We start from the raw sequence: 461373 nt of genomic DNA on the forward strand, positions 1-461373 counted from the left end.
ATGATTCAGAAACCGTAATGGAAATTTACACCTTCTTCTCGGATTTCTTTTTCATCCTGAGGTTCAGCATTTCTACCAGAACAGAGAAAGCCATCGCAAAATAAATATATCCTTTAGGAATATGCTGGTCAAGGCCTTCTGCCAGCAGGGAAACACCAATCAACAACAGAAAAGACAAGGCCAGCATTTTAACGGTCGGGTGCTTATTGACAAAATTACTGATTGCACCCGAAGACACCATCATAATGATCACGGCAATAATTACAGCAGCGATCATAATTTCCACATGATCGGCCATACCAACGGCCGTAATTACAGAATCCAGAGAAAACACAATATCCAGCAACAGAATCTGTACAATAACCCCACTAAAAGTATAAGCTTTTGCACCAGCCCCCCCTTCTTCTTCCCCCTCCAGTTTAAGGTGAATTTCATGCGTGCTTTTATAAATCAGGAACAATCCGCCTACAATTAAAATCAAATCCCTGCCAGAAATGGCTAGTTTTTCCAGCCAGTCTTTATCCTCTACACTCAACCAGTTGCCTATATTAAATAATGTTGAAGTAAGGGTCATTACCCAGCTCAGCGAAAGCAATAGCAGCACCCTGGTGATCATGGCAAGGCCCAGTCCCAATTGCCGCGCTTTTTTTTGTTTTTCTTCTGGTAACTTAGAAGACAGAATGGAAATAAAAATGATGTTGTCAATCCCTAAAACAATTTCCAGGACAGTCAAAGTAATCAGAGAGATCCAGGCAGCAGGGTTATTTAATATTTCCATAGTAGGGTTTTCTGCCAGCTAAGATAAAAAAAAAGCCTGCTGATTTCATCAGCAAGCCCATTGTATTTGGTTTATTTATTTTTATCTGAAAGTGACTGAACCATAGTCTGATTTAACCCTTACGCGGTTATTACCTCCATTGCCAATCTTTCCCGAATAACTTTTCTCTGTAGATTCATCATCTTTACTGGTCAGCCTGGCGGTTACCCCTTTTCCATATCTGAAAGATGCATAACTGGTTCTTACATCCAGGTCCCCATTGTATTTATCCGAAAATTCCATTCCCATAGTTACGTACTGTCCGTCAATATTTAAAGACCTTACACCTTCAGTGACCTTGCCAATACTGAGCCTGTCATATTGCATGTCAAAGGTACCGTCCCCCCAAAGGGTACCAATATTAACCCCAGTATACTGGGTCCTGAGGTTAATGCTCCCCAGGCTACCGATATCCAGGCTGCCATACTGTTGCTTAATTGTCGTTGCTCCCTTTTTAATGGATTGAATATTTACTTTTGAATATTGTACATCCAGATTAAGATTAGCAACAGAACCAATAGTCAGACCAGATCCGTATTGCTGTTTGATCAGGGCATCCTCTTTAATATTGGTGATGTTCACCGATACATACTGGGCATTAAGGTTCAGGCTTCCAACTGTACCAATGATCAAGCCACTGCCATACTGATGTTTTACCGTTGCTTTATTCAGTTCTTCAATGGTACTTTTGCCATATTGTACAGCAACATAATTGTTATTGCTGGATAAATTTCCTGCTTTAAAATTGCCATACTGTAATTTCATGGAGAGTGCCCCGCTATGATCTCCCATTTCGACATTACCATACTGCATCACCATGCTCAATGCATTGGAAGAAGGCATATAAACAACGTAGTTTACTTTTACTTCTTTACGGCCTCTTTTTCCATTTCTGAACCAACTGCCCCAGCTTTTGTTTTCTTCTCCGATCCGGGTCCTGAAAGAAGCAACATCTCCTTGTTTATCAGCCTCAATACTTACTGCTTCCAGTAACTTCTGAACCTCCGATTCACTGTCACTATAGGCTTTGATGTCCACATCTACCTTTACTTCTCTTTTATCCCAGTTTTTGATCAGGATCGTACCATACTGATTACTCAGGCTTACTCTATCAGAAGCACTCAGGGGAAAACTTTTACTAAACGACTTAGACCTGACCGCATCATCAGCATCATTCTGCTGTCTGCGGGAAAGGCTGTCGGGCCCAGGGACTGCTGCAGTACTCAACTGGCTTGTCAGCAGGATCAGACCTGCCAGACAAAAAAACATCCTTCTCATATTTTATTCTCTTTTTTATATTGGTTCACCTGATTAATAATATTCAGTTGCTGAGTAATCAGTTGCAATTGCAATTCAAGATTTTTAACCATTGCTTTGCCAACCAGATTTTGATTCGGGCTGCTTGAAAACTCTTGTTTCAGCTTTTGATAATCTGAATCCATCTTTTCCATATCACTTTTAAATTTATTAAAAAGTGCAGGATTTGCTTTGGCCAAAACCTCCAGACTGTCTTTCTTTTCTTCAATCAGACTTGAAAAGCGCACCTGTCTTTTCATGTAATCAGGATTTACATCTGCAATGGTGGGGTTTGTTGCTCTTCCCATATTGAAAAACATATAGGTAATCCCCAGCATCAGCACCAGCGAGGCTGCTACTCCAATCCAAAGGGTCCTTCTCAAAGGCCTGACTGTTTTTTTCTGATCCAGGCCAGCCTCAATTCTTTCCCATAAATACCCTGGTGGCTCTTTAATATCAAAAGCCTTTTTGTTTTCTCTGATGTAATCTTCTAATTTTCTGCTCATCTTGATCTCCTTTCTGTTGCCATTAAGCTCTGTAATTTTAATTTTGCTCTTCTATATTGTGTACGGGAAGTGACTTCCGATATTTTCAGGATATGTGCAATTTCTTCATGGTCGTATCCTTCCAGCAGGTAAAGGCTAATCACCACCCTGTAACCATCGGGCAGTTGCTGGATGGCCTTGCGGATTTCCTCCACCTGTAATTGCATATCTTCCTCATCTGTTTCTTCTTCCTCAACTACGTCAACCTCATCTGTGCTCACAAACTCCACCTTCCTTTTTCGCAGATAATTAATCGACTTATTGATCACAATCTGTTTTAGCCATAAGCCAAAAGTCGTATCCCCCCTAAAATCGGCGATCCGGTTAAAGGCTTCTAAAAATGCTTCCTGCAGGACATCTTCTGCCTCTGCAACATGGCTTAAAATCCGCAGCGATACATTGTACATTGCCTTAGCGTACAATTTGTACAACTCAAACTGCGCTTTGCGGCTTCCTTGCCGACAGTCCTGCACCAATGAAAGGTGTTTATCTATATATACAGTTTCCAATATCGTTGAATTCGTCTATATGACAATCAAAGTTCAGAAACGTTGCATGTATATGAAAAATAAATGAATATTTTTACGGCCTAATTATTTACAATCATGTTAAGAACAACAACTTGCGGCGCTTTAACGATTAAAAATCTTGGAGAAAACGCAGTCCTGTGCGGCTGGGTGCAGAAATCAAGAGACCTTGGAGGAATGACCTTCATTGATATCCGGGACAGGTATGGGATTACCCAGTTGGTTTTTAATATGGATGATAACCGTGAATTGTGTGAAGCTGCCCGCAACCTGGGCAGGGAATTTGTCATCAAAGCAACAGGAACCGTTGTAGAACGTTCCAATAAAAACTCAAAAATACCAACCGGTGATATTGAGATTAAAATAACGGCCCTTGAAATACTCAATGCAGCAAAACTGCCTCCTTTTCTGATCGATGATGAAACCGATGGCGGTGATGACCTGAGGATGAAATACAGGTACCTGGATTTACGCAGGAACCCGGTCAGGAACAATATGGTCCTGCGCCATAAAATGGCCCAGGCCGTAAGACGTTATCTGGATGCCCAGGATTTTATAGAAGTAGAAACACCTGTTCTGATCAAATCCACTCCTGAAGGAGCCAGGGATTTCGTTGTCCCAAGCAGGATGAATGCCGGAGAGTTTTATGCCCTTCCACAATCTCCACAAACCTTTAAGCAGCTTTTAATGGTCTCGGGTTTTGACCGCTATTTTCAGATCGTAAAATGTTTCAGGGATGAGGATTTACGGGCCGACAGACAACCTGAGTTTACCCAGATAGACTGTGAAATGTCTTTTATTGAACAGGAAGATATTTTAAACACCTTTGAGGGACTGATCCGGACTTTGTTTAAAGACATTAAAGGAATTGACCTGCCAGCCGTGCCAAGAATGCAGTACGCCGACGCGATGAGACTTTACGGCTCAGACAAACCGGACACCCGTTTTGATATGCAGTTTGTAGAACTCAATCACCTGGTAAAAGATAAGGGTTTCCCTGTATTTGACCAGGCAGAGCTGATCATTGGCATCAATGCAAAAGGCTGTGCCGGTTATACACGTAAACAGGTCGATGAACTGACTGACTTCATCAAACGCCCTCAAATCGGCGCTACAGGATTAATCTACTGCCGTCACAATGAAGATGGAAGCCTGAAATCGTCGGTAGATAAATTTTTTACAGAAGAAGACCTTCAAAAATGGTCTGCAGCATTGAACAGCCAGCCCGGGGATTTGATCCTGATTATGGCAGGAGGTAAAGACAAAGTCAGAAAACAACTGAGTGAACTTCGCCTGGAAATGGGGAACCGTTTGGGCCTGAGAGACAAAAACACTTTCAGCGCGTTATGGGTCCTGGATTTCCCTTTGCTGGAGTGGGACGAAGAAAGTGGTAGATATCACGCTATGCACCACCCATTCACTTCTCCAAAGCCGGAAGACATTGCCTTGCTGGATAGTCAGCCAGGAGCGGTCAGAGCGAATGCTTATGATCTGGTCATTAACGGAACAGAAGTCGGTGGAGGCTCTATACGTATCCACGACAAAAGCCTGCAAGCCTTAATGCTTAAGCATTTGGGTTTCTCTGCTGAAGAAGCCCAGAAACAATTTGGCTTTTTAATGGATGCCTTTGAATACGGGGCTCCTCCACATGGTGGCATTGCTTTTGGTTTTGACCGCTTGTGCTCTATTTTTGCCGGACTGGACAGCATCCGGGATGTCATTGCTTTCCCAAAGAACAATTCAGGAAGAGATGTAATGATTGACAGTCCTGCGACCATTGACGATAAACAACTGGCCGAGCTGAATATTAAAACCACAGCCTAATTCGGGCATAAAAAAGGGGCATCAAATTGATGCCCCTTTTTTATTAATAGGTTTCGCTGTAAGGAGGAATACCATAGTCAACTTCCTCCACCTGCTTTTCTTTCTTTTTCTTTTTACTAAACCAGCCTTTTATAGAATTAAAAATCGCGGATAAATGCTCTGCATCCAGGGTCTTTCCAAACTTACTGGACGTTAGGCCGACCAGGGTCTTGGTCAAAAAACCAGAGCCCCGGAACAAAGTACTGTTCATTAGTATGGGCAATACCATAGACATCAGTTTGGAACTGATGTTCAGTTTGTCATCCATCTTAATAAAAGCAGAAGGGGTAGCATACTTTTTAATCAGCGAACCCAATGTAAACTGTTTTACGTACAATTTCGCATTCTGTTTCAGCTCAGAACCTTGCATTTTATATTCCGTGCGAAGTAAAAGTACCTGCTGCTGCAACTCTTCGAGGTTCTGTATATTATATCTTCTGCTCATCTTCCTTATCCGCTATTTTGTTAAAATATTTCCTGATTGAAAAGTTAATAATCGCCTTTTCAATATATTTATCCTTTGTAAAATATACAATTACAGCAAGGAGTATATAGATCAAAGAAACACAACCAAAGCCCCTGGTATAACTGCCCAGTAAATCGGATAAAAACAATGCAAGGGTTACTGTTCCAAACAAAAAGGCCAAAACAAAACAGATGATCACTGTTGCGCTGGTCACCAGATCTGCAAAAGTCCTGGAAACCTTCTCTACCATATACAACCGCGTATACTCTAAGCGGTTATCTATATAGTCTTTGGCATCTGAAAGAAGGTCTTCTATGTTTTTTTCTTTATTTTCCTGCATTACTTTCGGGGCTTAGGCATTTAATTATTTAGGCATGTTCTGTTTCGTCCGCATACTCCTCTTCCGGATTGAATTTATTTCTTACAGAACTTACGACTTTATCTTTCAGATTAGCCAGGTTATTGATTTCATCCGCTGCTTTATCCTTGATAGAATCCCCAAGGTCTTTCAAAGACTGACTTAATCTGTCCCTGGTATCGCTTCCTTTTTCAGGTGCAAATAATAAACCTAATGCCGCTCCTGCAGCTAAACCGGCCAGCAGCCCAATTAATACTTTTGAATTATCGTTCATGACATTAAAAATTTGTATAACATTAAAAAACTAAACCGAATAAGAAGCCTGTCTAAGATTAAAACCCTTGTTTTGGAGGAATTGTTTTAATTCTTTCCATTCTGTCCGCAGCCAAAGCACTTGTTTCATAGATTTTAATCAACAACATGAAATAAGATATCAGCAACGGGCCAAAGACAAGCCCCAGTATTCCAAACAGAGGTACACCAATAACTACGCCAATTACTGTAACAACAGGATGAATATTCCCAACTTTTTTGGCAATCATAAAGCGAAGGACATTGTCGATGTTAATGATGACGACAAAACCAAAGATCAGCATCGCCCACCCGGCAAAACTGTACCCATTGGCCAATTGTAACAGGGCCGCTGGAACAAATACAATCGGAGGTCCCAAAACCGGCACAAAACAGATAAATGCCGTGATTACTCCCCAAAACAAAGGATCGTTGTATCCCAATATCCAAAAAGAAAGCCCGAGTAAGGACCCCTGAACCAGGCAAATCAGTCCCTGCCCTACCACATTGGCATAGGTTGTATTTCTCATCTCCTGGCCAAACCGATAAACATTCTGGCTACGGAAAGGGGCATATTTAACCAGTGCAGCTTCGAATTTTTCATGCTCCAGCAGCATAAAATAAAGAAGAAAATACATCAGCAACAATCCGAATATAATGTTAAAAGCACCGGAAATAAGTGAGGGAAACAATTCTGTGGCCCAATCCCCGGCCTTATGTAAACCATCTTCTATCAGCTTCTGGATATTTGCACTGACATGGAACATATTTTTAAGCTTCAAAAGCACATCCTGACCATAAAGGTGCTCCTGCTGTAATTCCCCGATTTTAGAAATCACCATACTGCTCAATGCATAAAAGGGAAGGATAATCACCAGTATTGACACAAAAAGCAATAGAACTGCAGCCAGGCGCTTATTCCAGCCCTTTGTGACCAAATATATAAAGCCCGGCCTTAAAATCGTATACATAACCAGTGTACTCAGGATAGATCCGAATATTCCCTGTAAAGAATAGGCAATTAAACCGCCCAGGGCAATAATAATGACCAGTGTAATGTTATTCCTTTGTTTGTAGGAAAATAAGGACATAAAAGCTTTTAAGTATCTAAATTGATGGCTTTCATTTTATTGTACAATGTCTTACGATCAATGTTTAACATTTTAGCCGCTTTGGTTTTGTTAAAATTAACCTCACGGAGTACCTTCAAAATGGTATCGTATTCTGCTTCGAGAGCAGCATTTTTCAGGTCCTTAGGCTTTTCCGAACGGTTAAAGGACTGTTCCATTGCCGAGGCTTTGGCATAAGTTGAATTTTCCAACGGGAGTGCCTTCAGCTGAATCTCCTGCCCTTCTGTCAGTAAAGTTGCCCTTCTGACCACATTTTTCAGCTCTCTGACATTTCCTGGCCAGTTATAAGTCAAGAAACAATCTTCTACTTCGGCAGAAAAACCGGTTACATTTTTATGAAGTTCCTTGTTTGCAATTTCCAAAAAGGTCCTGGCAAAAACCAAAATGTCTTTTTCCCGCTGATTCAGTGGTGGCAAATGAATGGAAAACTCATTAAAACGATGATAAAGATCCTCTCTGAATTTACCATTTTGCATGGCCGTATTGAGATTTTCGTTTGTTGCAACAATGATTCTCACATCCAGTTCCATTTCTTTTGTACTTCCGATCCTTTTGATTTTTCTTTCCTGAACCGTACGCAAAAGCGCTGCCTGAATTTCATACGAAAGATTTCCAACCTCATCCAAAAAAAGGGTTCCGCCGTTGGCCATTTCAAAATGACCAATTTTAGTATACAATGCTCCTGTAAAAGAGCCTTTTTCATGACCAAAAAACTCACTGCCCGCAAGCTCCTTGGTAAGCGAACCACAATCCATAGCCACAAAAGGCTGATCTTTTCTTGGGCTGTTCAAATGGATGGCCAATGCAACGGATTCTTTTCCTGTCCCGCTTTCACCTGTTAGGATCACGCTGTAAGAAGTAGGGGCCACCAGCAGAATCTGTTTCATCAGTTCCCTGGACGCACTGCTTTGTCCAATGATAAAACTGCCATCAGAAACCAGGGTCTGCTTAATGGTTTTTTCCTTTACATCTTCTACCTCCGGATGACTTGGCCGGCTTTCGTTCAAAGCATATTGCGTTTCAATCGCTTTATTGATCGTGTTTAGAATTTCATCAGGATATAGCGGTTTGGTAATGTAGTCATAAGCACCTAACTTAATCAGCTCAACGGCAAGCTTAATATCGGAATAACCAGTGATAATGATCACACCTGTTTTGGGGTAACTTTCTTTTATTTTGATCAGCATCTCCCGGCCATCTGTATCGTCAAGCCTGTAATCACACAAAACCAGGTCATAACTTTCCTTTGACAGGCGCTCCATCGCCGAATTTCCAGTGGTAGAGGTACTCACACTAAAGCCATTCCGGCTTAAAAACTTAGAGAGCAATAAGCCGATATTTACTTCATCATCTATAATTAGAATTTTTCTCATAGTAGGTCAAAAGGGATGTATTTTTATTTCAACACCTGCTAAAATTCATTTAGAAATCAAACAGGCTTTAAATATATAAAAATATTTTTGTTGGGCAATATTTTCTACACTTTTAACCTGAATTTTCTTTAACAACACATACAAGATAATTCATTTAACCCAAAGGTTCTATTTTCCACCAAAAACAGGTTTTCTTTTCTCTAAAAAAGCAGAAACCCCCTCTTTAAAATCAGACGTATTGAAGCAATTGCCAAATTCACGGATTTCTGTTTCAAACCCAGATTTTCCGGTCCCTGAAGCATTGACTGCCTTTATCGCAGCCGCCAAGGCCAAAGGAGCCCTTTGTTTAATTTTTTCAAGCATTTCAAGGGATTTAGGAATCAGTTCCTGCGGCTCGACGACATGATTCACCAGTCCGATGGCCAATGCCCGCTCCGCACTGATCATATCGGCTGTCATGATCATCTCCAGGGCAATCCCTTTTCCGACAAGCCCGGCAAGACGTTGTGTGCCCCCATAACCCGGGATCAGTCCCAGGGTCACCTCAGGAAGCCCCAGCCGGGCATTTGCAGAAGCAATGCGGATGTGGCAGGCCATGGCCAGTTCCAGTCCCCCGCCCAGGGCAAAACCATTAATAGCGGCAACAACTGGTTTAGGACAATTTTCAATGGCATTAAACACCGTATTTTGACCGTTTGCAGCAAGTTCTTCGCCCTGCACCCCATTAAAATCCGAGAATTCTGAAATGTCGGCACCCGCGACAAACGCTTTTTCTCCGGCACCGGTCAGCAATACAGCCTTAACTTCATCGCGCTCTGCTGCAAAAGCGATAACCTCGGCAAGTTCAGCCAAAGTCGCTTTATTCAGCGCGTTTAATTTTTGTTCCCTATTGATGGTCACCTTCAGGGTTTGACCCTGAAGCTCTGATAAAATATTCTGATAGGTCATAATTTAAAAATTTCTATGTTCTGTTACCCAGTTCTGTATATAACTTACAATGGTTGCCATGGTTGTCCCCGGCGCAAAAAGTGTTCCTACACCTTTTTCTTTCAATTGCAGCATATCTTTTTCAGGAATAATGCCTCCTCCGGTAAGTAAAACGTTGTTGAGTCCTTTTTCTTTCATGACATCCATAATTTTTGGAAAAACAGTCATGTGAGCTCCCGACAATATAGAAATACCAATAGCGTCCACATCCTCCTGCAGCGCGGTGTTCACGACCATTTCAGGTGTCTGTCTCAGGCCAGTATAGATCACTTCCATGCCGGCATCCCTTAAGGAGGTTGCAATCACTTTTGCGCCTCTGTCATGACCATCAAGCCCAACTTTAGCAACCAAAACACGTATTGGTCTCTTTAGTGTATTACTCATAAATTAACGAATTGTAGGGAGTAAAAGTAATTAAATTAGCTGTTTTTATGTTAACTTTGAAATCTAAATTTACAGTTTTTATGAGTGAGGAAAGATCATTGAACTTTATTGAAGAGATCATTGAAAACGATTTAAACAGTGGAAAATACAAAACTTTAGTGACCCGTTTTCCACCGGAACCCAACGGCTATCTGCATATTGGGCACGCCAAAGCCATCTGCCTGAATTTTGGACTGACCCAGAAATATGGAGGTTATACCAATTTAAGATTTGACGACACCAATCCGGTTACAGAAAAAACCGAATATGTGAACAGTCAGCAGGAAGATATCAAATGGCTGGGTTTTCAATGGAAAAATGAACTCTATACTTCAGATTACTTTGATACCCTTTATGATTTTGCTGTTAAACTTATTGAAAAAGACCTGGCTTATGTAGACCACAGTACTGCGGACGAAATTGCAGCAATGAAAGGAACACCGACAGAGCCTGGAAAAAATAACAGTTACCGTTCACGCAGCATCCAGGAAAACCTGGACCTGTTCATGCGCATGAAAAACGGAGAGTTTGCAGACGGAGTTTGTACACTAAGGGCTAAAATTGATATGGCCCACACCAATATGCTCATGCGCGACCCGATTATTTATCGCATCAAACATGCGCATCACCACCGTACAGGTGATAAATGGTGCATTTATCCAATGTACGACTTTGCCCACGGACAAAGCGACAGTATTGAAGAAATCACCCATTCCATCTGTACACTGGAATATGTATCACACCGCGAGTTGTACGATTGGTTTATTGAAAAACTGGAAATTTTCCCTTCCCATCAATATGAGTTTGCCCGTTTGAACCTCAATTATACGGTGATGAGTAAGAGAAAACTCCTGCAACTGGTAAACCAGGGTGTAGTCAGTGGCTGGGACGATCCCCGCATGCCCACCATTAGCGGCTTAAGGCGCAGGGGCTATACGCCTGAAAGCATCCGTGAGTTCTGTGATCGGATTGGGATTGCAAAAAGGGACAACCTGATTGAACTCAGTTTGCTGGAATTTTGCGTGCGGGAGCACCTCAACAAAACCGCCAACCGGGTAATGGCTGTTTTAGATCCCATCAAAATGGTCATTAGCAATTACCCTGAAGGTCAGAGTGAAACCTTGTACGGAGAAAATAATCCTGAAGCAGAAGACAAAGGCGGAAGCAGGGAAATTCCTTTCAGCAAAACCCTTTGGATAGAGCGGGAGGACTTCATGGAAGTTCCTGCAAAAAAATGGTTCAGACTTGCTCCGGGTGCCATGGTTAGGCTTAAACACGCTTACATTGTTAAATGTGAGGATTTTGTGAAAGATGTCGAAGGGAACGTGACTGAAATTCATTGCAGTTATATCCCTGAGTCCAAAAGCGGCGAAGATGTGAGCGGGATTAATGTCAAAGGAACCATTCACTGGGTAAGTGCGGCCCATGCAAAAACTGCAGAGATCAGAATGTATGACCGCCTCTTCAGTGTAGAATCACCGGACGCAGAAGAAGGTGATTTCAAAGATTACCTCAATCCGGGCAGTATGGAAGTGATTAAAAATGCCTATATAGAACCTTATCTTGCCAGCGCAGACCTTTCTTCAAGATACCAGTTTATCCGTAAGGGATACTATTGTCTGGACAAGGACTCCACGGCCCAGCACCTGATCTTTAACAGGACCGTTGGCCTAAAAGATGCCTGGGCAAAAGGAAACAAATAAAAAAAGCCCTCCGGAAAATTCCGGAGGGCTTTTTTTATTATAAATACTTCGCGTAAACGTTATACAAAATCAGCTTGTCCGCCGGCGTGAGTTTAGGACTGATGTCCGTCTGAACAAAATGTCTTTTAAAAGCAGTTATTGCTGCCCCAAGGTCGCTTGTATCATAGCCAATCAGTTTGAGGGCAAGTTCGCCGTTAAAATCTGCGGGTGGCAACATTAACACATCGTCATACCAATAGCCAAAGCCTTTTTCGGCCAGCTTTTTCCAGGGAAACTTATTGGGATCCGGCTTCCTTTTGGGTGCAATATCTGCATGTCCAATGAAATTTGCCCTTGGAATATTGTATTTCTTTTTCAAGGTCGCCAATAATGCACACAAACTATTGATTTGCGCATCAGAGAAAGCTTCATCGCCGTTATTGTCCAATTCAATCCCTATGGAAGAAGAATTCAGATCCGTATCCTTACCCCAGCGCGCTACACCTGCGTGGTTGGCCCGAAGGTAATCATTAACCATTTGAACCACTTTTCCGTCCCTGCTCACCACATAATGTGCACTTACCTGCGTTCTGGTGAGGGTAAAAGTTTTAATTGTTTCATCCAGAGAATGCTGGGCGGTATGGTGAATAATTACAAAATTTGGTTTGCGGATCCCAAAATTAACAGTCCCGATAAAACTTTGCAGGTCTTCATTTAAAGAGTCTATTTTCTGGTTAAGCGGCGGAAAAGCTTCTATGGTTTGGGCAAAAGATTTCGCCTGTTGCTTGTAAACCTTGTTGGTACTTGCATATTTACTGGAAGAACAGGCACTCAGGGCTATAGCCGTAAGTCCATACAATAAGGACCTGACCGAAAAATTTTGAACTGACATTTTTTATGTTTTAGTAAACTGTGAAATTAACCAATATTTATTTGTGCCCTGTATTTTTTTACTAATTTAGTTGCGTCCTTATTGTGCCCGAATCTATTCGGCCCTAAGATCAGTTAAACAATTATTCATTGAAACTGCAGAAAACCCGGACGTTTCCCTGCAGGATCATAAAAAGACAACAGCTCAGATGAAGAACATCAAAAAGGCAGCTCATCTACTCATTGGCTGCGCAATGGCTGCAGGCATCAGCTCCTGTACCGGAAGCAATACCAATAGCGGCAACACTTCAACGGCCAAGACCAATACCTCCCCCGACAGTCTGCAGGACTATGTGAATCATCGCATTAATATTTACGAAACCGTAAAGTTAACCACAAATTTAAATGAGCTCAGCGTAAATGAGCGAAAAATACTTCCTTTGTTGATCCAGGCCGCACAGATCATGGATGAGTTGTTCTGGAAACAGACCTATCCGGAAAGGGATAGCCTGCTCAACACCATCCGGGATGAAAAAACCAAATCTTTTGTAAGGATCAATTACGGCCCCTGGGACCGGTTAAATGGCGATAAACCTTTTGTTGCGGGTATAGGCCCAAAACCGGAAGGAGCAACATTTTACCCTGCCGGAATGACAAAGGAAAGCATAGAGAAAGCAGACCTGAAAGATAAATTTAATGCCTATTCGGTGATCCGGAAAGATGCCTCCGGAAAACTCAATGTTGTGCCTTATCATGTATTATTTGCGACCGAACTTCAACAGGCCTCCAGTTTATTGAAACAGGCCGCATTGCTTGCAGACGACCCTGGATTAAAGAAATACCTGAACCTTCGCTCTGAAGCCCTGGTAACTGACAATTATACCGCCAGTGATTACGCCTGGCTGGACATGAAAAACAATGGACTGGACATCATTATTGGTCCGATTGAAAATTACGAGGATAAGATGTTCAATGCCAGAACATCTTATGAATCTTACGTTCTGGTAAAAGATAAGGTCTGGAGCAAGCGCCTGGCTAAATATGTTAGCCTGTTACCTGAACTTCAGAAAGGGCTCCCTGTAGCAGAAAAGTACAAGAAGGAAGCGCCTGGTACAGACAGCGAACTGAATGCCTATGATGTGGTGTATTATGCAGGAGACTGTAATGCCGGATCAAAAACCATTGCGGTGAATCTTCCAAATGACGAAATCATCCAGCAAAAAAAAGGAACCCGCCGTTCGCAGTTAAAAAATGCAATGAAGGCAAAATTTGATAAGATCCTGTTGCCAATAGCAAAAGAACTCATTGACAAAGACCAACAACAATACATTAAGTTTGACGCTTTCTTTTCGAACGTTATGTTCCATGAAGTTGCCCATGGTTTGGGGATTAAAAAAACCATTTCGGGAAAAGGTTTTGTAAAAGAAGCCCTGAAAGAACAATATTCCTGGCTGGAAGAAGGCAAAGCCGACATTCTGGGTCTTTACATGGTAACCGGGCTGCTTAAAAAAGGAGAACTGACCGGGGACATCAAAGACTTCTACACCACTTTTATGGCCGGTATTCTTCGTTCCGTCCGTTTTGGTGCTTCCAGTGCACATGGAAAGGCAAATATGCAGTGCTTTAATTATTTCAAAGAAAAGGGCGCTTTCATCAGAACCTCTGAAGGAACTTACAAAGTAGATTTTGACAAATTTGCAACAGCCATGAACGGGTTGAGTAACCTGATCATCACCCTTCAAGGTAATGGAGATTATAATGCGGTTGCCAAGGTCCAAAAAGAAAAAGCCCTTATACCTGCAGAATTACAATCCGACCTGGACAAATTAAGTAAAAAAGGAATTCCTGTTGATATTCTGTTTGAACAAGGTGCCGATGTTCTGGGCGTAAAATAACACAAAAAAGCAAACGCAGCAAAGCCCTGGTCTTCAAAAAGATCAGGGCTTTTTACTTTAAACACTCAGCAGGTACAGTCCCCGGAAAATATTTTTCCTGTAACTTTTCTTTTCTTCTGTCGTCTTATCTTCAGAAACAACAGTATTCCGGTTTCATTCTAAATCACCTTATCGAAAAAATCAGGAAAGTGTATTTATATGCTCACGGGAATCCTTTTGTCAAAAAACACCAACAAACATGAAAACACTTTACACGACACTTATTCTCTTTTTCTTCTTTTGTGGGGCCATTAAAGCGCAAGAGCAGAACATAGCGGGGAACATCAGCGGGACCATTAAAGACCAGCAACAAAAAAGCATGGACTATGTAACTGTCGCTTTGTTCCGCCAGGCCGATTCTGCATTGGTTAAAACCGCCTTAACCAATGAACAGGGCAAATTTCAGTTTAGTCAGCTTAAAGCCGGAAATTATTATCTGAAAGCCAATATGATGGGCTATGATATGCTTAGAACCAAGGCCTTAACGATTGACGAAAACCACCAGCAAATCAGCCTGAACAACCTGCAATTGGTATCTCAGAGCAAATCCCTGCAGGAAGTCAGTATCGTAAAAGCAAAACCTCTTCTGGAAAGAAAGCTTGACAAAACCGTAATGAATGTAGAGAGCAGCAGCATTATGACCGGATCAACGGCTTTAGAAGTTCTTCAGAAAGCCCCGGGGGTCAGTGTAGACCAGAATGACAAAATATCTATGCAGGGAAAACAGGGCGTATTGATTCAGATTGATGGAAAACAAACTTATATGAGTATGACCGATGTCACCAATATGCTCAGGAGTATGCCCAGTTCACAAATCGAAACCATTGAGCTGATCACCAATCCATCGGCTAAATATGATGCATCCGGTAATTCAGGGATCATTAACATCAAAACCAAAAAACAGAAAAACGGAGGGACCAATGGCAGCCTGAACCTGGGGGCCGGACAAGGACGTTATTTCAGGGGAAATGCGGGCCTTAACCTCAACCACCGGACCGAACACTTCAACGTATATGGAAACTACAACTACAGCAGCTCAAAACGCTTCCAGGAAACCACCATTAACCGCATATCTTCCAGCCAGGGAACTGATACTTATTTTGCACAAACCGGAAACTCGATCAACAACAATAAGAACAACAACTTTAAGGCCGGCATTGACTACTTTATAGATAAAAAGAACACTATTGGCCTACTTTTTACCGGCTATGTCAACAACGGCATCCAAACCTTTGAAAACAAAACCAATATAGGGTCTTCTTTTGTTAAACCCGATTCTTCGCTGTTTTCCGACAATTCCTTTAAAAACCATTATCAGAACCTGGCCTATAACTTAAATTACAAATCCATTTTGGATACTTCCGGTCAGGAGATTACTGTCGATCTGGACTATTCCAAATACAAAGGCGACCAGGATGCCAATTATATAAACCGGCATTTGCTTCCCAATGGTATGGAACTGCGGCCAACGACTTTTATGAAAAATCAATCTCCTTCAAATATAGATGTCAAAGCCTTTAAAACAGATTACACCCTGCCCCTGAGCAAAACGTTAAAACTAGAGGCCGGGCTCAAGAGCAGTTGGGTAAAAACAGACAATAATTTCATTTATCAGGATGAATTTAACGGAAAAGGAAGCAACCGCTTTGTTTATAAGGAAGATGTATATGCGGGTTATGTAAATTTGGGCAAAACGTTTAAACATACCAGTGTACAGGTTGGCCTTAGGGCAGAACAAACCCGTTCAGAGGGAAACTCTGTAGATAAAAACAAAATCAGCAAAAGGACCTATTTAGACTTTTTTCCAACCATTTTTATCAACCAGACCCTTTCCGAAAAACACAGCATTGGCATTTCCTATGGCCGACGTATCGACCGTCCGGAATACGATGCACTTAACCCTTTTATTTTTTACCTGGATCAATACACTTACAATCAAGGAAATGAATTTCTGAGACCACAGTATACTGACAATTACGAAATGAACTATACTTTCCTTCAAAAGTATTCTCTAAGTCTGAATTACAGCTATGTGAAAGACGCCATCATTCAGGCCATTCTTCCTGACAACAGCAAAAAATCCTTGTACCAAACCAACATCAACGTTAAAAAGAACACCAGTTTTAGCGCAAACCTGAATATACCTGTAGAAATTGCCAAATGGTGGCAAACCAACAACAACCTGAATGTTTTTCATCTGAATTTTCAGCAGCCCGATTTAAATGGGCAGGACCTGAACACCGGAAAAACTTCTTTCCAGTTTAAATCCCAGCATTCATTCATCATCAGAAAGGATTTGAGCGCAGAAATGAGCGCCAGTTACGAATCTCCTCTGGATTATGGAACACTCAGCCTCAAATCACGTTATGGATTGGATATTGGCTTCAGTAAATCTTTCATGAACAAAAAGGTAAATCTTAAAATGGCTTTAAGCGATGTATTTAATACGCAGATCACCAAACTAAGCAGTGCCTATCCTGGTTTGATCTATAACCTGGACCAAAAGAACGAAACCAGGGCAGCCAGGGTTACTTTGACTTACCGTTTTGGAAAAAACGAAATTAAACCAGCCAGAAGACGCTCTACCGGGGTAGAAGCTGAGGCGGGCAGAATGAAAAATTAAACGTGTTTGCTGACGATCTTTTCCAGCTCTTCTATATCAAAAGGCTTGGATAAATACCCATCCGCTCCAGCCTGTTCCGCCAATGACTTTACATCGTTGTTGGCGGAAAAATAGATGACCGGAATATGTTTTAAACCCTCATGACTTTTCAGTTTTCTGGTCGCATCAATGCCGCCAACATCCGGGAGCCAGTTGTCCATAAAAATAAGATCCGGGGTATAAGCACTCACCTGCTCTACAATATCATTAGAGGTGGAAGAGGTTTTTATCTCATAACCGGCATCTTCCAGGATTATGGTACACAATTCCAGAATCTCGATGTTGTCATCAAAAATAAACACTTTTTTAGGGGTAGCCATGTGACGATGTTTTGTTAGGACAGCAAATTTATGAATTCCGGCATATCTTCTATACTTAAAATACGGTCTATTTTTACATGCAGTTTTGCCTGCTGGGGCATAAAAGCAACCTGGGCACTTTCCGGATCCTGGATGACAGCCATCCCCCCCCAGCTCTTGGCGGTTTTAAGCCCGTTTACCCCATCGGCGTTGGAACCCGACAACAGCAAACAAACCAGTTTGTTCTGGTACACTTCAGCGGCTGTCTGAAAAGTTGCATCAATCGCCGGCCGGGAGTAATTCACTTTTTCGGAATAATCCAGGGAAAACGTTTTGTTCATTTCTATAAGCAAATGGTAATCTGAAGGGGCAATATAAATGATCCCCGGCAAAATGGCTTCTTTCTCCTCTGCTTCTTTCACCTGCAGCTGGGTTTTACCCGACAGCAGCTCGGGCAGTAGAGAATCTGAACCGTTTTTACGGTGAATGACAATGATGACCGGAAATTTAACATCTGGGCTGATCAAAGGCAAGACCCGGAGCAATACATCCAGGCTCCCCGCAGACCCACCAATAATTAATGCCTCACAGTTTTTCATCAGTTTTCAGTATTTAAACAGAATAGCAATTATTCATTTAACTTATTTTTCTCCAGATTTTCTCGTTTTGCAGGCGCTTATACTTTCTGGCAATCTTTGAAAAATCTATCGTCTCTTTTGTTCCCAGGGCCAGATAACCCAGTTCATCGAGGCTTTCGTCAAAAAGTTCCAGGACTTTATGCTGCAGGTCCCTGTCAAAGTAAATCAAAACATTTCTGCATAAAATGAGCTGAAACTCATTAAAGGAGTGATCTGAAACCAGGTTATGTGTAGAAAATATAATTTTATGCTTCAACTCTTCATTAAACTTTGCCAGGGAATATTTAGCTGTATAATAGCTGGAAAAATCATTCTTCCCACCAGATAAAATATAATTTTCTGAATATTGTTTCATATAGTTTAAAGAAAACATGCCTTGTGCAGCTTTTTCCAGTACCGCGGGGTTCAGGTCCGTTGCATAAATAAGGGATTTGTCCAACAGATTGAGTTCCTTTAAAAGAATAGAAATAGAATAAGCTTCTTCTCCTGTCGAACAACCTGCTAACCAAATACGGATAAAAGGATAAGTACCCAATCTTGGCAGGACTGTTTCCCTAAGTGCGGTGAAAAAACCAGGGTCCCTGAACATTTCGGTCACATTCACCGTAATCTGCTCTACAAAACGTTTAAAATATAAACTATCCCTGCTGATTTTATACCTGAACTCTGCAAAACCCGGAATTTTATCCAGAGAATACAAGCGGTTTATTCTTCTTTTTAAAGACGCTTTGGAGTAACCGGTAAAATCATAACCGTAATTCTCCAGAAGATCTGACAGTAAAAGCTCTACCTGCTCATCGTTGATCAAAGGCAATTCCAATAGTTCTATTTTATATGCTGCGAAAGCAGTTCTGTTAAAATTTCTACATTGATTGGTTTGGAAACATAACCCACCGCACCTGCATCCAGACAACGCTCCCGGTCGCCCATCATAGCCTGTGCGGTCACAGCAATCACGGGAAGATGCCGGAGTTCCGGATTTTGTTTCATTTTAGCGATGGCCTGATAACCATCCATGCCCGGCATCATCATGTCCATCAACACCACCCCTATTTCCCCATTTGCTGCCAGTATTTCCAAACCTTCTTCCGCACCGGCGGCCGACAAACAATCATAACCGCGGGCCTTTAATACCGCCCTTAATGCAAAAATATTTCGATTATCATCATCTACAATTAATATCTTTTTCTGATCACCCATAGGTCCAGTCTTTAATTCTTTAAACTTTATTATACAGCCAAACCCGCAGCAGGGAAATGAGCTGGTCAATATCAACCGGTTTGGAAATGTAGTCCGAGGCACCGGCCGCAATGCATTTTTCTCGATCACCCATCATTGCTTTTGCCGTTACGGCCAAAATTGGCAAATTCTTATAGGCTGGTATTTTCCGGATCTCTTTCGTGCTTTCATAACCATCCATTTCAGGCATCATCATATCCATCAGCACCAGATCCACCAGTGGGTTCTCTTTCAATACCTGCAGGGCTTCTTTTCCATCCGTTGCCGCCAGCACCTTCATTTTGTGCTGTTCGAGTGCTTTGGTCAGCGAAAAGATGTTCCGAACATCATCGTCCGCAATCAGAACTGTCTTATGGCTCAGCACATCGTACAAGCCGCCCAGTTTTTCTGCGGCCGGTTTTTTCTGGTCCACTTCCTTTGCCTCCACAAGATGCAAAAACAACCCCGCTTCGTCGAGGATCCGTTGGTAAGAATGTGCTGTTTTAACCACAATGGAATCTGCATATTGCTTGATCCGGTTTTCTTCCCCTTTGGAAAGATTTTTACCGGTAAAAATAATAATGGGAAGGTTCTCCAGGCCCTCTGTCTTTTTAATGGTCTCCAGGGTCTGGTAAGCGTTTTTATCCGGCACCCCCATGTCCAGGATCACACAGTCTACTTCCTGTTTCTTCAAGGCTCCAATACCCTGATCTACATTGTCTGCAACCTCGGTCTGGATCTGGTAATTACTTAGAAAATAACTCAGGGCTTCGGCGTGCTGCCTGTTCTCTTCCACGATGAGCACTTTTTTAGGATGTTTGCTCAGGGCATGTTCCAGTTTCTGAAAAATCTTCTGCATATGCTCCAGAGCAACGGGCTTATTGATAAAATCAACAGCACCCTTCAACAGGCTTTCCTTTTTGACTTCCATAGAAGACATGATGTGCACAGGGATAGGTCTGGTCAACGGATTGGCCTTAAGTTCTTCCATCACCTGCCAGCCATCTTTAACCGGTAGCTGTATGTCCAACAGGATCGCCAGCGGGCGGTAATGGTTGGCCATTTCAATACCGGCATCTCCGCGAACGGCCACAATGCCTTTATAATTTCTTTTACGGGTAAAGGACAATAATGTTTTGGCAAATGCTGTATCGTCCTCTATGATCAGGATAACCCTGTCTCCTGGTAAAATATGATCCCGGTCATCTTCCACTTCCTGTGGGATCTGTAAAACAGTAAATCTTTCCGGAAGTGCTTCAGGAATGGTTTCCACATACAAAGGGGCCGAAGCAGCCTGCTCTTTTTCGGTTTTAATTTTCTCCTGCTGGTTCAGCGGCAAGATGAGCGTAAACTCACTGCCTACATTTTCCTTACTGGTCAGCTCAATTTCACCACCCAGCAATTTGGCCAGCTCCCGGCTGATCGATAAACCAAGACCCGTTCCACCAAATTTTCTCCTGGTAGACCCATCCGCCTGTTGGAAAGCCTCAAAAATGAGGTGCTGTTTATCAGAGGCAATACCAATACCGGTATCTGAAACCTTAAAATAAACCGCTTTGTCCTTTTCGCCTTTGTATATCGTTAAAGTAACCTTACCTTGTCCGGTAAATTTAATCGCATTGGAAAGCAGGTTTTTAAGAATTTGCTCCAGCCTCATTTTATCGGTATGAAGAGGTTCCAGCCCTTCCTCAACTTCTATAAGAAGTTCCAGGTTTTTATTTTTTGCGATCGGGTTAAACAAGGAGCGCATATCGGTTCCAATTTCCTTCATGCTCACGTCTGTGAACTCCAGTTTCATTTTACCTGCTTCTATCTTGGAAAGGTCCAGGATCTCATCAATTAAACCTAAAAGTCCCTGGCCTGAACTCTGGATCACTTCTGCGTATTCGATGTACTCTTTATCCAGTTCTTTATTTTCGGACATCAGTTTAGACAACAGCAGAATAGAGTTTAAAGGTGTCCGCAGCTCATGGGACATATTGGCCAAAAACTCTGACTTATATTTGGTACTGAGCTCCAACTGACGGGCTTTCTGTTGAATTTCCAGATTTCTTTCCTGGATGAGCTGATTTCTTTCCTCCAGTAAACTGGTTCTTTCTTCCAGTTCCTGGTTACTTTGCAGCAATTCTTCCTGCTGCACTCGGAGTTCTTCCTCAGAAGTTTGAACTTTTTGCGTCTGGGCTTCCAGCTCGGCATTCAAGCCTTCCAGTTCACTGTGCTGGGCCTGTAATTCTTCTGCCTGGGCCTGGGTCTCCTCCAGGAATTCCTGCAAACGTTTTCTGTTCTGCGCCACGTGGATGGCAATTCCGATATTGGAGGAACTACTGCTGAAATAATCCAGTTGCTGCGGGGTATAGGTTTGTAGGGAGCCCAATTCCATTACGCCAACCAGCACCGCATCTCTGATGATTGGAATGGCAATAATATTTTTGGGTTTGACACTCCCGGTAGCATAACTGATGCTCAGTTCGTTGTCGGGTATGTCACTCAGCAGGATCTGTTTTTCGGACAAAGCAGCCTGACCGGCAATGCCAGCCCCCAGGGCGAGCACCTCCGTCCGTTGGTTTTTCTCCAGTGCATAACCCGCTGTTAAAACCAGGTCCTTGTTTTCCAGAAGGTACAGTGCACCAACCAAACTCCCTGTTCTTTCTATAGAATAATGCAACACATCCAGGGCCAATTCCTTTACCCCTTTCTCTCCAACCATTTTCTCATTTAAGCCGGCAATACTGCTTTGCAGCCATTCCTTATCGGCCAAAAGAGAAAAGGAATATTGCAGGGACTCGGCCATGGTGTTCAGATAGCCGGTTAAACTGCCCAGGCCATCTTTCTGTTCCTGGTTTAACCTTACCTGATAATTTCCATTGGAAATCTGACTGGCCACCTCCTGAATCACTTCGATTCGTGCAGCGATTTCATCATTTTTATGCTGCAATTCCTGTTGCAATCTGGTTCTGACATTAAAATCAGAAGAAACTTTCCGGTAAAAAATAAAGGTAATCAACACGGCCAGGAAAGCGGCCAAAAGAATAAGCATTGGGGTATAGGCCGCCAATTTATTCAAATCTGCCGTCCTTTCTTCCAATAGCCTTTTTTCTTCCACTTTCATCACCTTGATCAGGGACCGGGCATTGTCCATCTGTTCCTTTCCTTTCAGTAGTTCTGCCACACTCACATTGCCACCCCGGCCCTTTATACTGATGGTCTGCTCCAGGATCCCCATACGGCGCTCCACAATATCTTTTAAGCTTTTGACATTTTTTTGCTGAAAAGCATTGTCCTTGGTTTGTGCCGCAACTTCGTTCAACAAATCGACCGCAGTGGTTTTTGCCCCTGTATAAGGTTCCAGAAAAACCCTGTCACCTGTTAATAAATACCCCCTTTGTCCTGTTTCTGCATCCTTAAGGGTGGAAATAATATTGTCCAAATTAGCAATCACTTCATTGCTGTGTGTCACCAGTTCTGAATTTTTAATCAGGTTTTTAATGCTGGTGTAAGAGGCCAGAGAGCTGATAAAAAGGATCAGCAATGAAAGCCCCAGACCAATACGAAGGTTATTTTTTAAAGTTTTTTGCATGATCATTTTGTATTAATTTTCCGCAGGAGCACTTAAGGGGATTTCAAAAAAGAATTCTGAGCCTTCTCCTGGCGTACTTTTTACCCCAACCTCTCCTCCATGCCGCCTGATGATTTCTGCAGAAATGTATAAGCCTATCCCCAGGCCCTGGAATTGGATTGCAGTTTGTTCTACCCGGAAAAACTTATCGAAAACACTTTCCTGTTCTTTGGGATCAATACCAATTCCATAATCCCTTACACCAAGATAAAGCTTGTTGCCCTCAACATGAAGTTTGATCCTGATCTCATTGGTTCCAGGGGAATACTTAATCGCGTTGGTCAAAAAATTAATGATGACCTGTTCGATCCGCATTTCGTCACCATAAATCTCGATGTCTGCCGAACCAATGGTCAGGATTTTAAATTCCGGATTGGACTGGTGGATGATTTCAATGACACTGTCCAGCAACTCCTCCATCCTGAAATTTTTCTTATTAAACTTCAGTTTACCACTTTCTATTTTAGAAATATCGAGCAGGTCGGCTATCAGTTCATTCAATTTATCCAGTTGTGTTTGCGCTTTCTGTAAATGTTTTTTCACTGTCGGGATATCACCCTTGTCAATACTCCTTTCCAGCAGCTGTACATACCCTTTTACACTGGTGAGTGGTGTTTTGAGTTCATGACTGGCAATACTGATGAACTCGTCCTTTTTGTTTTCTGCTTTTTTTCTGAATTCAATCTCATCCAGTAGGGCTTTCTGGATTTCAATCAGTTTACGGCTCTGTTCATAAATCCTGTAAAAAGTTTTAACCTTGAGCAGTAAGATGTCCATATCCACGGGCTTGGTAATGTAGTCCAGGCCTCCTGATGAATATCCTTTTGTAATAAAGCGGAGTTCGGTATTTGCTGCTGATAAAAAGATGATGGCCGTTTCCCTGGCTTTACTGTAACCCGAAATGGCCTCCGCAACCTCAAAGCCGTCCATTCCTGGCATTTGAACATCCAGAATAATCAGGACATATTCGTTTTTTAAAACTTTTTTTAGGGCCTCTTCCCCGGATGACGCCGTGTCTACTTCAAAATTATGTGTTTCAAGGACTCTTTTTAGAGAAATTAGGTTCTCTGGTGTATCATCTACTATTAGGATCATTATTTAAAGTAAGTAAGACATTTCAGGGCTTCCGGGCACAAGGTATGTCAATTATAAGTTTTTAAGATAGACAAGTTATAAGAATATTTTGTTTTTAAGAAATGGTTTAATTTTATAAAGCCGTGTCTTTAAACAATTTCCTTTACAAAAAATTATTAAAGACACGGCTTTTTAAAGTCAGGATTACAGTTGTCCTGCCTTAAATGTATCTCCCTGGTTAATATCCCCGGTATCAAAACCTTTTTTGAACCAATACATCCGCTGGGCAGAAGTACCATGGGTAAAGGCATCGGGAACAACCCTGCCCTGGGCCTGTTGTTGCAATTTATCATCACCAATCGCATTGGCTGCATTCATGGCTTCTTCCAGATCACCTTCCTCCAGTTTAAAATCTTTCAGGTTCTGGGCATGATGTGCCCACAGTCCCGCCAGAAAATCGGCTTGAAGTTCCAGTTTCACAGAAAGCTTATTGTATTCTTTTTCGCTTAGCCGGCTCCTGTAGCGCTCTATTTTTTCAGAGATGCCTAAAAGATTTTGCACATGATGCCCAACCTCATGGGCAATTACATAAGCCTGGGCAAAATCACCGGCCGCTCCAAACCGGTTTTTTAACTCATTATAAAAAGAAAGATCTATATAGACTTTATGGTCCCCGGGACAGTAAAAAGGTCCGACCGCAGCACTGGCATTGCCGCAAGCCGACTCCACCACATCGGTAAACAGCACAAGAGGTGGTTTTTCATAAGTCTTGTTCATTGCAGCAAACTGCTGTTCCCATACCTGGTTGGTCGATTCCAGCACACCATCCACAAATTTCCCTTCGGCATCTGTCGGACTGCCCTTTTTAACCTCCTGTTGTGGTCCTGCACCAGCAGGCAACTGGCTGACCAGGCCGGTCAAATCTTTACCGAAAAGAAGTCCTACAACGATGATCACCAGACCAATCCCGCCACCCAGGACAGGACCTCCCCGCATTCCCCTTCGGTCTTCTATATTGCCACTACCTTTACCGAACCATTGCATAAGCTATTTTTTAGTTAAAAGCCTCTAATGCCTTATTTATTCTTTGTATGGTTTCCTCTGTTCCCAGCAAAACCGCGATATCAAAAACCCCTGGCCCAAATTTACCTCCGACCAGCATAATGCGCAAAGGCAGCATCAGTTCACCGGCCTTAAGCCCCTGAACGGCGACAAGCTCTTTAAACCGGGCCTCCAGTTCCATAGCATCCAGATTTTCTGCCACAATGGTTGTAAATGCCTTAAAAAAAGAGGTCTTATCTGCATTCCACTTCGGCTTTACCGCATCCAGATCGTAACTTTCCGGTGTCTGGAAAAAAAAGCTGCTCTGGGAAATAAAATCCGTTAATAAATTGCACCGGTCTTTAACCAATGCAATCACTTTATGAAGATAAGCATCTTCCTTTAAATCTACACCTTTCTGTGCAAATTCAGCCTTCACAAAGGAAGCAATTTCTGAAGGTTCTGATTTTTTTATCCATTCGTGGTTGTACCATTTTGCTTTTTCAAAATCAAATTTGGCCCCCGCCTTACTGATCCTTTCCACTGAAAATTTTTCTATCAGGTCCTGCATGGAAAAAAGTTCCTGATCTGTACCGTCATTCCATCCCAGCATGGCCAAAAGGTTTACAAAAGCTTCGGGAAGGAAACCCAGCTCTTTGAATCCCCTGGTGAGGTCACCTGTTTTAGGATCCGTCCAGTTTTGAGCATAAACAGGGAAACCCAAACGGTCCCCGTCACGTTTACTCAGTTTCCCGTTTCCATCAGGTTTGAGGATCAATGGCAAATGCACCCAGTGAGGCATTTCATCTTCCCAGCCCAGGTAGCGCCATAATAAAATATGAATCGGTGCTGAAGGAAGCCATTCTTCTCCCCTAAACACGTGACTGATTTCCATTGCTTTGTCATCGGCAACCACGGCCAGGTGATACGTTGGCATTCCGTCTGCTTTGAGCAGGACTTTATCGTCCACAAGATTGGTATCAAAACTAACATGTCCACGGATCAGGTCCATAAAAGACACTTGCTCATTTTCGGGGATAAGAATACGTACCACATGTGGCACGCCCTTTTCCAGAAGGCTTTGGACTTCCAGAGCGGGTAAGGTCAATGAATTGCGCATCTGCATTCTTGTCGCCTGTCCATATAAAAAATTAGGAAACTCCTTTCTTTTGGCATCCAGTTCTTCCGGAGTATCGAAAGCATAATAAGCATACCCATCTTCGATCAGTTGGTCTGCATATTGTTTGTAACTTGCTTTTCGTTCACTCTGGCGGTAAGGTCCGTAGTCTCCGCCCTTTTGAGGGCTTTCGTCCGGAGACATTCCGCACCACTCCAGACAGGAAACAATATATTCTTCTGCGCCCGGGACAAACCTGGTCTGATCGGTGTCCTCTACCCTCAGGATAAAAGTACCCTGGTGCTGTTTCGCAAATAAATAGTTAAACAATGCTGTACGCACTCCGCCCAAATGCAGCCCTCCTGTTGGGCTCGGGGCAAACCTTACTCTAACTTTCTTTTCCATAATCTATCTGCAAAGATATATTTTTTACACTGTTACCGTTCTATTGATGCGTTATTGGATGCTATTTTGTAATTTGCCAACACCCATATGAACCCATACGAGAAAAAGCGCCGCTGGAAATTATTTTTACTGGTTTTTGCCGTTGTAATCGGCGGGGCCTCTGTTTTTTACACAGATTTTTTTGTCAAAAAAATGGAACGTGAAGAAAGGGTTCAGTTCGAACTATGGGTCAAAGGAACTGAAAAATCATACCAGATGTTTGATGACCGGCTGTTTATGGAAATGACGCGGCTCATTAACATCAGCAGCTCGGTTCCGGTCATCCTAACGGACACCACCGGCACAAAAATAGAGACTTATTTGCGTCTGGACAGTAGCAAAACCAATTATCAGAATGCCGCAACAAAAACGGTAACTTATGATCCGGGTTATTTTCAGCGGGAACTCAACCGGATGAAAAAGCAGCATCCCCCGCTTCCCATTACCTATATGGAAAAAAAGATGCTGGTTTATTACAAGGATTCCTTTACCCTCACCCAACTTCGTTATTTCCCCTACATACAGCTTGCTGTGATCGCCCTGTTCCTTTTGACCGCTTATGTGGCTTTCAGTTCTGCCAGAAAGGCCGAACAGGACCAGGTATGGGTGGGTATGGCCAAGGAAACCGCCCACCAATTAGGTACTCCGATCTCCTCGCTTATGGCCTGGGTAGAACTCATCAAGTCCAGGTTTGAAGCCGAAAATGATCCTTTAATTGCGGAAATGGAAAATGACATCAAAAGACTGGAGGTCATTACCGACCGCTTTTCCAAAATCGGGTCTAAACCCATCCTGGAAGATCATGTCGTTTTTGTGGTGATCAGCAATTTCATTGATTATTTTAAACTCCGTACTTCCGACAAAATCATTTTTAGTATTACCGGTGACGAGCAGGTCCGCGCTATGCTCAATGTGCCCTTATTTGACTGGGTCATTGAAAATCTATTGAAAAATGCCGCCAATGCCATTGCAAATGAAGGAAGCATCACGGTGAACATTATTGAAAACCTGGCCAAGGAAGAGGTTTTCATTGATGTAACCGACACTGGAAAAGGGATTCCAAGATCAAAATTTGATGCGGTATTCCAGCCGGGTTTCACCACCAGAAAACGTGGCTGGGGGCTGGGCCTTTCTCTGACCCGGCGTATTGTTGAAAATTACCATAGCGGCCAAATCTTTGTAAAAGAATCAGAAATTGACAAAGGGACCACTTTTAGAATCATTTTAAAAAGCAGCATAACTTATGAACCGACCACAAGCACAAGAATATCATGATGGAGTAGCTGGCTATATCGCGCTGGTAGAACAGGGCGAGGTCTTGGAAGTACTGGAAAAACAAAACACTGACTTTCCGGATTTTCTGGCCAGCCTGAATGCAAAAGCAGACTACGCCTATGCTCCCGGGAAATGGACCATAAAAGAAATGACAGGTCATATTATTGACACCGAAAGGATCATGACCTATCGCTTGCTTTCCTTTGCCCGAGCAGAACAGCAGGGACAACCTGGATTTGAAGAAAATGACTATGTCAGCAATGCCCATTTTAAGGACAGAAGCCTGGAAAGCCTCTCTGAAGAATTCTATACGCTGAGAAAAGCCAATATGTTTCTTTTTCGCTCTTTAAGCGAAAAAGAATTAGAGCGAAGGGGAACTGCTTCGAACAGGGAAATCAGTGTCCTTGCCCTGCTGTATACCATAGCGGGACACCTTATTCATCACACCAGGATCATTAAAGAAAGATATTTATAATGTGGCATTCAACATTTACGACAGCACAATTAAACGATATGCCCAAAAACCATATCGGGGCTTTACTGGACATTCAGTTTACGGAGGTCGGGGAAGATTTTATGAAGGCCACTATGCCTGTTGATCAGCGGACCCACCAGCCCTTCGGCATTCTGCACGGCGGGGCATCAGTGGTTCTGGCCGAAAGTCTGGGCAGCATGGCCTCTTTTATGTGCATAGATTCCGAAAAATATATGGCTGTTGGCCTTGAGGTCAATGCCAACCATTTAAGACCAGTCAAAAGTGGTCTGGTAACAGGAGTTTGTAAACCTTTACACCTGGGCTCCAAAACCCATGTATGGGAAATTAAAATTTATACCGATAAAGGGAAAATGAGTTGTATCAGCCGTTTAACTGTGGCCATTATACCAAAACCGCAATAACGCTTATTTCAGCTCTGCCCGGATACGGCTCAGGGTGACCTGGGTAACCCCCAGATAAGATGCGATATAGCCCAGCTGTATTCTTCTGAGCAGAACAGGATCTTCTTCCATCAGCTCTGCATACCGCTCTGCTGCAGGTTTAAACAACCTGTTGATGAAACGTTCTTCCGTACGGATCAGCTCCAGCTCGGCCAGTTTGCGGCCCCAATTGGCCAGTTCAATATGCTCCAAAAACAAGCCTTCCAGCACGTCAGTACGGATTTCATAAAGAACGCAGTCCTCGAGCAAAACAATATTTTCATAGCCCGGGGCCTTATTGATATAACTGTTGTAGGAAAAAATAAGATCCCCTTCTTGGCCAAACCAAAAAGTAATCTGGTTTTCTTTACCATCACAATAGGCCCTGGCAATTCCTTTTTCTATAAAATATAGGGATTTTTCAATCCGGTCAGAGCGGATCAACAGGTGATTTTTGGGCAAAACGATCCGCTTAAGCCCCGAAACCAGTAAATCAAGGGACTTTTCCTTTAAAGGGTAAATACTTTTTATCTTATGCAGGATATGATCCACAACAATATTTTTGTAAAGATAAAACAAGCTTTTGATCTTTTTTTACGCTGGACTGTAACCTGATTAAAAAACATGCCGTCATAGCATACAGAACCCAGGTTCATAATTAAACATTTTGTATAACATTTAAATTAAAATATCATGTCAGGAGAATTAATTCCAATTTCGCTGTTTGTTTGTACAACAGCTATGGTGTTCGGGATAAGATACATGTCCAACAAAGAAAAAATGGCAATGATCGAAAGAGGCATCGATCCGGGAATTGCAAAAAGCCGGCCTTCGGCACCTAGACCTTTTCTGAGCTTAAAGTTCGGTTTATTAATGGTAGGACTTGGACTTGGTTTACTTTTGGCCATGCTGACCAGCATGCTGGGCAAACTGGAAGATGAGCAGGCCGTAGCGGTATACTTTGGCTGTCTGAGTGTTTTTGGAGGTCTGGGATTGATTCTGTCTTATGTGATCGAGAAAAAATGGCTAGACAACCATCCGGAAGGATAAACCTTCCGGATCAAATCCACAACGGTCTGGTGACCCTTAAAGCGCAACCTGGTTTTGCGCTTTTTAACATATGTAAAAAATTTCTTTGCCCGTTCGGTGTATTTTTGCCCAAAATTTACATTTATGAACTGGATCATTCTCGTTATCGCCGGACTTTTTGAGGTCGGTTTTACCACCTGCTTAAAGTTGTCCAACAATTTCAGCAACTTAAAATGGAGCCTGGCTTTTGCCATATCTATTACCCTAAGTTTTTTCTTTCTCAATAAAGCCACCCAAACCCTCCCTATGGGTACTGCTTATGCCGTATGGACAGGTATTGGTGCAGTGGGAACCGTTTTGGTGGGGATATTTTACTTTAATGAACCTGCCAATTTCTGGCGCATTTTTTTTATTGTCACCTTAATCGCCTCTATATTAGGATTAAAATTCTTTGCCGGCTCAGCGCATTAAATTTTTAACTAATTTGCTGTAACCTGCTTTCTGTTGGAAGCGTCTTAAAGATATGCAGCAAACGCAAAGCGACTTAGATCTGATTACACAAATACTGGCGGGAAATACACAAGTATACTCCGAACTGGTTAAGCGCCACCAGCGCTTTGTGTTTACTTTGGCGCTTCGTTTTGCAAAAAACAGAGAAGATGCAGAAGAAATTGCCCAGGATACTTTTGTAAAAGCCTATAAGGCCCTGGGCACTTTTACTTACAGTTCTAAATTTACAACCTGGTTGTACACGATTACTTATACCACCTCCATGAGTTTTTTGAGAAAGAAAAAACTGGATACCATTTCCATTCATGAAGAGAACAGCCCTATACAGATTGAAAATCAAATTTCTGATTATAGTGCCAATACAGTGGAAAAAAAATCGGCCTATGCTTTTCTCTACCAGGCAATAGATCTTTTAATGCCCGATGATGCTGCCATCATTACGCTGTTTTATAAAGGAGAACAAAGCCTGGAAGAAATTGCACAGACACTGAATATGGAAAGCAACACCATAAAGGTGAAGTTGTTCAGGGCCAGAAACAGGCTAAAAGAAAAGTTAAATATTTTGTTAAAAGATGAAGTTAAGGAGTTGATATGAAAGCTATAGAACAAGAAATCTGGGACTATATTGATGGGACTAATGATGCTGCTGAGCAGGCTGAGACCGCATCCAAAATAGAAAATGATCCGGTTTACAAATCCGTGTATGTGGAGCTGCTGGAGATACAGCGACTGATGGGTTCTATGGATCTGGATGAACCTTCTATGTCCTTTACCAGAAACGTAATGGAACAGGTTGCCTTGGAACCGGCTCCGCTTACCTTAAAAACTAAAGTAAACAAAAATATCATCTATGGCATTTCTGTTTTCTTTATCCTCTCTATTGTGGCCCTGCTGGCGTATACCTTTGCCACTAGTGATTTCAGTTTTTCTGCAAGGGATTCCTCTGCATTCAAATTTAAAATGAACATTGACCTGCAGCAGTACATTACCCCTACTTCCATACATATTTTTCTATTCATAGATGTGGTGCTTGGACTGATTTATCTAGACAGTTTTCTCAGAAGAAAAAAAGTGTAATTCTTTCCTGCAAAAATCTTTGCCAAAACCGGATCTGGGTGTTTCCGGTTTTGAGCCTTTTAACCAGATGAGTCCGGTATGAATCCGTAATGATTCCCTATTTTTATAAAAATATCCGCTCTCATCAGGGACAATTTTCTTGATCATAATGGATTCGATTTCCACGTCCCTGCCTTCTGAAAAGCACCTAAAGACAAAGCCGCCTTCTGAATTGGTCAGAAGGCGGCTTTTATACTATTGTTTTTTTTATTTAAACTGAACTGGAAGCTGAACAGAGGTCTTGTCCCAGCCAATAACCAGGGCTGCGCCATCTGTCTGAGGAACAAAGGTAATGGAAAAAGCTTCAATCACGTTTTCAAGCGTTTTTACAGGAACTTCCACCCGCAGTACATCTTTATTTTCGTTGTAGCTATAAGCACCCCACCTGTCGGTCTGGGCATTAAGGATCAACGTCCAGCTCTCTTTATTTGGAATGGCAAATAAACTGTAAGTCCCTGCCGCAATTTCCTTTTTACCAATCACAACTGGTTTGAAAAAACGGATTTCGGTATTTTCATTGGCTCCCAAGCGGTAAATTTTCCCAAAGGGTTCCAATACACCAAATATTTCACGTCCTTTTTTCGACGGCCTGGAATAGACCACCTTTATAACCGGACTGCTGTTTTCGCCAGCTTTCACTTTTGCAGCATTCAGTGGATAATAGACAATATCGGCCGGGCTGCCATCAAGTGGAGGGAATTTAACCTCCTGTGCTTTTGCTCCAAAAGCGAACAAAGCCATCAGTAAAATCAGGTTTCTGGTTTTCATATTTTTTAGTATTTACGCCCCTTTACAATTCCGTTCAGGAAAATTGCAGCGAAAATAAATCCTATGATACCGCCCAATAAGGAATAACCAAAACTACCAGAAACAATTGCGCCGGTCAGAATTCCAAAAAACAGGCCTAAAACGTAATAAACCCAATCAAAACTTGTCTTATTTTCTTCTTTAATCATCTTAATAAATTCTTATGGCTCAAAGGTATTGAATTATTTTAAAATTGGAAGTTAGAAATCCCGGGCAATTCATTTATCCGTACAAAGCGATAGCCTTTTTTCTGCAGCTGATCGAGCAGCGGAGCAATCCTGGGATAAAATTTATCTATGCGTCTGGCGTCTGTTCCAATATGCAGAAGCAGAATAAAACCATTCAATCCATTTGGGCTGTCTTGTTCCCGGTCCAGTATAGAGGTATAAATCTCCTGGCTTCCAACTTCTTTTTTTCCTGGCTCGGTCCAGGTATAATCGGCATTTGAGCGGGTACCTGGCGTATAATTGACTAAAACTAGTCCTTCTTGTTTTGTCCAGTCCGCAATCTGCCCATTGTACCATTCAAAAGGGGGCAGGAAAAACCTGGCCTGTTCTTTTCTAATGCCGTGTTTTGCCATGGCCCTATAGTTTTGATTCAAGTCTGCAAGAAAGCGGTTCTGATCCAGCAGCAAACTGTCCCTGTTTTTCCAGTCACAATACAGCAAATGCTGATCAGAATGTGGTCCAAGATAGTGTCCGTCTTTTCTCAGTTTTCCGATCAGGTTCCTGAATTCAGGGCGGTCATAAAAGCGACCGGTTAGAAAAAAAGAAGCTTTGACCCTCCTTTTTTCTAACGTGTTCAGAATTTGAATGCCCCCATCAGCGTACTGGTCCCCGGTAAAGACCAAGGCAATTTTTTTCTCTTTTGTATCTCCCCTGATCAAAGCGCCATGGTCTTTCTGCACTTCAGAAACCCGTGCTTTTCGGTGGTCAAAAGAAGCCAGAAGATAAACCAGCGAAGCCGTTCCATCCATCGTGGGTTCATTGCTGCTGTAATCTCCAAAATCGTCATGGTATACCACCAGGTCGGATTGAAAATCCGCGTATTCATCTGGATGGTAGAGCTTAATCCCAATAAGGTTTTTGTATAAGCTTCCATACACCGGGCCATCGACCAAGCCGCCGTTTACCGGATAGTTGTACAGGTGCGTAAAAGCAGAATGCGGGTCTTTGGGCGTATTTCCCCATTCCGGCAAGCCAACGACCATACTTGTCCCCCATGGATTACAACCAAACAACCAGTCAAAATTGGATTGGGCCAGCTCCTCATAAGTCTGGTCCCCGGTCAGTTTTTGATACAATGAAGCCTGAATGGTAAAAGAAACGGTCAGGTTATTGGAGCACCAGATAAAGGGGATGCCCCTGTAAAAAGCATTCTCCTTTGCTTTATTCCATACCTTTTCCAGGCCTTTGCGGTAATAAACTGTTGTTTTTTCATAGCCTTTTTTACTTAACTCATAATGCCCAAAATTGTGAAAAGGATACCATTGATAATGTCTTGCCGTATCGGCTCCCATCCAGGGCGTCACGGGTTCCTGGTCCGCATAATTTTCTGCCGCCTGCAGGTATTTTTTCGCTCCGCTTAAATCATAGAGCTGCGCAGCGGCGAGCTCCATATCATCAGTCCAGTTGTCTTCTTCATAAAAATAAGGCGCGCGGTTAGGTGCTGTTTGCTGTGTTCCTGGTTTTGCCAGGCCAAAAGCATAAGCAGATTTTGCTTTTTCGGCCAGGAGGACTGCATATGGCATATCATATGCCTGGTAGAGTTTGCTGCCCAGGGCAAAAGCACTGCTGAATTTTCCGGCAACAGATGCCGCGCCTGTTGCCCTGTTTTTATATTTCCCCAGACCTTGAGGCAAGCCATTGGCGAAATAAACCGGACGTTCTTTACCTTTCCCATAGTCAACACTATCTTTTGTCGGTAAACGGAGTCCCTTATGGTCCCGGTCATCTGCAATCTGGTTAAAGAGCCAATTTTTTCTGGGGTGCATTTTCAACAGCCATTTTAAACCCCAGTCGGCTTCATCAAGAACATCAGCCTTTCCATTTTTACCTTCCAGACCATTGTCACTATAATGGTCCTCAAAAACCTCCGGAAAATCACGATAAGCGGCCAGTAAATGATACACTGCATTTGCAGAGGTTGTGGCGTACTGCAGGTAATCTGAAGCATCATGCCAGCCTCCGCTGACATCGATATGTGTACTGTCAGGCATAGGACCATATAGGGTATATCCGTCTCCCGTATGACAACTGTCTTTTAAATAAGGATTATACCCGCTTCTTTGTTGTCTCATGTATTTTAAGGCAAAATCTGCAGTATGACGGTAAACGTCTTCATTAATGATCAGTTCCGGTGAATAAATGTCCCCCACTCTGATCCGGTATCGGCCCGGTGTCTTAAATTCTGTAAAATTAAGCCTGCAGGAAGAAACAAAAGGGCCATATTTCCCAAAATTTTTAATTCTAGTAGAACGGTACACCACCTTACCTCCTCGCTGCTCCACCAGCTCGAAATGATCCGGCAAGTGAGTTTCTTTACTGACCCAAACCGCTACTTTAGATGCATCAGGTTGGTACCCCATCAAATTTATTCTGATCCAGCTATTTATGGCCTGTGATTTGGGGGAAGAAATTTGAAAAGCGCAGAACAGGGTCCCAATCATCAGGATTGGAAAACAAAGGCATACAAATTTTTTCATAAGTTATAATTTGTCTTTAATGGTTACCGGGCAGGATCTCCTCCTTTTAGTTGAGCAGGAATTCCGGCTTAAAGAATTTTCATCAAAATAAGGTTATGGTTAGCAAGTTAAAAATACAAAAGCTTGTCAGAATTTAGTCAATTATCTTAAAAACCTGAAATACTTAATAAACTAATCAATCGATTGATTAGTTTTGTGCTCTTGTAAATCAAATGGAAAAAATAGATAAAAGGACCAGCATCTTGACTGCAGCAGAAAAACTATTTGCTGAACAGGGTTTTGAAGGCACGTCCACCCGCCAGATTGCAAAAGAAGCAAAGGCCAATATGGCCATGATCAATTATTATTTTGGCTCCAAAGATGGCGTCTTTATGGAGGTCATGACCAACAGCATGAAGGAATTTAACCTGCAGCTGGTGAGTATCAATGAAGACAAAATATCTTATTTTGAAAAGCTGACCCGGGTGATTGACCACTACGCACAAAGGATCATGAACAATATTCCTTTTCACCGGATGATCCATCATGAATTCTCTCTGAACAAAAGACCCGACATGTGCAACAAAATCCGGGAATCTTTTGCCATCAACATGAACATTATTGAAGGCATTATTAATGAAGGGATCAAAGAAGGAAGTTTCAGATCTGTAGATGTGAGGATGTTGATTGCGACCGTTATGGGAACCATTAGTAATGTTGCAGTATTCCCTTCCAAAATAACGTCCGGTTCAAAACTAGACATAAACATTCCGCAGGATCACAAAATCATCACCGACAGACTCGTTATACATTTAAAGGACCTTATAAAAACGTATTTAACACCCCAAAAATGATACACAACACAATCAAATTAAGCGGCCTGGTTTTGCTGTTTCCAGGCTTGCTCTACGCTCAGAATACAAAGAAACTCAGCTTACAGGAAGCCGTTCGGCTTGGCATAGAAAACAGCAAAAACCTAAAACTCTCGCAAAATAAGATTGATGAAGCCAATGCACAGCTCAATGTGGTCAAAGACAACAAGCTGCCTACAGCCAAGGCCTCTTTCATGTACAACCATGCCGAAATTCCAACCAACAAATTATCTATTGGTGGCGCAAATCCCATTAATCTGCCAAAACGCGCCGACGCCTTTATCGGAACTGCGGCTGTGGAAGAGCTCGTGTATGGCGGCGGAAAATTAAGATATGCCGAAGAGTCTACCCGTCTGCTGACACAAGTTGCCCTTCTGGACGCGGATAAAAATAAAGATGAGGTTAGTTATGCCGTAATTAACACTTACTATTCGCTCTTTAAGGTCATGCAGAGTAAAAAGGTCATTGCTCAGAATCTGGAATCCATTGCCAGTCAGCTGAAACAGGCCCAGCGTTTTTTTGAACAGGGGGTCGTTACAAAAAATGACGTCTTGCGTTTCCAATTGCAGCAAGCCAATATCTCTTTAACCGATCTGGAAGCGGAAAGCAACCGTAAAATCATCAATTATGACCTGGACATACTGCTAGGCCTGCCCGAAAATACGGAAATTGAAATCACTGAACCAGACAATGGCTCCAAAAGCATACAGCCCGTTACAGCCTATATTGACATGGCGCTTTCCAACAGACAGGAACTGAGGGAACTGGATATCCAGAATAAAGTAGCAGATGTAAATTTAAAATCCATTAAAGCCAATACCCTTCCTACATTGGGCGTGGCTGCAAATGCTTATTATATTAACCCAAGCGGAAGCTTTATTCCGGGTACAAATGAATTCATCTTTCCAATGACCCTGGGGGCCAACCTTTCCTGGAATTTTGGCTCCCTATGGACCAATAAAAATAAAGTAAGCCAGTCTAAAGTTCAGCAAAAAGGAATTGTGATTCAGAAAGACATCCTTTCGGACCAGGTCAAAACAGAGATCAATGCCAACTACCAGAGATACCTTTTGGCACTGGACAAAATCAAAGTCTTACAAACTTCCATAGAACAGGCTACAGAAAATGACAAATTACTGGCCTCCAAATACAAAAACAATGTGGCTTCTGCGATTGACAGGATTGATGCAGAGACCCTTTTGTACCAAAGTAAAATTAACCTCGAACTGGCTAAAGCAGATGCCGGTCTCGCCTATTATACCTTATTAAAATCAACAGGAAAAATTTCTCAACAATAACACCAACAGCGATGACAACTGAAGTAAAAAAGAAAAATAAAATTGTACCGATCATTTTAGGGGTACTTGTAATTATAGGTGCCGTTTTTGGGACCACAGAATATATTTATTACAGCAAACACGTAGATACCGATGATGCGCAGATTGATGGGGACATCAGTCCTGTGGTTTCCCGTGTAGGAGGCTATGTGAATGAGATCCTGTTTGAAGAAAATACCCGAGTAACGCAGGGACAGGTCCTGGTGAAACTGGATGACAGCGATTTCAAGGTAAAACTCGAGCAGGCACAGGCCGGGCAAAAAGGGGCAAGCGCAGGTGTAAACGTTTCTGAATCTGAAATTGCCGCTACCGCAGCCAACACCAGCACAGCAAGATCAAACATTGAATCTGCCAGAGTTAAATTAAACCTCGCACAGAAGGATTATGATCGTTACGCCAACCTGGTAAAAGATGGCTCTATTACCCAACAGCAGTTTGATCAGGCCAAAGCCCAGAAGGAAACTGCTCAGGCCGCCTTTACTGCTGCAAATGACCAATACAATGCGGCTGTTAAACAGGTTGGAACAACCAAGTCACAGCTTGCCGTGAGTAGCACCGGTGTCACCCAGCGCCAAAGCGATGTAGATTTTGCCAAGCTACAATTGTCCTATACAGAAATTAAGGCTCCTGCAACGGGGATTGTTTCCAAAAAGAATGTACAAAAAGGCCAGCTGGTTCAGGCCGGTCAGTCTTTATTTTCTATTGTAAACGAAAACAGCCTGTATGTAACGGCTAATTTTAAAGAGACACAATTGGAAAATGTACGTGCAGGGTTAAAGGTTAAAATTGATGTGGATGCCTATCCAAATGAAGATATCGAAGGTGTGGTTTATAATTTCTCTCCGATTACCGGCGCAAAGGGTTCCTTACTGCCTCCTGATAATGCAACCGGAAACTTCGTAAAAGTGGTACAGCGTATTCCTGTGAAAATTAAAATAACAAAAGCTTCAAAAGCCATGATGGATAAAATCCGTCCTGGAATGAGCGTCAAAGTATCTGTTTCTATAAAAGACTAAAAAATGGCCGAACAGGGTTTAAAAAAGTGGATTATTACCTTTACCGTGATCACAGCTTCCTTGCTGGAGCTGATTGATACCACGATTGTAAACGTAGCATTACCACAGATACAAGGTAACCTGGGTGCAACTCTTGAGGATGTGGCCTGGTTATCTACTGGTTACGCCGTTGCGAACGTGATTGTCCTTCCCATGTCAGGGTGGTTGGGCAGCCGCTTCGGCCGGAAAAATTATTTTTTAACCTCCATTATTCTTTTTACCATCGCTTCTTTCCTTTGCGGAAATGCAACTTCTTTGGGAGAACTGGTTTTATTCAGAATTATACAGGGTATAGCTGGCGGTGGCCTGATCTCCACCGCCCAGGCCATATTAATTGAAACCTGGCCCCGTGAAGATATCGGTATTGCAACAGCCTTGTTTGGCCTTGGTGCGGTCGTCGGGCCGACCGTTGGACCAACCATAGGAGGATACATACTGGACATCAGCTCCTGGCCATGGATTTTTTATGTAAACATTCCTGTCGGGATCCTCGCCGCCTACTGTACCTATACCTATATTCGAAAGACGCCCAAAGATGGGCAGGGACTCCCTGTGGACTGGTGGGGTATTGCCTTACTGGCCATTGCGGTGGGCAGCCTTCAAACGGTTTTAGAAAAAGGAGAAAGTGAAGACTGGTTTGCCACACCATACATTACGGTATTGGCTGTGACCTCCGTTTTCGGCCTCTTGCTGTTCATCTGGAGGGAAATGTCAACGGACCATCCAATCGTAAATTTCAAAATCATGAGGCACCGGAGTTTCTCCATTGGGATGTTTACCTCCTTTATTCTCGGTTTTGGTTTATATGGTTCGGTGTTTGTCTTTCCGGTATTCTGTCAGAACCTGCTGGGTTTCTCTCCATTGCAAACCGGGGAACTTCTGTTTCCGGGCGGACTTTGCACCATTGTAATGATGCCGTTTATCGGGATGTTCCTTAAAAAAGGGATTCCGGCGCAGTTTATGGCCTCCATGGGTATGTTTTTGTTTTTTGTGTTTTGCAGCATGCTAAGCAAATCAACCCTTTCCTCGGGGACCGGAGACTTTTTCCTGCCCCTGGTGATCCGGGGTATCGGGATGGCCCTGCTTTTTGTCCCGCTGACCACTTTAGCCATACAGGATTTGAAAGGTGCAGAAGTTGGCCAGGGATCTGGTTTAAACAATATGATGAGACAGCTTGGTGGATCTTTCGGAATTGCGGCCCTTACGACCCTGATCCATACACGTCAGGGTTTCCACCGGAGCAATCTTTTGTCTAACATCAATGACTATAACCCTGCATTTACCACCAGGTTTAATGCTTACATCAACAACTTCCTTGCAAAAGGATACAATTTGATCGATGCAAAATCCATGGCAGCCAAAGCGATTGATGGTACAGTGACCAAACAGGCCTTATTGTTAACCTATAGTGATGCGTATTGGGTTGTGGGATTGATCCTGCTTTGCTCTATTCCCCTTGTCTTTTTACAAAAGTTCAAAAAGAATGTCGACATCCCTGCTGATGTGCATTAAAATAGAAAAGCCGTTAAGAGATCTTAACGGCTTTTCTATTCCAAAAAAATAACAATTAACTGCCGGCTGAGCGCTAACCCACTCATAATTAAGCCGACACATGCTTTTTAAAAGATTTGATTAACCTTTAACAAAAGCAAGTTAGGATTTTTTTCTTTTTTTTTTAACCAAATAATATTCTGTTTTATAGCGCCTATGTTAATCATTTTTGCTAGATTAAGCTCGAAAAAAATAGCCTTTAATCATGATACAGAAACAGAAAGCTACCGGACAAAAAGAAGCCATCTTCAATAACGAAGTCGTTTCCAGGTTCGAACTGTATAATAGCTTATTCCTAACCCTTCCATTTTACAAAGTTAAGGACACGGGCACCTTACTGCCCTTGTTCATTAAGCATTGTGAGGAGGGTGTAAAAGCAAAGCAGGCATCCAGAGAGATCATACCTGCCTTCTTTAACAAATACGCACAAAACAATAGCGAAAAGGATATTATGGATCTTTTGTTCCGCTTTATCCAGTATATAGAACGCCAGGTGGTCCTGTTCGACGCCGTAGAAGATGCCTCCTTTCAAAAGCTCAACACCATGGACGACCAGAGCTCCTTGCATTCTTACCTTTCCAAAGGGGTAGACAATGAGGTACTGAGCCACAAAATTGAACAGCTGATCCAGGATTTTTCCCTGCGACTGGTTCTAACGGCACACCCGACCCAGTTTTATCCCGGGGCGGTTTTGTCCATCATCACCGACCTGACTGCAGCCATTAAACGGAACGATATTCTGACCATTAATGAACTGCTGCAGCAATTAGGAAAAACACCTTTTTTCAATAAAAAATCACCAACTCCTGTAGATGAGGCTTTAAGCCTGGCCTGGTATCTGGAAAATGTATTCTATTTTGCTGCAGCCCAGATCCAGGCCGAAGTGGATCAGAGTCTCCAAGAGTTCCAGATGGAATCCAGAAAAGTTATTGAACTTGGCTTCTGGCCTGGTGGTGACCGCGACGGCAATCCAAATGTACACGCCGACAATACCATACAGGTTGCAAAAATGTTGCGGCAAATTTTATTTCGTTGTTATTACCGGGATTTCAGAAACCTGAAAAGACGAATCACTTTCAGGGGAGTCGAGGATACCATCTCCATGGTCCATGATGTATTGTACAAAAATGCATTTGACAGCAATAGCCCTTATCAAGATATCTCAACAGTACTGCTGGACAACCTGCAAAAAATTAAGGACACTTTACTTGAGGACCACGACGGGCTTTTTGTAAATCTGGTCGATGACCTGATCAGAAAAGTAAAGCTTTATGGCAATTATTTTGCGTCCCTGGACATCCGGCAGGACAGCAGGGTACTGAGAAGGGTCCATGCCTTCTGCCGTCAGAATAAGCCCGTGAAAGCATTTTTTCCTGAAAACTATGACGAACTCGGTGAAAAAGAAAAAATTGCCCTGCTGACCTTTAAAAGCGCAAAAATCAACTACGATAGCCCTCCTGAGGAGTTGTTACAGGACACCCTTCAGACCATTTCTGAAATCAGGGAGATCCAAAGCAGCAACGGTGAACTGGCCTGCCACCGTTTCATCATTAGCAATTGCCAGCAGGCCAGTGACATCCTGCAGCTTCTGGAACTTTTTCTCTGGAATGGCTGGGAAGAACAAGACCTGAAGATGGATTTTGTGCCTTTGTTTGAAACTGTAAATGACCTGGAAGACGCCTCAGAAATTATGGAAACGCTTTATTCCCATCCTTTTTACCGCAAACACCTGGAAAGAAGGGGAAATAAACAGGACATTATGCTTGGTTTTTCAGACAGCACCAAAGATGGTGGATATTTAATGGCCAACTGGTCTATTTTTAATGCCAAAGTCGCCTTGACCAAAAAAGCCGATGAGCACAACATCAGACTGGCCTTTTTTGATGGCAGAGGTGGCCCTCCGGCCAGGGGTGGCGGTAAAACCCATCGTTTTTATGCCTCTATGGGCAGGGAAATTGCCAATAAAAACATCCAGCTGACCATACAGGGACAAACCATCAGTTCCCAGTATGGGTCCATTGACAGTGCTGAATTTAATATTGCCCAGTTGATCAATGCCGGCATATCCTCAGGGATCCGCGAAAAACATAACGTGCTGCTGGACCCTGTACATAAAGACATTCTCGACGTTATGGCAGAAGACAGTTACCAGGCTTTTGTTGCCCTGCGCAACCACCCTTTATTTTTAAGTTACCTGGAGAAGTTTTCTCCTTTGACCCTCTTGTCAAAAATTAACATCAGCAGCCGCCCTGTAAAAAGAAATGCCGGGGGGCCATTAAAACTTGAAGATTTAAGGGCCATCAGTTTTGTAACGGCCTGGAGTCAGTTGAAACAAAGTATTCCCGGTTTTTATGGGGTTGGAACTGCCCTGGAAAATCAGGAAAAAAAGGGCAATTGGGCAAATCTTCAGCAAACCTATCACCAATCGGGTTATTTTAAAACCATTATAGACAATTGCATGATGTCCATGAGCAAATCCGATTTTTCCATTACGGCCCATTTTGCAAATGATGAGCAATTTGGTGCTTTCTGGAAAATACTCCACGATGAATTTGAGCGCTCTAAAGCCATGCTTTTAAAATTATCAGGACAGGAGTCCCTTATGGAAAATTATCCTGTTGAAAAGCGTTCTATTGCCGTCAGGGAGAAAATTGTATTGCCGCTGGTATTGATTCAGCATTATGCTTTAGGACACCTTTCACAGGAGAACCTTTCTGATCAGGAAAGACAGTCCTACGAAAAACTGGCCATCAGAACCGTTTACGGTATTGTAAATGCTGGCCGGAACCTGGCTTAAATCTTTCAAATCCATTAAAAAAGGCTTACCTGATGGTAAGCCTTTTTTAATGGACCTTATTGCGGGTCCGCCAATACGAAACCTGTTGCCGTTTTAAAAAACTTTAGGGGGACATAAGTGTATTTCCCGCTGTAAGCATAATAAGTAATGATATATGGGACCTGAGGATTTGCTACCGCATTCGGAAACCTGAGGTTTAGGGTATATACCAGGGCAGCCTGGATCTCTGCTGTTGTCCATTGCGTGCCATTGGTTGCACTGATGTTAAAACTTTTATATTGTGCCACGTTTGCCCTGTTGGTTGTAGTTCCAAAATTGTAGGTTACACTCGGCAGGTTCAGGTTGGTATAATCGGATGAAACCATGGTATAGTAAATGGTTGGGTCCGGGATCCAAATCCCGCCTTGTTTAAGAAAGGCCAGTGTTGTACTTGGGGACCAGTTTGTCCCGTCGTAGGTCAAGACATAAATTTTCTGGTGAGAAACCGTTGCCGACACATAATATTTATAGGTCACATATTTTACGTCACCAAGTTTCACCGTGAGCATTACTGCCGGGTCTGCCTTTAACGTCACATTAAGGGAGCTGGCCAGACTGCTCACATCAGCAGAAACAAAAGCATTGTTGATCCCTCTGCCCAGAACTGTATACTGGGCTGGTGACAAAAGGTAAATTTTCTGCCAGCCTGCAGACTGCAGCAAAAAGGCTTCTGTCACCAAAGTACCCGATGAAGGGGTGACCCCCGACTGGAAAAAGGCATAAGTTAGCAAAACTAGTTTATTGGCTGCTGTAATGGCCTGCGGGTATTTATATTCCAGAAAAGCCAGCACCTGCGCAGCACTGTAATTTTTATTATTGCCATTCCCAACGGCAGACGCACCATCGGTGTAATCACTTGCAGTAACAGTATACTGTACATTCGCAAAAGTACTGTCGGCCGGTTTCACTGTATTTGATTTGTAACTGTAAGTCACGTTTGCTTTGGTTCCGTTTGGCAGCTGTGGATACATTTTATTCAGCATTGCCGATATACCTGTATTTGCTGCATCGGTCGTTTCGTAACTCGAGGAGGAGCTTATGGTTAGAGTTCTAGCAGGTACAGGGTCAGGTGTAAGGTTATTAAGGGTATCTTTCATTGGGTTACAGGCAGCAAATGCCATTGCAACCAATACCATAGCGGTATATATATAATTTTTCATGATATAAGTTTTAAAAGTTAATTTTCAGACCAGTTGTCCAGGTTCTTCCAAAGCCATAAAAAACCGTCGATCCTGAAGCAGTACCTGTTCCATTGGCATCATAAGCATCTGCCACATATTTGGTATTAAACACATTGTTGACGTTTATGATAATCGAAGAATTCAAGTTCGCCAGCTTAAATTTAAGGACACCGTTCAGATTAAGCAATCCGTAATCTGGAATTTTCCAAGGCTTTGCCCCAGGTTTATTATAACTGTAAAAATTAAAATCAGCGCTGTAATTCGAGTAATAATAATAATCCGCACCTAATTTTAATTCTGGCAAGACCTGCAAGTCCAGGCCAAGAAAAGCCGTCGTCTGCGCCTGATTACCCACTTTTAAACCATTCAAATATAGCTTGGAAATGGTTGGTGGTTGTGCGGAACTTCCGGTTTGCGCGTTTACAGTGACGGGACCTATATCATTTAAGTATTTCCAGTCCCCAACCGAAAACGCCCCGTTTATACTTACTGATGCAACCGGCTTATACCTGAAATCAACCTCCACTCCCTGGTGAAGCTCATTTACCCCCGATAAGTTAAAGGTATAAACGCTTCCGTCCGGCGCCGTTTGATTCACAGCCCTTGCCCGGTCCTTATAGGTAGACCGGTACAGGTTGATGTTTGCGGTAAGGGTTTTACTTCTGTAGCCATAGCCCAGTTCATAGCTGAACAATTTTTCGTTCTTTGCATCGGGATTTATAAAGTTTTTATACTCCAGGAATGCATTGGTAAAAATGGGTGCTTTCTCGAGGTAACCCAAATTGGCAAAAACATTGTTGTGCTCATCCAGATTGTAGTTTGCACCACCCTTTGCCTGATAACCTAAAAAGTTTTTATATGGGGTTTCCCGGGCCGGGTCATCTGGTTTGTAATTAAAAAAGTCTATCCTTTTGTAGGAAGTATTGGAAGCGGCCAGGGAAACAAAAGCGGTAACGTTATCTTTCGCATATTCTACCTGTCCGGATACCCCTTCCCAAAGTACTTTACTGTTGTAATTGTACTCAAACTTATCATTCGTTTTCAAGATCGGATTGGGATTGTTGATGTCGCCCCGGTAAGTACTGGAACTGTTAATCCCCTGCCAGGGATAAGTCACATAATCTGCCCCTAAAAGATCGGTAATTTTAACATAATGGATGCCTTCGTAATACCTCAGGTCCACACCACCCGTAAAATTAAAATATTTACTGAATTTCCTGTTATAGGTACTCATTGCACCAAACCAGTTATGGTTGTTAACCGAAGCATACAGATAAGATCCTGCCGCTCCGTCTACACCGGACTTGTTTGCTTTAATGGCCGCATCCAGGTCATAAGGAGCGTAATCGTACAGACCAATCCTGGTTAAAGGAACGTTTCCAAGACTTGATCCACCACCACCGGTACCTCGTGAAGCGTATAGTACCGTGGACAAGCTGGAATTTTCGTCTATAGTCCAGTAATCGTTTAAGGAGATGATGGGCTTATTGAAGTAATTGTTTTTTACATTGACCACCTGTCCGTATTTTACACCCCAGTCGGGATTGAATTTGATTCCTTGTGGCGCACTTTCAAAAGCCTGTATGCTTTGCTTGCTTGATCTTTGTCCATGTGTCTGAGGTGCACCCATTCCGGTCAGGGAAATAGTATGATGGTCATTAAACATTTTTGAGACGTTAAAGAAGTAGTTATAGCCCGTAAACTGAAGCCCCTCCGCATACATATTTCCGGAAGTTCTGGAGCCCTGGGCCGAGAAAGACCAGCCTTTATCGCTCCTGCCGGTAGAAAGATAAACGGATGTTTTCAGGAAGCCATCATTGCCAATGGTTTGAGAAATGGAACCCCCTTTCTCGGTATCCGTGCTCCTGGTAATGATGTTGACGGTCCCTCCCAGAGAAGGAACAACCAGTTTGTTCGCACCAAGTCCCCTCTGTACCTGCATAGAAGAAGTAACCTCTCTTAAACTGGCCCAATTGGACCAGTACACAGATCCATTTTCCATATCGTTAATTGGGATCCCGTTCACCATAATGGCCAAACTAGCGGTACTAAAACCCCTGATACTGACCCTGGAATCACCAAAACCACCTCCCTGTTTGGTCGCCTGCACACCAGGGGTAGAGTTGAGCAGCTCCGGGAACTCCTGGCTGCTTCCCTTCTCTTCAATTTGTAAAGCATTGACCGTAGAAACCGCAACGGGCGTTTTCCTGTCTATGGCAATATTGGATCCAAGGATCGCAACCTCAGACATTAGGTTCGCATTAGGCGTAATTTTGACAGCTCCAAGATTTACCTGCCCCTCCTTCAGGACTATTTCCCTGGGATTGTATCCTATAAAAGAGACCACCAAAATGTTTAACCCGTCTAGTTTCTTCAGGCTGAAACTTCCATCAAGGGAGGCAGATGTAAAATTTTTTGTTCCTTTAAAGCCTATAGAGGCCCCTGGAAGTGATTCATTCGTTAGAGAATCTACAATCTTGCCTGTAATTTTTTGCTGCGCAAAAATACTTAACGCAAAAAACTGCAGGAGCAGTGTAATTTTAATTCGTAAAGATTTGTTCATTTTCTTTTTTGTAAGTTATAATTCATTTATTAGAAATAATCAGCCACAATAAACAAAAGTAATTTACCAAAAGTATACAATTAAATAATTTATATTAAGAAATTATTAACGTTTTAAATGAAATCAAATGAGTAATTAAACTTTGTGTAAATATTTTTATTACAAGAAGTCTCTGACAACAAAAAAGCCGCCTTTCAAGCATATGAAAGGCGGCTTTTTTTGGATTAAGGTGGATTCCCGACTAGTAGAGAATTTTCCCTGTTGAAGTTACAATAGATGCAATCCTTACGGCATCAAAAATTCGTTCCTCTGTTGCACCCAGGCCCAGAATTGATTTTTCGTGGGCATTAACACACATTTCACATCCGTTTACTGCTGAAACGGCAATACTCATCAATTCAAAAAACTCTTTCCCGGTCACAGGGCTACTCATCAATTGCATGCGGACCCGCGCAGGGATCTGGGTATATTTTTCTTTTCCTGTAAAGTGACGGAACCGGTAGAAAACGTTGTTTAAAGCCAATAAAGAGGCACAGCCTACAGCTTCTGCAATTTCTTCTGCACTGGCCTCCTTAGAAAGGGCCTGTTTCTCGAAAAATGATGTTAAAACTTTATTGTTGTTATTTACCGCAATACTTAAAGCCAGCAAAGCACATTCTTTCTCATTCAAATGTGCAGAAGTAAATGTACTGCTGAAATTCAGTTTCAAATCACGTACATATCTTGAATTACCTTTTTCCAACAGGGAAAGGCTATCGTTTCTATAGCTTGCTTCCAGTCCAACTGTGGCCAGTAATTCCTGGATGGTTTCTGTTATTTCGCTCATTTTAATTGATTTTAAGGATAAAAAAAATCCCTGCAAATCATGCATTTACAGGGATTTTTCATCATAAATTATTTAACCTACTGCAAATTAAACAGTTAAGGTTTCCTGACCTTTTTCCCAGTTGCATGGGCAAAGTTCATCAGTTTGTAAAGCATCCAGTACACGGATTACCTCTTTTACATTACGGCCTACGCTCAAATCGTTTACACACACCCAACGCACAATACCCTGAGGATCAATGATAAAAGTTGCACGGTAAGCAATTTTTTCATTTGGCTCCAGAATATCTAAAGCTTCAGCAAGTGACTTAGAAGTATCGGCAAGCATTGGGAATTTTAATCCGCGTAAATCATCGTGATTGTTTCTCCATGCCAGGTGAACAAACTCTGAATCTGTAGAAGCACCGATTAATTTAGTATCACGGTCACGAAATTCACTGAAATTGTTATTGAATTCAGCAATTTCAGTAGGGCAAACAAAAGTAAAATCTTTTGGCCACCAGAATAGACAGGTCCACTCGTTGTTATCGTTGATTAAAGAATCAGAGGTAATTGTTTCGAACTCTTTACCTTTCTCTAAACTTACTACGGCTGTTTTTGAAAATGATGGGAATTGTTGACCTATGTTTATCATAATTTTATGTTTTTTTCTTGCGGCAAAGGTACAGCTATCTCTTTTGATTCACAAGGTTAAAGCCCCTTTTAGCCATACTATCTGTCGATAGCACTATAGATAAAACTGATAGGTCTATTCTCCTTTCATTTTCTATTTACTTGACTTCAGCGTACTTTCAAAAAGCTTAAAAATCCGTTTGTATTCATCTGTCCAACTGGACGGTTCTTTAAATCCATGATCTTCAACAGGGTATACCGCAAGCTCCCAATTGTCTTTTCCAAGCTCAATAAAACGCTGGCTTAACCGTACAATATCCTGGAACTGGACATTTTCATCAACAACCCCATGGCACATCAGTAAATTACCTTTTAATCCTGCTGCAAAATTGATGGGAGAACTTTGTTGATAAGCCTTTGGATCATTAAATGGCTCATTAAGAATATTGGCGGTATAGCCGTGATTGTAATGCGCCCAGTCTGTCACAGACCTTAATGCTCCTCCACTTTTAAAGGCCTCTGGCTGGGTTAATAAGGCCATCAACGTAATGAAACCACCATAAGAGCCACCGTAAAGGCCTACATTCTGAGGGTTCACGTGGTATTTTTCCACCAGGTATTTCACACCGTCTACTTGATCGGTAAGGTCTTTTCCGCCCATATGTCTATAAATTCCAGTCCGGTGGTTACGGCCATAGCCAGAACTTGCCGTATAATCAATATCTATTACCGTATAACCATTATCGGCCAGCAGGTTATTGAACATATACTCCCTGGAATACTGGCTCCACCAATAATGAACATTTTGAAGATAACCGGCACCATGGACAAAAACAACGGCCGGACGGCTGGGGTGAGGATTTGTGGCCGGATAAACCCGCGCATACACGTCGGCACCATAGCGGTTTTTGAAAGAGATCAATTCCGGCTGGCGCCATTTATAGGCTTTAAATTCTTCAGAAACGGAGTTGGTGATCTGTATCGCTTTTGCTCCTGTTTTGTTTTCCTGGATATAAAGCTCCCAGGGCTTATCCATATAAGAATAATTAATGGCCAACCATTTTTCATCAGGAGAAAGGGTGACCTCATTTCCCCCTTTCATAGAAGTAATTTGCTGCACAGCCCCTCCATTCACATCCATTTTATAAAAATGGGTAATTCCCGGATGCTCTTTATTTGCTGTAAAATAAAAAGTTTTTTTGTCTGCAGACAATTGAAGGCTTTGCACTTCCCAATTGCCTGAAGTCAATTGTTTTTTTGCGCCGTTACTTAAATCGGCAAGATAGATGTGGGAATAACCACTGGCCTCACTTTGATAATATATCCGGTTTTTGTCTAACCACTTCACATTATAAGCCCCAATTCCCGGCCCTCCAATCCAGGCCTCATCCCTTTGCCTGTCTACCAGGGACAAGCCTCCACTGGAGGGGTCTAATTTAAGTATCCAGAGATCTTTATTATCTAATGCCCTGGCCACTAAAACAGCTAAACTGCCATCTTCGTTCCAAAAAGGCCCAGAAAGGTTCACTTTCCGGTCTTCATTTTTCTTTTTTCTGGCCTCAAGTTGCTCGGGATAGTCCTTCAGGTAATCTGGAAGATCCTTAATACCTGGAATCTGTGCCTCATTTATGCGGTAAACGGTATCCTTTTGCAAATCATAAATCCAGCTGCGGGAGCTGAAAGGTTCTTCCCCGACTTTTGTCCGTCCCGGGATATCTTCAGTATAGCCACTTCGGGTGACATAGGTCGGGACAATCGTTTTTTGCGAGTTCCCCGGGCTGCTCAATTTGTAACTGATAAAATGCTCATCAGGACTAATTACGACATTGCTCAAAAACTGTTCATCAAGATAAATGGCTCGTGGATTCTTCCCATTTGAATTTTGTCCCAGCCTCCTTCCCCCTCTTTCTGCTTCTTTATTCCCTTTAAAAACGTCAAAAAGAGAGGTTTGTTCATTTTTTAACCACTCATCCTGTGCAGACAATTTCTTTTTTAAAGCGGGTGATTTACCATTCACAAAATTGCTCAGCTGAATCAGTTGGTTTGTTTTCAGGTTTAGTTTAAAGAGGTTGTTGCTTTTCTGGAAAACCAGGTCTCCATTATGGAGAAACCTTGGATTGCTTTCCATTTCCATTGTCTGTGTTAAACGCTGCTGCTTCTTTGTTTTGGCGTTGTATAAATACAAGTCCCCGCCTTTTTCCAGCACCCCCATGGAACGGTCCTGGTTATAAATATAATTTGGTGCAAAATACTTTTCTGCTGTGCTGTCTGCTTCTTCTTCAATTTTCCTGGAGGAGAGATTAACTTTGTATTGCCGGGATTTTTCAAGTCCTTTGGGGTTCCACTGAAAATAAACCGTTTTGCCATCTTCAGACCACCGGTAATCTGAAGGGGATACGCCAATCCATTTCTGGTCGCGCATAATTTTTTCTACAGTCAACTTTTGCGTTTCCTGAGCGACTGAAGATCCTGCCGCGCAGATCATCAGAAAAAACAAGTAATTTTTCTTCATATAGTTTGCTTGTGAATGCAAGTTATATAAAAAAAATTTTTACCTCACAATGCTTCCTGTATCATCTATGTTAACATCAAATGGCTGCAGATAATCCTGAAGCAATACCGCCATTTCTCTTCGGGACAATAGATGCTGAAGATCATATTCCGAACTAAATTTATATCCTTTTTTCCATTTTTTTTCTATTTCCCGGATTAAGCTGCTTACCGATTTGTTCCCCACATAACAAATCATGTCAATCGTATTTTCCAGATTCACCGGGCGCTTAGAATGGTCTTCAAACCAAATTTGTGCTTTGTAATACAGATCTTTCAGGGGTTGCCGGATCTGGTCAAAGCTCAAGGTATCGTTGGGATGGAAAAGCAGGCCCTGAGTGCTGATTTTCCCCTGAAAAACGCCGGATAAAGCAACCTGTTGTATGGCTTGCCAGTTTGGGTCTTCAGGAGAAATATCTGAAAAGGGTACCAGAGCAGATTTATAATTGAGCAGCTCTCCCTGAATATATTTTAACCGCGATTTGCTGGTTTTAGTTTTAAAAAACACGCTGTAAGCGGCTATGGCTCCCGCAGCTTGTCCGGCCGGCATAACATCACCTAGTTCCTGGACATCCACATAATTTTCCTCTTCAGGAACCAGTAGATGGGCCAGTGTTATAAATTTCAGTTCTTCTGCTTGTTTTTTAGACTCCAAACCAGAGGCAATGCTGGTTCGGTAGAGGTTGTTTTCATAACCCCAGGATAATAATCCGGAATTGTCTCTTTTCTTCAGTCCATTTAAGGGCTGTCCTGAAGCATTGATCAATACTTTTGCCTTGATCGTTTTCCCGTCAGGAAGTTTAACTTCCCAGTTTTTTCCAGACCTAAGGAGCTTTTGAAAAGTCTCATAGTGTACATTCAGATTTTTCGTGCTGTCGCCCCACTTCTTTAGCATAGCCTCCATGCTTAGCCCTTGGTCCTTTTTTCCAGCGTCTGGTTTTAATTTTGAAAAAAATTCGGCTTCTGCACCAGAATAAAATGAACGTTTCGCAATCTGCAGATGAAACCCTCCTTTACCCGCCAAGGCGATTACGCTTACACTGGAATGTGCGGCCTGTCCTGCAGCTGCCCAGGCTGCATTTCCATTTCCTAGAACAAGAACATCCGTTTTTATGGTTTGTGCATTGGCCGTACTGTAACCTGCTATTGCAAGCGCGAAAATCCATGTTTGTCTCCTAAGGGTAGCTTTCATAAGCAAATTTGTTAAGGAAAGATTTTACTTCCTCTATTCACAAAAATCTAAAAAACCAGCAGAATTTTACGCTTTTTAACAAATCATAACATCTAGCCAATCCGTATAGAAGTCATCGTCAGCGAGCCCCCAACAGCTTTATCATTAAATAAAAGGACTTCCTCTGTTCCCTTTTTAAGTCCGAGGGTATACAGTAAAGGCAGGTAATGTTCCGGTGTAGGTATAGCCAGCATGGCTTCTTTACCCAATGTCTGATAAGCAATTAAAGACTGATGATCATCATGCAGGATCAGGCTTTTGAACTTATCATTTATGTCCAGCGCCCAATCATAGCCCCCGCCTCCAATCATTTCCCAACTCATCATTCGAAGGTTATGGACCATATTTCCGCTGCCTAAAATTAAAACCCCTTTTTTTCTTAGCGCATAAAGTTCTGCCGCCAGTTCGTAATGGTATCTCGCCTGTTTAGTATAGTCCATACTCAGCTGAAGGACTGGAATCCTGGCATCCGGGTACATATGACGGACAACAGTCCAGGCTCCATGGTCCAGGCCCCAATCGTGATCAAGCCCTATTTCTGTACCTTTAACTATTGCTGCAACGTCAACCGCCAGCTTTGGATCTCCAGGGGCCGGATATTCTACATCAAACAAGGCTTGGGGAAAACCTCCAAAATCGTGTATGGTGGGTGGAAAATCCATTGCGGTAATAAGAGTCCCTCTGGTAAACCAGTGTGCTGAAATCACCAATACGGCCTTAGGCTGAGGGATATTTTTAGCCATTTCAGCCCATTTCAGACTAAATTCATTATCTTCTATCCCGTTCATCGGCGAACCGTGACCAATAAAAAGCACAGGCATGAGTCTTTCCTGTTCTGGGAGTGTATCTGCAATCCTTTTTAAATCAGATAAATTTGCCATCTTTTCCTTCTTTACTTACAAAAATAGAGCTAAAAGCCGCTAAGACTGTTGATCTGTGGTAAGAAAATCTATTTTTTAAACTTTGAAAACATCGCCAGTATCCGGCCTTCCATATTTTTCCATTATTTTAGCATTAAATATTTTTCAAATGAAATACTTCTTTTCCTTGTTTCTTTCTTTTTTTGCAATAACCGTGGTCGCGAAAAAGCCTCATTATCAATACGTCAAACTGCAAACAGACCAGGGAGAATGCATCATCAGACTTTATAATGAAACTCCCTTACACCGGGATAATTTTGCAAAACTTACCAAAGAAGGCTTTTTCAATGGAACTCTTTTTCATCGCGTTATCAAAAATTTCATGATCCAGGGCGGTGACCCGGATTCAAAAAATGCAGAAGCGGGTAAACTGCTTGGAGAAGGTGGCCCTGGCTATACCATTCCAGCTGAGTTTCGGGACAGCCTCTTTCATAAAAAGGGGGTTCTTGCCGCTGCCAGGGACAATAATCCTCAAAAAGAGTCTAGCGGAAGTCAGTTTTATCTGGTTCAGGGAAAAAAATTTACAGATGAACAACTGGATATATTGGAACGGGACAGGCTTAAATTCAAGCTCCCCCTATGGCAAAGGGAAGTATATAAAAGTATTGGAGGAGCCCCTCATCTGGATAGGAATTATACCGTTTACGGAGAGGTGGTTAGAGGGATTGATCTCATTGATAAAATTGCCGAAATGAACACAGACAGCAATAACAGGCCACTAACAGATGTAAAAATGACCATCACGCTTCTTAAAAAAAGAGAGGCCAAAAAGCTGGAAAAAACACTTGAAAAGGAACAAAAAGCTCAACCTTCGGTGTAAGTCAAAACAAAACAAGCCATAAAATTATTATACAATATAAGACCGATATCAATGAAAATCATCTCTTACAATATTAACGGAATTCGTGCCGCTGCCACTAAAAATTTCCTGGAATGGTTAAAAGAAGTTAACCCCGATATGGTTTGCCTTCAGGAAGTCAAAGCGCTACCATCTCAAATTCCCGATATTATTGCCGTAATTGAGCAATTGGGGTATCATCACTATTGGTTCGCTGCAGAGAAAAAAGGCTACAGTGGAGTGGCCATTTTCAGTAAAGTTAAGCCGAATCATGTGGAGTACGGTTGTGGCGAAGAGTGGATCGACAAAGAAGGCCGTATTTTAAGGGCTGATTTTGACAGTTTCTCCTTGATGAGTGTCTATTTGCCTTCCGGCTCAAGCGGAGAGGACAGACAGGCTAAAAAATATGAATTCATGCGTTTCTTTGACGGCTATACAGAAGCCTTAAGAAAAACACATCCAAACCTCATCATTTCCGGGGATTACAACATTTGCCATACAGCAATGGACATTCATAATCCAAAATCGAATGCCAATTCTTCAGGCTTTTTGCCCGAGGAACGCCAGTGGATGGAACTTTTCCTCAACAATGGTTTTATAGACACCTTCAGACATTTTAATAAAGATCCTCATCATTATACCTGGTGGAGCTTCAGGGCAAATTCCAGGGCAAAAAATCTGGGTTGGCGAATCGATTACCACCTGGCTACAAAACCTATGCTGGAACGCCTGAAAGCAGTTCAGATTTTACCAGATGCCGTTCACTCTGACCACTGCCCTGTTTTATTGGAATTAAACGTTTAAATGAAATTTTATGGAAGGATTAAAACTATATGCCCCTTCGGACATACAGGCACTCACCAACCGCCGGGAGGGGGAAACCAAACTGGGAGAAAAGGTACAGACTATTTCTGACCTGGGCGCCCTTAAGGAATGCAAAGCCCCTTTTGTTGTTCTTGGTATTCCAGAGGATATTGGGGTAAGGGCAAATTATGGTATCGGGGGAACATCTAGCGCCTGGCAGGCTGCCTTGAAAGCGCTATTGAACGTACAGAGTAACTCCTTCTTAAACGGTGCCGAAATTCTTATCCTGGGCCACTTTCAATTTAAAGAGCCAAAAGACAGCAGCCCGGATGGCTTAAGCAGGAAAGTAGAAGAAATTGATGAATTTGTATACCCGGTCATCAGCCAGATCATTGAGGCCGGCAAAGTTCCTGTTGTGATCGGAGGCGGGCACAATAACGCCTACCCAATTATTAAAGGAGTTTCCCTTGCCATAGGAAGCAAAATTGATGTAGTCAATATTGATGCCCATGGCGATCTGCGGGAAACCAAGGGCAGACACAGTGGCAACGGCTTTAGTTATGCGATTAAAGATGGCTTTCTAAAAAACTATGGCATTTTTGGATTGCATGAAAATTACAATAACAGCCACGTGCTCACCCTGATCAAAGAGTGCGATGAAATCAATTGCATTTATTTTGACGAACTGATCAAATCCAAAGACCGGACGGTTTTATTACATAGCTTTGTTCATCCTTTTGATTATCATCTGGGATTGGAAATAGATCTGGACAGTATTGAAAATGTACTTTCAAGTGCCTCGAGTCCTTCAGGATTTACCTTGAACGACATGCGCAGGTTGGTGCTGAACAGTAAGAAAAAATTTTATTACCTGCACCTTTGCGAAGGCGCAGTAGAACTTGCCGACGGCAGGAAAGATCCTCTGACTGCAAAAACGATTGTTTATCTACTGACCGATTTTATTAAAGCTCAGCTGAATTTGTAAATTTTTTCCGGGGTAATACAATAATTCATTTTGACATCCTGGTCATTGACATCGGTTATTTCGTCCAGCGCCTCGAAAAAGGATAATCCTATTTTTTTGATGTTTTCACCCGCTAAAAAGCGATCATAAAAACCTTTACCATAGCCTACCCGGTAGCCTCTAAGGTCAAAAGCCAGCAAAGGCACCAGTACCATATCTACCTCTCCTGTGTAAGGTTCCGCTAACTTGGGTTCTGGTATGCCGTAAGCATTCAGCTCAAGTTCCTGCGCGCCCATGTAAACGTAATTTGTCATCAAAGAGGTGGCGAAGTCCGCACGGGGCACAATAAGCTTTACATCGGGCTGGTTTTGCTTCATCCAGTCTATAAAAAGAAAGGTATTGGGCTCATTTTTTTGAATGATTGGCAAAAAGAGGTGCAAAACCTTTACTCCGGAAAAATCCAACCTGGTGAAACGGTCCAGCATAAGCTTGCTGGCTGCAATAATTTCTGCCTCGGATAAAGAATTTCTTTGTTTAGAGGCCTCCCTCCGAGCTTCAGCTTTTGTCATAAAACAAAGATAATCTACACAATTCAGGATTTAAAACCCCTGTAAAAAAAGATGGCTTCGGGAACCACTCCGAAGCCACAATCAACCTAAACCTAAAACTAAACTATGAAAATTCTTATTTTACTCTTTCTATATAGTCACCTGTACGTGTATCAATCTTCACTTTATCTCCCTGATTGATAAACATTGGCACTTTTATCTCTACTCCTGTTTCTACTGTTGCGTATTTTAGTGCATTTGTAGAAGTATCCCCTTTTACAGCGGGCTCAGAATAGGTTATTTCCAATTCAACATGCGAAGGTGTCTGTGCCATAATGGGTTCATCACTTTCAAATGCAATGATCACATTCATTCCTTCTTTTAAAAACCGAACACTTTTACCAAACAACATTTTTGGTATATTAAATTGTTCGTAGGTATTGTTGTCCATAACCACCAGTGCATCACCATCTTCATACAGATACTGATAGTCGCTGGTCTCTACGCGACAAATTTCCACCTCTTCATCTACACGAAATCTGTATTCTACCAGTTTTCCAGACTTCACATTTCTCATTCTGGCCTGATAAAAAGCCCTGAGGTTACCAGGGGTACGGTGAAGAAATTCTTCTACCTGTACCAATTCCCCGTTAAAACGAAGGATATTTCCACTTTTTACGTCTGATGCTTTTGCCATTTTTTCTTTGAAATTATGCCTGTTACCAGGGCCGATTTCGTGCCGCAAAGGTAAAGACTATTTATTAATTATACAATAGTAATTTTAAATTTTATTTTTTATCCTCTTTTTACTCCTCTTTCGTGACATTAGCATTAGAAAACAGGGTTCATTTACATGGTTTTATAATCACTTATCTGTATAAAGTGATCACAAAAAGAATACTCTATTTCCTGATTTGAGCCAATCAGCAACAACCTGTCTTTCCCAAAATCCTCTATCAATTCATGATACCAGTCTATTCCTTGCACATCCAGATTAGAGGTCGGTTCGTCCAGTAAAAGCAAAGGAGAATCTGAGCAACATGCCAGAGCTAGCCTGGTTCTTTGTTTCATCCCTGACGAAAAATATTTCAGGGCTTTATCCTGCGCCTTGTGCAAGCCAAGCCTCTCTAAAAGGCTTTCCTGGTCCATCCCCTTTACAAAGCGCTTAAATTTAAAATGAAATGAAATCGTTTCCTGGAGACTAAATTCTTCAATTAAATCAAGATAAGGGGCCGCAAAACTAATGTAGTTATAAATCTTTTCTACCGGAATTTTCTGCTCCTGTTGATAGTCAATCACTCCTTCAGAAGGTGATAAACTTCCCATTAATATATTCAGTAACGTCGACTTTCCAGAACCATTTGGCCCCAAAACAGCATATTTTCCGCTTTGTTTAAACTGATAACTAAAATCACGGAATATCCATTCCTGGTTAAAACGACGTCCGACATGCTGTGCATCAATGATCATTACTTTAACTAGCTTCCGGACCCGAAACCTTTCATTACGCCCCGGTTAGAATTCCGGATAAAATCTACGATCTCATCACGAATTTCGGTTGGCTTAAATTCTGCCTCGATCATATCCAGCGCCTTGGTCACGTTATTGTGTTTCACAAAAAGAACCCTGTAAATCTCCTGTATTTCATTGATCTTTTCTGAAGAAAAACCTCGTCTTCTCAAGCCCACAGAGTTTATTCCCGCATAAGAAAGTGGCTCTCTGGCCGCTTTAACATAGGGAGGAACATCTTTCCGTACCAGGGAACCACCGGTTACAAAGGCATGGGAACCTACTTTTACAAACTGATGAATAGCAACAAGTCCTGCCAGCACAACATAATTACCAATGGTAATGTGACCTGCAAGGGTGGTGCTATTGGAAAAAATGCAGTAGTCCCCTACTTCACAGTCATGGGCAATATGCGAATAAGCCTGTATAAGACAGTTGCTACCAATTACGGTTTTCCATTTATCCTTTGTTCCTCTGTTGATGGTTACACACTCTCTGATTGTGGTATTATCGCCTATTTCTGCCGTAGTTACTTCTCCGGCAAATTTCAGATCCTGGGGAACCCCGGAAATAACGGATCCCGGGAAAACCCTGCAATTCTTACCAATACGTGCGCCATCCATAATGACCACATTAGAACCAATCCAGGTTCCCTCTCCGATTTCCACATCTTTATGTATGACCGCAAAAGGCTCTATAACAACATTATCTGCTATTTTTGCCTGTGGGTGTATATATGCTAAGGGTTGGATCATGCCGTTTTTTCGCTATCTTTAACTTTTACAATCTGTGCCATCATTTCTGCTTCCACTACAACTTTTTCTCCAACCATTCCCACACCCTTCATTTGTGCAATTCCCCGTCTCATCGGCTCCATTAGGTCACATCGAAAGACGATAGTATCTCCTGGAGTAACCTGGGCCCTGAAACGAACATTATCAATCTTTAGAAATAAAGTCAGGTAATTTTGAGGATCGGGAACTGTACTCAACACCAGGATACCTCCGGTCTGCGCCATGGCTTCAATCTGGATAACTCCAGGAAACACTGGCGCCCCTGGGAAATGACCTCTGAAAAGCTCCTCATTCATGGTCACATTTTTTGCACCCACAACATAAGTTTTAGTCAGTTCCAAAATTTTATCTATAAATAAAAAAGGCTGTCTGTGAGGAAGAATATTCATGATCTGAACCACATCATAGAGTGGTTTTACTGAGGGGTCATAAACATGCTGAACTTTTTTATTCTTTTCTTTTTTAATAGCTGCTTTGATTTTTTTTGCAAAAGCAACATTTGCCGCATGCCCTGGTCTTGCTGCCATAATATGTCCCTTTAAATGAACCCCTACTAACGCAAGGTCTCCAATCATGTCTAAAAGCTTATGTCTTGCGGGTTCATTCTGATGTCTAAGCTCCATATTGTTCAGGATCCCCTGAGGGGCAACATCAATCGCATTTCTATTGAATATCTTTGCCAAATGGTCCAACTCATCTTTGGTCACCTCCTTATCTACAATCACAATGGCATTATTTAAATCACCCCCTTTGATCAGATTGTTTTGCAGCTGGTATTCCAGTTCATGAAGAAAGCAAAAGGTCCTGCAGGATGCAATTTCTTTTTTAAACTCTGCAATGCTGGATATGCCTGCGTGCTGACTGCCCAAAACAGGTGAATTATAATCGATCATACAGGTAAACCTGTAATCGTCGAGCGGCATAGCGACAATTTCAACCTTCCGGTCTGCCTCTGTATAGGTAATGTTATGAGGTATGGTGAAATATTCTCTGTCTATATCCTGTAAAACAGTGCCGACACTTTCCAGTGCTTCTAAAAATTGTATCGCACTGCCATCCATAATGGGGGTTTCGGGCCCATCTAATTTCATTAAAACGTTATCAAGGTCCATACCAACCAGAGAAGCCATAACATGCTCTACAGTACTTACACTAGCTCCGTTTTGAGAAATGGTTGTTCCCCGCGCAGTGTCGGTAACATTATCACAATCTGCATCTATAACAGGTTGCCCAGGCAAATCAATCCTTTGAAATTTAAAACCGTGATTTTCAGGTGCAGGACAAAAGGTCAGGGTAACGTTTGCTCCTGTGTGCAAACCAACTCCCTTTACTGAAATCTCCCCCTTTATGGTTTTCTGTTTAACGTTCATTGTTTTCTTTGTATTGTGTCGTACTTTGTTCTATTTGTTGATGGAGCTCTTCGATTTTTGCTTCCAATTTAGCGATGCGCTGTTCAACATCAGGCAACTGTTTAAAAATAACAGAGGCTTTCATCCAATTCCTGTACGGCTGGGCCGGTGTACCATGCCATTGTTTATATTCTTCAATAATACTGGAGTTTACACCGCTTTGAGCACCGATCTGACTTCCCTTTGCAATCGAAAGGTGCCCTGCAATTCCAACCTGCCCGCCAATAACAGAATTTCCTCCAAGTTTAGTGCTTCCTGAAATTCCGGACTGGGCGGCTACAACAGAATTTTCACCAACATCCACATTATGCGCAATCTGTATCAGGTTGTCCAGTTTTACTCCTTTTCGAATAAAAGTAGACCCCATTGTTGCCCTGTCAATGGAAGCATTCGCCCCAATTTCTACATCATCCTCGATAACAACATTACCAATCTGGGCAATCTTGCTGTAAGTACCGTCGGACTGCGGGGCAAACCCAAATCCGTCGCTTCCAATTACCGTATTTGAATGAATTGTAATTCTATTTCCCAATACAGACCGATTGTAAATTTTCACGCCTGGATGTAGAATACAATCCTTTCCCAACCGAGTATCCGAACCTATATAAACCTGCGTATCAATCTTTGTGTTGTCCCCTATTTCGACATTTTCAGCGATATAACTAAATGCTCCGATAAAAACATTTGTGCCTATTTTTGCACTGGGATGAACAAAACAGGGCTGTTCTATCCCACTTCTTTCTGTTTTCTGGTTAATCACCTCATTGTAACGGTCCAGTAAAACAGAAAAAGCACTATAAGGATCTTTGACTTTAATTAAGGTGCACTGAAAAGGCTGAACAGGGACAAAATCCTGGCCAACGATAACCACAGAGGCTTTCGTGCTGTATAGATAATTCTCGTATTTTGGATTGGATAAAAAGCATAAGGATCCTGCCTTACCGTCTTCAATCTTAGAAAGCTCAGCTACTTGAACATTTTCATCACCCTCGATGGTCCCACTTAATAGTTCGTTTATCTGCTTGGCAGTAAATTGCATTTTACAAAGGTATATGTTAAATTGATATGAACAAATAAACCAGCACAGGTTGTCTTATTTTAATGTATGGTCAGAAAAAAAGCTAAAAACGGAATAAAAATTCAAATCTTTTGTTAAAAAATGCTAAATAATTCTTGGGTAACAAAGTATATGCTTTTTGACAGTTTTGTCCAATGACTCTAAATTAGATAAATCGGAAGCCTTTGCAATATCTATCAACACATTATTTTTTTTAAGGATATTGATATTGCTTGTCCCCGCATTGTAAGCTCTATTACGAATGACATCAGTAAAAACAAAATAAGAGGCTTCTTCTTGGCTGATCTTAAAAACCGAGGCCGCATTTTCTTTCAACCTTTCCAGTCTTTGTTGATCGGGAGCTTCATTTGTAATCTCTATCCTGTACAGATTTCTAGTTGTAAGCATCCTACATAAACTGGATAAAATCAAGTCCTGATGATCCTGCCAAACCTTCACAGAGGCAAAGATATCCTGGTCATCCAGCCTTAAAAAATTTGAAAGGTGTTCTGGTTTTTCCAGAAAATCCTTTTCAGAAACGGTATGTTTTAAAAAATGGCTCAGTGCCGGTGTCGCAAAAAGCTCTTGTCCGGCAAGCGCCAGTTCCTTTGCTCTTTCCAACAATTTAACAAGCAACTGCTCGCCAGCAATAACTGTTTTATGCAGGTAAACCTGCCAGTACATTAGTCGCCTGGAAATCAAAAAGTTCTCAATAGAATAAATTCCCTTTTCCTCTATGACCAACTCATCTCCAACCACATTGAACATTTTAATAATCCGGTCAAAGCTGATGACCCCTTCACTCACGCCCGTAAAAAAACTATCTCGGTTCAGGTAATCCATTCTATCCAGATCCAACTGACTGGAGATCAACTGGTGTAGAAATTTTTTTGAGCAAATCCCTTTAAATATATTGATTGCAGGAGTCAGGCGCCCTTTAAAATCATCATTTAGTTTTTCCATAATAAGCATGGAAATCGCCTCATGCTGTATCCCGCTGACCAGAGAATGCTCCAGTGCATGAGAAAAAGGGCCATGTCCTATATCGTGGAGTAAAATCGCAATTGTAGCTGCCTCTTCCTCTTCTCTGGTTATCTCATGACCTTTTCCTTTAAGCACTTCAATAGCCAGGCTCATCAGATGCATTGCGCCCAGAGCATGGTGAAAACGTGTATGTAAAGCCCCTGGATAAACCAAATGCGTCATTCCAAGCTGTTTGATATACCTTAAACGTTGAAACCAGGGGTGAGAAACCAGGTCAAAAACTAAGGCTGAGGGTATATTAATAAAGCCGTAAACCGGATCATTTATTATTTTCTTTTTATTCAATCTTCTGGAAATAAAATTATACGGTACAAAAATTGCTATTTTTATTCACAAATCAGAAAGAGAAATAATTCTAAAAGATTAATTTACATTTTACACATATCAGAATGCAGGAAACCAAAATTCTATGGGCCGACGATGAGATCAACTTGTTAAAACCACATATACTTCTATTAAATGAAAAAGGCTATCACGTCACTACTTTTACAAATGGTAATGATGCGTTGGAGGCTTTTAGCAAAGAGCATTTTGACTTGGTTTTTTTAGACGAAAATATGCCAGGCATGAGTGGCCTGGAGACCCTTTCAGCGATAAAAAACTTAAAAAATGATGTTCCGGTTGTCCTGATTACCAAAAGTGAAGAAGAAAACCTAATGGAAGACGCCATTGGCTCTAAAATAGACGATTACCTGATTAAGCCGGTGAATCCTAAGCAGGTTTTACTGACCATTAAAAAAATCATAGACAACAAAAGGCTCATCAGCGAGAAAACTTCGATGGCCTACCAACAAGATTTCAGGCGCCTTGGAATGACCCTTAACGATAAATTAAGTTACGAGGAATGGGTGGATGTTTACAAAAAGCTTGTTTTTTGGGAGCTGGAGCTCGAAAAACTGGATGACCCCCAAATGCATGAAATTCTGACGATGCAAAAGTCCGAGGCCAATATGCAGTTCTCGAAATTTATTGAGGATCACTATCTGGGCTGGGTAAATGGCAAAGGAAAGCCGCCTTTGCTTTCCAATGAGCTGCTCAAAAAGAAAGTTTTCCCTCTGATCAATTCCAATACCCCGGTTTTTTTTATTCTAATTGACAACCTTCGTTACGACCAGTGGAAAATCATTAACCCATTGATTACCGAGTACTTTAGGCTGGAGGAAGAAGACACATACTCCAGTATTCTTCCTACAGCCACCCAATATGCAAGGAATGCCATCTTTTCTGGCCTGATGCCATTAGAAATGGAAAAAAGACACCCTTCTCTGTGGCAAAATGATGACGATGAAGGAGGGAAAAACATGCATGAAGAGGCTTTTCTTGCAGATCAGATCAAAAGGAGCCTGCGGAAAGATTGCAAATTCAGTTACCATAAAATTCTGACTTATGATGATGGAAGAGCATTGAATGAACAGTTTAATAAGCTGATGCAAAACGAATTCAATGCCATTGTATATAATTTTGTGGACATGCTGTCTCATGCCAGAACCGACATGCAGATGATCCGGGAGCTTGCCAATGACGATGCAGCTTACCGATCACTTACCCTATCCTGGTTTGAGCACTCCCCCTTGCTGGACCTATTGAAAAAACTGGCTCAAAAGAAAGTAAAATTGGTGATCACAACTGATCATGGCACCATAAGGGTAAAGCATCCCAGCAAGGTAATCGGAGACAGAAACACCAATACCAACCTGAGGTATAAACAGGGCCGAAATTTGAATTTCAATGCCAAAGAGGTTTTTTTAATAAAAAACCCTCATGAGGCACAATTACCCAAAATCAATATCAGTTCCAATTATATCTTTGCAAAGGAAGACCGTTATTTTGTTTATCAGAACAATTACAACCAGTTCGTAAATTATTATAACGAAACCTTTCAGCATGGCGGAATATCCCTGGAAGAGATGATTATTCCAATTGCAACCTACACTTCACGCTAATCTTAAAAATGAACATTGAAATCAACGGCCTCCCGGAACTAAAGGAGGCCGCTCAAAAACTACTTACCTTTGCATCAGGAGAAAAAATTTTCCTCTTTGAAGGCGAAATGGGTGCCGGGAAAACCACTTTTATAAAAGAAATCTGCAAGGCCTTGGGGGTTATAGACGTGGTTTCAAGCCCAACCTTTTCTATTGTCAACGAATACCATACCGACCACCAGGATATCGTCTATCACTTTGATTTTTACCGTTTGAAAAATTTAAGGGAGGCTTATGACATCGGGTATGAAGAATATTTTTTTTCGGACCAGTTCTGTCTGATTGAATGGCCTGAAAAAATAGAGGAGCTCATTCCCGAACATTACATCAAAGTGAGTATCCGGAGCACTTCCGCAGAAAAAAGGGAAATCACATTTGTAAAAATTACAACCTAAATTGCTCAATCTAAGGTTATTATTATTAATTTTAGGCAGATAAATATATTAAAATGGCGACAGGATTAAGAGAAGGAATGGCCTCTATTGCCCAAAAAGGACTGCTACAACCAAAAGAAACACTATCTGAAACCAAACCAAAAAACAATAGTCTGTATATTGGCATCCCAAAAGAAATCTCTTTCCAGGAAAACAGAATCGCATTGACCCCCTTATCCGTTGCATTGCTGATCAATAATGGTCATAAAGTAATTATTGAAGCTGGTGCTGGTACCGGCGCCAATTTTTCCGACAGAGACTACAGCGAGCAAGGGGCGATAATTACTTACCATAAAAAAGAAATTTTTGATGCGGATATTATTGTAAAAATTGCTCCGCCTACTTTTGAAGAAATCGCCTTAATGCATAAGGGACAAACCCTGATCTCTGCCTTGCAAATGGGGAATTTGAATGAGACGTATCTTAAGGCCTTACTGGACAAAAAAATCAATGCTTTATGTTTTGAGCAGTTGAGAGATGAAGGAAATGTACTGAGCGTGGTCCGTGCGATGAGTGAAATTGTTGGAGCAACATCTATTTTCATTGCTGCCGAATACCTAAGCAATGTTACAGGAGGCAAAGGCCTTATGCTTGGTGGCTTTACTGGGGTTCCACCAACAGAAGTGGTGATATTGGGCGCAGGCACCGTTGGCGAATATGCGGCACGGACGGCACTCTCTCTGGGTGCAGAGGTAAAAGTATTCGACAGCTCTATTTATCGGCTTAGGAGACTCCAGAATAACTTAGGAAGCCGTGTTTTTACTTCCGTTATGCAACCCATTGTTCTGGGAAAGGCCATTACAACCTGTGATGTTGTTATTGGCGCCATCAGGGCCACCCACGGAAGAAGCCCCTGCATTATTATGGAAGAGACGGTTAGCCGAATGAAGCCCAATTCTGTTGTGATTGATGTAAGTATCGATCAGGGAGGCTGTTTTGAAACATCCGAAGTAACCAACCACAAAGATCCTGTTTTTCGGAAGTATGATGTTATTCACTATTGTGTACCTAATATTGCTTCAAGAGTGCCCAGAACAGCATCTTATGCCTTAACTAATATATTTACCCCTATTTTGGTAGATATAGGGGATATGGGTGGCTTAATGAACGTCGTCTGGAACCGTCCGGGCATAAGAGAAGCGCTTTACACCTATCAGGGTCATCTGACCAGCAAGGACTTGGCAAACATGTTTAATTTGCCCTTCAAAGACATAGAATTACTTGTTGTATCGAACCAATAACCTCATGAAATTTTCTTTTCTTCTGCTCTTTGTTTTATCGTCAAAGCTTAATATAGCTCAAACTCTATCAGAAAAAACAGAGAAACTACAGGTTATTTCTTCTTTAAAAGTTTATAAGGAATCTATTAAAAAAGATGGGAATAAGCAACTACTGGAAATTAAAAAGGAAATTCCAGACGTTGTTCTGGATATCCGTTACGCAACGGATAACAACTTTATGAAACAGGTAATGTACTCCCAGGCAAGGGCTTTTGCCCGAAAACCAGTCATAGAGCAACTCAAAAAAATCCAGGTTGAACTTCGCAAAAAGGGCCTTGGCTTAAAAATATACGACGCCTACCGGCCATATGCCATTACAATTGCTTTTTATAAAAAAGCTACAGATAAAAACTTTGTTGCCAATCCGGCAAAGGGATCAAAACACAACCGGGGCTGCGCAATAGATCTTAGTCTGGTTGACTTCAAGACAAAAAGGGAGGTTCCTATGCCTACTCCTTATGATAGTTTTGCTCCTGAGGCGGCGGCGGATTTTCAAAAATTGCCTATGAACTTACAAAAAAACCGTAATTTTTTGATTAAAATTATGAAGCGTTATGGTTTCAACGTCCTTAAAAACGAGTGGTGGCACTATGACTTTAAAGACTGGAGAACTTACGAAATTCTGGACATCCCCTTTAAAAGCCTTTAATAACGTTTTTAGCCTTATAAATATACTGCAGGTAAACAAAAGCCAAAACAGTCATTCCAGCACAGCAATAAAAGATTTTAGGGATCATAGAAAGATCACTTATAAAGAGCCATCCGGCAAGTAAAGCTCCCGCACCAATTCCAGCCTCCACCGCAATATACATTGTAGCCATCGCTTTCCCCCTATGCTCAGGATCACTCAGGTCCACAGTCCATGCGGTTGCTGTAGGCGAAAGCATTCCTGTGGCCACGCCATATAATACCGAAGCCCCCATTAAGGAAAGAGAACTAGCGGCAAAGCCTATCCAGGTCATTGCAACAACAAGCAGTAAAAGAGATATCTTCAAAATAATCTGCCTCCCATATTGATCAGAGGCTTTCCCTGCAACAAAACGAATCAAAAGGGAAGAAAGGGTAAATACCATAAAAAACAAGCCCTTATTACTTGTTCCAAGGTGTTTGCTCCAGTCCGGAACAACTGTTAATATCGCTCCGTAACTGATGTAACTCATAAAAATAATCAAAGATGCCGGGATAACATGCCATTCAATGATGTCCTTTCTACTGATTTTCAGCAATGATAAGCTAAAAGCCTGTTTCTCAACCAGGGTTTCTTTCATATTTGCCAGAATAACAATCGATAACAAAGCAAATAAAGAAGAACAATAAAAGAGGATGTCAATAGAAAAATGGTCCGTTATGGTACTTCCTATTGCCGGTCCAATGGCCAGTCCTGTGCTAAAACAAACACCATGGACGCCCATCGCTTCTCCCCATCTGCTTACCGGAACCAGATCTGCAACATAGGCTGCTGTAGCGGTCGGTTTAAAGCCGGTCGAAAAGCCATGAATCAACCTCAAAAAAAGAAATCCGGCCACCGTAGTCAGTACCGGATAAAGAAACCCACAAATGAAACAAACAATAGAACCAACAGCCATTACCGGCACCCGCCCAACTGTATCTGTCAATTTTCCACTAAAGGGCCTGGAAATCCCTGCTGTGAGTGTAAATAACGCAATGATAAGTCCCTTATAATTCTCTCCACCCATTGCTGTTAAATAAGCTGGAAGCTCCGGGATCAACATATTAAAACTCGCTGAAAAGAGAAAAGAACTTAAGCAAACCAACCCAAATTTAAGGGTATAGATAGAATCCGTTTTTTGCGGCATGGAACAAGGAAGTAGGGCACAAAGTTAATAAAAAAACCAGGCAACCAGATTTAATTCCAGGCCTTAAGTTTTGCCAGCAAAAAATCGAGATCCTTTTTCTCATGCCAACTGCTCAAAACAATCCTGTCCAATAGTGGTCCCGTCCTGTCTGGATAAGCAAATGAAGAAATCAGGATGTTCTGTTTTAATAAGAGATCACTCATTCCATCCCTCCGGCTTAAATAGACAGGAAAATCATCTGTATAACTAAAGTGATGCCCAAAGGCGTCTAGCTGTTTTAAAAAATACCCAGAAAGCTCCAGAAGTTTTTCCTGTTGTCTCAGGTAAAGCTGTTCTGATTGCATAAAGGCAAATAAACCTGCGGCCGATGGTGGTGATGCCCCCTGGAATTCATTTGTTTGTTTCAGTGAACGAATAAGCGCATTGCTCCCTAAAATTAAGCCTGCATCAACCCCGAGCGCCTTAGCCATGGAAGCTAAAACCAAAACATGAATGTTTTTTTTCCTAGGCAGGGTTTTATAATTGCCCAATCCGCCATTAAGGATACCAATAGCGTGCGAATCATCGACAATCAACAAAATCTGCTTATCCTGACTCAGCCTAGATAAAAAAGAGAAATCATAACGTTCAGGGAGTAAATTATTTAAACCGTTACTAATCACTACCCAGTGTTTTTTACTGCTATTCTGAATCGTTTGGATAATTTCTTCCTTCCACTGTTCAAAAGGAAGATGTACCTCAGGCCGCCCATTAATCCATAGTGCAGGGTGTGTATCCGGCGCATAAAGGGCTTCACCCCAGTGTTTAAAATGATTAAGCGTCATTTGTGCCGCAAGATAGCCACTGGAAGTAATCAAGGCATTTTCTGCACCAAAACGACTCGCTGCAATACTTTCAGCTTCATCATAAATTCCCAGTTGGACATTATTGGCTCTGCTGGTTCCATTGTTCAGGCCAAAAATCCTTATACCTTCCAAATAATATTTCAGAAAATTCTCGTCCCTGGGAATGCCAAGATAAGCGGTGCCGCCAAAATAAAGACAAGCATCAGGGCCACTACCAACCTGAGGTCCCAGAGCCTGCTGCAGATGGTTAAAAATTCTCATGAATATAGGTCACAATTCTTGTCATTTCTTTTCTTACTTCTGAAGTCGGTAAAACAAAATTATTATTCATAAAGGAATAAATATATATTTTCCCCTTTTTTGTCAAAACATACCCGCTCTGATTATGATTATTGGATAAAGTACCTGTTTTTCCATATACAAAGGGGTTTTCAGTTGCAGGATAGGCATTCCGTAAAGTTCCGCTTTTTCCTCCGGAAGGCAATAGACTAAACAGCCTTTCCCTATTGTTTACTTCTTTATAAATCAGGCGGAGCAATACAATAATATCTCTGGGGGTAAACAGGTTTCCTCTTGACAAGCCCGATCCATCTACCCAGGAAGGTGGATCGGGGAGTTCTTTAAGATAGTTTTTCTCTATATACTTTATTGTTTTTTCTGTATTCAGTTCCCCTGAAATCTGATTAGAACATACCAGAAGTAGTTGTTCTGCTATAAAATTGTCACTGGGCAGCATCATTTGCTTCAGGACAGCATCCGTTTTTAGATTGTAAATGGTTTTTGCATCTTCCGGGATTGTCTTATTTATCCATTCAACTTTTTTCTTCAACGTATCCGAAAGCAGTAAGAGACTGAGTTCGGTGTTAATTTTAAATGGGATCTGCTGATGGTAATTACTTTGTGGTATAGGCCCGGAGTAATAAAATTGATTGCTTAAAAAATCTCTTTTAATATTAAATTCTGTCCCCATAACACTGCTGTCCCTGCTAAGATAATGTTCAAAAAACGGAGGGAAAACAATTATTTTCCCGTTTTTTATCCGGAAATCAACCAGGTTATCCATCATGGGTAGCTCATTAATTTCTGCCTGATAATAATCGTTGTAATCATCCCATTGCCATCCATTTCCATAAAAATTTCCCGTGTACCTCCCTTTTGCAAAAAACAATTTTTTCACACTGCTTTTTAAAAAATCAAAACTTCTTGTACCCTTTAACGCTGTCTGCAGAAAAGAAGGGTCTCCTGTTCCCCAAAAAATCAAAGAATCCCCTCTTTCAATATACCTTAAAGAAGGGATGGAGTCAGGTAACATTTTCAGCGCAGCATAAAAAGTAAACAACTTGGTATTAGAAGCTGGTGTAAAATACTTATCTCCGTTTTTTGAATAAATTACTTTGTCATTCTGTAAATCGGCTATTGCAAAACCAACATGATACTTTCCCATCACCTCCGAATTCCGGAAGGCGTGCTGTAATTTTCTGGCCATCTGTTGAGAAGTAGAGCAGCCACCGAATAATACAACACATAAACATGAAAATAAATAAACTGCTTGTTTATAATAATGTGACATTCTTAAATTTAGAGTTGGGAATATGTTACTAAATTATTAAATTACTTCATGAAAACCTGTCCAGGATTTACAAAAAAGATCTTTTTATTTATTCTCTTTTTTCAATTCTCATGTTCAGGCTTTTTAATGGCCCAATCCTTTTCTTTTGAGGGTAAACGGGAAAAAGACGCCATAGATTTCAAACTCGTTAAGAATTTGATTATTATTCCCATTTATATTAACAATAAAGGGCCCTTTAATTTTATTCTGGATACTGGGGTTGGCCCGATGATCATTACTGATCCTTCTGTCATGGACAGCCTTCATTTAAAACCAATACGCATTACAAAACTCTCTGGCATTGGCAACGGTCCGGATATCGAAGCTTACCTGACAGATGAGATTAAAGTACAGGTCGGTAAATCTTCTATTTCAAATATGCCTACCGCAATTTTAAAAGAGGACCTCTTTAACCTTTCTAATTTTGTAGGGGTACATATCCATGGTCTTATTGGTTATTATTTTTTTAACAGTTTCATTGTAAAAATCAATTATCCTTCGAGACGATTGGCATTCAGCCTTCCTGATCTGCCGGTTAAGATGAAAGGAATAAAAATTCCTTTAGAAATGATCAACAACAAGCCATACGCATGGGCAAACCTGGAGCTTCAGAACCGGGAGAAGATAAAAGCGAAACTGATCATTGATATTGGGGCCAGTCATGCAGTCTCTCTGGAATCGCTTCATGAAAAGGCCTTCCCTCTTCCTGAGAAAACGATCGAAGCCAACCTGGGGATGGGTTTTACCGGATTAATTGGTGGACATATTGGCCGCATAAACAGTCTGGAAATCGCAGGAGTTACTTTTAAAAATGTCCTGTCCTCTTTTCCTGATTATGAAGATGCAGCCGCCAAATCAAATGTTAAAGAGCGCAACGGAAATTTAGGAAGTGATTTGCTCAAGTTCTTTGACCTCACATTTGATTATCAAAACTTCAATGTTTATTTGAAACCAAGCCGATACTTTAAAAAAGTTTTTGAGCACGATATGTCGGGCATGGAGGTATATGTCGAAGAGAGAAAGTTTAATGTCTTTATCGTTGGCAGGATAGAACCCGGATCGCCTGCTGAACTTGCTGACATCAGGCCAGGAGATCAGATTGTCTCCATTAACTTTAAGCCTTTTGAAGAATATAGCCTGAATGATATAGATCTCCTGCTGAAATCAGCAGAGAATAGAAGGATTATATTATTGCTCAACAGGGAAAACAAGATGATTTATAAGCTTCTCACCTTGAAACGAAGAATATAGCACCTTCAGTAACTTTACGGTTACAAATAGATTTTTTAAGGCCTCCAATTATTTACCTTCTAATTTTGGCCTGCTGTTCCTCATTTTTTCGTTATGCTTAAATTCTATTTTTCATCTTTGTTGTTATTTTTAGGTGCTTCTGTTGTTTTTGCCCAACATCAGGACTCCCTCACTTTGGTATCCGCCCACTGGACAAAGAAAAAAATAGCCCCGAAAACCTTTTTATTTTCCTTTCATTTTGAACATAAAGATCTGTTCCTCTCCAATCAGAATATTAACTACATTGCAGTAAAAAGGGCAAGAAGATCTCCTGTGCCTTCTTTTGGATACGAAGTCCGGGAACTTCGCAGCACCAGCAGTTTTGGCGAAAAAAATCAAGCTATTGCAGCCATTAACGGAACTTTTTTTGACGTAAAAAATGGAGGCTCCGTTGATTTCCTCAAAATAAACGGAACGATTATAAGCAAGAATAAGTTGGAAAAAAATTCGCTCCGGGCAAAACACCAGCAGGCGGCTTTAGTGATTAAAAACCAAAGCATGGATATTCAGAAATGGGACGGCACCGATTCCTGGGAAAATGAAATAGAGGCTTCGGATGTCATGTTGAGCGGACCGCTACTTACACTGGATAGCCAGGATCAATTACTAGACAGTACTTCTTTCTCTAAATCACGACACCCCAGGAGCAGTATTGGATTAAAACCTGATGGAACGCTTATCCTTTTGACCGTCGATGGACGTAACGAAAATTCTGCAGGTATGAGCCTGGAAGAACTCCGGAAAGTGATGCGGTGGATTGGCTGTAAAAGTATAATAAACCTGGATGGTGGGGGGTCCACAACCTTATGGATAAAAAATTTCCCTGAAAACGGTATTGTCAATTATCCGACAGACAATAAAAAGTGGGATCATGGTGGCGAAAGAAAAGTTGCAAATGTTATCCTTTTAAAAAAGAAACCCTGATATATTTGCGCCAAAGATAACCGACCATGATTAAAATCAACCAGATCTGTTGTATACTATCCGTAATTTTTGCCCTTAGCGGCTGCAACAATGGTTCTGCAGATCAGCAAACAAAAAGACAAGTAAAACCCAGATTGTCTTTTTCAGCGGTAAAAGGGATTAAATACCACGAAGTAAAACGTCGGTTTTCTAATGGCCTTTCTTTCGATTCCATCGGATTTCAACAAGAACCAAGCTGGATCATACAATTTGTATCAAATGACTCCATTTTGGCCTACAGCCCTGAAAAAAAAAGAATGCTGGGTTTTCATTTGCACTATGATCACGGCGATGTATATAATTTTGCAAAAGAATGGTTTAGAATTAAAAGCAGCTCCACTGACAGCATTATTATGCAAAGGTTACAGGTCAATAAAAAAGAAATTGCAAATGACATCCGATCAGATGTTAATTTGACTTTTTATTCCGAAAATTACATTAAAGACCATTTAAAATCCAGCCCGGCAGAATTACAGAAGCCAACAAAACACGATACTGCTTTTATAAAAGGCCTTGCAGAAAGAGCAAATAAATATCCTTTTCAAAGAGACAGCGTTTTTGCCGCCAGACAACCCGTAGAGCTTCGACCAAACAGTGACCTTGTTTCCGTAGAAAAATTAAGTTCTGTTGACGTTTTGGGTGGTAAAACACAGGCTTATGATTACCTATATCCAAGCTTCAGAATTGTATTAAAAAAAGCATACAAAGACTTCGGATATACCTTTACTGTATTGGTTGATGAAAAAGGGAAAATGTCGCTTGGTACTTTCAGTGGCGAAATTCCGGAATTTCATGAAGTGCGAAAAAAAGTCCTGCAGGGTATCATCTCTGTTTATCTTCAAAATTTATTAAAAATTAAACCTGGTACAACTTTGGGCATAGCTCATGCAAGCGAAATTACCGTGACCGTAAAAGGGATAAAATAAAGCCAATAAGTCTCTCATAATCTTACTATTATCAAAAAAAGTTGCTTTTGCTGATAATCCCAAAATAATTACTACCTTGCAGACTTAATTTTTAATATTATAATACAATGCAAGAAGGAACAGTAAAATTTTTTAATGTAACTAAAGGTTTCGGATTCATCATCCCTGCAAACGGAGATAGCGAAATTTTTGTACATTCAACAGGCCTTATCGACGAAATTCGTGAAAACGATAAAGTTGAGTATGACGTGGAAAGCGGCAAAAAAGGGTTGAATGCGATTAATGTTAAAGTAATCTAGATTATTATAACCATAATTCGTACAAGCTTCCTGATTGAATCAGGAAGCTTTTTTTATAATCTTTATTTTCCTTTAACGACCTCAAAAAGAAGTTCAGGTTCATTTGTTGTAATAAAATCAACATTACGGTCCAGCAGCCATTTCATATCTGCCTCTTGATTTACGGTCCAGGCATTCAGCGTTAAGCCCAGCTCTTTAGCCTTGGAAAACCAGCTCTCGTCCTTTTTAAATACACTGAAGTGATAATCTGCTCCTGCAAAACGATCAGCCTTGAGTTGTTCCGGAGAAACTTCTCCTTTAAGATAAGCGACTTTAGCTTTTGGATCTAATTCCAGAATACGCTGAAGTACACCATAGTTAAAGCTAATGTACTCCATCCATTCTTCCATTTTCATTTTTTTTACCATGGCGACCACTGCATTGGTTAGGTCCATTAAATGCTGTTGGTTCTTATCTTCCTTGATTTCCAAAATCAACCTTGTCCCTTTTTGTTTTTTTCCTTCTTTTAAATATTGTTCAAGAGTGGGGATTTCTTCACCATTGCTCATTTTTTTTTCCTGTAATTGTTTAAATGTTGACTTTGCAATCACAATTCCTTGAAAATCATCGTCATGGTTAACCACAAGCATACCATCGGCGGTCATGTGAACATCAAACTCTGATCCGTAACATTTCAAGCGAAAAGCTTCTTTTAAAGAAGCAATTGAATTTTCAGGAAGATTATTTTTCTTCCATGCCCCGCGGTGGGCAATCACTTTATTGGTATTCCACTTGTTGCTTTGGGACATAACACAGACTGAAGATAAACAAAGACACAATAAAAGGGAAAGAGATAATTTCATCTTAATTATTTTTAAGGCTAAAATAGCAGTTTTTAATTACTTTTATGATATGGAGAGCAATTACGGACTTCTGATTTCCAAGATAAACGAGTTTAGCAAAAAATATTATCTGAACAATCTTTTAAAGGGTTTCATTTATACCATTGCCCTCATCTTAGCGCTGTATACTATCCTTTTTATAACGATTTACTATACCAGACCCAGTGTTGGTATCAAAACAGCGCTTTTCTTTTCCTACTTAATAGCCATTGCTATAGCTTTCTTTTTTTGGATGGTCAATCCAATCTTAATCCTTTTAAAATTACGCAGGCCACAGCGTACTGAGGAAATGGCAAAATTAATCGGGACCCACTTTTCCGATGTCAAGGATAAACTACTGAATGCTTTACAACTGAAATCCCTTGCAGATCAGTCAGTTGGTAATAATGCCCTTTTATTGGCAAGTATAGATCAAAAAATCAGCGAATTACGACCCATCCCCTTTAGCAGTGCGATTCACTTTAACGACAACAGAAAATATCTTAAATATTTGCTGTTACCACTCTCGATTATCCTTTTTATTGCTTTCCTTGCCCCCTCCATTTTAAATGAGGGAACCAATAGTTTCCTTGGTTACAACAAAGAAATTCTTCCTGTAGCTCCTTTCCATTTTAGCTTATTAAATCAGCAAAAGTACATCACACAAGGTGAAAATTACACTATCCAATTACACTTGCAGGGGGACCAGCTTCCTCAGGATATTTATCTAACCGAAGGCGTAAATAGCTATAAGCTCGAAAAGAAAAGTATTACCGAATTCCTTTATACGTTTAAAAATGTTCAAAAAAACTTATCCTTCCGTTTTTCAGGGGGCGGTTTTAATTCTTCATTATATACGATTTATGTAAAACCGAGACCTTCTGTTGTAAATATCAGCGCGCTCATTCATTATCCGGCCTATCTTCAAAAAAAAGATGAGGAACTGTTCAACACAGGAGATCTTACCCTTCCTGAAGGAAGTCTCGTAAACTGGACTGTAAAAACAGAACATAGCACTATACTTCATTTCAGACTTGGAAAAATGAAGCTAAAAAAAATTGTAGAAGATAATAAAGCACAATTTCAAGCGATATTAAAGGAAAATGACCGCTATCACATCTACCCGGAAAACAATTACTCTGTCCTTACGGATTCCATCAGCTATTCTATTCAGGTCATTAAAGATCAATACCCCGAAATTTCTGTGACAGAAATGCCAGATTCTTCGAGCAGCAAATCTCTTTATTTTTCCGGAAAGATTACGGATGACCATGGTTTTAGTGCCTTGCATTTTCGTTATAACGTCATGGAAAAAGGAAAGATAAAATCCAGTTTTTCTAAAATATTACCAGTTAAAAACAATCAGACTCAAAATTCCTTTTTCTTTTTCTGGGATACGAAGAACCTTTCAACAGAAAAGGATCAGCATATAGAATACTATTTTGAAGTGAAAGACAACGATGGTGTAAATGGTCCCAAATCAAGTAAATCTGCTATAAAAACTTTACATATTCCCTCCACAGCACAGATCACAGAGAAAATCGACCAGGCAGGCAAGACACTCAAGCAAAAAATGGAAAACGCTATAAAACTTGCGGGCAATATAGAGAAAGAAAGTAAAAAGCTTAGTGCCGCACTGCTCAATAAGAAGCAACTTGCCTTTGAAGATAAAAAACAAATTGAACAGCTTTTGGAGAAGCAAAAACAACTGGAACAGACCGTCAAGGATATCAAAAAAACAAATGAGCAAAATACTCAGGAAAAAGAGGAAAACAACCTTATAAAAGAAGATTTGATCAAAAAACAGCAACAAATAGATGATCTGTTCAACCACGTTCTGGATGAAAAAACAAAGGATTTGCTTCAAAAACTTCAGGACTTAATGAATGAGAATAATAAAGAAAGTACTTCAAACGAGCTTTCTAAAATGCAAATGGATAATAAATCCTTAAAAAATGAACTGGATAGAATTCTTCAGCTCTATAAACAGTTGGAGTTCGAACAAGCTCTTCAGCAAACTGCAGATCGCTTGAACGAACTTTCAAAACAGCAAAATGAGCTGAGTAAAAAAAGTCTGGAAAAAAACACAGAAACCGACTTTTTAAAAAATAAGCAAGAGGATCTTTCCAAAAGTTTAAACACTTTAAAAAATGAACTCAAAAAATTAGACGAAAAAAATCAGCTGTTGGAAAAACCAAACCCTTTTCAAATGCCAGACAATGAAATTTCCAAAATAGAACGTTCACAAAAGGCTGCCCAGGATCAACTTTCTAAACAAGACCGAGGTAAAACATCAGAAAACCAGAAAAAAGCAGCAGAAGACCTAAAAAGCTTATCAGAGAAGATCAAGGAAACGCAACAAGAATCTGTAGAGACAGAAAGTAACCTGAATATAAAAGAGCTGAGAAAATTACTCCAGAATTTACTAAATACTTCATTTGATCAGGAAAAAGTGATGCTGGACCTCCGAGGATTGAATGGCAACGATCCTAAGTATACCAGCATTGTCCAAAAGCAACGCATTGTGAAAGACAATATGAAAACAATTGCAGATAGTCTTTTCTCATTGAGTAAAAGGGTACCACAAATTACCAGTACTGTAAATGAAGAAATTCAACGGATCAATATGAATATTGATAAAAGTCTTGATCTGCTCGGTGATCGTCTCACCCCCCAGGCAAATCAAAACCAGCAATATGCAATGACTTCTATCAACAATCTTACCTTAATGCTCAATGAAGCCCTGGAGCAATTACAGAAAATGAAAAACTCCGGGGGTAATGGAAAAGGAAAAAAACAACAAAGCATGCAGCAATTGCAAAAAATGCAACAGCAGCTGAATAGCAATATGCAAAAGGCAAAAGACCAATTGGAGAAAAACGGAAACAAGGGCACCGCACCTAAAGGGGTTATGAGCCAGGAAATGGCCAAAATGGCCCAGCAGCAACAAATGATAAGGGAAGCCCTGGAAAAAATCAACAGGGAAGAAAACAAAGATGGAAAAGGCAAATTTGGGAACTTGAACCAAATGGTCCAGGATATGAAGTTAACTGAAGAAGAATTGGTAAATAAAAGAATAGAACAGGGAACATTAAAGCGGCAGAGAGATTTGCTTACTAAACTCCTTGATGCGGAAAAAGCAGAAAGAGAGCAAGAACAGGATGCAAAAAGGGAAAGTAAAACAGGAAAGGACTTTCCTCCTTCCTATCAAAAAATGCTTGAAAGATATAAAATCCAACAACGAAATGACCTGGAAAGCTTTCAAAAGCTTCCTCCCGATTTAAATTATTACTATAAAAATAAAATCAGCAACTATTTTAAATTACTAAATTCGACCCCATAATTTATTTTGGCATGAGTAAAATTGCAATTAATTTCTTTACAGAGGATTTGGCATACACATTAAAACATAAAACACGAATTAGAAAATGGCTTAATGAGGTTATCCAGCAGGAGGATCATCAGTTGGAAGAACTTAATTTCATTCTTTGCTCAGACGAGTATTTACTTCGTATAAACCAACAATATCTTGCTCATGACACCTATACCGATGTCATTACTTTTGATCACTCAGAAGCCCTTAAAATGATTGCCGGGGATATTTTTATCAGCTTTGACAGAATAAAAGATAATGCAAAGGAATTTGGCAGTTCTGTTTTGCAGGAACTCTACCGAGTAATGGTACATGGAACTTTACATCTACTTGGTTACCAGGACAAATCAAAATTATCAAAAAGGAAAATGACAGAGAAGGAAGATCACTTTCTGTCTCTTTTAAAAACCATATAATTCACTGAATTACCTATTGCTTCTTTTAACTTATTAAAAGAAACAATAGCCCTTGTCTTTGTTTGACATATGTCAAGTCTTTCTCTGTTGCACTGTGCTTTAATGTCTTTCAAAAGAATTATTGATTACTTTTGTAATAATTTCTTAACTGACAAATCGTTAAAAGTATAAATTGAGCACACTAATTGCAGCTGAAGGCCTTGGTCATGCATATCATGATGAATGGCTGTTTAAAAATCTAACCCTTGGTATCCAAACTGGCCAGCGCGTAGCACTGGTTGGGATTAATGGTGCAGGTAAAAGTACATTACTAAAATTGCTGGCCGAGCGTTTTGCTCCGCTTGAAGGTAAAATTGTAAAAAATAAATCTGTAAAAATCGGATTTCTTGATCAGGAACCCTCTTTTCCAGATGGTTATAGTATCAGTGATTTTATTTTTTCCCTTGAAAATAAACAACAACAACTGATTAAAGAATACGAAGAGTTAATTGAAGAGCCGAATCCCGATGAGAAAAGATTAAATCGTCTGTACGAAGAATTAAGCGAACACAACGCCTGGGAGTATGAGCACGAGATCAAAACCATTTTGAGTCGTATGGGCATTAATCATCTTCAGCAGAAAATATCGACCTTATCAGGTGGACAAAAAAAACGTCTTGCTCTTGCTAAACTTCTGATAGAGGATCCTGAAATTTACGTTCTGGACGAGCCCACCAACCACTTGGATATTGACACGATAGAGTGGCTTGAAAAACTCCTTACCTCTGGAAACAAAACCATATTACTTGTTACCCACGACCGGTACTTTTTAGATAATGTATGTAATACAATTGTAGAGCTTGACAGAGGCAAAATTTATAATTACAATGGCAACTACGCATACTTCCTTGAAAAAAAATCTGAAAGGGAGGCAGCAGATGAAAGTACCTTTCAAAAAAATAAAAACCTTTTAAAAAAGGAATTAGAGTGGATAAGACGCATGCCACAGGCAAGAACGACTAAATCTCAGTCCAGAATAGATGCATTTTATGACTTGGAGGCCAAAACAAAACAAAGAACTGATAACCAAACAGTTACATTAAATGTTAAAATGGCCCGTCAGGGCAATAAAATATTGGAACTGGAGCATGTTGGTCAATCCTTTGATGAAAAGAAAATTATTAATGATTTCAGTTATACTTTCAAAAAAGCAGATCGCATTGGACTAGCAGGAAAGAACGGGACTGGCAAGTCAACATTTTTAAATCTCATTACCGGAAATCTTGTTCCTGAAAAAGGAACCATAAGTACAGGAGAGACTACAGTATATGGTTATTATAAACAAGGAGGTCTTAGTTTTAATGAAAAGGAAAGAGTAATCGATATTGTAAAATCAGATGCCGAGTATATTAAAATGGCGGATGGCTCCACAATCTCAGCATCACAACTTTTAACCCTCTTTTTATTTCCACCAAAAAAACAACATGGAATGGTGGAAAAATTAAGTGGTGGGGAAAAGAAAAGATTGCACTTAATGAAAGTGCTTATGCAGAATCCAAACTTCCTGATATTGGACGAGCCAACCAACGATCTTGATATTGATACATTAAATGTACTTGAAGAATTTTTAGAAAATTTTCCAGGAGTATTGATTCTTGTTTCCCATGATAGGTACTTGCTAGACAAAATGAGTGAACAGTTATTCATCATGGAGGGAAATGGAGAAGTAACCATCTACAACGGTAATTATTCTGAATACAGAATTAGCTTGGAAACAGAAAAAGTAAAAGAAACTAAGTCTTCGAAGACAGAAATCCCCGCTCCTGCTCCAACCACTTTAAATAAAAAATTAACTTACAAAGAACAAAAAGAATTGGATGAAGCAGAACTAAAAATGGCAGAACTTGAAGATAAAATTAAATCCCTTACTGCTTCTTTATTAACCATTGAAAGCGCTGATTACCTAAAAATGCAAACCATAACTAAAGAGATTGAATCTTACCAAAACAGTTTAGATCAGGTTATGGAAAAATGGATGGCGTTATCAGAAAAATTAAACTAAGCTCTATTCTGCTTTCCTGACAAGAATAATGAATATTAAAAACAACCACTTCAATGAAAACATCAGACATCGTAGCCACTATTGGAGTTAGCATTTTGCTCATTGCTTTTTTTCTTCAAACCTTAAAAGTGATCCGTTCAGAAAGCAATACTTATGGCTTGTTAAATCTGATGGGTGCCGCAGTAGCTGGATATTCTTCATGGATGATTGGATTTTTCCCCTTCGTTGTTTTAGAAGCTGTGTGGTGTGGTGTAGCTATTTTAAGTCTGATAAAGAATTTTAAAACTAAACGTTCCACGTGAAACATAAGGCCCGAAAGAAACACTTTTATAAGAGTTGTTTCACGTGGAACATTAAACAAATAACACAATATGTTTAAAGAATATGATGTAATTGTTGTTGGTGCGGGACATGCCGGTTGCGAAGCAGCAGCAGCAGCAGGAAATCTTGGCTCCTCTGTCCTACTCATTACAATGAATATGGAAACCATTGCACAAATGAGTTGCAATCCGGCAATGGGTGGGGTGGCAAAAGGACAAATTGTAAGAGAAATCGATGCAATGGGTGGTTACTCCGGTATCATCGCAGATAAAACTACTCTTCAATTCCGCATGCTCAATCTATCCAAAGGGCCAGCTATGTGGAGTCCAAGAGCTCAGAACGATAGAAAAAGATTTGCTGAAGAATGGAGACTGGCTCTTGAAAAGACACCAAACGTAGATTTTTGGCAGGACATGGTCAGTAGCCTATTGATTAAAGACAACAGAGTAATCGGCGTAAAAACTTCTATTGGTGTAGAGATAAAAGCTAAATCAGTTGTTCTAACAAACGGAACATTTTTAAATGGTCAAATCCATATTGGAGAGAAAAAATTTGGTGGTGGACGGACGGGGGAAAAATCAGCAACCGGACTCACGGAACAATTGGTATCACTGGGTTTTGAAGCCGGAAGAATGAAAACAGGTACCCCTCCCCGTATTGATGGCCGTTCATTAAATTATAGTTTAATGGAAGAACAATGGGGAGATGATGATCCAGGGAGATTCTCTTATACCAATGTAACCAGACCTACTGAACAACGTTGCTGCTGGATTACTTATACCAATCTTAATGTTCACGAAACATTAAAAGAAGGTTTTGAAAAATCACCCATGTTCACTGGCAGGATTAAAGGTCTTGGTCCCCGTTATTGCCCATCTATTGAAGATAAAATAAATCGTTTCGCTGAACGAGAAAGACATCAGATCTTTGTTGAACCAGAAGGCTTCAATACCTGCGAAATCTATGTAAATGGTTTCTCTACATCACTCCCGGAAGATGTACAATACCGTGCTTTGACACAGATTCCTGGCTTCGAAAATGCAAAAATGTTTAGACCAGGTTATGCGATAGAATACGATTACTTTCCTCCTACCCAACTTACATTAACCTTAGAGACAAAAAGAATTAGTCATCTCTTTTTTGCAGGTCAAATAAATGGGACAACCGGATACGAAGAAGCTGCTAGTCAAGGCTTTATAGCCGGAATAAATGCTCATCAAAAGGTAAAAGAACTCGATGAACTGATCATGAGAAGATCCGAATCTTATATTGGTGTATTGATTGACGATCTGGTTACAAAAGGCACAGACGAACCATATAGAATGTTTACTTCCCGGGCAGAACACCGTTTACTATTAAGACAGGATAACGCTGATATTCGCCTCTCTCCTATTGGTTACAAATTAGGTTTGATCAATGAGGAACGTATGAACTTGGTTAAACAAAAAATCAATGACTCAGATTCAATTGTTTCTTTTACAAAAAAGGAAGGTATAGAAATGTCTGCAGTAAATCCATTGCTCGAAAATTTGGGAACAAGCCCACTACAACAAAATGTAAAACTGTTCAGTATTTTGAGTCGTCCGCAAGTCGGATTGCAAGATCTAAGAAAAGTTAGTCCCTCTCTTGATCAATTGTTAAGTAACCATTCTAAAGACACTGTCGAACAATCCGAAATCAAAATTAAGTATGAAAGTTATTTCGAGAAAGAACAAGAAATTGTAAATAAAATGCAAAAGATGGAGGATAAAGATATCAATCCAGATTTTGACTATTCACAATTACTTTCCTTATCAAAAGAAGCCCGTGAAAAATTACTGAAAATAAAACCTCGCACTTTAGGACAAGCATCCAGAATTTCTGGCGTTTCACCTTCAGACATTTCGGTTTTAATGGTTCATATAAGTAAATAGGACATAAACAACTTATAATCAACTAATTACATTAAATTTAACTATATTTAAAAACAGCTTTATTTAAACGGTTATAAGCAAGTAAAAAAAAATCCGAGACATATTTATCATAATTATAAAAAAATCAAATACAGGGCTTAAAAATGACCAATAAAAGCATTTATAGAATAATCTCGATTTATTTCATCCTGATTTTAGGCATTTCAATATTTTCCGGCTGTGGAACACCTGGTCAACTTACCGGAGGGCCAAAAGATACCAAACCTCCCAAAATATTAAAAATGGAGCCCAAGGATTTGAGTACAAATTTTAAGGCAAAAAAAGTTGTTATCACTTTTGATGAATATTTCAAATTACAAAATGAATCAAAAGAATTCTCAGTGTCGCCTGAAATGGAAAAACAACCTTTACTGAAAGTAAAAAAGAAGAGCCTGGAAATCTCCTTCCCTGACAGTCTGGAAAAAAATACGACCTATACATTAAATTTTGGAAAATCAATAGCCGACATCAATGAGGGTAACATTATTAAAAATCTCACCTATGTATTCTCAACCGGTCCTAAACTGGACTCCTTAAGCATCAGTGGAAAAATAACTGAAGCATTAACGGGGAAACCTGTTCTTGACGCCATTGTAATGATTTTTCCTTTAAATAGAGATACCTTATTTGGAAAAAAAAGGCCTTCAATTTATACAACAACGGATAGCAGCGGAAACTATACCTTACGTAACTTAAGAAAAGGTCTTTATAAAGCCTATACCATTAAAGAACAAAACGGAGACAAAATATATCAGCAAACCTCTGACGAGGTTGGTTTTATTAGAGATACTATTAATCTCAATAGTAGCCTTAAAGATCTCAATATGGTCACTTTCAAAGAATTGGCAAGTTCATTTAGAATTATCGACAGAAAATTAAATACAGATGGAAGTATTTTTATGACCTTCAATCAAAAACTTAAAAAGCCAAATATTACTATTACCGAACCCAGCGCTATTGACGCTTCCAAACTTGTTAAATTCAGTGCGCACAATGATTCTGTAAAAATTTGGCTCAAGGATTTAAGCTTTGATTCTACTAAGGTAAGTATCACAGAAGACGACAAACTATTGCAATCCGTTAAATTCACGAGAGGTAAAAAAGAAACCTATACAAGAAATTTAGTCCCATCCGATAATCTTGAAGGTAATCTATTGAATCCAAACAGGCCTTTTAAAATTTCCTTTCCCCTTCCAGTAGAGAGCATAGATCCCAGTAAAATAACCTTACTTGAAGATTCTATCCCTAAAAATGGTTTGAAACTTCAAAAAGACAGCACAGACCTTCTTTCGGTTCTCATAAAATACCCCTGGTTACCCAAAAGCATTTATGAAATAAAATTTTCCGCAGGGGCATTCACCAGCATTTTTAATGCAAAAAATAAGGAATTCACAAAAAAATTTGAGCTTGCTAACAAAGACAATTATGGTACACTTCAACTCAAAGTAAAAACTCCTGAATCTGGAAAACAGTATATACTTCAGGTCATAGATGATAAAAAAAATATCATCAACCAAAATATTGTAAAATCGGATACAACACTAAAATTCGCCAACTACAGAGCTGGCATCTATTACTTAAGAATTTTATACGATACCAATAAAAATGGCATCTGGGATACTGGAAATGTAAAGCTTGGAATACAGCCTGAAAAAGCCTATAATGAGCCTAAAGAACTATCTATTAAAGCAAATTGGGATAGAAATGAAGACATTACCATCCCAAAAATGCCTTGATTTATCTGAACCAGTCAGAATACAAAATATAATTATCAGGTAATTTATTAAGTAAAGCCCTTTGCTGTTCAGTAATGGGCTTTATTTTTTTTGCTGGTGTACCCCCGTAAATATAACCGCTTTCACAATAGGTATTTTCTAACACCACAGCACCTGCAGCAATGATACAATATTCTTCAACAACAGCATGATCCATAACTATTGCTCCCATTCCAATCAGCACATTATCTTTAATCAAACATCCGTGAACTATGGCATTATGTCCCACCGAAACCCTGTTTCCAATTGTTGTAGAAGCTTTTAAATAAGTAGCATGAATAACAGCTCCATCTTGGATATTTGTCTCGTTCCCAATCGCAATAGAATTAACATCTCCCCTTATAACTGCATTAAACCAAACTGAACAATCATTACCGATTGTTACATCCCCCACAATGGTTGCATTAGGAGCTATAAAACAATTTCCACCCCAGTCGGGGCTTTTACCTTTAACGGGCAATACTGTAGCCATCTTTTTTTCTTTAAAATATAGTATCTGTTAATTTATTTGCATGTTCAGGGTAGTCTGTTGTATAATGGAGCCCCCTGCTTTCTTTCCTGGTCATAGCCGATTTTATAACAATATAGGCTACCTGAATTACATTTCGAAGCTCACATAATTTAACTGATACCTTGTTTTTTCTATAAAATTCTTCTGTTTCTTCAAACAACAAATACAATCTTCGCATTGCCCTGTCTAATCTAAAATCAGAACGGACTATTCCTACATAATCACTCATCAGCTTTTGTGTTTCTCTTAAATTATGCGTGACCAATATATCTTCATTAGATTGCGTTACTCCATGTTCATTCCAATCCGGTATATGATCTGGAATAACATTATTCTTAAACTGCTGAATGGCGTCCAGATAAATTCTGTGTGCAAAAACAGGGGCTTCCAGAAGGGAATTAGAAGCCAGTCTGTTTGCCCCATGTAAACCTGTAGAAGAGCATTCTCCACAAGCGTATAAATTTTTTATAGATGACCTTCCAAACTCATCAACAAGAATCCCTCCACACATATAATGTGCTGCCGGTGTTACCGGTATAAGGTCTTTAGTCATGTCGATACCAATTGATAAACATTTTGCATAAATATTTGGAAAATGACTTAGAATATCAGACTTTTTTCTGTTCGTAATATCAAGATAAACAAAATCTTCGCCTGATTTTTTCATTTCCGAATCTATTGCCCTGGCTACAATATCCCGCGGTGCCAATGAACCTCGGCTGTCATACTCATACATAAACTCTTCACCATTTTTTCTTCTAAGCACACCGCCAAACCCTCGAACAGCCTCTGAAATGAGAAAGGCAGGATATTCTCCCGGATGATATAATGCTGTAGGATGAAACTGAATAAACTCCATATTCCGTACCTTTCCCTTTGCCCGGTAAACCATTGCCATTCCATCACCTGTAGCAATAATAGGATTAGTGGTACTTGAATAAACATGTCCTGCCCCTCCTGAAGCCATGATAGTCACACTAGCCAAGATTTTTTCCACATCATTACGTTCTGTATTAAAGGCATATACACCAAAACAGTTAATATCTTTGGTGCTCTTATCCACAAACTCTCCCAGATGGTGCTGGGTTATCAACTCTAAACAGAAGTAATGTGTTAATATCTCTATGTTTTCATTTTCATGGATCTGCCTTAACAAGACACTTTCTATTTCATAACCTGTAACATCCTTATAATGTAAAACACGGTGTTCAGAATGTCCTCCCTCCTTTGCCAGATCATAAACACCGGCATTGTCCTTATCGAAATTAATACCATAATCTATAATCTCCTGAATCCGTTGAGGCCCCTCTTTTACAACTATTTCCACTATTTTCTGATCACATAAACCATCACCAGCTACCAATGTGTCTTCTATATGTTTATCAAAAGAATCGTCCTTATCCACCACAACAGCAACTCCACCTTGTGCGTATTTAGTATTGGATTCATCTTCATTAGATTTTGTAATAATTAAAACTTTCCCATGTTTTGCTGCTTTCAAAGCAAAACTTAAACCGGCAATACCCGAGCCTATAACTAAAAAATCGACCTTTTTCATTGAATTGAGCTAATTCTCCCTCTCTTTGTTAACAACCATCTAAGAATTGTTAATTTCTTGTATAAATAAATAGAACAAATATTTTTGAATGTTTAAAGCTAAAGTAAAAACCCATTTCAACACAATATTTTCAGTTATTTTTAAGCAGCTATCTACAGCTTATCAACTTTTTTCAATAGCCATAAAAATGAACATATTCCTATTGATAAGTTTTTGGGATAAATAATATCTAATTGTTAATCAGTCCCTATTTATAAAAAAAAATCAATTCATCTGTGGATAACTATATAACAACTCAAATAATTGCACTGAAAAAAACTTTTTATTAACAATACCAACATGCTAATAAACAATAGAAGATCTATAAATATTAAATAATTATAATTTATTGAAGTGTTGAAAGCTACGTATCTTTACAAAAGTTCCACTGAAAGAAAATTGTATAGGCCAGATGATTTTAAAAACAAATTAGAGCCCTTTAGGTTGCGATATTTAAAAGGAGGACCTTGTTAAATGATCAATATCGTAATCTAAAGCAGTCAAATAATTTTAGTGTTGTTACTTTTAATAATTTTAAGAAAAAAAATACTTTATTAATTAAATAAAATATACTTTGATGAAAGCAGATGTTTTAGAGGAATTAAATATCAAAGGATTTGTAGAAGAAACAATTGATCCTAGCCTGGATCTTTTTGAAGAAATTGCAAAATTAAAGAAAGAAAAAAATGCTATAATTCTAGCACATTATTATCAAGATCCTGATATTCAAGATATTGCTGATTATATTGGTGATAGTCTTGGTTTATCACAAGAAGCAGCAAAGACAGAAGCAGACATAATTGTATTCGCAGGAGTACATTTTATGGCAGAAACCGCAAAGATATTGTCTCCAGAAAAGAAGGTACTTTTACCAGATTTGAAGGCGGGATGCTCCTTGGCCGACAGTTGTCCACCGCATTTGTTTAAAAAATTTAAAGAAAAATATCCGGATCATTTGGTTATTACCTATGTAAATTGTACGGCAGAACTTAAAGCTTTAAGTGATATCGTTTGTACTTCTACTAATGCTGTGCAGATTGTGGAAAGCCTGCCAAAGGATCAAAAGATTATTTTTGGTCCGGATAAAAATCTTGGTGCCTGGGTGGCTAAAAAAACCGGAAGGGATCTTGTTTTATGGAACGGAGCTTGTATGGTCCATGAAATTTTTTCAAGGGAAAAAATAACTAAATTGAAGGAAAGACATCCGAATGCAAAGTTTATTGCGCATCCCGAATGTGAAGATGCGGTTTTGCAAATGGCTGATTATATTGGTTCTACAACCGGTTTGCTTAAATATTCTATAAATAGTGATGCCACCGAATTTATTGTTGCAACAGAAAGTGGGATCATTCATCAGATGGAAAAAGCTAATCCTCATAAGACTTTTATCCCTGCCCCTCCAAACAATAGTTGTGCCTGTAACGATTGTGCTTATATGAAAAGAAATACTTTGGAGAAGCTTTATTTGTGTATGAAAAATGGCTTACCGGAAGTTAATGTGCCGACAGAAATTATCGAACAAGCGAGGAAACCTATAGAAAGAATGCTGGAAATTTCGGCTAAATTAGGATTATAAAGGTTGTTGATAACCTGTTAATTGATTAAAAAACAATAAGATAATGTTTGAAAATAAAGAACGGACCGATCTGGGAAAGTTAGGAGAATTTGGTCTGATAAAGCACCTGACTTCACACTTTAAAATACAGCATGAAAGTAGTATAAAAGGTATTGGAGATGATGCTGCTGTATTAAATTTTAAAAATAAACAGGTATTGATTTCCACAGACTTGCTGTTGGAAGGTATACATTTTGATCTTTCTTATGTGCCTTTGATGCACCTGGGCTATAAAGCTGTCCAGGTGAATTTGAGTGATATTTATGCAATGAATGGTGTGGCCACTCAAATCACTGTGTCAATAGGTTTATCCAGTAAGTTTCCATTAGAAGCTGTAGAAGAAATTTATAAAGGAATCGAACTTGCCTGTAATAAATTTAACATTGACCTGATTGGAGGGGATACTTCTTCCAGTAAACAAGGATTGGTGATCAGTGTAACCAGTATTGGCTATGCAGATAAGAAGGAAGTTTGTTATAGGAACGGGGCCCAGGAAGGAGATCTTTTATGTGTGTCAGGAGATCTTGGTGGTGCCTATGTTGGTTTGCAAATCCTGGAAAGAGAAAAACAGATTTTTATCGAAAATCCACAGATTCAGCCGGATCTGGAAGGAAAGGATTATATTATAGAAAGGCAATTGAAACCGGAAGGGAGGCGTGATATTGTAGATCTTTTGGCACAAATGAAGATCAAACCGACTGCTATGATTGATGTTTCAGATGGATTGGCTTCTGAAATATTACACATTTGTCAACAGTCTGAGGTTGGATGTACCATATATGAAGATAAGTTGCCTATTGATCCGATGACTTATGAAACAGGAAGGGAGCTGGGACTTGACCCTACGGTTTGTGCGCTAAATGGTGGCGAGGATTATGAATTGTTATTTACGATTAAACAATCAGATTACGATAAGCTTAAAAACGATGTGGACATTACTGTTATCGGTCATATGACCGATAAAAATTCCGGATGTAAAATGATATCCAAATCAAATGTAGTTCATGAGCTAAAAGCACAGGGCTGGAATGCTTTTTAACTATAAATGCTCTTCTTCACTTAACGCTGGGTCCAAAAATCGAGGATCAATTTGTTTATTGGTTTTTGCACCCAGTTTTTTTATCTTCTCAGAAATGTTTGACAAATTTCCAGCCCCTGTGGAGAGTTTATTTATAGCTTTGTCATATGCGTCCTGGCTTTGTCTAATATTGCGACCTATGGACTCCATATCGCTTAAAAAACCAACAAACTTATCATACATGCTTCCACTCAACCTTGCTATTTCTAAAACATTTCGATTTTGACGTTCCTGTTTCCAAATACTTGCAATGGTTCTTAATGTAGCCAGTAAAGTCGAGGGACTTACAATAACGATTTTCCGGTCCCAGGCATAATTAAATAAATCTGCATCACTTTGGACAGCCTGTCCGAAGGAAGATTCTATCGGAATGAAAAGCAGTACAAAATCAGGAGCATTAATTTGATAGAGATCCTGGTAATTTTTATTGCTAAGGCCTTGTATATGTGCTTTAATAGAAAGAATATGCTGCTTGAGGTAATTTTCTTTTTCTTCTTCTGTTTCTGCATTTACAAAACGTTCGTAGGCCACCAGAGATACTTTTGCATCTACAACAAGGTGCTTGTGATCAGGAAGGTCAATTAAAACATCAGGTTGCAAACGCGAACCTTCGGAAGAAGTAAAAGAAGATTGAATGCGGTATTCCCTATCCTTTTGTAAACCGGAACGTTCCAGTACTTTTTCCAAGATTACCTCTCCCCAGTTTCCCTGTCTTTTACTGTCACCTTTTAAAGCTTTTGTAAGGTTTACAGCATCAGTCTGAATCTGTTTGCTTTGGACCATAAGTTCAGAAATTACGCCTTTAAGGGTATTTCGCTCATCAGATTCCGACTTATAAACTTTTTCTACTTTATCTTCAAAAGCTTTAATATTTTCTTTTAGGGGATTTAAAATAAGATCGAGGTTTAACTTATTCTGCTCTGTAAATTTGAATGTTTTTTCTTCCAGTATTTTGTTGGCTATATTTTCAAATTCCAGTCTGAATCTGTCCTGTAATTCTATAATGTATTTCTCCTGTTCAATTTGTCTTTCCTGCTGTATTTTAAGGTTTTCTTCTGTTTTTATAAGTTTGGTCCGTTCCGCTATAAAAACATTCCGCAAATCAGCTAATTCATCTTCTTTTGCTGTTTTCTCCTCTTTTAACCATGCAATAGCTTTTTCGTGTTCAGCTTCTTTAAGTTGAAGCAACCGATCAGATGGTTTTCTCAAAAATAGGACAACGAAACCCAATATAATTAAGATAAGCAGGATGATTATAATAATTTCCATTTACTAATATTTTTATCAAAAATGAGTATTAATGATCTTTATAACAAATTAATTAGTAAATAAAGGCCGAACTAAATGCTTTTCAAAAGAAATTCTGCCGCTTCTGTACCCGTTTGAGTTCCCATTGCTACACCCATACCATTACATCTTACTGCGCAGAAAACGTTTGGTTTAAGCATTTTAATGATTGGTGTAATTTGCTTTCCAAAAGCCATTATGCCGCTCCAGCTGTAATCGATGACATAACTGCTATTAGGGAGTATTACCTCGTGCAGCAATTTTTTTAGGGATTCCATAACGATAGGGGTCGTTCCAAAATTGCTCGTTTGTTCCATTTCAAAATCAAGGTGACGCCCACCTCCAATTAATAGCCTGTTATCAATATTTCTGAAATAATAGTATCCGCGGTCATAATGAAAAGTTCCATTGATTTTTAGATTTTTAATGGGTTGTGTAATGAGAACTTGACCCCTTCCTGGAACCAGATCCAAGTCTGGAAAGTAATCTTTTATAAATGCATTTGTTGTCAGCAGGATACGTTTGGCTTTAAACTGGCCCTGATTGCTGGACACTTTTTGAAATTTATGTTCAGGTAGAATATGATGAACATCACAGTTATTGTAAATATAAATACCCATGGCAGTTGCCTTGTTTATTAACGCTTTCATCATTTTTCCAGTATCTATTTGGGCCTCAAAACGGTTTTCTATTAACGTCTGTATGTTATTAAAGCTAAAGCTGGAAATTTTTTCATCTGCTATTTTAAAGCTATTTTGATTCTTAAATATATCGTGAAGCAATAAATTAAAGTGATCGATTTTAGCTACACATTGATCCCTAAGCGTGCTGTCCTGGGGACTAAAAAGTTCGTAACCACCCAGATTAGAATAAGAAATTGCCCGGTCACTGAGCCAATTTCTAAGTTTAAGCAGGCCATTCCATCTTTTTTCTATCAATGAGTGTAGGCCCTCAGTACCTACATTTTTCTCTTGTTCTATGAGTTCTGATATGCTACCAAAACAGGCAAACCCTGCATTTTTTGTGCTTGCACCTGAGGGTAAAAAACCTCGTTCAAGTATGGCTACACTTAGGTTTGGGGCTTTATTTTTTAAGGTAATTGCTGCACTTAAACCAAGTATTCCACTTCCAATAATTAGGACATCATAATTAAAGAAGCTTTCTTTTTCCCAATAGGATAAATTAGAATTTGTCATCATTTAAATTTACTAAAATTTAGAAAGCGAAAGAAAGGGAACACTTTTTGATTAAGTTCTGTTGAAAAACATACCCGGAAATGGAAACGTATTTAATAGCAATATTAATCATGCTTGTAATCAGCATGTTTGTGCAGTGGATATTTAGAAATAAGTTTTCCAGATATGCTGAAATGCAGTTGAATTCAGGCTTGTCTGGAAAAGAAGTAGCCGAAAAAATGCTTCATGATTATGGCATTTATGATGTTAAAGTGATGAGTACAGAGGGCCAGTTGTCCGATCATTATAATCCTTCAGACAAAACAGTTAATTTAAGTACAGATGTATATCACGGAAGAAGTGTTGCAGCAGCGGCAGTTGCCGCACATGAATGTGGACATGCCGTCCAGCATTCAAAGGCCTATCACTGGCTGGAATTCAGATCCAATATGGTTCCTGTGGTAAGTATTTCCTCCAATTTGCTTCAATGGGTATTGATTATAGGTGTCCTACTGATTGGTTTTACAGGAAACCCCATTGTCCTTGGAATTGGTGTAGCAGGGTTGTTATTGATTACCATATTTAGTTTTATAACGTTACCAGTAGAATTTGATGCCAGTAAAAGAGCATTATTATGGCTTAAAACGAATGACCATATCATGAATACCGGAGAGGAAAACAGACAGGCAAAAGATGCCCTTTGGTGGGCTGCAATGACATATGTTGTTGCGGCACTAGGAGCTTTGGCCAATTTAATCTATTATACCTCCATGCTGTTTGGAAGGAATAGAAATTAATTTAAACGGTAAGGTGCGATCAGCTGAAATTCAGGAATATCAACTATAAAGTCTGTATCCATAGCTATGCGGGACATAGAATAATAGCCTTTCATGCTTCCAATTTCGGTAGAAAGCTGACAGCCCGAAACATAAGAGTGACTATTTCCGGGCTCTATTATTGGCTGCTGACCTACTACTCCTTCGCCTTCTACCTCTCTTTCTGTACCATTTGAATCAAAAATATACCATTGACGCCTCTTCAATTGAATCGTGTAATCCGATAAATTTTCTACTTCTATGCGATAAGCGAACATAAACTGGTCTTTGGATGGATTGGAATATTCCTCCTGATACATGGTTTCTACCGAAATTTTTATGCCCTCTGTTATAGCTGTGACCATTTTAATAACATTTATGTTTTGATAATTTCAAAAATCAAGCCATTTCGTTTGTAGATTCAATAGATTGATATTTGTCTGCCACTTCGTCAAGTATATTGTGAATAGTGTCGATATTTTCTTCTTTGACCAATTGCATTCTATAGGGTTTAAAATCTGGTAAACCTTTAAAATAATTGGCATAATGACGCCTCATTTCAAAAATACCCACCCTCGGGCCTTTCCATTCAATTGATTTTTCAAAATGGGTCCGGCAAACGGTTACTCTTTCTTCTACACTTGGCCCGGCCAGGATTTTTCCTGTGTTGAAAAAATGTCTGATCTCTCTGAAAATCCATGGATAACCAATAGCCGCACGACCAATCATAATGCCATCAACTTCATACTCAAGCCGCCAGTCTGCTGCTTTTTGAATACTATCGACATCTCCGTTTCCAAAAATTGGAATTTTAATTCTGGGGTTTCTTTTGATTTCCCTGATCAGTGACCAGTCTGCCTCGCCTTTATAGAGCTGGGCCCGGGTACGCCCATGAATGGTGAGTGCCTGTATGCCTATATCCTGTAAACGTTCTGCAACTTCTTCAACATTTTTAGTATGATCATCCCAGCCCAGACGTGTTTTTACTGTGACAGGTAAATGAGTGGCTTTTACAACGGCTTCTGTCATTTTCACCATTTTATCGATGTCTTGTAACAGACTGGCCCCGGCTCCTCTGCAGGCAACATTTTTTACAGGACAGCCATAGTTTATGTCCATAAGGTCAGGCTTGGCCATGGTTGCAATTTCGGTGGCTTCTCTCATATGGTCTATTTCACTGCCGAAAATCTGGATACCAATTGGGCGTTCATATTCAAATATGTCCAGCTTAGCCCTGCTCTTGGCTGCATCGCGGATCAGCCCTTCGGACGAAATAAACTCCGTATACATCATATCTACCCCACTTTGTTTACACACAAATCGAAAAGGTGGGTCACTTACATCTTCCATCGGTGCAAGCAGTAATGGGAATTCTCCCAAATCTATATTTCCTATCTTTACAGACATTTTTCTATCTTCAACGCAAAATTTAAGGTACAAAGGTACAAATAATACAAATAATGATTTTTCGGCCAATTGTAAAACCTGAAAATAGTCCTTATCTACAGTTACTTATGCTGGCAGCTTATGCTCTGGCAGGGCTTATTGTGTGTTCAATCCTAGGCGTGTTGATTATTATAGCTGGCTATGGTCTTGATGGATTGAGTAATAATGCTTTGTCCGGCCAGGATCTGAAATACTTAAACGGATTAAAAATTTTTCAAATATTAAGTTCTATTGGGTTATTTCTGTTGCCGCCAATTGCGTTGGCCTGGGAGCAAACCGGCGCCCTTAAATCTTTTTATGGGTTTAGAAAACCTAAAATAGGCTTCCTGTTCCTTGTTTTTTTGATTATGGTCTGTGCAATGCCTTTTATGGAATGGACAGCATTAACAAATCAGAAAATGGCATTTCCAGGCTTTTTAAAATCTATAGAAGAATGGATGAGAACAAAGGAGGATGAAGCGATGAAGATGACGATCTTGTTGCTAAAGGTTAACTCTGTCTGGTCTTTTCTTTTAAATCTTCTGATGATTGCCCTGCTTCCTGCCGTTTCTGAAGAATTGATGTTCAGGGGTGGAGTTCAAAGAAGCTTTAGCCGGATGTTCAACAATCACCATATTGCCATTTGGGCTTCGGCTTTTATATTCAGTGCAATTCATATGCAATTTTTTGGTTTTGTTCCCAGATTGTTACTGGGGGCTGTTTTTGGATATTTATACTATTGGAGCGGGAGCCTATGGTATGCTATGCTTGGACACTTTTTGAATAATGCTTATGCAGTTTGTGCAGCCTGGTATTTGCAGTCCAAAAATATTCCTTTAACGGATGCAGATGATACCTTTCATTTCGCCTGGTACGGATATGCCCTAAGCTTTATAGTCGCTATTTTTTTATTAAAATATTTTAAAACTAAGACCAGCAATGAACAGCAACTGGATTAAAGTATACACCACAGAAAATGCCATTACGGCAGAAATTATTAAGCAAGGGTTACTGGAAAGTGAAATACCTGCTGTTGTTTTAAACAAACAGGATTCTTCCTATGGAACTTTTGGGGTATTAAATGTAATGGTTTCTCCGGAGCATTTTGATCTGGCTATTGCTTATATTCTGGAAAACGAACTATAAAAAATAAACAGATGAAAACAAGGGCAATAACCGCATTCTTTTTTACCATAGTAATGTTAGGATCAATATTTTTAGGACCCTATACATTTACTTCTTTTTATTTACTTTTAAGTCTTATGGCGCTGGCTGAATTTTACAAACTTGTTAAAGAAGCCGGAGTTAAAATACAACGAAATGTTGGATTACTGATCAATGCCATCCTTTTTTTAAGTTGGTCGGCCTCTATTTTTTTTAAGCTGGAGGGCAAATATTTTTTATTGCTTATCCCCTTGCTGTTTTCCATTTTTATCCTGGAATTGTACCAAAAGGGGAAAGAACCATTTACAAATATTGCCTTTACATTTGTAGGTTTTGTGTATGTGACCGTTCCTTTTTGCTTTTTTTATGCGCTGGGTTTTGTTTTTAATGGAAACGCTTATAATTTTCATTTGCCACTGTCCTTTTTGCTGATGTTGTGGGCGAGCGATACCGGAGCCTATTTGTTTGGAAGAAAGTTGGGGAAACATAAGCTCTTCGAAAGGCATTCTCCTAAAAAGTCCTGGGAAGGATTTTTTGGCGGTGTGTTTACAAGCATTTTGGTGGCTTGTGCAATCTCTTTTTTCTTTAATGAGCTAAGAGTTCAGGTTTGGGTGGGAATGGCTGTCCTGGTCGTTTGTTTTGGCACGCTGGGCGATTTGGTAGAGTCGATGCTGAAAAGAAGTCTGAATGTAAAGGATTCGGGTAATATTCTTCCCGGGCATGGCGGAATCCTGGATCGTTTCGATGGATTATTAATTGCGGCCCCCGTTGTATTTACATACCTATACCTTGTGCTAAATTAGTTTTAATGCCCTGATCGCAGAGGTTTTAACAGATATTCCAGCCCGTTGAGCTTAATTTCATATAGGGTTCCTAAAAGCATTCCCAGTTTCCCTGGGGGATAACCTTCTTTTTGGAACCAAATCAGGTAAGATTCCGGAAGATCAGAAAGAATTCGGCCTTTGTATTTTCCAAAAGGCATTTGCATAGTCACCAGGTCTTTTAACAATTGAGGGTCCATTTTTATAATTATTGTGCAACCATTTCCAACATTTCTACAGCCTCATCGACAGTGTTTAAGTTTTCAAAAGCGATTCGGAGCGAATCTTTAACTTCTTTTAAATTACATAATCTTGGATGCATTTGTGCAAAGTGTAATATTTTGTTAAAAGTTGTTGAATCAAAAAAAGCAGACTTCTTGTCAGAGATAAAATAACCCCTTACAACACCCTTTTTAAAACTGAGTTTTTCAAAACCAAGTCTTTTGGCCACCCATTGTAAACGAAGGACGTTCAACATTGTTTTTACCGCTTTAGGCACAGGACCGAAGCGGTCCTTAAGGGACAATTCGAAAGCTTTGATCTGTGCTTCGTTGTCTATTTTAGAGAGCTCTGTATACAGGTTGTAGCGTTCGGTAATATTGGTGACGTAATCATCGGGTATGTACAACTCGAGATCCGTATCAATCTGGGTGAAATGGACAAAAGGGCGTACAGGTTCATCTTTAAAAAGGTCTTTGAATTCATCCTCTTTTAGTTCTTGTATGGCTTCATCCAAAATTTTATGATACATATCAAAACCTATTTCTGCAATAAAACCGCTTTGCTCTGCCCCCAAAAGGTTCCCACTTCCACGAATGTCCAAATCTCTCATAGCAATATTAAAGCCGCTTCCAAGGTCTGAAAACTCTTCTATCGCGCTCAGACGTTTTCTGGCTTCTGATGTTAAAGTAGACAAAGGTGGACTTAGCAAGTAACAAAAGGCTTTTTTATTGGAACGGCCTACCCTCCCCCTCATTTGATGAAGATCACTCAAACCAAACATATGGGCGTGATTGATGATAATCGTATTGGCGTTAGGAATATCCAAACCGGCTTCGATAATTGTGGTTGCAATCAAAACATCCTTTTCTCCATTGATGAAATCAAGCATTACGTCTTCCAGGGCGTCTCCGTCAAGCTGGCCATGCGCAATGCCCACCCTGGCCTTGGGCACTAAGGTTTGTATTAAACCCCCAAGTTGCATTAAGTCTTTTACCCGGTTATGGATAAAGAAAACCTGTCCACCCCTGTCCAGTTCAAATTGTACCGCTTCCTGTATCAGCTTATCATTAAATACGTGAAGTTCAGTATTTACGGCTTGTCTGTTTGGCGGTGGGGTGTTGATAATGGAAAGGTCCCTTGCCCCCATTAATGAAAAGTGCAATGTTCTTGGAATGGGGGTTGCCGTTAGGGTTAAAGTATCTACATTTACCCTCAGTGCCCTTAGTTTTTCCTTGGAAGTTACACCAAATTTCTGTTCTTCATCAATGATCATAATGCCCAGATCCTTAAATTTAACATCTTTACTGAGCAGACGGTGTGTTCCGATAACAATATCTACTTTACCCTCAGCCAAAAGGGACAGGGTTTCTTTAATCTGTTTATTGGTCTTAAAACGGTTGATATAATCTACGGTACAAGGGAATTCTTTCAGTCGCTGTGAAAAAGTTTTGAAATGTTGGGTTGCAAGAATGGTGGTTGGAACCAATACGGCGGCTTGCTTCCCATTCGCTACGGCCTTAAAAGCTGCCCGGACAGCAATTTCAGTTTTTCCGAAACCCACATCTCCACAAACCAGTCTGTCCATCGGATGCGGAGCTTCCATATCTTTTTTAACGTCCAGGGTTGCTTTTTCCTGATCAGGGGTATCCTCATAAATGAAAGAAGCTTCCAGTTCTGTTTCTAAATAACCATCCGGTGAAAAAGCAGTCCCAACCTGTGCTTTTCTCAGGGCATACAATTTAATCAAGTCCCGGGCAATGTCTTTAACTTTTTTTTTAGTGGTTTTTTTTAGCTTATCCCAAGCTTCGGTTCCAAGCTTATTCATTTTAGGCGCTGTTGCGTCCTTGCCACTATATTTTGCAATCCGGTTTAGGGAATTAATGTTTACATACAAAAGATCATTGTCTGCATAGACCAAACGAATCATTTCCTGGGTTTTTCCGTTTACTTCAACCTTTTCCAGTCCAGCATATTTTCCTATACCATGGTCTATATGAGTAACAAAATCACCCGGTTTTAGGTCCCGCAGTTCTTTAAGGGTAATGGCCTGGCTTCGCTGATAACCCCTCTTTAGTTTATATTTATAGAAACGATCAAAAATCTGGTGGTCGGTGTAAAAAGCAAGATGCTGCGATTCATCAACAAAACCTTCCCTTAAAGGAATATTTACAGGACTAAATTTGGCCGTTTTATCAATATCATCAAGAATGGCATAAAGTCTTTCCGTTTGTTTAGCGGAAGAACTGAAAATGAAATTATGTATCCCTTTCTTTTCATTTTCCTTTAAATTATGAATCAAAAGATTGAAATCCTTATTGAAGGAAGGCTGAGGCCTGGTTTCGAAAGAAAATACATCGCTTGGCTGATAAAAAAACTGTTTGCCGAATTCCGCCAGACAGAAATCCTGGAGGGTGTCCGCCAGCATTTTCTCATCAGTAAAGCCAAATTTAGGGTCTATCCACTCCGGATTTTGTTCTTTATCTTTTAAAGGAAGTGCTTTCCAGAGCTCTACGGCTTTTTTATAACCAGACCTAACAATATCAAGGGTAAATTCGACGTCTTTAAACCAGAGCTGCGTATCTTTTTCAATATAGTCAAGTAAATTGATGTTGTTTTCTGTAAGATATTTGGACTGTACGTTTGGTATAATCGTAAAGCTTTTTACGTCTTCAACAGAGAGCTGACTTTCGATCTCAAATGTTCGGATCTGTTCAACAATATCTCCAAAAAACTCAATCCGGTAAGGAAGATCATGAGAAAAAGAGAAAATATCTACAATACCTCCCCGAATTGAAAACTGTCCGGGTTCATAAACAAAATCGGTACGCTCAAAATCGTAATCGATTAAAAACTCATTGATAAAATCAATGCCAAGTTTTGTGTTTACTCCAATTTCAAGCGTATTTTTTTCCAATACCGAACGATCTATCACCTTCTCAGCGAGGGCTTCAGGATAAGTAACCACAATTTTTCCATATTCAGAATTGTGATTAAGCTCATTGAGTACCTCCGCTCGTCCCAATACATTAGCCGTGTCGATTTGAGTAAAATCAAAGGCTTTCCTAAAAGAAGAAGGAAAAAGCAAAATTTCTTTATCCAGGATATTTTCCAGGTCAGAAAGAAAATAAGCAGCTTCTTCCCGGTCTGGCAGAATAAAGAGTAAGGGTTTGTGCAATAAAAAATACGTAGCGGCTGCAACTGTTGCATCGGCAGATCCAACCAAACCTTTAAGTTGAATTTTACTACCTTTAGGGCCATTAAGAGCCTTTGCCAGTGCCACAATACGCTCATCTGTTTTATATCTGTTGATCAGGTCGCGGATGTTCACAATACAAAGGTAAGATTTATGAACAGCTATAATGTAACAAAAAATGTATAAATCGCTCTAAATTAAAAGAAAGATGAAGATGCTCCGGCAAATACCTGTAGAATTGATCATCTGGACCACCGCCTTGATCCTGCTGGCTCTGGACGAGCCGCAGAAAAGCCATGTACAGAACCATTTTACATTCTGTCCCCTGGCGAATCTTGGAGTAAGTTGGTGTCCGGGTTGTGGATTAGGAAGATCAATTACAAATTTATTGCACGGAAATATTAAAGAAAGCATAGAACAACACTGGTTTGGTATACCAGCCCTATTGATCCTTTTATACAGGATATGGGTGTTGATAAGACAGAGAATCGGATTAAAAAAGGGGTTAATTTAAAGAAATAAGGAGATGATTATGTTTGATTCACCATTTATGATGCTGCCGGGCATCACACCACAGGAGTATTCTTATTTACAGTCTGCAACCACCGGCTTTACAGAGTTGCAACTGAAAAGATTTTTAATGATTTACAGTAGTAAAAGGAGAAATCCTGACGATATGGTTTTGTATTGTATTCTGGGATTTTTCGTTCCAGGTCTTCCCAGATTTCTTCTGAATCAAATCGGTATGGGAATTTTGTATTTCTTTACGTACGGTCTTTGTGGAATAGGTACCATTATAGATTTGGTCAACCATAAGAACCTTGCTTTTGAATACAATCAAAGAATGGTTTTTGAAAGCCTTCAAATGATAAAAATGGGAACGATTTTGTAATAAGACTTTTAAATAAAAAAAGCTGTAGCCCTTGCTGCAGCTTTTTTTATTTAAAAGGGATTATACCTTTTGAAAATTGTAAATTTACAGGAATGAAACTATCGATTTTAACCAGATTTCTGGAGAATTATGCCCCGCTTAATTATCAGGAAGATTATGACAATTCCGGGCTGATCGTTGGAGAAGCGGATCAAGAAATTCATTCGGCACTTGTGGCGCTCGACTGTACAGAAGAGATCATTGACGAGGCCATAGTACACAATTGTAATTTGATCATTACGCATCATCCCATTGTATTTAAAGGGCTTAAAAAGCTCACAGGAAAAACATACATAGAAAGGGTGGTCATTAAAGCCATTAAACATAATATTGCACTTTATGCGATTCATACAAATCTGGACCACGTTCATAATGGGGTAAGCGGGGAAATTTGTAAGCGGTTGCAATTGAAAAACCCAAGGATCTTAAAGCCAAAAACGCATTTATTGAAAAAACTTGTAACTTTTTGTCCGGTGGCTCAGGCGATGCAGGTCAGAGAAGCCTTGTTTAATGCAGGGGCGGGCCAAATTTCCAATTATAGTGAGTGCAGTTTTAATACAGAAGGCTATGGTACTTTTAATGGAAATGAACAAAGCAATGCTTTTGTAGGGGAAAAAGGAACCCAGCATCAGGAGCAGGAAATCCGCATAGAGACCATATTCCGGTCACAGGACGAAAGGAAGGTCCTGGTTGCTTTACTGGAGAACCATCCTTATGAAGAGGTCGCTTACGATATTTATGCCCTGGAGAATAAACTGGAAAATGTTGGAGCAGGCATGGTTGGCTGGCTCGAGAATGGAATGGAGGCTACTGAATTTTTAAGCTATCTAAAGGAACGAATGAATGTGCAGGTCATCAGGTATACCAGGCCGGGACTGAAAAAAATCAGGAGGGTTGCGGTTTGCGGAGGATCAGGAAGTTTTTTACTTGGCGATGCCATTGCTGCAAATGCAGATGTATTTATTACGGGAGATTTTAAATACCATGAGTTCTTTGATGCAGATAAAAAACTAATGATTGCAGATATTGGACATTTTGAAAGTGAGCAGTTTACTTCGAACCTGCTAACAGGAATTATACGGGAACAATTTCCGGAATTTTCTGTGCGCTTAACAGAACACAATACCAATCCTGTCCATTATTTTTTTTAGTATTAGGCCTATTTTAGTCTATAAGATGTTCTATTTTAGCTTCTTTAAGAAAGAACCACAAATCGCAGATTAATAGTAATTTGTATACACGAAAGCAAAAATAATGCTTATCTTTGCAAGCTTTAACTAAGGCCCAAGATAGGTCGGTCTTTTCTTGTAGAACATGGACTAGCCTGGTTTTAAGTCTTTAGTGATGGCTGAAAAGCATTTAAAGAGCTGATAATTAGTTAAATATAATTATACCCATAAATTATTTCATTTAATGGAACAAACTGTAGAGCAGAAGCTAAAAGCTTTATACGAATTACAAACCCTTCATACAAAAATTGATAAAATTCGCCAGATCCGCGGAGAATTACCAATGGAAGTAGCTGATTTAGAAGACGAGGTGGCAGGTCTTGAAACTCGAATTCAAAAGTTCAAAGCTGAATTGGATGATACAGAAGATGCTATTGTTACTCGTAAAAATATGATTAAAGAGGCTCAGAACCTCATCAAAAAATACGAGACACAGTTAAAAGACGTTAAAAATAACCGTGAATACGACGCCCTTACCAAGGAAGTTGAAATTCAGTCACTGGAAATCCAGGTTTGTGAGAAAAAAATAAGAGAACACGGATTTGAAATCACCCAGAAAACAGAGGTTTATGAAAAGGCTTTAGCCGATCTTGATTCCAGAAAAAAAGATCTGGAAATCAAAAAAAGTGAATTGGAGACAATCACTTCAGAAACTGAAAAAGAAGAACAGGCATTGACAAAAAAATCTGAGAAAGCAGAAACGCAGATTGAAGAACGGCTGTTAATTGCTTATAAAAGATTAAGAGGAAATGCGAACAACGGTCTGGCTGTTGTTACCATTGACCGGGATTCTTGTTCGGGATGTTTTAATCAAATTCCACCTCAACGTCAGCTGGATATCCGTCAACGTAAAAAAATTATAGTTTGTGAACATTGTGGAAGAATCCTGGTGGATGAAGCGCTAACGCACGAATTGGAAGAGCAGATATAAGCGATTTCTTGAAAATAATCTAAAAAGCCGGAATATCTCCGGCTTTTTTTATGTCTTTAAAGAAGCTGGATTCTTTGGAAATTTAAAAATTTTTGGAAAAAAGTGTTTAAATTGAAACATATAGAGCAATACAGACGTTAGTTGTTTTTATTTATACTTTATTCCATTTGTCTATGCCTGTAAAAGGATTTCCCGGGTATCTGTTTGTTTTCCTGGTCCTGATTTTACCCTTAAAGGGATTCTCCAATTTTGATTTCAATACCAATTGTCAAAAAGCCTACAAAAGTATTTTTGAATTGCGGTTAAATGCGGCAAGACAGCTTATTGCATCTGAAAAAGAAGTCCATCCTGAGAATTCAATTGTTCCACTGCTTGAAAATTATGTAGATTATTTTTATCTGATCACCACAGAAAATAAGGCTGATTTTGACAAATTCAAAGAGCGAAAATCTGAAAGACTGGATCGGATTGAGGATGATAAGGATAGAAATTCACCTTACTATTTGTATGCTCAGGCGGAAGTTAACCTGCAATGGGCCTTGTTAAGAGGGAAATACGGAGAGTATTTTACAGCGGCAAGAGAAATAAAAAGAGCGAATTCCCTGTTGAATGATAATAGTAAAAAGTTTCCAGGCTTCCATTTGAATTTAAAAGGGCTAGGTTTGATCAATGCATTTCTGGGAAATTTACCAGATGGGCTGCTGAAAAGCACTTTATCTACTTTTGGGATTAAAGGAAATTTGCAAACAGGAATTGCTATGCTGGATAAACTTGCAGAGAGTTTGCCTAAATCTACTTTTGAACCTTTCTATGAAGAAGTTGTTTTTTATTATGCTTATGTTTTAATTGATATTGCGCATAGTCCTTCCGCTTACAGTAAAACAATGAAATTCACAGCAAGGATTGAAGATACCAGTTTATTGAAGTCTTATTTACAGGCCTATGTTTGTGCCAAGAGCGGGCATAATGATGAGGCCATAAGTATTTTGTCCCAACGGCCCTCCGGAGGGACTTATCAGGCTTTTCCTTATCTCGACCTTTTAATGGGGACAGCCAAGCTAAATAAACTTGATTATTCTGCAGGGACTTATTTTAATCGTTTTCTAGCCTTAAACAAAGGCGTCAATTACATCAAAGATGCAAACCTTCACTTAGCGTGGGTTGCCTTATTAAAAGGCGACACAGGCGCTTATTCTGCCTTTTTAGCAAAAGTTAAAAACAGTGGCTATACCTATATTGAAAAAGATAAGCAAGCTTTAAATGAAGCTGCCGCACCCGGGCCAATGATAGAACTCTTAAAAGCCAGGCTTCTGTTTGACGGCGGGTATTTTGCAAAAGCGAGCGAGGTTCTTTCCACACTTAAAACAGACAACATGGTGGCCAAAAATAAAACAGAGTTTTATTACAGGAGAGGAAGGGTAAATGATGAGCTCGGAAAAGATGAGGATGCGCTTTCAGACTACCAGGAAGCCATTAATAATGGAAAAAACCTTAAATACTATTTTGCTGCCAATGCAGCGCTGCAAATGGGGAAAATTTATGAAAAGAATAAGAATGTTTCAAAAGCGAAAGCCAGCTATAATACGGCTATTGCTATGAAAGACCACGAATACGAAAGTAGCATTGAATCTCAGGCAAAAGCAGGGTTAAAAAGGCTTAACAAATAAGAGAACTAAGTTATTTTGATTTCGGCTGGTTTATTGCCGCGTCAGCAGCAGAAACAGCTAATATTGCAAGACCATAACCGAAGCCTTCAGAAGCTTTACCATAGCCAGTTTTTTCTTTTAGATAAAAAACATTCCCAGGATTGTTTCCCAGTGAAGTAATTGTTGTTGGGTTAACTCCTGTTTTAATCAAGTCTGAAAGATAAAAATCCTGTTGAAGCCAGAAAGACTTAGGTGTATTGTCCTTAACAGTATAGAAAGTCAGAAAGCTTTTAAAAGACATAGGGCTGTTACCAGCGTCAAATTGGGCTTTTTTTGCCCATATACCAGTTGCTACCTGGGAGACATCCAACAATGTTTTACTAAACAGACTATCCGGAATATCTTTATAATTTATAATAGCAAGTTTTAAAGTAGATTTAGTTATACGGGACTTTGGAGGGATAAAGCTAATCTCTTTAGGAATATCTATAGATGCATTTAGAGAAGAATTAGAGGAGCTGTAATCTTTTGACCATTTTATAGTAGAGCTTGAAATTTGGCCGCTAATATTAGCGGTTTCACCCATATAACTGGTGGCCTTGTCCCCATTGATTAAAGCCGACTGTTGCCAGTTCAGATATAGCGGTTCGTTTAATTTATTGTAAACATCCAAACTAATCTGGGCATCTTTACCATAAAAATTATAAACAACAGTGAGGGAGTCATTTTCAAATATAAAGCGGCCTGTTGATTCTTCTTTCTTAGTGTTAGAGCTTGAAAGCGTATTAACATAATATCTAGCGCAGGAAGAAAGCATCGCCATGGAGGTGATTAACAAGAAGAATAATCTTTTCATTTGATTTAATTTTAAAAGAAAATTAAACATTTTTAGGATAAAAAAGAAAAATTCTACTAAAATTTGTAAACAAATGCATTAATATGCATTCCCGCACCCACGGAAGCAAATACAGCGTGATCACCCTTATTGATCTGATACCCATCAACTTTTCCTTTTCTGACCAGGTCCAGTAAGGTAGGAATTGTCGCGACAGAACTATTTCCAAGCCAGGAAATCGTCATGGGTACGAGGTTCTCTGGAACTTTTTCCCGATTGTATAACTTAAAAAGACGTTTCATAATGGCATTATCCATTTTACCGTTGGCCTGGTGGATGAATACAATTTTAATGTCTTCCAGTTCAATTCCTGCTTTATCTATAGCGATTTTAACTACTGAAGGAACATTGGTCACCGCAAATTCGTAAAGTTTCCTTCCGTTCATTTTGAGGTAAGAATTGTCATTACATTCGGTGGGGTTATGGCTCCTGCCCATAACCAGCAATGGGGCGTAATCAACAGCGTAAGTTTGGGTTTTATGCGTAAGTAGACCAATTCGTTCTTCAGCTTCACGAGCTTCATAAACGGCAGCCGCGGCACCATCAGAAAAGATCATACTGTCCCGGTCATGCGGGTCAATAATTCTGGAAAGTGTTTCTGCTCCAATGACCAGGACTTTTTTTGCATCTCCACTTTTAATCAGATAATTCGCCTGAATAGAACCCTGTACCCAGCCGGGACACCCGAAAATAAGGTCATAAGCCACACAATCCGGATTTTTTATATCCAGCATTTGTTTGACTTTAGCGGCAAGGGCCGGCAAAATATCCATTCGGTTACTGTGAAGTTTAATGTCCCCGAAATTATGACAGAAGATAATATGATCCAGGCTTTCTTTATCTATGGATGCGTCATCAATGGCCCTCTGGGCTGCAATGGCAGCAATATCGCTACTGACCTGATTCGGATTTGCATACCTACGCTCGTTTATTTCGGTTATTTCAGAAAATTTGGAGATAATTTCTGCGTTTCCTTTATCCAGGATAAGGCCGTTCTCATAGAAAGTCGATTCCAGAAAGGAATCTCCTGAAACAATATGCTCAGGAATAAAACTCCCTGTGCCTGTAATTACAGAATAAACGCGCTTGCTATTGTCCATTTCGTACCGTATACTGTTTGGGTATACAGTATAAAAATAGTATTAATTAATTAAAATACAAACATTAATTGAAATCATCAATTAAAAAAACAAATAATTCTTTAGGCCCGTGTGCGCCAAGGACTAATGTTTTTTCAATATCGGCAGTCCGGCTCGGCCCTGTTATCGTGGAGATCATAGAGGGAATCTGGCTTCCATATTTATTTTTTAGGAGTGCGAATGCATCCTTAAGGTCTCTCACCAACTGACCTGTTCTGGCGATTACAATGTGGTGATGCGGAAATATGCTGAGCCGTCTTCCTGCCGCGCTCTGATTAGAGACCATTACAGAGCCGTTTCTGGCAATTAAAGCCTCACATAAAGTGATACCGACCTCGGCCATTTCAAAATCCTTATCCGTTTTGTAAAATGGGAACTCATATTGACTGAGTAAATCCTGAAGTTCGGGTTCCCAGCAATAGATTTTTCGCCATTTAAACCGGTCTGCGAGGTCAAGAATGTTTTCTATGAATTCTATCCCATTTTCACAGAAAATAAAATTGCCGGAAACTGCAGTAAGTTGCTCGGCAAATTGAACTTCAAGAAGTTCATCATCTTTTTTATATAACGGAGTTTCTTCTAAATTAGGATAAGGATTATCTCTTTTTTCAAGGAGGGCTTTCCTGATTTTCTTTAGCATTAACTCTTTTGAAGAAATGTTTTCTTGCATGGGAGTTTTGATTTGCTGCCCTCCGGTGGGGAGGACAGCTTACCATATTTTTTTCTAATTTTCTTCAGTTTTTGCTGCGTTTACAGGTGCAGAAGGATCTGTGGTTTCACCAACACCATCATGCACCAGACCTTTCGCTGCAGGGCTCTGGTCGCCCGTTCCATTTACGAATTCATCATAGGTTGTACGATTGTCAAAAGGACGTTTTCCTAAAATTTCTTCCAAATCTGCCTGAAACAAAATTTCCTTTTCAAGAAGTTTCTGGGCAAGTTTCTCAAGGCCTTCTCTTTTTTCCGTTAACAGCTGTTTAGTTCTTTCATACACTCCTGCAATCAGAATTCTGACCTCGTGATCAATAATTTCAGCTGTTTTTTCAGAATAAGGTTTGTTAAAATTATACTCTGTTTGAGGGTCATGAAAAGATACATTTCCCACGTTGGCATTCATACCATATATAGTGACCATAGCGTAGGAAAGCTTTGTAATTCTTTCCAGGTCATTTTGAGCGCCGGTAGAAATTTTTCCGAAAACGATGTCTTCGGCAACCCTTCCTCCCATGGTCATGCACATCCCATCTGTCAGTTGCTCGGTGGTATATAAAAACTGCTCTTTAGGTAAATATTGTGCATAACCTAAGGCGGCGATACCTCTTGGAACAATAGATACTTTCACCAAAGGATCAGCATGTTCAAGAAACCACCCTGCAATGGCATGGCCAGCTTCATGATAGGCTACAATTTTCTTTTCCTCTGGGGAAATGATTTTGTTTTTCTTTTCAAGACCTCCGATAACACGGTCAATTGCGTCTTGAAAATCCTGCATGTCAACCTTTGTTTTATTGCGTCTGGCGGCAATTAATGCAGCTTCATTACAAACATTTGCAATTTCAGCACCAGCGAAACCAGGGGTTTGAGCAGAAAGTTTTTTAGCATCAACTTCTTCAGCAGTTTTAATTGGTTTTAAATGGACTTTGAAAATTTGTTCTCTGCCTACTAAATCCGGTTTATCGATAGAGATTTGTCTATCAAACCTTCCTGGCCTTAATAAGGCCGAATCCAATACATCCGGACGGTTGGTCGCAGCAAGAATAATAATTCCGGAATCTGTACCGAAACCATCCATCTCCACCAGCAATTGATTTAACGTGTTTTCTCGCTCATCATTTCCGCCCATCATGCTGTTTTTCCCCCTTGCACGACCTATAGCATCCACCTCGTCAATAAAAATAATGCATGGAGCTTTGTCTTTAGCTTGTTTAAAAAGGTCCCGGACGCGGGAAGCGCCCACACCAACAAACATTTCTACGAAATCAGAACCAGACAAAGAGAAAAAAGGTACTTGTGCTTCACCAGCAACAGCTTTCGCCAGGAGGGTTTTTCCTGTACCTGGAGAGCCAACCAGCAGAGCCCCTTTAGGGATCTTTCCACCAAGATTTGAATATTTTTTCGGATTTTTTAAGAAATCAACAATTTCCATGACTTCCTGCTTGGCTTCCTCCAAGCCGGCAACATCATTAAAAGTTACATTAACCTGGCTTTCCTTGTCAAACAAGGTCGCTTTGGATTTGCCAATGTTGAAAATTTGACCACCGCCACCGCCAGCACCACCGCCCATTCTGCGCATGATAAAAATCCAGAAACCGATAAATAACAGTACAGGAATGATCACCGTAAAGAACCAGGAATTGAAGGTGCTTTGTCTGGTTTCTTTAACGGCAAGGATACGAAGATTTTCAGGAATGTCTTTTTGAGATTCCTTTAGTTGGGCATCCAGGCCATCCATAGAGCCTGCTGTAAAATACACGGTAGGACCATCAGCGGCACCAAAATTGCTTTTGGTTCTGTACTGCTCATATTTACTTTCTTTTATGCGGTCTTTTTTGATGAAAACATCAGCCCTCACCAGGTCTTCGTATTTATAGGCAACAATTTTTTCAACATCTCCAGGTTTGAGCATCTGACTTTCAAAAGTTTGATAAGGAACAGGCTTACTCGTGTCTGCGTTGAAAAGGAACTGAAGTAGGATCAGTCCAAGTATTATAGCGGCATAAACCCAGAAGATATTAAATTTAGAACCTTTTTGAGGTTTTTTAGGAATATTTGGTATCCTTTTAATCAACTTGGGTTTTGTATTTTCTTTCTCTTTCATCATTGATTCAAAATGTTATAATTTAAATTAAGCGCTTTGATAAGAAGTAGATTGCGCATCGCCCCACAAATCTTCAATACCGTAAAAGTCCCGCTTCTCGGTTTTAAATATATGAACAACAATGTCAAAGTAGTCTAGAATAATCCATTCTGCATTTTCCAGGCCTTCTTTACGCCAGGGATCTGTTTGGGTTTTTTTGTAAATTTCTTCCTCTACGCTGTCGGCAATTGCTTTGACCTGGGTAGCTGAATCTGCATTACATATAATAAAATAATCTGAAACCGAACTGTTGAGGTTTCTTAAATCAAGTCGTACAATATCATTTCCTTTTTTTTCCTGTATACCATGTACAGCTAATTCAGATAGGTATGTAGAAAGGTTTCCTATTTTCTTTTTTACCATTAAAATGTTTTAGTTTTGATAAACAACAAATATAAAATCAACACTTGCAAAATAACACTTTTTCAACATTATTTGTTGGTCAAAATCTTATCAAATTATCAGAGGTTGATTCTACCAATAACTTTTTAAAAGGATTGGTGTCAAATTCCGAGCCATTACCAGAAGGTACTGTAATTATGGCAGATAATCAATTTGCAGGAAGAGGCCAGCAGCAAAACTCCTGGGTGGCGGAACCCGGGAAAAACCTGACTTTTAGCTTGTATTTTAAGCCTACTTTCTTAAATATCCAGCAGCAGTTTTTATTTAATATGGCGATTAGCAATGGCTTAGCGGAAGCTTTGACCACGATTTTAGGAGCCGGGGTAAAAATAAAATGGCCAAATGACATTTATTACAATGACCAAAAGCTCGTCGGGATTCTGATTGAAAACCTGATTTCAGGACATACCTATAAATCCAGCATTGTTGGCATCGGGATTAATGTAAATCAGCAGAAATTTGATCCTGCGCTAAAAAACCGGGCGACTTCTATTTGGCAAATTTTACAAAAAGATGTTAGTTTGATGGGCTTATTAAGCGAAATTTGCAATCATATCGAAGCGGATTACCTCAGATTGAAAGCAGATCGTTACATTTATCTGCAGAAAGCTTATCTGGAGAAATTGTACCGATTTGGAGCGCTTCATAATTACAGACATAATGGCGAAATTTTTGAAGGCAGAATTGTAAATGTAAAGGAAAATGGAGCGATTGTTCTGGAGATTGGGGAAACAGAAAAAGACTTTTTGTTTAAAGAAGTGGAGTTTATAATTTGACCTTGTTTCGAACGTTTGTAATGGTAACACCTCGTTTGAGGTATAAAGACAATAAATTAACAACAACTAATAAATAGAAACCAATTATTTTCTAATGAAAAGAATAACATTAATTTTTGCATTCGTTTTATGTGTTGTCCTTGGGGCATCTGCACAGATTGAGAACCCGGTGACCTGGTCTTACGGACAAAAAAAAATCAGTAAAACTGAAGCGATCGTTTTTTTAAAAGCAACCATTGAAGACGGCTGGCACATTTACTCTCAAAATGTAAAACCAGGCGGGCCGATAAAAACGACAATTACTTTTAGTCCTTCCAAAGACTATACTAAAGTTGGAGCGACTTCGGAGCCAAAACCAATGACCAAATTTGAAAAAACGTTTGATATGAACGTAAGTTATTTTGAAAAACAGGTTATATTCCAGCAAAAAGTAAAGCTGAACAAAGCAAATACCACAGTTAAGGGAAAAATAGAGTTTATGGTTTGTAACGACAGTAAATGTTTACCCCCGTCTGATGTCGATTTCAGTGTTCAAGTTAAATAATAAACAGTTATTAATGGAATTAAAGGAGCGCGGCGATCATAAGCAGGCGCTCTTTTTATTTAATAATCATTAAATTCACGGCCTTATAAAAGAACGATGAGAAGGATAATACTAATTTTAAGTGTAGTGTTTTCGCTAAGTATAGTGAATGCCCATAATAGCTTTGCTTCTGGTCAGACACAAGACACAAGTATAAATGCTGAAGGCATTGAATTCACGGAAATTGGCTCAGCAGCAGATAGTTCGGCGAATAATTTAAAAAAGGATACCGTTAAAAAGGACACGGTTAAAAAAGAAGATGTATCTAAAGTAAAGGGGCCGGAAAAAAAAGGACAAGCTACAGATCAGCAAAAAACATTATGGCAAACTTTTATTGAAGGCCTTGCGGGCGGATTTATTGCCTTTCTGATGCCCTGTATTTTTCCAATGGTTCCGCTTACAGTAAGTTATTTTACAAAAAGAGCCGGGAGCAGGCGAAAAGGTATTGGTCAGGCGGTAATATACGGGGCTTCAATCATTGTCATTTATGTTGCTTTTGGTTTGCTGATTACCCTGTTGTTTGGTTCTGCCAAGTTAAATGAACTCAGTAGCAGTGGCTGGTTTAATTTTGCATTTTTTATTTTACTATTAGTTTTTGCCATATCCTTTTTTGGGGCCTTCGAAATTACCCTGCCGAGTTCCTTTGTCAATAAAATAGATCAGAAAGCAGATTCTGGAACAGGATTGGGTGGGATTTTCTTTATGGCCGCTTCCCTTGCGCTGGTTTCTTTTTCTTGTACCGGGCCTATTATTGGAACCTTACTTGTTCAGGCCAGCTCCAAAGGCGAAATCCTGGCGCCAGCAGTAGGAATGTTTGGCTTTGCCCTTGCACTAGCCCTGCCGTTTACTTTATCTGCAGCTTTCCCCGGCTTTTTAAACAGTATGCCTAAATCCGGAGGGTGGCTGAACAGCGTGAAGGTTTGTCTGGGCTTCCTTGAACTTGCTCTGGCACTTAAATTTCTTTCAGCTGCAGACCTGGTGTGGCACTGGGAATGGTTCGACCGGGAGATATTTCTGGTCCTTTGGATTGTTATTTTTGTTTTAATGGGACTATATATCCTGGGTAAAATCAAATTTTCTCATGACAGCGATGTTCCCTATGTGTCAGTGCCACGCTTGTTCTTTGCCATTATTTCCCTTTCTTTTGCAATGTACCTTGTCCCCGGTCTTTGGGGGGCACCCGTTAATATTTTGAGCGGAATTGCCCCGCCATTAAATACACAGGATTTTATTCTGGGAGGAAACGCTGGTGCTTCTGAAAAAGGAGGGACTGATTTTCCTGCCACGATAAAATATAACAACGTGCTTCATCCTCCCCACGGTTTTAATGCTTTTTTTGACCTGGAAGAGGGGCTTGCATATGCAAAAAAGGTGGGCAAGCCTGTTTTGCTTGATTTTACGGGGCATGCTTGTGTGAACTGCCGCAAAATGGAAGATAAAATTTGGATTGATCCGGAAGTGGGCAGGTTGATTAAAGAGGAATACGTACTGATCCAATTGTATGTTGATGAGCGTTCGGTAAAAATGCCGCAGGAAAAAGTACATTATTCTGAAGTTCTTAAAAGAAAGACAGAAGATCTGGGCCAATGGAACAGTGATTTTCAAGCCAGTCGGTATCAGGCCAACTCACAGCCTTTTTATGTCCTTGCCGGACAAGATCTGAACCCCTTGGTTAGCCCTCAGGGAGCAATTTTTAATGCAAAGGATTATGCAGCCTATTTACAAAGCGGGTTAGATAAATTTAAAGAGAAGAAATAAGTATTAGATGGACAAAATTAAAAATATAGGTGTTTTAACTTCTGGTGGTGATGCGCCCGGAATGAATGCTGCCATAAGGGCAGTTGTGCGTGCGGCAATTTACTATGAATTGCAGGTGACCGGAATTTTAAGAGGCTATGAAGGATTGATCAACGGAGATTTTATCAGCATGGACAGGAAGTCTGTTGCAAATATCATTCAAAGGGGAGGGACGATTCTGAAAACAGCCAGGAGTGATGATTTCAGGACAAAACAGGGCCGGCAAAAAGCTTATGAACAACTTAAAGCAAATCAGATTGATGCTTTGATTGTTATTGGTGGAGATGGAACCTTTACCGGGGCAAATTTGTTTGTTCAGGAGTTTAATTTCCCTGTAATTGGTTTGCCGGGAACTATAGATAATGATCTTGCCGGAACTGATTTTACGATTGGATATGATACTGCAATCAATACGGTGATCAATGCTGTAGATAAAATCAGGGATACTGCAGAATCCCATGACCGCTTGTTTATTGTGGAAGTAATGGGCCGTGATTCAGGTCTTATCGCGCTAAGAAGTGGAATCGGGGCAGGTGCTGAAGCCATTTTGATCCCGGAAGCAAAGACTGGAATTGACGGCCTTGTGACCAGACTGGAGCATGGTCGTAAAGACAAAGCTTCAAAAATTGTTATTGTAGCCGAAGGAGATGATGCAGGGGGTGCGTTTAAGGTTGGAGAAGTGTTAAGGGAAAAATTTCCGTCTTATGACATTAGGGTTTCCGTGCTGGGACACATTCAGCGCGGAGGAAAGCCAACCTGTATGGACCGGGTCTTGGCCAGCCGTTTTGGTGTTGCAGCCGTGGAGGGCCTTATTCAGGGGAAATCGGGAGAAATGATTGGTCAGGTGAACCGGGAAATTAGGTTTACCCCTTTTGGTCAGGCCATAAAACATATTAATGCAGAAGAAATAAGTCCAGCCTGGCTCAAACTGGTTGAAATTTTATCTTTGTAAAAAAGGGCTTTAAGCCCTTTTTTATTCTATAATAACAGCGGTTCCTGTTGCGGCAACCATCAGCATGCTGCCCCCACTACCTACTGTTTCATAATCCAGGTCTACACCGATAATCGCATTTGCACCAAGGGCTGCTGCATATTGCTGCATTTCATTTACCGCGGTATCTTTACCTTCCCGGAGCACTTGTTCATAGGATCCCGAACGTCCTCCGACAATGTCCCTGATCCCGGCAAAAAGATCCTTAAAAATATTCGCCCCAATTATGGTTTCTCCCGAAACCAGGCCAACATATTTTACTATTTTTTTCCCCTCTATTGTATTTGTGGTTGTAATCAACATAATCTCTTTTTTAAATTTTGACGACCAGTGCCTGAGTTTGTTACAGGTTTGGGACCTGCAGATTCCTAAAATAACATTTTGGTGCTGGCAATTGTTTTTAAAGGGTTCCTGGTGTTTCTGCTATTGAAAAAAGAAAGGGTTTTCCCTGGCTGCTTAGGGTTTGATGAATTATATAGATTGCATCTTGCTTATCATTAGTATTTTACTTATTTTTGCAGCCCCGCTAGCATAAAGCTCCGGGAACTATGTTGAATACATAAATTAAAAAACAAAATGGCAACTAAAATCAGATTGCAAAGATTCGGTAAAAAAGGAAAACCTTTTTTCCACGTAGTGGTAGCGGATTCCCGTTCACCAAGAGATGGTAAATTTATTGAGCGTTTAGGTTCTTATAACCCAAACACCAATCCAGCAACCATTGAAATTAACTTTGAAAAATCATTAGACTGGGTAAACAAAGGTGCACAACCAACGGATACTTGTCGCGCTATCCTTTCTTATAAAGGTGTTTTGTACAAAAAACACTTAGAAGGTGGTGTTAAAAAAGGTGCTTTAACAGCAGAACAGGCAGAAGCAAAATTTGCCGAGTGGTTAAGTGCTAAAGATGGTCGTATCGAAGGTAAAAAAGATGGCCTGACTAAATCTAAAGAGGAAGTTAAGAAAGCTGCTTTAGCTGCAGAAGCTAAGAAAAATGCAGACCGCGCTGCTGCAATCGCTGCAAAAAATGCACCGGTAGCTGAAGAAGTTGCAGAAGAGCCTGTAGCTGAAGAAGCTGCAGAAGAAACTCCTGCTGCTGAAACTGCAACAGAAGAAAACAAAGAAGAAGCATAGTATTTTTGTTATTCTATGGAATAGCGAAGGGTTCATTTTTATGAAAACCCCTTCGCTATTTTTTATGAATAAGGTTTATATGAGGGAAAAATGAAAACAGAAGAGGCTTTTTATATTGGCTACATCACCAAAACCAAAGGATTAAAAGGAGAGGTTCAGCTCTATTTTGAATACGATGAACCAGAAGCGCTTGATCTTGATGTTGTTTTTGCGGAGATCAATGGGAAAATGGTTCCTTTTTTTGTAGACTCCTATAAACTCCAAAACAACAATACCGGCAATTTTTACTTTGAGGATATTGACCACATCGATAAGGCCCAAACGCTGTTAAAAAAGAAAATTTATATTGCCCAGGACAAAGTCCCTGTCCGGGATGAAGACGATTTTCATTACAATGACCTTAAAGGCTATCTGGTGTCGGATGAGACCAGAGGTGAATTGGGAGAGATTATCGAAATTAATGAATATCCTCAGCAATTTGTGGCTACAGTTTCTTTTCAAAATAAGGAAATCCTCTTTCCTCTGAATGAAGACATGATCGTTGAAATAGACGAAGACAATCAAACTCTTTTAATAGACCTTCCTGATGGTCTTTTAGACATATACCTTAATCCTTAAGCCGTTTTTTATGCGTTTTGACATCATATCTGTTCTGCCGGGTTTACTGGAAAGTCCTTTTGCCCACTCCATTTTGCAAAGAGCGCAAAAAAAAGGTCTTACAGAAATCGTGGTGCATAACCTAAGAGATTATGCCACGAACAAGCAAAAAAGTGTGGATGATTATCCTTATGGCGGCGGTTCGGGTATGGTTATGGGAATTGAACCTTTTGCAAAGTGTATTGAAATGTTGTGTGCAGAAAGGGAATATGATGAGGTTATTTTTATGAGCCCGGACGGGGAAAGGCTTGACCAGGGGATCGCAAATGAATTGTCAATAAAAAAAAATATAATGATTCTCTGCGGGCATTATAAGGGGATCGACCAGCGCATCAGGGATATTTTTGTGACCCGGGAAATCTCTATAGGCGATTATGTCCTGTCGGGTGGGGAATTACCTGCGGCGGTTCTTGTAGATGCCGTTGTGCGGCTATTACCAGGTGTTTTGAACGATGAAACTTCAGCCCTCTCTGATAGCTTTCAGGGAGAATTGCTTGATGCCCCGGTGTATACCCGTCCAGCCGATTGGAAAGGGCACAAAGTGCCGGAAATCCTGTTGAGCGGACATGAAGCAAAAATCAATGAATGGAGGTATGAACAGGCCCTTGAGCGGACTAAAAAACGCAGACCGGATTTACTTGCAGATTAGTCTTTTGTCAGGAGTCCAATAATTTTCTCTTTATCCTTTAGCTGGTCCTTTAGTGCAGCGCTAAGCTCTCTGCAGTTTCTTAGATCATTTTTTAAAGAGGCATATTCTGTTTCTGATTCCCCGGGGCCGGTTCCTTCTTTGACTGCGGCCTTATCCTGTTCAAAAAACACATTTGGCGAAACATTTAATATCGCTGACATCGATACAATGTCATTGTATTTGATAGAACCTTTGACCAGACTTAGTTTTAATCCGTCAAAAGTTTTGTCCATTTCAACCGCAAGCCAGCTTAGTGATCTGTTCTTTTTTTTCAGGATTTCATCGACGGTTGTCTTCAGTGTCATAAAAAATTAGTTAACGTATGGTTGTTAAACAGAAAATATTAGGTATATTTACGATAAAATAATATGTAATTACTTACAAAATTTTGCTAAAAATAAACAAAATACCTAACTAAATCATTAAAAATTATGAATGATATCATTTGGAAGTACAGAATTAATGATCATCTGGATAGACTGACGCTGAAAGAATACAGGGCTGCCATTAAAATTATCCCCAAAGTACTGGATGTTTCTGTTAATACTTTTCATAATTACCGAAGAATTAAAATCAGGGATAAACAGGATATCCCTTATGAAAAAGTTAAGATGCTCGAGAACCTGTTTGAAGTTAAAACAGGAGAGCTGGATAATTTCAGGTTACAAGGCACTTCGCTGCGTCAGTTGATGAAACGTGGAAATTATTAGATACTTAAGCAGATCATATAATTGAGCCTCCTTTTGTTTTAAACCCTGTTTAATTTGATTTAAAAAGTGAAGCGAAGATGTGGAAAGTTTAAAGAATGTGGAAAAAAACAAAAATACCTTTTATTTCTAAAAAATATTTCCTAATATTGCAATCCGATTTTTAAAGAACAAAAAGTCGGCTTAATAGCTTAAAATCATGGATTTAGTAAAATTTGTTGAAGAGCAGGTAATCGTAAAAAATGAATTTCCTGCATTCAAATCAGGAGATACAGTGAGTGTTCACTATAAAATTCGCGAAGGTAATAAGGAGCGTATCCAAATTTATCAAGGCGTAGTGTTACAACGTAATAGCGTAGGTGCTAATGAAACGTTTACAGTTCGTAAAATGTCTAACGGTGTTGGTGTGGAACGTATTTTCCCTGTTAACTCACCTAACATAGATAAAGTTGAAGTGAACAGCCACGGTAAAGTTCGTAGAGCAAAATTATTTTATCTGCGTGAACTTACTGGTAAAGCTGCCCGTATTAAATCCAAAAGAGTTTAATTTTCTCTTTAAAATATATCAGCCTTCCCGATTAATTTCGGGGAGGTTTTTTTGTTTACAACCTACCCAGATAAACCTTTGAATAGATCTCTGGTGAATCTTGTTTTTATCAGGGCGCTTTAACAGCGCTGTTGTGCGAGGTTTTTTCGTGTATCATTATATACGACCAAGAAGGAAGCAGGGAAGGACTGAGGGCTTTTAAAACGGCCCGGGAATAAATATATTGATCTAAAAGGTTTCCTGGCAGGGGCAAATTAAAGCGCATAAAAAAAGACGGCCTTTATGGACCGTCTTTTTTTATGCGTGGGTATGTATTGCGTAATACTTAGCTCAACTCTCCAAGAACAGTAATTCCGCCTTTAACAACCTGATCTAGCTCCAGATTTATTTTTGTGCCCAATGGGAGGAACAAGTCTACTCTTGATCCGAATTTAATAAAGCCAAACTCTTTATTCTGGGTAACGACATCTCCTTCTTTAACATACCAGACAATTCTCCTGGCCAAAGCGCCGGCAATTTGTCTGAACAATATAGGTGTGCCATTTGCATGTTCTACCACGACTGTGGTGCGCTCGTTTTCTGTCGAAGACTTCGGGTTCCAGGCAGCAAGGTATTTCCCCGGATGGTACTTGAAAAATTTGACCACCCCAGAAATGGGATTCCTATTGATATGAACGTTTACAGGAGACATAAAAATGGATACCTGTAGTCTTCTGTCTTTAAAATATTCATCTTCCTGGGTCTCCTCTATCACGACCACTTTGCCATCGGCAGGACAGATGATTTGTTTCTCATTTGCTGTAAAAGTCCTTTTTGGGTTTCTGAAAAATTGAAGAACAATTAAGAACAAGGCAAAAGAGAAAATGTAAATAAACCAGCGTAGCCAAACTAAATCAACAAACCTGTAATCTATAAAAGCATTTAAAGCAAAAATAAACAGCAGGGTAATTGCAATTGTCGTGTAGCCTTCTTTATGTATCGTCATTGATTAAAAATTATTTATGCAAAATTGGGAAAATTATCCGATCTCTGCGTACTTCAGGGATATAAAATGTAAAAAGTGCCCGGGAGCTGATGGTGCTTAAGGATTTAAGGCCCTATAAATCGCACACAGGTTTCTGCCAAGGCCATTGTAATCCAGGCCATAGCCCACTACAAATTCATTTGGGATTTCGAAACCAATATAGGCCAGTTCTTCAATCGGTTCAAGCAGGGCTGCGGGTTTAAAGAGCAGGGAGCAAACTTGTACAGAGGCCGGGTTTTTGAGCCTGATCTTTTCCAAAATGTGTTTTAAGGTTTGACCTGTGTCCACGATGTCTTCTACCAGGATCACATGCCTGCCGGATAAATCCTCCTGCAGACCGAAGATTTCCTTTACAGCGCCGCTGCTGGATACGCCCTGATAAGAGGAGACCCGGATAAAACCAACCTCACAGGGCACATCAATCTCTTTCAGCAGGTCAGCCATAAAGAGAAAACTCCCATTGAGTACCCCGATAATCAGGGGGCATTTATTTTCATAATCCACATTTAATTGAGTTCCAATCATGCGGGTCCTTTTATTGATCTGATCCTGCTCCAAAAGGATCCCAAACTCCTTATCCAGTATTTGAATTTTATTCATGCTAAAGACTTAATTGCCTTCTTTTTTTTGTTTTTCAAGTTGTTTTTCCAGCTCTTTCTCCAGGCGGCGCTGGGCCCTTTTCTCCTGCCTGATCTGCTTACGCGATTTTTGAACAGTATCTGCTTTTACCGAAGCCCTGGAGGTACTGTCTTTATTCTTTTTAGAACCAAAAATCCGGTCGAACAAACTTTTGGACTCATCGTGGGTCTGTATGGCGGGCATCTGATCGTCATTGTCAAAAGCGGTGGTATCTACTTTTGCGGAATCAGGCAATAAATACTGCCTCAACCCTTCACGTAGGCGTACATTATAAAAACCGTAGCCAGTAGTGTCCCTAGGGGCAAGGCCTCTTCTGGCCATAATATTGCCCATGTACCTAAAGTATGGGAGCAGGTAGTCTTTAAGTCCGCCGTCTCCCCGGAATTTAAATAAAGCGATTTTTGGTCTTGGGACAATATTTGCTAAAAAGATTCCCTCTCCAAGACTTAAAGAAGCTGGGGTTTTCCCGAAATAATAGCGGGAAGCCTCACCAATGCCATAAATGTTTTTCCCCATTTCGATAATGTTGAAGTACACTTCCAGCATTCTTTGCTTACTGACCAGGCGGTTATTTTCAATGAGCCAGACAATAAGAATTTCTTCAGCCTTACGCGCCAAAGTCTTTTTCCTGCTCAGGAAAACATTTTTAACCAGCTGCATGGAAATTGTGCTTCCGCCGCGAACAAATTCTTTTTTCTTAAAGTTAACCGCAAAAGATTTACGGATAGACTCCATCACAAAACCTTTATGACTAAAGAAAGAAGGGTCCTCTGCGGTCAGTAATGCATTTTTAAAATTAGGGGAAACATCATTCAGTGGCGTGTAATTAGGGTTTGAGGGGCCAATGGTAATGTCCCTCATGGGTTTCCCATACTCGTAAGGGGTATAAACAAAAGTATTGTTGATTTTCTGGAGATCCGTTTTGCCCCAGCTCAGTATTTTAAAATTCAAGGGACTAAGGGTCGAATTGAATTGTACGCTGTCGGGGTTTGAGCTGTCCAGGTAAAAATTAAGATCATACTTCACTTTTCCGCTTACTTTTAAGCCTTCAAGGGATTCAAAAAGCCCCTGTGGGAAGCCATTTAAAATGCCCTGGGCGTCCTGCTGCTCAGCATGGACCTTCACTTCATAAATTTTATGGGGGGATAAAGTATATTTGAGAAAAGGATGAAAAGTAGCTGTTTTAAGATAAACGGTGGAAGCGCTGTCCAGCGCAACATAGTTTTTTCCGAAAAGCATTTCTGCATCAATTTTTGCATCCGGGACAACAATATCATCGGTCGCGATTTTAGGGTGATTGATCAATAGATTTTTTATTGACCAGGAGCCTTTTATTTTGAAAACGCTGCCACTGTAGTCCGCATCGTTGAGTACCGTCCTGACCGTGTCAAAACTCAGCTTCGCCCGGAGTTTTTTGTTCAGGTAAGGGAGTTCCACTTTTTTATGGTCCGCAAAAAACACAACATCCATTTGTCTTTTTCCTGGTTTCACGGTCCCGTTCAGGTGCCAGGTTGCCTCTTCGTTATTGACGACAATGGTGGATTTCAGGTCTCCGTTGTCAATGGTTGCCGTAGTGGTTAAAAACTGAAGTTTGGCCGTATCGTTATCATTGAAGCTGAACAACAGATCATGAATTTTCATGTCATCCGGAATTTTATAGAGCAATTGATTGAGCAGGTTATGTGCCAGGTCACCCAGGTCCAGCTTGGACTTGTCATCGGTCTTGTCTTTCTTTTTTCGTTTAAGGATGAAATCCAGATTGGTCAGGGAATCTTTGACAACCACATTGATTTTTCCTGAATTAAGGGCCATTTCAGAGAGCTTTACATCTCCGAAAAGGAGCGGGAACAACTTTACGCCAACAGTCAGGTCCGAGATGGAAGAGAGGGTATCCCTGTCTTTGGGAACAACCGAAATGTTTGTCATATGTACGGTGCTGAGCCCGCTGAAACCCGATGAGCCAATTTTGACTTCCAGGCCATAATCGGTATTGGCCTTGCTGATGGCTTTAGCAATCATTTTTTGAAGCAGGGCCGCCCGCTTGCTATAGGCCACAGCACCTGCGGCTATAACAATAGTAAGAACTCCCCCGAAAATCCATGCGCCAATTTTTACATACTTTTTTGGAACCCTTATTTTTGGTAGATGCATGCTGTAATATAGATGTTTATTGCCTAAACGTTAAATACAAATGTTTATTTCGTGTTAAAATTACGCTTAAAAACCCTAAAATCAATTAATTGTAAGCGGGTTTTGTTAATTTTGAATAATGATAATCACAAGCGAACAAGTTTTAAGTGCATTAAAAAATGTGGAAGACCCTGATCTTAAAAAAGATCTGGTTACCTTAAACATGATCAAAGACTTAAAGATCGAAGGAAAAAATATAAAATTTACCCTGGAACTGACCACACCGGCCTGCCCTTTAAAGGACATGCTTAAAAATGCCTGTCTGAATGCAGTTAAGCATTTTGTTGCAGCGGATGCAGAAGTTGAGATCCAGATCACGTCAAAAGTAACCAAACCGGCAGATGGCGGACAAATGAAAGGCATTAGAAATATTATCCTTGTGTCTTCAGGAAAAGGTGGCGTGGGTAAATCTACGGTTGCCAGCAATCTTGCAGTCTCGCTGGCGGCAAATGGTGCAAAAACGGGCTTGATCGATGCCGATATCTATGGCCCATCTGTTCCGACGATGTTTGATCTGGTGGGGGCAAAACCATCGGCAAGAGAAACCGAAGAGGGCAAAACATTAATTCTTCCAATTGAAAAGTATGGCATAAAATTACTTTCCCTTGGTTTTTTTGCAGATCCGGACCAGCCGGTGCCCTGGAGAGGACCTATGGCATCTAATGCGGTTAAACAATTGTTCAACGATGCCGACTGGGGAGAACTGGATTATCTGATTGTTGATTTACCTCCTGGAACCGGAGACATACACATTACAATCACCCAAAGCTTTCCAATTGCGGGCGCTGTTATCGTAACCACACCTCAGCAGGTGGCCCTGGCTGATACCCGAAAAGGATTAGCGATGTTTAGGATGGCAGGAATTAATATTCCGGTATTGGGCGTTGTCGAAAATATGGCTTATTTTACCCCGGCAGAATTGCCAGAAAATAAATACTATATTTTTGGAAAAGATGGAGGGAAAGCCCTTGCGGCTTCTTTTGAAGTGCCTTTTCTGGGTGAGATTCCGATTGTCCAGAGCATTACCGAGGGCGGTGATCAGGGTAGCCCGGTGGCCTTGGATAAAAACAATCCGCTTTCAGATGTGTTTTGGGATCTTGCTGGCAAGGTAGCCCAACAAATTGCGATAAATAACGCCGAGGCGGTAAATTGCTAAAAAAGTAGTATTTTTATATTCAAAATATAATCCTGAAAACTAAATCGCTTTTAAAATGGTTTGGAGATCAGAAAAAGACAATAAAAACAGATATAAATGAATTTAACAGAGCAGGTAGAACAGGCATTAGAAACGATCCGTCCTTATTTAGTGGCTGACGGAGGGGATGTTGCTATAGAAGAGATTACATCAGACAAGGTGGTTAAATTAAAGTTACTGGGTAACTGCGGTTCCTGCAAAATGAGTTTCATGACGATGAAAGCGGGAATTGAGCAAGCGATCTTAAAAGCAGTTCCGGAAATTACAGCGGTAGAAGCCATTAATCTGGCAGAGCCGGTATAAGGCAATTTAACACAATTTAACTAGCCGTTGCTGTATTTACAGTTACTTTTGTAAGATGAAGTACCTACTTACTTTATTCATAACCCTTTCCCTGGCGACAGCTTTTGCCCAACAAAAGTCTGATGGGAAAAAATTGCTCCAATTTTCGGGTATTATTACAGATCTGGACAGTAACCGTGTTGTGCCCTATGTAACCATTACAAACCTCAACACCAAAGAATTAAGGTCTGCGAATTATAAAGGTTACTTTTCTTTCGTTGCCCATCCCGGAGATACGATTTCCTATACTGCCGTGGGTTATGCCAAAGCCCAAATCGTGATCCCTGAGGTCGTGCAGGACAGTAAATATACTGCCCTGGTCCGAATGAAAGCAGAAATTGTTTACCTGCCTACGGTTCGTATTTACCCCTGGGCGACTGTCGAGGAATTTACCAAAGACTTTCTTTCCATGAAAATTGCGGATGATGATGTGGAAATAGCCAAAAAGAACCTTTCTGCACAGAGTATTAGTGGAATGGCTCAGACCCTTTCCAGGGATGCGGGAGAAATTTCTGGCATCAACTGGAGATTGAACCATGACAGAGCCCTGAACAAAAACATGGTGCAAACGAACCCCTTGTTGAATCCGTTTGCATGGGGAAAATTAATGCAGCAAATCTTTAATGGAGATAAAACCCGTAAAGACGATAATTAACCTGGTTTAACGTTTCTTGTTTTGCTTTGGAAAACGCATTTTATAATCTGTGCGGACGTTTCCTTTAGAAATCGAGTCCAGTTTGGATTTAAGCATGGTTTTGCGCAAAAGGCTAAGTTTATCTGTAAATAGCTTACCTTCAATATGATCATACTCATGCTGGATTACCCTTGCCGGCATTCCGGTCACCTGGTCCTCATGTAAAACCCAGTTCTCATCAAAATACTTAATGCGGATATCTGGTTTGCGCATCACGTCCTCCCTGATGTCAGGAATACTTAGACAACCTTCATTAAAAGCCCAGGGTTCACCGCTTTCCTCCAGGATTTCGGCATTAATGAAAACTTTTTTATAGCCATTTTTTCCATCCTCATCTGCACCGGTATCGACAATAAACATACGGATAGGCAAGCCTATCTGCGGCGCAGCCAAGCCAACTCCGCTTGCAGCATACATGGTGTCAAACATGTTACTGATGAGTTGTTGTAAATCAGGATAGGTCTCCTCTATATCGGTACAGACCTTTCTCAGAACGGGGTCGCCATAGGCTACAATTGGTAACTTCATGATGCAAAAATACAAATATTACCCTAAAGGATAAAAAGTTAGGGCACTAAGATTCTTTTCATCCAGGATTTCAGCCGTAATATTGGCCATTTCTGTGCGACTTACCGCCCGGATTTTATCAAAAACGGTTTGCAGGTCATCAATTTTGTCATGATCGATGAGGCTTTTTGCCATTGAAATGATGAGTCCGATCCTGTTTTCCTCTCCAAGGGCAATTTGTCCAATAAATTTGTTCTTTGCCTTTTGAAGCTGGAGCTCAGTCATCGGGTTTTCTCTTAGTTTTTTAAACTCTTTGAAAATGAGTGCTTTTGCCCGTTCCACTTTTTCCTTATCCGTTCCAAAATACAATGTAAATAATCCTGTATCGCTCAGGGGGCTGTAACTGGTTTCAATCGTATAGGCGATCCCATATTTTTCCCGAATCTGCAGGTTAAGTATAGAGCTCATTCCAGTACCGCCAATTAAATTGTTCAGCAATAAGAGGCCCGTTTTGTTGGGATCATAAAGAGAATAGGCCTGCATCCCCATAACCACATGAGCCTGGGTAATTGGCTTTTGGTCCGTTCTGAATACAACAGGATTTTTGTGGGGGGCAGTTCTTTTTCCAAAGGACAAATTTTCAGCAATGGCCTCAAAATGTTTTGTGCCAATCCTGATCAGTTTACTTAAAGAATAGTCTCCAATAACAGCCACAACAATTTTATCGGTGTGGTAATTTGTTGCCATAAACTGTTTTACATCTGCCCTAGATAGGTTGCTGACACTTTCTTCAGAACCCAGGATGTTCCGGCCTAGGGGATGGCCCTTAAACAGTAAATCCTCAAAGTCATCATAAATGGCTTCTTCCGGCTGATCAAGATATGAGGCAATCTCATCAAGGATGACGCCTTTTTCTTTCTCCATTTCTTCTTCTGGAAAAGTAGAATGGAAAACGATATCATTAAAAAGTTCGATCGTCCGGTCAAGGTAGGGGTTTAAAAAAGAAGCATGGATACAGGTGTACTCCTTGGTGGTATAAGCATTTAAATCTGCACCCACACTTTCCAGACGGTTCAGGATCTGGCTGGTATTTCTTTTTTCTGTACGTTTAAAAATCAGGTGCTCAATAAAGTGCGCCAATCCCGATTGTTCCTCACTTTCGTCCCTGGACCCGCTGTTGACAATAATGCAGGCATGCGAAATGGGAGAAGCAGAAGGGACATGAAGCAAACGGATGCCATTTGGCAGGGTATGAACATTATATTCCATAAACCGACAAAGGTACACAGAAATATGTCATGGAATTTAAAAATTTCCGCTGGCACCCCCGCCCCCAAAATCGCCTCCGCCAAACTTGGTATTATCGGCCACGGGGCCCGGGGTTTGTGAAAATGTTTCGGCCACAATTAAAGCCTCCACCCGCATATGATCCATTAAATGCTGTTCATCGGTTTGTTCATAAGTAATTCCATGTTTGGGTACCTTAAAATAACGGATGGCAGCATAGGCCACCGCAATCAGCACAGCGCCTGCAACACAAAGCAAGGCCTCCATGGACATTAAATGGAAGTAGTTCCGGATCGTGAAGGCGGCTGCCGCAACCAAAATCAAACCTGTTCTTAGCAAAACCACATTTTTTCTTTTCAAACCGTAAGCAATATACAACAGGGGGATACAAATGGTCCACAACCAAAAGAACCAGCCAAAAGGCAGCACAACTGGTTCGACTCCGGCACTATGGTGTAAAGCTTCATTCAGGCTCCGGACCACAAAGTAATTCCCCGAAAGATAAAGTGCAATTAAAACAACAATCTGGGCAACAATTAGTGCATTTTCATAATACCAGGCTTTCAATTTTAATTCCAGTCGCAGCAGCAGAAAATAGATCAGTGCAGTGCATAGGATCATTACAAAAGGTAGGATCATCGCACCGATACGCCCGGCATGATAGACCATAAAAAAAATAAAAACCAGCAAAGCAATAAGCGAACCGGCCGCCATGAGCATATCTGAAAAGCGAAGCGTTAAATATAGGCATAGGGCAAACATCAGGGCTGAGATCAGTAGAATGCCACTTACATCCCCTAAATGCATATTTTCAAAAACAGCCCAGTACAAAGCGGTTAAAAAAGTTCCTGTTACAATTAAAATCAGCGCGTCGTCCACACCAGATTTATAATGTTTGCTTTGGCGGGTCATCAGCTCCAGGGCAACGTAAAAAGCCGCAGCCGTAAAGAAAACCCAGGCCGGGGAATCCAGAAGATGCGCTTCCATAAGAAATAATGCCAGCATGCCAGATCCTGCAGAAGAAATAATGCAGGTTAAAATAAACAAGCCTATGCGGGTGAAAACACCCGGACTGTACAGCAGGGCCATGTATTTTTGTTTGATGCTTTGTTGTTCTTCTGCAGTCAGCAGGCCAGTTTGACGGGCCTGCTGGGTCTCCTGCAGAATTTGCAGGTGCTCGAGTTCGGTTTTTTGATAAACGATCATGATGCCTTGATTTTTTTGTTAAGCCGGATCAGCAGAATGATAATTGCCACAGCAGAGGCGATGAAATAAAAGAAAGCGAGGAAAATAGGCCCTTCGTCATTCCCCAGCCTGATCACTACATTCACCACCAGGCAACTGAAGGCAAAATAAGCATACAGTACCGCCAGCAGTAAAAAGTAAAAGGAACTGCGTTTTAAGGCATCCTGGTAAACATAATAACCAAGTCCAAAAACCCCTAAAAGAAAAAGAAAGGCATAGCCTGAATCGTAGTAAATAAAATAAGCGCAGAGCATGGAAATAAAGGCAACATGCGCACCGAAGTGCATATAAGTAAAGCCAAAATGCTTTTTAAAGTCATAACGGCTACTTAAAAATGCCGCGGCCAGCAACAGCAGACCCAATAAAAGATAAACGTAAACAATTTGCTGCGAATTGTAATTAATGCTCATTAACAACTGTTTTGGGGTAACCGATACCCCCATCCATAAGGCAAGGTTGGTAATGCCCAGACTTAAAATGCCCAGGTGATCAAATTCATAAGCCAGAAAGAACAGCACAACCATGGGGAAAAAGGTGGCCAGCCCGTAATTGGTGCCAAAGATCTGGTATTGGTATTGAATATAACCCACAAAGGTCAAAAAGCTAAGGCTTCCCAACAGGAGCAGGTAATCAAACATGGAACCTGGCGATTTAACCAAGGCCCTGCTAAAAGGCTTTCTGTTTTTAAAACAGTAAAAAAAGCAGCCGCCACTGATTAGGGCAATGATCAGCAGAATTACCTGATGGCCAATGGTATCAATATTCTGGTAAATGACGATGCCCAGCCCTGTACTCAGGAGCATAACGCCCAGGTACAATAGTGTTTTCAGTTCCCAATGAAGGGAAAAAAGACTGTTCTGGTGTTTTTGTTCTATCTTTTCAAAAGAAGGAACAGAAATCAACCCCTGTTGATGCAGTCGTTTTAAAAGCGAAAAGTTCATAGTGTAGGTTAGATGTAACCCAAGTATACGAAATTCCTTTTAATCTCCTTCATAAACCGAAATTTCTGACCATTGCTGACGCCCATATCTTCTGATCATGAAGAAGAATGCAAAAGCGGAAAGCAAGGCAAGCCCCCAGATGACCATTTCCCAGCGGCAAAGGAAATAGTGCAGCCCACCAATGGCAAATTGCAGAAAGAGCATGATCAAACTGACAAACCATCTTTTGCTGGATTTAGCTGCAGCGGTGGGGAAAGAAAAAGGCAATTGATTGGAAGTGAAAAGATTCGCGATCAAATTAAATATAAGCACATTAAAATAACCAAATAAGAGGTCATTTATAACCAAAGGGCCCCAGACATACATAGAAACTATGGAAATAAAAAGGAAAAAAGAGCTGAAAAATTTCAGGACAACGGCTTTGTAAGTTCCTGAGATAATTTGTCCCGGAAAGGCGACCGGGGCAACAAAATAAACCCAGGCCGATTTGTATTTTTCGGACCGCACCATGTTCAGGCATACATTGGTTAAAACAAAACCCGTCAGGTAAATTAAAATGATGTAAGACTTGCTTTCACCAAGGTGTTCAAATTTCTCCCGCAGACTAAGGCCCTTATTTCCTACCGTAAGAAAGAAATAGACAAAATAGACAATAACATAAGCAAAGGAAGGGTAAGTCTGCACCTTAAACTCACGGAGTCTGGAACTGAGTGTCCAGGCCATTCTGAATGCCGCATTTTCTGTTTTTCCACTGGTAAATATAGCGGCTAAACGGGCACTGAAGGTGCTGTTTGGAGCCTGCTCAGGCCTATGGGCTTCACTGCTACTGATTCCGGAGAGTTTTTGATTGAACCCCGGGGCAAAAACCTTTACAATAAGCCAAAGACTGAGCAGAGGCGAGACCACAGCCAGCACAGCCGCCGGCCATAAAAAGGAAGACTTAAACAAAGGGTTAACCAGAATTTCATGGAGGGCAGCGATCCAGGTCGCAGGCAAAAACCAGATGACCCGGTAATTGGAAAGATCGGCCTTGGCCAGCAGGGACATGTCAATTAAACGGGGCAGTAAGTAATAACAGGCAAAAATCAGCACGCTGAAGATCACCTGAAAATAAGCAATAAAATCTTTAAACTGCCTTGGGGTGGTCAGCTTCAGTACAACCAGATAAATCAGGTTCACAAACAATACCGAAAGGATGGTCGCACAAAAAATTTCCAGCACAAACATACAGCCCGCAATCGGACCATCTGCCACAAAAGTATAGACCAGGCCTGCAAGACCGAGGGCCAGGACAATGTTTAGGATATAAATAACAATATGTAGAATCCTCGCCAGGCTTACCGTCTGGTCGTTAACCGGCCTGGGCAGTACGATATAATTGTCCCTCACATCAATTAAAACCGTCGTAAAGTCAGAAATGAGCAGTAAAACCAAGGTGACCATCAGCATGGTAAAATATACAAAATGCCCGGAAAGAGGCATTTTGAATACCGTTAAGGTGAGCGCATATAGCCCGCCCATGAATACATAAAGTATGGATTGCCAGATTGGCGATATGGGGGCTGAAGTTCCTTCTTTTTTTCGGTTAGAAATGGCCCTGGGCCGCCGTTTATCGATCAGGAGTTTGGTGTGTAGCAAGGTCCTGAGTTGAACCGGGTTTACCCCCATTCGCCGGTAAAGCGGATTAAAAAGGAGCAAAAATTTTAATAAGAAATTGCTCACGGTCTACTGGTCAAAAAGGTGCATAAAATCGGCGGCATGACTACCACTTTGCTCGGTTTCAGTCAGCTTGGCAAAAATTTTCTCCAGACTTTCCCCATGGTTTTGCTGGAGCTCGGAAAATGTCCCGTCCGCCACAATACTTCCACCGTTGATTAAAATGATGCGGTCCGAAACCTTTTCCACCACATCCATCATATGGGAGCAGTAAAAAATGGTTTTACCCTGCCTGGATAAAAGACTGATAATTTCTTTAACCAGGATCACTGCATTGGCATCCAGTCCGGAAAGTGGCTCATCCAGAATAATAATCTCCGGGTTGTGGATCAGCCCGCTGCTGAGTAATACCTTTTGCTTCATCCCTTTGGAAAAAGTATCCATGCGCTGGTCTTTATTCTCCAGCAGGCCAAAATACTTCAGCATGTTTTCGGCCCTGTCATGGATCAACTGGTCTTCCATTTCATAAAGCTGACCAATAAAGCTCAGGTATTCCATCGGAGTCAGTACATCATAGAGCTCTGCATTTTCGGGCACATACCCAATCAGTCTCTTAATGGCCAATGGGTCCTCCCTCAGGTCGATTCCTTTAACATGGACCTGGCCTTTAAAATCAGAAATCAATCCGGTAAGGATTTTTACAGTCGTCGACTTTCCGGCACCATTGGGCCCGATATACCCAATCACCTTTCCAGGTTCTATTTCCAGATTGATACCCTTGAGTACCTGTTTGCTGCCGTAGTCCTTTTCCAGATTTTTGATGCTGATGATGGAGTTCATAATGTTAAATGCTGATTCCAGGAATTTGATGAGACGCTAATATAGAAATAGTTCCGAAAAAAACCGGCCTGTCAAATTGACAATAATTGAAGCCCCGGGACAGATTGGAACAAGGCTTGATAGACAGGAAGCATAAATGAAAAACAGTTAAAAAAAATATATGAGCATAGAAGAAAAAGGAAGTATTTCCATACACACCGAGAACATTTTTCCGATTATTAAAAAATTCCTGTACTCAGATAATGAAATCTTTTTAAGGGAACTGGTTTCGAATGCTGTTGATGCAGTGCAAAAAATTAAACGCCTGGCCGCCCTAGGCCAGTATAATGGAGAACTTGGGCATCCATTGGTTGAAGTCACCCTGGATGAGGAGAAAAAAACCATCACCATTTCAGATAATGGTTTGGGTATGACTGCTGAAGAGATCAAAAAGTACATCAATCAGGTGGCTTTCTCCGGGGCAAGTGAGTTTGTGGAAAAATTTAAGGACGCCAAAGATGCCAACGAAATCATTGGTAAATTTGGTTTAGGCTTCTATTCTGCCTTTATGGTCGCAGATCTGGTCGAAATCCAGACCCTTTCCTATCAGGAGGGTGCTGAGGCGGCCCGCTGGGTTTGTGATGGCAGCACCAGCTATGAAATCACAGAGGGCAGCAGGACCACAAGGGGAACAGATATTATCCTGCACATCAATAGTGAATCGGAAGAATTCCTGAGCAAACATAAACTGGAGGAGATCCTGGATAAATATGGTAAATTTCTTCCGGTACCCATTAAATTTGGGACCCGCACCGTACAGGAACCAGACGGAGAAGATGAAGAAGGAAAGCCAAAAACAAAAAGTGTAGAGGTTGACAACATCATTAATACCACCAATCCCATCTGGACGAAATCTCCTGCAGATTTGTCAGATCAGGATTATCTGGATTTCTATAAACAGTTGTACCCTTTCTCGGAGGACCCATTGTTCTGGATCCACCTGAATGTAGATTACCCCTTTAATCTGACCGGTGTATTGTACTTCCCTAAAGTGAAGAATGATTTTGACATGCAGCGCAATAAAATCAAATTGTTCTCCCGTCAGGTTTTCATTACCGATGAGGTTAAAGATATTGTGCCTGAATTTTTAATGTTACTCCATGGGGTGATTGATTCTCCGGATATTCCTTTGAACGTTTCCAGAAGCTTTTTACAGGCCGACAGCAATGTGAAAAAGATCAACAGCTACATCACTAAAAAAGTAGCAGATAAATTACAGGAACTGTTTAATAAAGACCGTAAAAGCTACGAAGAGAAATGGGCAGATATTGGCCTTTTTGTAAAATACGGGATGGTGAGCGAAGAAAAATTCTATGACAAAGCAAAGGATTTCGCCTTATTGACCAATACAAAAAATGAAAACTATACTTTAGACGAGTACCGCGAAAAAGTAAAGGATTTTCAAACCGATAAAAATGGACAGGTGGTCTATATTTACACCAATGACCCAGCCAGACAGGATAGTTTTATCCAATCGGCGAATAAAAAGGATTACGATGTCTTGTTGATGAACTCTCCGATAGACAATCACTTTATCAGTTCCCTGGAGCAAAAACTGGAAAAAACATCTTTAAAAAGAGTAGATTCCAGTGTGGCCAGCAAACTCATCGAAAAAGATGACCATCCGGAGTCTGTATTGACCGAAGAACAAAGCAAACAGGTAAAAGAAGTTTTTGAAAAGGCGATCACCAAGCCAGGGATGCATGTAGAGATTGTCGGTTTAAACCCCGAAGAACTTCCGGTTACAGTAACCATGGATGAATTTATGCGCCGTATGAAAGACATGGCTGCCATGGGCGGCGGAATGGGCTTTTATGGAAACATGCCCGATAATTATAAAGTGGCCGTTAATGGAAACCATAAATTGATTTCAAGAATCTTAAAAAGCGAAAATGAGCAAGAGCAGAAAACATTGGCCAAACAGGCTGTTGACCTGGCGCTGCTTGCGCAGGGCATGCTGACCGGTGCAGAGCTTACAGAATTTGTAAGCCGAAGCGTGGAACTCATCTAGATTTCAGAATTTTTAATCCTATACGCCTGCTGTGAAAAAACACAGCAGGCTTTTTTATGCGTCACGGGCTTGTCAGAACAGTTAAAAAATAATCTTTCAACGTCATATAATTTTAATATTTGTGTATATAAGACCTTAAAACAAAGGTTAAGGCAGGATTATTGTAACAAATTAATAGACTAGAAGTCAGAGTATTAGATATGAATAAAAAAATAAACGTCAGCAAATATATCTGGAACAGCATTTTTGTCGTTATAGTGCTTGTATTGCTATTTGTCCCCCCGGCAAAGGCATATGTAATACAGGGATTGATGCAGATGGGTTTATTTAAACCGCAGGTAACGGAGCTCAATGCCCAGAAGCCAGCGGACCTTTCTGGAATTAAGTTTAAAGATGCAGAAGGAAACATTACCGACCTTGGAGATTTAAAAGGAAAGGTGATTTTTCTGAACTTTTGGGCCACATGGTGTCCGCCCTGTCAGGCAGAGATGCCTTCTGTAGAAAAGCTTTACCAGCAGTTTAGTAAAGATAAGAATGTCGTTTTCCTGTTTGTTGATGCAGACGGGAATTTTGAGAAATCAAAAAAATTCATGGACAGGAAGAAGTACAACTTGCCTGTTTATGCAATTGGCGGATACATTCCGGAAGGGATTTTTAAAGGAGCTTTACCTACCACAGTCGTTTTTGATAAAATGGCAAGAATTTCTTACAGAGGAGAGGGCGCAGCAAACTATTCGGACAAGAAATTTTTAGATTTTATGCAGAAACTTTCTGATATGTAAAAAAATGTTAAATGAACTTCGGATCATATTAAGTTGAAGAGAAAAGAATTAGTTTTGTATATATTAAAACCTTAAGAGATATGAAAAGGAATTTAATGATGATGGTCGTATTGGGAGGACTGGCCTATGCATCAGCTGGATATGCCCAGCAAGACTTGCTCCCTGATCAGAACCCAAGATATGCAGAGAGCGTAAATAAATACAGCAGAGCTGCGGATTCGCTGACCCGTACACAAGGTACAACTGTACAGCAAACCTACAAAGCCTACGACTGGTATACTGCCAGAGAGGAAAAAAGACGCTTGAGAAGAGAAAGAAATTATCAACTGTCGCTATATGGCGGTTATGATTATGGAAATTCCTGGTATTATCCGAGCTATAATTACTCCCGCTATTATTATCCTTCCATTGGTTTCCGGTCCAGAAACTTTTGGTTTGGCTGGTAAAACAGAAACATAACACACATAAAAACAGATAAATCAATGCAATTAAGAAGAATAATGACCATCGCTGCGATAGCAGTGTCCGGAATTGTAATCAGCTCCTGCTCAAGACAAGTGACCAGGGTAAGTACAGACGAAACCATTGACGTCAGCGGAAACTGGAACAACAGTGACTCCAGAATGGTGGCTCAGGAATTGACGCAAACTATTTTAAGCGGTCCGTGGTTAGGAAATCATCTGGAGCAAAATGCAGGTAAAAAACCGACAGTAATCGTCGGAATGGTGCAGAACAAAAGTCATGAGCACATCGAGGCAGAAACTTTTGTGAAAGATATAGAAACCGCATTTATTCAAACCCAGCGTGTACGGTTGGTACAGGGCGGAAAGAAAAGAGAAGAGCTCCGTGCAGAAAAAGCCGATCAACAGGCCAATGCGACTGTGTCAAGCATGAAAAAATTTGGACTGGAAAACGGAGCGGATTATATTCTTCAGGGTTCCATCAATTCGATTGTGGATTCCCATAAGCGTAAAAAAGTAGTTTACTACCAGGTAGATCTTACACTAACTAATATTCAAACCAATGAAGTAGTTTGGGTTGGTGGGAAAAAGATTGCTAAATATGTTAAAAATTAGGATGTTAAGGGCTAAGTCATAGCATGAAAAATATCCTGAACAAAATTTTAAGAGCATCAGGTCTTTTTGGACTGATGCTTTTTCTTTTTAGCTGCGCAAGCTATAATGACCGGATTATGCCCTATTATACCCAGGTGGCAGGCGGTAATTATAAGCAGGCGGCAGTAGAGCTGGACAAAAACAGCCTCCTTAAAAAACCCAGAAACAAACTGCTCCTTTTAATGGAAAAAGGAAAAATCAGTCACCTGGAAGGAGATTATGAAAGCAGCAACCGTTATTTTAATGAAGCCGATCAGCTTTTGGAGGATGGTATCGGAGGGGTGATGGATGCCGCGGTTGGTACGCTGGTGAACCCGATGACCCAAAGTTATAAAGGGGAGGATTTTGAAAAATTCATGATCCATTATTATAAAGCCCTGAACTATTTCTACCTGAACAACACAGAAGATGCCATTGTAGAGGCCAGAAGGATCACCCTTCAGTCCCAGGAGCAGGGAGATAAATTCAATAATAAAGAAAGCCGCTATTCCAAAGATGCCTTTTCCTTAATGTTGCAGGGCCTGATCTATGAGGCTGGCCGCAATGTCAATGATGCATTTATTGCCTACAGAAATGCAGCGGATGTCTACCTGACGGCGAGTGATACCACTTATTACGGCACAAAGATCCCTGAAGGATTAAAAAAAGACCTGATCCGGACCGCTTACCTGAACGGGTTTCAATCTGAACAGGATAAATACGAAAGGCTTTTTAACCTGAAGTACCAGGCGCAAAAATCCCCCGAAGGAGGAGAATTGATCCTTTTCTGGGAGAATGGGTTGGCGCCAATTAAAAAAGAGAAAGAGTTTTTCTTCTCGCTGATTAAAAATAATCATGGAGATATGGTGTTTACCGATGGTAATATTGTGATTCCCTTCTTTGATTACGATCCGGGAAAAGTCAACAAGGCCTCGGTGCAAAGTCTGAGGGTTACCTATCCGATGTATGTGGCCAGGCCTCCATATTTCAGCGAGGCAACGGCGAGTAACGGGGCTTTTTCCATCCCAATGGAAAAGGTAGAGGACATTAATGTTCTGGCCTTTAAAACCCTTGACCAACGTTTCGCAAAAGAAATGGGAAAAACACTGGCACGTCTTGCGGTCAAAAAAACAGCGGAGTATGTGCTTTCTGAAAGTGGTAAGGGGAGCGGCAAAAACGGCAAGAACGATGCTTTGTTGACCGGACTGGGCTATGGCATGCAATTGTACAGCTTGCTTTCAGAAAAATCAGATACCAGGAACTGGCAAACCCTACCCAATAGCATCAGTTATGCGCGGATACCTTTGCAAAAAGGAGAAAATACCATTAGCCTGAGCTTAAAGGGCAGTAACGGGCAAAACGAAACCAAAACCATACAGGTGAACGGAACAGGAAACCTGAAATTCTATAATTATTCTTCATTGCGCTAAGTGCTGGAAATTCTTCCGGCTTTTACTAACTTTGCAGAAGTTAAGCACTTAAGAGGGCCGGCTGGTTTACAAACCAATCGGCCCTCCTAATTCATCTAATCAGCATTTTATGCAGGAACCATTTGACATTGCCATTGGCGCAACAAATTATGCCGTATTTCCTGAAGGAAACGATACCTATGTAATTTTTAAAGAAGGCAAGGAATATCTACATATTCAAAAGGACACGGATCTTCAGTGGATCAAACTGGATATGGCTACAGGGACACCCTTGTTTGAAACAGATGAAGAAACCAACCAGATTGGGGGCGCCATTCTGGCTTATGTTCCCCAGGAGGAAGAAGAGGACAACGATTTTTTTGAAGTAGACTAATTCGACCCCTTTTCCTTATCCGGACCTGTTTTCAGGCTGACTGTTGTTGGCTCCAATCTTACCTGGGCTCATTTGAACTTTATTAGGTTTCGAACCATTTTACAGGGTATACAATGTTGTCCATGCGATAGACAGCGGAAGTTTGTATTTTTAACTCCTCTTTAGGGCAAGAAGAAACTGTAAAAGGAAATGGCATCGGTCGAAAAAATTAAAACATATCATTTTCTCCCATACAAGTATGGTCCGCAGCTGCTATTGGATATTGGGCGTGTGGAAACATTAAATCATTATGTATTGGATCGCACATTACACCAATTAAGTTTTTACGAAATCCTATTCATCGAAAAGGGGAGCGGAACCTTTGCATTGGATGAAAATAAGATGTCCATAAGCCCGGGAACGATTATTTTCACAAGTCCGGGACAGGTGCGCCGCTGGGAAATTGAGGAGAAGGTAAGTGGCTATACACTGTTCTTTGAAAAAGATTTTCTCCACCTTTTTTTTTCGGATGAATTGTTCCTGTACCGGTTTCAATATTTCCATCAGTATTCACGACCAACCGACATGCAGGTCTCCCAGATGCCATTTGAAAAGTGTCTGGAACTTTTGCGTGGAATAGAAGGGGAGTTCGCGCAGCTTCAGAATGACAGCAATCATTTGATCAGGGCCTTTTTATATCAGTTGCTCATCATTCTCAATCGCTATTATGCAGAAATTTACCAGGTTCAAAGGGACACTTATGTCCATTCAGATTTTTACAAATTTCGATCTTTACTGGAAAAGAAATTTGCACATGACCGGACGGTTGAGGCCTATACCAAAATGCTAAACATCAGCCCTGGATTTCTGAATAAAATTTGCAGACAATTTAGTGGATTATCGGCCCAACAAATGATTCATTACAAACTGATTTCGGAAATAAAGAAACAACTTTATCAAAACAAATCCGCAAAAGAGATTTCCTACGGGTTTGGCTTTTCAGATCCATCTAATTTTAACCGTTTCTTTAAAAAACTGACAGGGATCACCCCTCAACAATATAGGAAGGAGATGTAAATGACCATTATAAAAATAAAATGACCATTTTTATAAGCGGTGCTTGTTCTAATTTTACAGAAAAAAGAACATGATAAAATGCACACTTAGTCTTCTGTTGCTCGCCATGAGCGTGCTGCCAGTACAGGCAGAGCAATTATACGTTAATCCTCGGGTTGGCAACGACTCCAATCCAGGAATACAGGCGCAACCTTTAAAGACAATGATGGAGGCGGCAAAGCGCGTAAATTTAAACAAAGAGCAGGGCGCAACGACCATTATCCTTTCTGAAGGGGTGCATCTACTTACTCAAACCGTTGTATTCAGCAATGACAAGTATAGCCTTAAAAACCGTCTTGTCATTCGCGCAGAGGTCATGCCCGACGATGCCGATTGGACGCCCCAAAAAATGCCGGTTGTCGTAACGGCAGTGCCACTTGTAGCCGGTGTGGGTGGAGAAGAAGCGAAAGGGATCCAGCCAGAGGTTAGCCATGTCACCATTGAAGGGCTGCGGTTTAGCGGGAGTCCGGATTACGCTTACATGGATGGCCAGAACCTACGACGTTCCTATCCCATATGGCGTAATGGGAAAAAATTAGACGATTTGCTGGTCACGCAATGTCTGTTTGCCGGAGATGTCGATGTACTGCCCTTACATGTGGGGGTTATCGCCAACGGTTATGGCCTGGTTATCGATCATTGTGTGTTCTTCAACTGCAAAAATCCCGTTGTTTTTTGGCAAACCGACGGAGGGAGCGGTAGCCCCAATGCCATGCGTTATTCACTGGTATATGGTTGTTATTTCAGTGGTGTTTGGACAACACAAAGTACCAGGGGAGAAGATTTCGACTTTCACCATAATATTATAGCGAACAGTAGCACCGTATGGATAAGAGAAAAAGGAAGTACGCGCCGGTACAAAGCATCTGATTGCATTTTTGCGGACTACACCCATCTGGCAGGATATGGAAGTGGCCCCTTGAGCGGGAACGATGCAACTTCAACAGATTTTCTGGAAATGAAAAACGTACAAACGACCGGAACGGTAAAAATTGAAAAAGATCAGGGTAAACGTAATTACCTGCAATTGGCAGAAGGTTCGATGGGTTCAAGCCTGCAGGCAGGTCTTTTTAAAAGACACTAACCCGACCAGTTTTCCCTGTCCAGGCTGCGGTAATGGATGGCTTCTGCCAGGTGACTGATTTCAATGTCCGGACTTCCTTCCAGATCGGCTATTGTTCTGGAAACTTTAAGGATGCGGTCGTACGCCCGGGCTGATAGGCCTAATTTTTCCATTGCTTTTTTGATCAGCGCGGTGCCCTGTTCATTGATCCTGCACAGGGTCCTGACCATGTTGGGATTCATTTGAGCGTTATAATGGAGCTGCGGTTGCCCACTGAAACGTTTGTCCTGAAGCTGCCGGGCAGCAATAACGCGTTCCCGGATGCAGGCACTTTTTTCTGCTGGGGCTGTGGAAGACAATTCTGTAAAATTTACAGGGGTGACCTCTACATGAAGATCTATACGGTCCAGCAGTGGCCCGGAAATCTTGCTCAGGTATTTTTGTATGGTGCCCGGACCGCATACACAATCTTTTTCCGGATGATTGTAAAAGCCGCAAGGACAGGGATTCATGGAAGCAATGAGCATAAAGCTTGCCGGGTACTCTACGCTAAACCTGGAACGCGATATGGTCACCTGACGGTCTTCCAGGGGCTGTCTCATCACTTCCAGCACGGCCCGCTTAAATTCCGGGAGTTCATCCAGAAACAATACCCCGTTGTGGGCCAGGGAAATTTCCCCTGGTGCGGGATTGCTGCCGCCGCCAACCAGGGCCACATCAGATATGGTATGATGGGGGCAGCGATAGGGCCGTTCGGTAATTAAAGCGCCGGCCAAACGAAGCTTGCCGGCAACAGAATGGATTTTGGTGGTTTCCAGGGCCTCCTGAAGGTTTAAAGGAGGAAGTATGGTTGGCAGGCGTTTGGCCAGCATCGTTTTTCCTGCACCGGGAGGGCCAATCAGAATGACATTGTGCCCTCCGGCTGCCGCTATTTCCAGGGCCCTTTTGATGTTTTGCTGCCCTTTTACATCCGAAAAATCATATTCATAATTATTGATGTGTTTATAAAAATGTTCCGAAGTCTGGAGTATAAAAGGCTCAAAAGAGACTTTTTGATTTAATAAAGAAACCACCTCTGTCAGTGTTTTTAAGGCGTACACCTCCAGAGGAACCACGATAGCAGCCTCCTTGGAATTACCGGCAGGGAGTAGAAAAGCTTTGAAACCTGCATCCCGGGCCTGTATGGCGATGGGCAATACCCCTTTTACAGGCTGAAGGCTGCCGTCTAAGGAAAGTTCTCCCATGATGAAGTATTGTTGCAGGTCTTTGCTTTCCAGTTGTCCTGAGGCCGCCAAAATACCAATGGCAATAGGCAGGTCATAACAGGACCCTTCTTTACGGATATCGGCCGGGGCCAGATTGATGACGATTTTTTGCCGGGGCATTTTAAGGCCGGAACTTTGTATGGCGCTTTCAATCCGCCGCAGGCTTTCTTTAATTGCGTTGTCAGGAAGGCCAACAATATGGTATTTATTTCCGCCCCCTATGCTCACTTCTATGGTTATGGTCAGGGCATTTACACCAGCAACCGCCCCGCTAAAGATTTTTACCAACATATATACATGATCTGTTAAAACAAACCAATGTATTTCAAAAGGGCGGAAGACTGGTTAAAAAAATGAAAGAAAAAAAGGCCGCTTTAACTTAGTTAAAGCGGCCTTTTTTAAAGAATTGGTCCAAGGTTACATTTTTCCTTGTGGCATTTTTGGCATGTTGCGCATCATTTTGGCGGCAGCAGCGGGATTGGAAAATTGTTTCATTACTTTTCTCATGTCTTCAAACTGTTTAATGAGTTTGGTAACATCCTCTACCTTATTGCCCGACCCTTTAGCAATACGCAGGCGCCTGCTTTGCTGAATGCTGTCCGGGTTTTCCCGCTCGTATTTGGTCATAGATTGAATGATGGATTCTACCCCTTTAAAGGCGTCATCTTCAATCTCTACATTTTTCATCATTTTACCTACACCCGGAATCATGCCCATCAGGTCTTTCATGTTACCCATTTTCTTGATCTGCTGGATCTGGTTGTAGAAGTCGTTGAAGTCGAACTTGTTTTTGCGGATCTTTTTCTGAAGTTCTGCAGCTTCTTTTTCGTCAAACTGCTGTTGGGCACGTTCTACCAGGGAAACCACGTCACCCATACCCAAAATCCTGGAAGCCATCCTGTCCGGATAAAATACATCCAGGGCCTCCATTTTTTCACCGGTACCAATGAATTTGATCGGTTTGTTGACCACCGATTTAATCGATAAAGCCGCACCACCACGGGTATCCCCATCCAGCTTGGTCAGCACCACACCGGTAAAATCCAGCCTGTCATTAAAGGCTTTGGCGGTGTTAACCGCATCCTGTCCGGTCATGGCATCAACAACGAACAGGATTTCATGCGGTTTAGTACTTTCTTTTACAGCAGCAATCTCGTTCATCATTTGCTCATCGATGGCCAGGCGGCCCGCTGTATCAATGATAATCACATTGTTCTGCTGTTTTTTACCTTCAGCAATACCTTCCATGGCAATGCCAACAGGATCTTTGGAATCTTTATTGACATATACCGGAACCCCTACCTGTTCGCCCAGGATCTGCAGCTGGTCTATCGCCGCCGGACGATAAACGTCACCGGCAACCAATAAAGGCTTTTTACCCTTGCTTTTCAGGAAGTTGGCCAGTTTACCCGTAAAAGTTGTTTTACCGGCACCGTTCAAACCGGCAATTAATATAATGGTTGGATTGTTTTTTAAATCAAGGTCCGTAACCTCACCGCCCATTAAGGCTGTAAGTTCGTCGTTCATCACTTTGGTCAATAGCTGACCGGGTGAAACTGCGGTAAGGACGTTTAAGCCGATTGCTTTTTCTTTAACCTCATCGGTAAAGGTCTTGGCTGTTTTATAATTTACGTCGGCATCCAGTAAAGCCTTACGGATCTCTTTCATGGTTTCGGCCACGTTGATCTCCGAAATGCTGCCCTGTCCCTTTAAAACTTTAAATGCACGGTCTAATTTGTCCTGTAAATTCTCAAACATTTTCTTTTAATGCTTAGTGTTCAATTTTTTGTAGTTGGCAAAGTTATTAATTTTGATCGAATCGGCCTGCTTTTATCTCACCTTTTACCTCGGGAATACAAAGACAACCCCCAGGGAGAGGGTTTGGCTCCCCTGAACTTTCGAATCGGTATTTTTATCATAAATGGCCACACCGGTCAAAGTCGTGCTCATGAAGCGGTTAACTTTTGCCGTTAAAGTGGCATCCAGACGGTGATTGGTGAACCCAACATGATCATAAGGGACCAGGACCAGGTATTTGCTTTTCAGGTTGATATTTGGAAAAATGTCCTTGTCAAAGTTCATGACCACCTGGAAACCCAGGTCATTTTTAAAGGTTTTGCCCCTTGCAACACCGTAGTTATCAGTTTTACTATTGTTTGGAAAGGTAAGATCGTAGGCCGCGAAAAGTCTTGCGTTTTCTGGTACAAAGGTCTGTCTGGCGGTACCTGTACCCAAACGGGCAGAAAAATATTTAACGGGCTTATATTCAAAACCGATGGATTCTGTCAGGTAACCAGGGGACATAAATTTTGATGTCAATGTTGCTCTTTCTTCTCCATTAGCATCCCGGTCATAATAAAAACCTTTATCAAACTGTGATTCAAAAGTAACCGAACTAAAGAAGTACCAGTTTTTGGACAACTGCATGGCCGCTTTATGGTCCCAGTAAATCCTGTCCACTGTTTTTTTCTCCATCTGGTCTTTATTTTTTACTTTTCCGTAGTTCAGGATCACCTCTGTGGCGTAACTGTAGCTTTCCTTGCTGTATTCTGCCTTATAGTTGATAATGCCTGCCAGGGCCAGGGAATTGACACCACCACCAGCCCAGTTGTTGGAAAAAGCAGCCTGATTGACATTAATCCCTACAGAGGTTTTGGTTTTCCAGTAATTTACTTTGGCATTGACAATTTTGGGCTCCAGTCGAACAGGCTTAAAAAGGATCGTGCCGGTCCTGGAAGGCAGGGGGCTCCGTTTTAACCGGATGTTGAGGTCCTTGGTATTGATCGGTACGGTGTCGATCTCTTGCGCGCTCAATGTAGAGGAAACAGAAAAAAGCAGTAAAACACTGATATAAAAACCTTTCATTAGTACAAAGAAAACAAAAATGTTCCTTATCTGCGGCCCAAATTTAAAAAAGGCTGTTCAGCGTTGCAGGATCAGGGTTTAATGGTTTCTACCTGTACAGTGGGCAAAGGCTGCAGGCGAAGGGCTTTCGGATTTCTTTTATAAGTGATGTAGTTGTTGCGGATAAAAACCACAAAGGCATAATCCGAGGCCGAAAGGACAAACTCATAAGTCGGACGGTATTGCTGCATAAAGTCTGTCAGTTCAAAATTGTGGATGTTCAGGATCCTTTCCACGTAATCCGGCCGGAACCTGAAATCTATAATCTGTTCATGATAATCCCGTTCCAGTATTTTTTGCAAATGCCTGGCGTTGGCCCCTTTGCGGCTCAAAAGGTTATAAATGGCATCAATCCCTAAACCAACTCCGTTTTGCCCAAGGTTTAACAGGTCCTTGGAGCTTCCCCGGTCCAGTGCGTATTTATACTCCTTTAGTGTTTTTTCATGCTGTTGTTTGGGGCTGGGCATCCCGCCAAAAATTTTCACCTCCTTAAGCCGTATAGAAAGCGGGTTCAGTTGAAAATAAATAGAATTTTGTCCTTTGTAGATCAGGGTGTCCACGGCATAACCCGCAAGTGCGGCAAAAAGGGTATCTCCTGGCATGGCCTGTGTCGAAAATTCCCCTTTATTGGTATTGTACAGACCTTCATCTGTCCTGGAATTGTAGATGTATACTTTAGCAAGCCTTTGGTTGTTGCTCTTGTCGACCACAAAACCCTGAACCGTTTTTTGCTGGGCGAAAACCGCAAAAAAGGGAAATAAAAAAAATAATAGAATCCCGGTGAATTTCATTAGCCTACAAAGCTATGGATATAAGCAATAGCCTTGCCACATCTTAACATTATTTAACGATCAGCAGGACCTGGCCAATTTTTATCCCCGTATCATTAAGGTTATTGAGGGTTTTCAGGTCCTCTATACTCAGGTTAAAACGTTTGGAGATGTTGTATAAGGTATCACCTTGTTTAACCATGTAATATTTTTGTGTGCCGGCCGGTGCTGCGCTGGTGGGCTGTGGCCGTGCCTGAGGCTGGGTCGCGCTGTCAGGTTTTACAACATTACTATCTGGTTTTACGGCACTGCTATCCGGTTTGGTGCTGATGACCTGCTGGGAAGGAGGACTGTCAACGGGTGTAAATTTTTTAGTCTCTTTAGGGATATTGGCATTGATCTCTGTAAAAACCCGGTCCTCCCGGATAATTTTTTGCCTTTCAGATTCCGGCTGGTCATATTTATAGAGCTGATATTTCTCTATGGTACTGATCAGCATGTCCGGATATTTTGGGTTGGTGGCGTAACCAGCCTGTTTTAATCCATAAGCCCAGTTTTTATAGTCATTTTTATCCAGTTGGAATAAAAAACTGTAGCGTTTTCTTTTCAGGAATTCCGAATGGTCTTTATAAGATTGCCTGGCGTCTTTATAAACCCTGAAGCAGTCGTTGCGCTGGTCATCATCTTTGTAATAGCCCTTCCCCTTCCATTCCGAGGTGCATTTTACGCCAAAGTGGTTGTTGGCATACCTGGCCAGGCTGCTGTTGCCGCTGCCCGATTCAATAATGCCCTGGGCCAGGGTAATGCTGGCGGGAATACCATACAGGTTCATTTCCTCTATGGCAACCCCTTTAAAAGATTCTATATAACTTAATGTGGTGTAATTCGGGGCATCCGGATTGGACCTTTTGGCCTCTTTTTCTATTTGCCGGTTGTTGCGGCTGTATTTTCTGGTTTTGCAGGAAGAAAGGGCGATCAGTAAAAGTATCGGCAAAAGGAATCTAGGGTTCATCTAATTATCCGGTATACGGTTTTTCATGTTTATTTTTCCGGTCAGAAAAGGGATTGGAAATACCGCTTTAAGGTATTCTGCAATTCTGCTTTGCGGAACTGTCTTTTTGTCTTTTTCTATCCGGGCGGCGCTCACCACTTCTGTCTCATCATATTTATACAATTCGTATTTTTTAATGAGGCCAATGACCTGCGATGCCCAGCTTCTGCTGCGGGCATAACCACCACGCTGTATGCCTTTTGCCCATCCGATATAATTAGACTGGCCAAATCTATCAAAAAGATTGCTGAAAGAAGACCTGTTTTGCAGGAACTCCACAAAATGGTCGTAAGAATCCTGTATAGTAGGGTAACCCTTATAGGAAGACCGGATTTCTGTGCTGGAATTTTGTCCCTTTACGCCAAAATGATTGTTCAGGTAGCGGGCAATTTTACTCGTTCCGGAGGCCGATTCGTGAATGGCTACAGCCAGAATAACACTGGCGGGAATGTGATTTTCTCTCATGAGTTCCTGGGCATAAGCCACGTTTTCATGAATATAATCTAAAGTAGTCTGTGCTTTGGATGCGGAGAAGGAACAGAGAAGCGCGATCCAGATGAACATGAACTGTTTAATCATATCATTTTTTTCTTATGATGAATAATCCGTCACGAACGGGCAGAATTAATTTCTCTACCCTCGTGTCTTTTGCGATCTTATCGTTAAATGTAATAATATTTTTGGTGTCTTTATCTTGTTGATTACTAAGTACTTTTCCACTCCAAAGAACGTTATCCACAATAATGAGCCCTCCGGGCCTGATTTTATCGAAGACCAGGTCGTAGTAGGTTCCATTGTTTTTTTTGTCCGCATCGATGAATACGAGGTCAAAAACCTCGTTTAACTGCCCCAGACTCTGACTGGCATCACCGAGTATATAGTTAATTTGGTCATTGTAAGGAGATTGTGCAAAACTTTTTCGGACCATGTCCTCCAGCTCCTGATTAATGTCCAGTGTATACAGGGTACCCTCAGGGCTCAGGCCTTCCGCCAGGCATAGGGTTGCATAGCCGGTAAAAGTTCCGATTTCAAGGATTTTTTTGGGTGAAATCATTTTGCTGAGCATGCTCAAAACGCGGCCCTGGTAATGACCAGACAGCATTCTAGGCATCAATACTTTTAAATTGGTTTCCCGGTCAATTTGCTGCAGCAAGTCACTTTCGGGCTCACAATAATTCAGCAGCAGATGTTGCAGGTCTTCATTAATCATACTCATATGGTTTTATAAACGGTGTTCCTGCATAAAATATTGCAGGATAATGGTAGCGGCTATGGTGTCCACCCGATCTTTGTTTTTCCGGTCCTGTTTTTTTAAACCACTTTGCAGAATGGTCTGGTGGGCCAGTTTGGAGGTAAACCTTTCATCGACCCAGTACTGGGGAATGTCAGGAAAATTCTTTTTCAGTAGGGTCGAAAAACCTTTAACGTGCTGGGCAGATTCCGAAGGTGAGCCGTCCATTTGTTTGGGGTCCCCAAGTACAAATGCTGCCGCCTGTTCACTCAGAAGGTATTTTTTTAAATAATCTATAATGTCCTTGGGGTGTATGGTGTCCAGTCCTGTTGCAATGAGCTGCAATGGATCGGTCACTGCAATGCCAACCCGTTTGGTTCCGTAATCAAAGGCAATAATCCTGGCCATAAACTTAATTAAAGGGACAAAGGTAAGAAAAGAGATAACAAGGGAGCTGGTGTCATCTTTTTAATAAATTTAAACAGGCTCTTAAAAATTTACTATTTTGCACCACATGCAATTTAAGGAGATCACCGGACAGGAAACGATTAAGGAACAACTGCTGCAAACTGTGGCAGAAAACAGGATCTCTCATGCCCAGTTGTTTTTGTCTTGTGAGGGAAGCGGTGCATTGCCTTTGGCCATTGCTTATGCCCAGTACATCAATTGTCTGGACAAGTCGCCCATCGATAGCTGTGGTGTTTGTTCTTCCTGCAGAAAATATGAAAGGTATATTCACCCCGATCTTCATTTTTCCTATCCTTTTTTTGCTTCAAAAGATGTCCGTACAGCAGTGGATGTACTGGAGGAATGGAGAAGCATGCTGCTGGAGGACCCTTATTTTGACCTGGACATCTGGCGCTCAAAACTAAGCGCAGAGAATAAACAGGCCAATATTAATATTGCAGAATGTCATGACATTATTAAAAAGCTAAGTTATAAAGCTTTTGAAGGGGAAACTAAAGTCCTGATCATGTGGTTGCCTGAGTTTTTGGATAAAGAAGGAAATGCTTTGCTAAAAATCATTGAGGAACCACCCAAAAACACACTTTTTATCCTGGTGGCCAATAACCAGGACCAGATTCTTTCCACCCTTTTGTCCAGGACCCAGATTGTAAAGATTCCAAAACTACCTGACGCGGTCATTGAAAATTATCTGGTCGAAAATCATGGATTGGACACGCATCAGGCAGTAGAATACAGCTTTCTTGCCGACGGTAACCTGATTGAAGCAAAATTGCTGGCCAGCAATGCCCAAAATGACCATGCAGATAAATTTGCGGACTGGTTAAGAATGGGATACGGAAACCGCGTTGCCGATTTGATTGCCTTTGTAGAACAGGCTGCAGGCTGGGGCAGGGAAAACCAGAAAAATTTTCTGAAATACGGGATCAGCTTTCTTCGGGAATGCAGTTTATTGCTCAGCGGGGCAGAAGAACTGGTAAAATTACCACCTAGAACGCTGGATACCGCAAAAAAATTATCTGCGCATGTACTGAATTTAAACATGGCTGAGGCCATAATCTCAGAACTGGAGCAGGCACATTATCATATTGAAAGGAATGCAAATCCTAAAATTCTGTTTTTAGATGTATCTTTACAATTGGTAAAACTAATTAAGTTTAAAACGCTCCCGAAAGGGACTCAATATATATATAGTTAATATGGGATGTGGAAGTTGTTCGACGGGTGGCGGTTGTGCCCCTGCAGGCTGTAAAAGTAATGGCTCTTGCCTTACCGGAGGATGCCAGAAATTAGAAGTTTACGATTGGCTGTCTAATTTAGATATGCCCTCAAATTATATTCCTTTTCAAATTATAGAAGTTAAGTTTAAAGGTGCCAGAAAAGAATTTTTTCTGAATACCGACAATATATACCTTGAAATTGGAGAACTGATTGCTGTGGAAGGACCCACAGGTGGTTATGATATTGGCCATGTTTCCTTAACCGGAGAACTGGTGAGGACCCAAATGAAGCGGCGCAAAACCACCGCAGATCAGGTGACCCGTAAGGTTTACCGCAAAGCCACCGAGGCCGATGTGGAGAAATGGAAAATAGCCAAGGATATGGAATGGGAAACCATGCACAAGGCCCGTAAACTGGCGCTGGACTTGCGTCTTTCCATGAAAATCAGTGATGTGGACTACCAGGGGGATAAAACCAAAGCCACTTTTTTCTACACGGCAGAAGGCCGGGTGGATTTCAGGGAACTGATCAAAAAAATGGCGGAAACGTTCAGGATCAGGATAGAAATGCGTCAGATCGGGATGCGCCAGGAAGCCGGAAGATTGGGCGGAATTGGCTCTTGCGGACGTGAATTGTGTTGCTCTACCTGGCTGACCAATTTCAAAACGGTTTCCACTGCTGCGGCAAGATACCAGAACCTTTCCCTGAACACGCTGAAGCTGGCCGGACAATGCGGCAAACTTAAATGCTGTTTAAACTATGAACTGGATACCTATCTGGATGCTTTAAAAGATATTCCCGATAGAATTGAAAACCTGCAAACCGAGATTGGTATTGCCCGTCATCAGAAAACCGATATCTTTAAAAAGGTGATGTGGTTCAGTTATGCAAACCAGGAAGACTGGATCCCGCTTAAAGTAGACCGGGTGAAAGAAATCATGGCGATGAATAAAAAAGGCCAGAAGCCGGTTAACCTTAAAGAAGAAGCCGTTTTATTGGCGCCTAGCGTCGTGGTAGAAAAGGTCCATGATTACGAAAATGTTGTTGGACAGGACAGCCTGACCCGTTTGGACGAAAAGCGGAACAAACAAAACCGTAATGCCAAGAACGGGCAGCAGCGCAACAACGGAGCAGGTCCTAAGGGCGATAAAACAAACCGCCCGCAACAGCATCAGCAAGGAAAAAACAAAGGGGAGCAAGGCAAAAAGCAGGATCAGGGTAAAAAACCAGAACAAGGAAAAAAACCTGAACAGCAGAAAAAAGCCGTAGCCACGGAAAAACCTGTAAACGCTGGTCCGGAAGCCGCGCAAAGCAATCCTGGGCAGCCCTCGGGCAATAGAAACCGGAATAGAAATAACCGCAGACGTAAGCCATCTGACAAGCCTAAAAATGAGTAAATTTAAATTTCTGTTTCTTTGTTGTCTGTTTTTTGCCGGTTTGCTATTCAGTGGCTGTGAAACCGGCACTGTGACCGATGTGAATGTAGCCATGCCAGAACACCGCTGGAGTTACATCAATAAAGTAAGTACTATTGCAGACATCAAGGACCCATCTAAGGCCTATTCCATTTTCTTTAAATTAAGACATACGTCCGATTACAGGTACTCCAACATTTATATCCTGTTTCATATGAAAGGAAAGGACGGTAAGAAAAACAGCCGCAGATTTGGCTTTAAACTTGCCCAGTCCGACGGGCAATGGCTGGGCTCCGGTTCCGGCAATTTATTTTCCTATACTTTGCCCCTGTTGACCAATTACCATTTTCCGGCTGCAGGCAAATACGAATTGGTCGCCGAGCAAAACATGCGCGATAACCCTTTGCCCGAAGTAAGTGATGCCGGTATTGTGGTCACGGAACAAAAGCCCTGATTTCCTTTTAGAACCGTGTGATCAATGAGCTCACCAGGGTGAGGCCAAGCGTGCTGTTTTTGTCCAGTTTGACCGGGCAGAATAAATGCACCTTACTCTGAGCTTGTACCGACTTTCTTTTGGGCTGAAATTGACGGTTTTACCACCTTAATCCCAGCCGCGTTTTACGTAATCCAAAAAACTATACAAATGCAAAAACGGCCCAATATGCCCCGCCGGGCATCTGAAAATAAAATACATAAAATGAAATGAATTCATTTTAAAATGTGTATCTTGTAGTTGATCTTTAACCAGGTCATTCGGGCCCGGTTTATCCTCGAAAAAAGTTTTACAGTACGCAATGAAATGGCCTATAGGATGCCTTGGGTTTGATCTGTAACCAGGCCAAAGCTAAGCTGTATTTGCGCCGACTCTGCGCCGTATCTTTTAGGGCAAAAGCCAAAGAAAAGATGACCGGGAGATAGATCTGACAGGGGCTTTAGTGAACTCAGCTGTAAGCGCTGCTTAAAGGCCTCTTTGCTTTAAAAATCAGGTAAAAAGAAACTTTTCAACCAAGCAAAGAAGCTGTTTTGGACAAATTACAACAAAGGCATCAGTTGTTCCAGGGCCATACCTCTTGATCCTTTTAACAAGACCAGACTGTTTTTAACCGGGTTTTCCAACAAAAATTCCCTGGTTTGCTGGGGCGTATGGAAAAATAAGCCTTTATACTTGTCTTTGTACTGATAAAAATCCTTGCCAATAAAAATAACCAGGTCTAAACCGGAGGCTGCTGCTTTCGCTGCAATCAGATCGTGCTGTTGCAGGGACTCTGGCCCGAGCTCAAACATATCGCCAATAATAGCCACTTTATGAGCGGAACTTAAACCAGAAATATTGTTCAGTGCGGCTGTCATGCTGCTTGGATTGGCATTGTAAAAATCACAGATCACTGTATTGTGTTCTGTTTTGGTGAGTTGAGAGCGGTTGTTGCTTGGGAAATAACCGGCAAGACCTTTATTGATTTGCTCAGGCACAAGCCCAAAAAACTGCCCGATACAAATAGCGGCCAGAATGTTTTCAAAATTATAGGCGCCCGTCAGATTTGCTTTTGCAGCATAACTTTGACCGGCCAGGGTCCAGCTGATTTCAATGAAAGGATCCGATGTTAACAATTTCCCGGAAACCCTGTCGCTTTGATGGGTTCCATAATAGGTGATGTTGTCGAGCTGGGCCCTGGCACTCATTTCCATTAGAAAAGCGTTGTCCCTGTTGAGAAAGGTATGGCCGGCATGTTGTTTCAAATAAGCATACAGCTCTGCCTTTCCTTTTTTTACACCTTCAAAACCACCAAATCCATCCAGGTGGGCCATACCCACATTGGTGATCAGGCCGTGGTCCGGCCGGCATAGGCCACATAGAAATTCAATTTCTTTCTGATGGTTGGCCCCCATCTCAATCACCGCGATCTCTACGCTTTCATCAATAGCTAAAATAGAAAGCGGTACCCCGATGTGATTGTTTAAATTCCCTTTGGTGGCAAAAGTTTTATATTTTTCCGCTAAAACGGCGTTGATCAGCTCTTTTGTGGTGGTTTTTCCATTACTGCCGGTCAGTCCGATGACCGGAATGTGCAATTGATTGCGGTGGTGCCTGGCTAAATCCTGTAAAGTGCTTAAAACATCATCGAACAGTAAACACCTCTGGTCTGTTTTATAACTTTCATTGTCAATAATGCAAAAGGCAGCCCCTTTTTCCAGGGCCTGAGCTGCAAAAGTGTTGGCATCAAAGTGTTCTCCCTTTAAGGCAAAAAACAAGCAATCCTGGGTAATGTTCCGGGTGTCGGTACAAATGGTCCTGTGTTGTAAATAGTGCTTGTAAAGTGTTTCGATGTTTGACATGCCTTAAAAAGATCTGGTTTGTATAGGTAAAATTACACTATGCAGCACAAACAAAAAATATTCTTTAGTATTTTGGACTATATTTATAAATATGAAGCACTTTCTACTCTCTCTTTTGGTGTTTGCCGGCCTTGCCCCTGCCAAAGCGCAAACAAAATCTCCCGATGATTTTTTAGGTTATCCGCTGGGCAGCCATTTTACCCCGCACCAAAAGGTACTGGATTACTTTAAATACATTTCTACGGAGGCAAAAAATGTAAAACTGATTCCTTATGGAAAAACCTATGAGGGAAGAGAATTGCTTGTTGCCGTGATCTCTTCGCCAGAGAACATGAAAAACCTGGAAGAAATCCGTAAAAATAACCTTAGCCTCAGTTCGGCTTCCAAAAAGCCCATTGACCTAAAAAAACAGCCGGCCATATTGTGGCTCAGCTATAATGTTCATGGAAATGAAGCCAGTTCTACCGAAACGTCTATGAAAATGTTGTATACCCTGGTTTCAGCAAGCGCTGGCGCTGACCAGTGGCTGCGCAATACCGTTGTTATTATTGATCCTTGTTTAAACCCTGATGGCCGTGACCGATATGTAAATTATTTCAATTCTGTAAGCGGTGTTTCTCCCAATGTTAACCCCGAGTCAAGGGAACACATAGAGCCCTGGCCAAGAGGCCGGGTGAACCATTATTATTTCGACCTGAACAGGGACTGGGCGTGGCAGACTCAAACCGAGACCCAGGCAAGAATTGTGCTGTATCATCAGTGGATGCCCGAAGTGCATGTTGATTTTCATGAGCAGAGTTATAATGAACCCTATTATTTTGCCCCGGCAGCAGAACCTGTACACCAGGACATCAACGCCTGGCAGCGGACCTTTCAGGTGATTGTAGGAAAAAACAACGCTAAATATTTTGATCAGAACGGCTGGCAATATTTTACCAAGGAAAGATTTGACCTTTTGTATCCTTCCTATGGAGACACCTATCCATTATATAATGGTGCAGTCGGAATGACCTATGAGCAGGGTGGAATTAACGCCGGTTTGGCGGTAGTGACCAGTGATGGGGATACCCTTACCCTAAAAGACAGGATCGCCCATCACTTTACAACCGGTATGGCCACACTCGAAACGGTGTCGTCCTATTCAGAACGTTTACTGACTGAGTTCCGGAAATATTTTGAACAATCGGTGCTTAATCCTCCGGGAAACTATTCTACCTATGTCGTAAAGGCAGGTCATTTGCCAAGACTTAAAAAGCTGGCGGCACTATTGAAAAAAAATCATATTGAATATAGTTTCGGGGGAGATAAGGCTTTAAGCGGTTATAGTTTTGAAACGCAGAAGCAGGCCAGTTTTAAACTGGAAAGAAATGACCTGGTCCTGAACCTGCACCAACCAAAAGCAGTTCTGGCCAGTGTACTTTTTGAACCCCATACCGTGGTGACCGACTCAAACACTTATGACATTACGGCCTGGGCATTACCTTATGCCTATGGTTTAAATGCTTTTGCTGTTAAGGAATCCCTGAAAGGCACATTTAACGAAATACAGGAAACCGACCGGGCGCTTAAGGCTATTGAAAAACCTTATGCCTGGGCTTTTTCATGGACAGGCCTGGAAGATGCACAGGTTCTGATTGCCTTGTATAAAGCTGGAATTAAAGTCCGGATGGCGGAAAAAGCCTTTACTACCGGAGGGCGGGAATTTAAACAGGGCACGATGCTGGTGTACAGAAAAGAGAATGAAAAAATACTTCCCCAGCTGGAAGAGCGGCTGCGTGCAATAACAGGTAGCCTGAATGTGCAGCTTGAACCCATTGAAAGCGGCTTTGTCGAAAAGGGAAAAGATTTTGGGTCCTCTGTGTATTCGCTGCTGAAGGTTCCTCGTGTGGCAGTGGTTTCTGGTCCGGAAACTTCTTCTCAGGCGGTAGGCGAAGTGTGGAGTTTTTTTGAGCAGGAACTGAAGTACCCTGTTTCCCTGATCAGTGCAAGGGCCATTGGCAATATCGATTTGAGTAAGATCAATGTCCTGGTCCTGGCAGACGGAAATTATCCGAAAGAAATGATCGAACCTTTGGGCGACTGGGTAGATAAAGGCGGAAAGCTGATCCTGATGGAAGGTGCCATTGCCAGTTTTGCCGAGAAAAAACCATTTGAAATCAAAAAGAAAGAGCTGAGCAAAACAGATAAAGTTAAAATTAGAAATTACACAGACCGGGAAAAGGACGATTTTGAAGATGCCATACCCGGAGCCATATATAAAGTAAGCCTGGACCGCTCGCATCCGTTGTTTCTTGGCCTGGATAGTTATTATACCCTGATCACTGAAGATAAAATTTATGAACCCCTGGCCGAGGGCTGGAATGCCGGAATGCTTAAGCCGGGTGGTTATGTGGCCGGACTTGCAGGCAGGAACGTAAAGAAAAAACTGGATAGCGGAATGCTTTTTGGCGTGCAGCCTTTGGGTAAAGGTACTGTGGTTTATATGGGCAGTGATGTATTGTTCCGCTTGTTCTGGGAAAGTGGTAAACAGGTCTTTACCAATGCCGTGTTTATGGTGAATTGACCCTTGTAATAATATTGGATGCTGATTTCCCGATAATAAAATGATTCGATAGTTTTCGCGTTACAAAAAAATGTTGAATTATTTTATTGATTCTTGATAACCTTTTGTAAATTGACATTATATTTACAACATCTATCCTATTATTACCTATCTATGAAAAAAATTATACTAAAGCTATTTCCGGCTTTATTGGAGGCAATTTCTATTGCAGTACAATATCTTATTGTGGTGAGAAACCAAAATAAGAACAGGATCTTCGCAACACAACGTCTTTTGGTAAAAATCAAACGAATTCCCCCTTTCGATCATCCACCTCATGGTTATTCTATTGTTTAGCAGACAATTGAATTAAAAAGCTATTAAAATATAATTAAAAGGCTATTAAAATGCATTGTGGGTCACTTCGGCGCGCATTTATTTTAATAACTTCAAAACTACAATAACTATTACTAACCTAAATTTATCTAATTTATGAAAAAACTTATACTAAGTTTGTTCATGTTCCTGGCTGTTGCGGTAGCTGCATATGCACAGGATCGAACAATAACTGGTACAGTAACAGGCAAAGATGACGGACTTCCGATTCCAGGAGTTTCCGTTAAAGTCAAGGGAACAAATAATGGCGCGGCTACTGGCGCTGATGGCAAGTATGTCATTAAAGTTCCATCTGGAAGTACCATTCTGGAGTTTTCTTCCGTAGGATATGTTTCGCAATTTGCAACAGTGGGTAGCGGAAATGTCGTAAATGTTTCTCTGGGGCAGGATGCAAAAATGCTCGGGGAGGTTGTTGTAACAGCGATGGGGATTAAAAGAGAGACAAAATCCCTTGGTTATTCAGTTACCAAAGTGAGTGGCGATGAATTGACAAAGGCAAGAGAAACAAATGTCGTAAATGCACTTGCCGGTAAAGTTGCCGGTGTAAGAATCAATTCTCAGTCTGGAACTCTAGGGGGTTCTTCTAAAATTGTTATCCGTGGGGGTTCTTCTTTTAATGATTCGGGTCAACCATTATTTGTTGTAGATGGTCTTCCGATCAATAACGGTGCACCTATGGTCTCCACTACCTCTGGGTCTGTTCCTCAAGGGAGCGCCGGAACGGATTTTGGTAACCGGGCTTCGGATATAAACTCTGATGATATTGAGTCAATGGTTGTCCTTAAAGGAGCAGCGGCCACTGCGCTGTACGGTGCCAGGGCCAAAAATGGGGCGATTGTTATCACAACGAAAAAGGGCATAAAAGGACAGTCTAGTGTAACGTTTAATTCATCAACCCGTTTTGATAATATTCTTAAGGTTCCTGAAATCCAGAATGAATACGCGCAGGGTACATTGGGGCTATATGACCGTACTACATTAAGCGCCTGGGGACCTAAATTAAGTGATGTACAGGGTCGTCTTTTTCCAGACTTTTTAGGGAACCAGGTTCCTTTGACAGCCCATCCTAATAACGCAAAGGACTTTTTCAAAACCGGACAGACCTATATAAATTCGATTTCTTTTGATGGTGCAGATGAAAAAAGTGATTTTCGCCTTGGTTATACAAGCACTGTCCAAAGCGGGATAATTGAAAAACAGAAATTAAATAAAAATGCAATTTCGTTTAATGCCGGACGTAAAATTTCTGACAAATTTGAGGTAAGAGCGAGCATAAATTATACAAGGACGAAAGGGGAAGGTATGCCAACTCAAAGTTCCAATGATCCAAACGTTCTGATCGGTACAAACTATTTGCCTACCAACTTTGACATCGCGCAAATCAGGAACAATTATATTGATCCGGTTACTCAGCAGCAAATTACCATTACCCCAAGCCGGAATGGAAATAACCCTTATTGGATTATTAATAATAATACTTCGACAAATGTTGTTGACAGGGTGTTTGGCAATGGAATTTTAACTTATAAGCCAGTTTCATGGCTGACCATCTCTGATAATATTGGAACAGACTTTTATAATGAGAACCGTTTTCTTCCAACCAGAAATGGAACTGTAGGGGCATTAACAGGAAGTTTTATTAACGCTAACCTTTACAACAGGGTAATGAATAACGATTTCATCGTGACTTTTGACAAAAAACTAAATTCAGATCTTGGCTTAAAAGTAATTGCGGGTAATAATATTTATGAAACCTATTCAAGGTCAGATCAGGCTTTAGCGCAAAATTTAACGGTTGACCAATTATACAATTTTTCTAATGCAGCTTCTGTAGTAAATCAGAACGGATCCAGTAAAAAAAGAATTGTTGGTATCTATGGAGATGTTGGGTTGTCTTATAAGGATTATTTATTTTTAAATGTTACCGGACGTAATGATTATAGTTCTACCCTTTCTAAGGATAATAACTCTTACTTCTATCCTTCTGTAAGTTCTGGTTTTGTTTTCAGTCAGATCATGCCTGAAAACAACTGGTTGAGTTATGGTAAATTGAGAGCGAGTTGGGCTAATGTCGGTAGTGATGGTGATCCTTATCGTTTGGCTTTTGCTTATACAGGTCAATCGACTGCTTTTGCACAATATGGCTTTGGATCTTCCTTCCCTTTTAATGGCGTGTTGGGCTATAGCATACCATCGATTATTCCAAATCCGGAACTTAAACCACAAAATCAAAATTCTATTGAATTGGGAACCGAATTGAAATTCCTGAAAAACAGAATTAGCTTGGATTTTACTTATTATAATACCAATACTAAGGACCAAATTGTGAATTTGCCGCTTCCACAATCTACGGGATTTGCCTTCAAGACAGTAAATGCGGGATCTATAAGAAACAGTGGGATAGAGGTTACCCTGGGCTTAGTTCCGGTAAAACTAACAGATTTTACCTGGAACCTGGATGTCAACTTTGCTAAAAACAAGCAAGTGGTTACGCTTCCTTCTGATATTGCTTCTTATGCTTTGGCCAGTGGATGGAGTGGTCTGCAGATTAAAGTAGAAAGTGGAAAAGCTTTTGGTATTTATGGTTCTGCATGGCAGCGTGATCCTAATGGAAATATTGTAATTGATGCAGCTACAGGTTTGAGAAAAACGGTTAATGATCAAAGATTGGGCAATACTGCTCCTGATTGGACCATGGGTATCAACAATACTTTTTCTTATAAAAACTTTAGCTTGAGCTTTTTGGTAGATATTAGAGAAGGTGGTATTATGTTCTCTAATACAGTAGCTACATTAAGAAATTCTGGTCTTTCTCCAGAAACGGTTGCCAACAGGGGAAACATTTTTGTAGATAAAGGAGTAATCCAGGTGGGGAATACCTATGTTCCAAATACCGTTCCTGTGCAAAGTATGCAGGATTACTGGGGGCAGTATACTTCTACAAACACAGAGTCGAGCATCTTTAATGCCTCTTATGTAAAGTTACGGGAGGTTAATTTCTCTTATAAAGTTCCTTCGGCCTTTTTACAAAGGAATGCCAAATTCCTGAAAGGGCTAGAAATTGGTGTCGAGGGACGTAATTTATGGATTATCAAATCATATGTTCCTGGTATTGATCCGGAAGCGAATTTATTTGGAGCGGCAAGTAACGGTGAGGGTGTAGAGTTTAATAACTTTCCTTCAACAAGAACTATTGGATTTAATTTGCGTGTTAAACTTTAGAGGATAAAAAAATGAAAAAGACTTATATATATTTATTGATTTTAGTGTTGGCTTCAAGCTTTTCACTATCTTCTTGCAAAAAGTATCTGGATATCAATAAGGATCCTAATACGGCAACAACAGTAGATCCAAAATTACTGTTCTCTTTTGCGGTGGTGTCGTACGCCAATTTAAGGTCAAGCGGGGATTCCTATATTCCTTTTGCCCTTGCCGGACAGTCTGTAGCTACAGGCGGGAATAATCCAACGGGCTGGGGTGTTCCTTCGGAGGAACAGTATAAAATTTCTTCATTTAGTAATGCAAATTCATGGAGGGCTTACTATACCACAGTTGGAGCAAACTTAAAAGAAGCTATAAAATTGGCGGAATCGGCTTCTCCGGTGAATAATAATGCGGCCGCACAAAACAAAATTGTTTTGGCCATGTGTGCTTATGAAGCAACAACTGTTTTTGGTGATGTTCCGTTTTCTGAGGCATGGAATACGAATATTTCTTATCCGAAGTTTGATGCACAAAAAGATGTAATGGAAGGCTGTATTGCTTTAATTGATGCGGCTTTAAAGCAATTTGATGATGCAAGTCCTTTGAAGATATCAGATTATGATCTGTTTTACAAAGGAGATTTGAATAAATGGAGAAGATTAGCCAATTCAGTGAAGCTGCGGATCCTAATGACGATGGTGGATAAAGATCCAACCAAAGTTGCAGCAATTGGTACCATGATAACTGCTGGAAATTTTATTGGAGCTTCAACAGACAATTGTCTGATTAATTATCAGGATGTTGCGGGTAAGAAAAATCCTAAATTTTTATTGAATGAGCAATACAATAACGGGGTGGACTTCTTTTTTGGGTGTAACTATGTTGTTGACTTTATGCGTAACCTTGCTGATCCAAGATTACCTAGATTCTTTACCAAACCTGACCAAGCAGCAGATTATTTTGGCGTGGAGAATGGAGCAACAGCTGATGATAATGTGAATGTCAGGGTTTCGCCTTTATTGCATTCTGCTGTTGAACCTGAAGTTTTCTTTAGTTATCAGGAAGAGCTTTTTTATGAGGCTGAAATCCAGGCCAGAGGACTTGGTGTTCCTGTGAATCTTGCTGCGGCAACAACATTGTACAGAAAGGCTGTTCAGCAATCCTGCCTGTTTTATGGTGTTGATGCGGCTACAGCCCAAACTTTTGCTGCTTCTTTACCTGATTTATCTACAGTAGCCTCTCCGGTGAAGCTGATTCATATGCACCATTGGGTGGATAAAATGGATAGGGGCATAGATGCTTTTACGCAGTGGAGAAGATCAGGGCCTTCAGGAGATGAAACGCCAGCACTTAAACTACCAATTGGAGCTCCTGCAGGGCCATTGTTCAGAAGGTTTGAATATCCGACAACGAATGAGATTGCGGTTAATCCCAATGCACCAAAGAACAGGATAATGTTTACTGAGAAAATGTGGTTTGACCTTTAATTAGCACCAATTATGAAAAAGATTATATTTTTAGTTTCGATTTTGAGCATTGTGATGTTCCAGTCCTGTAAAAAGCATGACTCCCCGGGGGATAATTATGATTTTAGCAATAGTTTGCCACCATATGTAACGATAAAAGACCTTAGTGAGGTGGATGTGGCGCCAGGTGATCCTGTAAGTATTACTCTGCAGATGAGGACCAGTTTGCAGCAAACCGTTACAGCAACCTACAAAGTTGAAGGAGCAATTAATATTCCTAACGCCACTGTGGTTTTTCCACTGGAAGCAAAAGAAGCGAAGATTACTTTTAATGCTCCAGCAAATGCTGTTGTTCCACCTGCTACGTCTGCAACCGCGGTGTTTACCCTTATCAAAGCACAAACGGCTGATGGGCGGGCTTTAACCATTGGACAGGACGCAAACGCATCGCTTCAAAAAGTAAGTGTGGTCATTACGCCACCTTGATGAGCTTTTATATGCCTTTAACCCGGCCGGTTTGGTTGGCAGGAGGTAATTAAAAATAAGTAAGGTTTTTATATAAGAAAGGCCGTCCGGATATCCGGACGGCCTTTCTTATATACGACCTTTTCTATTTTTCTCTCATAACCATTGAGGCATCTCGGGCTCTTAAAAGCGCCATTCTAGTCATAAAAATTTTGTACAACGCGTAAATATACTTAAAGGAAAAAAAATAAAAATTTACAGCCATTGTTTTTACGGCTATTTTGCCATTATTTTTCTTTCAAAAATTATTAATACGGTTTTTGGTAATTTTAGTTAACTTTTTGTGTTTTTATAAATAAAAATTGTGAATTTATATTTCTTAAATAGAATTATATAAATAATTTGCTAGCTTAGATTTAACAAATTATTTATTTAAATATTTATTTATGAAAAAAATTATACAATGTTTGTTGTTTTTTGTGCTCTTTGCTGCAAGTGCAATGGCTCAGAACAGGACAATAACCGGTACGGTTAAAGGGAAGGAAGATGGTCTTCCTATTCCCGGGGTATCGGTTAAGTTAAAAGGAACTTCAACCGGTGTCGCTACCGGCACAGATGGCAGGTACGCCATCCGGATCTCTTCAGCAAATGCAATTCTTGAATTTTCTTCTGTGGGTTATGCGCCGCAGTCGGTTGCGGTTGCTTCAAAAGATGTAATTGATATCTCTTTAGGTACCGATGCAAAAACTTTGGGTGAAGTTGTGGTAACAGCGCTGGGCGTATCCAGAGCGAAAAAGACATTGGGTTATTCTTCTACTCAGGTCAGTGCTGAAGAAATTAACCGGGCCTCACCAACCAATCTTGCTTCTGGACTACAGGGAAAAGTTGCCGGTGTTGACATTTCGACCACATCAGGACAGCCAGGCGGGTCTAGTAAGGTTATTCTAAGAGGTTTTTCTTCTATTTCTGGGAACAACCAGCCCCTTTATGTCATAGATGGTGTTCCGGTTAATAATACAAGACCTGGTGGAGCGGCGGTTGTTAATAGTATTGGTGATTTAACAGATAATTATGATTTTGGGAACGCGGCAAATGACATTAACCCTAATGAAATAGAAAGTGTCAGCATTTTAAAAGGTGCGGCAGCAAGCTCCCTGTATGGGTCAAGGGCTTCAAATGGGGTCATCATTATCACAACAAAAAAGGGAAAGGCCGGTGCTTTTAAAGTAGATTTTTCCAGTTCGGCTGCCTTGACTAAAGTATCCATTGTGCCGGATCTTCAGGATCAGTACGGACAAGGGTTTTCCAGAGCAAACAACATTGCCGAAAATGGGAGCTGGGGAGCAAAACTGGATGGGCAAATGAGACCCTGGGGTTCTGAGGTAGATGGTGTCCGTCAGTATAGACCATTTTCAGCGGTGAAGAATAATTTTAAAGACGCTTTTGATACAGGAAAGGAGTTTAACAATAACCTCTCTTTTAGCGGGGGCAATGAGGTGTCAACTTTTCGCTTTTCTTATGGAAATGTCTATAGCAATGGGATTCTGCCCGGGGCAAACGATACCTACAAGAGAAATACGATTGGCTTAAGCGGATCAACAAAATATAAGGCAATCAGTTTAAATGCGTCGGTAAATTATGTTGGAAAGAATACCAGGGCGCCCAGAACCGGTACACCAAAAAGCGGGGTAGGGACTACTTTTTATGAGGATATTTTACAAATTCCTGTGGACTTTCCCATCAGGGCCTTTGAAGATTATAAGAATAAATACTATAACGTAGATGGATACTTTAGTGCTTATAGTCAAAATCCCTACTATTCTATATATGAAAATGGTGCCACCTTTAAAAGTGATCGGGTGTATGGTAATATTGATGCGAAGTTTAAAGCATCTGACTGGCTTAGCTTTCAATTCCAGCAGGGCTATGACATCAATAATATCGTTGATAAAATCTGGGATGCTAAAAGCGCTGCTACGCCAGGTAGCTGGGCGGGAGGGGGAAATGATGAAGGGGCAGTTCGGAAACCGAATGTGGGTGATGTGGTTGAAGGATCTGAAAAGTATTTTGAATTTGATTCTAAACTAAATGCCTTGTTCAATAAAAAAATCAGTACTGACATTGATGTAAACGGTTTGGTTGGCTTTAACTTTAATGACCGAGGTTCAAGAGTTTTATATACGGGTGTAGAGGATCTGGCTATTCCGGGGTTTTATCATATAGAAAATTCGCCCAATAACCCGACTTCTACACAAAGTTCCACGCAAAGACGTTTGTTCGGTTTGTATGCTTCTGCGACTATCGGTTTTAAAAACTATGCATTTTTAACTTTAAACGCCAGAAATGACTGGAGTTCCACCCTCCCGGTACAACAAAGAAGTTATTTTTATCCAGGGGCAAATTTTTCTTTATTGTTGTCTGAGGTTTATGACCTTAAGAGCGCAAACATCAGTTTGTTTAAAATAAGGGCTGCATATGGTAAAACAGGAAGTGATACCAATCCATATAGTATTTATAATACCTTGACTAAGGCCAATATTAATATGGGTTATGCCCAGATCAACTTTCCTATTGACGGGGTTTCTGGTTACACGATTTCCAATACACTTAACAACAGTAACCTCAGGCCTGAAATTAGTACAGAAACAGAGTTTGGGGCAGAGTTGAAATTTTTTAACAACCGATTGGGACTAGATATCTCTTATTATAACAGGGTAACCAATGATCAAATTCTGCCGGTTGCATCTGCCCCTTCTATTGGTTATAATTTTAGAGTGGTGAATTTTGGTAAAGTCCGCAACCGGGGTGTGGAGATCGCTCTAAGTGGAACACCTATAAAAACAAAGGATATCTCCTGGGATATCATGTATACTTTTACAAGGAATAGAAATGTGGTCCTTGCATTGCCGGATGGTCTGAATAAAGTGGTGCTGAAAAGTGCTTTCGATGCCCAGCTTGTTGCCCGTGTGGGGCAGCCGCTGGGGGTAATTGAAGCACCGGTGGCTAAGTATGACCCTCAGGGACGTATTGTTGTAAGTGCAAATGGATTCCCCCTTCAGGCCAATGACCTTGGTGCTTATGGTAATTCCCAGAGAGATTTTATAATGGGTTTGAATAACAATTTTCGCTACAAAGAGTTTTCCCTGGGCTTTGCAATAGATTATAAAAAAGGCGGCGTCTTTTATTCGGGCTCTGCCGACTTGCTGAATTTTGTGGGTAATTCTGCCAATACCCTGTTTAATGACCGCCGAACTTTTATTGTGCCAAATTCTGTAGTGGAAGTTAAAAACAATGCGGGACAGGTTATTGGTTATGCAGAAAATACAAAAGCAATTACAGAGAGTAATGTTTTTGCTTACTATTATACCGACCTCGCCAGGGCAATTGCCTATAAGAGTAGAATAATCGACAAAACCTTCATTAAACTCAGAGAGGTAACCTTAAGTTATACCTTGCCTGGAAAAATAGCCAAAAAAATAGGTGCAGAAAGAGCTTCTGTAACCTTATACGGACGAAATTTATTCACCTGGCTTCCAAAAGAAAACAGAATAATTGACCCTGAAGTTTCAAATCTGGGGAATGATCTGGCTAGTGAATTCGGGGAGTTTAGAAGTGGGCCCTCTACCAAAAATTATGGACTTTCTTTAAATGTAACTTTTTAGCAATCGGCAATCATGAAAAATATATTCAAAAATAAAATCATAGGACTCTGCTTACTGTTTTTTGCATTAAGTTGCAAAAAACTTGACATCAACGAAAGTCCTAATAATCCGCCACTTGGTGCTGCTACGGTAGAAGTACTTTTTCCGGCTGCAGTGATGTCAACTGTAGCGATGTCAAATGGTGAATTGGCTATTGTTTGTGGGTTGTGGGCCCAATTCTGGACTCAAAGTAATGGGGCTAGTCAGTATCGGACCATAGATGCTTATAGTCTTTCTAATTCAGCTCCTTATATAAATACGCCTTATGCTGAATTGTATAGTGGGGCTTTGAACGATTACCAGTTGGCAGCTCAAAAGGCTGTAACAGCAAATGATTGGAGTTATAACCTGATGATTACGGTGATGCGCGCTTATACTTTTGAAGTCCTGGTCGATTTGTTTGATAGAGTCCCGTATACCGAAGCATTACAATCTGCAACGATTTTGCAGCCCAAGTTTGATGATGGTTATACGGTTTACAAAGGGTTGATTGCGGAAATTGATGCTGCGCTGTCAAAGGATTTTCGAAAAGGGTCTCATTCTGCAAGTCAAATTAAGACTGATTTTGTTTTCGGCGGCCATGGAAATGCAAATTTTGCTGATCAAATGGATAATTGGGAAAAATTTGCAAACACATTGAAGCTTAAAATGTATCTGAGAATGGTGAATGCGAAACCCTCGGAAGCAGAGGCTGGAATTAGAGGTCTATATCAGAAAGGGGCCCAATTCCTGAATTTAGGGGCAGGGTTGAATGTTTTTGTTGATGCCCCTGATAAAGGAAATCCCTTTTTCGAGTTTGAAGGCAGAAGGTTAAACTTTAACAACCTGAGGGCAAGTTATACCCTGACCAGCTGGTTGAGCAAAAATAGCGATCCACGGGCAAGTGCTTTTTTTGGAGCGGCTAACCCGGTTCCTTCAATTCATCAGGGGGATTACCTGATCGGAAACAATGCTGCGGCAACGCCGGTAATTAAAGCCACAGATCCTGCATGGCTGATTAGTGAAGCGGAGTCTTATTTTATGCAGGCAGAGGCTTTGGAGCGTTATTTTGGAGGTGCTGGTGCAAAGGCCTTGTATGATAAAGCAGTCACAACCGCTTTTGCTCAGGTTGGTTTAGCCCCGGGGGCTTTAATCACTGCTGGGGGTGCCTATGAATACCCCTCTTCAGGTACACTGGATCAAAAAATCGAAGCAATAATTGTACAGAAATGGGCTTCTTTATTTGGTTCGCATGCACTTGAGGCCTTTTTTGAGCAAAATCGAACAGGGTATCCCAAAATAAGTCCTGTATATTCAAAAGATCCGGCTTATGTTCCCGGACAGCTCGTTTATTCACCCAACGGGGCTACCGGAGCAGGAAATTTTCCAAGAAGATTTGTTTTTCCTGACGTAGAGAAAAGCCGGAACACGAATACGCCCGCAGAAGCTCCAATTTATACCAAGGTGTGGTGGGGTAAATAGTCTTGTGTAAACAGAATTAGAATTAAAGAAAATGAAAAAATATATTTTAAGAAGGACCCTTGTTGTCCTGGTGATTGCTGTTTTTATTTCTTCCTGCAAGAAAAATGTGCCCGCAGGTGGTACGGCAATGGAAAAGCTGGCTGGAGATTGGTTTGTCAAAGTGAATGATAAGTCGGGATTTTATTGGACCATATATACCTATAATACTTCTGATAATTCTTCAGTAACGATGTGGCTGGAAACAACTGGACTTACCTCAAACAATATCCATGTGAACACAGACCCTGCAAAAGGACCTGTAAAAGGTCTTCCTATTGGATTTAAAGGTAAGGTAAGTGTGGATGTGGGTGCTCAAAGTTTTTCAGCAAATAATGTTGCAAATGTAAACGCAAATGCTGCGGTAACGGCTTTTAGTATTGCTAATGGAAAGGTGATTAGTAACGGGACAGTTGGGCCAGTTTCTAATACCCCTGCGGATTTGATTACTTTTGACCTGATCGTAAATGGAGTTACTTATAAAGTAAGCGGTTATCATAAAACAGGGTTCATCTCAGACGAACCCCCGGGGGGCTAGGCCTAAGTAAAGAAGCGGTCTTACAAGTATAAATGAAAAGGGATACACTATATCGTGTATCCCTTTTCATTTATACATAGAACTTCTGTTGGTGTGGCCAGTGTTATTGATGGTACTGGAAGATCCGGAGGGAAATCTAATTCTGTAGTTTTGACATTTTCTTCAATTGGTCTGGTTTACCTATGGTTTTAGGTGATTTCAACACATTCGTGTTTTTTTAACATTTCTTTAATTATCAACATTACCTGAAGATTTTTCTTCCATAACAAATTATAGCTCAAAGCCTTTAAAATTGGCTTTTTCTTAAAATAATGTTAAATAATGTTAAAATTTATTTGCACAAGAGCGAAACAACGAATATATTAGACCATTATTATTCACCTAAATTTTTAAAATTCATGAAAAAACTTCTACAAAGTTTGTTCGTGTTTATGCTTTTTGCGGCTTCAGCAATAGCTCAACAACGGACAATAACTGGTACAGTTACGGGAAAGGAAGACGGATTACCGTTACCTGGTGTAAGTGTAAGAGTTAAGGGGGCTGCAGGGGCCACACAAACAGGATCAGATGGAAAATTTACGATTAAAGTGGCTGCATCAGCAAGAGCTCTTGAGTTTACTTATATCGGCTACCTGTCTAGTTCGGTCGAAATCTCAGGAAATGTAGTTAATGTTTCTTTGACCTCTGACTCTAAATCATTAGAGGAATTGGTTATTACAGGTTATGGTTCTACAACTAAGGTTAGAGCAACGGGTTCTACGGTAACTGTTGGAGCTAAAGATCTGGAACAAACACCTTTTACATCAGTAGATAAGGCCTTGCAAGGTCGCGTAGCTGGTTTACAATCAGTTGGTGCTTCTGGTCAGCCAGGTGCCCTACAATCTATCAGGATCCGTGGTCTGGGTTCCATCTCAGGTTCTTCAGATCCATTGTATGTTATTGATGGTATTCCAGTTAACTCGGGTGACCTTTCTAACAATACAACAACTTCAAATGCTTTAGCTGGATTGAACCCGAATGATGTTGAAAACATGACGGTTTTAAAAGATGCGGCTTCAACAGCGATTTATGGTTCACGTGGTGCCAATGGTGTAATTTTAATTACAACCAAAAGTGGTAAAGCCGGAAAAACTAAAATCAGAGTGGATGCAGAGTATGGTTTTGTTAAACCAGGAACTTTCAATGGAAATACAAGGCCTTTAACAACAGACGAAAACATTACATTAATTGGTGAAGGTTTATTAAACAGACCAGATCTGGTAGCAGCTTACGGATTGACACCAGCCAATATCAGGGCTTTTGTGGTTTCTCCAGATGGAGTTGGAATCAATGAAGGAACCAACACAGATTGGTATAAAGCTGTAACCAGGACAGGTAAACAACAAAGTTATAACCTGGCTTTCGATGGTGGCGATGCCAAAACACAGTTCCACGTTGGTGGTGGTTATTTTAGCCAGGATGCTACTGTTCAAAGGTCAAAATTTGATCGTGTTTCCGGAAATGTGAACCTTAAGCACAAATTTAATGAGAAATTGTCTTTCGGAACAAACATCATCCTTTCGAGTTCAAACACAAAATCCTTATTAAATGGTGGTGCATTTGGAAACCCGGTATTGAGTGCTTTGTTCATCATGCCTGATTTAAGGGCAACAAATGACGATGGTACGCCAAATATTTCTGGTGCCTTGGCCCCAGGAGCAGGTTTGTTTAATCCATTGGCGATTCTTCAAAATGACAATGGAAACAACAATACCCAAAAAGCAATCACTTCGGTTTATGGTGAATATAAAATCCTTCCAAATTTAAAGATCTCTACTAAGTATGGTATTGATTACAATAATATAGAAGAGGATTCTTATAATAGCCCGACTTATGGTGACGGAAGAAACGTAGGTGGACGTACATATCGCAACTATACCAGGTATTTCAACTGGGTATGGACCAATTTGGTTGATTATCATATTGATATTGATGCAAATAATAACTGGGTTGCAAATATTAAAGCAGGTTACGAAGCCCAAAAGTCAAACTACTATTCTATAGGGTTAGCGGCTTATAATGTGCCGTTGAATACCAATTACCAGGTGCCAAGTGTTGGAGCAACACCGATTTCTACTACTGGTACAAATCAGGTGTATACTTTTGCTTCTCTTTTGGCTTTGGGAGATATCTCTTACAAAAATAAATATGTGCTTTCTGCAAGTTTCAGACGTGACGGTTCTTCCCGTTTTGGTGTAAACAACCAATATGGTGATTTCTGGTCAGTAGGTGGTACGTGGAATGCAGAACAGGAAGATTTTATCAAACAATACCAATGGATCAGCCAGTTGAAATTAAGAGCAAGTTATGGTCTTACTGGTAATGCCGGTACAGGTTACAACTCCTGGAGAACATTGTATGGTTTGACTAGAACGGGTTACAACTTTGTATATAATGGTGCAATCGGTAGTGGACCTACTCAATATGGAAATCCGAATTTAACCTGGGAAAAAACAAAAAGTTTTGATGTAGGTTTTGATTTGGGATTGTTTAACAACAGGTTAACTGCCAATTTTGATTTCTACAACCGTCAATCGACCAGTTTATTATTACCAGTAAACGTTTCTTATACGACAGGATTCGCCAGCTATATTGATAACTTTGGTGGTATGCGCAACAGGGGTGTGGAAGTAACTTTAGCGGGTTCTCCAGTTAAAACAAGAGATTTCGAGTGGAACTTAAACTTTAACATTGCCTTAAATAAAAACAAATTAACAAACCTTGTTACCGACAAACAGATTTCAAGTCCTTTTATTCGTCAGGTTGGTCAGGATTATCAGTCATTTTACTTGCCACAATATGCGGGTGTAAATCCGGATAATGGTATGCCTAGATGGTACACTGACGCTACCAGAACGACTACAACCGAAGTTTACGGACAAGCGCAAAGGGTATTGTTGGGTAAATCGGCCGCACCTAAAGCTTTCGGTAGTTTTGGAACAACCCTTACTTACAAAGGACTGAGCTTAGATGCCTTGTTCTACTACAATTTTGGAAACTGGATTTATAACAGCTATTATCAGTATCAAAACAGTGGTGGTGCCTACCTGGGATCCTACAACCAAAGTGCAACAGAATTGGCGCGCTGGCAAAAACCAGGGGACATTACAGATGTACCTAAAATGGTTTATGGTAATGGAACAAACTCCTTTGCTGTTTCGGACAGGATGTTAAACAGAGGTGACTTTGTTCGCTTAAGAGATATTACTTTAGGCTATAACTTACCTAAAGAATGGCTTACCAAAGCAAAGTTATCGAGCGTTCGTGTATATGCTAGAGGATCAAACCTGTTTACTTGGATCAAGGATAAAAAATTACCTTACGATCCTGAGTCTACTGGTACTGGAGGTACGAATACTTTTGAATTGTTTATTCCTAAAACAGTTACGTTCGGTGTGAATGTTGGATTTTAATTAGAAAAGAAATGAGAAAGAATTTTAAATATATTGTGTATTCAGGTATGTTGGTGGGCACATTAACTGCGTCTTCCTGCAAGAAAGACTTTTTTAATCAGCCACCTGCAACCTCAATCGATGCGACTGACGCTTTAAAGGCAGACGCTGATGTTTTAACCGCTTTGACAGGTACCTATGCCGGGTTAAGGAGTTCTACGTTATTCGGAAGAGCAATTCCCCTGCTTGGAGATTTAATGGCAGATAATGTTTTTACTTCGTCAAGGAATTCCGGTAGATATACGCAAAATAACAATTACTCTTATGTCATCAATAACGCAGATGTATTGGGTGTTTGGCAAAATGCGTATATGGTTATTTTGAGGGCAAACAATGTGATCAACTCTACTCCTGTTGTCACCTCTCAGGCAAATGTAAACCAGTACAAAGGAGAGGCCTATGCAATCAGGGCTCTAATGTATTTTGAATTGGTTAAAGCTTTTGCCAGACCCTATACAGACAATCCTTCTGGGCCAGGTGTTCCAATTGTGTTGAATTTTGACATTAACAATAAGCCAGGCCGCGCTACGGTTCAGCAGGTTTACGATCAGATTGCTGCCGATTTGGACAAAGCATTTACTTTAATGACCATTAATCAATCTGCTTCTAGATTTAGTAAATATGGAGCTTTGGCACTATCCGCAAAAGTGAACCTGTTCAAAGGAACTCCTGCAAGTTATCAATTGGCTTATGATCAGGCTAAAAGTGTAATTGCAAACTCGGGTAGAGCATTGTTGACAACAGGAAATTTTTCAAATTACTGGACTGCTGTGACTCCTCAGACTTATGAGACCCTTTTTGAGGTAATTTCTGATCAGATTGACAACGCCGGTTTTGATGAGTTGCCTTACTTTTATAGCCAGAGTGGTTACGGAGATGGTTTAACTACCAAAGCTTTTTATGACACGTTCTCTGCTACAGATTTAAGAAAAACTTTAATTACTGTAGGATCAAGGGTTAGAGCGGAAAACCCGGCTTATATCATCAATAAAATTTCTAATACGAAAGATTATGGTGGTAAAAAGATACTCCGCATTTCAGATATGTACCTGATTGCCGCTGAAGCGGGATATAACCTGGGTACGGCTGATGCCACAACGCTTCTTCAAACTTTGGTGGCACAAAGAGACCCTGCCTCAACGGTTACAGAAACAGGTCCTGCTTTATTGGAACGTATCCTTACAGAACGCAGGAAAGAACTTGCTTTTGAAGGGGATCGTTACCCAACATTGACCAGGCTGAAAAGAGACATTACCGGAAGGAATTCTTCTGTCTCTTCTGTCCTTTATACCAATTTCAAAAGGATCTTCCCAATTCCTCAATCTGAATTGGACAGAAATCCAATGGTACAAAACACTGGTTGGTAATATTTATTAATAGTTAGCCCTTCATAATTATGAAGGGCTATTTAATTTTTAGGCATATGTTAAAAAACAAATTTTTTCTTCTCCTTGTCCTTGCTGCAGTTACTCTAAATTCGGCGGCTCAGGCCCAACAGTATCTTGAAGATAAAAGCGGGAGGCCCTTTAAATCAGGATTAGGGGCAGACCTTACAGGAAACCCTTTGTTATTTGATGATTGGGTAAAAGGAACCGTTGAACTTTCGGGTAATAAAGTTTATAAAGATGTTCCCATGAATATTGATATTATGGGGCAGCAAGTTATTTATAAGGGCAAAGAAGGTGAGAAAATGTCTTTTAATGATGATGTTGTTTCTGCCGCTTTTTATTCAGTGAGAGATGGTGCAGTTGTAAACAGGGTATTTAAAAAAGGATTCCCGAAATCATCCAATACGACGCCTAAAGATTATTTTGAAGTATTGGCTGATGGACAGGTTAGCCTGTTAAAGCGTACCTGGAAAATTCTTTGGGAGGAGAAAGTATATAATTCTGCGACGCTTACCCAAACAATTTTAACCAAAACAGCTTATTACGTTTATAATAAATCAAACAATACGCTGACCTTGTTTAAACCCGGAAAAAGCGCTGTTCTTTCGGAATTGTCTAACCATAAAGCTGAAGTTGAAACTTATGCTAAAAATTCAAAGGTTAACTTTAGTAACGATACAGATCTTTCAAAACTATTTATATACTACAACTCTTTGTAGTAAGTACAACAGATTGGAAAAAGGGGATTCGAAAGAATCCCCTTTTTTATTTATACAACAACTCCGCCGCGCTCCCGGTAATGTTCAACTTCGCTTGTTTGCCTAATACGATTGCCTTATTGTCTTCAATATGACCTAGGGGAAAATTAAAACAAACCGGATAGTCATACGCCTTTACAATTTCCAGGATCACTTCTTCAGGTGATTGACCAAAAGGAATTTTTTCCTCAGGAAGCTCATTAAAAGCGCCCACAATTAGGCCTTTTAATGAGCTTAATTTGCCCGCTCTTTTGAGCATTCTCATCATTCGGTCCACGGAAGAGGGCGACTCGGCCACATCCTCTATAAATAAGATCTTATCCGTATAATCCATTTCAGAAACAGAGCCCTGTACCATCACCAGTAAGGTTAGGTTCCCTCCGATCAGGATGCCTTCTGCCGTACCCTCCCGGTTCGGAAAAGTACTTTTATAACGATACTCCAGGGGCTCACCGAACAGAGCTTTACGTAAAGACTCCAAAGCTTCAGGGGTCGATTCTTTAAAAGTATAAGGCATTTGCCCATGAATACTCTGAACCTGTAAATTGGCCATTACATGAGAAAGCAATACGGTAATATCGCTGAAACCAACGAGCCATTTGGGCTGCTGTTTAAATTTACTGAAGTCCAGCTGGTCTATAATCCGGATCACACCATAGCCACCTCTGGCCGCTACAATTGCTTTTATAGAAGGATCATCTAAAAAATGTTGCAGGTCTTGAGCTCTTAACTCGTCTGGGCCGGCAAACTGATGATGGCTGGCATAAACGCTTTCTCCAATAACCACCTCCAATCCCCATTGCTTAAAAACTCCTAATGCGAAATCTATATCTCCCGGTAGTTTTTTTGCAGGGGAAACTAGTGCAATTTTGTCTCCCTTTTTTAGGTGTGGCGGCTGTTTAATCATGGCTAAAACTCTTATCTTTGACAAAATAATAAAAATAGTTTTGGATAACAGTAAAATAAAAAGATATACCGTTACGGCGGCTTTACCTTATACCAATGGTCCGGTCCATATTGGTCATTTGGCAGGCGTATACCTGCCGGCTGATACTTATGTCCGGTACCTAAGATCCAATAAAAGGGATGTGAAGTTCATTTGTGGATCTGATGAAAACGGGGTGCCGATTACCCTTAAAGCAAAAAAAGAAGGCGTGAGTCCTCAGGAAGTGGTTGATAAATACCATAAAATCATCGGGGATTCTTTTAAGGAATTCGGGGTATCTTTTGATATTTATCACAGGACTTCTTCCCAGATGCACCACCAGACTGCTTCTGACTTCTTTGAGCACCTATATGATAAAGGGGTTTTTACAGAAGAGGTAACGGAGCAATATTATGATGAAAAGGCACAAACTTTTCTCGCCGATCGCTACATCACCGGAACCTGTCCTAAATGTGGCAACGAAAACGCCTATGGTGACCAGTGCGAAAATTGTGGCAGCACCTTAAATGCAACGGATTTGATCAACCCCAAATCAACCCTTTCGGGTGAACCACCAGTCCGGAAGGAAACTAAAAACTGGTTCCTGCCCCTTGATAAATATGAGGAACAATTGCGTACCTATATAGAAAGTCACAAAGAATGGAGGCCAAATGTTTATGGACAGTGTCAAAGCTGGCTGAATGCGGGTCTGCAACCAAGGGCAATGACCCGTGACCTGGACTGGGGGGTAAAAGTTCCGGTTAAGGACGCGGAAGGAAAAGTACTTTATGTTTGGTTTGATGCGCCTATCGGTTATATTTCTGCCACAAAAGAACTGTTTGATTATGCCAGGCTGGATGTTTGGAACCCGAAAGCAGAAGAATATTACATTAATCAGAACACCCTGTCCAAAGGGAACTGGGAAGATTACTGGAAGGATGAGCAGACAAAACTGGTTCATTTTATAGGTAAAGACAATATTGTTTTCCATTGTATTATATTTCCGGCCATGTTAATGGCGCATGGTGGTTATATTCTTGCGGATAATGTTCCTGCCAATGAATTTTTGAACCTGGAGGGACAAAAGATCTCGACCTCTAAAAACTGGGCCGTCTGGTTAAATGAATACCTGGAGGAGTTTAAAGGCAAACAGGATGTGCTTCGATATGTTTTGACTTCTACGGCCCCTGAAACGAAGGATAATGACTTTACCTGGAAAGATTTTCAGGCGCGCAACAACAATGAACTGGTGGCGGTGCTTGGAAACTTTATCAACCGGGTGGTAGTGCTCACCCATAAGTATTTTGACGGTAAGGTCCCTATGCTGATGGAAATTAGGCCCGAAGATCAGCAGGTAATTGATGAGCTTGCTGCTTATCCGGAAAAAATCAGTGCATCTATAGAAAATTACAGGTTCAGGGAAGCCCTCTCAGAGGTAATGAATGTAGCCCGTTTGGGTAACAAATACCTGGCCGATACAGAGCCATGGAAGGTGATCAAAACAGATGAAGATCGGGTACGGACTATTCTGAACATCAGTTTGCAGATTGCAGCAAGCATAGAGATCCTGATTGAACCATTTTTACCTTTTACAGCAGATAAGCTTATGAAAATGCTGAATTATGGAGGCCATTTATGGGAAGATGCGGGTAAAATGCATTTGTTACACCGTGGGCATCAGCTTAATCAGGCGGAGCTTTTATTTGAAAAGATAGAAGATGAGGTTGTACAGGCGCAGATAGATAAACTGAATAAAAGTAAAGAAGCAAATTCACTGGCCAACGCGGTGACGGCCTCTGCTAAAGAAAATATACAATTTGAAGATTTCAATGCCGTTGACATCCGGGTGGCCACAATCGTAGCGGCTGAAAAGGTTGAAAAAACGAAAAAGTTATTGAAACTGACCCTGGATACCGGATTGGATCAAAGAACAGTCGTATCGGGAATTGCTGAATATTTTAAACCAGAGGACATTATTGGACAGCAGGTGAGCTTGGTGGTGAATCTGGCGCCAAGGGAAATTAAAGGAATTGTATCACAAGGCATGATTTTAATGTCGGAAAATGCCGATGGGAAGCTTGATTTTGTTGCGCCCCGTGAAAAACACCATAACGGCAGCGTGGTCCGGTAAAAAGAACCTGCTGCGGTTTACCTGTATGAGCAATAAGGGCCTGATTGAAATTTGTTTAAAGAACTATTTAAACAAATGGTTTTATTAGTATATTTGCGGCCGTTGCCACTTGGAGGGTTCTTCAGAAAGGTAATGTGTTAATTGGTTTCGTAGTTCAACGGATAGAATAGAAGTTTCCTAAACTTTAGATATGGGTTCGATTCCCGTCGAGACCACGACTTTTGCCAGTAGTTATACATAACTGCTGGCTTTTTTGTTTTTAAAGAGGTGTATCAACTATATTTTATTTCTTTTCTGAACAGTTATCGGCAGAGGATATGATCAATAATTGTTACCTTCATATATGTTTGAATGGCAAGATTTACTGTTTGTTCCACCAAAAAGTAAGGCGGGTAAAATCATATACAAATTATTTCTGACCCTACTCGTGCTAGGTGGATTCGCATGGGCTGTATGGCAGATAATTTTGATTACGCAACGGCCGGTTTAAAACAATTTAATCGGTGAAATTACAGGAAATAAGAGTTTAAGTTGTTTGTTTCATTCTTGTGCCCAGACTCTTAAAGTCTTTCTTTAGCAAGAGCCCATAAAAGGATAAGACTTCCTCCCAGGATCGTTTCTTCCTCTTCAACTATGGACATCCCAAAGTTATAATATGTCCTAATCATTATGGATCTCGTCATGGCCATAGCTAATGATCCGGGAAATTTTCCACTGCCCGTCTTTAAATTGCCAGATGTGTATGAATTTGTAGGTCCCACTGATTTTTTCCTGCTGTCCTTTATTGGTGTGATAAAAACGATGGGTAGCAATTTCGACAGCCCCGTAGCCTTTTAACGGATGGACTTCAAAACTACTTTTAATTAACTCTCTCCGGATATGATTACCTCTTTTACACATTTCCCTGAATGATTTGAGTTCATTCTCCGATCCTATAGTGAGACCGCCCAGATCGTGATAGAACTCCAGGTCAGGTTTGAAAAATTTTTTATAGGTAACGCTGTCACAATTGTTAAAGGCATGAAATAAGAGGCTATCTGCTTTGAGGATCTCTTGGTACAGTACAGCCTGTTCGGCAGCAAGTTTATCTTTTTTAAGTGCGGAGGAATTATCTTGCTGACCATAACTTACATGAATCGAAAGTAGGGTTGCGAAAAGAAACATACTGAAAAATTTCAGGTGCATCATGTTGGGTTTTAGTGTTCTTGTCATAATCCTCTATTGGCAAGGCTGGTGCCAGGACTGAAAAAAGCGCTTTAAATCAAGCAGAGTTGTATTGAAAGAAAAAAGAACAAAGGACCGTGCGAAAACGGACAGTCCTTTGTTCAGTAAAGTACAATACTTCCTTGTTCGACCTTTACAGATTTACCTGTCTATTTTCTTAAGGTTTTAATATAGTCTATTAACAATAATAGTTGTTCTGCACTCAATTTTTTCTTCCAGGAGGGCATTATCCCCTTACCATCAGAAATAATACGGAGCAAGATGTCATTGGCCAGTCGGCTTTCCTGTAAATTTTTGGCGCCAAACATTCCCTTTGTGCCATCTTTGCCATGACATCTGATGCATTTGTTTTCAAATAGCGCTTTACCACTAAGCACATTTGTATTTGTTTGTCCTGTTGCTGATGCAGACAACATCAGCATAAAAAGAAGTGTAGAAAATAATTTCATGGATCTGATTTTTAGATAAAGATGCAGATCACTCTATAGGTAAAATAGAACAAAACCGACAGGTTTGCTCAAATTTGAAAACGAAAACAAAGGTCCTTAAAAAGAACACCAAAGCTCGTTAGTGCTTTAGGTTTTATTCTCCGGGGCTAGAAAATGCAGACTAATTTTCCTTGTGTCTTTTATTGACCGCAATATTTTCAATTTCTTTATTGAGGAAAAAAGAAAGTCCTGTGCGGATGAGAACTGTTCCTGCTAATATTCCCAGATCGTCAAAAGAAGGGTTGAGTATGGTATCGATCACATCTGATGCGATGAGAAATTCCAGACCAAGCAATAAGTAATAGCCTACTTCTATTTTAATTTGTACCGTTTTTGCCAGAGAAAAAGAATTTCGGAAACGATTAAGCTCGTTAACGATAAATTTGATCAGTCCAACCGAAGCGCCATAGCAAATGATGGCAATACTGACATAACTGATGATGTGTGATATGGACTGAAGTATAGAACTCATCATGGTGCGTTTATATAAAAATACGCAAAATATCCTTCAATCCTACTTTGCTGTAAGGCATGGGTTATGAACCATACAATTTTGAAGCCGTAGCCTAGCAGATCAGTTTATAGCCTAATCCACGGATATTGAGGATTTCAATATTAGGATCTTGTTTAAGGTGTTTGCGGAGCTTGGTGATAAAAACGTCCATTGTCCGGGTATTATAAAAATTGTCATCTCCCCAGAGAGATACCAATGTGGTCTTCCTGTCAAGTATGGCATTTTTATTTTTATACAATAAAAGTAAAAGCTCTGTTTCTTTATGGGAGAGTTTTATTTCAGGTTTTCCGGAAAAACGAAGCTCTTGTTTATGAGGGGAAAATAAAAATTGGCCGATAACATGTTGTTGCTCTTTCATTTTTTGCTCCTGAAAATGAGGCCTGTTTAATAATTCTTCTATTCTGAGGAAGAGTTCATCAAGGCTGAATGGTTTTCGCAGATAATCGTTTCCGCCGCTTTTATAACCCTTAATTAAATCTTCGGTAGAAGTTTTTGCAGTGAGAAATAATATTGGAATGGTCGGATTTAATTTTCTGAGTCGTTCAACCAGACTGAAGCCGTCCATCAGGGGCAACATCACATCTACAATACAGAGTGAAAAAGTATTGTTTTTAAATAGACCATAAGCCTTTTCTCCGTCCGGAGCATAACTGACCAGGTAATTCCGCTGTTCCAGACTCTCTTTCAATACCCTGGACAAAAAGGGTTCATCTTCTACTAATAAAATCTTATAAGTTTCCATTAAGCCAGTGGGATTTTAATTTTAAACACTGTTCCACGGGGCTGATTTGACGAGACTTTTATTGTCCCTTTGTGTTTTAGGATAACTTCTTTTACATAAAAAAGCCCCAGGCCATATCCTTTCACATCATGGATATTGCCAGTTGGTACCCGGAAAAATTTTTCAAAAATTTTATCCCGGTATTCAGGAGGAATCCCAATGCCATTATCTGCGATGGAAATTTCTGAATATTTGGTGTCATTATGGATCCTGATGTCCAGTTTGGGATCTGCTTTGTTGTATTTTAAAGCATTGTCTATGAGATTGATCAGGACATTCACCAGGGCTTGTGATTCGCCACTGATGATTATAGGATTTTTTGACGCTTGAAAATAAATACGGGCATTTTTGTCTTTGCTTTTTGGTAAGAGATCAGATATGGCCCTTTTAATAAGGGCATTGAGTTCAATATCTTCTGTATTTTTGTAAAGCCCAGTGGGACGGTTTAACTGGAGAATGTGGTTGGCCATAGAACTTAACTTCTCTGTCTGATAAAGAATAATGTTTAAATATTCTTTTGTTGTTTGGGCGTCGTGGTCGAATTTACCTAAGGACTCAGCGGTTATTTTTATAGAAGATAAGGGGGTGTTGAGTTCATGGGTCATGTTATTGATGAACTCATCTTTTAATTGTGCTAGTTTCTGTTGAGAAAATAAGGTTCGCAGGGTATATCCAAAGCAAAAAAGAGTAATAAAGATAAGCAGACAAGATGTAGTGATGAGCCATTTCATTGCTTTGAAGAAGTAGAGATTTGGATTTTGAAAAGCCGCGTAAACATATTGTTTTTCATAAGGTCTTTTTAGGGCAGAACTCATGGTGAGGGTAACAAACATTTGTGTTTTGGAAGGGAGCCCGAGGAATAATTTGAAAGGAGCATAAATCTCTTTTGATGCCAGTTCTTGTTTATAGAGCGGGATCAATACAGAAGTATCCAGTCTGGCCGCATTATAGATTTTACTCAGGCTGTCTCCGAGTTTTTGAGTATAGAAATATACAAAGCCTTTTTTTAAGTCCCTTTTTAATACGCTATTGGCGAAATGCTCAATAAAATACGATTTTGCGCTGGGTGTAATTTGTTTTAATTTCTCTTTAAAGGCAGCAAAACCTAAGGCAAAGCCTTTTTCTTTTGGGGAATAAGGAAACTTGTCATTTACATGGAAAACGGTATTGCTGTCTCTGTTGTTGTTTTCGCAGGTAATCTGGACCAGAGTCGTATCTGCCATCCAGGTTTTAAATTTAGAGATAATTTTCTCCTGCCTGAGGTCTATTTCCTTATTTAGGGCTATATCCAGAGCATTATTGATGTCTGTATTGAATTTTCTTAAAGTGGATTTATAATTTTGATAATTCCAATACAACTGGAGAACAGTAATCCCGGTAACACATAAGGACATCAGTATCAAGACCAGGATGATTCTTCTTCTCATTAAATAAAGGTAGTCCCACAGGGTATTTTTTAAAAATAAATTAACACTAATTAACGCTGCTTAACCTTGTTTAACCCGAGGGCCTTGTTTTTCTGATTTTCTTTGAAAAAAGAGAGCCGGCTTGAAATGATAATTTTAATCATTAAAGATGGCATCGGACAAATGAATGATCATAAATATAGACTGATGAAAAAAAGTATAGCCATTATATTTTTGCTTATAAATACAGCTTTTGCACAGGTTAAAATAATGGATAGTATTCCTGATCTTAATTTTGAGGTGGTATTAAACGCTCCTTTTAAACAGCGGTCTTTAAAAGATTTTGAAGGTAAAATAGTCTTGATTGAATTTTGGGCAACCTGGTGCGGATCCTGTATAGAAGCAATGCCCCATTTGTCGGCATTACAGGAAAAACATAAGGATAAACTGCAGGTCCTGCTGGTTAGCGAAGAGAATCCATTAAGGATAACCCAGTTTTTGAGAAAAAAAACATCCTTGTTATGGTTTGTCTGTGATACAACAAACGAAATTTCCAGTTTGTTCCCCCACCAACTGATTCCTCACTCGGTATTGATTTCCCCATCAGGAAGGCTATTGTCAAATAGCAGTCCTGAGGTCATTACAGATCAAATTATTGAAAAGGTTTGGAAAGGAGCTTCTGTTGATCTCCCTCAAAAGGTAGATAATTTAATGAAACCGGAAGAACTTTTAAAAAGCGTTTTCCTCTTTTCTGACACCATAAAAAAACGGTTTATAATTCAGGGAGAAATTAAAGGCAGTGGGGGGTTGTTTACAATGTATGCAGATAATCCGGTTTTTGGAGGTCGACGGGCAACCGGGATCAACCTGGATATAAAAACCCTATACAAGATCGCTTATGGAAATTTTCCAGATCGAAGGGTGCTTGACCGGACGGGTAAAAAAGAAAATAAAAAGGTCTATTCCTTTGATCTTATTGTAGAAAATAAGGAACAGCTTTTTCCTGTTTTAAAGAAAGAACTGTCCGAAAAATTTGAGCTGAAAGTATGGGTCGAGAAGCAGGATAGAGTGGTTTCTGTTTTAAAAATTACAGACTGGAATCAATTTAAAAAAATCCCGGTTAATCGTTCTGGTCAGCGGACCTATTATGCCAGACACGGAGAGATAGATCAACAATCGGTTACCATGAAGGACTTTGCTGCTTATCTGGAAAATTATGGTTCATTGAAAAGTATTGTTCTGGACGAAACGGGGGACAAACAGAAGTTTGATGTTAAATTTTCTTTTCAGCCGGAAGATCCCGAAAGTTTAAAAAAGATCTTAAATGATATGGGCTTATCTCTGATAAAAGAAAATAGAACACTGGATATTCTTGTTTTTTCAAATCAATAAGAAAGGGATCGAATATCTTGTTGTAAAACAGATAGATAAACCGTATTTTGATGAAAATTAACCTATTGAATTATGAAAAAACTATTTTTATTTCTTGGCATTGCCATCTGCTGCGGAAACGGCTTTGCCCAAACAGAAGCCAAGCGCCCTTCTGATGATTCCATTACTCCCTTACTTAACTTTACTAAAGGCGCACAAAAAGCGTATTCAGCTTTGATTACAGTTTCTGCATTGAGCTATGCTGATAATGATGTGGTTCGGATGGTAAAGATTTACTCTGACCTTACCTATTCACAGGACATCACTGTTTCTGGTTATATCCAGGCATACAATTCGCTGGAGCAAGCGATACCAGGAGGTGGTAGTTTTTCTATTCTCCTACCGGCCGGACAAAGCCTGGCGCAACAAGATGTGTATATAGGTTATCCTGCCGATGGTTTTAGCAAATACAGGATCGTATTTGTGACCTCAGATCCGGCATATGTTGATGGAAATACAATTACTTTTAATGTCAATCCCGTTTTCTGAAAGAACGATACATGTCCTGGCGATTACCCTCCCAAACCAGTTAAGGAATTTTGGGAGGGTTTTTTATGGAATCTAGCTGGTTAATTATTAATTCACCGTCGTTTTCATAAAAATTAATATAACTTTTATAATTATAATTGATTTTGTCTATATGATGGGATTTTGTTTCTGAGTCAGGGAGGACTGGTACGTTTGTAAATGAGAACGGTTTTTTTCACCTTTACAATTAGATCTTTACCCATACAAGAACATATACAGATGAAAACATATACTAATTTATTGCTTTCCATTTCGCTGCTGGCTGCTGCTTGCCAGTCGGGCGCCAGGAACCCTCAAAAGGAAGCGGATCAAAAAACATCTGCCAAAACCGAAACCGTACAAGATACCCTCCATAAAAATGCTGCTGAGGCAAAGACCATTCTTGCCAGAAAAGAAGTCCCGGTATTGTGCTACCATCAGATCCGGGACTGGAAAGCTTCCGATTCCAAAAGGGCCCATGACGATATCATTCCTCCTGCCAATTTTAAACAGCATATGAAGATGCTGGCGGATAGTGGTTACCATACCATACTACCCGATCAGTTGTATGACTACCTCAATTATGGGAAAGCACTACCAGCTAAACCAATTATGATTACGTTTGATGATACGGACCTGGACCAGTATACAGTAGGCGCAGGGGAATTAAAAAAGTATGGCTTTAAAGGCGTTTTCTTTATCATGACGGTTTCCATCGGCCGGCCGAGATATATGAGCAAAGCGCAGATCAAAGAACTTTCAGATGATGGGCATGTCATTGCGAGCCATACCTGGAACCATAAGAATTTTGCTCAGTTTACCGATCAGGACTGGAAAATACAAATTGATGAACCCACCAAGACACTGGAAAAGATCACCGGAAAAAAGGTAGAATATTTTGCTTATCCTTATGGGGTGTTTAAGGCAGCTTCTTTACATAAATTAAAAGAGCATGGCTTTAAAGCTGCATTTATACTGTCCACAAAACGGGATGAAACCTATCCGCTGTTTACGATCCGAAGGATTATTGATCCGGGAACCTATAGTGCTAAAAACCTTTACAACAGCATCCAAAAAAGCTTTAATAAAAAGAGCTAAAGAATTTAAAGCAGCTTGATGAGTTGTATCTTATGTTTACACTGGATCCCGTTTTCATAAATGGGGTCCTTGTAATTTTTTACAAAAAAATCAGGGATAATTTCTGTTGGTTCAAAACCCATTTTCTGATAAAGATACAATTGACCCATACTTGAATTTCCTGTACCGATCAGGAGTTTTTTATATCCTTTTTTTCTGGCACTTTCAATGGCATGCTGCAGAAGCAACTTGCCCGCTCCCTGATTTTGAAATGTTTCTGCTACGGCGATGTTTTTGATTTCTGCAGTGATGTTGTCGAGAGGATAAAGTACATATACAGCAATAACTTTATTTTCCAGCCTGAAGAGGTAAACCAGCGCAGCACTAAGGTAGCTGTCCAGCATTTGCATGGAAGGGTCTGCAAGCAAGAGCAACTCATAAGGAGGTTCTTCTCCTTTTTGGAGCAGACTCATCTTCATATTTTCAAGTTGAAGCATATCATCACGAAGATCGGAATTATTTAGAAATGACCCGGGCCAAATTTATTTTTGAAAAGTAATTTTGGTTTTTTCTTACATTCGCTACATGTCATCACATCATATCGTAAAGGAAAAACAAGAGCCTGCTTTGTACATACACCAGCTGGCTGATTTTGAAGAAGAGTATTTGGGACAGCTGCTGGAATGGAGCCCAACGGTTCTGGTCAATGCTGCGGAATATGAAAAAGTGATCAGTCTGGGGCTAAAGGTGGATGTGGTTGTCCATGAGCCCGGGACTTACCTGATGCAGGAAAACACAAAAATTATCCGCGGTCCAGGCGATGAGTTCAATACGGTAATGAATTATTTAATCCAGGAAAAATATCCTGCGGTAAACGTGATTGCCAGAGAGAATAAACTGGCAGATTTGAGTTATTACATCCCGCAGATCAATGTGGTTTTATTTACAGAAACAGAAAAGGCCTATGCCATTAAAAACGGATTTAAGATCTGGAAACCGGCTGGAAGTATTTATCATATAGAGGTCTCTGCTTACTTTGAAACCAGTAACCTTAAACAAAAAGAAAGCGGGGATTTTGAAGTCATTGCGGATGACTTTGTTGAATTTACATTTAATGTTCCCTATTTATTAATCAGTGAAAATTTATGATCCTTTTAAGAAGAGCAAAAGAGCAGGATATCCCTGCCATCAGAGCAATCGCGCAAATTACCTGGGGCCCCACTTATGTACCCCTGATCGGACAACAGCAGGTAGATTATATGCTGGAAAAAATGTACAATGATGGGGTTTTGCAGGAGCAGTTTTTGCATGGTTATATTTTTTTAATGGCAGAAATCAATAAAAAGGATGTTGGTTTTGCTTCTTATTCTTTAGCAGATCCTGAGCAGGGAACTTATAAGCTGCATAAACTGTATGTACTGCCTGAAACCCATGGAAAAGGGGTTGGGAAATTCCTGATTAATGAAGTCGTCAATAAAGTGAGGGAGGCCGGTGGAAAGTCATTGGAGTTGAATGTGAACCGGGAAAACAATGCGAAGGATTTTTATGAAAGGGCGGGCTTTAAAATAAAAGAAACCGTTGACCTTGATATCGGTAACGGTTTCTTTATGAATGATTATGTTATGGAAATGAAACTGGAGGCTTAATGTCCCCTAATCGGATCGGCAGGTTTTGCCACCGCAGGGTAGTTATAGGTTTTCATTTCTTCTTGTAGTAAACGGACAGTCCTTTCCAGTTGAGGGTCTTTGCCTTCAATCAGGTCTTTTGGTGTTTGCTCTACAAAAATATCCGGGGCAACACCTTCATTTTCGATAATCCATTTCCCTTTGGTATCATAGATCCCGAAATTAGGTGAGGTGATGCTGCCTCCGTCAAGAAGTTTTGGATAGCCGCTAATGCCGACCAGAATACCCATGGTGGTACGGCCAACGAGTTTACCCAGTCCTTTAAAACGGAACATATAAGGCATCATATCTCCTCCTGAACCTGCATTTTCATTAATGAGCATGGCCTTAGGTCCGAAAATGCCATTTCCCGGGGTGGTAAAGCTTTTACCGTCCCTAATGGCCCAATAGCTGATCAGGTCCCTGCTCAGTAAGTCAATGACGTAATCAGCTACCCAACCGCCACCATTGTTCCTTTCGTCCATTAATAAAGCCTTTTTATCCATTTGTGCAAAATAATAGCGGTTGAAATAATTATAACCGTCATCGGCCGTGTTTGGCATATAGACATAGGCGATTTTTCCTTCACTCATTTCATCTACTTTTTTACGGTTGCGCTCTACCCAATCCATTTTACGGAGTTCCATTTCAGCACCAAAAGTAACAGGCACAACAATGACTTCGCGTGCACCTTTAAGCTCTGGTTTGCTATTGACCTGTATAGCGACCTGTTTGCCTGCTTTAAAGTCAAAAAGACTGTAAATAGAAGTTTCTGAATTTAAAGGAACACCATTAACCGACACGATATAGTCTCCTTCATTGATGTTGAGTCCTGGTTCGGCCAGAGGGGCTTTAAATGTTGGGTTCCATTCCAGGCGGGTATAGATTTTTTTGATCTTGTAAAACCCATTTACCAGTTCATAATCTGCACCAAGCATGCCCACACCTACAGAAGGAGCTGTGGGTTCATCTCCTGGATTGATGTAATTGTGACCGACAACCATCTCTCCCATCATTTCGTTAAAAAGGTAAGACAGGTCCGAACGGTGGTTTACAAAAGGAAGAAAACGTTCATATTTACTTTTTACTGCCGGCCAGTTGGCTCCATGCATGTTTTTTACGTAGAAATAATCTTTCTCCTGTTTCCACACTTCCCCAAACATTTGTTTCCATTCTGCTTCAGGATCAACCAGTACTTTTATCCCATCGAGTTTAACTTTTCCAGCTTCAGGAGCTGGTTTTTTGCCTGCGTCTACCAGGTAATAATTACCACGGGAACTATATAGCATGCTTTTTCCATCTGCACTGACCACAAAGCCGCCAACGTTTCCGACCAATAGGGTTGACTCCATTTTGTTTAGGTCAAAGGCATTCAGTTCGCCATTGCGCAAATACAACAGTTGACCATCAACACCGCCCTCAATTGCATTGAGTCCCTCTGCCGGAATAGGAAGTGGAACAATACGTTGACTAAGGTTGGCCAGGTCGATTTCTATAGATTTTTTAACTGGAGGTGGTGCCTGGTCTTTTATCTTGTCTTTGGCTGCGTCTTTTTTAGGTTCTTCCTTTTTCACAGCAGCTGTTTCTTCTGCCTTTACGCTTTCTTCGTCGCTTTCTGTTTTATAAAGAGAAGGTGTTTTTTTAGAAAGGATCAGGGCATAAACGCTGTAGCTTACTTTACGCTGATAGGCCGACATGTGGAGTCCACTGTTGGTTAAACCGACATTGGTACTTGCCATTAAAAACAGATATTTTCCGTCGCGGCTAAAAGTCGGATTATAGACATTACTCATTCCATCAGTTACCTGTGTATGTTGTCCGTTCTCCAGATTGTATAAAAAGAGTGCACTTACGCTGTTGGGTAAGGTGGCGATATAAGCAATCCATTTTGAGTCAGAAGACCAGGATGGCTGAAAAGGATTATAAGTTCTACCAGTCTGTGAGCCCAGGGAGTCCGCTTTGACCTTAACCACTTTTTTACTTTGGATATCTACATAATACAGGTTCAGGTGCGCATCACTGTAAAACAGTTTCTTGCTGTCCGGTGACCAGGTGGGCTGAAAATAAAAGTCTTCTTCTCCCAGGGAAATGTATTCCGTTGTTCCTTTGTTTTGCTGGTTTTGCAACACAAGTTCATAGCGGCCATTTTTATCTGAAAGATAAGAGATGTACTTGCCGTCTGGGGACCAGGCGGGATAACGTTCATAAGAGCCCGGAGAGTTGGATATATTTCTGGCTTCGCCTTTATCTTTTGGCACAGAGAAAATCTCTCCCCTGCTTTGGAAAAGACTACGGACACCTTTTGGAGAAAGCTCGTATTCCCTGATGTCACTGGTGAGGTCTATATAATGTTTGCGTTTGTAAGGGGCATCGGCCTGAATCTGGATTTTGATGTCCCTAACCTGCTGCTTATCGGTGTCAAAAAGATGAATTTTTCCAGCCTGCTCAAAAGCAAGTACGGAAGGACCTGAGGTCAGGGATTTAATATCGTAGTCTTTGTAGTGAGTAAGCTGCTCTGTTTTTTTAGATTTTACATCATAGCTAAACAAGTTCATCGTCAGGTCTTTATCTGACAGGAAATAAACCTTGTTCCCTAACCATTGAGGTTTAACATTGTTTGCTCCCTTGCCCGGTATAATCTCAATGTTATTGGTCTTGGTATCAAAAATCCAGATCTGTGGCATACCCCCACCTCTGTAACGCTTAAAGGCTACATTGGAACGTTCACTCGGGTCACTGTTTTTGATATAGGCCCAATACCTGCCATCTGCAGAGGGTGAACCTTGTGTGGCCTCTGGCATAGGAAGCGGGCTTTCCTGACCGTTTTTTAAATTGACGCTGTGCAGCCGGGGGCTGAGTGCGTAATTATAATCGCGTGTAGAGGTAAAGTACAACTGGTTGTTGTCCAGCCAGCCCCTTAAGATATCAGCAGAGGGATGGTAAGTTAATCTTTTTGGATCACCGCCTTCGGTTGGAATGGTATAAACATCTGTATTGCCGTCATAATTTCCGGTAAAGGCAATTGTTTTTCCATCCGGGGAGAACATTGGGTTTTGTTCTACTGCCGGATTAACCGTTAACCTTCTGGGATTGCTTCCGTCTTTACCAGAGATCCAGATATCGCCACCGTACACAAAGGCAAGGTGATTTGCACTGACCGAAGGACTTCTGAGTAGTAAAGTTTCCTGTTGTGCGCCTGCAGTCAGCGCAGTGCAGCCAAGCAGGCAAAGGCTGCATAGTTTTAATAAATTCATATAATCGGGGGGGCTTATGGTTTCAGTTTTGGAATGCGGGTTGGCGTATCTTCTCCTTTTACAATGCTAATGGCGCTTTGGGCAATCGCTTTGATGGTCAACAGGATGTTATCTGTATCCAGGCTGGAGTATTCGTCCTTTACGGTATGATAAAGCTTATCGGTGTCAATCTGATCTGTGCTGATGGTATGTGCAGGTACCCCCAGCGCGGCCAGGGTGGCATTGTCACTTCTGTAAAAAAGATTTTGCTTTGGATAAGGGTCCGGATGGAATGTGAAGGGAGAACCTTGCAAGTTCTTTTGTAAAATCTTTCCAAAGTCTGATTTATCGTAACCTGTAATGAAAGCCGTGTTTTTGCCAAATTTGCTTTCTTTACCAATCATTTCAATATTAAACATGGCAACAACATCATCAGGGTTCAGTTTTTCAGAAAAATAACGGGCCCCAAAGCCGCCGATTTCTTCAGCAGTGAAGGCCACAAAAATCAGGGTCCGCTCATTGTTGTTCAGTTTTTTATAATACTTTGCCAGGGCAATCATTGCAGTCGTGCCTGAAGCATCATCGTCTGCGCCATTGGCAATGCTGTCCTTCTCTACAGCCGGCAGAATTCCTAAATGATCGTAATGTCCGGAGAAAATAACAAGTTCTTTTGCTTTGGATTTACCGGGAATCATGCCAGCGACGTTAAATAAGGGAAGTTTGTCTATGCTGTTTTTTAATTTCACACTAAAGCCGTTGCTTACGGTATCCTGATCCAGAACAAAAACCATTACAGCTGGTTTTTCCTGCTGAAGGTCTTTTTCATCCAATACACTGCCACCTTTTGTATAACCTTTTATGCGCTTAAAGGCATCTACAAATTTTACGTCAACCAGTACAAGTTGTTGTTTTTTTTGACGCATCAGAGAGCGGTACTGTTCTATAAAGGGTTTTGCCGGATCAAGTTTTATCCAGTTCTCTCCCTTGCTGTTGTCAAACTGTAGCTCGGCAGCGGTGTTGCCTGTGGCAAATACATTTTCAGGATCAATTTTTTTTCCGTCAATGGTCACCTCGGCGGAAACTGGTTTGACCTGGTATTTAAAAAAGGACTGACGATAAGAGCTTAAGCCATCCAGGGGCTTGAGGCCGATTTTTTTGAACTGGGCTTCGATAAATGTTGCGGCACGGTCAATGCCCGGGCTAAAAGTTGCTCTGCCCTGCATCTCATCACTGCTCAGGGTTTTAATGAGCCCGTCAACATAATCTTTTGTAATGATCTTGTTGATGTCCTGGGCATAAAGCTGCCCTGAGAACAGAACAAGGATGAGGGCATAAAGTAGTCGTTTCATCATTTTTGTAGGTTAAGTGTTTATTTTTTTATAAATGGTTAGTCTTCTTTGTCCGGATCTTTTTCTCTGAGCCCCTGCCTGGCCTTTTCTATGGCCAGTTGTTTACGTTTGCTGGTCTCGGTGTCTACCCGGGTCTGATGAACAGCATCTGTGACTTCAATTTCAAAATCACGGTCTTTTTCCGACGTATGGACCTGTGTTTCTTCCAGGTTTGCCACGGAAAGATCGTAAGGTCCCCGGCTGCTCATCATTTTAACAAATACAGGCAAACATTCAAAAAAAATAAATAATAAACCAATAAAAGTAACAGCCAGACTGGTATTGAGGTCGCGCGTTCCATTTGGGTTGAAGCTTAACTGGCCCAAGGCCCAGTTCCGGTCCGCAAAGCCGGCAATGTTGCTCAGGCTGTCCAGTTGTTTTCCGGTATAAAGACGTTCGGTCATCAGACCATCAAATTGCTTCCTTTCATCGATAAAACGTTCCAGTCGCCGCACATCTGCCGTTAATGTATCCAGACTTTGTTCTCTTTGCTTTAACTCTGCTTCTTTTCTTTTGGCGTATGGCCCATAGCCCATCAGACCAGATGTTTCAGTTGTTTTATTGCCAAATATCTCAAAATTCAATTTCTGACGGTCTGCTTTTATGCCATTTTCAAGGGAATCCCGCTGGGCTTTCGCATCTTTTAATTTTCCGATTTCAATGGTGTATTTTTTTCCAAATGAGCTGTTTAAGGTGTCAATTTTAGAGCGTTGATTGTTCAGATAACTGATCTTTAAACGCTCTTTGATTTCTTTATCAAAAATTTTAAGCTCCAGCGGACGGGAAATGACCAGGCCAATCATAATAGCAAGCAGGATCCTTGGGGTGGCCTGCATAATTTGTTTACCGGAAGAGGCATTTTTATCGATGCTGGAAACAATATATCGGTCCATATTAAAAATGGCAAGGCCCCAGAGCAGACCAAAGAACAAGGCAAAAAGAACCGCGGCAGTATCGCCCTTAAAAACAAAGTACATGGCATAACCACCTGACAGGGCCGCGAACAGGCCGGTAAAAAAGATTGTGGCACCTATACCTATGTATTTATTGTGTTCTGTGGGGTGTTTCTGAAGGGTATCTATATGAACGCCGGAACAAAACCAAAAGAAACGGGATATGGAATTCATGGCCTGAAATCAAAATTAATATAACTTATTATTAAACGCCCGGGAAAGGGACTTGTTACAGATTTTAACCGAAAATAAATTGCTTAGGGACACAATTTTACCTCATTGGATGCTTTTATTTAAAATCCTTATCTTTGATCAATTAAAAGATAGATTGTAATGAAAGAAGTTACTGTACAAGAACTGAAACAAAAAATAGACAACAAAGAGGATTTTCAATTGATTGATGTGAGAGAGACCTTTGAATATGAAACTTCAAATCTGGATGGTGAGAATATTCCTTTGGGCGGCTTATTGATTGAAGTCGATAAGATCGCAACGGATAAACCAGTAATTATCCAATGCAGAAGTGGTAAAAGAAGTGCTGCTGCGGTGATGCAGTTGGAGCAATTACATGGTTTTACCAATCTTTACAATTTAAAAGGTGGCATTTTAGCCTGGCAGGAAGCTTTTGATCCAAATATGCCGGTCTATTAATATGAAAAGAAGGATTGCTTTAAATGTCTTTTATACCGTTGGTATCATCGTGTCCGTTCTGGGCATTAAATGGGCATTTCAAAACCATAATTATGCAGTAGGCGCTTTGTTTATTGCAACCACTATATTTTTCTTCTACCTGAAGATTAAACTGACCAAAGAATTTCGTCAGGAAATCAAGAACAGAACAAATCAGCCTTAACTCCTTCCAGGCCAAGGCCTGGAAGATTTTTTAAAACATATTTGCCATCTTTCAGCTCCGGTGCCCTGAAGGGATTATTTTTGGTCAGCCAAGGGCCATCCAGATCGGCCCAGTCGCAAAGAGGAGCAATGGCTGTTGCCGCCAGGGTCGCACAGGATGTTTCACTCATACAGCCAATCAGTATTTTCATGCCCAGGCTTCTTGCTTTCAGGATCATCTGGTGCGCTTCAAACAAGCCTGCACTTTTCATGAGTTTAATATTTATACCATGATAAGCCCCTTTGATCTGATCTATATCGCTTAAACGCTGCACGGCTTCATCTGCAAGAATCGGAATAGGGCTTCGTCCGGTTAGCCAGGCATTCCCTTCTTTGTCGGTTTTGTCCATGGGTTGCTCAATTAACACAACGCCCTGATCATGCAGCCAGTAAATGGTTTCTATTGCTTTTTTACGGTCCGTCCAACCCTGATTTGCATCAACATATAATGGGAGGTCTGTCATGCTGCGTATGGTCTGGATGAGCTCTTTGTCGTTGTCGCGGCCCAGTTTGATTTTCAGAACGCCAAAATCTTTTGCATCTGCAACCTTTTCCCGGATGACTGCCGGGGTATCTATGCCAATAGTGTAAGACGTAAGTGGCATTTTAGAAGGGTCGGCACCATAAATTTCATAACAGGGTTTATTTAAAAATTTGCCCTGAAGATCGTTGAGTGCAATATCAATAGCCGCTTTGATGGCCGGATGACCAGGTGCGAGCTGGTCCAGGTATTTAATGATTTCGGGAAAATCAAAAGGTTGTTTAAAGCGGCTCCAGTCAATGAGCTTTAAAAAATGTACGGCAGTTTCATAACTTTCTCCCATGTATGGAACCATAGAAGCTTCCCCATAACCAGACAGACCTTCTGTGCTTAATCTTAACAGAAGGAGTGGTGTACTTGTTCTTGAAAATTTAGCGATTGCAAAAGGGTGTTTTAATTCAAGGTTATAGGAGATATAAGAAGCCTGCATGGTTGTTTAGGATAGTTTGTAGCACCAAAGTTAACCATCCGTAGCTGATATTCCCAATTTTAAACCATCGCTAAACCATGATGTTTGTTTTGGTCATAGGAACATCAAAAACAAAGTGATTCCGGGATAAAATGGCGACCCTTTGGAAGATGTAAAAATAATATAGTTAATATTGTGGCCTCTTATGGACAGCGCAGTATACCAACCCTTTAAAAATTTTGATTTTAAGTATAAGAACTGCTTTTTAAGCGGAGATACTTTTTCGACTCCGGTAGTGGAAACAAATGTATTGCCGGCATGGTTACTGGAAGTGGCCAATTATACCGGTGAGGAACAGATTAAACTACTGGATGAAAGTGTAAGGGCTTACAATACGCTCAAAGTCCCCTGCAGCCAGGAAATACTTGAAAATTTTGTGGGCCCTCTGGAGGAAAAAATAGCAAATGCTTTTGCTTTGGGTTATCAGGGGGTTGCTGCCCTGGAGGAAAAGGAGCTGTTCCAGTGGATCGGTAAATTTATGTACAGCCTGATTTATATCGAAATGAATGCCGCAATTCGCCTGCAGCAGTTGAGCGGCGACGGATTAAACATGTCGCAGGGCCTTATGCATAAATTTGGTAACCTGAATACCATGATCCAGGGAATTTACAGGGATCTTGTATTTGAAGATTTTAGTCCATGGTCCATTGTGGTGGTGCCCCTGGAAAAAGCAGATCACTATTTTAGTTTCCGGGATGAAATCAATACGCTTACTTTTTCTTTGAAATTAAAGGATTTTGGTATTGTTGCCTGTTTACAGGACAATGGAACCAATAAACGTTTTCATGAGGAGCTTCTGGCTTCCATAAAAGGGAAAGCGCTTAGCGAGCAGCAATATGAGGAGCTTTGCGCCCGGTTTTTCTATTCTGCCTATCTGTTTAACCGCTTGCCTGAATATGCAGTGATGCCTGTAGAAGGAACGGTATATATTGATGCGATGCCTCTTAAAGGAACATTGAACAAACCTCTTTTTGATGTTTGGCAGCATAAAACTTACGCACAGGTGCTGGAGAATTTCTGGAAGCCCTGGGGTTTTACCTTATTTGAGATCATCAAAGATCCGCTGAACCCCATGAGTTTCTTTGAGCCTGCTTTTTTGCCTGAGCTTAGTTAAGCCCCCCCTGCCCCGACAATGCTGAAATAAAGTGAGGGATAATACGGGGTTCAAGAATAATGGTGACAATAATTCCGGTTATAGCCCCAAATAAATGTGCATCATGATTAATATTGTCACGGGAATTTCTGGACATATACCAGCAGTAAACCAGGTAAAGTACTCCAAATAAAACTGCCGGAATGCCAAAAGGTATTGGGAAAATACCAATGGTGCTTAAGGGACTGAACAGAATAAAGCTAAATAAAACGGCACTGATTGCCCCCGATGCCCCCAGGCTATTGTACCAGAAATCATCCTTGTGTTTAACAACAGAGGGAATATCGCTCAGGACCAGGCCCAAAAAGTAAAGCAACCCGAATTGCCAGTGGCCAATGGTGGCTTCGAGCTTAAATGCAAAAGCATAAAAGGTAAACATATTAAAAAACAGGTGCATCCAGTTGGAGTGGATCAGTCCGCTGGTCACCAAAGTGTAAACCTTGTTTCTCCGGTAAACACTATAGGGATGCAGCATGAATTTTCCAAACAGAACATGATCGTTAAAAGCATAGATGCTGGTTACCAGGGTAAAAACAAATATAATAGAAGCTACCGGCGTTTGATTTAAGTATTCGATCATGTTATTTTAAACTAAGGTTTACATTTTGCTCTAACCTTGCAATTGGGTAACGCAAATGGGTTTTTTCGTAATAATCTGAATTTTTATAGATAAATTCAAGCTGGGCCGCAGGATTCTCTGCAAAATCCTTTTGACTCGCTTTCTGTTGTTCCAGCTTGTTTTTAAGTTCCGGGTTGTGCTTTAGCAATTCTGCCGCGGTATCTTCAAAAACATAAGCCGAATAATGTTCTTTCTGACCCAAAACAGCATCGAAAAAATTCCAGTTAAAAAAGGAGTCTGTGGCCTGAGGCTCCAATGTTTCCACGATATAACGGTTTTGGGCCTGGTTTACGTATACCACATAATCACCGGCATAGAATTTTATTTTTTGTTGCTGGTCTGTCACCTGGACCTGACTGTGCAGGTAATGTCCTTCAAAAGGTTTACTGGCAGTTTTGTAGTCCTTTATGTAATAAACATTCAGGTCCAGTTCTGTGTCTTTTTGTAATTGTTGCAAATGCACCTGATTGAGTTTTAACAGCTCGATAACCCTTGTCCAGGCCTTGGGAATCACATAGGCAAGGGGTTTACTAACGGTCACTTCTGGAACAAAATTGTTCCATTGTTTGATGTTTCTTGTATAGGGAGCATTGCGGTCATAATACAGGCGGTTTAGGCCACTGACCTCACTGGGTTTGTATTTTGCCTCAAAACCTTTAAAGGGGAGCTGGTCATAAGTGCTTTTGTCCAGTTTCCAGGATAAGGTAAATTCTTTTTGCCGGGCAACAGCAAGGTCTGCTTTTGCTTTGTTTTCACCAATAATTTTTGCATCCCTGACAATCAGCTCAATATAAGTTTCCAATAATTTATAGGTCGATTCTACCCTTTTGTCGTAAGGTTTTAGCATATGCGTTTCGGGCATAAAGCCAATGGTATTGTGCAGGGTGGTGTACCCGGTGGAAAAGCGCGGTGTTTCCAGAAAACCTTCTATTCCGGACTCTGGTGTTTCCTCCACAGAATTGACGTATGGAATCAGCTCAAAACCTTTTTTCTTCATTTGGGTGTAAAGGTCCGGAAGCATAGTGTTGCAGAGGTAAGCAGACAATATGGGCTGAAGCTTGTCTTTCTGGGTAGGGATCAAGGTCATGGTATACTGATAATCGGCCCCGTTACTGGTGTGGGTGTCTACGAAAATTTCAGGTTGCCAGCTGTTAAATAAATATTGGAAGCTCTCGGAGTTTTTGGAGTCTGTTTTTATAAAATCCCGGTTCAGATCGTAATTTCTGCTGTTGCCACGGAAACCATAAAATAAGGGGCCGTTTTGGTTTGCCCTTGATGTACTGGTTCGGTTGTAGCTGCCGTCGATGTTATAGAGGGGAATAATGCAAATTACGACGTCTTTTGGAAGCCTGTTTTCTTTAAGCAGGTCTCTTGAAAGCATCATGCAGGCGTCTATGCCCTCTGGTTCGCCGGGGTGAATACCATTATTAATGAGGAAAATTCTTTTATGCTGCTGTCTAAGGGTTTGGGGATTAAATTCCTTGTCTTTCGACAACACAAGCAAATGAAGAGGTTCTCCAAAGTCTGTTTTTCCGTAAGTGATCAGTTTTGCCTGAGGGTAATGAGCAGCAAGGTCGTGGTAATAACGGATCACTTCCGGATAGGTTGCTGTTTGCTGGCCACCAGAAATTTCAAACGGCGTTTGCTGTGCAAAAGATTCCATAACACTGAATAAAAATAAAAAGATATATAAAAGTAAAGGTCTCAATTTAGTTCCTTTTAAAATTTTTAGAAGTGAGTCCAAGGGAGCCGAAATTGTATTTAAATCCAACGCTAAAATAGGTATATACATCCGGGTTGCCCGTCTTTAAACGAATGGCGGAATCGTCATAGCCATCAAGACCTTCGCCCAATGTGATGTTTCCCTGATAGTTAAAGTTAAGGATGTACCTGTAGTTTCCTTCGAAGTCTGGAAAATAAAAATTAATACCCAAATTAAGTGGTATGCAAAGGTCTTTGGATTCATTGGGTCCGGGATAACGTGCGCCTGTTACGGGATCTGTACGTACGGCATCAACCTGATTGAGGATCACGCCCAGGCCTGCTCCGGCATATAAACCCTTTATGGCATTTAGAAAGGGTTTTCGCTGGTAATCTGTAAAGGCCCCCAGGTAAACTTTTCCATTGCCGGTAATGGATTTGTAGTTGTTGATGAACTGGCGGTGGTAGGGATCTGTTTTTTTGTCACCGCCGTTAATCTGCCCAGCCTGGAGTTCAAGTCCAAGACTTAAAAAGGGACTGAACATATAGTCGGCGGTGATGTAACCTGCGGGTCCGATATCGTGTTTTCTGACATCTGCAAAAGACTGTGTAAGTCCGGCACCAGCGCCCACACTAAAGGTATAGAAATTTGATTGCGCAATAACAGGGATGGACAGCGAGATCAATAGAATTGTAAATATTGTTTTCAAAGGATAGCTATTAAGTTAATGTAATCTTTCTTTACCTTTAGGGCCTGTTTAATTTGCTGAAAAGCCCCTTCTTTTAGCTTAATTTACCGCAGTCCTATTTGCCGCGGGAGAATGTATTCTTAAAGGAGTAAAGGCGTTAACGAATTTAATCAGGTCTTTAATTTTTTAAAATTATGCTAAAATATCAAAATAAAACAGAATCACTTGCAGAACGTTTTAAGAAGTACGTACAAATTGATACACAGTCAGATCCGGCCTCATTAAGCATTCCTTCCACTGAAAAGCAGAAGAACCTCGGACGGGTTCTTGTTGCTGAATTATTGGAGATAGGAATCCAGGATGCGCATTTGGATGAATATGGTTATGTGTATGCAACGATTCCTTCCAATACAGATAAAAAAGTTCCCGTGATTTGCTTTTGTTCGCATATGGATACTTCTCCGGATTGCAGCGGACTGAATGTAAAACCAATTGTCCATCGGAATTATCAGGGACAGGATTTGATCTTGCCGGATGATCCATCCGTTGTGCTCAGGTTAAGCGAGCATAAAGACCTTAAAAATCAAATCGGCAATGACATTATTACAGCCAGCGGTACCACCTTACTTGGGGCAGACAATAAAGCCGGAGTAGCAGAAATTATGGAAGCGGTAGCATTTCTTTCCGCACATCCGGAAATCAAACATGGGGATATAAAAATTCTATTTACACCAGATGAAGAAATTGGTAGAGGAGTCGATAAAGCTGATCTGAAAAAATTGGGTGCAGATTTTGCCTATACCATTGACGGAGAAACTTTAGGTTCGATTGAAGATGAAACTTTTTCTGCTGATGGGGCGGTGTTGACCATTCATGGGCTGAGTGCCCATCCTGGTTTTGCAAAAGGCAAAATGGAAAGTGCAGTTAAAATTTTAAGTGCAATTATTGATGCTTTGCCAAAGGATCATTTAACTCCGGAAGCAACCAGTGGTAAAGAAGGGTTTATTCACCCGGTAAGCATACACGGAAATGTGGAACAAGCCGAAGCGAGGTTTATCCTTCGTGATTTCGATGATGTTTTACTTGCGGCACATGGAGAAAAACTTCGCCGAGTTGTTGAAGAAATTCTTAAGGCTTATCCAGGTTCCGGTTATGAGCTAAACATCACAACGCAATACCGCAATATGAAAAGTGTCCTGGATCAATATCCTGAGGTCATCGAAATTGGGACCCAAGCCATCGAGAGGGCTGGTGTTACCGCAAAAAAACAAAGCATCAGGGGTGGAACCGATGGGTCACGTCTATCTTTGATGGGCTTGCCTTGTCCAAATATATTTGCCGGAGAACACGCATTTCATGGTAAACAGGAATGGGTTTCTGTACAAGATATGGAAAAAGCGGTGCAGACCATTATCAATATTGCTTCCATTTGGGAAGAAAGAGCGTAATTCGATCACTGGCCTGTTTTTAATTTAAAAGCAGGCCAGGGTTTTAGCTCCTGGTCAGGCGGACAAGGTACTGTCCATATTCATCTTCCAGAAGGAGCTGGCTGTTCCATCCACATTCTTTGGATACTAAGGCAAGACTTTGCTGATCGATGTATAACCAATTGAACCAATTTCCTTTTTTATGACAGTACTGGTATTGATAGGCAACTTCCCCGTAATATTTGTTGTCCGGAAATGTGGTGTGCTGATATAAATAAGCAATATCTGAACTGTCAAAAATGAGTTGCCCGTCTTTTTTTATAAAGGATGCTGCTTTTACCAAAAAGTTCTTTAAACCAGAAATCGTTCCAGTCACCCCAATGCCGTTCATTAAGAAAAGAAGGGTGTCGTACTGAATGTTTTCCAGGGCCAAAATATCCTTTTCCAGGATGTTTTTTACACCCCTTTGTTTCATAATGGAGACCGCTCCGGGAGAGATGTCCAGGGCAGTCACTTCCTTTTTCATTTGCTGTAACAATAAAGCATGACTGCCGGCTCCGGCTCCCAGGTCTAGCGTATGTCCTTTACAAAGATCAAGGGCTTTGAGTTCCATCTCCGGCATATCTTTTTTATTTCTGAAAAAAATATCCAAAGGCATTTCCTCTGGCTCACCATAAGAATTGTGCAACCACAGAATTTCTGCTGAACCCTTTATAAACTGATCCTTTAAAGCTTCTCCGAAAACATCCATCTTCCAAAGGTAATTATGATCTTTGGAAGATGGAAAATTACAGGCTAAATTCCTGGTGCAGTTCCGGAATCTCCACCTGCCTAAAGCCGTGACTGACCAACCTTTCGGCGAAATGCTGTTGTACTTTATATTCCCCGTGAACCAGGAACAGTTTTTTGACCTGCTGGGGTTGTTGACAGGATAAGAAATGAAGCAAGTCTTCATAATCACCATGTGCGCTCATAGAACGGATAGATTTTACCTCGGCGACCACATCGTAAGCTTCCCTGAACATATATACCGTTTTGTTTCCGGCAAGCAATTTTCCGCCCAGGGAATTGGGTTCGCAATAACCCACCATTAAAATGGTGTTTTTCTGGCTGCTGATGTTGTTGCGGATGTGGTGCCGTACCCTTCCGCCTTCTGCCATTCCTGAAGCGGAAATGATTACGCAAGGTCTTGGGTCATTGTTGAGTGCTTTTGACTCTTCGACACTTTCAATAAATTTAAGGCCTTTAAAGCTGAAAACATCGTGATCGGTCTTCATGACTTCCTTGACCCCATTATTGTATACTTCCGGATGGTTTTTTAAAACCTGGGTGGCTTTTTCCGAAAGTGGACTGTCCACATAGTACGCGACATCCGGTAATTTATGTTTGAGTTCGAGTCCGTTTAAGGCATATAAAAGTTCCTGCGTACGTCCAACACTAAAGGCGGGGATAATGACCTTGCCCTTTTTGATGTTGCAGGTCTGGTTGATGATTTCATAGAGCATGTCCTCTATAGGGTCAAGGTCTTTATGGAGGGAATCTCCATAAGTTGACTCCATGACAATATAATCCGCCTGTGCAAAACGCTGCGGGCTTTTTAACAATAAATCTCCGTAGCGGCCTACATCGCCACTGAATGTCAGTCTGGTTTCTGTTTCATTTTCTTTAATGGTCAGGTGGACAGCTGCACTTCCAAGAATATGTCCCGCATCACTAAGGTTTAAAGAGATTTCCGGACTGATTTCAAAATCCGTATTGTAGTCCACGACCTTAAAAAGGGCCATGGCTTTTATCACATCCTCTTCTGTATACAAGGGCTCCTCGGTTTCCTGTCCGGGACCCCTTTTTTTATTCAGATAGGCTGCATCCTGCTCCTGGATCTTTGCTGAATCCAATAAAAGGATCCGGGTGAGGTCCATTGTTGCAGGCGTGCAGTAGACATTGCCCTGAAAGCCTTCGGCAACCAGCCGGGGCAATAGACCACAATGGTCTATATGCGCGTGGGACAAAACCATGCAGGTCACAGTCGCCGGGTCAAAGCCAAAGTAGCCATTGAGTTTGTCTGTTACTTCACCCATACCCTGGAACAATCCACAGTCCAGTAATATTTGCACGTTGTTGTTTAGGGTAATGAGGTGTTTGCTGCCGGTTACTACCCTGGCTGCACCATGAAAAGCAATTTTCATCGGCTGACTAAGCGTGTACTTTGGAAATGGAATCCTTAACAGAGTCGGCTACATGGGCCAGTTTGTCTTTTGAAGAATCGATAAGGTCTGCAAACCAGTCGGTTACACTTTCTTTCAGGTCCTCTCCTTTATCTGTTGATAATATTAAAGCTATAGCCGCGCCTAAAGCAGCTCCTGCTAACAGGCCGGCGATGATTTTGGTTTCTTTTGTCATGATCTTAAATTCTAAAATTTCTTGCTTAAGGTAAACAAGTATTGGCATTTTTAGTTTTTATATTTAAAAAAAAGAGCCTTTTAAAAAGATGTTAAAATTCCTCAGTGCTTTCAATTTAATGGCTGGTACACTTTATTTTTTATGTTATTTGTCTGGTGGGGGGATATACGCCATTTCAGGTAACCTGGCTGTGCTGATTTTTAATGGAGCGGCACTTTACGGTCTGGAAAAAGGAAGGCATAAATGGAATTTGATCCAATACCTCAGTGCACCGGCTTCGATGTTGTTTGTGCTTTTTTTGTTTTACAGTTCGTGGTACCTGGCCCGTTCTGCAATAGAAACATCTTTTGCCACCAGGGCGCTATGGCTGCTGTTAATTTTTAGTGTGGCATTTGGATTATTGATTTTTTTTCAGTTGCTGCTGACGATCAGGCTTGCTTTTAGAGGGGCATCCGGAAAGTGATTTTTACAGAATATTATATTCTTTTTATTTAAGCATTTGATTATTAAAAGATTTCTATCTATCTTTGCAGTCCCTAAATTTTAGGGGCAATAAATAATTTATTAACAAATTAAATACAAGCAAGTGAATACGTTAAGTTACAAAACTGTCTCTGCCAATGCTAAAACTGTTAACAAACAGTGGGTTGTTGTTGATGCACAAGGCGAGATTTTGGGGCGCTTGTCATCGAAGATCGCAATGATCATCCGTGGAAAAAACAAGCCTGAGTATACCCCACACGTAGACTGCGGTGATAACGTGATCGTTATTAATGCAGACAAGGTAAAATTGACCGGAAATAAATTCAGCGAGAAAGAATACATTTCTTACACTGGTTATCCAGGTGGTCAGCGTTTCATCTCTCCAAAAGAGTTAATGGCGAAACACCCAACACGTGTTATCGAGAAAGCCGTTCGTGGTATGTTACCTAAAACAAAACTTGGTGCAAAATTATACACCAACCTTTTTGTTTATGCAGGGCCTGAGCATCCGCACGCAGCACAATCACCAAAAACCATTACACTTTAATTAAAGGAAGAAAGAAATGTCAGTTACTAATACTTCAGGAAGAAGAAAAACTGCTGTTGCACGTATCTATTTAAAAGAAGGCAACGGCTCCATTACCGTAAACGGTAAAGACCATAAAGTATATTTCCCAACACTACCTTTACAATACATTGTTAACCAATCTTTAGAAGTTGCTGAAGTTGTTGGACAGTATGATGTTACTGTAAATGTTGCTGGTGGTGGTATCAAAGGTCAGGCAGAAGCTGTTCGTTTAGCTATTGCTAAAGCTATTGTTGAATTAGATGCTGAGAAAAAACCAGCATTGCGCGCTAAAGGGTTAATGACCCGTGATATGCGTATGGTTGAGCGTAAGAAACCAGGACGCAAGAAAGCACGTAAGAAATTCCAATTCAGTAAACGTTAATCTTAAGGAGACAACACAATGGCAAGAACAACATATCAAGACTTATTGGATGCAGGTGTACACTTTGGTCACCTTACCCGTAAATGGAACCCAAAAATGGCGCCCTACATTTTCATGGAGCGCAATGGTATCCACATTATAGATTTAAATAAAACTTTAACTAAAACCGAAGAAGCTGCTTCTGCGATTAAACAAATCGTGAAATCAGGTCGTAAGATCTTATTTGTAGCGACTAAGAAACAAGCTAAAGAAATCGTTGCTGAGCAAGCAAAAAAAGTAAACATGCCTTTCGTAACTGAACGTTGGTTAGGTGGTATGTTAACCAACTTTGCTACCGTACGCAAGTCCATCAAAAAGATGTCTAACATCGATAAAATGACTAAAGACGGTACCTATTCGATCCTTTCTAAGAAAGAGCGTTTAATGATTCAGCGTGAGCGTATCAAATTGGAAAGCTTACTAGGTGGTATTGCGGATTTAAACCGTTTGCCGGCTGCTATCTTTTTAATTGATGTTAAAAAAGAACATATCGCTGTAAGTGAAGCGTTGAAATTGAACATTCCAACTTTTGCAATGGTTGATACCAACTCTGATCCTTCAAACATTGATTTCCCTATTCCGGCGAATGACGATGCAACTAAATCTATCTCTTTAATTACTGATGTCATCATCAAAGCAATCGAAGAAGGTTTAGATGAGCGCAAACGTGAGAAAGATGATGAAGCAGAAAAAGAAGCTGTAGCTGCTAAAGCTGCTGCTGATGCTCCTGAAACTGCTGCACCAGGTGAGAGAAGAAAAAAAGTAAGCGCTGAATCTGAAGAAGGTACAAGCGAAGCGTAAATAATATAATTTTGGGTTGTATGTTGTGCGTTGCGGGTTCTACTACAACAAACAATATACAACCCATATTTTTTTATACATAAAACTTAAAAAGGAAACAAAAATGTCAGTACAAATTACTGCTGCAGATGTAAATAAATTACGCCAACAAACCGGTGCCGGTATGATGGATTGCAAAAAAGCATTAACAGAAGCAAACGGCGATTTTGAAGCAGCCGTTGATTACTTACGTAAAAAAGGTGCTAAAGTAGCTGCCAGCCGTCAGGACCGTGATTCTAACGAAGGTGTTGTCATTGCTAAAGCTACAGCGGACGGTAAACGTGGTATCGTTATTGAATTAAACTGCGAAACTGACTTCGTTGCTAAAAATGCTGATTTCGTTGCTTTAGGTAACAAATTTGCTGATTTGGCTATTGAGAAAAACCCTTCTTCTTTAGAAGAGTTATTGGCTCTTGAAGTTGATGGTCAGAAAGTTTCAGATATCATCGTTGAAAACACTGGTAAAATCGGTGAGAAAATCGGTATCTCTAAATTCGAAATCGTAACCGCTGAAAAAGTTGTTCCTTATATCCACGGTAACTACCGTCTGGGTGTATTGGTTGGCTTAAACCAAAATGTTGCCGGCGTGGAAGAAGCAGGAAAAGATGTGGCGATGCAAATTGCTGCAATGAACCCTGTTGCTTTGGATAAAGGAGATGTTGATGCAACAACTATCGAGCGTGAAACTGAAATCGCTAAGGAGCAAATCCGTGCTGAAGGTAAACCAGAAGAAATGGTTGAAAAAATCGCTGCCGGAAAATTGAATAAATTCTATAAAGACAGTACTTTATTGAACCAGGAGTTTGTTAAGGATTCATCTAAAGATGTTCGTAAATTCTTAAATGATACTTCTAAAGATTTGACTGTTACTTCATTTAAACGTGTACAGTTAGGTTCTTAATCTAAATAGATCATGAAAAAAGAGGGCACCGAAAGGCTGCCCTCTTTTTTTATGATCTATTCTTGAAAGGTAGCTTTTCCAAGCTGCTCGTCACCGAGATAAATCCAGATGGCCCCTTTGAGGTATGCGTTAAGGGCTTTTGACATATCTTCAAGAGTGACCTTGTTGATGGAGGCAATCTTATTCTCCTCTATTTTGTAATCCCCGAATATTTCTGCCAGGCCAAGATCTGCTACGATGGCCTCAGAGCTTTCCTGGTGCCGATAATACTTTCTTTTATGGTCTTTTTTTAGTCCATCAAGAAAGGCCTGGCTGTAGTTGCCCGACCGGATGCTTTTATATACTTTGATCATGGCCTGGTAGGCTTTTTTAGGTTGGGTTGTACTGACGTACATGGACATATAAGGTATTTGCTGTAACCTGATGTTTGCGCCAGGGGAATAGGAAAGGCTTTGTTTTGTTCTCAATTCATAAAAGAGGTTACTGCTCAAAGCATCAATGCCCAGCATAAAAGGTAAAAAGTCAGGATTGTTCATGGCCGGGGCGTTTAACACACAACTCATGTAATTGGTCGCTAAATCCCTTTGTTCAGTGAATAATTTTTCACCTTCCAGTAATTTTTGTTCATACACTGGAGCTGTATAAGGGGCTGCCGGAAGTGTACCCAGCACGCTGAGTATTTTTTTTTCCAGTGCCTCTTTTGTGATTTTTCCGGCAACCACCAGAAACATTCTGTTTTTATTTAAAAGCTTCTGGTAATAATAGTCTTTAACCTGCTGTACGCTGAAATTTGCTACCGTCTGCTCCGTTCCTACTGGATCTGTGCTGTAGGGGTCGTCCTGAAAAAGGGCATTCATAGACAATTTGTCTACTCTGCTTTCCGGATCTGCATTCTGATGATAAATACGTGCAATTGTTCTTTCTTTAGCGGCTTGAAATTCAGACTGCTCAAAGGTAGGGTTTGCAATCGCCTGGGCAAAAAAGTCCCAGGCCTTATCCAGATATTTTAAAATACAATCCATACCTATGGTTCCATAATCTGTTGTGGAGGAACCTTTGATTTCAATGCCGAATTCATCATTGAGTTCTTTGTAATCGCTAGCACTGTACTTTTTTGTCCCCCCTGTAGCGGCAGAATTGAGTGTGAGGTTTTCTATGCCGGCTTGCCCGGGCGGATAATTCATCACTCCTCCCCTGTAAAACATTCGCATGCTTACGGTTTCTTTTTCAGTTGGCCTTAAGATAACTTTCAGGCCGTTAACCGTAAAAGTAATGGCTTTATCCTGTGCCCTTAGGGGCAATAAAAAGAACAAGAAAATTGGAATTAATATAAAACGCTTCATGTGTGGTTTAGTTTGCTGGTTTAAAGAATTCCTGTGGCTTTATATCACTGATCATCGATTTATTAAGCAGTAAACCGGCACAGTATGGTTTGTCTTTGATGTATTTTTTTACATAATCAACCAGGTCCTTTCTGGTCACCTTATTTAGATTTTCTTCATATTTGGTATAATAATCTATAGATGCAGAAGCCCACCAGAAAGAAAGTAAATGTGCATAATCCGAAGTCACTTCACTTCGTTTAACCTGTTCTATGGAAAGCAGTCGTTTGGCTCGTTCTATTTGCAGGTCCGACAGGTAGGTATCCTGGTCCCAAAGAGAAATTTGTTTTAAAACCTCTTGGTAGCATTCCCGAACCTTGGTTGGGTTTGGATTGACCATCAGGCTAATGGGGCCGGTATATTTCTGTGTATAGTAGTTGACATCTGCCTCGAGTGCAAGGCCTGAATCTATTAAGGCTTTTTTCAGTTTTGAGCCATTTTGATTCAAAATAAAGGAAAAGACGTCTGCGGCGTAGGTTGCGGGTAAATCTTTACGGGTATCCGGACCATGCCAGCTGATGAGCAAATAAGGTATGGGGGTCTTTTCTGATTCTACAATATAATAGTCTTGTTTTTCCAGAGGCTTGAATTCCGGGATGGGCCATTTTTTGAAAGGATCATAATCGGGGGCCTTCCAGTTGCCAAATATACTTTCAGCATAATTCAGGGCTTCTTCTGCCTGGACATCCCCGGCAATGATCAGCACAGAATTGTCGGGCCGGTAATACTTGTTTTTTATAGAGTCCATTTTCTCGGGTGTAGCAGATAGAATGACCTCGTGGTTGCCGATGACATTTTTCCTGGAATAATTGGCCCCCCACATGTGCCTGGAGTTGGCCTCAATGAGCGGATAAATAGGGTCTGATTCGTGTCGGGTGAATTCAGCATTAACCACTTCATTTTCTTTTTGCATTTCCACTTTTGTGAACCTTGGATAACGAATGGCCGAGTTCATAAACTTTAGTCCAGGCTTTAAATTTTCTGTTGGAAGGGTAAAAAAGTAATTGACAACCTCTTCCCTGGTTGTCGCATTCGAAGAGATTTCAAGTTCATTGCTTTTTCTGGTAAAGCTTTCATAATCGGGATAATCCTTGTTTGCTGAAAAGAACAGGTGCTCATAGAGATGACTGAGCCCGTTAAACTCATTTGTTTCTGTAAAAGAGCCATTTCTACAGGCAAATTCGAGGGTAACCAAAGGGACGGTATGATCGGTAACCACAATGAGCTCAAGACCATTTGCCAGTTTTTTTAAATGAATATTTCCGGGAACAGCTTGTTGTGAAAAGGAAAAAAAAGGTAGTAATAACCATGCAGCGATGAAGTATCTGGAGCGCATAAATTGAATTTTTTTCTAAACATATGAGAATCTGTTAGAATTTATCCTAAGAAAGAAGAAAAAAAATCTTTTTAGAATAAAGCTTAAAGCTGGTGCAGGTTTTGTACGTAAATTTAAACCGGACACAAATCACAAAGGTTAATTTATCTGCGCATGATCACCATAAAAAACTGTAAACTTTTTAAAGGAGCTGAACTTCTTCAGCAACAGCATATTTCAATAGAAAATGGATTTATTACAGAAATAGGAACTGAAATTCCTGAAAAAGGAACTGTTATAGATGCCAAAGGAAGTTATGTACACGCTGGTTTTATAGAGCTGCAGATTTATGGCAGTGGGGGCAACCTTTTTTCGGCTTACCCTTCCAAAGAAACGTTACAACAGATGGATGCAGACCTGATCAGTAAGGGAACCACAGGATTTATGGCTTGTGTGGCCACAAATACGATGCAAGTAGTGTATGAGTGCATCGATGCTGCGAAAGCTTATCGTAACGAAGCTCAGGGCTTTTTGGGCCTGCATCTGGAAGGTCCTTATCTGAACCCCAAGCGATTGGGCGCCCATGTGCCGGAATATGTGCACAAAGCAAGCTTAGAGGAAGTTAAAAAACTGGTAGAATATGCAGAAGGCAGCATCCGGGTCATGACCGTTGCAGCGGAACTTCAGGATGTGGCTGTTATTGATTATCTACTGGAGCAGGGTATCATTTTGTCTTTGGGGCATAGCGATGCAAATTTTGAACAGGCTACCGCCGCTTATGATAAAGGTTTCAGGACCACCACACATCTTTTTAATGCAATGCCGCCCATTCACCACCGCTCACCCGGCTTACCTGTCGCTGTATTTAGCCACCCGGCAGCAATGGCCAGCATTATAGCTGATGGGAATCATGTCGACTTTGAAGTCATAAAAATGAGTTATAAGCTGATGAAAGACCGGCTCTTTCTGATCACCGACGCGGTAACCGAATGCGGCATCGGACCTTATCAGCATCAGCTCAGGGGAAATAAATTTACAACCCCAGATGGCACTTTGTCCGGTTCCAGTATTACGATGCTGGAAGCCGTAAAAAATTGTGTGGAATATTGCGAAATTCCTTTGTCTAAGGCACTGGATATGGCATCCCTTCATCCGGCAAGAGTGATTAAAACAGATCATTCTTCAGGGAGTTTGGCCGTTGGTAAAAAGGCAGATTTAATTTTTCTGGATGATGAACTGGCTTTGCAAAAAGTGTTTATTGGCGGAGTTGAACATTTGATCCACAGAAATTAAAACAAATAGCTATTTTTGGCCTCATGAAGTATAAAAGGATCCTATTAAAATTAAGTGGTGAATCGTTGATGGGCGATAAACAGTACGGAATTGATAATGACCGTGTTAGGCAATACGCAGAAGACATAAAAGCGGTTCATGCCCAAGGACTGGAAGTTGCCATTGTCATCGGCGGTGGTAATATATTCAGAGGTTTGAGTGCTGAAAAGTCAGGAATGGACCGGGCTCAGGCAGATTACATGGGTATGCTGGCAACGGTAATCAATAGTATGGCACTTCAGGATGCTTTAGAAAAAGTAGGCTTAAAAACCAGGTTGCTTACGGCCATTAAAATGGAACAAATCTGTGAACCTTTTATACGCAGAAGAGCGGTAAGGCATTTAGAAAAAGGCCGCGTGGTTATTTTCGGTGCAGGAACCGGTAATCCGTATTTTACTACAGATTCTGCAGCTGCCTTAAGAGCCATTGAAATCAAGGCAGATGTGGTGCTCAAAGGCACAAGGGTAGATGGTATTTATACTGCAGACCCGGAAAAAGATGCTTCAGCAACAAAATTTTCTGAAATTTCCTTTAAAGAAGTTTATGCAAAAGGATTAAATGTAATGGACATGACTGCCTTTACCCTTTGCGAAGAAAATGAACTTCCAATTATTGTGTTTGATATGAATAAACCAGGTAACTTTATGAAAATTGCCAGGGGCGAAGAGATCGGAACACTCGTAAAAGGCTGATTTTAAATATTTTTATATTTTTGCACAAACAATACAAATTATGAATGACCTCATAAAGAAACAATTACAAGATGCTCAGGCAACAATGGACAAAGCGATTGCCCATTGCGAATCTGAGCTGACCAAAATTCGCGCGGGAAAGGCTTCTCCGGGTATGCTGGATGGTATTATGGTCGATTACTATGGTAATCCAACGCCGCTTAGTCAGGTAGCAAGCATCAATACACCTGACGCGCGTACTTTAATTATTCAGCCCTGGGAAAAAACTTTATTGACACCTATAGAACGTGCGATCTTAGAGGCCAATATTGGAATTAATCCTCAGAATGACGGGATCGTGATCCGCCTGGTTGTTCCTCCCCTGACCGAAGAGCGTAGGAAGGAACTGGTAAAAAAAGTAAAAGAAGAAGCAGAGCGGGGAAAAATAGCCGTAAGGAATATTCGTAAAGACGCCAATGAGAAAATCAAAAGGCTTAAAGGCGAAGCGGTTTCCGATGATGAAATTAAAACCGGTGAAGGTGAAGTTCAGAAAATTACAGATGCGTACATCATTAAAGTAGATAAACACGCAGAGGTAAAAGAGAAAGACATCATGACGGTATAACCGTACCGATTATAATATGGTTGTAATTAAAAGGGAATATGGCGCAAGCTATATTCCCTTTGTTTATTTTTGAAGCCCGAATCTTTTATATCGCCGGATTTCGGGGAACTAACCATTCGACAAAACAAAATGAAATTATTGCTTCAGTACCTGAAAAAACATCGCTGGGTGGTCGTTCTGGCCCTTTTTCTGGCGTCTATTAATATAGGTTTTTCCCTGTTGGACCCTTATATCACAGGCAGGATCGTAGATCGTTTTATTGAAAAAAAGGATGTTCTTTCCAGAAATGAATTTGTTTGGGGGGTGCTTGGCCTGGTGGGACTTGGTGTTGGGGCTGCTATGGTGTCCAGGATTGCCAAAAATTTCCAGGATTATTTTACCAGTATTATTGTTCAGAAAGTGGGTGCGCAGATGTATGCAGATGGGTTGAAACATTCTTTGGAACTCCCCTACCAGGTATTTGAAGACCAGAGAAGTGGTGAAACACTCGGCATCCTGCAAAAAGTGAGGTTGGACAGTGAGAAATTCATTACCTCTTTTATCAGTATCCTGTTTGTAAGCCTCATCGGGATGGTTTTTGTGATTGTCTACTCTGTAACGGTAAGTTATAAGGTAACCTTGATTTACTTCTCCGCCATACCAGTAATCAGTTTTGTCAGCTGGTTTTTGAGCCGGAAAATCAAAACGATTCAAAGGACTATTGTGGCTGAAACAACAGCCCTTGCAGGTTCTACCACAGAATCCCTCCGGAATATAGAACTCGTGAAAAGCCTTGGTCTTGCCAATCAGGAGATTGAAAGATTAAACAGGACGACTTACAAAATCCTGGGCCTGGAATTGAAAAAGGTTAAATTTGTCCGGAGCATGAGTTTTGTGCAGGGGACAACGGTTAATTTTGTCCGGAGCACAATGGTGGTGGTTTTGCTCATTCTGATCTTTGAAAATACCATTTCTGCCGGGCAGTATTTTTCCTTTTTGTTTTACTCGTTTTTCCTGTTTGGGCCTTTACAGGAACTTGGAAATGTGATCTTGTCCTGGAGGGAAGCTGAAGTTTCCCTGGGGAATTTTAAAAGAATTTTAACCACACCCGTAGACGTGAAACCCGTAAATCCGGTGAAACTGGATAAAATCACTAAACTCTCTTTTTCGGATGTCAACTTTCGCCATTTAACCGGCCGGACAAATGCGCTGAACAACATTAGTTTCAGTACAAGGAACGGAGAGACCATTGCTTTTGTGGGGCCTTCGGGTTCTGGAAAAACAACGCTGGTAAAACTACTGGTCGGTTTGTATCAACCGATGGAGGGCGAGGTTTACTATAATGAAGTTTCAGCCAGGGAAATTGATCTCGACCAGCTCCGTGAAAGGATTGGCTTTGTCACCCAGGATACCCAGTTGTTCTCGGGAACGATCAGGGAGAACCTGCAGTTTGTTCGTCCTGCGGCGACCGATGAAGAATGCATGCGGGTATTGCAGCAAGCGGCTTGTCATAATCTTTTGGCAAGGGCAGATAAAGGTCTGGATACGGTCATTGGCGAAGGTGGGGTAAAGGTATCTGGTGGTGAAAAACAAAGATTATCTATTGCGCGCGCCTTATTGAGGAAACCGGATATCCTGGTTTTTGATGAAGCGACCTCTTCTCTGGATTCCCTCACTGAGGAAGAAATCACTGGAACGATCAGAGAAATTTCAGAGCAAACCAGTCATATGACCATTTTGATCGCCCACAGACTTTCTACCATTCGTCACGCAGACCGGATTTTTGTTTTAGAAAGGGGCCACATTATTGAACAGGGCCGGCATGAAGACCTTTTGGAAGAAAAAGGTTTGTATTTTGCCATGTGGAGACAACAGGTCGGTGAACGTGCAGAACATGTTTAGCAACGGTTTTTTACCCGGTTGTCAGACTTTTCTATCACTAATGTCCTGTAAGGTCAGGCCCAGCAGGCTTTTGGTTTTGGTGTAAGTGATTCCTGCAACCAGTATGGTCATGCAGCCACCAAAAACTACAGCAGGGACAGTCCTCATCAATTTGGCTGTTAGCCCCGACTCAAAAGCTCCGATCTCATTGGAAGAACCGATAAACATGCTGTTTACTGCGGAGACCCTTCCGCGCATTTCATCGGGGGTCAACAGTTGCATAATGGTAGAACGGATCAGCACGCTGACGCTGTCAAAAGCTCCTTCAGCAAACAGAAATACCAGCGTCAGGTAAAAGTTTCTGGAGAGGCCATAGCAGATGATGCTGGTGCCAAAGCCAACCACAGCAATGAGTAGGTTTCTCCAAGGTTTGTTCATCGGGGAAATCCGGGTCATGACAAACATGGTCAATACTGCGCCGGCAGAAGCAGCAGCCCGCATAAAACCCAAACCTTCAGAACCTACTTTAAGAATATCATTGGCGAAAACAGGCAACAGGGCAACTGCTCCACCAAAGAATACAGAAAAAAGGTCGAGGCTCATGGCCCCAAGCATCATTTTGTTTTTAAAAACAAAATGAACACCTTCTTCCAGGCTTTTCATAATGTTTTCTTTCATCTGAAAAACCGGAGGGTGTTTTTTCATAAAGAAAATACAGCTCAAGGCAATGAATAGAAAAAAGAGAATGACAGAGTAGGTAACGGTCACCCCAAAAAAAGCATAAATCATTCCCCCTGTTGCAGGTCCCAGAATAGAAGCTGTCATGTAAGTAGAACTGTTCCAGGTACTGGAATTCGGATAGAGTTTTTTAGGAACAATTTGTCCCATCACAGAGAAGGCCGCCGGGCTGTAAAAACCACGTGCAATTCCAATTCCAAAAACCATTAAATACATGACCGGGACAATATAGCTGACCGGAACGTAGCTGTGCATCTGTGGTAAGGTAACCAGGGTCATGACCAGGGAACAAATAAAAACACTGATGAAAATCTTTAACAGCAATCCCCTTTTCTCAGATTTATCTGCAACATAACCACCATATAGCGCAATTCCAATAGAGGGGATGGCTTCACATAAGCCAATCAGGCCAAGTGCCAGCGGATCTTTTGTTAAATGATAAATATGAAAACCGATAATGACGGCCTGCATCTGATAGGCAAAGGTGAAAAAGAAGCGCATGCCCATATAGGACCTGAATTCCCTGAACCGCAAGGCGGCATAGGGGTCCTGTTTATCTGCAATCTGGGAGTCTTTCAATATGGAAATTTTGTAAACAAATGTAGTTCCCGAAAAATTAAAGAACAATCATTTAAATGTAAGAAACGGTTTGAAAATGAAATCAAACAGTTTCTTACATTTTAAAAAGCATTTAGCGGACCACCTTTTGGTAGAAAGCTTCGTAGGCCTCCCTGAGGTCGGGAGCCTGGTTAATGGCTGCTGAAACAGCGACGCCAAATATCCCGGTTTGCATCAGGTCCTCCACATCATCCAGTTGTATCCCTCCCACGGCAAGCACCGGTAATTCCAGGTCAAGACTTTTTAGCACTTCTACAGCCTTATGGTAACCTTCCAGTCCAAGCAGAGCGGCGTTATTAGGTTTTGTAGTTGTAGTACTAAAAGGGCCAAATCCGGCGTAATCAACGCCTTCTTTATACAAGCGGATTAAACCTTCAATGGTATTGGAAGAACCACCAAGGGTAAACGCTTCTCCAAGCTGCCTGCGCAGGGCGATAAAATCGGCCTGCATATCTTCGATATGGAAACCTTGTATATCAGCTTTGTCTTTCAGGTTGATGTGATCAGTAACGATCAACGTTGCGCCCCAATCATCACAAATTTCTGCAATGCGGTGAATGTCTTTTAATAATTCGTCCTCATTTTTGCTCAGGCACCTGTATTGTATCCATTTTGCCCCGGCGCTGCAAGCCACCTCAACTTGTTGGATGTGGCTGAGCCCAGGAATATCATGGGTTATAAACTGTAATTTTTCTATAAATTTTTTCACCGGACTAAGATCTAAAATTTAAGACTTAAAGAAAGCAGAAAATTTGTTCCTGCTTGTGGAAAATAAAAATTTTCTGTGGTGGTTGTACCCTGGTACATAGAGCTGTAGGTATAACCATTGCTTTCATATTTTCTGTTGAAAATATTATTGACCAATAGGCCCAGGTTAATGTTTTTAATACCCAGTGCCGTAAAATCATAAGCCGTCCGAAGGTTACTGACAAAATAACCTTTAAGTTTTCTGGACTCATTTTGTGTATTGTCCATATACTGTTTGCTTACATATTTGTTTTGAAAACCAATGGCAAAACCACTGATGGGTTTGTACACCAGCTCTGCGAACAGAACGGCTGCAGGTGAAAAGGAAATATCCGGAGCAGCATAATTTGTAGTGACAGTTCTGGTGATGTCTCCGTTGTCATTGTATTCATATACATAATCCAGATAATTTTTGATTTTATTGCGGCTCAGTGCAGCATTTGCATTAAGGGCAAATTGTCTGCTGATCAAATAAGAAGCATCCAGTTCTATCCCTAAACGATAGCTTTTAGGAACATTCTGACGGATGGATTCACCAACGTCATTCAATGCTCCGGTAAGGACCAGCTGGTCTTTGTAGAACATGCCATAAGCATTTAGTCCGGCAGTCAGTTTGCCCGTCTTTATGCGATAACCTGCTTCAAAGTCATTCAGGCGTTCAGATTTAGGAAAAGTTCCGTTAACGGCATTGACATAGTCATCGCGGTTGGGTTCTTTGTTGGCCACGCTAAAGGAAGCATAGACATTACTTTCAGTACTGATAAAATAAGTCAGTCCGATTTTGGGATTAAAGAAATTGAGCTGATCTGTAATGTTCAGGAAATTTAGGTTTTTCTCTGTCCCCAGGATGCTATAGTCCAGCCGGCGGTATTGAAGATCCGCAAACAGGCTTAAATTTTCAAGTGGACTGTAGAGCACTTTTCCGAAAACATTAAAATCCGATTTTTTTCCTGTATTGTCGTAATAATGATCCCCGTATTTCCCGTTGGAAGCGTATTGGGCCCAGATGATCTCTCCAAAGTGTTTGCCATCATATTTATTGTAAGCGCCCCCAAGGGTAAAGTTCAAATTGGACTGGGGCTGGTAAGTAAAGTTATACGTAAGACCATAAAATTTGTTGTCCAGCCATCTTCTGCGGATCAGGTCTGTTTTTTTAAGCCAGGCACCGTTGACATTCACACTGTCCAGACCATAGTTTGCAAACTTTTGTCCGGTCTTAAATTCTTCATAATAGCCCTTTCCTTCCGTGTAGTGCAAGGCGCCATTAAAGGAGAATTTGTCGTTAAACTGTCTTGCATACAAGAGCTGATAATGGTTTTGCCAGTAATTGTCGGTCTGGTCCTTATAGGTAAAGGAATTATAGGTCCTGCTGGATGAATTCAGCAGATTGGCTGCATCGGCATCACTCAGGTAATTTCGGGCGATATAAGCCTTCATGCCTTCCACATCGCCATTTAACCTCGATTCAGGAACACCATTCCAGGCCTGATAGGTTTTTTCAGAACCCCCGAAAACATTCAGACGAAGCAAATCTTTTTTGCCCTGATAAGCTCCGGACAGAAAAAATGATTTCAGGTTGGAGGCAGCACGGTCAATAAAACCATCGGACTTAATTCTTGACAAGCGGCCGTCAAAGCTCCATTTGTTGTCAATAAGCCCAGTTCCAACCTTAACGGTATTTTTTAAAGTATTAAAAGACCCAAAACTATTATTGAGTTCTGCGTAGGCCAGCTTTGCGGGGGCAGAGGTTTGTACATTTAAGCTTCCGCCGAAAGCACCGGCACCGTTTGTAGAAGTACCCACTCCGCGTTGAATTTGAATGTTATCTACTGAAGAGGCAAAGTCGGGCATGTTCACCCAGAAAGTACCCTGACTTTCACTGTCATTATAAGGGATACCGTTCAGGGTCACGTTCACCCTGGTGGCGTCACTGCCGCGAATCCGGATACCGGTATACCCTACGCCTGCTCCGGCGTCGGAGGTCACCACCACACCAGGTGTATTGTTCAGGATAAAGGGAAGGTCCTGTCCGAAATTTGCCTCCTGTATCGCTTCCTTATCCAGATTTTTATAGGTAGTGGCCGATTTTTCACCTGCCCGGGTCGATCTGACAATCACTTCATCTGCGAGAAAGGAAGATTGCTGCAGGTTGAAGTCCAGCCGCTGGTCGGCGGACAGCTGAAAAGTCTTCTCGGTACTTTGATAACCGATAAAACTAATCACCAGTGTGTATTTGCCCGCTTTGATGTTTTTTAGTTCATAAGCACCCTGTTGGTTCGCGGTTGTGCCCATATTAAGGCCTTTCAACCTGATGCTGGCACCGGGTAAAGGCTTTTGATTTTCCGTAATGTTTCCTGAAAGGTTAAATTGTGCTTTTGAACATAAAGGAAAGAGCAGCACTGCAAATGCCGCCATTAATAATTTTTTCAATTTTTACTGTTTTCTTAGTTAAACCTTCTGTTAGCAGGGGTACTGACTTCTAGTTAAACTCCATAACTCCAATCCCTACGCCGGCATTATCCGGATCAGGTGCATACATCTGTTTGTTCAGAGATGTAATGGGTATGATCTCAGCCCGTTTTTGTGTTTTTTACAAAACAAGGCACCCCTTTTGATAAGACAAAGGTATTAAATTTCTTTGATAAGAAAATCTTCAACGGCTTTTACTGCATTTTTAAAACGGTTTTCCAGTCCGTTAACCACCACATAGTTTGCGCCTAGGGCCCGAAGTTCATGGTGCCAGATCCCCATAAAGTGTTCCCGTAAATGAGGGAAGTCACGGAGCGGGTCTTCCTGCCAGGGCAGGTCAATGTCCATTAAAAGATATAGGTCATAGGGACGTTTGGGCAAGGCATCCAAAACCATCTGTGGGGTCTGGCCCAGCATTTGGTCGCTCCAGATCTTAACCGTCAGAAAAGTGGTGTCGCAAAAGATAAACCCTTTTTCTGCATTGGCCAATACAGATTCTTCCAGTGCAATTTGTCCATGAAACATATTGATCTCGTCTTGCAAGGTGCAGTCTGCAGTAAGTGCCGCGCAATAATAGCGGGCATATTCTGGTACCCAGGCGGTCTGGTAATGACGGGCAAGCTGTTGGGTAATGGTCGATTTTCCTGTGCTCTCCGGGCCAACGACAGCGATCTTTTTAATGGCTTTGTTCACGATAAGTTTTCCTCCAGTCCAGATAGCCTATAAAGGCCAGGATAATTAATACAAAATACAATACGGCGGTTAAGGATAAATGCTTGTGAATATACAAAGGAACATAGCAAAGGTCCACAATGATCCATAATATCCAGTTTTGCAAAATTTTCCGACTCAACATCAGTTGAGCAGCAAAACTCATTGCGGTACAGAAGCCGTCTATATAGGGAACATCTGTATCTGTATAGGTCTTGAGAAACAAACCCAGTAAAATGGTCAGGACAAGTACCCCGGCTACAATATAGAGCCATTGTGCTGCTGCGATGCTTTCCACAGGTTTATCGTTTGTACTTTTCTTTTTTAACCAGAAATACCAGCCATAAATGGCCGTGGCCAGAAAATAAAACTGAAGTACAGTATCTCCGTACAATTTGCTTTCATAAAAAACAATACTGTAGGCAAGGACGCTGATGATCGATACCGGCCAACTCCATATGTTTTCTTTTGCGGCAAGATAAATACAAATAAAACCGCTGATGGTGCCTGTCCATTCCAGCCAGCTGGTGTGTTGGAACTGCGTCAGAATAGACTGATAAAATGGAATATCCAGTAAAAGCATGGTCAAATGTAACCAACCGGATTTATTTTCAGGCGTCAAATTTTAAAACTGACGCTTTTCTGTAAAAAAAATCCGGCAGAGAAGGACTCTCATGCCGGATAATAAACCAAACAAACTATTTATGAAGAATACCCTCATACAAAAATTGCAGAGGATGCTTTTAATCTTGGGTTTCAAATAACTATTTAAGAAACGGGATATGTAAACTTGTAGTACAAGTCCTGCACCATTATTGATGGATTTGCTGTTTCGTGACGTTCCCGTGACTACAGAGGCTTATAAATGCGCCATGGCTTTCAATTGAATCCGTTTTGGAGGCCTGCTGATCTGTCTCAAAATCCAGACATCTTCTTCGGAGAAAAGAATTCAAACTGCATCCGGATTCCTTTTATGAGCCGGGTAGCGGATAAAATCTCGTTTTAAAATTTGGTATGCGATATGTAATGCTGATCTTTAGGAAAACTAAACCGGATGAATCCGGCAAAAGAATAAACAGATGAAAACTTTAAAAACAACCATAGCCGGACTTACGGTGATCTCATTAACCCTGTTTGCTTTTACCCAGATCAAAAAAGGGGGAATCAGAGGACGGATTACACCGGTAGAAGGTGTACAGGAGATACAGGTTATTTCTGGAAAGGATACCTTAAGGCTTGCAGCGGGGAACGGAAATTTTCAGTTCAATAATCTTAAAGCAGGGACCTATAAGGTCTGGATTAAAACAAATTTGCCTTATAAAGAATATACATTGCAAGAAGTACCTGTCATCGACAGTGCTACTACAGACATCGGACAGATTAAGCTGTTGCAGAACTAAGTCTATTGCCGCTTTGGCGCAGATATTTTGGTCTGGAAGCTATAATCTTAGTTTTTTAAAAAAGCTGTCATTTATATGCGTTAAAAGCGTAACTTTGCATCCCGACAGAACAGTCGGGATCTTTCTTTCAGCATAGAAAATCTCGAGCGCTAAATTTTAAAGCCAATATGCCAAAAGACACCTCCATTCGCTCAGTATTGATTATCGGATCCGGACCAATTATTATTGGCCAGGCCTGTGAATTTGATTATTCAGGATCCCAAGCGGCCTTATCATTAAAGGAAGAAGGAATTGAAGTTTCCATCATCAATTCCAATCCTGCAACAATTATGACCGATAAGGTTATTGCAGACCATGTTTACCTGCGTCCGCTGACCGTTGATTCTATTGAAGAAATTTTAATAGAACAAAAAATAGATGCCGTACTGCCTACTATGGGTGGACAAACGGCGCTAAACCTTTGCAAAGAGGCGGAAGAACGGGGCGTATGGGAGAAACATGGCGTTAAGGTAATCGGGGTTGACGTTGCCGCGATAGAAAAGACAGAAAACAGGGAAGCCTTCAGGCAGCTCATGGTTGACATAGGAATTGGCGTAGCCAAATCCAAAATTGCCAACTCTTTTCTGGAAGGAAAAGAAGCTGCTCAGGAAATCGGCTATCCCCTGGTTATTCGTCCGTCCTATACCTTAGGCGGTTCAGGCGGGGGCTTTGTCCATAAAAAAGAAGAATTTGACCATGCTTTAAAACGCGGTCTGGAAGCTTCACCAACGCATGAAGTATTGGTAGAGCAGGCGGTTTTAGGCTGGAAAGAATATGAACTCGAGTTGCTCAGGGACAGCAATGATAATGTCATTATCATTTGCTCCATCGAGAATTTTGACCCGATGGGTATCCATACCGGTGATTCGATTACAGTTGCACCAGCCATGACCTTATCCGATCGTTGCTATCAGGACATGCGCAACCAGGCCATCCGTATGATGCGTGCAATTGGAAATTTTGCCGGAGGCTGTAATGTTCAGTTCTCTGTCAATCCGGATAATGACGAGATCATTGCAATCGAAATCAACCCAAGAGTTTCCCGCTCCTCTGCCCTGGCCAGCAAGGCCACAGGTTATCCGATTGCCAAAATTGCTTCTAAACTGGCCATAGGCTATAACCTGGATGAAATAGAAAACCAGATTACCAAAACCACTTCTGCTTATTTTGAGCCGACCCTGGATTATGTGATTGTAAAGATCCCGCGTTGGAACTTTGACAAATTTAAAGGTGCGAATATGGAACTGGGCCTGCAGATGAAATCTGTTGGTGAGGTTATGGGTATCGGAAGGAGTTTTATAGAAGCTTTACAGAAAGCCTGTCAGAGTTTGGAAATCGGAAGAGCCGGATTGGGTGCTGATGGTAAACACAACCGCAGTATTGAGGAGATTATGTATGGTTTGGAACATGCAAGCTGGAACAGGTTATTCCTGATTAAAGATGCGATGAGCATGGGGGTTCCACTGGAGTCTATCCGTAAAGTAACGCGCATAGATAAATGGTTCCTTACCCAGATACAGGAACTGGTACAACTGGAGACAGAATTAAAAAGATATTCATTAAACAATATACCAAAAGACTTCTTCTTTACCCTGAAGCAAAAAGGGTTCTCTGATGTGCAGATTGCTTATTTGTTGGGGAATGTTACAGAAGATGAGGTGTATGAGCGCAGAACTTCTTTGGGCATCAGAAGGGTATACAAAATGGTAGATACCTGTGCCGCTGAATTTGCCGCCCAGACGCCTTATTATTATTCAACTTTTGAAGAAGAAAACGAGTCCGTTGTCTCTGACAAGAAGAAAATTATTGTACTGGGCTCCGGACCAAACCGTATAGGACAGGGAATTGAATTTGATTATTCCTGTGTTCATGGCTTACTGGCGGCAAAAGAAACAGGTTTTGAGGCCATCATGATTAACTGTAATCCTGAAACGGTTTCAACAGATTTTAACATGGCCAACAAGTTATATTTCGAGCCGGTTTACTGGGAGCATGTACGGGAAATCATTGAACTGGAAAAACCAGTTGGTGTAATTGTACAATTGGGTGGTCAGACGGCACTTAAAATGGCCGAGAAACTGCATGAAAATGGCATCCGTATTATTGGAACAGCCTATAACGATATGGATGTTGCCGAAGACAGGGGACGTTTCTCTGACCTTTTAAAAGAACTGGACATTCCTTATCCTAAATATGGGGTTGCCGAAAACGCGGAAGAAGCTATTGTGGTTGCCAATGAGGTAGGTTATCCTGTTCTGGTGCGCCCAAGCTATGTATTGGGTGGTCAGGGCATGAGCATTGTCATCAATGATGAAGACCTGGAAAAAGCAGTCGTAAAACTTTTAGGTGATTTGCCTGGAAACAGGGTATTGATTGATCACTTCCTGGACAGGGCAGAAGAAACAGAGTCAGATTCCATTTGTGACGGTGAGGATGTACATATTATTGGCCTGATGGAGCATATTGAGCCAGCAGGAATCCATTCAGGAGATTCAAGTGCGGTGTTGCCGCCTTTCAGTCTTTCCGATAAAGTAATCGCGGATATGGAAGCTTATTCCAAAAAGATTGCAAAAGCTTTAAATGTGGTTGGACTGCTGAACATACAGTTTGCGGTAAAAGACGATAAAGTATATGTGATTGAGGCCAACCCAAGGGCTTCCCGTACCGTACCTTTCATTGCAAAGGCTTATGATGTGCCTTATATCAATATTGCAGCTAAAATTATGCTGGGCGTGAATAAACTTAAAGATTTTAAAATAGAACGCAAGCTGGATGGATATGCAATCAAAGAACCAGTGTTCTCTTATGACAAATTTCCGGAGGTGCCAAAAGAACTGGGGCCGGAAATGAAGTCTACCGGAGAGTCTATCCGTTTTATTAAAAACCTGGAAGATCCATATTTCAGAAAGCTCTATAAAGACAAGTCGATGTACTTAAGTAAATAATCAGAAAGTCTCCGGAAGGGGACTTTTTTTATGCCTTTGCTTAGATTAGGCCCTTAAATAAAAAACCCTCGCTATCTTTCGGTAGCGAGGATAATCATCCCTATTGTTACGTTAAAACCCATTACTGGATCAGAACTGTAATGATATATTCAAAGGGAATACCAAAAATAAAATGCAGGTGGTTTTGGTGTAAGTTATTGGTTATGAGTGTGTTTTTTTATTTATTAAAATTTGTCCGATTTTGTATATGGGGAATAAAAACCCCTTCTTGTGGAAATTGGGCAAGAAAATTCAACACAAACCGGTTAATGGCTTACCCAAATAATGCCGTAAAAACGTCTTCAATTTTACTTACACCAATAATTTCAAGGCTATATTTTTCTTTAGTCAGACCTTTCATATTATATCTGGAAACAAAGATTCTTTCAAAACCAAGCTTATCTGCTTCAGAGATCCGCTGGTCTATACGATTCACAGCCCTGATTTCCCCGGAAAGCCCGACCTCTGCAGCGAAGCATATTTTTGAGGAAACAGAAATGTCCTCATGTGAGGAAATAATCGCAACCAGGACAGCTAGGTCAATGGCGGGATCTTCTACCTTAATTCCCCCGGCTATATTTAAAAACACATCACGGGTGCTTAGTCTGAAACCGCAACGCTTTTCCAGAACGGCAAGCAGCATGTTCATCCTGCGGGTATCAAATCCGGTGGCCGAGCGTTGGGGTGTTCCGTATGCGGCAACACTAACTAATGCCTGAGTTTCAATGAGCATTGGCCTTGCGCCTTCCAATGTAGCGGAAATAGCGATGCCACTCAGTTCTTCATCCCGTTGGGACAGCAGAATCTCAGAAGGATTGGTGACTTCCCGAAGGCCATTGCCGTTCATGGCATAAATGCCGAGCTCGGCAGCAGCTCCAAAACGATTTTTAATGGAGCGCAGTATACGGTAAATATGGTGTCTGTCTCCTTCAAACTGGAGCACGGTGTCGACCATATGTTCCAATATTTTTGGCCCTGCTATGGCCCCGTCTTTGGTAATATGGCCGATAAGAAATACCGGAGTATTGGTTTCCTTGGCAAATCTGAGCAGCTCTGCAGTGCATTCACGTACTTGTGAAACACTGCCAGGAGTGGATTCAATTTGCGAAGAATGCAGTGTTTGAATAGAATCAACAATAACCAGCTCCGGGTCAAGCTGCTGGATTTGTTTGAATATATTCTGAGTAGAGGTTTCAGTCAGGATGTAACATTCTGCTTTAGGGCTGGTTGTAATGCGTTCTGCGCGCATCTTTATCTGTTGTTCGCTCTCTTCTCCCGAAATATATAAAATACGTTTCTGTGTCATGTTTAGGGCAAGCTGAAGCATTAAGGTTGATTTACCAATGCCGGGCTCTCCTCCAATCAAGGTAACCGAACCGGTAACGAGTCCTCCGCCGAGTACCCTGTCCAGTTCCTGATCGCCGGTAGGTATCCGGGTTTCCATTGATGATTCAATGTTTTCAACCTTATTGGGCTTATTGGACCGTTGCGAACCCGGGGTCGTTTTCCAGGCCGGTACACTTGAGCTTTGTTTCTCTACGAGTTCTTCAACAAAGGTGTTCCACTGGTTACAGGAAGGACATTTACCCAGCCATTTTGCAGATTCATAGCCGCAATTCTGACAAAAATATGCAGATTTAGTTTTAGCCAATTTGAAGGAATTTAAGAAACACAAACTTAAGGCTTAATTTTGAATTCAGACGAAAAGCCGGATAAATGAATAAGCCTGATTTTGATTAAAAACCAGGCTTATCCTTAAATGTTTTCAACAGGAGTTATAACTTTATTTCTTCGTCTTTAGCACTTAAGAAATGAAACTCTGTCAGGTTGTAGGAAGCTACAGCCTTAATTTTAATACGTTGGCCAAATTTGAAGAACCATTTCCATTGCAGGGATATAAATCCTTTTTTGATATAGGCTTCAATATAAGGGTGTACGCAAAGCGTAATGTTTTTCTCGTTTTGTTCCTGAAGAATATAAGTGAGGTTATTCTCAATATCATCCATCAGCACAATACTTGCTTTGATCTCTCCGGTACCATCACAGGTTGGACACTTTTCGCTGGTTACAATATTCATTTCCGGACGCACACGCTGACGTGTGATCTGTACCAGACCGAATTTGCTTGGCGGCAGAATGGTGTGTTTGGCGCGGTCGAGTTGCATCAGCTCTCTGAGGTAGTCAAAAAGCATTTTACGGTTAACCGGTTTGTGCATATCGATAAAGTCGATGACCACAATACCTCCCATATCCCGAAGACGTAACTGCCGGGCAATTTCCTTTGCTGCTTCTTTGTTTACCTGAAGGGCATTTTCTTCCTGATTCTCTTTACTTGCCGTTCTGTTGCCACTGTTGACATCAATCACATGTAAAGCCTCCGTATGCTCTACAACCAGGTAAGCACCTCCGGCAAGATTTACCGTTTTGCCGAATCCGTTTTTGATTTGTTTATCCAAACCGAAATGTTCAAAGATCGGCTCTTTTTGTTTGTAATGTTTTACGATTTTCTCCATTTCAGGAGAGATCTCGTGAACATAAGAACGGATGTCCTCATATACACCGTGGTCGTTCACATAAACATTGGTGAAATCAGTACTTAAAATATCCCTGATCAGGGTAGAAGTACGGTCCATTTCACCCCAAACCCGTTTGGAAGGTTCTGCATCGGGTAACTTTTTAATAAAATTTTCCCATTTGGCAACAGAGTCCAGAAGGTCTTTCTGTAATTCTGCGACACCTTTTCCTTCAGATACTGTTCTGATGATGACACCAAAATTCTTAGGCTTAATACTTTCGATAATCTTTTTTAAACGATTACGTTCTGTATTGCTTTTGATCTTCTTGGAGATGGAAATCACATTAGAGAAGGGGACCAATACAATATAGCGGCCAGCTATAGAGAGGTCGGAACTTAAGCGGGGACCTTTGGTTGAAATAGGCTCTTTAGCTATTTGAACAGGTATGACCATGTTTTTGGTAACCACATCAGATATCTTTCCGGCCTTATTGATATCGGCCTCTAGTTTAAAGTTATCTAATAACGTTCCATTAACAGAGCCATTACGCTTAATTTTTGTAAGCTTTATTAAAGATTGTACTTGCGGACCCAGATCAAAATAATGCAGGAACGCATCTTTCTCATAACCCACATCAACAAACGCAGCATTTAGGCCGGGCATAATTTTCTTTATACGGCCTAAATAGATGTCGCCAACAGCATAGTTGTTGTTGATGTGTTCTTTATGAAGTTCTACAAGTTGTTTGTCTTCAATTAAAGCTATGGTTACTCCCGTAGGAGATGAATCGATAATTAATTCCTTTACCAAAAGCTATAGATTTTAAGGCAAAATAATGCCTTATTAACACATGGACTGATACGAAAAACGCTATAAACAAACAAATATACGCTGAGAATTACAGCGTATATTTATCCGTTTATACATGAACATGAAGAAACTATTTTTTCTTATGTCTGTTTTTTCTTAAGCGTTTTTTACGTTTGTGCGTAGCCATTTTATGTCTTTTTCTTTTTTTACCACTTGGCATAATCTTGAAATTTTAATATTTTTTATAAATCTGTTTATTAACTCTTATTTACTTAATTCTGCAACCTTCTTATCAATAAACTTAGATAAGGTTGGATTTGCAGCAAGCTTTTTACTGTTTAAATAAGCTGCAATAGCTTCTTTGTTTTTGCCTAAACTTTCATAAGCGGTTGCTAAATAAAAGTAGGCATCCGGTGAAGGTTTTTTAGCAATAATGTCATTGAATCTAACAATCGCTTTATCAAACTGTCCGGATTTGATGGCAAAAGTACCCAGGCTCATATTCGCTTTCAGGTTCGAAGGGTCTTTTTTAACGACTTCGAGTAACATTGCGATCCCTTTCATCGGCATACCCATTCCGTTAACAATGGTAATGCCCAGACCAGTTTTCGCATCTGCATTTGCAGAGTCAATAGCCATTGCATTGGTGTAAGCCATATTGGCTTTTTGCAATAATAATGGCTGCATTAGGCTGTCCCTGCTCGAATCAAAAGCTTTCATGAACCGTCCGCCAGTATTGAGCCAGCTTTGAAGGCTTTTTTGCTGTTTGGAAATAATTTCCAGGTACAAGGCACTTGGCACGGTTTGTTCCACATCGTCCCACTTTTGAGCGAGCTGTGCCGCTACAGCAGCTTTATCACCTTCCGGGGCGCTTTTATAAGCGTTTTCCAGTTTGGTGATCTCAGCAGCAAGGCTGGGATTGATTAGGTTCTTGCCTGTGGCCGATACTTCTTGTAAATTGATATCCTGAGCTGTATTTGACGTGAGCTGTCCAGCGGCAGGAGTAGCTGGGCTTTCCTGCTTTGGCTTCACAAGACCTTTAATATCCCTGGTAAACAGAAATGCAATCAGAAGCAGAACTGCTCCTATTGTGATTACTTGTTTAGTCCGGATACTGTTTGTCATAGGATTAAGCTTCTACGCTAATTTTTTTTGAGTTGTTTTTCACTTTATCAACAAATACTTTTGCTGGTTTAAAGCTTGGAACAAAATGCTCAGGGATAATAATTGCTGTATTTTTAGATATGTTCCTTGCAGTTTTTTGTGCTCTCTTTTTAACAACAAAACTTCCAAAACCTCTTACATATACATTTTCGCCACCGATCATACTGTTTTTGATCACTTTGAAAAATGCTTCTACGGTTTCCTGTACATCTACTTTTTCAATTCCTGTCTTTGTTGATATTTCTGAAATAATATCTGCCTTAGTCATATTTTCTATTATTAAATTATTGTGTGTTAAATATTATAAGTGTTTTGGGGTTGCAAAAGTATTGCTTTTTAATGAGATAGGAAAATAAAAGATAATTTATTTGCTTAGTATTCCATCAGAGAATTGCAAGTTTTGCAAAAAACAGTCAGATACAACGTATTTTTGGGCATATGAATTTTCAGAAAGAAATCGAAAAGTGGTACGAAATACATAAAAGGGACCTGCCCTGGAGGCATACCAGAGACGCTTATGTGATCTGGTTGTCTGAAATTATCCTGCAACAAACCAGGGTAGAACAAGGACTTCCTTATTTTAAAAGATTTCTTGAAGCTTATCCTTCGGTTAAGGACTTTGCGGCTGCTGATGAGCAGCAGGTCCTCAAATTGTGGCAGGGGCTGGGTTATTATTCCAGAGGAAGAAATATGCTCTTTACAGCCAGGGAAGTGGAAAAATACCACGAAGGCTGTTTTCCGGTGCAGTATGAAGAACTCATTAAGCTAAAAGGGATCGGCGAATATACGGCTGCAGCGATCTCTTCTTTTTCCAGCGGAGAGGCCAGAGCTGTTTTGGATGGAAATGTTTTTCGCGTTTTATCCAGATATTTCGGGATAGATACGCCTATTAATAGTTCTGAGGGTAAAAAAGAGTTTACAGCGCTGGCCCAGGAGTTATTGAAAGGACAGAATGCGATGGTTTATAACCAGGCGATTATGGAGTTTGGGGCATTACAATGCAAGCCAAAATCTCCCGATTGTATAGTTTGTCCTTTACAGGAAAGCTGTTACGCTTTGCGACACAAAAGGGTGAATGATTTACCTGTTAAGCTGAAAAAACTTGTTAAAAGAAATAGATATTTTAATTATTTCATCTTGAAACAGGGAGAGAAGATATTAGTGAATAAAAGAGGGGAAGGAGATATCTGGCAGCATTTATATGATTTTCCTTTACTGGAAACCTTATCAGAGCATGAACTTTTTAACCAGGACCTGGACCAGCAAATCAGAAATGCCTATGGAAAAGATGTCCTGATCAGATCTTTAATGGCTACAAAACATGTGTTGACACACCAAATTATATATGTTCAATTTTTTGCTTTAGATAATTATATCATTAACTTTAATAGTGGCGCAGACATAAAATGGGTGAGCAGAGCGGAACTAGATGAATTGCCCCAACCTAAAGTGATCGCCGGTTTTATAAATGCTAAATTAACCAAATAATATTTAAGCTCATGTCAGGTATTAACAAAGTAATTCTGGTCGGACATTTAGGTAAGGATCCTGAAGTTCGTCATTTAGATGGTGGTGTAACCGTAGCCAGTTTTCCTCTGGCAACTTCGGAAACGTATAACAAAGATGGAAAAAGAGTCGAGCAAACCGAATGGCATAATATCGTTTTATGGAGGGGTTTGGCCGAGGTGGCTTCCAAATATCTTCAGAAGGGGAAGTTGGTCTATATAGAAGGAAAGTTAAGAACCAGGTCTTTTGAAGACAGGGAGAAAATCAAAAAATATGTAACAGAGGTTGTGGCCGAAAATTTCACCATTCTGGGAAGGAAGAGTGACTTTGAGGCTGCTCCGGTACCCGCGACAAATCAGGCCGCAGCACCTAAGCATGAGGATGATTTTTTAGATGTGGATGGCGTTTCGGGAGATCTTCCTTTTTGACGTTTCCGGTCATCCTATAAAAAAGGGCCCGGAAAATTTTCCGGGCCCTTTTTTATAGGAACATATTCAGATTTTATTTGTCCGTTATTTTGGTGTAGTAAACGTTCAATTTTATTCTGTTGTTGGTGTTTTTAAACGCACCAATGACCGATCTGGTTGCGGTGGCGAGTGAGGGTCCGAAACTAAATTCTGTTGGGGAAATCGGACACAGGAAAGTTCCATAATCAGTTGTTTTTCCGTCGTACAAATCCTGAATGTAACTGGTCACCTGGAAAACGTATCTTTTATTGGTGGTGTCGTAAAAACCACCAAATTGACTAATGTCCTGCACGGCCCTGGGATCTGTAGCCGATGTAACGGTGGAAACGCTTGCGTCAGGAAGAACAGTCCTTTGACCAGCAATATCGTATCTGTACAGGGTGATCCGGTCTGCAGGAGTCAGTGGAGCAACATCTGTTCCTGAACTTAGTTCAACAACCAGTTCAGCTTTATTAATGATGATTCTTGAGCCGCCAAGGTCTGATTTGAATTTTTGAAGGTAAGGAAAGCTTATTTTTGTTTTTAAGCCTGCCAGCCCCTGAAGATAATTTGTAGGGTATTGTTTGTTGGTGGCGTCATTAAGTTGTGTATTTACACTGGCTGACCAGGTGTGCTGGATAGTTGCTGAGATTGGCCCGTTTACCTTTTGAACCGGGAAAGCAGCAAGAACAGTGTCTATTGCTGTTGCTGTTGTGGCATTCTGTCTTTTATAATAGATTTCCAGATTGGCAGCCGTTGAGGCCATATCAAAAAACATAATCCCTCCTTTACCACCTGAAGCAGATGCGGTAACATACAAGCCTTTAAATGCATTATTGAAACTGGCATTGTTGAGCAGTTGGGCCGGGCTATATTTTAAAACGCCTGAAGGACCGCTGATAAAAGCGTTGTTTAGTTTGATTCTCAGTTGTTTAACGGATTTTAGGGTGCCCGCTTTACCAGGTACAATATCGGTAACCATAAATGCAGTTGTCGGTTTAATCTTGCCACTGAAAGTTCCCTGAGACGTAGTATTGTAATCCCACACTTTATTGCTCAAAAATGAAGGTTCGGCAAGGATGTTCTTATTCAGCTGATAGACATTGACCGTATAGTTCGTAGAAATGGTATCCCCGTAAAATGCAAGCAGGTTGTTGTAGCCCGAAGGTTGCGCAGCATAAGGGAGCGTCAAAACGACGGAATCGACAGTGGCATTCGTGCCAAAGCTGTATGCAGCACTTGGAAGATTAACACTCATGGCCAGGCTTGCCTGTGAAGTTCCGATCAGGTCATCAGTAAGAAAGCCCAGAGGATATCTGACCAGGGAGCTTCCAAGAACCGGGTCATCTGTCACCGTTTTTGCATTAACAGTTAAGGTGTCTACCAAGCTTCCCTGGATGGCGTTATTCGGATCCAGGTTCAGTCCTAGCGTGTTGGACTTATTACAGGCCGAAAAAAGAAAAAGACTTATCAACAAGGTCAATAAGTCTAGTTTTGAAAATTTCATATTTAAATTAATAATACCGTTATGCTATTGAAACCATTTCTTCATTCGATATCTCCTCATAAAGTGAATAGAAGTTGTCGAAATTTTCGGTTAAATTAAAAGCTAAAGTTGGCTTATTAGAATCTTTAACAAATTTTAACACATTGCTGTCAATATTTTCATCGGCAAGTACAACTGCATCCGAGTAAGAAACTGCACCCATGTGCAAGGTACAGCAATCTGCTTTTTCAAACATTTTAGTGTCCTCGGTTGTCATGGAATTCATCACTGCCTTTTTGTACAGATCTGTGTTTAAGGTTTCGTTAAAACAATTCTCATATATAGAATAAACCACTTTTGCATTTTTAAAAGTCGGATCGTTTTTATAGGTTGTTTTAATATAAGCAGGAACAAGGGCAGTCATCCAGCCGTGACAATGGACTATATCAGGAGCCCAGCCTAGTTTTTTAACAGTTTCCAATGCGCCTTTACAGAAAAAGATGGTTCTCTCATCGTTGTCCGCATAAAATTTGTTCTCTTTATCCCTGAAAACATATTTGCGCTGGAAATAATCTTCGTTATCCAGAAAATAGACCTGCATGCGTGCGGCGGGTATAGAGGCTACTTTGATGATCAGTGGATTGTCGTTATCATCAATAATAATGTTCATTCCCGATAAACGAATGACTTCATGCAATCTGTTCCTTCTTTCATTAATGTTTCCGAACCTGGGCATTAAAATGCGGATTTCAAATCCTTTTTCCTGCATCGCCTGAGGTAGTTGACGGGTGATTTCTGAAATTTTAGTGAGTTCGAGGAAAGGCGACATCTCGTGTGTAACAATCAGTAGCTTCGTTTTTGCCATCTCCATATTCGTAAATAAAAAATTATGTTAAAGAAAAGATAATCAAGGGGCAAAGGTAATCAAAATAATAATATTTATCAAGTTGTTACGCAAGTTGTTTTGTTAAGAATAGATAAATAACCAACTTTGGTGCCTGAAACTTTAAAGATAGGTTTGAAAATAATAAATACGATAGCAGCATTAAAAATGCTGCTCGAGCCATTGAAAGCGGCTGGGCAAAAAATAGCATTGGTTCCAACAATGGGCGCATTGCACAAAGGGCACGTTTCCCTGATCGACATGGCAAAAGAACAGGCAGATCAGGTGGTTTGCAGTATTTTTGTAAACCCTACACAATTTACAGATCCGAAGGATCTTGAAAAATATCCCCGCCCATTGGAACATGATATAAAAATGCTGGAGGAAGCAGGTTGTGATGTGGTGTTTATGCCTTCGGTAAAAGAAATGTATCCCACAAAAGAAAACTGGCATATCGATCTGGGCAGTGCAGAATTTTTACTCGAGGGGGAGTTCAGAAAAGGACACTACCAGGGGGTTACCCAAATTGTAAAAAAACTGTTTGATGCAGTGGACCCTGATCTTGCTTTTTTTGGACAGAAAGACTTTCAGCAGGTCCTGATGATTGAAAATATGGTTGCTTATTTTAAGTTGCCCGTAAAAATCATTACCTGCCCTATTATCAGGGAAAACGATGGCTTGGCCATGAGTTCTAGGAATATTCATTTATCGGCACAGGACAGGGTGAATGCGCTTGTTTTGAGCAGGGCACTAGCTTATGTGGTCGATCATTTCAAGACCCTTCCGGTGGCACAGTTGCTGGAAAAAGCCAAAGAGATGATCCGGAAAACTCCAGGCGTGGAACTGGACTATTTTACCATCGCAAACGGAAAAACGTTGCTTCCCGAACAAGATAAAGATGCAGGAAATCTGGTGGCGCTGGTTGCAGCAAAGGTTGGGGAGACCCGTCTGATCGATAACATGATACTCAGCTGAAAAAACTATGCCAGTATTCCTTATAAGTTTACCTAACTTTGCACTATGATTATCGAGGTCTTAAAATCGAAAATACACCGTGTTAAAGTAACACAGGCAGAATTGAACTATGTGGGCAGCATTACCATTGATGAAGATCTGATGGATGCGGCACAAATCATAGCAAACGAGAAGGTTCAGATTGTGAACAATAATAATGGTGAGCGCTTTGAAACCTATGTCATCAAAGGGGAAAGAGGCACGGGAACTGTTTGTCTGAATGGGGCTACAGCCAGAAAAGTACAGGTTGGGGATATCCTGATCATTATGTCGTATGGCTCCTTGCCAATTGAAGAGGCAAAAAAATATCATCCGATACTTGTTTTTCCTGATGACAATAATCATCTGCTGAAATAAAAAGTTTAAAGCTTCATTTAAGTAGGCTTAATAAATTGCTATGCAACCATAGTAATTTGATTTAGAAATAACTAAATTTGGCGAAATGTGTTTTTCTAAATATAAAAATTATGCTATTTCAATTAAGTGAAGAACAATTAATGATCCAGCAGGCGGCAAGGGACTTTGCGCAAAATGAGCTGAAGCCTGGTGTCATTGAACGTGATGAACATCAAAAATTTCCTGCAGAACAAGTCAAAAAATTAGGTGAACTGGGCTTTTTGGGTATGATGGTATCCGAAAAATATAACGGCAGCGGTTTAGATGCGCTGTCTTATGTCCTGGTGATGGAGGAGCTTTCAAAAGTGGACGCTTCTGCCTCTGTGGTTGTCTCTGTAAACAATTCCTTGGTTTGCTATGGATTGGAGTCTTATGGTTCGGAATTTCAGAAAGAAAAATACCTGAAGCCTTTAGCTAGCGGACAGCAGATTGGTGCTTTTTGTTTGTCAGAACCAGAAGCGGGCTCTGACGCAACTTCGCAGCAAACCACAGCAGAAGATAAAGGTGATTATTACTTACTTAACGGAACAAAAAACTGGATTACGAATGGAAGTACTGCTTCTACTTATCTAGTGATTGCACAAACGCATAAAGAGTTGAAGCATAAAGGGATCAATGCTTTTATTGTGGAAAAGGGGATGGAAGGTTTTACCGTTGGGCCTAAAGAGAATAAGCTTGGTATCCGCGGATCTGATACGCATTCTCTAATGTTCAATGACGTAAAGGTGCCCAAAGAGAACCGTATTGGTGAGGATGGTTTTGGTTTTAAATTTGCGATGAAAACCCTGGAAGGCGGAAGGATCGGTATCGCGGCACAGGCCTTGGGTATTGCAACAGGAGCCTATGAACTTGCACTCGAATATTCCAAACAAAGGAAAGCTTTCGGTAAGCCAATCTCCGACCATCAGGCCATTGCTTTTAAACTGGCAGATATGGCCACACAAATTGAAGCAGCCAGATTATTGGTTTATAAAGCCGCATGGTTAAAAGACCAGGGACAGTCTTATACCCTGGCCGGTTCAATGGCAAAATTGTATGCCTCTAAAGTGGCTATGGATGTGACCGTTGAGGCGGTACAGATTCATGGGGGTTATGGATTTGTTAAAGAATACCATGTGGAAAGGTTGATGCGTGATGCCAAGATCACCCAGATTTACGAAGGTACTTCAGAGATTCAGAAACTGGTGATTTCGAGGGATATATTAAAATAAAAAGCAAAAAGAAAGCGCTTTTTAAGCGCTTTCTTTTTGCTTTAATTTCTCTCCGTGCCGGCAATGCTACTGAAAATAGCCTTTAAAAGGGCCAGTACAATGGCAAGAATGGCTGCAGGCCAGAATCCATTAGTATGGAAACTGCTCATAAAATGCGAGACCAGCATAATCATTAACACGCTGATGATAAAGGAAACCAGGCCCAGCGTTAGAAAATTAAGAGGAAAGGTCATTATCCTCAAAATAAAACCTACGGTTGCATTGGCCAGGGCAATCAGTAAAGCTGCAATAATGGCACTGCCATAGCTGTCTACACGTACGCCGTGTACCAGATGCGCACCGATAAATACGGCAAGGCCCATCAATAAGATTTCTACAATAAGTCTCATAATGTTTAAATTAGTGTTATGTTTTATCCTTATAAGAAGTTAAGCGGAGCTTTTTGCTTCCTGTGTTTGTTTATTGCCTGTACAACTGCAAATAATAAGCCAGTTTTGATCCGTTTTTCTCCAGATAGCGGTAGTGTTGTGGTCTCTGGTATTCATCCCGCAGGTTTACAGCGGCTTAAGTCTTTACCCGAAACGGACTCTACTTTGAATGAATTGGTTTCTGTGTTGCAAACACCTTCTGAGCAGGATAGCCTGATCAGAGAAAAACTGGTTAAAGGTCATTTTGAACTTGGGGACAGTAGTGTTGTTTTTCATCCAGAGCAGCCTTTTGTAAAAGGAAGAACCTATCTGGTGGTGACTTACCTGAATGCACAATTTGGTGCTGCCGGGCAAATGATGAAAGGACAGCTTCATGCGGGGGTAAAGCCTATGCAAAAAATATTAAAAAAGTAGAGTGTGTGAAGGAACCGTCGTTTTGTGAACAAGATCAACTCCTCTGTTGCCGGGGCCCGCAGGGAAAAACAAATTATATTCTAATAAAAAAAATTCTTACCTTTGCACAGATATAGAGGGTAAGAGGGGGCAGGTGTCCCCTCTTTTCTGTTTTAACAAATTGGTTATGCAGGTTGAAAAGAGAGTAAAAGAACTGGTAGAAGAAAAGATTGCGGACAGACCGGAATTGTTTTTGGTGGAGGTTAAAATGCTTCCCAACAATAAACTTATCATTCATGTAGATGGTGATCAGGGTATCAGTATCCAGGATTGTGCGGCAATCAGCAGGCATGTTGGCTTTCATCTTGAAGAAGAAAATGCAATAGAAAAGGCTTATAACCTGGAAGTTTCTTCCCCGGGTGTAGGAGAGCCACTGAAGTTGAAAAGACAATATGATAAAAATATAGGCAGGGAGTTGAGTATAAAGCTTTCTTCAGGCGAGAAAAAAGAAGGTAAGTTGCTTGCTGTTTCTGAAAACGGAATAACCATAGAAGAGAAGCAGAAAGAAAAAGGTAAAAAAGTTCAATTGGTCGAAAGCCATATCGGACTGGAAGATATAACAGAATTAAAGGTTTTAATTTCATTTAAATAAAATGAGCAATATTAATTTAATCGATTCATTTCAGGAGTTTAAGGACTTCAAGAACATCGACCGCCCAACAGTGATTAGTGTGCTGGAAGAGGTGTTTCGCAGTATGTTGCGGAAAAAATATGGTACTGATGAGAATTGTGACGTCATTGTCAACCCGGATAACGGGGATTTGGAAATCTGGAGAACCAGAAAAGTGATGGAGGATGGGTTTTCTGAAGATGACGATCTGGAAATCGAACTGGCCGAAGTCAAACAGATTGATCCGGATATGGAAGTGGGTGATGACTATATTGAACAGATCACTTTAGAAAGCTTTGGACGCAGGGCCATACTGGCTGCACGTCAGACATTGGTCTCTAAAGTTCTGGAGTTGGAAAAAGACGAGATATTTAAAAAATACAAAGACCGTGTAGGTGAAATCGTTACAGGTGAGGTGTATCAGGTATGGAAAAAAGAAACCCTGGTGCTGGATGATGAAGGCAATGAGCTTTTGATGCCTAAAACTGAACAAATCCCTGCAGATTATTTCAAAAAAGGAGATACAGTTCGCGCAGTGATTTCTAAGGTTGATATGGTCAACAGTACACCAAAGATTATCATTTCAAGGATCGCTCCTGAGTTTTTACAACGATTGTTCGAAATTGAAGTACCGGAGATTTTTGATGGATTGATTACCATCAAGAAAATTGTGCGTGAACCAGGTGAACGTGCTAAGGTTGCTGTAGAATCTTATGATGACAGAATTGATCCTGTGGGTGCCTGTGTGGGTATGAAGGGATCACGTATCCACGGTATTGTAAGAGAACTTAAAAATGAAAATATAGATGTAATTAACTTTACAAATAACATTTCATTGTACATCACAAGGGCGCTAAGTCCTGCAAAAATTACTTCTATTAAGCTCGACGATGCCACTAAGCATGCTTCAGTTTACCTGAAGCCAGATCAGGTTTCCCTGGCCATTGGCCGTGGTGGACATAACATCAAACTGGCCGGAAAACTTACAGGCTATGAAATAGATGTTTATCGTGAAGCGGGTGAAGAAGATGAAGATGTGGATATCGAAGAATTCTCGGATGAAATCGATAGCTGGATTATTGATGAATTAAAAGCAATCGGTTGTGATACAGCTAAAAGTGTACTTTCACTTTCTGTAGATGAACTGGTAAAACGTACTGACCTGGAAGAAGAAACGATCAAAGAAGTGATCAGCATTCTACAGTCAGAATTTGAATAAACGTAGCTTGTTAGACCCATATTGATACCAGGGAAGCATGTGTGAAAATAAAAACAAATTAAATCGCATGGAATAAAACAAGAATAAACGTTACTTTTGTATAAGAATTAAAGAAAAAAGAGGATTATCAATGTCAGACGACAAACCAATAATTTTATTTAAGGCAGTTAAGGAACTTAACGTAGGGATCGCTACGGCCGTTGAGTTTCTGGAAAAGAAAGGCTTTTCTGTCGAGAATAAACCCACAACAAAGCTTTCAAGAGATATGTACGATGCATTATTGAAAGAATTTCAGGGAGATAAAATCGTAAAAGAAGAAGCCAATCAGATTGTCATTGGTAAAATTCGTCGTGATGAGCCGGAAGTAATTGAAAAAACTTCCGAGGCTCCGCAAAAAAATGTAGATTTTGAAAATGAGGGTGTTTTAATCAAAAACCTTCATTCCTATACACCACCTGCGGAGAAAATAAAAGAAGAACAACCTGTTGTAAAAGAGCAGAGCCCGGCCCCTGTTAAAGAAGAGCCTGTAGAAAAAGCAATTGAAAAAACAGAGGAAAGTGCTTTGCCTGGCGTGAAAATTATTGGTAAAATAAATCTCGATGATTTAAATGCCAAAACACGTCCGGTTAAAAAAGAGGAAACTCCTGCGGCCCCTGTTCAGGAAGTGAAAAAGGAGCACCCGGTTACAGAAGTGATCAGGGAGACCCCTAAAGAAGAGGTTAAAGAGGAAAAACCTTTAGAGACCCAGGCCAAGCCAGCACAGTCAATTCCCGAAGCTAAAGTGGAAGAGAAACCCAAAACGGAAGAGCAGCCTGTTGCAGCAAAACCAGAACCGGTAAAGGAAATGGTAGAACCGAAAATAGAAAAACCTGAAGAGGTAGAGGTGATTAAAGCCAGATCAGTAAAACTGTCGGGGCCGAATATTATAGGTAAAATTGTATTGCCTGTAACACCTGACCGAAAATCCCAGCCTATTGCTTCCTCTAATGACAGCGAGAGTGCGAAACGGAAACGGAAAAGAAAAAAGACCCCTGGAGGACATCCCGGACAGGGACAAAACCAGAACCAGAATCCTGGGCAGAACACGGCACAGCAGTCTGGTGGAAACCAGCAGAATCCTCCAAGACCAGCTGGTGCACCTACTTTCACCAATAGGCCTGATTTTAGGAACAATACAAATAATGCAGCCAGCAGGCCAAATTTCAGAAACAATAAACCAGGAGGTGCTCCGGGTGTTTCCAAGGAAGAGCCTACTGAAAAGGAAATCCAGGATCAAATTAAAGCGACACTGGCCCGTTTAAGCGGAGCCGGAAAATCAGGTAAGTTTGCACAGAGGGCAAAATTGCGTCGTCAAAAACGGGATGATGTGGCCATGTCTGCTGATGAGGCTGCTTTAGAACAGGAATTACAATCCAAAGTATTAAAGGTTACCGAGTTTGTTACGGCAAACGAACTGGCCAATATGATGGATGTACCGGTAACAAAAATTATCGGAACTTGTATGAGTCTTGGAATGTTTGTGTCGATCAACCAGCGTTTGGATGCAGAGACCTTAACGATCGTTGCTGATGAATTTGGTTATGAAATCCAGTTTGTTAAACCGGATGATGAAAGTGATATTTTAATTGAAGAAGAGGATTCAGAAGAAGATTTACAACCAAGAGCTCCCGTTGTAACCATCATGGGACACGTGGATCATGGTAAAACCTCTTTACTGGATTATATCCGTAAAGCAAATGTGGTTGCCGGTGAGGCCGGAGGTATAACCCAGCACATTGGTGCTTATATGGTGACTACACCAACAGGGAAAAAAGTTACCTTCCTGGATACCCCAGGTCACGAAGCCTTTACAGCGATGCGTGCACGTGGTGCCAAGGTAGCAGATATTGCTATTATTGTTGTTGCTGCAGATGATGCGGTGATGCCTCAAACAAAAGAGGCCATTAACCACGCCCAGGCAGCAGGTGTGCCATTGGTATTTGCCTTTACAAAAATTGACAAACCAGGTGCAAATTCCGACAAAATCCGTGAGCAATTGTCCATGATGAATATCCTGGTAGAAGATTGGGGTGGTAAATTCCAGTCTCAGGAGATCTCTGGTAAAAGCGGATTAAATGTTGACTTATTACTTGAAAAAGTATTGCTGGAGGCTGAATTATTGGAGTTGAAAGCGAATCCGGATAAACGTGCCACAGGTAGTGTGATTGAGGCAACCCTAGATAAGGGCCGTGGTATTGTAACCACAGTTCTGGTACAGGCAGGTACTTTAAAGATTGGAGACCCTATTCTGGCCGGTAGTTATAGCGGACGTGTAAAAGCGTTGTTTAACGAACGTGGTCAGAAAGTAGATAATGCTGGTCCTTCTGTACCGGTGCAGGTATTGGGTATGCAAGGTGCGCCTACAGCAGGTGACAGGTTCAATGCACTGGAAAGTGAAGTAGAAGCCAGGGAAATTGCAAACAAACGTTTACAGTTAATGCGTGAACAAGGTTTGCGTACCCAAAAACACATTACATTGGATGAGATTGGCCGTCGTTTGGCGATCGGTAACTTTAAAGAGTTAAACCTGATCATTAAAGGAGATGTGGATGGTTCTATCGAGGCATTATCGGATTCATTATTGAAATTATCTACAGAAGAGATACAAGTGAATATCATCAGTAAGGCGGTAGGTCAGATTTCAGAGTCTGATGTATTGCTGGCTTCTGCTTCTGATGCGATTATTATTGGTTTCCAGGTTCGCCCATCATCAGGAGCACGTAAGCTTGCTGAAGCCGAGCAAATTGATATCCGTTTGTATTCTATCATCTATGATGCGATCAATGAGATCAAAGCAGCGATGGAAGGTATGTTGGCCCCAGAATTTGAAGAGAAGATCACTGCAAATGTTGAGATCAGAGAGACCTTCAAAATTACCAAAGTGGGAACAATTGCAGGATGTATGGTGTTGGATGGTACAATTACCAGAAACAGCAAAATCCGTATTGTGCGGGATGGTGTGGTCATTTACACCGGTGAACTGGCTTCCCTGAAACGTTATAAAGATGATGTGAAAGAAGTAACCAGAGGTTACGAGTGCGGTCTGAATATCCAGAACTTTAATAATATTGAAGTTGGAGATATCGTAGAAGCCTATGAACAGGTAGAAGTAAAAAGGAAATTGTAATTCACAATCCCATAAACTAAAAAAGCCGCAGGAATTTATATTCCTGCGGCTTTTTTAGTTTATATAAAAATTATTTTCCAGTTTTATGTAGATTTTTTGTGATAAAAAATTTCTTATTTTTTGGTTTTTATGTGGTTTATTTTTATAATTTATCGTTTAAATTGTTTTTTGGTGTTATCATTGGATAATAATTTTCTTTAATATTCGTTTGAGAAAAGTTAAGCCGTTGTGTTTACGGTTAAATGACATTGAATATATGAGCTGGTTAAAAAAGATTCTATCAAAAAAAGAGATACACTCTTACTATTTAACAATATGTTGCATTGCAAAAGATGAAGATGATTATTTATCTGAATGGATTAACTTTCATTTAAAAGCCGGCGTCGACTATTTCTATATTTATGATAATGGAAGTAAGGTTCCTATAAAGACGATAATCAGTGAAGCAGGATTGTCTGCTTATGTAAAAGTTATAGAGATGCCAGGAAAAAGTAAACAGGTTAAAGCTTATAAAAACTGTTTAAGACGCTTTGGTAAAACTTCTAAATGGATTGCTTTTATAGATCTGGATGAGTTTATTTTAGCGAAATCGACTAAAGGCAATTTACCTCTTTTTTTGAAGGCTTATGAGCCTTATGGTGCACTTGCGGTGAACTGGCAAATGTTTGGCTCGGCATATCATTTAAAGCGTACAAACCGGCCTCAATTGGAGAGCTTTACCTTAAAGGCAGAAGAAAATTATTATAAAAACACACATGTCAAATCAATTGTCCAGCCCAAATATGTTAAGGATAAAGGGAATGCCCATTTTTTTAAATTTATAGATGGATACTTTGCTGTTAATGAGAATTTTAATATTGTCGAGGGAAGCTTTTCGAATGTAAGTGTAAATAAGATACAGATTAATCATTATTATTGCCGGTCTCTGGAGGAATATAAAGAGAAAGTGATTAGGGGAATTGCAGATACAAAAAGACCCAGGCAAATGGACGAATTCTATGAACATGATCGTGATTCAAACGCATTAGAAGATAAAACTATTTTAGGCTTATTTTCATAAAAGGGCTGCCGGAGCCAAAACCAAGAAATTATTGAAAAGTATTGCCAAAAAGTAATTATGGGAATAATGTATCTTATTTACCTGAAATTTTCTGAATGAGCTTGGTGGAAGAATGGCCATCTACAAACTCAATAGTTTGCACTTCTCCGCCATTTTCCTGAACTTCTTTGGCGCCGACTATGTTTTCAATCTGGTAATCTGCACCTTTTACCAATACATCAGGAAGAACCTCTTTGATCAGCCTTAGCGGGGTATCTTCTTCAAAGATAATGACAGCATCTACAAAAAACATAGCCGCAAGAATAGATGCTCTGCTGTTTTCCGGATTAATCGGCCTGGTTTCTCCTTTTAAGCGTTTTACAGAGCTATCTGCATTCAATCCAATGATGAGCCTGGTTCCAAGGGACGCTGCCTTTAAAAGGTAGCTGAGGTGGCCAATGTGTAAAAGATCGAAGACTCCGTTTGTAAACACAATTTTTTCGCCATCTTTTTTCCATTTTGCAATCAGTTGGGAGATATTTTGATCATTGTAAACCTTTTGCTGTGCAAGTTTTTCCAGGGTATCTATCATATGGTTTGGATTAATGTGCCGCATCTAGTGCTGTACAAATAATATGGCCTATAAGAATATGCATTTCCTGAATCCTCGCAGTTACATCAGATGGGACAATGATATTTAAATCACAGCAATCATTCATTTGACCGCCGTCCCTGCCAGTTAAACCAATGGTTGCACAATTGAGTGTTTTTCCCAATTCCAGGGCTTTAATTACATTAGCGCTATTGCCGCTGGTTGAAATACCAATTAAGACGTCTCCGGGATTGGCAAGCCCTTCTACCTGCCTTTCAAAAATTCTTTCGAAACCATAATCGTTGCCAATGGCAGTTAACGCCGAGGTATCTGTAGTTAAAGCAATAGCAGGTAAAGACCGCCGTTCTTTAACAAAGCGACCGGTAAACTCGGCGGCAATATGCTGGGCATCGCTGGCACTCCCGCCATTACCAAACAACAATACCTTATGTCCGCTTTTGATGCACCCAGTAATTAAACTACAGGCTTCGGCAATATTTCCATTAAGTTTGGCTGCAGATTGATTTGCAACCTCAATATGTTCATTGAAAAGAGCTTTGATCTGGTCTTTCATCTGTGACTTTAATTAGGATTTAGGGAATTTTTGATCAATTTCTTCAAAAGTTGCTACCGCGCTCCCAACTTTGCTGACCACAATTGCCGCAGCATGATTGGCAAACTCGCAGGCTTCCTGAAGAGATTGATTAGAAGCCAATGAAACACCTAATGAAGCCAGGACTGTATCTCCGGCTCCCGTGACGTCGATTACACCCATCGCTTTGGTAGGGATTAATGTAAGTTCATTTTCTGCATAAAAAGCAATACCTTCTTCAGAGAGCGTGATGATTACCTTATCACATTGCGTAATTTCTTTTAAGGATGCGCAAGCTTGTTTGAGGCTTTCATGGTCTTTTATTGCAATTCCTGTAGCCTGGGCAGCTTCTTTTTTATTTGGTTTGATGATATGGGCCCCTCTATACTTTGCGAAATCCAATCCTTTCGGATCTACCAATGTAGGTATGCCTTTTAATCTGCATAATGTAAAGATCTCTTTGAGCAGACTGCGTGTTAAAAGCCCTTTATTATAGTCTGAAATCAAAACAATGTCAAACAGATCAATCTTATTCTTTAGAATTTTGATCAACTGTGTCTCTATTTCAACAGGAATTTCAGAAAGATTTTCCCGGTCCAGTCTGATCAGATGATGATTTGAGGCCAGTACTCTTGACTTAACGGTTGTACAGCGCGAATTGTCTGTTAGCATACCATCTCCTATAATGCCGCAATCTGATAATTCTTTTATGACTAAAGCGCCATGTTCATCATTTCCGATCACTGAAATCACGTCTACGACACATTTGAAGGAAATTAAATTTTTCAAGACGTTTCCTGCGCCACCCAGGGTATATTCTTCTTTTTGTATTTCTACTACCTGTACGGGTGCTTCCGGGGAGATCCTGTTGCAGTTACCATAGATATAATGATCAATCATGATGTCACCGATAACGAGTACTTTTATTTTAGGATTAAGATTATTCAATTCGTGTTGTTTTATATTTTTCAATTTAGTTCAGTAATCCTGTTAAATCGAAAATAAGCTTGTGATAATTGTTTGTTGTAACAGTTAAAAGAACGTAAAAATACTGTTTATAATTTTAAAATGCCAATTCCATAGTTCTTGCCTATAGTGTCGATTTAACGTTCTTGTTGGCATTTATGGAGATTATCATGTATGTTTACTGACAAAATTTGTTTAGGAGAAATTACCATATGAAAAAATGTGAAGTCTGTAGTACCGAATTAAAAAACACATTCAATGCCAGAGAAATGATGCTCGGTACGCGAAAAGAATTTGCCTATTCTCAATGTACAAAATGTAAAACCATCCAAATCATAGACGTTCCGGAAGATATAATTGCATACTATCCAGATTATTATTATTCCTTTAAACAAGAGATTCCTAAACTTAAAAATCTTCCCATCTTAAAAAGACTCTTTAAAAATTTTAGAATGAAAAAGAGGTATAGAAGGGGGGGCTATGAAATCTTAAGACATTTAGAGCCTCTTCATATACTTCCTTCTCAAAAAATACTAGATATTGGCTGCGGTAAAGGTAAATTGATCTGTGACATGTTTAATGCTGGTTTTACGAATATCCAGGGTGTGGATAAATTTATTGATCAGGAATACGACTATGGTTACAATGTTAAAGTTATTAAAAGTGATTTAAGTGAATTAGAAAAAGGAAGCTATGATTTTTTGATGATGCACCATGTTTTTGAACATATGGCAGAGCCGCTTCAAGAGTTTCGTAAATGCCATGATCTCCTTAAAAACAATGCCTATCTTATGGTTAGAATTCCTGTGATTGGTAAAGCCTGGGAAATTTATCAGCAGGACTGGGTTCAATTGGATGCACCTCGGCACTTCTTTATTCACAGTGAAGAAAGTATGAAAATATTAGCTGACAATGCCGGCTTTACGATTACAAAAATCGTATATGATTCAACGTCTTTTCAATTCTGGGGAAGTGAGTTATATAGGAGGGACATTCCTTTGGTAAAGGAGGAAACCAAAGAATATGTTGCCGCAAAAGATTTTTTTTCTGATGAAGAAATAACATCTTATGAAAAATCAGCGGCGGATTTAAATCGTGAGAACAGAGGTGACCAGGCTATTTTTTATTTACAAAAGAAAGTTAAATAGAAAAAATGATTGAATTTTTCATTGACTTCTATGTTGAAAAAGTAATAAATTTATACCTGTACTCCATGTATAAAAGGACTAAAATCTAATGAGCATTATAAAAGTAGGTTATCTTATATCGTATGATTATGAATTTCTAAAAATTTCTTTACCCAGAGTTTATAGATTTGTTAATGAAATTTATCTGGCCGTTGACGCTGACCGAAAAACATGGGCCGGAGAAAAAGTTACAATTGCTGATGAATTTTGGACATGGATTAAAGAGTTTGATGTCGAAAGAAAAATCACTATATATGAAGATTATTTTTACGTTCCAGAACTTGGACCAATGGAATGTGAAACCAGAGAAAGAAACCTTTTGGTAAAACAAATGGGAAAAGCGGATTGGTATGTTCAAATAGATTCTGATGAGTATTTTGTAGATTTTGAATCTTTTGCACATAGACTGGAAAAGTATAAGCCTACTGGCCCGACAACAATTTCCTGTAAAGTCGCTACATTGTTTAAAGAAATCCCATCGGGTTATTTATTAATTGATGAGTCTGTGACGATCTTACAATTTGCAACGAATAATCCTTTTTATGACATGGCAAGGGTCAATACCTCAGAAAATAAACTGGTTCAATGGAATGACCTTGTACTGCATCAAAGTTGGGCAAGAAGTGCTCAGGAGATACTATTTAAATTAAATAATTGGGGACATAAAAATGACTTTAATACATTGAGCTTTTATAAGTTATGGGACGCTATAGATGAAAATAATTATGACTGTCTCAGAAATTTTCATCCGCTGGAACCAAAAGTATGGCCCAATCTGATTCTTTTTCCTGGAAATATTACAGATGTACTAGATTCCTTTAAAATGAAGGAGATTAAAGAACCAGAAGCTGAACCAATAAAAAAGGAAAAACCATTTTTGTCAAGACTATGGAAAAAAATAAGGTCTAGATAAACTGTTTAACAAGCCTGCTAACATCCGCTTTTTACAGAAAAAGCTTTTTTAATTTATCCCCAACGTATTCTGGAGAATATTCTCTGATCGCTGAGAAGGAATTGGATGATATTAGTTCCCAAAGGTTTTTGTCTTCATAAAGATGGATGATTCCTTGAGCAAACTCTTCTGTTGTATTTGCAATTAATGCATTATAATTATGTTTTAAATTCATTCCTTCTGCTCCTACATTCGTTGTAATAAGAGGAAGCTTGAATTCTAAACTCTGCCCTATTTTTCCCTTCATCCCAGCTCCATATCTTAAAGGGGCAACAAAAATTCTTGAATCAAGGAAATATTCTGAAACATCTTTTAAATATCCAGGAACAATAACTTTGGGTGATTGAAGATTTTGAACGGATTCAGGTGGGTTACTGCCCAATAAAGTCAATTTAATATCAGGATACTTATGCCATACTAGTGGCATAATTTCTTTGACAAGCCATACGACTGCATCTACATTCGGCGCATGTTGATAGCCACCAATAAAACAAATTCCATTTCGATCGTTAAATGTTTTATCTGTGCCGACATATGGGCTATGTATATTTGGGATCATGACAACTTTTCTTGCTCCATTTTTTTCTAAAATTTCTCGTTCAACGTCGGTAATAGCAATTGTAATATCTGCCTCTTTAGAGAGATTTACTTCTTTTTGTTTGGTTTGGTTAACTTTCTCTAAAGCATCTGTTTTTAAGTTATTCGCTAATTTAAGTCCTCTTTCCTCTCTTATAAAATGTAAATCTACTGTGTCGTATACCCATTTTATTTGTCGGTTTGCTTTTAAAAAAGGTGAATAAATCTCGTTAAGTTCGGGCCTGGATACCCAGGCAATGTTGATGTTAGGAACAATCTCTTTTAACTCGTCTAATGGATTTTGGAATGGGAAAAGAGGGTAGATTAAACGAATGCCAAGATTGGTTAATTTTTCAAAATAAGGGTGTGTCTTTTGTCGATCATGGGGGAGGAATATAATATTGTACTTGAGGTCTCTAAATATTTTTAAAAGTTCATATACCCGAGTATACCCTGAAGCCTTATCATACTCTGGTAGGCATGAATCTATGAAGAGTAATGTTTGACTATAATTAAACTTATCAGCAACAGATGAGGCTTGAATTGTATTCGGAAATGTCTTGAAAACTAATGTCCATTTATCAAGGAATTTTTTGGAGTTAATAAGTTGATATTCTTTTACTGTTCCTTTTTTAATGGTCTTTCCTGAGCTAACACCTTCAAAATGGACAATTTCAGCTAAGGGCTGATAGTAAACCTTCTTGTTTAATTTATGTCGGATGGAGAAGCACAGATCAGTATCCTCATAATAAGCAGGAGCAAAATCATCATCAAATCGACCTATTGATTCGAAGTCGGCTTTTGAAAGCATTACTGCGGCACCAGAACAATAATCCGTTTGTCTCAAATAATTATATTTAGATAAGTTTGGATCGTCGAATCTGCCATAGTTTGCTGGTTCTCCAAGATAATTCACCAATCCCCCTGCTTCCTGTAAAAGTCCATAAGGATAAATGAGTTTACATCCAACCAAACCGGTACTTGCATCGTTTTGAAACACGGAGAGCATATGATTTAACCATGCTGGTCTGACCTGTGTATCGTTGTTTAAAAATAATATATATTTCCCACGAGCAACCTCAGAGGCTTTGTTACACGACCTTAAGAAACCCATATTTTTAATATTCTCTAAAAAAACAATATTATGTGCCTTCTCCTTCATGAAGATCGATGTATCATCTGAAGAGCAGTCATTAACCACGATAATTTCATATTTAATACCCTGAGTATGATTTAAGATGGAAAGAAGACAATTGTATGTATAATCCAAATGATTATGTACAGCAATGATGATACTTACAAGAGGGACTGTTTCTATTGGAAACACTATTGGCTTGAGTATGGGATGTTCTGGAAGAAGATTCTCTACTTGAAATTTATATAAACCCAAAAGTCTCTTCAAGAATTTTTTAGGAGCCTTCTCTCTGAAATATTTTGGGTATGGATTTTTATTGAACCTGAAAAGACTGATGAGAATAAAGAATATCCGTTTGGTAAAAAGAATTAGAAATGCTTTTTTGAAAATTTTAACTTTTACTCCTTGTTCTTTTGTGATATAGTATTTTTGGGTTATTCTTAAGCAGGTTTTGTAATTATTTTTATCTATCCAGCGTGTAAATTTTTTGGAGCTCATAAATATTATACTAATGGTAATTGGTTTCTTACTCATTCTGAGTAGTGAAAGTCGATTTAGAATCAGTCCAGCTAATTCAAAGTTAATTCTTTTAGAAGGTCTTTTAATTTTGTTGCTACATTTTCCGGAGTATATTCTTCCAACGCAAGAATAGAATTGCGCTGAATTTTGTGCCACAATTCAGGGGATTCATACAGCTCTATAATTTTTGCTGCAAATTCGATTGCCGTTTCTCCTACCAATACATTTTGGCCGTCAATAAGCGGCATTCCTTCAATACCGATTTTTGTAGAGACAATTGGTAGTCCGTATTCAAGGCTCTGACCAATTTTTCCTTTCATTCCTGCTCCGTATCTTAAAGGTGCAACAAAGACCCTGGAGTTGATAAAATAAGGTTCTACATCGTGGATAAAACCTGGTACATCAATGCGGTCTGATGTTAAGGCCAGCACTTCAGGTGTTGGTTTGCTGCCCAATAAAAGAAGTTTAATTTCAGGGTTGGTGTTCCATACCAGAGGCATGATTTCTTTTGCGAGCCATACTGCAGCGTCAATATTGGGTTCATGGGCATAGCTTCCTATAAAAACGAGATCTTTCCTCTCCTCAAAACCCGGATTGTCTTTATCTGTAATCAGTTTGGCATGTACATTAGGAATAACAGATACATTTTTGATCTTATTTTTGATGAGGATCTGTTTTTCAACGTCAGTAACTGTAATGGTATGGCTGGCTAGGTTTGCAAGCCTTAATTCCAACGCTCTGATCGGCTTAATTTTTTCTTCAATTTTAACCGGATCCATGTCTGAGAGCTCAAATGCTCTCTGCAGGCGGATAAAGTGTAAATCAACTGTGTCGTAGATCCATGGGATCAATTTGATGGCTTGAATTGTCGGGCCATAAATTTGATTGATATCAGGCCTGGATATCCAGGTCAGGTCGATAGAAGGCAAAAGATCGGGTATTTTTTTTACAAGCTTTTCTTTTGGATACCTGGCGTAAATTACCCGAATACCAATGTTTACCAAATTGCTATAATAAGGTTCAACTCTAAGTCCTTGATGGGCCAGAAAGTAAACCTGAAGATTTAAGGATTGGAATAATTTAATAAGTTCGAACAACCTTTTTGAACCGGAGTCCTGATCTGGTTTAGGCAATGTTGCATCAATAATAAGGATGGACTTCTGATCTTTTTTTTCCTTGATGGATTTTGGTGATGGCATCAGGATTGTATTCCATTTTTGGATAAAGTGTTGTTTTGAGAGGGTCGTTTGAGAGCCCTTTTGGTACTTTGGCAGACCAGAGACAAGGCCTTCAAAATGCACGATGTGAGTAAGTGGCTGATAGTATATTTTTTTATTCAAGTTTGTTTTTACGGTATAGCAAAAGTCGGCATCAATATAAAACCGCACGTCATAGCCGGAACTAAACTTGCCAGCTTGATTAAATGTTGTTTTTTTAACGAGAAGGCATGCAGAAGAACCAAATCCGGTCTCTTTGATATAATTGTAATCAAACTGTTCGGCATCGTCGTAACGGCCATAATTGACCTCTTCTCCATGAACATTTATACCATTGCCCGCCGCTTTCAGGAGCCCATAAGAATAGATGAATTTCGGACAAACCACACCAGTCTCCGGATCATAATCAAATACACTTAGCATGTTTTTTAGCCATTGATCATTTAACAAGGTGCGATGGTCAAGAAAACATAAAAATTCTCCGTTTGCAATCTCTGCGGCACGGTTTTGTAAAACTGTTAGATTTGCTTTTTGGTCTTTTCGGATACGGATTATTGATGTTGATGCCAGGAACTGATCATTCTGGTTTGTCACATCATCAGTGATCAAGATTATTTCGTAAGCAATACCTGCGGTGTTTTCCAGGATTGAACGCAGGCAGTTGTAGGTATATATAAACTGGCTGGATGATGAAATAATGATGGATACCACTGGATTTGAAAAATTTTGAAAGGCCAATGGTTGATAATTGTTCTGTAATTCTGCTTTGGCATTTCGCAGGGTATAAAATCCTAAAAGTCTGAGCAGAAAATCTTTTACAGAATTGCTGTTGATATATTTAGAATAGGGATTTTTGTCCCATCTAAACAGGCTGAGAAAAATAAGAAAAAACCGATTGAGATACAAGAATAGAAAACGGATGGAAACAGGATTTACAAACAAGCCCTCTTCTTTTTTAGAATAGTATTTTCGAACTATTTTAAAGCCGGTATTGAAATTTTGTTTGTCAATCCATCTCCCGATTTTTTTAAAACTCATCAGCGTTCTGTTTTATTTTTTCTTCTTTAGAAATTTAGAAAGGAATGATTTTTTCTGCTCATAAGCCCATTTTTTTCCTGAATATAATTTTACACCAGCATCAATCATTTTTTGCTGATACAGATCATATAAAGAACGTACATCCGGATTACTGGCAAAAGTATACCTGTAGTTTCCCGAAATCTCATGCTGGTTATATTTATAGGAACTAAAGTGATAGAACTTTAGGGAGACTTGATCATTAACAAAAAACCGATCCCCTTTGTTGCTCAAAGAGCGCTCATGTAAATTCCATGGGCCCATATTATATCCTTGATCGAATAAAATTTTAGTAGATCCAGGGAAAAATAATGGAACATAATTTATCCAGAGCTGATCAACAAAAAGACCGTGTCTGGTTCTGTTGAAGCCCATCGTTAAAGTTCTGTTTTCCCACCAGTTCAGAAGTTTCATATAATCTCCTTTTTTGTTTATCCCAATATAACCCAGGTTATATAAACCATGGTTCAGGAAAAGGTTCTCATTTGGGGAGCCTTCCTGCCAGGGAATGGGATTCATAATGTGAGGCGTTAAAAGAATGGGCGCTTGTTCAAAATTTGTATCCAGTTGTTTAATATCATCAAACAATTCAATATCCGGGTCGAAGTAGTGGACGGTTTCGGCTCCTTTTTCCGTAAAAAGATGCTTAAACGCTGATGCTTTGATGCAGGTATTTAGCTCGACTATGTCATATTTTTTTATAAGATCTGAGAATTCAATTGGAAGTGTTTTGGCGAGGATAAATTCTATGCCGGGGAAATCCTGATAATTGATTTCCGGATGTAATTCGTCTACCAAGAAGAGATAAAACTTATATTCCTTTGCAAATTGGTGGATAGATGCAGAGAGGATTTTGGCTTGTGCCAGGTAATTGTTAGTACAGATAGTAAAAGCAGCCTTCATAGAGTTCGGTCTTTAGGATATGAAATTTTATCTGAACAGTCTTTGTATGCTTCGAAAAATATTTCTTGCTGTATAGAAGATGTAGACATCCATCGGGAATATTTCTTTAATGATTTGTACTCTGTCTTTTTCAAAATCGAGGTCTAAGGCATTTACACCAGATGTCCCGAGGTCGTTAAATTTAGAGATGACCAGATCAAGGTATCTGAATTGATAATTACTTTTAAAGTATAGGCGGATGTTTAGGTCGTAATCTGCCCATATTTTATATTTAATCTGATAGTTATATTTTTTAAAAACAGTTGAAGGATAGAAAACCGTTTGATGATTGAAATTGTGTTTACTAAGCTTATATCTGTTCATTTTTCCAAAACGAATGGTGTTTTTGTGTGGATAATAAGCATTCCCGTATACTATTTCATTGTCTTGGGGGCGGATACTAAAGGTTTCAGCCAAAACAAGTGGTGTCATTAACTCATCATCGGCCCCCAAAAAATAGATCCATTCTCCAGAGCATTTTTTTATGGCTTTGTTCATGGCATCATAGATTCCTTGGTCTTTCTCTGAAGAAAAAAAAGCGATCTCACTTGTATACTTTTCAATAATTTGGACCGTGCCATCGGTAGAGCGCCCATCTAAAATAATCAGCTCAAAATTGTTGTATTCTTGATCTAGGACACTTTTAATTGCCTTTTCAATAGTGCCTACTGCATTTCTGACAACAATTACGATGCTAACTTTGGGAAGGGGGGATAGAGATGCCATATTTTAATCTGTAAATGTTTGCATATCTATTAGTCGTTTATAAAGGCCGTCTTTAGCAATCAGGCTGCTATGGTTTCCCGTTTCAACGATCTGGCCTTTGTCAATAACTACAATAGTGTCTGCATGCTGAATGGTACTCAGACGATGGGCAATAACAATTGATGTACGGTTTTTCATCAGGTTATTTAAGGCGTCCTGTACCAATTTTTCCGATTCAGTATCCAGTGCAGAGGTGGCCTCATCCAGAAGCATAATTGGTGGATTGGCTAATACTGCTCTGGCAATACAAACACGCTGTCTTTGCCCGCCTGATAAACGATTTCCCCTATCTCCTACGAAGGTTTGATAGCCTTGTTCTGTATTTAAAATGAATTCATGGGCATTCGCAATTTTGGCAGCAGCAATTACCTCTTCTTCCGTTGCATTAGGTTTGGCGAAAGCTATGTTGTTGAAAATAGAATCATTAAATAAAAAAGATTCCTGATTAACAATACCCATTTGTGTACGGATGCTCTCTACTGTTAGATCCTCATAGGGTTGACCATCTATTTTTATTATTCCTGATTTAGGGTCATGAAAACGGGGGATGAGGTCCATTAGTGTACTTTTACCTCCTCCGGAAGGACCGATAAGGGCAACCGTACTACCTTTGTTTATTTTTAAATTAATATCTTTTAGCACTTCTTTTGTACCATAGCTGAAGGAAACATGCTCTAAGCTTAGGGCTTGATGGAATCCTTCTAATTCTGTTGCCCCTGGCTTATTGATCAATTCTGGTTTAGTGTCAATAAGCTCGAGGACCCTTTCACCTGCTGCGATACCAGAATGGATACCACTGAAAGAATCGGTTAGTGCTTTTGCCGGTCTCATCACTTGCGAGAAAATGGCAATATAAGCAATGAACTTACTGGTAGAAAGGGCTCCAGGCTGATGGCTCATAATCAAGGTTCCACCATACCAAACAATAAAAGAAACCATAATAACCCCTAAAAACTCCGATACCGGAGATCCGAGTTGCTGTCTTCTGATCATCTTTCTGTTTAAATTGGAATAGAATACATTCTCGGCATGAAACTTATCTTTGATCCTTTCACTGGAATTAAAGGCTTTGATGATCTTTATTCCTCCTAGGGCTTCATCTAAAAAGCCAATCATTTTTGCAAATGATTCGTGAGCTTCTTTAGCTTGCTGTTTGATCCTCTTCACAATTTTACTGATGATAAATGCGGAGATGGGAATAACCATAAGCGAAAATAGCGTAAGCTTTACCGAAATAGACAATAAAACGATAATGTAAAAAATCAAGGTGAGCGGTTCTTTGAATACGACCTGTAAGGTATTGGTGACTGTGAATTGTACCACCTGGACATCTGAAGCAACTTTAGAAATGATATCTCCCTTACGCTCATTATTGAAAAAACCAACATGCATATTCATCACATTATTAAATACTGTTTTACGAAGATTTAATAAGGTATGGACCCTCAGGTCTTCCATGATCCGTTGAGAGAAATATCTAAAAATGTTAGATAACAATACCGAAATAACAATAATAAAGCAGACGTATGTAAGGGTTGATTGCGGCCCGTTGATTGCCATGGAGGTATTGACAAAATCTGTGAATCTTCCTGTAATATCAAAAGCATTGGTGGCTGTTGAAGCGATACTCTTTGTGTTTTTTGAAGTGGTTGAAATTAAGGTTTCAAAAAGAGGAGATAAGAGTGCGAGATTTAATACGCCAAATAGAACAGAGAGTAAAGTAGTAATGACATATGGAATGGCAAATTTCTCTATGGGTTTGGCAAAGGATAATAAACGAAAATATGTTTTCATTAAAAAAAATTAGGCAGCAAAGTTACGGTTTCTATTTTTAATAAAAACAAGCAGTCTTTAGAGGTATGTAACAGGTTTTTCAGTCACAGATTTATTGATAAGATCAATAATGTTCTGTACTTCGAGCTTTGAATGATATTTTGTTTTTAAGGATAGAATATTATTCTTTGAAACTTCTATTTGCCGGCTGTACCGGAGATAATCTTTATAACTGTTAATGATCCATGATTTTCCAAGGAGAACTTTTGGGAGAATTTCTATTAAAAGCAGATAATAGGGCCATATTCTTGCTCTAAATCCTGTTAAGTGTATGCTGTGAAATATAAACCTGTTTCTGAAATAGATCTTTTTCATAAAACGGAGTTTTACCTGGGTTTTTGTGCTGGCACCGACCTGATGGAAGCATACAGATTGATGTTCATAATAACATTTCCAGCCAAGAAGCCAGGCCCTTAAACTCAGGTCGGCATCTTCGGAAGAGAATGGAGAGTAAATTTCATCAAAACCACCAAGCTCTTTTAATTTTTTGGTATCCACAAGTGCATTTGCTCCAGATAAATAGGCCGTATAAGTACTATTGTCCTTTGGGTCCTTGCTATAATAGAATTTGTTTGCTTTAAGCCTGCATCCCTTTCGAAATAAAATACGGGCGGCATCCTCAATTCTGCTTCCGTCTGCGGTCATGATCCTGCCCATTACACCAAAGGTATCTTCGTTTTGGAAGTATTGCCATTGCTGATCAAAATAGTTCTCCGTCAGTCTTACATCGGAATTGAGTAAAAAGGTGAGTTCGTAACGTGCAACCTCAATTCCGCGGTTACAAGTATAGGAAAAGCCTTTGTTTTCTGCATTGATGAGGACTATAATTTCCGGATAATTTTCTTGTAGAAAAGTTACGCTGTCATCCCTTGAAGCATCGTCTGCAACTATAACTTCAAAAGGCATATTTATATGTGTTGCCGCCGCCAATACAGAGGGAAGATAAGCCTCAAGTAGAGATTTACCATTATAGTTTGGTATGATTATAGAAAGGCTCTTCTTCATGACTTCAATTTTATTTAACAATTTTATAGTTACGGTATTCAAACACCCTCCAGCCTGTCAGGTCTTCTATTTTTTGCAATAAACGCCTTCGGAAAGACATTTTGGGGTTTATTTTGCTTAAGTCCTCATTAAATATCCAGTTGGTAGCAGCAATCCTGTCTTGCATTACTGATGGATGGGTTTCGGTAAACCTGATCAGCCGGTCGGCGTTATGCATATCGAAGGTGTTTTGAATGGGGAGATTCTGTTCTACCCATTCTTCAGTCTGATAAAACTGATTAAAATTTCGAACTTTTCCTTGTAGGGCTTTTGGGGTTTTGACCCATCCGTAGTGATAGATATAGGCATCTATTAATTTTACTTTTAATTTTCGGCCATTAATTCTAAAACCTTGGGCATCCCTGTAAGAATATATACCAGGAATGTTTTTTAATATACGTACTTCTCTTCTGTACCAGCGACGGGATTGAGCTGTAAAGTCATAAGAGCCATAGAAATGCCGATATTTTAAAAGTAAGGCTTCAACATTTTTGTCTTCAAGATTATCTTCCATTTCCCGACGGATTAGTGACAGATATTTTTCATGAATACATTCATCTCCCTGCACATAGATCATCCAGTCTGTATTGGGCGAAATAGCAGTTATCGCCTTATTTGTTTCCAGAGCAAATACTTTCCCTCCTTCTCTAAGGGTGTCGTCCCAAACAGTATTCAGGATCTTTATTTTCTCGGGTGCAATCCTTTTGATCAGGTCTGAAGTTTGATCAGCAGAATTTCCAAGGGCGACTACAAATTCATCACACAGGGGGAGTACTGATCTGATGGCTTCACTCACCGGATAATCATTTGTAACAGCATTTCTAATAAAGGTAAAACCGGTAACTTTCATTGTATGGACAGGATTTCTTTTATTTATCTACAAAGATACATTTTATTCTATAAAGATAGTTTTGTTGACTGCTGCAAAAATCAAATTTCTAATTCAGTTTCAATCCTTTTGCTTTTAAAATCTGTCACCAACATTTGATAGCTCAGGTAAAGCCAGATGAGTGCACAAGGGAGTGCTTTTAATGAATAACGCATAATGTAATTGTCCCTAATGTATTTTGGGATAAAATCGGTAGGGGCCATTGTTGTCAGAAGAATAGCAAAAATAAATAATCCGATGATTTCTGTCTTTAATGGTCTTTGCTGAATCATGAACCATATGGCTACTCCGGTAAAGGCAATAATATAGGTTTGTGATTCTGAAGAATTGCTAAAAACAACAGTGAAGATGAGTGTGGAAGCAAGGTACATCATCCTGAACGAATTGGATTTGTATTGACCGAGTCTAACATAAGGAAGACAGAAAAGGATTATCCCTCCCAGTAAAAACGGCCAGTTTGGTATAGATGGGTCTTGCAATGTTCTTCTGAATATACCCATAATAGAAACATCCTGCCAGGAGACCAGGGTTGCGTTCTCCAATTGTTTGGCCGAAAGGGAAACCGACCAGTCTTTATAGCATTGGATAATGTAATCCGGGCTGAAAAAAAACATAGGCAGAATGAAAAATAGAACTGCCCAGAAGATACAGTAGGCTATGAATTTTGGCTTGTTCTTTACAAAGAAGAAGAATGCCAGCCCAACAATTCCGTACAATTTGATATAAGTCCCCAAAAAGATCAAAAATGCTGCAAAAAAGTTATTCTTTCTCTCAATCATAGTGTAGGAGAGTATAATAATCGCGGTGATAGAAGGATTGATCTGAAAAGAAAAGAGAGAGGAAAGCAATTCGTTGGTGATGATCCAATAGACAGCAACAATTTTTGAGTTTTTTAATGGTAGTGTGGAGATGGCGTAATACAGGGTGACTACATTGACGATCTGCCATAAAAACATTCCGACATATTTTGGAAATAGTGTAAAAGGGGCAATGACCAAAGAGAACAATGGGCCATAATGGTTCATGTCACCGTATTCTGCAGGATATTTCAGATAGAGGTTTAAATGATCTTTGGCGTGAAAGAAGGTGTATTTAAAAATGAGATAATTATTGTGTTCTTCACCGGCTTTCAATTGTTTTAGTGTCGCTATTACTGCTAATAAAAACCAGATGGAAAGAATAAATGACCGGTTGCTGAATAATTTTTCTAAAAGTTGTTGTGTTTTATTATAGTTCATCAGATTTTTTAAATACGTAGATCACCAATTCTTTAGTCAGGGCGAAGCACGGGGCGGGTAAGTTGTAATTTTTTCCAATGTTCTCCTTTGCGATACAGAAGCTTGCTAAAAGGGTATTTAAACCTAAGGTGACCATTGTAATCTATCCCGAATAATCTATAAGGAACATCTGGGGTATTGGCTATGCAGGTATTGACGCCTTGTGTGTAAACCGTAGGACCTGTCATTTTATGTACATCATGCGGATACCTGTTGTTTCGGATGTTATCACAAACCAGCTCCAGAGTTTGTTTAAGAAATGGGTGCCCGGGTTCATAAACCAGTGCCCATTGAACATACAATGTCGGGTTTCCTTCTTCTGAGATAACAGCGGTGTCTGTTGGTTTTATAAAATCATTGAGACTTCCTCTGATTGAACTGTCTATATCAAGATAAACCCCTCCTTTTTTTAGCAATATTGCATATCTGAAGAAATCTGCTTTTGCAGCCCCAATATTTAATCGCTGATATAACTTTAATGTTTCTTCATCAAATTCTTCTGAAAGAAATTTTTCAATCCTTTGGTCATCATAGAATTCATAAATGTAGTCAGGATTCTTTTTTCTGAATCTGGAAATATGCCATTTAGTTATAAAAGGCAATTTTTCTGTTTTAAAAGTCTGATGTATAATTTTTGGGATAGGCATGCTCGGGTTTTCTGTGGCTAAAGCTAGCATTTCATTGGAAACTGTGCAAGTACGACTGCTGATGTGTCTAGAAAGGAGAAATTGTTATAGATAAATGTTCGATAAAATGTATTTCTTTGTGTAAAAAGATAATTAATGGATGAACTTGAACCTATTCTACAAGGAATCAGACAAGGAAATTTTCTTGCTTTGGCCAGGGCATTAACCTGGGTTGAAAATGACATTGCTCCGGCTGCAGGCTTACTTCGTTCACTTAAAATGAATGTAAAAGTGCCTGTGGTGGGGATTACGGGTCCGCCCGGGGCCGGAAAGAGCACCCTGGTTAATGCCGTTGCAACCTATTTTGCTGATCTTCAGAAAAAGGTAGCCATTCTGGCTGTTGATCCAACCTCTCCTTTTAATTTTGGTTCATTGCTTGGGGACCGGATTCGAATGTCTGCCCAGTTTAACAGGCCCAATGTCTACATCCGTTCTGTAGCAACAAGGGGCGCTTTGGGGGGTATTTCCGCGAAAACTATTGAAATGGTAGATGTGATGCGGGCATCAGATTTTGATTTAATTTTGGTTGAAACTGTTGGTGTCGGACAGTCAGAACTCGAAATTGCGGGACTAGCTGATCGTACGGTGGTTGTTCTTGTTCCGGAATCCGGAGATGAGATTCAGAATATTAAATCGGGTCTAATGGAAATCGCCCAGGCCTTTGTGGTCAATAAGTCAGATCGGGAGGGGGCAGATACTTTTGCCAATAATCTAAAAAAGCTAGTTCATCATCAGGAACCCAAAATTCCTGTTTTTAAAACGGTCGCAGATAAAAACATGGGAGTCAAAATGTTTTGTGACTGGCTTCAGGAACCCTTTTATTTAGAAAATGAACGCAGACCTTATCTGATGGCAGAAAAAGCATTCAAAATCCTACAGCATTATAAAATGAGCAGTATAGATAAGGTCAGTTTCAGAAGAGAAATCAAAGACGCCATGAAACAAGCAGATTTTAATGTTTACCGCTTTCTGGAGCGCTGGTATTAAATTGAGTAGTATTCCTGTCTGAAAAAAAGGACTTCTAGGTGTATCCAAGACACTTTTGATTTTATCAGGTTGAAGCAATGGATCTCTTTTTATGCAATTGGCAGTAAATGAAATTTCAATGACAAATTTGGTTGTTTATTTGATTTATACTTTTTAATGGGTCTTATTTATTTGATTATTAGAGGTTTGTGCTTTGCTTTTTTGCTCGATTGGTTTAATGGAAAGCTGTTGCTTCTACTGATTATGAAGTATTTATATGCTGAAATGCTGTATTTTTTTGCTATTTTTAAGTTTGGAACAGTGTTTGTGTAGGTGTTTGAGAATTTAAAAATTTGTTTAATTTTGCTACACAAAAAAATTATACAATTAAAATTTGTTTAACCTTAAAAAAGAAAATTATGAATTATTCTACTTTAAAAAAGGGTCTGGCAGTTTCTTTTGTCGCTTTAATGGGAGCTACGTCTCTTGTTAATGCACAAGATGCGCCTGCTAGCTCTTCTTCGGCCAAAGTATTTGGCGGAAGAGGCCAGTATAGAACCTGGTCTATCGGAGTGAATGCGGGTGTTTTATCTCCATTCCTTGCCATCGGTGGCTCTAACGATTTCAAAAATGCAGAAGTTAACTTAGGTTATGGCATTTCATTGAAAAAACAATTAGGTCATGCATTTGGTTTAGAAGGTAACATTTTCCGTGGAAAAGTTTCCGGTACAAATAAAGACATGCCAGGTGGTGTTAACTATGGTGTTAAGTCTTTTGAAACTCAATTGGCTTATGCTGCGGATATCCGTGGTGTGGTTAACGTTGCAACTGTTGACTTTTTACGTCGTGAAAACTCTGTAAACTTTTTCGTTACTGCTGGTTACGGTTTAGCTGCTTATGCACCTAAAACAACTTCAGCTACAGGTGTTGTTACAGATTGGAAAGACAAAGCTGGTAAAAACCACGACAAAACTTATATCAAAGAAGCCTATATTCCAGTTGGAGTAGGTGTGAAATTTAAAGTTTCTGACCGTGTTGCCTTTAACTTAGGTTATACCATGCACTTCGTTGATGGAAATAACTTTGATGGTGTTTATTCTTATGCTGGTCATAAAGATAAATTCTCTTACGGATACGCTGGTTTAGAGTTCTCTCTTGGATCTAAATCCAAACCAGATCTGGAGTGGGTAAATCCATTGGCTATGATGTATGATGAATTGAAAGATCCTTCATTGCGTCAGGAAGTTGAAGCACTTAAAAACCGTGTTTCTAACGTAGAGAAATCAGTTGAAGATTTGAAAAAAGATTCAGATGGTGATGGTGTAGCAGATCAGTTTGATAAATGCCCTAACACACCTGCTGGTACTGCTGTTGATGGATCAGGATGTCCTCTTCCAAAAGCACCAGAGCCTACTACTGTTGCTCCAACAAGCAATGTAACAGGTTTTGAGCCAATTCAATTTGAGTTTAACAGTTCAGTATTAAAAACTGAGTCTTATCCTATCTTAGATAAATTGTCTTCAGGATTACGTGAAAAAGGTGGTAAAGTAACTTTAAAAGGTTATGCTTCTAGCGAAGGTACTGCTGCATATAACTTGAAATTATCTAAAGACAGAGCTAATTCTGTTAAAACTTACCTGGTAAACTCTGGTGTTAATTCTAGCGCTGTAGTTACTAAAGGTTATGGTGAAGCTAACCCAGTTGCTTCTAACGATACTGAAGAAGGTCGTATCCGTAACCGTCGTGTTGAATCTTCAAGAAACTAATCTTTCTTAAGAACATACAAAAAAGAGGGCTTCGATATTCGAAGCCCTCTTTTTTTATTTATACATTTGTGTATGTACTTTTTCAGGAAGAAAGACAAAAACAGGCCGGTTAATATTAACCTGAAGATTATGCATTTTATAAATGCCCTGGCCATTATTGTGTTCCTTGGAGCATTGATATGGAAATTAATTAGCCTGCTCTTAAAATCATAAACTGTACTGCTGTTATCTATAAAATACAATCAATATTAAACATTTATGAAAAGAATTATTAATACCAACGACGCTCCGGCACCTATTGGGCCTTATAATCAGGCAGTACTTGCTGGCGGTTTTCTGTATGTCTCTGGGCAAATACCAATTAACCCGGCAACCGGTGCGCTCAATCAATCTTCCCTTTCGGAAGAAACACATCAGGTGATGAGAAACCTCCATGCTGTATTGATTGAGGCTGGATTTGGATTTGAACATATTGTAAAAACAACCATATTTTTATCAGATATGAGCTTGTTTGCCGAAGTCAATGAAGTATACGGTTCTTATTTCCATAAAGACTTTCCAGCCAGGGAAACGGTTGCCGTTAAAGGTTTGCCAAAAGGAGTAAATGTGGAGATTTCTGCAATTGCTTACCATAGTGAGAAAATATAATCTGACAAAAAAATAAAGGTTTTGTCTGTAGAAATTTTATCAGCGTCGATTGAATACTTAAAGGGTGTTGGCCCTAAACGTGCCGAACTTCTGAAAAAGGAGTTGGGCATTTTTGCTTATGACCAGCTGTTAAATTATTACCCTTTCAGGTATATCGACCGGACAAGATTTTATAAAATCAGGGAACTCAATCCCGAATTGCCACTTGTACAGATTGTTGGCCGGATTACTGATAAAAAAACAATTGGTGAAAAACATAAGAAAAGAATTGTTGCCAGGTTAAGCGATGAAACAGGGACCATTGAATTGGTTTGGTTTCAAAGTTTAAAGTGGGTAGAGGAAAATGTGATGAGGGGAAAGGTGTATATTGTCTTTGGCAAACCAAACCTTTTTAACGGCACTTTTAGTATTTCTCATCCTGAGCTTGAAAATTATCCCAGACCTGCTGGAGTCACAGGTAACCTGACCCTGCAGCCCATTTATAATTCAACAGAGAAGTTAAAGAAACATTTTCTGGATAGCAAGGGAATCCAGAAACTCGTAGGCCTGCTGATAGAACAACACATCAGAGAAGTAAAGGAGAGCCTTCCGCCTTATGTTATGGAGAAGTATAAGTTAATTTCTAAAAGAGAGGCCTTACTCCATATTCATTTTCCTGGAAGTGCGCAGATGCTCCAGGACGCCCAGCGAAGGTTGAAATTCGAAGAGCTTTTTTTTATCCAATTGCAGCTTTTAGGGAGTAAACAGCAGCGGAACCTGAAATTTAAAGGGGCTGTTTTTGATAAGGTTGGAGCTAAAATAAATACTTTTTATAAAGACATTCTACCTTTCCCATTAACAGGTGCTCAGAAGCGGGTCATCAAAGAAATCCGGCTGGATACCCACAGGGGGATCCAAATGAACCGTCTGGTACAGGGAGATGTTGGGAGTGGAAAAACGATCGTTGCCCTGATGAGTATGTTACTTGCGAATGATAACGGTTACCAGGCCTGTATGATGGCGCCGACGGAGATTCTGGCCCGACAACATTACCAGTCCCTGGTTTCCCTGCTTAAAGATGATCTGGTTAAGGTGGCTGTACTTACCGGCAGTACAACAAAAAAACAAAGGACCTTATTACATGAACAACTAGAAGCAGGCGAAATAGACATCCTGGTGGGGACTCATGCGCTGATCGAGGACAAGGTAAAGTTTAAAAATCTGGGGCTGGTTGTGATTGACGAACAACACCGTTTTGGTGTAGAACAGCGGGCAAAACTCTGGAGAAAGAACAGTATTCCCCCTCATATTCTGGTCATGACGGCTACGCCCATTCCAAGAACATTGGCGATGACCTTATATGGCGACCTTGATGTATCGGTTATTGATGAACTGCCTCTGGGTAGAAAACCAATTGAAACAAAGCATCTTTTTGAGAGCCAACGTTTGCGGATGTTTGGTTTTATGAAGGAAGAAATTAAAAAAGGACGTCAGGTATACGTGGTTTATCCTCTAATTAAAGAGAGTGAACAGTTGGATCTTCTTTACCTGGAAGCGGGTATTGAACAGATGCGGTATCAGTTTCCTCTTCCTGATTTTCAGATCAGCATCGTTCATGGTAAAATGAGCAATGCAGATAAACAATATGAAATGCAACGCTTTGTGGAAGGAAAAGCGCAGATCATGGTTGCGACCACAGTGATTGAAGTAGGGGTTAATGTGCCGAATGCTTCGGTTATGGTTATTGAACACGCCGAGCGGTTTGGCTTGTCTCAATTGCATCAGCTCCGTGGCCGTGTGGGCCGGGGCGCCGAACAAAGTTTTTGTATTTTAATGTCCGGAAATAAGTTGACCCGGGAAGGAAAACTTCGATTAGAGACCATGGTTAAAACCAACAACGGCTTTGAAATATCTGAAATTGACTTACAACTCAGAGGTCCCGGAGATCTTTCAGGTACCCAGCAAAGCGGGGTTCTGGAGCTTAAAATGGCCGATTTGGCCAAAGATCAGGCCATTCTTCAGGAAGCCAGAAATATGATCATAGAAATTTTTGAGCAGGACCCGGTTCTTTCTTTGCCACAAAACCATTTACTGCGGGTCTATTTGGAAAGAAAAAACCAGGGCATCACTTTTGACAAGATTTCCTGATTAATCTTCGTCGCTTCCCGGTAAAGATCCATTTCCTGAGTAGGCCCCTTTTCTGATCACCGGCATTTTCAAATATTTATACAGGTCATCCAAGTGCATCAGACTGCCATTGGTTAAATTTCCCAGAAAGATAACAATGATGTTTTTGTCCAGGTCACGGACATAGATGTGCCTGAAACCATGCCACCAACCGGTATGATAAACGACTTTTCTGCCATTTTCCCCATCAAACATTCTCCAGCCATAACCATAATTAAAGTGACCGTTAACAGGCTTGTTGTGGCCTGTGTAAGCAGAGTCCAGGCTGGCCTTTGTTAGTAGGCGCCCATTACGCAATGCATGGTCGTACAGCACAAGGTCATGTATGGTACTGTAAATTCCTTTGTCTCCTACAGGACCATCCAGAAAATTCTGAACAACAGAGTATCTCCATGTACGGTCATGTCCAACCACATCAACCGGGATTTTAGGGTAAACCGTGGTCGAATAAACATGAGTATGTTTCATTCCAGCAGGTTTAAAGACATTTTCCATCATGTAGTCCGCATATTTTTTGCCAGTTACTTTTTCTATAATGGCACCCAGGACCATAAAGTTCGAGTTGTTGTAATGAAACCGGGTATCCGGGGCCGCATAACGGGCCGGCTTATGTTCGGCGATCAGGTTCATCACATCCATATTGCTCATTGGCTTTTTCTTGTCCTTCCAGATTCCGTCCGTAAAATAAACATAGTTCATCATACCGCTGCGATGGGTCAGCAGCAGTTTTACAGTAATGCCTTCGTAGGGAAAATTAGGAAAGAATTTTTTGACATTATCACTTAAAGAGAGTTTTCCTTTTTCAACAAGCTGCATAATGGCCACACCTGTGAAAGTTTTGGTTACAGAAGCGAGTTCAAATTCAGAATTGATTTTCAGGCTATCCCGGTGTAAGTAGTCTGCCCAGCCAATGGCTTTTTCATAAATGATTTTACCATCTTTTGCAACCAGCATATTGCCATTAAAGCCATATTTTTTATGGAGGGTTTCTACAAAATTTGCAATGAATTTATCTCCTTTATCTGGATTGTAAACCAGCAACAGACTATCCGCTTTGTCGTCATGTTTGGTTCGGATTTTGGGATCAGCAACCGTTTTTTTATCAGTGGAAGAGCAATTGGTAAAAAGAAATGTGGCCATAGTAGCCACAGCTAAAATATTACGGTAAGTCATGTAGGACAAATTCTGTTTAAAAAGCCGGAAAATTAAGAAATAATACTCCTTTTAACGTAAAAGAGTTTTAAACATTATCATTTACTTTACATTCTTATATTAAGATAAAACTTAAATTTGTGACAAAACGTATAAGATTATGAATTTTAGAACTGAACACGATACGATGGGTGAAGTACAGGTGCCTGCTGATAAATATTGGGGCGCACAGACTGAACGATCACGTAATAATTTTAAAATCGGACCAGAGGCTTCTATGCCAAAAGAAATTATCCATGCTTTTGGATATTTAAAAAAAGCTGCCGCTTTGGCAAATCATGAACTGGGCGTGTTGGCCGCAGATAAAAAAGAGCTGATTGTTAAAGCTTGTGATGAAGTTATTGCAGGTAAACTCGATGAGCAGTTTCCTTTGGTCATCTGGCAAACCGGTTCAGGAACCCAAAGCAATATGAACGCTAATGAAGTAATTGCTTATCGTGCCCATGTCTTAAATGGCGGTGATCTTAATGATGCTAAAAAAGCATTACATCCAAATGATGACGTCAATAAATCACAATCCTCCAACGATACTTATCCGACTGCAATGCATATTGCAGCATATAAACAAGCTTCGGAAATTACACTTCCCGGCTTGGAGAAATTGCATACTACATTAAGTGCCAAAGCAACTGAGTTTGCAAAAATTGTAAAAACAGGCCGTACTCATTTTATGGATGCGACCCCTTTAACTTTGGGACAGGAATTTTCCGGTTACGCTCAACAAGTTCAAAACGGAATCAGGGCGGTTAAAAACGCTTTGGCCATGATCACGGAACTGGCTTTGGGTGGTACCGCTGTTGGAACAGGTTTGAATACACCAAAAGGTTATGATGTACTTGTTGCAAAGAAAATTGCAGAATTAACCGGTTTACCTTTTGTAACTGCTCCAAATAAATTTGAAGCGCTGGCTGCTCATGATGCAATGGTGGAGCTTTCTGGAGCTTATAAAAGAGTTGCGGTATCTTTGATGAAAATTGCAAATGACATTAGGATGCTCAGTTCTGGGCCTCGTTCAGGTATCGGTGAAATCATTATTCCCGACAATGAGCCAGGATCGTCTATTATGCCGGGAAAAGTTAACCCAACGCAACCAGAGGCTTTAACAATGGTTTGTGCGCAGGTTATAGGAAACGATGTTGCTGTAAGTATAGGTGGAAGTACAGGGCATTTTGAATTGAATGTTTTTAAACCAGTTATTGCCGCAAATGTCCTTCAGTCAGGCAGGTTAATCGGAGATGCCTGTGTTTCTTTTAATGACCATTGTGCAGAAGGTATTTTACCAAACCTGCCGGAAATTAAAAAACATTTGGAAAACTCTTTAATGTTGGTTACCGCGCTGAATCCGCATATTGGCTATGAGAATGCAGCAAAAATTGCAAAAAAAGCCCATAAAGAAAATAAAACCCTTCGGGAAGCAGCTGTTGAACTGGGCTTGTTAACCAGTGAGCAATTTGACCAGTGGGTAAAACCGGAAGATATGGTAGGGAGTTTAAAGTAATTGGCCGGTTATATAATGAGAAGCGTCTTCTTTTTTTTAGGACTGGTTTGTATCCTGACTGCCTGCAGAAGACTTCCCAATGTGCAGGGAAAAGGAGAGGCTTTTCTTCAGGGAGTATGGAGCCAGGACAGCATAGCGAATTCAAATAAACTGCTGAATTATACACAACATAAATTTAAATTTACCTGCGACTCTTTTTATGTAGAAATGACGACCCATTCCAGGGTAAATTATTATGCCGATTCTTGCTTTAATAATGGCCTTTGGAAAGAATATGCAAAAGGAGTCTATGTGGTCAGGGGAGACAGCCTTTTTCTGGACGGCACTTTTACAAAAGCAAATTACAAACAGAAAGTATCAGGTTGTTATCAGATTGGACGTTACTTCAAGAGTTTTTACATTAAGTCTTCAAAACCCAATGTGGTCCAATTGGAAAGTATAAGCGACCAAAGGGATTGTAACCTGATTTTAAAAGAACGCATCGTTTGTGAACCCAAAGAATTATAAAAACATGAATATATTTTCAGTAAAGAAAAAGTTAAAGTTGGCTCTTTTATTGGGGGCTATGGCTTATTTGCCATTGCAGGTTTCCGCCTGGGGCATGACCGGGCACCGCGTGGTCGGACAAGTTGCAGATTATTACCTGACTGCAAAGGCACGTAAAGCGGTGCAAGGTGTACTGGGAACAGAGTCTATGGCTATGGCCAGTAACTGGCCTGATTTTATCAAATCTGATACCTCATTTAATTATTTGGGGTCCTGGCATTATGTTAACCTTCCTGCCGGGCTGGACCAGCAAGGTGTTTACCAATTCCTCCATACAGAGAAAGGACCAAATGTTTTCAATAAAATACCGGAGGTGATCTCTGTATTGAAAAACCCGCAGAGCAATGCAGATCAGAAAAGGATGGCCATGAGGTTGCTGATTCACCTTGTCGGCGATTTGCATCAGCCGATGCATACGGCCCGTAAAGAGGATTTGGGCGGAAACCGGATCAGTGTTACCTGGTTTGGTGAAAAATCAAATCTGCACAGGGTGTGGGATGAAGGCCTGGTGGATTACCAGCAGTTGAGTTATACAGAATATGCTGCAGCAATAAATCACCCGACTAAAGAGCAGTTGAATGCCTGGACAACGACTTCTTTACAGGATTGTGTGTTGGAATCTTATACCATCTGCAACAAGATTTATGCAGGGGTAAAACCCGACGACAGATTAAGTTACCGTTATAACTTTGACTATGTGGATACGGTAAATGAACAATTGCTAAAAGGAGGAATCCGCCTGGCAAAACTGATTAATGATATCTACGGTTAATCCAATCATTATGGGCCATCTTAAGCTATATATGATGATACTGGGCTGTAAGCCTCAGGGCCGGCATACAGAACAGCACGATGTTTTTTTTACGGTTGCTACGTCTATGAAAGAAACTGTGCCTGCGATAACTGGGTTTTGGCCCGAGGCATCAGGAAAGCTGCATGTTGATGCCTGGCGGGAAGTGACCGAGGTGGATGGTTTCAAAATTGAAATCACAGAAAAGAAAGAACAAGAAAAAGATGCGCTTAAATTGTTTTTCATCAACCTGGGAGGTTATAAAAAGGGCGAATTTGATGAATTGCATTATAAAATGCTGGTCGTAGCAGCCAATTTGGCTAATGCAACTCAAAAAGCCAAGCAGACGGCATTTTATCAACATACCGGCTTTTCAGGTGCTGTTTCTCATATCGACGATAAGTACGGTGTGGATGTGGATGATGCTGTAGAGATTCTGGAAATCCTCCCCAGAGAAATTAAAGAAAAATATAGTCTTCAGATTACACAGCAGAAAGATTTACCCAACGACGAAATTAACCTTGGGTATTTTCCGTTGAATAAAATCTGAGCGGGACGTAAAGAAAAAAGCCAGCAGATCATCTGCTGGCTTTTTTTGTAATCAAACTCCAAACTCTTTATCCAGGTATTCAGTAACCTTAACAATGGCATTATCTATAGTATCGCTTAAAATCGTCATAAACGATCCTGATTTTGCCGTTGCAATGATGTATTGGAGACAATCATTGCCATTGTTATTGATGATGACTTCCATATCAGGTTTCACTTCGTAAATACCCGATAAAAGCAGATCGATCAACTCTTGCTGATTTCGGCCCCTCAGGTATTTTTCCTGACATATGATAATCTTATCAAACATTTGAGCGGCAATACGGGCTGTTTCTTTGATGTCCTCATCCCTACGGTCCCCTGTACCGGAAATGACCCCAACGTGTTCGGTGGCTTCAATGGTTTTCAAATAATCCTTAATTCCATTAAAACCATCCGGGTTATGTGCGAAATCAACAAGGATCTGAAACTCCTTAAATTTAAAAATATTCATCCTTCCAGGTGTCTGGGCTGCTGAAGGAATAAAAGTCTCTAGCGACATCCGGATGTCTTCAATTTTATACCCGCAAAGAAAAACAGCCAGGGTTGCAGCAAGTACGTTTTCAATCATGAATTCTACACTCCCGCCAAAGGTGATGGGAATATGGGTAACTTTATCCACCCTTATTTTCCAGTCTCCCTTTTTTATGGTGATGTAACCATTTTCATAAATGGCGGCGGTACCCCCTTTTTTACAATGTTCTACAATGGCTGGGTTCTTTTCGTCCATGCTGAAATAGGCGACTTTGCAATCGGCATCATTGGCTATTTTAATACAGTATTTATTATCTGCATTTAACACCGCCCAGCCATCTCTTTTTACTGCACCAATGACCACATTTTTAACGCGTGTAAGGTCATCCAGGCTATGAATATCAGAGATTCCTAAATGGTCTTCCTGGATATTTGTCACCACACCGATATCACACTTATTAAAGCCAAGGCCTGCCCGAAGGATTCCCCCTCTTGCGGTTTCCAGTACGGCAAATTCTACAGTCGGATCTCTTAGAATAAACTCCGAACTGATGGGGCCAGTGGTATCCCCTTTCATGAGCAGGGTGTTTTGCACATAAATTCCATCCGAGGTGGTATAACCAACCCGGGTACCATTGCTTTTGACCATGTGGGCAATCAACCTGGTGGTGGTGGTTTTTCCGTTGGTTCCGGTCACTGCAATAATTGGAATCCTTGCAGATTTTCCTGGAGGATAAAGCATATCTATAACCGGGGCAGCCACGTTTCTTGGTAAACCTTCACTTGGGGCAAGGTGCATTCTGAAGCCCGGGGCTGCATTGACCTCTAGAATAACCCCGCCATTTTCTGTCAAAGGCTGTGTCAGGTTCTGTGCCATGACATCAATACCGCAAATATCAAGACCTATGATTCTGGAAATGCGTTCGCTGATGAAAATATTCTGCGGATGAACCAAATCTGTGACATCAATGGAGGTTCCCCCCGTGCTCAAATTTGCCGTGGATTTTAAGTAGACGATCTCTCCGTTTGGTACAACCGTTTCAAGGGTATATTCCTTTTTTGCCAGTAAATCCAGGGTGTCCCGGTCCACGATAATTTCTGTGAGTACATTTTCGTGGCCATAACCCCTTCTTGGGTCTTCGTTTTCCCTGTCTATCAGCTGCTGTATGGTGTATTGCCCATTCCCTTTCACATGGGCGGGTACTCTTAAGGCAGCAGCAACCATCTGGTGATCTATAACCAGTATCCTGAAGTCATAACCCGAGATAAACTTTTCGATAATGATTTTTCTGGAATAGTTTTTTGCGTAGTCAAAAGCCGCTTTTGCAGCTTCTTCCGTCTTTACATTAATGGTCGCCCCTTTTCCATGATTACCGTCAAGAGGTTTAAATACCAGCGGAAAGCCTATTTTTTTTATGGCTTCAGGTAATTCTTCCGCTTCTGAAATGGTTAGCCCCTTGGCCACCGGAATAGCAGCGTCCTGTAAAAGTCTTTTGGTTTCATCTTTATTGCAGGCAATATCTACAGCAATGCTGTTGGTTTTCTCGGTCATGGTTGCTCTGAACCGGACCTGGTTTTTTCCATAGCCCAGCTGAACGAGAGAGCTTTTGTTCAGCCTGATCCATGGTATATCTCGGGAAATGGCCTCATCCACAATGGAGCCGGTACTTGGGCCAAGACGCTCAGACTCCCGCAATTCTCTTAATTTCTGAATATGTTCTTCTATTTTGCAATCCTGGTTATCAATCAATGCTTCAGCAATTTTTACAGAAGCTTCAGCCGCGTACACACCTGCTTTTTCTTCCAGATAACTGAAAACAACATTGTAAATTCCTTCCGTCTTGGTTTGTCGTGTTCTGCCATAGCCCGTATCCATTCCAGCCAGAGTTTGAATTTCAAGAGCAATATGTTCTATCACATGGCCCATCCAGGTTCCTTCTTTAACCCTTTCAAAAAAGCCGCCGGCATGTCCTTTTGAGCAGCGGTGCGTAAAAAGAGTAGGAAGGGACTTTGTAATCCTTTCACTAAAACCATCAATGAGGTTGGTTGGTCTTTGCTCCAGATCTTCCAGATCCAGTCGCATTTGAATGAGTTTTTTTCTGTTAATTGACCAGATGTTTGGTCCTCTCAGCACTTGAATCCCTAATATTTTCATTCTATTATAGTTTAACGTTTAATGGTGGTCTGTTTGCAGGTATCTTTGTTTTTTATCAAAGATGGCATGACAAACTAATTTTATGGCATCACTGTATGCTTTAAGGACTCATCGGGGCCAGGATCGGGATTCAGTTGAAACCTGGTTAAGTGATGCACCGGCATTAAATGTCCGCCAAATTGGCCTGCCCCGGAAGTCTTGTTTTTTTCTATAAAACTACTAAATTATTTGATTTTTTTTAATGTCGGCCAACTTGGGAAAAATGATGATTTTGATAAAAAATCTCAATTATTGATTGAATGAACATATATTTGAAATAATAGGGATTTAAATAACAGCAATGGCTCCAAAAGGCAAATTAATTATTATTGGTGGCGCAATAAACACAGGTAGTTTTACAGAAACAGAGTTCGGCCTGCCTCAGAATATGAATTTTTTTGAAAGAGGCATTTTAAAACGGATTACCTTAGAATCAAGAAAGAAAAATGCTTCCCGGTTTGAGATTATTACGACCGCTTCCCTGATACCAGAGAAAGTTGGGGAGGAATATATCAAAGCATTTGTACAGCTTGATGTTCATGATGTTGGGGTGCTGAACATTAGCAACAGGGAGCAGGCCAATGATCCGGGAAACTGCTCCAGAATAGAGGCCGCAGATGTTATTATTTTCACCGGAGGTGATCAGCTCCGCTTGTCTTCTATTTTTGGGGGAACTGCGATCCATCAGATTTTGCTTGATAAATATCAGGATGAAGAAATTGTAATTGCCGGAACATCTGCAGGTGCAGCAGCAAGCTCCAAAAACATGATTTACCAGGGAAGCAGTAAAGATGCTTTACTAAAAGGAGAAGTGAAAATTACAGGAGGACTTGGCTTTATAGATGGGGTAATTGTTGATACGCATTTTGTACAACGAGGCCGGATAGGACGCTTGCTGTATGCTGTTGCAAGCAATCCGGGTATTTTAGGGATTGGTTTGGGGGAAGATACAGGTTTGTATATTTCCCAAGGGAACATCATGGAGGCTATAGGGTCTGGAATGGTGATGTTGGTTGATGGAAGACAGATGTCAGATACCAACCTGACCGATGTTGATATGGGGCAGCCGGTTTCTATTAAGAATATGGTGGTACATGTGATGTGTGACGGGGACATTTATGACCTTACGGCGCATGCCCTAACAATCCATCACCCTAAATCTGTGGAGCTAAATTAGGATAAATACGATAAAGGAATGAAAATCATTATTCATGGAGGCTTTTTTAGTGAATCAAGCACCAATCAGGAGATGAAAGAAGCTAAGCAGCAAGCCTTATCGGACATTGTGGGAAGGGCTTATGTATTTTTAAAAGAACATACTGCTGTAGAAACCGTGGTTTTCGCAGTTGCTTTGCTGGAAGATTGTCCATTGTTTAATGCGGGTCTTGGCTCCCAGATTCAAAGTGATGGCCGGGTGAGGTTAAGTGCTTCCCTGATGGATGGTTCCAGTCAACGATTTAGCGGCGTCATTAATCTGGAGGATGTAAGACATCCTATAGAGGTATCGGCTAGGCTATTAGATTATGACGACAGGGTTTTAAGCGGGGAAGGTGCTTTGCTTTTTGCCAGGGAGCAGGGTTACGAATATTTTGATCCGGTTACTGAAGAAAGAAAAAATGAATATGCAGCAAAACTGGCCGGACTTTCCCGGGTCGGTACGGTGGGTTGTGTCGCTTTGGATAAAAACGGACATCTGGCTGCGGCGACTTCAACAGGTGGAAAGGGTTTTGAAATTCCCTGCAGGGTAAGTGATTCAGCTACTGTTGCAGGAAATTTTGCCAATGCTTATGCCGGCGTTTCCTGTACAGGTGTGGGAGAAGACATTGTAAGTGCAGGCCTGGCCGCTAAGATTGTGACTAGGGTTACTGATGGATTTTCTTTAAAAGAGGCTGCTGATAAATCTTTCGGGGAGCTGAAAGAAATTGATGGTTTTGCCGGAGTGATTGGTATCAGTGCTAGCGGGGAAATATATCATACAGATTCTCATCCTTATATGGTATGGGCAGCTTTTGATGGTAATTTACAAGTGTTTAGCTAAAAATGATATCTTTGTAAAATGTATAAACTTTACCTGGTTCCGTTTTGTTTGTTTTTTGCACTTGGTGCAGCTGGACAATCTAGTAATTTTGTATTACAGGATGGAGGAACGGGCGCTGCCATTACAATTGCAGTTTCCAGACCAGATGAAAAGGATGGTGACGATTATTTTTCGGAAGCAGAAAGGACGGAAAAAAAGGGTGATTTGAATGAGGCTTTGAATTTGTTTGGAAAAGCGGCATTTGAATATAATAGTTCAAGGAAATTTAACCAATATGGCAGTGCTTTACTGAGGTTGAGCAATGTTCATTTATTGCTTGCCCATTATACAGAAGCAGAGCAGGTCATTCTAAATGTTGTGCTTAAAAATTATGGACGCATTGGAAGCCGTAAAGGTCAGATGGATGCCTATGGACAGTTGGGGCGAATTTATTTTGCAGCCAATAAAACGACGCAATCCTTATGGTTTTATACACAACAAGGCATCCTGGCCAGGCAATTAAAAGATGATGCTTCTTATATTGATTCTATTTTGGGCATAGCCCTGGTAAAAATCAAAAAAAAGGAATATCAACTTGCGGTACGGGATGTAAACAGAGCGGAATTATTTGCACGCTCGATCAAAGGAAATCAGTTCAGTACGCAAATTAAAAACACCAGAAATTTGATTTCTGAGAAAGTTAATTTAAAGAAATAATAGGATTTGAAGAAGTTTTTCTAAGTTTACAAAAAAGAGACAGTATTATTACTGTCTCTTTTTTGTTTATTTCGGAAATTGGTATCATATTGGTTGTTGATTACAAAATGGATTTTAAATTATTTAAAGAGATGTTGAAAAGAATATTAATGGTAACCTTCACGGCAGCGGTGCTGGCCTGTCAGGCAACCCCGAAGCAACAACCGGTTGTGGATGGTGTCCCTAATATAAAACCTGCCGAACAGCAGAGCCTGGTGTGCAAGGAGGTGGTTGCCCTGATTGAAAACTATAACTATAAAAAAATTAAACTGAACGATTCAATTTCATCATTAATTCTCGATAAATATATTAAGGCATTAGATGGCTCAAAAAGCTATTTTCAGGCAGCAGATATTAAAAGCTTTGAGCAATACAGAACAACGCTTGATGATGATTTCAGAAACGGAGATTTAACTGGTGTTTTTTATATTTTCAACGTTTACCTGAAAAGGTACAATGAGTGGATTAATTATTCCCTTAACCAGGTGAAGGCTAAATATGATTTTAATCAGAATGATACCTATACCTATGACAGGGAAAAAATGCCGTGGGCAGCATCTTCTGCAGCATTAAATGAGATCTGGAAGAAAAGGGTAAAATACGAGCTGATCAATCTACAGATTGCAGGAACTCCGGAAGCAAAAAATATTGAAACCATTACCAAAAGATATCAGAACCTGAAATCACAAGTGGCCAAGCTGAATAATCAGGATGTTTTTCAAATGATTATGGATGCTTTCACCGAGGTAATTGATCCACATACCAATTATTTTAACCCGGCCAATGCTCAGGCCTTCAATGAAGATATGGCGCGTTCCTTTGAAGGAATCGGGGCAAGGTTGCAACTGGATAATGAGGTGATTAAAATCTCAGAAATTATTGCAGGAGGGCCAGCCTTTAAAAGTAAATTATTAAGTGCGGGTGACCGGATCGTTGGCGTGGCTCAGGGTAATGGTGAATTTGAAGATATAATTGGATGGAGACTGGAAAATTCAGTAGCAAAGATAAAAGGACCCAAAGGGACTAAAGTAAGATTGAAAATTATTCCTGCAGGACATGAGCTTTCTTCCAAACCAGTAATTATTGAACTGACCCGGGAAAAAATAATAATGGAGGAACAATCGGCAAAAAAACAGGTGAAAACGATTGAATCCAACGGGCAAACCTATAAAATTGGTATTATTAAAGTACCTGGATTTTATGCAGACTTTAAAGCTGCCAATGCCGGTGATCCAAATTATAAAAGTACCACCAGGGATGTTAAGCTATTGATCGATACGTTGAAAAACAAAGATAAAGTAGATGCTATTGTGATGGATTTAAGGGCTAATGGCGGAGGATCTCTACTGGAAGCAATTGATTTAACGGGTCTTTTTATCGGCAGGGGCCCGGTGGTTCAGGTAAAAGACCTTAGAGGCAAAGTAGAGGTTAGTGAAGCCACAAACAATGCCCCGGCTTGGGATGGTCCTTTTGGAGTAATGGTAGACCGTTTGAGCGCTTCGGCATCAGAGATTTTTTCTGGCGCGATCCAGGATTATGGAAGAGGTATTATTATGGGGACCCAAACCTATGGTAAAGGAACAGTACAATCATCTATTGACCTGAATAAGCTGGTCAACCCTTCTCTTTTGCAAAGACTTGCAGCATTGGTCAGTAAGGAAGGTTCGGTTAGTGTTTCCGGTGCTTCAGGAGGCATTACGCCCCCTCAATTGGGACAGATCAATTTGACCATGGCCAAGTTTTACAGGGTTACCGGCAGCAGTACACAACACAAAGGCGTAATGCCCGATATTATTTTTCCTTCTGTTTATCCAATGGATAAAATTGGAGAAGATACAGAGCCTTCTGCTTTGCCTTGGGATGTTGTTCCCCGTTCAAATTTCACACCAGTTAAGGACTTGACTGCAATCCGATCAAGCCTGGTTAAACTGCATGAACAACGTATGGCGGGTTCTCTGGACTATAAGGTGCTTCAGCAGGATATTGCTGAGATGAAAAAACGGGAAAATGAAACCTCTGTTACGCTCAATGAAAGTAAATTGAAAACGGAACGGGATGCCCTCGAAGCAAAATCACTGGCAAAAACCAATGAGCTAAGGGCCGCCAGAGGTTTGGCTGCTTTAAAGAAAGGAGAAAAAGCAGGTAAAAATGAAGCCTTTGATTTTATGGAAAATGAAAGCCTTAAAGTCATGGCAGACCTGATGCAGATCAAATAACAGGAGACCAGACATAAAAAAACGCCCTTATTTTCATAAGGGCGTTTTTTTATGGGAGGATTTTGTTATCCTTTTTGGTCAGATAATTTTTGCATCTGAACAGACATCAGCTCTTTCATGGTCTTATTCATCGCATCTGTAGAGCCGTCCAGAAATATGGTGTTTCCCTGACTGTTTTCAGCAAAGTGTTTAATCGATTCTGTCCACATGGTAAACAAGATCACAGAGATGTCAAGATTGGCTTGCTCCATTTCCTGCGCTGCTTTAGTCATACCATGGGCTACTTCCGCTCTGAATAACGCAATACCCTGCCCTCTGAGCTGTGCGGCCTCTCTTTCTGCAGCAGCAGCAATTTTAATCGCATTTCCATCGGCTTCAGCACCCTTGGTTTTGGTAATTAATAAAGCCTGGCCTTCATTTTCGGCAGCGGCCTTAAGGTTATTGGAGGCAACTACCCGGCTCATGGAACGCATAATTTCTTCATCAAAAGTAATGTCGTTTAATTGGAGGTCCTGTAAATGATAACCCCAGGATTCGAGTACTTTGTCAATCTGTTGCTTGACATGTTCTACAATCTCGTTTCTTTGTGCAAGGACATTGGCTTGTTTTTGAGTGGCTACATAAGCCCTTATGGAGCCTTCAATGGTCCGGATCAAAGCCTGCATGAGATTTGTGGAATCGACAAATTTAAATGCGACATTTTTAATCGTTTCTTCATCATGATTGAGCACCGAATAAAGGAGCATGGCCTTAAAATAAACATTGGCCTGGTCTTGTGTTACGGCCTGAAAAGAAAGTTCGACAGAACGGTTCTGAATTGAAATTCTCGAATGAATGACCTCTATAAGGGGCACTTTAAAGTTAAGCCCAGGTCTGAGTTGTCTTTGGTATTTTCCGAAAATAGTAACAACAGCTATGGTGCCTTGTCTTACAGTAACGAAAGAGCTTAAAACAACTACCAAGGCAAAAAAGAGCAGAAAGTATAAAAAGTAGTTCATAGTTTTTTTTCTTGAAGTTAGAAATAAACAATTGATTCTTCTTAAATATTCGGTTTTATATCGTGGTTTTCTTAGTTTTATTCTGAAATGTACACGAAGGGGGTTGGAAAACAAAGCTAATACTGGTGATGTGAAAAATAAAAAAACATAAAAATAAATACGTTCATATGAAAACTAAACTAAGTTTATCACTTGCAGGGCTTGCGCTCCTTGCGGCCTGTCAGAACAAAGGCACCGATCAGGGAGCAGCAGGAAAAAAAGCACGGACTGAATTTTTAGACACAGCCGGCATGGACACTGCAATAAAACCGGGGGATAATTTCTTCCTGTATGCCAACGGCGCCTGGATGAAAAAGACCCAGATTCCCAAAACGGAGACAGGATGGGGGTCATTTTATACCTTGTATAACGACAACATCAAAAGCCTGGAGCAAATTCTGATTAATGCGTCTAAAGAAGAGCACCCTAAAGGAAGCTTGGAGCAAAAGGTTGGGGATTTTTACGCAAGTGGTATGGACACCCTTGCGATAGAAAAATTAGGTTACAATCCTTTAAAACCATTGCTGGCGAAAATCGATGCCATAAAAGATTATAAAGAACTGATTGGTTTTGTTGCCGACGGATATAAAGACGGTAATGGTGATCTTTTTGGATTTTATGTCGGACCGGATGATAAAATCAGCAGTAAAAATGCAGTTAATTTTTCTCAGTCAGGGATTACCCTGCCCGAACGGAGTTATTATTTTAATGATGATGCACAAACAAAAAAAATAAGAGAAGCTTTTGTAAAGTATATAAATCGTCTTTTTGTACTTACCGGAAACACCAAAGAAAACGCGGCAAAGTATGCAGATCAGATTTTGAAACTGGAAAAAGAAATTGCAAATTCCCACTCTACACCTGTTGAACTGCGTGATCCTCAAAAGAACTACAATAAGTTTTTTGTGGCAGACTTTCAGAAGCTTACACCAGAGATTGACTGGAAAAGCGTTTTGTCGAAGTTAAAGCTAAATACAGATACCATTCTGGTTGGACAGCCAAAATATTATCAGGCTTTGAACACCCTGTTAAAAACCCAGCCAATTGACATCTGGAAACAAAAATTAAAATTCGATGCCATTAATGGGGCCACAAAAGCTTTAAGCAAGGATTTCAGAGATGCCAGGTTTGAATTTTATGGTAAAACGCTTAGTGGACAGCAAGCTCCAACAGAACGCTGGAAAGCGATTGTGAACAGCACTGATGGAAATATAGGGGAACTTCTTGGTCAATTGTACGTAAAAGAACATTTTACACCGGAGGCTAAAAAAAGAATGCTAGAGCTGGTGGACAATCTTCAGAAAGTCTATAAATCCAGAATTGAGAAACTGGATTGGATGAGCCCTGTAACCAAACAAAAAGCTGTAGATAAATTACAAGCTTTTATTAAAAAGATCGGCTATCCGGATAAATGGAAAAAATATGACGATGTAGAAATCTCCAGAACAACCTATTTTGCGAATCTGGAGTCCGCAGAGAAACATGCCTATAAAGAAATGGTAGAGAAGCTGGGCAAACCGGTAGATAAAACGGAATGGGGTATGACGCCGCCAACTGTAAATGCTTATTATAACCCATCTATTAATGAAATCGTATTCCCTGCCGGAATTCTTCAATTCCCTTTCTTTGATTTTGGAGCAGATGACGCGATCAATTATGGTGCTATTGGTGCTGTAATTGGACACGAAATGACCCACGGATTTGATGATCAGGGCAGACAATATGATAAAGAGGGTAATTTAAAAGACTGGTGGACTGCAGCAGACGCTACTAAATTTAAAGATAAAGCCAAAAAAGTAGTTGATCTGTATAATAAGTTTACCTTGCTTGACAATCAGCATGTGAATGGCGAGCTGACATTGGGTGAAAATCTTGCTGATATTGGTGGTCTTGCCATTGCTTATCAGGCTTTTAAGCTGACCCCTCAGGGAAAAGGCGATCAGAAAATAGATGGCTTTACACCTGACCAGCGCTTCTTTTTAAGTTTTGCACAGGTTTGGCGTATTAAAACCAGAGACGAATCGATGCGTGTCCGTTTGAAAACAGATCCGCATTCACCGGAAATGTTCCGTGTTAATGGACCGGTATACAGTATGGATGCTTTTTATAAAGCATTTAATATTCCAGCTACGGCAAAAATGTATGTGGCTCCTGCTAACCGTGTAGGCGTTTGGTAGTGTATTAATCATTCATAAAAAAAGCCGGGCTGCTAAAAAGGAGCCCGGCTTTTTTAGCAGTATGCGATCTGTAATCTTATTTTAAACGGATCTGCTGGTCTTCGGTAAACAGCAATTGGCTTTCGGGGAAATCAGCTTTAGTGAGGCTTTCCATTTTTCTAAAGGCAGTATGGTTTTCGTCTTTTGTCAGTCTGTTGATCCTGTCTTGTTTAACAGAGATGACCTTTGCATATAGAAAGTCCCCTTTAGCATTGAGCTTTAGCTGTAGCAAGGGTGCAAAGCCGTTTGGTCCTTTTAAACTGAACATTCCATAGGTACAGAAATTACCAAGGCTATAAGCAATAAATTTATTTTTATAAACTTCTGCTGCCCGGGTGACATGAGGACCCTGCCCCAGCACGACATCTGCACCTGCATCAATAACGGCGTGGGCAAAAGCATAAACATTTCCCCTGTTCTCTTTATAGAAAATTTCATTCCTTCTGGGCACATGCTCAAATTTTGCACCCTCTCCGCCCCCATGAAAGGAAACAATCACAATGTCTGCCTGAGCTTTTAACTTAGAAACAAGTGCTTTTGCACTGTCAATTTTGTTAATGGAAACGGTGTTCTCATTCGGTGCAAAGGCACAGAAGGCATATTTTACGCTGTCTTTCTCAAAAAGGGCAAAAGGATGGGAAGTCAGCCCTGCATAATTAATTTGAAGGGAATCTAAAATTGCAGCTGTTCTTTTTCTTCCGGGAAGCCCAAAGTCCCCGACATGATTATTGGCTACACTAAGCACATTGAAACCCGCCTGCTTATAAATTCCTGCATAACGTTCGGGCATTCTAAAAGCAAAACAGCTATTGCTTTTGGCGTTTCCGCATTTGGCAGATTTTCCTTTATCCAGGAAACAGCCTTCCAGGTTTCCAAAAATAATATCCCCTGTTAAGTCATCTGCTACTGCTTTAAAACTATTGATGGCATCGTCTGGTGGCAAACCAGAAGGATCTGGATAAGCAGATCCAAGCATCATATCTCCAACAGCCGCAATGGTAATGGTATCTTTTTTAACGGTTTTTACAGTGTCACTTTTATCCTCTTGTTGCTGTAGAACTGCTGCGGTGTTTCCGGTGCAACTGATCAGAAAAATAAAAGCGGCTATACCCGGAAGGGTTAAATTGTATTTTTTCATGTTATGGTATTTGTCCTGCGGTTTCACCGGCATAAAAAATCCCCCTGAAAACATTCAGGAGGATTCTAAAATATTGTTGTTATGTTGATTTATTCTTCGATTAGGTCCTTCTTGACAGAATCAAGGATGCGCCCGCCTTTGTAAAAATATCTAGAATAGTAAGGTTCGTTTAGGTTGCTGATCACGACGCCTCTGGAAGAGGAAGCATGAGCAAATCTGTTGTCCCCAAGGTAAATTCCAATATGGGTAATGCTGGTGCTCTTTATCTTAAAGAAAACCAGATCGCCTTCTTTGAGTTCATCTTTGGGAAGCGGGTTGACCATACTGAAAATATCCCTGGAGTTTCTTAATATGGTTGTGTTGAAAACTTTATCGTAAATTGCTTTGGTGAAGGCAGAACAATCAATGCCTTTTTTCGTATTTCCACCAAAACGGTAAGGTGTCCCGATCCACTCATAAATAAATTTGTAGAGTTTGATGTTGGATGTTGCATCAACCGCCACGCCCATGACCTGGGAAAAATATTGTGATGCTAAGTTGTCGGGATCCTCTAGTTTGTTCGTTTCTTTAGTCTTTGATTGTGCCATTAAAGTAGTTACACTGCACAAAATGATCAGGGATGAAAACAAAAACTTTTTTATCATGTTATACTGTTAAGTTTGGGTAAAAGGCACTTACACTTAAACGTACACCACCAGGGCTTATTGTTAGGTTGCCAAAACTATGGTTTTTACAAATGTTATCCAAATGTCATGAGAATAAATTTAAAAGTTATCCACATTTTGGGTAAAATTAATCTCTGTTTTCCACACCCGTAAAATTCCGCTTCGCCAAAGTACAGGCTTGGAACAGAGAAGGAAGCTCCTAATCGTTCTGTAACCTTAGTGTTGAAATTACATGCAATTCCTTCGATATATTGCAATAAAAAAGTAGATTTGCTCTCGTAAAAAAATCAACACCCAAAATGAGTGCAGTAGAAATTAATAAAGATACCTATTTGAAGTGGTTTGAGTCGATGTTGCTAATGCGCAAGTTCGAGGAGAAAACTGGTCAGCTTTACGGACAACAAAAAATCCGTGGTTTTTGTCATTTATACATTGGTCAGGAGGCAGTTGTTGCCGGTGCAATCTCTGCATTGCAGCCGGAAGATACGATGATCACTGCTTATCGTGACCATGCACATGCTTTGGCAAAAGGTGTAAGTGCCAACAGTATCATGGCAGAGATGTATGGTAAGGCTACAGGATGTTCAAAAGGTAAAGGCGGATCTATGCACATCTTTAGTAAAGAGCATAATTTTTATGGAGGCCATGGTATTGTCGGCGGACAGATCCCTCTGGGTGCCGGTATTGCTTTTGCAGAGAAATATAAAGGAACTAAAAATGTAAACGTTTGTTACATGGGAGATGGGGCGGTTCGTCAGGGCGCTTTAAATGAAGCCTTTAACATGGCTATGCTATGGAAATTACCTGTAATATTTGTTTGTGAAAATAATGGTTATGCAATGGGAACTTCTGTAGAGCGGACCACCAACATGACTGACATTTATAAAATAGGTTTAGGTTTTGACATGCCTTGTGCACCGGTAGACGGTATGGACCCGGTTGCGGTACATAATGCGATGGACGAGGCTGCTCAAAGGGCACGTAACGGAGAAGGACCAACTTTCCTTGAAATGCGTACCTATCGTTACCGTGGCCACTCTATGTCAGATCCTGCAAAATATCGTACAAAAGACGAGTTGGAAGAATACAAAGCGAAAGATCCTATTGAACTGGTGAGAGAAATTATTCTGAAAGAAAAATATGCTGATGAGGCTTGGATCGAAGAAATTGAAACAAAAGTAAAACAGATTGTAGATGAGTCTGTAAAATTTGCAGAGGAGTCTCCATGGCCAGAAGCAGCAGAATTGTATGCTGATATTTATGTTCAGCAGGACTATCCATATGTACTAGATTAATTTTTAACGTATTTCATAGATATTATTAGAGAATGGCTGAAGTAGTTAGAATGCCCAAAATGAGTGATACCATGACCGAAGGGGTTATGGCAAAGTGGCATAAAAAAGTTGGAGATAAAGTTAAAAGCGGCGATGTGATGGCCGAAGTGGAAACCGATAAGGCAACCATGGATTTAGAATCATACTGGGATGGTACTGTTTTATACATTGGTGTAGAAGAGGGTAAAGCTGTTCCTGTGGATGCAGTTATTGCTGTTGTTGGTAAAGAAGGAGAAGATTATAAAGCAGCTCTGGAAGCAGAGGGTGCAGGATCTTCTGCTACCCCGGCTGCTGCTGAAGCACCAAAAGAAGAACAACCAGCTGCTGCTGCAGAAACTAAAACTGCGGCAACAGGGCCTTCTGAAGCAGAACTTGAAAAACAAGGTGTAACCGTAGTTCGTATGCCTTTGCTGAGCGATACCATGACCGAAGGTGTCATTGCAGAATGGCATAAAAAGGTTGGCGATAAAGTGAAAGATGATGATATCCTGGCTGACGTTGAAACCGATAAAGCGACAATGGAAGTGATGGGTTATGCTTCCGGTACTTTATTACATATAGGTGTTGAAAAAGGTCAGGCCGCAAAAGTAAATGGGATTATTGCAATTGTGGGTCCTGAAGGAACTGACATCAGTGGTATACTTGCTGGAGGAAGTGCTCCCGAGGTAGCGGCCGATAAAAAGTCGGATGCCCCTGTAGCAGATAAAAGCAAAGATTCAGACACTTCTGCCGCAATCGCTGAAACAAACAATTCGGATGGCGGCAGGTTAAAAGCCTCCCCTCTGGCTAAAAGAATTGCTAAAGAAAAAGGAATTGACCTGAGTCAGGTTGCCGGTAGTGCAGATGGCGGAAGGATCATTAAAAAAGATATAGAAAACTTTAAACCAGCTGCAAAAACGGCAGAAACTGCTGCACCAGCTGAAAAACAGGCGCCAGTACTTGCTGCTTATACCGGTGAAGAAAAATATACAGAGAAGCCAGTATCGCAGATGCGTAAAGTGATTGCGAAACGTTTAAGCGAAAGCTTATTCACCGCGCCTCATTTTTATCTGACCATGGTAATTGATATGGATGCAGCGATTGCTGCCCGTACAAAAATGAATGAGTTTTCAGCGGTAAAATTATCCTTCAATGACCTGGTGGTTAAAGCCGTTGCGGTTGCTTTAAAACAACATCCAAATGTAAACTCTTCCTGGAGAGGCGATGCAATCCGTTACAATGAGCATGTGAACATCGGTGTTGCTATTGCAGTGGAAGATGGACTATTGGTTCCGGTAGTCCGGTTTGCCGATGGTAAATCTTTATCCCGGATTTCTGCAGAAGTTAAAGATTTTGCGCAGCGCGCCAAAGCGAAAAAACTACAGCCTGCAGATTGGGAAGGATCAACCTTTACCGTTTCTAACTTAGGAATGTTTGGTATAGATGAATTTACAGCCATTATCAACACGCCTGATTCCTGTATTCTTGCCGTTGGCGGAATTTCTCAGGTTCCTGTGGTGAAAAATGGAGCTGTTGTTCCGGGTAACATTATGAAAGTGACCTTGAGCTGCGACCACCGTACAGTGGACGGGGCAACAGGAGCCGCTTTCCTACAAACCTTAAAGGCCTTGCTCGAAGAACCGGTAAGACTATTGGTATAAACCTGAAAATAAAAAAGAAAAGCTGCTCCGGCAGCTTTTTTTATGCCTGTTACTTTTTGTACTTTTGCGCTTATGTCAAACATCAAACCATCTTTAGCCAAAGGAACACGTGATTTTTCTCCTCAGGAAATGACCAAACGTAACCACATTTTTGATACCATTAAAAAGGTGTTCAAGAAGTATGGTTATGCAGAAATCCAAACACCTTCCATGGAGAATCTTTCTACCCTGACCGGAAAATACGGAGATGAAGGAGATAAACTTATCTTTAAAATCTTGAACAGTGGTGATTTCCTTTCAAAAGTGAACCCGGACCTGTTGGCAGTGAAGAATTCAAATGCAGTGACTTCCCAGCTTAGTGAAAAAGCATTGCGTTATGACCTTACTGTTCCCTTTGCCCGTTATGTTGTGATGCACCAGAATGACATTGCCCTGCCTTTTAAACGTTTCCAGGTACAGCCTGTCTGGAGGGCTGACAGACCGCAAAAAGGTCGTTACAGAGAATTTTATCAGTGTGATGTGGATGTGGTTGGCTCTGAGAGTTTATTGAATGAAGCAGAATTTGTGCTTATTTATCAGGAAGCGCTAAGTAACCTTGGCCTGAAGGATTTTAGCATCAAAATCAATAACCGTAAAATATTATCTGGTATTGCAGAAATTATCGGAAAGCCAGAACTGATTATTGATATGACCGTGGCCATAGACAAGCTGGATAAAATAGGATTTGATGGGGTGAGCAAAGAGCTTTTAGAGAGGGGTTTTACTCAGGAAGATATTGACCGGTTGAAACCGGTGATTTTGCTGGAAGGTACAAATGACACTAAATTAACGACCCTTAAACAGGTGCTTTCTGCTTCGCAGATTGGCTTGAATGGGATTGAAGAAATAGAGCTGGTTTTTAACTATGTACAAACCTTGTTGGGTAAGGACGGAGAACAGCCTAAACTGGAGCTGGATATTACCCTGGCACGTGGTCTTAACTACTATACCGGATGTATTTTTGAGGTGAAGACCAACGAGGTTGCTATGGGCAGTATCGGAGGCGGGGGAAGGTACGATGACCTTACCGGAATGTTCGGACTGAAAGGACTTACCGGCGCAGGTATTTCCTTTGGTGCAGACCGGATTTATGATGTACTGGAAGAATTAAATCTTTTTCCGGAAAGTACTGCTGCAGGGACAAAAGTATTGATCAGTAATTTTGACCCGGCAGCAGAAAATTACGCTTTACCCTTGTTATACCAGTTGAGGGCTTCAGGGATCTCTGCAGAACTCTACCCATCTGCGGCAAAACTTAAAAAACAAATGGGTTATGCAGATGCAAAGAACATTCCTTTTGTCCTGCTTATTGGCAGTGAAGAAATGCAAAGTGCTCTGCTTACTCTAAAAAATATGCACAGCGGTGAGCAGGAAAAACTTTCCATAGAAGCGGTTATAGCGCGGCTTAGAGAGGTATAAGGGTTACCTTAATACTTCTTCCAGGAAAAGCAAAAAGTGCTGCCATGATCTTTTATCTGCAGTTGCATTATAAGCAGCACCTTTTGAGTTGTCATTGCCAGCACTTTTATCGGTAAAGGCATGAACTGCATTGCTGTAATAAATCATTTGCCAGTCTGCCTTGCTGTCCCTCATTTCCTGTTGAAAAGCCTGGACTTGCGCTTGTGGAACGTTTGGATCGTCTGCTCCATGACAGACCAGAATGGAAGGCTTAATAGCAGATACCGCTCTGGAGGGATCTTTGCCTAAACCTCCATGGAAAGAAACGACCCCTTTAACCGGCAGGTTGGCTCTTGCGGCTTCCAATGCTCCCGTACCTCCAAAACAATACCCAATTACAACGATTTTATCGGGATTAGCCCCGGCCCTGATCAGTTCTTTCCAGGCAAGGTTAATGCGCTGCTGATAGATCGTATAATTTGTTTTGTAATAGGAGGAAAGCTTGCCGGCTGCTTTTGTGTCGGCTGGATAATTTCCTTCACCGTAGATGTCTGCAATAAAGGCATAATAGCCAAGTGCAGAAAGCTTTGCAGCAACGGCTTTGGAGCTTTCGTCGATCCCTTTCCAGGCTGGCAGGATTAATATACCACCTTTGTTGCCTTTGGCTGGGGCCGCTACAAACCCTTTCAGTTTTTGGCTGCCGTCCTGATAAGAAATTGGTTTTAATTGTGCAAAAATTGATGTGGTCATTAATGTGAAAATTAAAAAGAGTAATTTTTTCATCTTTGCAGGTTTATAATTGTGCTTTTGTTGAACCAAAAGGATTTGTTTTTAATACCATAAAAACAATCGGAACCCCAAGCTCCTTCCTTAAATTTAAGGATAAGTTTTAAATATCGGGCAATCTGTTTTTATTCTTTTAAAGAAGTTCGGCGGGAAAATTAAAAGAAAGCAGGAGGAAATTTAAGGTCATGCCAGAGTATCCAGCTGTAAAGGAATTGGGTGCCAGTCCGGATTTCCGAAATAAAAAGAAGTCTAGTCGTAGTGTTGTCCGGCCAGAATGCCTTCAATTCTATCCAAAAGATCATCAATGTCGAAAGGCTTGGCAAGAAAACCGTTTGGTTTATGTTCCCCATGCTGGATGTTTTGCTGGGTATACCTTGCGGAGATCATCAAAACAGGAATATCTTTGGTTTTTTCCAGGGAACGAAGTTCTTTTAGTAAAACACGTCCGTCAGCATCAGGCAGCATAATGTCCAGAATAATAAGATCTGGTTTGAATGCTTCAATATGCTCCAGCATATCCGCGCTTTTGCTTAATCCGGAAACTTTGTAGGCTTCACTTTGCAGAATGAGTGTAATCACATCCAAAATGGCATGATTGTCTTCAATAACAAGGATATTTTTATACAATTCAGCGCTTTTTGCCAAGGGTTTTATTTTTAGGGAATTCAAATATACAAAGTTAATTTATGTTTATGAGTTTTTGGAAAATAATCAACAAAATTATTGACTTCATGTTTTTGTTATTGAACCGCTATGTTGAACCTTCGGAGAAAAATGTCCAGACTGTTGAAACCTTTTTCAATTTCCGGTGTCTAAACTATAAGTTTTAAGTGAACAGGGCTGAGGTTGTGGCGATCTCAGCCTTTCTTATAAATGAGGCTGATAAGTATCTGTATGTACAACTGCTTTCAATTCCTGTAAAATGGTATATAAACCAAAATTTGTCCGGTTGATATAGATAAAATGTTTTACACCTCTTGCTTGTTTAAATTCTGGCATTTTAGAAATCTTTTCCCCGTAACCATACAATTGTTCAAAAAAATCAGGCTGACTAAAATCGAATGTTTTGCTCCGGTAAGGTCTTGCGAATAGTGAAATCATTTCCCGGTAAGCTTTATAATAAAATTCAACCTGACTTTCTGTGTCTGTAGGATGGATCATGTCCAATTGCCTGAAAGCATCAATTGTAGCCGCCTTGTCTTCCATAACGCCAGTAGAAATTAAGGAAAAGAAAGGCCTGTAAAAATCATCCGGCATTTCCTTAATACAGCCAAAATCAATAACACCGAGTTTTTCATCCGGGGTAATCAGAAAATTTCCTGGATGTGGATCTGCATGTACTGCACGCAACTGGTGTTGTTGAAAATTATAAAAGTCCCAGAGTGCCTGCCCGATTTTATTACGAAGTTCGGGCGTCGGATTGGTCTTTAGAAATTCAGGAAGATGGAGGCCTTCTATCCAGTCCATGGTAATGATCTTTTTTCCGGATAAGGCTGGATAGTAAGTCGGAAATACTACGTTTTTCAACAAAGTACAGGCTTTTGAAAATTCAATAGAGCGTTTGACTTCCAGTTCATAGTCGGTTTCTTCCAAGAGCCGCTCTTCGACCTCTTTAATGTATACATTCAGTTCTCTTTCCTTCATGCCAAGCAAACGGAAGGCAAAGGGTTTGATCAGTTTAAGATCTGAAGATATGCTGTCCCCAACACCCGGATACTGGATTTTTACAGCCAATCTTTTTCCATTGAGCTCGGCCTGGTGTACCTGGCCTATAGAAGCTGCGTTCGTCGAAATCAGGTTGAACTTATTGTAAATCTGTTCCGGAGATTTTCCAAAGTTTTTGGTAAAGGTCCTTACAATCAGGGGGCCGGATAAAGGTGGGGCATTGTACTGTGATTGTGTAAACTGATCAATATAAGATTTTGGAAGAATGTTTTTATCCATGCTCAGCATCTGGGCGACTTTTAAAGCACTTCCTTTCAATTCGCTCAGGGACTTGTAAATATCCACCGCATTGTCCTGGTTCAATTCTTCTTTATCCAGTTGCGGATTGAACAGTTTTTTGGAATAATGCTTAATGTAATTTCCACCAATCTGAATCCCTGTTTTAACAAATTTCGCAGATCTTTCGGTTTTGCTAACCGGAATGGTTTTTTGTTCTTTCATTTAAAACCTCATTTTTTCTCTCAGATTCCCGTTTCTGGATAAAAATTTGCCGTATTCAAACAGGTTGTCCAAAGGTGATTTCTGGAAAAGATCAAAAGTTACATTAATGCCTTTTTCAATGGCTTCATCTGTTTTCTCAAAACCGGTACTGTCATCATTTGCCCAAAAATTCAGAATAAAAATAAACTGGATCCATAAGGCATCCTTATATTTTTTTGTCAAAAATTTACGGTCTGCAAGTTCCCCGTTTTCAAGACCCTGCTGGATAATGTTTTCGGCAAAATTTTCAAAAATTGATTTTGCCCCGCTTAAGGCAGCAGGGGCGGAAAATCCGGGCGGATGGTGTTTCAGACAATACAGAATAAAACTCCTTTGCTTTTTAAGCACCTCAATATAACTGTAGAAAAAAGAAAGCACCTTGTCCCTGGAAGAGTAATCTGTCCAGGTTTCCTGACTGCTTAAAGTATCAATGGTTTCGGTTGTGAGATCAAACCAGATCATTTTTTCTATACTTTCAAAAGAAGCATAAAATTCATAAAAAGCAGATTCCGGAATTTTTAACTTTTTTACAAAACTATATACTGATTTTGGCTTTTCATGATGAGTAAGCACATAATCCAGATAGGCGTTTTTTATTTGCTGTGCAGTTGCCATACTATTCTTTTAAAATTATAACGGATACAATGGTATTCTGTTTTGTTAAAACCTTTAAAACAGAGTTTAATGCATCATTTTAATGTCAATTTAAAAAGAAACCATCTTTTTTTTAATGGATAAGGTCTTAAACCAAATTACGCGATGGCAGTCATATAAAGGCAATGTTACCTTCGCAATGTATGTAATTCTTGATATTTGATTACTTTTGAATGAAAATTGAAAAAAAGGCGCATACATATCCATAGAATCCTGTCCGCAGTTTTACTGTGGGTTTTTGCTATTGCCCTGACTCCTTGGAGTGCCTTGCACCACCATGACCAGCAGGATGTACATTCCGCAAGGGAAAAAGTATGTACCCATAAGCTGCACATCAGCAGCCATGCAGATACCTGTTTAATTTGTGCGGCCCATTTCGAAAAAGACTTTGTTCAGTCTGGTACCACATTCAGGATTTTTTTATCTGTACAGTCTTTACCAAAAATACATCCCCTGATCAGTGGTTCCTATACCGAGCTGATCGAATCCTCTCTTAGGGGTCCCCCTGCAGTCTGATTTCCCAGAACAGGAAAACATCCCGGTTTTTAGGGTTTTGTTTTTCTGATTTTCATACACACAAATGAAATATCATATCTTATTGATGATCAAAAGGGTATGTGATCAAATCCAATTGATTCAGAATTGTAAAAATCAGAATGCCTGCTTAAATCGTTTCAACAGGTTATTCTAAAAATCATATATACAAATGAAAAAGATACAACTATTATTAGCTGTACTATTATACACGCTGTTCTCGGCCAGTACATTTGCTGCAGAACTTAGCCAGGTTAAAGGGAAAGTTATCGACAGTCAGACCAAACAGCCACTTCCGGGAGCCACCATTTCTGTTCCTGATTTAAGGATTGCTGCGGTGACCAATGAAAATGGAGAATTTATGCTGAAAAATGTTCCGGCTCATGGTCATTTTTTAGTTCAGATCAGGTATGTAGGCTATCAGACCCTTACCCAGAGTGTAGATTTTGCGAACCTTGCTTCTACGGAGTTTCAGTTGAGGCCGAGCGTCATTGAAGGAAGGGAGGTCGTCATTACGGGCTCTGCCAATAGCTCAGACAACCGTCAAAACAGCACGACCATCTCTACTGTGAGCAAGGCCGATTTGCTTTACCATCCTTCTACGAACCTGATTGACGCGATTTCGCGGACCCCGGGCGTATCTCAAATTACCACAGGACCGGGCATTTCCAAACCCGTCATCCGTGGACTGAGTTATAACAGGGTCGTTACTTTAAGTGACGGGGTAAAACAACAGGGACAGCAATGGGGCGATGAGCATGGAATTGAAATTGACCAGTACAGCGCAGACCGGGTAGAGGTTTTGAAAGGACCTGCAAGTTTGATGTATGGATCAGATGCCCTTGGGGGAGTGATCAATATCCTGGACGCATTGCCGGCACCGGAGGGTACTTTAAGAGGCGAATTTTTAAGTAATTATAACACCAATAATGGTTTGACCGGAAGCTCTCTGATGCTTCAGGGAAATGAAAATGGTCTGGTCTACCGGGTTCGCGGGTCCTATAAAAATGCCTATTCCTATAAAACACCAACAGAATATGTCCCGAATTCGGGTTTCAATGAAACCAATTTTGAAGGACAGATCGGATTGAACAAAAAATGGGGATATGCGCACCTGGATGCATCCAGTTTCAGGACGAATATCGGATTTTATGATCCGGTGAGAAATGATGCTGGTCAGCTGGTAGATCCTGATGGCAACATTTTTACAAACGCCCAGAACAAAGACAGGACTCTTGCTTATCCTAAACAGGATGTCCGCCATTATAAAATAGCCCTGAACAGTAACATCCTGTTGGGTGATGGAAGCTTGAAAGCCACTCTGGGCTATCAGCACAACTTGCGAAGAGAACTTTCCGCTGCAAACCAGGACCCGTCGTTGTTTCTGAACAGTTATACCTATAGTTATGACCTGAAATATTCTTTTAAAGAAGTAAATGGCTGGGCACCAGTAATTGGCCTTTCAGGAGAATTTGTTCATAGTTTAAATACAACTGGGGCTGAACAGCTGATCCCGGATTATGATTCTCAAGCTTTTGGTGGGTTTGCCTTTGTGAAAAAGACATGGGACAACAATACCTTTAATATCGGTGCCCGTTTTGATTACAGGAAAATGACTGGTAAGGACTTTCATAATGATGAAAGGGATTTTAATGCCTTTACCAATAAATTTTCCCATGTAACAGGTGCATTGGGATATACCCATGAGTTTAATGATGCCTTTAGTTTTAAAGCCAATGCAGGAAGTGCTTTCAGGGCACCAAACATTGCTGAATTGTCTTCAAATGGAGTGCATGAAGGTGTATTTCGTTATGAAGTAGGGAACCCTAACCTGAAGCCCGAACAAAGTTATCAGTTTGATGCTTCCTTTGATTACCAGAATCAGTATGTGAGGGCAAGCCTTGGTGGTTTTGCCAATTACATCAACAACTACATTTACTACAGTACAGATGGAACACAAAAGGACGTGACACAGGATGACGGCAGTATAAAATCTTATCCGGTTTACAATTTTGTACAGGACAATGCCTTTTTGAGGGGAATTGAAGCTTCTTTGACCCTGCACCCGGTAAGTTTTATTCATTTTGACAACAGTTTCTCCTATACCAGGGCGACAAACCGTACCACAAAGGAATCTCTTCCTTTTATCCCGGCGGCAACCCTTAGAAATGAGTTGCGTTTTGAACCCAATCTGAAAGGGACATCGCATTCTTATATTTCTGTTGGTATAGATAATTTTTTCAGTCAAAACAAAATTGACAGTTTTGAAACGCCAACCTCTGGTTATACTTTGTTAAATGCTTCTATTGGCACCATATTGAGACTTGGAAAAAACCAGGACATTACTTTGTATGTGGCCGGAAAAAACCTGCTTGATAAAGCTTATTATGACCACCTGAGCCGTTTCAAACCGGGTCGTTTAAGTGATGAAGACAAAACCCTTGGTATTTATAACCAGGGCAGAAGCATTACTTTTGGGGTCAATATTCCATTTACCCTTAAGAAATAGATCTTAAATAAAAAAGGGAGGTTGATCAGCCTCCCTTTTTTTGTGTAATGAAATTCAGACCCGTGGAAGTAGGGGCTCAAATCTAAAAAGCCTATCTTTGAAACAATTGTTTTCTATTAATCTACCATGATGCTGAAAAAATCCATTCCCCTGTTGTTGTTTATTTCTATCCTTTGTGCTGTTGCCTCGGCCCAGCAGAAGGATACCTTATCCATCACCCTGGAAAATGTTTCCTATCCCTACCCTGTTAAATATTTTTCGGTACAAACTGAAGGACAGGATCTGAAAATGGCCTATATGGATGTGCCTGCCAGTCAAATGTCCAATGGCCGAACAGTAATTCTTTTTCATGGTAAGAACTTTGGTGGTTATTACTGGACAAATGTCATCCAGGCTTTAAGTAAAAGAGGTTTTCGGGTGATTGTGCCCGATCAGATTGGATTTGGAAAGTCTTCCAAGGCCTTTATCCATTACAGTTTTCACCAGATGGCCCGATGGAACAAAAACTTGCTGGATAGCCTTGGGATTCAAAAAGCAAGTGTGCTTGGACATTCTATGGGGGGTATGCTGGCTACCCGATTTGCTTTGCTTTATCCGCAGAATACCGAAAAGCTATTGCTGGAAAATCCTATTGGGCTGGAAGATTACCGGCAGATTATTCCTTATGTGACAACAGAAGAACAGTATAAAACAGAATTAAAAGCCACTGCAGAAAGCATTCGCAAATACTATCAGAACTCATATTTTGTCCAGTGGAAGCCACCATATGAAGAACTGGTACGCATTGCTGCAGGACCGGTGAATAGTGCCGATTTCCCCCGCTGGGCAAAGGTAGCAGCTATGACTTTTACCATGATCTTTGAACAGCCGGTGATGTATGAGTTCCCTAATGTAAAGGTGCCCACGGTATTGTTTATCGGAAAAGAAGATAAAACTATTGTTGGCAAAGGTTTATTGGGACAGCAGGAGCAAAACCAGTACGGACAATATAAGTTGCTTGGCAAGCAGACGGTCGCAAAAATACCTGGTGCAAAACTAATTGAGTTTGAAGGCTGCGGGCACATTCCGCACCTGGAAGTGCCAACAGAGTTTGAAATAGCCTTATTGGGCAGCCTTTAAAAAAACAGATTCTTATCCGGGATGCTGTGCAAACATCTGCGCGAGTAGTTCATACAACTCGGGGTGTTTGTGTTTGAACTGATCTGGTTTTTCAAAAAAGTATTCGGAGGCAACAGACAGAAATTCGGCTTCATTGGTTAAGGCATATGGATTGATGTCTGATTTTCCCGTTTCAATCCTGTGCATTTCCTGGTGCACCATTTTAAGCCATGGAATGGTATACTCCTGTTTTAAAAGGTTTTCAGGTATTCCGTCAGTTGCACCGTCAGACTTGTCCAGCAGATGAACAAACTCATGAATACCGGTGTTTTCATCTCCACCTTTAGCCAAAAAACCAGCACGAAGTGCTGACCTGGAAAGCAGCATTTGACCATTCATATACCCATTGCCAACCATGCCCATTATATTTCTTTCCCCACCTTCAAACTGGAAATCCTTATTAAAGGTATCTGGATATAAAACCACGTTACTTAAATTCCGGTAGCTCCAGCCATCAAAAGCAAAAATTGGAATCACGGCACTGCTGGCTACCAGTAAGCGGTCCAGCTGATCAGGCTCCAGGCCCACGCCTTCAATTTTCACTTCATTTAAAAAAACAGCAACCTTTGTTTCGAATAAGGCCTTTTGCTGCGAATTTAGGTTTTGATAAAATACCACATGCTGCGCCAGGAGTTTTTGCGAGGCTTCTTCCAGCTTTAAGCCTTGCCCAGTTGGTTTCTTTCTCAGAATCAGGTAAATAATAAGGGCTGCGGGAAACAGCAGAAAAAATAAAGGATTCATGGGCTAAGACTCCAGAATTTCAAGTTGGGTTAAGATCTGCTCTTCTCTTACCGGATAAGGTTCTCCAAGGGTTAAAGCTTTGTATACCGCACTAAATAAAGGAAGGTAATTGCCTTTTTCTGAAGGAATCAGGCTTTGCTCTTTGTTTCCTTCGGGATGCATCAGGGTCAACAGAGCCTCTTTTCCTGGCTCTTCTATGCCATAATGGTCCTGGGAAGGTCTGATCCCCTTTAAAAGCTGTTCTTCCTGTACATCTGCACGGTATTTGATCAGACTGCCTTTCAGGCCATGCAATACAAAAGCGGGCTGTATATCCGTCACCAGCATATTTGCATGTACAAATACGTTGACACTGTCGGGATAACTCAGGTGTATGCTAAAGTAATCGTCCACCTGGGTGTTTTCACGGTTTTTACCCAGAATTTTTTGATAGCTTAAAGGGATACCAAATACACTGATCACCTGATCTAGTAAGTGAGGCCCCAGGTCGTACTGAAGACCGCTGGCAGCAACAGGCTGTTCTTTGAAGCTTTTGGGACCTATGCTTGCCCGGTAACGGTCAAACCTAAAATGAACTTCTGTCAGTTTGCCCAGGCTGCCATTTTCAATCACTTTTTTAACGGCCGTAAAATCACTGTCCCACCTGCGGTTCTGATAGACGAACACGTGTTTGTTGTTGTCTTTTGCCAGGGTAAACAATTCCCGGGCCTCAGCTTTTGTCGCTGCAAAAGGTTTTTCCACTAAAATATGTTTGCCTTTTTGTAAAGCTTTTTTAGCGTAATCAAAATGGCTAAAGTTTGGAGTGTTAATGACAATAAGTTCAATGCTTTGATCATCAAGCAATTCTTCAACAGTATCATAGCTTTTGATGCCGGGATAATCCAGTGCAGCCTGTTTCTGGTGACGCTCGGTAACGGCATGAAGTTTAAAGCCCTGGTGTGCCTGGATAAATGGGGCATGAAATACTTTTCCTGACATTCCGTAGGCCAGCAAGCCGGTTGTGATTACTCTTTCCATTCCATAAAAGTAATAAATCCGGAGGCCATTGCGGGAATAATTATGTCATAAACGAAACGAATAACTGTATCTTTGTCCATATGAAGCCAAAAGAAATTCATGAGAAATGGAAGATTCTTCAGCAAAAAATTGCAAAAGAATTTGATTCCGAACTTCCGGACCTTAAAGTCATTTTATTTTTAATTGGCGTACAGGAGCTCGGTAAGGGACCTGGAAAATATAGTAAAAGACAAAAGGAAGAGCTGATGCACATCGCAACCTGTCGTTTATTAAGTGAAATGGGTTTTTATGAGCTCGAAGGACTGGACCAGGATGGCTGGCCACATTGGAAACTCATTAAGCCAGTTCCTTCTTATGCGATGATGGAACAGGAGCTGCTGCTCAAATCCCTGGCGATTTACTATTTTCAGGACATTTATAGCGAAGAGGCATAACTCTTAAATTAAAGAACCCGAAGTACTCAGTACGACGGGTTCTTTATTTACATAGGTAGATGTAAATTCTTTATTAGCCTTGTTTTTTGGCTTCTGCTTTTAGCTGGTCGTTGGCTACGATAACAATTTCTACGCGACGGTTAGCTGCTCTTCCTTCATCAGTAGAGTTGTCTGCGATAGGCTCAGAAAAACCTTTTCCTACAGTAATCAATCTTGCACTTGGAACACCTTGAGCTACAGCATAAGCTTTAACTGCTGCTGCCCTTCTTTCAGAAAGACTGATGTTGTAGGCTTCTGTACCCTTGTTGTCTGTATGACCAATTACTTTAATATCCGTTCCTGGATATTGATTCAATGAGGTTGCTAAAGTTTTGATGTTGTTTTTAGCTGGATCCTTTAAATTAGAACTATCAAAATCAAAAAGGATACCACTGTCAAATTTTACAATAATACCTTCACCTTCACGGATCACCTCAGCGTTAGGAATTGCATTTTGAATTTCCGCGGCCTGTTTATCCATTCTTTTACCAATAAAACCACCGGCAGTTCCACCAACAGCTGCACCAATAAGGGCTCCCACGGCAGTATTACCAGCTTTTTTACCAATAATGGCACCCAGAACGCCACCGGCCGCTGCACCGATACCAGCACCTTTTTGGGTTTTGGTCAAACTGTCACAGCCCTGAAACGCCATAGCACTTATGGCTAATGCGATGCTAAATGTTGCTATTTTAAATTTTGAAGTCGATATCATGTAATTATAATTTTACTAAACTGCCTCAAACAAATGGAATGCCAATCCTTTGTTTGAGGCAAATAAGGCTTTTTATTGTTGAATTTTTTGGATAAACGCCTAGAAAAGCAATCTCTGTTTTATTTTATTGACCAATTTTCAGTACAATCTACTCTGAAAAATAAGCTTCCAGGTCTTTCAGCGTGTTTTCGTCCTTGTAAAGGTCCTTAATAATCTGTCCTTTTTCCATCAGAATAATCCGGTCTGAAACATCCGTAACATGGTTCAGGTCGTGGCTGGAGATCAGGGTGGCCAGGTTCTGTTCTTTTTTTAAATTTTTGATGAGGTTCTTGAGCCGGATCTGGGTAGTCGGGTCCAGGTTGGCAAAAGGCTCATCCAAAATCAACAGTTCCGGGTTTTGCATAATGGCCGCTGCAATCCCAATTTTGTTCTGGTTCCCTTTGGAAAAGTCACGGATGTATTTTCCCCGGTTCAATATTTCATCATTAAAAAATTCTTCATAACGCTTTAAATAATCTGCAACATGGGCAGGGCTCATCTGGCGCAGGCTTCCGATAAACACAAAATACTCCTCGGGGGTCAGGTAGTCGATTAAAAAACCTTCATCCAGGTAAGAGGCGGTATAATCTTTCCACTGATCAGCTCCGGCAACGGGAATCCCTTTAGATTGTATTTCACCGGCGTCCGGCCGGATCAGGTCCAAAAGCATTCTGAACAGGGTTGTTTTTCCAGCGCCATTATTTCCCACAAGACCAATGGTTTCACCGGCCTTCACTTCAAGGTGTTCAATTTGAACAACGGTCCGGCCCGCATATACTTTTTTTAAATGTTTAATTTCTATGATCATGAACGTTCTCTGAAGCCTGCGGCTATTTTATATTTTCGTTTGTTAAATTCTTTGACAAGCAGTTCCACCCAAAAGTTACGGGTCAGAAAACCAGCCAGTCCAAGGGCTCCTACAATCCCAAGTCCCAGGTAAGGACTTCCCTGGAAATGAAAAGGCAGATAAACCGCACAAGGAAACAGAATGACCGGTAAACTCATCAGCATGCTGGAAGCACCGACACCTTGCCAGTTAAAACTCGAACCTTTCGATAAATCGATGTATTTGTAATTCCAGGTCGCAAAATAGAGTACAATTACGGTAGCTATACCGATGCTGTAAAGGTATGCCGCTAGCTGGATGATCAGGATCTTCCAGCTGATCAGGCCATACAAACTGATGACCAGGGTCAGTAAAGTTGACGATAAGGTGAAAAGAAGGAATTTGGCTTTAATAAAATTTCTGATATTGGTTTTGTTGGCCATTAAGCCATCAAATTCGGCACTTTGCCAGCCGAACATAAATTGACCGTAAATCAGAATGATATTGCCGGTCATGAATACCGCAGCAAAAAGCATCAGGCCAAAATTGTTGTTCGCCAATAAATCTGCCTTGTAAAAAAGAAGTCCATAAAAAACAAAAATAATGCCTTTGGATACAGTAGATTTTGAGCGTTTGTTCCTCAGGATCATTTTAATCTCCAATGCGGCCAGTGTGCCTACTTCTCCAAACTGGTTTAAAAAAGGATAATCCGTTGCAGATTTTTTCTTTTCTCCAGACCGAAGTTCCTCTAGATAGAGATTGTTCCGGAGGTAAATGCTGTTGATCCTGAAAGTTAGCCCCGCAAGTAAGGGGAAAATCAGTCCAGTTAAAGGATGGAGGGCAATAAAGCTGAACAGTTTATTCGACAGCTCCCCGATGGACAAGACTTTAAAGTACTCCAGCGCCCCGGCCAGCAAGAGCAGGATCAACCCGGTAAAAACAAATCTGGAACTCGCCGCAGAAAGACGTTTTACATACAGGACCAGGTAATTGTTAAATAAGGTCAGGCTGAGGATAGATACAATATAAATTGCGCAGACCGCTGTGCCGAAGGTGTCCTGGATGCGAAGGAGGCAAAAAGGAAAAAAAAGTAAAATGGGCAAGAGGTTAAAAGCCGAGAAAAGGGCCCGGATGTTCAGGAAATTAACGAGCTGCGCCCTGCGAATGTTCAGGTGCAGGTAAGGAACAATAGAAAGCGTTGGAAGTTCCTGTAACTGCAGACGCATCAGAAAATCAATGGCAAAATAATATAAGATCAGGCCGTTGAAAAGACCAGTCACCTCTTTGCCCGGGAGCATTTTCCCCATAAATGTTTCCAGTGCAATCCCCACCAGAAAGGCACAGGCCAGCACGTAGAGGATCAACAGACCCATAATAACCTGCACAGCTATGCTGCCGCCTTTTCCCCTTGACCTCCAGAATCCGGTCCATTGATGATTTAAAAATGTAAAGAGCATAGTTCAGGTTTAGTAATTGTATTTGTTTTTCCAGTTTTGTCGTAATTTCTCTCTTAATTTCTCCTCTGCAGGATTTTTCCCCGGGTCATATAATTTAGTGCCACTGATCTGGTCTGGAAGGTATTCCTGTTCTGCAAAGTTTCCTTCGTAACCATGAGAATACTTATAGTCTTTTCCATAACCGATGTTTTTCATCAGTTTGGTCGGGGCATTGCGGATGTGGAGCGGTACAGGTAAATTACCGGTTTGTTGCACCAAGGCCTGAGCCTGGTTAATGGCCTCGTAAGCGGCATTGCTTTTTGCAGAAGAGGCCATATAGGTGACCGCCTGTGACAGTATGATCCTGGCTTCAGGATAACCAATAACATTCACAGCCTGAAAACAATTATTGGCGAGCAACAATGCATTTGGGTTTGCATTACCAATGTCTTCAGCCGCAAGAATTAACAGGCGCCTGGCAATAAATAATGGATCTTCACCACCTTCAATCATCCGGGCCAGCCAGTAAACTGCGGCATTGGGGTCACTGCCCCTGATGGATTTGATAAAGGCAGAAATGATGTCGTAATGCTGTTCTCCAGCTTTATCATACAAAGCCAGGTTTTGCTGGGCATGTTCCAGAACATTTTTGTTCGTTAGAACAATTTTATCCCCGCCAATACCATTAATGGCAATTTCCAGAACATTGAGTAATTTTCTGGCGTCCCCTCCTGACAAGCGGATAAGTGCCTCATGTTCTTTGATACTTATTTTTTTTTGTTTTAAAACAAGGTCTTCCCTGATGGCGGTTTGAAGCAGGCCGGAAAGCTCCTCCTCGTCCAGGGATTTCAGAATATAGACCTGACACCTGGAAAGCAAAGCGGAAATGACTTCAAAAGAAGGATTTTCTGTTGTTGCGCCAATAAGGGTGACCAGTCCCCGCTCTACAGCGCCCAACAGGCTATCCTGTTGGGATTTGCTGAAACGATGGATCTCATCGATAAATAGAACAGGCAGCCCCATGAGGCTGTCTTTCAGCAGGGCTGCACGGTCTATAACTTCCCTGATGTCTTTTACGCCCGAATTAATGGCGCTCAGGTTAAAAAAGGGTCGGTCAAGTGTTTGGGATATGATATAAGCCAGCGTTGTTTTGCCAACGCCCGGAGGTCCCCAAAAAATCATAGAAGGCAATTGCCCGCTCTGAATGGCTTTACGCAATACCGCATCAGGCCCTACCAAATGCTTTTGTCCAACGTACTCATCAAGATTTTGAGGACGCATACGTTCTGCTAATGGAGGTAGATTTTGCATATACGTAAAGATAGGGGATTAAACCTTTTTTTTATGCCATACTTTCTTTTTGCGGGGTTTATTATTCCTCGGGGCTTCCGGTTTGTGTACAGCTTCTATTGCTGCAATCGCTTCAGGTAGGTCCAGGGCCTCAATTTTTCTTTCAATTAATTTTTCAATGCTGTCCAGTTTTCGCTTGTCCCGGTTGTTCACCAGGGTGATGGCGGTTCCTTTGGTTGCAGCCCGGGCGGTACGGCCAATACGGTGCACATAATCTTCTGCGTCATGGGGGACGTCAAAATTAACCACCAGGTCTATACCCTCCACATCAATGCCCCTGCTCAAAACATCTGTTCCAATCAGAATGGGCAATTGTTTGTTTTTAAAGGTCAATAAAATGCTTTCTCTTTCTTTCTGCCCCAGGTCTGAATGAAAGGCCTCTGCTTTTAGGCCCAGTCCGCGGAAAACCTTACCTAAATTTTTTACCTTTTCTTTTGTGGAGGCAAAAATGATAATGCTTTTAAAATCGCCTGTTTTTAAAATATGTGTCAGTAAAGGGACTTTTTGTTCATCATGAACATGATAAATCTGTTGTAGTATCCCCTCGGCAGGTTTAGATATAGCGATATTGATCTGCAGGGGGTGGTTTAATAACTTCGAAGCCAGGGTTCTAATTTTTGGGGGCATGGTGGCCGAAAACAATACGGTTTGTCTTTTTACGGGCAGGTAACTGACAATCTTCATGATGTCATCATAAAAACCCATATCCAGCATGCGATCGGCCTCATCTAGTACCAGGTGCTGCAATTGATCCAGTTTCAGTACTCCCGAAGACAAGTGAGAGATTAAACGGCCGGGAGTGGCAATGATAATGTCGACACCTTCCCGCATAGACCGTTTTTGCTGTTCATAAGCAATACCATCTCCACCACCATAAACAGTGAGTGAACTGATGTTGGTGAAATAAGAAAGCGCTTCAACCTGCAAATCGATTTGCTGGGCAAGTTCCCTTGTGGGCGCCAGGATCAGCGTATTGTTATGTCTGTTCTCTGTTGCACTGATCGTGTTCATGATCGGCAGCAGATAAGCGCCAGTTTTTCCGGTACCTGTTTGCGCACAGGCAATCAGGTCTTTTTTTTCTGAAATAATAGGGATGGCCTGTTGTTGAATCGGAGTGGCATTGCGAAACCCCATTGCCAGTAAACCCTCTAATAATTCAGGGTTAAAATTAAAATCTTTAAAATCCAATATTCTTTTATGGTTACTAATGTATTCTATAAAAGTAGGTTAAATATTTAAGAAGGCCTTTAATAAATTGTTTAAAATTTAATGAACAAATTTATTCATGCCCGCCGGACATCAAATCTACTGTTTGTTTTTGTCGGCATAACCAAACACTTTTTGAAGTACCGAGGTGTTGCGGAAAACCGGGTTATCCCTTACTTTTAATTCTTCCTGGGCAATCTGAATAAACATTCCATCAATGGCTTTTTGTGTCGCATAATCAGAAAGGTCGGTATTTACCTGTTTAATCAGGGGCAGTTTGTTGTATTGTGAGGAAGCTTCTCCCCAGTATTTGGTTGCCCCGACTTTATTTAAACTTGCCGAAATCACCGGTTTGAATTTTTCCATCAGCTGAGCGGTAGTCGCCTTCTTAAAATATTCTGTTGCAGCGTTATTGCTACCCATTAGAATATTGGTCGCATCGGTAAGGGTCATTTGTTTTATGGCAGCAAGAAAAATGGGCTTGGCCTCTTTTGCTGCATCTTCGGCTGCCCGGTTTAAACTCAGGATTACATTGTCCGCTAAGGAACCCAAACCAACAGCCCTTAAGGTCTTTTCTACTTTTTGCGCCTCAGGCGGGAAGAGGATTTTGACGGCCATATTGCCCAAAAAACCATCTTTTACAGAAAGTTTATCTGCTCCGGCAGCAATGCCGAGTTCCAGGGCCTGTTTAATCCCTTGTCCGATCTCTGTAGAAGAAGGGCTGCTGCCTGTTGTTGTTGTTGTCGGGGTTTTTCCACCCGAAGTAACTTTTTTTAAAATAGAGCCAAGTTTAGACTGTGCCTGGACCTGAGCCAGGCTCAGAAAGAAAAAGCAGGCGGCGGTAATGTAAATTTTCATTCGTGTATAATTTTATTCAAGATAGCAAATCTCCTGCCATTGACAGCCATCCATTTTTCTCCGCTGAACCCGATCTATAAAAATTCGGCCTATCTCAGAAAATATTTTTATACTTGAGTAGATTTTTTCCGAGCAGATACCTTGAAATTTATAAAAAATAACGCCAGAATTAAGGAGCAGAACGATGCAGAACTGATTGCACAATACAAGCAAAGCGGTAACCTGGAGGTATTGGGCACTTTGTACAATCGTTATATGCACCTGGTGTTTGGGGTTTGTTTGAATTATCTGAAGGAAGAAGAACTCAGTAAAGATGCTGTCATGCAGATTTTTGAAGAACTGGTCCTGAAGGTTAGGGTCCATGAAATTCAAAACTTTAAAAGCTGGCTTCATGTACTGGCCAGAAACCATTGTCTGATGGCCCTGAGGAAGACTTCGAAAAATAATGTCGTCTCTCTGGATGATGCTTTTGTGGAAAACAGGGAATTTGTGCATCTGGATATAGACGATACAAAAGAAAAGCAGCTGACGGTAATGGAAAAGTGTATGGAAACGCTGCCTGAAGAACAGCGGATCAGTGTAGACTTGTTTTATCTGCAGGAAAAATGCTATAAAGAGGTTGCTGAAATTACTGGTTTTGAAATGCTTAAAGTGAAAAGCTATATTCAGAACGGAAAGCGGAATTTGAAAATTTGTATTGAAAAAAACAGCAGTGAATAAGGATTGGTTAGATATAGAGGTTTTAGAGGATTACCTGGACGGTAAACTGGATGCCCGTGAAATGCACCTGGTGGAAAAGTACGCCATGGAAGATCCTTTCGTGGCTGAAGCCCTCGAAGGCCTGAGTGCTTCCCCAAAACGGTCCCTTCAATCCATATCCCTTCTGCAGAAACAATTGCAGCAAAGGGTTGCAGAGCAGCAAAGTATGCGCAAAAAGTCGGTGATTACCTGGCAAAGGCTGAGTATCGCGGCAACGGCTGCTGTAATGTTTGTGGCGGGAAGCATTGTTTTCTGGATGAAAGAAAATACCCGTAAAGAAGAGCTGGCGAAACAGCCGAAAAAAGTGGATGTAACCCTGGCCCCAAAAGAAAGCGATGTTGCTGTTACCAAGCCGAATACTTTATCAGAAGGCAGTGCAATGGCGAGCCCTGAACAAGTTAAACCGGCCACCGAGCAGGAAATAGACAAAGCGATTGCCGCAGCAAAAACAAATGCCTATGCGGCAGTTAAACCGCAGAAAAAAGCAGCCGCAATTTTAAGAAGCACAATGACCGGCCCTGTGGCACCGGCACCACAAATTGCGCAGGACATGGCTGCTGACAAACTTAAAGAAACACAGAGCAGCGCTTATGCAGCACAAGCTAAAATGGCTGCGCCTATGGCAGCATTGGCTTCTGTAGCTCAGATAGATTCTGTGCAGCGTGTGTTTAGCGGAAAGATTGTTTCTGCCGAAAACGGGAAACCTTTACCTGGGGTAGTGGTCCGTTTAAAAGGAACAAACCAGGTGGCCGTTACTGGGGCAAATGGAAGTTTTCGGATTACCGCAGACAGTACTTTGAAACAAAGGGAGCTTGTTGCAACCTATTTAGGTTATAAAACCCAGCAGCTGCTGGCAAAAGCAGACCAAAATATAGACCTGGTCCTGAAACCTGATGACAGTGTTTTAAATGAAGTGGTGGTGACCAGCAGAAAAATTAAAGCCGAAAAAGCCCTTCAGGGAAAAGTTGCAGGTGTCAGGATAGAAAGTAATGAGAGTATGCCAATAGGAGGCTGGGACCAGTTCCGTGACTATGTACGTAAAAATAACCGTTTGAGGGACCAGTCCGGAAATGCGGTATTTGTAGACTTTATGGTCAGTGAAAAAGGAAGGCCTTACGACACCAAGGTTGTGCGGAGCGGGCTGAGTGATGAATATAACCAGGAAGCCATCCGCCTGGTCCAGGAAGGACCGGATTGGCAACGGCCGGAGAAAAAGAAAACACGTTTGAGTACAAAAATAGATTTCTGATAATAATGATATAAAAAAAGAGCCCGTTTTACAAAACGGGCTCTTTTTTTATATCATATGGTTTTGTGGAAACAAAGCCTAAAAGAAAAGGTGGATCAGGGCAAATACCAGGCCTGCAAGAACAGCAGATACCGGGATGGTCAATATCCATGCCCAAAGCAAACGTACCGTTACACCCCAGCGAACCGCAGATACCCTTTTTAACAATCCAACACCAACGATAGAACCGGTAATGGTATGAGTGGTGGAAACCGGGATACCAAAATGTTCCGTAATTCCAAGGGTTACCGCACCTGCAGCTTCTGCTGCAACGCCTTCAAAAGCATTTACTTTGGTGATTTTAGTTCCCATGGTTTTAACAATCTTCCAGCCGCCGCTCATGGTTCCCAGGGCGATTGCTGCGTAACAGGAAATCGGAATCCATTCGGGCATCACATCGCCTGTATGTAAAACATTGGCAGCCACCATTGCGACATAAATAATACCCATTACCTTTTGCGCATCATTACCACCATGGGTAAAACTTAAAGCGGCAGAAGACACCAGCTGGAGTCTTTTAAACCATTTTTCTGCGACAGATGGCCGGGCATTTTTAGAGATATGAAGGATAATAATCGAAATCAATACGGAAATCATCATACCGATCACAGGCGCCAGCACAATAAATGCAATGACTTTAAAAATAGGAGCAAAGTTAATGGCAGCAAGGGCATCATGACCTAAAGTCATTGCCTTGGCCATACCTGCTCCGGCAAAGCCACCAATTAAGGTATGTGAGGAACTTGATGGGATTCCGAACCACCAGGTGAAAAGGTTCCAGATAATTGCGGCCAGTAAACCGGCCAAAATCACTTCCAGGGTAATGTAATGCTCAACTACCGTTTTTGCGATGGTATTCGCTACTTTATGATCCGTAAAGTAAAAATATGCCGCGAAATTGAACAGTGCTGCCCAAAGTACAGCCTGAAAAGGCGAAAGCACTTTGGTCGATACAATCGTGGCAATAGAATTCGCTGCATCATGAAAGCCATTGATATAATCAAAACCAATAGCCAGAATAATTACAACGACCAGTAAGGTTGTTACCATTTTTTGAAGTTTTAAGCGTTCTTTACCAAAATAGATTCCAACACATTCGCTGCATCTTCACATTTATCAGTGGCAAGTTCTAAGGTTTGAAGAACTTCTTTTTGTTTAATTAATTCAATTGCATTTGTTTCAAACTCAAATAAGCGGGCAATGGCCAGGTTACAAACATAATCTGCCTGGTTTTCACCGCTGTTGATCCTTACGCAGGCATCAGCAATCACGCGGATATTTTTAAAGCTCCTGAGTTCTTTGATTGCTTTTTCAAGGTCTGTACACATCTCTACAAGTAATTCTGCAAGTTTAATCATGGAATCACCTATTTTGGTAATGTTGTACAGCTCAATATTGGTTGCAGAAGCATGAATGTAATCTGCAATATCATCCACTGCACTGGCAAGGGAATGAATGTCTTCCCTGTCAAAAGGGGTAATAAAGTTTTTGCTGAGTTCCAGGAAAATGGAATGTGTAATGTCGTCTCCAACATGTTCCAGGCGTTCTATTTCTTTAGTATGTTCCTTTCTCTTGTCAAGATCGGTTGTACTTAAGGCGAGTAACAGCGCTTCAGAGATCTTTAATACATTGCTTCCTGCTTGTTCAAATAGTGGCTGAAATTTTTTGTCTTTGGGCGTAAAGAACTTAAAAATATTATTCATCTGTATGTTTTTGTTTCCTTTTAAGCGTCAGATGGAACCTCCGGCTGTCAATAATTTTCTTGAAAATCAAGCCAGGTACAGTTCATTTTAACTCTAAAATATTCTACAAAAGTAGGATTGCAATGTTAAGTTAGTGTTAAGTATTTGGTTTGACATCATTTGTTTATGAAATTTTAACCAATCTTTTCCAGCGTAAAGGCAAAAGTTGTCCCGATTTGAAGGGTGCTGCGTACAGAAATAATTTGCTGGTGGGCTTCCAGTATATGTTTGACAATGGCCAAACCCAATCCTGTTCCACCCACTTCGCGCGCCCTGTGCGAATCAATCCTGTAAAAACGCTCAAACAAACGGGGAAGGTGCTTCTCATCAATTCCGATACCATCGTCGGTGACCTCAATGAGGTACTGGTCGTGCAGTTCAAATATTTTTATTGCTGTAGAGCCATGGTCCCTGCCGTATTTAAGGGAATTCTGGATCAGGTTGATCAATACCTGGCGGATCTTTTCCCGATCTGCCCTGACCATGGCCGGATAGGTATATTTTTCTTTAAAAAATAAGGTGATCTCTTTGCTTTTGGCCTTGTCTTCCATAGATTCCATAACCTCTTTGGCCAGCAATACAAAGTCAAACTTTTCGTAATTGATCGGGATCTCTCCACTTTCCAGTTTAGAGATGGAATCCAGGTCATTAATCAGGTAGCTCAGGCGCTCTACGTTTTTCTCGGCCTTTTTTAAAAATTTAACGGCCTGCTCAGGGTCATCGGTAATACAATCCTGCAGGGTTTCAATATAGCCCTGTATGGCAAACAGGGGCGTTTTAAACTCATGGGATACATTCGACAGGAACTCCCTGCGGAACTGTTCCTGTTTTTTGAGGATCTCTATTTCTTTTTTCTTGGCACCTGCCCATTCTTTAACCTCATGCTCCACATCATTAATGGGATCTGTACTCACATATTCTCCCAGGGCATCTTTGAGGTCTTTGCCCAGTTTCAGGTTGTGGATGAGCTTATAGATCAGTTTGACCTTGGAATAGATGTATTTTTCCAGCAGGTAATAAAAGACGATAAAACTGGTGACAAAGGAGACACCAAAGGACACCAGCATATAATACCAGCTGTTCTGAAAATGGAAATTGACCAGACTGATGGAGAGCCCTACTGCAAGGGCGGTAATAAGAACAAGGACACTTAATTTCATCTTTATAATAGCTTTACTGGGTTGTCGTAAGGATTGCAGAGCGCAAGGCAATCCACAGGGCAATTTACAAGATTAATTTAAATCACCTATTAAATTTACATTAAAGCGTCCCGCCCATATAAGGATCGGTCACTGAAACTTCTTCAGTTTCGACATGTCCTGCATAATGCCTGCTGTAAAGGGCACCCTTGTGAAGCTGAATTTCCAGATCATACCAGCCTCCGCTTTTGCTCAGGTCCAGTTCCAGGCTTTTTTTCTCTTTGGGAGCAAGGTCTAACCTTGCCGGAACTTTATGGGCATACACGCCCGCTTTAACCTCAAGGGCCAGTGGTTTTGTGCCCGTGTTTTCGATCAGAACTAAAATATTCCCGCTGAGTTTTTTATTGATCCTGCTCAGTGTTGCATACTGACAGCTGATGTTCAGGGCCGGGTCCTGGGCCGTACCTTTAAACTGTCTGAAAAAACCATTTGGCCCCTGTACGGAGCAATCGTAATGACCATCCTTAAAATGCTCAAGGGAAAGTTCATCGCTGAGCGCTTGTCCTGCATTTAAAGCATAGGACCTTGGTTTTGTGGGGCCTTCTGTTTTGTGATTGGCGGTATAGAGGATAAATGCGGCACCGGCATTCTCATTTTTAGCACCAAAAAGGGCTTTGCCAGCTTCAAAAGAAAATAGGGCGGCGGTCTTTTCGGCATTCAGCCTGCATTCGGAATACAAACGGTAGGGCAAAGGGCAGGCCGGTTTTGTGCCTGTTTCCTGACGGGGCATAAAAGAGGAACTCTGCGGGGAAAAGGCAGGAAAAGTGTTGATGGCCAGCACATCTTCGCTGCTCAGGGGACTTGGTTTTACCTGAGGTGGCTTGTTTTTTGCATTTTGTATACCTTGTATGACTGCTTCTTTTTTCAGGGGTTCAGGGACAGGCAAAGCTTCGTTGTATGGTCTGAACACAGAGGTCAGGTCACCACATACCGCCCTTCTCCAGCTGCTGATCGTATTGCTTTTTATATTTTTCCCCTTTTTTTTGCTCAGGAACTTTTCCAGGAATTGTAAAGAAGAGGTATGGTCAAAAATCTGGGAATTGACATAGCCTCCCTTGGTCCATGGCGAAGCCACCACAAAAGGTACGCGGTAACCCAATCCGATAGGACTTCCGGCTTTGCGTTCGAACTCCACATCTGTATCAATTCCAGATCCTGCTTTTCCGCTTGCGGTGTCCTTAGGGTTTGGCGCTGTAAAAGGAGCCAGATGGTCAAAATAACCATCATTCTCATCGTAAGTCAGGATAAATATGGTTTTTTTCCAGACTTCAGGGTTTTTGGTCAGAATGTCCAGGGCCTCTGATACATACCAGGTCCCGTAGAGCGGAGAACTGGTGTGGTCAGAAAAGCGTTGAGGGGCTACCAGCCAGGAAACGGTAGGTAATGTGCCCTGATCCACATCTTTCCTGAATTCATAAAAGATATCTCCTTTTGGAATATCCAGGCTTTGCGGTGTGCCCTGGTCATCGGTGAAATGATAAGTTTCCAGTTCCAGGTAATTTACGGGCGCTTTGGTATTGGTGGTAAAAGCTTTGTCGATCAGGTTTTTTTCCTGCTCAGAGAGCTTTTCGTATTTGGCTTGTACTTCCTGGGCGGATAATTTTGGTGTACTGGTATGGTCGCCGTTTTTTCTGAAGTAGGCAGAAAGTTTCACCTGGTGCCTTTTGACATATTCCAGGGGGTTATCTCCGTAATTGCCCAGCCAGTCGTCTACGCCCTCTCCTTCCAGCTTGGGGGTCCATAATTCATTCTGGTAAACTTTCCAGCTCACCTGGTGCTTTTCCAGCAATTCAGGAAAAGTCTCCCAGTCCACAAAGACATTGTCCTGAGATTCTGCCTGGGAATTGTTCACGACTGCTATAGAAGCGCCCGTTTGTTCTGGTCTGATTGTTCCGGTCCAGAAAAAAAGCCGGTTGGGCGTGGTTCCGGTCAGGGAAGAACAAAAACTGTGGTCGCAAACGGTAAAGGCATCGGCCAGGGCGTAATAAAATGGAATGTCGTCCCTTTTGTAATAACCCAGGCACATAGAGGATTTTACCGGTACCCACCTGTCATAGTGACCTTTGTTCCTGGCGGCCACCTGATCTGGCCAGGAATGGGCAAGACCACCCTGCCAGGTAATTTTTGTCTTGTTGATGTCTACATGAAAAGGAGCATAAGTATGTCCTTTTCCATCTTCCTGCAACCATACTTTATTTTTGTTCGGCAAGCGGATGGTCCTGGGGTCGTTAAAGCCCCTTACCCCTTTTAAGGTCCCAAACATGTGGTCAAAGGAACGGTTTTCCTGCATCAGAAAAACAACGTGCTCTGCATCATAAAAGGTACTGCCGGGGTCGGCATTTATGGCCATGGCCTTTTGTATGGACATGGGAATTACATTGAGCATACCAGCCGAACCGGTAAGCAGGGCTGCTTTTTTAAGGAAGTCTCTTCTTGAATCCATCAGAACAATATTGGGTTTTATCAATAATACAAATTGACAGGGCGAAATAACAACAGCAAGGTTAATTTATAGAATCTCTAGTGTAATGATTCTGTTATTTAATCCCTTCCCATTCTGCGTAAAACTGATCGAGATAGTCCAGCATAAACTGATGTCTTTCCATCGCCATTTGTTTTCCGGCAGGGGTTTTCATCAAGTCCTTTAACCGCAGCAGTTTTTCGTAGAAATGATTGATGGTCGGATTTACAGCATTTTTATAGGCTTCCTTGCTCATGTTCAGGTCAGGTTTGATTTCAGGATCATAGAGCACCCTATTCTTAAAGCCACCATAAGTAAATGCCCTGGCAATCCCAATGGCGCCAATGGCATCCAGGCGGTCTGCATCCTGTACAATATCAAGTTCTTTTGATGCAAAATTAATTTGGCCAAGACTGGCTTTATAACTGAGGTTTTTAATGATAAGTTGTACCTGTTCAATCAGCAAGGGGTCCAGGTTCAGCTTTTGTAAAAACTCACCAGCGATCCTGGGACCGATTTCCTCGTCCCCTCCATTAAATTTACTGTCTGCAATGTCATGCAGCAAGGCAGCAAGGGACACAATAAGTACGTCTCCCTGTTCGGTACGGTTCAGGTGCAGGGCGGTTTTATAGACCCTTTCAATATGAAACCAGTCGTGTCCGGCCTCTGCATCAGCTAAAGTTGTTTTTACAAAATCTATGGTCTGATTAATGATCTGCGTGTTGTTCTCCATGGAGACAAATATATCTCAAGCGGCGCAGGAAATACGGGATGTTGATAACTCCTCAGGAATCCTGGCCGGTTCTGCCCGGACGTTCTTCTTCCGGTCTGCGGCTGCCATCATACAGTTCATATTCCAGCATCCGGCAATCGAGCTTTCCATTGTAAAATTCGATTTTACGGGAAGCCTTTAATCCGATTTTTTTTGCAAGATCCGGATTTCCGGTAAAAATATAGCCCGAATAACCTTTGCAATGCTGCTTCATGAAGTCGCCCATCCTTTTATAAGTTGCTTCCAGCTTGGAGTGGACCCCAAGGCGCTCACCATATTCCGGATTGAAAATCACAACACCTCTTCCGCCTTCAGGAACAGGTGTATCTGCAAAATCGCATACTTCAAAGGTGATCAGTGTATCTACTCCTGCTGTTTTAGCGTTTTTACGGCTCACTTCTACAGCATCTTCGGAAAGATCTGTCGCGATAATGGTCAAATCTGTATTTTTAATGACCTGGTCTTTTAAAATTCTTCTTTCAGCAAAAAAGACTTCTTCGTCATAGCCCAGAATGTGCATAAAACCATAGTTCATCCGGAACAATCCCGGACGACGGTTGGTGGCCATCAATGCAGCTTCAATGGCAAGGGTACCTGATCCGCACATGGGGTTCACAAAAGGCGATTTCATGTCCCAACTGGTGCTGAAGATGGTGCTGGCGGCAAGGGCTTCCAACATCGGGGCTTTTCCCGGAATTTTACGGTAACCATGTTTTGCAAGGGTCTCTCCTGAAGTATCCAGAAAAATATCGGCCTCACTGTCTTTCCAGTACAAATGTACAACGGTTTTATTGGCATCGGCACCAGAATTCGGGCGGATGTTTTTCTTTGCCCGGAAACGGTCTACGATCGCATCTTTTACTTTCAGGTTAGCGAAAAGGGGCGTGGTGATGGTGGGGTTGTCCACGTTGGAGGTGACCGAAAAATAACCTGAAAAATCAATCAGTTCTTCCCATGGCATTTCGACCAGTTGCTGGTAAAGTTGCTCCGGATTATTGGCTTTAAAACTGTTTAAACAGTATAAAATCTGACTGGCGCAGCGCAGGTTTAAATTAAGTTTTATACACTCAGTCAGTGTAATGTTTAATTCTACCCCGGTAGGGAAATCCCGGATAATTGTGTAACCCAGGGATTTAACTTCTTCTGCCAGATAGGAAGACAATCTTTTATTGCAGGTGATGATCACCTTGCTTCTTGTGTGGAAAACTTGCATAATTTATTGTGCGAAGTTATCAATAAAAATATAGAGATTTGAACTTGAAAGTAGAATATAAGAGTATTTGTTATGGAATTAAAAGGAAAAGTGCACGAAATTGGTGCATTACAGCAGGTGAGTGAGACTTTTAAAAAACGCGATCTGATCATAGAGTACGCTGAAAACCCTACTTATCCGGAGTACATCAGGTTTGAGGCTTTACAAGATAAAACAGCCCTGTTTGATACTTTGAAAGTTGGTGACAATGTCGAGGTAGCCTTTAACTTACGTGGTCGTCCATGGACGGATAAAACCGGTAAAGTTTCTTATTTTAACAGTTTAGTAGTTTGGCGGATCAATGCTTTAAATGCAGCAGCTGCAGCTACCCCAGAATACGCTCCGCCTGTAGATTTAAACAGTGCACCAGGTGATGAAGATGACCTGCCGTTCTAAAGATCTTTTTTAAGGAAACAATTTTGAACTAGGAGTGCCGGGAAAAATCCCGGCGCTTTTTTTTTGAACAAAAAAACAAAATAACAGGATACGTATTTGGGACTAAAGTACCAGAGGAGTCCGGTATGAATGCGATATGTCTCCGTATTTTTTGATCAGAAACCAGAGATATACCGGAGTTCAGGTGCAGACGATCCGGACACATATTTTGATCTGCATCAGAAAGAACAAGGCTGGAATAATGGAAAAAGTCAGGAATTTTTCTTAAAACTTCTCATGGCCAGAAAAGCACTCAGCAGCATAAGTGCCGCGCCTACAAAATAAGGAGCACCAGGTAAATAAACGGGCGCTTTGGCATTGGTGAAGTAATAAAAAATATAAGTCATAAACCAGGGGCCGAAAATGGAACTCAGGCTCATCAGGCTGGTTAAACCACCCTGGAGTTCGCCCTGCTCATTGGCGGGGACCTGGTTGGTCATAATACCCTGCAGGGCTGGTCCGGCAATTCCGCCCATGGCATAGGGAATCATATAGGCAAACATCATCCAGCCCTGGTTGGCCAGACCAAAAAGAACCATGCCTATCGCATATAAAGTCAAACCGATCCAAATGCTTTTTTCCTGGCCCAGTTTGGGAATGGCGATCCGGATCAGTCCACCTTGCACCAGGGCAATCATCAGGCCGATGAAACCAAGGGAATAGCCCACCAGGTCTTCATTCCATTTAAATTTCTGCATGGTGTAAAAGGTCCATACGCTTTGAACCGCATGGCTTGCAAAATAGACGATAAACAGGCAGACCGAAAGGTTGATGACCGATGGGTATTTTTTTAGCTGGAGCAAAGTGCCCAGCGGATTACAGCGTTTCCAGTCTAATGGGCGACGGTTTTCTTTGGATAAAGATTCGGGAAGAATAAAAAACCCGTATATTGCATTGATAAAAGCAAGGGCTGCTGCCGCATAAAATGGATAATGGGTATCCATTTTTCCTAAAACCCCTCCTATAACAGGCCCCAGTATAAAACCAAGACCGAAGGCAACCCCAATCATTCCAAAATTCTGAGCCCTTTTTTCGGGAGAACTGACATCTGCAATATAGGCGGAGGCGGTGGTGAAACTCGCACCGGTAATCCCTGCAATTATGCGCCCGATAAACAGCCAGCCTATTGTTGGTGCAAAAGCAAGGAAAAGGTAGTCGATCCCAAAGCCAAGCAATGAAAATAAGAGTACCGGCCTGCGTCCGTACTTATCACTTAAATTGCCAACCAGGGGTGCACAAAGAAACTGCATGACGGCATAGGCCACCAGCAGCAGGCCTGAAATCCTCGAAGCATCGCTCACGCTCCCATGAATCAAGCCTTCAATTAGTTTTGGAAAAACAGGAATAATAATGGCCAGGCCAATAACATCAATCAGTAAAGTAATAAAAATAAAACTCAGGGCTGCGGGCCGCCCTTCCTGTTTGCTTTGCTTCATGCTCAAAAGTATTAAAATAATAAACTGGAATAAAACCAAATAGACTACTATGAAAAATCATGCTCCTTTAGAACTTCCGCAGCAAGCATTGTATGTGTTTAGCGGTGGCCCGGGATCCGGTAAGACCACCCTGTTGTCCGAACTCGGCAGAAGAGGTTACCAGACTGTGGCCGAAGTAGCCAGGGTGATTATAAGAGAACAGATGGCCTTGAGGGGAATTGCCCTGCCCTGGAAAGACAAGAAGAAATACAAGATGCTGATGTTGGAACGTTCTGTGGAAAGCTATAAGGAAATTGCCGCAACGGCAAAAGGGCCTGTCTTTTTTGACCGGGGCATTCCCGATACCATAGCTTACTCGAGGCTTTGTGGTCTGGAAATCACCCCCACAGAAAAGGAGGTGGTAGTGGCGTGCCCTTATCATCATCCGGTTTTTATGTTTCCACCATGGGCCGAAATTTATCGGAAAGACCAGGAAAGAAAACAAGACTGGGTCGAGGCTGTTGAAACCTATGGGCTTCTGTGGCAAACCTACCTGGACTATGGGTATAAAGTACTGGAAGTTCCCAAAGTCAGTGTCCCTGAACGTACCCGCTGGCTCTTGGATCAGCTCGGTTTGCCGGAAAATGTTCAGATCTAAGTTAAAAAGTGTTAAAATCACTACATTATGTTAATGCTTGCTTAATTTTGACTATCGAATGAAGAAGAAGAGTTTTTGGCTGATCACCGCCCTGATGACAATTGCGCTGGTGGGTGTGGTTGTAATGCAGTTGTATTACATCAGGCAGGCCTATGACCTGAATTCTAAACTCTTTGAACAAAATGTCAATCAGGCGCTCAACGCCGTGGTAAATAAAGTTCAGCGGCGGAACGCAGCAGACCACATTACCAGAAAGGACTACCAGTGGAGGGTAAAAAGAGAACAGGAACAAAGGGATAAAGAGAAAGCCATAGCACAGCTGTCGGAAAAATATAAAGAGGAAGAGCGTAAAAGGAAGGTCAGCCAGCAAAAAATGGTCATAGATGACCTGAACTTTCAGGACAGCCTGATCCGGGCAAAATTTGCCAGTCCCGAAATCATTACAGAAGCACAATACATTGCCCTGGAAAGTAAAGCCACTACTCCTTTAAATGTAGATGTCAATATCGGATTTGATTCAGACCTGAATGTGGTGAGCGGCGGGGTCAGAAAAACCATCCGGCTCCCGCGTGGGAAAACCTATAGCATGACCCCCGATAAACTTCCCGACAGCATCCGTTACCTGGTGTATAGTAAAGTGGATGGGCAGCCTCTGAAGGTTTCTCTGGCGACAATTGATGGTAACCTGGACGTGAAATTCAGAAGGGAGGATGCCTTGGCTGAACGAAGGTATAAAGAAGAACTGAAACAACTCCAGGCCGATACAACCAACGTTTTTAATTCTGTAAATTTTAACCTGGTTGAAGAAACAGCCAAAGAAATGCAGCAGGAACGGATACCGATTACGCAGCGGATTTCAAAAGATGTACTTGATACACTCATTAAAAAAGAACTGCTGAATAAAAATATAGACCTGCAGTACGATTTTTGGGTTAAACTGGTCAGCAGGGATTCGGTATTGTATAAAAAAGTTTCAAATACCCAGGCAGATGTCTTGCCTTCCAATACCTATCAAACCACTTTGTTTAGCAATGACATCCGGCGTGACCCCGGAATGTTGTATATTAACTTTCCCAATAAGAACGCGTCTATTTTCAGAAATATGGGCGCAACGATGGCCTCCTCGGGATTGCTGCTGCTGGTGTTGATTTTTATTTTCTCTTATACGCTGTATGCGATATTGAAACAGAAAAAGATTTCTGAAATGAAAACAGATTTCATCAATAACATGACCCATGAGTTTAAAACGCCGGTGTCTACCATTATGATCGCCAGTGAGGCACTCAGAGACCCTGAAATTACAGCAGATCAAAACAGGGTAAAAAGGCTGGCCGGTATTATTTACGATGAAAATGTCAGGCTCGGAAATCATATTGAAAGGGTGTTGAGTATTGCGCGTCTGGAGAAAAAAGAACTGCAGCTGGAAAGAACTCCGGTAGATATGAATGAGTTGGTTGCTGCGGTAGCGGACAGTATGAATTTACAACTGCAGAAAAAATCTGCGGACCTTGTTTTGCATATGGATGCAGAAAATCCAGTAGTGAAAGGGGATGAACTTCATCTTTCCAACGTGATTTATAATTTGATCGATAATGCAAATAAATACAGCCGGGAACAGCCTCATATTGAGATCAGAACAAGGAATTCAGGTAAAAGTCTTGTTGTAGAGATTGCCGATAAGGGAATAGGGATGACAAAAGACCAGACCAAACGTATTTTTGATCAGTTTTACCGGGTGCCCACTGGAAACCTTCATGATGTGAAGGGTTTTGGCCTGGGCCTGAATTATGTACAGGATATTGTTTCGCAATTGGGCGGGAACATTAAGGTGCAAAGCGAAAAAGATAAAGGAACTGTTTTTGAAATCAGTTTACCATTAAATTAAATACCTCTAAAAATAAACTATGCTCAAAAGAATTTTACTGGTTGAGGATGATCCGAATCTGGGTCTGCTTTTACAGGATTACCTGCAGTTAAAAGGTAAATTTGATGTTGTTTTATGTGCTGACGGGGAAGAAGGGCTTCGGGCATTTAATAAGCAAAATTTTGATCTCTGCATTTTAGATGTCATGATGCCAAAAAAAGATGGTTTTACTTTGGGCAAGGAGATCCGGAAAATGAACGAAAACGTTCCGATCATTTTTGCAACAGCCAAAGCCATGATGGAAGACAAAGCATCCGCTTATGATCTTGGCGGGGATGACTACATTACCAAGCCCTTTCGTATAGAAGAATTGCTGCTGCGCATCAATGCCTTATTGAAAAGGGTTTCTTCTGCAAAAGAACAGGATTTAAAAGAACCCTTGCCGACGCAGTTCCAGATTGGTAATTATGTGTTTGATTATACCACGCAACTGATCTGGTTTAACGGGCAGCAGCAGAAGCTGTCTACCAAGGAGGCGGAACTTTTACAGTTGCTTTGTTTAAAGAAAAATACAGTGCTGACCAGGGAAGAAGCCTTATTGAGCATCTGGCATGACGATAATTATTTCAACGGAAGAAGTATGGATGTGTTTTTGAGTAAACTTCGCAAGTACCTGAAGGAGGATCCTAAAGTTGAAATTTTAAATGTTCATGGCAAGGGTTACAAGCTGCTGGTGAATTAAAAGAGGTTAAAGAGCTGGATCTGTTTTTACTTTAAATTAAAATTGTTTATTAAATTTTAATTTAAAACTTTCTATCTTTGCGGCCAGTCCTTTTTGGGAATTAATTCCTGTCATTTTGTATGTCTGAAACAAATCCAGCCCAGCTTGCCGCCCAGTTTATCAATTATACCTCAAGGCATATATTTCTTACCGGAAAGGCAGGAACGGGTAAAACTACATTTTTAAGAAATCTCGTAGAGCTTACACACAAAAGAGCAGTCATTGTAGCCCCAACAGGAATTGCAGCCATTAATGCAGCTGGGGTCACGATACACTCCCTGTTTCAGCTTCCTTTTGGGACATATCTGCCTAAACAACCCGCTGCAGGGGCACACCCCGAAAGTCAGCATTACAACACCCCTAAATCTATTGTCAGGCATTTACAAATGAACAGTACCAAACGGAGAATTTTTACCGATCTGGAATTGCTGATTATTGATGAAGTGAGTATGCTCAGGGCAGACCTGCTGGATGCGATAGATATGGTGCTCCGCTACATCCGGAAAGACAATTCCAATTTTGGCGGGGTACAGCTTTTATTTATTGGCGACCTTCATCAGCTTCCTCCGGTGGTGAAATCTGAGGAATGGCAGTTGCTGGGAGGATTTTATCAGAGCCCTTACTTTTTTGATGCCTTGGCCCTGCAGCAAAATCCGCCCATTTATATAGAGTTGGAGAAGGTGTACCGGCAGGCGGATGAAGTTTTTATCAACTTGCTCAATCATTTGAGAAATAATGCAGCAACCCAGCAGGATGTTGATTTGCTCCGGAAATATTACAAAAAAGATTTTAAACCGGCAGCGGGAGAAGGTTATATCACATTGACCACCCATAACCAGCGGGCAGATGCATTAAACAGGCAAAGCCTGGAAGCTTTGAAAGAGGAATCCTGGTTTTACAAAGCAGAAGTGGAAGATGAATTTCCTGAATCGGCCTATCCGGCTGAACATCGCCTGGAACTAAAAAAGGGCGCACAGGTCATGTTCATTAAAAATGATCCGGGTCCGGACAAACGCTTTTTTAACGGAAAAATCGCAACGGTTGTTGCCTTGTCCAAGGAGACGATAGAAGTAGAAACCCAGAGGCCCAAAGAAAGGATCAAACTGGAAAAATACACCTGGAAAAATATCCGTTATACGACTGATAAAATTACCCATGAAATTAAAGAAGAGGTGATTGGTAAGTTTATCCAGTACCCCATTAAACTGGCCTGGGCCATTACCGTGCATAAAAGCCAGGGACTGACTTTTGATAAGGCAATCGTTGATATTGGAAATGCATTTGCACCGGGGCAAATTTATGTGGCCCTTTCCCGTTTACGTTCTCTGGATGGTCTGGTATTGACCTCGGAATTGCCTTCGGCGGGCATCCGGCAGGATCCGAATGTTTCCCTGTTTTCAAGAAACAAAAAGGCGGCTGAAATCCTTCAGGAGCAAATTAAAACAGAAAGCGACCTTTTTCTGCAGCGCTATCTGCTGAAGTGTTTTGACCTCAGCAGTTTGGACAACTATGTGTACGAGCATGTACATTCCTATACCAAGGATTTGAATAAATCGGCCAAACAGAAACATGTTAAATGGGCGCAGCAGCTCTTGAAAGACCTGAGTGAGCAAAAGGCAAATGCAAATAAATTTCTGGTGCAGATTCAGCGCTTGTACCTGGATAAGAGTGATCAGGGTTTAAAAACCCTGCTCGAAAGGACCATTGCTGCCGAACAGTATTTTAATCCCTTGCTGCAAAAAATGTCGCGCAGCATTTTTGACCGGATGGAGCTTGTAAAGCAGGATAAACAAGTGGTCGCTTTTTTAACAGAGCTGCTTGAAATGGAATCTCTTTTTTACGAACAGTTTAAAAACATCAGGAAAGCAACAGCCTTGTTAAAGGCAACCATTTATGGTGAGGAATTCACCAAAAAGGAAGTTTATGCATTGCTGGATGAGGCCAGCAGGGAATTTGAAATGAAAAAGGTATTTGCAATGCCAAATACGCTCGATTTTACGGAAAAGAAAACCAGCAGCAGAAAAAAGAAAGAAGTCAAAGAAAGTACACCCAAAGCCGATACGAAAGAACTTTCATTACAGCTGTTTCAACAGGGGAAAACCATTTCGGAGATTGCACAGGAACGAAAAATGGCTGTCGGAACTATTGAGGGGCACCTGGCCCATTACGTCGCCAGAGAGGAGATTTCTGCCAGTGACCTGATAGGCTCCAGAAAACTGGACCATATTTTGGCCACAATCAAAGAATTGAAAACCCTGCAAATGAACCCGATCCGGGAAAAACTGGGCAGGGAATATAGCTTTGGGGAGATTAAAATTGGTATCGCAGCCCACCTGGCAGAAGGCAATTAAAGACGGAGTTTCCCTTCAAAAACCTGCAGGGCAGGGCCGCAAAGAAAAATATTCGTAAAAGTTTTTCCATCGTAATCAAATTCGATCTGAAGGTTACCTCCCAGTACTTTAACAGGACTGGAAATATGCCCCTGCTGGCCTTTGTATTTGGCCATGGATAAAGCAACTGCAGTAACCCCAGTGCCACAAGCATACGTTTCATCTTCAACACCTCTTTCGAAGGTCCTGACAAAGAAATGATCACCCATGTCTTCAATGAAATTTACATTGATGCCATGTGCTTTGTACGTTTCATTGTTCCGGATGGTTTTCCCTTCCAGGTAAACGTCAAGTTGCTGCAGGTTATTGACCTGCTCTACATAATGTGGTGAGCCTGTATTTAAAACAAAGGCATTGCCATCTTTTTCTATAGAACTGACATCGATCATCTGCAATTCAACCTGGTCCCCTGCAGGAGCTATTTTAGCATAATGCGGACCATCTACTGCCAGAAAATCAGTTTGGGTGTCAATAATTCCGAGGAATTTAGCAAAAGCGACAATACAACGCCCCCCATTACCGCACATACTACCCTCTTTGCCGTCTGCATTGAAATAAATCATTTCAAAATCATAGTCCGGGTGGTTTTGAAGCAGCATCAGTCCATCTGCTCCAATGCCAAAACGTCTGTCACAAAGATTTTCTATTTCTTTGGTATTCAGTTGATTGTTTTTTTTACGGTTGTCTATCAGGATGAAATCATTTCCTGCACCCTGGTATTTATAAAATTGAATGTCCATTGAATTGTCGTTCCCCTGATTTAACATTTTTTAACTAAATAATGATGCTCAGCAGATACAAATATCGGTCATATGGTATTAAATTTGAACATATTGGTGTGAAAAAAAATAATCATGACTAATGAAACCTAAACCGTCTTTTTAAGTCTAAATTCGAAGACGGTTAAAAAAGGTAAACACAAGGAAACCGGAAGCGTTTATCTGTCGGCAATAAATGTTCTTCTGTCTTCAGGGCAATTAAATTAACAAATAGATGAAAGGAGAAATAAATAAGATATGAAAAAGGTAGGATTAATAGTTTTAGCAGCTTTCATAGGAGGAGCAGCAGCAATTGGCGCCTATAAATTATTAGAGCGTCGTGATGATGGAATGTCCATCGAAGAAAAGCAAAAAGTGCTTTTTGCAAGTAACCCGGTTAAAATTTCTTCTGCAGGTTCTGTAGATTTTGTACAGGCAGCTGCAGCAGTATCACCGGCAGTGGTGCACATCCGCACCACATTTAACAGTTCTTCATCGGACCGTTCGGGCTCTCCCTTTGATATGATGGAAGACCTTTTTGGAGGTGGCGGCAGAAGGTCAAGGGCACCAAGGGCAGCTTCAGGATCAGGCGTAATATTAACCCCTGATGGTTATATTGTAACCAATAACCATGTTGTAGAAAATGCAGAGAAAGTAGAAGTGGTTTTGTCTGACCGCCGGAAGGTGGTTGCAAAAGTAATCGGAACAGATCCAAATACAGATTTGGCTTTGCTGAAAGTAGATGAAAACAATTTACCCGTGGTTAAAATGGGTAACTCCGACAATGTACAGGTTGGGGAGTGGGTTTTGGCGGTTGGTTTTCCTTTGGACCTTCAAACCACTGTAACGGCAGGTATTGTAAGTGCAAAATCGAGAAATATTGGTATCCTGGCCAGGAACCAGCAGCCTACGCAACAGCAGTTTGAAGAATACCAGAGAACAGGAAAAAGACCGGTGCTGACCAATACGAGTATAGAGTCTTACATTCAGACCGATGCGGCCATTAATCCGGGTAACAGCGGCGGTGCACTGGTCAATGCGAATGGGGAGTTGATTGGTATCAATGCGGCCATCGCCTCGCAAACGGGTACAAATGAAGGTTATGGTTTTGCAATTCCGGTTAACCTGGCTAAAAAAGTACTGGAAGATTTCAGAAAATACGGAGCGGTTAAAAGGGGCTATATCGGTGTGACTTTTGTTGCCCTGGATGCCGATTTTGCAAAAGAACTTAAAGTAAGTGACAACAATGGTCTTTATGTGAAAGAGGTGGTCCCTAATGGAGGGGCTGCAGCAGCAGGTATTAAAGAAGGGGACATCATTAAAAAGGTAGAAGGAATAGAGATCTATGATTCTCCTGATTTGCAGGAAAAAATCGGAAGATTGAGCCCTGGTGATAAAGTACAATTGAGTGTGCTCAGAGACGGGCAGCTAAAAAACATCAGTGTTACCCTTAAAGGAGACGACAGCCTTGGTGCTGCTGTTAAGCCAGCGCTTGCTGGTAAACCAACAGGCAATACCATCAGTAAACTGGGCGCTTCATTGAGTCCTGCAAGTGCGGAACTAAAATCGAAATTTGGTCTTAAAAGTGGTGTTGTGGTCACAGGAATTGAGCCAGGAAAAGCATTTGATTCATTGGATATCCCTAAGGGACTGGTTATTACCACCGTAAACGGAAAACCGGTGAATAGTGTTAAAGATGTTGAAGCGGCACTGCCTATTTCTAAAAATGGAATGACAACCATTTCAGGCGTGGGTCAGAACGGAAACAATTATACGTTCTCCTTTTAGTAAGGACAAAGGCTCCATTGAAAACAAAAAGGCGGACTGTTATGCAGGCCGCCTTTTTGTTTTCAATGGCTCAGCTTACGCTCAATTTCCTCATCAAGATTGTAAATAGAAACATCGCTGCTTAATATTTTTCCCTGTTGATCTGTCAAAAAGAGGTAAGGCACCCGATGATTGCTCAGGTTTTCAGCATTGGGAGATTTTGCCCCCAGCAAGTCTGAGTACTGAGGCCAGACCAGACGGTCGGTTTTGCTTACTTCTCTCCACCATTTCTCTTTGCTGTCCAAAGAAACCCCTATAAACTCTACACCCCTGCTGCGGTATTTGTCGTAAAGGGCGATCAGCTGTATGTTGTTTTCCCTGGACGTTTTGTCATAAGTGGTCCAGCAAATAATCACATTTATTTTTTTTAAGATGTTTTTATCAAAGCTTTTTCCCTGCAGATCCTTTCCTGCGATCCCAGGCATATCAGATCCTGCGGCCCTGCCGCCAGCAAGTTGTATGTCTTTCAGAAAGCGTTTTCCAACTTTACTTTCCTGTATCTGTTTGTTCAGGGTTTTAAAGATATGAAGGTATTGCTGGTGGTTCAGATCGGCCTGGTCCAGTTGTTCCAGCAAAAAAATGCTTAATGCAGTGGCCGGATGGGTTTTTGCAAAAGCCTGGATCACGTTTAAGTCTTTCGCGTCTTTACCCATTTTGAATTTCAAAGCATAAAAATCAATTAACTCCTGTTGCTTTTGAGAACTGGAGTGCTGCAGGGGATATTTAAATCCATCACTGCTGCTGGTATTGATGTCATAATTGCCTTTTTCCAGGTATATCCAAAACTCTTTTTCCGGATCAGAATGGATGATCAGCTGGGCATAACCTTTTTCAGGGCGGAAAATTTTTAAGCTTTGCTGTTCTTTATCCAGGTTAACCGCTGCGAGGGGCTGCCTGCTGTCGGCCAGACTAATGGACAGGACAGAATTGGCGCCAAAACCTTTGGATTGGATGTTAAATACAGCTTCATTCGGGCCGCAGGCCAATAGTAAAAGGAGAATAGGAAATAAAAGGCTCTTGACTTTATTTAATTTTTTCATAGAGGGCGTGTCATTGCTCTGTAAAATTTAGAACGTTTCTAAATAGCTTTTATGCCGTTATTTTGTGCTTGGATTTAACAAATTAATTCATTTATTAGATACTTTTGCAACAATAGAACTAAAATACAATCAAATGGCTAGTTTCGGAAACGCTTTTTCCTCTTCTATCGGAAAAAAATTAATAATGGGCATCACGGGCCTGTTTCTCATTTCATTTCTCGTGGTACATTGTTTAATCAATGCGCTGATCTTTTTTAATGACGGCGGACTTACTTTTAATATTGGCGCACATTTTATGGCCACCAACTGGCTGATCAGAGCTGGTGAGATCGTTTTGTTCGTAGGTCTGATTGCACATATTGTGCAGGGACTTCGCCTGACTTTTCAGAACCAGGCTGCCCGTCCTGTAAAATATGCGGTCAACAACGGAAAAGCAAACAGTAAATGGTATTCCAGGTCTATGGGATTGTTAGGTACCCTGCTTTTGATCTTTTTGATCGTCCACCTGTCTAATTTTTGGGTGGTATCCAGATTTACAGGGATCCCTACGGTAGATGCAAATGGACATGAAGATCTTTTTGCAGTGATGAAGGCTTCTTTTCAGGACATTAAAATTGTGATTTTGTATGTACTGGCAATGGTTTCCCTTGCTTACCATTTGTTACATGGTTTTTCTTCGGCTTTCCAGACCATGGGATGGAACCATAAAAAATATACACCCCTGATTAAAGGTTTGGGTATTTGGTATTCAATCCTTATTTCATTGCTTTTCGCTGCAATGCCAATTGCAATTTATGCAGGTTTTATTAATTAATTTTTGAACGTATAAGCTTAAAATAACATGGCAGAATTAAATGCTCATATACCAGAAGGTGAATTAACCGAAAAATGGACTAAGTTACGTTCTTCTATGCCTTTGGTAAATCCAGCCAATAAAAGAAGTATAGAGATCATTGTTGTAGGATCAGGTCTGGCAGGCGCTTCAGCGGCGGCAACCCTGGCAGAAATGGGCTACAAAGTAAAGTGTTTCTGCTTTCAGGATTCCCCTCGCCGGGCACACTCTATTGCCGCTCAGGGTGGGATCAATGCAGCAAAAAACTATCAGAATGACGGGGATAGTACCTATCGTTTATTCTATGATACCATTAAAGGTGGTGACTACCGCGCCCGCGAAGCAAACGTTCACCGTTTGGCAGAAGTGAGTGCGAACATTATAGATCAGTGTGTGGCGCAGGGTGTACCTCTGGCCAGGGAATATGGAGGTCTTTTGGACAACCGCTCTTTTGGGGGCACACAAGTGCAAAGAACTTTTTATGCAGCCGGTCAAACCGGGCAGCAATTGCTTCTGGGGGCTTACAGTGCGCTGGAACGTCAGGTTGGAATGGGTAAAGTAGAAATGTTTACCCGCCACGAAATGCTGGAAGTTGTTGTTGTGGAGGGCAAAGCCCGTGGTATTATTGCGCGTAACCTAATTACAGGTGAACTCGAGCGTCATTCAGGACATGCGGTTTTGCTTTGTACAGGTGGTTACGGGAATGTATTTTATCTTTCTACCAATGCAATGGGCAGCAATGTCACCGCAGCCTGGAAAGCACATAAAAAAGGAGCTTTCTTTGGTAATCCTTGTTATACCCAGATTCACCCGACTTGTATCCCTGTCTCAGGGGACCATCAGTCAAAACTGACATTGATGTCGGAATCCTTACGTAACGACGGAAGAATTTGGGTTCCAAAGAAAAAAGACGATCCGCGTAAAGCAACAGATATTCCTGAAGACGAGAGGGATTATTATCTGGAACGTCGTTACCCTGCTTTTGGTAACCTGGTGCCACGTGATGTGGCTTCCCGCGCAGCAAAAGAAAGATGTGACGCCGGATATGGTGTTGGTGCATCCAAACTGGCGGTTTACCTGGACTTTAAGGCAAATACAGAGCGCTACGGCAGAATTGAAGCAAACAAGCACAACATTCACAATCCGGATAAAGAAACCTGCATGAGACTGGGCAGGGAAGTGATCAAGGAAAAATACGGCAACTTGTTTGACATGTACAAACAAATTACCGGTGAAGATCCGTATGAACTTCCAATGCGTATTTATCCTGCGGTTCACTATACTATGGGCGGTTTATGGGTAGATTATAACCTGATGACCACTGTACCTGGTTTATATGCTTTAGGAGAGGCCAATTTCTCTGACCATGGTGCAAACCGTTTGGGGGCTTCAGCCCTGATGCAGGGACTTGCAGATGGTTATTTTGTGATTCCTTACACTATTGGTGCTTATCTTTCAAAAGAACTGGCTACCAAACCAATTCCTCATGACCATCCGGCATTTGTAGAGGCAGAAGCCAGTGCAAAAGCGATCCTTGATAAATTCCTGGCGATTAAAGGAACAAAGTCGGTAGATCATTTCCATAAAAAATTAGGTAAAATCATGTGGGAGCGTTGCGGTATGGCCCGTAATGCCGAAGGATTAAAACAAGGTATTGCCGAAATCCAGCAATTGCGTAAAGAATTCTGGTCCGACCTGCGGGTTCCCGGTGATGCCAATGAGCTGAACCCTGAGCTGGAAAAAGCAGGTAGGGTTGCAGATTTTATTGAACTTGGAGAACTGATGTGTATGGATGCTTTAAACAGAAATGAATCTTGCGGAGGTCACTTCAGGGAAGAATATCAGACAGAAGAAGGAGAAGCTTTGAGGGACGATGTGAACTATGCTTATGTTTCTGCCTGGGAATACAAAGGAGATGTCAGCTTTGAGCTTCATAAGGAAGAGCTGAAATTCGAAAATATTAAGGTTGCACAAAGAAGTTATAAATAGGTAAAAAATCCCAATACCATGAGTACAGGAAATATGAATTTAACGCTGAAAGTATGGCGTCAAAAAAATAACAATGCCAAAGGTAGTTTGGTAGATTATAAATTATCTGATATTTCACCTGATATGTCATTTCTGGAGATGTTTGACGTATTGAATGAAGGACTGGTTGATAAAGGAGAAGAACCTGTTGTGTTTGACCATGATTGTCGGGAAGGCATCTGCGGGGCATGTTCTATGTTCATCAATGGACAACCTCACGGACCGGTACAGGGGGTAACGACTTGCCAGCTGCACATGCGTTCCTTTAAAGATGGCGATACCATTGTGGTGGAACCATGGAGAGCAAAGGCTTTTCCGGTCATTAAAGATTTAATGGTAGATCGTACTGCATTCGATAGAGTTATTGCCTCTGGGGGCTTTATTTCTGTGAATACAGGAAACGCACAGGATGCCAATAACCTTCCAATCCCTAAGGTGCAGGCAGACTCTGCTTTTGAAGCTGCGGCTTGTATTGGATGTGGTGCCTGCGTGGCCACCTGTAAAAATGCTTCGGCCATGCTTTTTGTTTCGGCTAAAATTTCCCAGCTGGCCCAGTTGCCTCAGGGGCAGCCAGAACGCTATCGTCGTGTACAAAGCATGGTGGCACAGATGGATGCCGAAGGTTTTGGGAATTGTACCAATACCGGAGCCTGTGAAGCGGAATGTCCTAAAGGCATTTCCCTGGAGAATATTGCCAGAATGAACAGAGATTTTTATTCCGCAAAATTTGTTTCTGAAGAATCTATTTAATAAATTTATATCTCGAGACAAGGATATTAAACAAAAAACCCTGACCATTATGGTCAGGGTTTTTTGTTGTTTATGGTTTGCGGTTGTTTAATTTGTGCTTTTGGCAGCAGGTTTTGAAGCCGGTTTACCAGGTGCTTTGGTGGTGATTAAAATCACTCCGTTTTTTCCTTCTTCGGCATACATGGCAGCTGCACTCGAATTTTTGAGTATACTAACGGATTCAATCTCATTGGGATTTATGGTTTGGACATCAAAGTCTTCAACCTTTTTTCCGTTGAGGATATAAAGAGGGGCGTTTTCGCCCCCACTGCTTAGTTTCAAATAGCTGTTTTTGCCCAAAGCAATGGATTTGTCAGTTGTTGCCCAGGTCTCTGCCGGGCCATCAGTGGTTTTGGCCCGAGCTGAAGCGCTATTGGATTCTTTCTGTCCATTGCTCAGCGTGAAGGCAACGGGGATATTGTATTTTACCCTAACCACTTTCCCTTTTATTTTTCCAGGGCTCCATTTTGGCATTGCAGCCAATACCCTTACCGCCTCATGGTCTATTTCCGTATTTAAGCCACGGTCAACATGAATGTGGTTAACAGAACCATCTTTTTCTACAATGAAAGAGAGGAAAACTTTACCCTGAATATTCCTTTGGACTGCATTTTTTGGATATTTAATGTTTTTTGCGAGGTATCGGTACAACTCGTTTACTCCGCCTTTAAATACAGGCTGCTGGTCAAGAGAAGTAAAATCGTAGATTTTTTCCTGTTTTTTAACCTGGCCTGGCTGCTGAGCATCCTTTAAAACAATGTTTAAAGGTTCTATAGCTTCCTTTACAGAAGATACCGGGTTGTTCAGCGGAAGCTCTTCACTGAGGGCAACAAGCTTTTCATTGGTCCTTAAACTCGCAGAGGAAAGGAGCAGGGCCATTCCGAAAAGCGGCAGGAAGAGCCCGTATTTTAATACCGCAGTTTTTGCAGATTTTTCTTTATATAACATGGCAATTCTTTTTTTAAGCATGGATTGTTTAAAGAAATTATGATTTAGTTTACTTTCAGACATTCCGAAAGCCTTGTTTAGCAACAGCATGGCATAGGCATCTTTGGTTTCACTAAAAGCAGCTGCATGCTCGTCTGCGAGGTATTCATGGACATTCCGTATCGCAGCTTTATAGCCATACATGACAGGATTGAACCAGTTGAGCATCGCAATCAATTCAAATAACAGGATGTCTGCGGAATGAAGTTGCCGGATGTGGATGTCTTCGTGCTGATGGATGACCTCAAGACCCGGAAGTTCAGGGTCAACAGATTTTTTGTTCAGGAAAGAAGTCGCCATTCCTTTTCTGGTATTTTTCAGACTGGAAGCAACCAGGAACAATTGCAGAATAAATTTGATCATAAAAACAAACAAGCCAAGCAGGTATATCGAAACGATAACTGCGCCTGTGTTCAGTTGCCATAAATCATCACGAAGTTGACCAGTTCCCGACAGCAGGACGTTTACCTGCTCCATTCCAACTGAAATGGGTTTGCTGATGTTTGGGCTGCTGAACCAGTTGAACCTTAAAAAGGGAATACAAAAAGGGAGTATGGCAGCACAAAGCAAATAAATGCGGTTGAAAGTAAAATAGGTTTCCTTTTCCAGCAGCAATTTATAAAAGCCATAAAATACCAGCAGGTAGATATTGGCTTGCAGGAGGTAATGTGCCCAGCTCATCTTGGTCTGTTTTTCATTTTATCAATCATTTTCAGGATCTCATCCACATCGTTCAAGTCCAGTTTCTCTTCTTTAACAAAAAAAGAGAACATGCTTTCGACGGAGTTTTCAAAGTAATTGCCCAGTAATTTCTCCGTAGCGTGACGCTTATAGTCTTCTCTGCTGATCAGGGGATAATACTGGTGCGATTTTCCAAAGGCATGATGACCAATGAAACCCTTGGTTTCCAGAATACGTATAATCGTTGAAACCGTGTTGTAGGCAGGTTTGGGTTCTGGTAAGAAATCCATAACCTCTTTTACAAAGCCCTTTTCGATTTGCCATATAATTTGCATAATCTGTTCTTCAGCTTTGGTCAGGTCTTTTATTTCCATGTTGTCAATGTTTAAGATATTTTTTAAGTAGGTCCGGGTATTTTCAAGAACGTTCATATAAATCTATAACTAATTAATTAGTTATGCAAATTTATTTTTCCTGCTTTGGAAAGCTGGGGAAAATGTAATCCAAAAGAAAAGGCGGTAAAATACCGCCCTTTTCTTTCTATTAATCACCTAAATTAATAATCTATTTAATGCTTTTTTTGGACAGGATAAAATACCCGGCAATGAATAAAACCAATGCATAGGCAAGACTGGCGTATATTTCGGTTGTGAAAAGTTGGAAGCCCTCTTTGCCTTTGGAGGAAAGTACCAGCGAAGGATGGCTATAAGGAATCAGGTATGCATATTCCCAGCCCTTGCTTGCCGTAATGAGGCCTGCTATGATCCCTATGAAACCTATCCCCATCGGCTTTAGAAAATCTGCCCACAGTAAACTGAAAATAAACTGCAGGGACAGGATCCCAAATGCAGAAAGGAAAAGTTTGAAATAAATTTTAGAAAGCAGTTCAATAGGACTATAATCCTGAAACCTAAGCTTTGGGGCCACAAAAGGGATAAGATTTCCAAAACCCCAGGTGAGCAGCAGAAATAAAGACAAACAAATAAAAACCAAAATTAGGGCATAAAGATATTTTGCTGCGTAGATGGAAAAACGGTTCAAGGGTTGGGAAAACAGTGACTTCCAGGTGTCGTTCCGGTGTTCAATGTTGTTCACAGAAAAAGCCATAAAAATAACATAGAAAGGAAGGATCAGCAGGCCCATGGGGTTTAATGCCCCCGAACAGAAATACATCCAGAGTGTTTCGGCATTCAAATGCATTTTTAGGATTCGCTCCTGGGTGCTGATGGTTCCAAAAGCAACCAGTCCACAAATGATCAGGGGCAATAGAATGGATGCCCAGAAAGCCAGTGTTTTTCTGGATTTATAAAATTCCGATCGCAGGGATATGTATAGTGAAAACATATTAATTGTTGGTCTTTGTGATGTCCAGAAACAGTTCTTCCAGCGCCTTTCTGATGGGATGTAAACTGGAAACGTTAAAGCCGTTTTGTACAAGCAGGCTGTTTATCTGGCTGCTTTGCTCAGCAGAGCTGTACTCTAGGGTCAATTGATCTGCCTTTGTTTCTTCTATGTGATAACCTTCCCGGCTTAAAAGTTGTGCGGCTGCCTGCGTATTGTTGAGCTCAATGGTCAGTACCGGTTTATTCAGTAGGTGTAAATCTTCAATGGTTCCCTGGAACAGCAGCTGACCTTTATTAATGATGCCAACATGAGTGGCTGTTTTTTCAATTTCAGAAAGTAAATGGCTGGAAACCAGTATGGTTTTTTCGTGTTTGGTGGCCAGTTCAATCATCAGGCTCCGGATTTCAATAATTCCGTTTGGATCCAGGCCATTGGTTGGCTCATCCAGTAAAAGCAATTCCGGATCGGGTAATAAGGCCAGGCCTATTCCAAGGCGTTGTTTCATTCCGAGCGAATACTGCCCTGTTTTTTTATGGGCCGCAGCACCCAGACCAACGAGCTCCAGAATTTCTGATGCTTTGTTTTTTGAAAGACCAAGAAGCATGCAGCGGTTCAAAAGGTTCTCCTTGCCGGTCATGTGTGCGTATATTGCTGGTTGCTCCACAAGGGCGCCTATCTTTTTTAAATTTGCGGTCCTATAGGTGTTCATGTCCCTGCCAAATACAAATACAGTGTCTTTGGGTGATTTTAGCAGGTTCAGCAGAATTTTAATTGTCGTTGTTTTACCCGCGCCATTTGGACCTAGAAAGCCGTATATGCTCCCGCGATTTACTTCCAGTGAAAGGTTCTCAATCACTTTCTGATCACCGAAATGATAATTTAGTCCACAGGTTTGAATGGCCGGGCTGTTCATCTTATTTCGAGAATAACGCGTTTGCTTTTACCAATGGGTTTTGAATGGTACTGGTTGTATTGGTTTTAAGTGCCGCCTCTTCATTCTGATGGTTGTTGATGCTGGTGGTAAAGGCCAGTAAGGTCATGACAAACACAGGAACAAGTAAAAGAATAAATGGTGAGATGTTGGATAAAGTTTTCATGGTCGTATATTTAGTGTTAACCAGTTTATTTAAGTTGTTTAGAAAGAAATTAGCCGTTAACGTTTTCATAATGGTCGTTTTGATGAAACAAATAGAATAATTTAAAAAATGCTGCTAAAATGTTTTAGACCAAGCGTAGGATATTCTAGATAAACGGTTGTTTTTACGAAGCAGGGCCAAATTTGCCTTTTACGGGCATTGGTAGAAGAAAAATGCCCGTTCGTCGAATCGACAAACGCGCAGCGCATTAGTTTTTTTATTTTGGAAGCTATAAATGCCAGATAAAAGAATGTAAATAAAGGATCCGGCGGTTATTATCTTTGTTAGATGAATAAACTGATCATAAATATAAATGAAGAGTAGAGGTTCAATTATCATACACCTGATTTTTTGGCTGTTTCTGGCCCTGATCTGTGTGATGGCTGTAGTCAGCAGCGAAAGAAGAGCATCTGTATATGAACTGACCGTTAATTTTGGTTATTATGGTCTGATCAATATTTCTATTTTTTATATCAATTATACCTTGCTGATCCCTCAGTTGGTCCAACAGAGAAAGAAATATGGAGTTTACATCATTTCTATTGTTCTGCTGATTGCTTTTATGGGCATTCTGAAAACGCTTCTGGCTATTTTTTACAATGACATCATTTTAACACATGGCCAGCAGCGGACGGGGAAACCCGCTTATACCGAGATTACGGAGTTTATTTTAAAGTCGGTATTTACCTCAGGATTTTTTATTGTCATCAGTGCGCTGATCAAACTCGCTGTGGACTGGTTTGGCAATGAAAGGGTGCAGCGGAAACTGGAAAGTGAAAAGAAAGATATGGAGCTGCAGTTTTTAAAATCACAGCTCAATCCTCATTTTCTGTTTAATTCTTTAAACAATATCTATTCCCTTGCCTATCAAAAATCAGATAAAACGGCCGATGCGGTATTAAAGCTTTCTGAAATTATGCGTTATATGATTTATGAAAGCAATGACAGCTGGGTTTCTTTAAGTAAGGAAATAGAGTATGTTAAAAGCTTTATAGAGTTACAGAAACTAAGGTTTAAGGATGGGGCAGCAGTGGAACTTACCCTGAACGGGGAAATTGACGATCAGAAAATTGTACCCCTGATCCTGATTTCATTTGTGGAAAATGCTTTTAAGCATGGTGTTGCCAATGACAAAGACAATCCGATTAAAATTAATATTATTGCAAATCAGAAAATATTGCATTTTAGTATTACCAATAAAAAGAACAAACAAAATAAAGATGAAATGGGTGGGGTTGGGCTCAACAACGTGGAGCGCAGGCTGCAGTTGCTCTATCCGGAAAGGTATAAATTAAATATTGTAAATTCGGATACCCATTATACCAGTGAATTGATGCTTGATATATGATGAAACCGGTTTCGTTAAAATAAATGTTAACTATTCGGGAAAACAATTATTTTAATGATCAGAGGTTTCATCTGACAAATGAACCATAATAAATATAAACCGATGAAACTTAAATGTATTGCCGTTGACGATGAGCCTCTTGCTCTGGACATCATAGAAGACTATGTTTCCAAAGTGCCTTTTCTGGAACTGGTTAAAAGAACAGAAAATGCAATTGAAGCCTTACAACTGGTTCAGGCCGGCGGAATAGATCTTGTTTTTCTGGACATACAGATGCCTGACCTTACCGGGATACAGTTTCTGAAAATTGCAACCGGTAAATCAAATTACATTCTTACCACAGCCTATTCACAGTATGCTTTGGAAAGTTACGACCTGAATGTTTCTGACTACCTGTTAAAACCAATTGCTTTTGACCGTTTCTATAAGGCCGTGGAAAAAGTCCATAACCTGGTGAAAAATACAGAGGCAGCGGCCCTGCCACAGCCTCAACCTGTTGCCGCACCGGCTGCGGTGGCAAATCATCCGGTCCAGGATTTTATTTTTGTGAAAACAGAACATAAAATCCAAAAAATAGAACTGGATGACATCCTTTATATTGAAGGGTTGAAAGATTATATTTCCATTTTTACAAAGGCAGAACGGGTAATTACCCTTCAGAATATGAAAAAGATGGAAGAAACCCTTCCTCAGGGGCAGTTTATCCGGGTGCACAAATCTTATATCATTTCTTTGGATAAAATTGAAAGCATAGAGCGCAGCCGGATTTCCATCAGCGGAAAAATCATCCCCATTGGGGATACTTACCGTGATGAATTCTTTAAGCGCATAGACAATAAAAATCTTTAAAAACTGTGGCAGTCTATTGCTGCAGTTTCTCCCGGATGACCTGCTCGGCCTCCGCGGTAACCTCTTCAGGAGATTTTCCCGCAGTAGTCAGTGGAGGAAGTACAGTCCATCTGATCTTTTCACCTGTACTCAGGGGATAAGCCCCATAACGGACAATTCTCCAGGAATTTTCAATTGCAATCGGCACAACCAGTGCCTCCGGATTAATTTTTAACAAGGTCGCTATACCACCAACATGGAACCTTTTGATTTTTCCATCTTTGGCCCTGGTCCCTTCTGCAAAAATCATGGCCGACCAGTTGTTCTCTTTCATCCGACGGCCCAATTTGATGATTTCCCCTATAGATTGTTTGTTGTCTTTGCGGTCAATATTTGCCCCTCCTCCATATTTAAGGTTAAAAGAGATGGATGGAATTCCCCTGGTCAGCTCTATTTTTGAAATGAACTTCACATGATATTTCCTTAAAAAGTAAATGATGGCGGGAATATCATACATGCTCTGGTGGTTGGCAATAAAAACAATACTGCGGTTTTCAGGAAGTTGCTGCTGGTTAACGAAAGTGATGGAGTTCCCCAGAAGCCACTGGTTATAGGTCAGAAAAAAATTCAGGACATCCACAGATGATTTATGTGCCTTATAGCCAAAAAACTTATAACAAACCCATTGTATGGGCTGAAATATAACCAGGGTAAGAAAAAAACCGATGTAAAATATAGGACTCAATACGTATCCCAGAAGTTTGTTCATATCTTGTTAATTTGATCTTGCGCTATTAGTATTTTCGTTTTCAATATGGCAGCAACGCTCATGCTGTCTGTGATTTCTCCCTTCATGACCATTTCAAAAGCCTGATCAAAAGGTAGTTTTCTGACCGTAAGCTGCTCGGTGTCCTCAGGTTCGGCTTCGCCTGCGGTAAGTCCTGTTGCCAGATAAATAATGGACAGTTCGTTACTTACAGAATTCGACAAATGCATTTTTTGTATTTCCTTCCAATTTTTGGCCCTCAGGCCGGTTTCTTCCATCAGCTCCCTTTTTGCACTGTCCAGAGGGTCCAGGTGCAAAGGCCCTCCTCCCTCGGGAATTTCCCAGCTGTAGGCCTTAAGCGGAAAACGGTATTGCCCAACCAGCCAGGTATTCATCTGTTCATCCAGGGGAAGAATACCAATGGCGAAATTTTTAAAATGGACTTCACCGTAAATGCCCGGGCCACCCGAAGGGTTAATGACCTCATGTTCTGTCAGGCCAATCCAGTTGTTTTCGTAAATTTTACGACTTTTAAGCGTTGTCCAGGGATTATTTTCCTCCATGGCGCAAGATACAAAATTCTGGTTTTATGTAAATAAATCCTGGCTTCCCTTTATTTTACTGAGGTTGCAGGTGGGGCGGGGTTTTTGCGGACCTTTGTAAACCGGTAGTTGATGCTCAGAGACAGGTTGCTGGTGTTGCTGGAAGAATAACTGTTTAACCTGAAGTTTGCCCCTTCGTTATATAAAGTATTGTTCCTGCGGCCAAAAGGATCCGTTCCGCTGATGCGGATGTTCAGTCTGTTGTCGAAAAATAATTTTCTGGCGGCAAAACTGGTATTTAATGAGCCCTGGGTCCTGCCCTGTGCATTCAGGTTACTGGAATAGGTTAAGTTTGATTCAAAGGCTGTTTTAAAAGGAAGTTGTAACGAAAGTCCTCCGGCGGCCCTGAAACTGAATCCGTTCCGGTTTAAAGTGCTGTTGAGCAGGGAAGTGTAGTCGCTGCGGATTACACTCATATTGGTATTCAGACTTACTTTTTTTCCTGGTCGGTAATTGCCGGTCAGGAATAGGGCGAGGGAATTATTGGTGCCGACATTGTCATAGGTAGACTGGGAAACTCCGTTTGGTGCAACAGTTCTATATCTTTCAATGACTCCCCTGGCCGTGGAATAGGATAATCTGGGCGTAAAGGACCATTTTTCACCAAAAACACCAAAACTGATGTCCATCTGGTGTGTATAGGAAGGGGAAAGCCCGGGATTCCCGAAGTAAATGTTCAGGGGATCATTATTGTTGATCTGCGGATTGAGGCTGTTTTCCCTGGGTCGGTTGATTCTCATGCTGTAGCTGGCGCCTATGGTATACCTTTTTCTGAAAAAACGGCTTACAGAAAAATTAGGAAAAAGACTGAGATAAGGTTTAAGCGCATAAGAACCACCAGTGGAAAGGTCGAAATTAACGGACGTCAATTCTGAACGGATTCCGGTTTTAATGCCCCAGCCGTTTTTCTTATAACTATAGGAGGCATACCCGCCAAGAATATGCTCTGTATAGAGAAACCGGCTGGTCAATGCCATATTGATCAGATATTGCTGTTGCTGGAAATCAAAATTCTGTACCAGCAGGTCGTTGTCATTTTTTCTGTAATTGTATTGTATGCCTAGTTCCAGCTGGTCTCTTTTATTAAAAAGCGGTTTGTCATAGTCCAGGTTAAGGTTAAGCACTTTGTTCCCGATGTTGTTGTTGTTTTCCTGGAGCACCGGGTTTGCATATTGGGGAAATATGTATTTACGGTCCAGCAGCCTGAAATCTTTGCTGGCGTTGCGGCTCAGGCTCAATCCGACAGAAAGTTTCTGGCCATTGCTGTCTATTTTTAATTCGTAATCTGTATTAAAAAACAGGTTGTAATTGCTACCCTGGTTCTCATTCTGCTGGTCCCGGATGCGGCTCAGGTTTTTGTATTGGTCCAGGTAATTAAAAATTGTCCCGGAATTCCCTTTATTGTTGTTTTTGTTGTAGCTGACCGAAACACGCAGGTTTTGTTTTGTATCAATGTCCCAGTTTAAACCCGAACGGAAATTACCCCCGCTGCTGCGGCTGCGGCCCTGGTTGTGCTGGTCATAGTAAAAGGTGGTATCCGGGAAATAGTTTTCTCTGAAGGACTGTCCTGAACTTTTATAAATTCCAGTTCTGTAGGCCGCACTTCCATTAATAGAATAGCTTTTGGCTTTGTAAGATGCATTGGTGTTTGTATTGGTATTGCCCTGTAATCCTGTAGTAATGCCAGCATTTCCATTGAAACCGATTTTAAATCCCTTTTTCAGAACAATGTTCAGAATGCCCTCCCCATCGGCAGAATATTTTACCGGTGGATTGGTCATGACTTCAATTTTTTCAATGGCATCAGAAGGCAGTACATTCAGCAGGTCCGCAATATTGGAAGTCATGTAATCGGAAGGTTTTCCATCGATAAATACCCTGGTGCTTCTTTTTCCGGCAATTGTGGCATTGCCATCAATATCAACCTGTACCATGGGCACGTTTTTTAAAATATCTGTTGCAGTACTGCCTTCACCCAATATAGACTGGTTTACATTGTAGGTGATCATATCTGCAGTCATTTCCACGACCGGTTTGACCGCTGTGATGCTGACCTCTGCCAGGCTGTTCTGATCTGCACTGATCTTTAAAGCACCGAGATCCTTTTCTAAAGACTTTTCCCCTAAAATAATGCCTTTAACAAACAAAGGGCTAAACCCGACATAACTGACCCGGAGTTTATACACACCCGGCTTTAAGGCCTGGAAACGAAAATTTCCCTGCTCATCACTGACTGTGGTCAAAAGGACCAGCTCTGAATCGGCCGCATATAAAGAAAGCACTGCGGCCGGAACAGGTAATGCAGCGGCCAGGTCAATGATTTTTCCCCTGATGCTGCAGGCGGGTTTTACCTGTGCATAGCTGTAAAAACTGAGTGTCGTTAAAATAAATAAGAGGCGTAAATGTAATTTCAAAAAAATCAGGATATAAAAATACCGCAGCTGAAGCTGCGGTATAGGTGGTTAAAAAGATCCTTCATCCGGGCGCTGTTCCTGCTGCTGTTCTGGCTTTTTGTTTTTCTTGAAACTAAAGTCTGTTTTACCGAAACGGTAAGAATAGGTAATGCTGGCCATAGGACCGGTCATGTATCTTTTAAAATCAATAAGGGTACCGGTTGTTTTGGTCACCATACTCCAGTTTCTGGAATCCAGAATATTTCTTACGTTCAGGCTTAATGAAGATTTTTTGTTTTTGAAATCGTATTTGGCCCCGGCATCCAATCCGTACATCGCTCTTCTTGTGCCCTGGGCAAGTACCTGCTCTGCATTATAATCCCCCTTAATTTGCAGGGTAATGTTGTGCGGCAAGATAAAATTATTGGTCAGGTTGGCATCCCAGCTGAAACCGGAGTTGTTCAGCAGGTCGTTTTGTACCGCACCAGTAATTTTACTATGGTATAGGTTTACATTGGCTGTAAAATTCCAGGCTTTAAGCAGGTCTATTTTTCCGATCAGTTCCAATCCGGTCGCCACCTGTTTGGCCAGGTTTTGAGGGGTCGTGATGGTAATCCCCAGACTGTCAGGCAGGGACCTGACCCTTTGGATCACATCGTTGGTTTGGCGCAGATAGGCGGTAGTGATAAAGGTTACTTTGGGCCAGAATTTATTATAGCTTAATTCATAGGCGTGTACATCTTCGGGTCTTAGGTTTGGATTTCCCTGGCGATAGTTTAGCGGGTCGGAGGTATCCAGGAAAGGATTGGTATCCCAGCCTCTTGGCCTGTTGACACGTCTGCTGTAACTCAATTGTACCTGTTGTTCCCCTTTAAATTTCTGGGTTAGGAAAACGCTCGGATAAAGCCTGGTATAGGCCACTTTTCCAGGAGTATAGGTTATGGCATTGTTTGGAGAATAAGCACCAGACTGGGTATTTAAAGTGGCATCTTCGCCTCTTAAACCCAGCTGATAACCAAAATTTTTATACTGGTTCTGATAATTGGCATAAATGGCATGCACCTGATCTTTGCTGTTGAAATCATTGGTCAGCATAAAGTTGGTGTCGTAATTTCCTGTTGCATTATTTAAAGTACGGGAAAGGGTATTGTTGTCTGCATAACGGATCTGACTGCGGTAACCTGCTTCAAACTTTCCTGTTTTGCCTATTGGCAAGGCATAATCGGCCTGGATGTTGTAGTTTTTATTGCTGCCATAGCCATCATTGGTATTGACACTGTCTGGAAAAGTACCATAACTTCCCTTGCGGTAATTAAAAACAGTGGTGTACAGCTGCGCATTATCGTTGGTTCCTTTTGAGTAACCAAAATTAAAGGTCAGTTCCTCTCTTGGTTTTTTAAATTTCTGGGTAAAATCAAGGTTCAGGTCATAACTGTTTCCGTTTCCGTCTGTCGCATTTGTCCGGTTGCTCAGTTCAACAGGCCCTCTTTGTCCATTCAGCTTGTTAATGGTCAGGTATTCGTTCCTGTTGTTGTCGCGGCTGTTGAAGGAACCAGAGAAACTCAGGACACTTTTTTCTGCCACATAATAATCCAGACCAGCTTTTACATTATGGCCCTTGTCAAGCGACCTGCTGTCGGTATTCTGATCTGCAAATACAGTAGGGAAAGTGCCGTTTAAATAAGTGATGTTGTTGTATCCACCCCCCACACGCTTGCCATAACGATAGCTGTAATTTCCATACAGGTTGATCTTTTTGTTTTGAAAACTCAAACTGGTATTGGCATTGTAATTATCCCGGTTTCCGGCCGTTAAAGCCGCAGAACCATTTAACCCCAGTTTCTTGTTTCTTTTCAGTACAATGTTGATGATGCCCGACTGTCCTTCAGCATCATACTTAGCCGAAGGGTTTGTAATTAGTTCCACACTTTCAATGGAACTGGCAGGAATGGACTGAAGTATGGTGGCCACATCACCGCCGGCAATTAGGGAAGGTTTTCCGTCGATCAGGACTTTAACCCCTGTTGATCCCCTGAGGCTTACGTTTCCATCCATATCTGTTTGTACCGTTGGTACATTCTGAAGCAGGTCTGCTGCCGATCCGCCTTCACTCACCAGGCTCTGGTCCACAGAAAATACTTTTTTGTCGACACCCAGCTGGATGGTGCTCTTTTGCCCGGTAATTTTAACTTCGTTGAGTGCAGTTCCCTTTGCTGGGTTCATCTTAATGGTACCAAAATTAATTTCTTTGACCGCTCCGGAAATGTTCACCGAGTCCCGTACCATGGTTTGATAACCCACATAGCTGATTTTAAAGGTGAAAACACCTTTTGGTAAGCCCGTAATTTTTAAAATTCCATTGACGTCGCTCTGCGCTACTTTTACGGTCGCTTTGGTTCTTCTGTTGAGCACACTGGCTGTTGCAAAAGGGATGGTCTGGCTGTTTTGTGCATCTATAATTTTTGCACTGATGCTTGTTGAGGACCCTTCGGAACTTTGTGCTTTAAGTTTTACAGTTATCATACAAATTGCAACCGCAAATAGGAGAACTTTGTATACTTGCTTCTTCATCTATAATCTTCGTTTTCTTTATTTTTTAAGAGAGGACAAAGTAACGGCGAGGAATTTTAAAAAAGACCCCAGTAACTACTTTATTACAGCTATATCATGATCAATTACAGTAATATTTTTGTTAAGAACGGATTAAACTATGAAGCCTACCGAAAGTTGATCGCTGATCTGCTGGCGCAGGGAAAAACGACTGGCGAAGATGACTCGCAGGCTATGCTTCACTATACCAAAATGAATATTCAACGAATGAACCGGGTCGATAAGACCATTGTGCTTCAGGAAAAATTCACTTCAATTCTTGAAAAAATAACCGGTTCTTACAGGTTGCTGGTGATTTCTGAAGGATGGTGCGGGGATGCAGCTCAAATTGTACCTCTCTTTCATAAAATGGAGTTGGTTGCCCCGGAACGATTTTCTTTGCGTTTTGTACTCCGGGATGAGCACCTGGACCTTATTGATGCACATCTGACTGGTGGAGGAAGGGCCATTCCAGTACTGCTGATTTTAAATGAAAAGGGAGAGGTGCTCGCTAAATGGGGCCCCAGACCGGCCATTTTGCAGGCTTTGCTCAAAGAATGGAAAGCCGCGCATACCGATGCGCTGCTGGTTGCAGAAAAACTTCACGGCTGGTATGCGAAAGACAAAACCCTGACCACCCAGGAAGAACTGGCTGTACTTTTCAGTAGTCTGGATTAATCGACAGAAACGGTGAGACCTTCCTGTTGAAGAATTTTACGGTAAATTTCCATTTCTGTAAAAGAACCTTCCAGTATGGCACACTTTCCCTTGGTATGAACCTCCCAGGCTATTTTTTCAGCCTGGGACTCTGTATAGTCCAGGTACTTCATCATACAGTGAATAACGTGATCAAAAGTATTCACATCATCGTTCCATAAGATCAGGCGATGTGAAGTTTTCAGCGAGGAAAGAATTTCCTCCAGGGTAAAAGTTTCTTCTTTTGTTTCAGTGGACATGATACAAAAATAAGCTTATTTCAAAATAATGTTGCAGCTAAAATTATTTTTGCTTAAAATTTGCAGTTAAACCAAGTATAATGCAAAGTTCCAAGATCGCAGGCATAGGTTATTATGTGCCAAAAAACATTTACACCAATGATGACCTTTCCAGGTTCATGGATACAAACGATGCCTGGATTCAGGAAAGAACGGGGATCAAAGAGCGTCGTTTTGCCGACAGGTTAGAAGAAACAACGACAACGATGGGCATTGAGGCGTCGAAGATTGCCCTTGAAAGGGCAGGAATTACAGCTCAGGATGTTGACTTTATTGTTTTCGCTACCTTAAGTCCGGACTATTATTTTCCTGGCTGTGGGGTCCTGCTGCAAAGGGAAATGAAAATGAAAGAAATTGGTGCCCTGGATATCCGCAACCAATGTTCTGGTTTTGTATATGCACTTTCTGTCGCAGACCAGTTCATCAAAACAGGGATGTACAAAAACATATTGGTGGTGGGCAGCGAGAAACATTCTTTTGCCATGGATTTCAATACCCGCAGCAGGAACGTCTCTGTTATTTTTGGAGATGGGGCCGGGGCAGTAGTCCTGCAGCCTGCAGACCGCGAAGGGCAAGGCATATTGAGTACGCACCTGCACAGTGACGGGGCCGATGCAGAAATTTTGGCCATGTATTACCCGGGGGCCCATGCCAATAAATGGATGAGAGATCAGCCCGGCTATCCTGATCAGGAACTGGGTGGTTTGTTTATGACTACAGAACAACTCGAAAGCGGGGCCGCATTGCCTTATATGGATGGACCTGCTGTTTTCAAAAAAGCAGTCGTGAAATTTCCGGAAGTCATTAAGGAGGCCCTGGAAGCAAATCATTTGGGACCACAGGATATAGATTTGTTGGTCCCCCATCAGGCCAACCTGAGGATCAGTCAGTATGTTCAGCAATTGCTGGGCCTGCCTGATGAAAAAGTATTTAATAATATTCAAAAATACGGCAATACCACCGCTGCCTCTGTTCCCATAGCCCTGTGTGAAGCCTGGGAGGCGGGGAAGATCAAAGAGGGTGATCTGGTTTGCCTGGCCGCTTTCGGCTCTGGTTTTACCTGGGGCAGTGCTTTAATCCGCTGGTAAAGCGTCAGATCTGCAAAAGGTTTAACTCCCTTTTGCAGATCTGGTCATTTGCTCAAAAGCATCCCACATTTCATTAGGGACGGCCTCCAGTCCATTAAACTGTCCGGCACCCTGGAGCCATTCTCCACCATCTATAGTAATCACTTCACCGTTAATGTATCCGGCAAAATCGCTGATTAAAAATGCGGCCAGATTGGCCAGTTCCTGATGGTCCCCAACCCTTTTTAAAGGAACCCTGTTTTTAAAGTCAAATTTTTCTGCCAGGTCTCCGGGAAGCAAGCGTTCCCAGGCACCTTTGGTTGGAAATGGGCCAGGTGCTATGGCATTGGTCCTGATTCCATATTTTCCCCATTCTACGGCAAGGGAACGGGTCATTGCCAAAACACCGCCTTTGGCGCATGCAGAAGGTACAACATAAGCGGAACCGGTAAAGGCGTAGGTGGTCACAATGTTTAACACGTTTGCTGTTTGTTTTTCCTTGATCCAGTGTTTACCAAAGGCTAGGGTACAATTGACTGAGCCTTTGAGTACAATGTCAATAATGGAAGAAAAAGCATTGGCCGACAGTCTTTCGGTCGGTGAAATGAAGTTACCGGCGGCATTGTTCAACAAAGCGTCGACCTTTCCAAAAGCCTTAAGGCTTTCTTCCAGCACATGTTCTACCTGACTATATTCCCGTACATCACAGGCAACGGCGAGTACTTTACCGCCTGTTTCTTTTTCCAGCTCTGCCGCTGTTTGCCGGATCACTTCCAGTTTGCGGCTGGTGATGACCAGGTTTGCACCCAGTTTCAGGAAATAGGTGCCCATGGCTTTACCCAAACCGGTACCGCCACCTGTAATCACAATGGTTTTGCCTTTTAAGGCATCATCTCTCAGCATGGGTTGATTGTACATAGCCTATTTTTTTTGAAGGTTATCAATAATGGTTTTCAGAATATTTCTGGTGGCTGGTGACCACCATTGTTCGAGCATCAGGGCCAAAGAAGCACTTTGGTCTGCCTGGGTTGCCGCAATCAGTTCCTGTCTGATGTTCAGTTTACTTTGCTGCCAGGTATTGGCTTCAAAAGCCATGTATTTTCTGATTTTTCTTTCCGCTGCAGTGAGAATACTTTCACCTTTGACCAGCTCGTCCACCAGACCGGCCTGTAAAGCCTCTTCCGGATTAAAAAGACGTCCTTCCAGTAAACTTCTGCTGGCCCCAGCCTTTCCAAGCCAGAAAGAATACAAACTGAATATACTGTTTGGAACAATAATGCCCACTGGTACCTCGTTCAGTCCGATAATGTATTTCCCTTCTGCCATAATCCTTGCATCACAAGCCAGGGCAATCACACAGCCCCCTGCAGGACTGTGGCCATTTATTGCTGCAACAAGTGGTTTTTTAAAGCTGGTAATGGTGGCGCAAAAATTCAAAAAGAGCTCCCAGAAAGATTTAACATCCTGCTCATTGTACTGGTACAATTCAATGAGGTCCAGGCCTGCCGAAAAAAAATGGTCCTGACCAGTGATGATGACCCCGCCAATATTCGCATCTGCAGAAATATTGGTAAACATGTCGCTGAGTTCGGTAATCATTTCCCTGTTCAGCGCGTTTGACTTTCCCCGGTTAAGGGTGATGATCGCCAGGCGGTCTTTTATGCTAACTTTAATCGTATTCATATTTATTTTACTTCATAGGTGTATACCTTGCGGCCCAGTTGCCCTGCACCGTTTATTCCTTCCAGTACCACCCGGTAAAGGCCGGGCAGGTCGGTATTGTAATAATCAAATTCTTTTTTGCCAGCTGCATCGGTGACCACCTGAGGGTTCCAGTAAACGGTTGTTCTCAAATCTGGTCTGCTGCTGGACTGAGGCGTAAATTTAGGGGAATAGAACTGACGGGAAGAATAATAACCTTTGGGATTATAGGTAATGATGCCGGGCGCATATACTGTACTGTAATTACCGCCTCCCCTTTTGGTGGTAATCACCAATACACCACCGCCGCCGCGCATACCGTAAATGGCCGTATTGCCAATGGATTTTAATACTTCAATCGTTTCCACATCCTGAGGGTTCAGGTTGTCCAGAAAATCCGGTTCCATAGGCATACCATCTACAACGATATTCATTGGGGTACCCTGGGACCGCATTAGGTAGGCTTGTCCGTTTCGGATCATCAGTCCTGCAACCCGGCCCTGAAGGCATTGGCTCAGGGTAACACAGGTGCCCAGTTGTTCCGCTGTAATGACTGCATCTGCACGACCTGCCCCATTGAGGTTGGAAGAGTTTTTTGCAGGATTTTTCTTTTCTACAATATTAACTTCCTTCAGGTTAATGCTGCGCTGCAGCAATCCACGTCTGGTCAGTTCTTCGAAATAATTTTCACTTTTTTTGACATAGCCCGAAATGGCTTCATTTACATTCACCTCAATATCCCCTGTGTTTTTGTTCTTGGTGACCATTTGTCCGGGCACAACATCCATTTTAATTTCTACATTTTTTTTGTTTTTGCCTGTCCTGGCCTGTACCACAAATTTGGTGCTGTCATTAAAGATCAGGTTGTCAAAAGAAAAACGTCCGTTTGCATCCGAAAGTGTATCAATGGTAAACAATCCGCCTGAAGAAGAGAACAGGGAAACTTTTCCTTTTTCAATAGGTTTGCCCCCCAATGTGGTGATCGTTCCACTGATTTTTAAAGACTTTTCTGGCTGAAAGCTGTTGAGAGGCGGAAGGTCATTGATGACGTTTTTCCAAAGAAACCTTCTCCAGCCCTGTGTCATTAAAAGATTGTCCAGTTCATGAAGTGTAGTGGCGCTGCGGTCCTGAAAATAATGATTTGGTTTTTCTACATAACCCGAAAGGTCTGAGGTCAATAAAAGACTCGTGTAAATATTGCTTTCGTTGTCCAGGTCTGGCTGAACAATTGTCGTATTGGTTACCGAAACAGAAAAGCTGCCCTGAACAGGTTTACCCTCAAAACCAGAAGATAAATTGAATTTTACCTGTTCTCTTTTTTGATAGGTTTTTTTATCAGACTGTAGCTGCAGGTCCATGAAATCGTTGGTGTTATGGACAAAAGCAAGTCTTTCGGCAACGGGCTCGTTATTGGGGCCGAACAGGGTAAACTGTATAATTCCTGAAGGGATATCTTTAGTAGGGATATTTACTGAAACGACCTGTTTTTCTGTTTTTGCAACAGTGGAGAAGCACAGGGTTCCATTATTTTGGCCAACAAGTTTTAATTCGCCTTTGTTCAGGTTGTCCTGACTGATGTATAACCTGACACTGAATTTTGTACTGTCTACAAGGTTCACGGAAAGCACGTAACCACTGCTTTGGGCTTTGGGCAGGTTTACTTTTTGCTCAGAACCGTTGGGCATTTTAAGGACTGCCGTATAAGTTTTACCGGACTGCGGGTTTAATGTGAAATTTCCCATTCCCAGGTACGAAGAATTGAATTTTGTAACCTCAGTTCCTTCATTGTCGACAAGGGTCCCGCTGATGTCTTTACCCAATCCAGCGCTGTTAATGGCTTTAAAAGCGACTTTGGAAGGAATATTTTCCACCAGGTTTCCACCTTCGGGGAAAAACTGAACATCCAGCTCCTGGGAAGCCAGGTTCAGCAGTATGTTTTTGCTTACCTTTTGCTTGTCCGGTAAGGCCAGAGTGGCAGTAATGGTCCCTGTTTTTAATTCCGGATGCGTATTGAGGAAACTGAAGTCAATTTCACCATTATTGTTGGTTACAGCCTTTCCCTTATGGACATTCTTAAGGTTCATTTGTACCACATAGCTAATTTCGGTTGCGGTATAAGGATGTCCTGCTTTGTCGGTAAACCGGATGGTGCTGTTGATTTTTTGGGCTTTATCTTCAGGGCTAATGGTATAGGTTGCGTTGGTGAAAACTTTGTTTGCCCAGGCGTTGCCAATTTTAAGGGTCTTGTCAAAAAAGAATTCAGGACCTGCATTGCGCATCCATTGGGTGTAAGCCCTGATCCGGTAATTCCCTTCCTGCAGCGAATCGGGCAGTTTAAAATCGCCCCAGCTGATGCCGGCCATTAAAGGAAGTTTTAATTGTTTTTTTACAGAATCCGATTCACTGATCAGTTCCACATAAAGGATGTCACTGATATTGGTTGGCCTTGTGGTCTGGGTATTGATCACATAGGCCTTAAACCAGATGTCGTCTCCAATGGCATAATAAGGCTTGTCCAGGTGCAGATAGACTTTCTCCTGCGGGTATTTCTGATTGTAGGCCTCCATTTTTTTCAACAGGGCAGCAAAGGGGCTGTCCTCTATTTTAAAAGCGGCAAAAGTACCTGCCAAAAGAAGTAGCGTTAAAACTAATTTAGTTTTCATTAGTGGTTCTGGTTAACAAAAATAAAGCCTCAATATACGAGTATTGAGGCTTTATTACAATATGCTGTAAAGATGTTGCAGAAGGTCAGAACTTATTCTTCCACATCATACTTTCCACGGGTTTAGTGGTCTTATTGTTGTATTTGGCATTGCCTTTTGTATTGTACATGGTGCTGATGCTGCCTTCTACCAGAAAGTAAATTAATTGGCCGATGGGCATACCGGCATAAATCCTTACCGGTTGTGCGCATGAAATTTCCAGTGTCCAGGTATTACAAAAGCCAACATCACCTTTTCCGGCAGTCGCATGAATGTCAATGCCCAGACGTCCGGTACTGGACTTGCCTTCCAGAAAGGGTACATGGACATGCGTTTCTGTATATTCCATGGTTACCCCCAGATAGAGCGTGCCCGGTTGCAGGACATAACCATCTTTTGGTATTTCAAAATGTTCAATGGTATTGTGTGCTTTCGCATCCAGTATGCGGTCCTTATAAGTGGCCAGGTACTTGCCCAAATGGACATCATAAGAATTTGTGCCCAAGCACTCGGGCCGGAAAGGTTCAATGATAATGGTGCCTTTTTCTATCTCTTCAAGAATGCGTTTGTCAGAAAGTATCATTTATTAAGATTTGGGCTAAATTATGATTAATTTAAGATACTTTTACCATTGATTTCCCAAAATAGAGATGCCAATCGTTTTTAATAAACATATTGATGACCAAACCATACTTTCTGTATGGAAGATAGAAGAGACAGAAGCGCAGTTGATTTCCGGCTTACAGTTAAAACAGCATGAACTTGATTTCATTTCCTCGCTGAACAATGGTAAACGGCTGTTGCATTGGCTGAGCACCAGATTACTGCTCAGGACCATGTTAAAAACGACCGAATACATTGATTGCCGCATGGACGACCACGGGAAACCCTATCTGGTCAATTTCGATTATGAAATTTCGCTGAGCCATTCTTACGACTATGCAGCGGTAATGATCAGCAGGGATAAAAAGGTAGGGGTGGATATCGAGCTGATGAAAGATAAGATACACAAAATTGAACATAAGTTCCTTTCTGTGGGAGAACTGGAACAAAAAACGCTGGACCGGAGCACAGCGGGTTTATATGTTTGCTGGTGCGTGAAAGAAGCCATTTATAAATGGAACGGGAGAAAAGGACTGGAGCTGAAAAAAGATATGTTTATCCAGGCCTTTGCATTGCAGGAAAACGGAGTACTTAGGGCTTTTGTTGATCTTCCGGAAGAAAAAAAGGAACTTAGCGCCAGTTATTTCAGAACAGAGGACGGCTATATGTTGGGTTATGTCATGGCTTAATGCTATTTCGAATGATGAACAAGAAAGTACAGTATGCAGACTGGGGTCTGGTGGATTATAAACAGGCCTGGGAACAACAGGAAGAAATCTTCAACCAAATTGTTGCCCTTAAAATAGAAAACAGAACAAAGGGCCTAGATCAGCAGACATCTAATGTGCTGGTCTTTTGTGAACACCCTCATGTCTATACCCTTGGAAAAAGCGGTTTGCCTGAAAACCTGCTGCTCGATGAACGCGGATTGGAGGAAAAGCAGGCCAGTTATTATAAAATTAACCGGGGCGGTGACATTACCTATCATGGGCCCGGGCAAATTGTAGGTTATCCGATTTTAGACCTCGACAATTTTTTTACAGACATTCATTTGTACCTCAGGACGCTGGAAGAAGCGGTTATACTGACTTTAAAGGACTATGGGATCCAGGCAGGAAGGTACCCGGGTTACACCGGGGTATGGCTGGATGCAGATAACGATAAAGCCCGAAAAATCTGCGCCATGGGTGTAAGGTGCAGCCGCTGGGTCACCATGCATGGTTTTGCATTTAACGTCAACACAGACCTCGATTATTTTAAAAATATTGTTCCCTGCGGAATCGATGATAAAGATGTAACCTCCATGAAAAGGGAGCTGGGTTATGAACCGGATCAGCAAGAGGTGAAATTAAAGCTCCGGGAACACCTGGCAACGCTTTTTGAAATGGAAATTGTACTGTAAAAATACATCCGCAGCGCAGGGGATTTCGTATTTGCATGTATGAAAAGCCCGCTTGTTGTGTTGTCTTTATTGGTATTGCTGGCCTGTGAAAAACCGGCCGTTCAAACAGCAGGGCAACCTGTAAATACCGGCGGTCCAGCGGGCGTAAAACAACAGCGATATCTTGCCCTTGGCGATTCCTATACCATTGGGGAATCGGTGTCGCAGGGCGAAAGTTTTCCTTATCAGCTGGTGTCCACATTAAATGTTCAGGGATTGAACTTTTCTGCACCTGTGATCCTGGCCAAAACCGGTTGGACGACCGCAGAATTACAATCTGCGATTTCTTCTTCCGGTAATAAGGATGTCTATGACATGGTGACCTTACTGATCGGGGTAAACAACCAGTACAGGGTAAATTCTATAGATACCTATCGTAAAGAGTTCCGGGAATTGTTGCAAACGGCTATCGGTTTTGCTGCAGGCCGGAAAGAACATGTTTTTGTACTGTCTATTCCAGACTGGGGCGTAACCCCTTTTGGGATGCAAAGCGGACGTGGCGGGCAGAACATAGCTATTGAAATCGACGCCTTTAATGCGGCCAATAAAGCTGAAACAGTCGCCTTGGGTGTCAGTTATACAGACATTACACCGGAATCCCGTACCGCCGCTGCAAACTCTTTTTTAATTGCCGCAGACGGACTTCACCCTTCAGGTAAAATGTATAGCGAATGGGTGGCCTTGCTGAGCCCGGCAGTCCTTAAAGCCCTTAAATAAATCAGCACTCGGGCAAACTGATCGGAATATTGGTGGCCAGTCCGCCGTCTGAAGTTTCTTTATATTTGGAGTTCATGTCCAGTGCGGTTTCCCACATGGTGTTGACCACTGCATCCAGGCTTACTTTTGCTTTATCCGGATTGCTTTGCAAAGCCAGCTGGCTGGCGGTAATGGCTTTAATGGCGCCCATGGTGTTGCGCTCAATACAGGGAACCTGTACCAGTCCGCCAATAGGGTCACAAGTTAAACCCAGGTGATGTTCCATGGCAATTTCAGCGGCCATCATCACCTGTCTTTGCGAACCGCCCAGACATTCGGTCAATGCTGCAGCGGCCATGGCCGAGGAGACCCCGATTTCTGCCTGGCAACCACCCATGGCTGCCGAAATGGTGGCCCCTTTTTTAAAGATGCTGCCAATTTCTGAGGCACAGGCAATGAACTGGATAATTTTATCCTCCTGGTAACCGTCACAGAAAGTAATGTAATATTGTAAAACGGCAGGGATCACACCTGCTGCACCATTGGTTGGTGCAGTGACCACACGTCCAAAAGAAGCATTTTCTTCATTGACCGCAAGGGCGAAACAACTCACCCAGTCCAGAATATAATTGAATCCGTTTCCGCCATTTCTGATGGCCATAATCCAGCTTTTGTAATCACTGTAAGGCTGCTCACCCACCAGTCTTTTGTTCAGGCTTGCTGCCCGTCTGGCCACGTTTAATCCACCAGGTAAAAAACCTGTGGTATGACAGCCCCGGTAAGTGCAGTCTTTCATGACATGAAAGTGCTGCATAATGCCTTCTTTGGTTTCATTTTCTTTTCGCCAGGCCAGCTCATTTTCCATTACGACCTCCGAAACTTTAAGGCCCGTAGTCAGGCACCAATGCAAAAGATCAGCAGCCTTCTCTACCGGAAAAGGAAGCTCTACCTGTTCTTTTTCGTTCCCATTTTCGCCTTCTTTGACCACAAAGCCCCCGCCTATGGAATAATACGTTTCTGAAAAAGCTTTACCGGTATTTAAAAAAGCCTGGAAAGTCACCGCATTGGGATGAAATGGAAGGCTTTCATGAAAAAGGAAAATTAAATCTTCGGTATAATTGAAATGAATGTTTCTGGTCCCGTCCAGTTGCAGCTGCTGAATGTTTTTAATGGTCTCCACCGTAGAGTCAATGGCATTGACATCAAAAGTAACCGGGTCAGCGCCGCTCATACCCAGTAAAATTGCAATGTCCGTTCCATGGCCTTTACCGGTTTTGGCAAGGGAACCGTACAGCAGCACCTTTACCTGGTCTACATTGTCAAGCAGGTTGTTTTTACGCAGTGAAGCCGTAAATTGCTGGGCTGCGCGCCATGGACCAAGTGTATGTGAGCTCGATGGGCCAACACCAATTTTAAAAATATCAAATACGGAGATCTGTTCCCTTTGCATAGTTCTGCAAACTTAATTAAAAATTGGCTTTGTCTGGTCTTTGAAGCGTAATTCCTGTGCTTAATTTTTCCTGTCTGGCAGCGGCGGCTTTTCTAAAAATCGAAGGCAATGATTTTTTCGTCCCGGAGCATCTGGTCTACAAAATTTTTATGATTTTCCGGACTGCCCACCGCAATCCAGGTACCACTGATGATGCCATTGTTCAATTCCTGTTTGCCCCTGGTTAGTTTTAATTTGGAAGAGCGGATGTGCCCTTCATATTCTTCCAGGCTTTCGTTTTCAAATTTCTTAACAATCCGGTATATTCTTTTGGTAAAACGGTGTTCTACAAACTCTTCTATAAAAGGAAAACTGAGCAATGCGGCCAGTACCACCAGGGTCACGCCCAGGGCCTGTTCAAAATAACCCGCACCTATGGCCATCCCAATGGCCGCCACAATCCAGATGACACAAGCTGTGGTTAAACCTTTAACCTGGTTGTCTTCCTTAAAAATAACACCGGCGCCCAAAAAACCTATACCGGTTACAATATTAGAGGCAATGCGGTCATGACTGTTGCCCACACCAAGTTTAATAGATAAAACGGTAAACAGGGTAGAGCCCAAGCCGATCATGATGATCGTTTTCAGACCGGCCTGTTTGCTTCGGAATTCCCTTTCCGCACCGATCAGCCCACAGAGCACAATGGCCAGAAGAAATTTGACAACCTCACTTTGGGTAAGGAAATGATTGTTCTGAATAATATTTTCGACATCCATGGCTTTGCTGTTGATCGCTTTTTTTCCTAAATTATCTAATAAAAATCATAACAGCGTAAACCATTAAACTTTTCATAATTGGAACTGTTCCTGAAAAATTGCTGATAGCCAATGCTGGCCTCTGTAGTCCCGTTTGTATTGGTATAATTAATTTTCGAGGTAGTGGCATCATGGCTTAAACCGATCCTGAGTTTGCCCCCGTTTTTATTAGAGGAGAAAATATCAAAAATCAAAGAAACTACCAGGGCATCAGGGCCACCTTCTCCGGCACTGCGGTACCATAAACCCGTATTGATGCCCCTGTATTTAAACTGGGCACCGGCACTCATGGAAGAAACATTCCCCTGTTTGTAATACACCACCGATGGGATCAGGTAAGAAGAACCTTCTTCCTGCCCGTAACCACTTTGACTAAGGGAAATCCGGTAACTTGCATTTCCGGTAATGCGCATAGGGAGTTTGGCCTGCGCACCACTAAAAGATTCATCTGGTTTGTTGATGTGGTGTACCGCCAGACCGGCCATAAAATTTCCATAAACCAGATTGGTACCCGCGGCAGGGTCAAAAAAGAATTTATGTCCCTGATCGGGAATCTGCGCCGAACTGATGCTTCCAGGGATATAGCCCAAACGGTTGTCAATCTGATCAGAAAAAACCAGTTTGCTCCAGTTGATTTGCCGGCTGGTAAATCCGGCCTGAATACCAAAGGACAATACAAAATTATCGCCCCCGACACTATAGGAATAAGAGGCCGCTACATTGTTTTTGACCAAAAAAGCCGTTCCTTCAGAGCTCCTGTTAAATTGTATGCCCAGGCCACCGCCAAATTCAGGAATGTTCAGGTCCATAGAAGCATTGATATAGGACAGTGTGCCGCTCAGGCCGGTCCATTGGTTGCGGTAAATCATATTCATGCGCAGGTCTCCTTCAAACTGCCCGGTAAGGGAGGGGTTCAGGTATAAAGGGGCATTAAAAAATTGCGAATAAATATGGTCCTGAGCATGTGTACCGGCCGGATACCAGAACAAAGCGAGCAGCAGGAGCAGTTGATATGTCTTTAATAATTTCATTAGTGTTATCTTATCAGGTGAATTGCGCCTGTTTTTTTAGGGGCTGAACTGTCGTAGGTCATCCCTTTCCATTCTGTGCCGTTAATCAGTTCCACATCAATTTTCCAGAAATAGACCCCTTGTGGTGCAGGGGTACCATTGACCGTTCCATCCCAGCCTTCTACCGGACGTCCTTCATCCAGTTTGGTGGTTTCCCATAAAGTTTGTCCCCATTTGTTGAAAATGCTCATTCTCCAGGTTTTAATCCCAGAACCTTTTGCCTTGAATTCCCGGAGCTCTGGTGTCTCACTGCCAGGCATAAATGAATTTGGAACAAAGAGGTAGCCCGGAACCCCGACAATGGTTACCTTTTTAAAGGTCGTGGTAAAACAACCCTGTTGGTTCATCACCCTTAAAGTGACCACATAGGTTCCTGTATCGGCATAGGTATGCGAAGGGTTTTTTAAGGCCGACTGGATTTTATCTCCGAAATCCCATTGCCAGATGCTTGGGGAGTTGGTGCTCTCATCCTCAAAACGGAAAGTATAATTTGGAATGCTGATGACTGTAGAAGGAACGACATTAAATCTGGCCACTGGTGGTTGTACAATATGGATATACTGGTTTTTAATCAGGGTATTGCTACAGCCCAGGGCGTTGGTCGCGCTTAGGGTAACGGTATAATATTCCTGATCGCCGCTATAAATATGTTTGGGCTCAAACTCATTGGAAGTGGTCCCGTCCCCAAAATCCCAAAGGTAGGCAACGCCATCTACACTGGTGTTTTTGAATTGCACCACCAGTCCCGGACAGCCCAGAACGACATCTGCGCTGAAATCCATAACAGGCTGCGGAAGCACTTTAATGGTTTCAGTGGTGGTGGTGTCAGAACAACCGTTTGATGCGGTCAGGGTTACGGTAAAAGTACCTGCTTTGTCAAAAGTGTGCGTCACCATTTCAGGGGCCGATCTGGTCAGCATGGTACTGCCATCTCCGAAATCATATTTAAAGGAATTGGCGCCTTTACTGTTGTTGTAGAAGTTTACTTTAAAAGGGGCGCAGCCTTCTTTTTCATTGGCGTTGACCACCAGTTCCGGCAAAACCGTATTTGGCGAAACCCGGATGACATAAGAACTCTCATCCCTTCCACATTCATTTTCTGCAACCATTTTTACCACAAAATCTTTGACGACGGTGGTGATATAGGTATGCTCCACTGAAGATTTATCTGTTTTGGTGAGGGGTGGCGTGCCATCTCCAAAATCATAATAATAGGTGTTTGTACCTCCGGGAGAAGTGTTGCTGAAAGTGACCTTCATTGGCGAACAGCCCACCGTTTTGCTTGGAGAGAATACAGACCTCGGCTTGGCCTTTACAAATACTTCGGCCGTTACCGAACTGCTTCCGCAGGAAGTGGTAGCCGTGAGGGTAATGGTATACGTGGTGTCTTTACCCGTTACATCCGGAAGGAAAGTAACTGCCGAAGGCATGGTTTGGGAAGAAGTTGTTCCATTTCCAAAATCCCATTTGAAGGTGGCCCCAGTCAGGGAGCTGGACGTATTTACAAAATTAACCAGCAATGGACCACAGCCTTTGGCGGTACTTTGCGTAAAGGATGGGACCACTTCCTGTACGGTGCTAAAGCTATGGCTATATTCATCGTCCTTACAGCCAAGTTTGCTGGTGGTCACCAGTTTAATGACAACAGTCGTGTTGCTGGCGGTAATGGTATAACCCGGAAAAACTGCACCTGTTCCAATCTGGACATCATCAGCATACCAGGTATAGCTTGCATTGCGGTCCGGATAAGGGACTGTTTTGAGGTTTTGTGCATCAATTTTAAAAGGCGTGCAGGCCTTATCTTTATCATAAGTATATTCGGCCTTCGCATTTGGATTGACCGTAATTTTAACGGTATTGCTGTTGTTTTTCAGGGCCCCGTTGCAGGCAATTGTACTCACGGTACGCCTGTACCAGGTGGTTACTGTAAGGGCCGCCGGACTGTAATTCTGGAATACCGCCCCGCTGATGTCGGTCCAGGTGCTGCCATCTGTACTCGATTGCCATTGAAAATTAAACTTGCCGTCTGAACCTTCCGGAACACTGCCGTTTAAGGCTGCAGGGACCAGTCCGCTGCAAATGGTCTGGTCGGCTGTAATGTCATTTTTTGTAATGGGTGGCTGGGCAATAACCTGAATGATGTTGCTGATCAGGGTACAGCTGCTGCTGACTATTGTTCTTCTGAAAGACAAGGTTTCGGTTAAGCTAAAACTCAGGTCCTGGCCGCTTTCTCCGCTAATGGGGGTCCAGCTAATGCCATCTTTGCTGCTTTCCCAGCTATACGTATAACTTCCGTCACCTCCGCTTTGCTGTTCTCCTTTAATGCTGATGACCTGGCCGTTGCAAACCTCTGTGCTTGTGCTGCTGATCACATTGTTTAACGGAGGCAGATTTTTAACGCTGAGCTCCGCACTGCTTGGGTCACAGACAGAACTGCCGGTAATGGTCCATTTGAATACATAGTTGGTTCCTGCTTTAAGAGCCGTAACTGTCGTTTTTGGATCGGTCGCGTCGGTAAAGACCACATTGGGGTCTCCGGACACCATGGTCCATTTTCCACTCTCTGTGGTTGCAGGTACATTGGCATCGAGTTTTGTACTGGGTGCAGCACATAAAATTTGCGCTTTACCGGCATCGGCAATTGTTGTTGCCGGGTTAACGGTAATGGTGCTTGGGGTCGAAAACATCATCGTACAGCTTCCGTTTTGAACTACAGCCCTGTACAAGGTACTGGCAAGCAGGTTGCTGTAGGAAAGGGTGGTCGTGGTATTGCTTACCGGAAGCCAGGTTACACCATTGTCGGTACTGCTTTCCCAGCGGAGCACTGTACCTGTATTGCCTGTAAGTTTAACATCACCTGAGTTTTTGCCGTAACATACGGTGGCGTCCCCTGCAGTTGTACCCGGTACGGTTGGTACATTGACCGTGATGCTTACCTCATCTACGGAGGCTGCACAGGCTCCGGTGGCCGAGATGGTCCATTTAAAAGTATAAATTTCACCACTTTTTAAACCGCTCACTTTTGTTGTCGCCAGTGTTTTATCTGCGAAAACAACACCGGTCTGAGTGGAAGTTAAGGTCCATTCTCCTGTGCCCACCACAGGTGTGTTTCCTTTTAAAGTGTAATTGTCGGCATCACAAATGGATTCATCCAGACCGGCATTAGCGGTGGTGACCGCCGGGTCGACTTTAACAGTAAGGGTAACCGCTTCACCTGTACAACCACTCGCGGAAACCGGGGTAATCACATAGGTCACTGTTCCCTGGGTGGTGCCGCTGTTGAGCAGAATGTCCTCTATGGAACTTATGGTTAAGGCCACCGGTTGATTGGTATTTCCGCTGATACCGGCCGAAGCGGTGCTGGTCCAGGTATATTTTGTTGGACTGAGGTTAGAGCTCAGGGCAATTGCTGCAGATTCCTTGCTGCAGATGGTTTCTTTGGCTGCTTTCGCACTAAGTACCGGAAGCGGCTTTATGGTTACCGTAAAGGTAAACGTAGGCCCATTACAGCCATTTGCTGTAGGGGTAATCGTATACACCACCACCGCATCGGCGGTAGCATTCGTATTGGTTAGGGTTTCATTGATGATTCCGTTTCCTGAAGGACTGAAACCTGTGGCATTGCCATCTGCATTGGCCGCGGTCCAGCTAAAGGTACTTCCCGGAACAGTAGAGGAAGGGGTGAAGCTGGCTTTGCTGCCGGTACAAATGTTCTGTGCTGTACTTCCTGCCGGATTATTTCCGGTGTTTTTTGGATAAAAAAGCACGGTCGCTTTATCTTCCACCTTTGCACAGGCCCCGGTGAGCCCGGTGCTGAGTTGCAGGGTAATGGTCGTAGTACCTGCATCACGCTCTGCATTGGTAGGCGTATAGGTTGTTTTTAGTTTATCCGGGTCGGAAAAGGTACCGCCATTTCCAATCCATTTGAAAGAAGTATAAGTGCCGTTGGTCACCGTACCTTCCAGGTTAATGTTGGCATCATAACATACCGTACTTGGATCTACGGTGATTTTTGGAACAGGGGATTGAGAAAAAGTAAGCTGCTGTGTAGCAGAAACTGTATTACAGGTGTTTTTATGAGTGAGGGTAACCGTATAGGATGTATAGCTTGGAAAATTGATGACCGGATACTTGCTGTTTGCTGTGCTTGGGGCAACAAAGGTTGCGTCGCCACTTAAAGTCCAGGTGTAAGTGTCAGATAATTCCTTCTCGGTTCCGCTAACTGTTGTTTTTGTATCTGTGGAAGCAGGGCCAAAAGTATAATTTCCGTTGACACAAAGATTGGCAGGACCCGATAAACTGGCAGTGGGTTCTGCATTGACGATAACTTCCTGCGGCAGAGTGGTCACCTCACAGGTTCCTGTTTGAATGCTCAACGTAATGTTATAGGTGCCTTGTTTGTTAAATTTGAACTGTGGAACTGCACTACCGCTGCTGGTTCCATTTGCATAGGTAACATTGGCGGACGGTGTAACCGACCAGGTGTATACAGGAGTGGCGTTACAGGTATTGTCAATCACTGAAGTGTTTGCCGGTGTAAGTGTACCGGGTGTCACACAGATGGTCGTTTTATCTAAAGTAAAGGAAGGTTTAGGCGGGTCCTGGACGCAGATTTCCATTTCAACATCATCAGCCTGACAATTGCCGTCACTGGAAGAGGTCAGCTTGATTTTGTGTTTCCCTTTGGTTGTAAATTTGTAAACGAGATTATAACTGAAGGGCTTAAACTGTGCAACCAGGACCCCATCGACATACCAGTTGTAATCAACATTATTGGAGCTGCAGCCGGCAGTATTTGTATTGGGCTTTTGACCTGCGGTAGATTCATTGGTGAAAGTGACATTGTCCCCGGTACAGGCAATTGCAGGAAAACTAAATTTGTTTACCGGTCTGGTGATGACAATGGCCGTCGTGGAAAGGTTTGTACCGATGTCTCCGCAAAAGGGACTTTTTACCCCGACATTAATGCCAAATGCATTGTAAATGGTTTTACTTCCCGAGGTAAAAGTTAATCCGCAGGAAGATTTGCTAAAGGTATGCGTTACGCTGCCGCTGTTGGAGGAAATATCGCAATAGGTATATTCATTTGTTGTACCATCCCCCCAGTCTATTTTATAGGTATTTCCGGGGAAATTTGCTTTAATTCCCTTATCCGTTGTTACATCCACCAGATAAGCAAAAAAACCTGTCGGATAACAAACTGTATTTCCACTGGTGGTGGTAAAGGCGGTAACGGCCAGGTTGTTGATCAAAAAGTAAGCCTGTGTGGCTGTTGTTCCGTTAGCGGTAGCCTTAACAAAAATAGTATAATGGGCCAGCCCCGCGTTAAAAGTCTGTATGTCACCAACGTTGGTAAAGTTCATTGCGCCCGGAGTACCGGAATTCAGTTCGTTGTTTACTGTTGCAGAAACTGTGCCTGTGCTGGAGGCATTGGTAAACCTGAAGGAAGTATTGGGGTTGCTGCTGTCGGTATTGCAGGAGCCAAAAGTAAGCGGGTTCGCGTTGATTGTTGCAGGTTGGGTAGAAGTCAGCGCTGCTTTTACAGCAGTTCCCGCAACAATGGCAAAGGGGCTTGATTCTGTGGAAAAGTCATTGGGGTTACTGGATTTGATCCGGAGTTTATATCCGGCCCCGGCCGGGGTACCGGTAGGAATGACCCCATTGACAAAAGTCGAATAAAAACCATCATAAAAACCAATTGGTGTTGCCGTAGGCGAAAAAATTCCGTTTGCATCAGAAAGGTAAAGCTCGAAGCGGTTTCCTATCCCTATGCATTTAGTGGTCCCGATACTAAACGTTGCTGCAATGGTGGAACCCGGTGTGTATGGCCCGGGATCGACAGTTCCTATAACCATTTGGGCATGAGAGAGCATCGCACTGCAAAGCAGCAAGATCAGAGCGGGGAGAAGTTTTTTCATATTGTTGCAACAATAATGTAAAATTATTCAATTTTTTGCAACACTTATACTAAAGCCCGGAATACTTTAAGAAATAATTAAAAAGCCCCGCAAATTTTGCGGGGCTTTCCTAAAACTTAATGATAATTGAGGGAAATTACATCATTCCACCCATACCACCACCGCCCATTGGAGGCATACCAGCGCCAGCACCGGCATTATCTTCAGGATCATCAGCCAACACACACTCTGTTGTCAACAACATTGCGGCAATAGAAGCTGCATTTTCCAAAGCCACACGGCCTACTTTAGTTGGATCAATTACACCGGCAGCAATCAGGTTTTCATATACATCAGTACGTGCATTGTAACCAAAATCAGCTTTGCCTTCTTTAACTTTCTGAACAACGATAGAACCTTCAATACCTGCATTCTCGCAGATTTGACGTAAAGGCTCTTCTACAGCACGTTTCACGATTGCGATACCTGTAGTTTCGTCTTCATTTAAACCTTTCATACCTTCCAATGCTTCGATGGCACGGATAAAGGCAACACCACCACCTGCAACGATACCTTCTTCAACAGCCGCACGGGTTGCATGTAAAGCATCATCAACACGGTCTTTTTTCTCTTTCATTTCAACCTCAGAAGCCGCACCTACATAAAGAACAGCAACACCACCAGCAAGTTTCGCCAGACGTTCCTGTAATTTTTCTTTATCGTAATCAGATGTTGTGGTCTCAATCTGAGCTTTAATCTGGTTTACGCGGGCTTTGATGTCTTCTGACTGGCCTGCACCATTGATTACAGTTGTGTTGTCTTTATCAACTACAACTTTTTCTGCAGTACCTAAATAAGTCAGATCTGCATTTTCTAATTTATAACCTCTTTCTTCAGAGATCACTGTACCACCTGTTAAGATCGCAATGTCTTCCAGCATGGCTTTTCTACGGTCACCGAATCCAGGGGCTTTAACTGCAACTACTTTCAGGGAACCACGGATTTTATTGACAACCAAAGTGGCCAAAGCTTCTCCATCCAGGTCTTCTGCAATGATCAGCAAAGGTTTTCCGGTTTGAACTTGTTTTTCCAGAATTGGAAGCAATTCTTTCATGTTGCTGATCTTTTTATCATAGATCAGGATGTAAGGATTTTCCAGTTCTGCTTCCATTTTGTCTGCATTGGTTACAAAATACGGAGACAGGTAACCACGGTCAAATTGCATACCTTCTACTGTTTTTACTTCAGTTTCAGTACCTTTTGCTTCTTCTACAGTGATTACGCCATCTTTACCTACTTTACCCATCGCTTCAGCAATCAGAGAACCGATTACTTCGTCGTTGTTTGCAGAAATAGAGGCAACCTGTTTAATTTTATTGTTGTCTTCACCAACAGTTTGTGACTGTGATTTTAAGTTTTCTACAATAGCAGCAACCGCTTTGTCAATACCGCGTTTCAAATCCATAGGGTTTGCGCCGGCAGCAACGTTTTTAATACCAGCAGTTACGATGGCCTGGGCAAGAACAGTTGCAGTTGTGGTTCCGTCACCTGCAATATCAGCAGTTTTAGAAGCCACTTCTTTCACCATCTGGGCACCCATGTTTTCAATCGGATCTTTCAGTTCAATTTCTTTGGCAACAGTAACACCATCTTTGGTCACTGCAGGTGAACCGAATTTTTTATCGATAATTACGTTACGTCCTTTAGGACCTAAAGTTACTTTTACAGCATTGGCCAAAGTGTCCACACCTTTTTTCAGGGCGTCACGGGCTTCTACATTATATTTTACTTGTTTTGACATTTTCTTTTTTTAATTAATGTTTAGAAAATATGATCCGGGAACCGGTCATCTTTCGGTTTATCTACTAAAGTGTTCCTAAAATATCAGAATCTCTCATGATTAAATACTCTTTACCTTCGATGGTAACTTCAGTACCGCCATATTTGCTGTACAATACCTGATCTCCAACTTTAACGCTTAAAGGGATTAAATTTCCGGTCTGGTCTGCATATTTACCTGGTCCAACAGCGACTACAATTCCTTGCTGAGGTTTTTCTTTGGCGGTATCAGGGATATAAATACCAGAAGCTGTTTTTTCTTCTGCAGCAGCAGCTTCAACAACTACTCTATCTGCATTAGGTTTAAAGTTTAAAGCCATAACTTATTATTAAATTTTAATTTTAAGATGAATGTGTAAACCGTATATCATACGTGCTGATGTTACATCAGTTTTTATGCCAAGGGCAATTACTTGCCAAATTTACACCGACTTGTCAGCTAATGGTTTTGGGCCTGGGAAATTTTGTGTCAGAGTGGCAGAATGAAAAAAGCCCGTTAAGAAATGAATCCTAACGGGCCTTGTTCTATTTTAAACTGCTTATTTAGCAGGTTTTGTCTGATTTGCAGGTGCAGGTGCTGGTTTTTGACCGGCAGGGGCCTGGTTGATCGGAGAAGGTGTAGGTGTTTTGTCCAGTAAATGCTGGATTTTTGAATCAGTGCTTCCTGTACTTCCGCTTTTTGCAATGGTGGTAATGGACAAGGAGATCACAACGATCAGTGTCAGAAATATCCAGGTTCCTTTTTCCAGAACATCGCCTGTGCGTTGAACACCGAACATATTACTTCCTGAACCACCAGTGGCCAGGCCTCCACCTTTAGGATTTTGTATCAATACAAATAACCCAAGAGCAAGGCAAACAATGATCAATAAAATAATTAAAAAAATCATAATGGTTTATCTAGTTAAATTTTCTTTTCTAAAGATTGGATAAGGTCGGCAAAGTAACGGCTTTTTTCTGGAAACTTCAAACTTAATTTTTGATAAGTATCTATTGCCTTGTGATAAAGCATTTGCTCTATATATATTTTAGCCAGGGTTTCCGAGACCAGGTCATTCTGGTCTTCCGCGCTTTTTTTTGCTTTGTTTTCGTTGTCGATCTGCTCGGCTTTTGGCGGGCTGATCTGTGGGTCCTTTTTCAGGAAGCTGTCAATAATTTCTGTTTCCTTATGATCGGGATGTTTGCTTCCAGGGGTGTTGTTGATGACCTCTTCTGCATTAAAAGGACTTTGAATGTGGAAAATATGTTCTACATATTGCTGTTGAAGCTCCCCGGGATTATTCTTTTTAGGGGAAGCATAAGGCTGAAAAACCGATTGGTGTTCTTTGCGGGTTTTCGCCAGCCACCATAAAAAAGTATAAGGAAGGCTGTCGTCGTGATAATTGCTAACGCTGACAGGGTCCTGCTTTTCTGTGGATGGCTCTTCCACGGCGGGTTCAGTTGCGGGTTCTTCAGAGCCGAATTTCTTTTCAAAGGCAAAAAAATCGGCAGAAATACTTTCCAGCACAAAATCATCCTCAATCGTTTCTATTTTGGAAGAAGGATCTTCAGTGGAAAAGGCCGGTTTAAAATGATCGATGTCCAGCTCGGAAATTTCTTCGTAGACCTCCTGGCTTTCTTCCTGTACATCTACTACCGGTTGTGAAGGCACCGTCTTTTTTTCTATGATTTCAAAACCCTGCAGCTGAGGGTAGTCTTTTTGCCGGAGTACTTTGTGTAGCAAAAGTCCGTTGGCGTACAGGGCCGCAGCAGCATTGGATACCTGATCTTCCCCTTGTGCTGCTTTGGCAAGCAACAGGCGGGCAGGCTGAAAATATGGAAAACGCCGGGTCAGGTCTTCTAATAAAGAAACATCCTGCTGTCCCGTTTTATGAGGTTCAGCAAGTAATACCGAAAGTCTTTCTTTGTTGTTGTTTTCCAGCTCCACGATGCTAAGTTAAGGATTGAAATTCATTTTCAGGAACGTCAGGGCCTGCTTTGATTTACCATTGGGCAAAAGCCCTGTTAAAAATATCTTCGGTAAGCATCACATTGATGTCCTTAATGAGCTGGGGTTCAAGAGACTGGTAGTTTGCCCCGTTGAGCACAAAGTTTTTAAACCTGGTGAAGCTTTCTTCAAAGCTTTGTTTAGGGTTCAGGTTGTTGGTGTACTTAACGGCTACGGTAATGGTCAACCTACTGGTTCCCTGAGTGAGCTGCCTGTTGTCTGTGGTGGATACCTGCGAAACGTCATAACCTGTAATCCGGCCTTCCATAACGGCATCGGCATCTCCCTGCTGGGTAAGGCTTAAGCTGGTCTGGGTACGGATCCTGGTTTTAAGATCTTCTGTAAAAGACTGGCTCAGCGTGGGTACCACCAGCTGGGCGTTGTTTTCAAAAAAAGGAATGGATATGGTTTTCATGTTCGGCGGGATGGAGGCCCCATTGAACTTTACCGTGCAGGAATTAAAGCTGAGCATCACCACCAGCAGTACTAAAGATAATCTTTTCATCCGTTTTATTTATTGCTCTTCATTTGTCAGATGGATCCGGCACCGGATTCATCAGTTCAGGTTCAGTTCTTTGATTTTTCTGTATAAGGTGCGTTCAGAAATGCCCAGCTCCTGAGCTGCAAACTTCCTTTTACCTTTATGTTTTTTGAGCGCTTTTTTGATCAGGTCCGATTCCTTGTCAATTAAAGATAAAGATTCTTCAATTTCTTCTGCATCATGGGCATAATTATATTCTACCGGGGCATTTGGAATGGGCTTTTTAATGGTCAGGGTAGGTTCCATGCCTGAACTTAATTCTGCTTCCTGATAAAGCTGGTTGATGAAATGCGGGTTGTCGGCTACAATATGTGAGGTGTTGCCTCCGCTTTGAATGATTTCTGCAACCAACTTTTTGAGCTCCATCATGTCCTTTTTCATGTCAAAGAGCACTTTGTAAAGGATGTCCCTTTCCGTAAAATCTTCCTTTGACTGTTGTCCGGTCAGGGCCGGAAGATTGGTGGCACTTTCATTAGGGATATAATTGAGCAGGGCCTGGGCCGTTACATTACGTTCTTTTTCCAGTACACAAATTTGTTCGGCAATGTTTTTAAGCTGACGCACATTTCCCGGCCAGCTGTAATTGCTCAACATCTGTATGGCCGAGGGGTCCAGTTGGATGCCCGGGCTGCGGTACTTATCACTGAAGTCTGCAGAAAATTTACGAAACAGCAGGTAAATGTCCTCTTTGCGTTCATGCAGGGCAGGAATTCTCAAAGGCACTGTATTTAACCTGTAATAAAGATCTTCCCTGAATTTTCCGGATTTTACGCGGTTGTAAACATCCACATTGGTCGCTGCAATAATCCTTACATCGGTTTTCTGGACTTTGGAAGAACCCACACGAAGGTATTCCCCGCTTTCCAGGATCCTAAGTAAGCGGGCCTGGGTGCCCAGAGGAAGTTCTGCCACCTCATCCAGAAAAATCGTTCCGCCATTGGCGACCTCAAAATAACCTTTTCTGGCCTCGTGTGCCCCGGTAAAGGAGCCCTTCTCGTGACCAAACAATTCAGAGTCGATGGTGCCCTCGGGGATGGCGCCACAGTTTACAGCGATAAAAGCCCCGTGTTTTCTGGCACTGAGTTGGTGTATAATGTGTGAAAAGACCTCTTTACCACTTCCGCTTTCACCCGTAATCAATACGGACATATCGGTTGGGGCAACCTGTCTTGCAATATCTATGGCCCGGTTTAAAAGAGGCGAGCCCCCGATAATACCAAAGCGGTTTTTAATGTCTTGTATATCCATAATTAATCTGCTATTCTGCCCAATAAAGTCGCTGAAGTACAACGCTCAATAAACACATTCGCATATTGCCCGGGTTTAATATTTTCTGAAGCCGGAAAAACCACCATCGCATTCTGATCATTTCTGCCGCAATAATCCAGATCAGATTTTTTTGATTTGCCTTCCACCAGAATTCGTAAGGTTTTACCCACATTTTCCTGCAGGCGCTTTAAAGACCATTCCTGCTGTTTCACCAGAATTTCACTGAGCCTGCGGCTTTTAACTTTTTCAGGAATATCGTCTTCAAGTTTTCTGGCGGCCAGGGTACCCGGTCTTTCAGAATAACTAAAGGTAAAGGCAAAATCATAGCCCACATAATCCATCATGGTTAAGGTTTCCTGGTGCTCTTCTTCTGTTTCTGTACAGAAGCCGGCAATGATGTCCGAAGAAATCGCACAGCCGGGAATAATTTTCCGGATGGCATCCACCCGGTTGATGTACCATTCCCTGGTATAGGTCCGGTTCATCAGTTCCAGTACCCTGCTGCTGCCCGATTGTACAGGCAGGTGGATATAATTACAAATATTATCGTATTTGGCGATGGTGTACAAGACCTCATCGGTAATGTCTTTGGGATGTGAGGTCGAAAAACGGACCCGCAGATCAGCATTGAGCAGGGCGACTTTTTCCAGTAACTGTGCAAAATTCACTTCAATTTCTGCATCTTCAGCTGCATCAGCACCTTTCCATTTGTAAGAATCTACATTCTGACCCAGCAAAGTCACCTCTTTATAACCCTTGTCCACCAGGTCCTGGGCTTCAGCTAAAATAGAATGCGGGTCCCTGCTGCGCTCACGGCCCCTGGTAAAGGGCACTACACAGAAAGAGCACATATTGTCACAGCCACGCATAATAGAAATAAAGGCCGTAATCCCATTTCCGTTTAAACGTACAGGACTGATGTCCGCATAGGTTTCTTCCCTGGACAACAATACATTGATGGCTTTTTGTCCCTCTTCAACCTGTCCGATCAGCTGGGGAAGGTCCCGGTAGGCATCTGGTCCAACGACCACATCCACCAGTTTTTCTTCTTCCAGAAATTTAGACTTCAGCCTTTCGGCCATGCAGCCCAGTACACCAACAATTAGTTTTGGGTTCCTGCGTTTTTCTGCACCAAACTGAGACAGACGGTTTCTGACCCTTTGCTCTGCGTTTTCCCGTATGGAACAGGTATTGATAAACACCACATCGGCCTCTTTATAATCTCCTGTAGTTTGAAAACCCTGATCCAGCAAAATAGAGGCAACAATCTCACTGTCTGCAAAATTCATCTGGCAGCCGTAGCTCTCAATATATAGTTTTCTGCTGTTCTGCTGCACTGGTGCATCTATGATCAGGGCCTCACCCTGGCGCTGCTCATCATGTGTCTTGTCTGCTAGCTGTAAATCAATCATATATCCTTCCTTGTATTGGGACCCCAAAAATACGTAAATATATTTATAAATGACAAAGTGGCAGAGATATTGTATGCTTTAATCAAATTTATCGCCTATGGCCCAAGCGCCCAACAAAATAAAAAAAATATGGAAGTGGATCGGGGGCATTTTTTTGCTTTTTCTGCTGCTACTGGGATCGTTTGCACTGTATTTCAGCCTCCGGTGGAAACCGCTGCTGGCCGGAAAAATTAAAGAAGGGGTCGATCAGGCCTCGCGTCATTTGTATAAAGTAGATTTTAAAGACATCCACCTGAACCTGCTCACCGGGAGTGCTGCGCTGGATGGCCTGACCCTGGTGCCGGACACCGCCGTCTTTAGGGAATTAAAAAGACAGGGAAAAGCGCCCATGCACTTATTTGAACTGCAAATCGGCCGCCTGCAAATCAGAAGGGTTGGGGTGTTAAAAGCCTGGCTGCATAAAGAAATTGACATCAGCAGCATCCTGCTCGATAAGCCTTCCATCCGCATGATCCGCTATGGGGTTCCTGTAAAAAAAGATGCCACAACAAACAAACAAAACCTGTATGAACTGTTGTCCAAAAGCCTGAAGTCTATTCAGGTAGATCAGGTCCGTGTTCAGGATGCCGACATGGCTTACCTTAGCGGGGCCAGCGGAAAAAAGCTCCATGAAGTAAAAAAATTAAACATCAAAGTGCAGGACCTGCTGCTGGATGCCCGCTCGGAACAGGACAGCAGCCGTGTTTATGGTGCGAAGGACATCTCCTTTGAACTGGCGGGTTATCATGCCCGGACAAAAGACAATATGTATACCCTGAAAGCAGATTCTTTAAGCGGATCGGTCAATAAGGGCACTTTAATGCTAAAGGATTTCAGGATGGTGCCCATGTACCCCGAACTGGCTTTCAGCAGAAAGTATAAAACCCAAAAAGACAGGTATGACCTTCATTTTCAGCGACTGGAAATGAAAGGGCTGGATTTTAGCGGCTTTAACCTGGAGGGCAGCCTTCATGCCGGTCTTTTGAAAGCAGGGCCTGCAAAAGTGAATGTTTTTATGAACCGGGAACTCCCGCCTGTGGGCTTTGACAAAGGGAAAAATTACCCTCAACTGGCTTTAAGACGTTTGGCCCTCCCGCTGACCATTGATACCGTACTGCTGCAGCACATCGATGTGGCCTACACAGAATACAACCCCATTGCACAAAAGAAGGGAACGGTAGAACTGGGAAACCTGCAGGGCAGGATCCTGAATGTAACCAATGATTCCCTGCAGTTGCTGCATAAAAATCATGCGCTTGCAACGTTGAACACCAGGGTCCTGAATGCGGCAGCACTTTTTGTTAAAATTGACTTTAAACTGGATTCTAAAAATGCCGATTTTCATTACCAGGGCCATATCGGTGCCATGGACATGAAGGCTTTAAACCCTTTGGCCGAATCGCTGGGGCTGGTTAAAATTGAACAGGGACAGGTTCAGAAAGCCGATTTTGATGTGCAGGCCAATTTAAAAGGCTCCAGGGGCAAAATGAATTTTTACTATACAGCGCTCAAAGTGGCCTTGCTCAAAGAAACAGAAGAAGGGGCAGCACCAAAGAAAAAAGGATTTTTGTCTTTCCTGGCCAATAAGCTGGTCATCAAAGATGCCAATCCTTCCAAAGGAGAAAAAGTCAGAACTGCTGAGATCCGTTTTGAGCGTACGCCGGCCGCTTCTTTTTTTAACCTGCTTTGGAAAAGTGTCTTTACCGGGATACGTGAAACGGTAGGTATTGGAATGGTGCCTGTAAAAAGTCCCGAAAAAGCGTATGAAAAAGTAAAAGATAAAAAACAGGAAAGAAAAGAAAAGCAGCATTAAACCCGTTATATGGGATAAATATGTATCTTGGGAGTTAAATTCTTTCTCTGTATATGCTCAAAAAAGCGAAGGCAAAACGTGTGGTAAAGTACTTTGCAGGAATACTGGTATTTTTTGCTGGTCTTTTTGGGGCATGGTCACTTTATTTTGCCCTTGGGCTTAAGCCCGGCATTGAAAAACAGCTGCGCTCAGTGGTCCTTCACGCAACAGACAGCCTGTACCGGATAGAGTTTAAAAACCTTTGGATGAATTGTCTGACGGGCAATGCCAGTCTTTCGGATGTAAGGCTCGTTCCCGATACAGTGATCCTGAAAAAACTGACCCTTCTGAAAAAGGCACCCAATAACGTGTACCAGATCCGTCTGAAAAAATTATCTGTTTATCATTTTCACCCCTTCCGGATTTACCGGGAAAAAAAATTGAATATTGATGAAATAGAAGTAAAACAACCTTCCATTACCCTGATCAATAAGCAATTTGATTTTAATGAACACAAGGGGCCGCACCCGGTCAAATCGCCTTATGATTACATTTCCAAACTGTTAAAGGAAGTCCGGGTGGACCAGATTGATTTCAAGGAAGCTTCTTTTAAATATATAGACCGCAACCGCCCCAGGCCAACCGTAGATTCTGTCGCCAACCTGGATGTACAAATCCTGGACTGGCTCATTGATCCGCATTCTGCAGCCGATCCGGCGCGGTTTTATCTGGTCGGGGATGTGAAGATCGGACTGGGGGATTATACCTATGCCACTTCAGACAGTTTGTACCACATCAATTTAAAGGACCTGAACTTTACCGCTTCCAAAGGAACATTGAGCATCAAAAAAATAGCCTTACAGCCCAGGTACAGTGAAATGGACTTTGGCAAGGTAGCCGGTTATGCTAAAGACCGCTTCAGCATAGATTTGAACAACCTGAACCTAACCGGGATCAACTTGCCTTTATACATCAAAAAGCAGGAACTTTTTGCCAAAGAAATGAATATGGAAGATGGCTCGATTGCTGTTTTTAACAATAATGAACTAAAAAAACTGGGGACGCCCAAACTCGGACAATATCCCCAGCAGCTGCTGCAAAAACTAAGCAGTAAAATAACCATACAAAGCTTCAACCTGAACCAGCTGAACATCAGTTATGCAGAATTTGATCGTAAGAGCAAACAAAGAGGTAAAATTACTTTTGAAAATACTTCAGGTAAAATCAGCAATGTGACCAATTCGGAAAAAGAAAAAGCGAAAGACCACTTTATGGTTGCCCAGCTGAGCAGCAGTTTGATGGGACAGGGGAAACTTGATGCGCGTTTTAGTTTTGACCTGGCTGCCGTTGATGGTGCATTTTCATTTTCAGGTCTTTTACATGGAATGAACGGTACGGCCATGAACCCGGTTACCAAGCCGCTGGGTATGCTGCGCATTAAAAGCGGTATGGTCAAGGAACTGAATTTTAAGGTACAGGGCAATGAGTATGGCGCGAAGGGTGATCTGGATTTTAAATACAATGGCCTGTCGGTAAATGTACTCAAGCGCGATACCGCTTCTGCTTTTCTGGTCAGGCAGGGCCTGCTGTCTTTTCTGGCCAATCACCTGATCCTAAATCCGGATAACCCCGGCAAGACAGGGCTAATGCGGCATGCAAAAATTGACTATAAAAGGGACCTGACCCGTTCTTTCTTTAACCTGATCTGGAAATCTCTATACCAGGGCATTAAATACAGCATTGGCATTACCCCCGAAAAGCAGGCACAGATTAAAAGACAGGTAGAAAAGTTTAGTAAAATGAAGGCCGAAAGAAATAAACGCAGGGCAATGCGTCAGCAGAGGCGAAGCGAAAGAATAAAAAACGATCAAAAAAAACAGGACCTTGATTAAGGTCCTGTTTTTTTATTTCAGTAATTCGGCCGGAGCCGGTTTGTCCAGTAAATTCTGGTAATAAAAACGGATCCTTTCCGAGCGGTCATGCGGGGTTTTTAGTCCGCCCCAGCCATGTCTTCCCCCGGGATAAATCATTAGTTCAAAATGTTTGTTCTCATTTTCCAGTTTATTGACCAGCTGTATGGTGTTTTGCATATGCACATTGTCATCCATATCACCATGCATAATGCGCAGCAAGCCTTTGTAGCGGTCTGTATAAGTCAGCACAGATCCATTTTTATAACCTTCCGGGTTTTCTGAAGGGCTGTCCATAAAACGTTCTGTATAATAGCTGTCATAGAGTTCCCAGCTGGTCACAGGCGCCCCGGCATAACCATAATCAAACACATCGGAGCCGTAGGTCAGGGCCATACAGGTCATATAGCCGCCATAACTGTGACCAGTAATCAGCAGTTTGCCTGGAGCTGCCCAGGGCTGAGCTTTCAGCCATCTTCCTGCAGTCATGTAATCCTTCATTTCCCATTTGCCCAGGTTGCGGTGCATCAGGGCCACACCTTCTTTTCCAAAATGCCCCGAGGCACGGTGATCAACCTCTATTTGCACTAGGCCTTCATTGGCCCACCACTGGTTGGCTGTACCTTTCCAGGTATTGGTTACCCGGCCGGCATTTGGGCCGCCGTACATACTGAATACAATCGGATATTTTTTTGCCGGATCAAAATCTGTCGGATAAGTGATTACTGCCGGAAGGTTATAACCATCATCGGTAGGAATGGTGATCATTTCTGTTTTACCAAAAGCATACTGATTAAAGTCTGCAGATTTGCTGTCCCCGAGTTCTTTGATGATCTTTCCGGTATTGTCTACCAGCGCCCTTTTAAAAGGGGTAGATACATTGGAATAAGTGGTAACGAAAAATTTCCCGGATGGCGAAAGCTCCACCAGGTGATTGTATTCCCCAAAAGTAAGCCTTTTCAGGTTTTTGCCGTTCAGGTCTATCCGGTAAAGGTCAGTCCGGGTGGAAGCTTCTTTTCTTGCCGTGAAATAGAGTATTTTATGCGGTTCATCGACCTTTAACAGGGAAACCACCTGCCATTTTCCGCTCGTGATTGGATTCACCAGTTTTCCGGCCAGGGTATACAGGTAAAAATGTGCCCAGCCCGATTTGTCCGTTTTAAGAATATAATGTTTATTGTCCTTCAGGTACTCGATACGGCCGCTATAATCCAGGTCCACCCAGGAAGATTGTTTTTCGTCATAAACCTCTTTTTTCTTTCCGGTCAGGGGATCTACGCTGTAAAATTTAAGGTTGTCCTGTCCACGGTTTACCCATTGTACCATCATGTTGCTGCTGTCAAAACTCCAGTAAGGCGTACCAAAATACTGATCGTCTTTTTCATTAAAATCGGCCCAGACCACTGCGCCGCCTTCAGCAGGGACAAAACCTATTTTGACCTCCGGATTGGGGTCGCCGGCTTTAGGATAACGGGTTTTTTCGGTATAACCATGCTGTCCTGTGGAGCCATAAATGGGAAACATAGGGACCTTGGTGTCGTCAAATCGCATAAAGGCAAGGTGTTTACTGTCTGGCGCCCACCAGAAAGCCTTGTATTTGGTTGGCCTGCCCAGAATTTCTTCAAAATACACCCAGGAAGCATAACCGTTGTAAATGACATCGGTTGCATCGGAAGTATACCTGATCTCCTTACCCGTAGCCACTTCTATGGCGTAAAGGTCATTGCTGCGGGTAAAGGCCACATATTTGCCATCTGGCGATAAGGTCGGGTTTTTTGCCTCTTCTTTGTTGTTGCTCAGTCGTTTTGGAGCCGCGGTACCGTATTGGATATATACATCCTTATCCTTAATACTCACTTCCACATCACTTTTAACAGGAGGCGTATAAGGTGCTTTTGCGCCCGTCTGAATGTCTACTGTTTGCTGACTTCGGGTTTTGAGATCGTATTCTATATAATGGTTTTCATCGCTCCAGCCCGAGACAGGGTTTAAAGTCTGTGTCAGCGAGGGCTGGCTGCCAAAGGTTTGCTGTTGGCTAAGCCTTTTCAGCTGGGCTGAAAGGGGGAGGTTAAATAGCAGTAAGGCACTTAAACTGAAAAGTATATATTTCTTCATATCTGAGTTATTTGTCTGGTTTTGTTGAATTGAGGGCGATCTGTTGTGGTTCAAAATTAAATAAAGAAAACAGGGGATTTGAATTGTCCGATAGATGTTACATCGCAAGTAAGGCGCCCGTTGTTGCGGGCGCCTTACAAAAAATCACCATAGTGGATGGTGTATCATTTTACAGGTTACAAGACCCAGTTCCAGCCAAATTCATCTGGCGCGAGTCCGTAACGGATGTCATTTAGTGTTTTTGCAATTCCGGCAGAAACCGTGCGTGTAGCCGGATCTGTTAACTGATAAAGTTTACCCTGATAACTGATTTCGCCAATAGGGGTCACCGTTGCTGCGGTTCCGGCGGCAAAAGCATCGGTCAGTTGACCATTTTCAATGCCCTGGATCACTTCTTTAACGCTAACCCTTCTTTCTTCCACTTCAATTCCGGCTTTTTTAGCCAGCTGGATAATGGTGTCACGGGTCACGCCGTCCAAAACAGTATTCCTTACCGAAGGGGTTACCAGCTTACCATCGATCACAAAAATCAGGTTGGCAGTTCCGGCCTCTTCAATAAACTCATGGGTAACCGCATCGGTCCAGATCAACTGGTCAAAGCCTTCTTTAACGGCCTGCGCAAAAGGGTATAAAGAGCGGGCATAATTACCAGCGGTTTTGGCATAACCCACACCACCCTCATCTGCACGTGTATATTCAGTTTCGATTTTAACTTTTAAGGCTTTGCTGTAATAAGGGCCTGTAGGGGTAGTCAGAACGGCAAAAATATATTTTTCGGAAGCCCGTACGCCTAAATAAGGGTCTGTGGCAAACATGACCGGACGAAGATAAAGCGAATAACCCTCCTGGTTTGGTACCCAGGCTTCATCGGTTTTGATCAGTGCAGCAATGCCCTGCATAAATACCTCTTCAGGAATGGTTGGCATGGCCATACGTACCGCAGATTTATTAAAACGTTCAAAGTTTTTGTCTGCCCTGAATACACTGATTTTTCCGTCGGCCTGGCGATAGGCTTTCATCCCTTCAAAAATAGCCTGTCCATAATGCAATGCAGAAATGGCCGGGCTCAATGGAATTGGTCCGTAAGGCAGGACCTGAAGATTGCCCCATTCCCCGTTCTCATATTCGGCAATAAACATATGATCTGTGAAAAACTTACCAAAGGGTAAATTTGTAAAATCTGTCTCTGCCAGCCTGGAATGGCCAGCCTTAGTCGTTTTGATAGTTAAGGTCTCTGTCACTGCTGTATAGTCTAAGATTCAACCAAAAGTAATTAAAAAATCAGATTATATGGTCATTTGAAAGCGAGTTTCCTTGAACAGGGGCTGAAAAACAAAAGCCTTAACCTAAAATTTAACATTTTACCGAAGTGAATTTGAAGCGGAGCGGGACTTAAAGCAGCACTGAATGCTGCCTTCAGTAAAGGCCCGGCCTGGTATAGCTGCTGGCCGTCTTTTGAATGGCTTTTGTCGGGTAAGATACGGCGCAGGATCGGCTCAGACTAAGCTTAGGATCGGCGGAGTTATCAGGCAAACCTACAGCCCTTTTCCGGGATCCTTTAAGTCCCGGTCCCATCCCGTTTTCTGCTCAAAACAAGATACGAATTTGTATTCAGTGTGCAAAAAAAAACAGCAGCAGCCTGTGGCAGTTTCCGCTAAAATAGACTTGTGTATAGCCCTAAAAAAGATGCACTTTCTTTTGAGCTTCTTCGGGACTTGTTTTGAATTTGGGTCCTTTTTCAAAAGAAGCTCAAAAGAAGGTGCGAACTTGGTCAAAAGAAAGCCTCCGGAAAAAGGTTAGTACAACACCCTGAACTTAATGGTTTGGTCGATCTTTTTAAGCGACTTGAACAAAGCCTTGTCGTACTCTGCATTGATGTCGGTAATGGCATAACCAATGGTCGGGTTGGTCATCAGAAACTGTCCGACAATATTGATGTCATGTTTTGCAAAAATGGTGTTGATCTGGGCCATGATGCCCGGAACGTTATGATGAATATGGATCAGGCGATGGGACTTTTCTATTCTTGGCAATTGCAGGTTCGGGAAATTGTTGCTCATGTAGGAGGTTCCCGTATTCATAAAATCAATCATGCGTTTGGGAATAAAATTCCGGTTGCGGGGATTGTTTTTGAGGTCGTCAAAAACGACAATGCCCATTTCGGTACAAGTGGTTAGGTCGAGTTTTTTTGCATTGCCCAGATAACCCAGGGTTTTTAGCTTTACCGCCCGTTTTAATTTCTCTGTCTCGATTTTTTCTTCATCAGCCAGCAGCAACATGTGCACATCGGCCACATACTTCTCCTCAAAACTGCTTTTGTGGCGGATGGAAAAACCATCTTTTTTCAACAGGTTAATGCTTTCTTCGGGTACCTCGCCAATGACCAGGCAAAGGATCCTGTTTTTTGGATAGGAGATGGCCCTTGGTAAATTATTTACATACAGGAATTCATCGAAACTAGGGGTCACATGGTCTGCTTTTTTGACGATACTTTCCCTGGCAATGTTTTCTGTAAAGGCATAAAATTTTTTAATCAGCCCACTTTCTCTAAGTTGGAAATCAGAATAACCGTCACCTATACCATACAAATCTCCCTCCAGGTTCAGGTGCTGCATCAGCTTCACCTTTCCGCCCTCTTCGCTCAAGGGGTTGGCATGGTCGTAATCTATAATTTTTCCATCACCGGTGGTGACAAAGGTGTTGGCGTAAATGTTTTCTTTTTTGATGTGGTACTGGCTCACCACAGGGGTAATGAACTCTTTAAAGCCACCGGACACAATTAAAACCTCGTCGGCATGTTTTTTAAAGAAGGCCGCATTGCGGGAAAAGGAGCTGGATACTTTTTTCTTCAGCCTTTTGATCAGTTGTTTCAAATGATCTTCATTGGCCTCCAGTAATTTTACCCTTTGGGCCAGGCTTTCACTGAAGGAAAGTTTTCCTTCCATAGCCAGGTTGGTATAGTCTTCTATTTTTTTATAAATGAGTTCCCTGTCCGGGTGTTTTTTAAGGGAAATCCGGGCCAGTTCATCCAAAGCTTCCACCTGTGTAAAAGTGCTGTCAAAGTCTATAATGTAATAGTTCCTGGGGTTCATGGTTATAAGGCTTGTAAGGTGCTGCAGGTCTCCGCGATGCTTTGATCCAGGGGCCTGAAGGTCATATTTATGGTTCGTTTAATTTTCTCGTTGCTGTACAGGCTTTCCTGCAGGCTGCTTCTGGCCGCATCACTGGTGATGCCGGCAGGTTTTCCGCTAAAAAGGGAAGCCAGTTTTGCGGCCCTCCAGGCTATGCCCAGCATCCAGGCCTTAGCTTCTTTATGGGGTGCTTTGCGGCCAAAACCTTTGGCAATTTCTCCAAATAATTTTTGATAATGGTAGTTTTCTGCTGACAGGATGTAACGCTCTTCCCGCAGGTCCATGTCCATCAGGCGGACCATGGCGCTGGCCACATCGCGAACATCCACCAGACCTGTAGCCCCTTTGGTGTAATAGGAAAAGCCCTTTTTGATCAGTTCAAAAATGGCCCCACTGCCCTTGAAGCCAGAGTTGGGGCCTATAATGACAGAAGGGTTGACAATCAGGGCATTCAGGCCCTCGGCAATACCCCTCCAGACCTCCATTTCGCCCTCGTATTTGGATATGGCGTAACTGTGCACATGGGCGTCATACTCCCAAAAATCTTTTTCAGTAATGAGCTGGTCTTTTTTGGCATTACCCAATGCAGCAACCGAGCTGACATGCAAAAGGCGTACACCATGCTGCAAGCAAAGGTTAACCACATTGCCTGTGCCCTCAATGTTCACTTTGAGCAGGGTGCTTTTGTCTTTAGGGTCAAAAGAAACCATTGCCGCACAATGAAATACTTTGGTGATGTTTTCAAAAGCATCCTCCAGCCGCGAGATGTCATTAATATCGGCCTGGAACCATTCGATCTGCTGGTTTCCCTGAAGCAGCGGCGGAACCACAGAATTTTCCCGCTTTAATGCACGGACTTTTAAACCCTGTGCAGTAAGCTGATGTGTCAGCTCTGCTCCTAAAAATCCAGTAGCGCCAGTAACCAGTATCATGTTATTATTTTTAGGATGTTCATTAATATATGCGCTCAAAAATAGATATTTGATGCCATAGATTATATTAATTATGTCCTTATCAGATTTTTTTTCTCCTTTAAACCTGGACCAGTTTACACCGAAACAGGGCTTTTATACCAGCCAGCTGGGATTAAAGGCCGCTTTTTATACGGATCAGTTTCCTGAGCTGGAGGAAAACACTTATGATATTGCCATTATTGGTGTGCAGGATGACCGGGCTGCGGTAAACAACAATGGCTGCGCTTTGGGGCCTGATTATTTCAGGGCACAGTTTTATCTGCTCAATGAGGGCGATTTTAACAGCCGGATTATAGACCTGGGCAATATTAAGGCCGGAGCAGCAGTTTCCGATACCTATATTGCCGTAAAAACCGTACTTGCCGAACTGATTAAAATGAACATCCTCCCGGTACTGATTGGCGGTGGACAGGACATCACCTATGCCCAGTACCTTGCTTATCAGGAGCTGGAACAAAAAGTTGACCTGGTGGTGGTAGACAATAAGTTTGACCTGGATGAAGATGATCACCAGGGCATAGAAACACGTTCAGATACCTATTTGAACAAGATTTTTTTACATCAGCCCAATTACCTGTTTAATTTTAGCAATATTGGTTATCAAACCTATTTTGTCAATCAGGAGAGTTTAAGGGTCATGAACAAACTGTATTTTGACGTGCACCGGCTGGGGGAGTTTATGTCGGACATTTCCCTGGCAGAACCTGTAATCAGGAACGCCAATATGATCAGCTTTGACCTCTCGGCCATCCGCTCTTCTGATGCCGCAGCGAATGCCAATGCAGGCCCAAATGGTTTTTATGGCGAACAGGCCTGCCGCATTGCCCGTTATGCCGGAATGAACGATAAGCTGAGCTCTATCGGTTTTTACGAATTTAATCCGGCATTTGACAGCAACAGCCAGACGGCCATGCTGCTGGCCCAGGTGGTCTGGTATTTTATAGAAGGCTTTTACAACCGTAAAAAGGATTTTCCTTTGACCCCGAAATCTCAATACCTGATTTACAGGGCCAGTTTAAATGATGGGCCAGGGGAAATGCTGTTTGTAAAAAGCAAAAAATCAGACCGCTGGTGGATGCAGGTACCTTACCCCAGTGGCGTTTCGAAAAACGAGCGTTATCACCTGATCCCTTGCCGGTATGAAGATTATACTACCGCCGTCAACGGCGAGGTCCCAGACCTCTGGTGGCGGACTTATCAAAAACTTTTGTAATAATCTTTGGTTCATTACCAGATATTTAGCAACGAATAATTAAATTTGGATAACAATTAACCCAATAACATAAAAAAACACCCCCATGAAGAGAACCATTTTATCCGCGGCATTTCTTTTGCCCCTGGCAGTTATGGCCCAGGACGGATACACGATTAAAGGAAAAGTAGGCGCGCTGAATGCACCGGCAAAAGCTTATTTAAGATATAAATCCGGACCAACCTTAGTAGACGATTCAACCGCTGTGGTTAATGGCGCTTTTGAGTTTAAAGGCAAAGTACCTGGTCCTACGCAGGCCCAGCTGAGAATTAAACATTCGGCTGCGGTTGACCCTTCCAAAAAAACACCTCTGGATGTGTTAGGCTTTTATGTAGAAAATAAGGTGATCACCATCTCTGCAGCAGATTCAGTGAGCAAGGCAAGCATTAAAGGTTCGCCGGTAAATGATGACAATGCAAAGTATAAAGCTTTGTTGAAACCGGCTTCTGATAAAATGCAGGCTTTAAACAAAGAATATTACGCCAAAACGCCGGAACAGCGTAAAGAGCCTGCTTATCAGAAAAGCCTTGAAGAGCGTTCAGATGCGATCGAAAAGGAAATGGAGCCTTTGAATAAAAAATTCATCAATGAAAACAGGAATTCTTATGTGGCGCTGGTGGCTTACAGAGGTGTTTTAGGTTATGACATTGACCCTAAAGTTGCAGAACCGGAATTCAATAAGTTTTCTGCCGCTCTGAAAGCGACCCCACTGGGTAAAAGTATTACAGAGGCCATCGAATCTGCAAAGAAAACAGCTATAGGTAATATGGCAATGGATTTTACACAAAATGATCCGGACGGAAAACCAGTGAAACTTTCAGATTTCAAAGGTAAGTATGTACTGGTTGATTTCTGGGCATCCTGGTGTGGTCCTTGCCGTCATGAAAACCCGAATGTGGTTACCGCTTACAATAAATACAAAGACAAAAACTTTACTGTTCTTGGTGTTTCCCTGGACCGTCCAAATGGCAAAGAAGCTTGGTTAAAAGCCATTAAAGATGATGGTTTGACCTGGACACATGTTTCAGACCTGAAATATTTTGACAATGAAGTTTCTAAAATGTATGGCATCCAGGCCATTCCTTCGAATGTACTGGTTGATCCAAGCGGAAAAATCGTTGCTAAAAACATCCGGGAAGAAGCTTTGCAAAACAAACTGGCAGAATTGCTGGGTGCTTCTAAATAGGCATTTTCGTATCCATAAAAAAAGGCTTCCTGATCCAGGAAGCCTTTTTTTATTTTGCAGAAAACACAAAGTCAGTCAAACCACAATATGGGAGATAAATAAAGTGCGTTTTGTCTGTTGATTATTATGTCGTTATTGTTATTTTTAGCTTCTAACCTAAAACAAATTATTTAAATGAAATCATTCATTTTATCGGCTGCCTTACTCTTTCCTTTGGCAGTTGCAGCACAAGACGGATTTACCATTAAGGGAAAAGCAGGCAAGCTGAATGCACCTGCAAAAGTTTATCTTAGGTACATTGTTGGAAATGCTATGATCAGCGATTCTTCTGCTGTGTTGAACGGCGCTTTTGAATTTAAAGGCAAGGTAAAAGGACCTGCTGAAGCCATCTTGCAGATTAAGTATGATCCGGCTGTAAAGCCCGACATGAAAAGAAAAATGGACATCTTAAACTTTTATCTTGAAAATACGAACATCAGTATTAAAACGCCCGATTCCATCTATCGGGCCGTGGTTTCAGGCTCTGGGATAAATGATGACAATGCGCGGTATTTGGCTATGCTAAAGCCCGTTTTAGATAAAAGGAATGTTTTAACCAACCAGTACAGGAACCAGAGTCCGGAACAGCGCAAGGACCTTGCCCTTCAGAAGGATATGGATAATCGTTTTGAGGCAATAGAAAAGGAGATGGAGCCCTTGAATGAAAAGTTTATTCGCGAAAACAGAAATTCTTATATGGCATTGGTTGCCTATAAAAAAATTCTTGGTTATGACATTAAACCTAAAGTTGCAGAACCGGAGTTCAATAAGTTTTCGGCCAGTCTGAAAGCGACCCCACTGGGTAAAAGCATTGCAGAGGCCATTGAATCTGCGAAGAAAACAGATATAGGAAATATGGCAATGGATTTTACACAAAATGATCCGGATGGAAAACCAGTGAAATTATCAGACTTCAAAGGTAAGTATGTACTGGTTGATTTTTGGGCATCCTGGTGTGGTCCTTGTCGTCAGGAAAATCCGAATGTACTTAAAGCCTATAATAAATATAAGGACAAAAACTTTACTGTTCTGGGGGTTTCTTTGGAGCGTCCTAATGGCAGAGAGGCCTGGTTAAAAGCCATTAAAGATGATGGTTTGACCTGGACACATGTTTCGGACCTGAAGTATTTTGACAATGAGGTTTCTAAAATGTATGGCATCCAGGCCATTCCTTCGAATGTACTGGTTGATCCAAATGGAAAAATCGTTGCTAAAAACATCAGGGATGAAGCTTTGCAAAGCAAACTGGCAGAATTGCTGGGTGCTTCTAAATAGGCATTTTCGTATCCATAAAAAAGGCTTCCTGATCCAGGAAGCCTTTTTTGTAACCTACAGTTTTTGCTGTTATAAGGGTTTGACCGGACTGCCGATCCAGGAGGTGCCGGGGGCAAGTACTTCCCCTTTCATGACCAGGGATAAGGCCTCCAGTTTGACATCATTGCCAACCTCTGTATCGTATAAAATAATACTGCGGGCACCTACACTGGTCCTTGCACCGATTTTTACATGACCAACCTTCATCACCCGGTCTTCAAATAAATGCGTCTGAGGACCGCAATCTTCATTTAAGGCACTGTCATCGCCTATGCTGACCATGTCAAACTCGGTTACATCGGTGGTGTTCATCCAAACCCTTTTTCCGGTTTTTACGCCAAGTAACCTTAAGGCCAGCGGCAGCCATGGGGTGCCTTTTAAATATTCCAGCAAAAATGGGACAGACAGGGCTTCATAGGTGGAGGTAATGGCCTCACTTTTCCATACGGCCCAGGTCCACATGGGTTTCTGCTGTACTTTGTATTTTCCAACGAATACCCATTTGAACAATACAGTGACCAAAAAGGCAGGAAGGCCCATAATAACCAGGTAATAAAATGGAAAAAGCAACAGGATCTGCCACAAAGGTTTTTTGGTGAGCAGGTCATGACCATGTGCAATAAACAAAATACTGCAGCAAATGATGGCCGTTTCGGGGGTAATGATGCGGACAAATTCTGTCACTGTCCGGGCCACCTTACGCAGAAAGGAAGGTTTGGTGGTCAGCTCATCCGAAAAAGGATTGCTTTCCTGCCTGCGCGGCAGGGCGATGGCCGGAGAACCAAACCAGTCTTTTGCGGTTGAAGCCTCAAGCTGGGCGGTTTCGGGTGGGGTAGACAAGACCCCGATGAGCATATCCCCTGGTAAATGGTATCCTTGAGGGATCAGTGCACTGTTGCCCACAAAACTTTTGTTTTCAATAATGGTTTTGTCCAGGATCAGCTGCTGGCCCCTGACATCGGCTTCACCGAGCACCACCGCATCTGCCACAAAAGCCCCGTCGCCAATTTCCAACAGGGGATGGGTAACATTGCTGGCGGTGGAGATTTCTGTGTTTTTGCCCACTTTGGCACCCAGCAACCTGAAAAAAGGCGCCACAAAAACGGTCGCATAAATAGGGTGCATGACAATCAGGCTCAAAGACATCAACTGGTCTGCCAGCCATTTGCGCACATAAAAACGGCTGTAAATGCAATGTTTGCCCGGTTTGATCCCGATCTGGAGCAGCCGGGTCAGGGCAATGGTTTCCAGTGCATAAAGTATAATATAGGAAATGGCCAGTACCGGAACAATCATCATGTAATTGAAATTGTAATCCGGGGCTGCATCGTCCATGGCGTTTAACACCAGGATGGTGGGCAGCAGGGGCAATAAAATGATCACTGGAAAAATCACCAGCAGAAAAGAAAAAACCAGGCTGTAAAAGCGCCTTCTCGCTGCAGTGATCACCAGGGGCTGTGGCAATTCTGAAGGCTGCTTTTTCTCTTTCAGCTGTGCAGGGCTGCCTTTCCATACTTCGCCTGAGCCAATTTTTTGTCCGGAAGGCAAATAGCTCAGGTCCTGTAATTCACCCCAGGCTTCCACCACGGCATCTGCACCAATTACGGCACTACTGCCAATATAAGCATGATCGCCAAGGCTAATCCGGCGCAGTTTAAGCAGGCCATCTTCGACCACTGCATTGTTCAGGACCACCTGGGAGCTGAGGCTCACATCACTGCCTATACTGACCAGGTCTTCTGCACCAATGGTCAGGGAGCTGAGCTGTGCGTCGGCAGCCACTTTTACACCCATTAAACGGAGGTAAACCGGATACACCGGGGTACCGTTCATAAATTGTATAGGGACCAGGCCCTGCAGGGTTTTGACAAACCACCAGCGGAAATAATAAGTTCCCCATAAAGGATAATCGCCTTCTTTCATTTTGCCAATAACCAGCCATTTGAGCAGGATGCTCAGGGTAGTGAAAAAAGGCGGAAGGGTACAATAGAGGCCTAATGCGGTGAGTAAGCCATAAGTGAGGCTTTCGGTGGCTTCCCTGATGTAATAATAACCCAGGTAGGGCACAAAAATCTGGATGGCAAAAAGGCCGTAAATAAACAGCAGGGAAATACTTTGTGCCAGCCAGCACAACAAAAAGCGGAGCCTTGGGACTTCATGAAAAACCTTTTCTTTTTGCTGCTGCTGCTGGGGAACCTCTTCCCAGACTTCAATTAATTTACTTAAAGGCCTTTGGGTATAGACATCTTTTAAAGAGGCGTGCGGAATGTTGCAGTCGTTGCGCAGTTTGGAAACAAAAGCTGCAGCGAGCAAAGAATGTCCGCCCAGGTCATTGAAAAAATCAAGCCCTTCATTGATTTCCCTGCCCGGAAAAGTTTTTCGCAACATGGCCAGTACCCGGTCTTTTAGCGGGGCATTGACGTCCAGTGTTTCTGAAGAAAGGTCTGCAGGAAGGCTCAGCATCGATTCGGGTACTGGTAAGGCTTTTCTGTTGACTTTTCCACTGGGCATGCGGGGCATTTCCTTCAGAATGGCAATGGTTCCGGGCACCATATAGGGGGGCAGGAATTTGGCCAGTTCCAAACGGATCAGCGGATCGTCCAGGTTAAGGGAGCCATCGGGAACAATATATCCCACCAGCTGGTCCTGGTCGTTGCTGTCTTTTTTTACCGCAACTGCTGCTGCCGATACACCCTGGATCTGGTTCAGCCGGCTTTCAATTTCGCCCAGCTCAATCCGGTAGCCCCTGAGTTTGATCTGGTCGTCCAGGCGGCCCTGAAAATCAATGCTGTAATCGGCATTGATCACTGCCGCATCACCGGTCCGGTAAATCCGGTCTCCGGGCAACTGGGCCAGATTGGCCGGTTTGGCCATAAATTTTTCTGCCGTCAGCTGCGGGAGGTTCACATAACCATTGGAAACCCCCGGGCCGGAAATCACCAGTTCGCCCCTTTCGCCCAAAGGTACCGGGTTAAATTGTTCATCCACCACGGCCAGGTTGTAATTGGCAATGGGTACGCCAATGGTAATCGTGTCGCCCGGGTTCAGCAGCGCCATGGTTGCCGAAACGGTGGTCTCGGTTGGCCCGTAACTGTTAAAAAACAGACGGCCCGGCGCTGCCCATTTTTGAAGCACTTGTGGGGTGCAGGCCTCTCCACCGGCATTGATCAGCCGGATGGCCGGCAAGGGACTGTCCATAACCGCCAGCAGGCTGGGCACGGCATGTAATATGGTAATGCCTTCTTTTTTTAAGGTATTGCTCAGCTCGTCTATGGCTTTGGAGGTGGTGTTATCGGCCACCCAGATGCTGGCCCCGGCCAGGTAACTGACCCAGGTTTCCTCACACCACATGTCAAATGACACCGAAAAACCCTGATATACCTTATCCTGTGGAAGGATGTTGAATAAAAATTGTTCCGCACGCACCAAATGACAAATCTGACGGTGCGTAATGGGAATGCCTTTGGGTTTGCCGGTACTGCCAGAGGTATACAGGACATAAGCATCATCGTCCGGGAGCGGACCCGCAGGGATGCTGATGTTTTCTGCGGCTTCAGGCCGCTCGGGAACTTCCAGCTGCAGGCAATTGGTATTGAGCTGATGCTCAGCAAAGCAGGCGGCTGCGCCTACTTCCTGCATCACCAGTTCTACCCGTTCGGAAGGCATTTCCCGGTCCAGGGGTACGTAGGCCGCTCCGGCTTTGATGATGCCCAGAATGGCGGCATGAAGCTTTAAGCCCCTGGGCCACCAAATGCCAACCTTATCGCCCCTTACAATTCCTTTTTCGGAAAGGAAGCCGGCAATGGCATCACTCCAACGGTCCAGCTGGGCATAGGAAAGGCTTTCTTCGCCAAAGGTTAGTGATGGCTCAGGTGCATATGTTTTTGCAGACTGCCGGAACAGGTCTGCGAGCGTTTCTTCAAGAAGGATATCCGGTTTTACTGGTCCGGTAACAATACTGGCATGCACCATAGATCGCTGTTATATCGTGGCACAAAATACAAAAAGCCGGCAGTTTTCATCAGGCTGTCGACTAAATGGGTGGAGTGCTCTAGTTTAATTCTATTGCTCTAATGTAACCATTTCCTGTATTATGAGCAAACAGTAGTTTTTAGGCATTTGACCGACAGGAAGATTTATTTACACCAGGCCTGGCTGTTAAGCGAATATGAAATTATGATGATGCTTTTTGAAACAGGTTTTCGGATGCTTTTATTGATTATCTTTAGGTACACCTACTCAATTACCTATGGATCAGGAACAGTTTTTTACCACATTACAAGCCCATCTGGATGGCTTATTGTATTTCAGTGAATCTGAAGCGCCCCTGCTTAGCGAAAAGCTCGGCCCCCTGGGGGAAGAAGAACTCCGGGCAAAAATTGCCTTGCAAAATGACAAGGACCCGCAGTCACTGAGCAGTATCGATCCGGCTGCTTTTTTTTCGGACATTCTGAACCAGGCAGACCCCGGTGACCGGGTTATTGTGGAAAATGCGCAGAAATTTGGAGAACTCTATACTTTTCTGAAAAACAACTGCAGCAATCTGCAGGTGTTCCGTCTGGAAGGCGGGACCAGGGTCCCCATCATCATCACGGCAGTTCTTCCTGACCAGGATACATTGTCCCTTTCTACCTATGCGATAGAATCTTAATCCCCTAAATAAATCAAACCTTTATGAATCGTTTCATCAGACAATTTAGTTTGGCCGGTATGCTTTGTCTTGCCCTGGCCTCCTGTAAAAAAGAAAGCCAGGTTGAACCTGTGGTTGTAGAAAACCAGCAGCGTCCTGCCGGTTTAAGCCTGGCCCAGGCCACGGCACAGCAAATTCTGAGCGAGAATTTTGAAAATGGCACCAAGGCCAGTTATGCTGCGGCTTCTGTAACGCTCGGCAGTGGTTCCTGGACCCTGGACGATGCGCTGATTGGCAACAGTGCTGCGGATGCAAAGTCGGGCAGCAAATCTGTTCGCATCAGAAATACGGGATCGGTTTCCATGGATTTTAATGTCAATGCAGGCTCGGGCACAACGGTCACCTTAAACCATGCAGTCTATGGTTCAGATGGAAGTTCCACCTGGCAGCTTTGGGTATCTGCCGATGGTGGAAGTACCTATGCACAGGTTGGGGCAACAGTAAGCAGCTCTTCCACCAGTTTACAGCAGGCCAGTTTCCAGTTGACCCAAACCGGGAACATCCGTATCGCTGTCCGTAAAGTTTCGGGCGGAAGCAACCGCATCAATATTGATGATGTGCTCATCAGTACCGGTGATGTGGTCACCCCTCCCGGAGGCGGGGGCACTGTACCGGGTGACGACAACAATTTATTGCTGGGCAATCCCAGCGGAGCGGTGGCCAATGTCACTTCTGCCAACAATTACCTGATGGACAAGCCTTATTATGCCGTATCTTATAACCGCGACAGGGGTACACCAAACTGGGTGAGCTGGCACATTCAGTCTTCCGACCTGGGTACTGCTTCCCGTTCCAATGACTTCAGGGCCGACACCAGCCTGCCTTCGGGATGGTACCAGGTACAAAGCAGCAGTTATTCGGGTTCTGGTTTTGACCGTGGGCACAACTGCCCTTCTGGAGACCGCACTTCTACGACTACAGCAAATTCTGCCACTTTTTTAATGACCAATATGATTCCTCAGGCACCAAACAACAACCAGCAGACCTGGGCCAATCTGGAAAACTACACCCGTTCGCTGGTTACAGCAGGAAATGAGGTGTATGTGATTTGCGGTTCTTACGGAACCGGAGGTACGGGCTCCAATGGCGGGGTAACCACGACCGTTGACAATGGCAACGTAACGGTGCCTTCCAATGTCTGGAAAATTATTGTGGTGTTGCCCAATGGAAACAATGACCTGAGCCGCATCAGCAGCAGCACACGTGTCATTACAGTCAATACGCCAAATACCAATTCCATTAACCAGGACTGGAAAACCTACAGGACTTCGGTAAATGCCATTGAAACGGCAACAGGCTATAATTTCTTTGCAAATGTTCCGGCATCGGTGCGTACCGCGCTGAAACAGAATGTAGACAACCAATAAAAACAGTATCCAAAAAAAAGCCTCCGCTGAAGTCCAGCGGAGGCTTTTTTTATGGGTGAGGGCACTTACATCAGGTCGAAACCAATGTCTTCCCTGAAGTATTTTCCATCAAAATAAATTCTTGCGGCGTCGGCTGTGGCACTTTGCAGGGCTTCAAACTGACTGTCCTGCAGGCTGCTGATGGCCAAAACCCTTCCGCCATTGCTTTTGATCACGCTGTTTTCGGCAATGGTGCCGGCGTGGAAAGCGGTGGAACGGCGGATGTTCTCCAAACCGGTAATGGTTTTCCCTTTTTCATAATCACCAGGGTAGCCACCGGCAACAATCATGACGGTTGCTGCATGTTTGGGACTGATGTTCATTTTAACGGCTTTTAATTTCTTGCCTGCGGTGGCCAGGAAAAGTTCTACCAGGTCATTTTCAATCCTTGGGATGACACTTTCTGTTTCCGGATCGCCCATGCGGCAATTGTATTCAATAACAAAAGGTTTTTCGCCCACTTTGATCAGGCCGAAGAAAATAAACCCGGTATAGTCAATGTTATCTTTTTTCAGGCCCTGTACGGTTGGGACAATGATGTCTTTTTCCACTTCGTCCAGGAAAGCTTTGGTGGCAAAAGGAACTGGTGAAACAGAGCCCATACCTCCGGTATTTAAACCTGTGTCGCCTTGCCCGATGCGTTTATAGTCTTTTGCTTCCGGCAGGATCACATAGTTTTCTCCGTCTGTGAGTACAAAGACCGACAGTTCTATCCCGCTTAAAAATTCTTCGACCACAACGGTTGTTCCGGCCTCACCGAATTTCCCGCTGAGCATCAGTTTCAGTTCCTGCTGTGCTTCATCGTGGTTCTCCAGAATCAGGACCCCTTTTCCTGCGGCCAGACCATCTGCTTTAAGCACAATGGGAAGGGCGTGGTTTTGCAAGTAGGTTAAGCCTTCTTCCAGGTTTTCTTTGGTAAAGGACCGGGAGGCTGCTGTAGGAATGCCATGACGTTGCATGAACTGTTTGGAGAAATCCTTGCTCCCCTCCAGAATGGCCCCTTCTTTTTTTGGCCCGATCACCGGAATGGCGGCCAGGTCCGGGTCTTCCAGAAAAAAGTCATGGATACCTTTTACTAAAGGTTCTTCCGGGCCAACCACCACCAGTTCGATGTTTTCTTTCAGGACCAGGTCTTTCACCGCCTGAAAATTATTGGGGTTAAGGTTGATGTTTTTTCCGTAGGCAGCTGTTCCGCCATTTCCGGGTGCAATGAACAGCTGGGTTTTTAAAGGAGACTGGCTCATTTTCCAGGCCAGGGCACTTTCTCTTCCGCCAGAACCTAATAGTAAGATATTCATCTTGTTTGTGCTTTGTTTTTATGTTACAGACAGAACCGGATGTTCTGTTCCTGGGGCAAAGATAAAATAAAACGGCTGCGCGGGAGCAAAGTACAGGATATTTTGTAATTTTAGCGCCCGACGACTGCCAATCTGGCTTATCCGCTGATATGGCTTGGTTGTTGTAAATTGATGATTTTAAAATAAATAAACACAAGCATAAAGAGATGTTAGGATTTTTAACCAAGGTATTTGGAAGCAAATCAGAAAGAGATATTAAAGCCATACAGCCTATCGTAATCAAAATAAACGAGGAATACGCTAAGCTGTCTGCTTTATCTAATGATGAACTACGTGATAAAACGGTCTATTTTAAAGATGTTATAGCCAAAGCTTTAGCAGATATCGATGGCAGGATCAGTGGTCTGAAAACAGACGCAGAAAGCCAGAGTTTGTCTTTGCCTGAAAAAACGGCATTGTACGATCAGATCGATGCCCTGATCAAAGACCGCGATAAAGAACTGGAAGTGGTGCTGCTGGATATTTTGCCACAGGCCTTTGCAGTGGTTAAAGAAACTTCAAGACGTTTTTCTGAAAATGCTTTCCTGGAAGTGACCGCCAGTCCTTTTGACAGGGATTATGCTGCACGTAAAAATAACGTGAAAATTGAGGGTGATAAAGCCCTGTGGGCCAACCACTGGGATGCTGCCGGTAATGAGGTGCTCTGGAACATGGTACATTATGATGTACAGCTGATTGGTGGTATTGTATTGCACAGCGGTAAAATTGCCGAAATGGCAACGGGTGAGGGTAAAACCCTGGTCAGTACCCTGCCTGCCTACCTGAATGCCCTTGCCGGACAGGGTGTACACATCGTTACGGTCAATGATTACCTTGCACGACGTGACTCTGAATGGAATGGCCCTTTGTTTGAGTTTCATGGGTTAACCGTGGACTGTATCGACAGGCATGAACCGAACTCACCGGAAAGAAGAAAAGCTTACCTGGCAGATATTACTTACGGAACAAATAATGAATTTGGCTTTGATTACCTGCGTGACAATATGGCGCAGGCACCGGATCAGCTGGTACAGCGTAAGCTGCACTTTGCCATGGTGGATGAGGTCGATTCGGTTTTAATTGATGATGCGCGTACCCCGCTGATCATTTCAGGTCCGGTTCCTTTTGGGGACCAGCACGAATTCCATGAATTGAAACCAAGGATAGAGCGTTTGGTGAATGCGCAGAAAGAGTATGTGACCAAAGCTTTAAATGAAGCAAAAAAATTAATTAACGATGGTAAAACCGGAACCGAAGAAGGTGAAGGTGGTTTGGCCTTGTTGAGGGCGCACCGTGGTTTGCCAAAAAATAAAGCACTGATTAAGTTTTTAAGTGAGGGTAGTGTAAAACAAACCTTATTGAAAACCGAAAATCACTATATGGCCGATCAGTCCAAGAATATGCCAAAGGTAGATTCTGAACTGTTCTTTTATATTGATGAAAAAAACAATCAGGTGGAACTGACAGAAAAAGGGATTGAACTGATCACTAAATCAGGTGAAGATCCTCATTTCTTTGTTTTACCGGATGTAGGTACCGAAATCGCCGATATTGAAAAATCTGCTTTAAGCAGTGAAGAAAAGATTGCGAAAAAAGATGAGCTGATGCGGGATTACTCCATCAAAGCAGAACGCATCCACTCGGTGAACCAGTTGCTTAAAGCCTATACTTTGTTTGAAATTGATGTGGAATACATTATCGATGAAGGCAAAATTAAAATTGTAGATGAGCAGACCGGCCGTATTATGGATGGCCGCCGGTATTCAGACGGATTGCACCAGGCCATTGAAGCGAAGGAAAATGTAAAGGTGGAAGACGCTTCCCAGACTTATGCAACCGTTACCCTGCAGAATTACTTCAGGATGTACCATAAGCTTTGCGGTATGACCGGTACAGCGACAACTGAATCTGGAGAGTTCTGGTCTATTTATAAACTGGATGTGGTGGAAATTCCAACCAACCGGACCATTTCCAGGAAAGATCATCAGGATTACGTATACCGGACCATCCGTGAAAAATACAATGCGGTCGCCGAAGAAATTGTTCAGCTGACCCAGGCCGGAAGACCTGTACTGGTGGGTACCACTTCGGTAGAGATTTCGGAGTTGCTCAGCCGGATGCTGAAACTTCGCGGCATTAAACACAATGTACTGAACGCGAAGATGCACCAGAAAGAGGCAGATATCGTTGCAGAGGCCGGACAGGCTGGTCAGGTAACCATTGCGACGAATATGGCCGGACGTGGTACGGATATTAAATTGGGCCCTGGCGTAAAAGAAGCCGGTGGTTTGGCCATCGTAGGTACAGAACGCCATGAATCGCGTCGTGTAGACCGTCAGTTGCGTGGTCGTGCGGGCCGTCAGGGAGATCCGGGTTCATCCCAGTTCTTTGTTTCCCTGGAAGATAACCTGATGAGGTTATTTGGTTCGGAACGTATTTCCAACATCATGGTGAGAATGGGTATCGAAGACGGAGAGGTGATCCAGCATTCTATGATTACCAAATCTATTGAGCGTGCACAGAAAAAAGTAGAGGAAAACAACTTTGGGATCCGTAAACGTTTGCTGGAGTATGATGACGTGATGAACTCCCAGCGTTCTGTGATTTATGCCAAACGTAAAAATGCTTTATTTGGCGAGCGTCTGGATGTGGACATGAACAATATGGTGTTTGATGTGGCCGAAGACATTGCTACTGAATATAAAGAAGAAGGAAATTACGAAGGCTTCAAACTGGAAGTCATTAAAAATTTCTCTTTGGATACTTCTATTTCCGAGCAGGAATTCAGCTCCAAAAATATCCACCAGATTACCGATAAGTTGTTTGAAGAAGCAGCGACTTTCTACAGCAGAAAATCGGATGCCATTATCCAGCAGGCCATGCCGGTATTGAACCAGGTTTATGAAGAACGTGGTCAGCACATTGAGCAGATTGTCATTCCTTTTACAGACGGATTGCGCAGCATACAGGTGCCGGTAGGTTTAAAACTGGCCATCGATAACAATGGCCGTGAGGTGACCAAATCATTTGAGAAAACAATAGTCCTTGGCCTGATCGATGAGTCGTGGAAAGAACATTTGCGCGAAATGGATGAATTGAAACAATCGGTACAGAATGCAGTTTACGAGCAAAAAGATCCATTGGTGATTTATAAAATGGAGGCCTTTAACTTGTTTAAAAATATGCTGAACGCTGTAAATAAAGAAGTGGTGAGCTTCCTGTATAAAGGTGGTATTCCAATTCACCAGGAAGCAGATGACCTTCGGGAAGCACAGGCACCTAAATCCGCACCCAGCAGACTGAAAATGTCTAAACCTGAGTTTCATCAGGCCACAGATGAAGGCATGGTGATGGAGGATACCCGTGAACAGGTTCCTCAGCAACCGGTACGCAAAGAGGTGACCATCGGAAGAAACGAACCTTGTCCTTGCGGAAGCGGCAAAAAATACAAGAATTGCCATGGTGCAGGATTGTAATTTGTAATAAACATTTAGAATGCCGAATTTTGCGAGAAGTTCGGCATTCTTTTTTAAGCCCAATTTTAAATATCAAGGCCTTTTCCATGAAAAAACTCCTGACCTGTATTTTCTTTTCTGTTGTTTGTGCCGGGGGCTTTGCACAGACAAAGGGAACAGTGACCGTGGTAAAAGATCCCTTAATTGACAGCCTGATCGAAAAACGGCTGGAACTGAGTAAAAAAACAGCACCTTCCACCGTTAAACGTGGCGGTGCCCTGGTGGCACAGATGGGCTTCCGGGTACAGGTTTTTTATGGATCCGACAGAAGACAGACTTTCCGGGAACAGGCCAGGTTTAAAGCGGCCTATCCAAAACTGAATACATACATCACATATAAGGAGCCTAATTATTACCTGAGGGTGGGCGATTTCAGGACACGCCTGGAAGCGCAGCGCCTGATGAATGAATTGCGGAAAAGTTTTCCGACTTTGTTCATCTTCAGGGAAAAGATCAATGCACCTGCCTTAGATTCTAACAATAATGATTAAAGAAAAAATCCAGGAACTCGCTGCCGGTATTTTTGAGCAGGTGGTTTCTTTCCGTCACCATATACACGCCCATCCTGAACTCTCTTTTAAAGAGTTTGAAACTTCATTGTTTATTCAAAAACAACTGGGAGCCTGGGGGATTTCATTTACCACCATGGCCAATACAGGTGTAGTCGGGCTGATCAAAGGAGATTTGCCCTCGGAGGAAGTCATTGCCCTTCGTGCAGATATTGATGCTTTGCCCATACATGAGGCGACCAGCAAACCTTATACGTCTAAGAATAAAGGCGTCATGCATGCCTGTGGGCATGATGTCCATACCTCTTCTTTACTCGGTACAGCTTATATCCTGAACCAGATGAAAGCTTCTTTTGGCGGAACCATTAAACTGATTTTCCAGCCGGGCGAAGAAGTTTTGCCAGGTGGGGCCAGTATTATGATCAAAGAAGGGGTGCTGGAAAATCCAAAGCCTTCCAATATTATCGGACAGCACGTTATGCCATTTATCGATGCCGGAAAAGTGGGTTTCCGCTCGGGAATTTATATGGCCTCTACGGATGAACTTTATGTTACCGTGACCGGAAAAGGCGGACATGGTGCCCAACCGCATCAAAATATAGACCCTGTACTGATTACTTCCCATATTATTGTTGCCCTGCAGCAGATTGTAAGCAGAAATGCAGATCCGCGTTTGCCTTCGGTGCTTTCCTTTGGCAAAGTGATTGCCAACGGCGCTACAAATATCATCCCGAACGAAGTTAAACTGGAAGGGACTTTCAGGACCCTGAACGAAGAATGGCGCCAGGAAGCAAAAAGGCTGATGAAAAAAATGGCTGAGGGTATTGCAGAAAGTATGGGCGGAAGCTGTGAGTTTAAGATCATGAACGGTTATCCTTACCTGATCAATGAGCCCCAGCTGACCGACAGCACCCGTGCCCTTGCGGAAGATTATCTGGGCAAGGAAAATGTACTGGACCTGGACATCTGGATGGCTGCTGAAGATTTTGCTTATTATTCCCAGGTAACCAACGCCTGCTTTTACAGGCTGGGAACTGGAAATGCAGCAAAACAGGCGACCTATTCCGTTCATCACCCCAATTTTGATATCGACGAGGACGCGCTGAAAAGTTCTACAGGTTTAATGGCCTATATTGCACTCAAGCAACTGGGCAATTAAATTAGGCATGAGAAGGCTACTTTTAGGATTTCTTTTGCTGTGGGGGCATGGCCAGCTTTCTGCCCAGCAGATCCCTCGTTTTAACCCCGACACCATCAAAACGATCCAGCTGGATTCTGCCGTAAACATTACGGCCAAAAGGCTGAGCGTGGAAACATTTATCCAGGCGGTAACCACCGATACCAGTTTTTATCAGGCTTTCCGTGACATGAAGAAGTATAATTTTTTTGCGGAGAACAGCATTTACACCTATGATAAAAAGAATAAGGTCAGCGGTAAGATCTACCGGAAAATCAGGCGGCACCTGCAGCAGCCCAGGTTGGAATACCTGAGTAAACTCGATACGGGCAAGGTGTATAAAAAGAATGGAAAATACCAACTCTACACGGTAGAGATGTTTGACTATATTTTTACCAACGCCTATAAATCGGAATATGCGGATGAGTCTTTTGGCGGAAAAGCAGAAGGCTCCAATGCCAGTTATAAGGATAAATTAAAAACGCTGATCTTTTCGCCGGGAAGACCGGTGAAGGGCCTGCCTTTTATCGGCAACAAAACGGCCATTTTTACAGCCAATATGCGCCAGTATTATGATTATAGCTTTTACAGCGGGACTTACCTCGATTCCATTCCGGTATATCGTTTTAAGGTTTCGGTAAAACCCGACCTGAGCAACTGGACAAAGGATGGCCTGATGATCAAGGAACTGACCACCATTTTTGACAAACGGAATTTTGAAATACTGGGCCGTTATGTGGATATGAAATACAGCAATATGCTTTTCGATTTTAATGTACAGATGAACATTGAAATGAGCTATTTTAAAGAAGTCAAACTGCCGGTGAAAATCTCTTACCAGGGCAACTGGAATGTCCCTTTAAAAAAGGAAGAAAGGGCCAGTGTGCTGATCCTCCATAAAGATTACCAGAAGGAAAAATAATTTTTAACTTTATACGGTGAGGCCGTATAGGGCCTGCCGGATACTGATCATTTTGAAATTTATGAAACCTAAACTGTTATTTCTTTGCTTTCTGGTTTTTTCTGCCGCAACATTTTCTGCCCGCGCACAACTCAGCTCCCGGCAAATTGACAGCCTTTCTGAAAAGGTGCTGAAAACCTTTGATGTTCCCGGAATTGCGGTTGCGGTGATCAAAGACGGAAAGCTGATCCACAGCAAAGGGTATGGACTGAGGTCCCTGAAAACAAAAGAACCTGTTAATGAACATACCTTGTTTGGGATTGCCTCCAACAGTAAGGCTTTTACGGCCGCCGCTTTGGGCATGATGGTGGACGAAGGCAAACTGAGCTGGGACGATAAAGTAGTAGACCTGATCCCGGACTTTAAGTTATACAATCCTTATGTGACCCAGGAATTTACGGTAAGGGATTTGCTTACGCACCGCAGCGGGCTGGGTTTGGGTGCTGGTGACCTGATGATCTGGCCGGACTCTGGCTCGGTCACCAAGACCGAGCTGATCCATAACCTGCATTACCTGAAACCCGTTTCGGCTTTCAGGACCAAATACGATTACGACAATTTATTGTATGTGGTTGCCGGGGAAGTCCTGGCAAAAGTTTCGGGAATGAGCTGGGAAGATTTTATAGAAAAGCGGATCATGCAACCACTGGGCATGTCGGAAAGTGCGGCGGCCTACCTGCGTTTGAAGTCTGATAAAAATACGATAGATGCCCATGCACCTGTGAACGGTAAAGTGGAGGTGATCGGCAAGAATTTTACCCAGATTGCCAATGCTGCGGGCGGGATCTGGTCTAACCTGGAAGACATGAGCAAATGGGCCATCATGCAGATGAACAATGGTAAATATGGTTCGCAGCAGGAAAAGAGTTTGTTCAGTGAAAAGGCCCACCGGGAAATGTGGAGCCCGCAGACCATCATCAGGGGAAGTTCTCCTTACAACACCCATTTTTCAAGTTATGGGCTGGGCTGGTTCCTGAGTGATGTAAAGGGTTATTTTCAGGCCACACATACCGGAGGCCTCGGCGGGATCGTAACCCAGGTCACTCTAATTCCTGAACTGAAACTGGGTATTATTGTATTGACCAATCAGCAATCGGGCGCGGCCTTTAATGCGGTCACCAATTCCATTAAGGACAGTTATTTTGGAATTAAAGGAAAGGACAGGATTGGACAGTACAGAGAAAACGAGCTTAAAAATCAGCGCGAAGCGGACCAGATTACAAATAAGGTTTGGGCCGATATTGCAGCCGCACAGAAAAAAACAAAAGATAAACCGGATCTGAACAATTATACAGGTACCTTTGCAGATCCATGGTTTGGAAAAGTGACGATTACCGATAAGAACGGGGTTTTATGGTTCCAGTCTGTCAAATCGCCAAAACTTTGCGGAACGCTGAGTTTCTATAAGGGCAATACTTTTATTGCAAAATGGAAGGACAGAAGTATGGATGCCGATGCTTATCTGCTGTTTAGTCTGGACAAAGACGGCAAGGCCTGGGGCCTGAAAATGGAAGCCATTTCGCCCCTGACAGATTTCAGTTACGATTTTCAGGACCTGGATTTTACGCGCTCAGAGAAGGAATAATTTAACAAGGATAAAAGCAGAGTAATGATTAATCAGGATACCATTAACAAAATCATGGATACCGCCCGGATTGAGGAGGTTGTGGGGGATTTTGTCGCCTTAAAAAAACGTGGTAGCAGCCTGATCGGAAATTGTCCTTTCCACAACGAAAAGACACCTTCTTTTAATGTTTCGGTGACCAAAGGCATTTATAAATGTTTTGGTTGCGGAAAGGGAGGCGATTCGGTCCATTTTATTATGGACCATGAAAAGTATTCCTATCCGGAAGCACTGAAATACCTGGCCCAGAAATACAACATCGAAGTTGAAGAAACCGTTCAGAGCCCGCAGAACCTGGAAGCACAGAACGCCAGGGAAACCCTGTATGTCGTTTCGCAGTTTGCTTCGGGCTTTTTTGCCAATGAGCTTTGGACAGGCGTGGACGGAAGGGCCATTGGTTTAAGTTATTTTAAGGAGAGAGGCTTTAGAGAGGACATCATTAAAAAATTTGAACTGGGTTATTCTCCCGATGTCTGGGATGCGCTGACCATACAGGCGGTAAACAGCGGGCATAAAGAAGAATACCTGGAACGTGCAGGCCTGTCTATCCGCAATGATAAAGGCAAGCTGTACGACCGTTTCCGGGGAAGGGTGATGTTCCCCATCCACAATTTTACGGGCAGGATTATTGGTTTTGGCGGCCGGACCCTGAAAACAGATAAAAAGGTCCCTAAATATGTCAACTCTCCCGAGAGCGATATTTACCATAAATCGAATGTACTTTACGGGCTTTTCCATGCTAAAAAAGCCATCAGGGATACCGACAACTGTTACCTGGTGGAAGGTTATGCCGATGTGCTTTCGGTGCACCAGGCCGGTGTGGAAAATGTGGTGGCTTCTTCGGGTACTTCCCTGACCACCGAACAGATCCGTCTGATCAGCCGTTTTACCCAAAACGTAACCATTCTTTACGATGGGGATGCAGCCGGCATCAAGGCCTCCTTAAGGGGGCTTGACATGATCCTGGAGGAAGGACTGAACGTGAAAGTCGTAAACTTTCCCGATGGTCATGACCCGGACTCTTACATGCACCATGTGGGCGCAGGGGCGTTTAAAGATTACATAGAAAACAACCGCAAGGACTTTATTCTCTATAAGGCCAATACCCTTTTAAAGGAAGCCGGAAATGACCCCATTAAAAGGGCCGGTATTATCCGGGACATTGTAGAAAGTATCGCCAAAATCCCCGATAACATTAAGGCTTCTGTTTTTATCCGGGAGTGCAGTCACCTGCTGCAGGTAGAAGAAGGTATTCTTTTATCGGAGCTGAACAAAATGCGTGCAGCAAAACTGAAAAAAGCAAGTCCTTCTCCTGCTCCCGGAGCAGCTTCCCCTTATGAGGATGGTCCGCCGGATAACCTTTTTGAAGATGGTCCTGGTGGTGGAGCCCCCGAACCGGTAGAAAGTGGCAGGGATTCCGATATTTTGCAGGAACAGGAAATTGTAAGATTGCTTTTGGCTTTTGGTCACGAACTGGTGAGCTGGGACAATATCGACAACATGTATATCGGGTCTTTTATTGTCCAGAATTTATCGGATGTGAGTTTCGAGGATGCGGTTTGCGGAAGAATTATTGAACATTATAAAAAGGAAATAGAAAACGGGCATTTGCCGGTAGCCAGCCAGTTTATTAAAAGTCCGGACAGGGAGATTGTGAACCTGGCCATTACTTTGTCTACCTCACCCTATAGCCTGAGCGAGAACTGGTACAACAAACACCAGATTTATGTACGGGATGAAACCGTAAATCTTAAGGCGACTATTTTGGGCGGGATTTTTCACCTGAAAAAACGAAAGGTAGACCGGATCCTGCTCAACCTGCTGCAGGAAATTAAAATGGAACAGGATGTGGTAAACCAGGAAATCCTGATGCAGCGCTATTCTTTTATTAAAAATGTAGAAAAGGACATTTCAAAATTCCTGGGCTCGGTGGTACTGAAGTAATGGCTGAACACAATGATCTTGGCCGGTATGGGGAGGCCCTGGCCCGAGCCTACCTGGAAGCGAAGGGCTACAGGATCCTGGAGCAGAACTGGAAATACGGACGTGCCGAGGTTGACCTGATTGCTTTTGACGGGGAAAGGATTGTTTTTGTGGAAGTCAAGACCCGAAGGTCTGCAGATCATGGAGAGCCGGACGAGTTTGTGGGCTGGAAAAAGGAGAAGCAACTGGAATTTGCTTCTCAGGCTTATATAGAGCGGCATCAGTTTGAAGGAGAGATTCGCTTTGACATCATTGGAATTGTATTTAAAAATAAAGACCTTTATAAAATTAATCATATAGAAGATGCATTTTGGCCAACCTGAACTAAAAAGAACGCTGCTCGGTTTTTGTATTGTATTGGGCATAAGCTTAACTTTTTCCTGCAAACAGGATAAAGCGGGCAGTACCGTTGGATTTAAATTTCCGGAACAGGGTAAAGAGGTTACCCTGGGAGATGACCTGAAAATTGAACTGGATGTTCCTGCAGATGTGAAAGTAAATTCTGCCAGTTACCTGGTCGATGGTAAATCTGTTGGCACTAAAAATGACGCCAGTCCCTTTGTTTTGAAAACAGCCGCGCTTCCTTTGGGCTACAGATTGATTTCGGCCATTGTCGATAATGGCACAAAAAAAGACACCCTAACGGTAAATGTGGTCTTAAAATCGGCCATTAAACCAGCTTTATTTGGGTACAAGGTGATCAATACCTTTCCGCATGATACGAGTTCCTATACCCAGGGTCTGGAATACCATGATGGCAGGTTTCTGGAAAGTACCGGACTGAACGGTTCTTCGACCTTAAGGTGGGTGGAGCTGAAAACAGGAAAGGCCCTGCAGAAAATTTCCCTGGATAAAAAATACTTTGGAGAGGGGTCTTCACTGGTGGGGGATAAAGTCATTATGCTGACCTGGCAGGAAAATACAGGCTTTGTATATGATGCGAAAAGCTTTAAGCAAATTGGCAGTTTCCCTTATCAGAACAGCCGGGAAGGTTGGGGCCTGAGTTTTGACGGCCAGCGCCTGATCAAATCTGACGGGACCAACAGGCTTTGGTTTTTGAATAAAGACAATTACAAAGAAGAAGGCTTTGTGGAGGTTTTTGACGATAAAGGACAGGTGGACCAGTTGAACGAACTGGAATATATCGATGGAATGGTTTATGCAAACATCTATCAGACGGATAAAATTGCCGTTATCAACCCCAAAAGCGGCGCTGTAGAGCGTTATATTAACCTGGCTGGTATCTTGCCTGAAAAAGACAGGTTTCCAAACACAGACGTTTTAAATGGGATTGCCTGGGATGCCAAAGGCAAAAGACTTTTTGTAACCGGAAAGAAATTTAATAAATTATTTGAAATCAGCCTGGTACCTAAAAAGTAAGGCGGGCAGAATGAAAAAAAGGGGCGACAGGATATTTTCCTGTCGCCCCTTTTTTTATTACATAGCGGACTTGGGTTCGCTGAGGTAACCATAAAAGGTAATGGGTTGGCGGTTGGTGTTGTTGACGCTTAAGGTCGCATAACCATTTTGTGAAATGTATAAGTTGAGGGTTTGTCTGTCCTTCACATCATTTGGGACAATGGTGATGTCCCAGGTCCCTTTTTTGTTTTTTTTGACTTTATAGCTGAAATCTTTGGACTTGAACTTTATTCCGGAGTCATCGGGGTTCATGGTTGCAGTAAATGAACGTCCATAATAAGGCAAATACGCTTCTACACTGTCTTTGCTGACGCGAAGGCTATAGGAATTGCCGGTCAGGCTAATGCTGCCTGACCCGCCCGGACTGTTGAGCCTGTTCATCACCCTGGACAGATCTGCATTGGCCATAGGCATCGCACTGTTGGCATTAAATATAAAATTCTGGCCTTCCACAATTTTTATGGTGGTGGCTTTATCTGTTTGTGCAAAAACTGATGTGCCCAGCAGGATCAGCAATGCGGTTAAACTATTCTTAAATCTTTTCATCTGTATATGGATTTCTTGAATTTGCTTATATAAATATAGACATTTTTAAGCGTTAATGGTTTAACAGGCCCGCCCTGAGCTGGGAGCAAAAAAAACAGGGACTGCTCTTGGGCAGTCCCTGTTTTTGGGAAATGGCAGTGGATTCTAATTAAAATCAGCTGCTTTTAAACCGGTATTGACTTGTATGTCTTTAATGGTAATGCTAAATTCCTGACTGCCTTGTGGCATTTGAACAGACTGTACCATTTTAAAAGGGAAAAAGACATTCCCTACCTTACGGTAATCACTGTATTCTGTGGATTGTGTGATGTCGACCCCGTTTGCTTTCCTGGTTTTTTCATCTTTTAACAGGTAGCCGGTATTGACATCATAATATTCGGTTTGTTTTAACCCGGATGCAAAGGTCACATTCAGCTTATAGGCATCGGCCTGACCTACTTTGGCTGTCCCGGCAACTTCTACCTTGTTCTGGCCATAAAACAGTTGATCAAACAAAGCCTTTTTGTCTTTTTTCTCTGCCAGTTCCTCTGCACTGAATTCTTTTTTCTGGCCCATTTGACTTTGGAAACCGCTTGTGCCATTATAGGCTTGTTTCATCACCACATTGCCCCCCATGGAAATTTCATTGCTTTCCAGATTTGGTGACAATTGTTTGAATACAGCGGCTAATTTTTGACCTTGTATTTCAAATTCTCCGTTTTGAACAATGGAATTTACTTTTTTCAATTCCGCTTCCCCGCCAATGGCAGTCAGGTATTTGGAAATGATCTCTGCAGCAGATTTGTTCACTGCAGCAGTTGCCGTAGCGGCAGCAGTAACTGGTGCAGCAAATTTGTCAAAGCTTTTTACCGTAAAGCCCAGCTTTTTAAGGCCTGCAACGAACTGCTCCTGTTTACCCACAATAATGATACGGGTGTCCTCATGATTGTAGTATTTTTTGCTTACCCGAAGAATATCTTCTGCAGTAACGGCATTCAGTTTTTGAAGGTAAGTCCTGTAAAAATCTTTTGGCAGGTTATTGATCAGGATGCTGCTGGCAAAACCAGCCATGCGTCCCGGGTTTTCCAGTCCTAAGGCAAAAGATCCGTTATATAGGTTTTTAGCGCTTTGCAAAACTTCTGCACTGACTTTTTCGGTCCTCATGACATTGATTTCTTTCAGAAATTCAACCACAGCGCTGTCTACCTTTTCATTTCTAACGGCAGCAGTTGCTTTGAACTGCGACTGGAAACGGCCGGAACCTGTAGAAGAATAAGCCCCATAGGTAAATCCATGTTTTTCCCGCAGGTTTCTAAATAATTTTGCGTCGGCCCCGCCACCAAGAATTTCATTGGCCAGCAGCACGGCGTGATAATCGGGGCTGCTTAAAGGCAGGTCAATCAGATTGGTAACGGTAATTTCCGACTGAACCGCATTGGGAACATCAATGACGTCTACTTCTGTTTTTGCCGGATTGTTTACTTTGGCAAGCACAGGAAGGTTCAGCGTGTTTCCTTTCCAGTCTCCAAAGGCTTTGATGGCAAGTGCTTTAGCGGCCTCTGGTTTAATGTCACCCACAAAAGTAAGGTAAGCCCTTGAAGGGGTAATGTATTGCTTGTAAGCGGCTTTTACATCATCCAGTGTAATAGAATTGATGCTTTGTTCTGTTTGAAATTCTCCCAGGGGATGGGCAGATCCATAGGATAAGGCATTGACCACCCTGCCCGAAATGGCTTTGGCACTGCGGTCGGTTGATTTTAAGCCGGTCAGGTACTGGGATTTAAGTTTGTCAAAAGAGGCCTGAGGGAAAGAAGGATTTCTTAAGGCTTCAGCCATTAAAAGGAAGGCACTGTCGAAATAACGGGTTAAAGCAGAGGTGCTTCCTCCGGATGCCGAGAGGCTAACATTTGCCCCAAGCTGGTCAACCGCCTGATCAAACTGTACTTTGGTTTTGGAAGTGGTCCCTTCGTTTAACATCCCTCCCATGAGCTGTATTTTACCCGCTTTCGACCCTTCTGTAATCGGGCCCGCATCAATCGTATAACTGGCGGATACTTTTGGTAGTCTATGGTTTTCCACCACCAGGACCGTGATCCCGTTTGGAAGTTTATAGATTGCCGGATCTGCAAAGGTAATGGTTGGTGCAGGTCCTGGTTTTGGTTTCTGGCTTCTGTCCAGTTTTTGCGCAAACACCGGCTGCAGGGCAAGGGCGGCGATGGCAAATATGAATATTTTCTTCATGATCTTTTTTAATTTTGATTAGGAAATGGTCTATTTTTTCGGCAAATAATACAAAACAACACGCTGGTCTTTGTTTAAGTATTTACGTGCAACTTCCCTGATTTCTTCGCGGGTGATGGACCTTACTTTCTCTAATTCTTCATTGATGTTATTGGTGTCCTTGTCATGAAAAGTATAGCCGTCTGCAAGGTTTTCTGCCAGGCCGATCATTTTACTATTGGCGCTTACATAACTGTTCTCGAACTGATTCTGAAGTTTTTGAAGTTCCGATTCGCTGATCAGGTCAGTTTGAAGACGGCTTACTTCGGCATCAATGTCTTTCAACAGGTCATTTAATGGGGTGTTGTTATTGGGCAAAGCCAGGGTAATATAAGCCCCGTAGTCTTCCAATGAATAATTAAAAGCAGCGACCTGTAAAGCGGTTTTCTTTTCATCGACCATTTTGGTGCTCAGTCTGGAGCTGGCCCCACCGGAAAGAATGGTACTGATCATTTGCAGGACCTTACTGTCCCGGCTTTTCATTCCAGGAACACGGTAAGCCGCAAAAATGGCCGGGATTTGAATATTGGCATCATAAGCGGTATCGATAATTTGTTTGCTAAGCGGTTTAAGCTCATAAACGGTCTTCACCACCGGGGCACCTTTAGGTACTTCGGTAAAATATTTAGCAATCAGGGCCTTGGTTTTCTCGATGTCCAGGTCTCCGGCAATGCTTAATACCGCATTGTTAGGGACATAGTATTTTTTAAAGAAAGCAATAAACTCTGCCAGTTTTGCGGCATCCAGGTGTTCCATGGAGCCAATTGGCTGCCAGCGGTAAGGATGCCCGTCGAACAAGTGCGAGAAGATCTTTTCGGTAAACTTGCCATAAGGAGCGTTGTCTATACGAAGGCGTTTTTCTTCTTTGACCACTTCATTTTGGGTTTTAACACCCACTTCATCAATTTTGGGGTGCAGCATCCGCTCGCTTTCCAGCCAGAGTCCCAGTTCCAGCTGGTTGGAAGGAAATACTTCATAATAAAAAGTCCTGTCCTGGGAAGTATTGGCGTTGTTTTCTCCGCCGTTACTGCTCACTGTTTTCATAAACTCCCCGCGTTTGAGATTGTCGCTCCCTTCAAACAAAAGGTGTTCAAAAAAGTGTGCGAAACCTGTTCTTTGGGGATCTTCATCTTTGGAGCCCACATGGTACATTACCGATACGGCAACTACCGGGGCCGTTTTGTCCTCATGGAGAATAACATGGAGGCCATTTGGCAGGTCATATTCGGTAAACTTTACCTTTTGAGCCGAAGCAGAAAGGCAAAAACCGGTTATGGCCAGCGTTAATAGAAAGTTTTTTTTCATGTTCAATTGATAATTTGTTTTTTTATGATTCTAATAAGCAGTGGGTTATCTCCAGGTTTTGTACTGGTTGATCAGTCCGTTGGTAGAAGCATCGTGTGAGGACACCGGTTGATCGTCTTTCAACTGGGGGAGAATGCTTTTTGCGAGTTGTTTACCCAGTTCAACACCCCATTGATCAAAGCTAAATATATTCCAGATGATGCCCTGGACAAATATTTTATGTTCGTACATGGCGATTAGACTGCCCAGGCTATGTGGTGTTACACGTTTTAATAAAATAGAATTGGTTGGCCTGTTGCCTTCAAAAACTTTAAAAGGGGCAATTTTGCGGATTTCTTCTTCAGATTTTCCTTCTTTTTTAAGTTCTTCTATCACCTGCTCTTCTGTTTTTCCGTTCATCAGGGCTTCTGTCTGTGCAAAGAAATTGGAAAGCAGGATCGGATGGTGCTGACCAAGCGGGTTCAGGCTTTGGGCCGGGGCGATAAAGTCACAAGGAATTAAACGTGTACCCTGGTGGATGAGCTGATAGAAAGCGTGCTGCCCATTGGTTCCCGGTTCGCCCCAAATGATCGGTCCGGTTTCGTAAGTGACCTCTTTACCGTTGCGGTCTACATGTTTGCCATTGCTTTCCATATCACCCTGCTGAAAGTAAGCGGCAAAACGGTGCAGGTATTGGTCATAAGGTAAAATGGCCTGGGTTTCTGCCTCAAAAAAGTTAATGTACCAGACACCGACCAGGGCCAGAATAACCGGAATGTTTTTGTCGAAAGGGGTGTTTTCAAAATGCTGATCGGTTGCATGTGCACCAGCCAGGAGTTCCTTGAAATGATCAAAACCAATGCTTAAGGCAATAGGGAGCCCAATGGCACTCCATAAAGAATACCTGCCACCAACCCAGTCCCAGAACTCGAACATGTTTTCGGTATCAATTCCAAAAGCTTTTACATCTTTTTCGTTGGTAGATAAGGCTGCAAAATGTTTTTCAATATCTTTTTCTGCGGCACCGCTTTGCAAAAACCATGCTCTTGCGCTGTTGGCATTGGTCATGGTTTCCTGCGTGGTAAAGGTTTTGGAGGCAATCAGGAACAAGGTGGTTTCGGGATTCACCTGTTTAAGGGTTTCCACGATATGCGTGCCGTCTATGTTGGACACAAAATGCATGTTCAGGTGGTTTTTATAAGCTTTGAGGGCCTCTGTTACCATTACGGGGCCAAGATCAGAACCACCAATACCGATATTGACCACATCTGTAATGTTTTTACCGCTGTATCCTTTCCATTCACCCGAAATAATCGCCTTGCTGAACTTCTCCATTTTGGCCAGCACTTTATTCACGTCTTCCATGACATTTTTGCCATCCACCAGGATTTCTTTATTGCTTTGGTTCCTTAAGGCAATGTGTAATACCGGTCTGCCTTCGGTTTGGTTGATCCTTTCTCCGCTGAACATGGCTTTGATGGCCTGGTCCAGTTTACATTCTTTGGCCAGCTGCAGCAACAGGGCTAGGGTGGTGTCGTCCATCCTGTTTTTTGAAAAATCCAGCAGGATGTCTTCAAAAATCAGAGAGAATTTTTCAAAGCGGGCAGGGTCTTCATTAAAAAGGTCTTTAAGGCTTTTTTCATTAATGCTGATGAAGTGGTCCGCTAAATATTTATAGGCGTTGGTTTCAGTGAAATTGATTGTTGGTAGCATACGATTGGGATTTTGTTAGAAACTGTTTAAAGTTATGAAGTAAAATTGTTTATTGCTTAATTTTAAACGAAAGGATGCAAAAAAACAGGGATTGATGCCGGTTGTACAACTGCTTGGTGCAAGCGCTCTTGCAGAGCCGAAAGAGGTTAAAAACCAGCGACATTAAAGGGATTAATAATTATCTTTAGGAACAAAAGAAATCAAATGAAAAAATTTTACCTTCCTGTACTGCTCCTGTTGAGTTCTGCCAGCTTTGCCCAGCGCAATGACCTGCGGCCCGCCGTTTCAAAAAAAGCGGCTGAAATTGAAAAGAAAGTAATTGCATGGCGCCGCGACCTGCACGAACACCCCGAACTGGGCAACAGTGAACACAGGACAGCGGGCATCATAGCCAAACATCTGGAATCCCTGGGCATAGAAGTTAAAACAGGCGTAGCAAAAACAGGTGTGGTGGGTATTTTGAAAGGAGGTAAACCGGGTCCCGTGGTGGCACTCCGGGCAGATATGGATGCCCTTCCGGTAACTGAACGAAATGCTTTGCCTTTTGCTTCAAAAGTAAAAGCCATGTATAATGGACAGGAAGTGGGTGTGATGCATGCCTGCGGGCATGACAGTCATGTGGCCATTCTGATGGGGGTTGCCGAAGTCCTTTCTTCCATGAAAAAAGACATTCCCGGGACGGTTAAGTTTATCTTCCAGCCCGCAGAAGAGGGGCCCCCTGTGGGAGAGGAAGGCGGCGCAGAACTGATGGTCAAAGAAGGGGTGCTTGAAAATCCTAAAGTGGAGGCTATTTTTGGTTTGCACATTAATTCCCAGACGCCTGTAGGAGACATTACCTATCGTCCGGGTGGGGTGATGGCTGCGGTCAATGACCTGAAAATCACCGTACGGGGAAGACAGGCCCATGGGGCTTACCCCTGGAGCAGTGTGGATCCGGTGGTGATCTCAGCACAGATTGTCAACAACCTGCAGACCATTGTCAGCAGAAACCTGAACCTGACAGAGAATCCGGGAGTGGTGACCATCGGTGCCATAAACGGCGGGGTGCGTTCCAATATCATTCCTGAAAAGGTAGAGATGCTGGGGACGATCCGGAATTTTTCGAAAGAAGATGAAGCCCTGTTTATAGAAAGGGTAAAAACCATTGCAACCAAAACTGCAGAAGCGGGAGGCGGTACTGCAGAAGTAAAAATTCCATACAGCAATCATTATCCCGTAACTTTTAACGATGTGGCCTTAACTGAAAAAATGCTGCCGAGTTTACAGGCTACTGCCGGTAAAGCGCATGTGCGCCTGAAACCTCCGGTAACCGGCGCGGAAGATTTTTCTTTTTTTCAGGAAAAAATACCTGGGCTGTTTATTTTTCTTGGCGGTATGCCAAAAGATGGAGATGCCTTAAAAGCACCATCGCACCACACACCAGATTTTTTTATTGACGAAAGTGGTTTTACCCTTGGGGTAAATGCCTTAAGTAACCTGGTTTTGGATTATATGGTCTTAAAAAAATAGCTATGGATCTGCTACTGAATTGCTTATATTTATAAGTATAAATTCAGTCACCTAAAAAAACTAAGAAGATGTTAGAAAATTTAAATCAACTGGTTAAGGAAAGTGCACAGGATGCCATTGTCAACAACAGTGATGTTCCTAATGAGCACAATGAAGCAGCCATTCAGGCCGCTTCCGGATCCATTTTTGATACCCTGAAAGAACAATTGTCTTCGGGTAATATTGGAAACCTTGTGGATGCCTTTAAAGGAGGTAATGTCGAAAACAGTGCAGTGGTGCAACAAGCTTCGGCCAGTTTCACGGATAAGCTTGCGGGTATGGGCATTAACCTGGATTCAGCAAAGGGAATTGCGGCTTCCATTATTCCGGGCATAGTCGGTAAGTTTGTCAATAAAACCAATGATCCCAACGACAGCTCTTTTGACATTAAAGACATTTTTAGTAAAATTTCGGGTCCGGACGGGAAATTTCAGCTCTCTGACCTGACAGACTTGTTTAGCGGAAATAAAGCCGGGGAGGAAGGCCAGCAAGGTGGTGGGGTGATTGATAAATTAAAAGGACTGTTCAGCTAGATAATACGATGAATATAAAAAAAGCCATGTGACAGTAAGTTACATGGCTTTTTTTATATTTGCCCTTATGACTAAAGAACAAATTCAGGATTTAAGGGACAGGGTAACGTCGCTGAGGAGGTATCTTTGACGTTGATGACCGACTAGAAGATATCCGTATAGAGCAGGAGCTTACCCTGCAGCCAAATTTTTGGGACGATCCCAAAAAGGCAGAAAAACACATCGCCGAAATTAATTCAAAAAAGGTCTGGACCGATGGCTGGCAAAAGGCAAACGCCCTGCTGGAAGATACATTGGTTATGTTCGATTTTCTGCAAAGTGGCGATGCGACTGAACAGGAAATGCAGGATCAGTATGAGCTGTGTTTAAAAGCAATAGAGGATCTGGAGCTCAAAAATATGCTGAGCAGCAAAGAAGACCTGCTTCCGGCAGTCATGCAGATTACTGCCGGTGCAGGTGGTACAGAGAGTTGTGACTGGGCGGGTATGCTCATGCGCATGTACATCATGTGGGGCGAAAAGAATGGCTATAAAGTAACCGAACAGGATTATCAGGAAGGGGAGGTGGCCGGAGTAAAATCGGTGACCTTGCAGTTTGCCGGGGAATTTGCTTACGGTTATCTGAAAGGGGAAAATGGCGTTCATCGTCTGGTTAGAATTTCTCCTTTTGATTCCAATGCCCGCAGGCATACTTCTTTTGCTTCGGTATACGTGTACCCTTTGGTAGACGATACGATAGAAATTGAAATCAAAGATTCGGATATCGAGTTTGAAACATTCCGTTCTGGCGGCGCCGGTGGGCAGAATGTGAACAAGGTGGAAACCGCTGTGCGTTTGTACCATAAACCTTCGGGCATTGTGATCAAAAACCAGGAGTCGCGATCGCAGTTGCAAAATAAAGAAAATGCAATGCGTTTGCTCCGCTCGCAGCTGTATGAGGCAGAAATGCGTAAACGTATGGAAGCTACCGCCTTAATAGAGGGCAGTAAAAAGAAAATAGAATGGGGCTCTCAAATCAGGAGTTATGTGCTGGACGACCGGAGGGTAAAAGACCACCGGACAAATTTCCAGTCCTCCAATCCCCAGGCCGTTCTGGATGGAGAACTCAATGATTTTCTAAAAGCTTATTTAATGGAATTTTGATGGAACTGTGGCTGGTTGAATGCCATTCAACCAGCCACAGTCATTAAACAGGGCTGTTGTTTAAAATTTCCTGCAACTCTTTGAGTTCTTCTACTTTTTCCGCTGAGCCCAGGTTTTCATAAGCGGATATTAAATTCCGGATCACCCTTCTGATGATTTCAATATTGCTGCATGGGGCATAAAAGCCGGGCTGTGGTTCCAGGTTGAGCTGGCGTAAAAACTGGTCTACGTCATGCTTTCCAAAAATGGCGCCCTTATTAAAGGCATTGATGTAAAACAGCACCCCAAATTCATGTTCTTCTCTTTTGCTTTCATCAATATAGCCCAGAATAAAGTGCTGGGGAAGGTTTACACCATACACCGGAATGTCCAGTTTTTGCGCAATGGTTGCATAAATAATGGCCAGTGAAATCTGGTTCCCTTTTTTGCTTTCCATCACCTGGTTGATGTAGGAATTCTGGGGGTCATGGTGATTTTTAGTGTTGCCTGAAAAACCGTGAATGCTATAGAAAATATGATTGATGAATTTTATCTTTTCTATAGAGCTCATTTCGTACTGAAGCCCCATCCAGATTTCTCTTTTGATGTCTTCTATCTGGTTGATTACTTTTTGTTCATCCAGGTCGGGATATTGGTACCTGTTGACCACCAAAGCGCCTTGCAGCAGGTCAAAAGCACCGCTTTGGTACCAAAGGTTAAGGTCTTCTTTTACATTATTGAATTGTATGCGGTGCACCAGGTTCTCTATTCTTTCCTGGACCAGGGTGTCAAGAGATTTTTCCCAGGTGCTTTCCAGAAAATTGATCACAGCATTCCCGTATTCCAGCAGGCGCTGCTCTACATGTTCATAAACTTCCTTATCCGGATCATCCAGAAGTTTGATCAGTGCACTTATTTCTGTACTATTTTCCATTCGATGCAATTACAATGGCCTGTTTGTCTATTTTTGCTTTATGGTTTTTAACTTTTTTATTGATTTTATAAAGCATCGTATCACCGCTAAAAGCAGACATGGCACACATTCCCCATTTGTCTATAAACTAACTGACGAGGTAATTTACGACTTTAACTCAAAAAGTGATTACAAAAGTATTGAAGGGCAAAGAAAAAAACTTTTGAATGACGATAGGTTGATCGAGGTCACGGACCTTGGGGCAGGCTCTCATCTGAATAAAAACAGGAAAAAAAAGGTTCGTGAAATTGCAAAAAATGCCTTAAAAAGTCCAAGGCTCGCACAGCTCATTTACCGCCTGGCACAGGAAAGACAACCTGAGCAAATGATAGAACTGGGCACCTGTCTGGGCCTGACCAGTGCTTACCTGTCTAAATCATCTCCTTCAGCAAAAGTTGTTACCGTGGAGGGCTGCCCTCAAACGGCCGCTGTGGCTGCGGAAAACTTTAAAGAATTGGCCCTGGGCAATGTGGAATTAAAGGTGGGTAATTTTGATGAACTGTTGCCAGACATTCTTGCTGAATATAAAAAGCTAGACTTTGTTTATATTGACGGAAACCACCGTAAGGATGCAACATTGAATTATTTCAATTGGTGTCTTCCAAAGGTTCATGAGGGTTCCCTGCTGATCTTTGATGACATTTACTGGAGTAAGGGCATGAAAGAAGCCTGGGAAGAAATTAAAAGCCATCCGCAGGTGACCGTTACCGTAGATTTGTTCTGGATCGGACTGGTGTATTTTAGAAAGGGCCAGGCGAAGGAGCATTTTAAAATTAAATTTTAGAATTAATTTACCTGATAGTCAGTTCGTTATGTTTAATAACTGATTTTTCAGTTTTAAAACTTAAATTTTAGTTGTAAAACTGAAATTTAAGTTATAGCTTTAGGTTATGGAAGAATTAACCAAGGCGGAAGAACGTATTATGCAGGTTGTCTGGAAACTCGGGCATGCATTTGTCAAAGATATTATTGAAGAAATAGAGGAGGTTCCCAAACCGCCTTACAATACCATATCTTCTATTGTCAGGCTTTTAGAGAAAAAGGGTTACCTTTCTTACAAGGCCTATGGTAAAACCCATGAGTATTTTCCTGCGATCTCTAAGGAGGAATATGCTAAAACTACTTTTTCGAAGTTATTTTCCGGTTATTTTAACAATTCATCGGTTTCCCTTTTGTCTTTTATGGTTAAGGAACAAACCCTTAGTCAGGCGGATATTGAAGAGCTGAAAGCACTTATCGATAAAAATACTCCATAATGGAATGGCTGTTTTATATACTTAAAGTCAGCGCATGTCTGGCTTTGTTTTATGGATTTTATCATTTCTTCCTGCAAAAACTGACCTTTTTCAGGGAAAACAGATGCTATCTGCTCTTGGCTTTGCTGATGAGCTTTCTGATTCCGCTGCTCTCCATTGAGATGGAACGGCAAGTGCAGCCCTTGAGTTTGCCTGGGGATCAAAGTGTTGTTGCGCTTGTGGGGGAATATGATCCTTCGGGGGATGGGTCCGCTGAACATTTAAATCCGCTTCCTTCTACTGCGGGTCATGGATACAACTGGTCAAAAATGATTCTGGTAACCTATTGGCTGAGCTGCGTTGTCCTGGCACTGAAACTTTTAGCCAACGTGTTTGCTGTTTTAAAGGCGGCAAAGGAATACAGAAAGGTTGGCCGTTTAAAAGTCATTTATAAAAAAGAGGGCTATACGAACTGCTCTTTCTTTAATTATGTATTTGTAGACCGGGAAAGCCTTAGCGGAATGGAAATTGAAATCTTGCTGCAGCATGAAAAAATACATGCTTTAAGCTGGCATTCTTTGGATAAAATTTTAATGACAGCCTGTAAGATCTTCTTATGGTTTAATCCTTTGATTTATTTATATGATAAAGCACTGGAACAGGTGCATGAGTATGAGGCCGACCGGGAAACCTCTATCAGGACCGGAGGGCACTCTTATGCAAATTTACTGCTTAAAATGGCCATAGATAAGAACACGACACATTTGCTTCATTACCTGGTCAAAAGCCCCGTAAAAGACAGAATTAAAATGTTATTCACTAAACCTTCAAATCACATGAAAAAATTTATTTATGTAGCAGTATTGCCTTTGATGGCCCTGCTGATGTCAAGTTTCTCGTTGAAATATATGGATAAAGTAGTTGGGCTTGAAAAGCTTTCAGAAGCATCCGTTAAGGCATTTCAGGACAGTATCAGGTACAAGCAAAAGATTCAACAACAGCCTGGAGAAAAAAGGGAAGCAGCAAAGATTTTAAAATGGAGGTCAGGCAGGCTTTATAAGGAAAACCTTGTCCTGTCCAGGCAGATTTCCGGTAAAGCGCTTAGGGGTGTTGTAAAAGAGGAATCAACACTTTTTCAGAAAAGAGGATTTTTATTCGAATCTGGTAAACGAACCTATCTTTTGGATGTTGCGGGGCTAACCGAAAACAGGCTTCGCAAGGGCGATGCTATTTTAGTTGAGGTAGATGTAGCGGGGGTCAGCAATAAAAGCGATTACGTGGTGTTGTCCCCGGGAAAGATTACCAGAAACGGGGAGACTGTTTTTCTGAAGAAAAAAACTTTGCCCGCGCCATTTTTATACGAGGCAAATAAAGTTCGGTTCACCGATGGGGTGATTACAGCAGTAAATCAAAAAGTGGGCGGTGATAAGGAGTTAGCTATAGAAGCCAATGGCTATACGTTCAAACTGGAACTCCGAGCGGATCAGGTGCTAAAAGAAAGCAGGGTGAGCCTGGTAAAAGGAGACCAGATCAGGCTGCGTTTTGTTCATGAGCTGAAGACGGGGGACAAATCTTATTTCATTAAGGACTGGGTGGCGATCTCAAAAGATATTAAGTCTTACGGTATGATGAACAGGAATCTTTTTGATCGGTTTTATGAAAAACTACATGAGCGTAGAGCAGCAACTGGAAAATTGATCCAGAAAGAAGTATTAACCCTTCCTGATTTTCAGGACAAAGGGATAAGGTATTCCGCGCATGATTCTACTAAATACAGCCAGGATAAAAACACGATCTATTTATACGAGCAGGCTTCTGCTCAATCAGGTGATGTGCTGGTAAGCGCAAGTGAGATTGTGATTAATGCCAAGACAAAAACCGGCTGGGCAAAAAATGCGCTTGTACGTAAGTCAGGAGAAACAACAGAAAAATTCTACCCTTCAGCCGAACTAAAGTTTTCGGATGGTTTCCACAAGGGTGCCCAGAAAAAACTGGAGCCTTAAAAAGCTTCTGCCAGACTGATGTAAAAGCCGCTTTGTCTTTTTTCATGGGGCAACTTTTCGCCAACGGCGTAATCCAGGCGGATACTCAATCCTTTTGCGGGGTCAAAAAAGTATCTGCCTCCAGCGCCAAAACTTGGTTTGAAACCCTGCAAAGAAAAGTCCCCGTTTTCGAAAACGCGGCCGGTCCCTGCAAATGCCACCACTCCAAAACGGTTCATAAAACGGTAACGAAGCTCCGCCTGTCCGGTAATCAGGTTCTGGTCACGGAAGCGCCCTCTGTAATAACCCCTCATCATTTCATCATTTCCAAGCTGAGGAAGAAGATAGAAAGGGGTATTGCTGCCTTGTACTGTATGGTAAAAGCCGTTTACACCAAGAACCAGGTGCCTGGCCAGGGGCCAGAAATTGCTAATGGTCACTTTGATCTGGCTCACACTGAAATCGGAGCCAGAGAATAAATTGGGCGCATATTGATAGCTGGCCCGGCCAAAAAAGCCTTTGGTTGGATAATTATTGGAGTTTCTGGTGTCATAGCTTTGAGAAACCCCGATGTACAATACAGAACCACCATCTTTTCCTTTAATGGCCGGATCTGTTGCGAATATTCCATTGCTGCCCCGGTCTGTAAATTTATAGTGTTCAAAACCCAGGGATACACCGGTGTAGGTAAAAGGAATCAGGCTTTTTTCTGCATCAAGCAAAATACGGAATTGGTTTTCAAGTACTTTGTTTTCATTGGTTTGCAGGGTATTGTTGCCCAATCCGTAAAAGTTAAAAGGAATGCGTTTGAACTGCAACTCTTCGATCAGGTGAAATTTGTTTTTGCTGGTGTAGATGTTGCTGCTGAGCTTAACATTGTATTGTTTTTTGGTCGAAAAAGAACTGAGCAGGGAGAAGTTGGAGCTTCTGTTGAGTGTATCCTTTTTGTCCATAAACGTAGAATATAAAGCACCCACTCCAAATTCGAATCCTTTTTCCTGGCTGTAGCCCAATACGGGGATGGGCATAAAGCTGGCTTTGCGTGTAGTGTCAATTTTGTTGGAGAGCAGTTTTTTGATGAGTTTTTTTTGTCCAAAAGAGGTTGCGGCAAGAGATAAAAGCAAGACAAGCAGGAATATATTCTTCATTAAGGCAAATTTGTTTTTACAAGGTATTGTGTTCCAAAAGTAAGGATATTCTGGTATATTGAAGTTAAAAAGCGCAGCCTACAGAATTACTTCAGATTAATGTAGTAGTTTTGTCTTTATTTGACCCCGATATGCAGTCCATTTTTTTTAAGAGCAGGTACACTGTACTGTTCTCCTTTATAGTGGTTTTTTTGATCAGCTCTTTACTGGTCCGTTCTCAACTGCTCCTTTCCTCTTTTGCTAAAACAGAACTCTCTTTTCTAAGTATTCTGAAAATATATGGGATGGGTTTGTTTTTTGACCTTGGGGTATCTTTTTTTATTGTATCCACCTATGCCTTATACCTGTTGCTGCTTCCTCAAAAATGGAATAACTCTGTTTTTAACAGAGTGGCCACGTATGTCTGGGTTTTTCTGGTCATTTTAATTTTTATGTTTTCTTTTTTTGCAGAAATTACCTTCTGGCAGGAATTTGAAAGCAGGTTTAATTTTATTGCGGTTGACTATTTGATTTACACTTATGAAGTGATCAATAACATTAATGAGTCTTATCCTTTACCCATTTTAATTGGAGGGATCCTGCTCCTGACGGCTTTCATTATGTATATTTTTTACAGGAAAAAGGTTTTTAGTAAAAGTTTTGAATCCCGTACCCCATTTGTAAAAAGGCTGATCATTTCAGGTTCTATAATTTTGCTGGCCTTTGGATATGGTATGCTGGTGAACAACAGTCTGGCAGAGGGCTCTTCAAACCGTTATGAAAATGAACTTTCCAAAGCGGGGGTATATTCTTTTTTTGCAGCCTTTAAAAACAATGAGCTGAATTATAATGATTTTTATTCGCTGATCGGAAAAAAGGAAGCCTACGCGATTGTCAGAAAGGACTTGAAAGAACAGGGGAGTACTTACCTCTCTGAAGGAAATTCCATCAGGCGTAAAATTTTAAACGGTGGACAGGCCGAAAAACCGAATGTGATCATGATTACCGTGGAAAGCCTTAGTGCGGAATTCCTGGGCCGTTTTGGCAGTACATCAAAATTAACCCCGGTACTGGACTCTCTGGCTGCGACAAATGTGCTTTTTACCAATATGTTTGCCACCGGGACCCGGACCGTAAGGGGAATGGAGGCTTTGTCTTTATGTGTTCCTCCTACACCGGGAAGCAGTATTGTAAGACGCCCTAATAATGGAGAGCTCACCACTGTTGGGCACATTTTTGAGCAGGCTGGTTACAGCAGAACTTTTTTTTACGGCGGAGACGGTTACTTTGACAATATGAACCAGTATTTTGGAAGTAATGGGTTTGATATTGTAGACCGGGGCAAAAAAGTCATGGTGGGGGAAACTTATAAAACAAAAAGGACCATCATTACAGATGAACAGGTGCATTTTGAAAATGCCTGGGGTATTAGTGATGAAGATCTTTATGATGCGGTGATCCGGGGCTCAGACCTGGACTATAAAGCCGGAAAGCCTTTTTACAGTTTTGTCATGACGACTTCTAATCATCGTCCTTTTACTTATCCTGCAGGTAAAATTAATATTCCCTCCGGGAGCGGCCGGGATGGTGCGGTCCGTTATACGGATTATGCAATAGGTGAATTCCTTAAAAAGATCAGGCAAAAACCATGGTTCAGCAATACCGTCATTATTATTGTGGCCGATCATTGTGCAAGCAGCGCCGGTAAAAATGAAATAGACATTAGTAAATACCACATCCCCTGCATGATCCTGAACCTGAAAAATGTTCCTGCAAAAACCATCGAAGAAACCTGCTCCCAGATTGACCTGTACCCGACTTTGTTTAAACTGATGGGCTGGGATTACGAAAGCAATTTATATGGTAAGGATGTTCTGGATGCGGGTTATGTGCCGAGAATTGTTTTGGGCACTTATCAAAAACTGGCTTATATGAAAAAAGACAGCCTGGTAATCCTGGGCCCTCAGCAGAAAACAGAAACCTTTTTATACAACCGCGACAAAAACGAACAGGTTCCGGCTAAATTTTCAGGACCCGTGGTAAAAGAGGCCATCGCGAATTACCAGACGGCTTATGACCTGTTTAAAAACGGCGGTCTGCACTGGTAACGATCAGTTTATTAAGCTTATGAAGCTATTACTTATTGAAGATGAACCCGGCCTGAGAGAAAGTATTATCAGTTACTTTATTGAAGAAGGTAATATTTGTGAAGCTGCAGCAAGCTACAGTACCGCTATGGAGAAAATCCATATGTATCGCTATGACTGCATTTTACTGGACCTTAACCTGCCCGACGGAGAGGGGATGAATGTTTTAAAAGAGCTAAAAAAAACAAATAAAACCGATGGCGTACTGATCATTTCGGCAAGGCATGACCTGGATGATAAACTACAGGGGCTGAATCTGGGGGCGGATGATTATCTGGTCAAACCATTTCATTTAAGTGAGCTGAAGGCAAGGGTGACCGCCATTGTAAGAAGAAAGCATTTTGACGGGAACAACTGGATCATTTTTAACGAAATTAAAATTGATACCTCTTCTATGAAAACCAGTGTTGGGGAGCAGGCTTTAAATTTAACCAGGAAAGAATATGACCTGCTGATTTACTTTATTGCCAACAGGGGAAAGGTTGTGACAAAAAATGCAATTGCAGAGCATTTATGGGGAGATGATATTGACCTCGCCGATCATTTTGATTTTATTTACACCCATATAAAAAATTTAAGAAAAAAACTGATGGAGGCCGGCAGTGCAGATTATATCCGGTCGATGTATGGGGTTGGTTATAAATTTGAGGGCGGGGAAGCTAAGGTCTGAGTCCTTAATTTAGGATGTTTTAATAATATTTGTCTATTTTTGCGCTTTATTTAAAAAACAAAATGAGCACAAGAGGACCAATATCGAAATTTATGGAGAGCAATTATCTCCACTTCAATGCTGCAGCCATGATGGATGCTGCCAAAGGATATGAAACCCATTTAGATGAGGGCGGTAAAATGATGATTACCCTGGCTGGTGCAATGAGTACAGCAGAATTGGGTATTTCACTGGCCGAGATGATCCGTCAGGATAAAGTTTCTATCATTTCATGTACTGGTGCGAATCTTGAAGAGGACATCATGAACCTTGTTGCGCATTCACACTATAAAAGGGTTCCCAACTACCGTGACCTGAGCCCTCAGGATGAATGGGACTTGCTGGAAAATCATTATAACCGTGTTACAGATACTTGTATCCCGGAGGAAGAAGCTTTCCGCAGACTGCAAAAACACATTCATAAAATCTGGAAAGATGCAGACCAGAGCGGCGAACGTTATTTCCCTCATGAGTTTATGTATAAAATGCTGTTGAGCGGTGACCTGGAGCAGTATTATGAAATTGATCCTAAAAACTCCTGGATGCTTGCTGCAGCAGAAAAAAATCTGCCAATCGTTGTACCGGGATGGGAGGATTCTACTATGGGTAATATCTTTGCATCTTACGTCATGAAAGGCGAACTTAAAGCCACGACGATGAAAAGTGGTATTGAGTATATGGGCTGGCTTGCGGACTGGTATATTGCCAACAGTTCTGGCAAAGGAATTGGCTTTTTTCAGATTGGCGGAGGTATTGCCGGTGACTTTCCAATTTGCGTGGTTCCGATGCTTTATCAGGACATGGAAATGGAAAATATTCCTTTCTGGAGCTATTTCTGCCAGATTTCTGATTCGACTACCTCTTACGGATCTTATTCAGGAGCAGTTCCAAATGAAAAAATTACCTGGGGTAAACTGGACATCCATACACCGAAATTTATTGTGGAATCTGATGCAACCATTGTGGCTCCTTTAATTTTTGCGTGGATATTAAAAATGTAAATTTATATTCCAAATCTTGCTTCAAGAATTTGGGTTCGGGAAAATCAGCAAATCTTAAAAAGTTGCTGATTTTCTTCGTTTAGGGCGTCTCAGGCAATAATTTAGAATGATTATAAATTGTATTTCCTGTCATTTATTTGTCATTGATAACTTAATAAACTTTACTTTTGTTCACGTTTTTAATGGTTAGACGAAGTTTAAACATTGATTACAACTGTAAGTTTTTTAAAAAATTGTATAAAATACTCATTATGAGGAATATCTCATTGATCATTAGAAGAGTTTGGAAGTCGGCATTCATGTTTACGGCTCTATCTGTTTTAATCGTTTCTGGTACACAAGCACAGGATGCAGCTGAAGGAAGGAAGATTTTCAAAGAAAAATGTACTTCTTGTCACTCGCTGGACCGTGATATGACCGGTCCTGCTTTACAGAAGATAGTGCCAACCAAAAGTGAGGCATTCCTGTTAAAGTGGATTAACAATGCTCCTGCATTTATTGCATCCGGAGACAAAGAAGCTGTAGAGGCTTCAAAATTTAATCCTAATGCAGAGATGACTGCATTCCCTTCTTTAACCCCGGAGCAAATTAAAAGCATCCTGGCTTATGTTAAAGTAGGTGAACCTAAAAAAGAAGGAGAAAAAGCTGGTGCAGCTGTTCAGGAAGAAGTTTCAGGCTTCTCTCTTGCAGGTGTGGTTGCGGTAATCCTGATTTCCATCGTTGTATTGGTGGTGTTGGGTCGTGCCATTAAAATGCTGGAGCGTCTGATCCTTCAGAAACAAGGTGTCGAAATCGTGGAAGAAGAGAAAGTTTCTCTTGTTGCAGGTATTGGTGGTTTGTTTAAAAATAAAAAATTCGTATTCTTTTTCATCCTGTGTCTGGTCATTACCTTAGGTTCCTTCGGATGGATGGGCATGTGGGAGACAGGTGTTCATACAGGCTATCAGCCGGTTCAGCCAATTAAATTCTCTCACGAGCTGCATGCGGGAACCAATCAGATTGATTGTCAGTACTGTCACTCTGGTGCGTTTAAATCTAAAAATGCATCTATACCCTCTCTTAACGTTTGTATGAACTGTCACAAGCAGGTTCAGGCAAGGGACAGTCATGATGGAAACATCTCTCCTGAAATCCAGAAGATCTATAATGCTTTAGGATATGATGCCGATAAAATGACTTATGACAAGTCTAAGGAAAAACCTGTTGAATGGGTTCGTGTACATAACCTTCCGGATTTTGCATATTTCAATCACTCTCAGCACGTCGTGGTTGCAGAGAAAGCCATCCGTAAAGAAAAAGGACTGAAACCAAATGAACCAGTTTGTTTTGCTTGCCATGGTCCGGTAAATACAATGGAAGAAATTTATCAGTATTCTCCTTTAACCATGAAATGGTGTATCAATTGTCATAAAGCCGCTGAAATCAATGGCAAAGACAATGCTTTCTACACCAAAATCATTGAGGCCCATGAGAAAATCAAAAAAGGCGAAAAAATTACGCCTGCGGCCCTTGGAGGTTTAGAGTGCGGTAAGTGTCACTATTAAGAGAGTTAGAGTTTAGTAAAGAAAGAACGTTCGATAAACAGTAATAAAGCTTAAATGGAAAGCAATAAAAAATACTGGAAAGGCTTAGAGGAGTATAAAAACACCCCGGATTTTGTTGAAAACAACAAAAACGAATTTGCGGAGCCGCTTCCAATAGAAGATGTTTTAAATGAAGCGGGATTAAGTACCGTAACCCCGCGCCGCGACTTTTTAAAGGCGCTTGGTTTTGGATTAGGTGCAGTAACCCTGGCGGCTTGTCAGCCAACACCTGTTCATAAATCAATTCCTTATTTGATTAAGCCGGAAGAAGTTGTTCCGGGTATCCCTAATTATTACGTGTCTTCTTTTAACGGACAGAGTGTTTTAGTTAAAACCAGAGAAGGAAGACCTATTAAAATTGAACCAAACCCGAATGCGGGCGAGTTTAACTGCGGAACAGACGCACAGGCACAGGCTTCAGTACTGGACCTGTATGATGTTTCCAAACTTAAAGCTCCGGTTTTAAAAGAAAATGAAAAAGCGACCTGGGCAGAAATTGACGCTTTTGTAAAAGGAGAGTTAAATAAAGTTCAGGCTTCCGGTAAAAAGATCCGTATCGTATCTTCTTCTGTAAACAGTCCTTCAACAAAAAATGTTGTGGCCGACTTTACAACTGCTTATCCGAACACCAAACACATCCAGTATGATGCGGTGTCTTATACAGGAATCATCAAAGCCAATGAAAACAGCTTTGGTAAAGCGGTTCTTCCAAAATACAATTTCGACAAAGCAGACCTGATTGTAAGTTTTGGTGCTGATTTCCTGGGTACCTGGATCAGCGGTGAAGAATTTACATCTCAGTACATTTCCAATAGAAATTATAAAACCCTTGCAAAAGGTAAAATGTCACGTCACTTCCAGTTTGAATCTGGTATGAGTTTGACCGGAACAAATGCAGATACGCGTTTACCGATTAAATTATCAGAACAAGGACCTGCACTGATTACCTTATATAATGCAATTACCGGTTCTGCTTTGCCTGGAGGCGCGTTGCCAAACAATACCAGCGCAGATAAAGCGATAAAGCTGGTTGCAAAGGAATTGTTAATGAACAAAGGCAAATCCCTGGTGGTTTGTGGTTCAAATGATGTTTCTACACAAATTCTGGTCAATGCGATCAACGCTGCAATTGGAAGTTACGGTACGACTATTGACCTTGACAATCCTTGCAAACGTTATTCTGGTAACGATGCCGAATTTGCAGAGCTGATCAATGAAATGAACAGGGGCGAAGTTGCCGCTGTATTCTTCCTGGACAGTAACCCTGCTTATGATGCAACCAATGCCAAAGCATTTACAGATGCATTAAATAAAGTTGGCCTGAAGGTATCTTTCTCTGACCGTAAGGATGAAACTTCCAGTTTGTGTAACGTGATTGCCATCAATCACAATTACCTGGAAGCATGGGGCGATGCCAATGCATACGAAGGTTATTACTCGGTCGTGCAGCCAACGATTAACCCGGTATTTAATTCCCGTCAGGCGGAGCAGAGCTTATTGGTCTGGTCTAATGCACCTGTTCAGGATTACTATCAGTATGTGCGCAACAACTGGGAGAAAAATATTCTTCCTGCTTTGGGCAAAACCTGGAATGAATTGCTTCAGACAGGTGTTTTTGCAGCGAATGCGAAAACAGCCGGATCATACAGCTTTAGCCAGTCGCTTGCTGCAGTTGCACAATCTATACAAAACAACAGCAAGGCGCTTGCAAAAGACATCGAGCTGCAGGTTTACGAAAGTATCCCGATGCGTGATGGTAAACATGCCAATAACGCCTTCCTGCAGGAATTACCTGATCCTGTGTCTAAAGTAACCTGGGACAATTATATTGCCCTGGCACCTAAGTTTGCACAGACTTTAGGCTTTAAAGAATTTGATGTAGTGTCTGTTAAAGGCGCTAATGGTTACACGATAGAGCTTCCTGTATTAATTCAGCCGGGACAAGCCGTGGGTACAGCTTCTATTGCATTGGGTTACGGGCGTAGCAAAGTGGGTAAAGCAGGAGATAACGTAGGTAAAAATGCATTCCCGTTTGTAACTTTTGCAAATGGTACCTTGCAGTATGCCACTACAGTAACCTTGTCTAAAACAGGTTCTACCTATGAACTTGCACAAACACAAACACACTATTCATTTGAAGGAAGAAACATCATCAGAGAAGCAACCTTTAAAGAATATGTAAAAGATCCGGCTGCTGGTTCAGGTAACCACGGTGCAAAACATAAATCTTACGATTTATGGGATAAATACGAAAAACCAGGAAACAACTGGGTAATGGCAATTGACCTGAACGCTTGTACAGGTTGTGGTTCTTGTATCGTTGCCTGTAACGTGGAAAACAACATTCCTGTTGTAGGACGTGACGAGGTACGCAGAAGAAGAGAAATGCACTGGATCCGTATTGACCGTTACTACAGCTTTGAAGAAGAAGGCAAGAAAAACGTAACAGAAGAGAAAGAGATTGCACACATGGAGAATATGGACAGGGTTTCTGTCGTTCACCAGCCAATGCTTTGTCAGCACTGTGATCATGCGCCTTGTGAAACGGTATGTCCTGTACTGGCTACTGTACACTCTTCAGATGGTTTAAACCATATGGCTTATAACCGTTGTGTTGGAACACGTTATTGCGCGAACAACTGTCCGTACAAAGTACGTCGTTTCAACTGGTTCAATTACTGGAATGATTCCCGTTTTGACAACTACCTGAACAATGAGTTTACTCAGTTGGTGTTAAACCCTGACGTAACCACCCGTTCAAGAGGGGTTATGGAGAAATGCTCGATGTGTATCCAGCGTATACAGGCTGGTAAGCTGACTGCGAAAATGGAGAAACGTCCTTTAAAAGACGGAGATATTAAAATGGCATGTCAGGAAGCATGTTCTGCAAATGCAATCATCTTTGGTGATGGTAACGATCCGGAATCGGAAGTATCCAAAGCATTGCGCAGTGAACGTACTTACTACGTTCTGGAAGAACTTAACGTACAACCAGGCGTTGGATATATGACAAAAATTAGAAATACAGATACAGTACAGGCGTAAGCTGATATTAAAGAAAATATATTATGTCAGGACATAACGAATCAATATTAAGAGAACCATTAATCACCGGACAAAATATCACGTATGCAAAAATTACGGACGATATTTTAACCCCGGTAGAGAATAAGCCCAACAGGGCATGGTGGATAGGCTTCATCGTTGCATTAATGGGTGCTACACTTTGGGTGGTAGCGGTGAGCTATACCTTTTGGAATGGTATCGGTGCATGGGGATTAAACAAAACAGTGGGCTGGGCCTGGGACATCACCGGTTTCGTATGGTGGGTTGGTATTGGTCACGCAGGAACGCTGATTTCAGCGGTACTGTTGCTTTTCCGTCAGAACTGGAGAAACTCCATTAACCGTTCAGCTGAGGCGATGACCATTTTTGCGGTAATCTGTGCTGCGACCTATGTTGTGTCACACATGGGTAGACCGTGGCTAGCTTACTGGGTACTTCCATTACCAAATCAGTTCGGATCATTATGGGTAAACTTTAACTCTCCGCTGGTTTGGGATATGTTTGCAATCTCCACTTACTTTTCTGTATCCCTTTTATTCTGGTATACAGGTTTATTGCCTGATATTGCAACCATCCGTGACCGTGCAGTAGGTTTAAAAAGGAAAATATATACGGTGTTGTCTTTTGGCTGGACCGGAAATGTAAAAACCTGGCAGCGTTTTGAGGCCGTATCTCTGATCCTTGCAGGTATTTCAACACCTCTGGTACTTTCTGTACACACGATTGTATCCATGGACTTTGCAACATCCGTTATTCCAGGATGGCATACGACGATCTTCCCTCCATATTTTGTGGCCGGGGCGATTTTCTCAGGCTTTGCAATGGTATTAACTTTATTACTGGTTGCCCGTAAGGTACTGGGCCTTGAAAACTACATCACCATGTTCCATATTGAATCGATGAACAAAATCATCATTCTAACCGGATCGATTGTAGGTGTGGCTTATTTAACGGAGTTTTTCATCGCCTGGTATTCAGGTTCTGAATATGAACAATACGCTTTCATCAACCGTTCTACCGGTCCTTACTGGTGGGCATACTGGATGATGATGACTTGTAACGTAATCTCTCCACAGTTGTTGTGGTTCAAGAAAATCCGTACCAGCATTCCTGCAACCTGGATTCTTTCTATTGTGGTAAACATCGGTATGTGGTTTGAGCGTTTTGTAATCATTGTAACTTCTTTACACCGTGATTATATTCCTTCGAGCTGGGCAATGTTTTATCCAACCTGGGTAGACGTCGGTGTGTTCGTAGGATCAATCGGAGTATTCTTTACCTTGTTCCTGTTGTTTTTACGTGTTCTTCCATCTATTGCAATTGCTGAGGTTAAATTGTTATTGAAGAGCGCCAGTGAGCAGGCTAAATTGGAACAGATTAAAGATGGCCATTTAGATAAGGAACAAGTTAGGGAGTATGTCGAGTCCTTAGAGAAATTCGATAGTGTTAAACAAGAAGAATACGCAAAAATATAACAATGAGTAATATCAAATATATATTAGGCAGTTTTGGCGATCCTGACGAAATGATGCATGGCATCGAAAAATTGCAGGAGAATAATATTAAGATACACGATGTATATACCCCAATGCCAATACATGGTATTGAAGCAAAATTGGGCGTGAAACGTTCAAGACTGGATATCGCAGCATTTTGCTTTGGTATTACAGGAACGATGACCATGCTTTCTTTTGTATACTATGCCGCTGTATTGGACTGGCCGGTAAACATAGGTGGTAAACCTCATTTTGCATTGCCGGATTTTATTCCGATTACTTTTGAGTTGACCATATTGTTCTGTGCGTTCGGATTGGTAGGTTCCTACTATGCTTCAACACATTTGTTCCCGGGAAGGGCACCAAGGGTAATGGACCTTCGTGCAACTGATGACAGGTTTATTATAGCTATTGATGCTAAAGAGAATGCTGAACACAGCAAAATAGATGGTTTATTAAAAGAGGCAGGTGCCTTAGAGATAAAATATAATGAAAGGAAGTATATTAGCTATGAATAAGACTGGAATAGTATATGTAGCATTTTTTGCATTAACTGTAGCTGTGTCTCTTTCATCATGCAGAGATAAAAGGAGTACGGGCTTGGAGTATGCACGGAACATGTATGATCCTATTGCTTACAATCCGGATCAACCAAATAAAAACTTTGCCAACGGGCAGACGGCACAAACTCCTCCTCCAAATACAGATCCTGTAGGTTTTGTAAAGTACGAGTATGCCAATACAAAGGAAGGATATGAGGCAGCAGGTAAAAACCTGGTTAACCCGCTTCCTTTAACCGAGCAAAACCTGTTGCAGGGAAAACATTATTTTACGGTATTCTGTGCACCTTGTCATGGTGATAAAGGAGACGGAAAAGGACATTTGGTACAGATTGAGAAATTTACAGGTGTACCAGCCTATCATGGTGATGCAGCTTCTTCAAGAGGCGGTATGATGAAGGACCTGACTGCCGGAAAAATTTATCATACCATTATGTATGGTTTAAATAACATGGGCTCGCATGCCTCTCAATTGTCTCCTAAAGAGAGATGGGAAGTGGTGATGTACGTTCAAAAATTACAAAAAATACAATAGAAAAGCAAGAATAAATGGGAACTCATAATTATAATTTAACTGAGCAGTTTGAGTTTACAGGAAAAGCAAAAAACCTGAGCATCGCAGCCATCGTTATTGGTATTGCTGCAATCGCTTATGGTTTCTCTGATCATGAACTTCATGAAAGGACTTTTGCAAACCTGTTACTAATGGGATATTACTTTGCATGCGTATGTATGTCGGGTGCATTCTTTCTAGCGGTTCAATTTGTTGCACAGGCAGGATGGTCTGCCTCTATTTTACGCGTACCACAGGCAATGGCGAAAACGCTGCCAATTGCTTCTGTAATTTTAATTGCTATTGTTGGTGCCGGTTTATATTCACATAACTTATACCACCACTGGAATGCGCCAGGTTTAACAGATCCCAGCAGTCCGGAATATGATAAAATCATAGAAGGTAAATCTCCTTTCCTGAATGTACCGTTCTTTATGGCACGTCAGTTGATTTTCCTTGGGGTTTACAGCTTTTTTGCTGTTCTGTTATCCAAATTATCTGCTCATGAGGATTTGGAAGGCGGATTAAATTCTTACAGGAAAAGCTTTAAATATTCTTGTGTATTCCTGGTTATCTATGGTTTTACAACGCCTGTTTTCGCTTTCGATACCGTAATGTCATTAGAGGCACACTGGTTTTCGACCATGTTTGGATGGTATAACTTCGCAGCCATGTGGGTAAGCAGTTTGGCAACTATTGCTATTATCCTGATTCTTTTAAAGAAAGCGGGTTATATGTCATGGGTAAACAACAGCCACCTGCACAACTTAGGTCAGTTCATTTTTGGTTTTTCCATCTTCTGGACTTATGTTTGGTTTGCACAGTTCCTGTTGATTTATTATGCAAACATGCCAGAGGAAACTGTATACTTTTACAAACGCTTTGAGTTCTATAAATTCTGGTTCTACCTGAACCTGACCTTGAACTTCCTTGCTCCGGTATTGCTTTTAATGGACCGTGACAATAAAAGAAGTGAAAACACTTTATTGATCGTTTCCATTCTGGTTTTAATTGGTCACTGGGTAGATTACTACCAAATGATTATGCCAGGAACGGTTGCTGAACATAATGGATTTGGATTTATAGAAATCGGAACTGCTGTAGGTTTTGTAGGATTGTTTACTTTTACAGTATTAACCGCATTAAGTAAAAAACCGTTGGTTGCAAAAAACCACCCGTTTTTACAGGAGAGTTTGAACCACCATTTGTAATGAATGGTTGTATATAGTATATAGATTAACAGATAATAGAAGTACAGCGTACTACTTTTAAGAAAATGAGTTTAAGAAAATTTATAAGTAATAAAACAATGGCGGTCTTAGCAGTGATGGTTACTGCATTTGCAAACACCAGCGCATTTGCTCAGGAAGCTGCTGCCGGTGCCGCCGCCGCAGCTCCAGCCAAACCGGTAGATATGGGGCCGATTTATAAATCGGTGATCTTCTATGCGATGCTCTTCTTGTTGTTGTGTTTATTCATAGCAATAGTTGGAAAAGCACTTCGGGTATATGAACTGACCCGTGAAGCACAAGGCAAATCTACAGGTATCAACTGGAATGCAGTGAACGGAAGCTTGTTCGCCCTGTTCCTGATTGTAGGTCTTTATGGCGTATATTGGGAATATACTGTACATGGTAACATGCTTTTACCACAGGCAGCTTCAGAACATGGGGAAAAGATCGACCAGATGTTTAACATTACATTGATCATTACAACCATCGTTTTTATTCTTACACACATTATACTTTTTACTTTCACTTACTTCTACAAAAGTTCAGGTAAAAGAAAAGCATATTATTATCCGCACAACAATACCCTGGAAAAAATCTGGACATTTATACCTGCCCTTGTTTTAACGGTACTGGTACTGATGGGCTTTTTAACCTGGAGATCTATTTTCTATAAAGTGGAAGATCCAAACAACAAACCATTGAACATAGAAATTACTTCTCAGCAGTTTGCCTGGACCATACGTTATCCAGGAAAAGATGGTGTTGTGGGTCGTAAAAACTTTAAACTCATTACAGGTATTAACGGTCTGGGGATGGATTTTAAAGACAAGAACAATTTAGACGACCAGTCTGCTGATGAATTGGTGATTCCTGTAAACAAACCGGTTAAACTGATTTTAACCAGTAAAGATGTTCTGCATAGTTTTTATATGCCGCATTTCAGGGTTCAGTTGAACACTGTACCAGGTATGGCTTCTTATTTTGAGTTTACTCCAACCATTACTACTGCAGATATGCAGGTAAAAACAAATGATCCTGCATTCAAATATTTGTTCTATTGTTCAAAAATCTGTGGATCTGGACACTATAACATGCAGAAAACGGTAAGGGTTGTATCTCAACAGGAATATGATGCATGGATTGCAAAACAGCCTACCTTTATAAATAATGATTTAAGGAAGCAATTTAATTTGCCTGTTGTGGCAGAGCCTGCTAAAGGTACTGCGGATGCAGCAGAGACAGCAAAGGATACCGCTGCTGTAAAAACAAATCAATTGGCTTTAAAAAAATAATAATACTGGAATAGAGCATTATGTCAACGATAACATTACACGACACACATAACCACGATGACCACGCACATGGTCATCACAAGGAAACCTTTTTAACGAAATATGTCTTTAGCCAGGATCACAAAATGATCGCTAAGCAGTTTTTGATCACAGGTATCATCATGGCTGTTATTGCCATGGGCCTGTCGATTTTATTTCGTCTTCAACTGGCCTGGCCTGATAAAAGTTTCCCTATTTTAGAAACCTTTTTGGGTAAATGGGCTGAAGGTGGCAGGATCAGACCGGATTTTTATCTGGCATTGGTAACCATACACGGTACCATTATGGTATTCTTTGTATTAACCGCTGGTTTGAGTGGTACTTTCAGTAACTTACTGATCCCTTTACAGATCGGAGCAAGGGATATGGCTTCTCCATTCCTGAACATGCTTTCTTACTGGTTCTTCTTTAGTGCCTGTGTGATCATGATGGGATCGTTTTTTATTCAGACTGGTCCGGCAAGTGCGGGCTGGACGGTATATCCGCCTTTATCTGCATTGCCAAAAGCTATTGACGGCTCTGGTTTGGGTATGACCATGTGGTTAATCAGTATGATCCTTTTTGTTGCTTCTTCGCTTATGGGAGGTATCAATTATGTATCAACTGTATTGAACATGCGTACAAAAGGTATGGACCTTTGGAAAATGCCTTTGACCATCTGGGCCTTCTTTTTAACCGCCATTTTGGGTATCTTATCTTTCCCTGTACTGGTTGCAGGTGTGGTATTGTTAATTTTTGACAGAAGTTTTGGTACAAGTTTTTATTTGTCGGATATCGTCATCGGTACGCAGGTACTTCCAAACGAAGGTGGTTCACCTATTTTATGGCAGCATTTATTCTGGTTCCTTGGTCACCCTGAGGTATATATTGTAATTATGCCTGCTTTGGGTATTTCTTCTGAAGTCATTTCGGTAAATGCCAGAAAACCAATTTTCGGTTACCATGCCATGGTTTACTCTTTGATCGGTATCACAATCCTGTCCTTTATCGTATGGGGTCACCACATGTTTGTAACGGGTATGAATCCTTTACTGGGTGGTGTGTTTATGATCACAACCTTAATTATTGCGGTACCTTCAGCAGTAAAAACATTTAACTATCTGGCTACTTTGTGGAGAGGAAATATCCGCTTTACTCCAGCTATGTTGTTTGCAATCGGATTGGTATCCTTCTTTATTTCAGGTGGTTTAACCGGTATTTTCCTTGGAAATGCTTCTCTGGATATCAACTTACACGATACTTATTTTGTAGTAGCCCACTTCCACCTGGTTATGGGATCGGCGGCCATTTTTGGTATGCTTGCAGGGGTTTATCACTGGTTCCCTAAAATGTTTGGCAGAATGATGAATGATAAATTGGCTTATCTTCATTTCTGGGTAACTTTTGTATGTGCTTACCTGGTATTTTTCCCGCTGCACTTTTTAGGTCTGGACGGTGTACCACGTCGTTACTATGCATTTACTGAATTTGAATTTATGCAAAAATGGGTTACAGTAAACGTTTTTGTTACCTGGGCAGCAATCGTTGCAGCTTTAGCACAAGTGGCTTTCCTGTTTAACTTTTTCTATTCTATTTTTAAAGGTAAAAAAGCACCACAAAACCCTTGGGAATCCAATACATTGGAGTGGACTACACCTGTGGAACACCTGCATGGAAACTGGCCTGGTGAAATTCCAACAGTGTACCGTTGGCCATATGATTACAGCAAACCTGGTGCTGAAGAAGATTTCATCCCTCAGACAGTGCCTTTCTCTAAAACAATGAGTTCTAATATGCCGCACGATTTCGAAGGAAATGCGGAATCTGAACGCATTCAGAACGAATGGAATTTAAAGCAGCAAAAATTAGAAGACGCTAAGCAAGACTAAAATCAGTCTTAAATTATACTAAGGGGTATCTGCAGTGAGTAAATACTTACAACAGATACCCTTTTTTTAAATAGAATTCAATGATTCCAACTTCCGAAGCAAGATTCATCAGACTTAATTTAATCACAGTAATTGTAACATTATTGCTGATTCTGGCTGGTGGTATCGTGCGCAGTACCGGATCAGGAATGGGCTGTCCGGACTGGCCTAAATGTTTCGACCAATATGTGCCCCCGACTTCTGTCGATCAGCTTCCAGCCAATTATAAAGAGAAGTATGTTGCAAAAAGGGTTCAAAAGAATGAGCGTTTTGCAAAGACACTGGATAAATTGGGCAGAAAGGACCTGGCCGACAGCATCAGGCATGATGTTTCTATATTACAACCAGAGACGTTTAACGCAGCAAACACCTGGACGGAATATATAAACCGTTTAATGGGTGCCTTAACAGGTTTTCTTTTGATTGGGCTGGCTATTCTGGCCTGGACATTCAGAAAAAAAGCAAGCAGATTGTTCTGGTTAAGTATACTGAATTTAGTCGTCGTGGTTTTTCAGGCCTGGCTTGGCTCTATTGTGGTTTCCACGAATTTACTTCAATGGGTGGTTACGGTACATATGCTCCTGGCCTTGGTGATGCTGGCTATTTTAGTGTATACCTATAATTATGCGAAGCAATTGCACCAGGAGGAAATGACCATCATTTCAAAAACTGCGGGTTTGAAGTTGCTTATTCTGGCAGCGGTTGTGGTGAGTATTATTCAAATTGTGGTTGGAACAGAGGTGCGGGAAGCAGTAGACATGATCTCTAAAAAACTTTTGTATAATGACAGGGCAAGCTGGGTGGAAAGGGTTGGTGCAATTTTCTCTTACCACCGGGACCTGGCCATCCTGGTCGCGGTATTGAACGTGTTTATTTACAAAATCGTAATGGACAAGTTCGGAGGGAAGGCGACTGAACTCCGGGTCGGTAATTCAATTGTAATTGTTTTAATTGTCCAGGTATTAAGCGGTATTTTATTGTCTAACTTTGCCCTCCCGCCTTATGCACAGGCGATACATATATTGTTCTCAACAACCTTGTTTACCCTTCAGTTTTATCTTTATCTGCTGGTGTACAGGACAAATACATATAAACAGTAATTAAACTATATACATTGAAACAGTTTTTATCCGATTTCTCAAAATTAATTAAGTTCAGGCTAACCTTTCTGGTGGTGTTCTCGGCTTCTATTACTTTTTTGATGGGATCAAAAATGCAGGTGTACCGCGGAAGTATTCCGGGAATAGACTGGATGAACTGGCTGATCCTGATTGCCGGTGGTTTTTTTGTAACGGGTGCTGCAAATTGTTTTAATGAGATTATTGAAAAAGATCTGGATAAGTTAATGACCAGGACTAAAGACCGTCCTATGCCTGCAGGTAGAATGACCACAGGACAGGGACTGGTTTCAGGTTTGGTTATGGGGATGCTCGGCACCTGGTTATTGGGTAAATTGAACCTGGAAACCGGAATATTGTCGGTGTTTTCAATTTTATTATATGCCTTTGCTTATACCCCTTTGAAAAGAAAATCCCCAATTGCGGTTTTTGTAGGTGCCATACCAGGTGCATTGCCTCCATTAATCGGGTATTTGGCTGCATTGGGCCATACGACTACTTTTTTTGCCGCTGACTATGAGATTGCAGTCATTTTATTTTTAGTCCAATTTGTTTGGCAGTTTCCTCATTTCTGGTCTATCGCCTGGGTTTTAGACGATGATTATAAAAAAGCGGGTTTCCGTTTGCTGCCAACCACCCAAAGGGACAAGACCAGCGCGCTGATTACTTTTCTGAGTACAGTCGTTTTAATACCGGTAAGTTTACTGCCGACCTTTTATGGCTTTGGCGGTTATTATATAGCAGGAGTTTCTTTAATTGCGGGTTTGGTTTTTGCCTGGTTAGCTTTTAAACTGTTGCTCAACAGGGATCTGGCCAGTGCACGTAAGGTAATGTTTTGTTCATTCTTTTACCTGCCTTTGGTACAGCTTGTTTTATTGTTCGATTTTTTAACTAAATAATTATTCAAATGGTTCATACCTTAAAGGAAGAAGATTTAAATACAGGTACCCGGGCAAAGAAATTTATTGTCTGGTTATTTGTGGTGTCTTCTACGATTATGTTTGGCGGCTGGACAAGTTATTATATTGTTTTTGCAGCGTCTAAGGGAAAAGGACACGGATTGGTTCTGCCAGATGTGTTTATGTACAGCACAGCTGTATTGATCTGCAGCAGCATTTGTCTTTTCCTTGCTTCCAGGGCACTTAGAAACGGGGACCAGATAAAGCAAAAAGCCTTTTTAGGACTAACGTTATTGCTTGGATTGACTTTTGGTTACCTTCAGTTTGATGCCTGGTCCAGTTTATACCATAGCGGGGCTGTACTGGTTAATAATAATGCGGCAATTTCTTTAATCTATGTGGTTTCAGGAATGCACCTGTTGCACATTTTAGCAGGACTTTGCCTGATTGGATATACCTTTTATGGGGCAAGTTCCAATGTGTCTGAAGACAGACAGCGTTTCAGGATGGAAGTGTCCTCAATATTTTGGCATTTTATAGATATATTATGGATATATCTGTATGTTTTTTTACTTTTGAACAGTTAGACTTTTTAACAAACTATTACAATTTTTAAAATGGATTCATTATCACAATTAGATCAGGTAAAAACTACTGCGTGGAGCGGCGGCCGTTCACCATGGTCCGTAGAGTATGGAAAAATAATGATGTGGTTTTTCTTGCTATCAGATGCATTTACATTCTCCTCATTATTGGTATACTATGGTGCACAGCGTTTTACTAAATTTGCATGGCCTGATCCTGATTTGGTGTTTCAGTCTATACCAGGTATCAAAGACAGCGGTGCTCCCCTTGTTTTCGTAGGTTTAATGACCTTTATCCTGATTATGAGTTCTGTAACCATGGTTTTAGCCGTAGAAGCAGGGCACAGAAGAGCAAAAAAAGAAGTTATTGGCTGGATGATTGCAACCATTATCGGTGGGTTTATGTTTTTGGGTTGCCAAGCTTTGGAGTGGAGCCATTTGCACCATGAAGGTTTCTGGTGGGGAACAATTCCTGGAATTGAAGAACTGAAGCACTTTTTTGATCCTTCGGTAACCAATGAAGCGGCGATGAAAGTTTCAGGACAACAGTTTGCAAACCTATTTTTTACCATTACAGGTTTCCATGGTTTCCACGTATTTTCAGGAGTTCTGATCAACTGTATTATTCTTGGTATGACCATTAACGGTACTTTTGAACGTCGTGGACATTATTTGATGATTGAAAAGGTTGGTTTATACTGGCACTTTGTAGATTTAGTTTGGGTATTTGTATTTACCTTCTTTTATTTAGTTTAACCCTTTTATAACAGAATTATGTCAGAACATCATACACATACAGAAGAGCACGGACATGGCGAACATGCCGCTCTTGACAAGAAAAAAATATGGCAGGTATTTGGTATCCTGCTGGTCATTACAGTCATTGAATTTATCATTGCATTGGTGATTATTCCAAAAGGCTTAATGTCTCAGCATGTAGGTAACTTCGTGTACATTGCATTGACCTTATTAAAAGCATTTTATATCGTTGCTTATTTTATGCACCTGAAGTACGAAAAACTGGGTTTGCAGCTTTGTTTAACGGTGACATTTGTTTTTATCCTTTATTTTATAACCTTAATGCTGATTGAAGGCGGTTACCTGCACTTGCATATGTCGGCTGCTGTTTAACATGAAGGGAACTTCAATAAAAAAAATCTTAATCCTGGTCACCATTTTAGCGGTACCAGGATTTTTATATTATTTGCTAACCGAAAAGGGAAAAAACAGGTACAAACCACTTCCTTATTTTGGTCCAAAAGCGGTTGCTTCTACATTTCATTCTGTGAGGGGTAAACAGATCCCGGATACGGTTTATCATGAAATTGCCGATTTTAAACTGATCAATCAAAATTCTGATACCCTGAACTGGAAAAGCTTTGAGAACAAAATTCTGATCCTGAACTTGTTTTACAGTAATGATAACCCGGGAACAAAACTTGCAAATAAGGTGATCAAGGATTTCGAAAAGCAATATGGCAAGAATACGGTCATTCGCTTTGTGAGCGTTAGTATTGACCCTAAAAGAGATCGGCCGGAAGTATTGTCAAAATATGCTGCCCAACTTAACGCAAAGGCTGGAAAATGGGACCTGTTGACTGGTGACAGCACGCAGGTTTATAACCTGGCCAACAAACAGCTGCTTGTAGATGCCTTACAGAAAACAGACAATGGAAAAACGGGTTTTATTTACAATAACCTATTTTTGCTCATTGATCCCCAGCATCACATCAGGGGCTACTATGAGGCGGCTAATCAGGAAGCTTTGGCTAAACTGGATGATGAGATTAAAGTCCTGATTGTGGAAGAACTGCGTAACAATAAAGACGGAAGATAACAGAATAGACAAATGGCTATGAATATTAATGATAAATTCTTTTTAAGATTAATCTGGGTGGTAACTGTAGTGGTATTGGCGGTGGTGGTTGCACTTAAACTGCTTCCTCCTCCTCAGCCCAAACCATCATTTATTTATTTGCTTCCTCATATTATTGGGGGAATTAATGCGACCTGTTCTGTTTTGCTGGTCTTATCATTGATTTTTATCAAAAACAAGAATATACAGGCACACAAAGTAACCAATGTGATTACTTTTATTCTTTCTGCCCTTTTCCTGGTCTTTTATATTCTTTTTCATTTATATGAAAAGGATACCAAATTTGGAGACATCGACCATGATGGTGTTTTATCAGCAGCAGAAATTGCAGCCGTTGGTCTGAACCGGTATATCTATTATTTTATTTTACTCACCCACATTCTGCTGGCAATTGTGGTATTGCCGCTGATCCTGATCAGCTTTCTCAGGGGCTTCAGTATGCAAATTGAAAGGCACCGGAAAATCGTCAGATGGGCTTACCCGGTATGGCTCTATGTAGCGGTCACAGGAGTCATTGTGTATGTAATGATTTCTCCTTATTACAATTTTTAAAATTTGCTATAGTTGCTGGAATCTTCGTGTGAAAATTGATTTTCTTGGATTATAATCCAGTAAATTGATTCTTAAATGTTATTTTAGGGTTTAGAAGCAAATTTTGCTTCAGCTAATAAACTTTATAAGGACCCGGTGGATTTTCATGCAACTGAATGAATTAGATCTTATCTCAACAGGAAAGGATCTGCTCGAATTGATTGAGCAGGAAGGCAAAGAAGCTTTCACTGCTTTTTATTCAGAAAATTTTCAAAAACTAATACTGGTATCAGACCGGTATGTGAAAAACATACATGCCGCCGAAGAAATTGTACAGGACATGTTTTTGAAGATCTGGGAAGAAAGGGAAATTCTGAACAATGTGAATGCGATAAAACCCTATTTATACAGGAGTGTTGTCAATTCCTCGATCAATTTTGTAAACCGGCAGCGCTCTATTGTAAAACATCATTTAAAAATAGCAGAACACCTGACCAATGACGATATCGAGGTACTGGATGAACAGAATGAGTTACTGGTACTTTTATACAATGAGATTGAATTACTTCCCGAAAAATGTCAGCAGGTATTTAAACTGAGCAGATTGGAAGGCTTAAAATATAGGGATATTGCTATCCAATTGGGCATATCCGAAAAAACTGTGGAAAATCACATGAGCAATGCGCTCAGACACCTCCGGGCCCGGGTTTTATATAGTGTCCAAAACAATAATTCTGCTACCAAGGCAAAATATTTTTCTCTTCTTAGTTTATTTTTATACTAGTTCTATAGTATTTAAAAGAAATACTTTTTTTTTCAAAAAATGACTAGGGGTTTTTGAACCCTTATTTGTCATCCCCTTGAACCAACCAACCAAAACCAACATTTAAACTAAACCAATTGCAAGAAAACCTAGCTTTTCAGAATATAATTCTGTGCCATTTTAACGAGCCCGAAAATGAGGATCTGGCCCTCAAAGTTAATGAACTGAGAAATCTGTCTGCCGAAAACGAAGCCTATTTTCAGGAACTGAAGCGCATATGGGATGCTGCTCCTGAAACCGGAAAACTTTCCGGTGTAGATTACCAGGCTTCTGTAAAGAATTTCAAACTTAAATTAGGAAAACCGGCTGGTGGTAAATCGAAAAACGCCCTGCTGTGGATCCGCAATATCGCTGCAATTTTAGTCCTGTTGTGTGCAGGCTTGTGGGTTTATAACGAGAAATTTTCGGTAAAATACCTTGTTAAAAATACAGATCAGAAGATCGACTCTGTTTTTTTGGCTGACGGGACAAAAATAATGCTGGCAGAAAATACCTCTGTCCGGTACCCGGATCATTTTAAGGGCAGCACCAGGGAAATCAGTTTACTAAAGGGGCAGGCCTTCTTTAAAGTTCACAGAGATCCGGCCCATCCTTTCCAAATTGGAATAGGACAATCTAAAGTCCGTGTTTTGGGAACTTCGTTTAACATTAAATATTCTGCCACCAATATAGATGTTTCAGTTGCAACAGGTAAAGTTAGTTTTTTACCTAACCGCATCAGTGAACCGTCTATTTTAAGCGCTGGTCATGCCATTTCCTATAATCTTAAAGAAAATCGCATTCAGGCCCTAGATGGAACAAACGCGAATTCCTGGATGACCAAAGAACTTCGTTTTGTGGATATGCCCCTGAATGAAGTATGCAAACAACTGGAAGATTATTACCATATAAAATTTGTACTGTTTGACAAGTACAATGCAGCTAAAAAATTCAACGCCAATTTTAACAACAGTAACCTTGATGAAGTACTTGCTGTATTAAAAGTAACCTACAAGATAAAAATAGACAGAAGTGATGCACTGATTGTCTTAAAGATTGTAAAATAAATCAACAATAAACCAAACCAACTTAATTACTAATTATGGAGAAAAACTACGAAAAAGCCATTCGGAGATTGAAGTACAGCGTAATAAGCCTGTTATGCTGTGCTCTTTTCTGTTTGTCTCAAGTCAGGGCGGAAAACATACAGCGGACCGGTCTGAGGGTGGAAAGATTAGACAGTTATTTAAAAAAAATAGAGCTTGCCTATCAGGTGAGTTTTGTCTATGACGCAAATCAGATTAATAAGGGCATGCCAATTGAGGCTCCTCAAAAACTGGTATCTATTAATTCAGACCTTGAACCGCTCCGCGAGAAAGGGATTGATTACAACATTATGGGGAAACAGGTGATCCTGAAAAAAATTCCTGTAGTGATCAGAGAAAAAAGTGAAATTATTGTAAAGGGGCATGTGCGCTCCAAAAAAGACAATGATTATTTACCAGGCGTGAGTGTACGGGAAAAGGGCATAAAAAATGCAGTTTCCAGTAATAATCAGGGAGAGTATCAGATTCGGGTGAAAGAAAATGCCACTTTGGTGTTCAGTTTTATTGGTTATAAAACAGTTGAAGTCGTTGTTGGCGGAAAAACAGTGATTGATGTAGCCCTTGAAGAAGACGCAGGCCAGCTGAAAGAGGTAAATATTGTTTCCACGGGTTATCAGGATTTGAATAAAAAACTGTTTACGGGTGCGGCAACATCTTTAAAAGGATCTGACGTCAAACGGGATGGAATAACCGATGTAAGCCGCATGCTTGAAGGACGGGTTGCGGGTGTCTCGGTACAAAACGTATCTGGTACTTTTGGTGCAGCACCAAAGATTCGTGTGAGGGGAGCAACTTCAATCAGTGGAGATAACAAACCACTTTGGGTGGTTGACGGTGTTGTTTTGGAGGATGTGGTGAACATTTCCAATGAGCAACTTTCTACCGGTGATGCAAATACCCTGATCGGTTCTTCCGTTGCGGGATTGAATCCTGATGATATTGAAAGTTTTAATATCTTGAAAGATGCTGCTGCAACAGCTCAATACGGCGCAAGAGCAATGAACGGAGTTGTGGTGGTGACGACAAAAAAAGGTCGTAATACAGAAGGAAAACCATTAGTTTCTTATACAGGTAACTTTTCAACGTATTTAAAACCTTCTTACAACAATTTTGACATTTTGAATTCAGCAGATCAGATGAACATTTATCTGGAACTACAGAATAAGGGTTGGTTGAATCAGGGCGTCACTGCAAATAATGCCAATGGAGGTGTTTTTACTAAAATGTACAATGAAATGTACAAATATGATCCTGCAACAGATACCTATGCCCTGAGAAACGATGCCCCAAGTCAAAAAGCATTTTTACAACGCTATGCGAATGCCAACACCAATTGGTTTGATGTGTTGTTTAAAAATTCTTTGTTAATGGAACATTCCCTGAGCGTAACCTCGGGAACAGAAAAATCACAGTTCTATGCTTCTACCAGCTTTTTAAACGACAATGGTTGGACGATAGGAGATGGCGTGAAACGTTTTACAGGTAACCTTAGGGGAACTTTTAAATTAAGCGATAAACTAAGCTTTGAATTGCTTACCCAGGGATCGGTCCGTGACCAGAAAGCTCCCGGTACACTGGGTAGAAACAGTAACCCGGTATTTGGACAATACGACAGGGATTTCGACATTAACCCTTTTAGTTATGCCCTCAATACCAGTCGTGTTTTGACCCCTTATGATGCAAATGGTAATCTTGAATATTTTACCCGGGACTTCGCCCCATTTAACATCATCAGTGAACTTCAGAACAATACCCTGGGTTTAACCCAAATTGATTTTAAAGGCCAGTTAGGTGTTAAATACAAGATCACATCAGATTTACAGTATTCTTTTGACGGTGCTTACCGTTTTGCAAAAACCAATCAGGAACATAAAATTACGGAAAATTCCAACCAGGCAAATGCATATCGGGCAGGGATTAAAGAACAGAATTCAACAATCATTAAAGCAAACCGGTTTTTATATAAAAACCCGGATAATCCCAATGCTTTACCGGTTTCTGTACTTCCTTTTGGGGGTTTTTACAACACTGTTGACGACAACATCACCAACTATTATTTCCGGAATGCAGTGGAGTGGAACAAAACCTATAATGAAGACCATTTGCTAAATATTTATGCAGCCCAGGAATTAAGATATATTAATCGTCAGCATAAAACCTTTGATGGTTATGGTTATCAATACGACCAGGGCGGGGTACCGTTTATAGATCCAAACATTGTGAAGCAAAATGTTGAATCCAATTTCAACTATTATAGTATGCGTTACAACTATGAACGCTATTTGAATTATTCTGCCAGGGCTGCTTATTCTTACAAAGGTAAGTATGCAATTAATGCAACCGGACGTTACGATGGTTCCAACCTGCTTGGGGAATCAACTACTGCCAGGTGGTTGCCAACCTGGAACGTTTCGGGTTCATGGAACATTGATACCGAAGATTTTATGAAAAAATCTTCCATCTCTAAAACCATCAACAGGGCAACTTTACGTGCAACTTATGGTTTAACTGCAAGTATTGGTAATGCGAGTAACTCCAGCCTGGTATTGCAGGCCAGAAGCACCAGAAGACCTTATCTTTCTGAAAAAGAAACCGCTTTATACATTGCAGGTCTGGAGAATTCCCAGCTTACTTTTGAAAAACAAAAAGAATTCAACTTAGGTCTGGATTTGGGTTTCTGGAATGACCGCTTAACGCTTACAGTAGATGCCTATGACAGAAGAGGTTTTGATTTGATCGGGCCCATCAGAACAGGCGGAATAGGCGGTGAGGAAATCAAAATAGCCAATTATGCGGATATGCGTTCTAAAGGTATAGAAGCAACTATTGGGGCAACTATTTTTCAAAGACAGGATTGGGGCTGGAAGACACAGCTGAACTTTGCACACAACACCTCTAAAATCACTAACCTGCAAAACCAACCTTTAATATTCGATTTGGTTGGGCCTGATGGCGGTGCTCAGTTGGGTTATCCGCAACGGGGTTTGTTCTCTATAGATTTTCAAGGATTAACCCATGATACAGGTGTGCCACAGTTTATCAATGAAGATGGCGTAAAAAGCACCAATGTGTATCTGCAGAGTAACATCACCAAATATTTAAAATATGAAGGTCCTGTAGATCCAACGCTTTCGGGAGGTTTCTATAATGCATTCAGGTACAAATCATTCTCTTTTAGTGCACTGGTTACCTTCAGTGCCGGGAACAAAGTGAGGTTGAATCCAATTTTTAAAACCAATAACGGAAATGTTTCCTTCTCTGATCTGGATGCGATGCCTTCTGTTTTCCTAAACAGATGGGTAATGCCTGGGGATGAGAACAGGACCAATATGCCTTCTATCCTGGACATCAGAAATGTGAAGACACTGGATGGTTATCCATATAACAATTACAATTATTCTACAGAAAGGGTTGCAGATGGAGGATTTGTAAGGTTAAAAACGGTCTCTTTAAGTTATGCATTTAACCCGGCTCTGGTGGGCAAATTCGGTTTAAAGAACGCTTCATTGAGTGCCGTTGCCAATAACGTCCTGTTGATTTATTCAGACAAAGCATTAAATGGACAGGATCCGGAGTTCTTTGGCTCGGGTGGTGTGGCCTTGCCAATTCCGCGTCAGTTCACTTTGTCTTTAAAGGTTGGATTTTAATTTTTATATCATGAAAAAATCATATCATATTATATCTCTGAGCCTTGCCGTTCTTGTTTTTGGCGGGTGTAAGAAATTTTTAGAAACAGCTCCCGATCAGCGGACTAAATTAAATACCGTCGAAAAGGTAGGAGAACTGCTGGCCACAGCTTATACCCAGGCCGATTATGTGACCTTTGCGGAAGCTGCTTCTGACAATTCAGAAGATAAAGGGATAAATGTTGGAGAGATCGCTGTAGAGAACCAGGATGCATATCTATGGAAAGACGTTAGTGGCAGGAACAGCGGAACACCTATTAATTTCTGGAATTCAAGTTATGCAGCTATTGCAGCGGCCAATGCTGCACTGACGGCCATTAATGAGGCCCCTGATAAAACAGGTTATTTACCTTATAAAGGAGAGGCATTGATCGCCAGGGCTTATGCACATTTTATGCTGGTTAACCTGTTTTCAAAGGTATACGATCCCACAACGGCAAACGATTCACCAGGTATCCCTTATGTAACCCAACCAGAAAAAGTAGTTTTTGGACAATACAGCAGGGAAACTGTCGCAGCAACCTATGACCATATAGAACAGGATTTGTTGGAGGGTTTGCCTTTGCTTAGGGACAATGCTTATAAAGTTCCGAAATATCACTTTAATGTAGCTGCGGCAAATGCTTTTGCTGCCCGTTTTTATTTGTTTAAGAGAAAATACCAAAAGGTCATTGATTATGCAAATGCTGCAGTGCCTAATAATGGCTTTGCGTCCGTGATCCGTCCCTGGAATACCCGTTATTATAATGCAACAGCAGATGAGTTCCGGATTGCATTTACGCAAGCTGCAGAAAACTCTAATTTGCTGATTACCGAAGCTCCATCTTACTGGGCCCGTAGCCAACCTTTTTACCGCTACGGTATGGGATTAACACTAAATGCAGCTTCCCTTGCTGCGAACGTTACCGGAAGTAATTTCAATGCATTGAAAGTTTACAATTACGGGGTACCTAACTATACGTTCTATAAATACCTGGAATTATTTGTACGCAGCAGTCCGAATGCAACAATTGGTGTGCCTTACACCATGATGATCCAGTTTACTACGGATGAACTTCTGATGAACAGGGCCGAAGCCTATGCGAATCTGGGGCAAAGTGATCTTGCCTTGCAAGATATAAATACTTTTGCCAGTACAAGGATCAGACCTTACAGTGCAACGGCCAATGGGGTTACCCTAGCAAAAATTGCTTCTTTTTATGGTACAACGGATGCCAAGCAGGGTTTAGTGAATACCGTTCTGGACTTTAAAAAACAAGAGTTCGCACAGGAAGGAATGCGCTGGCTGGACATCATAAGACTGGGCTTGACCGTAAAACATAACATTAAGGCGGCTAATAATTCCGATACTTATGTGACTTTGACACCTTCAGATCCACGTCGTTTATTCCAGCTTCCTTCGGAAGTTACCTTATCAGGTATTGCATTAAATCCGAGATAACATTTAAAATTTAGAAAGATGAAAAAAATATTTATAATAAGTCTCTTCGCAGTTTTTATGGGCTTTGGTATTACTTCTTGTAAAAAGAACGAGACCCTTAATGCGAATTTAGATGCTATAGACAGAAACGCAACCGTCAAATCTTCTTTAGATACCTGGCTGGAGGTAAATTTCTTAAACCCTTATAATATAGAGGTTAAATACCGTTGGGATCCTTATGAAGCCGATTTGGATAAGAATCTGGCCCCGCCAAAAGAAAACCTGATTATCCCTGCAATGGAAACTGTCCGGGACATTTGGATCAGGCCATACGAAAAGGTTGGTGGTGCGAATTTCATGAAAATAAATACCCCAAAACAATTTTACCTGATTGGAAGCCCTTCCTATAATGGAGATGGAACGATCGTACTGGGAACTGCTGAAGGAGGAAAAAAGATTGTTTTATATGTGATCAATTATTTTTCTAAAAGCAATACAGCCAATACAAGAGAAATGATCCATACCATTCAGCATGAGTTTACACACATTTTAAATCAGAAAACACCTTATAAGCCCGATTTTGATCTGGTCACCAAATCTGACTATACGGCAAACTGGAACATTCCAAATCTGACTACGGCAAGGTCCCTTGGTTTTATTACCCAATATTCCAGGTCTAATCCTTTAGAGGATTTTGCAGAAATGGTTTCCTCTATGCTTCAGTATGGAAAATTACAATATGATGCGATTGTAAATGCATTGCCTGCCGATCCTCAGGCCAAGCTTCGTAAAAAGGAGCAATTCGTGGTAGAATATTTCAGAACAGTTTGGAACATTGATTTTTATGCACTTCAGGCTGAGGTTACTGCGGCTACAGATCGCAATGCCCCTCCTTTAAGTACAGTTCTGGGAACCGGTCAAACCTATACGACATTTACGGCCAGTCCTTCAACCCAAACCCCGCAGTCAGCTGAGTTTTTGGGTTTATGGAACACCTCTAAAACCGCTATGGCTGCACAAAATTTTGTGCTGACACAATATTCAATGACTTTTGGAACAGGCAACCTGATGACTTTCAGGTATACTTTTACCAATACGGCAGGAACAACCACTTATTATGGGGATATAGATTATACCATGGCCATAGATGGAAATGGTGTTGCCACCCTTACGCCGGTGTCACCTCAACCAACCACCACGACTTACGGAAACTATGGTGTGATCAAAAACTCAGTTGCGGGCATAGCAAACTATCTGCTCAACAACAAGTTTAAAATTGATTATGCTCCAAATGTGGTTGCGGGAACAAAAGGTTTACCTGGTGCTTTTGGTGCATTTTACAAATCAACAGACCAGAACTCCTATCTGATCGGAACATTGAATTAACAAAGGGATTTAAATCAAATTATATATTCTGATGAAAAAATATTTATTATATGGTCTCCTTTTCACTGCGCTGTTTGGCAGCTGTAAGAAAGGGATAGACCCTGCACCGGGTGAAAGACCGGAAGAACGCACTGCTGCGGCCATGAAGTCTTATAGTGATGCCCTGACCGGAAATACCACCGGATGGAAGGCATTTTTGTATCCAAGTGGTGGTGGTGTTTATTTGTTCTCGATGAAATTTGGCACCAATGACAGGGTCAATATGCTTTCGGACATAAATGCAACAACATCGTCCACCAGTTTTGAGAGTACTTATCGCTTAAGGGCGCAACAGGCACCGTCTTTACTGTTTGATACCTATTCCTATATTCATTTGCTAACAGATCCCGATCCAAGTTCAAATGGCGGCGCAGCCGGAGCAGGTTATAATTCAGATTTTGAGTTTTATTTTGATAAAATAGCCGGTGATACCATCAGGCTGGTTGGAAACAAATTAGGAAGCAAACTTGTGCTCGTTAAAGCAGCCTCAGCGGCAGATTATACAAATTTTACGACTGGAACATTGGATGTGTTAAATAAACTGAGCCGGTTAAAAACATACTTTAAAAGAACGACTATTGGCGGGGTAGATTGCGAGGTTAAAATCAATTCAGCAACAAGAGCACTGACTTTTTCTTACTTAAACGGGGCCAATATGACCTCTGTGACCAGTGGCTTTTATGTGGATGGAACAACTATAGTGTTTTTAAGCCCCTTAACGATTGGGAGCACAAAAGTGACTGACATCAAAGCTGTAACATTTGACGCGGCAACTACAACGTTTTCAGGAACAATAAACGGAAGTGCATTTCAGTTGAAAGAAGCTATAACACCATTAAAATATGATATGACTTGGGCGGCCACCTTTTACAATAGCCCTCCTAATGGTGCTTATTGGACTGCTTCAGCTGGTTTTACAATTGATGGTGTGCCGGACGCTTATAAGGTAAGGACAATTCCGGCTTTTGGGTTTTTACTTTTTTACCCGAAATATAATCCTGCTTATTCCAGGTTAGGTTTTATTGTTGATAATGCATACGGTGCATACGGACCGGCCCCGGTTGCATCTTTCCCTGCAAATGGAACAATTAAGTTTACGAATTTTGGTTCATTTGGTACTGCTCCGGCTAACATTTTACCAATAGTAACTTCAACGACAAACAAACTATATGATGCCGGAGGATTTTATGTGATAAAAACCGGTGTGACCTCTTATGATTTGGTGAGTTTTACTGATGCCAGAGCATGGATTAGCTGGAAGGAATAGGATCACTTAGTAAATAAATGAGTATGGAAAAAAACAAAATATTATTTTTCTCGCTGGTATTTTTTACAGGATTATTATCCTGTAAAAAAGAAGACGAAAGGAAAACGGACTTAGGTACTGGAAAAAGTAAAAAACTTGACAACCTTTTGGTGGATAATACTTATAAGGCAGGTTATGAGGTTGGGGGAACTATAGGGTGTACCATTCGGTTTACAGACAAAAATAGTTCAAAGTATGGAGATAATGATGCCTACGATCAGTGCTATAATGATCAAACGCACAAGGATCCTACTTTCCCAGCCGGATCAGGAAACGGACATGTATTGGTGCCACCAGCTCCAGATGTTGGGACACCTCTGGAAGATTTAGAACAGATGCAAGATAGGTTAATGACCTATTACTGGGAGTTGTTTGGAGTAGCTGAGCCTCAGAGTTATAATGAATTTGCTTTCATCAGATCGAAATTAGCCGTTTATAATGCTGTAATAACAAGTGTGTTTACCGACGTCATGGGTAATTTGGTCATACCGGAGGATAGGTTGACCAGGCGGACCATGTTACAAAATTATAATGGTGTGTTACCCGATGGCATTATTCAATATGCTGATTTTGTTTATGGTGAACATTTCTTTATGAAACTCAAAGTTGCCTGTCATTTATATTCATCAGACCCGGCAGCCAATGAGTTTACAGAAATATATTCTTATGGGGTCAAAACATTTATAGGTTTTTTTCATGGATAAATTTTTGAAACAACGAATACAATAGGTGAATACGCTCCCCCTTCTTCCGGATGGAAAAAGGGGATATACTAATCAACGTCGCTCTATCTAAGCCGAACAATTGTCCGGCTTTTTTATTTAATGACTTGTCCTTCACAATTCTTTATCCCTGATTAACGTTCTTTACTTATATTTGCTTTTATGAAGAGGATTGCATTTATCGCCGTTTTTATCCTGCTTTCTGTCTTTTCACAGCACCAGACTGCAGTTGCCCAGTGTGCAATGTGTACCATCAGTGCAGAACAGGGCGTGAAAAACGGAAATACCCAAAGTAAAGGATTAAACACAGGTGTACTTTATCTGATGGCGATACCCTATCTTTTAATAGGGGGGCTGGGTACCTTGTGGTATTTAAAATACCGTAAAAAGAACATCAGTCTGAAACATGATTAAAGCTTCTACCTTTGCCTTTTTAAAAGACATTGCCCGCAACAACAATCGGGAATGGTTTGCAGAACATAAACCAGCCTATGAGCAGGCCAAAGAAGATGTGTTGGCTTTTGTAAAAAAGCTTATCCCTGAAATTGCAAAGACCGACCCCTTGTTATCGGCAGATACCGATCCTAAAAAGTGTGTGCTTAGGATTTACAGGGATGTCAGGTTCAGTAAAAATAAAGATCCTTATAAAATCAATTTTGGAATCTGGTTTTCTTCCCGCACAAAAGTGGGACCGGAGCCGGGTTATTACCTGCACCTGGAACCCGGAAACTCTTTTATTGCCGGAGGTTACTGGATGCCGGAAAGCGCTCATTTAAAATTGATCCGTCAGGAAATTGATTACAACATTTCAGATTTTCTGGAAATTGTAAAGGAAAAGAATTTTTCGGAGCACTTTAGCTTCAGTATGGAAAACTCCCTGAAAAATGCACCCAAAGGATACGATCCTGAAGATCCGAACATTGCTTATCTGAAGCTTAAAAGTTTCGAAGTCATTAAAAATTTAAAAGACGAAGAATTTTTTAAACCGGAAATCGTTAATAAGTTGAAAAAATACTTTGAAACCATTTATCCTTTAGTTGCATTTTTACGGAATGCAATTGAGCAGTAATTAAAAACACATACGAACACTTTAATGAAACAGACTTTTTTTGGCCTGGCCATATTCCTTTTGATCGCCTCCATGACCTCTTGCGTGGTCCTCTCTCCTAAAAAATATAAAGGTTTGCTGGCCAAGCAGGATTCCTTAAGCAATGGCTGGCTCGAATCTCAGTACAACAACCAGAAGCTGGAAGCCATGCTGGCGAAACTACGCAAAGATACCGCTTCTATTAACGGACAGCTCAATGACCTGAATGGGAAATACGCTGAAATGGGTGGAAATTACGCTAAATTAAAAGACAACAGTTCTTCACAGATCAGCAAGCTGTCTGGTGACCTGAAAGCCCGGGAGAAACGCTTAAAAGAAGTCGAGGAAATTCTCCGTAAACGGGATGAGGCCACCAACCAGCTGAGGGAAAAATTACAGCAGGCATTACTTGGTTTTACCAAAAGCGGTTTAAGTGTAGACATTAAAAACGGAAAAGTTTATGTATCCCTGACAGATAAACTGTTGTTCCCTTCTGGAAGTATAGTTATTGATGAAAAGGGTAAACAGGCCCTAACGCAGCTGGCGACCGTTTTAAAAGAACAGCCGGAAATTAATATTGCTGTAGAAGGGCATACAGATTCACAGAAAATCAATAACCTTGGACAGATCAAAGACAACTGGGACCTGAGTGTATTGAGGTCAACCTCGGTGGTCAGGTATCTGACAGAAGTTGAAAAAGTAGAGCCTGTTCGGATGACGGCTACCGGTAAGGGCCAGTACCAGCCCCTGTCGCCCAATACCAATGCCGAAAACAGGAGTAAAAACCGAAGGATAGAAATTGTATTGTCACCAAAACTGGATGAACTGTACAATCTGATCAAACAATAAATAAACAGACATAAAAAAGCCTGGTCATATCCCATGACCAGGCTTTTTTATGTCTAAAAATTTTAAAAAGGACTGTTGAAATCTTTAAATGAAGACAGCAACAGGTCTTTATCGGATAATAAAAGATCATTTTGGGAAATGTCTTTGCTCCAGTCGATATTCAGATCCGGATCGTTCCACATTACCCCAACTTCAGAATCCTTATCATAATAATTGCTCACTTTATAGGTAAAGATGGTCTCGTCTTCCAGTGTCAGAAAACCGTGTAAAAATCCGGGAGGTACCCAAAGTTGTTTATGGTTTTCACCACTGAGCTCAATGCTATAGTGCTGTCCGTAGGTCGATGAATTTTTACGGATATCCACTGCAACATCCAAAACGCGGCCACGGATGACCCGGACCAGTTTTCCCTGGGCAAAAGGTGCTTTTTGTGCATGGAGCCCCCTTAGGGTTCCTTTTTGTGAAAAGGACTGGTTGTCCTGGACAAAGGTTACATCAATACCCCCTTCAGCAAGGATTTTAGTATTGTAACTTTCGTAAAAATATCCGCGGCTGTCTTTCCAGACCTTGGGTTCAATGACCAGCAGGTCGGCTATGGGTGTTTGTATTAAATTCATATGGAGATTAGTCAAGGTATTCCATCAAGGTCCTGAAGGCAACAAATTTGTCTTTAAAACGGGTGTTCAGTTCTTCCTGCAAGGCGGGCGCATCCAGTTGCTGGTAGTCCAGATAGTTTTCCATACTTTCCACAACATACTGGCTGCAAAAGGTCTGGCCTTCATTGGGAGAATCCAAAACGGCCAGCAGCCTGTTGGATACAAACCTGCCGGTTGCCATTACTTTTGGTATATGTACAGTTTTCATCCATTCCAGCCATTCCTGGGCCGAGGCGTCTTCAACAATCAGGGTAACATTATATAATAACATGCCGCAAAGATAATATAAAACTATAAGTCAACCGCATCGCCCCGGAGTTTCCGGAAATGTTTCCTGGCCTGAGAAACATACATGCTTCCGGGAAAATCTGTAATCAGTTTCTGGTATAAATTACGGGCTTCCTCGATTTTGCCAAGCCTGTTTTCGTACAGGTCCGCCAGCAGGAACAGGGCATCATCTGTCCAAAGGCTTTCTTTATGTTTATCGATAATGGTTTGTAGCATCAGGGCAGCCTGGCTAAGGTTGTTTTGCTGGATAAACAATTTGGATTTGGCCATCAGGATGTCATCGCTAAGGCTGTTTCCTGGAAAGGCAACCGAAATGCTGTCGAGCTTGATCAGGGCCTTTTGAGGCAGTTTTCTAAATTCCAGCATCTGAGCGTCTGCATACATTTTAAGCGCTGCACTGTCTGCTGCGGACTGAAGGTTATCTGAAATCAATAAACTCAGGTTTAATGCGTCGTTCGCAATAAGCTGGGAGGTGGAGGCTTTTAAAACATCCGCCTGCGATTTTGCATAGGCAAAATTTCCCTGGAAAAAGGAAAGCCTTGCCGAACGGAACATGGCTTCATTTCCGATGTCCTGGTTTTCAAACTTACGGGCGACCTGTTCATAAACCAAAAAAGCTTCCCAGGGTTCATTGTTCAGTACATAAATATCGGCCAGGTTCAGTTTGATGCGTCCGGCTTCTTGCATATTTAAGTTTGGAATTTTTAAAGCCTCTTCCAATGCATTTTCTGCTTTGGTAAAATTGTTCAGGTAATAAGCCTCCAGGTTGGCCAGACGGGTCATGGCAAAGAGCGTCCGGAGGTTTTTTCCAAATTCATTGATTAAGGCTTCATACTGAGCGGCCAGTTCGGCCACCGCAGTTTTTTCGAATTTGCCATCCAGCAGCAGATAATATTTGGTGTTGATGAGCTCAATTCGGGCAGGAAGATAATATTCTCCTTTATTTCCTTTGGCCATAAGGTATTCATAGGCTTTAATGGCGGTCGTGTTCGCCCCGTTTGAAATAAAAGTGGAGGCCATATTGAAAATTTCCTGATCGCTGTGGTTTAGTCTTTTGTCCTGGGCAATCAATTGGCGGAGGGCCATTTCAAACTCCTGCCTTTGCAGGTATTCCCAGATGAGCAGTTTATTGAGCGTTTCATTGTCCGGGTCTTTCTGGATTTTTTTGAGCAATACAGCCTGTAAGGTCAGGTAATCGTTACTGCTCTCAAAAACGGCCGATAAATTGGTCTGTGCCTGGATCAGCAGGGCAGGCATAGTGGGTAAAACGTTCATGTATTCTGCCACGAGTGCATTTTTATCCTTTTTGTAACGGTATAGGTTCAGCAGTTCAAAAGCAAACATCTGGTCATTTCCGCTTATCTTTCTGCCTTGTAAAAAAGCAGAGATGGCCAGGTCATAGTACTGAAACCTGTACAGGTAATTGACATACAAACGGATCTTGTCTTCTTCAGGAGGAAGGCTCGCGATAAACTGATTAAAGAATTTAGTTGCTTTTTCAGCCTGACCATTTTCCTGATAAATCCTGCCCATTGCAATTTCAAATTTCAAATTGCCAGGTTGGGTACCCAGGTATTTTCGGACCACCTTTTCTGCATCCTGGTATTGTCCTGTTTTGAGCAGGGCATTCAGATAAAGATCAAAATAAACTTCCTTTTTACTGCTTTCAAAAAGCTTTCCGAACAGTATTACAGCTTTAGGATAATCCCCCTGTTCATAATACTGATAGGCAGAAGCATCTTCACTGTTTCTTTGTGCCAGCAGGTAAATGCTCAGTAAGGACAAAAGGGTAGTAAGGATCAGCTTCTTCATCAGGGTTAAAAATAAGAATTAAGCTTCAATAAATTTGGACAGCTGCCCGAATATAATTCTGTAAGTTGTGAAAACCAATGTTTTAGAGGCGCTGCTTTAAAGTTAAAGTAACAATATTGGTGAATAATCTCCTTCGCTTGGAGGTGATGTGTATTTTTGTAAGCTAATTTATACTATGATCATACCTAAGAGATACATCTGGCTACTTTTGGCAACGCTCTTGTTTGCCTGCAAACAAAAAGGGAAAGAGATAGCTGTATCCGATTTCTTTAAATCCCAGGACAAATCGGGTTTTGCGCTTTCCCCCGACGGGAAAAGCCTTTCTTATTTTAAGCTGGAAGGGAAAAAGCAAAATATTGTTGTGGAAGATATTGCCAGTGGTGAATCCAGTCAGATTACCAATTTGAGCGATAAAAAGGTAAATTATTATACCTGGGTAAGTGATAACGAACTGGTTTACTATAAAAAAGACGGCTCTACCAGACAGATCGATGTGTTTATCATCAATAAGGAAGGCAAAAATGAAAGGCAGCTGAATGATAACGAGCGCAGCAGGATGCGGATCCTCAAAGACCAGCTGATCGATGATAAATACCTGCTGGTTTCATCCAACAAAAGAGATTCGACTGTTTTTGATGTGTACAGGCTTAACGTCCGGAACGGCAAAATGGAGATGGCGGTGAAAAACCCCGGAAACATCACCAGCTGGTTTACCGATGCAAAAGCCAAGCTTAGGCTGGCCACTTCCAGTGACGGGGTGAATGAAACCCTGCTGTACAGGGAAAATGAAAACCAGGAATTTAAACCGGTCATGACCAATAATTTCCGGACAACCATTAGCCCTGTTGCTTTTGCAGAAAGCAAACCGAATATTATTTATGCCATTTCAAATGTAAAGCGGGATAAAAATGCCTTGGTGGAACTGGATTGTAAAACCGGAAAAGAAAGCAAAGTCTTGTTTGGAAATGACAGCCTCAATGTGGTAGAAGCGCAATATTCGGTCCGGAAAAAGCGGATGGCTTATGTGGTGTACGAGACCTGGAAACGGCAAAAATATTATCTGGACGATACCGTAAAACGCTTCTATGAGAAACTCGACCAGTTGCTGCCCAATACGGATTCCTATATCGTTGACCGGGACAAAGCCGAAAACCTGTATGTCATCCGGACCTATACCGATAGAAACCCGGGCTCTTATTATTTGTATTTTGCCAGCAGCGGGACCCTGCGTAAACTGGCCGATGTCAACTCCTCTGTGCAGCCCGATGAGCTGAGCGAAATGAAACCCATTCGTTTTACCTCCCGGGATGGTTTACTCATTCAGGGCTACTTAACCCTGCCTAAAAATAAAGCGCCGAAAAATCTGCCAATGGTTGTTTTGCCGCATAGCGGACCTGGGAGCAGAAATGGCTGGGGCTATAATGCCGAGGTACAGTTTCTGGCCAACAGGGGCTATGCCGTATTTCAGGTCAATTACAGGGGCTCATCAGGTTATGGAAAAGAATTCAATGCAGCCGGTTTTAAACAATGGGGACTGAAAATCAATGACGATATAGAAGATGGTGTCAAATGGCTGATTAAAAAAAATGTGGTCAACCCAAAAAGGATTGCCATTTACGGAAGCGGTTTTGGAGGGTACATTGCCCTGAATAGTTTGTACGCCAGTCCGGGCCTGTATGCCTGCGCGGCTTCGAATTCGGGGGTAATCAATTTGTTCAGTTACCTGAAATCGATCCCTCCTTTTTTAAAAACCAATTTGCAGATGTATTATGATATGATCGGAAATCCGGTAACCGATGCCGATTATATGCGCCAGGCCTCGCCAGTTTTTCACGGAGATAAAATGAACGTACCTTTGTTTATTGCACAAAGCTCCAAAGAAAAATGGATCAATCCGGGTGAGGTGATCCAGTTTGTTAAAGAACTAAAAAAGCGCAAGGTAAATGTGACCTATCTGGAAAAACCAAATGCCGATTATCAGCAAAATACAGCGGAAGACAGACAGCGGTATTATATGGCCCTGGAGCAGTTTTTAGAAGCGAACCTTAAGAAGAAATAGACCGGTTGGGATGAACGCAGAAAAGAACAGCGGTTACCGTAAGAATTTTTCATTGATCGTTACCTTTATCATTCTGATTTCGGTCCTTTTTATCCTGTCTTTATTTCTGGCCTATAACTTTAGTAAAAAATTTATTGAAAACGATTTTGCTTCCGAAAAAGTAAAAGTGCTGGAAGAAAGTGTAAAGCCTTACAATAACTTTTTTCAGAATAAATTGCCCGAGGTCTCCTATTACAATGGTTACCTCGATTCTGCGACAACCGCTAAGTTTGTAGACACCCTTTTGCTGGAATACCCCTTTGTGTCCAGGGTGGTGTTTTACGATTCCGAAATTGCCAATCACCCGGTCAGGGACGGGCTCAATACCGGTCATTTTTCTTTTGGCCCCAAGGCGATTTACCAGTTCGGGAGCCTGGTGCCTGAAGATTCTGTTAAATTGTTCTCGGTAAAGGACAAACGCTCTTTTAGCAGGGCCGATGATTTTAATGCCCTGGGAATAAAACTGATTTCCTATGTGGAAAGGCTCGACACCACCAAGGTACCCAGCCAGGATGAGTTGTTCAGTAACCTGAGTATTGTCCGTTCCAACAAAATTACCTATTTAAATTTTCCGCGTTTTGAGGACCTTAAAATCTACAAACAGATGCTGCGGAAAGCTTTGGACCCGGCACCGGTTTACCAGCAGGACATGTTGTCTTTTTACCTGGACCCTTATAAAATCCGGATCATCAATTCCCGGCCAAGACTGTATCAAAACATCCGGATAGAGCCGCTGACTTACGATCCTCTGGATACCTCATCAGATTTTGTCGCTACAGAAATTGCGCTCCCAGGCCCTTTTTCAGACTATAAACTGTATTTTATCTCTGCAAAATCTTTTGTAGACCGTGAAATTCTGCGGTATTTTTTACCTATCGCCATTATTGTACTGGTGTTTTATGGCATATTGGTGCTGGTGGCTTATTTGATTTTCCGCAACCTGAACATTAACCACCGGATGTTTAAATTGCAATATGATTTTGTAAATAACCTTACCCATGAGTTTAAGACCCCTGTAAGCGTTATTAAAATTGCAGGAAACAACATCAAAAGCGCCGCGTCCCTTACCGAAAAAGAGCAGAAGCTGTACGGTAAAATACTGGATGAAGAAGCTGACAAACTCAACGGCCTGATGAACAAGCTGTTGGCCTTTACGCAGATTGAAAATAAAGCGATAGAGCTGAACCAGGAAAAAGTTTACATTAAGGACTTTATAGAAAGCACCATAGAGTCACATACTTTAAAACACCCTGATTTTGACTTCAGTTATGAAACTTCGGGCTTTGAGACTTTCATTACCGATCCGGTGCTGCTGGGGAGTTTATTTGACAACCTGGCAGAAAATGCCTACAAGTATTCTCCCCCTGAACGAAAAAAATTGCATATTACAGCAAGATTGATCAAAAACAGGGTGGTGATCCGCTTTACAGACCATGGGATAGGAATACCTTCCCCTCAGATCAATGACGTTTTTAAAAAGTTTTACCGCATTCAGAACCAATATAACCAAAACGGGAGTGTGGGACTGGGCTTGGCTTTCTGTAAGGAACTTGTTAACTTTATGAAAGGAGAGATCAGCGTGAAAAGTAAGGTAAACAAAGGAACAGAATTTAAAATTGTACTACCATTTAATGATTAAAACAGATGTCTAAAGGAATTAAAATATTAATAGTTGAAGACGATGAAAATTTACGTTTTCTTGTAGTACACCGCTTAAAATCAGAAGGCTATGAAGTTCTGGAGGTAGGAGATGGCGATGCTGCCCAAAAAATGATCATGGAAGAAAAACCGGATATCGTACTGATGGACTGGATGCTGCCTGGAAAACAAGGGGCAGAAGTTTGCGAGGAAGTACGTAAAATGGGTTTTGACAAACTGATCATTATGATGACGGCCAAGGCCCAGGACGTAGATAAGATTGACGCCTATAATTTTGGGGCTTCAGATTATGTGACCAAACCCTTTAACATGGACGTGCTGGTGGCCATGCTGGACAGCAAAGTGAAATTCCTGCTGAACAACGATCGCTCTGAAATACACCGTTTTGGAGATATGGAACACCATCCAAACATCCATACCCTGTACAGGCACGGAAAAAAGATAGAACTGACCATCCTTGAAAACAGGATCCTGCTGTATTTTCTGCGCAACCCGAACAAAGTGATCAACAGGGACGAATTGATGCTGGTGGTTTGGGGTTATAACTCAGATGTAAATACCCGCACCCTGGACATGCACATTGTCCGTCTGCGTAAAAAAATAGAAATCAATCCGGATAACCCGCAATTGCTGCAAACCGTAAGAGGGGTTGGATACCGTTTTAATGCGGGCTGATTAAGCCCGCTTCAATTCGAATATGGTGATTTCGGGTAAAATGCCTACCCGGCCCGGATAACCTAAAAAGCCATAACCCACATTGACATACAGCTGCTGTTGTTTTTCCTGGTACAGGCCTGCCCATTCCTTATAGATGTATTGAATCGGGCTCCACTGAAAATCTTTGGTCCTGACACCAAACTGCATTCCATGGGTATGTCCGCTAAACATGGCATCGATTTGAGGATACTTTTCCAGTACCTCTCCCCGCCAGTGGGAGGGGTCATGCGAAAGCAGTAATTTTACCGGCAAATCGTCTGTGTTTTTTACAGCAAGGTCCATGCGGCCGTATTTTGGAAAGCGGCCCATGCCCCAGTTTTCTATCCCCAGGATACCCAGTTCTTCTCCATCTACTTTTAACCTCCGGTGCTCATTCATAAGCAGGTCCCAGCCCATCACCTTATGCGTGGCAATCACATCTTTAAGGTTTTTGGCTTTGGCGGTAGAAGGTCCTCTTCCAAAATGGTAATCTCCATAATCATGGTTGCCCAGGGTAGAGTAAACCCCAAGCGGCGCTTTTACCTTTGTGAAAATATCCTGATAATCCCGCATTTCTGTGGCCATGTCGTTGACCAGGTCACCGGTAAAGAAAATGAAATCGGGTTTTTCAGCCAGGAGCATTTCTACCCCGCCTTTAACCGCTTTATGGTTGTAAAAACTACCCGAATGGATGTCCGAAATCTGTCCCAGTTTAATCCCTTCAAAAGCTTTGGGGAGGTTGGGAAGAATTAAGGTTTTCCTTTTGATCTTATAGTCATAGGCTCCTGAAACAATTCCCCAGCTTAAAGAGGTCAGGGGAACAGCAGCCACCACCAGTCCTGCTTTGACCAGGAAAGAAGAACGGCTGATGGGTTCTCCCAGGCTGGGGGATGCCGGTTTTTGAGGAACTGGCTTTTCGGTTTTAAAGCGCCGCAGCAGGCCCAGGACCAGGCGGCGCAGATCGTCAATGACCAGAAAGGGGATCAACACCACCTTACAGGCAATGGTCAGAAAATAAGCAACCAGGATAATGGCCCTTAAGGACAAAAATATGTTCAGGAATATGCCGCTGTATACGCCAATGGTGAGCAAAATGGTGTAACCCCACCACAACCAGGTAAAGCGTTTTTTTGCGCTTTCCGTCCAGTTTTTAAATGCAGAAAGTATGGCCTTGTAACAATAAAAGTCCAGGGCCAGCATGACCAGGGTGATCAGTATCAATATCGGTAAACGCCCCATCTTATCTAAAATCTAGATCATCATCCTCCTCAGGACTGCCACTAAACAAACTATCAAACATATCGGAAAAACCAAAGCCCCCGTCGAGGTAGTTTTTACTTAACATGGAATATTCTGCCAGGCCATGTAAAATAAACTCCATCATCAGCAGGGTTTGCACGGCACTGAGTTTGGGATGAAATTTTTTCACCATATCATGAAGGCCGGTTACCGACATCAGTTCTTTTTTATACTGGGCATCATTCAGCTGATCGGAAATGTCCAGCGTGTTGCCGTCTGTGAACCAATCGGCAATGGGCACATAAGGATTTGGGGTTTTAGCCCGCTTAGCTTTTTCCGGATCCGGAAAATAACGGGCAAATAAAGTTCGGATGGCTTTACCAATCAGGATATTGGCCACCTTTGCCGGACCTTCCAGTTCCCCTTCGTAAACCAGTTCAATTTTACCGGTCACGGCAGGAATAATTCCAATCATATCTGATAAGCGGACAAAAGTCTGTTTTTCATCATTGACAAGCATTCTTCTTTCGGCAGTACTGATCAGGTTTTCATAGGCCGAAATGGTCAGTCTGGCCGAAACACCCGATTTTTGATCTATAAACTCACTTTTACGGGCTTCAAAGGCAACTTGTTCCACCAGGTCCTTCAACAGGCCATCGGCCTCAATACAGCTTTTCTGTTCCTCTGTCAGTTTGGCTTCCTGGAAAGTGATTTTTCTGGAGATGCCTATACTTTTGGGGTAATGTGTCAGGATCTGGCTTTCAATTCTGTCTTTCAAAGGCGTCACAATGGAGCCCCTGTTGGTATAATCTTCCGGATTGGCCGTGAATACAAACTGCACGTCCAATGGAAGGCGAAGTTTAAAACCCCTGATCTGGATGTCTTTTTCCTGGAGCATATTGAACAAAGCCACCTGGATCCTGGCCTGCAGATCGGGCAGTTCATTAATGACGAAAATGCTGCGGTGTGCGCGGGGAATTAAGCCAAAATGGATCACCCGTTCATCGTTATACGTTAACTTTAAGGTCGCTGCTTTGATCGGATCTACGTCCCCGATTAAATCGGCGACGGTTACATCCGGAGTGGCCAGTTTTTCAGTGTAGCGCTCCGAGCGGTGTTGCCAGCTGACCGGGCACTGGTCCCCATGAATGGAAATTTCATGTTTTCCATACCAGGATATTGGATTTAAAGGGTCGTCAAAAACCTCGCTTCCGCTGATGTAAGGAATATATTCATCGAGCAGATTGACCATTAAACGGGCAATACGGGTTTTTGCCTGTCCGCGCAAACCCAAAAGTAAAATGTTGTGTCTGGATAAAATTGCTGTTTGCAGTTCGGGAATAACGGTTTCATCATAGCCCAGGATGCCTTCAAAACCAGCATCTTTTGCTTTCAACTGCCGGACCAGGTTTTTTCTAAGCTCATCTTTGACCGTTAAAGACTGATATCCGGAGGCTTTGAGGTCTCCGAGCGTTTTAATGTTTTTATAATCCATATTTAATAAAATCCTAACGGACTGTTTTTCTTCTGTTTTTTATATAATCTTCAAAAATATATTCCCCAAGACCGTTCAGGGAGCTGTAAAAGGCCCTTCCCCCATTGACTTGCGTAAATTCCCTCACAAATTCCTGTAAATAAGGATCTTTTGCAATCATAAAAGTGGTAATGGGGATGTTCAGCCTTTTACACTGTGCGGCCATATTGAGGGTTTTGTTGATCACCTTTCGGTCCAGTCCCATGCTGTTTTTATAGTAACGGCCATTTTCTTTCAAACAGGTTGGCTTGCCATCGGTGATCATAAAAATCTGCTTGTTATGGGTTTTTCTGCGGCGCAACAGGTCTACGGCAAGCTCCAACCCTGCATAAGTATTGGTATGGTAGGGGCCAACCTGCAAATAGGGCAGGTCTTTAACGGTAATGACCCAGGCATCATTGCCAAACACCAGCAGGTCAAGGGTATCCTTAGGATAACGGGTTTTGATCAGTTCGGCCAGTGCCATGGCTACTTTTTTTGCGGGTGTAATGCGGTCCTCCCCATACAAAATCATGGAATGGGAAATGTCAATCATCAGCACGGTAGAAGTGAGGGTCTTGTAGTCTTTCTCCTCTACCTCCAGGTCCCGTTCGGTCAGCGTGAAATTGTGGATCCCATGATTGACCTGTGCATTTTGAATGGAAGTGGTCATGTCAATCTGGTCCAGGCTGTCCCCAAAAGCAAACTCCCTGCGGTCTGCATTTTTTTCTTCCCCAATTCCCGAAACATTAGAATTGTGATTTCCTTTTCCCGATTTTTTCAGTTTCCCGAAGATCTCTTCCAGTGCGGACTGACGGATGGTTTGTTCTGTCTTTGCTGTGATCTCTATATCGCCGGTCTGGTTGTTTTCTTTGATGTAGCCTTTTTCTTTAAGCTCATCCATAAAATCGCCCATGGCATAGTCATTATTGGTAAACTTGTATTGTTTATCCAATTCATTCATCCAGGAAAGTGCTTCGCCAGCATCCCCTGCTGTATAATTGAGCAATTGCGTGAATAGCTTCAGGAGTTCTTCAAAACCTCCTTTTGGCAATTCACCGGGTATAAAGTCTGAAAAATGGAAACCCCTCATATCTTCTTATTAACGAATTACCGAAGGTAAAAGTTTGATGCTGAACTATTTTAAGCCTGATGTCATATTTAAGAATGGAAAAGGGCCGAAACCGTTGGGCTATAAGGCGGATTGGCACCAGGCTGTGAAGCCACATAAGCACCAACACTGCAGGCACGGTCCAGTATGGTTTCTATGGGGTAACCCTGCAGCATACTGCTGATATAGGTCGCCAGAAAAGAGTCTCCTGCACCCACTGTATCTGCCACAGTGGTTTTATAGCCCGGATGCCGGTATAAACGTCCTTGTTGCCAAACCATGGCTCCCTTGTCGCCCAGGGTAATGCAAATGGTTTGAATGCCAAACAAAACAGAAAGCTGTTTGCAGCTTTGTTCAGTGCTGTTTGCAGCCAGTTGCAGGGCGGTATTCAGGTAGGCCAGTTCCTCCTCGTTAATTTTTAACAGATCTGCAGCCCCAAGCAGGTGCCCCAGGGTATCCAGCTGATAGAAAGGCGGCCGGAGGTTAATGTCCATCACATTGAATTTGCTGTGTTCCAGCAGCGCGTAAATTGTGGCGCGGCTAAGCTCATTTCGGCAGGTTAAGCTGCAGTACACAAATACATCGGCTTGTTTTACAGCCTGAATGTTTTGCGCATTGAGCGTTATGGCATCCCAGGCAACAGGCTCGATGATGGTATAACTGGCCTGCTGAAGGTGATCCAGTTGCACCTGGACCGTACTGGTTGGCAGTAAAGGATGCTCCTGGACCAGGGCTGCAGAAAGCTGCTGCTCCTGTAAAAAAAGGAGCAAAGCTTTTCCGTTTTCATCCTGGCCAACGGCACTGATAAAAGCACTGTCTATCCCTTGCTTGTGCAGGTGCAGGGCCACGTTCATAGAAGATCCGCCGGCTTTTTTCTCTTCGCCGAACACATCCCATAAAATTTCCCCTACCGAAGTGACTTTATGTTTCAATTTTATTTGGGCTGATGGTTGGCAAGTGCCCTTTCTGCCCTTTTGATGGCCAGCCTTTCTCTGTATTGTGCATAAGGGGCTTTGAAAGCCATTTTCAGTACACTGTCCAGACCGCCTTTAATGGCAAGGTTAAATACACTTTGCGCTTTGCGGCTCAGGGAAGCATCCCATGCCCTTAAACTCAATGAGAAAGAACCGTCCAGGTATTTCATCCAATGCCACATCCCCGTTGGCATGAACAGGGTATCCCCGTGTTCCAGAAATACTTCGTAACCTTCCACGCCTTTTAAAGCCGGGAATTTTTCAAAATCCGGATTGGCTACATCATAATCTTCCAGGGCATAAGTGGCATTTGGAATGCAGTATAATCTTTTTTTCCATTTGTTGTCAAAAAGGATAATGTGTTTACGGCCACCGAAATGCGTATGGAAAAGGTGCGGCAAATCAATGTCGTAATGTAAAAACGTAACCGAATTGGAACCACCAAAAAACATGGCGGGCATGCTTTCTATAAAACCGCCCATCAGGTCTTTAGGGATAACGATATCGTCTACCAGACCGGGTACATGCTTAAAAAGATTAAAAAAGAAAATCCTGAGCTCGGTGGGCTGTGATTTGATCAGGTCAAGGTAATCCCCGAATTTCATATTGGCTACCGAAGCATTGATCGGTTTGGAGGGGTCTGCCTTGGAATTGTCCATCAGGCTTACATTTACTTCACCGGCAATTTGCTTTAAATAGTCGGTAGTCCACTTCTCTCTGGCTGGCCAGGATTTGGTTAAGCCCTTAATGATCAAAGGACGTCTGGCATCCAGATAATTCTTTTTGAAATCTTCCGGACTGATGTTTTCAACGGTATCTACCGGCTTTAAAATAAAGCTCATATAATTAAGAAAAAATGACTTGTTTAAACAAATGTCTAAATTAATTCTTAATAACGAAAAAAGTAGAATATTTATACCCGGATAAAAAATTATTCAGGATAGTTCTTTTCCAGGGCCTGTTTTGCCCTTTTCATGGCCAGCTGTTCTTTCCAGCTCATGTATTTTTCCCTGAAATTGCCCTTCATAAAGTCATCAAACTTTCTTTGCAGGGTCAGGTTATACAAACTTTTTGCCTTTACGGCCCAGGACTTGTCCCAGGCCCTTAAACTAATGGAAAAGGAACCATCCAGATACTTCATCCAGTGCCAGTAGCCAGTGGGCATAAAAAGGGTGTCGCCATGTTCCAGAAAGGCTTCAATTCCTTTTACACCTTTTAAACCCGGAAACTTTTCAAAATCCGGTTTTTCCACATCATAATCTTCCAGGGCATAGGTGGCAAAAGGAATTTGGTATAAACGCTCTTTCCATTTGTTTTCAAAAAGAATAACATGCTTGCGGCCACCAAAATGGGTATGAAAAATATGCGCCAGGTCGATGTCGTAGTGTAAAAAAGTCACAGAACCTTTTCCTCCAAAAAACATATTCGGATAACTGTCCAGAAAACCGCCCATGAGGTTTTTAGGTGCCATATAATCGTCCAGTAACTTCGGCGCATGTTTGATCGGGTCAAAAAGAAAAATCCTCAAATCGGTCGGTGTCTCTTTAATCAGGTCTATATAATCTCCGAACTTCATTTCTGCTGCCGAAGCATTAATGGGCTTGGAGGGATCTGCTTTTGAGCTATCATAAAGGGGTACCGTTTGATCCCCCACCACCGATTTCATATAATCCAATGTCCATTTTTGGTGCGCGGGCCATTCTTTAGACATGCTTTTAATGACCAGTGGTTTTCTTGTTTTCAGGTAGTGCTCTTCAAAATCTTCTTTTGAGATATGATCTACCGTGTCAATGGGTGAGAGATCAAACTTCATGTTAATATAATGTTAAGATTAACAAAGTTAAAAAAGGGTCAATTTTGTACAAGGCCAGCATTTAAAAATTGAAATTATGCTGACACAAAGGGGGTAATAGTCAGTTTAATGGGTTCCTCCATCTTTTAAGATACGAGTTACAGAGGAAAAAATGCCTTTAAATTCATAAAAAAAGGTACGCCTTTTTAAAGCATACCTTTCAGGGTGAGTTGCAACGGAAATATTATTTTGGCATTAAAACCGTATCAATAACATGGATTACACCGTTTTTCTGCATGACGTTGGCTATGGTCACGGTCGCAGTGCCGCCTTTTTCATCGGTCAGGACCAGTTTATCTCCATCCATGGCAGCCCATAGTTTTCCACCACTAACCGTTGTGAGCTCTGCTTTTCCATTGCCGGCTTTAATGGCTTTGGCAATGTCTTTGGCGGTCATTCTTCCGGCAACGACATGATAGGTTAAAATTTTAACCAGGGTGGCTTTATTTTCTGGTTTCAGTACCATATCCACTGTACCGGCAGGCAACTTGTCAAAAGCGGCGTTGGTTGGGGCAAAAACGGTAAAGGGACCATCACCTTTCAGGGTTTCCACCAGGCCCGCGGCTTTAACTGCAGCCACCAGTGTGGTATGGTCTTTTGAATTGACCGCATTGTCAATAATGTCTTTTGTCGGATACATTGGGGCACCGCCAACCATTGGGTTTTTTTGGGCAAATGTAGGGGTTGAAAATGCCAAAGCTACTAAGGCAATTGCGGATAAAATTATTCTTTTCATGAGTTCTGTTTTATACCAGCAGATACGAAGAAGTCTGAAGGGCAGATGTGAAAAAGAATAATTTTTAAATTTCAGGTTACTTTTGCTTTCCGCAGGTATTTTGAAAATCTTAAAGGAAACAACCTTTTAAATAACACCCCTTTTACCTCTTTCCCGCCAATGTAAACTTCTTCTTTTTTCGCCGCAATGGCCTTAACAATTTCCTGCGCGCAGTGTGGTGCAGACATTCCGTTTTCCTGTGCCTGGTCCATGGTGCCTTGCGCCTGGCCCGTGCTGGTCAGGGCATTGATGCTCACCTGAGTTTTGATAAAACCTGGGCAAACCAGCGTGATAAACACATTTTTATCATAAATTTCGGCCCTTAAGGAATCAAAATATCCATGCAGGGCATGTTTGGAAGCCGCATAGGCAGAGCGTAAAGGTGTGCCGAATTTACCCACCAGGCTGCTGATACAAACAATGTGTCCGCTTGATTTTTCAATCATGGAGGGCAATATGGCCTTGCTCAAGACCACCGTACCCCAGAAATTAATTTTCATGAGCCGCGCTTCAGTTTCATGTGCGGTTTCCAGCGCCAGGCCACGCTGACTGATCCCTCCGCTGTTGATCAGCAGATCAATTCTTCCGAAGATCCGCAGGGCATCCATTGCTTTTTGTTCCAGGCTTTCAGTCGCTTCCAGGTCCACAGGTAATACATGAACATGGACGGGGTTTTTACAATTGGATTTTACACGGTACAGTTCATCCCTGTTGCGGGAAGATAAAATGAGTTTAGCCCCGGCCTGGTCATACGCATAAACCAGCGCCTCGCCAATTCCGGAAGATGCCCCGGTGATCCAAACAACTTTATTTTTCATTCGTATTTCATTGTCTTTTAATGGTTATGAAGCGATCATGAGTTTTGTTTTGATGCTTTTTGGGATTGTAAACTCATGATGGTTTCATTAGTGTATAATATCTTTTTAATGGTTATGAAGCGATCATTCCCTCCTTGATTCTATTCGCTTTGTTTTTTGCTGCGGATAATGCTTTCATGTTCCTCAATCAGAAATAATTCAGAGGCAATATGATCTGCAAATAATTTTCCTTCGGGGCTTAACCTGAAGTGGTTTTCTTCCAGGTTTAACCAATGGTTGTCCAGGAAGGGTTTGATGTTAAAACGGGTCTCTTCCCGGTAAACTTTCCCAAAATCCCGTTCAATCTTTTCCAGATCGGTGCCCCACATGGTCCTAAGAGAGGTCATTAAATACTCGTTTAAGCGGTCCAGGTTGCTCAGCTCTTCAACACTTTCTGCCAGCTGATTTTTATCCAGTTTTTCCAGATAAATGGCATTATTGGCAATGTTGTGGTAGCGGTTTGTACCATCAAAACCATGCGCAGAAGGACCTATTCCCAGATAGGGAATGCCTCTCCAGTAATTGGTATTGTGTACGGCATAGCGGCCAGGCAAAGCGTAATTGGAAATTTCATAATGTTCAAAACCTGCAAGGGCCAGTTTGCGGATTAAGGTTTGAAACTGTTCTGCACTCTGGTCGTCGCTGATCGGGATTTGCCTGCCCTTTTTTATGTTGGCAGCAAGCGCTGTTTTGGGTTCTACGGTCAATGAATAAGCAGAAATATGTGGCACACCCAAATCAATGGCGGTGCTGATGTTTTGTTCCCATTTCTGGTCTGTCAGAATGGGATAGCCATAAATCAGGTCTATGCTGAGGTTTTCAAAACCAGCATCCTGGCTGCGCTTAATGGACGATTCCGCTTCAGCAGCATTGTGCGCCCTGTTCATCCAGCGCAGGTCTTCATCAAAAAAAGACTGTGTGCCAATACTGAAACGGTTAACAGGCAGTTGTTTGAGTTCTGCCAGTTTCGAGGCATTCAGGTCATCGGGGTTGGTTTCTATGGTGATCTCCGCTGCCGAAGCGATGGAGAAATGCTGTGTAAGGGTATCAAAAATCCTGTTCAACTGGGCTGCTGTTAAAACAGAAGGTGTTCCGCCACCAAGGTAAATGCTGCCCACCTGTCCGCTAATGCGGTCTTTTTTTAACAGGAGCTCCCTGCAAATGGCATCGGTCATTTCTTCTGTGTATTTCAGGGAAGTACTGAAATGAAAATCACAATAGGTACATGCTTTTTTGCAAAATGGAATATGAATATAAATACCGGCCATGTTATGAAGGTCGCTTAAATGGTAGTAGATCAATATAGAATATCATTGTTATTTGCTTCATTTTCAACGATTAATGCATTTGTTTTTTACCTTCATTTATTTTATTTTACCCTATTTTATGCCTATCTTGTTACTTATATGTTACTCGCTGAGTTTTTCGAGTAACACAAGTAACAAAATATGGTGTCACTTTAATGACGGAATCAGATGGTAAAGGTAAGGTATAAAAAATTGGCAAGTGGAAAGTATAGTGCATATTTAGATATTTATTCAAGTAACAGTGAGGATGGGCAACGAAATTATGAGTTCCTTAAAATCTATGTCTCAAAGGATTATTCTGATCCCAAAACAAGGATTGTAGAAGCTGACAAAGATAATATGAAGGTCATTAATGCCATCAGGAATACCAGGGAGACTGACACAAATTTTTCGGAGAATGGGTATACTAAGCCTGGTAAAATCGACTATAACCTTGTTAATTATTTCCGTCAATGTTTAAAGGCTAAATATAATTACAGACTTGAATGTCTTACCATTCAGCTCGAAAAATATTATGGAAGTAAAGTGGTTTATTTTCAAGATGTGGATGGTGAGTTATTGGATACTTTTCAAACTCATCTTCTTAACAATGTTACTCAGAACACCGCAAACTCTTACATGTGCACTTTTCGCCAGTACTTTAATAAGTTGATTACTAAAGGGATTCTTAAAGTATCACCATTTTGGACTTTCAAAGTAGTAGAAGAAGCGGAAGTTGAAAAAACAACCTTAACGATGGAAGAAGTAAGAGCACTCGCCCAATACACGCCTAAAAGAGGTAATCCTCAAATAAAGGAGGCATTTTTGTTTTCCTGCTTTACCGGATTGAGGTTGTCCGACGTGAAGAAATTTACCTATGATGAAATTGTTGGAGATGAAATCGTTTTTCGTCCTGCTAAGACATCAAAGAAAATTGTTCGAGTTCCATTAATTGATGATGCTAAAGCAATTATTGCCAGTCTGCCCAAACATCCAAAGAATTCAAAGGTTTTTTGGAATTTGCCATCTGGTCAAGTAATCAATACTTATTTGAAATTTTTTGGCTTGGGAGCTGGGATACAAAAGAATCTGCATTTTCATGCTGCCAGACACACATTTGCCACAATTGGTTTAACTTATGGCATCGATATATATACAATGAAGGAGTTGCTGGGGCACAGTAAAATTGAGATGACTCAGATATATGCAAAAATTGTAGATAAGAAAAAGGCAATGGAGATGGCTAAATTCCCAAAACTCTGATATGAAAAAAATATTCTTTGAAATTGGCCTTGTAATTATTTTATCGTTACTATATCTGCTTTTTCCAACGATACGAATAGCATTGATAGTCGCATTTAGTTGCTTGGCTATTTGGATTGTGCCAGTTCAATTGTTTCTCTCAATAAACTTGCAGAACTGGTTGAATGAATTAGGCGGACGCTTTCATAGACTTACTCCAGATGATCGATTAGCGCAAATAAGAGCTACTTTTAAAGGTCTGGATTTCATAGATGCTAGTAAACTGCGTAGATTTTATATCCATGTTAGCATGTTTCATTATGTACTGATGATCCTCTTTGCCCTTGGCTTTTTAATGATGGCAATATTTTTTTTATTTCTAGGGGTTATATTCCCAGATCAGAGCATGGCCCCAATCAGTCTGGTTGGATTTGTTATTACTGGTATTGTAGGCTACATTTTAGTAAACAATCTATTTCCAACAAGTGCCAAGAAGAATATTGATGCTGTTTTGTTTCTGTTTTGGAGTAAAGATTGGCGTAAGAAGCTGTTTGGTGGCGCCGAAGACGACGAAACTTTCAATCGCATACCTCGTAATTTCTTTAGCTATTGGTGCGTAGGAAAAACACGAGAAGAAAAAGAGATAAATTTTAGGACATTTATTAATGACTTAAACACTGCTAGTACAAATGGTCAGTTGTTTGCTATTAGAGATGATGGTAAAATCCTAATTAACGAGATCGCATACGCAGGATCATTTAACAAATCTTTTTCGGGCTTCTTGAAGTATTGCATTGAGGAAAGAAAAGTGCTTTCTAGCGATATTCTCCATAACAAGAAAAGACATTTACTGAGGGAAGTTTTTGCACTGGATAACTCAAAATCTTTGATCTTCCTAGAAGATAGCCGTATGAAGGCCGTCAGTGATGACTATGTAAAGGTCTATAGAGTGAAATAAAAATACCTAGTAAATCACTATTGTAAGTAAATTAACATAGAACCTTTTATTAGATCATTCGATAACGAACAACCGTTCGTATAGGTTTATTTTCTTCTATTTTTTTGCTTCCGTTAATCAAAACGGAGGTAAAATGAATATCAATGAAAACACCAGGCTAATAGATTTGAAAGTGTCCGATCTATTAATCATTCTTAAAGAAACAAATCCACCCATAGAGGATAAGGCGCCTACTGTAGCGTTCCCTGGAGATGATGAGATCGGCGGGTATGAAATCGCAGAAAAGGTGACGGGTTACGCTCGGCAGACCCTCTATCAGCTTAAGTCAGAAGGTAAAATTCCTTACATCGGATTGCCCAATGGTGGAATCCGGTTCTCAAAAAAGGCAATTTTGGAATGGCTTTTATCTCATAAAAAGTTGAGTGATGCTGAAGTTGCAGCCAAAGCAGAAAATTTTATTCTCAAACGCAAACTGCGTAGAAAATAATGGGGGGTAGCATGGAACAGACACACCCTTACATCCGCATCGGCACTGCTTATTACAAAACTGTCAGGAAGCCTTTGGCATCAGGAGATGCAATGGTTATGCTGATATCCTGGTCAGCAGAATGCATTAAACAGGATCATGGGAAAAGCTACTTGTCCGAAATAGAAAAGTATGATGGCTTCTGCTTTGTTCCCAGTCATTTAAACTATCAGAGAATAGTAGAGAATTTCTATAACCGTTATTATCCTTTTAAGCACAAGCCTAAAGAAGGTAAGCCTGTCCACAGTCTTGACTATCTCCAGCATATATTCGGTGAGCAGCTGGAGCTTGGCCTAGATTATTTAAAGCTACTGCTGGAACGACCAATGCAACGGCTCCCGATCCTTTGCCTAGTCAGTACTGAGCGCAATACCGGAAAGACAACATTCCTAAACTGGCTTAAGGCCATTTTTGGAGACAACATGACCATTAATACCAACGAGGATTTTCGTTCCAATTTCAATGCGGAATGGACGCAGAAATTATTAATTGGTGTCGATGAAACATTTTTAGAACGACGGGAGGACTCAGAAAGGCTTAAAAACCTGAGTACAGCTACATTCTACAAAACTGAAGCAAAAGGAATGGATCGGCAGGAGACTGAATTTTTTGGCAAGTTCATCCTTTGCAGCAACAACGAAGACAACTTCTTGATCATTGACCCAGGTGAAACAAGGTATTGGATCAGAAAAGTTCCGGTGCTTGTGGCTGATAATCCGCATTTGCTCGCAAAGTTGAAAGAAGAAATTCCAATGCTGGTATATTATCTGACAAAACGGAAGATGATCACCTCCAACCAGACCAGGATGTGGTTTAGCCCGGAACAGATCTTCACTCCAGCTCTGAAAAAAGTAATTCGTCAGAACAGGGTGAAACTGGAGGTGGAGCTTGCTGGAGTGCTGCTATCGATAGTAGACGATCAGGAATTGAAGGAGATCCGCTTTTGCATCGGAGATGCACAAGGATGGCTTACCCGCAGGGGCATCCGAAGCCCCGATACTACCTCGATCAGAAGAGTACTGCAAAACGTGTGGAATTTAAAGCCAGCATCCAATTCCTTTATGCAATACAAATTTTCTACCGAAGGAAATTTATATGAACAGGCGAGTAAAGGCAGATTTTATACACTGGATATGGAAACGATTTTAAAACTAAATGATTATTGATGATTTGATGATAAGTAATATAATTAATTGATTATAAATAAAATAACTGTCATCAAAACTTCATCATCACTTCATCAAAAAAGATGCTGATGAAGAATAACTGAGGAAACAAAAAATGATGATGCGTTTGATGAACATTTGATGACGCTACAATAAACTGTAATACAGTATATTAGTGGTGCTGTTCATCAAATCATCATAAAAATAGAGTTCAAGCCCTATAAAGAAATTAGTATGAGCAATTTAACATGTGAACAAGCAAGGTTAATTCCAATAGTAGAATACCTGAATAACCTGGGTTTCAAAGCCCAAAACACAAGAGGCCACAATCATTGGTATATCTCTCCATTTAGAGATGAAAAACATGCATCCTTTAAAGTAAATAGCCTTCGGAATATATGGTATGATTTCGGTGAAGGATGTGGTGGAAACATCATTGATCTTGGTACCCGTTTACATCAATGCAGCGTTGCCGACCTATTACAAATGCTTGCCGGATCAACATATACTCCGGTAATGATTCCAGTCGATAGAGCCGCCATTGAAAAACAAGAAGAGGAAAGTAAGGTCAAAATTATTAGCACCTCTGATCTGGCGGATCATAGGTTACTTGCCTACCTGAAGAGTCGAGGGATTAACCTGGCAATTGCCAAACAGTATTGCAAGCAAGCTGACTTTACTATATATCAAAAAAAGTATTTAGCTGTTGCCTTTGCCAATAGATCAGGCGGGTACGAACTCCGCAGTTCAGGGATTAAGGTAAGTTCATCCCCAAAGGATTTTACGCTGATCGATAACGGATCAAAGAACTTAAAATCAACGGAAGGGTATACAGATTTTTTGTCGCTGTTGACTATGCACCCTAAAGACCATACCGATTTTAATTATTTGATTTTAAATTCGGTAAACATGCTCTCCCGGACATTTGAAATTATGGGAGAACATAAAAATATCTTCACCTATTATGACCAAAATAAAGCCGGAAGAAAAGCAACGGATCTGGTCATGAATACCTTTAAGAATGCCGTTGACGCATCCGTCTTTTATCCCAAGCATGAGGACGTTAACGACTATTGGGTTGCCCAACTCAGTCGAGGGAAGCCCACGTCGTTTTGATGTTATGCACGAATATTCAGATATAATATAAAGGTGAATCTCGATATACCGGGCCTGATACCAGAGGCTTTAATCCTATTTACAGTTCACACGAAGATAAGGTGAACCGCCAATCTGTTCGTATCCTCACTATTGGCGGTTGGTAAGGAGCGAGTTAATGTTTTTGCTATACAAAAACTCCCCGGCACCCCAAAAAGGTGCTTCGGGGAACTCGCTCCCGGTGGTCGACATTTCAAACACTTTAATGAAGGAAATTAATGACAGCAACACAATCTAATACCAAAGACAACAATAAGCGTCTGCCAGGCAGACCAAAAAAATTGATCAAAAAAAGTAATTTGCTGATGGTAAGGATGACTCCTACTGAACGCCTGTTTATAGAAAACAAATCTAAAGCTGCCGGAATGAAATCCAGCGAATGGTGTCGCAAAGCGGCGAAAAGTGCAAAGGTAGTTCCACGTTTTTCAACCGAGGAAGTTGGCTGGTTCAGGGATTTGTCAGGCTTGTCAAACAACCTCAATCAGCTGACACATCTAGCGCATGTTAATGGACTATTTAGCCTGGCTTTAAAGTGCCAGGCACTACTGGTTCAAATAGAAAGTTTGTTAACTAAAATAAGTAATCATGATCGGTAAACCAATCACTGGAAAAAGCTTTGGTGGCTGCGTCCGGTATCTCCTGGATAAACCAGATGCGAAAATCCTTTCAGCAGAGGGGGTGAGGATTCAGGATGCAAAATCAATTACGCAGGATTTTAATTTGCAACGCAAGTTGCGGCCAGGTCTGGGAAAGGCTGTGGGGCACTTGGTACTCAGCTGGAGCAAAGAGGATTTGCCCAAGCTCAATGATGAGGTAATGGTCGCAAGAGCGCAGGAATACATGAAAAAAATGGGAATTGCGAATACACAATGTTTAATTGTAAGGCATCATGACAGGGAGCATCCACACTTGCACATCGTGTATAATCGGGTTGATAATTCCGGTCAGACAATTACTGATAAAAATGATTACCAACGCAATATAAAAGCTTGTAAAGACATCACATTAAAGTATGGCTACCACCTTGGAGAAGGCAAAGAACTGGTCAACCGTCTCGCCTTGAAAGGAAAAGAAAGTCTGAAATATGAACTCTATGATTCCATTAAAAGTGCATTGAAGCAGTCGATCAGCTGGAAAGGATTTGAAAGTAAGTTGAATGCGAAGGGAATAGCTGTAGCCTATAAATACCGTAGTGGAACCAATGAGGTGGAAGGTATTTCGTTTGAAAAGGGAGCCCTAAAAATGAAAGGTTCTTCAGTAGATCGTAGCTTCAGCTTTGCCCAATTAGATAGACAACTGGACAGGAATTATCAGGTAAAACAGTACCAGGAAGCATTAGCAGCGAATAGGCCTTCTCTGGCTGATCAGTTGAGGGAAGCAATCCGAATTGACGTCCAAGCGGAACATCAGCACAGCCATGACCGAGGGGAAAGTTTATTGGATATTTTGTTTCGCAGTGAATTTATTCCAGCGCAATCAGATCCCATTGGTGATGCAGACAAACGCCGTAGAAAAAGGAAGAAACATGAGGCCGAACAATCCCAAGGCGTAACCAGATAAGTAAATATTTAATCCCAAAAACCCACCTAGTATGAAAGAAATAGAAGAAAGAGTAAACATGTTAGAAGAATTATTTGAAGGATTTGTTGAAAGAGTAAAGGTCTTAGAAAATGTAGTGCCTGAATATTTAGACACCTTTTTAAAACATTATAACAAGTCCATGACTGATATCTATGGACAGATTGAAAAATCAAATAACAGATATGATCACTCTAAAATTCAACAAAACATCGATGAGGTCAAGCAAATTCTGGCTTCAACTCCGAAAGTTATAACAATAAGAAACTCCCATCATTTCGGGGCATGGTCGAAAAATCTGATCATCGGTGTAGTGGTTTGCATTTTATTGACCACAAGTTCGGTTGGAACAGCCTTATACCTGAACCACCGTAACAATAGGCTCAATGATGAAGCCTATAATTTCTGGCTCATCAGGGCGCTATATCCTGAAGCGGCCAAAACCATACTCACCAAGCTAGAGGAAGATCCAAACGCTCTGGTGGAAATGGCGAAAAAGGAGATGGCCAAACAGAATGCCATTATAGCAGCGCAGGCACAGGCTGAGCAGGCAGAAAAACAGCAGCAAGCGGCGAAAGAAAATTTGAAAAAAGCCAAGTCAGACCAGTAATCATAACAATAGAGGGAGGCGATTTGA

At 41.6% G+C, this 461373-nt stretch carries 402 protein-coding genes and 1 tRNA gene; 210 read left to right on the plus strand and 193 right to left on the minus strand.

The window, feature by feature from the left end; genetic code table 11:
• Window positions 1–25 precede the first annotated feature (25 nt).
• From B0O44_RS06020 to B0O44_RS06035, 4 genes are all read right to left on the minus strand, one after another.
• Window positions 26–778, minus strand: a complete 753-nt coding sequence (locus tag B0O44_RS06020) for a TerC family protein (protein WP_110828156.1) — start codon at window positions 776–778, stop codon at window positions 26–28.
• Window positions 779–859: 81 nt separating this feature from the next.
• Complete coding sequence (locus tag B0O44_RS06025) at window positions 860–2095, minus strand: hypothetical protein (RefSeq protein ID WP_110828158.1); 1236 nt, start codon at window positions 2093–2095, stop codon at window positions 860–862.
• Window positions 2092–2619, minus strand: a complete 528-nt coding sequence (locus B0O44_RS06030; RefSeq protein WP_110828160.1) for a hypothetical protein — start codon at window positions 2617–2619, stop codon at window positions 2092–2094. The genes B0O44_RS06025 and B0O44_RS06030 overlap by 4 nt, the downstream gene beginning before the upstream one ends.
• Window positions 2616–3131: an RNA polymerase sigma factor gene (locus tag B0O44_RS06035; protein WP_245943621.1), complete on the minus strand. Its 516-nt coding sequence runs from the start codon at window positions 3129–3131 to the stop codon at window positions 2616–2618. The genes B0O44_RS06030 and B0O44_RS06035 overlap by 4 nt, the downstream gene beginning before the upstream one ends.
• A 132-nt stretch (window positions 3132–3263) precedes the next feature.
• On the opposite strand from B0O44_RS06035, the gene aspS reads away from it, so the two are divergent.
• Window positions 3264–5009 (plus strand): aspartate--tRNA ligase, encoded by a 1746-nt coding sequence (gene aspS / locus B0O44_RS06040; RefSeq protein ID WP_110828164.1) that lies wholly within the window; start codon window positions 3264–3266, stop codon window positions 5007–5009.
• Window positions 5010–5052: 43 nt separating this feature from the next.
• Here aspS and B0O44_RS06045 read toward each other — a convergent pair whose 3' ends face one another.
• The 7 genes from B0O44_RS06045 to B0O44_RS06075 form a co-directional block, all read right to left on the minus strand.
• Window positions 5053–5493, minus strand: coding sequence for a hypothetical protein (locus B0O44_RS06045; RefSeq protein WP_110828166.1), 441 nt, complete (start codon window positions 5491–5493; stop codon window positions 5053–5055).
• Complete coding sequence (locus B0O44_RS06050; RefSeq protein WP_110828168.1) at window positions 5477–5854, minus strand: phage holin family protein; 378 nt, start codon at window positions 5852–5854, stop codon at window positions 5477–5479. The genes B0O44_RS06045 and B0O44_RS06050 overlap by 17 nt, the downstream gene beginning before the upstream one ends.
• Before the next feature lie 28 nt (window positions 5855–5882).
• Window positions 5883–6146 carry a YtxH domain-containing protein gene (locus tag B0O44_RS06055; RefSeq protein WP_110828170.1) on the minus strand — a complete coding sequence of 88 codons (264 nt, stop codon included), beginning with the start codon at window positions 6144–6146 and terminating at the stop codon, window positions 5883–5885.
• A 58-nt stretch (window positions 6147–6204) separates the two neighbouring features.
• Window positions 6205–7254 carry an AI-2E family transporter gene (locus B0O44_RS06060; RefSeq protein ID WP_110828172.1) on the minus strand — a complete coding sequence of 350 codons (1050 nt, stop codon included), beginning with the start codon at window positions 7252–7254 and terminating at the stop codon, window positions 6205–6207.
• Window positions 7255–7262: 8 nt separating this feature from the next.
• Window positions 7263–8666, minus strand: coding sequence for a sigma-54-dependent transcriptional regulator (locus B0O44_RS06065; RefSeq protein ID WP_110828175.1), 1404 nt, complete (start codon window positions 8664–8666; stop codon window positions 7263–7265).
• 168 nt (window positions 8667–8834) lie between these two features.
• Window positions 8835–9614 carry an enoyl-CoA hydratase/isomerase family protein gene (locus tag B0O44_RS06070; RefSeq protein WP_110828177.1) on the minus strand — a complete coding sequence of 260 codons (780 nt, stop codon included), beginning with the start codon at window positions 9612–9614 and terminating at the stop codon, window positions 8835–8837.
• Between the two features lie 3 nt (window positions 9615–9617).
• Window positions 9618–10037, minus strand: a complete 420-nt coding sequence (locus tag B0O44_RS06075) for a cobalamin B12-binding domain-containing protein (protein ID WP_110828179.1) — start codon at window positions 10035–10037, stop codon at window positions 9618–9620.
• An 80-nt stretch (window positions 10038–10117) separates the two neighbouring features.
• On the opposite strand from B0O44_RS06075, the gene B0O44_RS06080 reads away from it, so the two are divergent.
• Window positions 10118–11779, plus strand: coding sequence for a glutamine--tRNA ligase/YqeY domain fusion protein (locus B0O44_RS06080; protein WP_110829157.1), 1662 nt, complete (start codon window positions 10118–10120; stop codon window positions 11777–11779).
• 37 nt (window positions 11780–11816) lie between these two features.
• Here the strand turns inward: B0O44_RS06080 and B0O44_RS06085 are convergent, their stop codons facing one another.
• A complete protein-coding gene (locus B0O44_RS06085) occupies window positions 11817–12650 on the minus strand; it encodes an N-acetylmuramoyl-L-alanine amidase (RefSeq protein WP_110828181.1) in 834 nt (277 codons plus the stop codon).
• A gap of 187 nt (window positions 12651–12837) precedes the next feature.
• Here B0O44_RS06085 and B0O44_RS06090 point away from each other — a divergent pair, with 187 nt between their 5' ends.
• Window positions 12838–14523, plus strand: coding sequence for a dipeptidyl-peptidase 3 family protein (locus tag B0O44_RS06090; RefSeq protein WP_110829158.1), 1686 nt, complete (start codon window positions 12838–12840; stop codon window positions 14521–14523).
• Between the two features lie 238 nt (window positions 14524–14761).
• Complete coding sequence (locus B0O44_RS06095) at window positions 14762–17185, plus strand: outer membrane beta-barrel family protein (protein ID WP_110828183.1); 2424 nt, start codon at window positions 14762–14764, stop codon at window positions 17183–17185.
• Here B0O44_RS06095 and B0O44_RS06100 read toward each other — a convergent pair.
• The 8 genes from B0O44_RS06100 to gltX form a co-directional block, all read right to left on the minus strand.
• Complete coding sequence (locus B0O44_RS06100) at window positions 17182–17544, minus strand: response regulator (RefSeq protein ID WP_110828185.1); 363 nt, start codon at window positions 17542–17544, stop codon at window positions 17182–17184. The two genes, B0O44_RS06095 and B0O44_RS06100, sit on opposite strands and share 4 nt — an antisense overlap.
• 14 nt (window positions 17545–17558) lie before the next feature.
• Window positions 17559–18122: a chemotaxis protein CheB gene (locus tag B0O44_RS06105; protein ID WP_110828187.1), complete on the minus strand. Its 564-nt coding sequence runs from the start codon at window positions 18120–18122 to the stop codon at window positions 17559–17561.
• 37 nt (window positions 18123–18159) lie between these two features.
• On the minus strand, window positions 18160–18981 hold the full coding sequence (locus B0O44_RS06110; protein WP_110828190.1) for a CheR family methyltransferase: 822 nt from the start codon (window positions 18979–18981) through the stop codon (window positions 18160–18162).
• A gap of 5 nt (window positions 18982–18986) precedes the next feature.
• On the minus strand, window positions 18987–19361 hold the full coding sequence (locus B0O44_RS06115) for a response regulator (protein ID WP_110828192.1): 375 nt from the start codon (window positions 19359–19361) through the stop codon (window positions 18987–18989).
• A gap of 19 nt (window positions 19362–19380) precedes the next feature.
• Complete coding sequence (locus tag B0O44_RS06120; protein ID WP_110829160.1) at window positions 19381–22956, minus strand: response regulator; 3576 nt, start codon at window positions 22954–22956, stop codon at window positions 19381–19383.
• A 12-nt stretch (window positions 22957–22968) separates the two neighbouring features.
• Complete coding sequence (locus tag B0O44_RS06125; RefSeq protein WP_110828194.1) at window positions 22969–24090, minus strand: hybrid sensor histidine kinase/response regulator; 1122 nt, start codon at window positions 24088–24090, stop codon at window positions 22969–22971.
• A gap of 183 nt (window positions 24091–24273) precedes the next feature.
• Complete coding sequence (gene ypfJ / locus B0O44_RS06130) at window positions 24274–25113, minus strand: KPN_02809 family neutral zinc metallopeptidase (RefSeq protein ID WP_110828197.1); 840 nt, start codon at window positions 25111–25113, stop codon at window positions 24274–24276.
• Window positions 25114–25123: 10 nt separating this feature from the next.
• Window positions 25124–26632, minus strand: coding sequence for a glutamate--tRNA ligase (gene gltX / locus B0O44_RS06135; protein WP_110828199.1), 1509 nt, complete (start codon window positions 26630–26632; stop codon window positions 25124–25126).
• A gap of 87 nt (window positions 26633–26719) precedes the next feature.
• Here gltX and B0O44_RS06140 point away from each other — a divergent pair, with 87 nt between their 5' ends.
• The 3 genes from B0O44_RS06140 to B0O44_RS06150 are packed head-to-tail and all read left to right on the plus strand — an operon-like array spanning window position 26720 to window position 28843.
• On the plus strand, window positions 26720–27946 hold the full coding sequence (locus B0O44_RS06140; protein WP_110828201.1) for a sensor histidine kinase: 1227 nt from the start codon (window positions 26720–26722) through the stop codon (window positions 27944–27946).
• A complete protein-coding gene (locus tag B0O44_RS06145) occupies window positions 27915–28421 on the plus strand; it encodes a DinB family protein (RefSeq protein WP_110828203.1) in 507 nt (168 codons plus the stop codon). The genes B0O44_RS06140 and B0O44_RS06145 overlap by 32 nt, the downstream gene beginning before the upstream one ends.
• Window positions 28422–28459: 38 nt before the next feature.
• Window positions 28460–28843 carry a hotdog fold thioesterase gene (locus B0O44_RS06150; protein WP_245943605.1) on the plus strand — a complete coding sequence of 128 codons (384 nt, stop codon included), beginning with the start codon at window positions 28460–28462 and terminating at the stop codon, window positions 28841–28843.
• Window positions 28844–28846: 3 nt separating this feature from the next.
• Here the strand turns inward: B0O44_RS06150 and B0O44_RS06155 are convergent, their stop codons facing one another.
• Entirely contained in the window at window positions 28847–29413 is a 567-nt protein-coding gene (locus B0O44_RS06155) for a Crp/Fnr family transcriptional regulator (RefSeq protein ID WP_110829162.1), read from the minus strand.
• Window positions 29414–29554: 141 nt separating this feature from the next.
• Here B0O44_RS06155 and B0O44_RS06160 point away from each other — a divergent pair, with 141 nt between their 5' ends.
• The 4 genes from B0O44_RS06160 to B0O44_RS06175 all read left to right on the plus strand — a co-directional run bounded on the left by B0O44_RS06160 (window position 29555) and on the right by B0O44_RS06175 (window position 31477).
• Window positions 29555–29911 carry a DUF6249 domain-containing protein gene (locus B0O44_RS06160; protein ID WP_110828207.1) on the plus strand — a complete coding sequence of 119 codons (357 nt, stop codon included), beginning with the start codon at window positions 29555–29557 and terminating at the stop codon, window positions 29909–29911.
• Between the two features lie 123 nt (window positions 29912–30034).
• A complete protein-coding gene (locus B0O44_RS06165) occupies window positions 30035–30361 on the plus strand; it encodes a DMT family transporter (RefSeq protein ID WP_110828209.1) in 327 nt (108 codons plus the stop codon).
• A gap of 52 nt (window positions 30362–30413) precedes the next feature.
• Window positions 30414–30995 carry an RNA polymerase sigma factor gene (locus tag B0O44_RS06170; protein WP_110828211.1) on the plus strand — a complete coding sequence of 194 codons (582 nt, stop codon included), beginning with the start codon at window positions 30414–30416 and terminating at the stop codon, window positions 30993–30995.
• On the plus strand, window positions 30992–31477 hold the full coding sequence (locus B0O44_RS06175; RefSeq protein ID WP_110828213.1) for a hypothetical protein: 486 nt from the start codon (window positions 30992–30994) through the stop codon (window positions 31475–31477). Before B0O44_RS06170 ends, B0O44_RS06175 begins: the two co-directional genes overlap by 4 nt.
• Window positions 31478–31723: 246 nt before the next feature.
• Here B0O44_RS06175 and B0O44_RS06185 read toward each other — a convergent pair whose 3' ends face one another.
• Genes B0O44_RS06185 through B0O44_RS06195 form a run of 3 tightly spaced genes read right to left on the minus strand, consistent with a single transcriptional unit; the run spans window position 31724 to window position 35027 of the window.
• Window positions 31724–32284, minus strand: a complete 561-nt coding sequence (locus B0O44_RS06185; RefSeq protein ID WP_110828217.1) for a DUF2911 domain-containing protein — start codon at window positions 32282–32284, stop codon at window positions 31724–31726.
• Window positions 32285–32289: 5 nt separating this feature from the next.
• On the minus strand, window positions 32290–32472 hold the full coding sequence (locus tag B0O44_RS06190; RefSeq protein ID WP_110828220.1) for a hypothetical protein: 183 nt from the start codon (window positions 32470–32472) through the stop codon (window positions 32290–32292).
• 38 nt (window positions 32473–32510) lie between these two features.
• Window positions 32511–35027: a glycoside hydrolase family 9 protein gene (locus B0O44_RS06195; protein ID WP_211321325.1), complete on the minus strand. Its 2517-nt coding sequence runs from the start codon at window positions 35025–35027 to the stop codon at window positions 32511–32513.
• Between the two features lie 212 nt (window positions 35028–35239).
• Between B0O44_RS06195 and B0O44_RS06200 the strand changes: the two genes are divergently transcribed.
• From B0O44_RS06200 to B0O44_RS06220, 5 genes are all read left to right on the plus strand, one after another.
• Window positions 35240–35860, plus strand: a complete 621-nt coding sequence (locus tag B0O44_RS06200; protein ID WP_110828225.1) for a TetR/AcrR family transcriptional regulator — start codon at window positions 35240–35242, stop codon at window positions 35858–35860.
• Window positions 35857–37176: a TolC family protein gene (locus tag B0O44_RS06205; protein WP_110828228.1), complete on the plus strand. Its 1320-nt coding sequence runs from the start codon at window positions 35857–35859 to the stop codon at window positions 37174–37176. The genes B0O44_RS06200 and B0O44_RS06205 overlap by 4 nt, the downstream gene beginning before the upstream one ends.
• 11 nt (window positions 37177–37187) lie before the next feature.
• Complete coding sequence (locus B0O44_RS06210; protein WP_110828230.1) at window positions 37188–38231, plus strand: HlyD family secretion protein; 1044 nt, start codon at window positions 37188–37190, stop codon at window positions 38229–38231.
• Between the two features lie 3 nt (window positions 38232–38234).
• A complete protein-coding gene (locus tag B0O44_RS06215) occupies window positions 38235–39782 on the plus strand; it encodes a DHA2 family efflux MFS transporter permease subunit (protein ID WP_110828232.1) in 1548 nt (515 codons plus the stop codon).
• A gap of 244 nt (window positions 39783–40026) precedes the next feature.
• Window positions 40027–42618 carry a phosphoenolpyruvate carboxylase gene (locus B0O44_RS06220; protein ID WP_110828234.1) on the plus strand — a complete coding sequence of 864 codons (2592 nt, stop codon included), beginning with the start codon at window positions 40027–40029 and terminating at the stop codon, window positions 42616–42618.
• A 56-nt stretch (window positions 42619–42674) separates the two neighbouring features.
• Here the strand turns inward: B0O44_RS06220 and B0O44_RS06225 are convergent, their stop codons facing one another.
• From B0O44_RS06225 to ygiD, 7 genes are all read right to left on the minus strand, one after another.
• Window positions 42675–43817, minus strand: a complete 1143-nt coding sequence (locus B0O44_RS06225) for a hypothetical protein (RefSeq protein ID WP_110828236.1) — start codon at window positions 43815–43817, stop codon at window positions 42675–42677.
• A 10-nt stretch (window positions 43818–43827) separates the two neighbouring features.
• Window positions 43828–46401: a TonB-dependent receptor gene (locus B0O44_RS06230; RefSeq protein WP_110828238.1), complete on the minus strand. Its 2574-nt coding sequence runs from the start codon at window positions 46399–46401 to the stop codon at window positions 43828–43830.
• Window positions 46402–46642: 241 nt separating this feature from the next.
• A complete protein-coding gene (locus B0O44_RS06235) occupies window positions 46643–47227 on the minus strand; it encodes a carboxymuconolactone decarboxylase family protein (protein WP_110829164.1) in 585 nt (194 codons plus the stop codon).
• A gap of 87 nt (window positions 47228–47314) precedes the next feature.
• The gene (locus B0O44_RS06240) at window positions 47315–47860 is read right to left on the minus strand and encodes a peroxiredoxin (protein ID WP_110828239.1); all 546 of its coding nucleotides are present in this window, start codon (window positions 47858–47860) and stop codon (window positions 47315–47317) included.
• A 132-nt stretch (window positions 47861–47992) separates the two neighbouring features.
• Window positions 47993–50350: a S9 family peptidase gene (locus tag B0O44_RS06245; RefSeq protein ID WP_110828241.1), complete on the minus strand. Its 2358-nt coding sequence runs from the start codon at window positions 50348–50350 to the stop codon at window positions 47993–47995.
• A 39-nt stretch (window positions 50351–50389) separates the two neighbouring features.
• Window positions 50390–51580 (minus strand): hypothetical protein, encoded by a 1191-nt coding sequence (locus B0O44_RS06250; protein WP_110828243.1) that lies wholly within the window; start codon window positions 51578–51580, stop codon window positions 50390–50392.
• Between the two features lie 92 nt (window positions 51581–51672).
• The gene (ygiD, locus tag B0O44_RS06255) at window positions 51673–52500 is read right to left on the minus strand and encodes a 4,5-DOPA-extradiol-dioxygenase (RefSeq protein ID WP_110828245.1); all 828 of its coding nucleotides are present in this window, start codon (window positions 52498–52500) and stop codon (window positions 51673–51675) included.
• Window positions 52501–52648: 148 nt separating this feature from the next.
• Between ygiD and B0O44_RS06260 the strand changes: the two genes are divergently transcribed.
• From B0O44_RS06260 to B0O44_RS06270, 3 genes are read left to right on the plus strand one after another with little or no spacing between them, the layout of a single operon-like run.
• The gene (locus tag B0O44_RS06260; RefSeq protein ID WP_110829165.1) at window positions 52649–53359 is read left to right on the plus strand and encodes a peptidylprolyl isomerase; all 711 of its coding nucleotides are present in this window, start codon (window positions 52649–52651) and stop codon (window positions 53357–53359) included.
• Between the two features lie 51 nt (window positions 53360–53410).
• Window positions 53411–54181, plus strand: a complete 771-nt coding sequence (locus B0O44_RS06265; RefSeq protein ID WP_110828247.1) for an exodeoxyribonuclease III — start codon at window positions 53411–53413, stop codon at window positions 54179–54181.
• Window positions 54182–54191: 10 nt separating this feature from the next.
• Complete coding sequence (locus B0O44_RS06270) at window positions 54192–55166, plus strand: formimidoylglutamase (protein WP_110828249.1); 975 nt, start codon at window positions 54192–54194, stop codon at window positions 55164–55166.
• Here B0O44_RS06270 and B0O44_RS06275 read toward each other — a convergent pair.
• The 7 genes from B0O44_RS06275 to B0O44_RS06305 all read right to left on the minus strand — a co-directional run bounded on the left by B0O44_RS06275 (window position 55151) and on the right by B0O44_RS06305 (window position 61791).
• Window positions 55151–55714 carry a 5-formyltetrahydrofolate cyclo-ligase gene (locus tag B0O44_RS06275; protein ID WP_110828251.1) on the minus strand — a complete coding sequence of 188 codons (564 nt, stop codon included), beginning with the start codon at window positions 55712–55714 and terminating at the stop codon, window positions 55151–55153. The two genes, B0O44_RS06270 and B0O44_RS06275, sit on opposite strands and share 16 nt — an antisense overlap.
• A 115-nt stretch (window positions 55715–55829) precedes the next feature.
• Window positions 55830–56390 (minus strand): elongation factor P, encoded by a 561-nt coding sequence (gene efp / locus B0O44_RS06280; RefSeq protein ID WP_110829167.1) that lies wholly within the window; start codon window positions 56388–56390, stop codon window positions 55830–55832.
• Window positions 56391–56542: 152 nt separating this feature from the next.
• Complete coding sequence (locus tag B0O44_RS06285) at window positions 56543–57163, minus strand: ABC transporter ATP-binding protein (RefSeq protein ID WP_110828254.1); 621 nt, start codon at window positions 57161–57163, stop codon at window positions 56543–56545.
• 8 nt (window positions 57164–57171) lie between these two features.
• A complete protein-coding gene (gene lpxA / locus B0O44_RS06290) occupies window positions 57172–57957 on the minus strand; it encodes an acyl-ACP--UDP-N-acetylglucosamine O-acyltransferase (protein ID WP_084238270.1) in 786 nt (261 codons plus the stop codon).
• Window positions 57954–59366 carry a bifunctional UDP-3-O-[3-hydroxymyristoyl] N-acetylglucosamine deacetylase/3-hydroxyacyl-ACP dehydratase gene (locus B0O44_RS06295; RefSeq protein WP_110828256.1) on the minus strand — a complete coding sequence of 471 codons (1413 nt, stop codon included), beginning with the start codon at window positions 59364–59366 and terminating at the stop codon, window positions 57954–57956. Before B0O44_RS06295 ends, lpxA begins: the two co-directional genes overlap by 4 nt.
• Window positions 59356–60444 (minus strand): UDP-3-O-(3-hydroxymyristoyl)glucosamine N-acyltransferase, encoded by a 1089-nt coding sequence (gene lpxD / locus B0O44_RS06300; protein ID WP_110828258.1) that lies wholly within the window; start codon window positions 60442–60444, stop codon window positions 59356–59358. Before lpxD ends, B0O44_RS06295 begins: the two co-directional genes overlap by 11 nt.
• Window positions 60445–60567: 123 nt before the next feature.
• On the minus strand, window positions 60568–61791 hold the full coding sequence (locus B0O44_RS06305; protein WP_110828261.1) for an HD domain-containing protein: 1224 nt from the start codon (window positions 61789–61791) through the stop codon (window positions 60568–60570).
• Between the two features lie 104 nt (window positions 61792–61895).
• Between B0O44_RS06305 and porX the strand changes: the two genes are divergently transcribed.
• Genes porX through B0O44_RS06325 form a run of 4 tightly spaced genes read left to right on the plus strand, consistent with a single transcriptional unit; the run spans window position 61896 to window position 65851 of the window.
• On the plus strand, window positions 61896–63449 hold the full coding sequence (gene porX / locus B0O44_RS06310) for a T9SS response regulator signal transducer PorX (RefSeq protein ID WP_110828263.1): 1554 nt from the start codon (window positions 61896–61898) through the stop codon (window positions 63447–63449).
• A gap of 8 nt (window positions 63450–63457) precedes the next feature.
• Window positions 63458–63883 carry a tRNA (adenosine(37)-N6)-threonylcarbamoyltransferase complex ATPase subunit type 1 TsaE gene (gene tsaE, locus B0O44_RS06315; RefSeq protein ID WP_110828266.1) on the plus strand — a complete coding sequence of 142 codons (426 nt, stop codon included), beginning with the start codon at window positions 63458–63460 and terminating at the stop codon, window positions 63881–63883.
• A 53-nt stretch (window positions 63884–63936) separates the two neighbouring features.
• The gene (locus B0O44_RS06320) at window positions 63937–65163 is read left to right on the plus strand and encodes an alanine dehydrogenase (RefSeq protein ID WP_110828268.1); all 1227 of its coding nucleotides are present in this window, start codon (window positions 63937–63939) and stop codon (window positions 65161–65163) included.
• 4 nt (window positions 65164–65167) lie between these two features.
• A complete protein-coding gene (locus tag B0O44_RS06325; protein WP_110828271.1) occupies window positions 65168–65851 on the plus strand; it encodes a M15 family metallopeptidase in 684 nt (227 codons plus the stop codon).
• On the opposite strand, the gene B0O44_RS06330 is transcribed toward B0O44_RS06325, so the two are convergent.
• From B0O44_RS06330 to B0O44_RS06340, 3 genes are read right to left on the minus strand one after another with little or no spacing between them, the layout of a single operon-like run.
• Window positions 65838–67019, minus strand: a complete 1182-nt coding sequence (locus B0O44_RS06330; protein WP_110828273.1) for an MFS transporter — start codon at window positions 67017–67019, stop codon at window positions 65838–65840. The genes B0O44_RS06325 and B0O44_RS06330 overlap by 14 nt on opposite strands.
• 50 nt (window positions 67020–67069) lie before the next feature.
• Entirely contained in the window at window positions 67070–68125 is a 1056-nt protein-coding gene (locus B0O44_RS06335) for an aminotransferase class I/II-fold pyridoxal phosphate-dependent enzyme (protein WP_110828276.1), read from the minus strand.
• Window positions 68112–69350 (minus strand): D-alanyl-D-alanine carboxypeptidase/D-alanyl-D-alanine-endopeptidase, encoded by a 1239-nt coding sequence (locus B0O44_RS06340; protein WP_245943606.1) that lies wholly within the window; start codon window positions 69348–69350, stop codon window positions 68112–68114. Before B0O44_RS06340 ends, B0O44_RS06335 begins: the two co-directional genes overlap by 14 nt.
• Before the next feature lie 210 nt (window positions 69351–69560).
• On the opposite strand from B0O44_RS06340, the gene B0O44_RS06345 reads away from it, so the two are divergent.
• The 4 genes from B0O44_RS06345 to B0O44_RS06360 all read left to right on the plus strand — a co-directional run bounded on the left by B0O44_RS06345 (window position 69561) and on the right by B0O44_RS06360 (window position 72951).
• Entirely contained in the window at window positions 69561–70724 is a 1164-nt protein-coding gene (locus B0O44_RS06345; protein WP_170123281.1) for an aspartyl protease family protein, read from the plus strand.
• Between the two features lie 93 nt (window positions 70725–70817).
• The gene (locus B0O44_RS06350; RefSeq protein ID WP_110828282.1) at window positions 70818–71687 is read left to right on the plus strand and encodes a phosphodiester glycosidase family protein; all 870 of its coding nucleotides are present in this window, start codon (window positions 70818–70820) and stop codon (window positions 71685–71687) included.
• Between the two features lie 26 nt (window positions 71688–71713).
• Window positions 71714–72652 (plus strand): hypothetical protein, encoded by a 939-nt coding sequence (locus tag B0O44_RS06355; protein WP_110828285.1) that lies wholly within the window; start codon window positions 71714–71716, stop codon window positions 72650–72652.
• A gap of 107 nt (window positions 72653–72759) precedes the next feature.
• A complete protein-coding gene (locus B0O44_RS06360) occupies window positions 72760–72951 on the plus strand; it encodes a cold-shock protein (RefSeq protein WP_008241764.1) in 192 nt (63 codons plus the stop codon).
• 62 nt (window positions 72952–73013) lie between these two features.
• On the opposite strand, the gene B0O44_RS06365 is transcribed toward B0O44_RS06360, so the two are convergent.
• On the minus strand, window positions 73014–73739 hold the full coding sequence (locus B0O44_RS06365) for a glycerophosphodiester phosphodiesterase (RefSeq protein WP_245943607.1): 726 nt from the start codon (window positions 73737–73739) through the stop codon (window positions 73014–73016).
• A 103-nt stretch (window positions 73740–73842) separates the two neighbouring features.
• On the opposite strand from B0O44_RS06365, the gene B0O44_RS06370 reads away from it, so the two are divergent.
• From B0O44_RS06370 to B0O44_RS06395, 6 genes are all read left to right on the plus strand, one after another.
• Window positions 73843–77154 (plus strand): DUF4175 family protein, encoded by a 3312-nt coding sequence (locus B0O44_RS06370; protein WP_110828289.1) that lies wholly within the window; start codon window positions 73843–73845, stop codon window positions 77152–77154.
• 11 nt (window positions 77155–77165) lie between these two features.
• Entirely contained in the window at window positions 77166–77600 is a 435-nt protein-coding gene (gene ybeY, locus B0O44_RS06375) for an rRNA maturation RNase YbeY (protein ID WP_110828291.1), read from the plus strand.
• 172 nt (window positions 77601–77772) lie between these two features.
• Window positions 77773–79641, plus strand: coding sequence for an ABC-F family ATP-binding cassette domain-containing protein (locus tag B0O44_RS06380; protein WP_110828293.1), 1869 nt, complete (start codon window positions 77773–77775; stop codon window positions 79639–79641).
• Window positions 79642–79694: 53 nt separating this feature from the next.
• Window positions 79695–79943, plus strand: a complete 249-nt coding sequence (locus tag B0O44_RS06385) for a CBU_0592 family membrane protein (RefSeq protein WP_110828295.1) — start codon at window positions 79695–79697, stop codon at window positions 79941–79943.
• 69 nt (window positions 79944–80012) lie between these two features.
• Window positions 80013–81875, plus strand: a complete 1863-nt coding sequence (gene mnmG / locus B0O44_RS06390) for a tRNA uridine-5-carboxymethylaminomethyl(34) synthesis enzyme MnmG (RefSeq protein ID WP_110828297.1) — start codon at window positions 80013–80015, stop codon at window positions 81873–81875.
• 143 nt (window positions 81876–82018) lie between these two features.
• Entirely contained in the window at window positions 82019–83650 is a 1632-nt protein-coding gene (locus B0O44_RS06395) for an Ig-like domain-containing protein (RefSeq protein WP_110828299.1), read from the plus strand.
• Between the two features lies 1 nt (window position 83651).
• On the opposite strand, the gene B0O44_RS06400 is transcribed toward B0O44_RS06395, so the two are convergent.
• Both B0O44_RS06400 and nadB read right to left on the minus strand, forming a co-directional pair.
• The gene (locus tag B0O44_RS06400) at window positions 83652–84161 is read right to left on the minus strand and encodes a gamma carbonic anhydrase family protein (RefSeq protein WP_110828301.1); all 510 of its coding nucleotides are present in this window, start codon (window positions 84159–84161) and stop codon (window positions 83652–83654) included.
• Between the two features lie 10 nt (window positions 84162–84171).
• Window positions 84172–85758 (minus strand): L-aspartate oxidase, encoded by a 1587-nt coding sequence (gene nadB / locus B0O44_RS06405; RefSeq protein WP_110828303.1) that lies wholly within the window; start codon window positions 85756–85758, stop codon window positions 84172–84174.
• Between the two features lie 616 nt (window positions 85759–86374).
• Between nadB and nadA the strand changes: the two genes are divergently transcribed.
• Together nadA and thiL are read left to right on the plus strand one after the other, a co-directional pair.
• Complete coding sequence (gene nadA, locus B0O44_RS06410; protein WP_110828305.1) at window positions 86375–87373, plus strand: quinolinate synthase NadA; 999 nt, start codon at window positions 86375–86377, stop codon at window positions 87371–87373.
• Window positions 87374–87416: 43 nt separating this feature from the next.
• Window positions 87417–88451, plus strand: a complete 1035-nt coding sequence (gene thiL, locus B0O44_RS06415) for a thiamine-phosphate kinase (protein ID WP_110828307.1) — start codon at window positions 87417–87419, stop codon at window positions 88449–88451.
• Here thiL and B0O44_RS06420 read toward each other — a convergent pair whose 3' ends face one another.
• Entirely contained in the window at window positions 88452–89759 is a 1308-nt protein-coding gene (locus B0O44_RS06420; RefSeq protein WP_110828309.1) for a DNA recombination protein RmuC, read from the minus strand.
• 71 nt (window positions 89760–89830) lie between these two features.
• Window positions 89831–90976 carry an NAD(P)/FAD-dependent oxidoreductase gene (locus tag B0O44_RS06425; RefSeq protein ID WP_245943609.1) on the minus strand — a complete coding sequence of 382 codons (1146 nt, stop codon included), beginning with the start codon at window positions 90974–90976 and terminating at the stop codon, window positions 89831–89833.
• Between the two features lie 77 nt (window positions 90977–91053).
• Between B0O44_RS06425 and B0O44_RS06430 the strand changes: the two genes are divergently transcribed.
• Window positions 91054–91749: a zinc metallopeptidase gene (locus B0O44_RS06430; protein WP_110828313.1), complete on the plus strand. Its 696-nt coding sequence runs from the start codon at window positions 91054–91056 to the stop codon at window positions 91747–91749.
• Here the strand turns inward: B0O44_RS06430 and apaG are convergent.
• Window positions 91746–92132 (minus strand): Co2+/Mg2+ efflux protein ApaG, encoded by a 387-nt coding sequence (gene apaG / locus B0O44_RS06435; protein ID WP_110828315.1) that lies wholly within the window; start codon window positions 92130–92132, stop codon window positions 91746–91748. The genes B0O44_RS06430 and apaG overlap by 4 nt on opposite strands.
• A gap of 34 nt (window positions 92133–92166) precedes the next feature.
• A complete protein-coding gene (gene dusB / locus B0O44_RS06440; RefSeq protein ID WP_110828317.1) occupies window positions 92167–93174 on the minus strand; it encodes a tRNA dihydrouridine synthase DusB in 1008 nt (335 codons plus the stop codon).
• 158 nt (window positions 93175–93332) lie between these two features.
• Between dusB and B0O44_RS06445 the strand changes: the two genes are divergently transcribed.
• Genes B0O44_RS06445 through B0O44_RS06455 form a run of 3 tightly spaced genes read left to right on the plus strand, consistent with a single transcriptional unit; the run spans window position 93333 to window position 95159 of the window.
• Window positions 93333–94151, plus strand: coding sequence for a CPBP family intramembrane glutamic endopeptidase (locus tag B0O44_RS06445; RefSeq protein WP_245943610.1), 819 nt, complete (start codon window positions 93333–93335; stop codon window positions 94149–94151).
• Complete coding sequence (locus B0O44_RS06450) at window positions 94132–94338, plus strand: putative signal transducing protein (protein ID WP_110828322.1); 207 nt, start codon at window positions 94132–94134, stop codon at window positions 94336–94338. The genes B0O44_RS06445 and B0O44_RS06450 overlap by 20 nt, the downstream gene beginning before the upstream one ends.
• 11 nt (window positions 94339–94349) lie before the next feature.
• Window positions 94350–95159 carry a phosphatidate cytidylyltransferase gene (locus B0O44_RS06455; RefSeq protein WP_110828325.1) on the plus strand — a complete coding sequence of 270 codons (810 nt, stop codon included), beginning with the start codon at window positions 94350–94352 and terminating at the stop codon, window positions 95157–95159.
• Between the two features lie 2 nt (window positions 95160–95161).
• Here the strand turns inward: B0O44_RS06455 and B0O44_RS06460 are convergent, their stop codons facing one another.
• Both B0O44_RS06460 and mfd read right to left on the minus strand, forming a co-directional pair.
• Window positions 95162–95377, minus strand: a complete 216-nt coding sequence (locus B0O44_RS06460; protein ID WP_110828327.1) for a DUF3820 family protein — start codon at window positions 95375–95377, stop codon at window positions 95162–95164.
• Between the two features lie 8 nt (window positions 95378–95385).
• Window positions 95386–98727 carry a transcription-repair coupling factor gene (mfd, locus tag B0O44_RS06465; RefSeq protein WP_110828329.1) on the minus strand — a complete coding sequence of 1114 codons (3342 nt, stop codon included), beginning with the start codon at window positions 98725–98727 and terminating at the stop codon, window positions 95386–95388.
• A 73-nt stretch (window positions 98728–98800) separates the two neighbouring features.
• On the opposite strand from mfd, the gene B0O44_RS06470 reads away from it, so the two are divergent.
• From B0O44_RS06470 to B0O44_RS06490, 5 genes are all read left to right on the plus strand, one after another.
• Window positions 98801–99106, plus strand: a complete 306-nt coding sequence (locus tag B0O44_RS06470; RefSeq protein WP_110828332.1) for a DUF2752 domain-containing protein — start codon at window positions 98801–98803, stop codon at window positions 99104–99106.
• 12 nt (window positions 99107–99118) lie between these two features.
• Window positions 99119–99484: a TM2 domain-containing protein gene (locus B0O44_RS06475; RefSeq protein WP_245943611.1), complete on the plus strand. Its 366-nt coding sequence runs from the start codon at window positions 99119–99121 to the stop codon at window positions 99482–99484.
• Window positions 99485–99576: 92 nt separating this feature from the next.
• The gene (locus B0O44_RS06480; protein ID WP_110828337.1) at window positions 99577–100674 is read left to right on the plus strand and encodes a Nif3-like dinuclear metal center hexameric protein; all 1098 of its coding nucleotides are present in this window, start codon (window positions 99577–99579) and stop codon (window positions 100672–100674) included.
• 262 nt (window positions 100675–100936) lie between these two features.
• Complete coding sequence (locus B0O44_RS06485; protein WP_110828339.1) at window positions 100937–101683, plus strand: zinc ribbon domain-containing protein; 747 nt, start codon at window positions 100937–100939, stop codon at window positions 101681–101683.
• Between the two features lie 173 nt (window positions 101684–101856).
• Window positions 101857–103350, plus strand: a complete 1494-nt coding sequence (locus B0O44_RS06490; protein ID WP_110828342.1) for a tetratricopeptide repeat protein — start codon at window positions 101857–101859, stop codon at window positions 103348–103350.
• Window positions 103351–103360: 10 nt separating this feature from the next.
• Here the strand turns inward: B0O44_RS06490 and B0O44_RS06495 are convergent, their stop codons facing one another.
• From B0O44_RS06495 to rsfS, 5 genes are all read right to left on the minus strand, one after another.
• On the minus strand, window positions 103361–104185 hold the full coding sequence (locus B0O44_RS06495; protein ID WP_146229778.1) for a hypothetical protein: 825 nt from the start codon (window positions 104183–104185) through the stop codon (window positions 103361–103363).
• A gap of 56 nt (window positions 104186–104241) precedes the next feature.
• A complete protein-coding gene (locus B0O44_RS06500; protein ID WP_110828346.1) occupies window positions 104242–105324 on the minus strand; it encodes a 3-oxoacyl-ACP synthase III family protein in 1083 nt (360 codons plus the stop codon).
• A gap of 64 nt (window positions 105325–105388) precedes the next feature.
• On the minus strand, window positions 105389–106033 hold the full coding sequence (locus B0O44_RS06505) for a LutC/YkgG family protein (RefSeq protein WP_110828348.1): 645 nt from the start codon (window positions 106031–106033) through the stop codon (window positions 105389–105391).
• Between the two features lie 54 nt (window positions 106034–106087).
• Window positions 106088–108181 carry an ATP-dependent zinc metalloprotease FtsH gene (gene ftsH / locus B0O44_RS06510; RefSeq protein WP_110829169.1) on the minus strand — a complete coding sequence of 698 codons (2094 nt, stop codon included), beginning with the start codon at window positions 108179–108181 and terminating at the stop codon, window positions 106088–106090.
• A 27-nt stretch (window positions 108182–108208) separates the two neighbouring features.
• Window positions 108209–108583 carry a ribosome silencing factor gene (gene rsfS, locus B0O44_RS06515; RefSeq protein WP_110828351.1) on the minus strand — a complete coding sequence of 125 codons (375 nt, stop codon included), beginning with the start codon at window positions 108581–108583 and terminating at the stop codon, window positions 108209–108211.
• Between the two features lie 44 nt (window positions 108584–108627).
• Between rsfS and B0O44_RS06520 the strand changes: the two genes are divergently transcribed.
• The 4 genes from B0O44_RS06520 to pfkA all read left to right on the plus strand — a co-directional run bounded on the left by B0O44_RS06520 (window position 108628) and on the right by pfkA (window position 112730).
• Window positions 108628–109398, plus strand: a complete 771-nt coding sequence (locus tag B0O44_RS06520) for a biotin--[acetyl-CoA-carboxylase] ligase (RefSeq protein WP_110828353.1) — start codon at window positions 108628–108630, stop codon at window positions 109396–109398.
• Window positions 109399–109492: 94 nt separating this feature from the next.
• The gene (locus B0O44_RS06525; RefSeq protein ID WP_110828355.1) at window positions 109493–109942 is read left to right on the plus strand and encodes a protein-disulfide reductase DsbD domain-containing protein; all 450 of its coding nucleotides are present in this window, start codon (window positions 109493–109495) and stop codon (window positions 109940–109942) included.
• Window positions 109943–110038: 96 nt separating this feature from the next.
• On the plus strand, window positions 110039–111739 hold the full coding sequence (locus B0O44_RS06530; RefSeq protein ID WP_110828357.1) for a protein-disulfide reductase DsbD family protein: 1701 nt from the start codon (window positions 110039–110041) through the stop codon (window positions 111737–111739).
• Window positions 111740–111746: 7 nt separating this feature from the next.
• A complete protein-coding gene (gene pfkA / locus B0O44_RS06535) occupies window positions 111747–112730 on the plus strand; it encodes a 6-phosphofructokinase (RefSeq protein ID WP_110828360.1) in 984 nt (327 codons plus the stop codon).
• Window positions 112731–112751: 21 nt separating this feature from the next.
• On the opposite strand, the gene B0O44_RS06540 is transcribed toward pfkA, so the two are convergent.
• On the minus strand, window positions 112752–113072 hold the full coding sequence (locus B0O44_RS06540; RefSeq protein WP_110828362.1) for a heavy metal-binding domain-containing protein: 321 nt from the start codon (window positions 113070–113072) through the stop codon (window positions 112752–112754).
• A gap of 273 nt (window positions 113073–113345) precedes the next feature.
• On the opposite strand from B0O44_RS06540, the gene B0O44_RS06545 reads away from it, so the two are divergent.
• The 3 genes from B0O44_RS06545 (at window position 113346) to trmD (ending at window position 115209) form a co-directional block, all read left to right on the plus strand.
• The gene (locus B0O44_RS06545) at window positions 113346–113903 is read left to right on the plus strand and encodes a 30S ribosomal protein S16 (RefSeq protein ID WP_110828365.1); all 558 of its coding nucleotides are present in this window, start codon (window positions 113346–113348) and stop codon (window positions 113901–113903) included.
• Between the two features lie 90 nt (window positions 113904–113993).
• A complete protein-coding gene (rimM, locus tag B0O44_RS06550) occupies window positions 113994–114521 on the plus strand; it encodes a ribosome maturation factor RimM (protein WP_110828368.1) in 528 nt (175 codons plus the stop codon).
• A 10-nt stretch (window positions 114522–114531) separates the two neighbouring features.
• Window positions 114532–115209 carry a tRNA (guanosine(37)-N1)-methyltransferase TrmD gene (gene trmD, locus B0O44_RS06555; RefSeq protein WP_110828370.1) on the plus strand — a complete coding sequence of 226 codons (678 nt, stop codon included), beginning with the start codon at window positions 114532–114534 and terminating at the stop codon, window positions 115207–115209.
• Here trmD and B0O44_RS06560 read toward each other — a convergent pair.
• Window positions 115206–115553: a hypothetical protein gene (locus B0O44_RS06560; protein WP_110828373.1), complete on the minus strand. Its 348-nt coding sequence runs from the start codon at window positions 115551–115553 to the stop codon at window positions 115206–115208. The two genes, trmD and B0O44_RS06560, sit on opposite strands and share 4 nt — an antisense overlap.
• A gap of 126 nt (window positions 115554–115679) precedes the next feature.
• Between B0O44_RS06560 and B0O44_RS06565 the strand changes: the two genes are divergently transcribed.
• Both B0O44_RS06565 and rplS read left to right on the plus strand, forming a co-directional pair.
• Complete coding sequence (locus tag B0O44_RS06565; protein ID WP_110828375.1) at window positions 115680–115958, plus strand: hypothetical protein; 279 nt, start codon at window positions 115680–115682, stop codon at window positions 115956–115958.
• A gap of 196 nt (window positions 115959–116154) precedes the next feature.
• Window positions 116155–116502 carry a 50S ribosomal protein L19 gene (gene rplS, locus B0O44_RS06570; RefSeq protein WP_108553273.1) on the plus strand — a complete coding sequence of 116 codons (348 nt, stop codon included), beginning with the start codon at window positions 116155–116157 and terminating at the stop codon, window positions 116500–116502.
• A gap of 325 nt (window positions 116503–116827) precedes the next feature.
• On the opposite strand, the gene B0O44_RS06575 is transcribed toward rplS, so the two are convergent.
• The 3 genes from B0O44_RS06575 to B0O44_RS06585 all read right to left on the minus strand — a co-directional run bounded on the left by B0O44_RS06575 (window position 116828) and on the right by B0O44_RS06585 (window position 120316).
• Entirely contained in the window at window positions 116828–117487 is a 660-nt protein-coding gene (locus tag B0O44_RS06575; RefSeq protein ID WP_110828378.1) for a phosphatidylserine decarboxylase family protein, read from the minus strand.
• A gap of 96 nt (window positions 117488–117583) precedes the next feature.
• The gene (gene hpt, locus B0O44_RS06580) at window positions 117584–118126 is read right to left on the minus strand and encodes a hypoxanthine phosphoribosyltransferase (RefSeq protein ID WP_110828381.1); all 543 of its coding nucleotides are present in this window, start codon (window positions 118124–118126) and stop codon (window positions 117584–117586) included.
• Between the two features lie 9 nt (window positions 118127–118135).
• The gene (locus B0O44_RS06585) at window positions 118136–120316 is read right to left on the minus strand and encodes a transglycosylase domain-containing protein (protein ID WP_110828383.1); all 2181 of its coding nucleotides are present in this window, start codon (window positions 120314–120316) and stop codon (window positions 118136–118138) included.
• 118 nt (window positions 120317–120434) lie between these two features.
• On the opposite strand from B0O44_RS06585, the gene B0O44_RS06590 reads away from it, so the two are divergent.
• From B0O44_RS06590 to B0O44_RS06600, 3 genes are all read left to right on the plus strand, one after another.
• The gene (locus tag B0O44_RS06590; protein WP_211321326.1) at window positions 120435–121511 is read left to right on the plus strand and encodes an Mrp/NBP35 family ATP-binding protein; all 1077 of its coding nucleotides are present in this window, start codon (window positions 120435–120437) and stop codon (window positions 121509–121511) included.
• A gap of 96 nt (window positions 121512–121607) precedes the next feature.
• Entirely contained in the window at window positions 121608–121853 is a 246-nt protein-coding gene (locus B0O44_RS06595) for a NifU family protein (protein ID WP_110828386.1), read from the plus strand.
• Window positions 121854–121908: 55 nt separating this feature from the next.
• Window positions 121909–122547 carry a peptidase associated/transthyretin-like domain-containing protein gene (locus B0O44_RS06600; protein ID WP_110828389.1) on the plus strand — a complete coding sequence of 213 codons (639 nt, stop codon included), beginning with the start codon at window positions 121909–121911 and terminating at the stop codon, window positions 122545–122547.
• Between the two features lie 6 nt (window positions 122548–122553).
• On the opposite strand, the gene def is transcribed toward B0O44_RS06600, so the two are convergent.
• Genes def through B0O44_RS06630 form a run of 6 tightly spaced genes read right to left on the minus strand, consistent with a single transcriptional unit; the run spans window position 122554 to window position 129062 of the window.
• Entirely contained in the window at window positions 122554–123114 is a 561-nt protein-coding gene (gene def / locus B0O44_RS06605; RefSeq protein ID WP_110828391.1) for a peptide deformylase, read from the minus strand.
• An 18-nt stretch (window positions 123115–123132) separates the two neighbouring features.
• On the minus strand, window positions 123133–124362 hold the full coding sequence (locus B0O44_RS06610) for a M16 family metallopeptidase (protein ID WP_110828394.1): 1230 nt from the start codon (window positions 124360–124362) through the stop codon (window positions 123133–123135).
• Between the two features lie 36 nt (window positions 124363–124398).
• On the minus strand, window positions 124399–125586 hold the full coding sequence (locus B0O44_RS06615) for a hypothetical protein (RefSeq protein ID WP_110828404.1): 1188 nt from the start codon (window positions 125584–125586) through the stop codon (window positions 124399–124401).
• Complete coding sequence (locus B0O44_RS06620) at window positions 125583–126566, minus strand: DUF2157 domain-containing protein (RefSeq protein ID WP_110828406.1); 984 nt, start codon at window positions 126564–126566, stop codon at window positions 125583–125585. Before B0O44_RS06620 ends, B0O44_RS06615 begins: the two co-directional genes overlap by 4 nt.
• 39 nt (window positions 126567–126605) lie before the next feature.
• Window positions 126606–128288, minus strand: coding sequence for a hypothetical protein (locus tag B0O44_RS06625; protein ID WP_146229779.1), 1683 nt, complete (start codon window positions 128286–128288; stop codon window positions 126606–126608).
• Window positions 128289–128291: 3 nt separating this feature from the next.
• Window positions 128292–129062 (minus strand): ABC transporter ATP-binding protein, encoded by a 771-nt coding sequence (locus tag B0O44_RS06630; RefSeq protein ID WP_110828412.1) that lies wholly within the window; start codon window positions 129060–129062, stop codon window positions 128292–128294.
• Window positions 129063–129222: 160 nt separating this feature from the next.
• Here B0O44_RS06630 and htpG point away from each other — a divergent pair, with 160 nt between their 5' ends.
• The 8 genes from htpG (at window position 129223) to B0O44_RS06670 (ending at window position 136970) form a co-directional block, all read left to right on the plus strand.
• Window positions 129223–131112 (plus strand): molecular chaperone HtpG, encoded by a 1890-nt coding sequence (gene htpG, locus B0O44_RS06635; protein ID WP_211321327.1) that lies wholly within the window; start codon window positions 129223–129225, stop codon window positions 131110–131112.
• 200 nt (window positions 131113–131312) lie between these two features.
• Entirely contained in the window at window positions 131313–131894 is a 582-nt protein-coding gene (locus tag B0O44_RS06640; RefSeq protein ID WP_110828415.1) for a TlpA family protein disulfide reductase, read from the plus strand.
• 80 nt (window positions 131895–131974) lie between these two features.
• Complete coding sequence (locus tag B0O44_RS06645) at window positions 131975–132340, plus strand: hypothetical protein (protein ID WP_110828417.1); 366 nt, start codon at window positions 131975–131977, stop codon at window positions 132338–132340.
• 36 nt (window positions 132341–132376) lie between these two features.
• On the plus strand, window positions 132377–132970 hold the full coding sequence (locus B0O44_RS06650; RefSeq protein ID WP_110828420.1) for a penicillin-binding protein activator LpoB: 594 nt from the start codon (window positions 132377–132379) through the stop codon (window positions 132968–132970).
• A gap of 23 nt (window positions 132971–132993) precedes the next feature.
• Window positions 132994–134418 (plus strand): COG3014 family protein, encoded by a 1425-nt coding sequence (locus B0O44_RS06655; protein WP_110828422.1) that lies wholly within the window; start codon window positions 132994–132996, stop codon window positions 134416–134418.
• Between the two features lie 109 nt (window positions 134419–134527).
• Window positions 134528–134791 carry a hypothetical protein gene (locus B0O44_RS06660; protein ID WP_110828425.1) on the plus strand — a complete coding sequence of 88 codons (264 nt, stop codon included), beginning with the start codon at window positions 134528–134530 and terminating at the stop codon, window positions 134789–134791.
• A gap of 189 nt (window positions 134792–134980) precedes the next feature.
• Complete coding sequence (locus tag B0O44_RS06665; RefSeq protein ID WP_110828427.1) at window positions 134981–135847, plus strand: AraC family transcriptional regulator; 867 nt, start codon at window positions 134981–134983, stop codon at window positions 135845–135847.
• Between the two features lie 70 nt (window positions 135848–135917).
• The gene (locus B0O44_RS06670) at window positions 135918–136970 is read left to right on the plus strand and encodes a hypothetical protein (protein WP_110828430.1); all 1053 of its coding nucleotides are present in this window, start codon (window positions 135918–135920) and stop codon (window positions 136968–136970) included.
• Here the strand turns inward: B0O44_RS06670 and B0O44_RS06675 are convergent.
• The 8 genes from B0O44_RS06675 to ruvX all read right to left on the minus strand — a co-directional run bounded on the left by B0O44_RS06675 (window position 136967) and on the right by ruvX (window position 144578).
• Complete coding sequence (locus B0O44_RS06675; protein ID WP_110828433.1) at window positions 136967–138505, minus strand: YifB family Mg chelatase-like AAA ATPase; 1539 nt, start codon at window positions 138503–138505, stop codon at window positions 136967–136969. The genes B0O44_RS06670 and B0O44_RS06675 overlap by 4 nt on opposite strands.
• Before the next feature lie 126 nt (window positions 138506–138631).
• Window positions 138632–139972, minus strand: coding sequence for a signal recognition particle protein (gene ffh / locus B0O44_RS06680; protein ID WP_110828435.1), 1341 nt, complete (start codon window positions 139970–139972; stop codon window positions 138632–138634).
• Between the two features lie 84 nt (window positions 139973–140056).
• Entirely contained in the window at window positions 140057–141079 is a 1023-nt protein-coding gene (locus B0O44_RS06685) for a DUF3078 domain-containing protein (RefSeq protein ID WP_110828438.1), read from the minus strand.
• 71 nt (window positions 141080–141150) lie between these two features.
• The gene (locus B0O44_RS06690; protein WP_110828441.1) at window positions 141151–141909 is read right to left on the minus strand and encodes a hypothetical protein; all 759 of its coding nucleotides are present in this window, start codon (window positions 141907–141909) and stop codon (window positions 141151–141153) included.
• 49 nt (window positions 141910–141958) lie between these two features.
• On the minus strand, window positions 141959–142900 hold the full coding sequence (locus B0O44_RS06695; RefSeq protein WP_110828443.1) for a glucosaminidase domain-containing protein: 942 nt from the start codon (window positions 142898–142900) through the stop codon (window positions 141959–141961).
• Window positions 142901–143518 carry a glucosaminidase domain-containing protein gene (locus B0O44_RS06700; protein WP_245943612.1) on the minus strand — a complete coding sequence of 206 codons (618 nt, stop codon included), beginning with the start codon at window positions 143516–143518 and terminating at the stop codon, window positions 142901–142903.
• 1 nt (window position 143519) lies between these two features.
• Window positions 143520–144155 (minus strand): O-methyltransferase, encoded by a 636-nt coding sequence (locus B0O44_RS06705; RefSeq protein WP_110828446.1) that lies wholly within the window; start codon window positions 144153–144155, stop codon window positions 143520–143522.
• Window positions 144156–144161: 6 nt separating this feature from the next.
• On the minus strand, window positions 144162–144578 hold the full coding sequence (gene ruvX / locus B0O44_RS06710; RefSeq protein ID WP_110828448.1) for a Holliday junction resolvase RuvX: 417 nt from the start codon (window positions 144576–144578) through the stop codon (window positions 144162–144164).
• A gap of 106 nt (window positions 144579–144684) precedes the next feature.
• On the opposite strand from ruvX, the gene B0O44_RS06715 reads away from it, so the two are divergent.
• The 3 genes from B0O44_RS06715 to B0O44_RS06725 are packed head-to-tail and all read left to right on the plus strand — an operon-like array spanning window position 144685 to window position 147725.
• Window positions 144685–145833, plus strand: a complete 1149-nt coding sequence (locus tag B0O44_RS06715; protein WP_110828451.1) for a DNA polymerase III subunit — start codon at window positions 144685–144687, stop codon at window positions 145831–145833.
• A 1-nt stretch (window position 145834) separates the two neighbouring features.
• Complete coding sequence (gene ricT, locus B0O44_RS06720) at window positions 145835–147253, plus strand: PSP1 domain-containing protein (protein ID WP_110828453.1); 1419 nt, start codon at window positions 145835–145837, stop codon at window positions 147251–147253.
• A complete protein-coding gene (locus B0O44_RS06725; protein WP_110828456.1) occupies window positions 147246–147725 on the plus strand; it encodes a gliding motility lipoprotein GldH in 480 nt (159 codons plus the stop codon). Before ricT ends, B0O44_RS06725 begins: the two co-directional genes overlap by 8 nt.
• A gap of 578 nt (window positions 147726–148303) precedes the next feature.
• Here the strand turns inward: B0O44_RS06725 and B0O44_RS06730 are convergent.
• Window positions 148304–149605: a UDP-N-acetylmuramoyl-tripeptide--D-alanyl-D-alanine ligase gene (locus B0O44_RS06730; protein WP_110828459.1), complete on the minus strand. Its 1302-nt coding sequence runs from the start codon at window positions 149603–149605 to the stop codon at window positions 148304–148306.
• 91 nt (window positions 149606–149696) lie between these two features.
• On the opposite strand from B0O44_RS06730, the gene B0O44_RS06735 reads away from it, so the two are divergent.
• The 10 genes from B0O44_RS06735 to B0O44_RS06785 all read left to right on the plus strand — a co-directional run bounded on the left by B0O44_RS06735 (window position 149697) and on the right by B0O44_RS06785 (window position 169012).
• Entirely contained in the window at window positions 149697–152168 is a 2472-nt protein-coding gene (locus B0O44_RS06735) for a M14 family metallopeptidase (protein ID WP_110828461.1), read from the plus strand.
• 471 nt (window positions 152169–152639) lie between these two features.
• Window positions 152640–155765 (plus strand): SusC/RagA family TonB-linked outer membrane protein, encoded by a 3126-nt coding sequence (locus tag B0O44_RS06745; protein WP_110828466.1) that lies wholly within the window; start codon window positions 152640–152642, stop codon window positions 155763–155765.
• Between the two features lie 11 nt (window positions 155766–155776).
• Window positions 155777–157234 carry a SusD/RagB family nutrient-binding outer membrane lipoprotein gene (locus B0O44_RS06750; RefSeq protein ID WP_110828469.1) on the plus strand — a complete coding sequence of 486 codons (1458 nt, stop codon included), beginning with the start codon at window positions 155777–155779 and terminating at the stop codon, window positions 157232–157234.
• A gap of 12 nt (window positions 157235–157246) precedes the next feature.
• On the plus strand, window positions 157247–157699 hold the full coding sequence (locus B0O44_RS06755; RefSeq protein ID WP_110828472.1) for a hypothetical protein: 453 nt from the start codon (window positions 157247–157249) through the stop codon (window positions 157697–157699).
• A 425-nt stretch (window positions 157700–158124) separates the two neighbouring features.
• Window positions 158125–161340 (plus strand): SusC/RagA family TonB-linked outer membrane protein, encoded by a 3216-nt coding sequence (locus B0O44_RS06760; RefSeq protein WP_110828474.1) that lies wholly within the window; start codon window positions 158125–158127, stop codon window positions 161338–161340.
• Between the two features lie 12 nt (window positions 161341–161352).
• Window positions 161353–162840, plus strand: coding sequence for a SusD/RagB family nutrient-binding outer membrane lipoprotein (locus B0O44_RS06765; protein WP_110828476.1), 1488 nt, complete (start codon window positions 161353–161355; stop codon window positions 162838–162840).
• Between the two features lie 31 nt (window positions 162841–162871).
• Window positions 162872–163414, plus strand: a complete 543-nt coding sequence (locus tag B0O44_RS06770; protein ID WP_110828479.1) for a lipid-binding protein — start codon at window positions 162872–162874, stop codon at window positions 163412–163414.
• A 398-nt stretch (window positions 163415–163812) separates the two neighbouring features.
• Window positions 163813–166866, plus strand: coding sequence for a SusC/RagA family TonB-linked outer membrane protein (locus B0O44_RS06775; protein ID WP_170123282.1), 3054 nt, complete (start codon window positions 163813–163815; stop codon window positions 166864–166866).
• Between the two features lie 11 nt (window positions 166867–166877).
• Window positions 166878–168272 carry a RagB/SusD family nutrient uptake outer membrane protein gene (locus B0O44_RS06780; RefSeq protein ID WP_110828484.1) on the plus strand — a complete coding sequence of 465 codons (1395 nt, stop codon included), beginning with the start codon at window positions 166878–166880 and terminating at the stop codon, window positions 168270–168272.
• A 56-nt stretch (window positions 168273–168328) separates the two neighbouring features.
• Window positions 168329–169012 carry a hypothetical protein gene (locus B0O44_RS06785; RefSeq protein WP_146229780.1) on the plus strand — a complete coding sequence of 228 codons (684 nt, stop codon included), beginning with the start codon at window positions 168329–168331 and terminating at the stop codon, window positions 169010–169012.
• Window positions 169013–169058: 46 nt separating this feature from the next.
• Here B0O44_RS06785 and B0O44_RS06790 read toward each other — a convergent pair whose 3' ends face one another.
• Window positions 169059–169958, minus strand: coding sequence for a S66 peptidase family protein (locus tag B0O44_RS06790; RefSeq protein ID WP_110828489.1), 900 nt, complete (start codon window positions 169956–169958; stop codon window positions 169059–169061).
• Between B0O44_RS06790 and metG the strand changes: the two genes are divergently transcribed.
• Window positions 169957–172107 (plus strand): methionine--tRNA ligase, encoded by a 2151-nt coding sequence (metG, locus tag B0O44_RS06795; protein ID WP_110828491.1) that lies wholly within the window; start codon window positions 169957–169959, stop codon window positions 172105–172107. The genes B0O44_RS06790 and metG overlap by 2 nt on opposite strands.
• A 143-nt stretch (window positions 172108–172250) precedes the next feature.
• Window positions 172251–172322, plus strand: a tRNA-Arg gene (locus B0O44_RS06800).
• Window positions 172323–172767: 445 nt separating this feature from the next.
• Here B0O44_RS06800 and B0O44_RS06805 read toward each other — a convergent pair.
• From B0O44_RS06805 to B0O44_RS06825, 5 genes are all read right to left on the minus strand, one after another.
• Entirely contained in the window at window positions 172768–173319 is a 552-nt protein-coding gene (locus B0O44_RS06805; protein ID WP_110828494.1) for a nuclear transport factor 2 family protein, read from the minus strand.
• A gap of 161 nt (window positions 173320–173480) precedes the next feature.
• Window positions 173481–173780: a c-type cytochrome gene (locus B0O44_RS06810; RefSeq protein WP_110828497.1), complete on the minus strand. Its 300-nt coding sequence runs from the start codon at window positions 173778–173780 to the stop codon at window positions 173481–173483.
• A 160-nt stretch (window positions 173781–173940) separates the two neighbouring features.
• Window positions 173941–174294 carry a DUF1622 domain-containing protein gene (locus B0O44_RS06815; RefSeq protein ID WP_110828499.1) on the minus strand — a complete coding sequence of 118 codons (354 nt, stop codon included), beginning with the start codon at window positions 174292–174294 and terminating at the stop codon, window positions 173941–173943.
• 91 nt (window positions 174295–174385) lie between these two features.
• Entirely contained in the window at window positions 174386–175075 is a 690-nt protein-coding gene (locus B0O44_RS06820) for a response regulator transcription factor (protein WP_110828502.1), read from the minus strand.
• Window positions 175075–176541 (minus strand): sensor histidine kinase, encoded by a 1467-nt coding sequence (locus B0O44_RS06825; protein ID WP_110828505.1) that lies wholly within the window; start codon window positions 176539–176541, stop codon window positions 175075–175077. The genes B0O44_RS06820 and B0O44_RS06825 overlap by 1 nt, the downstream gene beginning before the upstream one ends.
• A 186-nt stretch (window positions 176542–176727) precedes the next feature.
• Between B0O44_RS06825 and B0O44_RS06830 the strand changes: the two genes are divergently transcribed.
• The 3 genes from B0O44_RS06830 to B0O44_RS06840 all read left to right on the plus strand — a co-directional run bounded on the left by B0O44_RS06830 (window position 176728) and on the right by B0O44_RS06840 (window position 179556).
• Window positions 176728–177912: a redoxin domain-containing protein gene (locus B0O44_RS06830; protein WP_170123283.1), complete on the plus strand. Its 1185-nt coding sequence runs from the start codon at window positions 176728–176730 to the stop codon at window positions 177910–177912.
• Window positions 177913–177984: 72 nt separating this feature from the next.
• Complete coding sequence (locus B0O44_RS06835) at window positions 177985–178440, plus strand: hypothetical protein (RefSeq protein WP_110828509.1); 456 nt, start codon at window positions 177985–177987, stop codon at window positions 178438–178440.
• A 258-nt stretch (window positions 178441–178698) separates the two neighbouring features.
• Complete coding sequence (locus tag B0O44_RS06840; RefSeq protein ID WP_110829175.1) at window positions 178699–179556, plus strand: polysaccharide deacetylase family protein; 858 nt, start codon at window positions 178699–178701, stop codon at window positions 179554–179556.
• Between the two features lie 5 nt (window positions 179557–179561).
• Here B0O44_RS06840 and B0O44_RS06845 read toward each other — a convergent pair whose 3' ends face one another.
• Window positions 179562–180014, minus strand: coding sequence for a GNAT family N-acetyltransferase (locus B0O44_RS06845; protein ID WP_110829177.1), 453 nt, complete (start codon window positions 180012–180014; stop codon window positions 179562–179564).
• 106 nt (window positions 180015–180120) lie between these two features.
• Between B0O44_RS06845 and B0O44_RS06850 the strand changes: the two genes are divergently transcribed.
• A complete protein-coding gene (locus tag B0O44_RS06850) occupies window positions 180121–180684 on the plus strand; it encodes a thiamine pyrophosphokinase (RefSeq protein WP_110828512.1) in 564 nt (187 codons plus the stop codon).
• A complete protein-coding gene (locus B0O44_RS06855) occupies window positions 180681–181181 on the plus strand; it encodes a GNAT family N-acetyltransferase (RefSeq protein ID WP_110828514.1) in 501 nt (166 codons plus the stop codon). The genes B0O44_RS06850 and B0O44_RS06855 overlap by 4 nt, the downstream gene beginning before the upstream one ends.
• On the opposite strand, the gene B0O44_RS06860 is transcribed toward B0O44_RS06855, so the two are convergent.
• From B0O44_RS06860 to B0O44_RS06870, 3 genes are read right to left on the minus strand one after another with little or no spacing between them, the layout of a single operon-like run.
• Window positions 181178–184453: a S41 family peptidase gene (locus B0O44_RS06860; protein ID WP_110828517.1), complete on the minus strand. Its 3276-nt coding sequence runs from the start codon at window positions 184451–184453 to the stop codon at window positions 181178–181180. The genes B0O44_RS06855 and B0O44_RS06860 overlap by 4 nt on opposite strands.
• Window positions 184454–184467: 14 nt before the next feature.
• Window positions 184468–185784 carry a M20/M25/M40 family metallo-hydrolase gene (locus tag B0O44_RS06865; RefSeq protein ID WP_245943613.1) on the minus strand — a complete coding sequence of 439 codons (1317 nt, stop codon included), beginning with the start codon at window positions 185782–185784 and terminating at the stop codon, window positions 184468–184470.
• 35 nt (window positions 185785–185819) lie between these two features.
• Window positions 185820–186947 (minus strand): DUF4407 domain-containing protein, encoded by a 1128-nt coding sequence (locus tag B0O44_RS06870; protein ID WP_110828519.1) that lies wholly within the window; start codon window positions 186945–186947, stop codon window positions 185820–185822.
• Window positions 186948–187106: 159 nt separating this feature from the next.
• Between B0O44_RS06870 and B0O44_RS06875 the strand changes: the two genes are divergently transcribed.
• Complete coding sequence (locus B0O44_RS06875; RefSeq protein ID WP_110828522.1) at window positions 187107–187424, plus strand: rhodanese-like domain-containing protein; 318 nt, start codon at window positions 187107–187109, stop codon at window positions 187422–187424.
• 1 nt (window position 187425) lies between these two features.
• A complete protein-coding gene (locus B0O44_RS06880; RefSeq protein ID WP_110828525.1) occupies window positions 187426–187626 on the plus strand; it encodes a DUF6358 family protein in 201 nt (66 codons plus the stop codon).
• Here the strand turns inward: B0O44_RS06880 and B0O44_RS06885 are convergent.
• Entirely contained in the window at window positions 187601–188635 is a 1035-nt protein-coding gene (locus B0O44_RS06885; RefSeq protein WP_110828527.1) for a dipeptide epimerase, read from the minus strand. The two genes, B0O44_RS06880 and B0O44_RS06885, sit on opposite strands and share 26 nt — an antisense overlap.
• A 184-nt stretch (window positions 188636–188819) precedes the next feature.
• Between B0O44_RS06885 and B0O44_RS06890 the strand changes: the two genes are divergently transcribed.
• Window positions 188820–189788, plus strand: coding sequence for a hypothetical protein (locus B0O44_RS06890; protein WP_110828530.1), 969 nt, complete (start codon window positions 188820–188822; stop codon window positions 189786–189788).
• Here the strand turns inward: B0O44_RS06890 and B0O44_RS06895 are convergent.
• From B0O44_RS06895 to B0O44_RS06905, 3 genes are read right to left on the minus strand one after another with little or no spacing between them, the layout of a single operon-like run.
• Window positions 189781–190407 (minus strand): rhomboid family intramembrane serine protease, encoded by a 627-nt coding sequence (locus B0O44_RS06895; RefSeq protein WP_110828532.1) that lies wholly within the window; start codon window positions 190405–190407, stop codon window positions 189781–189783. The two genes, B0O44_RS06890 and B0O44_RS06895, sit on opposite strands and share 8 nt — an antisense overlap.
• A gap of 1 nt (window position 190408) precedes the next feature.
• Window positions 190409–192109 (minus strand): M14 family metallopeptidase, encoded by a 1701-nt coding sequence (locus B0O44_RS06900; RefSeq protein ID WP_110828535.1) that lies wholly within the window; start codon window positions 192107–192109, stop codon window positions 190409–190411.
• Between the two features lie 46 nt (window positions 192110–192155).
• A complete protein-coding gene (locus B0O44_RS06905) occupies window positions 192156–192857 on the minus strand; it encodes an outer membrane beta-barrel protein (RefSeq protein ID WP_110828537.1) in 702 nt (233 codons plus the stop codon).
• A 173-nt stretch (window positions 192858–193030) separates the two neighbouring features.
• Here B0O44_RS06905 and pepT point away from each other — a divergent pair, with 173 nt between their 5' ends.
• Entirely contained in the window at window positions 193031–194284 is a 1254-nt protein-coding gene (gene pepT, locus B0O44_RS06910) for a peptidase T (protein WP_110828539.1), read from the plus strand.
• Between the two features lie 43 nt (window positions 194285–194327).
• Here the strand turns inward: pepT and B0O44_RS06915 are convergent, their stop codons facing one another.
• Genes B0O44_RS06915 through B0O44_RS06925 form a run of 3 tightly spaced genes read right to left on the minus strand, consistent with a single transcriptional unit; the run spans window position 194328 to window position 196663 of the window.
• Complete coding sequence (locus B0O44_RS06915; protein ID WP_110828542.1) at window positions 194328–195014, minus strand: class I SAM-dependent methyltransferase; 687 nt, start codon at window positions 195012–195014, stop codon at window positions 194328–194330.
• A gap of 37 nt (window positions 195015–195051) precedes the next feature.
• Window positions 195052–196449 (minus strand): MBL fold metallo-hydrolase RNA specificity domain-containing protein, encoded by a 1398-nt coding sequence (locus B0O44_RS06920; protein ID WP_110828545.1) that lies wholly within the window; start codon window positions 196447–196449, stop codon window positions 195052–195054.
• A 7-nt stretch (window positions 196450–196456) separates the two neighbouring features.
• Complete coding sequence (locus B0O44_RS06925; protein WP_110829181.1) at window positions 196457–196663, minus strand: YtxH domain-containing protein; 207 nt, start codon at window positions 196661–196663, stop codon at window positions 196457–196459.
• An 88-nt stretch (window positions 196664–196751) separates the two neighbouring features.
• Between B0O44_RS06925 and B0O44_RS06930 the strand changes: the two genes are divergently transcribed.
• The 5 genes from B0O44_RS06930 (at window position 196752) to tsf (ending at window position 199876) form a co-directional block, all read left to right on the plus strand.
• A complete protein-coding gene (locus B0O44_RS06930; RefSeq protein WP_110828547.1) occupies window positions 196752–197126 on the plus strand; it encodes a hypothetical protein in 375 nt (124 codons plus the stop codon).
• A gap of 123 nt (window positions 197127–197249) precedes the next feature.
• Window positions 197250–197693 carry a 50S ribosomal protein L13 gene (rplM, locus tag B0O44_RS06935; protein WP_110828549.1) on the plus strand — a complete coding sequence of 148 codons (444 nt, stop codon included), beginning with the start codon at window positions 197250–197252 and terminating at the stop codon, window positions 197691–197693.
• Between the two features lie 16 nt (window positions 197694–197709).
• Entirely contained in the window at window positions 197710–198096 is a 387-nt protein-coding gene (rpsI, locus tag B0O44_RS06940; protein ID WP_110828551.1) for a 30S ribosomal protein S9, read from the plus strand.
• A gap of 18 nt (window positions 198097–198114) precedes the next feature.
• Window positions 198115–198936, plus strand: coding sequence for a 30S ribosomal protein S2 (gene rpsB, locus B0O44_RS06945; RefSeq protein WP_108552452.1), 822 nt, complete (start codon window positions 198115–198117; stop codon window positions 198934–198936).
• A 103-nt stretch (window positions 198937–199039) separates the two neighbouring features.
• Window positions 199040–199876, plus strand: coding sequence for a translation elongation factor Ts (tsf, locus tag B0O44_RS06950; RefSeq protein WP_110828554.1), 837 nt, complete (start codon window positions 199040–199042; stop codon window positions 199874–199876).
• Window positions 199877–199932: 56 nt separating this feature from the next.
• On the opposite strand, the gene B0O44_RS06955 is transcribed toward tsf, so the two are convergent.
• Window positions 199933–201219: a M16 family metallopeptidase gene (locus B0O44_RS06955; RefSeq protein ID WP_110828556.1), complete on the minus strand. Its 1287-nt coding sequence runs from the start codon at window positions 201217–201219 to the stop codon at window positions 199933–199935.
• Between the two features lie 7 nt (window positions 201220–201226).
• Entirely contained in the window at window positions 201227–202594 is a 1368-nt protein-coding gene (locus B0O44_RS06960; RefSeq protein ID WP_110828559.1) for a M16 family metallopeptidase, read from the minus strand.
• Window positions 202595–202747: 153 nt separating this feature from the next.
• On the opposite strand from B0O44_RS06960, the gene nagA reads away from it, so the two are divergent.
• The 4 genes from nagA to B0O44_RS06980 all read left to right on the plus strand — a co-directional run bounded on the left by nagA (window position 202748) and on the right by B0O44_RS06980 (window position 207082).
• A complete protein-coding gene (gene nagA, locus B0O44_RS06965) occupies window positions 202748–203866 on the plus strand; it encodes an N-acetylglucosamine-6-phosphate deacetylase (protein WP_110828561.1) in 1119 nt (372 codons plus the stop codon).
• A gap of 23 nt (window positions 203867–203889) precedes the next feature.
• The gene (pyrH, locus tag B0O44_RS06970) at window positions 203890–204597 is read left to right on the plus strand and encodes a UMP kinase (protein WP_110828563.1); all 708 of its coding nucleotides are present in this window, start codon (window positions 203890–203892) and stop codon (window positions 204595–204597) included.
• Between the two features lie 40 nt (window positions 204598–204637).
• On the plus strand, window positions 204638–205201 hold the full coding sequence (gene frr / locus B0O44_RS06975) for a ribosome recycling factor (protein ID WP_110828565.1): 564 nt from the start codon (window positions 204638–204640) through the stop codon (window positions 205199–205201).
• A 129-nt stretch (window positions 205202–205330) separates the two neighbouring features.
• Window positions 205331–207082: an ABC transporter ATP-binding protein gene (locus B0O44_RS06980; RefSeq protein WP_110828567.1), complete on the plus strand. Its 1752-nt coding sequence runs from the start codon at window positions 205331–205333 to the stop codon at window positions 207080–207082.
• Between the two features lie 21 nt (window positions 207083–207103).
• Here the strand turns inward: B0O44_RS06980 and B0O44_RS06985 are convergent, their stop codons facing one another.
• From B0O44_RS06985 to pnuC, 5 genes are all read right to left on the minus strand, one after another.
• The gene (locus B0O44_RS06985) at window positions 207104–208381 is read right to left on the minus strand and encodes an MFS transporter (protein ID WP_110829182.1); all 1278 of its coding nucleotides are present in this window, start codon (window positions 208379–208381) and stop codon (window positions 207104–207106) included.
• A gap of 109 nt (window positions 208382–208490) precedes the next feature.
• Window positions 208491–209126: a thiamine phosphate synthase gene (locus tag B0O44_RS06990; RefSeq protein ID WP_110828569.1), complete on the minus strand. Its 636-nt coding sequence runs from the start codon at window positions 209124–209126 to the stop codon at window positions 208491–208493.
• A gap of 11 nt (window positions 209127–209137) precedes the next feature.
• Window positions 209138–211594 (minus strand): TonB-dependent receptor, encoded by a 2457-nt coding sequence (locus B0O44_RS06995; RefSeq protein WP_317047137.1) that lies wholly within the window; start codon window positions 211592–211594, stop codon window positions 209138–209140.
• Between the two features lie 198 nt (window positions 211595–211792).
• Window positions 211793–212326 carry an AAA family ATPase gene (locus B0O44_RS07000; RefSeq protein WP_110828573.1) on the minus strand — a complete coding sequence of 178 codons (534 nt, stop codon included), beginning with the start codon at window positions 212324–212326 and terminating at the stop codon, window positions 211793–211795.
• The gene (pnuC, locus tag B0O44_RS07005; RefSeq protein ID WP_245943614.1) at window positions 212310–212966 is read right to left on the minus strand and encodes a nicotinamide riboside transporter PnuC; all 657 of its coding nucleotides are present in this window, start codon (window positions 212964–212966) and stop codon (window positions 212310–212312) included. Before pnuC ends, B0O44_RS07000 begins: the two co-directional genes overlap by 17 nt.
• A 457-nt stretch (window positions 212967–213423) precedes the next feature.
• On the opposite strand from pnuC, the gene B0O44_RS07010 reads away from it, so the two are divergent.
• Window positions 213424–213744 carry a carboxypeptidase regulatory-like domain-containing protein gene (locus B0O44_RS07010; protein WP_110828577.1) on the plus strand — a complete coding sequence of 107 codons (321 nt, stop codon included), beginning with the start codon at window positions 213424–213426 and terminating at the stop codon, window positions 213742–213744.
• A 167-nt stretch (window positions 213745–213911) separates the two neighbouring features.
• Window positions 213912–216728 carry a carbamoyl-phosphate synthase large subunit gene (gene carB / locus B0O44_RS07015; protein WP_110828579.1) on the plus strand — a complete coding sequence of 939 codons (2817 nt, stop codon included), beginning with the start codon at window positions 213912–213914 and terminating at the stop codon, window positions 216726–216728.
• Window positions 216729–217041: 313 nt separating this feature from the next.
• On the opposite strand, the gene radA is transcribed toward carB, so the two are convergent.
• The 4 genes from radA to B0O44_RS07035 all read right to left on the minus strand — a co-directional run bounded on the left by radA (window position 217042) and on the right by B0O44_RS07035 (window position 221525).
• A complete protein-coding gene (gene radA / locus B0O44_RS07020) occupies window positions 217042–218418 on the minus strand; it encodes a DNA repair protein RadA (RefSeq protein WP_110828582.1) in 1377 nt (458 codons plus the stop codon).
• 124 nt (window positions 218419–218542) lie between these two features.
• Window positions 218543–220093, minus strand: a complete 1551-nt coding sequence (locus B0O44_RS07025; protein WP_110828585.1) for an Rne/Rng family ribonuclease — start codon at window positions 220091–220093, stop codon at window positions 218543–218545.
• 264 nt (window positions 220094–220357) lie between these two features.
• The gene (locus B0O44_RS07030; RefSeq protein ID WP_110828587.1) at window positions 220358–221218 is read right to left on the minus strand and encodes a tetratricopeptide repeat protein; all 861 of its coding nucleotides are present in this window, start codon (window positions 221216–221218) and stop codon (window positions 220358–220360) included.
• A gap of 4 nt (window positions 221219–221222) precedes the next feature.
• Entirely contained in the window at window positions 221223–221525 is a 303-nt protein-coding gene (locus B0O44_RS07035; RefSeq protein WP_108552488.1) for an HU family DNA-binding protein, read from the minus strand.
• A 170-nt stretch (window positions 221526–221695) separates the two neighbouring features.
• On the opposite strand from B0O44_RS07035, the gene mutY reads away from it, so the two are divergent.
• Window positions 221696–222745: an A/G-specific adenine glycosylase gene (mutY, locus tag B0O44_RS07040; protein WP_110828589.1), complete on the plus strand. Its 1050-nt coding sequence runs from the start codon at window positions 221696–221698 to the stop codon at window positions 222743–222745.
• Window positions 222746–222756: 11 nt separating this feature from the next.
• Window positions 222757–223191 carry a single-stranded DNA-binding protein gene (locus B0O44_RS07045; RefSeq protein WP_110828591.1) on the plus strand — a complete coding sequence of 145 codons (435 nt, stop codon included), beginning with the start codon at window positions 222757–222759 and terminating at the stop codon, window positions 223189–223191.
• A gap of 73 nt (window positions 223192–223264) precedes the next feature.
• Here B0O44_RS07045 and B0O44_RS07050 read toward each other — a convergent pair whose 3' ends face one another.
• Both B0O44_RS07050 and B0O44_RS07055 read right to left on the minus strand, forming a co-directional pair.
• The gene (locus B0O44_RS07050; protein WP_110828594.1) at window positions 223265–224716 is read right to left on the minus strand and encodes a DUF4270 domain-containing protein; all 1452 of its coding nucleotides are present in this window, start codon (window positions 224714–224716) and stop codon (window positions 223265–223267) included.
• Window positions 224717–224735: 19 nt separating this feature from the next.
• Window positions 224736–225560: a glycogen/starch synthase gene (locus tag B0O44_RS07055; protein WP_245943615.1), complete on the minus strand. Its 825-nt coding sequence runs from the start codon at window positions 225558–225560 to the stop codon at window positions 224736–224738.
• 153 nt (window positions 225561–225713) lie between these two features.
• On the opposite strand from B0O44_RS07055, the gene panC reads away from it, so the two are divergent.
• The 3 genes from panC (at window position 225714) to B0O44_RS07070 (ending at window position 228199) form a co-directional block, all read left to right on the plus strand.
• Window positions 225714–226553: a pantoate--beta-alanine ligase gene (gene panC, locus B0O44_RS07060; RefSeq protein ID WP_110829184.1), complete on the plus strand. Its 840-nt coding sequence runs from the start codon at window positions 225714–225716 to the stop codon at window positions 226551–226553.
• Between the two features lie 45 nt (window positions 226554–226598).
• A complete protein-coding gene (gene panD, locus B0O44_RS07065; RefSeq protein WP_110828598.1) occupies window positions 226599–226949 on the plus strand; it encodes an aspartate 1-decarboxylase in 351 nt (116 codons plus the stop codon).
• 110 nt (window positions 226950–227059) lie between these two features.
• Window positions 227060–228199 carry an acyl-CoA dehydrogenase gene (locus tag B0O44_RS07070; protein WP_110828600.1) on the plus strand — a complete coding sequence of 380 codons (1140 nt, stop codon included), beginning with the start codon at window positions 227060–227062 and terminating at the stop codon, window positions 228197–228199.
• 41 nt (window positions 228200–228240) lie between these two features.
• Here B0O44_RS07070 and B0O44_RS07075 read toward each other — a convergent pair whose 3' ends face one another.
• Window positions 228241–228588, minus strand: coding sequence for a phage holin family protein (locus B0O44_RS07075; RefSeq protein ID WP_110828602.1), 348 nt, complete (start codon window positions 228586–228588; stop codon window positions 228241–228243).
• An 18-nt stretch (window positions 228589–228606) separates the two neighbouring features.
• On the opposite strand from B0O44_RS07075, the gene B0O44_RS07080 reads away from it, so the two are divergent.
• From B0O44_RS07080 to B0O44_RS07100, 5 genes are all read left to right on the plus strand, one after another.
• Window positions 228607–229041: a hypothetical protein gene (locus B0O44_RS07080; protein WP_110828605.1), complete on the plus strand. Its 435-nt coding sequence runs from the start codon at window positions 228607–228609 to the stop codon at window positions 229039–229041.
• 166 nt (window positions 229042–229207) lie between these two features.
• Window positions 229208–229672, plus strand: a complete 465-nt coding sequence (rimP, locus tag B0O44_RS07085; protein WP_110829185.1) for a ribosome assembly cofactor RimP — start codon at window positions 229208–229210, stop codon at window positions 229670–229672.
• Window position 229673: 1 nt separating this feature from the next.
• Window positions 229674–230909 carry a transcription termination factor NusA gene (gene nusA, locus B0O44_RS07090; RefSeq protein ID WP_110828607.1) on the plus strand — a complete coding sequence of 412 codons (1236 nt, stop codon included), beginning with the start codon at window positions 229674–229676 and terminating at the stop codon, window positions 230907–230909.
• 130 nt (window positions 230910–231039) lie between these two features.
• A complete protein-coding gene (gene infB / locus B0O44_RS07095; RefSeq protein WP_110828610.1) occupies window positions 231040–234075 on the plus strand; it encodes a translation initiation factor IF-2 in 3036 nt (1011 codons plus the stop codon).
• 256 nt (window positions 234076–234331) lie between these two features.
• Window positions 234332–235135 (plus strand): glycosyltransferase family 92 protein, encoded by an 804-nt coding sequence (locus B0O44_RS07100; protein WP_110828612.1) that lies wholly within the window; start codon window positions 234332–234334, stop codon window positions 235133–235135.
• A 73-nt stretch (window positions 235136–235208) separates the two neighbouring features.
• Here the strand turns inward: B0O44_RS07100 and rfaE2 are convergent, their stop codons facing one another.
• From rfaE2 to rfaE1, 3 genes are read right to left on the minus strand one after another with little or no spacing between them, the layout of a single operon-like run.
• A complete protein-coding gene (gene rfaE2, locus B0O44_RS07105) occupies window positions 235209–235706 on the minus strand; it encodes a D-glycero-beta-D-manno-heptose 1-phosphate adenylyltransferase (RefSeq protein WP_110829187.1) in 498 nt (165 codons plus the stop codon).
• A 10-nt stretch (window positions 235707–235716) separates the two neighbouring features.
• Complete coding sequence (locus B0O44_RS07110) at window positions 235717–236280, minus strand: D-sedoheptulose 7-phosphate isomerase (RefSeq protein WP_110828614.1); 564 nt, start codon at window positions 236278–236280, stop codon at window positions 235717–235719.
• Window positions 236281–236292: 12 nt separating this feature from the next.
• A complete protein-coding gene (rfaE1, locus tag B0O44_RS07115) occupies window positions 236293–237246 on the minus strand; it encodes a D-glycero-beta-D-manno-heptose-7-phosphate kinase (protein WP_146229781.1) in 954 nt (317 codons plus the stop codon).
• Between the two features lie 230 nt (window positions 237247–237476).
• On the opposite strand from rfaE1, the gene B0O44_RS07120 reads away from it, so the two are divergent.
• Window positions 237477–238412: a class I SAM-dependent methyltransferase gene (locus B0O44_RS07120; RefSeq protein WP_110828620.1), complete on the plus strand. Its 936-nt coding sequence runs from the start codon at window positions 237477–237479 to the stop codon at window positions 238410–238412.
• 88 nt (window positions 238413–238500) lie between these two features.
• Window positions 238501–239364, plus strand: a complete 864-nt coding sequence (locus tag B0O44_RS07125) for a hypothetical protein (RefSeq protein ID WP_110828622.1) — start codon at window positions 238501–238503, stop codon at window positions 239362–239364.
• A gap of 31 nt (window positions 239365–239395) precedes the next feature.
• Here B0O44_RS07125 and B0O44_RS07130 read toward each other — a convergent pair whose 3' ends face one another.
• From B0O44_RS07130 to B0O44_RS07170, 9 genes are all read right to left on the minus strand, one after another.
• Window positions 239396–241648, minus strand: coding sequence for a glycosyltransferase (locus B0O44_RS07130; RefSeq protein WP_110828625.1), 2253 nt, complete (start codon window positions 241646–241648; stop codon window positions 239396–239398).
• 35 nt (window positions 241649–241683) lie between these two features.
• Complete coding sequence (locus B0O44_RS07135) at window positions 241684–243888, minus strand: glycosyltransferase (protein WP_110828627.1); 2205 nt, start codon at window positions 243886–243888, stop codon at window positions 241684–241686.
• Between the two features lie 12 nt (window positions 243889–243900).
• The gene (locus B0O44_RS07140; RefSeq protein WP_110828630.1) at window positions 243901–244830 is read right to left on the minus strand and encodes a hypothetical protein; all 930 of its coding nucleotides are present in this window, start codon (window positions 244828–244830) and stop codon (window positions 243901–243903) included.
• A gap of 27 nt (window positions 244831–244857) precedes the next feature.
• Window positions 244858–245595 carry a glycosyltransferase family 2 protein gene (locus tag B0O44_RS07145; protein ID WP_110828633.1) on the minus strand — a complete coding sequence of 246 codons (738 nt, stop codon included), beginning with the start codon at window positions 245593–245595 and terminating at the stop codon, window positions 244858–244860.
• 3 nt (window positions 245596–245598) lie between these two features.
• Window positions 245599–247428: an ABC transporter ATP-binding protein gene (locus B0O44_RS07150; protein ID WP_110828635.1), complete on the minus strand. Its 1830-nt coding sequence runs from the start codon at window positions 247426–247428 to the stop codon at window positions 245599–245601.
• Window positions 247429–247485: 57 nt separating this feature from the next.
• The gene (locus tag B0O44_RS07155) at window positions 247486–248472 is read right to left on the minus strand and encodes a glycosyltransferase family 2 protein (protein ID WP_110829189.1); all 987 of its coding nucleotides are present in this window, start codon (window positions 248470–248472) and stop codon (window positions 247486–247488) included.
• Window positions 248473–248482: 10 nt separating this feature from the next.
• Window positions 248483–249361 carry a glycosyltransferase family 2 protein gene (locus B0O44_RS07160; protein WP_110828638.1) on the minus strand — a complete coding sequence of 293 codons (879 nt, stop codon included), beginning with the start codon at window positions 249359–249361 and terminating at the stop codon, window positions 248483–248485.
• A gap of 80 nt (window positions 249362–249441) precedes the next feature.
• Window positions 249442–250638 (minus strand): glycosyltransferase family 87 protein, encoded by a 1197-nt coding sequence (locus B0O44_RS07165; RefSeq protein ID WP_110828641.1) that lies wholly within the window; start codon window positions 250636–250638, stop codon window positions 249442–249444.
• 32 nt (window positions 250639–250670) lie between these two features.
• Window positions 250671–251324 (minus strand): glycosyltransferase family 32 protein, encoded by a 654-nt coding sequence (locus B0O44_RS07170; protein ID WP_110828643.1) that lies wholly within the window; start codon window positions 251322–251324, stop codon window positions 250671–250673.
• A 135-nt stretch (window positions 251325–251459) separates the two neighbouring features.
• On the opposite strand from B0O44_RS07170, the gene meaB reads away from it, so the two are divergent.
• The 5 genes from meaB (at window position 251460) to recG (ending at window position 256870) form a co-directional block, all read left to right on the plus strand.
• Window positions 251460–252350 (plus strand): methylmalonyl Co-A mutase-associated GTPase MeaB, encoded by an 891-nt coding sequence (gene meaB, locus B0O44_RS07175; protein WP_110828646.1) that lies wholly within the window; start codon window positions 251460–251462, stop codon window positions 252348–252350.
• 398 nt (window positions 252351–252748) lie between these two features.
• Window positions 252749–254095 carry an OmpA family protein gene (locus B0O44_RS07180; protein ID WP_110829191.1) on the plus strand — a complete coding sequence of 449 codons (1347 nt, stop codon included), beginning with the start codon at window positions 252749–252751 and terminating at the stop codon, window positions 254093–254095.
• A 72-nt stretch (window positions 254096–254167) separates the two neighbouring features.
• Window positions 254168–254308 (plus strand): DUF6728 family protein, encoded by a 141-nt coding sequence (locus B0O44_RS25350; RefSeq protein ID WP_317047138.1) that lies wholly within the window; start codon window positions 254168–254170, stop codon window positions 254306–254308.
• Window positions 254309–254353: 45 nt separating this feature from the next.
• Window positions 254354–254743: a RidA family protein gene (locus B0O44_RS07185; RefSeq protein ID WP_110828648.1), complete on the plus strand. Its 390-nt coding sequence runs from the start codon at window positions 254354–254356 to the stop codon at window positions 254741–254743.
• 21 nt (window positions 254744–254764) lie between these two features.
• Window positions 254765–256870 carry an ATP-dependent DNA helicase RecG gene (gene recG / locus B0O44_RS07190; RefSeq protein ID WP_110828651.1) on the plus strand — a complete coding sequence of 702 codons (2106 nt, stop codon included), beginning with the start codon at window positions 254765–254767 and terminating at the stop codon, window positions 256868–256870.
• Here recG and B0O44_RS07195 read toward each other — a convergent pair whose 3' ends face one another.
• Window positions 256871–258082: a serine hydrolase domain-containing protein gene (locus B0O44_RS07195; protein WP_110828653.1), complete on the minus strand. Its 1212-nt coding sequence runs from the start codon at window positions 258080–258082 to the stop codon at window positions 256871–256873.
• Window positions 258083–258221: 139 nt separating this feature from the next.
• Here B0O44_RS07195 and fumC point away from each other — a divergent pair, with 139 nt between their 5' ends.
• From fumC to B0O44_RS07215, 4 genes are read left to right on the plus strand one after another with little or no spacing between them, the layout of a single operon-like run.
• A complete protein-coding gene (fumC, locus tag B0O44_RS07200; RefSeq protein WP_110828656.1) occupies window positions 258222–259619 on the plus strand; it encodes a class II fumarate hydratase in 1398 nt (465 codons plus the stop codon).
• Window positions 259620–259634: 15 nt separating this feature from the next.
• Window positions 259635–260126 (plus strand): fumarate hydratase, encoded by a 492-nt coding sequence (locus B0O44_RS07205; RefSeq protein ID WP_110828659.1) that lies wholly within the window; start codon window positions 259635–259637, stop codon window positions 260124–260126.
• A 4-nt stretch (window positions 260127–260130) separates the two neighbouring features.
• A complete protein-coding gene (locus B0O44_RS07210) occupies window positions 260131–260937 on the plus strand; it encodes a S1/P1 nuclease (protein ID WP_110828661.1) in 807 nt (268 codons plus the stop codon).
• A 10-nt stretch (window positions 260938–260947) separates the two neighbouring features.
• Complete coding sequence (locus B0O44_RS07215) at window positions 260948–261505, plus strand: DUF1543 domain-containing protein (RefSeq protein WP_110829192.1); 558 nt, start codon at window positions 260948–260950, stop codon at window positions 261503–261505.
• Between the two features lie 51 nt (window positions 261506–261556).
• Here the strand turns inward: B0O44_RS07215 and cphA are convergent, their stop codons facing one another.
• Window positions 261557–264172 carry a cyanophycin synthetase gene (cphA, locus tag B0O44_RS07220; protein WP_110828664.1) on the minus strand — a complete coding sequence of 872 codons (2616 nt, stop codon included), beginning with the start codon at window positions 264170–264172 and terminating at the stop codon, window positions 261557–261559.
• 340 nt (window positions 264173–264512) lie between these two features.
• Between cphA and B0O44_RS07225 the strand changes: the two genes are divergently transcribed.
• From B0O44_RS07225 to B0O44_RS07240, 4 genes are all read left to right on the plus strand, one after another.
• Window positions 264513–265388, plus strand: coding sequence for a cyanophycinase (locus B0O44_RS07225; RefSeq protein WP_110828666.1), 876 nt, complete (start codon window positions 264513–264515; stop codon window positions 265386–265388).
• 18 nt (window positions 265389–265406) lie between these two features.
• Complete coding sequence (locus B0O44_RS07230; RefSeq protein ID WP_110828669.1) at window positions 265407–266249, plus strand: isoaspartyl peptidase/L-asparaginase; 843 nt, start codon at window positions 265407–265409, stop codon at window positions 266247–266249.
• Between the two features lie 18 nt (window positions 266250–266267).
• Window positions 266268–266945, plus strand: a complete 678-nt coding sequence (locus B0O44_RS07235) for a hypothetical protein (protein WP_110828672.1) — start codon at window positions 266268–266270, stop codon at window positions 266943–266945.
• Between the two features lie 149 nt (window positions 266946–267094).
• The gene (locus tag B0O44_RS07240) at window positions 267095–269200 is read left to right on the plus strand and encodes a carboxy terminal-processing peptidase (RefSeq protein WP_317047139.1); all 2106 of its coding nucleotides are present in this window, start codon (window positions 267095–267097) and stop codon (window positions 269198–269200) included.
• A gap of 65 nt (window positions 269201–269265) precedes the next feature.
• Here B0O44_RS07240 and B0O44_RS07245 read toward each other — a convergent pair whose 3' ends face one another.
• On the minus strand, window positions 269266–270198 hold the full coding sequence (locus tag B0O44_RS07245) for an SPFH domain-containing protein (RefSeq protein ID WP_110828674.1): 933 nt from the start codon (window positions 270196–270198) through the stop codon (window positions 269266–269268).
• A gap of 167 nt (window positions 270199–270365) precedes the next feature.
• Here B0O44_RS07245 and B0O44_RS07250 point away from each other — a divergent pair, with 167 nt between their 5' ends.
• Window positions 270366–272414, plus strand: coding sequence for a M13 family metallopeptidase (locus B0O44_RS07250; protein ID WP_110828677.1), 2049 nt, complete (start codon window positions 270366–270368; stop codon window positions 272412–272414).
• A gap of 76 nt (window positions 272415–272490) precedes the next feature.
• Here the strand turns inward: B0O44_RS07250 and B0O44_RS07255 are convergent, their stop codons facing one another.
• The gene (locus tag B0O44_RS07255; protein WP_110829196.1) at window positions 272491–273591 is read right to left on the minus strand and encodes a CapA family protein; all 1101 of its coding nucleotides are present in this window, start codon (window positions 273589–273591) and stop codon (window positions 272491–272493) included.
• Between the two features lie 89 nt (window positions 273592–273680).
• Complete coding sequence (locus tag B0O44_RS07260; RefSeq protein ID WP_110828680.1) at window positions 273681–274235, minus strand: C40 family peptidase; 555 nt, start codon at window positions 274233–274235, stop codon at window positions 273681–273683.
• A 320-nt stretch (window positions 274236–274555) separates the two neighbouring features.
• Between B0O44_RS07260 and pdhA the strand changes: the two genes are divergently transcribed.
• The 3 genes from pdhA (at window position 274556) to hisS (ending at window position 278688) form a co-directional block, all read left to right on the plus strand.
• Entirely contained in the window at window positions 274556–275551 is a 996-nt protein-coding gene (gene pdhA / locus B0O44_RS07265; RefSeq protein ID WP_110828683.1) for a pyruvate dehydrogenase (acetyl-transferring) E1 component subunit alpha, read from the plus strand.
• Window positions 275552–275583: 32 nt separating this feature from the next.
• Entirely contained in the window at window positions 275584–277230 is a 1647-nt protein-coding gene (locus B0O44_RS07270; RefSeq protein ID WP_110828685.1) for a pyruvate dehydrogenase complex dihydrolipoamide acetyltransferase, read from the plus strand.
• A gap of 72 nt (window positions 277231–277302) precedes the next feature.
• The gene (gene hisS, locus B0O44_RS07275; RefSeq protein ID WP_110828688.1) at window positions 277303–278688 is read left to right on the plus strand and encodes a histidine--tRNA ligase; all 1386 of its coding nucleotides are present in this window, start codon (window positions 277303–277305) and stop codon (window positions 278686–278688) included.
• Window positions 278689–278691: 3 nt separating this feature from the next.
• Here the strand turns inward: hisS and B0O44_RS07280 are convergent, their stop codons facing one another.
• The 4 genes from B0O44_RS07280 to B0O44_RS07295 all read right to left on the minus strand — a co-directional run bounded on the left by B0O44_RS07280 (window position 278692) and on the right by B0O44_RS07295 (window position 282273).
• On the minus strand, window positions 278692–279450 hold the full coding sequence (locus B0O44_RS07280) for a dienelactone hydrolase family protein (protein WP_110828691.1): 759 nt from the start codon (window positions 279448–279450) through the stop codon (window positions 278692–278694).
• Between the two features lie 252 nt (window positions 279451–279702).
• Window positions 279703–280098: a response regulator transcription factor gene (locus B0O44_RS07285; protein WP_110829199.1), complete on the minus strand. Its 396-nt coding sequence runs from the start codon at window positions 280096–280098 to the stop codon at window positions 279703–279705.
• Window positions 280099–280320: 222 nt separating this feature from the next.
• Window positions 280321–281619, minus strand: a complete 1299-nt coding sequence (locus B0O44_RS07290) for an ABC1 kinase family protein (protein ID WP_110828693.1) — start codon at window positions 281617–281619, stop codon at window positions 280321–280323.
• Window positions 281620–282273, minus strand: coding sequence for a TetR family transcriptional regulator C-terminal domain-containing protein (locus tag B0O44_RS07295; RefSeq protein ID WP_110828696.1), 654 nt, complete (start codon window positions 282271–282273; stop codon window positions 281620–281622).
• A 219-nt stretch (window positions 282274–282492) separates the two neighbouring features.
• Here B0O44_RS07295 and B0O44_RS07300 point away from each other — a divergent pair, with 219 nt between their 5' ends.
• From B0O44_RS07300 to B0O44_RS07310, 3 genes are all read left to right on the plus strand, one after another.
• Complete coding sequence (locus B0O44_RS07300) at window positions 282493–282828, plus strand: hypothetical protein (RefSeq protein WP_110828699.1); 336 nt, start codon at window positions 282493–282495, stop codon at window positions 282826–282828.
• A 190-nt stretch (window positions 282829–283018) separates the two neighbouring features.
• Window positions 283019–285355, plus strand: a complete 2337-nt coding sequence (locus B0O44_RS07305) for a TonB-dependent receptor (protein ID WP_110828701.1) — start codon at window positions 283019–283021, stop codon at window positions 285353–285355.
• A gap of 126 nt (window positions 285356–285481) precedes the next feature.
• Window positions 285482–286474: an alpha/beta fold hydrolase gene (locus B0O44_RS07310; RefSeq protein WP_245943616.1), complete on the plus strand. Its 993-nt coding sequence runs from the start codon at window positions 285482–285484 to the stop codon at window positions 286472–286474.
• A gap of 12 nt (window positions 286475–286486) precedes the next feature.
• Here B0O44_RS07310 and B0O44_RS07315 read toward each other — a convergent pair whose 3' ends face one another.
• Both B0O44_RS07315 and B0O44_RS07320 read right to left on the minus strand, forming a co-directional pair.
• Window positions 286487–287254 (minus strand): M90 family metallopeptidase, encoded by a 768-nt coding sequence (locus tag B0O44_RS07315; RefSeq protein WP_110828703.1) that lies wholly within the window; start codon window positions 287252–287254, stop codon window positions 286487–286489.
• A gap of 3 nt (window positions 287255–287257) precedes the next feature.
• A complete protein-coding gene (locus B0O44_RS07320; protein WP_110828705.1) occupies window positions 287258–288271 on the minus strand; it encodes a Gfo/Idh/MocA family oxidoreductase in 1014 nt (337 codons plus the stop codon).
• Window positions 288272–288351: 80 nt separating this feature from the next.
• On the opposite strand from B0O44_RS07320, the gene B0O44_RS07325 reads away from it, so the two are divergent.
• Window positions 288352–288705 carry a hypothetical protein gene (locus tag B0O44_RS07325; protein ID WP_110828708.1) on the plus strand — a complete coding sequence of 118 codons (354 nt, stop codon included), beginning with the start codon at window positions 288352–288354 and terminating at the stop codon, window positions 288703–288705.
• A gap of 73 nt (window positions 288706–288778) precedes the next feature.
• Here the strand turns inward: B0O44_RS07325 and B0O44_RS07330 are convergent, their stop codons facing one another.
• The 6 genes from B0O44_RS07330 to B0O44_RS07355 all read right to left on the minus strand — a co-directional run bounded on the left by B0O44_RS07330 (window position 288779) and on the right by B0O44_RS07355 (window position 295174).
• Window positions 288779–289459, minus strand: a complete 681-nt coding sequence (locus tag B0O44_RS07330) for an OmpA family protein (RefSeq protein ID WP_110828710.1) — start codon at window positions 289457–289459, stop codon at window positions 288779–288781.
• A 148-nt stretch (window positions 289460–289607) separates the two neighbouring features.
• Entirely contained in the window at window positions 289608–290306 is a 699-nt protein-coding gene (locus B0O44_RS07335) for an ABC transporter ATP-binding protein (RefSeq protein WP_110828712.1), read from the minus strand.
• Complete coding sequence (locus tag B0O44_RS07340; RefSeq protein WP_110828714.1) at window positions 290303–291781, minus strand: DUF5687 family protein; 1479 nt, start codon at window positions 291779–291781, stop codon at window positions 290303–290305. The genes B0O44_RS07335 and B0O44_RS07340 overlap by 4 nt, the downstream gene beginning before the upstream one ends.
• Before the next feature lie 9 nt (window positions 291782–291790).
• Window positions 291791–293071, minus strand: coding sequence for a replication-associated recombination protein A (locus B0O44_RS07345; RefSeq protein WP_110828716.1), 1281 nt, complete (start codon window positions 293069–293071; stop codon window positions 291791–291793).
• Window positions 293072–293089: 18 nt separating this feature from the next.
• Window positions 293090–294298: a DEAD/DEAH box helicase gene (locus B0O44_RS07350; RefSeq protein WP_211321329.1), complete on the minus strand. Its 1209-nt coding sequence runs from the start codon at window positions 294296–294298 to the stop codon at window positions 293090–293092.
• 117 nt (window positions 294299–294415) lie between these two features.
• Entirely contained in the window at window positions 294416–295174 is a 759-nt protein-coding gene (locus B0O44_RS07355; protein WP_110828718.1) for a DUF4197 domain-containing protein, read from the minus strand.
• 141 nt (window positions 295175–295315) lie between these two features.
• Here B0O44_RS07355 and B0O44_RS07360 point away from each other — a divergent pair, with 141 nt between their 5' ends.
• Window positions 295316–295894, plus strand: a complete 579-nt coding sequence (locus B0O44_RS07360; RefSeq protein WP_110828720.1) for an RNA polymerase sigma factor — start codon at window positions 295316–295318, stop codon at window positions 295892–295894.
• On the plus strand, window positions 295872–297182 hold the full coding sequence (locus B0O44_RS07365; protein ID WP_110828723.1) for a carboxypeptidase-like regulatory domain-containing protein: 1311 nt from the start codon (window positions 295872–295874) through the stop codon (window positions 297180–297182). The genes B0O44_RS07360 and B0O44_RS07365 overlap by 23 nt, the downstream gene beginning before the upstream one ends.
• Window positions 297183–297260: 78 nt before the next feature.
• Here B0O44_RS07365 and B0O44_RS07370 read toward each other — a convergent pair whose 3' ends face one another.
• From B0O44_RS07370 to B0O44_RS07395, 6 genes are all read right to left on the minus strand, one after another.
• Window positions 297261–298271, minus strand: coding sequence for an inorganic phosphate transporter (locus B0O44_RS07370; protein WP_110828725.1), 1011 nt, complete (start codon window positions 298269–298271; stop codon window positions 297261–297263).
• Between the two features lie 11 nt (window positions 298272–298282).
• On the minus strand, window positions 298283–298924 hold the full coding sequence (locus tag B0O44_RS07375) for a DUF47 domain-containing protein (RefSeq protein WP_211321330.1): 642 nt from the start codon (window positions 298922–298924) through the stop codon (window positions 298283–298285).
• Between the two features lie 173 nt (window positions 298925–299097).
• Window positions 299098–300123, minus strand: a complete 1026-nt coding sequence (locus B0O44_RS07380) for a sensor histidine kinase (protein ID WP_110828729.1) — start codon at window positions 300121–300123, stop codon at window positions 299098–299100.
• Between the two features lie 100 nt (window positions 300124–300223).
• Window positions 300224–302605 carry a phosphocholine-specific phospholipase C gene (locus B0O44_RS07385; RefSeq protein ID WP_110828732.1) on the minus strand — a complete coding sequence of 794 codons (2382 nt, stop codon included), beginning with the start codon at window positions 302603–302605 and terminating at the stop codon, window positions 300224–300226.
• Window positions 302606–302699: 94 nt separating this feature from the next.
• A complete protein-coding gene (locus tag B0O44_RS07390) occupies window positions 302700–303356 on the minus strand; it encodes an HD domain-containing protein (RefSeq protein ID WP_110828734.1) in 657 nt (218 codons plus the stop codon).
• A 52-nt stretch (window positions 303357–303408) separates the two neighbouring features.
• Window positions 303409–304608, minus strand: coding sequence for a THUMP domain-containing class I SAM-dependent RNA methyltransferase (locus B0O44_RS07395; RefSeq protein ID WP_110828736.1), 1200 nt, complete (start codon window positions 304606–304608; stop codon window positions 303409–303411).
• Between the two features lie 72 nt (window positions 304609–304680).
• Between B0O44_RS07395 and B0O44_RS07400 the strand changes: the two genes are divergently transcribed.
• Entirely contained in the window at window positions 304681–305043 is a 363-nt protein-coding gene (locus B0O44_RS07400) for a DUF3127 domain-containing protein (RefSeq protein WP_110828738.1), read from the plus strand.
• 251 nt (window positions 305044–305294) lie between these two features.
• Here the strand turns inward: B0O44_RS07400 and B0O44_RS07405 are convergent, their stop codons facing one another.
• Entirely contained in the window at window positions 305295–306518 is a 1224-nt protein-coding gene (locus B0O44_RS07405; protein WP_110828740.1) for a TCR/Tet family MFS transporter, read from the minus strand.
• A 49-nt stretch (window positions 306519–306567) separates the two neighbouring features.
• Between B0O44_RS07405 and B0O44_RS07410 the strand changes: the two genes are divergently transcribed.
• The 4 genes from B0O44_RS07410 to B0O44_RS07425 all read left to right on the plus strand — a co-directional run bounded on the left by B0O44_RS07410 (window position 306568) and on the right by B0O44_RS07425 (window position 312151).
• The gene (locus B0O44_RS07410; RefSeq protein WP_110828742.1) at window positions 306568–307155 is read left to right on the plus strand and encodes an AAA family ATPase; all 588 of its coding nucleotides are present in this window, start codon (window positions 306568–306570) and stop codon (window positions 307153–307155) included.
• 58 nt (window positions 307156–307213) lie between these two features.
• Complete coding sequence (locus B0O44_RS07415) at window positions 307214–309040, plus strand: sensor histidine kinase (RefSeq protein ID WP_110828744.1); 1827 nt, start codon at window positions 307214–307216, stop codon at window positions 309038–309040.
• Window positions 309041–309059: 19 nt separating this feature from the next.
• Window positions 309060–309761 (plus strand): response regulator transcription factor, encoded by a 702-nt coding sequence (locus B0O44_RS07420; protein WP_110828746.1) that lies wholly within the window; start codon window positions 309060–309062, stop codon window positions 309759–309761.
• A gap of 119 nt (window positions 309762–309880) precedes the next feature.
• A complete protein-coding gene (locus B0O44_RS07425; protein ID WP_110828748.1) occupies window positions 309881–312151 on the plus strand; it encodes a helix-turn-helix domain-containing protein in 2271 nt (756 codons plus the stop codon).
• On the opposite strand, the gene dapF is transcribed toward B0O44_RS07425, so the two are convergent.
• Complete coding sequence (gene dapF, locus B0O44_RS07430) at window positions 312148–312957, minus strand: diaminopimelate epimerase (RefSeq protein WP_394340864.1); 810 nt, start codon at window positions 312955–312957, stop codon at window positions 312148–312150. The genes B0O44_RS07425 and dapF overlap by 4 nt on opposite strands.
• 249 nt (window positions 312958–313206) lie before the next feature.
• Between dapF and B0O44_RS07435 the strand changes: the two genes are divergently transcribed.
• Window positions 313207–314736 (plus strand): trypsin-like peptidase domain-containing protein, encoded by a 1530-nt coding sequence (locus tag B0O44_RS07435; RefSeq protein WP_110828750.1) that lies wholly within the window; start codon window positions 313207–313209, stop codon window positions 314734–314736.
• A gap of 62 nt (window positions 314737–314798) precedes the next feature.
• Here B0O44_RS07435 and B0O44_RS07440 read toward each other — a convergent pair whose 3' ends face one another.
• Window positions 314799–315815 (minus strand): TlpA family protein disulfide reductase, encoded by a 1017-nt coding sequence (locus tag B0O44_RS07440; protein ID WP_110828752.1) that lies wholly within the window; start codon window positions 315813–315815, stop codon window positions 314799–314801.
• 133 nt (window positions 315816–315948) lie between these two features.
• Between B0O44_RS07440 and B0O44_RS07445 the strand changes: the two genes are divergently transcribed.
• The 3 genes from B0O44_RS07445 to B0O44_RS07455 are packed head-to-tail and all read left to right on the plus strand — an operon-like array spanning window position 315949 to window position 319425.
• Window positions 315949–316629, plus strand: coding sequence for a succinate dehydrogenase cytochrome b subunit (locus B0O44_RS07445; protein ID WP_110828754.1), 681 nt, complete (start codon window positions 315949–315951; stop codon window positions 316627–316629).
• Window positions 316630–316656: 27 nt separating this feature from the next.
• Entirely contained in the window at window positions 316657–318636 is a 1980-nt protein-coding gene (locus B0O44_RS07450) for a fumarate reductase/succinate dehydrogenase flavoprotein subunit (RefSeq protein ID WP_110828756.1), read from the plus strand.
• Between the two features lie 18 nt (window positions 318637–318654).
• Window positions 318655–319425 (plus strand): succinate dehydrogenase/fumarate reductase iron-sulfur subunit, encoded by a 771-nt coding sequence (locus B0O44_RS07455; protein WP_110828758.1) that lies wholly within the window; start codon window positions 318655–318657, stop codon window positions 319423–319425.
• Window positions 319426–319512: 87 nt separating this feature from the next.
• Here the strand turns inward: B0O44_RS07455 and B0O44_RS07460 are convergent, their stop codons facing one another.
• From B0O44_RS07460 to B0O44_RS07480, 5 genes are all read right to left on the minus strand, one after another.
• A complete protein-coding gene (locus tag B0O44_RS07460) occupies window positions 319513–321132 on the minus strand; it encodes a M56 family metallopeptidase (RefSeq protein WP_110828760.1) in 1620 nt (539 codons plus the stop codon).
• Window positions 321129–321506 carry a BlaI/MecI/CopY family transcriptional regulator gene (locus tag B0O44_RS07465; protein WP_110829209.1) on the minus strand — a complete coding sequence of 126 codons (378 nt, stop codon included), beginning with the start codon at window positions 321504–321506 and terminating at the stop codon, window positions 321129–321131. The genes B0O44_RS07460 and B0O44_RS07465 overlap by 4 nt, the downstream gene beginning before the upstream one ends.
• A gap of 190 nt (window positions 321507–321696) precedes the next feature.
• Window positions 321697–322476 (minus strand): ABC transporter permease, encoded by a 780-nt coding sequence (locus B0O44_RS07470; protein WP_110828763.1) that lies wholly within the window; start codon window positions 322474–322476, stop codon window positions 321697–321699.
• Between the two features lies 1 nt (window position 322477).
• Window positions 322478–323389, minus strand: a complete 912-nt coding sequence (locus B0O44_RS07475; RefSeq protein ID WP_110828765.1) for an ABC transporter ATP-binding protein — start codon at window positions 323387–323389, stop codon at window positions 322478–322480.
• A gap of 1 nt (window position 323390) precedes the next feature.
• Window positions 323391–323642 carry a hypothetical protein gene (locus B0O44_RS07480; RefSeq protein WP_110828767.1) on the minus strand — a complete coding sequence of 84 codons (252 nt, stop codon included), beginning with the start codon at window positions 323640–323642 and terminating at the stop codon, window positions 323391–323393.
• 283 nt (window positions 323643–323925) lie between these two features.
• On the opposite strand from B0O44_RS07480, the gene B0O44_RS07485 reads away from it, so the two are divergent.
• Window positions 323926–324960, plus strand: a complete 1035-nt coding sequence (locus B0O44_RS07485; RefSeq protein WP_110828770.1) for a sensor histidine kinase — start codon at window positions 323926–323928, stop codon at window positions 324958–324960.
• Window positions 324961–325062: 102 nt separating this feature from the next.
• Complete coding sequence (locus tag B0O44_RS07490) at window positions 325063–325809, plus strand: LytR/AlgR family response regulator transcription factor (RefSeq protein WP_110829211.1); 747 nt, start codon at window positions 325063–325065, stop codon at window positions 325807–325809.
• Window positions 325810–325822: 13 nt separating this feature from the next.
• On the opposite strand, the gene B0O44_RS07495 is transcribed toward B0O44_RS07490, so the two are convergent.
• Genes B0O44_RS07495 through B0O44_RS07510 form a run of 4 tightly spaced genes read right to left on the minus strand, consistent with a single transcriptional unit; the run spans window position 325823 to window position 332120 of the window.
• Window positions 325823–326557: a lysophospholipid acyltransferase family protein gene (locus tag B0O44_RS07495; RefSeq protein ID WP_110828772.1), complete on the minus strand. Its 735-nt coding sequence runs from the start codon at window positions 326555–326557 to the stop codon at window positions 325823–325825.
• Window positions 326554–327117, minus strand: coding sequence for an NUDIX domain-containing protein (locus B0O44_RS07500; protein ID WP_110828774.1), 564 nt, complete (start codon window positions 327115–327117; stop codon window positions 326554–326556). Before B0O44_RS07500 ends, B0O44_RS07495 begins: the two co-directional genes overlap by 4 nt.
• Before the next feature lie 50 nt (window positions 327118–327167).
• Window positions 327168–329570, minus strand: coding sequence for a TonB-dependent receptor (locus B0O44_RS07505; protein WP_110828776.1), 2403 nt, complete (start codon window positions 329568–329570; stop codon window positions 327168–327170).
• A gap of 48 nt (window positions 329571–329618) precedes the next feature.
• Window positions 329619–332120 carry an outer membrane beta-barrel family protein gene (locus B0O44_RS07510; RefSeq protein WP_110828778.1) on the minus strand — a complete coding sequence of 834 codons (2502 nt, stop codon included), beginning with the start codon at window positions 332118–332120 and terminating at the stop codon, window positions 329619–329621.
• A gap of 96 nt (window positions 332121–332216) precedes the next feature.
• On the opposite strand from B0O44_RS07510, the gene B0O44_RS07515 reads away from it, so the two are divergent.
• The gene (locus tag B0O44_RS07515; RefSeq protein ID WP_110828787.1) at window positions 332217–332816 is read left to right on the plus strand and encodes a thioredoxin family protein; all 600 of its coding nucleotides are present in this window, start codon (window positions 332217–332219) and stop codon (window positions 332814–332816) included.
• Here the strand turns inward: B0O44_RS07515 and B0O44_RS07520 are convergent.
• Window positions 332813–333094 carry an ATP-dependent Clp protease adaptor ClpS gene (locus B0O44_RS07520; RefSeq protein ID WP_110828789.1) on the minus strand — a complete coding sequence of 94 codons (282 nt, stop codon included), beginning with the start codon at window positions 333092–333094 and terminating at the stop codon, window positions 332813–332815. The genes B0O44_RS07515 and B0O44_RS07520 overlap by 4 nt on opposite strands.
• Before the next feature lie 80 nt (window positions 333095–333174).
• Between B0O44_RS07520 and B0O44_RS07525 the strand changes: the two genes are divergently transcribed.
• The gene (locus tag B0O44_RS07525) at window positions 333175–334221 is read left to right on the plus strand and encodes a 3-oxoacyl-ACP synthase III family protein (protein ID WP_110828791.1); all 1047 of its coding nucleotides are present in this window, start codon (window positions 333175–333177) and stop codon (window positions 334219–334221) included.
• A 21-nt stretch (window positions 334222–334242) separates the two neighbouring features.
• Here B0O44_RS07525 and B0O44_RS07530 read toward each other — a convergent pair whose 3' ends face one another.
• The 4 genes from B0O44_RS07530 to dcd all read right to left on the minus strand — a co-directional run bounded on the left by B0O44_RS07530 (window position 334243) and on the right by dcd (window position 339186).
• Complete coding sequence (locus B0O44_RS07530) at window positions 334243–335118, minus strand: SDR family oxidoreductase (protein WP_110828794.1); 876 nt, start codon at window positions 335116–335118, stop codon at window positions 334243–334245.
• Between the two features lie 3 nt (window positions 335119–335121).
• Entirely contained in the window at window positions 335122–335883 is a 762-nt protein-coding gene (locus tag B0O44_RS07535) for an enoyl-CoA hydratase/isomerase family protein (RefSeq protein ID WP_110828796.1), read from the minus strand.
• A gap of 2 nt (window positions 335884–335885) precedes the next feature.
• Window positions 335886–338564: a carboxypeptidase-like regulatory domain-containing protein gene (locus B0O44_RS07540; RefSeq protein WP_110828797.1), complete on the minus strand. Its 2679-nt coding sequence runs from the start codon at window positions 338562–338564 to the stop codon at window positions 335886–335888.
• An 85-nt stretch (window positions 338565–338649) separates the two neighbouring features.
• A complete protein-coding gene (gene dcd, locus B0O44_RS07545) occupies window positions 338650–339186 on the minus strand; it encodes a dCTP deaminase (protein WP_110828799.1) in 537 nt (178 codons plus the stop codon).
• 67 nt (window positions 339187–339253) lie between these two features.
• Between dcd and B0O44_RS07550 the strand changes: the two genes are divergently transcribed.
• From B0O44_RS07550 to B0O44_RS07560, 3 genes are read left to right on the plus strand one after another with little or no spacing between them, the layout of a single operon-like run.
• Window positions 339254–339895, plus strand: coding sequence for a 4'-phosphopantetheinyl transferase family protein (locus B0O44_RS07550; RefSeq protein WP_110828801.1), 642 nt, complete (start codon window positions 339254–339256; stop codon window positions 339893–339895).
• 14 nt (window positions 339896–339909) lie between these two features.
• Entirely contained in the window at window positions 339910–340608 is a 699-nt protein-coding gene (gene lipB / locus B0O44_RS07555; RefSeq protein WP_110828803.1) for a lipoyl(octanoyl) transferase LipB, read from the plus strand.
• Between the two features lie 39 nt (window positions 340609–340647).
• Window positions 340648–341364, plus strand: a complete 717-nt coding sequence (locus tag B0O44_RS07560; protein WP_110828805.1) for an SGNH/GDSL hydrolase family protein — start codon at window positions 340648–340650, stop codon at window positions 341362–341364.
• 1 nt (window position 341365) lies between these two features.
• Here B0O44_RS07560 and B0O44_RS07565 read toward each other — a convergent pair whose 3' ends face one another.
• The 11 genes from B0O44_RS07565 to miaB all read right to left on the minus strand — a co-directional run bounded on the left by B0O44_RS07565 (window position 341366) and on the right by miaB (window position 357605).
• Window positions 341366–342793, minus strand: coding sequence for an L-serine ammonia-lyase (locus B0O44_RS07565; RefSeq protein ID WP_110828808.1), 1428 nt, complete (start codon window positions 342791–342793; stop codon window positions 341366–341368).
• Between the two features lie 92 nt (window positions 342794–342885).
• Window positions 342886–343551, minus strand: a complete 666-nt coding sequence (locus tag B0O44_RS07570) for an MgtC/SapB family protein (RefSeq protein ID WP_110828810.1) — start codon at window positions 343549–343551, stop codon at window positions 342886–342888.
• Between the two features lie 35 nt (window positions 343552–343586).
• Entirely contained in the window at window positions 343587–344621 is a 1035-nt protein-coding gene (locus tag B0O44_RS07575; RefSeq protein WP_110828813.1) for a PorP/SprF family type IX secretion system membrane protein, read from the minus strand.
• Between the two features lie 5 nt (window positions 344622–344626).
• Window positions 344627–350578, minus strand: a complete 5952-nt coding sequence (locus tag B0O44_RS07580) for a PKD domain-containing protein (protein WP_110828815.1) — start codon at window positions 350576–350578, stop codon at window positions 344627–344629.
• Between the two features lie 136 nt (window positions 350579–350714).
• Window positions 350715–352358 (minus strand): chaperonin GroEL, encoded by a 1644-nt coding sequence (groL, locus tag B0O44_RS07585; RefSeq protein WP_110828818.1) that lies wholly within the window; start codon window positions 352356–352358, stop codon window positions 350715–350717.
• 64 nt (window positions 352359–352422) lie between these two features.
• The gene (gene groES, locus B0O44_RS07590) at window positions 352423–352716 is read right to left on the minus strand and encodes a co-chaperone GroES (RefSeq protein ID WP_110828820.1); all 294 of its coding nucleotides are present in this window, start codon (window positions 352714–352716) and stop codon (window positions 352423–352425) included.
• Window positions 352717–352935: 219 nt separating this feature from the next.
• Window positions 352936–353286, minus strand: a complete 351-nt coding sequence (gene secG, locus B0O44_RS07595) for a preprotein translocase subunit SecG (RefSeq protein ID WP_110828822.1) — start codon at window positions 353284–353286, stop codon at window positions 352936–352938.
• A gap of 14 nt (window positions 353287–353300) precedes the next feature.
• Entirely contained in the window at window positions 353301–354323 is a 1023-nt protein-coding gene (locus B0O44_RS07600) for a hypothetical protein (protein ID WP_110828825.1), read from the minus strand.
• Between the two features lie 55 nt (window positions 354324–354378).
• Window positions 354379–354888 (minus strand): LptE family protein, encoded by a 510-nt coding sequence (locus tag B0O44_RS07605; RefSeq protein ID WP_211321331.1) that lies wholly within the window; start codon window positions 354886–354888, stop codon window positions 354379–354381.
• Between the two features lie 51 nt (window positions 354889–354939).
• Window positions 354940–356172, minus strand: coding sequence for a sigma-54 interaction domain-containing protein (locus B0O44_RS07610; protein ID WP_110828830.1), 1233 nt, complete (start codon window positions 356170–356172; stop codon window positions 354940–354942).
• A gap of 2 nt (window positions 356173–356174) precedes the next feature.
• Window positions 356175–357605 carry a tRNA (N6-isopentenyl adenosine(37)-C2)-methylthiotransferase MiaB gene (gene miaB, locus B0O44_RS07615; RefSeq protein ID WP_110828833.1) on the minus strand — a complete coding sequence of 477 codons (1431 nt, stop codon included), beginning with the start codon at window positions 357603–357605 and terminating at the stop codon, window positions 356175–356177.
• A 97-nt stretch (window positions 357606–357702) separates the two neighbouring features.
• Here miaB and B0O44_RS07620 point away from each other — a divergent pair, with 97 nt between their 5' ends.
• Together B0O44_RS07620 and B0O44_RS07625 are read left to right on the plus strand one after the other, a co-directional pair.
• Window positions 357703–359457 (plus strand): AsmA family protein, encoded by a 1755-nt coding sequence (locus tag B0O44_RS07620; RefSeq protein WP_110828836.1) that lies wholly within the window; start codon window positions 357703–357705, stop codon window positions 359455–359457.
• 53 nt (window positions 359458–359510) lie between these two features.
• On the plus strand, window positions 359511–361328 hold the full coding sequence (locus tag B0O44_RS07625; protein WP_110828838.1) for a hypothetical protein: 1818 nt from the start codon (window positions 359511–359513) through the stop codon (window positions 361326–361328).
• Between the two features lie 12 nt (window positions 361329–361340).
• Here B0O44_RS07625 and B0O44_RS07630 read toward each other — a convergent pair whose 3' ends face one another.
• From B0O44_RS07630 to B0O44_RS07650, 4 genes are all read right to left on the minus strand, one after another.
• Complete coding sequence (locus B0O44_RS07630) at window positions 361341–363461, minus strand: S9 family peptidase (RefSeq protein WP_110828841.1); 2121 nt, start codon at window positions 363459–363461, stop codon at window positions 361341–361343.
• Between the two features lie 176 nt (window positions 363462–363637).
• Window positions 363638–364702 carry a branched-chain amino acid aminotransferase gene (locus B0O44_RS07635; RefSeq protein ID WP_110828844.1) on the minus strand — a complete coding sequence of 355 codons (1065 nt, stop codon included), beginning with the start codon at window positions 364700–364702 and terminating at the stop codon, window positions 363638–363640.
• A gap of 555 nt (window positions 364703–365257) precedes the next feature.
• Window positions 365258–366553: an HAD-IB family phosphatase gene (locus B0O44_RS07645; RefSeq protein ID WP_110828849.1), complete on the minus strand. Its 1296-nt coding sequence runs from the start codon at window positions 366551–366553 to the stop codon at window positions 365258–365260.
• Between the two features lie 2 nt (window positions 366554–366555).
• Window positions 366556–367524: an SDR family NAD(P)-dependent oxidoreductase gene (locus B0O44_RS07650; protein ID WP_110828852.1), complete on the minus strand. Its 969-nt coding sequence runs from the start codon at window positions 367522–367524 to the stop codon at window positions 366556–366558.
• A gap of 73 nt (window positions 367525–367597) precedes the next feature.
• On the opposite strand from B0O44_RS07650, the gene B0O44_RS07655 reads away from it, so the two are divergent.
• The 3 genes from B0O44_RS07655 to B0O44_RS07665 all read left to right on the plus strand — a co-directional run bounded on the left by B0O44_RS07655 (window position 367598) and on the right by B0O44_RS07665 (window position 371318).
• On the plus strand, window positions 367598–368779 hold the full coding sequence (locus B0O44_RS07655; RefSeq protein WP_110828854.1) for a formimidoylglutamase: 1182 nt from the start codon (window positions 367598–367600) through the stop codon (window positions 368777–368779).
• Between the two features lie 85 nt (window positions 368780–368864).
• Complete coding sequence (locus tag B0O44_RS07660; RefSeq protein ID WP_110828856.1) at window positions 368865–370004, plus strand: TlpA disulfide reductase family protein; 1140 nt, start codon at window positions 368865–368867, stop codon at window positions 370002–370004.
• 174 nt (window positions 370005–370178) lie between these two features.
• The gene (locus B0O44_RS07665) at window positions 370179–371318 is read left to right on the plus strand and encodes a TlpA disulfide reductase family protein (protein ID WP_110828859.1); all 1140 of its coding nucleotides are present in this window, start codon (window positions 370179–370181) and stop codon (window positions 371316–371318) included.
• A 69-nt stretch (window positions 371319–371387) separates the two neighbouring features.
• Here the strand turns inward: B0O44_RS07665 and B0O44_RS07670 are convergent, their stop codons facing one another.
• On the minus strand, window positions 371388–375329 hold the full coding sequence (locus B0O44_RS07670) for a Pls/PosA family non-ribosomal peptide synthetase (RefSeq protein WP_110828862.1): 3942 nt from the start codon (window positions 375327–375329) through the stop codon (window positions 371388–371390).
• Window positions 375330–375606: 277 nt separating this feature from the next.
• Here B0O44_RS07670 and B0O44_RS07675 point away from each other — a divergent pair, with 277 nt between their 5' ends.
• On the plus strand, window positions 375607–376008 hold the full coding sequence (locus B0O44_RS07675; protein WP_110828865.1) for a nuclease A inhibitor family protein: 402 nt from the start codon (window positions 375607–375609) through the stop codon (window positions 376006–376008).
• A 23-nt stretch (window positions 376009–376031) separates the two neighbouring features.
• A complete protein-coding gene (locus B0O44_RS07680; protein WP_211321332.1) occupies window positions 376032–377414 on the plus strand; it encodes a DNA/RNA non-specific endonuclease in 1383 nt (460 codons plus the stop codon).
• Between the two features lie 65 nt (window positions 377415–377479).
• Here B0O44_RS07680 and purD read toward each other — a convergent pair whose 3' ends face one another.
• Window positions 377480–378751, minus strand: coding sequence for a phosphoribosylamine--glycine ligase (gene purD / locus B0O44_RS07685; RefSeq protein ID WP_110828870.1), 1272 nt, complete (start codon window positions 378749–378751; stop codon window positions 377480–377482).
• A 206-nt stretch (window positions 378752–378957) separates the two neighbouring features.
• Between purD and secA the strand changes: the two genes are divergently transcribed.
• The 8 genes from secA (at window position 378958) to B0O44_RS07725 (ending at window position 389939) form a co-directional block, all read left to right on the plus strand.
• Entirely contained in the window at window positions 378958–382266 is a 3309-nt protein-coding gene (gene secA / locus B0O44_RS07690; protein ID WP_110828873.1) for a preprotein translocase subunit SecA, read from the plus strand.
• Between the two features lie 86 nt (window positions 382267–382352).
• Complete coding sequence (locus tag B0O44_RS07695) at window positions 382353–382796, plus strand: SPOR domain-containing protein (RefSeq protein ID WP_110828876.1); 444 nt, start codon at window positions 382353–382355, stop codon at window positions 382794–382796.
• Complete coding sequence (locus tag B0O44_RS07700; RefSeq protein ID WP_110828879.1) at window positions 382789–383973, plus strand: M20 metallopeptidase family protein; 1185 nt, start codon at window positions 382789–382791, stop codon at window positions 383971–383973. The genes B0O44_RS07695 and B0O44_RS07700 overlap by 8 nt, the downstream gene beginning before the upstream one ends.
• A gap of 7 nt (window positions 383974–383980) precedes the next feature.
• On the plus strand, window positions 383981–384913 hold the full coding sequence (locus B0O44_RS07705; protein WP_110828881.1) for a hypothetical protein: 933 nt from the start codon (window positions 383981–383983) through the stop codon (window positions 384911–384913).
• A gap of 61 nt (window positions 384914–384974) precedes the next feature.
• The gene (locus B0O44_RS07710) at window positions 384975–386537 is read left to right on the plus strand and encodes a serine hydrolase (RefSeq protein ID WP_110828884.1); all 1563 of its coding nucleotides are present in this window, start codon (window positions 384975–384977) and stop codon (window positions 386535–386537) included.
• A gap of 24 nt (window positions 386538–386561) precedes the next feature.
• The gene (gene dnaG / locus B0O44_RS07715) at window positions 386562–388520 is read left to right on the plus strand and encodes a DNA primase (protein ID WP_110828886.1); all 1959 of its coding nucleotides are present in this window, start codon (window positions 386562–386564) and stop codon (window positions 388518–388520) included.
• Entirely contained in the window at window positions 388520–388882 is a 363-nt protein-coding gene (locus B0O44_RS07720) for a YraN family protein (RefSeq protein WP_110828889.1), read from the plus strand. The genes dnaG and B0O44_RS07720 overlap by 1 nt, the downstream gene beginning before the upstream one ends.
• The gene (locus tag B0O44_RS07725) at window positions 388863–389939 is read left to right on the plus strand and encodes a glutaminyl-peptide cyclotransferase (protein ID WP_110828892.1); all 1077 of its coding nucleotides are present in this window, start codon (window positions 388863–388865) and stop codon (window positions 389937–389939) included. Before B0O44_RS07720 ends, B0O44_RS07725 begins: the two co-directional genes overlap by 20 nt.
• 57 nt (window positions 389940–389996) lie before the next feature.
• Here the strand turns inward: B0O44_RS07725 and B0O44_RS07730 are convergent, their stop codons facing one another.
• The 4 genes from B0O44_RS07730 to pgi form a co-directional block, all read right to left on the minus strand.
• Window positions 389997–390524, minus strand: coding sequence for a DUF4251 domain-containing protein (locus B0O44_RS07730; protein ID WP_110828894.1), 528 nt, complete (start codon window positions 390522–390524; stop codon window positions 389997–389999).
• 144 nt (window positions 390525–390668) lie between these two features.
• Window positions 390669–392744, minus strand: a complete 2076-nt coding sequence (locus B0O44_RS07735; RefSeq protein WP_110828897.1) for a M16 family metallopeptidase — start codon at window positions 392742–392744, stop codon at window positions 390669–390671.
• 30 nt (window positions 392745–392774) lie between these two features.
• The gene (locus B0O44_RS07740) at window positions 392775–394088 is read right to left on the minus strand and encodes a M16 family metallopeptidase (RefSeq protein ID WP_110828899.1); all 1314 of its coding nucleotides are present in this window, start codon (window positions 394086–394088) and stop codon (window positions 392775–392777) included.
• Window positions 394089–394133: 45 nt separating this feature from the next.
• Window positions 394134–395780, minus strand: a complete 1647-nt coding sequence (gene pgi, locus B0O44_RS07745; RefSeq protein ID WP_110828902.1) for a glucose-6-phosphate isomerase — start codon at window positions 395778–395780, stop codon at window positions 394134–394136.
• 204 nt (window positions 395781–395984) lie between these two features.
• On the opposite strand from pgi, the gene B0O44_RS07750 reads away from it, so the two are divergent.
• The 3 genes from B0O44_RS07750 to prfB all read left to right on the plus strand — a co-directional run bounded on the left by B0O44_RS07750 (window position 395985) and on the right by prfB (window position 399003).
• Entirely contained in the window at window positions 395985–397289 is a 1305-nt protein-coding gene (locus tag B0O44_RS07750) for an amidohydrolase (protein ID WP_110828905.1), read from the plus strand.
• 68 nt (window positions 397290–397357) lie between these two features.
• Window positions 397358–397861 carry a hypothetical protein gene (locus B0O44_RS07755; RefSeq protein WP_110828908.1) on the plus strand — a complete coding sequence of 168 codons (504 nt, stop codon included), beginning with the start codon at window positions 397358–397360 and terminating at the stop codon, window positions 397859–397861.
• 67 nt (window positions 397862–397928) lie between these two features.
• Window positions 397929–399003 (plus strand): peptide chain release factor 2 gene (gene prfB / locus B0O44_RS07760; RefSeq protein WP_110828911.1). Its coding sequence is split into 2 segments (ribosomal slippage): window positions 397929–397988 and window positions 397990–399003, totalling 1074 coding nucleotides; the frame shifts between segments, so codons are not numbered across the junction.
• Window positions 399004–399046: 43 nt separating this feature from the next.
• On the opposite strand, the gene B0O44_RS07765 is transcribed toward prfB, so the two are convergent.
• Window positions 399047–399916, minus strand: a complete 870-nt coding sequence (locus tag B0O44_RS07765) for a transglutaminase-like domain-containing protein (RefSeq protein ID WP_110828914.1) — start codon at window positions 399914–399916, stop codon at window positions 399047–399049.
• 40 nt (window positions 399917–399956) lie between these two features.
• On the opposite strand from B0O44_RS07765, the gene B0O44_RS07770 reads away from it, so the two are divergent.
• From B0O44_RS07770 to B0O44_RS07780, 3 genes are all read left to right on the plus strand, one after another.
• On the plus strand, window positions 399957–400739 hold the full coding sequence (locus B0O44_RS07770; RefSeq protein WP_110828917.1) for an O-methyltransferase: 783 nt from the start codon (window positions 399957–399959) through the stop codon (window positions 400737–400739).
• Between the two features lie 106 nt (window positions 400740–400845).
• Window positions 400846–401211: a BlaI/MecI/CopY family transcriptional regulator gene (locus tag B0O44_RS07775; protein ID WP_110828920.1), complete on the plus strand. Its 366-nt coding sequence runs from the start codon at window positions 400846–400848 to the stop codon at window positions 401209–401211.
• Window positions 401211–403193, plus strand: a complete 1983-nt coding sequence (locus tag B0O44_RS07780) for a M56 family metallopeptidase (protein ID WP_110828923.1) — start codon at window positions 401211–401213, stop codon at window positions 403191–403193. Before B0O44_RS07775 ends, B0O44_RS07780 begins: the two co-directional genes overlap by 1 nt.
• Here B0O44_RS07780 and B0O44_RS07785 read toward each other — a convergent pair.
• Complete coding sequence (locus B0O44_RS07785) at window positions 403190–404320, minus strand: BamA/TamA family outer membrane protein (protein ID WP_110828933.1); 1131 nt, start codon at window positions 404318–404320, stop codon at window positions 403190–403192. The genes B0O44_RS07780 and B0O44_RS07785 overlap by 4 nt on opposite strands.
• 131 nt (window positions 404321–404451) lie before the next feature.
• Between B0O44_RS07785 and B0O44_RS07790 the strand changes: the two genes are divergently transcribed.
• From B0O44_RS07790 to B0O44_RS07925, 28 genes are all read left to right on the plus strand, one after another.
• Window positions 404452–406407 (plus strand): LTA synthase family protein, encoded by a 1956-nt coding sequence (locus B0O44_RS07790; protein WP_110828936.1) that lies wholly within the window; start codon window positions 404452–404454, stop codon window positions 406405–406407.
• A 19-nt stretch (window positions 406408–406426) separates the two neighbouring features.
• Window positions 406427–407116: a response regulator transcription factor gene (locus B0O44_RS07795; protein ID WP_110828939.1), complete on the plus strand. Its 690-nt coding sequence runs from the start codon at window positions 406427–406429 to the stop codon at window positions 407114–407116.
• A 62-nt stretch (window positions 407117–407178) separates the two neighbouring features.
• Entirely contained in the window at window positions 407179–408156 is a 978-nt protein-coding gene (locus B0O44_RS07800) for a deoxyhypusine synthase family protein (protein ID WP_110829214.1), read from the plus strand.
• A gap of 251 nt (window positions 408157–408407) precedes the next feature.
• A complete protein-coding gene (locus B0O44_RS07805; RefSeq protein WP_110828941.1) occupies window positions 408408–409700 on the plus strand; it encodes a c-type cytochrome in 1293 nt (430 codons plus the stop codon).
• A gap of 54 nt (window positions 409701–409754) precedes the next feature.
• Window positions 409755–412784, plus strand: coding sequence for a TAT-variant-translocated molybdopterin oxidoreductase (locus B0O44_RS07810; protein WP_110828944.1), 3030 nt, complete (start codon window positions 409755–409757; stop codon window positions 412782–412784).
• Window positions 412785–412807: 23 nt separating this feature from the next.
• On the plus strand, window positions 412808–414280 hold the full coding sequence (gene nrfD / locus B0O44_RS07815; RefSeq protein WP_110828946.1) for an NrfD/PsrC family molybdoenzyme membrane anchor subunit: 1473 nt from the start codon (window positions 412808–412810) through the stop codon (window positions 414278–414280).
• Between the two features lie 2 nt (window positions 414281–414282).
• The gene (locus B0O44_RS07820; RefSeq protein WP_110828949.1) at window positions 414283–414819 is read left to right on the plus strand and encodes a DUF3341 domain-containing protein; all 537 of its coding nucleotides are present in this window, start codon (window positions 414283–414285) and stop codon (window positions 414817–414819) included.
• Entirely contained in the window at window positions 414791–415396 is a 606-nt protein-coding gene (locus B0O44_RS07825; protein ID WP_110828952.1) for a c-type cytochrome, read from the plus strand. The genes B0O44_RS07820 and B0O44_RS07825 overlap by 29 nt, the downstream gene beginning before the upstream one ends.
• 14 nt (window positions 415397–415410) lie before the next feature.
• Window positions 415411–416625, plus strand: a complete 1215-nt coding sequence (locus B0O44_RS07830; RefSeq protein WP_110828954.1) for a quinol:cytochrome C oxidoreductase — start codon at window positions 415411–415413, stop codon at window positions 416623–416625.
• Between the two features lie 98 nt (window positions 416626–416723).
• Window positions 416724–417938: a cytochrome c oxidase subunit II gene (locus tag B0O44_RS07835; RefSeq protein ID WP_245943617.1), complete on the plus strand. Its 1215-nt coding sequence runs from the start codon at window positions 416724–416726 to the stop codon at window positions 417936–417938.
• A gap of 20 nt (window positions 417939–417958) precedes the next feature.
• Window positions 417959–419845, plus strand: coding sequence for a cytochrome c oxidase subunit I (locus B0O44_RS07840; protein WP_211321333.1), 1887 nt, complete (start codon window positions 417959–417961; stop codon window positions 419843–419845).
• Window positions 419846–419925: 80 nt separating this feature from the next.
• Entirely contained in the window at window positions 419926–420984 is a 1059-nt protein-coding gene (locus B0O44_RS07845) for a COX15/CtaA family protein (RefSeq protein ID WP_110828969.1), read from the plus strand.
• Window positions 420985–420998: 14 nt separating this feature from the next.
• Window positions 420999–421901 carry a heme o synthase gene (gene cyoE, locus B0O44_RS07850; protein WP_110828971.1) on the plus strand — a complete coding sequence of 301 codons (903 nt, stop codon included), beginning with the start codon at window positions 420999–421001 and terminating at the stop codon, window positions 421899–421901.
• 8 nt (window positions 421902–421909) lie between these two features.
• Window positions 421910–422488, plus strand: coding sequence for a cytochrome c oxidase subunit 3 (locus B0O44_RS07855; RefSeq protein ID WP_110828974.1), 579 nt, complete (start codon window positions 421910–421912; stop codon window positions 422486–422488).
• A 30-nt stretch (window positions 422489–422518) separates the two neighbouring features.
• The gene (locus tag B0O44_RS07860) at window positions 422519–423241 is read left to right on the plus strand and encodes a cytochrome c oxidase subunit 3 (RefSeq protein ID WP_110828976.1); all 723 of its coding nucleotides are present in this window, start codon (window positions 422519–422521) and stop codon (window positions 423239–423241) included.
• Window positions 423242–423259: 18 nt separating this feature from the next.
• Complete coding sequence (locus tag B0O44_RS07865) at window positions 423260–423616, plus strand: cytochrome C oxidase subunit IV family protein (RefSeq protein WP_110828978.1); 357 nt, start codon at window positions 423260–423262, stop codon at window positions 423614–423616.
• Between the two features lies 1 nt (window position 423617).
• Entirely contained in the window at window positions 423618–424322 is a 705-nt protein-coding gene (locus B0O44_RS07870; RefSeq protein WP_110828980.1) for an SCO family protein, read from the plus strand.
• Window positions 424323–424334: 12 nt separating this feature from the next.
• Window positions 424335–424913 (plus strand): DUF420 domain-containing protein, encoded by a 579-nt coding sequence (locus B0O44_RS07875; RefSeq protein WP_245943618.1) that lies wholly within the window; start codon window positions 424335–424337, stop codon window positions 424911–424913.
• Window positions 424914–425058: 145 nt separating this feature from the next.
• Complete coding sequence (locus tag B0O44_RS07880) at window positions 425059–425676, plus strand: RNA polymerase sigma-70 factor (RefSeq protein WP_110828983.1); 618 nt, start codon at window positions 425059–425061, stop codon at window positions 425674–425676.
• Between the two features lie 116 nt (window positions 425677–425792).
• Window positions 425793–426761 carry a FecR family protein gene (locus B0O44_RS07885; protein WP_110828985.1) on the plus strand — a complete coding sequence of 323 codons (969 nt, stop codon included), beginning with the start codon at window positions 425793–425795 and terminating at the stop codon, window positions 426759–426761.
• Window positions 426762–426796: 35 nt separating this feature from the next.
• A complete protein-coding gene (locus tag B0O44_RS07890) occupies window positions 426797–430447 on the plus strand; it encodes a SusC/RagA family TonB-linked outer membrane protein (RefSeq protein ID WP_110828988.1) in 3651 nt (1216 codons plus the stop codon).
• 10 nt (window positions 430448–430457) lie between these two features.
• Entirely contained in the window at window positions 430458–431927 is a 1470-nt protein-coding gene (locus B0O44_RS07895) for a RagB/SusD family nutrient uptake outer membrane protein (protein ID WP_110829219.1), read from the plus strand.
• Window positions 431928–431945: 18 nt separating this feature from the next.
• Complete coding sequence (locus B0O44_RS07900; RefSeq protein ID WP_110828991.1) at window positions 431946–433292, plus strand: zinc-binding metallopeptidase; 1347 nt, start codon at window positions 431946–431948, stop codon at window positions 433290–433292.
• 31 nt (window positions 433293–433323) lie between these two features.
• Window positions 433324–434598, plus strand: coding sequence for a DUF4302 domain-containing protein (locus B0O44_RS07905; protein WP_110828993.1), 1275 nt, complete (start codon window positions 433324–433326; stop codon window positions 434596–434598).
• A gap of 23 nt (window positions 434599–434621) precedes the next feature.
• Window positions 434622–435341 (plus strand): hypothetical protein, encoded by a 720-nt coding sequence (locus B0O44_RS07910; protein WP_146229782.1) that lies wholly within the window; start codon window positions 434622–434624, stop codon window positions 435339–435341.
• Window positions 435342–435521: 180 nt separating this feature from the next.
• Window positions 435522–435773: a hypothetical protein gene (locus tag B0O44_RS07915; protein WP_110828998.1), complete on the plus strand. Its 252-nt coding sequence runs from the start codon at window positions 435522–435524 to the stop codon at window positions 435771–435773.
• Window positions 435766–436428 carry a DUF2461 domain-containing protein gene (locus tag B0O44_RS07920; protein WP_110829007.1) on the plus strand — a complete coding sequence of 221 codons (663 nt, stop codon included), beginning with the start codon at window positions 435766–435768 and terminating at the stop codon, window positions 436426–436428. The genes B0O44_RS07915 and B0O44_RS07920 overlap by 8 nt, the downstream gene beginning before the upstream one ends.
• 24 nt (window positions 436429–436452) lie before the next feature.
• Window positions 436453–437295 (plus strand): OmpA/MotB family protein, encoded by an 843-nt coding sequence (locus B0O44_RS07925; RefSeq protein ID WP_110829009.1) that lies wholly within the window; start codon window positions 436453–436455, stop codon window positions 437293–437295.
• Between the two features lie 62 nt (window positions 437296–437357).
• On the opposite strand, the gene rfbC is transcribed toward B0O44_RS07925, so the two are convergent.
• The 3 genes from rfbC to B0O44_RS07940 are packed head-to-tail and all read right to left on the minus strand — an operon-like array spanning window position 437358 to window position 440051.
• On the minus strand, window positions 437358–437912 hold the full coding sequence (rfbC, locus tag B0O44_RS07930; protein WP_110829012.1) for a dTDP-4-dehydrorhamnose 3,5-epimerase: 555 nt from the start codon (window positions 437910–437912) through the stop codon (window positions 437358–437360).
• A gap of 7 nt (window positions 437913–437919) precedes the next feature.
• Entirely contained in the window at window positions 437920–438222 is a 303-nt protein-coding gene (locus B0O44_RS07935) for a DUF4286 family protein (RefSeq protein WP_110829015.1), read from the minus strand.
• A gap of 20 nt (window positions 438223–438242) precedes the next feature.
• Window positions 438243–440051, minus strand: a complete 1809-nt coding sequence (locus B0O44_RS07940; RefSeq protein ID WP_110829018.1) for a tetratricopeptide repeat protein — start codon at window positions 440049–440051, stop codon at window positions 438243–438245.
• A gap of 175 nt (window positions 440052–440226) precedes the next feature.
• Here B0O44_RS07940 and B0O44_RS07945 point away from each other — a divergent pair, with 175 nt between their 5' ends.
• Genes B0O44_RS07945 through B0O44_RS07955 form a run of 3 tightly spaced genes read left to right on the plus strand, consistent with a single transcriptional unit; the run spans window position 440227 to window position 444483 of the window.
• Window positions 440227–442110 (plus strand): S9 family peptidase, encoded by a 1884-nt coding sequence (locus B0O44_RS07945; RefSeq protein ID WP_110829020.1) that lies wholly within the window; start codon window positions 440227–440229, stop codon window positions 442108–442110.
• A gap of 10 nt (window positions 442111–442120) precedes the next feature.
• Window positions 442121–443788, plus strand: coding sequence for a sensor histidine kinase (locus B0O44_RS07950; RefSeq protein ID WP_110829023.1), 1668 nt, complete (start codon window positions 442121–442123; stop codon window positions 443786–443788).
• Between the two features lie 5 nt (window positions 443789–443793).
• Window positions 443794–444483 carry a response regulator transcription factor gene (locus B0O44_RS07955; protein WP_110829026.1) on the plus strand — a complete coding sequence of 230 codons (690 nt, stop codon included), beginning with the start codon at window positions 443794–443796 and terminating at the stop codon, window positions 444481–444483.
• Here the strand turns inward: B0O44_RS07955 and B0O44_RS07960 are convergent, their stop codons facing one another.
• From B0O44_RS07960 to hemW, 9 genes are all read right to left on the minus strand, one after another.
• Window positions 444484–445743 (minus strand): metallophosphoesterase, encoded by a 1260-nt coding sequence (locus B0O44_RS07960; protein WP_211321334.1) that lies wholly within the window; start codon window positions 445741–445743, stop codon window positions 444484–444486.
• A gap of 1 nt (window position 445744) precedes the next feature.
• A complete protein-coding gene (locus B0O44_RS07965) occupies window positions 445745–447238 on the minus strand; it encodes a sigma 54-interacting transcriptional regulator (RefSeq protein ID WP_110829029.1) in 1494 nt (497 codons plus the stop codon).
• A 13-nt stretch (window positions 447239–447251) separates the two neighbouring features.
• Entirely contained in the window at window positions 447252–448349 is a 1098-nt protein-coding gene (locus B0O44_RS07970) for a vWA domain-containing protein (protein ID WP_110829032.1), read from the minus strand.
• 68 nt (window positions 448350–448417) lie between these two features.
• Entirely contained in the window at window positions 448418–449299 is an 882-nt protein-coding gene (locus B0O44_RS07975; protein ID WP_110829034.1) for a carbohydrate kinase family protein, read from the minus strand.
• A 2-nt stretch (window positions 449300–449301) separates the two neighbouring features.
• Window positions 449302–450183 carry a cupin-like domain-containing protein gene (locus tag B0O44_RS07980; protein ID WP_110829037.1) on the minus strand — a complete coding sequence of 294 codons (882 nt, stop codon included), beginning with the start codon at window positions 450181–450183 and terminating at the stop codon, window positions 449302–449304.
• A gap of 89 nt (window positions 450184–450272) precedes the next feature.
• On the minus strand, window positions 450273–451154 hold the full coding sequence (locus tag B0O44_RS07985) for a cupin-like domain-containing protein (protein ID WP_110829039.1): 882 nt from the start codon (window positions 451152–451154) through the stop codon (window positions 450273–450275).
• 223 nt (window positions 451155–451377) lie between these two features.
• Window positions 451378–451929, minus strand: coding sequence for a fasciclin domain-containing protein (locus B0O44_RS07990; protein ID WP_110829042.1), 552 nt, complete (start codon window positions 451927–451929; stop codon window positions 451378–451380).
• 71 nt (window positions 451930–452000) lie between these two features.
• Window positions 452001–452786, minus strand: coding sequence for an SDR family oxidoreductase (locus tag B0O44_RS07995; RefSeq protein WP_110829045.1), 786 nt, complete (start codon window positions 452784–452786; stop codon window positions 452001–452003).
• Between the two features lie 140 nt (window positions 452787–452926).
• Window positions 452927–454093 carry a radical SAM family heme chaperone HemW gene (hemW, locus tag B0O44_RS08000; protein ID WP_110829047.1) on the minus strand — a complete coding sequence of 389 codons (1167 nt, stop codon included), beginning with the start codon at window positions 454091–454093 and terminating at the stop codon, window positions 452927–452929.
• A 207-nt stretch (window positions 454094–454300) separates the two neighbouring features.
• Between hemW and B0O44_RS08005 the strand changes: the two genes are divergently transcribed.
• From B0O44_RS08005 to B0O44_RS08040, 8 genes are all read left to right on the plus strand, one after another.
• Window positions 454301–455374 carry a site-specific integrase gene (locus B0O44_RS08005; protein ID WP_110829049.1) on the plus strand — a complete coding sequence of 358 codons (1074 nt, stop codon included), beginning with the start codon at window positions 454301–454303 and terminating at the stop codon, window positions 455372–455374.
• Between the two features lies 1 nt (window position 455375).
• Entirely contained in the window at window positions 455376–456311 is a 936-nt protein-coding gene (locus B0O44_RS08010) for a hypothetical protein (RefSeq protein WP_110829052.1), read from the plus strand.
• A 133-nt stretch (window positions 456312–456444) separates the two neighbouring features.
• Complete coding sequence (locus tag B0O44_RS08015) at window positions 456445–456798, plus strand: helix-turn-helix transcriptional regulator (protein WP_110829054.1); 354 nt, start codon at window positions 456445–456447, stop codon at window positions 456796–456798.
• A gap of 11 nt (window positions 456799–456809) precedes the next feature.
• Entirely contained in the window at window positions 456810–458003 is a 1194-nt protein-coding gene (locus tag B0O44_RS08020) for a primase-helicase family protein (RefSeq protein WP_110829224.1), read from the plus strand.
• 234 nt (window positions 458004–458237) lie between these two features.
• Window positions 458238–459119, plus strand: coding sequence for a toprim domain-containing protein (locus B0O44_RS08025; RefSeq protein ID WP_110829057.1), 882 nt, complete (start codon window positions 458238–458240; stop codon window positions 459117–459119).
• A 257-nt stretch (window positions 459120–459376) separates the two neighbouring features.
• A complete protein-coding gene (locus B0O44_RS08030; RefSeq protein ID WP_110829059.1) occupies window positions 459377–459754 on the plus strand; it encodes a plasmid mobilization protein in 378 nt (125 codons plus the stop codon).
• Window positions 459744–460718 carry a relaxase/mobilization nuclease domain-containing protein gene (locus B0O44_RS08035; protein ID WP_110829062.1) on the plus strand — a complete coding sequence of 325 codons (975 nt, stop codon included), beginning with the start codon at window positions 459744–459746 and terminating at the stop codon, window positions 460716–460718. The genes B0O44_RS08030 and B0O44_RS08035 overlap by 11 nt, the downstream gene beginning before the upstream one ends.
• Window positions 460719–460749: 31 nt before the next feature.
• On the plus strand, window positions 460750–461346 hold the full coding sequence (locus tag B0O44_RS08040) for a hypothetical protein (protein WP_110829064.1): 597 nt from the start codon (window positions 460750–460752) through the stop codon (window positions 461344–461346).
• Window positions 461347–461373: the final 27 nt, after the last annotated feature.

The organism is Pedobacter nutrimenti (assembly GCF_003208655.1).
GTDB classification, from domain to species: domain Bacteria; phylum Bacteroidota; class Bacteroidia; order Sphingobacteriales; family Sphingobacteriaceae; genus Pedobacter; species Pedobacter nutrimenti.

What these genes read in the sequence shown, in the direction of transcription:
- B0O44_RS06020 (WP_110828156.1), bottom strand. Translation starts at nt 778, where the DNA reads ATGGAAATATTAAATAACCCTGCTGCCTGGATCTCTCTGATTACTTTG.
- B0O44_RS06025 (WP_110828158.1), bottom strand. Translation starts at nt 2,095, where the DNA reads ATGAGAAGGATGTTTTTTTGTCTGGCAGGTCTGATCCTGCTGACAAGC.
- B0O44_RS06030 (WP_110828160.1), bottom strand. Translation starts at nt 2,619, where the DNA reads ATGAGCAGAAAATTAGAAGATTACATCAGAGAAAACAAAAAGGCTTTT.
- aspS (WP_110828164.1), top strand. Translation starts at nt 3,264, where the DNA reads ATGTTAAGAACAACAACTTGCGGCGCTTTAACGATTAAAAATCTTGGA.
- B0O44_RS06045 (WP_110828166.1), bottom strand. Translation starts at nt 5,493, where the DNA reads ATGAGCAGAAGATATAATATACAGAACCTCGAAGAGTTGCAGCAGCAG.
- B0O44_RS06050 (WP_110828168.1), bottom strand. Translation starts at nt 5,854, where the DNA reads ATGCAGGAAAATAAAGAAAAAAACATAGAAGACCTTCTTTCAGATGCC.
- B0O44_RS06055 (WP_110828170.1), bottom strand. Translation starts at nt 6,146, where the DNA reads ATGAACGATAATTCAAAAGTATTAATTGGGCTGCTGGCCGGTTTAGCT.
- B0O44_RS06060 (WP_110828172.1), bottom strand. Translation starts at nt 7,254, where the DNA reads ATGTCCTTATTTTCCTACAAACAAAGGAATAACATTACACTGGTCATT.
- B0O44_RS06065 (WP_110828175.1), bottom strand. Translation starts at nt 8,666, where the DNA reads ATGAGAAAAATTCTAATTATAGATGATGAAGTAAATATCGGCTTATTG.
- B0O44_RS06070 (WP_110828177.1), bottom strand. Translation starts at nt 9,614, where the DNA reads ATGACCTATCAGAATATTTTATCAGAGCTTCAGGGTCAAACCCTGAAG.
- B0O44_RS06075 (WP_110828179.1), bottom strand. Translation starts at nt 10,037, where the DNA reads ATGAGTAATACACTAAAGAGACCAATACGTGTTTTGGTTGCTAAAGTT.
- B0O44_RS06080 (WP_110829157.1), top strand. Translation starts at nt 10,118, where the DNA reads ATGAGTGAGGAAAGATCATTGAACTTTATTGAAGAGATCATTGAAAAC.
- B0O44_RS06085 (WP_110828181.1), bottom strand. Translation starts at nt 12,650, where the DNA reads ATGTCAGTTCAAAATTTTTCGGTCAGGTCCTTATTGTATGGACTTACG.
- B0O44_RS06090 (WP_110829158.1), top strand. Translation starts at nt 12,838, where the DNA reads ATGAAGAACATCAAAAAGGCAGCTCATCTACTCATTGGCTGCGCAATG.
- B0O44_RS06095 (WP_110828183.1), top strand. Translation starts at nt 14,762, where the DNA reads ATGAAAACACTTTACACGACACTTATTCTCTTTTTCTTCTTTTGTGGG.
- B0O44_RS06100 (WP_110828185.1), bottom strand. Translation starts at nt 17,544, where the DNA reads ATGGCTACCCCTAAAAAAGTGTTTATTTTTGATGACAACATCGAGATT.
- B0O44_RS06105 (WP_110828187.1), bottom strand. Translation starts at nt 18,122, where the DNA reads ATGAAAAACTGTGAGGCATTAATTATTGGTGGGTCTGCGGGGAGCCTG.
- B0O44_RS06115 (WP_110828192.1), bottom strand. Translation starts at nt 19,361, where the DNA reads ATGGGTGATCAGAAAAAGATATTAATTGTAGATGATGATAATCGAAAT.
- B0O44_RS06120 (WP_110829160.1), bottom strand. Translation starts at nt 22,956, where the DNA reads ATGCAAAAAACTTTAAAAAATAACCTTCGTATTGGTCTGGGGCTTTCA.
- B0O44_RS06125 (WP_110828194.1), bottom strand. Translation starts at nt 24,090, where the DNA reads ATGATCCTAATAGTAGATGATACACCAGAGAACCTAATTTCTCTAAAA.
- ypfJ (WP_110828197.1), bottom strand. Translation starts at nt 25,113, where the DNA reads ATGCAATGGTTCGGTAAAGGTAGTGGCAATATAGAAGACCGAAGGGGA.
- gltX (WP_110828199.1), bottom strand. Translation starts at nt 26,632, where the DNA reads ATGGAAAAGAAAGTTAGAGTAAGGTTTGCCCCGAGCCCAACAGGAGGG.
- B0O44_RS06140 (WP_110828201.1), top strand. Translation starts at nt 26,720, where the DNA reads ATGAACCCATACGAGAAAAAGCGCCGCTGGAAATTATTTTTACTGGTT.
- B0O44_RS06145 (WP_110828203.1), top strand. Translation starts at nt 27,915, where the DNA reads ATGAACCGACCACAAGCACAAGAATATCATGATGGAGTAGCTGGCTAT.
- B0O44_RS06150 (WP_245943605.1), top strand. Translation starts at nt 28,460, where the DNA reads ATGCCCAAAAACCATATCGGGGCTTTACTGGACATTCAGTTTACGGAG.
- B0O44_RS06160 (WP_110828207.1), top strand. Translation starts at nt 29,555, where the DNA reads ATGTCAGGAGAATTAATTCCAATTTCGCTGTTTGTTTGTACAACAGCT.
- B0O44_RS06165 (WP_110828209.1), top strand. Translation starts at nt 30,035, where the DNA reads ATGAACTGGATCATTCTCGTTATCGCCGGACTTTTTGAGGTCGGTTTT.
- B0O44_RS06170 (WP_110828211.1), top strand. Translation starts at nt 30,414, where the DNA reads ATGCAGCAAACGCAAAGCGACTTAGATCTGATTACACAAATACTGGCG.
- B0O44_RS06175 (WP_110828213.1), top strand. Translation starts at nt 30,992, where the DNA reads ATGAAAGCTATAGAACAAGAAATCTGGGACTATATTGATGGGACTAAT.
- B0O44_RS06185 (WP_110828217.1), bottom strand. Translation starts at nt 32,284, where the DNA reads ATGAAAACCAGAAACCTGATTTTACTGATGGCTTTGTTCGCTTTTGGA.
- B0O44_RS06190 (WP_110828220.1), bottom strand. Translation starts at nt 32,472, where the DNA reads ATGATTAAAGAAGAAAATAAGACAAGTTTTGATTGGGTTTATTACGTT.
- B0O44_RS06195 (WP_211321325.1), bottom strand. Translation starts at nt 35,027, where the DNA reads ATGAAAAAATTTGTATGCCTTTGTTTTCCAATCCTGATGATTGGGACC.
- B0O44_RS06200 (WP_110828225.1), top strand. Translation starts at nt 35,240, where the DNA reads ATGGAAAAAATAGATAAAAGGACCAGCATCTTGACTGCAGCAGAAAAA.
- B0O44_RS06205 (WP_110828228.1), top strand. Translation starts at nt 35,857, where the DNA reads ATGATACACAACACAATCAAATTAAGCGGCCTGGTTTTGCTGTTTCCA.
- B0O44_RS06210 (WP_110828230.1), top strand. Translation starts at nt 37,188, where the DNA reads ATGACAACTGAAGTAAAAAAGAAAAATAAAATTGTACCGATCATTTTA.
- B0O44_RS06215 (WP_110828232.1), top strand. Translation starts at nt 38,235, where the DNA reads ATGGCCGAACAGGGTTTAAAAAAGTGGATTATTACCTTTACCGTGATC.
- B0O44_RS06220 (WP_110828234.1), top strand. Translation starts at nt 40,027, where the DNA reads ATGATACAGAAACAGAAAGCTACCGGACAAAAAGAAGCCATCTTCAAT.
- B0O44_RS06225 (WP_110828236.1), bottom strand. Translation starts at nt 43,817, where the DNA reads ATGAAAAATTATATATATACCGCTATGGTATTGGTTGCAATGGCATTT.
- B0O44_RS06230 (WP_110828238.1), bottom strand. Translation starts at nt 46,401, where the DNA reads ATGAACAAATCTTTACGAATTAAAATTACACTGCTCCTGCAGTTTTTT.
- B0O44_RS06235 (WP_110829164.1), bottom strand. Translation starts at nt 47,227, where the DNA reads ATGAGCGAAATAACAGAAACCATCCAGGAATTACTGGCCACAGTTGGA.
- B0O44_RS06240 (WP_110828239.1), bottom strand. Translation starts at nt 47,860, where the DNA reads ATGATAAACATAGGTCAACAATTCCCATCATTTTCAAAAACAGCCGTA.
- B0O44_RS06245 (WP_110828241.1), bottom strand. Translation starts at nt 50,350, where the DNA reads ATGAAGAAAAATTACTTGTTTTTTCTGATGATCTGCGCGGCAGGATCT.
- B0O44_RS06250 (WP_110828243.1), bottom strand. Translation starts at nt 51,580, where the DNA reads ATGAAAGCTACCCTTAGGAGACAAACATGGATTTTCGCGCTTGCAATA.
- ygiD (WP_110828245.1), bottom strand. Translation starts at nt 52,500, where the DNA reads ATGGCAAATTTATCTGATTTAAAAAGGATTGCAGATACACTCCCAGAA.
- B0O44_RS06260 (WP_110829165.1), top strand. Translation starts at nt 52,649, where the DNA reads ATGAAATACTTCTTTTCCTTGTTTCTTTCTTTTTTTGCAATAACCGTG.
- B0O44_RS06265 (WP_110828247.1), top strand. Translation starts at nt 53,411, where the DNA reads ATGAAAATCATCTCTTACAATATTAACGGAATTCGTGCCGCTGCCACT.
- B0O44_RS06270 (WP_110828249.1), top strand. Translation starts at nt 54,192, where the DNA reads ATGGAAGGATTAAAACTATATGCCCCTTCGGACATACAGGCACTCACC.
- B0O44_RS06275 (WP_110828251.1), bottom strand. Translation starts at nt 55,714, where the DNA reads ATGACAAAAGCTGAAGCTCGGAGGGAGGCCTCTAAACAAAGAAATTCT.
- efp (WP_110829167.1), bottom strand. Translation starts at nt 56,390, where the DNA reads ATGGCAAAAGCATCAGACGTAAAAAGTGGAAATATCCTTCGTTTTAAC.
- B0O44_RS06285 (WP_110828254.1), bottom strand. Translation starts at nt 57,163, where the DNA reads ATGATCATTGATGCACAGCATGTCGGACGTCGTTTTAACCAGGAATGG.
- lpxA (WP_084238270.1), bottom strand. Translation starts at nt 57,957, where the DNA reads ATGATCCAACCCTTAGCATATATACACCCACAGGCAAAAATAGCAGAT.
- B0O44_RS06295 (WP_110828256.1), bottom strand. Translation starts at nt 59,366, where the DNA reads ATGAACGTTAAACAGAAAACCATAAAGGGGGAGATTTCAGTAAAGGGA.
- lpxD (WP_110828258.1), bottom strand. Translation starts at nt 60,444, where the DNA reads ATGCAATTTACTGCCAAGCAGATAAACGAACTATTAAGTGGGACCATC.
- porX (WP_110828263.1), top strand. Translation starts at nt 61,896, where the DNA reads ATGCAGGAAACCAAAATTCTATGGGCCGACGATGAGATCAACTTGTTA.
- tsaE (WP_110828266.1), top strand. Translation starts at nt 63,458, where the DNA reads ATGAACATTGAAATCAACGGCCTCCCGGAACTAAAGGAGGCCGCTCAA.
- B0O44_RS06320 (WP_110828268.1), top strand. Translation starts at nt 63,937, where the DNA reads ATGGCGACAGGATTAAGAGAAGGAATGGCCTCTATTGCCCAAAAAGGA.
- B0O44_RS06325 (WP_110828271.1), top strand. Translation starts at nt 65,168, where the DNA reads ATGAAATTTTCTTTTCTTCTGCTCTTTGTTTTATCGTCAAAGCTTAAT.
- B0O44_RS06330 (WP_110828273.1), bottom strand. Translation starts at nt 67,019, where the DNA reads ATGCCGCAAAAAACGGATTCTATCTATACCCTTAAATTTGGGTTGGTT.
- B0O44_RS06335 (WP_110828276.1), bottom strand. Translation starts at nt 68,125, where the DNA reads ATGAGAATTTTTAACCATCTGCAGCAGGCTCTGGGACCTCAGGTTGGT.
- B0O44_RS06340 (WP_245943606.1), bottom strand. Translation starts at nt 69,350, where the DNA reads ATGGCCAGAAAATTACAGCACGCCTTCCGGAATTCGGAGGTGATGGGA.
- B0O44_RS06345 (WP_170123281.1), top strand. Translation starts at nt 69,561, where the DNA reads ATGGCCCAATCCTTTTCTTTTGAGGGTAAACGGGAAAAAGACGCCATA.
- B0O44_RS06350 (WP_110828282.1), top strand. Translation starts at nt 70,818, where the DNA reads ATGCTTAAATTCTATTTTTCATCTTTGTTGTTATTTTTAGGTGCTTCT.
- B0O44_RS06355 (WP_110828285.1), top strand. Translation starts at nt 71,714, where the DNA reads ATGATTAAAATCAACCAGATCTGTTGTATACTATCCGTAATTTTTGCC.
- B0O44_RS06360 (WP_008241764.1), top strand. Translation starts at nt 72,760, where the DNA reads ATGCAAGAAGGAACAGTAAAATTTTTTAATGTAACTAAAGGTTTCGGA.
- B0O44_RS06365 (WP_245943607.1), bottom strand. Translation starts at nt 73,739, where the DNA reads ATGTCCCAAAGCAACAAGTGGAATACCAATAAAGTGATTGCCCACCGC.
- B0O44_RS06370 (WP_110828289.1), top strand. Translation starts at nt 73,843, where the DNA reads ATGGAGAGCAATTACGGACTTCTGATTTCCAAGATAAACGAGTTTAGC.
- ybeY (WP_110828291.1), top strand. Translation starts at nt 77,166, where the DNA reads ATGAGTAAAATTGCAATTAATTTCTTTACAGAGGATTTGGCATACACA.
- B0O44_RS06385 (WP_110828295.1), top strand. Translation starts at nt 79,695, where the DNA reads ATGAAAACATCAGACATCGTAGCCACTATTGGAGTTAGCATTTTGCTC.
- mnmG (WP_110828297.1), top strand. Translation starts at nt 80,013, where the DNA reads ATGTTTAAAGAATATGATGTAATTGTTGTTGGTGCGGGACATGCCGGT.
- B0O44_RS06395 (WP_110828299.1), top strand. Translation starts at nt 82,019, where the DNA reads ATGACCAATAAAAGCATTTATAGAATAATCTCGATTTATTTCATCCTG.
- B0O44_RS06400 (WP_110828301.1), bottom strand. Translation starts at nt 84,161, where the DNA reads ATGGCTACAGTATTGCCCGTTAAAGGTAAAAGCCCCGACTGGGGTGGA.
- nadB (WP_110828303.1), bottom strand. Translation starts at nt 85,758, where the DNA reads ATGAAAAAGGTCGATTTTTTAGTTATAGGCTCGGGTATTGCCGGTTTA.
- nadA (WP_110828305.1), top strand. Translation starts at nt 86,375, where the DNA reads ATGAAAGCAGATGTTTTAGAGGAATTAAATATCAAAGGATTTGTAGAA.
- thiL (WP_110828307.1), top strand. Translation starts at nt 87,417, where the DNA reads ATGTTTGAAAATAAAGAACGGACCGATCTGGGAAAGTTAGGAGAATTT.
- B0O44_RS06420 (WP_110828309.1), bottom strand. Translation starts at nt 89,759, where the DNA reads ATGGAAATTATTATAATCATCCTGCTTATCTTAATTATATTGGGTTTC.
- B0O44_RS06425 (WP_245943609.1), bottom strand. Translation starts at nt 90,976, where the DNA reads ATGATGACAAATTCTAATTTATCCTATTGGGAAAAAGAAAGCTTCTTT.
- B0O44_RS06430 (WP_110828313.1), top strand. Translation starts at nt 91,054, where the DNA reads ATGGAAACGTATTTAATAGCAATATTAATCATGCTTGTAATCAGCATG.
- apaG (WP_110828315.1), bottom strand. Translation starts at nt 92,132, where the DNA reads ATGGTCACAGCTATAACAGAGGGCATAAAAATTTCGGTAGAAACCATG.
- dusB (WP_110828317.1), bottom strand. Translation starts at nt 93,174, where the DNA reads ATGTCTGTAAAGATAGGAAATATAGATTTGGGAGAATTCCCATTACTG.
- B0O44_RS06450 (WP_110828322.1), top strand. Translation starts at nt 94,132, where the DNA reads ATGAACAGCAACTGGATTAAAGTATACACCACAGAAAATGCCATTACG.
- B0O44_RS06455 (WP_110828325.1), top strand. Translation starts at nt 94,350, where the DNA reads ATGAAAACAAGGGCAATAACCGCATTCTTTTTTACCATAGTAATGTTA.
- B0O44_RS06460 (WP_110828327.1), bottom strand. Translation starts at nt 95,377, where the DNA reads ATGGACCCTCAATTGTTAAAAGACCTGGTGACTATGCAAATGCCTTTT.
- B0O44_RS06470 (WP_110828332.1), top strand. Translation starts at nt 98,801, where the DNA reads ATGAAGATGCTCCGGCAAATACCTGTAGAATTGATCATCTGGACCACC.
- B0O44_RS06475 (WP_245943611.1), top strand. Translation starts at nt 99,119, where the DNA reads ATGATTATGTTTGATTCACCATTTATGATGCTGCCGGGCATCACACCA.
- B0O44_RS06480 (WP_110828337.1), top strand. Translation starts at nt 99,577, where the DNA reads ATGAAACTATCGATTTTAACCAGATTTCTGGAGAATTATGCCCCGCTT.
- B0O44_RS06485 (WP_110828339.1), top strand. Translation starts at nt 100,937, where the DNA reads ATGGAACAAACTGTAGAGCAGAAGCTAAAAGCTTTATACGAATTACAA.
- B0O44_RS06490 (WP_110828342.1), top strand. Translation starts at nt 101,857, where the DNA reads ATGCCTGTAAAAGGATTTCCCGGGTATCTGTTTGTTTTCCTGGTCCTG.
- B0O44_RS06495 (WP_146229778.1), bottom strand. Translation starts at nt 104,185, where the DNA reads ATGAAAAGATTATTCTTCTTGTTAATCACCTCCATGGCGATGCTTTCT.
- B0O44_RS06500 (WP_110828346.1), bottom strand. Translation starts at nt 105,324, where the DNA reads ATGGACAATAGCAAGCGCGTTTATTCTGTAATTACAGGCACAGGGAGT.
- B0O44_RS06505 (WP_110828348.1), bottom strand. Translation starts at nt 106,033, where the DNA reads ATGCAAGAAAACATTTCTTCAAAAGAGTTAATGCTAAAGAAAATCAGG.
- ftsH (WP_110829169.1), bottom strand. Translation starts at nt 108,181, where the DNA reads ATGAAAGAGAAAGAAAATACAAAACCCAAGTTGATTAAAAGGATACCA.
- rsfS (WP_110828351.1), bottom strand. Translation starts at nt 108,583, where the DNA reads ATGGTAAAAAAGAAAATAGGAAACCTTTCTACATACCTATCTGAATTA.
- B0O44_RS06525 (WP_110828355.1), top strand. Translation starts at nt 109,493, where the DNA reads ATGAAAAGAATAACATTAATTTTTGCATTCGTTTTATGTGTTGTCCTT.
- B0O44_RS06530 (WP_110828357.1), top strand. Translation starts at nt 110,039, where the DNA reads ATGAGAAGGATAATACTAATTTTAAGTGTAGTGTTTTCGCTAAGTATA.
- pfkA (WP_110828360.1), top strand. Translation starts at nt 111,747, where the DNA reads ATGGACAAAATTAAAAATATAGGTGTTTTAACTTCTGGTGGTGATGCG.
- B0O44_RS06540 (WP_110828362.1), bottom strand. Translation starts at nt 113,072, where the DNA reads ATGTTGATTACAACCACAAATACAATAGAGGGGAAAAAAATAGTAAAA.
- B0O44_RS06545 (WP_110828365.1), top strand. Translation starts at nt 113,346, where the DNA reads ATGGCAACTAAAATCAGATTGCAAAGATTCGGTAAAAAAGGAAAACCT.
- rimM (WP_110828368.1), top strand. Translation starts at nt 113,994, where the DNA reads ATGAAAACAGAAGAGGCTTTTTATATTGGCTACATCACCAAAACCAAA.
- trmD (WP_110828370.1), top strand. Translation starts at nt 114,532, where the DNA reads ATGCGTTTTGACATCATATCTGTTCTGCCGGGTTTACTGGAAAGTCCT.
- B0O44_RS06560 (WP_110828373.1), bottom strand. Translation starts at nt 115,553, where the DNA reads ATGACACTGAAGACAACCGTCGATGAAATCCTGAAAAAAAAGAACAGA.
- B0O44_RS06565 (WP_110828375.1), top strand. Translation starts at nt 115,680, where the DNA reads ATGAATGATATCATTTGGAAGTACAGAATTAATGATCATCTGGATAGA.
- rplS (WP_108553273.1), top strand. Translation starts at nt 116,155, where the DNA reads ATGGATTTAGTAAAATTTGTTGAAGAGCAGGTAATCGTAAAAAATGAA.
- B0O44_RS06575 (WP_110828378.1), bottom strand. Translation starts at nt 117,487, where the DNA reads ATGACGATACATAAAGAAGGCTACACGACAATTGCAATTACCCTGCTG.
- hpt (WP_110828381.1), bottom strand. Translation starts at nt 118,126, where the DNA reads ATGAATAAAATTCAAATACTGGATAAGGAGTTTGGGATCCTTTTGGAG.
- B0O44_RS06585 (WP_110828383.1), bottom strand. Translation starts at nt 120,316, where the DNA reads ATGCATCTACCAAAAATAAGGGTTCCAAAAAAGTATGTAAAAATTGGC.
- B0O44_RS06590 (WP_211321326.1), top strand. Translation starts at nt 120,435, where the DNA reads ATGATAATCACAAGCGAACAAGTTTTAAGTGCATTAAAAAATGTGGAA.
- B0O44_RS06595 (WP_110828386.1), top strand. Translation starts at nt 121,608, where the DNA reads ATGAATTTAACAGAGCAGGTAGAACAGGCATTAGAAACGATCCGTCCT.
- B0O44_RS06600 (WP_110828389.1), top strand. Translation starts at nt 121,909, where the DNA reads ATGAAGTACCTACTTACTTTATTCATAACCCTTTCCCTGGCGACAGCT.
- def (WP_110828391.1), bottom strand. Translation starts at nt 123,114, where the DNA reads ATGAAGTTACCAATTGTAGCCTATGGCGACCCCGTTCTGAGAAAGGTC.
- B0O44_RS06610 (WP_110828394.1), bottom strand. Translation starts at nt 124,362, where the DNA reads ATGGAATATAATGTTCATACCCTGCCAAATGGCATCCGTTTGCTTCAT.
- B0O44_RS06615 (WP_110828404.1), bottom strand. Translation starts at nt 125,586, where the DNA reads ATGATCGTTTATCAAAAAACCGAACTCGAGCACCTGCAAATTCTGCAG.
- B0O44_RS06620 (WP_110828406.1), bottom strand. Translation starts at nt 126,566, where the DNA reads ATGAACTTTTCGCTTTTAAAACGACTGCATCAACAGGGGTTGATTTCT.
- B0O44_RS06630 (WP_110828412.1), bottom strand. Translation starts at nt 129,062, where the DNA reads ATGAACTCCATCATCAGCATCAAAAATCTGGAAAAGGACTACGGCAGC.
- htpG (WP_211321327.1), top strand. Translation starts at nt 129,223, where the DNA reads ATGAGCATAGAAGAAAAAGGAAGTATTTCCATACACACCGAGAACATT.
- B0O44_RS06640 (WP_110828415.1), top strand. Translation starts at nt 131,313, where the DNA reads ATGAATAAAAAAATAAACGTCAGCAAATATATCTGGAACAGCATTTTT.
- B0O44_RS06645 (WP_110828417.1), top strand. Translation starts at nt 131,975, where the DNA reads ATGAAAAGGAATTTAATGATGATGGTCGTATTGGGAGGACTGGCCTAT.
- B0O44_RS06650 (WP_110828420.1), top strand. Translation starts at nt 132,377, where the DNA reads ATGCAATTAAGAAGAATAATGACCATCGCTGCGATAGCAGTGTCCGGA.
- B0O44_RS06655 (WP_110828422.1), top strand. Translation starts at nt 132,994, where the DNA reads ATGAAAAATATCCTGAACAAAATTTTAAGAGCATCAGGTCTTTTTGGA.
- B0O44_RS06660 (WP_110828425.1), top strand. Translation starts at nt 134,528, where the DNA reads ATGCAGGAACCATTTGACATTGCCATTGGCGCAACAAATTATGCCGTA.
- B0O44_RS06665 (WP_110828427.1), top strand. Translation starts at nt 134,981, where the DNA reads ATGGCATCGGTCGAAAAAATTAAAACATATCATTTTCTCCCATACAAG.
- B0O44_RS06670 (WP_110828430.1), top strand. Translation starts at nt 135,918, where the DNA reads ATGATAAAATGCACACTTAGTCTTCTGTTGCTCGCCATGAGCGTGCTG.
- B0O44_RS06675 (WP_110828433.1), bottom strand. Translation starts at nt 138,505, where the DNA reads ATGTTGGTAAAAATCTTTAGCGGGGCGGTTGCTGGTGTAAATGCCCTG.
- ffh (WP_110828435.1), bottom strand. Translation starts at nt 139,972, where the DNA reads ATGTTTGAGAATTTACAGGACAAATTAGACCGTGCATTTAAAGTTTTA.
- B0O44_RS06685 (WP_110828438.1), bottom strand. Translation starts at nt 141,079, where the DNA reads ATGAAAGGTTTTTATATCAGTGTTTTACTGCTTTTTTCTGTTTCCTCT.
- B0O44_RS06690 (WP_110828441.1), bottom strand. Translation starts at nt 141,909, where the DNA reads ATGAAATTCACCGGGATTCTATTATTTTTTTTATTTCCCTTTTTTGCG.
- B0O44_RS06695 (WP_110828443.1), bottom strand. Translation starts at nt 142,900, where the DNA reads ATGAACCCTAGATTCCTTTTGCCGATACTTTTACTGATCGCCCTTTCT.
- B0O44_RS06700 (WP_245943612.1), bottom strand. Translation starts at nt 143,518, where the DNA reads ATGATTAAACAGTTCATGTTCATCTGGATCGCGCTTCTCTGTTCCTTC.
- B0O44_RS06705 (WP_110828446.1), bottom strand. Translation starts at nt 144,155, where the DNA reads ATGAGTATGATTAATGAAGACCTGCAACATCTGCTGCTGAATTATTGT.
- ruvX (WP_110828448.1), bottom strand. Translation starts at nt 144,578, where the DNA reads ATGGCCAGGATTATTGCCTTTGATTACGGAACCAAACGGGTTGGCATT.
- B0O44_RS06715 (WP_110828451.1), top strand. Translation starts at nt 144,685, where the DNA reads ATGCAATTTAAGGAGATCACCGGACAGGAAACGATTAAGGAACAACTG.
- ricT (WP_110828453.1), top strand. Translation starts at nt 145,835, where the DNA reads ATGGGATGTGGAAGTTGTTCGACGGGTGGCGGTTGTGCCCCTGCAGGC.
- B0O44_RS06725 (WP_110828456.1), top strand. Translation starts at nt 147,246, where the DNA reads ATGAGTAAATTTAAATTTCTGTTTCTTTGTTGTCTGTTTTTTGCCGGT.
- B0O44_RS06730 (WP_110828459.1), bottom strand. Translation starts at nt 149,605, where the DNA reads ATGTCAAACATCGAAACACTTTACAAGCACTATTTACAACACAGGACC.
- B0O44_RS06735 (WP_110828461.1), top strand. Translation starts at nt 149,697, where the DNA reads ATGAAGCACTTTCTACTCTCTCTTTTGGTGTTTGCCGGCCTTGCCCCT.
- B0O44_RS06745 (WP_110828466.1), top strand. Translation starts at nt 152,640, where the DNA reads ATGAAAAAACTTATACTAAGTTTGTTCATGTTCCTGGCTGTTGCGGTA.
- B0O44_RS06750 (WP_110828469.1), top strand. Translation starts at nt 155,777, where the DNA reads ATGAAAAAGACTTATATATATTTATTGATTTTAGTGTTGGCTTCAAGC.
- B0O44_RS06755 (WP_110828472.1), top strand. Translation starts at nt 157,247, where the DNA reads ATGAAAAAGATTATATTTTTAGTTTCGATTTTGAGCATTGTGATGTTC.
- B0O44_RS06760 (WP_110828474.1), top strand. Translation starts at nt 158,125, where the DNA reads ATGAAAAAAATTATACAATGTTTGTTGTTTTTTGTGCTCTTTGCTGCA.
- B0O44_RS06765 (WP_110828476.1), top strand. Translation starts at nt 161,353, where the DNA reads ATGAAAAATATATTCAAAAATAAAATCATAGGACTCTGCTTACTGTTT.
- B0O44_RS06770 (WP_110828479.1), top strand. Translation starts at nt 162,872, where the DNA reads ATGAAAAAATATATTTTAAGAAGGACCCTTGTTGTCCTGGTGATTGCT.
- B0O44_RS06775 (WP_170123282.1), top strand. Translation starts at nt 163,813, where the DNA reads ATGAAAAAACTTCTACAAAGTTTGTTCGTGTTTATGCTTTTTGCGGCT.
- B0O44_RS06780 (WP_110828484.1), top strand. Translation starts at nt 166,878, where the DNA reads ATGAGAAAGAATTTTAAATATATTGTGTATTCAGGTATGTTGGTGGGC.
- B0O44_RS06785 (WP_146229780.1), top strand. Translation starts at nt 168,329, where the DNA reads ATGTTAAAAAACAAATTTTTTCTTCTCCTTGTCCTTGCTGCAGTTACT.
- metG (WP_110828491.1), top strand. Translation starts at nt 169,957, where the DNA reads ATGGCTAAAACTCTTATCTTTGACAAAATAATAAAAATAGTTTTGGAT.
- B0O44_RS06790 (WP_110828489.1), bottom strand. Translation starts at nt 169,958, where the DNA reads ATGATTAAACAGCCGCCACACCTAAAAAAGGGAGACAAAATTGCACTA.
- B0O44_RS06805 (WP_110828494.1), bottom strand. Translation starts at nt 173,319, where the DNA reads ATGACAAGAACACTAAAACCCAACATGATGCACCTGAAATTTTTCAGT.
- B0O44_RS06810 (WP_110828497.1), bottom strand. Translation starts at nt 173,780, where the DNA reads ATGAAATTATTTTCTACACTTCTTTTTATGCTGATGTTGTCTGCATCA.
- B0O44_RS06815 (WP_110828499.1), bottom strand. Translation starts at nt 174,294, where the DNA reads ATGATGAGTTCTATACTTCAGTCCATATCACACATCATCAGTTATGTC.
- B0O44_RS06820 (WP_110828502.1), bottom strand. Translation starts at nt 175,075, where the DNA reads ATGGAAACTTATAAGATTTTATTAGTAGAAGATGAACCCTTTTTGTCC.
- B0O44_RS06825 (WP_110828505.1), bottom strand. Translation starts at nt 176,541, where the DNA reads ATGAGAAGAAGAATCATCCTGGTCTTGATACTGATGTCCTTATGTGTT.
- B0O44_RS06830 (WP_170123283.1), top strand. Translation starts at nt 176,728, where the DNA reads ATGAAAAAAAGTATAGCCATTATATTTTTGCTTATAAATACAGCTTTT.
- B0O44_RS06835 (WP_110828509.1), top strand. Translation starts at nt 177,985, where the DNA reads ATGAAAAAACTATTTTTATTTCTTGGCATTGCCATCTGCTGCGGAAAC.
- B0O44_RS06840 (WP_110829175.1), top strand. Translation starts at nt 178,699, where the DNA reads ATGAAAACATATACTAATTTATTGCTTTCCATTTCGCTGCTGGCTGCT.
- B0O44_RS06845 (WP_110829177.1), bottom strand. Translation starts at nt 180,014, where the DNA reads ATGAAGATGAGTCTGCTCCAAAAAGGAGAAGAACCTCCTTATGAGTTG.
- B0O44_RS06850 (WP_110828512.1), top strand. Translation starts at nt 180,121, where the DNA reads ATGTCATCACATCATATCGTAAAGGAAAAACAAGAGCCTGCTTTGTAC.
- B0O44_RS06855 (WP_110828514.1), top strand. Translation starts at nt 180,681, where the DNA reads ATGATCCTTTTAAGAAGAGCAAAAGAGCAGGATATCCCTGCCATCAGA.
- B0O44_RS06860 (WP_110828517.1), bottom strand. Translation starts at nt 184,453, where the DNA reads ATGAATTTATTAAAACTATGCAGCCTTTGCCTGCTTGGCTGCACTGCG.
- B0O44_RS06865 (WP_245943613.1), bottom strand. Translation starts at nt 185,784, where the DNA reads ATGATGAAACGACTACTTTATGCCCTCATCCTTGTTCTGTTCTCAGGG.
- B0O44_RS06870 (WP_110828519.1), bottom strand. Translation starts at nt 186,947, where the DNA reads ATGAATTCCATATCCCGTTTCTTTTGGTTTTGTTCCGGCGTTCATATA.
- B0O44_RS06875 (WP_110828522.1), top strand. Translation starts at nt 187,107, where the DNA reads ATGAAAGAAGTTACTGTACAAGAACTGAAACAAAAAATAGACAACAAA.
- B0O44_RS06880 (WP_110828525.1), top strand. Translation starts at nt 187,426, where the DNA reads ATGAAAAGAAGGATTGCTTTAAATGTCTTTTATACCGTTGGTATCATC.
- B0O44_RS06885 (WP_110828527.1), bottom strand. Translation starts at nt 188,635, where the DNA reads ATGCAGGCTTCTTATATCTCCTATAACCTTGAATTAAAACACCCTTTT.
- B0O44_RS06890 (WP_110828530.1), top strand. Translation starts at nt 188,820, where the DNA reads ATGGACAGCGCAGTATACCAACCCTTTAAAAATTTTGATTTTAAGTAT.
- B0O44_RS06895 (WP_110828532.1), bottom strand. Translation starts at nt 190,407, where the DNA reads ATGATCGAATACTTAAATCAAACGCCGGTAGCTTCTATTATATTTGTT.
- B0O44_RS06900 (WP_110828535.1), bottom strand. Translation starts at nt 192,109, where the DNA reads ATGGAATCTTTTGCACAGCAAACGCCGTTTGAAATTTCTGGTGGCCAG.
- pepT (WP_110828539.1), top strand. Translation starts at nt 193,031, where the DNA reads ATGCTAAAATATCAAAATAAAACAGAATCACTTGCAGAACGTTTTAAG.
- B0O44_RS06915 (WP_110828542.1), bottom strand. Translation starts at nt 195,014, where the DNA reads ATGGATGTTTTCGGAGAAGCTTTAAAGGATCAGTTTATAAAGGGTTCA.
- B0O44_RS06920 (WP_110828545.1), bottom strand. Translation starts at nt 196,449, where the DNA reads ATGAAAATTGCTTTTCATGGTGCAGCCAGGGTAGTAACCGGCAGCAAA.
- B0O44_RS06925 (WP_110829181.1), bottom strand. Translation starts at nt 196,663, where the DNA reads ATGACAAAAGAAACCAAAATCATCGCCGGCCTGTTAGCAGGAGCTGCT.
- B0O44_RS06930 (WP_110828547.1), top strand. Translation starts at nt 196,752, where the DNA reads ATGTTAAAATTCCTCAGTGCTTTCAATTTAATGGCTGGTACACTTTAT.
- rpsI (WP_110828551.1), top strand. Translation starts at nt 197,710, where the DNA reads ATGTCAGTTACTAATACTTCAGGAAGAAGAAAAACTGCTGTTGCACGT.
- rpsB (WP_108552452.1), top strand. Translation starts at nt 198,115, where the DNA reads ATGGCAAGAACAACATATCAAGACTTATTGGATGCAGGTGTACACTTT.
- tsf (WP_110828554.1), top strand. Translation starts at nt 199,040, where the DNA reads ATGTCAGTACAAATTACTGCTGCAGATGTAAATAAATTACGCCAACAA.
- B0O44_RS06955 (WP_110828556.1), bottom strand. Translation starts at nt 201,219, where the DNA reads ATGAAGCGTTTTATATTAATTCCAATTTTCTTGTTCTTTTTATTGCCC.
- B0O44_RS06960 (WP_110828559.1), bottom strand. Translation starts at nt 202,594, where the DNA reads ATGCGCTCCAGATACTTCATCGCTGCATGGTTATTACTACCTTTTTTT.
- nagA (WP_110828561.1), top strand. Translation starts at nt 202,748, where the DNA reads ATGATCACCATAAAAAACTGTAAACTTTTTAAAGGAGCTGAACTTCTT.
- pyrH (WP_110828563.1), top strand. Translation starts at nt 203,890, where the DNA reads ATGAAGTATAAAAGGATCCTATTAAAATTAAGTGGTGAATCGTTGATG.
- frr (WP_110828565.1), top strand. Translation starts at nt 204,638, where the DNA reads ATGAATGACCTCATAAAGAAACAATTACAAGATGCTCAGGCAACAATG.
- B0O44_RS06980 (WP_110828567.1), top strand. Translation starts at nt 205,331, where the DNA reads ATGAAATTATTGCTTCAGTACCTGAAAAAACATCGCTGGGTGGTCGTT.
- B0O44_RS07010 (WP_110828577.1), top strand. Translation starts at nt 213,424, where the DNA reads ATGAAAACTTTAAAAACAACCATAGCCGGACTTACGGTGATCTCATTA.
- carB (WP_110828579.1), top strand. Translation starts at nt 213,912, where the DNA reads ATGCCAAAAGACACCTCCATTCGCTCAGTATTGATTATCGGATCCGGA.
- B0O44_RS07030 (WP_110828587.1), bottom strand. Translation starts at nt 221,218, where the DNA reads ATGACAAACAGTATCCGGACTAAACAAGTAATCACAATAGGAGCAGTT.
- B0O44_RS07035 (WP_108552488.1), bottom strand. Translation starts at nt 221,525, where the DNA reads ATGACTAAGGCAGATATTATTTCAGAAATATCAACAAAGACAGGAATT.
- mutY (WP_110828589.1), top strand. Translation starts at nt 221,696, where the DNA reads ATGAATTTTCAGAAAGAAATCGAAAAGTGGTACGAAATACATAAAAGG.
- B0O44_RS07045 (WP_110828591.1), top strand. Translation starts at nt 222,757, where the DNA reads ATGTCAGGTATTAACAAAGTAATTCTGGTCGGACATTTAGGTAAGGAT.
- B0O44_RS07050 (WP_110828594.1), bottom strand. Translation starts at nt 224,716, where the DNA reads ATGAAATTTTCAAAACTAGACTTATTGACCTTGTTGATAAGTCTTTTT.
- B0O44_RS07055 (WP_245943615.1), bottom strand. Translation starts at nt 225,560, where the DNA reads ATGGCAAAAACGAAGCTACTGATTGTTACACACGAGATGTCGCCTTTC.
- panD (WP_110828598.1), top strand. Translation starts at nt 226,599, where the DNA reads ATGATTATCGAGGTCTTAAAATCGAAAATACACCGTGTTAAAGTAACA.
- B0O44_RS07070 (WP_110828600.1), top strand. Translation starts at nt 227,060, where the DNA reads ATGCTATTTCAATTAAGTGAAGAACAATTAATGATCCAGCAGGCGGCA.
- B0O44_RS07075 (WP_110828602.1), bottom strand. Translation starts at nt 228,588, where the DNA reads ATGAGACTTATTGTAGAAATCTTATTGATGGGCCTTGCCGTATTTATC.
- B0O44_RS07080 (WP_110828605.1), top strand. Translation starts at nt 228,607, where the DNA reads ATGTTTTATCCTTATAAGAAGTTAAGCGGAGCTTTTTGCTTCCTGTGT.
- rimP (WP_110829185.1), top strand. Translation starts at nt 229,208, where the DNA reads ATGCAGGTTGAAAAGAGAGTAAAAGAACTGGTAGAAGAAAAGATTGCG.
- nusA (WP_110828607.1), top strand. Translation starts at nt 229,674, where the DNA reads ATGAGCAATATTAATTTAATCGATTCATTTCAGGAGTTTAAGGACTTC.
- infB (WP_110828610.1), top strand. Translation starts at nt 231,040, where the DNA reads ATGTCAGACGACAAACCAATAATTTTATTTAAGGCAGTTAAGGAACTT.
- B0O44_RS07100 (WP_110828612.1), top strand. Translation starts at nt 234,332, where the DNA reads ATGAGCTGGTTAAAAAAGATTCTATCAAAAAAAGAGATACACTCTTAC.
- rfaE2 (WP_110829187.1), bottom strand. Translation starts at nt 235,706, where the DNA reads ATGATAGATACCCTGGAAAAACTTGCACAGCAAAAGGTTTACAATGAT.
- B0O44_RS07110 (WP_110828614.1), bottom strand. Translation starts at nt 236,280, where the DNA reads ATGAAAGACCAGATCAAAGCTCTTTTCAATGAACATATTGAGGTTGCA.
- B0O44_RS07120 (WP_110828620.1), top strand. Translation starts at nt 237,477, where the DNA reads ATGAAAAAATGTGAAGTCTGTAGTACCGAATTAAAAAACACATTCAAT.
- B0O44_RS07125 (WP_110828622.1), top strand. Translation starts at nt 238,501, where the DNA reads ATGAGCATTATAAAAGTAGGTTATCTTATATCGTATGATTATGAATTT.
- B0O44_RS07130 (WP_110828625.1), bottom strand. Translation starts at nt 241,648, where the DNA reads ATGAGTAAGAAACCAATTACCATTAGTATAATATTTATGAGCTCCAAA.
- B0O44_RS07135 (WP_110828627.1), bottom strand. Translation starts at nt 243,888, where the DNA reads ATGAGTTTTAAAAAAATCGGGAGATGGATTGACAAACAAAATTTCAAT.
- B0O44_RS07140 (WP_110828630.1), bottom strand. Translation starts at nt 244,830, where the DNA reads ATGAAGGCTGCTTTTACTATCTGTACTAACAATTACCTGGCACAAGCC.
- B0O44_RS07145 (WP_110828633.1), bottom strand. Translation starts at nt 245,595, where the DNA reads ATGGCATCTCTATCCCCCCTTCCCAAAGTTAGCATCGTAATTGTTGTC.
- B0O44_RS07150 (WP_110828635.1), bottom strand. Translation starts at nt 247,428, where the DNA reads ATGAAAACATATTTTCGTTTATTATCCTTTGCCAAACCCATAGAGAAA.
- B0O44_RS07155 (WP_110829189.1), bottom strand. Translation starts at nt 248,472, where the DNA reads ATGAAGAAGAGCCTTTCTATAATCATACCAAACTATAATGGTAAATCT.
- B0O44_RS07160 (WP_110828638.1), bottom strand. Translation starts at nt 249,361, where the DNA reads ATGAAAGTTACCGGTTTTACCTTTATTAGAAATGCTGTTACAAATGAT.
- B0O44_RS07165 (WP_110828641.1), bottom strand. Translation starts at nt 250,638, where the DNA reads ATGAACTATAATAAAACACAACAACTTTTAGAAAAATTATTCAGCAAC.
- B0O44_RS07170 (WP_110828643.1), bottom strand. Translation starts at nt 251,324, where the DNA reads ATGCCTATCCCAAAAATTATACATCAGACTTTTAAAACAGAAAAATTG.
- meaB (WP_110828646.1), top strand. Translation starts at nt 251,460, where the DNA reads ATGGATGAACTTGAACCTATTCTACAAGGAATCAGACAAGGAAATTTT.
- B0O44_RS07180 (WP_110829191.1), top strand. Translation starts at nt 252,749, where the DNA reads ATGAATTATTCTACTTTAAAAAAGGGTCTGGCAGTTTCTTTTGTCGCT.
- B0O44_RS25350 (WP_317047138.1), top strand. Translation starts at nt 254,168, where the DNA reads ATGTACTTTTTCAGGAAGAAAGACAAAAACAGGCCGGTTAATATTAAC.
- B0O44_RS07185 (WP_110828648.1), top strand. Translation starts at nt 254,354, where the DNA reads ATGAAAAGAATTATTAATACCAACGACGCTCCGGCACCTATTGGGCCT.
- B0O44_RS07195 (WP_110828653.1), bottom strand. Translation starts at nt 258,082, where the DNA reads ATGACTTACCGTAATATTTTAGCTGTGGCTACTATGGCCACATTTCTT.
- fumC (WP_110828656.1), top strand. Translation starts at nt 258,222, where the DNA reads ATGAATTTTAGAACTGAACACGATACGATGGGTGAAGTACAGGTGCCT.
- B0O44_RS07205 (WP_110828659.1), top strand. Translation starts at nt 259,635, where the DNA reads ATGAGAAGCGTCTTCTTTTTTTTAGGACTGGTTTGTATCCTGACTGCC.
- B0O44_RS07210 (WP_110828661.1), top strand. Translation starts at nt 260,131, where the DNA reads ATGAATATATTTTCAGTAAAGAAAAAGTTAAAGTTGGCTCTTTTATTG.
- B0O44_RS07215 (WP_110829192.1), top strand. Translation starts at nt 260,948, where the DNA reads ATGGGCCATCTTAAGCTATATATGATGATACTGGGCTGTAAGCCTCAG.
- cphA (WP_110828664.1), bottom strand. Translation starts at nt 264,172, where the DNA reads ATGAAAATATTAGGGATTCAAGTGCTGAGAGGACCAAACATCTGGTCA.
- B0O44_RS07225 (WP_110828666.1), top strand. Translation starts at nt 264,513, where the DNA reads ATGGCTCCAAAAGGCAAATTAATTATTATTGGTGGCGCAATAAACACA.
- B0O44_RS07230 (WP_110828669.1), top strand. Translation starts at nt 265,407, where the DNA reads ATGAAAATCATTATTCATGGAGGCTTTTTTAGTGAATCAAGCACCAAT.
- B0O44_RS07235 (WP_110828672.1), top strand. Translation starts at nt 266,268, where the DNA reads ATGTATAAACTTTACCTGGTTCCGTTTTGTTTGTTTTTTGCACTTGGT.
- B0O44_RS07240 (WP_317047139.1), top strand. Translation starts at nt 267,095, where the DNA reads ATGGTAACCTTCACGGCAGCGGTGCTGGCCTGTCAGGCAACCCCGAAG.
- B0O44_RS07245 (WP_110828674.1), bottom strand. Translation starts at nt 270,198, where the DNA reads ATGAACTACTTTTTATACTTTCTGCTCTTTTTTGCCTTGGTAGTTGTT.
- B0O44_RS07250 (WP_110828677.1), top strand. Translation starts at nt 270,366, where the DNA reads ATGAAAACTAAACTAAGTTTATCACTTGCAGGGCTTGCGCTCCTTGCG.
- B0O44_RS07255 (WP_110829196.1), bottom strand. Translation starts at nt 273,591, where the DNA reads ATGAAAAAATACAATTTAACCCTTCCGGGTATAGCCGCTTTTATTTTT.
- B0O44_RS07260 (WP_110828680.1), bottom strand. Translation starts at nt 274,235, where the DNA reads ATGATAAAAAAGTTTTTGTTTTCATCCCTGATCATTTTGTGCAGTGTA.
- pdhA (WP_110828683.1), top strand. Translation starts at nt 274,556, where the DNA reads ATGAGTGCAGTAGAAATTAATAAAGATACCTATTTGAAGTGGTTTGAG.
- B0O44_RS07270 (WP_110828685.1), top strand. Translation starts at nt 275,584, where the DNA reads ATGGCTGAAGTAGTTAGAATGCCCAAAATGAGTGATACCATGACCGAA.
- hisS (WP_110828688.1), top strand. Translation starts at nt 277,303, where the DNA reads ATGTCAAACATCAAACCATCTTTAGCCAAAGGAACACGTGATTTTTCT.
- B0O44_RS07280 (WP_110828691.1), bottom strand. Translation starts at nt 279,450, where the DNA reads ATGAAAAAATTACTCTTTTTAATTTTCACATTAATGACCACATCAATT.
- B0O44_RS07290 (WP_110828693.1), bottom strand. Translation starts at nt 281,619, where the DNA reads ATGAAAGAACAAAAAACCATTCCGGTTAGCAAAACCGAAAGATCTGCG.
- B0O44_RS07295 (WP_110828696.1), bottom strand. Translation starts at nt 282,273, where the DNA reads ATGGCAACTGCACAGCAAATAAAAAACGCCTATCTGGATTATGTGCTT.
- B0O44_RS07305 (WP_110828701.1), top strand. Translation starts at nt 283,019, where the DNA reads ATGAAAAAGATACAACTATTATTAGCTGTACTATTATACACGCTGTTC.
- B0O44_RS07310 (WP_245943616.1), top strand. Translation starts at nt 285,482, where the DNA reads ATGATGCTGAAAAAATCCATTCCCCTGTTGTTGTTTATTTCTATCCTT.
- B0O44_RS07315 (WP_110828703.1), bottom strand. Translation starts at nt 287,254, where the DNA reads ATGAATCCTTTATTTTTTCTGCTGTTTCCCGCAGCCCTTATTATTTAC.
- B0O44_RS07320 (WP_110828705.1), bottom strand. Translation starts at nt 288,271, where the DNA reads ATGGAAAGAGTAATCACAACCGGCTTGCTGGCCTACGGAATGTCAGGA.
- B0O44_RS07325 (WP_110828708.1), top strand. Translation starts at nt 288,352, where the DNA reads ATGAAGCCAAAAGAAATTCATGAGAAATGGAAGATTCTTCAGCAAAAA.
- B0O44_RS07330 (WP_110828710.1), bottom strand. Translation starts at nt 289,459, where the DNA reads ATGATATCGACTTCAAAATTTAAAATAGCAACATTTAGCATCGCATTA.
- B0O44_RS07335 (WP_110828712.1), bottom strand. Translation starts at nt 290,306, where the DNA reads ATGATCATAGAAATTAAACATTTAAAAAAAGTATATGCGGGCCGGACC.
- B0O44_RS07340 (WP_110828714.1), bottom strand. Translation starts at nt 291,781, where the DNA reads ATGCTCTTTACATTTTTAAATCATCAATGGACCGGATTCTGGAGGTCA.
- B0O44_RS07345 (WP_110828716.1), bottom strand. Translation starts at nt 293,071, where the DNA reads ATGCAAAATCTACCTCCATTAGCAGAACGTATGCGTCCTCAAAATCTT.
- B0O44_RS07355 (WP_110828718.1), bottom strand. Translation starts at nt 295,174, where the DNA reads ATGAAAATTTACATTACCGCCGCCTGCTTTTTCTTTCTGAGCCTGGCT.
- B0O44_RS07370 (WP_110828725.1), bottom strand. Translation starts at nt 298,271, where the DNA reads ATGGTAACAACCTTACTGGTCGTTGTAATTATTCTGGCTATTGGTTTT.
- B0O44_RS07375 (WP_211321330.1), bottom strand. Translation starts at nt 298,924, where the DNA reads ATGAATAATATTTTTAAGTTCTTTACGCCCAAAGACAAAAAATTTCAG.
- B0O44_RS07380 (WP_110828729.1), bottom strand. Translation starts at nt 300,123, where the DNA reads ATGAAATTAAGTGTCCTTGTTCTTATTACCGCCCTTGCAGTAGGGCTC.
- B0O44_RS07385 (WP_110828732.1), bottom strand. Translation starts at nt 302,605, where the DNA reads ATGGATTCAAGAAGAGACTTCCTTAAAAAAGCAGCCCTGCTTACCGGT.
- B0O44_RS07390 (WP_110828734.1), bottom strand. Translation starts at nt 303,356, where the DNA reads ATGGAGAACAACACGCAGATCATTAATCAGACCATAGATTTTGTAAAA.
- B0O44_RS07395 (WP_110828736.1), bottom strand. Translation starts at nt 304,608, where the DNA reads ATGCAAGTTTTCCACACAAGAAGCAAGGTGATCATCACCTGCAATAAA.
- B0O44_RS07400 (WP_110828738.1), top strand. Translation starts at nt 304,681, where the DNA reads ATGGAATTAAAAGGAAAAGTGCACGAAATTGGTGCATTACAGCAGGTG.
- B0O44_RS07405 (WP_110828740.1), bottom strand. Translation starts at nt 306,518, where the DNA reads ATGAAGCAAAGCAAACAGGAAGGGCGGCCCGCAGCCCTGAGTTTTATT.
- B0O44_RS07410 (WP_110828742.1), top strand. Translation starts at nt 306,568, where the DNA reads ATGAAAAATCATGCTCCTTTAGAACTTCCGCAGCAAGCATTGTATGTG.
- B0O44_RS07415 (WP_110828744.1), top strand. Translation starts at nt 307,214, where the DNA reads ATGAAGAAGAAGAGTTTTTGGCTGATCACCGCCCTGATGACAATTGCG.
- B0O44_RS07420 (WP_110828746.1), top strand. Translation starts at nt 309,060, where the DNA reads ATGCTCAAAAGAATTTTACTGGTTGAGGATGATCCGAATCTGGGTCTG.
- B0O44_RS07425 (WP_110828748.1), top strand. Translation starts at nt 309,881, where the DNA reads ATGTCTGAAACAAATCCAGCCCAGCTTGCCGCCCAGTTTATCAATTAT.
- dapF (WP_394340864.1), bottom strand. Translation starts at nt 312,957, where the DNA reads ATGTTAAATCAGGGGAACGACAATTCAATGGACATTCAATTTTATAAA.
- B0O44_RS07435 (WP_110828750.1), top strand. Translation starts at nt 313,207, where the DNA reads ATGAAAAAGGTAGGATTAATAGTTTTAGCAGCTTTCATAGGAGGAGCA.
- B0O44_RS07440 (WP_110828752.1), bottom strand. Translation starts at nt 315,815, where the DNA reads ATGAAAAAATTAAATAAAGTCAAGAGCCTTTTATTTCCTATTCTCCTT.
- B0O44_RS07445 (WP_110828754.1), top strand. Translation starts at nt 315,949, where the DNA reads ATGGCTAGTTTCGGAAACGCTTTTTCCTCTTCTATCGGAAAAAAATTA.
- B0O44_RS07450 (WP_110828756.1), top strand. Translation starts at nt 316,657, where the DNA reads ATGGCAGAATTAAATGCTCATATACCAGAAGGTGAATTAACCGAAAAA.
- B0O44_RS07455 (WP_110828758.1), top strand. Translation starts at nt 318,655, where the DNA reads ATGAGTACAGGAAATATGAATTTAACGCTGAAAGTATGGCGTCAAAAA.
- B0O44_RS07460 (WP_110828760.1), bottom strand. Translation starts at nt 321,132, where the DNA reads ATGAGCTGGGCACATTACCTCCTGCAAGCCAATATCTACCTGCTGGTA.
- B0O44_RS07465 (WP_110829209.1), bottom strand. Translation starts at nt 321,506, where the DNA reads ATGGAAATAAAAGACCTGACCAAAGCTGAAGAACAGATTATGCAAATT.
- B0O44_RS07470 (WP_110828763.1), bottom strand. Translation starts at nt 322,476, where the DNA reads ATGTTTTCACTATACATATCCCTGCGATCGGAATTTTATAAATCCAGA.
- B0O44_RS07475 (WP_110828765.1), bottom strand. Translation starts at nt 323,389, where the DNA reads ATGAACAGCCCGGCCATTCAAACCTGTGGACTAAATTATCATTTCGGT.
- B0O44_RS07480 (WP_110828767.1), bottom strand. Translation starts at nt 323,642, where the DNA reads ATGAAAACGTTAACGGCTAATTTCTTTCTAAACAACTTAAATAAACTG.
- B0O44_RS07485 (WP_110828770.1), top strand. Translation starts at nt 323,926, where the DNA reads ATGAAGAGTAGAGGTTCAATTATCATACACCTGATTTTTTGGCTGTTT.
- B0O44_RS07490 (WP_110829211.1), top strand. Translation starts at nt 325,063, where the DNA reads ATGAAACTTAAATGTATTGCCGTTGACGATGAGCCTCTTGCTCTGGAC.
- B0O44_RS07495 (WP_110828772.1), bottom strand. Translation starts at nt 326,557, where the DNA reads ATGAACAAACTTCTGGGATACGTATTGAGTCCTATATTTTACATCGGT.
- B0O44_RS07500 (WP_110828774.1), bottom strand. Translation starts at nt 327,117, where the DNA reads ATGGAGGAAAATAATCCCTGGACAACGCTTAAAAGTCGTAAAATTTAC.
- B0O44_RS07510 (WP_110828778.1), bottom strand. Translation starts at nt 332,120, where the DNA reads ATGAAGAAGCAAGTATACAAAGTTCTCCTATTTGCGGTTGCAATTTGT.
- B0O44_RS07515 (WP_110828787.1), top strand. Translation starts at nt 332,217, where the DNA reads ATGATCAATTACAGTAATATTTTTGTTAAGAACGGATTAAACTATGAA.
- B0O44_RS07520 (WP_110828789.1), bottom strand. Translation starts at nt 333,094, where the DNA reads ATGTCCACTGAAACAAAAGAAGAAACTTTTACCCTGGAGGAAATTCTT.
- B0O44_RS07525 (WP_110828791.1), top strand. Translation starts at nt 333,175, where the DNA reads ATGCAAAGTTCCAAGATCGCAGGCATAGGTTATTATGTGCCAAAAAAC.
- B0O44_RS07530 (WP_110828794.1), bottom strand. Translation starts at nt 335,118, where the DNA reads ATGTACAATCAACCCATGCTGAGAGATGATGCCTTAAAAGGCAAAACC.
- B0O44_RS07535 (WP_110828796.1), bottom strand. Translation starts at nt 335,883, where the DNA reads ATGAATACGATTAAAGTTAGCATAAAAGACCGCCTGGCGATCATCACC.
- B0O44_RS07540 (WP_110828797.1), bottom strand. Translation starts at nt 338,564, where the DNA reads ATGAAAACTAAATTAGTTTTAACGCTACTTCTTTTGGCAGGTACTTTT.
- dcd (WP_110828799.1), bottom strand. Translation starts at nt 339,186, where the DNA reads ATGATACTTTCTGACAAACGCATTCTTGAAGAGATAGAAAAAGGCACC.
- B0O44_RS07550 (WP_110828801.1), top strand. Translation starts at nt 339,254, where the DNA reads ATGCCAATCGTTTTTAATAAACATATTGATGACCAAACCATACTTTCT.
- lipB (WP_110828803.1), top strand. Translation starts at nt 339,910, where the DNA reads ATGAACAAGAAAGTACAGTATGCAGACTGGGGTCTGGTGGATTATAAA.
- B0O44_RS07560 (WP_110828805.1), top strand. Translation starts at nt 340,648, where the DNA reads ATGAAAAGCCCGCTTGTTGTGTTGTCTTTATTGGTATTGCTGGCCTGT.
- B0O44_RS07565 (WP_110828808.1), bottom strand. Translation starts at nt 342,793, where the DNA reads ATGCAAAGGGAACAGATCTCCGTATTTGATATTTTTAAAATTGGTGTT.
- B0O44_RS07570 (WP_110828810.1), bottom strand. Translation starts at nt 343,551, where the DNA reads ATGGATGTCGAAAATATTATTCAGAACAATCATTTCCTTACCCAAAGT.
- B0O44_RS07575 (WP_110828813.1), bottom strand. Translation starts at nt 344,621, where the DNA reads ATGAAATTATTAAAGACATATCAACTGCTCCTGCTGCTCGCTTTGTTC.
- B0O44_RS07580 (WP_110828815.1), bottom strand. Translation starts at nt 350,578, where the DNA reads ATGAAAAAACTTCTCCCCGCTCTGATCTTGCTGCTTTGCAGTGCGATG.
- groL (WP_110828818.1), bottom strand. Translation starts at nt 352,358, where the DNA reads ATGTCAAAACAAGTAAAATATAATGTAGAAGCCCGTGACGCCCTGAAA.
- groES (WP_110828820.1), bottom strand. Translation starts at nt 352,716, where the DNA reads ATGGCTTTAAACTTTAAACCTAATGCAGATAGAGTAGTTGTTGAAGCT.
- secG (WP_110828822.1), bottom strand. Translation starts at nt 353,286, where the DNA reads ATGATTTTTTTAATTATTTTATTGATCATTGTTTGCCTTGCTCTTGGG.
- B0O44_RS07605 (WP_211321331.1), bottom strand. Translation starts at nt 354,888, where the DNA reads ATGAAAAGATTATCTTTAGTACTGCTGGTGGTGATGCTCAGCTTTAAT.
- B0O44_RS07610 (WP_110828830.1), bottom strand. Translation starts at nt 356,172, where the DNA reads ATGGATATACAAGACATTAAAAACCGCTTTGGTATTATCGGGGGCTCG.
- miaB (WP_110828833.1), bottom strand. Translation starts at nt 357,605, where the DNA reads ATGATTGATTTACAGCTAGCAGACAAGACACATGATGAGCAGCGCCAG.
- B0O44_RS07620 (WP_110828836.1), top strand. Translation starts at nt 357,703, where the DNA reads ATGGCCCAAGCGCCCAACAAAATAAAAAAAATATGGAAGTGGATCGGG.
- B0O44_RS07625 (WP_110828838.1), top strand. Translation starts at nt 359,511, where the DNA reads ATGCTCAAAAAAGCGAAGGCAAAACGTGTGGTAAAGTACTTTGCAGGA.
- B0O44_RS07630 (WP_110828841.1), bottom strand. Translation starts at nt 363,461, where the DNA reads ATGAAGAAATATATACTTTTCAGTTTAAGTGCCTTACTGCTATTTAAC.
- B0O44_RS07645 (WP_110828849.1), bottom strand. Translation starts at nt 366,553, where the DNA reads ATGAACCCCAGGAACTATTACATTATAGACTTTGACAGCACTTTTACA.
- B0O44_RS07650 (WP_110828852.1), bottom strand. Translation starts at nt 367,524, where the DNA reads ATGATACTGGTTACTGGCGCTACTGGATTTTTAGGAGCAGAGCTGACA.
- B0O44_RS07655 (WP_110828854.1), top strand. Translation starts at nt 367,598, where the DNA reads ATGTCCTTATCAGATTTTTTTTCTCCTTTAAACCTGGACCAGTTTACA.
- B0O44_RS07660 (WP_110828856.1), top strand. Translation starts at nt 368,865, where the DNA reads ATGAAGAGAACCATTTTATCCGCGGCATTTCTTTTGCCCCTGGCAGTT.
- B0O44_RS07665 (WP_110828859.1), top strand. Translation starts at nt 370,179, where the DNA reads ATGAAATCATTCATTTTATCGGCTGCCTTACTCTTTCCTTTGGCAGTT.
- B0O44_RS07670 (WP_110828862.1), bottom strand. Translation starts at nt 375,329, where the DNA reads ATGGTGCATGCCAGTATTGTTACCGGACCAGTAAAACCGGATATCCTT.
- B0O44_RS07675 (WP_110828865.1), top strand. Translation starts at nt 375,607, where the DNA reads ATGGATCAGGAACAGTTTTTTACCACATTACAAGCCCATCTGGATGGC.
- B0O44_RS07680 (WP_211321332.1), top strand. Translation starts at nt 376,032, where the DNA reads ATGAATCGTTTCATCAGACAATTTAGTTTGGCCGGTATGCTTTGTCTT.
- purD (WP_110828870.1), bottom strand. Translation starts at nt 378,751, where the DNA reads ATGAATATCTTACTATTAGGTTCTGGCGGAAGAGAAAGTGCCCTGGCC.
- secA (WP_110828873.1), top strand. Translation starts at nt 378,958, where the DNA reads ATGTTAGGATTTTTAACCAAGGTATTTGGAAGCAAATCAGAAAGAGAT.
- B0O44_RS07695 (WP_110828876.1), top strand. Translation starts at nt 382,353, where the DNA reads ATGAAAAAACTCCTGACCTGTATTTTCTTTTCTGTTGTTTGTGCCGGG.
- B0O44_RS07700 (WP_110828879.1), top strand. Translation starts at nt 382,789, where the DNA reads ATGATTAAAGAAAAAATCCAGGAACTCGCTGCCGGTATTTTTGAGCAG.
- B0O44_RS07705 (WP_110828881.1), top strand. Translation starts at nt 383,981, where the DNA reads ATGAGAAGGCTACTTTTAGGATTTCTTTTGCTGTGGGGGCATGGCCAG.
- B0O44_RS07710 (WP_110828884.1), top strand. Translation starts at nt 384,975, where the DNA reads ATGAAACCTAAACTGTTATTTCTTTGCTTTCTGGTTTTTTCTGCCGCA.
- dnaG (WP_110828886.1), top strand. Translation starts at nt 386,562, where the DNA reads ATGATTAATCAGGATACCATTAACAAAATCATGGATACCGCCCGGATT.
- B0O44_RS07720 (WP_110828889.1), top strand. Translation starts at nt 388,520, where the DNA reads ATGGCTGAACACAATGATCTTGGCCGGTATGGGGAGGCCCTGGCCCGA.
- B0O44_RS07725 (WP_110828892.1), top strand. Translation starts at nt 388,863, where the DNA reads ATGCATTTTGGCCAACCTGAACTAAAAAGAACGCTGCTCGGTTTTTGT.
- B0O44_RS07730 (WP_110828894.1), bottom strand. Translation starts at nt 390,524, where the DNA reads ATGAAAAGATTTAAGAATAGTTTAACCGCATTGCTGATCCTGCTGGGC.
- B0O44_RS07735 (WP_110828897.1), bottom strand. Translation starts at nt 392,744, where the DNA reads ATGAAGAAAATATTCATATTTGCCATCGCCGCCCTTGCCCTGCAGCCG.
- B0O44_RS07740 (WP_110828899.1), bottom strand. Translation starts at nt 394,088, where the DNA reads ATGAAAAAAAACTTTCTATTAACGCTGGCCATAACCGGTTTTTGCCTT.
- pgi (WP_110828902.1), bottom strand. Translation starts at nt 395,780, where the DNA reads ATGCTACCAACAATCAATTTCACTGAAACCAACGCCTATAAATATTTA.
- B0O44_RS07750 (WP_110828905.1), top strand. Translation starts at nt 395,985, where the DNA reads ATGAAAAAATTTTACCTTCCTGTACTGCTCCTGTTGAGTTCTGCCAGC.
- B0O44_RS07755 (WP_110828908.1), top strand. Translation starts at nt 397,358, where the DNA reads ATGTTAGAAAATTTAAATCAACTGGTTAAGGAAAGTGCACAGGATGCC.
- B0O44_RS07765 (WP_110828914.1), bottom strand. Translation starts at nt 399,916, where the DNA reads ATGGAAAATAGTACAGAAATAAGTGCACTGATCAAACTTCTGGATGAT.
- B0O44_RS07770 (WP_110828917.1), top strand. Translation starts at nt 399,957, where the DNA reads ATGGTTTTTAACTTTTTTATTGATTTTATAAAGCATCGTATCACCGCT.
- B0O44_RS07775 (WP_110828920.1), top strand. Translation starts at nt 400,846, where the DNA reads ATGGAAGAATTAACCAAGGCGGAAGAACGTATTATGCAGGTTGTCTGG.
- B0O44_RS07780 (WP_110828923.1), top strand. Translation starts at nt 401,211, where the DNA reads ATGGAATGGCTGTTTTATATACTTAAAGTCAGCGCATGTCTGGCTTTG.
- B0O44_RS07785 (WP_110828933.1), bottom strand. Translation starts at nt 404,320, where the DNA reads ATGAAGAATATATTCCTGCTTGTCTTGCTTTTATCTCTTGCCGCAACC.
- B0O44_RS07790 (WP_110828936.1), top strand. Translation starts at nt 404,452, where the DNA reads ATGCAGTCCATTTTTTTTAAGAGCAGGTACACTGTACTGTTCTCCTTT.
- B0O44_RS07795 (WP_110828939.1), top strand. Translation starts at nt 406,427, where the DNA reads ATGAAGCTATTACTTATTGAAGATGAACCCGGCCTGAGAGAAAGTATT.
- B0O44_RS07800 (WP_110829214.1), top strand. Translation starts at nt 407,179, where the DNA reads ATGAGCACAAGAGGACCAATATCGAAATTTATGGAGAGCAATTATCTC.
- B0O44_RS07805 (WP_110828941.1), top strand. Translation starts at nt 408,408, where the DNA reads ATGAGGAATATCTCATTGATCATTAGAAGAGTTTGGAAGTCGGCATTC.
- B0O44_RS07810 (WP_110828944.1), top strand. Translation starts at nt 409,755, where the DNA reads ATGGAAAGCAATAAAAAATACTGGAAAGGCTTAGAGGAGTATAAAAAC.
- nrfD (WP_110828946.1), top strand. Translation starts at nt 412,808, where the DNA reads ATGTCAGGACATAACGAATCAATATTAAGAGAACCATTAATCACCGGA.
- B0O44_RS07820 (WP_110828949.1), top strand. Translation starts at nt 414,283, where the DNA reads ATGAGTAATATCAAATATATATTAGGCAGTTTTGGCGATCCTGACGAA.
- B0O44_RS07825 (WP_110828952.1), top strand. Translation starts at nt 414,791, where the DNA reads ATGAAAGGAAGTATATTAGCTATGAATAAGACTGGAATAGTATATGTA.
- B0O44_RS07830 (WP_110828954.1), top strand. Translation starts at nt 415,411, where the DNA reads ATGGGAACTCATAATTATAATTTAACTGAGCAGTTTGAGTTTACAGGA.
- B0O44_RS07835 (WP_245943617.1), top strand. Translation starts at nt 416,724, where the DNA reads ATGGCGGTCTTAGCAGTGATGGTTACTGCATTTGCAAACACCAGCGCA.
- B0O44_RS07840 (WP_211321333.1), top strand. Translation starts at nt 417,959, where the DNA reads ATGTCAACGATAACATTACACGACACACATAACCACGATGACCACGCA.
- B0O44_RS07845 (WP_110828969.1), top strand. Translation starts at nt 419,926, where the DNA reads ATGATTCCAACTTCCGAAGCAAGATTCATCAGACTTAATTTAATCACA.
- B0O44_RS07855 (WP_110828974.1), top strand. Translation starts at nt 421,910, where the DNA reads ATGGTTCATACCTTAAAGGAAGAAGATTTAAATACAGGTACCCGGGCA.
- B0O44_RS07860 (WP_110828976.1), top strand. Translation starts at nt 422,519, where the DNA reads ATGGATTCATTATCACAATTAGATCAGGTAAAAACTACTGCGTGGAGC.
- B0O44_RS07865 (WP_110828978.1), top strand. Translation starts at nt 423,260, where the DNA reads ATGTCAGAACATCATACACATACAGAAGAGCACGGACATGGCGAACAT.
- B0O44_RS07870 (WP_110828980.1), top strand. Translation starts at nt 423,618, where the DNA reads ATGAAGGGAACTTCAATAAAAAAAATCTTAATCCTGGTCACCATTTTA.
- B0O44_RS07875 (WP_245943618.1), top strand. Translation starts at nt 424,335, where the DNA reads ATGGCTATGAATATTAATGATAAATTCTTTTTAAGATTAATCTGGGTG.
- B0O44_RS07880 (WP_110828983.1), top strand. Translation starts at nt 425,059, where the DNA reads ATGCAACTGAATGAATTAGATCTTATCTCAACAGGAAAGGATCTGCTC.
- B0O44_RS07890 (WP_110828988.1), top strand. Translation starts at nt 426,797, where the DNA reads ATGGAGAAAAACTACGAAAAAGCCATTCGGAGATTGAAGTACAGCGTA.
- B0O44_RS07895 (WP_110829219.1), top strand. Translation starts at nt 430,458, where the DNA reads ATGAAAAAATCATATCATATTATATCTCTGAGCCTTGCCGTTCTTGTT.
- B0O44_RS07900 (WP_110828991.1), top strand. Translation starts at nt 431,946, where the DNA reads ATGAAAAAAATATTTATAATAAGTCTCTTCGCAGTTTTTATGGGCTTT.
- B0O44_RS07905 (WP_110828993.1), top strand. Translation starts at nt 433,324, where the DNA reads ATGAAAAAATATTTATTATATGGTCTCCTTTTCACTGCGCTGTTTGGC.
- B0O44_RS07910 (WP_146229782.1), top strand. Translation starts at nt 434,622, where the DNA reads ATGGAAAAAAACAAAATATTATTTTTCTCGCTGGTATTTTTTACAGGA.
- B0O44_RS07915 (WP_110828998.1), top strand. Translation starts at nt 435,522, where the DNA reads ATGAAGAGGATTGCATTTATCGCCGTTTTTATCCTGCTTTCTGTCTTT.
- B0O44_RS07920 (WP_110829007.1), top strand. Translation starts at nt 435,766, where the DNA reads ATGATTAAAGCTTCTACCTTTGCCTTTTTAAAAGACATTGCCCGCAAC.
- B0O44_RS07925 (WP_110829009.1), top strand. Translation starts at nt 436,453, where the DNA reads ATGAAACAGACTTTTTTTGGCCTGGCCATATTCCTTTTGATCGCCTCC.
- rfbC (WP_110829012.1), bottom strand. Translation starts at nt 437,912, where the DNA reads ATGAATTTAATACAAACACCCATAGCCGACCTGCTGGTCATTGAACCC.
- B0O44_RS07935 (WP_110829015.1), bottom strand. Translation starts at nt 438,222, where the DNA reads ATGTTATTATATAATGTTACCCTGATTGTTGAAGACGCCTCGGCCCAG.
- B0O44_RS07940 (WP_110829018.1), bottom strand. Translation starts at nt 440,051, where the DNA reads ATGAAGAAGCTGATCCTTACTACCCTTTTGTCCTTACTGAGCATTTAC.
- B0O44_RS07945 (WP_110829020.1), top strand. Translation starts at nt 440,227, where the DNA reads ATGATCATACCTAAGAGATACATCTGGCTACTTTTGGCAACGCTCTTG.
- B0O44_RS07950 (WP_110829023.1), top strand. Translation starts at nt 442,121, where the DNA reads ATGAACGCAGAAAAGAACAGCGGTTACCGTAAGAATTTTTCATTGATC.
- B0O44_RS07955 (WP_110829026.1), top strand. Translation starts at nt 443,794, where the DNA reads ATGTCTAAAGGAATTAAAATATTAATAGTTGAAGACGATGAAAATTTA.
- B0O44_RS07960 (WP_211321334.1), bottom strand. Translation starts at nt 445,743, where the DNA reads ATGGGGCGTTTACCGATATTGATACTGATCACCCTGGTCATGCTGGCC.
- B0O44_RS07965 (WP_110829029.1), bottom strand. Translation starts at nt 447,238, where the DNA reads ATGGATTATAAAAACATTAAAACGCTCGGAGACCTCAAAGCCTCCGGA.
- B0O44_RS07970 (WP_110829032.1), bottom strand. Translation starts at nt 448,349, where the DNA reads ATGAGGGGTTTCCATTTTTCAGACTTTATACCCGGTGAATTGCCAAAA.
- B0O44_RS07980 (WP_110829037.1), bottom strand. Translation starts at nt 450,183, where the DNA reads ATGAGCTTTATTTTAAAGCCGGTAGATACCGTTGAAAACATCAGTCCG.
- B0O44_RS07985 (WP_110829039.1), bottom strand. Translation starts at nt 451,154, where the DNA reads ATGAAGTTTGATCTCTCACCCATTGACACGGTAGATCATATCTCAAAA.
- B0O44_RS07990 (WP_110829042.1), bottom strand. Translation starts at nt 451,929, where the DNA reads ATGAAAAGAATAATTTTATCCGCAATTGCCTTAGTAGCTTTGGCATTT.
- B0O44_RS07995 (WP_110829045.1), bottom strand. Translation starts at nt 452,786, where the DNA reads ATGAAAAATAAAGTTGTTTGGATCACCGGGGCATCTTCCGGAATTGGC.
- hemW (WP_110829047.1), bottom strand. Translation starts at nt 454,093, where the DNA reads ATGGCCGGTATTTATATTCATATTCCATTTTGCAAAAAAGCATGTACC.
- B0O44_RS08005 (WP_110829049.1), top strand. Translation starts at nt 454,301, where the DNA reads ATGGTAAAGGTAAGGTATAAAAAATTGGCAAGTGGAAAGTATAGTGCA.
- B0O44_RS08010 (WP_110829052.1), top strand. Translation starts at nt 455,376, where the DNA reads ATGAAAAAAATATTCTTTGAAATTGGCCTTGTAATTATTTTATCGTTA.
- B0O44_RS08015 (WP_110829054.1), top strand. Translation starts at nt 456,445, where the DNA reads ATGAATATCAATGAAAACACCAGGCTAATAGATTTGAAAGTGTCCGAT.
- B0O44_RS08020 (WP_110829224.1), top strand. Translation starts at nt 456,810, where the DNA reads ATGGAACAGACACACCCTTACATCCGCATCGGCACTGCTTATTACAAA.
- B0O44_RS08025 (WP_110829057.1), top strand. Translation starts at nt 458,238, where the DNA reads ATGAGCAATTTAACATGTGAACAAGCAAGGTTAATTCCAATAGTAGAA.
- B0O44_RS08030 (WP_110829059.1), top strand. Translation starts at nt 459,377, where the DNA reads ATGACAGCAACACAATCTAATACCAAAGACAACAATAAGCGTCTGCCA.
- B0O44_RS08035 (WP_110829062.1), top strand. Translation starts at nt 459,744, where the DNA reads ATGATCGGTAAACCAATCACTGGAAAAAGCTTTGGTGGCTGCGTCCGG.
- B0O44_RS08040 (WP_110829064.1), top strand. Translation starts at nt 460,750, where the DNA reads ATGAAAGAAATAGAAGAAAGAGTAAACATGTTAGAAGAATTATTTGAA.